This is a genomic window from Photobacterium sp. J15, assembly GCF_963870815.1.
GTDB lineage: Bacteria > Pseudomonadota > Gammaproteobacteria > Enterobacterales > Vibrionaceae > Photobacterium > Photobacterium marinum.
Window position 1 is genome coordinate 692,057 of sequence record NZ_CAWMUI010000002.1, and the last position, 461,373, is coordinate 1,153,429.

Here is a 461,373-nt window from a genome sequence, read left to right on the forward strand (position 1 = left end):
GCGTGATCCACGCGACTGGACCGAGTAATCGAGCGGCGGCCACAACCAGGGGGCCGTGTTTTTTCAGTACTAGTTTCGCCCGGGCGAAAGGGCGGCGTGTTTTCGGGATGCGTTGGCTTAGTGTGTGGCGGCCTTTTGCTCCTAGTTTCCGGCCAATGAAATAACTGAGCTGATCGCCAATTAATCCTCCGGCCAGTACTGAAAGAACACCGTACACCGCACCTTCATTGAGCAGGTAGCCTGCTGCCAGCAAGAAAGGTTCCCCGGGAAAAAACAGATTGGGACCAATCAACGCATCAAGCAGGCTTCCTCCGAAATACCACCACCATTCAGCGTTTAACATTTGTTATTTGCGTCCGTATAGTGACCGAATTTGTATTCCATCTCGTTGTTGCGCATTTCTCCGAAGAAGAAGCGGCGAATATTGGCTTTGAGGTAAGTCAGCCCCATCTTTAAAAAGCCATCTTGCTCCAGGCGGCGAGGGTCAAACCAGAAGCTAACTGGGATCATGCGATAACGCCAGGTTTGTGATGCGCGGCGTACATAGTCACAGTCTTCGCAAAGGACAATGGCCTCATCAAATCCGCCGATTTCTTCGTGGACTCGTTTGGTCGAGAACAGGCATGCTCCGACGGATGTCGGGAAAAAGAACGACGTCATATACAGCCCTGCATTGAATGCACCGTAACCAAGTTTGTAACCCAATGAGAGTTGCTTCGCACTCATGTAGACCCCGGCTACGTCCAGTTTTTTTTGTTCAAGCTGGTGAAGGGCATTGGTGAGGAATGTCGGGTCAAGACGTACATCTGCGTCAATGAACAGAATACGTTCGTTTGATGCCAGATTTGCACCGGTATTTCTTCCTAGGCTGGCGCCTCGTTTTTCCATTTTATGAACGGTTAGTGCAGGTAAAGCTTTTTCAAACCCCTTGGCGATTTCACAAGTTTTATCTTCGCTGTTGGAGTCAACGAGGATGACTTCAAAATCACTGTGCGTCTGTTTGCTCAGGTCATCAAGCAGGCGACCGATACGTTTTTCTTCATTCAGGGTGATGATTACGATGCTTACAGGAGTCATACAAACCTCTCATAATTGTTCATGTTGGTAACTGTTGAGAGCAGTATGCTTGTGGGGTATTGAATGAATTATGATGGCTTGGTTCATTTTGCATTCAGCTTTATCTATCAACGACATGATAAGAGCTTGCTGAATCCAGGAAGAAAGAAAAAGTATAGATATGTAGTGGGGGGAGGTAGGGGGAAGCCTGGAGTGGGACTCCAGGCTTTAACAGTGCCAACCCTGTGACAGGCTGGAAGGCTTTAATTTAGGTTAGCACTGATTTTCTTAGCTACTTCTAGGCGAAAAGCTGTCAGTTCCGCTACCCAGTTTGGACGATTAATATACTTACCGAGCAGGAAAGCAGGGATTAAGAAAATAAACAGCGGTAACGACTCGTGAAGGTATGTAGAGGCCAATGCTTCTTCATGAGAGAAATAATTAAGCACAGCCAACACATCAAAAATCACAGCCAGTGTTACCAAGATAGAGGAGATGACCAGAACAATGCCCAGAACGTCTCTAAAATATAGCTTTGATGCTTTCATATTTGTTCCCTCAACACATTGCAACCAATTAAATATACTCTCAATTACATATAAAAGATTGAGTTATGTCATACAATTATGCGTGAGAAATGAAAACATAGATTTAACGTATGTTATCAACCTCGCAAAAAAGCGCTAAGTCGTATAGTCTTTGTCAAAAAAAATGAAGATATTGATTTTTAAATTCAACAGGTTGTGATGGCACGTTACAGTGCCCATTGAAAAGCACGGTGAAACTTCTCTTTACCGTTTTCGCTGATGACCTGACCGTGGGAGAGAATGATTCGATCAAATGGCCAGGTGAGGATTTCCTGCAGTGACTGGCGTAAGCGGGTTTTATCTTTGAATGTCATTCGCCAGTACAATGGCATTCCCGGTGAATGATAGCAGCCGTTAACTAATGCTAACGCTGTCGTTAATAAACTCGGTGAGGGTTTAAGCCATGCTAGAGTGTCGCCGACAATTAAGGTATGCGATACGGGATCGCAAAATATAACTTCCTCCATTTTATCGCTGCCACGAAGTAGGGTCTGATAGAGTTGATGACGCCAGAGTACGGGCGTTTGTGCACTGAGTGCGTCGTCAAAGGCCAGATCTGTACGCTTGTGCTGTAGTCCGGGCGGAGCGAAAAAATAAGCTTCTGGGTAGGTCAGCCACCATTCAGAAAGGAACAGGTGGTGATTCATGTTCGGTGTAACGATCGCATGAACTTGTCCGAGTTTACTTAGCTTCAGTTGTAACTGGGTAGTTAGCTGGACTGGTGAGTGGATCAACAGCTTGTTGTCATTCAGTCGAATGACTGTCATTCGGGCACCGACAGGAATGCCGTTCACTTTGAACGGCATGTCCTGATACCAGATTCGATCGCAGCTCCATTCAATCATAGGTCATCCTTAACCTTTGCTGAGCTCCAGATAGCTATCAGAAGCCCATAATCTTGAGTAAGTTTTCTGCTGTTTCAATGGCCTGCTGGCGGTTAGCGATATTTAGCTTCTGGTAAAGATTTCGGATATGAGTTTTGATTGTGGTTGAAGCCACATCAAGCTCAGAAGCAATTTGTTCATTGCTGTAACCGGTATAAATCAATCCCAGTACCTGCCATTCACGCTGGGTGAGCGGGCTGGTGCGAATCAGCTCTGGCACATCCGGCAGATTCAGCAGTTTTTCAACGAAACTTTCATCAAAGTGAACCGAGCGGTTTCGTTCTTTGCTGGTCATTTCACGAAGTAGCTGACGTGCGCGGTGAAGCTCAAGTTCACTGAGTGAACGAGTATCAACCAGTTCCTGAAGCAGATCGTAAAGTTCACTGCCATCGCATAGGAAAATACCAACCATCCCTGTGCTGTTGGTCAGAACCAGTGCTTCTTTCAGTTGTTTCAATGCTTCTTGGCGCAATCCTATACGCTTACTAAGTACCGCTTGTACCACAAGATTACGATTTTTGTCTGTGATCAGATTATGCTTATCACAATGTTCCTGCAGCATTTCCAGAATGTTTTTTGAGCGCTCAAGCTCGCCGGCATTCATACAGGCGCGGGCAATATTACGCCACTGAAGTTGCTGGAAGTGGTTACAGGCACCTTCCGGCTCCTCTGCCTGCTTAAGCCAGTGTTGAATACTTTCCTGATCACCGGTGTTTTGCCAGTGGAACAAGTTGGCTAAATCTGTGTTGGCACGCCAGTCGATGTGGTACTGGGTGCGATCCATCATGCTGTTACACAGTTCCAGATAGCGGGAAGCTTTGTCCTGTTCGCCTCGGGTAACGGCAATACGGGCCAACATAGAGTAGGCATGAAGGGATTTGGTTTCGTCGAACGGTGCCAGCACTTCAAGACTTTTCAGTGCCGCTTCTTCCGCTTCATCCAGACGGTTCCAGCACCAGAGGATCTGGGCACGCAGTCGGAGCAGGAATTCATGCAGCGGTACTTGTTGTAGGTGCTGTTCTTTTACCAGTTTGAAAGCCTGATCAAGCTGTTCGAATGCAGACTGAACATAGCCTTGTGCCAGCAGGATTTCACTTTGTTGCAGGATTGCCCAAAGTGCCTGATGGTATACATGGTACTGACGAGCCATTTTTTCCGTTTGTTGCATCATAGGCAGCGCACGGCTGAGGTTACCCAGACAGTGATGAACTTCACCGACAACTGAGGTCGCGACAATTCGGCTACGGTAGGTCGTAGATGGCAGTTGCCCAAGTGCTTGCTCTGACAAAATCAAAGCATCTTCCGGTTTGCTTTGGTTGATTGCAACTTGTGCGCGAAGGGCATTGAATTCGCCCTGAAGCGCATCATCCAGCTCAATGTTGTACTTCTGCATTTCTGCTTCGGCTTCTGCGATTAGATCGCCGACATCGTTATAGCGGTGCTGGCTTTGGATCAGCCATAGTCGAAGCAGAACAAGGCGAGGGGTGCTGAATAGTTTGCATCTGTCTAAACCATCAATGGTGTCCTGAAGTAGTTTCAGCTCACCGTGATGGAACATTTCCCAGCCGTACTCAGAAAGGATTTCAATCGTCAGTTCTTTATTTTCGCTTTTTTGCGCATGCAAAAGAGCTTGTTGAGGCGAATGCTGCTTGAGCCAAGCCTTAGCCGCCATGGTGTGCAACTCAGAACGCTGCTGTGGAATCTGAGAATAACGCTGGTGGCGCAGGAATTCTGCAAACAGGTTATGGAAGCGATACCAGTTGTTATCACCTTCCAGGTTATTGAGGAACAGGCCGTAGCGGTTCAGCGATTCCAGCATGGCCAGTGCGTCACTTCGTCCGGTCAGGTCTGTTACCAGATGGGCATTGAACATGTCCAATACAGAACACTGTAGCAGGAACTGCTGAGTTTCCTGATCCAGCTGATCAAACACTTCTTCTGCCAGGTAGTCCCACAAATGACCTCGGTTAAAGCTAGCGACGTTAACTGCTGATTCAACTAGGTTGTCTGGTTTTTGCTGGGCATGAAGGGCGATAAGTTGCAAAGCTGAAGGCCAGCCTTCCACTTGTTGGCGCAGGGATTTTAGTACATCTGTCTCAACATTATTGCTGACTCGTTTATTAAAGAAACGCTCTGTCTCTTCTTCATCGAAAGCCAGCAGATCATTATCAACTTCTATCAGCAGGTCGCGAACACGCAGGTTAGCTGTACCCAAAGGGGGAAGGGTGCGGCTGGTAACAACCAGCGTAATGTTATCCGGCATGTTTTTCAGGAAAAAGCGCATGCCATCGTGAATATCGTCGTTATTGATAACGTGGTAGTCATCAAGTACCAGGTAAGTCTGTTCGTGGTATTCGCTTAGTTCGCCGAACAGCTCACTAAATAGGGTTGATAAGCAGGCAAACTGACGGCGTTCTGCCATCGCCTGTGTTTTCAGACAGGCGTTGTTTGTCGCTTTGTTGATAGATTGCAGCAGGTAATTGGCAAATCGGAATGTGTCGTTGTCGTTCTCATCAATATTGAACCAGCCAGTATGAGGATGGTCACTTAACCATTGTGCTGCCATGGTTGTCTTGCCATAGCCAGCCGGAGAGCGGAATAGTACAAGACGGTAAAAAGGTGCCTGTTCAAGTGCTTCCAGCAATCTTGGGCGTAGTATTGCATTATGAAGACGAGCCGGCCGTGTCAGTTTAGATGGTATCCACATAGTCTTGTGTCTTTTTGTAAGGTTTCAGGTTCCGTTGAAAGCTCTTAGATTTTATTTCCCATCATTTAGCGGGGGGCTTATATGAGCTTTATGCAATGCTGTTCTCAAAAACATGCATGAAAATTTCTTCACGCCGTGTGAACTGGTCCTTAACTTTAACCTTCTACGGGGTGAATTTAGTAATTCTATGTTTTCTCATCCCTAGAAATATGAGCTACATCACATATATTGAAACAATCTGTAATAAAAGATCACCTGGCTGCGCACATGATTTAATCTATTTTTATGAACTTTGTTGCACCTTTCGGGCTGTTAAGTGCCTTCTCCACCTCGATTTTTTGCAGGACGTCACAAAATGGGAGGGGGTCTGGTAACTACGCCCCTGCCACTCATCCCTAATCCTCCCCCCGGCGGGAGGATGTTTAACCGGACTATCGAAGGCAACATAGGCAGCAGTTGGAAATAATCCTAAGAGAGAGATTGAACCATGACTACAAATGGTCAGACACAACGATTCGACAGAGCAGAATTTAAGGCGACTGTAGAAAAGCACCTAACAACTACTTACGCAGTAACGCCTGAAACAGCAAGCGCGCGTAACTGGTACATGGCAATGGGCCGTGCACTGGCTGAAATCAGCACAGGTAACCTGCTTGAAACTGAAAAGCAGCTTGCCGAAGAGAAAGCACGCAGCGTTAACTACCTATCTCTTGAGTTTCTTATTGGCCGCCTGACAGGTAACAACCTGATCAGCATGGGCTTGTACGAAGAAGTAGCGGCTGTAATGGAAGAGTTGGGTCAGAACCTGACAGACCTTCTTGAAGAAGAACGTGACCCTGCACTAGGTAACGGTGGTCTGGGTCGTCTGGCTGCATGTTTCATGGACTCCCTGGCTGCACAGGAATACCCTGCTATTGGTTACGGCCTGCACTATGAATATGGTCTGTTCCGTCAGTCGTTCGAAAACGGTCGTCAGGTAGAGTCACCAGACGGTTGGCGTGGTGCAGAGGGTTACCCTTGGGAAGTTATCCGTCCGGAGCTTGCTCAGACTGTTAATCTTTACGGTCACGTTGAATCTTACACTGATGAAAACGGCCACACTTGTCGTCGCTGGGTTCCAGGCATGACTGTTGAAGGTATTGCATGGGATCTGCCAATCGTAGGTTACGACAATAACAGCGTTTACCCACTGCGTCTGTGGGAATGTCGCTCTCCAGCACCTTTCAACCTGGCTCGCTTTAATGACGGCGACTACGTTGGTGCTCAGTACCCGGCTCTTGAAGCGGGTAACGTAACTAAAGTTCTGTACCCGAATGACAACCACGATCAGGGTAAAGCACTTCGCCTGATGCAGCAGTACTTCCACTGCGCATGTTCTGTAGCGGACATCCTTCGTCGTCACATTGGCGCGGGCAACACAATTGAAGATCTGGCTAAGCTTGAAACTATCCAGCTGAACGATACTCACCCGACTATCGCAATCCCTGAACTGATGCGTGTTCTGATTGATGAGTACAAGCTGGGCTGGGACAAGGCATGGGAAATTTGTTCTCACACCTTTGCTTACACAAACCACACACTACTTCCTGAAGCTCTGGAAACATGGTCTGAGTCTCTGATTGCTCAAATGCTTCCACGTCACATGGAAATCATTTTCGAAATCAACCACCGCTTCATGAAGCTGGTTGAGAAAACATGGCCTGGCAACAATGAAGTGAAGCGCAAGCTTTCAATCATTGAAGAAGGACCGCAGCGTATGGTTCGCATGGCTAACCTTTGTGTAGTCAGCACTTACGCAGTTAACGGTGTTGCGGCACTTCACTCTGAACTGGTTAAACGTGACCTGTTCCCAGAGTTCAACGAGTTGTTCCCTGGTCGCTTGACCAACGTAACTAACGGTGTAACACCACGTCGTTGGATCAAATACTGTAACCCTGGTCTTTCTGCGCTGATCAGCGAGAAAGTGGGTGATGACTGGCCGAAGAAACTTGAAAAAATCGCTGGTCTTGAGAAATTCGCTGAAGATAAAGCGTTCCAGAAACGCTACATGGCAGTGAAGAAAGAAAACAAACAACGTTTGGCTGACTGGGTTCAGGAAAACATGGGTATCGAGCTAGATACTAATGCAATCTTTGACATCCAGATCAAACGTCTGCACGAGTATAAGCGTCAGCACCTGAACCTGCTTCACATTTTGTCGCTGTACCACCGTCTGATTAATGATCCGACATTTGATATGCACCCTCGCGTATTCTTCTTTGGTGCGAAAGCTGCTCCGGGTTACGCGCTGGCTAAAGACATCATCTTTGCTATCAACAAAATTGCAGAGAAAGTTAATAACGACCCGCGTCTTGGCGGCAAGCTGAAAGTTGTCTTTATCCCAGATTACCGTGTAAGCCTTGCAGAAATTCTGTTCCCGGCTGCTGATGTTTCTGAGCAAATCTCTACTGCAGGTAAAGAAGCATCTGGTACAGGTAACATGAAGTTCGCTCTGAACGGTGCCCTGACAATCGGTACTATGGACGGCGCAAACGTAGAGATGCGTGAAGAAGTTGGCGAAGACAACATCTTCATCTTCGGTCTGCTGGTAGATGAAGTGCAAAAACTTAAAGCAGAGGGTTACGACCCATACCGTTATTACCATGCTGATAGCTTACTACGCGCAGCTCTGGATCTGTTGGAAACTGATGAGTTCACACCAGGCCACCCGGGCCAGCTTGCGGCAATTCGCCACAACCTGCTGGACGGCGGTGACCCATACCTGGTACTGGCTGACTTTGCCGACTACGTGAAGACTCACGAGAAAATCGATGCAGAATACCGTGACCAGGCAAATTGGGCACGCAAAGCAATTCTAAACACTGCATTGATGAGCAAGTTCAGCTCAGACCGTAGTATTCGAGACTACGCCAATAACATCTGGAAACTAGAAGCTGTGAAGCGTTAATTCACACCCCATTTGGTGAATTAAAAGTCTGAATTGATATCAGCAAAACCCTAACATCGTAGCGGCCGCGAGGCCGCTATCGGAGAGAACGATGAAAAACGATCAAGTATTAAAGCAAGTTGCTGACATGGTAGGTCTTGCAGATAGCTATGTCAGTGCTTGGGGAGATGAAGCTAAGGTAAGTGATGAGACGCTGCGTCGTCTGCTTGCAGCCCTTGGCTATGACACAAAGAGCGATGAAACATTGCTGGAATCAGCAACTAAAAAACATCGCCCGGACGTACTGGCACCGGTACAGGTAGTGCGCACTGGTGAGCCGATGCACATTGCCATGAACCTTGGTCAGAGTGCACGCATCAGTGATTTTAGCTGGCATCTTGAAACCGAGCAGGGCGAGGTGATGGAAGGCTGGTTACAGTCACAGCTGATCAAAGATGAGCGTGCAGAAGGTGGTGCACTGGTATTTGCACTACCGGATGATCTGCCTTGGGGTTACCACAAGTTGCAAGTGTTCCGTAAGCGTCGTAAATCTCCTTTTGAAATGACTCTGATCGTGACTCCTCAATCTTGCTACAAGCAGAATGAACTGCTGGAAGGCAAGAAAGTATGGGGTACCAGCGTTCAGCTGTATTCAATTCGTACCAATCACAACTGGGGCATCGGTGACTTCGGTGACCTGAAACAACTGGTTGCCGATGTTGCTGCCCGCGGTGGTGATTTTGTCGGTCTTAACCCGATTCATTCTCTGTTCCCGGCTAACCCAGAAGGCGCGAGCCCTTACAGCCCGTCTTCACGACGCTGGCTGAACCTTATGTACATTGATGTAAGTTCTGTTTGCGAGTTTGCACAGTGTGATGAGGCACAGCAGTTGGTAGGCAGCCAGGAATTCCAGCAGCGACTTGCGGAAGCCCGCAATTCAAACTGGGTTAACTACAGCGAAGTATCTTGCCTGAAGATGGCAGTACTGCCTTTGCTGTTCGAAACATTCTGTGAACGTCACCTTGATCAGAAGACAGCACGTGCTCAGAAATTCCTTCAGTTTGTTGAAGATGGCGGTGAAAGCCTGCTTCACCAGGCAGCTTTTGATGCGTTGCATGCCGAACTGAAGAAAGAAGATGATTCTGTATGGGGCTGGCCTGTATTCCCTGAAGAGTACCGCCACTTCGACAATTCTGCTGTTCAGACGTTCATTAAGAAAAACTACAAGAAAGTTCAGCTATTTATGTACCTTCAGTGGCTGGCTGATACTCAGCTTGCAGAAGTACATGAGTTGGCAGATGAAAAAGGCATGGTAATGGGTCTTTACCGCGACCTTGCCGTTGGTGTCTGTGATTCAGGTGCTGAAACCTGGGCTGATCACGGTGCACTGTGTCAGGACGTCAGCGTTGGCGCGCCACCAGATATCCTGGGTCCACTAGGCCAGAACTGGGGCTTGCCACCACTGAACCCGCAAGTGCTTCAGGAAACAGCTTACGATCCGTATATTCAACTGCTTCGCGCTAACATGCGTAATTGTGGTGCACTGCGTATTGACCATGTTCTTGGCCTGCTACGCCTATGGTGGATTCCTAAGGGTGAAGGTGCTAAAGATGGCGCGTACATGTACTACCCAGTAGAAGACATGATGTCGATTCTTGCTCTGGAAAGTCATCGTCACAACTGTACTGTTATCGGTGAAGACCTTGGTACAGTGCCTGATGAAATCGTTGATAAGCTGGCTACCGCAGGTATTCACTCTTACAAAGTATTCTTCTTCGAAACAGCGGAAGACGGTGGTTTCTATTCACCGACTCACTACCCGGATCAGTCAATGTCGGCACTATGTACCCACGATATGCCGACCTTGCGAGGTTTCTGGCACTGTGATGATCTGAAAATGGGCGAAGAGCTTGGTCTGTACCCTGATCAGGAGCAACTGGCAGGCCTGTTTGATGGCCGTGCTGAAAGCAAGCAGAAAATCCTTGATAGTCTGGCTTGGCATGGTTATCTTCCTGAAGGTGTTGGTCGTGATGCTGCATATGTACCGATGGACAGTTATCTGAGCGAAGGTATGCAGTTACACCTTGCTTCCGGTTCAAGTGCATTGCTGAGTCTGCAGTTGGAAGACTGGCTGGAAATGGATAAGCCGGTAAACATTCCTGGCACCGTTGATGAATATCCAAACTGGCGTCGTAAGCTCTCAACGACGTTAGACGATATCTTTACACGTCAAAACATTATTGATTTAACTAGACGTTTAACTGAAACACGAGAGAAAGCTTCACAAAAACAATAATCAGGAGTAATGCGTTGGACACACCTACAGTGACCCGCAGTGATAAGGAATACATGCAGCTCGAAAGAGCTGCATTTTCGGACCCGTTTTCATATTTAGGGCCTCAATATCAGTCTCAGGACATTGCACTTCGCGTGTGGATGCCTGGGGCTGAGTCTGTTGAAGCATTAACTGAAAAAGGAGAGCGTTTCACGCTTAACCGCGAAGCCGAGAGTGGCTTTGTACTAGAAGGTGATACGGATTTTACCACTGCACTTTATCAACTTATCGTTCGCTGGCCACATGGCGAACAAACACTCTACGACCCGTACCAGTTCCACAATCTGCTACCATCAGGCGATGCCTTGAATGATCCATCTCAGATGCACAGTGAGATGGGGGCGCAACTGATCACGCTTAACAGGGGCAACAATCCTGTTTCAGGTGTTCGTTTCTTAATTTTCGCGCCAAACGCCTCGGCAGTTAGTGTTGTTGGTCACTTCAATGCGTGGGATGGTCGCCGCCACCCGCTGCAGAAGCTGGATAACGGTTTGTGGGGACTGTTTGTCCCTGGCCTGGATGACGGCGAACTGTATAAGTTCGAACTGAAAGATGCAGCAGGCAATGGATTACCGCATAAAGCTGACCCGTGGGGTTACCACTCAGAGCAGTATCCGTCGTTTGCTTCTAAGGTTTATAATCAGGAGAAATACCGCTGGAATGATGAAAAATGGCAGGGCCGTCCGGTTACCGCCAAACATCAGGAAGCGTTGTCATTCTATGAGCTGCATGCAGGTTCATGGCGTACAAAGGAAAACGGTGATTTCCTTAATTACCGTGAGCTGGCTGACGAGCTGATTCCGTATCTGAGCGAGATGGGGTACACCCATGTTGAGTTGATGCCTATTTCTGAGCATCCGTTCTATGGCTCATGGGGATACCAGCCAATCGGTCTGTTCGCTCCAACCAGCCGTTACGGTTCACCGGATGACTTCAAGTATTTTGTCGACCAGTGCCACCAGGCGGGTATCGGTGTTGTTCTGGACTGGGTTCCGGCTCACTTCCCGTCAGATGATCATGGTCTGGCGAATTTCGACGGTACCGCATTGTTTAACGATCCGGATCCGCGTCGTGGCTGGCATCAGGATTGGCAGAGTTACATCTACGACTATGGTCGCGATCATGTTCGTCGTTTCCTTGTTTCTAATGCTCTGTTCTGGTTCGAGCATTACCACATTGATGGTCTGCGTGTTGATGCGGTTGCATCAATGCTGTATCTCGATTACTCACGTGAGCATGATCAGTGGATTCCTAACCATGAAGGCGGTAACGTTAACTTCGATGCGGTCAGCCTGCTGCGTTGGATGAACGAAGAAGTTTATCGTCGTTACCCGAATGCAATGACGATTGCTGAAGAATCTACGGCGTTCCCTGGTGTATCTAAACCGACTGATATGGGCGGCTTGGGCTTCGGCTTTAAATGGAATATGGGCTGGATGCACGATAGCCTTTCTTATATTAAGGAAGAGCCTGTACATCGTAAGTACCATCACAACACTATTACTTTCCCACTTGTGTATGCATTCAGTGAAAACTACGTGTTATCGCTTTCTCATGACGAAGTGGTGTACGGCAAAGGTTCTCTTCTGAACAAAATGCCGGGTGATGAGTGGCAGCAAACTGCTAACCTTCGCGCTTACATGGGTTACATGTATGGTCAGCCGGGTAAGAAGCTGAACTTCATGGGTGCTGAAATTGCACAGAGCGCCGAATGGGCGCATGAAGGACAGCTGGAATGGCACTGGTTACAGTATCCAAGACACAGCGGTATGCAGAAGCTGGTTAAGGACCTGAATAAGTTATACACCTCTGCGCCTGCTTTGTACGAACAGGATTGCAGCCCTGAAGGCTTTGAATGGCGTGTTCAGGATGATGCTGATGACAGCATTCTGGCTCATGAGCGCTTTGCTCTTAATGGCGATAAGGTACTGGTTGTCTCTAACTTTACTCCTGTTCCTCGTCAGGGCTACACCCTGGGTGTACCGCAAGAAGGTGAGTATAAGCTGTTGCTAAATACAGATGATGGAAAATATTGGGGTAGCCAGGCACCTGTTACCCAGGCTGTGAAATCGACTGATAAGCAGAGTCATGGTCTGGCGCATTCAATTAAGCTTGATCTGCCACCGTTATCGACAGTATTCCTTTCTTTTTCCAAGAAATAAATTTACCAATATGAAAAAAGCCCATGATATAAATCATGGGCTTTTTTTGTTATACATATCACCGTTGAATTAGTCCGTTTGTAACTAACAGACACAGAAATGTGCTTTTGTTCCGCTTGCAATAATTTATGTCGATTTAATCTAAATCATTTTGGTAAAATGGAACAAATGTCACAATGGCATTGAAAGCTTGCGTCATTTTAGTGGTTGACACGATCCAACCCGAAATAATACCTACAAAGAATTGAGATAATAATGACAAGAAATGTAAACCCAGCCACAGGTAACAGCGAAGGGAAGGCTGTTGATTACTCCGCCGCGGTTGATTTGATTTCGACGACAGATCCGAAGAGTATCATTACATATGCAAACCAGACGTTTTGTGACGTTGCTGGTTACAGTGAAGATGAGTTGGTAGGCAACCCTCATAACATGGTTCGCCATGGTGATATGCCGAAAGCCGCCTTTAAGCAACTTTGGCAATACATCCAGTCTGGGAAAAGCTGGATGGGGGTGGTTAAAAACCGTTGTAAAAATGGTGATTATTACTGGGTTTCGGCATTTGTTACCCCTATCACTGATGAAAAAGGCCAGGTTATTGAGTATCAGTCGGTTCGAAGCCTGCCAAGTAAAGATGAGGTTGAGCGTGCAACTGAAGCCTATAAAACCATGGACAATGGTAAAGGCACTGGCACATTTCGATTCCGTCAGGGTGCGTTACTGAACAGCATCCTTGTTCTGGCACTATTATTTTCTGTTATTCAGGGCTTAGCTGGCACTGGTTCCATGGTGTCTACGTGGTTATCTGTATTAGTACCTGTGTTGCTGCTTGCTGGTTTGGGGATCAGTGGCATTATGCACACCCGCCTGAATACATTAAAAGAGCATGCACGAAAAGCGTATGACAACCCGGTAATGGAACCAATCTATACCGGTAAAAGAGATGATTACTCAGAAGTGGAACTGGCATTGCGTATGCGCCGTGCAGAGCTGAGAGCTATCGTTGGTCGTGCCAGTGAGACATCCGGTGATATCTTGCTGTCGGCAGAAGATGAATTTGCCAATACGCAGCAAATCAAAACCAATTTGTCTCAACAGGCTGAAGCGACTGAGCAGGTTGGTGTAGCAATGGGGCAGATGGCTTCAACCGTTAAAGAAGTCGCTGAAAGTGCCGCGCAGGCATCCGAGTTGACTATTCAGGCTCAGCAAGTGGCAGCAAACGGTCAGACGAGTGTAGAAAGTACGATTGAGTCAGTTCACTCGCTGCATAGCGAACTGGATAACTCCAAGCAAGTGATTAATGAATTGTCTGAAAGCAGCCGTCAGATCGAAGGTATTCTGGATGTGATTGGTTCGATTGCAGATCAGACTAACCTGTTGGCACTGAATGCGGCTATTGAAGCTGCTCGTGCTGGTGAAGCTGGCCGAGGCTTTGCCGTTGTTGCTGATGAGGTTCGTTCACTGGCTCAGAAGACCCAGTCGCAGACCGGTGAAATTCATCAGATGATTAACCGCCTGCAAGAGACTGCGAAGCAAGCGGTTGAAGCCGTTGAACGTGGTGGCGAGCAGTCTGAACATTGTCGTCAGCAGGCGATTGAAACCGGTGAGCGTCTGACTGAAATTAACGAAATGCTTAACTTGGTGACAGACAGCAGCCACCAGATTGCCTCTGCGGTTGAAGAGCAAGCAGGAGTGAGTGGTGAAATAGCCCGAAATGTTGAGCACATTGGCGAGCTTACTTCCCAGACATCTGAAACCAGTGACTTGTCGGTTGAAAGTACCCGCATGCTGGTAGAGCGCCTGGAAGCATTACAACGCCTGATGGCGCAGTTTAAACGCGGCTAATACTGCACTTCAGCTAAGGTGTGATTAATAAAAAAACAGCGGATTTATCCGCTGTTTTTTTATGTCTGTTTTGTACCTGTGATTTTCTGGAATATCGGAGGTGTTAGCTAACTGTTATTGCCTGCTTGTTCGTCATGAATTGATTCCAGCGCCTGAATTCGCCTTTTATGTTTTTCTGAGAAGGTGGAGTTTCTTAAGTCTTCTATCGCTTTTTCCTGTTCCTCATAATTAAGGCTGTCATCATTTTGGATGGCTTCACGTTCTTCAAGATATTGGCTGACTTTGTTTTGGAATGCTTCACGTTCCCCGGCCAGCTTTTCAAGTCGGGCTGCCGCTTCTGAACCGACTAGCTCCTGGTTTGCCAGGAAACGTTCTTGTGGATCTAGGTTATTGGTTGTTTGTAATTGCGGTAGTAACTGAGCATTTCGATAACTTGACTGCAGATCCGGCGGCAATTGATTGATTTCCTGTTGCCATTGGTTTTGGAAATCTTCTTCATCCGTCGCCAGCTTTTTGAGTTCTAGCTTTTTTAGTGCAAGTTCTCGCAATTGGTTTTCTTCACCAAATAACAATGCTCTTTCTTCCGGAGTAAAAAAACGTTGCTGCATGGCTATTAATTGGTCATTCAATTGTCTTAAGGAGTCAAGGTCGAGTTGATCGAACGTTGATGGCTCAAGTGTTTGAAGAGCAGTTTTATAGCGAATAAATTTTTCAAACAGCTCAGTATCTAGCTGAAATGCATCAGTTTGCTGGTTGTTATAGCTTTCGAAGTGTTGCTTCAGGGTTTCCAGATCCGCTTCACCTAAACCAGAAAGAAAGTAATCAAATGTATCCCGGGAGGATTCGTTATCTATTTTTGTATCCTGTTGTGAAGCAACCTGAATAGTAGGCTCATCGATGGTGCCTGTGTGGAAGTAAAAGACCGCACCTGCAGCGCCGACTAGTCCCAGAATCACAAGTGCGATCTTTTTCATTGTTATAGTCCTTGTTGTTGCAGACGATTAGCGTGCTGACGATACACGGTTGTCGGTGCAGTCTCGAATAAGTGGGTGACACCTAGCATGCCGTTAATTTCATCAAGATGGTTCATCTTGTAGTCATCACGGATCACTTTGCCAAGGTGGGTGCTGCATTTACCGACAAGGCCGTCGTTGGGTTCATCAAAAGCCAGCCCCAGAATCACCATTGCACCGTCAGTCGGATCCAACAGGTTGGTAAAGTTACTGGTGCCGGTCCATGAGTAGTAGTACACGCCGTTATCAGCCAGGAACTCACCTTCGCCGCAGTAAGTTGAAGGAACACCTTCAGGGTATTTCTTGTTAAATTCCATCAAGCCCACAGTTGTTAGTGCGTCCAGTGACGCCAGTGGATCTTGTGGAAGGTGACTGCCACCGGAAAGCAGGTTGATCAGTGTTGTCAGCCCTTCAGCCAGTTTTACTCCGATACCTTCAGGGATCGAACCTTCAGGAATTGTATTGCGGGTCAGGTCGGCAATGTATGAGCCTTTGTTTACGCCGCCAATGCTGGTTACAGAAGCAACCAGTTCTGGCGCAACGGAAGCAACATAGCGCGTAGTAGGGCCGCCATGACTGTGGCCAATTAGATTTACTTTCTCAGCGCCGGTGACTGCCAGTACTTCCTCTACTTGGGCAAGCAGTTGTTCGCCGCGTACTTCAGTACTGTTGGTAGCAGAAATTTGGGCGACATAAACCTTCGCACCGCTTTTGGTCAGTGCTTGCGGAATACCGTAGAAGTAATCCATTCCGGCCAGTGTATCGAAGCCAAACAGACCGTGAACAAGTACGATCGGATATTTAGTTTCGGTATAACCCTGTTGGTTAATTCCGTCTGTACTGGTTCCCGCTTGAGCGGCAAATGAAAATAGCCAGATGACGATAAAAGGAATGAGACGTTTCAATTTTTATTCTCCTTGATAGCCCACCGATGAGCATATTCAATCGTAGTCATAAAAATATTGTCTCGCTGAATAAATGAGCTAATTGTGATCTATAACTTAATCTTTGTTATTTAAGGCCTTTTATGTCACAGATATAAAAAAAGCGCCCCTTGAAGGAGCGCTTTAAGTTGAGTGTAACTTGTTTTATTTGAACTCAGCTTTACGCATGCGGTTCAGTACAGCCATTACTTCGATAGCTCGTGGTTTAGCCAGGTCGCCATAATTTGGCATCATGCGGAACCAGTTATCGTGAAGCATTTGGGCAAATGCTTTGCTTGGATTTTTTTCCCAGCCTTTACCCTGAGCCAGCTGGAACCACAGCCAACCTACAGAGTGCAGCTGGCTGGCATCTGCAATCTGCTCAAGCGCCTGTAAGTCGATATATTCGCGACCAAAACGCAGCGAGGTTTTGTCTTTCACCTGAATGCGGAATTTACCGTCTTCCAGCATAGTCTGCAGGGCAGAGCGATTAACCTTGCGAGTACGTGGTAGGTTGATTTCCGTACTGCCTTCAAGTTGACGGCGGGTAGGGTGAGAAGCAACAACTTCACGTGCTTTTGCAGTAACGTCGATGGCTTCGTAGTTGTGCATCTGGATAACTGTGTCTGCAACATCCAGATAATCGCCCGAACCACCCATAACCAGCAGCACTGAAACATTTAGCTGGTCACGAAGAAGCGAAATACGGTCCACAAGTGGAGTGATCGGCTCATCACTTTTTGTAATCAGGGACTGCATGCGCTCATCACGGATCATGAAGTTAGTTGCTGACGTATCTTCATCGATCAGCAGTGCCTGTGCACCGGCTTCAAGTGACTCCTGTAGCCATGATGCTTGCGAGGTAGAGCCCGATGCATTCTGGGTACTGAAAGCGTTGGTATCTCGGCCCATTGGCAGGTTGCTGATGTATGGTGTCAGGTCTACGTTATGAACGCAGCGACCGTCTTCAGCTCGGATCTTTGAAGCCGTGTCATTGGTGACGATATATTCGCGACCGTCGCCCGGAATGTGATCATAGACGGAGTTTTCAATGGCATTCAGAAGTGTTGATTTACCGTGGAAGCCACCACCGACAATCATAGTTATCCCCTTCGGAATCCCCATACCGCGTACAGTACCTTTGTGCGGTGAATCCAGTTCAACAGCAAGGTTGTCTGGGCTGACGAAAGGAATGGCATCTGCCATTGGCAGATCACTGTTACCGGCAAGGCGAGGCAGGATACTTTCATCGGCGATAAATGCCAGCAGGCCTTTTTCTTCCAGCTGACTACGCATAGCCACTTGATCTTCAACCGTTTCACAATGACGTTTCATTTCTTCCAGCGGAAGTTCGCGAGCAATGGTGGTACGGCGGATGATTTTAGGCATCACGAAAGTCAGCAGGTTCAGTGTTTTCTTCGCGATGATGGTGCGGCCGTCTGCCGGTAGGTTGATTCTGAAACGAAGCTCAATTGCGTCGTCGTCAAAAACAACAGCGGTGCGGTCAAGGATCGTCTGACCCGGACGGTCAATTTCGATTTCATTGATTTGCTGGGCAAGATCAGCAAACTGACGCGCGATAAAATCACGGGCGGCACGCTGGTAATCAGCTGATTGCTCTTTCAGCCATTCAAGGTCAGTCAGTGACCATTGACGGCGGGCGCGAACTCGTGATGCCGGTGCATATGGATCGGCCTGTGTCGTGTCGATATAGAAGTCGAAGTCAACGAATTGATATTCTCCGCGGAGACTTGAATAGCTGCGGTAGTTATGACGGTCAATTTTTTTTAGTTTGGCTTCGAGTAATTGCATATCGCCTCGATATCCTTCGTTGATAATTCCGGGGGCAGGATTCTACACGAAAGGTATAGTGATCGATATACATATCTGTATTTAATATTTTGTCTTTAGATGCTTAAGTCGTTCATCATTATTGGCACTGAGAATACAAGCTGACATTTCGTTTCTATGTCAAATGGGAGGTGCTCCACCTTTGTCTAATGGAGTAATTTTCCTTGTGAGCTATGTTGAATAAAGAATTTATATTTCCGAAGGATTACCGAAGGGGTAGGAATGCTGGAAGCAACAATGAAATTTATTGAAATAATTTTCCTGGTTTCAGGAATGATGTTTATCAGCACTGGAATTATTCAATACGGTAGGCGTACATCCGACTGGTTTGGTGTTATCCGGATGTTTTATCGGCGGATCAGCATGAGTGTGGTGGAATACAAGTGGTATCGGTCCGGCGTTGCCTGTTTTGTTCTTGGCGTGATTGCCCGAGTCGCCAACCTGACTTTCTGGCCGACCTGATACAAAAAATGCAGCTTAAATCAGCTGCATTTCTTTAATAAAGAGTGGCTTAGTTGCGGGGGATGGGAAGACTTAACTCCGCTTTAAGGCCACCAAGGTCGCTGCGGGTTAAAGTCAGTTTACCTCTATAGCTGTGCGCAAGCTCACTGACAATACTCAGTCCCAGGCCGGTTCCCGGTGTCGTTTCATCAAGTCGGATTCCGCGCTTGAGTACCGATTCATACATGGTTTCTTCAATCCCCGGGCCATCGTCTTCAATGATGATCGAGACCTGCTGTTCATTGATATCAGCCTGGTGCACCCGAATTAATCGGTTTGCCCATTTATAGCTGTTCTCAATCAGGTTGCCGATGATCTCATCAAGGTCTCGCTTTTCTACTGCCACATTCAGTTCACTTTCAAGCTCATTCACCAAAACAACATCCCGATGAGCATAGACTTTGTCCATCGCCATAGATATCGCGTCAACCCGCATTGCAGGGGCAGTTTTAGCTGCCAGAATATTAACTGCGCCCGCCATTCTAGCTCTGCCTAGATGATAGTCGATGTGTTGTTGTAGTTGTTGTAGTGGTGGATTTAGTTTTGAACGGGTATTTTCATCCAGTAATCCGACTTCATTATTTAACACAGCAATTGGCGTTTTCAGTGCATGAGATAAGTTACCTGCGTGGTTTCTGGCTCGTTCTAACAGCTCCTGATAGTGGAAAAGCAGCGCATTAAGATCATCTATTACTGGCCTGATCTCAACTGGATAAAATCCAGTTAATTCCGTCGAGCCACCTTCGCGCACCTGATTCAGGTTTTTCTGTAATTTTTTTAGCGGCCAGAGGGACCAACTTACCTGTAACCAAGTAAGGATTAGGATGCCGATGGCCATAATCAGCAGGATCATCCACAAGCCGTTGGTGAGTTGCTTCAGCGTGGAATGCAGTTTGTCCAGGTTAGCGGCAATGGTCAGCTCTACGGGTTCATCAATTTCAGGTAACAGGAACTTTCTTTTAACTACCAGAAGCGACTGTTCGTTAGGGCCGGAAAACCCTTTTCTTTCATCACCTGTTATTCGAGTATCCCATAGCGAGCGGGATCTTAGCTCTGTGCCATTGACACTAAGTGTCCAGTACAGACCACTGTATGGTGACTGAAATCTGGGATTGGACAGCCTGCCAGGTCGTGAAAGCCGCCCGTGCATATCAACATCAACTTGTGCCGTTAGCTCATCCAGGTAGAGATAGAGTTGTTGTTTTTCCTGATCGACCAGGTAGCTTTTGATGAAGCTGGGAACCAGATAACCTGTTGCAAAAATGGTAACGAATAACCAAACAGCCGCTGCAATAAGCAGGCGGCTGCGCAGGCTGGGAAGAAATTTGCTTTGGGTACTAATCAGCATTGATTTTGTATCCGAGTCCGCGAACTGTTTTGATCACATCGCTGCCGATTTTACGACGGATACGACCGATGAAAACTTCAATGGTATTGGAGTCGCGGTCAAAATCTTGTTTATAGATGTGCTCAACCAGTTCCGAACGGGAAATAACTTTGTCGGTGTTATGCATCATGTATGAAAGCACTTTGAACTCTAGAGCTGTCAGATCAACCGCCTGTCCCTGATAAAGTACTTTTGAAGTCCTTGTATCCAGGCTTATTCCGCTGGCCTGAATAACTGGTGAAGCATTACCTGAAGAACGACGTATTTGTGCACGTAAGCGGGCAACCAGCTCAACCATCTGAAAAGGTTTAGTCAGGTAATCATCAGCACCGGCATTCAGGCCTTCAACCCTTTGGGTCAGTTCGTTTCTGGCACTAAGAATGATTACCGGACAACTAACATTTTCATCTCGAATGCCTTTTAGTACTGTCAGGCCATCAAGTTTTGGCAGGCCAAGATCCAGTACAACGGCATCCCACGGTTCAGATGTTGCTCTGTAAAGTGCATCAATGCCGTCGCATGAAAGTTCAGCTACCCAGCCGCTTTGTTCCAGGCCGCTGACAATTTGTTCGCCTAATGTTATTTCGTCTTCAACAACAAGAATTTTCATTTTGTTACCTTGAGAATATGTTCCAGACCGCGGCCTTTAATTTCGATGATGGAAAGTGTTTTCGCTTCATATTCGACTTTAACGATATTGTTGTTGGCATCGATGAGTTTTAGCTCATAAATCCAGACGTCATCATCTTCGTCGAGTTCAACTTTAATGATTCTGGCGTCGATATCTTTGCTGACTTTTGCCTGCAATGATGAAAATGGTTGAATAAGACCTTGCTCGACGGCTTCCATGACATCGTCATGGTCTTCTTCGATCTCAAGGGGAGGGGCAGCATTGGCTGCTAAAGCCAATAATCCTGCCAGTCCAATTAGTGCTGAATAACGGTATTTTCTCTTCATATTAAGTAATTTATCCGGGCTTTTATGAACGTAAAATGAATGCCCGATAGAAAGATATTACAAGGAAAAATTCACTTCTTATTGACTAAAAAAACTGTATGATCGTCACGAAATTTCGGGTCAAAACATGCCCAAATGTTGATCTTGTGCTCATCGTTTTATACAGCCTGATGTCGTATGTGACACGGTTCATTATATTCGTGAATTAGAATGATAATTCTAATAAGGGAATCTATGCGTCTTAGTTTAAAAATGAAGCTTGTGTTAGCAAGCGTATCACTGATTTTGTTAACCATCCTTGTGTTAGGTGGCATTTCTTACCAAACACTCAATGATCAGGCCTGGTCAGCAATTGAAAGTGAAAGTAATAATACCGCAAATGCGTACAGTAAAGGTATCGGTGACTGGTTCCAGGGCCGCCAGAGTGCTGTTACAGCTACTGTAAATGCTATTGAGCGTGACCCACAGTTAGATATTGTCGGTCACCTGAAGCAAACACTGATATCCGGTGGTTTTGGATTAAGTTACTACGGCACCAAAGAAGGTGTTATGTACCGTCATGATCCTTCTTTAAATAAAGCGGGTTATGATCCTCGTGTACGTGGCTGGTATAAAAAGGCTTCTGCGGCAGGTAAGCAAATTACTACCATGCCTTATGTTAGCCATACAATGCAGACATTGGTTGTGACTCTTGCTGAACCTGTTTACCAAAACGGTGAAATGCTGGGTGTGGTTGGCTCAAACCTTGCCCTAGGACAGCTTATGAAAGATGTTCTGGATATTTCTGTTCCGGGGAACGGCTATGCGATGTTGCTTGATATCAGCAACAACCTTGTTGTAGCGCATCCGGATGAAAACAAGCAGATGAAGCCGCTGACTGATTTAGGTCGTGATGTCAGTGCTCAGAAAATGCAGCAGGTTATTGCCTCCGACAAACTTTATTTCACGGAACTGGATGGTCGTGACAAAGCGGTAGCAGTCACAGCTATTCCGAATACCTCTTGGGCAATTGCTTTGGTCATGGATAAGGCAACACTGGAAGCGCCGCTGAATTCAATGTTGGTGAAGCAGTTCATGATTGGTTTAGCGATCATGTTGTTTGTATCTGCATTTACAGCATGGTTGGTCTCTCAGTTGTTCCGTGGTCTGAATAATGTTTCTGCGGCACTTTCAGATATCGCAAACGGTGAAGGTGATCTGACAGTACGTATTGACGTTCAGTCGGATGATGAAGTTGGTGAGCTGGCTGAAAACTTCAATCAATTCGTTTCACGTCTGCATGTTATGGCGTCTAACCTGCGTGATATTACGCTTCAGCTTAATCGTGCGGCGGCAGAGTCTGCTGACTCAGCGACAGAGCGCAGTAACCGCATTCGTTACCAGCAGGATGAAATTACCATGGTGGCAACGGCCGTGACAGAAATGGCCAGCGCGACTCAGGAAATTGCAGGTAATGCCGAGAATACGGCGAAGACATCAGAGCAGGCCGTTGCAATGACGGAAGAGGGCAATGCCCAGGTTGGTCAGAGTCAGTCATCTATCGGTAATCTAGCTAAAGAAGTGAATAGTGCAGTTGAGATCATCGAAGATCTGAACGGTCACGCACTGAAGATTAGCACTATCCTAGCGACGATTCGTGACATCGCAGAGCAGACTAACCTGCTGGCATTGAACGCGGCTATCGAAGCAGCGCGTGCCGGTGAGCAGGGCCGTGGTTTTGCTGTGGTTGCTGATGAGGTTCGTGTGCTGTCACAGCGTACTCATACTTCAACTGAAGAGATTCAGAGCATGATCGAAACTCTGCAATCGACAACCAAGCAGGCAGTTTCTGTTATGTCTGATAGCCATCAGTTAGCTGAGACCAGTGTTCAGGATGTTGATGCAGCTGGTGTAAGTATCAGTAACATTGCGAATGAAATTAATGTCATCAGTGATATGGCAACTCAGATTGCTTCAGCAGCAGAAGAGCAGTCAAGTGTAACCGCTGAGATCAGCCGTAATACCGAAGGCGTTCAGGAAGTTGCTAATCAGCTAGCGACTGAAGCTCAGGAAGCGGCTCAGCAGGCAGATGGTTTGAAACACCTTGCTGATCAGCTGGAGCAGGAAGTAAAACGCTACAAGTTGTAAGCTCATTACTTTTGATTTAAGACGCAAAGCCGCTCGAAAGAGCGGCTTTATCATATCTCGGGGCTGGAACGAACACGGATAAAACGGGCAAAGCGCGGGATACCGCTTTTGGTATAACCATTGTGGCGATAGTTGATGACAGCACCTAAGGCTGGAGGATTAGCTCTTTCCGCATCGCTGAATCCCGAACCAATCTTGAACTTCTTATTATCCGGTGTCAGCACCCATATTGCGCCCATCTTTTCCAGATACTTTCCTTTACCTTCTTCGTACCCCACAACAACGGCTTCGCTATCCTGATAAGGCTTGAGTTTTAGCAGCGAATCAGAGCGTCCGTCTTTGTAAAGGTTGTTTTTATGATGAAGCATCAATCCTTCACCGTTATTTTGACTGATATGTTCCTGATAGGCACTGAGTTCAGCCAGGCTTTCGAAATAATGTTGAGATATTAGTTGAATGTGGGAGCGGTCAATATCATTAATCAAAGTCGTTAATTGCTTTAACCGCAGTTCAAAACGCCTATTGTCAGAGGGAAGGTCAAACACCATATATTTGATCTTTTTCCATTGAGTTTCGTTGGGGCTGTCATCCATTACTGTCGATGCGACTTGTTGGAAGTTTCACCGACCAGCCCAGAGTTCACCGTCAAGGGTGATATTGTCAGGAAGCGCAGCAGTAAACCAAGCCGGGGCTGTGATGATATTCCCGGTTCGTGTTACCAATTGCTTTCCATTCCAGAAAGCCCGGATGCCGTCCAACTTTTCACTGACGTAATAGTCAGATATTTTTGACTGCAAAAGCGTACTTTCAGAAAGCAATGCAGATTCAAACGTTTTGGTATCAAAGGTCTTTGCTTTCATTACAGCCGGAGCTTCAGCGGCTTCCAGCATAAAAGGGCTGACCAGAAAACTGATTGCAGCAGCAAGGTGCGTTAACTTCAGGTTGGATTTATTTGCTGGCTGGCAGGGATGTTTTTCAGACATGGTGATTGCTCTCAGGTATTCATCTGAAGAGTTACGTTATTTTTGCTCGTGGTATGAGTAAATATGTTGTGTGCTTGGATTGTATAAATTGGGGCAAATAGCGAAGTTTTGTGTGCATTGTTTGTTTAATGCATATATTGCTTGCGAGTGATGTCTGCTAGGGATGTTATCAGTATGGGGTTGAATATGGCTCCTCTGTGCATAGTCATGTAGAATCAGCGACTTTGATTTTCAATAAATCAACATTTTTTATACAGTGACGTATTACAATGCAGCTAGCACAGAATCAAATTAGTGACTTTCTGAGTCGCAAAAATATCGACTTTTCCGCCCGAACCTATTTTGTTCACGCCATGAGTTTTATGGCATTAGGTTTGTTTTCCTCCCTGTTGATTGGTTCAATTCTAAATACCCTTGGCACTAAGCTCGGGATCCCTCTCTTTTCAGAAACGTTGTGGCCGATTGCAAAACAGATGACCGGCCCGGCAATTGGTGTTGCTATCGCTTTTGCGCTAAAGGCACCACCTTTGGTGTTATTTTCAGTGACTACAGCTGGTGCTGCTGGTGCGGCGCTGGGCGGTCCGGTTGGGGCTTATATTGCTGCCGTAGCGGCAACTGAATGCGGTAAGCTGGTAGCGAATGAAACCAAAATTGATATTTTAGTGACGCCTGCTGTTACTGTTATTGTTGGTGTCGCTGTCGGAAGCCTTGTCGGCCCTTCGGTCGCGGCGGTGATGAAAGGTTTAGGCGATATTGTAATGTATGCGACTCAACTTCAGCCGCTGCTGATGGGTATGATTGTGGCTGTACTGATGGGAATGGCTCTGACTTTGCCAATCAGTAGTGCTGCGATTGCCATTATGTTGAGCCTGAATGGATTGGCCGCCGGTGCGGCAACCGTGGGCTGTTGTGCCCAGATGGTGGGGTTTGCGGTAATGAGTTTCCGTGAAAACCGTTGGGCCGGCGTGGTGGCACAGGGTTTGGGAACTTCAATGCTGCAGATGCCGAATATCGTTAAAAACCACAAAGTCTGGCTACCGCCAATTATTACTTCTGCCATTCTTGGCCCGGTGGCGACACTGGTCTTCCAAATGGAAAATACACCGTTAGGTGCAGGTATGGGCACGTCTGGCTTTGTCGGCCAGATACAGTCATTTATCGCTCTGGATGCAGCAGGGTGGCAAAGCAGTGAAATTTACTTTTCGATTTTACTTCTGCACTTGGTTCTTCCGGCTGTGATCACGCTATTCTTTGCTGAAGTTCTTCGCAAGATCGGTTGGATCAAATCGGGTGACCTTAAATTGCACCTTACTTCAAAGTAAATCGGACTAACCAATCTATAAAAGGCGCAAAATATGCGCCTTTTTTTATACCTGAAATACGTGTTGCACAGAGTATCATGGTAAAAATTATTAAGTTTTATATCTATTTTGATATAAACATGACACAGAGGGCTATCTGGCTGATATTATTAATATATCTAAGGCGCTTTGCTGTTAAGTTATGTGCATATGCTCAGGCTTTATCGGTTTGATGAGGTGTCTGTTTGTAAGTGTGGATGGAATTTATGCTGAGATCCTGGAAAGTATCATTGTTTGTCGGGTTTGTTATCGGAAGTGTCGTTGCCTCCGCTGTCTGGAATCGTAATCCCGGACCAACTCAGGAAGAATACGAGCTGTTGCAGCACAAAAATGCGCAGCTGGCAGAAAACAAGCAAGCGTTACAGGAAAGCTTTGAAGCTTATGAGACTCAGAAAGCGTTGGAAATCGAGCAGTTATCTAAACAGCTTCAGGAAAAGCAAACTGAGTTGGATAAGCAAAAGGCTGATTACGAAAAGCAGATAGCCCAAATCAAGCAGAAACAGAAAAAGCTGGAAGTTACCAAGAAGAAGCTTGATACAACCGTTGTAAAGCTTAAGACCACGGCAGAGAAACAAAAAGTTGTACTGGATAACTCTAAGGAGCTTTATCAACAACAATTGGTTCTGCAAAAGCAGGTTGTTAATGCCGAAGCTGATGTGAAAAAGGCTCAGCGAGTAGCAAAAGAATTTAAGCAGGCTTGTGATGAATTTAAAACCGGTTCTGGTTGGAACTGGGTTTCGCAGGCAGACTGTGACAAGTACGAAGCTAAGCTGACAATTGTTGAAGAAGAACAAGCGCAGCTGACAGCCCTTCAGGCAGAACTTGATGAATTGAATAAGAAGATTGAAGTCAGTTTGCCGAAGTAAAGAATTAAGGTTAAAAAGGCGAGGTTTAATCCTCGTCTTTTTTTAGACTGTTATACAGAACAATTATGACGAATTTATTCAGTAATATCCCGGCAAATCTGCCGGAAGAAGTGTTCGAAGATATCATCAAAACACCTGATGTTCGGATTGAGCGAATCATTTCTAAAGGACATACCACGCCTGATAATGAATGGTACGATCAGGATGAAAATGAGTGGGTGCTGGTGGTAAAAGGTGAGGCAAAACTGTTATTTGATGATGAGCGAGTGGTTCACCTTAAAGAAGGTGATCACGTTAATATTCCCGCTCACCAGCGTCATCAGGTTTCCTGGACAGATCCAAATCAGGAAACAATTTGGCTGGCAGTATTTTATAAGTAATAAAAAACGGCTCCCTCGGGAGCCGTTTTTAATGAAGTGGTTAACCGACAGTCATCATAAATACGGCACCGACTGCCATAACAGTAAGTAGAAGTATGCCGAAAACTTCTTGCTTACTGTTGATAAATGCTTTTTGCTGCTCTTTGCGTGCCCACATCATAACCAGAAGCCCCGGGAAATAAAGCAGGGCAACCAACAACAGGTAGTGAAGTCCGGCTGCATAAACTAGCCATGAACCATAAACAGTAGCAATCATGCCACCGATAAGGTCGAGACGGCGAGCATTGCTGTTGTCCCCGTAGCTGTCATTCTTTATCGCAACTTTCAGTCCGTAGGCAGCAGACAGACCATATGGGATCAGAACTGATGATGTTGCGATATTAACAAGGCTTAGATACGTGCTCTGGCTGAACATTGTCATGATCAAAAAAGACTGAACAGCAAGTGTTGACGCTGTAAGCGCAACAATCGGTGCTCCATGACGGTTTTCTTTACCAAATACGCGAGGGAATAAGCCGGATTCAGCCGCGACCAGAGGCGCTTCTGCTGTGATTACTGTCCAACTGAGCAAGGCTCCGCATACCGAGGTGATCAGGCCAAGGTTAATTAACAACGCCCCCCACGGACCAACGATATGTTCAAGGATCCGAGCCATTGAGGGGTTCTGAAGCTCTGCCAGTTCTTCTTGAGTCATAACTCCGTAGGAGAACAGGGTTACGATTACATACAGCGATAATGCAGCTAAAAGGGCGATAACGGTCGCCTGTCCGATAGCTTTACGGCTTTTTGCCCGTCTGGATAACATGACGGCACCTTCAATGCCGATGAATACCCAAAGGGTAATCGACATGGTATAGCGAACCTGTTCACCAAGCCCACCCAGAGCAGTGTTGTTTTGTGCCCAGATATCAAGGCTGAATTTATCAAAGTTGGCGGCAATGACGGTATAGCCGATAAAGGTAAGGAGAGGGATCAGCTTGGCAATGGTGACAACCATATTAACAATCGCGGCTTCTTTTACTCCTCGCGTGACCAGGAAATGCATCATCCAGATCAGGATGCTGGCACCAAGAACAGACTGCCAGGTATTACCTGCACCAAAAATCGTGTTATCAGGTGTGTCGGTAAAAAAGCTCAGGGCACTGAAAACGACAACCGCATATGAGGTGTTGGCAAGAATGGTATTAAGCCAGAAGCCCCACGCCGAATTGAAGCCCCAGAAGTCACCAAAACCTGCTTTGGCATAGGCGATAACACCGCCATTGATATGAGGTTGGTTAACAGACAGGCTGTAAAAGATGCGCACTAATGCGAGCATGCCGACTCCGGTGATCAGCCAGCCAATGATTACTGCGCCGGGTCCGGCTCCGGCAGCCATGTTTTGTGGGAGACTGAAGATTCCGGCACCGAGCATAGTGCTCAAAACCAAAGCAGTCAAAGATCCTAGCCCGAGTTGATTATTCATTTTTTCTTATTCTGTTTAATTATGTTCTATCCAGACCGCTTTATAAGCTGTCAGGCGCGGACAATAGAGTATTCACTCTAGCAAATCAATGAATTGGCCGAATAAGGGGAGTAAGTGGTTAAAAAATGCAAACTTATGAATATTTATGAGGAAAAGGAATGCGAAATTATGTTTGTAGTTGATGTTTGTAGGAAAAAATAAAGAGCCAAATATGGCTCTTTATCAGGACGTTGTCAGCTATCAATATTTAACCGGGCGGGCAAGTGCAGGTGGATAATTACGCTGAACTGTCAACGCTTCTGCCATTGAGACAACTACTTCTTGAGTGAATCCGGACGTCACTGGCATTTGTTGTTCAGGATGAATTTCTGTTGGTTTTTCCGCAAGCAGGCCATCATCGTATAACTTAATCAATACCTGATTAGCTGCGTTTAGGGCTGATGAGGCTTTGACAATTTCACTGCGGGCATAACGATTGCCGGCAAAGGAGATATCTGCTGCTCGAAGTGATGGGTCTTCCCCCGGAATTTGTTGAGCACCGAACAAAGGGGGGCCGCCAACAGTGGCTGACTTGTAGGCCGGGAGAAGTTTGGCCATATGCTTAATGGCTCTTTCACTTCGGGTATGGACGTCGCAGCTTTTCCAGCCGAATTGAATCTTTTTGGTGAACGATTCTCCCAACTGTGGTTGCGCGCTATCGGTTGTACTGGCAACGAGTCCTTTTCTGAATAAGGTAATATCTTCAGTCATCCCATGAAGCTGGAAATAACCATCAGGGTAGGGGGTTAACTGAGCCATACCATCAGGCGTTCCACGCTCACCGTGGAATATCACTTCAGGCCAGATACCTTCGCATTCCGCCCAGTGGGTTATATAGGCAGCCTTAAACTCGATCATTCGTTTTCGTGGCAGTTTTGCCATGTCATCAATCTTACCGGTTTGGAAGCCACATGCATTTACAAGGTAATCAACTTGGGTTGAATGGGTAATATGATCATCGATATCACTATCATACTGCTGATAAGTGATTTGCCAGCTATTGTCTTGGCTATCTTGCTCAACATCGATCACTTTGGCATTCATATTAAGTGAACAGGTTGGTAGCTTCTCTGCGGCAAGATTTGCTGTTGCAGCCAGACGAAAGACACTCAGGCCGTATTCTTGTACCAGAATAAACGGAAACTTGAATTGGCTGAGGTTGAGGTTTTTAACAAGCGGAATCATCCAATCATCAAGCGATGCGGGGCTATTTGGTACTGGCTTGTTGGCCAGTTCTTCAAGTTCCTCACGATAATAAAGTTTGAAATATTCTTCCGGAGAACCCAAAACCTGGTTTAGTGGATCGTTGTTGACCAGATTGGCGTATGTTTTTTGCAGAAGGTTTAGCCTGTCAATAAGAGACGATGGTTCACCTTTGTCTCTTTCCGGCACTGCGACAACGGTAGGGCGAATATTGGCTGTTTGAGGGAAAACTCTTAGTGTATCAATAGATTGCTTGAGCAGAGTCTTGCATTGTTCATCAGAAATTTCGCGGTATAGATTTCCACCTGCATGTAGATGGCAGATTGGTGGTCCGTTTACCAGGCTTTTTCCTGCCTCAAACAGTTCGACCTGAATGCCACGTTCGGCAAGGCGGAGAGCAATGGTGGAACCGGCGATACCGCCACCGATAACGCCGACGGAGAAAGGCTTTTGCCCGTCACTATGATTACAGGCACCATGAACATTCATATTGGCTGACAAGTACTTTTGGTCATTTTGATAATAGTTAGCATTCTACTGTGCCTTCTTTATGTTTTAAACATCAATAGAGTGCATATCAATGGGTTAGGGGGAGAGTTTACAATGTAAATAGCCAGGTTTAGCAAGTGGATAGATATCCGCTAAAACTAGGTTGTTGGGGTTACGCTGTCACATTTTAATGAGGTCTTACCTGACATGCTAATTGATAAATTCAACAGATTTAGGCAGACCGGGCAATGTTCAGCTGTTATTATCTTGAGGTTACTTGAGTTAAGTAACATAAGAATAATGAAAAGCGCTCCGCAAGAAGAAGCGCCAAGGAGCTAGCATGGCAACTTCAATTTTGATCTGCGATGACTCAGCGTTAGCCCGTAAGCAGATGGCCCGTGCTCTGCCTGCCTCGCTCGATGCTGAAGTCACTTTTGCTGTAAACGGTGTGGAAGCACTGCAGCACCTGAAGAAAGAAAAGTTTGCGTTGATGTTTTTGGATCTGACTATGCCTGAGATGGACGGCTATCAGACCCTGGAAGCGATCAACCAAGAAGGGATCGACATTAAAGTCATTGTTGTGTCGGGCGATATTCAGCCTCAGGCTCAGGCCAGGGTTAAAGCTCTCGGTGCAATTGAATTCCTTAAAAAGCCTGTCGATAAGGCGCACCTGAAAGAATTGCTCAAAACGCTTATCCCTTCCGAACCACCGGCATTTGATGCCGTGATTCAACGGGTAGCAACCCCAGCGCTTCGTCGTCGCGATATTTATCTGGAAGTGGCAAACGTAGCGATTGGTCGTGCTGCGGACTCACTGGCTCGACATTTCGATGTGTTTGTAAATCTTCCGCTTCCTAACGTGAATGTGTTTGAGGTTAGTGAACTTCATATGACGATGCGCCATTTGGCAAGCAGCAGTACCATGTCCGGAATCTGCCAGGGCTTCAGTGGTGAAGGAATTGCCGGGGAAGCTCTCGTTCTGTTGAGTGATTCCAGCCTGACAGATTTGATGTCGATGATGAAATATCCGGTTGAAGAGGGAGGCAACTCTGAACTGGAATTGTTAATGGATGTCAGCAATATCCTGGTCGGTTCTTTCCTCAAAGGTCTGGGCCAGCAGGCTGAAGTGAAGTTTTTCCAAAGTCACCCGGTATTGCTTGGTCAGCATATTCCTATTGAAGATATGATTGAGCAAACAGAAGGTAACTGGCGAAGAACAATGACGTTTGAAGTCAGTTACGGTATTGAGGGTACAGAAATTAAATGCGACCTACTGTTAATGTTTGTCGATGAATCGTTGCCGCTACTTGATAACAAATTGTCTTACCTGATGGATGAGGATTAAGCCATGTTTTCGTTACCAGCCGAATTTGAGCAGTTTCACTGGATGGTTGACATGGTTCAGCATGTCGATGTCGGGCTCGTTGTTCTAGACAAGGATTACAATATCCATGTCTGGAATGGTTTCATGATTCACCATAGTGGTAAGCAGGCTCATGAGGCAATTGGTAAAAATATTTTTGAGATTTTCCCTGAAATTCCTCAGGAATGGTTTAACGCTAAAGCCAAGCCTGTTTTTGAATTAGGATGTCGCAGTTTCCTCATCTGGCGCCAGCGTCCATATTTGTTCAAATGCCGTAATGTGCGGCCGATTACACAGCAGGCTCCTTTCATGTATCAGAATGTGACCCTAAATCCGATGACGTCCCCTAAAGGGGATGTGGACTACCTCTTTATGTCTGTTGAAGATGCCACGGCGGAAGCAATAGCCGAAGAGCGAGGTATGAATAAATAAACCGCATTTCAAAGCCCATGTATATGGGCTTTTTTCTTTTTATTAGATGATAAATTCATCATTTCCCTACTGTTAAATATCTCAATTCCATTTGACCCTAACTCTTTTCCTGAAATGTGAGAAAGACTGGCTTTTTTAGGCTTTTTTAGGCTTTTTCAAAGATTTTTATTTGTAAATCAGATGGTTTGATTCTAAGCCTATGAAGTAGTGGCAAAAAACTAATAATAGGGATATCTATATGACAAAGTTATTCAAACTGCTTCCTGTCGTTTTGTTAGTTTCAGGTGTTTCTCATGCTGCAACGGATAATCCGTGGTATGCAGGTGCGCGTGTTGGTGGTACTAATTTCGACAGCTTCGATGGCGCTCTTGATGGTCAAGAAGGAGCTTTCGAACGTGACGATTGGGGTGGTGGCGCATTCATTGGCTATAACTACAACTCATGGTTTGTTGTAGAAGGTGGCTATACTTACCTTGGTCAGGCTGATGCTAAGCAGGGTAGTGGTGGCTTCGAAGTTCATGGTCTGGATATTGTCGGTAAGTTCACTTGGAGTGTTGCTCCGTCTATCGATATCTTTGGTAAGGCTGGTGGTTATCTGTATGACGTTGATAATAGCGTGAACAACAAGGATGATTCTGGCTTGTCAGGGACAGTTGGTGTTGGTGCAGAATATTTCTTTAATGAAGACTTGTCTGCCCGGCTTGAATACCAATATTACAGTCAGGTTGGTGATACCGGCCCGGGTGAAAGCGATGTTCATTTCTATGGCTTGAGCCTGGTATATCATTGGGGTGCAGAAGCTGCTGTCGCAATAGAGCCAGAGCCGGTTGTTGAGCCTGAACCTGTGCCAGAGCCTGAGCCGGTACCGGTTGAACCAGAAGTAATTAAGATTGAGGCTCTGAGTGTGGCATTACCTTTTGCATTCGACAGCAATGCCTTGACTCAGGCTGACATTGAACGCCTAAAACCAATCGGTGATCGTTTAGTTGAGTATCCTGATGCAAAACTGTATGTCATTGGCCACACAGATAGCCGTGGTTCTGAAGCATACAATCAGAAATTGTCTGAAGAGCGTGCCGCTGTCGTTGCGGGGTACTTGGGCACTTACTTTGGTATCGAAAAAGAGCGGGTGATTATTCAGGGGCGTGGTGAAACCGATCCTGTTGCTCCAAATGATACAGAGGAAGGCAGAGCTAAAAACCGCCGGGTAGAAGCTTATACCCCGGGATTTGAGATTACTGAACAGTAAAAGTAACAGCCTTATTTAGGCCGGTTCACCGAATAAACAAAAAGCGCCATTTGGCGCTTTTTGTGTTTATTAGCTGTTTCAACTAAATACGGCATTGCGGGCGTGGAGCGTTATATGCCGGCAGTTTTGCGATTTCTGCTTTCAGATCGTCAATACGGGTATCATGAGACGGGTGGGTTGAAAGCAGTTCTGGAGGCTGTTGTCCACCAGATGCTTTATTCATGTTTTTCCATAGGCTGACACTTTCATTCGGATCAAAGCCTGCTTGAGCCATCAAACGCAGACCGATGATGTCAGATTCAGATTCCTGTGCGCGGCCATATGGCATTAAAACGCCGTACTGAACCCCCAGCCCAAGTCCTGCCATTGCTGCATCATGGTAATCAGTCCCACTGATTGCAATGCTGGAAAGTTTTAAGCCTACGTTAGCCATTTGGCTTCGAGAAAGGCGCTCGTTGCTGTGTTGGGCGATGACGTGGCCGATCTCATGACCAATAACCGAAGCGAGTTGATCCTGGTTAGTGGCAACGTTGAGTAATCCAGTGTAGACGCCGATTTTACCACCAGGTAAAGCAAAGGCGTTGACTTGCTCGCTGTCAAAGACGACAACTTCCCAGTCGCTGAAGCCTTCAGCTGGTGAAAGTTTGGCGGTTAAGGTATCAGTAACACACTGTACATATTGGTTTGTTTTAGCGTCTTTGTTAACTTTTTCCTGTTTTTTCAGAGTGTCAAAGGATTGAGAGCCCAACTGAGACATTTCCTGATCTGAAAACAGCAAAACCTGCTGGCGTCCGGTCGGGGAACTGGAGCAGGCTGATAAAACCATTGTCGAGGCTAATACCCCGGTGATAAAAAGAGGACGAAAGTGACTCATGAGTGATTCCTTTCATTCAATTATAGATAAGGTGAATGGCCGAATAATACTATGGGCTCGCCATTGTTTATAGTCGGCAAACATTCAGAATGTTATGCTGGTTGGAAACAAAGGTGAAAGGTAAGTACATGAGTATCTGGAAAAAACAGTTTACGTTGGATAGCTTGAACCAGACATCGGTCAATACATTGGTTGAACATTTGGGGATCGAGTACTGCGATTTTGACGATAACAGCCTGAGTGCTGTTATGCCTGTGGATGCGCGTACACACCAGCCATTAGGCATGTTGCACGGTGGTGCTTCTGTGGTATTGGCCGAAACTATTGGTTCGTTGGCTGCAAACCTGTGTGTCGATGAACAACATTATTGTGTCGGCTTGGACATTAATGCCAACCATGTGCGTCCTGTGCGAAGCGGTATTGTGAAGGGGAGAGCAGAACCTGTACATGTTGGTTGGACTACTCAGGTATGGCAAATAGAAATCTCTGATGAACATGGCCGTCTTGTTTGTACCAGTCGACTGACAATGGCTGTAATGAAACATAAGAAAAAAGATTAATCGATATGAATCTGACGTTTTCAGAAGGACGAATTATTGCCAACCAGCATGAACTAGTTGTGCGATTGAATGGTAACTCCCGTGTAACCATGCAGGCGCTGGCTGATGATATCACCTTAATTGGTGGTGCTAATGTGATAACCGCTTCAGGTAGCGGGGTAAACTGGTCTGTTAGGCTGGATAATGAAGAGCAGTTGCATGAAGTAGCTGAAGCGATAGGTATTGCCGTTCAGCAGCGGTGATATGATTAGTTGTTATGATTGTAATGGATGAGTGCCGTGCATTATGCACGGCTTTTTGTTGCCTGATATTCCACTGACGTAGCTCAGAATTAATGTGAATTCATATTTGATCAAGGCATATGAAATTCACCATGGGAAAGATTCTAAACATTAGTCTAAGTGAATGATTTAACGGTTCATTTGGTGAAGTTTGTCATTTTGTTTTCGAGGAAAGGCTGTTTTTGTACTTCGTTAAGCAATATGGTGCATTTTAGTGAGAGCGTGGGCTCATAATTGACTATTTTGACTCAAAAATCTGGCCTGTGAAGATGAATTATTGCACTCTGGTTATTGTAAAAATACTTGTACATTAGTGATATCTCCGGGTATTGGTACAGGGTATGCGTGTTTGAGACTGGTAAGCTCTGATGAGCGTAGGGAGTGTCGATGATTGAACCGCAACTTAAGCGAATAGCTGTGAATGCTTATAGGGTTATGTTTGGTCAGCGGCCGGGATTGTGCAATTTACAAGAAACATTTTACGGCTGGGTTGTTTTTCTTGCCTCGCCTGGCGGTAAAAGAGCTGTTGTGAAATTTTCACGAGAGATTGGGCGACTCGGAAAAGAGGTAAGGGCGTTGGAACGCCTGAGAGAGGTCTTGAATTGCTCTGTACCGGAAGTGTTGTTCTTCGGTCGCGAAGAAGGCCACGACTACATTATGCTTGAGTGGTTAGACGGAGAGCCTGCTTATAAGATACCTGATGATCCTGTTGCTAGGGAGCAGTTTCGAGAAAGCTATACGGACATATTACTCTCTCTTCATGATCATCAGTCTCTGAAAGGTTTTGAAATCGGGGACGATGAGTTTGTTCCCGACTTTATCCCGGCTTATGAAAGCTGGATGTCGCCAGTTCTACGCTACGTTCAGAGCAGTTGCTCTCCATTTTCTTCAAAATTGAAAGATGCCTATGCGGGGTTGTGGGAAAACAGGGGAGAGATCTTGTCACCGCTCAACCAAATCGCTTCTTTGGTACATGATGACTGCCACGTAGGAAATGTACTTTTTGATCCTAAAACTTTTAAAGTTGCAGCTATCGTTGATCCTTGCGATGTCGGATTTAAGCATTATGAGCTCGACTTGTTCCACTTATATGATGTCCGGCCGGATTTGCAGCTAGTTGAACGGTATCAGGAAAAGCAGGCATTGGCAGAGGGCTTTGAGTGGCGACGTTGGTTCTTCAGTTTATGGGATGACGCAAAACACAGCCGTAATATGGGATGGTATGATGAACATTGGCTAGTGTCGAAAGTTGCTTTGTTTGAAGCCAGTTACGCCGGCCGTTAAATTTGCTCCGGAATGATATATCTGCATATTATTTTTATATAGGAAAGTATAAGGGGTCGCATAATGAGAACAACAGCAGCCGTTGTTATTGCTCTTTTTTTGGCCGGTTGTGCCCAGCAGATCACCAGAGAACCAGAACCGACGCCAGAGCCGGAAGTCAGTAGTGAGGTTAAGCCGATTACTCCTGTTGAATCGGTAGTAACTGTACCGGATACGCCTGCGGTCACACCTGTTCCTGAAGTGAAGCCGCAAGCTAAGCCAAAACCTAAACCAGCGCCTGTTATCACTAAAACAAAAGACGGAAAATTGATTCTAGGTGCTGAGGAATGGGTATGGTTGGCCCCGGCTAAAAAGCATGTCAGGGTGAAAGTGGATTCTGGGGCCGCAATCTCAACTATCGGTGTTTCTGAGGTTCAGGAGTTTGAGCGGGATGGTAATGACTGGGTGAAATTCAGTGCTGGCGGCAGGCTTGTTGAATTGCCAGTTGAGCGGTGGCTCAAGAGTAAAGGCGAAAGTAAAGAAAGAAAAGCTGTTGTAAAACTAAGAGCGAAGCTCGGTGAACTGAATGAATTGACAGAGTTTGCCCTGACTGCGGGCAAAGGGATTGTGCTGGGCGTTAACTTTATCCGAGATGTCGCAATTGTTGACGGCAACCGTAAATATGTACAACCGAAGTCAAAATAATCGTGGATTAAGAAATAACAAAACAAAGCGGCTCAATTGCCGCTTTGTTTTGTTATGGATGTCGCGATAATCAGTTACGGTGTCTCGACACTGACTTCATAACTGGTGAATTTACGGATGTTAATTACCCCGGTATCAAAGATCAGATATTGTCCTTTAATACCAAGTAACGTGCCTTCTACAACGGGGTTTTTGTCGAAGTTGTGTGAAGTGATTTTAGTAGGGTGCTGGCTGACAGGGTACTGAATTTCAACCAACTCTTCGTCTAAACGCTCGACAGCATCTTCCCCATAAAGCGCCAGTAACTCATTTAACCTGTTTTCAATGGTAGGCAACAGACGATCTGCTTCTTGTTTCAAATCTAGGTTATTGTTGTCACCTTTTAGCATGGCGCGCCAGTTGGTTTTATCTGCAACCATTTCTGCCAGTGCGATTTCCACCAAACCGGAAATTTGACGGGTTTTTACTTTTAGAATTGCAAGGCCTTGAGTTGCGCCCTGATCAATCCAGCGGGTAGGGAGCTGGGTATGGCGGGTGATCCCGACTTTAAGGCCAGAGGTATTTGACAGGTATACAAAGTGCGGCACCATACAATGGGTATCCCCCCATTCGGGTTCACGGCAGGTACCCTGAGCGTAATGACAGGTTTCTGGTTTCATGATGCACATATCACAACGAGCCAGCTTCTTCATGCACGGGTAGCAATGACCCTGTGAATAGCTCTTCTTTGTTTTCCTGCCGCAGGCATCACAATAAATATTACCGGTATGGGTTAGCTTCAGCTTTTTTCCAATCAGCGGGTTTAAGGCTAATAAATCGTCTCCGACCGGAAGCTGGTATTCAACTTCCGCACCCAGAGAAGATTTCATCTTCTTCAGTGTTCCAAGCATGACTTTGCTCATTATTTTTAATATGTGGGGCTGATTTTAACATCAGTGACAAGAAATATCTGAGCAGAATAGCGGCCTGAGACAAACAGAGAACAGGCAGTAATGAAAACGCCCTCTTGTTGGAGAGGGCGTTGTGGAGGCTTAGCGGTTTTCGATTCGGTTGTAATCGAGAAGACCTGCTTCGATAGGTTGGTTTTGCTTATTAATCTGATTCAGTTTATCGCTGAAAGACCAGAAGTCTTTGCTGGTGCGGCGAACACCAAATTTATCAAGGAGCACACGATAGTCACCTTCTGTCTTTGTTGCCTTCACTTGTGCAACAAGCTGAGGTAGCTGTGCTTCCTGAACCAGCCAGAATGCGCCAGGGTAACTACCCAGCAGGCCGTTAACCAGAGTCACATCGTCCTTTTCTGGCAGTCGATTTGATTCCTCGTCAAACAGACTTGAAATGTTTTTGTGGGCGCTGTTACGAACCAGAGTAAACAATTGAGCTTCAACATTACGATTCTTTGGCTCAACCATAATAAAGGTCAGCTCAGGGTATAACGTCGCCTGAGAACCATGGATGTGGCCGATTGTTTTAAGAGCTTGAATACTTTCAGGTGTTAGTTTGGCGTTAACCAGCTCATACCTGTGTGAGCCGACACTATTCAGTTTCGTTTCCAACTTAGTCAAAAGTTCTTCTTTCGGATTGTCAGTTGCGAACTTAACACTTGTTGGCTGATTAAATTCGTTAATGTCACCCTGAATGAATTCGCTCAGGTGTTGGTTGGACTCTTGATACCAGCTTGCCAGCTCCTGATGTCGGACTTCAGCAGGAAGCAGCGACAGGAAGTTGGATTCACCTTCCATACGCAGGAAGTCCATATACATTCGAGTCACTAGTTGGTGGCCGAAGTTACCATAGACATCAAAGCCAGCGACAAGCAGGTAGTGAACCCTTTCAAGCAGTGAATAATCAAGAACCCAGGCTGTTTTCGGATGTTCGCCAACAAGGCCTTTTGTTACGGTTGCACTGTCAAAGTGTCGGAAAACAGTCAGTGTTGCATTGTCGTTGTTGCCGTCACCATCCCAAATCAGATCCGTGGTCAGGTGTTCACCGTTTTCGAAAGTTTCGTTCAACAAGGCATTCTTTGCCCGCAGGAAATGACCCTGCTGGTTTGCATATGTAATCCAATTAGTTAAAGGCAGTGTTGTACTGTCTTTTTCTGCTGGCATACGCAGGTTTTCAGCCTGAGACTCATAGAAACTGTTTACCTCAGGAATATCTGCCATATCAGGGTCAACAAAGAATACCCAGAAGCGGTCATTGATAACGTTTAATGCCAGCTGGCCACGACAAACCGGCCCTTTGATAAAGCCCATGATGGTGTTTTGCGCATTTTCGATCATGAAGCGGTAACGCGCGTTAACCGGCAACTGTTTGAATGACATCAACGGATTTGCCGCCACTTCCGGGTCATAGCCCGGCAGGGATTCGATGGTGTATTCCGGCTCGAAGAACAGAGCTTCGATGCGTGCCATTTTGTCAGCACTCAGCGCATAAGGCATGTGTGTCTTATCGACAATGGTTTCACGAACCTGTACCAGACGGTAGTAAACGCGATCAACGCCTGGGTCATCAAATGGACGGCGGGTAGCGATAACATCAACGGGTTTACCCGGTGCGGTACGAGAACGAACAAGGTTGAAGAACACCGGTTGCTTTTCGTCGGCAAAATAAAGGTGCGATACAAACAGATGCTCGTAGATATAGCGACTGACAAGTTGCTCTTTCAATGAATCACCGTTGAGAAATGCTTCCCAATGCTTCACTTTTGCCATTGTTGAAGCGGACGGAGGTGCGACACCTGTCATTGGAGAGCCAGCTGCCAGCCACTCCATCAGCGTATCATTTTCACTTTGGCTGATTTGCGGCAGGCCGTAAGGCATGCCCCATTGCGGGTATTCATGCTCATACTGCGCCATTTCCTCTATTGTCGGGCATTGTTGATCCCGATCCAGCGAGAAATCCCATGCATCATGATCCAGAACTTTCTGATCCGGTAGGGGATGCGCTTGTTTCAGCTGAAGCATACGAGCCATAACACCTGCCTGGGTATTTGCTTCCGGAGATTGTTCACGCTCGTTAAGTACCGGGTGGAAGCCTTTCTCGCGCCATTCTGCTGTGGTTTGGGCATCAATGAACATGCGGGTGGTGTTGGCTGCAATCAGGCGTGTACCTTCATAAACTTTTTCTTTGTTGGCACCGCGGTCGATTCCTTCAGCAGAAGAGAGCTTCAATTGACACGGGGCATCGTAACAGGCATGACAAACCACACATCGGTTTTCGATGATGGGCTTTACGTCGGTCAGGTAACGCTGGGCAATTGGTGTCGCAGCCGGAACCATGCGTTCTTTTGGCTCTGATGTGCCGTAGAGCTGGTCGTAATTGAAGCCGGCATAAACGGCACACCCTGAGAAAATAACCGCAGTTAATAGCACTACGGCGCGTCTAGTGTGCTTCAGAAATGATAAGTTCATGAAATTATTATGGTTAGCAAAACGGTATTGCTACATTTTATAGGGAGGGAATGAGGTATAACAAGTTATTATTTACACAGTGTTCAATTAGTCGTGAATGAGTCTCATTTTTCCTCAGAAACTGTACTATTAAACAGCTTGTTATATTTGGTGCTGTTATTTATCCAATAAATACCGGTAGCAGGGTAAAACACCAGATCCAGAAATGGCTGTTGATAAAGCAGGTAGCTGTAGACAATGCGCTTGTGTCTGAAATCGTCCCGCATTTTGGCTTCGGTTTTTAGTGCCGTGGATTTGTCTTCAATAATCACATCGCTTGGCTGGTAAGCCCAGTGGAACATGTCGGGTTTCAACGTGGCTGTCGCCAGAAACGGAGAATGATTTTCAACCATAGAGATGGTTGCTGCTCGCACAGACAATGCATGGTGGAAGTCCGTTTTAGCTTCAGTAATAAACGACATATAAGAGTAACTGAAACTATCCGGGTTGTTATTCGATATGTAGTAATGAACGATTTTAGACTGGATACCGGACCCATCCATATAGTTCATATGTACCTGCGCAGTTGGTTCTCGTGCAAGGTCGGTTTGAATGATCGGAGATTCTCGAACTGTTCGAGTTGTTGAAACCAGAAAATCGGAGAATCGTTTCCAGTCCTGCTCTTCAATTGTGTACGCAAAATCCGTATTTGGCAGACAGGCTTGCTTGTTATCTACCTTGCACCAAGCAATAGAATACAGGCCCTGGCCTTTATAGGCATAACCTTTGATATTCTGAATTATTGGTGGGTTGAATTTAGCCGTATGCATTTGATAGGCAGTAGACAGTTTGTGCTTTATATCTTCAATATCATCGCGGTTATCGGCGATAAACGTCAGTTTATTACTGTCCCAGGTTACATTTTCTGTCAGGAAGCGGGTTTCTTCTAATGGTGTAAAGTCATCAATATTCCAATAGATAACAGCACTGGCTGCCAGCACAGTAGCAGTCGCTAGTAACGAAAACCCAAAGACTTTCTTTCTGAAACGCTTCTGTTTTTCTGAAGGTACCTTTTTCAGCGGGTATGGAAGGCGTTCGAATTGCGTGATTTGATATCCGACACGTGGCAGCGTTTCGATGACATCGCCTTTACGATGTTCATGTAGTTTAACTCTCAGGGCACGGATTACCTGAAAAAGCGAAGCTTCTGAGACAACCCGCTCAGGCCAGCCTGCTTTCAGAAGTTCTTCTTTAGTAACGGGCCTGTGATTATTGATCAGAAAAGAGAGAATCTTTTGTTCTGAAAGGTTAAGTTTTTGTGTTGAGTCAGCAGATTGAATAATGCCTAGGCTCGGAATGAAGTAAACTTCAGTTCGAAATTTAATCTGTTCGTTGCTTGACATTCATACCTCTGCTTTTCGGAGAAAAAGCGTAACTCTAAATATAAAAATAGTCCTGTTTATACCGGAAGGGGCACATGTTTATTATTCTGGAGCCGGTATTAAATAGACGGTGTTAATTGATGTTTTACGCAGGAAAACAAGTTTACCACGAAAAAAAACGATTGGTATAAGTAGATGGAATTACTTGCGTTATTCGTAGTGAATTGAAGGCAGGTCGGGTGAATAAAGAAAGGGAGGCATACGCCTCCCTTTGCTTAATCCAGCTTACTTCTGAAAGATTTCCTGGAATTCACGCTTCATCGGCGGGTGACGACGAGCTTTCTTAAGCTGCTTACACATGTCCTTAACACAGTTGTGAAGCACTTTGTCCAGCATTACAGCTTTGTACTCAGCAAATTCGTCATCAGTCATATCTTCAGGCTTGTTTGTTTCCTGCATTTCGCCCAGGAAGTCTACACCTGAGTAGCTCTGGCTCAGAGCGATCAGAGAGTGGAACTGCTCGAAGTTGTCCAGAACGTTTTGTGCACTTGCAGGTAGTTGGTTCCATGCCTCGTGAGAAATATCTTCAGATGCTTTATAAACATTCACAAGCATATCTAGAAGTTCTTCAGGCACTTGCTCAAACTCAACAACCTGACGCAGTTCAGGAGAACAGTCATCAAGAGTGAATGCCACTTCTTCTACTGTTTGCTCTTCTTTTTTTTCGATTTCAGACATCGTATTTCCTACAGCATGAATAGTTAAGGAGGTGGAATCCTATAGTCCTGTCAATAAAAGTCAACATCCTAATGATAGTCGAGCTTTCGAACGATCAATTTAAAACATCTGTTTGGTGATTTGCATGAAATTGCCGACATGGTTTGGAAACTTGTTAACAAAGTCACGTTAGTAGAGTTGGTGTGAAGTTAAGCTCATATAAACCTTGGTGTTTATATGCCTGTGCTATAAATTAAACACAGGACAACTGTTTTTATTACAACAGGATGCTTTACATGGAAGCAATGCGGATTTTACTTGTCGATGATGTTCATTTAGAGCGAATGCAGCTGGCTATGAGGTTGCAGCGTTTGGGGCATGTTGTAGAGGCAGTCGCTTCCGGGAAAGAGGCAATCGAAAAATACCCTCTGTTTGACCCAGACCTGGTATTGCTTGATGTAAGTATGCCGGACATGAGTGGTACAGAAGTGGCTGAACAAATCAGGATAAAACACCCTGATTGGGTGCCGATTATTTTTTTGAGTGGTCATGATGAACCGGAAATGATTGCCAAGGCAATTGATATGGGCGGCGACGATTACCTTGTTAAGCCTGTAAATAAGATTGTGTTGGCATCTAAGCTGAAGGCGATGCAAAGGATCGCCCACATGAGACATCAGCTGAAGGAAACAACGGTACAGCTTGAACAAGCAAATGAACTGTTGTCACAACAGGTGAATGAAGATGGCTTGACCAAGCTGGCAAACCGTCGTTATCTGGATCAAAAGTTAGTTGAGTTTATTGCCTGGCATGGTCGTCATAACCTTTCACTGACCATGATTATGATAGATGTCGACCATTTCAAACTCTACAACGATTATTACGGTCACCTTGAAGGAGACCGCTGTCTTCAGTCTGTCGCTAAAGAACTTAAGTCAACCTTCAGCCGAGCCGGTGAACTGGCTGCTCGTTATGGTGGTGAAGAGTTTGTTGTTCTGATCAGCAACTGCGATAAAACCCGTGCGGTGCGGGAGTGTGGCCGCCTGAAAGGCAGTATTGAAAAGCTGGCGATTCCGCATGCTAAATCTACGACTGCTGACGTGGTCACTATCAGTCAGGGAATGGTGTCGTGGATGCCTACCGGCCTTGAGACTATCGAAAACATGTACGAAATAGTCGATAAGGTTCTTTACAAGGCTAAAGAGCAGGGGCGTAACCGCTTTGTCGCGGCTGAGTTTACCTAAGAATAAATGCTTACCTCTATGCAAACTGACAATGGGACACAAAGGTGTCCCGTTTGTTTGTGTTATCTCTCAATAATCACAGTCAATTGATTGATTTTAAGGCAATCAAACCGTCAGGTGCTTGTTGTTCAGACAGGTCGTGCTAATCTCCCTAAGAACTCTTTTGCCGATCTAGGTTTCAGTGCAGATCCCAATGCTATGCAAAGCAGGCTTTTGGCTAAGCAAAGCATCGGAATCAGTATTGTTAAAAGTAAGAAGGGTGAGGGAAGATCATGGAAATATGCTTTACACCGATTGAAGCGCGTGTAGTTGGTTGCTTGTTGGAAAAAGAAGTGACGACCCCGGATCAATACCCATTGACATTAAATGCACTAACAACGGCCTGTAATCAGAAAAGTAACCGTGAACCAGTGATGTCGCTGGATGAGGCAACGGTGCTGGACACGCTTGAGTCACTCAAGACCAAGCGTATGATTCAGGAAGTCACCGGCTTTGGTAGCCGTGTTGCCAAGTATCAGCATCGTTTTTGTAATACCGAGTTCAGTACTCTGCAGTTTACTGAGCAGGAAAAAGGTATTGTTTGCGTTATGCTGTTACGTGGTCCTCAAACGTCGGGTGAACTACGTACCCGAACCAACCGTCTGTGTGATTTCACGGATGTTAAAGAAGTTGAATCTGTTCTGACGCATATGGTTGAGAGTGATAAAGGCTCATATGTCGTTAAGCTTCCGCGTGAGGCAGGCAAGAGGGATTCTCGCTACATGCATCTGTTCAGTGGTGAGGTTGATGTTGAAGCATTGGCCGAAACGTCTCAGCCAGCTGTTTCTTCTTCATCAGGTACATTAGCGCGGGTTGAGCAACTTGAAACGGAAGTTGCTGAAATGAAGCAAGAGATTGCAGAGCTTAAAGCATTGATCGAATCACTGACCTCTTAATCAGTACCGAAATATAATTTACGAAAAGCTGAATACAGATAACAGCTTAAATAAAAGATATTACTCAGGCCCGGTAACTACCGGGCCTTCTTATATAAGAGATGTCCGGCACTAGGCTGATCACCAAGAGCAAAAGGAAAAGAAAGTGACAGAAAAGACGGCTGCTCAATGGTCGGTGTATTTGATCAGAACGGCTTCCAACCAACTATATTGCGGGGTAACAACAGATGTTGAGCGCCGCTTCAATGAACATCAAAACAGCAAAAAAGGCGCTAAGTTTCTGAAGGGTAAAGGACCTTTGGAGTTGGCATGGTCAGAACCTGTTGGCGATAAAAAAAAGGCAATGAGGCTGGAGTACAAAATAAAGCAGCTGTCGAAAGCCCAAAAAGAGTCAATAGTTAATAAAACCTTGCAAATTAATGCTTTGCTGGAATAAAACATTGTTCTAACGATGTGCGTTCGATCACGAAATTGACCACGCATAGTCGCTCGAATCACGTATGATCGAATCATAAATACACGTGAGGTTGGTTGGCTGTGTTACGTAAAATCTGGTGTTTGTGTTTATCTTTACTGATGACTGTTTTTGTTGCTGAAGCATCTGAGATTACCGATGCTCGTTATCCTGGTGAGCCAGGGGATATAATTCGTGACAAACTTGTTGGTATTTACGCGACATTTCAACTGAAGGAAGCTGTGATTCGTGGTTGTAACCGTCTGCACAGCAATGTAAGCAATGATGTGGCTGATGTGTTTGAAGCCTATGGCAAGCTTGCACAGGATTATATTGAAGAAGGTAAGCGCCTGCTCAATGAAGAGATGCCTGCGGTTGAAATGATGGAGTGGAAAGCATCTATGGCCAATGCCAGAAAGCATTACCAACAGAAGTTCAGCCAAATGCCACTTCCTGAGTTGAAGATGGAATGCCAGCAACTGGCAACAGAAATGGCCACAGTTAACAGACAGGTTATTGCCTTGAAAAGCCAATAGAAATTGAACTCTGCTCTCATTCTTACTACACTTCGGGCATCTTAAATTTAGGTAATCTGTTATGGCACTTAAAGCCACTATCTATAAGGCCCAGTTCAACGTTGCTGATTTGGACCGCCATGTCTATCTGGACAAATCCCATACCCTTGCCTGTCATCCGTCAGAGACCGTTCAAAGGCTGATGCTTCGCCTTATGGCATGGGGTTTAAATGCTGATGAAGAGCTGAACTTCACTAAAGGTCTGTGTGATACCGATGAACCGGATCTTTGGATCAAAAATCTGAATGATGAAATTGAGCTTTGGATTGAGCTTGGTTTGCCAGATGAAAAACGCCTGAAGAAGGCGGCACACCGTTCTAAGAAAGTGATTATTTTCGCTTATGGTGATAATGCAGCACCGATCTGGTGGCAGCAGAACAAGAGTAAGGTTACTCAATACGGCAATATCTCAGTGGTGTACATCAATGATGCAACCCTTGCAGAGCTGGAAGCCATTGCCGAGCGTACTATGCAGCTTCAGTTAACTATTGAGGGTGAGCAGGGTTGGTTGAGCTCTGGTGAAGTCAGCTGTAACATCGTGCCTGAGTGGTGGCACCGTTAATCGTTGCTGATTGGTCGTTTCTTGTGAAATTGTCCCAATATACCTCTTAAAGAATGGCTGCTTCGCTTCTAGCGGCAGCCATTTTTGTTTTCACCGATAAATGAATAAGGAAATTCTATGACCCCAAAAGTACATGCTCTGGCTCAACGGATCTGGAATTACCATCTACTCAATAATCCTCTAGAAAAATGTGACTGCATCTTTGTCCTTTGCAGTAATGATGTCCGTGTTGCTGAGTATGCTGCGCGACTATATTTGGAGGGTTATGCGCCTTACATTGTTTTTTCTGGTGGTGAGGGGGAGCTGACAAAAGGATTGTTCCCGGCGTCAGAAGCTGAACATTTTGCCGCTATCGCTGCGGATATGGGTGTATCAGAAGAGAAAATTCTGGTCGAGCCTCGATCCAGTAATACCGGTGAAAATGTTACTTTTACCCGTTCACTGCTTGCTAACAGGGGGCTGGAACCACAGCGTTTGATGCTGGTTCAAAAGCCGTTCATGGAAAGAAGAGCGTATGCCACGTTTATGAAACAGTGGCCAGGGAAAGAGCTTGTTGTTACTTCACCCCCGCTGTCTTTTGATGAATATCCTAATGAGCAGTTAACCTACAGTGATGTAATTAACGTAATGGTTGGCGATCTTCAAAGGCTTAGGACTTACCCTGACAAGGGCTTTTCTGCTCATCAGGATATACCGGAAGATGTTTGGGAAGCGTTTGAATCATTGGTAGAGCTTGGCTTTACCGAGCATTTGATTTCAGCCTGATTATTTTGAATTTATCAAAACACCGGACTCTGTTTCAGTGGCCGGTGCATCTGTTATTGTCGTGTTGTTTATCGTGTCACCATCTCCCTAATTTCTTCTGCCTTTTCTTCATCACTGAGATCTGATGATGGTGGGATGAGGATGCCTTTTTTGCATGCGGGCCTTTCTGCTATTTCATTTACCCAGCGCTGAAGGTGAGGTAAACCTTCAATATCAATTCCACTCCATTCATAGATTCGCACCCACGGCCAGGTGGCGATATCCGCTATGGTGTATTCATCTCCGGCCAGGTAGGCGCTGTGAGCGAGCTGAGTGTCCATAACTTCAAACAGTCGCCGACCTTCATGTTGATAGCGTTCAATAGCTGACGGGATTTTCTCCGGAAAGTAGCGGTAAAAGACATTGGCTTGTCCCATCATTGGTCCGACACCTCCCATCTGGAACATAAGCCATTGAATAACTTTAGAGCGCTTCTTTGGTTCAAGTGGCAGGAACTCGCTGGTTTTTTCAGCCAGATAGAGCAGTATTGCGCCGGACTCGAATACCGTGAAGTTATCGTTATCAGTATCAATAATGGCTGGTATCCGTCCGTTAGGATTAATAGCAAGAAAAGCGGGCTGCTTTTGATCTTTTGCCATTAAATCTAACGCATGAACCCGATACTCAAGTTCCATTTCTTCTAATGCGATAGAGATTTTATGTCCGTTAGGTGTGGCAGCAGTATAAAGCTCGATCATGGCAGTCTCCGTTTATCCTTTGACAGATGGGCGTTCTAAGATTTGTTGGTACCACTCGCGTAGGTTAGGTAAGCTGTCGTCTGGCTCGATTTCCAGATTCTTCATAAATTCGCATAAAACAACCGTTGTAATGTCGGCGACGCTGAAATGTTCTCCGGCAACGAAAGGGGAAACGGCTAACTGGTTATCAATAGTCGGCAGAAATTCAATTAATCTTTGGCGAGATTCATCACCCCATGCCGAGATACATTTTTCTCTGTCCTGATAGATGCCGGTAATATTGCGAAACGCCTGCATGGCAACTAGCAGCCCTTTTAACTCCACGAGTCGTTGCCACATTTCAATTGTTGCTTTCTCTAGTGGGGTATTGCCAAAAAGGGAATGATCAGAGGGATAAGCCTCATCAAAATAACGGCAGATTGCGATTGATTCACAGATGGTCGTGCCGTCGTCCAGCTCTAATACAGGTATCTGAGCGTTCAGACTTTTTGCCCTGAACTCATCACTCAGGTTTTCGCCGCCAAGAATATCTACGTGGACACGGTCTACATCAATGCCATTTTCGGCCAGAAAAATACTGACGCGACGTGCACTCGGTGCCGGACCAAGTTCATAGATTTTCATGTTTCCACCGTTAGTTACTCAGAACCTGATTAAAACTTATGCAGTAAAGGAGTGGTGAGTCAAGGTGAAGCGGGAGAATACCGATGGTGTATTGATTGAATGAGAAAACAGGCTCTTGGTTGAGAGCCTGCTGAAAAGATTAATGATTGGAGCTTAATTATCTGAAGCGTTCAGTCCCTGTTGCCAGAATGCGACTTCCATTCTGGTGGCTGTTTTGAATATTTCGCACAAGCGCTGACCGCGACGACTGTTTAAAGGAACTTCTTCCAGCATCAGATCCAGTCGCTCAATGGTTTCTTTGGCTCCCAACTGGAATTCATCACCACTATATAGCTCAATCCAGCTTCTGTATGGATTGGTTTCAATCGTGGTTTCGCTCCATTCGGCCAGCCATTGTCCGATCACAGCGTAGCCGATTGCACAAGGAGCGAGTGCGGTGAAAAGATCCGTTCGGTCTCCGGCCATTCCGGTATCGAGAACATAGCGGGTGTATGAAACAGTACCGAAATCTTCCGGCTCACCTTCCATATCGGACTCTGTAAGCCCCCACTTTGCGCAGTATTCAATGTGGTGGCTCATTTCGGAATTAAGTAGCGCATTAAGGCTTGGCAGCGGTTCTCGCATTTCAGCCAGAGAGTTTGACTTGAAAACAGCCAGGGCATAAGCGCGGGCATAATGTTTCAGGAACAGAAAGTCTTGTTTAAGGTAATGCAGGTATGCGCTTTCACTAAGTTCACCTTTACCAAGTTGGTGGACAAAAGTGTGTCGGGTGTAGCCTTGCCAGTCTTGTTTGCAGGCATTGATTAAATCTTGATGATTCATTGTCTTTCCTTGATGCTGAATTAGTAAGTCAGAACGTAATCTTGGGCTTTTGGTAGTTTATTGATGATTTTGTGTTGCTTCATAAATGCGGCGTAGTCGTCATAACGTTTGAGCTCTACCGCGCCCGGACGGAGTGCAAAACGTGTCAGAGTGTCTTCCCATGCCTGACGGTTTAGGTCGTTATTCAGGGTATCCGGTGCGTAGGCAATGAACTCTAGCCATGCTTTTTCCGGGTGGTTGATCAGGTAAACAGTTGCCTTTTCAATGGCAGTGTTGAATTTTTCGATTGTTTCAAGGTTGTACTTGTTCGGGTTGGCAACAACAATCAGCTCGTCATAAGGCGGAACACCGTGCTCTTCTGGGTAGAAAGCGGTTGCTTTGTAGCCTTCAAGTTCAAGTTGGTTCAGTTCAAAGTTACGCAAGCCGCCCCAGATAGCATCGACTTTTCCTGAAGCCAGTGATGAAGACAATGCCCAGCCGACATTAATGATTTTCACCTTGTCCATGCTGACATGTGCTGAACGCAGCATGGTGCCGATAGTCGCCTCTTCGTTTCCACCAATGGCGACACCGATGTTTTTTCCTTCCAGGTCAGCCAGTGATTTAATGTCGGACTTATCAAGAACGATCAGTGAGTTAAGTGGTCCGGAAATTAGTGTGGCTGAACGAACCAATGGAAGACCGGCGGCGGCCCCCGAAATTAGCGTGCTCTGGTAAGAAACGGCCAGGTCGGTTTTTCCTGCAGCGACCAGTTTGTCCGGAATACTCGGATCAGCTGGTTCCTGGATCTCGACTTCCAGCCCCTGTTCGGCAAACCAGCCTTTTTCTTGGGCAAGGATGATTGGGCCGTGATTCGGGTTAACAAACCAGTCCAGTATCAGGCTGAGTTTTTCTGCCGCGGCGTTAAATGAGACGACGGAAAGGGATAAGGCTGCGATGCTGTGAAGTAACTGTTTTTTCATTAAAGATTCCTTTATGAAGTGATTATTGTTGTGTGGTTTATTTTTGCGTGTGCGATTAAGCTTATTTTTCCTGCCATGGAATCGCTTTCTTAAGCAGTCTGTCGGCAATGAAATAGAGGCTGACTGAAAACAGTGCCAGGATAAAAAGGGCGGCGAACATTTCGTCCACAAACATCCGGGCATTGGCCTGTAACATCAGATAACCGAGGCCTTCGCTGGAGCCGACCCACTCACCGATCACGGCACCGATAGGTGCGACAACAACGGCGACTCGAATGCCGGAAGCTAGGGCGGGTAGCGCAGCAGGCAAGCGGATGTGTCGTAGAAGTTGCCAGCGAGTCGCCCCCATGGTTTTTGCCAGATCCAGATAACCGCTCGGTGTTTGACGTAATCCGTCATAACAACAGGTTGTGACCGGGAAGAAGATGATCAGTGCTGCCATAACAATTTTTGATGCCATTCCGTACCCAAGCCAAAGCATCAGGATAGGGGCAATAGCAAAAACGGGGATTGCCTGACTGGCTATTAAAATCGGTAATAGCCAGCGACGAAGCGGCGCAAATAACAACATTTGCAGGGCGAAAAATAGTCCCAGAATTAACCCTAGTGCTAACCCTAAAATGATTTCAGAACCGGTTACGAGCGTGTGGTGCCAGAGAATATCGTAGCGCTCAATGATCTTGCTGAAGACAGCAAGCGGCCCCGGCAAAATAAACGGAGGAAGTTCCAGTAAGCTGACAAGACCTTGCCACAAGACGAGCACGCCCGACGAGCTCAATATGGCTCGTTTGCCTGACGCTGATATACGTTTGGTGAACTCTGCTGAAGGCTGGTTTGAAACGACGGAAGGTGTTGGTTTCTCAGCTTTTGATGTCAGCGATGCTGAGATAGGAAGATCAGACATAATCTTTCTCCAGTAGCTCAATGATGGTTTGTTGATGATGAGCTGTTTCAGCATCAAACTGCCTTGGAGGTATTTTCTGCGGCACTTGCAGCTTGGTTAGCTGTACAGGTTTTCCGGACATGATGTAAATATTGTGTCCCAGCCGTAAGGCTTCTTGCGGATCGTGAGTGATCAGCAGAACGGTACGTTCCTTGAGTAGTCGCGCAGAAAGGCTCTGAAGCTTATAGCGTGTAACGGCGTCAAGTGCTGAAAAGGGTTCATCCATCAGCACCAGCGGTTTGTCTTGCATCAGTGTTCGGGCAAGCGCAACTCGCTGGCGCATTCCCCCTGAAAGCTGGTGCGGCATTGCTGATGCGTATTGAGCGAGGCCGACAGCTTTAAGCAACTCATGTGCTTTTTGTATCTCAGGCTGATTATTAGATGTATTGGTGGAGGCTCCGAGGTGAAGGCCGAGGCAGACGTTATCAATAACAGACAGCCAAGGCAGCAGAAGATCCTGCTGCGCCATGTAAGCAATACGCCCTGACAACGGCAGGCAATCTGACGTAATCAGTTCGCCATTCCAGGTGACTTGCTCATCCATCAGCTCAGCAAGAAAACGGAGCAGGGTAGTTTTTCCGCAGCCACTTTTGCCCAGAAGACAAGTCCACTGGTTTGATGGCAACGACAGATTTAGCTGGGAAAATAGTTCCTGTTCTGCATCGTTAAAAGCCAGAGATACGTTTTTCAGGCGCACGGAAACGCCAGGCTCAGTCAGAGCCTGTTGATTAGTATTCATTGTAGTTACTCGGTTTTAGCGGTTATTCAGCTTTAAAGTGTCCGGCAAAGAAATGGTGAACCGGTCCGTGACCTGAGCCTATTTTAAGATCGCTGGCATGAAGAATGGCTTGAGTAATATAAGCTTTGGCATTCTTTACAGCGTCGATCAGTTCATGCCCTTGAGCCAAGTAAGAGGCGGTTGCGGATGAAAGGGTGCAACCTGTACCGTGGGTATTTTGTGTATTGATTCGAGGGGTACTGAGACGAATAACATCATCTGCCAGTATTAATAGATCTGTGCTGTTTTCATCCTGTTCAAGATGTCCGCCTTTCAGCAGAACTGAACGGGAACCAAGCTCGCGTAATGCGGTGATCATCGCATTCATATCCTGCTCAGTCTTTGGTAACTCTGCACCAGTCAGTGCTGCCGCTTCTGGCAGGTTAGGGGTAATGACATCCGCCATTGGTAGCAGTTCAGTTTTCAGGGTGGAAATGGCTTCTTCTTGCAAAAGGAGATCGCCGCTGGTGGCAACCATCACAGGATCAACAACCAGAAACTGGGGCTTGTACTCATGTAGCTTTGTCGCAACCGAGCGGATGATGTTTGCGTCACTGAGCATACCAACTTTTACCGCTTTCACGTCAATGTCACTGAAGACGGCATCAAGCTGTTGTTCTACAAACGAAGGGTCGACAGGATAAATACCGGATACTCCCAGCGTGTTTTGTGCTGTAAGCGCAGTGATAACTGAGCAGGAGTAGCCACCAGTTGCGGAAATAGCTTTGATATCGGCCTGAATGCCGGCACCGCCACCGCTGTCAGAGCCGGCAATAGTTAAAGTGATAGGTGTTTTAGATGGAACTGCCATAGCGACTACCCTTATGTGTAGTGCGCAGGGTAGCAGGTATCGCTGACAAGGTGTCGGATCACTGGTGATACAGTGGTTGGCATCTGAGAGGATACGTTTGCTAGTTCCCTACGCCATTATTAAATGGATCAGGTTCAACGGGTCCCACCGAAGTGGTCTCAGCCATAGGCTCCCCGACTAACATACAGATTATATTCTGTTCAATTAACAGCACTTTAGGCTGCTATTTGTTGTTGCGTTATTCTAACCATGTTTAATGTCATTGAGCAATACAGGTAAGATCTTTCGCTCCAACTTTAATCAATATATGAGAGTTGTACTGATTGGTTGTATCTATGACTCAGTCAGTACAGGCTCTGCTTCCGTGTTTTGAGCTTGTTCACCCATTATGTCACTGGGTTCTGTTTTTCCTGATTCAGGAGAGCCTGTCATCCAGTATTTGCCTGGCGACAAGATATTGTTTGGATCGACAGCCAGCTTCAGGTTGTTGAGCAGTTTCAGGTTAGATGAGGCAATATAAGGTTTAATGACATCGAACATACCTGAGCCGCTGCGGTATGGGCAAAATCCGGCTGTAAGCAGGGCATTATCCAGTTCTTTGTGGAAATCTCGTGCTTTAGCTATTTCATCTTCTGTTTTACCGAAGCGAATATTAGCGATCATGACCACAGCTCGCTCACTGACATTGGTCAGGCTGTACCGCTCTTCATAGCCATATTTTTCGAAAACCTGATGGCAGACAGACAGCATCTCTTTGATGTCTTTTTTTGAGAAACTGCTGACAGCACAAATCCAGCGGAAGCAGGCAGGAAAATCAGAGGTTTTCATTTCGGATGTGGCTTCAGGATGGTCAAGAAGAGTTTTGATCGCGTCATCAGAAGGGATGCCTTTTTTGAGATCGATCACCAGCTGTAGTCCGTATAAGGCCGGAGATTTCAGGTGCTCATTGATTTTACAAAGGACTCCCCAACGGAAATCATCCATCATGAAAACTCTTGCGCGAGGCAGGTGTTGCTTGATGGTTTGTTTAAAGTATTTATAGCGTGCTTTCACAATCGACCTAGGGCCGGCTAAAGAGGTCGTCAGAACCCAGGCTCCGGCAGCTTTAGATGCCAGTTCACCGACAGCACGTGTCATGCTGACTGTATGAACACCGCTGGTTACAACGCCTTTGAGTTTTAGTTCTGCAATTGTTGAGACCATTTCCGGGGCATCGGCTTCATCACGGCACATCACCATGACGGTTGCCTGATATTCCGGCTTTGGCTGAAGCGCGATCGTCATATCAAGGACAATACCAAGGTTTGATTGCGAAAACAGACCGTTAAGAACAGGTCCGATACCATAAGGGTAGAGGTGTTTTGCTTTGCTGGAAGGGAACATCTCCATACCGGTGGTGATGATTTCACCATTAGGAAGAAGGACTCGCATAGAAAGTACATTGCTGAAGCGATCACTGTAATCAGTATGACCAAAGCCACGCTCAAGCAGGTTGCCGACCACACTGGTATGTGAACCGGCAGCGGTAATATCAAGCTGAAGAGAAGAATTAATGTTTGTCAGTGCCTGATGGAGCTGCAATTGAGTAATGCCCGGTTGGACTCTGACATAGGCGTGCTCTTCATTGATTTCTAAAACTTCAGATAAGCGGCTGAGGTTGATAATAACCTGTTTAGAGCGGGTGCCCTGAGCTGTGCCATATCCCCAGTTGCGTCCCTGGGCTACAGGGTGAATTTCAAACGAATATTTATTTGCTGCCTGTACTGTTGCTATTAGCTGTTCTTCGTTTTCAGGCCAAACCACAGCAGATGGGTAAGTTATGCTGCCGTTCAGAGCCAAAGCATATTCACTGAGAGTTTCCTGGTTGTGGTTGATTTGATGGCCGGTGTAGATCCCGGAGAGAACAGAGAATAACGCAGTATCCATATTCGATTTTCCTACTGATGGTGACAAAAAACATGCACCGGTGAAGTTGTTATCTTTATTTAACAATGGGTTAGTGGGGTATTTTGCAGGAAAAAAGAAAATAAACAGTTTAAATCATCATGATATGTGAAGCGTATTGCACAAATGTTTTGTTATATCTGACAATCGTGAATTAATTTGGATAATGGTTTATGAGCAGAACAGAGAATTGCTCCGGCGCATTGTATTCATTTTCTGTAGCCCGGAGGGTAAATTGAAAATCTGGAATCCCTATGCAATATGACAATCTGACAAACCACATTTGTCGAACTGAAGAAGAAAAGATCACAGCATATAATATTCGTTATCAAGCTTATACAACCGTTGGTTATAACCCTGTATCTACTCGCGGCTTATTTTCAGATGAGTTTGATGAGAAGCCAAATAATATTACATTTCTTTTAAAAGATAATGGTAAGCCTTTTGCTACGGTCAGGGGGAGTATATTACATCGTCCACTGGGCTGGGTTGATATTCCCTGTAAAGGAGGATTCGAAACGGAATTTGCTGAACTTGAAGAAGAGTTTGATACCATCATTGAAATGGGGCGCCTGGCGGTAATTCCAGAAAAGCGAGGTCTGGCGTCGATAGCTCCTTTGGCGTTGTTCAGCAATATTTATATGGTGGCTGAGCGATTTGGAAAAACTGCGATCGTTTGTGGTTCAAGCAAAAAACATAAGCGTTTTTATGAGCGACTCGGTATGAAAAGCATGTGCGATTTTGCACCACGGCCAAATACAGCAATAGACTTAACGTTGATGATGAAAGAGCTGAATCTAGATGAATTTATCAAACGCGGTTATTTGGATGAAGCAACGATTCGTCGATTGATTCCGTCTTTCCCTGAGGAATTATTACCAGAAGTTATATAAAGAAAAAGGCGCTTAATGCGCCTTTTTTCTGCTTGTCTCAAGACAAGTCAGCGATTACATCTTACGGCAGTATTCCGCGATGATAACCATGTTTGTGCCAGCTGCTTTACCAGAGATGTGCAGTGGGTTGTTAGTCAGGCGAATACCGCGTACAGCTGTACCCTGCTTGATTACAAGGCTCGAACCTTTAACTGGCAGATCTTTGATAATAGTAACGTTGTCACCGTTTTGTAGCGGAGTACCATTTACGTCAACAGTTTTAACTGAATCCAGCTCTTCAAGAGCGATGCCTTTCTCTGCCCACTCAACTGTGTCTTCTTCCATGTACATCATATCCAGCAGATCCTGAGCCCATGTTTCAGAAGACAGACGCTTAAGCATACGGTAAGCCATTACCTGTACAGCAGGAACCTGGCTCCACATGCTGTCGTTCAGGCAACGCCAGTGTGTTTGATCCATTGCTTCCGGATCTTCGATTTGAGTACGGCAAGTGTTACACACCATTACACAGCTACCAGCAGTTGTGTCAGGAGAAGCTGGTACTTCAAATACGCTCAGGTTGTCTTCAGAAGAACAAAGCTCACATTTTGCGCCAGAGCGCTCTTTAACGATATTTTCGATACTCATAAGGAAGTGTCCGTAGATTTATTGTGGCAATATTATGCACACCAATAGACGATAAGGGAAGAATTCAGGCTAGAGATCACAATTATTCATCACACATATGTGGTTTTTAGTATAGTAAATGACCACTTTCAGGCTCTTGACCAGTATTTTCTTTCAGATAAGTAAAAGGCTGACTCTTAAACATTGAATAGTATAAGTCTGTGTTTTGGCACTGAAACAATGCTCTGATAATGTGCAACTCGTGGCGTTTATTCTTGTGTGTTGGCGTTATTTTTCCTTGGATAATGTGGACTAATAATCGATTTTTAGTGAGTTTGGAACAATGTGAAATAAAAGCTAAAGTAAACATTGCCTTGTCAATTATTATTAAACATAGGGACTATGATGAAAAAGGCTATTTATTTGTTATCTGTGCTGGCGTTAGCAGGTTGTAATGAGGATGATATTAAAGATTTAGCAGAGGGGAATACTAAGGTATTTGCTGTAACTGGTGCTAACGTACAGAGTAAAATGGGGACAATCGACCCGGGTTATTATGATATCAAAACTATAACTGAAGGTATGAGCAGCACCCCGGACAAACTCCCGGTAGGAGCAAAGTCGACGCTGGCAAATTTAGGTATTGATGTTGAGGGTGAAGGTTGCGGAAAGATCGATATTACGCCGCCTTTGTGCTTCGAAGAGGGGAACTCTGATAGCTGCCTACCTTCCGAAATTAATATGTTGGGACTGGCTGTTTACACTATTGATTTGGATAAAGTAAAAACTGCTTCAGAGAACGGTTTTTATCCGACATTAGCAACTGATCTTGGTGGGCTATACGTTGATATCAGTTATCGGGAAGTCAGTTGCGACTACTTAAAGAGTTTATAAATAATTGTCTAATGACATCATAATTAAGAGCTGCCTCATTATTACTGAGTCGGCTCTTTTTGTGAATAAACACTAAAACAGTATTTGTTTTTTGTAATTCCTTTTGAAAATAAAACGAAGTTGTTCGCAATATCTTCCTTTCCATTATTCAGATCACAGCCTGAATGGTAGTTTGAATACCATATTTGTTCCTAAGAGTAGTGTTAAATGAAGTTGAAACAGCTGTCGGTTGCCGTTATCTTTTCGATGTTGATGCCTATTGCTTCTGCTAATGATGTTGTTCCGTTTGTTGTTGGTGGTGAGCCTATTCAGCCGCCGTCTTCAGAAAATTGGATGGTTTCTTTAAGGTTGACACCAAAACAAAACATGCATTTTTGTGGAGGCTCTATTATTGATGCCCATTGGGTATTAACGGCAGCGCACTGTGTAGTTCATTCGCGTGATTCCGGATATTTTGTCTTACAGCCTAATCAGCTAAATGTCATGGCCGGGACGTGGGATAACTCAGTTACTGACTTTGAAAATTTATATTCAGTTACCCATGTTGTTGTTCATCCTGACTACTCGCCTGATGCGAAAATTCAACAACAGACTGTTCCGGGCGATAGTACAACCTTCGAGCTGAAATCAATAGCTTTAGATAATGATGTAGCTTTAATTCGTGTTGAACGTGCTTTTAGTAATACTAACGCTGCATCTATTAAACTGGCAGCGCCGGAAGAGGCTGATGAGATAGATAATCGCTTAGGTAATGAGTGGCAAGAGCACCATAGGCCTGAAAATACAACAGTATTTGGATGGGGGGCTATAGATACTGCTGCGCAAGTTTCCACTAGTCAATTATTATCGACTTCTCTGTCTTATATTCCAATGCCAGATTGCTTTAAGCGTTTGGAACTTGGTAGCGAGATAAATGCAATTATCGACAGTCCGGTAAATAGAACTAAGATCTGTACATTGCCGCCTAAAATTATCTCCACAGAAGGAAGCGGTTTAGTGTATGGGCCTGATTCATGTAAAGGTGATAGTGGCGGACCGTTAACAGCACAAAATAACAATGGAGAATGGGTACAGATTGGGATTGTTAGTGGTGGTCCAGTTGGTGAGTTAGTGTGTGGTTCTTTAACACGACCGAGCTTTTATTCCCGTGTTGGTACTTATTTCAACTGGATTGAATCTTACAAAGGAACCATACCAGCTAGTACAGTGATAGAGCCCAGTATTATAACAGAGAGTCGGGCGAATAAATGTAGGACAGGAGTGGATGGAGTTGCACACACCAATTGCAACATGGTTGAGGGTAATGGCGGTTCTGCCTCACGGGCCGGATTACTACTTTTATCTCTTATCGGTTTCCTTCGTCGTAACCTGTTCAAATAAATCAGTTCTCGCTCTTAACAAATACCACCGCAGTTGCGATGGTATTTTTGTAATAACTCTATAAGCTTCTGTTGATGCTCTGGTGTTTAATTTATCCAATAAAGCGATTATTCACGTTTGAAGGTTATGATTTCGCTTTGTTCGCCAAGGCTAAGCTTTGTTAATGCCGGTTGAGTTTGTGCGATGACCTGGCCATTTCGAATTGAGTACTGAACCGGTACCTGACGGCGAATAGCATCAAAGCCATTTTCGGCAGGGAGAATAATTAAATTACCCGGTTTGCCGACTTCGATACCGTAATCCGGCTCAAGACACATCGCTTTCGCTGAATTCTTATTAATCAAATCAAGTGACTGATTTATCTGCTCATAACCCATGATTTGGCAGACATGCAGACCCATATGAAGAACCTGCATCATATTGCCGGTTCCCAGCGGATACCATGGGTCAAACACATCGTCATGGCCAAAGCAGACGTTTATATTGGCAGCCATCATTTCTTTTACACGGGTAACACCACGGCGCTTCGGGTAGTCATCAAACCTTCCTTGAAGATGAATATTAACCAGAGGGTTAGCGACAAAGTTAATACCGGAGAGTTTAAGTAACCGGAACAGGCGGGATGTATATGCGCCATTGTATGAGTGCATGGCGGTGGTATGACTGGCAGTGACTTTGCTCCCCATATCGTATTTGTGGGCAAGAGCTGCAAGAGTTTCAATGAAGCGTGATTGCTCATCGTCGATTTCGTCGCAATGGACATCAATTAGACGGTTATATTTTCGAGCCAGATCAAAGATGAAGTGGAGTGATTCTATACCGTATTCGCGGGTGAATTCGAAGTGGGGTATGGCACCGATTACATCAGCTCCCAGCCTGACAGCTTCCTCCAGCAGCTCCTTACCATTTGGATAGGAGAGAATCCCTTCCTGCGGGAAAGCAACAATTTGTATGTTGATGTGATCTTTCATCTCCTCTTTCACTTCAAGTATCGCTTTCAGTGCGGTTAAGTTTGGATCTGAGACATCAATATGGGTTCGGACATGTTGGATACCGTTGGCGATCTGCCATTTTAGAGTTTGGCTGGCACGTGTTTTTACATCATCTTTTGTAAGCTGAGCCTTGCGTTCGGCCCATCGTTCTATCCCTTCAAATAAAGTGCCGCTAATGTTCCAATTTGGCTCTCCGGCTGTTTGGGTTGTGTCTAAATGAATGTGGGGCTCACAGAAGGGAGGGATAGCTATGCCACCTGCACCGTCAATGACTCGGCCAGTGAATTTGTGGGTATCGCTGTCAGGACCGACATATTTGATGATGCCATCTTCAATCAGGATTTGCTGACGCCCTTGTCGGTCCAGTAGCGAAATATTCCTGATCAGGAGGCTGCTTTTGTCCATATTCATGTCCTTATTCTGATTGTCTGGCTTTTTTCAGAAGTCATTCGTTATTGATAGATAAAGCTGATATTTTTCCATTAATCCTTTAAATATTAACAGGTTAAAACGACTTTGATGCCAAGAAAGAATATTCATCATGTATCGTTGCTTGTGGCACGAATTTTCTTTCAAAAAAACGTTAATTAATCTTAATTTTTTCTCATATTCGTCGCTTGAATAATGTGAAGCTGGTTCTATTGATAGAAATCGTAGTAAGCTTCGCTTCCAGGACTCAGTGCACATTGTCATACATGGATGTAAATCGCATGGCAGGCAACTTTGGACAATAAGAATCAAAGGTAAAACTCATTCATGTTTTTAAAGAACTTTTCTATAGGAAAAAAGATTGCAGTAGCTTTCTCGGCTATCGCAGTGCTCAACTTAGGTTTTGGCATGTTTCTTGTCAGTGAGTTAGGCAAAATCAAGGCCGAACTTCTTAACTTCACTGACGATACACTGCCTGCTGTGCACAATGTTGACAGCATTCGAGACAAGATGTCGTACTGGCGTCGAACTCAGTTTGCGCTGTTGGCTCTGGAAGATGTCAACGAAGTTAAGCAAACCATTCAGCGTAACGAAGGTATCCGCCATGATATTCAATCTGGTCTGGAAGCATATGGCAAAACGGTATGGCCGGGTGAAGAAGAGCAGACATTCAAACGCTTGATGGGCAACTGGAATACCTATGTGGCAAACATGGGTACTTTCAATAACGCAATGCTGGTGATGGACAAAGAAACTGCACACCCGATCTTGAAGCAGTCACTGCAGCGTTTTGAGTCGATTGAATCAGACATTAATAAGCTGATTGATATCTTGCAGGGGGCAATGGGTGATAACCGCAACTCAATCCTTAGTTCTATTAATGGATTAAACAACACATTCATGACCAGCAGTGTGGTTATTCTGTTGTTGATGGTTGCAATGACTGTGTTCCTGACCCGTATTATTTGTGGTCCGCTTAAGCTGGTTGTTGATCAGTCTAATGCGATTGCTGAAGGAAACCTGTCGAAGCATCTTGATCGTGATGCAATTGGTAACGATGAACTGGGTGTACTGGCAGACGCATCTATTAAGATGCAAAATAACCTGCGCCAGCTAATCGAAGAAATCATTTCAGCGGTAACCCAGCTGAGCAGCGCGGTTGAAGAAATGACTCAGATCTCTGATATGTCTGCACAGGGTATGAAAGAGCAGCAACTGCAGATCACTCAGGTTGCAACAGCAATGACTGAGATGAAGGCAGCCGTTGGTGATGTGGCAAGTAACACCGAAGACACTGCCAGCCAGGCAGTAAGTGCAAACAATAAAGCCCAGGATGGTGCACGAGACAACGAGATGATGGTTGGCTCGATTCAGGATGTTGCACAGGTTATTGATCAGACTGGTGAAACTGTTTCTGAGCTGGAGCAGCAGTCTAAGCAGATCAACGTTGTTGTAGATGTTATCCGTGATATTGCTGAGCAAACTAACCTGCTGGCATTGAATGCTGCAATTGAAGCTGCGCGTGCTGGTGAGTCTGGTCGTGGATTCGCAGTTGTAGCTGATGAGGTACGTACCCTTGCAGGACGTACACAAGATTCAACCGGTGAGATCACATCTATTATTGAAAAGCTTCAGGTGATGGCGAAGCAGGCGAAAGATGCGACAGATCGTTCTCGTACCAGCATCGAATCTTGTGTAGAGCAGGGTACTCGTTCACAGGACATTATGTTGTCAATTGAACAGTCAGTTGCTCAGATTGCAGATATGGGGGCACAAATCGCTAGCGCGTGTAGTCAGCAGGACTCAGTTGCTGATGACCTGAGTCGTAACGTTGAAAATATTCACGTTGCTTCACAGGAAGTCGCGCAAGGTTCTGAGCAAACAGCTCAGGCATGTCGTGAACTGAGCCAGCTATCAATAACTCTCCAGGATGCGATGAACCGCTTCAAGCTTCAATAATCCTTTCTGTGTATATCCCGGGAATGCAATGTTTCCGGGATAATTATCCACATCCCAAATGCAAATAATTGCTTTCAGGCATACATTTTCATCCCATTTCGAAATGACATATCCACAGTAACGCTAAGACTGTATAAAAAAAGAACTTCTCATATCATTCCGCTCTATTAAAAGGATTTCTTAAATAGCTGCTTGGTGTGTAATTGTTCAACAAGGGCTTAAATTAGTCGAAAAAACGGTCGAAATTGCGATTGGGGATAAGATCTTTATCCACAAAAGCTGTGAATAACTCTGTGGGAAATGCCATAAGGCTAATAGCCATGCTGGTTTCGGCAAAGTCAATACCTGTGGTGGTGAAAAACTTATGTAATCTCAGTAGGATTGATTTAGTTCAAGGGCGTGAAAAGAGCAAAAAAATAACGCTACGATTTAGTAATAACCTATGTATTTATTGCAGAGTGAATGGATATTTATGATAATGCGAATGGTTTTTATTTTGGTGTTATGATTTCGTGTCAAAAATCCTGATTGTTGATGATGATGTTTATCTGTGTGCTCTACTCAAGGAGGTGCTGACAGACGAAGGCCATGAAGTACATTGTGAGCACTGTGGTGAAAGTGGTCTTGCTTATCTTCAGAGTAATGCTGTTGATCTTGTACTGCTGGACGTGATGTTACCTAACATTGATGGTTTACAGGTTGCGCGGCGAATTTGTCAGCGTTTTGCCACCCCTATTCTTATGCTTACAGCGCTCGGTGATGAACCATCTATGTTGGAGGGATTGCAGGCCGGAGCAGACCATTATCTGGCAAAGCCTTTCCGGGTGCCGGAATTGTTAGCAAGAATTACCGTTATATTGCGCAGAGTTGGCCTTGAGCGCCAGCGACAGAGTATCAGTCAATGTCATACATCGCTGAATGAGCAAATATCCCGTTTACCATTGACCGGAACAGAGTCTGAGTTGCTTGAATATTTGATCAAGAATAATGGTGTGGTGGTGTCGAAAGCTGAGCTTCAAAAAGAAGTGCTAAAGAAAGAGCTGAGTCCTTTTGATCGTAATCTCGATATGCATGTAAGTAACATACGCCGCAAGATGGTGCAATCGGGTTTATCTAAGCAGCATATCAAAACAGTTCGAGGGAAAGGGTATAGTTTTGTCGAAAGGGTATAATTGAAGAATCGAAGGGATTAAATGAAAAAGTGGCGCTATGAAAAGCGCCACTTTTTTCAGTCTTACTTACTGTATGAACTAGCGATATTATCAATACGCTGGTTCGCACGCATAGCTTCTTGGTACGCTGCGTCAGCGGCCGCACGTGCATCATTAACCGCGCCTGCCATTTGGTCTTGCTGACTTTGCAGAGCTCCAACCTGATCAGAAAGCATATCTACTTTATTGGTCAGTTGTTGCAGTTGCTCTGCTTGTTCTGAGCTTGAACAGCCCATTAGTGTAGCACTTAGAATAATTCCGGTAAGGATAGATAATGAACGGTTCATTTTTCTTTCTTCTCCTTTGTTTGCCACTACAGACCGAGTGTTAAAATTGTCAGTCGGCAGAATTAGTATGGCATATGTTGCTCAAATTTCTTCCAAATTCACTTATCTACTTAGAAAAACAACTCTCAAAATCGAGAAATAGGTTGGAGTCGTGCATAAATACTCGGTTCTAGCTCGTGGGCTCATCAAGAATACGTTCGATGGTTTCAACCAAAATGGCCGGATTTAACGTATGCTGAACCTTTTCAACAAGAGTACCGTCAGGTTTGAGGAAGTAAAAATAGGAGCTGTGATCAACGGCATATTCAAGTGCTGAATTTTCCAGTTCTGTTCTTTGGTAGAGCACACCGTATTGTTTTGCCAGTGTTTTAGTCTGTTCGGTTGTTCCTGTCATACCATCAATGTTTTTATGGAAATAGTGCGCATATTGAGCGCTTTTTTCCGGGGTATCACGGTCAGGATCTAATGTAATAAAAATAGGCCAGAGCTTGGTCAATTGTTCATGCTCAATGGCCTTGAGCGCGGCAGATAATACTGCCAGCGATGTCGGGCAGACATCAGGGCAATGGGTATAACCAAAGTAAATTACACGGAGTCGGGAATCGTCAGTATTGTAAATATCGACAGTTTGCAGACCATTTTCCAGGAGACTGGCTGCAACGGTTGGTGTTACAACGCTATTGTCATTAGAGTCAACAATGATTCGGGTGACAGCGCCAGCTGTTAGCGCCAGTGCTAATACAATCCATTGAAATTTCACTTTGTCATCCTTACTGAAATGTAAACGGGCTTAATGCCTTTGATGTTAGTGACGGGGACGATACTGCCTTTCCATGTCATCGTTTTAGACGTACAGAATGGAAGCAGCAGTTTCCCTGAGAATTTACCATCGCCACCTGATAATTGTAGATGATACTCGCCCATCATCATTTCATGCCCTTCAAGCCTGAGAAGCAGGTTGTTTGTGTTATCAGGTAATTCTGGCCAGTTAACATTTATCTCAGTTTCCACCATCGGGTGGACTATATCCTGGCCAAGTTGAACAGCAATTTTGTCCTGATGACAACCTTGCGTAGTTAGCGGGCAGTATTTTTCCAAGGTGGTATCAGTTTTGCCGGGTTGGGTGATAATCCCGGTAAGTTGATAAGCGCCTAATCCCAAAACAAGCACAAGAAGGATATTAATGATTAAGGTTCGCGGTGATTGCTGAGACATTAGCTAACCCCTGTTTGTTATGGTTTTGTAATCATAACATTGGCGTCAGAAAATCAATCAATTAGCAGAAGGAAGTGTGAAGGGAAATGTTCGGGAGTTGCCTTGCCCCGAATATCTCAGGGCAAGGAATGAGTTTTTTATTTATCGGCTAGTTTTTCAAGTCCCCAGACAAGAGCAATGCCCATAATCATAGCTGCGAAGGCGTAGGCTAGCAGGGCTGGTTGTCCTGTTACTTGTTCGAATGTCAGTGGAGACAGGTTTCGCTCCAGCAGTGGTACCTGTTCGCCGCTTGAATTGATTCGCCATGTCAGGGTCTCTTTCCATGGCCAGATTTTACTTAGTGTGCCAAGCATCAGGCCGGTCAGGAAGGTCAGCGCAATATCGCGGTAGTTACGAAGTACCCATGAAAGTAGGTGAGAGAAAGACAGCAGGCCAATCACACCGCCGGTAGCAAATGTGCCCAACGTGATAATGTCGACAGATTTCGCTGCAGCCAAAATCGGGCCGTACATACCCAAAAGAAGCAGAATAAAACTGCCAGAGATGCCCGGCAGGATCATGGCGCAAATGGCGATTGAACCCGCAATCAGGATATTAACTGTGGTCGGTTCAAGATTTAGCGGATGAAGCACAGTGATTCCGTACGCGAAAAAAGCGCCGGCCAGGACAGATACAAACCGATTAACTTTCCACTGTTTTACTTGTTTAAACATGTGATTTACGGACACGATGATCAATCCAAAGAAGAAGGACCATAGAGGGATCGGGTTGTTATGCAGCATCCAGGTGAGAAAGCGGGCCAAGGTAAAGATGCTGGTCAGAATACCGGACAGCAATAGGAGCAGGAATGTGCCGTTAACATGATCAAAAGCGGCTTTCAGGCCATCTTTTTTAATGATCCCAATCAGGCTTGGATTTACGCGGCGGATACTTTCTAGCAATGTATCGTAGATTCCGGTAATGAAAGCAATGGTTCCGCCTGAAACGCCTGGAACAACGTCAGCGGCACCCATTGCCATTCCTTTCAGAAAGGTAAAAACTTTACTCATGGTTTCCCGTGTACTTCAAAGATGAATGTCAGATTTGGGCAGCATTATAACTTGCCGAAGTGAAAAAAGTGTATTGATTGCTGATTTGTAGTCGAATATAGCATCAAATCAGTAATTTATATCATTATTATTAGTTACTTATTGTTTCGGCCTTTCTTGGAAGAAAACGGAACTGTTGATTGCTGTTTTATATCTGGTTTTACCTTTTTTTGACGTAAAGCTTTGTACTATTGAGCGTCAGTTTAATGAACAGGACTGGGGCCCCTCGGTGAAATGAAGAACAGGATGATCAGATTTGCCCTAGTCGGGGGTACCGGTTTTATTGTAGATGTGATGGCTATGGCATTGCTTTCATCTGTTATGCCTTTTGTGTTTGCTCGCGCAGGCTCTTTCTGGATTGCAGCATCGTCAAATTGGTGGTGTAACCGGGTTTTTACGTTCAGTGATGCTGAAAAAAGAAATCCTATGACGCAGTGGCTGAAGTTTCTCCTCTGTGCCTGTTTTAGCTTCATACCTAACTGGGGATGCTACTGGGTGTTGTTGGAGTGGTTTGAGCCAGCCATGATTGAAGACATGACAGGCCAGAATCTTGCGCTATTCTGGCCCTATGTGGCCATGATCCCCGGTATTCTGCTTGGGATGCTGACTAATTTTATTCTGTCTGAGCGTTGGGTATTTCGTCTGGCTGAAACTTGATGTCAGCAGTACATCCGCCGAAGTCATTGTTTGTATGGCTAAGCTGCCAGCCATATTTCCGACAAATATCACTGGCAATCAGCAGTCCCAGTCCATAACCCTCAACGCCTCTTGGCTTTGAGTCCAGGCCGATTCCAGTATCGATAACCTGAATTGACTCTGGCTTTACTTTAATTATTACGTTGCCTTCTTCTGTGCAGGCGAAAGCATTTTTTATTAGGTTGCCTAACAGAATTTTGAATGTAGTTTCAGGGGCTTTGACCAGAGCTTGCCCTGATAACTCCACCTCCCATTTAACCGGCTTTCCTTCAAGTAGGTGACTATGCTCAGCGGCGATAGCATTTAGTTCATCCACCGTCAGCTTGCGTGAAGTAAGCGTCCTGATGTCCTCTTCTTTAGTTAAAGAAAGCAAGGTAGAGATGAAATCGTTCATTTCATTGGTTGCATGCAACAGGCGCTGCCGCTGTTTTTCGATGAATGCCGGGTTATCTGACTGACCAAGTAAAGAGATGGCTCCTTTCATAACCATAAGTGGAGTACGCAATTCATGGCTTGCATAGCGGTTAAATGAGCGTTCACGCTCAATCAGATTTTGAATTCGTTCAGAATAGCAGTTGAAACTGTCAACTAGCTGCACCAGTTCTTTGGTAATAATGCCATTGGGGGGAGTGATTGGAGACAGGTTGTTTACAGACCTGTTTTCAAGTTCATCAGCTAACTGCGACAATGGGCTGTTCAGACGATCAGCCACTCTTCTTACGACAATCAAACTTATGATTATCAGGACTACCGAAATAAGTAAATGCTGTGCTTGGGTCCAGATTATCTGCTCTTCACTTGATTCATAAATATCATCGAAATAGAGAAAATAAACGGTCTCTGGTTGATTTCCTATCTTCATCATTGTTTCCATGAGGAAGTATTCAGTTTCATCGGTTGACTGTCTTTTCAGCTCAATAGCTTCATTCATCTTCATGACAGACGGGATTTCTACGTGAGTTGGCAACAGGTTTTTATCCCGGTATGCATGGACAAAAGGGGGAATAGCTAGATCCTGAATATCGTTATCACCAAAAACTTCCTGAGCAATGCTTTTTGCATGGTTGATGCGGTTATTGGCATTGAGCTGCTCAAAGTCCTCCAGAGTGGCATCAAGCAAAGTAAAGTGAATGGTAATTATGGCGAAAGCAACAATCGAAAAATAGGTAAAGGTTAGTTGCTTTGCGCTTTTAATGTTTTTTTTGCTCACTTATCTTCCTCGGTAATAAGCTGATAGCCCACTTTGGGAATAGTTTTGATATAGGCATGCTTAAACGGCTTGTCTATCTGGTTTCTCAACTGATAGATGTGGCTGCGCAATACATTGCCTTCAGGCTCATCATCACCCCATAAGGCAGAAATGATTTCTTCTTTGGCAACAACTTTGGGGGCTCTTACCATCATTAGTTTAAGAATGGTAAATAGAGTGGGGTTAAGAGAAAAACAGCAATCATCGCGGCTGACAGTATGTTCATTTAAATTCAGCTTCAGCTTGTCGAAGGTTAAAACATTGTTTGCTGTATTACCCTGACGTCGGCGGGTGAGCGCTTTGATTCTTGCTTCTAGAATTTCAAGGTCAAATGGCTTCACCAGATAATCGTCTGCTCCCTGAGAGAAACCTTCCAACGTATCTTCCCGAGTATCACGGGCTGTTAGCATCAGAATCGGGGTATCAATGCCATGTTCCCTTAGTTTCTGGCATACCGTGAAACCATCCATTCGTGGCAGCATCACATCAAGAATAATGAGGTCGTAAAAGTTATCACAGCCCAGTTCATAACCGTGCTGGCCATTGTTGGCGTAATCAAGTGTATATCCTTTCATCTCAAAGAAATCAAAGATGATGCCGGCAATATCCTGATGATCTTCAACAAGGAGTAGTTTCATAGCGGTTCTGGCTGTAATCAAACAAAAATATAGTCACATGATGGCACATTTGGGAGTGAAAAAAATGTCAACGACCTTTTTATGACATTGCATTCTATATATTTGTATCACAGAACAATAAGTTTGAGAGTAAAGAGGTCGAATATGTCATCCATTACTGTGTTGTCGCATCATCGGGCAGGGCAAAAATCAGAAAAAGACGACGAATCTTTTCTGTCTGTCATTGTGCCAATGTACAACGAAGAAGCTGTGCTCGAACTGTGTCATCAACGCCTTAGTGCTGTGCTCGATAATCTGAAACAAAAGTGTGAGATCGTTTATGTCGACGATGGCAGCTCAGATGAAAGTTGGAATATAGCGACAAGCTTTACCAGCCCGCAGCATCAGATTCGGACCATTCGCCTTAGCAGAAATTTCGGTAAAGAAGCAGCAATGAGTGCGGGCCTCAAAGCAGCAAAAGGGCAGGCGGTGATTATATTAGATGCTGATTTACAGGATCCGCCAGAGCTGATTCCGGATATGGTGGAGCAATGGCAGTCTGGTTTTGATGTGGTTGATATGAAGCGTAAAGCCCGTCATGGCGAAGGCTGGCTGAAACGGACCACTGCTGCAGTATTTTACCAGTTGATGAATCGGTTATGTGAAATGCAAATTCCTGAAAATGTCGGGGATTTTCGCTTGATAGATCGTCGTGTTGTTAATGAAATAAATAAACTTCCTGAGCGAACCCGGTTTATGAAAGGACTGTTTGCCTGGCCGGGTTTCCGACGTACTACTTTGATGTTTGATCGCGACCCGAGAATAGCTGGTCAGACGAAGTGGAATTACACCAAGCTATTGCATCTTGCTTTCGAGGGGATTACCTCTTTCAGCACTCGCCCTTTACGTATCGCTACTGGCGCAGGTTTGTTGACATCTTTAGCTGCTGTAGTGATGGCCTTTATTGTGTTTTCAAAAACCATGATTTGGGGAGACCCGGTTGCCGGTTATCCATCAACTATTTTAGTGATTTTGCTTTTGGGCGGAATTCAGTTGCTCTCGATTGGATTGATGGGGGAATACGTAGGCCGGTTGTTTATTGAAGCCAAACAAAGACCGTTGTTTGTGGTGATGGATGAACAAATCCAGGATGTTGTCGAGTTTAAAGAAGAAGTTGAAGCATGATTAACAAGATTAGAAACCTGCCTCTTACCCATTTTGCAATTGGATTGGTGGCGTTGTCCGTCTTGGCCCGAATTATGACGCTGGGAATTTATCCACTCATGGATACCACGGAGGCTCGTTATGGTGAAATGGCCCGGATAATGTTCGAAACCGGCAACTGGATCACTCCGATGTTTGACTACAACGTTCCATTTTGGGGGAAACCGCCATTGTTTACCTGGTTGAGTGCTGCCGGATTTGAACTAATGGGCGTCAGTGAGTTTGCCGCTCGCATCCCGCACCTGATAGTGGGGTTTGTGATTCTTTGGCTTACATGGCTGGTGGTGGCGAAAAGCAGAAATAATCGAGATGAAGCCTGGCTGGCGACGGCGGTATTGGCAACCACAGCTGCATTTATTGTTATTTCTGGTGCAGTTATGACGGATACCGCTCTTACCCTTGGGGTGACGGTCAGCATGATTGGTTTTTGGATGTCGTGGAAGCATCAATCGAAGCTCTGGGGTTATCTGTTTTTTGTCGGACTGGCTATTGGTATGTTGGCTAAAGGGCCGCTGACATTAGTACTGATCGGGATCAGCCTTACACTCTGGTTGATTCAGAATAAGCGATGGAAACGAATTACTTCCTGTTTGCCATGGAAAGGTGGAATCCTGTTATTTGCGGCAATTTCTCTGCCATGGTACTTGCTTGCAGAATGGAAAAGCCCTGGCTTTCTAAATTACTTCATTATTGGTGAGCATATTAAGCGCTTCATTGTTAGTGGTTGGGAAGGTGATTTGTATGGCTCTGCTCATAAGGAGATCCGCGGCACTATTTGGGTGTTTGGTTTTCTTGCGGCGCTTCCGTGGACACCAGTCCTACTGGCTCAGGTTTGGCGTTTTTTCCGCTCAGGTGAAGAAGGGGTACAAGAAGAAAGCGGCTACATTGGCTTTCTTTGGTGCTGGCTGTTAGCGCCGTTATTGTTATTCACTATGGCCGGTAACATTTTGCCAAGCTATGTAATGCCGGGCCTGCCTGCTCTTGCTCTGCTTATTGCCGGATATCAAACGCAAAATGGCCTGCCTGAAAAAGTCTATAAGCTGGGGCTTATTACCCCTGTTTTGATTTTGATAGTTGCTTTGTTGCTGAGATATAACCTGACTGGAAAAGAAGCAGAAAAAGGGCTGTTGGCGCAATGGAAAATTCAGCCTGAACATAGTCAGAGTGAACTCATTTATCTTCAGGATCGCCCTTTCTCAGGGCAGTTCTATTCAAACGGAAAGGCGAGGGAAGTGGTCTTTTCATTGAGCGAGATAATGAATTTTCGAGATAAGTCAGTATTTTTGGTGGTGGAAAAAAGGCACATACCAGAAGGCTTTGGGTGGGAGCAAAATGGTTGTGAAATTCGAAGTGAATCAAAGCGTCGCGTTTTGGCATTCTGTAATGCTCTGAACTGAACGAACTAGAAGAACGAAGAATTAAGGCTTCTTCCGGCTAGGTTCAGCCTGAGCCGGAATAGGTCAGTCAAAACCGGATGTTTGCTCAAAACTAACATTATTATTCATAAGATATTTTATGTTATTTACCAGTTGATTGATAACCAATAAATGTTCGTTCGAGCAAAGCGGTATATGAAAGAGAATAAAATATGCTCAATGAAAGTTGTTTTGTTTTCCGAAAGTGTGCATCGGACAACAAATACAGTACGGATGCTGGATTAAATTATCTAATGACTTGACGATGTGCTGAATAGCTGTGAAAGTATATTGATATTCAACCTTGCGTATATTGACGTGTGATTCGACACGTCCGTCACAGGGAAAAGAATACAAATTCAAAGTTAACCCATATAAAAAGTAAGTGATTATCGCTGCGGAATTATTTTCAAAGGATGATAAGCCCATGATACCTAGAGACGCGACACTACGTGTTGTCAGACCTACCGACAATCTTCATCAAATAACATCTATGTACAGCAAAGCGCTGGGTTTTGAAATGCTCAAGCAGTTCAAAGACCGAGATGGCTTCGATGGCGTTGTTTTGGGCCATCAGAAACATGCATATCACCTGGAATTTATTCATCAGCATGATGAAACAGTTGGGAAGGCTCCAACTCAGGATAATTTGTTGGTGTTTTATATTGATTGCAGCCGTGTATGGGAACGTGCATGCCGTAATATGATTGATGCCGGTTTTGAAGTAGTTGAGTCTAATAACCCTTATTGGGAAAATGTTGGTAAAACATTTGAAGACGTTGATGGTTATCGATTGGTACTGCAGAATATGGACTGGGATCGCTAGTCGAAACTGCCACAAACGGCCGAAATATAAAGCTCAGGTTATTCCTGAGCTTTTTTGTATGTGTTGTGTTTATAGCTAACGTATTAATCGTTAAATACGTTTAGCCATGCTGTCATAGGCGGATTTAAACATCAGCGTAAATCCGTCTTGCGATAATTCTTTGGCTGTCATTTTGGCGGCTCTCAGACGCCGATAACATTCACCTAAAGCAGCAATGACTGTATCAAGTTCTTTAGTGTTAAGATTTTTAGTATTCATATTGCCCACTTCCTGATTATTGCCAGAAACAGTGACTAATACATGTCAGATATTCAGAAGCTTCATTGCAGTTATGACGATACCGTTGTCATTATGAATGCAAACTGAACAGCATGTGATTAGGTTTTGTCCATGTTTTCTTGATGGCAACAGGTTATTGATTTTCAAAAAGCGCTTTGTCAATTAACTGTAAAAATGTTGGCTAATTTACTGTTTTGTATAGGGCAGAGAAAATTGTTGCCGGGCTGTGGTTATAATTCAGCCCGGTTTGATGAATACAGGTTATATACTGGGTGTTTTGAGGCTGTAAATTAATCAGTGGCTACTGGCCGGTCTAGTATCTTTTATCTATCTCCATTAACTTATGAAGGAACTCTTGGATCTGTGCCTCATTATTATTGTGAAAGTCAGCGGTAGTTTGGTTGATGATCCCTTCGGGATCTTCATTAGCGGTATGGAAGTGATAAGTATTATGGAAATTGATGTCTAAGCTGACATTATTATCGGCAAGATTAACATAATAACCGTCAGGGTTTTCTGTACATGTCACATCTTCCAGCTTCATTCCGTTAGTGGTTGGCACGCCCTGAGTTTTGATTTTTTCATAAACACTAAGTACTGTGCGAATATCTACACTATTTTTCATCTCTACCTCCACCCATTTCAAAGTGATGAGTCATTAAATCCCCTCATAATTAAATTTAGGCTTTGCATAGGCAGCTGCAAGCAAAGTTGCTGAAATGTTAATGCCGATCAATATTTCTATCTGATATAGCTCTCATTTTTGATGAAAAAAAGCGGTGTTGGTGTTGATATTTTTGTTTATCCAAGCGTGATTTTTTGGAAAGTAAGTGATAGCTTGAAGTTATGAAGTAAGGCTAAATGGAATTAATTCGATGTTTAAGCAGTTAACTGAAGCACCACAAGACCCGATTTTATCTTTATCGATCGCCTACAGAGATGATCCTCGTACCGAGAAAATGGACTTAGGAATCGGTGTATATAAAAACAGTGACGGCGTAACACCGATCATGAAGGCTGTTCATCTGGCAGAACAACAGATTTTAGATAGTTCAACAACCAAGTCTTATGTCGGACTTGCCGGTAATGAAGCCTTTAACCATTCAATGATGGATTTGTTGCTGACCGGAACTTCAGCTCACAGCCGAGCCGCCGCTGTTCAGACTCCGGGAGCTAGTGGGGCGCTTCGTATGCTGGCCGATCTTATTTGTCTGGCACAGCCTGAAACGACGGTATGGATTTCTGATCCCAGTTATGTGAATCATAAGCCGGTAATGGAAGCTGCCGGACTGAAAGTGAAGTATTACCCATACTTTGATCGTGGGACTAAACAGGTCAATAGTGAAGCAATGCTTTATGCTTTGGAACAAGCAGGTCCGAAAGATGTTGTTTTGCTTCATGGTTGCTGCCATAACCCGACAGGTGCCGATATCTCGTTTTCTGACTGGCAGGCGATCACTGAGTTGGCAAATAAAAACGGTTTCATGCCGTTTGTAGATATTGCTTATCAGGGCTTTGGTGATGGTTTAGAGCAAGATGCTGCTGGTTTGCAGCATATGGCTGATAGCGTTGAAGAAATGGTTATTGCGACTTCTTGTTCAAAAAACTTCGGCTTATACCGCGAGCGTACCGGTGCCGCAATTGTGGTTGGAGATAGCCTAAGGCAAGCGCAGAAAGCAAAAGGTCGTATTCTTACTCTTGCTCGTTCTTCTTATACGATGCCGCCGGATCATGGTGCTGCTTTGGTAGCGACAATTTTGGCTGATGACGCTCTAACGCAAAGTTGGAAGAAAGAGCTTAATGAAATGAATAAGCGTTTGTTGAGTTTACGATCTGGTCTGGTTAAAGCCATAAGAGCTCAGGGTTCGGATGATTTTGATTTTATTGAGCACCATAAGGGAATGTTCTCGGTGACAGGGTTGAGCCCGGAGCAGGTAGCTCGCTTACGTGATGAGTTTGGTATTTATGCGGTGGGTGACGGACGAATCAATATTGCCGGCTTGCAAGAGCTGCAAATGGATTATCTGGCAAAGGCGCTGATCGGCGTATCAAATTAACTTTTATATGGAATAATTAACTCGGGGAGTAGTTTGCTCCCCATTTTTCAAGCATTTCTCTTAGTTCCTGAGACTGGTATGGTTTGCACAGAATATCATCCATACCGGCTGCCAGACACTCTTCCCGTTCTGCGGATGTTGTACCTGCGGTAAGTGCCAGAATAGGTTTAGCGTATCCGCCTTTTCGTAGTTTACGTGTAGCGCAGTAGCCATCCATGACTGGCATTCGACAATCCATCAGGATAACGTCGAATGATTCGCTACTCAGAATATCCAGTGCCTGTTGACCGTTATCTGCAATGGTTGGGAATATGTTCAGTTTGCTTAGCATGAGCTTTATTAGCATTTGATTTGTCTTTAGATCCTCGACAACCAGAACATGCAGGTTATTCAGGCTTTGAGATGATTGACGGGTTTTAATGTTGTCATCTACGTTTTTATGATGAACGGTTAGGGGGAGGGAAACAGTAAAAGTAGTACCTCTACCATAGTCACTATTTAGCTGAATATTGCCGTTCATCTGTTCTGATAACTGTTTACAGATGGCAAGTCCGAGCCCGGTGCCTTCATGGCTGCGTTTACTGGAAAGATCGACCTGGCTGAAAGGTTTGAAAAGTTTGTTTTGTTCTTCCTTGGCTATCCCGCAACCAGAGTCTTGGACACTGAATATCAGCTTTTCTTCCTGCCAGTCGAGGTGAACACTGACATGTCCTTTAGCCGTAAACTTTATGGCATTTCCAATTAGATTTACGAAAATTTGCTTGATTCTGTCTTCGTCACCAATAAGCCATTGAGGTACTTCATCGCTGCAACTAATATTCAGATCAAGTCGTTTTTCAGAAGCCCTCAGGTGAAAAATATCTTCGAGCATTCTCGCCATGTTATGGCAGTTGAAAGGTTTTTCTATTAGTTCCAGCATTCCAGCATTGATTTTACTGTAGTCCAGTAGGTCATTGATGATTGCACGTAGCAATTCTCCGGAATGGTTAAGTGTATTCAGCAACTTATACTGTTGCTGTGTCAAACGGGTGTCTTCAAGCAACTCGGCTGAACCCAGCACACCATTCAAAGGAGTACGTAATTCATGGTTGATCATCGCCAGGAAGTCACGGGTTGCCTGCTCAGATGCTTCAGCCCTTCTTCTTGCCTCAATGGCTTCTTCTAAAGTGAGTTGTCTGCGAATAGAAGCCCTGATCATTTCACAGAATATAGTGATGTGTTTTTTTATCGTTTGCTGCCAGGAACGTGTCGCTTTTATTCTTACAGCAAAAAAGCCTGACACTGTCTTTTCGCTGTCGAGAGAAATCCACAGAATGCCTTCAGTTTGGTTCCAGAATGTTTTTGTTGTTGCTAATTGTTCAGGACGAGTCCATTTCTGGCGGCGTCCTGAAGCATAACTTGTATTGATCCCTACATCAGGTGTGCATGAAATATCAATGCAGCAGGCGGTTACTGAAATACTGTCGATCAAGCTGTCTACTAGTTCCTGTATTAACTGTTTTGAGGGCGGGTGTTTCAGGAAAAGCCTGCCGTATTCGACCAGCATAGTTTCAATCTTGGCTTGATAAGCGAGCAGCTCGGAGTCTGTCTCTGATTTTTGTTTCAGTTTTTCAAGAGAATTCTCAAGCAGCTTTTTGGCATTGAATAACTCATAGCTCTTTACTTCAAGCAGCTTTTCAGCATCTTTCCGTGCGGCTTTTTCTCGTTGTAGCTTCTTTTCCAACAGTTCAACGTGTCGTTCCAGCTCCATCATGCTTACTCCGCAATCAGGTTAAGGTTAAACCTTACGTGGCTCTGTGATTTGTTCATGGGCTCCATGCTTACCTGGATTTTTTGCGAGAAATGTCTAGCACAACCTTTGATTAAGCCCAGGCAAACATGAGACATGCAGCGCGCTGATTTATAATCCATGACCATACTGGTTGTTGTCTGAGAAAGAAAGTCAAACTGAGGAGGGGTGGCATCCGGGTATAACTTTTTGACTTCAGTGTGAATATGGTTTTCAACGCTCCGGATGAAGCTAAAAGTATCATGAAGTGGGGGATCCATTGCCGGTAGGGTTTTTAGAAGACGTAAAAAAACGGCTTCACCGTAAACTTCCTGTAATTGTTCTGCCGGAATCTTGGTGATTTTACTCAGCGTAATGATTAATTTGACCAGTGCGCGGTGGTCATAACTTCCCACTGCTGTATAGATACCTTCATCTTCAGCCAGCTCAAGCATTTGCTGACAAACATCCAGCCCGAATCCTTCTTCGACGATTTCTAAAAACTCGGTAAAAATGATTCCTTTCACATCACTTTCCTTTCTCGCTGGTACCTTAAATTAGTATGGTAAGTGAATAATGATGAGTCAAAATTCTTTAACAAAGAAAGGGTTAATGTGAATGGTTTTTAGGAAGGCATTGAAAATGCCAGATTTCTCAGGGACAAATAGAGTCCCAAATCTGGCATTGGGGTGCTAACGATTGATCGCGACGGATTGTTTTTCACCTGATGCTATTGTAAACAGCTGCTTTTCCATTTCAGAGATCAGGTCTTGTTGATTATTAAGAGGCAGGGCATGGACATCTGCGATAAGCGCTAAGTCTTCTTCCGACTGGAAAATCATGCCGCATGCAGCTGGCTTACCTTTAAAGAAACCGATGAACAATCGGGCTGGTGAGTCTTCCTCAAACATGATTTGTGTCAGATATTCAAGCATGGCTTCTTTATCGGATTCTGACTCCCACTTACTGGATAGTACAACAGAATAGCGAATAGTGAGCGGGTGACAGTCGACGGGATAAACAGAAAGGGAAAGAGCAGAATTATCGGAAACGGAAGATATCAGCTCACTTGATTGTTGCTGAGACTGGTAAAGGGCGAGTCCTTTTTGGCTAAGCGGTGTGGGAAATTCCGCTTCAGTAACGTGGCTGGCCATCCAGGTGTCTTTTAGTTTGATGAGTTGTTCAATCTGTGACTGCATATCATCTGTTCTTTATTGGTTTTACCCACACCTTACCTGAATTAATCGAGGGAAGGTATGGGGGAATGAGTTAAGTGGTTAATTAATGACTAATTATTACTTCCTTGTTATCTACTCGGTGCCTTTCACTATAGATTCCTTCTTCGGTGCGTTTACCGCATCCAATAATCATGGTGATCTCTGCATCTTTCGGCAATTCGAGTAGTTTTTTCGCTCGCTTCGAATCAAATCCCTCCATCGGGCAGGTGTCATAACCTTCAGCACGCATGGCCGTCATGAATGTCATGGCAGCCAGAGAGCTGCTTTTGTGCAGACAAACCCTGAGATCGCTCTTGGTTACTTCGCGTAGCATCGGCCTTTTGAGTCCCAGGATGTTGCTCAGGATTTTCCGTCCAAAACCTAAAAGGCCGAATTTATCGTTTCGGTAAACAAAGGGAATGAGTTTTTCGTAATATTTTAGCGCTCGCTTAGCTGTCGCATCTTCTCTGCCGTCAAAGGCTTTACGAATCTGTGCTGCATTCATCTCAGCCCGGCCCTGCCATTTATATGGAGTAACGACAAAGGCAACGAGTTCATTTGCTGTTTTGGCGGCATTCTGGCCCATGCAGATTTCTGCGAGTTGTTGGCGTTTGTCTTCACTGATCACGCGGTGGAATTCCCAAAGTTGCATGTTTGAGCTGTTAGGTGAAAGTGCGGCTAACTCCAGTGAACGCTCAACAGCTTTGTGATCAAATTCCGTGTTCTGGTCATATTTTCTGACCGAACGACGTGAATGAATAAGTTCTTTGAATAAACGCTGAGTATCTGACATCGGTGACTTTATTTCGTAATTAACATGGCTTTTGTACGATCATAACACAGGCCGCATATTGTTTTCGCTGACAAGGATTCAGAACCGGATGATTACGCTCTTATAACCATCTGAGTATCAAGTGAAATTTATTTTGGGTGACTTCCAAGAATTAACTGAAACAGCAATTTGATTTGTGTGACTCATGTATAATCCATTGGGTGCATATTTGTGGTGATGCGGTAGATGATGGAGCTGAACAAAACGAATAACACAATCAGAGATATCGCCCTGAGTATATTCTTATGTTTAGGTATTGCAGTAATAACCTTTTTGATAAAAGGTGGCAGTTTCAGCCGACACCTGTTGATTGCTTTCGGTTATGGCGGGATCTGTAATGCGATAAGTCTTGTGATTCGTCATTACTCGCCATCATGGCGTTCGTCTACCCATTTTATGATTGTAGTAGGGGGAACCTTGGTGCTTGGTACGTTACATGCCTTGTTGTGGTCTGTCAGGTATCAGGAGGCCGGAGGTATAAGTGAACTACTAACACTCATCAGCTGTGCTCTGTTTTTTTCCACGCTTATCTATTACATCTTTTATAGCCGAGAAAAAGCACTGCTTTATGAAAGCGAGCTTCGTCAGGCAAAGCTGCACCAGGCTGAACAGGAAAAAGCACTGGTGGTAAGTCAGCTTCAGGTGTTGCAGAGTCAGATTGAACCTCACTTTCTTTTTAATACATTGGCAAATCTTCAGGTACTGATTGATACCGACCCTAAAAAAGCCAAGCAACTATTGGTTCAGTTAACTGAATTATTAAGAATCAGTTTGAAGAAAAGCCGACGAGAGTGGATTGCTATAGGCGATGAAGTTGAATTGCTTGAAGCCTATCTCGAGATACAGTCGATACGTCTTGGAGAGCGAATTTCATATCAGATTGAGTTTGACGAAGCGGTTGACCGGTATTGGGTTATACCGCCTCACATGTTGCAGCCTTTGGTTGAAAATGCTGTTTATCACGGTATAGAGCCACGCCCTGAAGGCGGCAGGATTGTTATTGATATCTCCGTGCATGATGAACGATTACTTGTCGAAATTAAAGATGATGGGGTTGGCTTTGCTACAGATTCATTCTGCTCTGGGCATGGTGTTAGCCTGGATAATATTCGACAGAGGTTAAAGGCGCTTTATGGAGAAAAAGCATATCTGTCCATATCTGCGCCAGAAGGGGGCGGTGTTACAACGAGAATCGAATTTATTCTGGGGGAGCATTTAATATGACAGAAAGAATAACTGCCATTATTGCTGATGATGAGCCTTTGCTACGCCATCATTTGAAGCTTTCACTGGCAGATGTCTGGCCACAGCTTGATGTTGTTGCTTGTGAATCGGATGGTAAGTCGGCATTGGAAAGCATTAAGAAATTACAGCCTGATATTGTTTTTCTTGATATTCGTATGCCCGGACAAGATGGAATTTCTGTTGCGAAGGCTCTGAAAGAGTCAGAAAAAATTCCGGTGATTGTATTCATAACTGCCTACGATGAATACGCAATTCAGGCATTTGAAGAGCATGCATTTGATTATTTGTTAAAACCACTGAATGAAAAGCGTCTAATGAGAACTTGTGGGCGCATACAGAGCTATCTAAAAATGGTTAGGTCTGAGAACAATGATGATAAAGCCAATGCTGTGGATGCGATAGAGCGTTTAGTCGCTAATTTTAATGCACACCCAAACAGGTACCTTCGCTGGATTAAAGCCAGTAAAGGTGAAGATATCTGTCTTGTTTCTGTTGATGATGTGAACTATCTGAGAGCAGAAGATAAATACGTCAGTGTTTACACATATGACAACGAATATGTAATTCGGACGCCATTAAAAGAATTAATCAGGCAGTTGGAACCTGATTCATTTTGGCAAATACACCGTGCCACAATCGTCAGGGTGGCAGCTATTGAGAAGGTTAAGCGAGAATTTACCGGCCGGATGTATGTTTACATGAATGACGGAAGCATAAAGCTGGCTGTTAGCCGTAAGGCTCAGGGATTGTTCCGTCAGATGTGAATTTGTCTGTCTGCCATAAAGCTATTCATCACGTTATATGCAATTTATCTAGATTAGTAACCATTCATCGCATTGTTAAGAGATCTAATTATGCTCTCGTTACTATGTGCACACAAAGCGGAGCACAGAGTAAAGAAAGATATAAAGGCAGATATAACATGGGTGAGATGGGAGTTTGCCGAACTGCTTGGAGTGCTCCGTTTCTTTCAAACCAGTAAAGATTGGTTTGTTATTTAATTTTGCAACGGGAGAGTGTTTTTTGCAGTATATAATGATTGGGCAACCTTTGAAATTTCTGAAAGTTTATACACCATAGCTGCAATTTTAGTCTAATAATTTGTATGGTTTTATAAATTTCAGGGAGATCAATAAATGGATGTTGAGCCAAATACAAGTGTTTCTATCCCGTCATTTTTACTGCAGTCTGGTGATGATTATATCAGGCAGGTACAAACTCTTGCTTTATTAGGAAAGGTAGCTGAGGCCGTATCAGTAAATTATGCCCGACAGTTTATTGAGGATGGCTACAATCAAGCTACCGAGATATTAGAGCAAATTGATAATCGCATAACACATATTAGCCGCTCGTCAGAAGAAGGATTATGTTTTCCTTTTGATATGATGGATTATACAAGTCGATCTGCTCTTGATACTTGGCGAGTTTTTATGGGAATGGGCTCGTCAGCGGAGAAAGAGCTCACAGACAAGATTCAGCTTCAGAGTGATGAGTTTGTTCGGAAAGAGCAGAAGCTAAATCGAGATGTTGGCGAATTAACAAAAAACATATCAGACAACGAAGAAAAGCTATTTCAGCAATTGTCTGAACTTGATAAAGAGAAGAAGGCAAGGCTGGCAGCTCAGCGAGCACAGCGTAAGTTGAAAGCTGAGCTTGAGAGCAGTAGTGAGGAGGTTGGTAGATTAAAGTCAGAGGTTGAAGAAACTGCGGAGAGATACGATCAAAAAGCGTCAGAAGCTGGTTCACTTCAGAAACAGATCAAACAAGTACAAGCTGAACTTACTAAGGTAAGGCAAGATTATAAATTACAACAAACGGATGCAGAAAAAATGGTTTCAAAAATTGAGGCCATGACGGCAACGCAGGAAAAACTATTGGCCGAGAAGGACGGTTTACATAAACGTATAGAAGAACTCAGTAAGATGCTGGAAAATTCTTCAGATTATACAAAATAATATTTCTTTCATTTTTTAAAAGCGCCTCGCTCACAGGGCGCTTTTTTTATACTTTGTGTCCCGTCCTGAGATAAGTTGACACTTTGGAGACTTATCTATGAATACTTCAAGTAACTCAACAAAAAAGCGCACCCAGCGAGATTACACAATGGGCTTTAAATTGGCTGTCGTTGCCCAAGTTGAAAAAGGCGAGATGACATACAAACAAGCTCAAACGTGCTATGGCATCCAAGGGCGAAGTACAGTTCTTGTCTGGCTGAGAAAGCATGGTAAGTTGGATTGGTCGAAACCAATTGAGCACTTTCCTTCTATGTCGAAATCCAAAGAAACGCCAGCACAAAAAATTAAGCGACTTGAAAAAGCCCTCGCCAACGCCGAAATGAAGAACATGATTTATGGCGACATGGTGGAAATTCTTAAGAAAGAACATGGCATAGATTTAGAAAAAAAGTACTTAGCCGAACGCTCTGGCTTGCCAAAGAACAAGAGAAAGTAAAACTGGCTTCTGCATGCAGGCTGTTCAACTTATCCCGGCAAGCGGTGTATCAATGGAAACGACATCTGGAGGCGCGTGCTGACGAGCTTTTGCCAGTGAAAGAAATGGTGATGTACTGGCGGCAGTTTATGCCACGAGTCGGCACTCGTAAGCTATATCTGTTGATTAAGCCCCAGCTTAAGCGGCAAGGAATAAAGTTGGAGCGAGACGGCTTATTTAAGTATTTAAAAAACGAAAATATGTTGGTCAAGCCAAGAAGGAATTACACCAAGACAACTAACAGCAAACACTGGCTTAGAAAGCATCCTAACTTGCTAAAAGAAAGAACAGTTAGCCATGTAGAAGAAGTTGTTGTCAGCGATATCACCTATGTAAAAACCGATGAAGGGACGCACTACCTTTCGTTAGTCACGGATGCTTACTCTCGAAAGATACTGGGTTATGAGCTGAGTAATGAAATGAAGGCCAGTGATGTGGTAAAGGCGTTAGACATGACAATCATGAACCGCTGAACTAATGCTGCCACCATCCATCACTCAGATAGAGGACTACAGTACTGTTCGTCAGAATATCAGGAAAAGTTAAATGCCAACGGCATGACCCCTTCAATGACGGATGGTTATGACTGTTATCAAAACGCCCTTGCAGAACGGGTTAACGGGATACTAAAGAATGAGTTCCTGCTCTATCAATGCAATACGATGAAGGAGCTCATGGAGTTAGTAAAAGAGTCGATATCAATATATAACGACTTAAGGCCGCATATGAGCTTGGGAATGAAAACCCCGAGTGAAGTGCATGAAAAAGCCAGCAGGGATTTCCTACTGGCTTCATAAAAAAGCGTCAACCTATTTTAGGACTAGACATTGCTTCTTTGACGAAGTAAGAACAAAACTTAAACAGTTAGCTAATAAGCTTAAGAAATTATTAGGGAAAGTGAATTGAAGTCATTTTTTCGCTTGAAGGTTTTGCGATAGAGTAGATGTGTTGAGTTATATATCAGGGTTGAACGATGGCGGACAATACAACTACAGAACAAAGTCATGACTTAAAGGTGTGCAGAGATGAAGTGCTTGCAGTCCTCATGGTGCGAGGCGGACAATATCAGCTGCGTAAAACTGCCAATTATGACACCTGCTTTGTAGGGCTGGATGCTTATGACAAGTTTAAAGGTCGTTTTAAAAAGCCAATCGTCGTCGTAACGGAAAGCCCCCATATTGAAGAGTTCATTGTTCATGGTGTTCGCGATATTTTGACTGGTGAGCATGTACACGCAAGACCGGTTAATGGTGCAACCGGGCGGAATATTCGGGACTATCTTGCGGGATTGTTATTCAGAGAACAGATTTCGTTAGAAGATGGAAACTATCCGGTTATTGTTATCAATGCTTTGCATGAGCAATGTTCCCTCGGGGTGAAAGATACATGTGTACACCGTACGAAAAATTTTTTGCGTTTGTGGGCAGACAGGAAAGTCTTTTTGGAGCAACGATTAAGTGCGATAGAGCCTTTGCTTGTTATTAATGCCTGTACTGTAGGTGATTTTTACACCGAAAATGGTTCAAGCGCATACAGCAGCGGTAACCGTAATACTTTCGAACAACACTTTATTGACTTGGTGCAACAGCAAACCGGCCTTTCAATAGCGCAAAGCAATCAGAATATCACAGAGCCGTGTATCGGTGCGTCGGGTTCAATTGATTTAGCCGGCCTTACTATGTTTGTGATTGAAAAGGTGTATGACGGAAGAACACTGATTGCTAAAACCACTCATCCGGCCGCATGGTCACGAAAGCAACCTTCATTTCAGAGACGGCGAAACAGGGTAGTGCTGTTCACTCCGCAATAAAAATAGCAACCAAATCTGAAATCAAACCAGCTCCAGTTAACAAGAAAAAACACTGTCATCGCATAAAATCAATACAATAAAGATGCTGCTGGTTGAGTATGTGTGTTGTTTTCTATATTTTATTGTCTTTGGATATAACTATACTGTTTTAGTTGGCTTTTCTGGTTCTGACTGAACTGTTTGATACGGTATCTTTTCGCCGTACTAAGAATTCTCATAAGTGGATAAAGAACAATGAAATGTACTGGTTGTAAAGTGGGCGCGCTGGCTCCCAGTTTTATTGATGGGTTATTCAGAGCGCACACTTGTACGCACTGTGGTGGTAACTGGATTTTGATTGAGGATTATGTTTCATGGAAAGAAAATAATCCCGAATATGTTTTTTCGGATGATATCGCTTGTGAGGCGGTTGATACCGAAACTGCACTGCTATGCCCTCAGTCCGGTAAAATTATGCGTAAGTTCCGGATTACATCAGATACCACTCATCGTCTTGACTATAGCGCCGCAGTGGGTGGCGTATGGCTGGATAAAGGCGAATGGGAGCTGATGAAAAAAGACGGTTTAGCTGGTTCACTGAATGCCGTGTTGACAGCTCAGTGGCAGAAAAATATTCGTATGAATAATGCCAAAGATAACTTTGCCGAACTGTATAAAGAAAAGTTTGGTCAGGAGTCTTACAACAAAGTTCGCGAGGTGCGTGAGTGGTTGAACGCGCAACCAAATAAAGCAGACTTACGAGCTTACCTGCTTGCTGAAGACCCTTATTCAGCAGAAAGATAAACCTACCAAAATCTTCAGTCGCACCTTGTCGTTTGTTTATAAAATAAAGCAAGCGCGAGGTGCGGCTTTCTTTTGTCTGAACATTAATTAATGTTCCAGATCAAAGTTACCGCTTTATTTCTCCCGTCAGTAAATACTTATCCCCCGTTCGGGTGATGAAGCCCGAGTAAGTAAATCCTATAACCATCGTAAAAGCATTAATCATTTATTCCTTAAGGTATCTGTGCAGTATGACGGAATAGGGTTGAAATGCCTTCTTGTATTAAGTGAAGGTTAAGTATTTATCTATCTGATGACGTTACCTTGAGGTTCTTTAATCGTAGAAGAGATACAAGGAACGGTATTATGAAACGGCATCCTCTCGCAACGGCAGTAGGGCTGAGTACCTTACTACTGATGACAGCCTGTGATGATGATAGCTCGAATAACTCGCAGGCCAGTCCAGAACCTAAGGCGTCAATGAGTGTAACCGCGATTGACGGATATTTGAGAAAAGCGGATGTATGGCTTGATGTCACACCAAACTACGTGCAGGACAGTAATGAGCCTGCTGGTGTTACTGGTGAAGGCGGTAAAGTTGAACTGGATGTTACCGGCATCGCTTCTCCGGAAAGTTATCCGATTATAGTGAAAGCTAAAGCCGGTGTGACTGTCGATGAAGATAGCCCGGATAAGCCTATTTCCGGCGGTTTTGTAATGTCAGCACCGGCCGGTGAAACTGATGTTACGCCACTTTCCACTCTTGTTCATATCAAAATGAAAACCGCCAATCAGTCCAAAGAGCTGGCTTCAAAAGAGCTGGCTGATGAGCTGGGTATAGAAAGTGATGAGGTATTGGGTGATTTTACCCAAAATAAAGCGGTAGCGAATAAAGCATCTGCGATGGTCAAAGCAGAGTTGTTGCCGAAAACCCTCGATGAAATGGAGGACAATGCCAAGGGTGAAGCTACGGATGTGCTTGATAGTTTCGATGCATCTAAGGCTGTGATCAAAGATCTTCAGGAGGAAGAAACCATTATCGTTGATGGTTCTGTTTACTCAAAAGCAACCGATGACGATGATGACGACGATGACGGGGTAAAAGATCAGGACGACGTGTTCCCGAATAATGCTCAGGAGTGGCGGGATACAGACGGCGACGGCTATGGTGATGAAGTCGCTGATAAGTTCCCGAATGATCAAACCGAATGGGCTGATAAGGACGGGGATAATCATGGTGATAACGAAGATGATCTGTTCCCGGACAACAGTGAGGAATGGGCAGACGTTGATGGCGATGGTTACGGTGATAACTTAGCTGATAAGTTCCCGGAAGATAAAACGGAGTGGGCAGATAAGGATGGGGACAAGCATGGTGATAATCATAACGACAAGTTCCCAGATGATGTCAATGAATGGGCCGATGCTGATGAAGACGGTTATGGCGACAACCTAGCCGATAAGTTCCCTGAAGATAAGACAGAATGGGCCGATGGTGATGAGGATGGTTATGGTGATAACCATGCCGACAAATTCCCCGGAAACAGTGACGAATGGGCCGATGCTGACGGCGATGGTTACGGTGACAATCTAGCGGATCAGTTCCCTGATGACGCAGAAAAGTCAGCGGCTGATGTAACAACATCAAAGCAGTTTTCTGGCCCCGTGATGGTTCAGTTACTGAATGATGTCCGTGAGTTAAAAACAGACACAAGCACAGTTGTAGAAACGCTAAATAACGGCGATATCCGCACCACACAAACTGTCACTTATCGGGTGGCATACGGCAATCAATATTTCGGTAAAGAGGTGTCGGTTGATGTCTTGTATTCATCCGGTGAATTCTATCGTCAAACTTCATGGGATTTTGATTATAACCAGGATGGAAACGCTCAATACAAAGGTAAGTCACTGGATCGTGGTAACCGCACCGAGACAGGTGCAACCTTCTGGCGTTATATCGATGAAGATAATGCGAAGGTTGAAGGTGGTGATAACGGACCTGATCCGCGTGAATTTAACAACATCGATCTGTTAGCACAAATTGATGCTAAAAACCTGACTGGTATTGATGTTATTCAGTTCGTCATTGAAACCAAAGCCACACAAGTTAACTCTGAAACTCAGGATACAACCGACACAGTAACTACTGTCGTAGAACAGTATCCAATTTCCGGGTTCGATTTTGATGCAGAAAGTCATACGGCTGATTACAGTTGCCGTACCGTCAATACGCTAGTTAATGATGTTCAAAATCAGTTTGAAGAGAGTCGTGACTGGCAGGCTGACGGAACAACGAATGCCAGCTTCCGTTTAATTATTGGCGAAGCCGGGGCTTATACCTTTGCTTATCAGCGTCCGATTTGGCCTAATCCTCATGGTGTTGATTTCGAAGAATATGCTCACTTTAACTATGTGCAAGGCAAGCATGATGTTTTAGGCCCTTACTGGTATGAAGTAAACCGGGAAGTGACTCTGGTTGGTGGGCTGAAGATGGTGAGTCAGTCTGGTCAGCGTTATCTATTAGATCAGGTAGATAATCGTCATGTAAAATTGACTGATGAAACCAATCCCAATGGTGTGATCTTCAACCAGTATCAGCTACAGAAGAAAGATGTGAGTGCTACAGAGAACACTGAAAGTGTTGAGTGGTCGCATTTCGCTTTAGCCGATTCTTACTTTAATCAGCCAAGTGAGAACTTCACCGTTGCAACAGATGATTTCGGGCAAGATTATAAGATCTATCAGCAGTTGGATAACGGCATGTGGCTGGGCCATCGCTTTGCCGAGTGGGGTAGCCAGAATGTTGGGGACCTTGCCGGTAAAGTCGAAAGCCTGAGGCAGAATGGTCACGACTTATCGCAGATCACTGCGATTGAATTACCGGGATTGAGCAGTTATGACAGTAAATTGCTGACCTCATCGTTCCGCATTGATGAAGCACAGCAGCCTGTCACATGGCATTTCATTACAAATCATGCAGCCTTTACAGGTAATGATGATGGCAGCTATCAGCTGATAGACATCACATTGGTTGATAATGGCATCAAGCAGGGATGGCTGGCTAGTGATGACGGAGCCGGTACTCTGATAATTGCTGTACCGACAACGGATGAGCCTTGGAACTGGTATGACGCATATTCACGCATGGTGATTGGTATCAATACAGTCAGTACTACTCCTGCATTGAGCTGGACGAGTTGGGTCGGGGAATTCTATCTAAATCAGGAACAGGCCAACCTTCGTGCGAAAGAGCTCGGTATTGGCGTGAAAGAGTATACCATCTGTACAGATGGTGACTCTCAGTGGGATGAGGTTAATGATGTGCCAGTTGGCAACCCGAGTTATGACGACTTCCTGACAACTGCTACACAATGTGAATTTGAAGCAACCAGTCAGTCTGTTATTGGTGGAGCTGAGTATTATCGCCTGAACAGCCGCGGTGAGTTGCGTCACTGGGTATTTAATGAAAACGGAACCGGTACGTATTATCGCAATGGTTATCCGGATGGTGACTTTACCTGGACGATAAATTCAGACGGCATTGTTGTGGTTGATTTCGGTAATGGTGATCTGGATTACTTTGCCTATGTGAGTAGTGATGATTCGCGTATCAGTTTCAAGACATACAGTGTTTGGACTGAAAACGAACAAGTGCTTAAAGATATTTCATCGTCAGGGTTTACTTACCAGCGTCCGGAGGATTACACCGTGCGTAGCTGTGATGTTAAGCAGTCTGACGCAACAGTAGAGGACTTTAACGCAGCTGTAGAGCAATGTGGTGGTCATCATGTCATTACCGGCGAAGATACGGCTGAAATCGCTGACACCATGTTTGTCCGCGTCCGTGCTGATGGTGATACGCGTGCGTATAAGTTTAACGCAGACAACTCGTTGAGTTACTTCCGTGCCGGTGAAAACCGAGTCAGTTCAACACGTACATGGGCATTAACATCCGAAGGTTACCTGAAGTTGTGGGACAGCACTAACCCGGATGAATACATGTTGTTGGCAAACTTATTGTTCTCAGATGAACAAAGCAGCTTTGTTACTTATGATGTCTATCAGGAAGATGGCGCATGGGTACGAGATATCTGGAGTTTCGTATTCCGTGAATATGAGGAACCGATAACTGAATGCCAGACAGGGAATACACCATGGGACGAAGCTAACGATCAGCCGTCAGCGTACAAACGCATTGCAGACTTCTATGACGCTGTCAGTCAGTGTCAGGTTAAGACAGACGATAAGTTGCTGCAATTTACAGAAGATATGCTGGTGGGCTCTCAGAACAAAACTTCTACCTGGTCTTTGATGTTCCTGCAATCAAATGAAGGTGAAACACCGAGCTATGTTGAAGATGAGCAACTGCGTTTCAATCCGGATCATACCGGGGCATTTATTGATGCCGAAGATGGTGAGTTCGCCTTCAACTGGCAAATTAATGAAGGGCACCTGATCCTGAACATGACTAATTCTGAATATGTAGGCTCAACAGAAACTATGTCGATTGTTGAGACTGACGGTGAATATTTCTCAGTGAAGTCATTCTGGATTGATACATCCGGTGAGTGGGATAATCCAGCTCCGCAGGAAGGTGAGGGAGAAATACTGAGCCTTATCTTTAAGCAAATAAGTAAACAATAATAGCCGTTCTTTTGATGTAGTTATCCCCCTGACGACTGGCGTGTTGTCAGGGGGATTTTTTTATCCGATTAGCGCTTATGTATAACACCTATCGGACTGTACCTGTTTCTGAGCTACTTGCTGTTCATCGTTTTAAGCTTATCACCCACTGGTTTGGAGAAGTTATAACCGTCATGCTGATCCCAGTTTATCGACCATGTCATGACGCCTCCGAAGTTTGGATACAGCTTAGTCGGAACAACCGTGCCACAGCTAGTGCCGACCGTCAGGCAATCCAGGGCATTAATGATATTCTGGATTGGTGTCTGGCCTGAGTTCGCTGAACTTGGACCTGATGGTAGACCAATGGCTACCTGATCATCCCTCAATGGCTGGAACATGGTGCCGTTAGCCAGTTTAAAGCCTTCAACCAACATTTTCGCAGAAGCCACCATCATATCGACAGAACCTTCAGGAGCAGCTCCCGGCATGTAAGGGTTTGCAAGCCCGCCGTTGTTATATAGCTGGACATGAAGCAGATCTAGCGTGTCTCTCAGTTCATCAATAAGCGGGATGTAAGCGCCCCAAATTCCAGAGTAAGCGATCATACCGCCCTGAACATAAGGATGTTCAGGGGCCATAGTCAGGTACATATTTCCGCCGGTGTTGGCTTCAATCTTCTTCAGTGCGCGAGGCAGACGAGCCTGAATTTGAGTGCCGTGAAGCAGGTTAGAACCGCTTTCCAGATCAATATCGAGGCCGTCAAATCCCCATTCCTTGATGATATCAGTCAGGCTGGATACAAAATTAGCTTCATCCGCATCAGTGTTGAGGGTGATAGTGCCTTCGGCCCCGCCCAGTGATAAAACAATTTTCTTGCCTTGTGCCTGAAGTGCTCGGATATCCTGCTTGAACTGAGCCGGATCCAACGCCGGACAGGAACTGTAGATATCACCGGAATACAGGTTGAAGTGAACGGTTCCGTTGCTGTTACGATCGTTTTCAGCAAAAGCGATATCAATAACATCCCATGCCGGAGAAATGTCACGTAAGTTCATTGGACAGCCAGCACCATTAACAAAGTTGTGCCAGTAACCAATCAGTTGATGTTTGGTATTTGAAGGCAAATGCTCAGTAACTTTGACTGATGCTGCGGATGAAATTGCGGTATTACCCTTAGTATCTGTCGCCATGGCAGTGACGGTGTAACTACCCGGTGATCCCGCAGTCCAGTTAATGCTGTATGGCGCGGTGTTATCTGTCGCAACAATGCTGCCGTTAACAAGAAAGTCTACTTTCTGAATTGCACTGGTGAGTGAGGATACCGTTGCAGCCAAAGTGAACGCTTTGCCAAGGTTGATCGTTGTACCGCTGGCAGGTGATGTTAGGCTGGTAGCTAACGCTTGATAACTAGCACGGATGCTTCACCTGTGTTGCCTTCGTTATCTGTCGCAATAGCTTTCAATGCAATGTCGCCTGTGCCGTTGGCTAACCAGTTGGCAGAGAATGGTGCTGTTGTATCTGTACCAAGGGCTGAGTTCCCGGCAAAGAACTGAACCTGAGTGATTGAGCCGTCACTGTCTGTGGCGCTGGCTTCTATTTTGACATCACTTCCGGTAAGGATCAGGCTGTTGGCTGCCGGAGCGGTAATTTTGACTTCAGGCACAATGGCACAAACCCCAAGGTCACTCCAAGCATCGGTCCAGTGTTGCCCTTGTCCCGGTTCGTAGGCCCAGGCTGCTTTGGAGGAACACCAACCAGCAATATTACAGCGGTATTTGCTATTGTAGTTCTGAACGATGTCTCCGGCCTGATAAATATTGCCTGCTTTATAGGCTGGCACACTGACACAGCCACCGCCTGCAGTCTGGCCTGCCACTGCGATGGAAATTGCTTCACTGACAGTACTGATGTCTTCATCGTCAGTGGCTTTAACCATAAATTTACGAGCACCTTTTTCGGCATTCCAACTTAGCTCGAATGGGGCATCTGAGTCTGAGCCGAGGAGCTTATCATCAAGGAAAAAGTCAACTTTAGTTATTGCACCATCAGGATCGGATGCTTTGGCTGAAATAAGAACATTCTCGCCAGCTTTTAGTTGTGAATCAGACTTCGGATTGGCAAGGCTGACTGTTGGTGCCTGATTTCCGTTTGCACCGACAACAGAAATCGTAACGGAATCTGTACTTGTTTTACCCTGATCATCCGTTACTTGAGCAATGATCGTATGGTTTCCGGCTTGTGCATTCCACTTAAGGGTATAAGGTTCTTCTGTCAGTGTTTCCAGCAAAACATCGCCAAGCAGAAAATCAATACTATCTATATTGCCATCGTTATCACTGGCGCTGGCCGACAGGGTTATAAGGCTGTTATCAGTGAATTGAGCATTGTGCAGGGGAGAAGTGAGCGTTACTTTGGGAGGACGGTTTCCGGGATCTGTATCACAATTGCCGAGTTCTCTCCATGCCTGCCATGGGCCAGAATTACTGGCTGGGTCGTCGGCGATATTCCACCAGTTTGACTGATAAGCGATGTTATTATTTTGTACAGAAGTGCCACTATTATAGATGTTTTCCGGCTGCCATTGTTCGAGTTGAGAGCAGTCTATGGCATGAGCTTGTCCGACAGCACTGAAACTTAGCATCAGTGCGCAGGTTATTAATGATTTTTGCATAAAATGTCCTTATCAAAATTCATTATTACATCAATGGGGGGCTTTCTTTCATTGTTTCCTACAATTCAGCTAGTTACTTCTTTGGAGCCTGATAATTTTAAGTGGTGGGAACATTAATGAGAGCGTTTTCCAAATTCTTGTTTCAACCCTTCGGCGATAATCACAAGGGCTTGGTAATACACGAAAATCGGATTGGATTTTTGCGAGTGAAATAAAGCATATGATGGGAGGGCTTTCTGAGCCTAAGTTGCTAAGTAGAAGTCTGTGTGAGTTTGTATTTAAGAAGGTATTCACCAGATTATCAAAAGTTATTTGATAATGATTCAATGAGGACTCAGTTTAAAACAGTGCTATCGCCTTCTATTATTGTTCCAACGTAATTTGAAATGAATCCGTAAGAAGGTAGGGGATACGGAATGGCAAAATTGACGATTGTTGCAAATATTATCGCTAAGGCTGACAAGGCAGAATTGGTTAAAACAGAACTTGAAAAACTGATAGATATCACTCGTGCTGAGGAGGGATGCCTGCAGTATGATTTGCATCAAGACAATGAAAACCGAGCGCACTTTTTGTTTTATGAGAACTGGGAATCTCGAGAGTTATGGCAAGCCCATATGAACGCACAGCATTTGAAGGACTATATGGCGGCAACAGAAGGTGCGGTTGATTCATTTGTTGTGAATGAGATGACAATAATTGGTTAGAGATATTTCCATTGATCGCTTAAAGAAAACGCCACCAGTTTTTGCTGGTGGCGTTTGCTATTAAAAGTGCCTGTTAGGCAGATTCAATTATGCAGAGCTGCTGTGAACGAAATGCTTAGTGTAAGTTCTTCTTCGGCCCATAGCGCACAAGATCTTTTCCGTTCTCGTAAACATCCTGAGATACCCAACGGCCAAGAATCAGCTGATGTTTATCATCCAACACTGCAACAAAAGGGCGGCCATCGGCATTGCTGGTTGCCATCGCAACACCTGCAACGTTTGTCAGGCCCAACGCACCACTTTCAACAGCCAGCAGGAAAGCTTCTAGTTCATCTAGGCTATCAATTACTTTGTCATCAAAATTCATATGGTTTTCACTTCTTGTTACTGCACCCCACCTGTTTATTACAGCACAAAGCATTATCACATGTTGGATAAAGGTGGGTGTCTTAAGTATATAAAATCGCAGTTATTACCATGGACATCATGCCCTTAGGGTAATGAATCTGCGTACTTTACAGCTGATACAAGATGATTGGAACCGTGAGTGCTTTGACTGCTCTAAAAGAGCACAAATTTATAAAGTGTCTGGTACTAAAATTAGGTTGAGCACTTATAGTAAAAGGCGAACTCATTGGTTCGCCTTTTTTATTTATGAAGCATAGAATTTATCGTTTTTTTATGCATCAAGCATTAGAATCGATAAGCCACACCCACTGACATCATATCAACATCGTCACTGTCTAATTTGTATCGCTCAAGCTCAGCACGAATCGTGATTTGTTGAATATTCAATGCCACACCTGCACCAAAGGTTGCATCAAAACCATCGTCATCATTTGATTGACCGTCGTTAGATTTAAAATCAGTTTTCCATGAATGCATGCCAAGTTTACCGAAAACCTCAATGTCAGGTGTTACAGGTAAAATACCGGTAAAGGCAAAGCCCACAGTGCTTGCTTCAGTGGTTGAAGTGAATGATGCCGCTGGTGTGTCGATAGAGAACTCACCAAAGTCATTGTAAAAGACTTCTACGGCCATATTTGGATTAATACGGGTACCACCAAATACTTTAAATCCAGTGTCAGAGTCATCGACATTAACCCCCGTCAGGGAGTTTGCGTTATCAAGGGTTGAAGATTCTACTTCAGTTTTACCTGCTGACATACCAAGGTATAGTCCGGCTCCGGCACCCATACCGTACGACTGTGCGTTTGCCAATGCTGGTGATAGAGCAATGGCTGTGATTAAGCCAATTAGTCCTTTCTTCATTATTTTATTCCTAGCCATATATGAGGATTCTGTATGGTTGCGGATGGTACCATAATTATTGCAATTTGTTGCAGTGCAATTTTGGTGTTAATTTGCTTTCGGTCAATGAATTATTCGACTTGTGTATTGATACATATCAATACGTTACAGAGGTTTCAAATAGATGGGGCTTATTCGTTCGGTTTTAATATATGACTGTTTGATTAGAAGTGGCTGGTTATGAAGACTCAATTCGGTATATGCATCTGTTTAATTCATATCCATAATTAGTAGAAGGAATGAGAAGGGAATCTGATAGGGTAAGGAGACCGTATGAAGAGGAAAGTATTGGCTGTCACGTTAACTACAATAATGGCGGTTCAATTAGCTGGTTGCGGAACTATATTACACCCAGAAAGGAAGGGGCAAAAAGGCGGGAATATTGATCCTGCCATCGCGGTTTTGAATGCGGCGGGTTTGCTACTGTTTATTGTTCCGGGGTTGGTCGCATTTGGCATCGACTTATATTACGGCACAATTTATTTGCCGGGAACTGCACTTGATTTGAATGATGATGAACTAAATCAGCTCAAGAATATTGATGGGCAACTTAATTCTGAAGCATTAGCCCGCTTTATTTCAGAGAAAACCGGTGAGGAAATTCATGCTGATGAGATGATTTCTTATAAAATTGGTTCAGCAGAAGAATTAAGCTTTATGATTGATCACGTCGGTGAACAATCGACTGGATCTTATCAGTTCAATACGTATTGAGCATGTATTCATGAAGACTTGATGAAGTTTGTTTTTACACGATAATTAGCGTTAAGAGGTGTGTGAAGTGGATGAGCCTTTATGCACCTCAATATCCAGTAAAGATGCAACCAATATGCATTCTAAGCCAAACGGAAAGTAGCCGGCATAACCCAGTAAAGGCATTTCAAAGATATGGAAACGGTCTACGTAAGGAATGTTATATTTCCACGGAGCCGCCGCGCCATAGTTCCACATTTCCCAAAAGAAACCACATTGAAGACTGGCCAGAGCCGGCAGGCTGAAAGGGCGCCAGTCGCCTTTTTGCATTGAAGAAAAGACGGTTTGTTTTCCTGCCAGCACCTGTAGTGACAGTAATACAATAAGTGGCGATACCCAGACCAGAGGATACAAAGAGTCCGGCCAAGCTCCTAAAGCAAACAAAGACAGAGTCGAAGCCGTTAATCCAAGAATTGCGAGCAGACGAGGGCAAGATATCCTGAGCTTCCAGTAATTAGTGTAAGCGTGGTTCATGCGAGAGAAAGTTGCCATCCAGCAGACGGTGCTCATTACAGCGGGAAGCACTGTAGAAAATGACAAACTGGCTGTTAAAACCCGGGTTACAGTGGAAATTGGCGGGCCTATGTAATACCAGTTATGTACGAAGTGGTTGAGGTATTCGAAGAACCACCAAAATAGGATGCTGGCAGGAAAGAGCAGTATAAACTTACCTGGCTGTTTCAGAAGCAGGCAGCTTCCACTACGCTTTACGGTTAACGCATTGATTAACAAAATATAGCCAAGCCAGAGTGGCGTGAATGTGTAGCGTTGCCAATCACTTGTAGTGTCAAAATCCGTCCAGGCCAGCAACCAATTTAGAGTGATTAATGCGATACCAAGCCATCCCCACCAGGGAAATGAAAACTGTTGAGGAGCAGGGCCTCCGGTCACACTCATAAGACGGTAAAAAAGAGGCAATATGCAAGTCAAGATCAATAACGAGAGCAAGATAAATACCGGCCATGAGAAAGGGGGATGTTCTACATAAAGCGTCGAAGGTTGCAAGGACAGATATTGCGACAGCGGTTCTCCGGAAAATAAAGCCCCCGCCAATGGCGGTAAAACCAAAAGCCCGGCTGCCACCAATCCCCAAGTAATCCCTACCAACCAATCGAACTTATTCGCACGTTTTTGTCCCCAAGCCATGTATTAGCACTCCTGAATATAGGGTGACACAGCATAACGATAGCTTAGTTGCGCTATGACTGAAGTGTGTCTTATTCCATGTGATTGGGTCGAACAGTTAGAAAAAATGATTGACCTGTCTACAACTCTACAGTTTAAGATTCTCTGTATTGTCACTATGACCTCCCGGCAGGAAACAAGGTATGTATCGGATATCAGAGCTGGCAGAACTGCTTGGGCTGTCACGAACCACACTGCTTTATTACGAAAAGATTGGATTGATAAGTGGTAAGAGACAGAGCAATGGCTATCGGTCTTACAGCGAGTTAGATGTTCAACGTCTTAGATTAATTCAGCAGCTTCAGGGAGGCGGGCTGACGCTTAAAGAGTGTAAAGCGTGTTTAGAAGCTAAGGTGGATCGTCAGGTTTTACTTGAGCGACTTAATCAACTCGATGAAGAGATCGTTCAAAAACAGAAATCACGCCAGCTATTAGGTGCTTTATTAGGAGAAAGTCGATTAACCGAATGGCATGAATCTCTGGATAAGGTTGCGCCTGAAGCGCACTTAGCGTGGTTAATCAGTCAGGGGTTCAGTGAAAAAGAAGCATTAAGGTTGAGGTGGCTGTCAAAAGATATGAATAAACATGATTGTTATATGGCGGACTTCAATAAGGTTTTCACACCTTTGGACAGATGGGGGCCGGGTTCTGAAAAAGAGACATTGTTAGCGCTGTCTAAAGTGCCGTTTAAGTCTGAGGCGGTATTAGAAATCGGATGTGGTCAGGGTATCGCAACAACGGTACTGGCAAAACACAGCTCAGCACACATTACGGCGTTGGATAATCATGAAAATTCGTTAAGCCGACTAATGGATCGTGCAAAGAAACAAGGATTGGCAGAACGAGTGACTACCGTGTGTGCCAGCATGACAGATATGCCTTTCGAAGCTGAATCATTTGACCTCATTTGGTCAGAATGTAGCGCCTATATCATGGGTGTCGCTAACGCCCTTAAGCAATGGCGCAGCTTACTTACAAGCAATGGTATTTTAGTGCTGAGTGACCTAGTTTGGAGTACTGATTCTCCCAGTGAAGATGCGCTCTCTTTTTGGCAGAAAGAATATCCGGATATGACATCGGTAAAAGAGCGAACTAAACAAGCGAAAGAGGGGGGATATGAGGTCTTGGACAGCTTCGCATTAAGCGAAGATGCATGGGCCGCATATTACGAACCGCTTCAGTCTCGGGTAAATGAACTAAAAAGTGAAATGCCACACTCAGATGCATTACACGATCTGGAAGCAGAACTGGATATCTATCATCGTCGATTAAGCGAATTTGACTACCAGATGTTTATATTAAAAAAAGCCTGAAGCAACATATCTATTCGCAATGATGGTGATGTTTTTGGCGTATGAATTATTGGATTAGAAATGAAATTATCAATATACAACTCAAGTCAGAAAGAAGAAATTAAACAGCTTTTCTGTAATACCTTTTCAGATTCGGAAGGTGAAACAGAAGGTAAGTTAATCGGCGATTTAGCTTACGATCTAATAGATATTACAGACAGCAATGATCTTTTTATATTTGTAGCTACTGAGAATAAAAAGATCATAGGTAGTATCATCTTTTCGAGACTGACATTCGAAACTCAAATTAGTGCTTTCCTTTTAGGTCCTGTTGCCGTACAAACCGCCAAGCATGGGAAAGGAGTGGGGCAGGCATTGATTAATTTTGGTCTGCAAACCCTGAAAGATCACGGAGTCCAACTGGCATTTACTTATGGTGACCCTAACTTTTACTCAAAAGTGGGTTTCGCGCATGTGAGTGAAGAGCAAATCAAAGCGCCGTTGGCCTTAACCTATCCGGAAGGCTGGCTGGCTCAATCATTGGTTAGTGAGAAGGTAGCGCCGATCAAAGGGAATTCATCTTGTGTTGAGGCAATCAGCAAGCCTGTGTATTGGTGATTGATTTTGTGATTTTTAATTGGATTAGTGTTCACAATGGATTAGCCTGAATGCAATCTGCCAGTTTAGTTTCCTCAATGTGAATAGATTTGGCAGATTGCCCTAAATCGGTTCTTCGTGCTGAAAGTGATATAACATCAAACAGTATTGAGGGCTGCTCCCTATAGTTTTTATGTATCTCTTGCGAGGCTCCCCCTTTCTTAAGTTCATTCTGTATCCATAAAGCATGGAAATGTAAAGAGTGTAAATGAGATGAATTATCATTCTCATTGTGTATCATGCGGTCTCGAAGTTGTTATTTATAATACTATAAGGACCATTATGAAACGTAATTCACTTTCAGTGGCGATAACCTTTGCTATCGCCTCTTTTGCTGCTCATGCTACTGATGAAACTGTAGTTGTTCTCGGCTCTGCCCTTGATCAACATGTTCAGACTGAAATTAACTCAGAAACTCTAGAACAAAAGCAAGCGTCTGATATTAAGGATGTGCTCAACACGATGCCGAGTGTAACAGTGGACGGTAACGCAAGGTATTCTCGTAAAATATTTATTCGTGGTATGGAAGATAAGTTCTCGGTAGTCACTATTGATGGTGCTCGCCAAGAGGGACAACTTTTCCACCACTCAGGCGATCAAACCTTTGATCCGGCTATGCTTAAGTCGGCTGAAATCACGCTAGGTGGGAACTCAGTACTTTCTGGGGCCGGAGCAATTAATGGTTCATTCAGTTACGAAACAAAAGATCCAAGTGATTTGCTGCGTGATAACGAAAGTGTAGGAGCCCGTGTTAAAACAGGTTATCAAACTGCATATGAGCGCTTCACGACGAATGTAGCCGTCTACGCCAAGCTGAATGATAAACTCCAGTTTATGGGGATTGCGAACTACTCTGAAGATGGCGATCTCTGCATTCCAGGAAAAGATGATGTAACTTCTAAACAAGGTGAATTGAAATCTGGTCTTGCTAAGGTCGTTTTCATTCCTAATGATGCTAACGAATTCAAACTGACGTTCGACACATACCGAGACGGTGGTAAACGCCAGCTTTCTGGTGAAAAAGCGGGAGCGTTGTACGCCGATAATGAGCATAACTATAACTCAATCAACCGTGACACAGTGACACTTGTACACCATTACGACAATGGTAGTGATTGGGTTAATCTGAAAACAAACCTTTACTACAACCGCCAGTACATGGAGCGTGATGCGTTAACGGAAGAATACGGTGAGTGGAATAAAGTGAATGGTGCGTGGGAATTCACGAAAGATGGTGATCTATCTATTCCAGATCGTGAATACAACGTGACTACGATTGGTGGTGATATTCGCAATATTTCTTGGATTGGTGAGCATGAACTGACTTATGGTTTCGAGGGGTATGAAGCCAAACAGTGGATCGATTCTGGGATAGGTGTTTACAATTCCGGCTCTAAGCAAGGCCAGACTAAGAACTATGACATGGACGGTGGTACCGTTACTGCATATGGCTTATATGCTCAAGATGCTTTTGAAATCAGTGACTTCCGCTTTGTTGCAGGTCTTCGTTACGATATCCATAAACTAGGTGGTGTGTTTACAGGTGAATATGACCAGTTATCACCGAAGTTCCAAGCTGAACATCAAACAACTGATAACCTAAGACTACGTGTTGGCTATGGTCGTTTGTTTAAAGGTGCATCGCTGCCAGAAACTCTTACCATGAAAGCTGCGAGTGATGTGACTCAGTCAGATACTAAAGCGATGACAGGTAACAACTATGAAGCGGGCTTTGACTATGACTTGTCAGATTTACTAGTGGCCGATCATGCTATCCTTGGTTTCACGGCTTACCAGTACGATCTGGACAATCAAATGCACCCAACAAAGAACAACAAAACGTTGGCAAACCAATATGATGTTGAAGTTTGGGGTGTGGAAACTGTCTTTACATACAGCCTGGAAGACTTTGCTCTGTATGCGAACCACTCATACTCAGATGGTGAACAAACAAGCCTGAAAAATGGTAAAACAAGTCACATGAACAAAACAGGTATTCACAACATCAAAGCTGGTTTCAAATACAGTCTAACAAATGAGCTGGTGTTTGGTTGGGATTCTCGCTTTGTCCCTGGTAACGACTACACAGATGAAGATGGTGATAAAGTTGAACGCGCAGGCTTTGGTACACACAATATTTGGGCTGCTTATGTACCAGATTTCGCTAAAGATTTGTCGATTAACCTAGCGGTTGATAATCTGCTCAACAAGAAATATGCGGAGCATACTGGTTTTGGTATCTCTTGGGGTTCAGATAAGTACACTAGTTACGAAGCTGGTCGAAACTTTAAAGCGTCTATTGCTTATAGCTTCTAATCTTGCTTAAGCCAATAAAAGACCCCACATCATGAATTTGCCCCCCCAATAGTTGGACATAAATTATTGGGGGACTTTTTATGATCAAATACAGTTGAGAGTGAAAGTAAGCGACTGTAAAACAATACTATTTTATTGAAAGCATAGTTTAAAAGCTTTATAGCGAACCTCATCCAACAAACTGATAATTTGCACTAGCCAGAATGGCCCCTGTATCAAGCGACTTTGCCATATTTAATTCTGTTGATCTCCTTCTGTTCATCCGTTCTGTAAACAAACTTAATTTTGTTTGTCCGGGTCAGCTCTGATAAAGATAGCCTTGGTTATTGGTTGACAATATCAACCTTTTTGTATTATGGTTGATGTTATCAACTATGTCGATGTGGTCAGGCAAAAGAGGAAAAACGAGTGAAGCAGAAAAAGCCAAATATGCGAGTAACACATGTTTCAGAAATAATTGAGCTTTCACCTCATTTGCGTCGTATTGTGGTGGCTGGAGACAGTCTGAAAGATTTTCCAGTTGGTAAGGAAGGTTCTTATGTGAAAGTTGTTCTGCAACAGGACGACAAAAATGAGCTTAAGATGCGTTCATACACGATTCGATTTTTTAATCAAGAAACCAATGAGTTAGCGCTGGATTTTGTTGTTAATCGTCATAACGGACCTGCAACTAACTGGGCGATGAATGCAAGAGTTGATGACTGTGTCACTATTGCAGGCCCAGGGCCGATGAAAATGACTAACTATGATCACCACAGTTATCTGCTGGTTGGCGATCTTACTTCTGTAAATGCGATAAACGGTTATGTTCCAAGATTTAAAAAAGACGCGGATGTAAGAGCTATCGTTTCCGTTCCGACTCGTGCCGATATTATAGAAATGGACTATGACGATTCACTCAATACTGAATGGTTTATTGAGGATGAAGCCACAATTACATTGGAAGAGAAGGTTATTGAGACAGCGGGAGATATGTCGAAGGATACCCATGTATTCTTAGGACTTGAGGCAAGAACCATTCGCTCACTTCGCCCTGTGCTGCAAGACGATATAGGTTTTAATCGGCTAAATGTATCCGCGGTAGGTTACTGGAAAAAAGGTGTAGATGCTGATCGCTTCGGGGCGCAGAAGAAAGCTAATCCATTGTAATTACAGTCGGGTTATCAGAAAAAGAGAATCAATTTTTCGTATTTACAAATGATTCTTTCATTTTTTAAAAGCGCTTCGCTCACAGGGCGCTTTTTTATTACCTATACGGTAACTTCTTATGAAAAATTAGATATATATTCAAAGAATATTGCATGGAACTAAGAACTGTTGGTTCCTTAATAAGCCTCAGGGTTTTGAGGCTTATATATCTAGAGTTTCTATTTTTGTTTAATGCTATTTAAAACAGTGGTAACACTATCAAAATTATTTTTGATTTCATCATACTGAATATCTGTTAGTGTTGCTCTACCTTGCCTTGCACAATCGGTTGCAATATATAATGAAAATTCAAGGTCGTCTTTTGCTCTTTCAAGTTGGCGACAAAGTTCATTTTTAGGATCTCTTGAGATCATAATATCCTCCGTTGGTTACCCGTTAAGGGTACCAAGAGTATAGTGTTTACTAAATTAGACACTTTTCTCAATTTTAAGAAATAAGACTTTTTATTAACGCATTGATTTAAAACTAAATAATGTACATTTAATTTTAATTGATTGAGATTGTATACGATATGAGCATGATGATTTTCTCCATATTTAGGGGCGACAAGGAGATGTTCGAATATTAATCGACTTGCTATGCAGCAACAGAAAATCAACCGTTAATAATTCAGGAGTACACTCAAAATAGTATGTTTGTTCTAAATGCTTCTACCATTATTTATTGAATGTTCTTAAATTTAATGGAATTAAGCTCATGAGCAGTGGTCAACGTGAAGTTACACTGAGGTTTCTTGCTGAACCCGGAGATGTAAACTTTGGTGGAAAGGTACATGGAGGGGCTGTAATGAAATGGATCGACCTTGCGGCATATGCCTGTGCAGCAGGGTGGAGTGGTAAGTATTGCATTACCGTATATGCTGGTGGAATCCGCTTTGTACAACCTATCCATGTTGGTAATTTGGTTGAGGTTGCAGCAAAAGTCATTTTTACCGGTAAAACATCTATGCATATTGCCATTGACGTTCAGGCTAGCGATCCCAAAACTCTCGACAGGCGTTTAACAACTCACTGTATCGTGATAATGGTTGCTGTTGACGAACAGGGCAAACCGACAACTGTACCCGAGTGGGTTCCTGCCACGGAGGAAGACAGGCAATTACATGACTCAGCGATAAAACTGATGAATATGCGAAAGCAGATCGGTGAAGAAATGGAAGCGCATGTGAAGTATCTGAAAGGTAGTAACTAGCGTGTTTATTGTTTTTATTGGCGAGATCTGAGTCAGGCTTTTATCTATATTTAAAAACAGTATAACATTCTGATAATTAATGTTTATGTCATTCAGATTATATTAGGCTTATAAATATAAAATACCGACGGAGATGACTATAAGGATTTAAATATGGCTCAAAAAGGCAGTCAGTATCATGGTTCGTCAGCTTTGGTTGTTGAGGGTGGTGCAATGCGGGGGATCTTTGCTGCAGGCGTTCTCGATAGCTTTATCGATAAGTCTTACCGACCATTTGATTTCTGTATCGGTGTCTCTGCTGGTTCAACAAATCTTGCCGCCTGGCTTGCCAACCAGCGAGGCCGTAATTACCGAGTTATCACTGATTACTCCTGCCGCCCTGAATTTATTGATTTTCGTCGCTTCGTGCAGGGTGGTCATTGGTTAGATCTTGACTGGCTGTGGGATATTACTATCCGTGAGATTAATATCGACACTGATGCTTTTGAGAAACAGCCAATCCCGTTATATGTTGTTACGACAAATGTAGAAACGGGTGACGCCGCTTATATAGAAGCAAATGCGGATAATATGAATGACCTTTTGAAGGCATCTTGTTCTGTTCCTATCGCTTATCGTAATTATCCCCAGATTTGTGGAAAGCCAATGACAGACGGTGGTGTGGCTGATTCTATTCCTGTTATTAAAGCTTATGAAATGGGGGCAAGAAAAATAACGGTTATTCTGTCTCGCCCATGGGGATACCGAAAGTCACCAGTTCGCAATAAATGGCTTGTCAGAAAATTATTGTCAGATACGCCACAGCTGTCGGAAGCCATGATTAATCGCGCTGAAAGTTACAATCGGGCTATCGATTTTATTGAAAATCCCCCGGCTGACTGCGAACTGGTTGTGATAGTACCACCGGAGAGTTTTGCTGTAGGTCGAACAACAACGAATTTTGAAAAGCTGGATGCCGGTTATCACCTTGGTGTTGAGGCCGCATCTGAAGCTGCTTTATAACAAGCCTTGTGTCGACCACCCTGAATTAATAGATGGCAGCGATTTCATAGATTTTGTGTTCGCTGCCAATAGTCACATCTATTTCATCATCCAGCATCTTTCCTGATAATGAATGACCTAATGGCGCAGAAGGTGTCACAACGGTTATTTCCATACCATTAAACGTAATTTTTAACCCTCCGGCTGCCGGGCCGAGGAATACATACTTTTCGTCATCGTCTTCGTCAATGAGTTTTACAAGACATCCCATAGCAATATGGTCATCGGCATCAAAGTCTTTCGGCGTGAGCTGGGTAAATTTCTCCAGATCTTCCTCACATTCTGCAACGCGTTGGGCTTGTCCCTGCGCAAGGTAAGAGGCTTCAAGGCTTAAAGTATCGTATTTGTGCTCCGGGACATTTTCTTCATCTGTTGCAGTCTCATAGGCACGCATCGCAGCATCCACGGCAGTTTGGTGGACCTTCTTCAGTTCATCTAGAATATGTGAAAGTAACTGTGCTTTATTCATAGTTAATGTTATATCAATTGAATCATATCTTTAGCGCATCCTACCTTAAGGGTAGTGCAATTTCATGTTATCAATCGAATTGTTGATGTTTTTGTCGATAAGATTTAAGTCTATGCAAAGAATCGGATTTGGCGGGAGTTGCTACTGGTGTACTGAGGCGATTTTTCGATCTCTGGTTGGTGTCGTAAAAGTCGAACAGGGCTGGATTCAAGCGAAACAACTTGGTGATTTTGCTGAAGGTGTAATTGTGGCTTTTGATGAGTCGAAAATTAGTCTGCAAAGTCTGATTGAGATCCATCTTCATGCCCATAGTGCTACATCTGAACACTTGCTTAGAGAAAAGTACCGATCTGCTGTTTATATCTTAGATGACCATCAGAGGCTGCAGGCTCAAGAGAGTTTGGCACTTTTGCAAGGTGACTTTGAGCAACCATTGGTGACTCAGGTGCTTGACTTCAAGGACTTCAAATTATCGAAGTCGGAATATCAGGATTATTATTTTTCGGATCCGAATAAACCCTTTTGCGTGAATGTGATTACACCGAAACTGCGTGCTTTGATGGAGAAATTCAGTGATAAGCTGAAGGATGAGGTTAAGAGTTTAATCGCTCGGCAAGGAAGCAGTCAGAATAATGATATCGAGAAGGAATAGAGGCGAGCATCAAGCTCGCCACTGAATGCGACGCATTAATTAAACTTAAGCGCCGATGATACCACCATTTTTCTGCGTAATTTTGATAACAGAAGAGCGGGGGATACTGTTTCCGCCATCAGGGAAGCGTGAGGGAGCCAGCGCTTCACCCGGATGCTGGACACCAACGAACATGGTTGTTTGATTCGGAGTGAAAGCCAGCTCGGTAATCTCACAAGCAATTGGACCGGTAAGGAAGCGGCGCACCTCTTCAGTTACAGGGTTACTGCAAAGCATCTGGTTATTGCCCATTTCCGGCGGTTGCCGCCTGCAGGAATCGGCGACGGTTAAGTGATGTATTAATAAGTTTATTGAATTCTGGCTCTTCATGGCGAAAGTGTGTTTTTTGACCATTTTGATCGAATTGGCTCATAACATGGGTTCCTTTATGTAGTACTCATTATTTCTTATTTGTTGTGGTTTGTTTTAGATGCTATTCGTTGAGTATTAAAGTTGGGTGAATTTGTGGTGAAACTTTTCTGCATGTCATTGTTTGATGGCTTTACTCTCATCGATAAAGCAAACTTTGTCGGCGGAAGGGTGGGTTTTGCTCTACATTATTTTAAGACATATAAAGGTGTTACTTATCTCGCTCCGGGGAGGCGAGCCGATGGCAAAGTATGCGGTCAATTATTGGAATGCATTATCAGGAGCGAGCCATAATCGTTGGCATGTCGTTGAAGGAACCGATGGCATGATTGAACAGGTGACCCTGAGTATGGACAACGAAACTGGGGACTATACACGTCTCACTCGATTTAAGGCGGGAGCTGACACTACACCTTTCGGCGTTTATCAGCATACCTATCCTGAGGAAGTCTTTATCATCTCTGGTCGGTTGTACGATCAAACTAATAATATCTGGCTGGAACAGGGGCATTACGCTAATCGCACGCCTGGTGAGCCACACGGCCCGTTTCTGTGCGAGCAGGAATGTATCGTGTTGGAAATATCAATGCTGAGTCAGTCAGAGCATACTTAATGATCGTCAATATTCCGTATTAACAGGAAGAGTTTGCCCTCTGCAATGCTCTATTTTCCTGGTCGTTTTTTGTGTCTCTACATTCAATTTGACTCATTGCCCCATCTGTTTACAGAGTTTGTTACTAAGACTTTTGTGTGTTTTTTTGGGGTAAAAGTCGAACTGATGAAGTGAATCGTTAGAGTCGTAATTATTTTGAATTACACTTATTTTGTTAGAGTGCGAAACATTGGTTTGTAAATTTATTACTGAAAAGTGGGTTAAATTGGCTTTTGGTGCTCGAATTGTGCACAAAAGAGGCATATTTCCAATTAAACTTGACACTTTGACTACAGAAATGGTTTGATCTGCGCGTTCGAAAATTATTTATAGAGCTAAATATTCTTGGCTGAGGGTTTGCCAAGTAGGGTTCAATGATGAAAAAAGTTGATAAGTACAGTATAGATAATACTGACTATACGGTTGGGCAGGATAACATCCAGAAATGGGGGTTTGATGTTCATAATCCGGTTTTTGGTACAAGTGCTGGCTTGATTGTTTTGTTTCTTATTGCGGCATTAATTAGTGATCCTGTTACGGCTAAAGCAGCCTTGAACGGGGTGAAAAACAGCATAATTAATAGCTTCGATGTTCTTTTTATTTGGTCAGGAAATATTTTTGTTATTTTTTGCCTGGCACTTATTTTCTCACCTTATGGAAAAATCAGAATTGGCGGTAAAGGGGCTGAAGCTGATTATTCTCGTACTTCATGGCTGGCGATGTTGTTTGCTGCCGGCATGGGTATCGGTTTGATGTTCTGGAGTGTGGCCGAGCCTGTTGCTTATTACACCGGTTGGTATGAAACTCCACTGAATGTTGCGCCGAATACACCGGAAGCAATTAAAGTTGCACTTGGTGCCACCATGTATCACTGGGGGTTCCACCCTTGGGCCATTTATGGCGTTGTAGCACTTTCTCTTGCCTTCTTTGCCTACAATAAAGGCCTGCCTCTTTCTATTCGTTCTATTTTCTATCCGCTTCTTGGCGACCGTGTATGGGGTTGGCCTGGTCATATCGTTGATATCTTTGCGGTTCTTGCGACACTGTTCGGTTTGGCAACTTCTTTGGGCCTGGGGGCACAGCAAGCTGCAAGTGGTATTGAGCATGTGTTTAACTTCCAGGGCGGTATCTCCCTGCAAGTTGCAGTAATCGTGGTTGTTACTTTACTGGCTGTTATTTCTGTTGCTCGTGGTATTGACGGTGGCGTTAAGCTGCTAAGTAATATCAACATGCTGGTAGCACTTGCTTTGCTGGTGTTTGTTGCTTTGGTTGGTTTTGCTATTTCTATGGGCTCGATTCCGACAACACTGGCTGGTTATGCAGAAAACTTCTTTTCGTTGAGTAACCCGCATGGACGAGAAGATCAGACCTGGATGCACGGTTGGACTGTGTTCTACTGGGCGTGGTGGATTTCATGGTCACCATTCGTAGGTATGTTTATCGCTCGTGTATCTAAAGGCCGTACTATTCGTGAGTTTATGGTTGCAGTGCTGATTGTTCCGACATTGATCACTGTGATTTGGATGTCTGTATTTGGTGGCCAGGCGATTGAGCAGGTTGTCGATGGTGTTGGCAGCCTGGGTGAGAATGGTTTGACATCAGTTTCGCTGGCGATGTTTGAAATGTTTGAAGCTTTGCCTTTCAGTAACGTACTGTCTGTGATTGCGATCGTACTGGTCATGGTATTCTTCATCACCTCTTCAGATTCCGGCTCCCTAGTGATCGATAATATTACCGCTGGTGGTAAAATGGATTCACCAATGCCTCAGCGTGTATTCTGGGCTGCCATTGAAGGTGCAATTGCCGCAGTGCTGCTTTACGTCGGTGGTACAGAAGCGATCGAAGCCTTGCAGGCCGGTGCTATCTCCACCGCATTGCCGTTCACTATCATTCTGTTGCTGATGTGCGTTAGTCTGTTAATGGGCTTTAGTACTGAACGTTTTCGTGATTAATTTTTTAATCATCAGATAACAATAAAAACGCCGCTGTTTACAGCGGCGTTTTTTTATCTTGGTAAGTATCATCAATGATAATGCTATTGCCAGATTTCTGACAGTGGCGTTTCCGGTGAAAAGTAATAAGCAATTTGTGCTTGTAACAGTTCAGCGGTCGCCAGAGCATCGGTCAGCGCGTGATGTGGCTGGTAAGCTGGCAGACCATACCGTTGGCGAGCTTTGCCTAAACGTACAGATCCCGGTTTCCTTCCTTTTAAACGGTTCCAGACACCGCCATAGAGACGCTGTTGTATAGCGGCTTCAATAGCAAGAGTATCAATAACCGGGAAGCGAATACCTTCATTAATCCTTGTTTTAAGTGCCTGGTCCATGAATTCCCGTTCGATTCTTTGATAATGAACGACAACAATTTTGCCAGCCAGCGCATCAAGTACACCTTCAAGAATTCTGAGTAAGTCCGGGGCTTCGCTTACCTCTGAATCGGTGATGCCATGAATCACTACGGATTCTTCTTTGAGTGGGCGGTGTGGATTCACGACCCAGTGTGCTGATTCCCGGCAGCGGATGCGATTAATATTGAACGGTACTAACCCGATACTGATTATTTCATCTTTCTTTGGATCCAATCCGGTAGTCTCAAAATCGAGAGCAACAAATTCGACATCCTTTAACGGCGTATCTCCGCTGACAAGTTCTGTGTTGTAGTAACGCTTTAATCGCGCATCCTTAGCTTTATCATGCAGTGTAGAAAAGAATGTCGGCCAGTCCGGTGTATTCCGGGTATTAATCAGTGACCGGGTCTTATCAAAATTTTCTTTGTTCATTAACGTCTGTTGCCCTGATAGCGGAACTTAATGAAGTTCTGTGCATTACTTAGAATTTGAAATGCCGCCTTCAGGTTTCTGCGCTCGAAGTCAGACATATTTTCCGGCTCGATACTGTTGTCAGCTTCAATGCCTGCTTCAATATCCAATGCCTGGTGGCGGATGCGAACCATATAGATAAATTCCATCGCATCACGTAAATCTTGTCCACGTCCTTTAGGTAGAATACCGGCTTCAATAACATCATCCAGCCGCTCAAAGGAGTTCTGAGAACGGGAACCGACAGCAAGGGCATGAACTCTGATCAAGTCGGCAAGCGGTGCTGTGCCACGTCGTTTAAGGTTGATCGAGTTATTGTGGCGTCCGTCTTTCTCCATCACGAAGTCTTTGAAAAAGCCCAGCGGCGGTGTCCGGCGAATGGCGTTACGAGCGAGACAGGCCAGAAATCGGTTATTTCTTCGGGCACGGCGAACAATGAAGCTGTTCAGCTGTTCTGCCCATTTCTCCCGTCCCCAAACACCGTCAAGGTCGAAGAAGATCGAGCTGTTAAGAAGCGCTTGTGGTTTTGGATTGTCTATCCAATCGGCAAAACACTCTTCCCATTGCTGGCGGGTTTTGCGCCATTCCGGGTTGGTTGCCATGACTTCGCCGTCGCAATAGCTGTATCCGCATGCAGCCAGGCCGTCACAGACAAATGTTGCCAGTTTACTGAAGTACTCGCCGTGTATGCGCTCGTCATAACTGTTGTCCAGGATCAGGGCATTGTCCTGATCGGTAACAATCAATTGCTCGTCACGGGCCATTGAGCCCATTGCTACAAGGCAATACTGGATCGGAGGAGGGCCGAGCTCTTCTTCTGCCAATTCCGCCAGTCGTTGTTTGAAACTACGGCCGATAACCGACATTGCGCTGCCGACCATATGGGAGTTGGCATCTTCATTGACCATGCGCACAAAGCAGTCTTTAACCTGCTCAGACAGAGACTTAAGATCTTCTACGGTTTGCTGCTGGAAGATGGCACTAACCAGTAACAGGCTGCTTTGTGACTCATAACGAACGATATCAGTAAGGCCGATGATACCTATCGGGCGTCTGTTTTTAAGGACGGGAAGGTGATGGACGTTATAACGCAGCATGGTCAGCATAGCTTCAAATACATATGCGTTATAGTCCAATGAAATGACCTCGTTGGTCATCACTTCAGAAACAGGTGTCGACACATCAATGCCGCAGGCAAGAACCCGGGTACATAAGTCACGGTCGGTAATAATCCCTACAAGGTGATCACCGTCGTCGTCATCATTGTTAGCTTCAGGATCAACCACTAGAAGGCATGAACTACTGTCCTCCGCCATGGTCTGCGCGGCAACCTGAATAGATTCATCGCGAGCAATCATCAGCGGATCTCGGGTTAGCAGGGTGCGGACTTTCGATGTTGTCAGGTCGTTTGCATCGCTCTGGTTCGAAACGACGTTTCTTAATCTTGCACTTTCTTCGACCTCGACAAAGTCGGCAAAACTATCGAATTCGTCATAAAGGCTGTTAAATAAGTCTTCTGGAATACAGTAAACAAGGGTGTCTTCAATGGCCTTTGCCGGCATGCGGACGCGATTGTTCATCAGCAGCCCCATTTGTCCGAACAGGGCGCCTTCATCAATACGGTTGTAGAGTTCCCCTTTACGGCGGTAAATTTCAACAGCGCCGCTGCGGATCAGAAAAAGGTCATGGATTTCATCTCCGAAATTCAGAATCATTGTACCTGCTCGGTAGTAAGAAACTTCAACCTGCAGGGCTATATGCTGTTGTGTTTCTTCGGGCAGGCTTTCAAAAGGAGGGTACTGGCTGATAAAACCAAGTATTTCAAGTTGTTCTGCTTCCATGACGCGATCCGTATTTGGGTCAAGAATAAGTGGATTTAGTGGGTATAAGTATACCCTGAATACTAAGCGGATGCTTTTATATTCAGCCCTTTAAGGTTGATTTACTCGGCTTTTGACAGCAAAAAAAGTGAGGTTGGATCAGTCGCCGCTGTAAATTTTATGCAGTAGCTGGTTCTGATGTCTGCAATCGGTTTTACGCAAAATACTTTTGATTTGCGACTTGGTGGTTTCTTTGGATACCCCCCGCATTTCGGTTATTTCACTGCCGTCATAACCCTGTGCGAGCAGGGATACGACATGGTGCTCAGCTTGCGTAAGAGTTTCCGGTAGTTTCATCATGCTTCGGGTTATCGGGGCGGAGCCATAGAGGCTTTCGAGTTTGTCACGGGCGATAAAATACTGACACCACGGAACCAGTTGTTCCAAAAGCTGCTGCATCATCAGTTTGCTTCTATGGCTGAACGGTTGTTGGTAGCGGTGAAAGGTAATTGCCAGCATTTGGCCCGGAGCAACAGGGTAGAGCCCGCTGATTGAATAACGAATACCAAGGCGTGGAACCATTTCCTCCCGAAACCAGCCGTCATGAATATGTTTTAGTGGCAGCATTTCTTGTAACTGTATCATTTTTCCGGTCAGGGATTGGCTGATGTAATGCTTCAAATAGGCATCATCATTGCTGTGACGTAGATAAAACTGGTAATCACCTTCTTCGATACCATGTCGCAGTGTCCAGAATTTTCCGGCATGAGGAGGGCTTCCCCAAAATAACAGGCTTAAGTCAGCACCAAGATGTTCACCGATTTGTTTAACTATCTTGTTCAGTTCAATTTCGGTCTGGCCGGCTTCCAGTAGTGCCTTGACCCAGATTTGCGTTCTGTCCATGAAATCAACCTGGCTGTTTTGTGATTATTATGTTTATTGTTATTAGAATGGTAGATTTAAGTTGGTCGAGCAATTATTTACTTTGAGGATGTGATCTAGGCTGAAAATTGTTCACTTTTATTTTAAAAGTTGTTAATAAGGTATCTTGGAGGTGAGCTTCGGGGTAATTAGGTTTCAATCAAGGTGGTAAGAAGTGAATAGTTGGTGCGAAATTTTGAATGCAATTATTAATGGAAGGAGCCATTGTTAACATAATGAAATTCGTAAACTGTAGTTTTGAAAATCACGCTGAAGCTATTTTAGCTATCTTTAATGATGCGATTATTAACTCAACCGCATTGTATGATTACAAACCAAGAACAATGGATAATATGATTCTATGGTTTGAGGAAAAAGAGAAAGGTCATTATCCAGTGATTGGTCTTGTGAATGAAGAAGAACAGTTAATGGGTTTTGCCACCTATGGCCGTTTCAGGATGCAGCCAGCGTTTAAATATACTGTTGAGCATAGTGTTTATCTGCACCGTGACTTCAGAGGCCAGGGCATAGCAACGTTATTGATGGAACAGCTAATTCAACAGGCTAACAGGCAGGATTATCATGTCATGATTGGTGCGATTGATATGGAAAACTGCGGTAGTATAGCCCTGCATCAGAAGTTAGGCTTTATTCATAGTGGGACAATTAACCAAGCTGGTTATAAATTTGGCCGTTGGTTGGATTTAGGCTTATTTCAGAAGATACTAAAAACGCCGAAAAAACCGGAAGAGGGATAAAAAAGGATAGTAATTAATATTGTTGAAAATGTGATTTTGGAATTATTGTGATGTGTTTATAAGCGGTCATTGTACATTCGGGTATGAATATATACTCCATAATGATATTGATAATGTGATCTTTTTATAAAAGTTGTCATTTGCTGTTATTTCTTATTTGCCGGAGAGTATTAGAGCTTCTACTCTTTTTTTGTCCAATAACAACGGAAATAACAAAAATGAAATTACTGACTAAGGGAGTCGTTACTGCGTTAGCGGCTTTCTCATTTTCTGCAAATGCAGCAATAGGTGAACATCCAATAATTCTGATTCATGGTTTTCAGCCCGGCCAGCTCCAGTCTAAACCGGACAGTAAAGCGGTTGAACAAAATGGAGCGGATTACTGGCGTGATTTTTGGCTGGCGAAAGCGGATGATCGGATCGACTGGCCATCGCAGGAACGTATTGCCGGTAAGATCTCGACTGATTATGTATGGCCAAAGCTACAGGAATTATCCCGAAACAAGACATGCGCCAACGGCTGTATTTTTGTTACTCATTCTACCGGTGACCTTGTTGCAAGATATGTTCTGGATAATCAGGCAAACTGGCTGGAAAACGCTGGGATGGCGCAGCTGAATATTGTGGCAACTTTTGATTTTGCCGGTGCTGGTGGTGGTTCTGAGTTAGGCGACTTGGCCGTTGGTGTTGCTGAAGGCAGTGGCTGGATGAACGCAGCACTTACATCTGCAATCAAATTGTGGCTTGGTGAAATTCCAGACAGTAATAATACTGGTGTGTTAAACGATTTGAAGGTCGCTAATGCCCGCCAGTTAGCACCGATGCCAGACGGTCGTATTCCGCGGATCCGTTTCACAGGTGACGGTTCAGATTATTTCAAACTGACCGGAGGGTTCCTACCGGGGCATGATGATGGTGTGGTGGCTAGCCATTCATCTTGTGGAGCCAGCGTAGCAGGAGATTTCAGCAGTTGTTCAGTCAGTGTTGACTATGACGGTAAGCTGGGCACACAGGCGAAAGGTGTCAGTGATTTTATGCCGGATCATTTCCCGTTATTGATGGGTGATGGTTATAGTCACAGTGGTTTGATTAAGAGTGCACACAGTGGTCAGGTAACGGCAGCTAACCAACAAGCTCTGTTGACTGACGGAACAAGATTGAACGTTAACACAACTGACGAAAAATACTGGCTGACAGGCAATTACTATCGCTATGTCGATGGTTCAGACAACCAGACAATGTCTCAACTGGCAGCTGGGTTGCTTCAGTAACTTACTGTTATAGATACGGGTCAGGGAGCACTCTGTTTCCTGGCCTGTATTCGTAAGAGCTAATCTTATTTGAAGAAAGTATCTTTTGGCGATAAAACCAATTACAGAAAATTTATGAGTGATCAAAAACCTGTTGTGTTTCGTGTGGCTTTGGTATTGCTGGCCAGTGCCGCAGTTTCTTATTGGTATTTGGACAGCAAAGAGGATAGCAGCCCTCAACACGAAGTTGTTGCTCAAGCAGACTTAAAGGATTCCGGGCATAAAATAAACACAATGGCTCAGTCGGAAGTTAGCGCAGTTAAACCGCATTCGGCAGTGGGTAAAACTCCTGCAACTCAAGAGAATGATAAGCAACTTGAACTTGAAGTTGTCAGCAAGCAATTTAAAGCCATATCAGAATCTTACGAAAATGAAGTGAAGTTTCCGCCTTATTCGCAACCCATTTCTGAGAACAACCTGAGCTATCTGGAGCCTAATCGTTTCAATGTTGTCGATGTCCCGGTGTTGGATGGCAACAGCACTGCATCTTTGTCGTTGGATAAGTTCCGGTTTTTTTATCCGGAGCCGGTAACTGTTACTTTGAATACAAAGCTGGCAGTTAGCAACATTCGCTTCGAGTTTTATGAGCCAACGACGAAGGAGGTATTTGCATCTCAGCAGACAGGAGAAAGGTCTGTCACTGTCACGCCTGATGAAAACTGGCCTCAGGAAATAAGAGTGAAAGCGATGGTCGATTTTGAGCAGGGCAGTGATATTTTGCTGACTGATTTTAATTTCTTTGTTCCGGCTGCTTATTTGTTATCTGCTGGTGCGCCGATTTCACAGGGAGCGGATATGGTTATCCCTCTGATGATTGATGTAAAACAGGCAGGAATTTACCGCGTTCGGGCGAATCTGTATTCCAATGACGGTAAAGTCATTGCTGCACTGAATAGCAAATCACGCTTGGGTCAGGGGCAAGAATCATTTGAGCTTAAAGTTCATAACAGCGTGTTGAGTGGCACGGACGGGCATTATCAGCTCCGTAACTGGGTAATAGAAAAGATGTCGGGGTTTCCCGGTGAAAAAGCCAGTTTCGGGGTAAGTGAACAAGATGCGATTATATTGGAGCCTTTTGACCCAGCGTCATTGAGTCAGGAACCTTATACGCCAAGTCCGGAGGAGCAGCAGAGACTGGATTTTCTTCGCGAAGCTGCGACTCAGTAGGGTGCTTCAGCAGGCTCAGCTTATCTGCTTACATGAATGCCTGTCAGAAGCTGGTCAATTATGTATAAATAATATTCACTTAACGCCGTATTTGTGGGAAGTTATTGATTTTTATTGATGTCACAAAGAATTGATACATAATACTGTTTATTTATCCAGTTAAAGAGACAATGGCTGTTTTCACAGTTGCTACCCTGAAACGGAAGAAAACAGTCTTGTTCAGTGTGAATATTTGTGGCTAATTTCAAAATGCATCTTGGATCAGCCGCGCTAACCAGTAGTTTGGCGGCTACCGCATTGCTTTCAGCGGGGCATATTGCCCCGATAACCGCCTTGTGGCTGATGTTTGTCGGCACCATGGGTGGATTGCTACCTGATATTGATTCAGACAACTCAACCTCAATGAGTGCGCTTTTCCGGCTATTTGGCGGACTGCTTACCTTTAGTTTCGTCGGACATATTTATCGTGCCGTTTCGATGCTGGAACTGATGGTTTATGCCTCGTTTTGTTACTTTACGATTCGATACAACTTCAAATCTTTGTTGGAAAAAATAACTGTTCACCGCGGCTGTTGCCATTCCCTGGCTTTTATTGCGTTGTCAGCGTTGGCGGTGGTGTATCTGATTTATCTGCTTGGCTACAGTGATATTGCCTGTTGGTTGTCAGGGTTGTTTCTGTTTGGTGGCGGATTGGTTCACTTACTGCTTGATGAGGTTTACAGCGTCGATTTGGCTAACCGGAAAATCAAGATGTCATTCGGTTCGGCATTGAAACTGTGTTCAAACCGAAATCCGGTGATCAGTACTCTGCAGTTTTTATTGATTGGTATTCTTGCTGTTAACAGTCCGCCATGGAGTGATAGTTGGGAATCACTGTCTGACTGGAACAGCTTTAGGCTAAAACCTGACTGGCTGAACCGTGAAGATATCTCTGAGTTTATTCATGATGTGGTGGATTCAACCAATGAGGCAATGACTCCCTGATGGCTAGCTGACGTCACTTGAAACTAAATCAGGCACTTATAAAAAATAAGTGCCTGATTCACGTTATGCGTTCGAAATTAATGACGCATTATTTTCGAGTTGGTTTTCTCTGGGTGTTTCATCAGATGCGTATGCCTGTTTGTTGCTGTTTGAGCCATATCATCAAGGATCCGGCCAAGATCTGAAGTATGCAGGCATTCTAGAACAGTGGGATCACGCTTCAAATTAGATCCTAACTCGTAATGACACTCCCGTTCGGGGTAAAAGTCGATATCACTCTCCCTGTACTTTTTTGTTTCGGTGATTTCATTAAACATGCAGGCCACGGTGTGACAGAAAACGTCATAAACATCATTGGTATTTCTGGCCATGTTAATTCGGTTGCGAAAATCAGGAGTGTAGTTTTTCTCAAGTTTGGAGTATGAAATTTGAGCGGTCATATTTCCTTCCCTCCGTTGTCTTTGGGTGAACCTCCTATTAACTATAGGACGAGGGGAAGGGTCGTCAATTTAGCTGTATTTTCCCCAATCGCGCTTCACAAACCAATTTGTTGGCCAGGCAACAAAATCTTCCGGAGAAAATTTTTCCGTTAGTACTTCCATTTTTACGATCCGTTCAGGAAGAACAGAGAGAATGTGGTGGCGAGGATCACTGTCAAAATCCCACAAGTGATACCGGTCGCACTGGTTTTCTGAAATGCGCTTAGGGCCAAAATCGATGGGGGCGCAGATTTTTGTTGTCTCTGTTCCGTTTTCTTTAGCGATAAAAGTTAAACGGATTTTTTTCTTGTGTTGAATAGCATCAATAAAGTTGTCTTGATACATAGCGATATGCCCTGAGTATTATGTGTTACATAACTCATATCCTAAGGGAGAGGGAGAATAAAAACTGAGATTTTACTCTAAAAAGCAATATTGTGATGGTATTAATAGAAATGGGTAATGTCGGGGGAAAGAGCAGGGAGGACCTGCTCTTATGATTGATACATAGTTCAAGGAGCCTGAAGAATCAGTCTTCCCAAATTGGTGGCCATTCACCATGTTTATTGATGTATGAGTCGATGGGTTTACTGCGGTACTTGCTGTCGTACCGTTCCCGAACACTTTTGTGAACCCTGGTCGGTGTCTGGTCTTGAGCCGGGATTTCACGTACATGTTTACCAAGCAGTAGATATTTACGTTTGTACTCATTGTGCTGGCTGGCCAGTGCATTCGTATTGACAGGTTTCAACGCAGGTTCAAACTCTAACCCACTTTGTTCAGCTTCGTTCAGTAGCCAGAGCATAGGAATATCGGACAAGACGGTACCGTCAGCATCCGGTTTATAACTGCCACCGACATCACAGTGAACACCGGAAAACCATACCTGCTCAAGGTCGACACCTTCACGAGGCTCCCAGATGGTTGGTTTGAAATCATCTCGCTGTTCATCAAGTGACAGGGCATGACGAGCTTTAACGATATTGCTGCCGAGCTTGCGATCATAGAATAGGTGTCTGTCGTCAATATCGCTGAAAATACTGAATGGCAGACCCATTGCTCCTACTGTATCCCATACGCCGATAAAATGAATTTTCACTCTACTTTCGATGGTGTAGTTTTGCCGCCAGCTGACAGAGTAGGGGCTTTGCGGTTTGTTATCCTTGTTTTTATAAAGTTCGAATGCTTCTTCTATCCGGCTGCCGTGCATACTTTTCAATATGCTGCAGTTATTGATCATTCCGCATAAGCTGCGCACGGTATAAGCGCCTCGGCTGAAGCCAAATAGGTAGATTTCATCACCTGCTTCATAGTTATGAACCAGGAAGCGATACGCATCCATGATGTTTTTTTCCAGCCCTTTACCGATACCGCCTCCGGTAAATTTGTCGTGGTAAGAGCCGATCCCCCAATCGTAAAATACGATTTGGCTGATACCTTTAGAACTGGTAGGGCGAATCCCTCTGGCAAGTTTCAGCACATTGGTCGGGAAGTCTTCTTCACCATACTGCTCGGGGCGGTTCCAGGTACCATCGGAACATATAATTATCCTTTTCATACATGATCCTCCGTTTAATACCAAACTAAACAATAATCTGAGTCAACAGAGTGCCGGAGCTCGGGTATAGCGGGTTGAAGGAGCGCCGAACTATGATTCAGTTTGGTATATAACCATATAAAATGTAGCTGAATATGCCCGGGACTCTAAGTATCGAGTTCACAACTCGAAGAGAAGGAAGAGAAGATTAGTGATTATTTTCGGGTGAAGGATGGATTAATTTGGGGATTGAATTTCAGAATAATTACGAGAAAGCGCTACTGAAGCCTCCCACCGAAGGCTTTCAGAACCGTTTTATATTAATGATTTGAAGCTGCTTTATTGTCGTCATTTTCATCTTGTCGGTAGGCTAGCGAGACAGCTAATGTCTGCGCGAGGCACATAGAAGCAGATTGTGATCGGAAGGCATCAACTTGTGCTTCCTTCACTACAAAGCAAACATCACTAAACGAGGCTAGTGGGCTGATTTGGCTGTCAGTAATGACAATTTGTTTTGCGCCGACTTCAGATACAATCTCACTCAGTTCGACTGTCTCTCTTGCGTAAGGGGTGAAACTAACAGAAATCACAGCATCTTTGGGGCCAATCATGCCAAGCTGTTCGTGGAACATGCCGCCGATGCCGTCAATCAGGAATGATCGGCGCTCCAGATGGCGTAAGGCATAGGTCAGATAGGTGGCAATACTAAAAGAGCGACGTAGACCCATAACATAGATGTTTTCGGCATTAGCCAAGATCTCAACTGCTTCATCAAGCTTTTCCGGTGCTGTTTGAGCGGCAAGCTGCTTCATTGCCTGTGCATTCGCTCGGGCAAACTCTCTAAGAATATCTTCCGGGCGCTCAGGTGGTGTTTCGTCACCTTCCTGCTCTTTAAACAGGCGTGCTCTGTCGGTATAGCTTGCCGTCTCTTCGACCAGGTTTTTCCGGAATAGCTGTTTCATTTCATTGAAACCAGAAAAGTCGAATGCGTTAGCGAACCGGATCAGGGTTGAAGGCGGAACATTAGCTTGCTTGGCGATAACTGCAACGGTATCAAAAGCAATACTGTTACTATTATCTAATACATATTCAGCAACTTGCTGAAGTCGTTTGCTCAAATCATTATAGCGTGAGCGAATTTGATCCTGGAGCTCTGTCAGATTAGTTGCTACAGACATGCCACCTCTCCCTATTTTTACTCTCCTTAGATTGTAGAGATTTGAGAGATAACATGAAACGTTTTTTCAAAAGTTGAGAAAAAAAAAGCTTTTTGAAACGTACATTTCCAGGCAGATCACAATGTCATCGTTTACAAAATTAGTTATTCAATCGTCTAGCTTGTTAGGGGACAGATCAGATAGTGTCGCGCTCAATTAATTCAACACGTCCATCAAGCTCATGGTAGATCAAAGAAAATGGGGCAGAATTAAATTTGTAAATGCAGATGTTCCCGGAGGCACTGTTTTCATCTGAGCTTCCTTTACTTTCACTGGACTCTTTAACCTCATAATCATCTCTGGTCAGGTTTGAATCAGGAAGCAGGTTTTCGAGAATGTCTTGGCATTCTTGCGTGCCTGAAATCAATCTGGGATAACCATATTTATTGAAATGTAGGTCATAGATTTTGTATCCCCAGTTTCCTTCTCTTCCTTCTTTAATATTAGGATTTGGTTCGCCATCGACCAGCCATTTGCTGTTAAACAGAGTGACAGCAGTAGAGAAGGAGGCCTTAAGACTTCGGAAGGTTGATACTCGGGCATCATCCTGAACATTCAGAAATCTTGGTGCGGCAGTGACAGACAAAACAGCAAGAAGAACAATAACGACAACCAGTTCAATTAACGAAAAACCACTTTGAGACTTCATTGAGTTTGTTTCCTGACCATAGTTTCTGCCAAAAAATGCATGATAAGCATTACGTAGTGCATAAAAGCGACTGTGCAATATAACACACATCTAGAGTATGTGCTCTAGAGTGGGTATGAAAAGTGAACAGATGAATAACAAATACAAAATCTGTATCTAATTTATTTCGTTTGAACATTGTGTGACTAAGTTTGGTGTGAATAAGTTTGGTAGAAAATGGTATTCAGAGGTGAAGTACAGATGTTGCGTGCATGAAATGATGATTGTTTCTGAACGTTTATATCTTGATAAGGCTTAAATAGTTATAAGTTCTTATAGAAGCAATAAAGCATAAAGTAAAAATAACTCGTCAATGCACTTTGTCCATTTGTTAGGAGTATGAGTTGTCTGATGTTTTTTATAAGGTTGATAGGGTGGATTGCTTCTATAGTTCATTTTTAAAAAATGATTTTAATTTGTTGGGGAAGGTTATTTAATTTGTTTTTTATCAATAAATCACAACTTAAGTTTATGTGATGGTGATTCCAAACCTATTTGCAATACTATTTAATTGATAATGCTGTATAGATTTAATGGAAATAAGTCTTGCTTGGGTCAAAGTTGTATTAAAGGGTTATATTTGTGTGACATTCTGCGAAACTATCTATCATGGTGTGGCTGTTATCTATCTCATTGATTTATTTGTTGTATAATGAATCGTTTGGCTCTGCTGACCAATTCCTCCTAGCAGCATATCCTTGCCATCAATTCATAATTTTTGGTTATAACTAAGTGTGATATCGGCCTGTTTTATATTGATTATCAGGATGTTAATGTTTGTCTCGCTTTAAAACTCTATTAGAACAAAAGCTTAATCAGGCAACTCCGTATTGATAATACACTTTGCCCAGAGGAAAAGTATTATTGGGTTTCATATCAATACTAACTTGCTTATCGCTAATAAAGAACCGTTATATGAAGGACAATATAATGAAAGCAAGACAATTCTATCTTTCTGCTCTTTCCGGCGCTGTGATGGCGGCTATTTCAGTTCCGGCTTTGGCTGCCAGTGATGATATTCAGCCAGCACCCTTTGAACAGTTAACAACTGTGAAAGGTACTATTATTGAGCAGGTTCAACAGGCTCCACAAATTAGAACTCGCGCAAAAAGAAGTTTATATGATAGTGCTACCGGTCAGTTAGAAGGGGACTGGTTTAATTTAGACCCTGAAATGGATGGTATGGAAGGCTCAAGTGTCGATCGTGTCTACGACACAATTACGATGCAGCCAAGTCATCAACCTGTTGTTGTTGCTGTTATCGATTCCGGTGTGGATGTTCATCATGAAGATCTACAGGGACATATCTGGGAAAACCCGTATGAAATTCCTAATAATGGTTTTGATGACGACTTCAACGGTTATGTCGACGATGTTCATGGCTGGAACTTCATCGGTGGTCGAGATGGCTCTCACGTAGCACACGATACATTGGTTGTTACCCGTGAATATAAGCGTTACCTGGCCTACAAGAAGTTTGGCATGTGGCTGACTCCCGACGAAAAAGCTTATTTTGAAGGTGTAGAAAAAGACTACCTGTCAGCGTCTTCTGAAGCTCAGAAGAAATACGACAACTTCAAGCCAATGTATGATCAGGCTCAGTCAAGCAAAGCAATTCTTGAAGCCATGCTAGACCAAAAGGATTTCTCTTTGGCTGCACTTGAGCAAATTAACAGCGATGATCCTGAAGTTACTGAAGCGGCTGACTTCCTGGTTAAAACGCTGTCTGTATGGCGTTCAATGGAATATCTAGATGCGATGATGGAGCGTTATGGTGATGATGTAAATTATCACTACAACCTGGATTATGATCCTCGTGCTGAAATCGTTAAAGACTCGCCATTTAATCCATGGGAATCTGATTACGGTAACAATGATGTAATCGGCCCTGATGCGTCTCACGGTACACACGTTGCAGGTATTATTGCCGCAGACCGCTACAACCAGCTGGGTGTAAGAGGTGTTTCTGATAACGTTAAGATCATGGCATTGCGTGTTGTACCAAATGGCGATGAACGCGATAAAGATATTGCCAATGCGGTTTACTATGCGGTTGATAATGGCGCGAAAATTATCAACATGAGCTTTGGTAAAGCGTACTCACCATATAAAGGCATTGTTGATGAAGCATTCCGTTATGCTTCACGTCGTGGTGTACTGCTGGTTCACTCAGCGGGTAACAGCCATACCAACAATGATATTAAACCTAGCTATCCAAACCGCTTCTCTTTGTACTATCCGGGCGAGCGTATCGGTACATGGCTGGATATCGGTGCATCAGCCAATTATAAAGATGCGAAAATGGCTGCCAGCTTTACTAACTTCGGTAAAGACAGTGTTGACCTGTTCGCGCCAGGTTACAAGATCATGTCCACCACGCCGGGTAATGAATATCAGGCATTCAGTGGCACAAGTATGGCATCACCGGTTGTTTCCGGGGTTGCAGCTCTTGCTCTGACATACTTCCCTGACTTGGATGGCCATGAACTGAAGAAAGCGATTCTGGAATCAGTCAGAACTTATGAAGGTCACATGGTTACAAACCCTGCGACTAAAGAGACTGTTCCTTTTGCAGACTTGTCTGCAACCGGTGGCGTAGTAGATGCCTACCAGTTACTACAAAATTTGCAGAACCAGCAACAGTAATGTGAGCTAATCGCAAGCAGAAAAAGCGGGTAGGGGAAAGCGCTACCCGCTTTTGTTTTGGGATGTAATGGATAATTCCTTGTCTCCCTCACAAGACTGTCCTATTTCCCACAGTGCCTGGAACCATTCTCGGGCTAATTTAGTCATCTCTTTTCCACTTACTTTATAGCGAATTGTTTGTTCTATTAGTGCCGGATCAGAGCGAAACATTAAAAAAACCAAATCGTCATCGAAAATAATCATGTTGATAAAAGGTGTTTCTTCACGCCATTCAAGGCTTTTGAAGACCCTGTTGCTGATATTTTTTTGTTTTGTGCATTCTTCATCGAACCAATCCTGGTTTGCATCATTACTTATTCCGACCAATCTAAGGTAAGTGCGTCCCGATTGGGCACTGGTCCATTTATCAAGGTCTTCGTACCATTGAGACGCTCCGGGCGAATAGCTTTTCAAAGTTTTTGGCGGATCTGGACGAAAACCTGTCGCCCAGACTTCTTTATCTGTATCTGATAAAGCGTCACTTAATTCTCTGAATATCTGGTCTGTTGATGTGATTGACTTAAATTCCTGAAAACCCTCTCTTCTGAAAAGATCCGATGCTTGTTCCCATCTAATATCAGCTTTTTTTCCAATATGCTCGACTCGAGCGGCAATGACTGCTACGAAAATCAGAACCAGCATAAGAATTGTCTCTGTTTCCAGAATGGCTTTCAGCTTTCCTAGTTTTCCTTGCGGGAGAAAGTGGAGAACATATGCGCCAATAAAAACGAAAGTTAGTATGCCATAGACATAGTGATGCCACTCTGATAGATAACTCAGCACGATAAGCCTCTCTGAAGTCGTATGTCTGATTAACCGAGAATTAAGGGATGATCTTTCAGCCAGGAAAATATCTGATGTGAAAGTATAGTAAGAATACGGAGTCTGTAATGGGAAAGTAGAGAAGGGCTGTGTTTATTGAGATAAAAAAACGCCACCTTTTAGGTGGCGTTTTTGAATTAACGAGGAGAATTAGTTGGTTACCGGCGTGCGGTAATACACCATTTCGGTTCTCATTCCCATCACTAAGCTCACGCACATGATCAGCAGGATGACACAGAATGGCAGGGCTGTTGAAATTGCTCCGGCCTGAAGTGCCTGGATTGCTTCCTGACCGCCGACCCAAAGCAGAACTGCTGCAATAGCACCTTCTACTGTAGCCCAGAAGATACGCTGCGGAACAGGTGCATCAACTTTACCGCCAGCAGTAATACTATCGATAACCAGCGATGCTGAGTCTGATGATGTGATGAAGAAAATCATTACCAGAGCGATAGAAATCACTGAAAGAACGGTGCTGAATGGAAGCGCTTCATAAACATTGAAAAGTGACAGCGTAATGTCATTCAGGCCATTGGTACCAAGTTCACCCACTTTGTTGATGACCTGATCGATAGCAATACCACCGAATACAGACATCCAAACCAGAGTCACCAGGGTAGGGATGAATACAACAGCACAAATGAATTCACGAACTGTACGGCCTTTAGATACGCGGGCAATAAACATACCTACACATGGCGACCATGAAATCCACCATGCCCAGTAGAATACGGTCCAGCCGTGCATCCATGCTTCGTCTTCACGACCATGCGGGTTACTTAGCGGAATAATATTTTCGATGTATCCCAGCAGAGCTGTCTTAATAGAGTCAAAGAAAACAGCAAAGCCAACCAATGTCATGAATACCAAAAGGGCAAAAGCGACAAGCAAGTTAGTATTACTCAGTACTTTTACACCGCCATCAATACCACGCATGACCGAGATAACAGCCAGAGCCGTAACAAATACAATCACGCCCAGTTGCAGGCCGATACCAGATTCAAAGCCGAATACATGAGTAATACCGCTTGAAGCCTGTTGTGCACCTAAGCCCAGAGACGTTGCAAGGCCAAACAGTGTTGCCAGTACGGTCAGAATATCGATGATATGACCAAACCAACCCCAGGTGCGATCACCCAGAATAGGATAGAAAATGGAGCGCATTGACAGAGGTAGGCCTTTGTTAAATGCGAAGAAAGCCAGTGCCAGCGCAACAACAGCATACATAGACCATGGATGAAGCCCCCAGTGGAACATGGTGGCACCCAGTGCAAGCTTGGCCGCTTCTGGAGTATTTGCTTCAACACCCAGAGGTGTTTCATACCAACCGGTAAAGTAAGCAACCGGCTCTGCTACGCCCCAGAACATCAGGCCGATACCCATTCCAGCAGCAAAAAGCATGGCGAACCAGGAAAAGTTTGAGTGCTCTGGTTGGGCATCTGCACCACCAATACGGATTTTTCCGAATGGTGAAGCAATTAAAAACAAGCCGAAAAGTAAGAAGATATTGCCGGACCACATAATAAGTCCGTCGAAATTATTAATGATTTTCCATTTGATCCCGTCAAGTGCAGCTTTAGCTGTTGCTGGATCGGCAGCCAGAATAGCTACGATGAAGAGTGTTATTAGTCCGGCACTGATTCCAAAGACCGGGTTATGTACATCAAAACCCCATTTCTGAATATTGTCCTGTCCAACTGTATAGTCAGTATTTTCGATACTGTACTTATCAATAACTTGTGTCATTGTCCCTCGCTTATTGATTTGTGCTCTAAACTAATTCTTCGGCTTTTTGCCCCTTTCCCTGAAGCAGAAAATCACAAAAGCTTAGTGCTCAAATATATTTTGTGCGGAAAATAATAACAGGAATGATACTAAATGCCAAATGTATGTAAAAATTTGGTTTCAAAATGCCAGTAAGGCATTGATATATAGTGGTATAAAGCTTGTTTTGTTTTTTTTTGACATATTCATAAATCATGACGAGAAGAAGGTAATTGGTAAAATGGTTAGCCCTCTAAACGTTCGGGTTTTATTAGTGCTGAAATGGTTGAATTGGTCGTGACATGACGGGATAAAATGAGCAGGCATCTGCTAATGCACTTCAGGAGGAGCTACCTTTTTCGCAATGCGCTTTAGCAGGGTATAAATTCGCTTGAAGCTATCAAGGATAGTCATTTCCATTCGGATCGCTTCGATATGGTCTTTACTGACTCTGGCCAGCTCTTTGCTCTGAATATCCATGGCCTGTTTAATCAGGCTGGAGATATCTTGCTTCATATTGAGAACATCGTTGGCTGCATTCTGATCATCATTTTTGACTGCCAGTATGGTTGCACTGATGGCTTCAATAAGTTTTTCACCTAGCTTGGAATTAAGATGTCGCATTGTCTCACTGGGTTGGATGTTTTCATCCAATGCGCGATAAGCAAGGTTGGTAAGGTCATACTCTATGACATCACCGATACTTTCAAACTCATCCGCTGTAATCATCACTCGCTCAATATAGGAACTTTCTTGTTCAGTTAGCGGTTGTTGTCTTATTGCCCCCAGATAACGCAATACTTCACTTTCGAGTATGTCGACTTTGTCATCCATCTCTCTGACTTTCTCAAATTTTCTCCTGTCTCTGTTCATTGAACCTAAACGAAACTCGCTCAACATACGATGGACAATCTCTCCCATGCGTGCAGCTTCCAGTTGAGCTCGCTGAAGTGCTAAAGATGGTGTTTCGATTAGTGACTCATCAAGGTACTTAGGGCTAATGATGATTTTTTGGGTTTCTTTCTTATGCGGGATGATCCATAAAACAAGTTTAGCCATGTAATTTGTAAAGCTGATAAATATCAATGTGTTAATCACATTGAATAGAGTATGAGCGTTAGCTATTTGACGAGGTGCTTCTGCTGCCAGTCGGGTTGTGCCTGTCAGTTCAGGATAAGATGGTGAAATAGTGATAATCCATTCAGAAAGTACAGAAACAAATGGTAGCCAAATGATCACGCCGCCGATATTGAAAAATAGGTGTACACAGGCTGCACGAAGGGCTTCGCGTGATTTACCGATTGCTGCTAGTTGTGCGGTAAAGCAGGTGCCGATATTGGAACCAAAGGCCAGCAAAATTCCTGCTTCAAGACTGATCAGACCCTGTCCGGCCATAGTGATGACAATGGCTGTCGTCGCTGATGACGATTGGACTAATGCTGTAAATAAGGCACCCACTAATATAGCCAACAAAGGCTGTACCATTTTATTCATCAGTTCCAAGAAAGGCTCGAAGCTGCGAAGTGGGTGCATAGCATCACCCATCAGGCCCATACCAAAAAAGATCAAGCCCAGGCCCATTAGCATGCTGCCATAGTGCTGAAAACGTTCTGTTTTGGCTGTAAACATCAGCAGAAAGCCGAGTGCAATTATCCAGAGTGCGGCTTCTTCTATTTTAAAAGCTACAATCTGTGCAGTGATGGTTGTGCCGACGTTAGCCCCCATGATGATGCCGATTGACTGAGCCATCGTCATCATTCCGGCAGAGACAAAACCAACGACCAATACTGTAGTAATAGATGACGACTGCACAACAGCAGTCACGAATGCGCCGGTTAGTGCGCCGGTGAAGCGATTACGGGTAAGTTTGGCCAGCAGGTCTTTCATTTGATCGCCGAGTGCTGATTTTAGCGCGTCGGACATCTGATCCATACCGAACAGGAACAAAGCAAGGCCACCAAACAAGCCCATAGCCATGTCCGCCCAATCGATGTCACCAGGAAGGGATTCACTTGCAAAAGCACTAAATGAAGCTAATAAAAGAAAAAGTAATCCCCAGATAAAAGGGGATGAAAAAAATAGCTTGTCTTTGATTTTTATTAAACAGCGTCTGTTCAAGGCAAGCCCTCCGACTGGCATTTTTTATCGGTTTTATTGTTTTGTCATATTTAGTCTAGAAACCAAGAGGAGGGCTTGCCTGAAAGGGGTAAGAAATTGTGACCATGAAGTTAAAATAGCTGGCTTCTTTTATTGGTAAGATTAAAGCTAATGTTATTTCTTCCTGAACTCAGCAAGCCCATCAATACCTGAGCGGGCAACAATCTTTGCTGTATCATCAAGGATGGGCTGATCGTCAGTATCTTCGTCGGAATTAAAGAAATACAGAAGACCATTGCCAAAAAGCGCAATGGCTGAAAATGCAGCAACAATCATAGGGATGATGCCAAGTATATTCATATAGGAAAGGATCAACGCAACTATCAGCAACACGCTATTAATAGTTATCCCTTTAAGTCTTTTCTTTTTTAGTTTTGTCATTGTATTTCCCATCACCAAAGGTGAGATTTTTTATTAGCAATTGAAAAAGAGAATGAAAATCACGGTGCCATAATTTGCCTGTACAAAGGTTGAGAAAGGTCTTGTTTTTGAGGGTGTTTGAGGTGAGCGTTTGTAAAAAAAGCCGCAGGCGGTATACACCTACGGCTGATAATTAGCTTCTTAACTGTCAGAACAGTCCCATTGGTTTAGTGCTGTAAGACGTCAGAATATTCTTGGTATGGCGGTATGAGTTCAGCATCATCATGTGTGTCTCACGGCCAATACCTGATTTCTTATAACCACCAAATGAAGCGTGTGATGGATACATATGATAGCAGTTCACCCATACACGACCGGCTTCGATACCGCGGGATAGCCTGTGGATTTGGTGAGCATCACGTGACCATACGCCGGAGCCTAATCCGTACATGGTATCGTTGGCAATAGCCAGCGCTTCTTCTTCATCTTTAAAGGTTGTGACTGCCAGAACTGGTCCAAAGATTTCCTCCTGGAAGATCCGCATTTTGTTGTCGCCTTTGAAGATCGTTGGCTTAATGTAGTTGCCGTTCGGATAGTTCGGGTTGTCATATTTTTCCCCGCCGATCAGACATTCTGCGCCTTCTTCTTTACCGATACGAATGTACTCCAGAATTGTTTCCATTTGAGCAACAGAGCACTGAGCACCCATCTTGGTTTCTGTATCCAGTGGGTTTTCCTGTGTAATAGCTTCTATACGTTCCAAAACACGCTTCATTAATGGTTCGTAGATTGACTCCTGAATCAGGGCGCGAGAAGGGCAAGTGCAGACTTCACCTGAGTTAAAGGCAAACAACACTAATCCTTCTACAGCTTTATCAAAGAACTCATCATCAGCATCCATGATGGATTCAGTAAAGATGTTCGGTGATTTACCACCCAATTCCAGAGTGGAAGGAATAATATTCTCTGCTGCATACTGCATGATTAGCTTGCCGACAGCAGTTTCACCAGTGAAGCCGACCTTCTTAATATCCGGGTGAGTTGAAAGGTATTTACCGATCTTACCGCCAGCACCATTGATGATGTTGACCACACCTTTCGGTAGTACATCCTGGATTGTTTCCATAAGCAGTAATACAGACATAGGTGTTGCACTGGCAGGTTTCAATACTACACAGTTACCAGCGGCGATAGCAGGAGCAATTTTCCAGGCAGCCATCAGTAGTGGGAAGTTCCATGGAATGATCTGGGCAACAACGCCTAGTGGTTCATAAATTTCTTGAGAAATCGTGTTTTCATCAAGGTCAGAAACCGAGCCGGATTCACTACGGATGACAGAAGCAAAGTAACGGAAATGGTCGATAACCAGTGGTACGTCAGCGTTTAGTGTTTCTCTGACTGCTTTACCATTGTCCAGAGTTTCTGCAATTGCCAGATTTTCCAGGTTGGCTTCAATAGCATCGGCAATTTTATTTAGCAGGGTACTTCTTTCAATGACGGAGGTGTGCTTGTATGACTCAAACGCTTTTTTTGCAGCGGCCACAGCCATATCAATATCCGCTTCATTAGAGCGTGGAATGCGGGTTAAATGCTCACCATCAACTGGTGATACGTTATCAGAATACTCTCCGCTTAATGGGGCGACCCATTCTCCACCAATAAAGTTTTCGAATTGTTCTTTATACTGAGGTTTCGCGTATATCATTTTTATTACCTTGTTGTTTTCGTTATTGATAAAAATGCTATTCATTGATAGCAAAGTATTACTTGTGGTTTTTATAATTAAATGTGGAGATAATGATATTTATATATAATTGAAATTCATTATCATCTACCTGATTACAGTATCTGATCTTGTTTAAGAAGGTCATGATCACAATCTCAAAATTGAAATTTAATGTTTCAACTGTAAGTTTTGATGTTGGTTTTGTTTTTGTTTGGTATGTATCTAGTTATCAAATCAACTATAGATGTTTCTGTTAATTATTTTTGGATAGATGATGATTGTCTCTACAATAAGTTGATACATGTTCGTCGGGATTTATATTGATAAATAAGGCAAGGAAGATATTTATGTCATCAGTACCCCAAAATAAAGCAGAATTGGAAACAGCAATACAGGTTGCATTTGATAAGCTTTTGGCTGACTACCAGAGCATTCCGGCTGAAATGAGCAGGGTAAAAGGGGTTGAAGGTAATATAAAAGGGACTGAAATCAGCATATGTGACACGCTTGCTTACCTGATTGGCTGGGGGAACCTGGTACTTAAGTGGCATGGTTTAAAGTCACAGGGTAAAACTGTTGATTTCCCGGAAACAGGATACAAATGGAATCAGCTTGGAGAGTTGGCAGCCTCTTTTCATCAGCAATATACTCAGTGGGGATATCATGATCTCCAAGAGGAGTTTGAAGTTGTTACACGTAAGGTACAGAAGCTTATAGTTAATACCAGTAATGAAGATTTATACGAAGTTAACTGGTATGAAAAATGGCCGTTAGGACGGATGATTCAGTTTAATACATCTTCACCAATGAAAAATGTGAGGACCAAAGTCAGGCGTTTCAAACGACGGCATGCGATTATCTGAGTAAATGAAAACATTGCAGGCTCGCTGACTCTATCCGGACTTGTCTCTCTATTATATGGCCAGGCCATCATTTAAAGTAGGGGCATAGTCTTTCACTTCAATAATCTTAGTTACTCTTTGTAATTTCTTTCTTAAATTTATTTAGTTCTTAATCCATTCGTAATCAGAATTTATGTTATTTCAGGAAGCATGCCGAAGGATTTCACCGATGTGGGATTGTGAAGTACGTAAGTCATCAGTCCAAAATCTGAAAATTTACTATGCTTTTATTAGGTTACGCACTAGGGACTAAGTTTGGTGTGATTACCATTGGTTGAATGACGAAGGGTACAAGTATGCAGGCTATAAACAGGCAGGGAGAGATCTTTATCGCAAAGGTTAATGAACTAAAAAGTCGCCATGCAGAAGAGTTACTGCTTTTAGGACAGGTTGAGAATAAATGTTCCAGGCTACTTGTCGTTGTGACCGCGATTCTTGTGGCGCTGGCAATTGCGATGATGCTAAAGAGTCAGAGCCTGTTTTCTCCGTCGCTTCCGGTTGAATGGATTCGTCTGGTGGCATTGTTGATTACTGTGTTTGCTTTTGTCTGTTCATGGGGGCATACATTATTAGCTTTGAAAATTGAGGCTTTCCCCTCTGTAAACAATGAACATGCATCGTCAATGCATAGGTCTTCAGGCTTCAGCCATAAGGTTTCAGCTGAGGATGAAAAGGCGTTGGAAAAGTTATCGGACGCGATCAAAGAAAAAGAACGTAATATCGGTCTTGCGTATGAAGAATTAACAATGGGCGCATGGTTTATGGGCATAACTGTTGCGGTTTCTATCGGAATGAAGCTATTAAGTTAAACAACGAAGCGTAGTAATTTAAACAATCGCCAATCTAGAGTGGCAATATTGTGGTGTGCGCAAAACGCCATTCTACCATTCCCTAACATTCTCCATTTTTAATGAATTATGTGAATTAATTCAATTGTCTATCTGACTCACGGGCATACACTTTTAATAATTGAGGTGGATTTGTGAGTCGAGAAATCATGAAAAAAATATTGCTGTTCATTGCGTTGATTAGCTTATTTGCCTGCAGTGAGAATAACGCTAATGTCGCTTTAGGAACACTTGAGCGTGACCGTGTCACGTTAACGGCAACGGCCGGAGAAATAGTTCGTGAGCAACCAGTGAAAGAGGGGGATTTAGTCACTAAAGGGGATGTGCTGGTTCAACTAGATACGAAGCAACAGCAGGCTGTTATGGCAAGGGCAAAAGCAGAAGAAGCCAAAGCCGCGGCATACCTGCTGATGCTGACAAATGGTGAGCGGCCGGAAGATATTGCTGCGGCTCAGGCGAGTGTGGAGCGTGCACAGGCAACTTTGAGAGAAGCTAGAAATAACTTTCGACGTGTTTCCAGGTTGGTCTCCCAGAAGCTGGCAAGCTTTGCAGAAAAAGATAAAGCGAGGGCAGAGCGTGATGCTGCTCAGGCTGACTATGATTCTGCCAGTGAGCTGCTGGCAAAACTTACGCGGGGTGAGCGTCCGGAAAATATTACTCAGGCACAGGCCGCTTTGGAAGCAGCTAAGGCTGAAGCTGCATTGCAAGCACAGATTCTTAAAGATTTGACTGTGGTGGCAACCCGCGATGGGGTGCTCGACAGTCTTCCGTACAATATTGGTGAGCGAGTAACCGCTGGCAGCATTGTTGCCGCAATTCAGGCCGAAACCGCTCCTTATGCTCGGGTTTATGTTCCTGAACCATACCGGGTCAAACTCAAAGCTGGTGACAGGCTGACGGTTCATGTTGACGGTATGAATACCAGCTATACCGGGACATTGCGTTGGATTGCTACTGAACCGGCCTTTACGCCTTATTATGCGCTGAATGAACAGGATCGAGCCCGACTGGTGTATTTAGCTGAGGTTGTTATGCCGGCCGAAGCGACTGAGTTGCCAGCTGGTGTTCCGGCTCAGGTGGAGATGCCCCATGAGTGAGAACGCAATCGTTGCCCGCAACATTACCCGTAAGTTCGGAGACTTTACCGCTGTCGACGGGTTAAGTCTGATGGTTCCTACGGGCAGCATTTATGGTTTCCTCGGTCCGAACGGATGCGGTAAATCAACAACCATTCGAATGCTGACCGGCCTACTCAGCCCGACAGAGGGCAATATAGAAGTGCTGGGGCTGAATATACCCAGAGAAGCAGAAAAGCTTCGATTACGCATTGGATATATGACCCAAAAATTTTCTTTGTATGAGGATTTAACCGTTGCTGAAAACCTTGAGTTTATCGGTCAGGTGTTCGGAATTACCAATAAAGCACTTAAACATAGAGTAGCGGAGCAGCTTTCAACCTATGGCTTAGATCGCCTTTCACGTCAGCGAGCCGGAAGTATGAGTGGTGGACAGAAGCAAAGGCTAGGACTGGCAGCTGCGACAATGCATGAGCCGGATTTGTTGTTCCTTGATGAACCAACTTCTGCGGTAGACCCTGAAAACCGTCGTGACTTTTGGGAGCAGTTATTTGATCTCAGCGATCAGGGAACCACTATTCTGGTCACCAGTCATTATATGGATGAAGCTGAGCGATGCCATGGACTGGCGATAATGGAAGCCGGAGTCGTCAGGGCCGACGGACCGCCAGAAGCCCTGATGCAGAATATGGGTGTGAATGTTGTGGAGGTGCAGGTGGATCAGCTTAGGAAATTAAAGGCCGATCTTCTTCGACGTCCGGAAATTCGTTCAGCCGCACAACTTGGAATTCGTTTACGGGTGTTGGTAAATCAGAATATCGAAGAGCCCATTTTATGGTTACGGCAACAGATACCGTATTTGAATAATGCTGAAATGGCGATTGCCCGACCGAGCCTTGAAGATGTGTTTGTTACGTCAACGGGGGCGGGAAGACAATGAAGAGTTTATTAAGAATTAAGGCCATTATGGTCAAAGAACTCCGTCAATTATCACGGGATCGTATTACCTTTGCCATGGTAGTGATGATTCCGTTGATTCAACTTTTGCTGTTTGGCTATGCGATAAATACGGATGTTCGAAATATTCCCGTGGCAGTCGTCGATCAAAGCCACTCAGCGGTAGGCCGTGTGATTACTGAATCAGTAAAGGCAACTCAGGTTGTTACCGTTACTCACACATATCCGACAGCAGCAGAAGCAGAGCAGGCTATTACGCAAGGGGTAGTCAGGGCTGCATTAGTTTTGCCATCTGATTTGTCCCAACGAATAACCCAGGGACGAACAGTTGGTCAGTGGCTGGTTGATGGTTCAGATACTATGGTGAGTGCAGCACTATTACAGCTGAGAAATATGCCGTTGCAGGAGTTAATTACCTATCAGCCGTCCGGGGAAACGACGTTTGAGGTTGCGCTGTATTTCAATCCGTCACGGCGATCGGCTGTCAATATAGTGCCCGGTTTGCTGGGCGTGATTCTGACAATGACCATGATCCTGTTTACCTCTGCAGCCATAGTGCGTGAGCGGGAAAGGGGAAATCTGGAATTACTTATCACAACACCAGTTCATTCACTGGAGTTGATGATCGCGAAAATCATTCCCTATATTTTTGTTGGCCTGATTCAGGTAGCAATCATTCTAGGCTTAGGGCATTTCATCTTTGATGTTCCGATTAACGGTGATTTGTCTCAGGTTCTGTTTGGCACATTGCTGTTCATTTCCGCCAGCTTGACTTTGGGGTTGGTTATCTCAACCATTGCGCAGACACAACTTCAGGCAATGCAGATGACGGTGTTTATTCTGTTGCCGTCGATTTTGTTGTCCGGGTTTATGTTTCCTTATGAAGCTATGCCGGTTGCGGCTCAGTGGATTGCAGAAGTTCTGCCCGCGACGCATTTTATGCGGATGATTCGGGGAATTGTGCTGCGTGGCGCAGATTTAATCGACCTTTGGCGAGATGCGTTGTGGATGGTTGGATTTACTTTTTTAGGGCTTGTGATTGCATCGCTGCGCTTTAAGAAGAGTCTTGATTAACTTGCTGATATAAAACTAAAAAAGATGGTGACCAGCTTCACTCAGAAGACATGCATTTGAATGGGGGTATGAAGCGCAAATCTTTTCTGGTCACCATCAAAACGGAATCTTTCTTGTTGCTGCTTATTATTACGTTAAAATAGGAAGTGAAAAACAGAACAAATAAATGATAAAGGTTCCTCTTTTATGAGCAGTCAAAGGTTGAAACTTCAATTTCAACGTCTCTACAACCATTTTTCCGGCGAAGATTGTGAAACTAATCTGCACGATATTGCAGAAGTGTTGTTTTGCACCCGGCGTAATGTTCGCATGGTCATCAACAAAATGGTTGATAAAGGCTGGATTGACTGGCACCCGGCGGTAGGGCGAGGAAAACAGTCAAAGCTGATATTTCACAGTACAGACAGTGAATTACAATACATGCACGCCAGAAGGCTGGTGGCCGAAGGTAAGCTGGAACCTGCGCTGGAAGCGCTTGGCAACAACGCTGACAAACTTGCCCAGTTGATTCAGGAGCAACTGGGCCATACTACTTCGCAGGGTAAGCAGATTGTGCGCTTACCTTATTATCGGGCATTTAGTAACCTCAATCCGCTGCATCCGCTACGACGTTCAGAGCAGCACCTAGTCCGACAGATTTTCAATGGCTTAACTCGAATTAATGAGGAAAAAGAGGAAGTCGAAGGCGATCTAGCCCATCACTGGGAAGCGCTTTCTCCTCGTCATTGGCGATTTTATATTCGTCCTGCAGTCCGCTTCCATGACGGTAAGCTGCTTGACTGCAATGACATCATTACCACTTTTGAATATGTCAAAAAGCATCGTTTATTCCGCCACATAAAAAAGGTGGAATCACCATATGTTAATACGATTGATATCCATCTGAGCTCGGATGATCACCGTTTACCTGAACTGCTGACGAACCTGCAGGCGATGATCCAGCCGTCTGACAGTGATTTTGATAATGATAATGTCCTTTTCCCAACAGGTTCAGGTCCTTACAAAATTATTCAGAATGACAAGCAACGGTTTAAGTTAGAGGCTTTTGATCAGTACTTTGGTTTCCGAGCATTGATTGACGTTGTCGATATCTGGATGCTGTCTGAAGTTGCGGCTTGCTACCTTCAGCCGGGAACGGAAATAAACCAGCTGAGTGGGTGGAATGTCTCTGCAAGGATGCAACTTGATGAAGGATGCAACTATCTGCTGTTTAATCGACTTACCGGTTTGACGAATAACGACGATTGGCTGGATTATTTCCAGAGTCGACTGACTTCACTGAATATCCTGCGTTTGCTGAATCAGGATGATTTAGGCGATTTTCGTCTTATAAATGCTTACGGTATCCTGCCGGGTTGGGCACATGTCCCGTTTCAGTCGGGGAGTAAGCCTGTTCCAGCGAAGCGGACTGTCACCTTAGCATTCCCGCGCCAGCATCCGGTTTATCCGCAAATTGCTGAAGCAATAAGAACTTTGCTGGCGGAAGACGGCGTTAAACTTAAGGTGCTAGAGTTGTCCACTATGGATATCTGGTCAGGTAAACATGCCGATAAGATTGATATCTGGCTGGGTGGTATGAGCCTGATGAATTACCGTGATGATGCTATTCTGTCTTGGTATTTCAATTTCGACCATATTGCCAGAGTGATGCCGAAAGAGGAATTTGATGAGCTGGAACAGGCTGTTATGCGATGGCGAGCTGACCCTGAGAAAACTTCTCCTTGTCAGGATATAGGTGCACGTTTGGTCCAAAGTGGTCAGATACTTCCGCTGTTTCACAACTGGCATGGTGTTGATGATTCAGGTGTTTTGCAGGGAATGCAGTCGAACTCAATGGGATGGTTTGATTTCAAATCAGTATGGATGAAACCAGAACACTGATTTTAAAGCATAAAACTCTTTGTAATGAAACAGGCCTGTAGGAAGATAACTGGCCTGTTTTTCATTTTGTCGTTTGAGTGGTTAGGTTAGCCACCAAAGCTCCCCCAGTCACGGTCGGTGAACCATTGCGCTATTGGGCGCCAAACCATATCAATGATTTTTTTATACCAGGGTGCTTCGTCTGCAGCTTCTGCTGCAAGGATCGGCTGTTCTGTCAGCAGTTTTTCACCCAGATACCATTCCACTTTTCCGACTTGCTGACCTTTGCTGACGGGCGCTTCCAGTTCATGGTTATAGCTGATCTTATATTCCAGATCTTTTCGCTGTCGTCTTGGGACCGTGATGATGCCACCGTCGGCAACTTCGAGGCTGATTGTTGATGGTGAGCCATACCATACTTTAAGCGGTGACAGCTCTTTGCCGCTGAATTGCGGCGTGATGTCCTGGAAGAATCGGAACCCCCAGGTCAGTAGCTTTTTAGACTCCGTCCTTCTGGCATCCGGGCTTTGAGTGCCCATAACTACGGCGATTAAGCGTTGCTCATTCTGTATGGCTGAAGAAACAAGGCTGTATCCGGCATTTTTCGTATAGCCGGTTTTTACACCATCCACATTTAGTGTGGTATCCCATAGCAAGGCATTGCGGTTTCCTTGTTTGATATCGCCGAATTTAAATGACTTTTCTTTGAATAGCGGATAAATATCTGGAAGTTCGTGTATGAAAGATCGTGTCAGCAAAGCCATATCGTAGGCTGTAGTGACTTGTCCTTCACTGTCTAGTCCGTGAGGGTTCGCAAAATAGCTGTCCATCATGCCAATCTTTTGTGCATGAATGTTCATCATCTCAACAAAGGCTGACTGGTGCCCGGCTACATGCTCTGCAAGGGCTACGGTGGCATCGTTACCAGAGGCGATAATCACACCGTGGTTCAGATCATCAACAGAGACTTCATCGCCTACATTCAGGAACATTTTCGATGAGCCGGGGAATTTTTTACCCCAGGCACTTTCACTGATAATGACTTTATCGTCGGCAGCGATATGGCCAGCTTTCAATTCCTGGCCGACAACATAACTTGTCATGATTTTGGCAAGGCTTGCCGGTGCTAATTGTTCTCTTTCATTATCACTGGCAATGATTTGGCCGGATTGGTAACTCATCAGTACCCAGGCTTTTGCCGCAATTTTCGGCGGGCTGGGCATAAGCTCAGGTTCGGCATTGGTATTAGGAATAAAGGAGAAGAGCCACAAGAAAGTGATTAGGAGGTAGTTTGGTTTTATATTCTTCAATGTCATTGTTTTGCAACCCTTGATAGCTGTTCGATAGCGCTATATTGAGCTTAGTAAAAGTCAGGATTTATTTCACATCAGCCTTATTGTTGGAATAAAACTGATGTGAAGGTTTGGCTGGTGATAAAATAGCTCCCTTGGTTTTGTCAGCAAGAGTCTGGTGCAATGGAGTAGGAGAGGTTCTGATTATTTTGTGCCTGCATGAAAGCAACGTGCAGTTCAATTAACTGGGTGTTTTCCTGCTGCCACTTGGTATCTTCCTGACGCTGACAAAATTCAGCCATAGCTACAATCATGCGGTCCAACCGCTTTAAGCTCCAGCGTTTCATTCCCGGATCCAGCTCTGGGTTACAGGCCATTTCCTGCAATTTTGCATAAGCGAATTGAAGGTAGCCGAAGGCTTTTTCCGGTTCGGCTGCCGGTTCGGAGATATCCTGATAGTAGCAGCAGAGTCGTTGGCAACTGTCGATCCAGTAGGCCAGGGCCTCACTGTGTTTTTCTGTTTCTATCGCGCCGAAAATGCTATCGGGAGCATTGCTGACAGCATTGATCAGGATATTGATATCTCTGCGTTGTTGCGGTTGATACCACTGCTTGATTTGAGTGAGCCATGACTGAATTTCATTCATGCAACGTATTCCTTGTTGTCTTCCCAATTAGCGACAAAGTGATTGTCGGCAATTTGCTGATACCCACTCACATCAGCAAGGCTGAGCGAACGGATTTTATCAGCACTTACTGAATAGTCTGGCTCAGAATCAACAAGTTGGTGAAATGGAAGATCAGGATCCGGTACGGCTGAAATTAGCAGACGAGTATATGGGTGTGTCGGGTTTCTGAGTATTGCCCGAGTATCTCCCCATTCAACGATTTTGCCCCGGTACATTACGGCGGTTTCTTCTGCAATGTAATGAGCGGTGGCTAAGTCATGGGTGATATACAAAAAGCCGATACCTTTTTGCTCTTTCATTTCCTTCATCAGATTGAGAATGCCAAGGCGAATGGAGACATCCAGCATTGATGTCGGCTCATCAGCAAGGATGACTTCTGCACCAACTGCCAGTGCGCGGGCAAGGTTGATACGTTGGCGCTGACCGCCGCTCAGTTGATGAGGGTATTTATCGAGGTCGGAAATCGGCAGTTCGATCAGGTTCATTAACTCTTTCAGTTTTTGTGGTAGCTCTGATTTATGGCTAACCTGCTTATGGATGAGGAGCGGGCGGGTGAGGTGGTGTTGGATCGTATGGGTTGGATTGAGCGATCCGAAAGGGTCCTGGAATACCATTTGCACCTTGCTGCGGTAATTTAATACTTCCTTGCGTGAACTGATGTCGGCAATATTCTTTCCTTTGAACAGAATTTCGCCTTCAGTCGGGCTGTGAACTTTGGTGATCAGTCTTGCACAGGTGCTTTTTCCACAACCGGATTCGCCAACAAGGGCGAGTGTTCTGCCTTTGTGCAGGGTAAAGCTGACGTTATTCAGTGCTCGGAATATTTCCTTTGAGCCGAAACCGCCGCCGGCTGCAAATTCCTTAGTGACGCTTTTAACTTCAATGATTGGCTGGCTCATGCTGAAATATCCTCCGTCACGCTGATGTGTTCAGCTTCTTCGTGAATGTTAGGGAATGATGCCCATAACTGTTGGGTGTATGGGTGTTGAGGATTATTCCTGATTTCCTTTGCCTTATTGACTTCAACAATTTCACCGTGACGCATAACAGCAATACGATCACAAAGCTGGCTCATTAGAGCGAGGTCGTGAGTAATAAATAGCACAGAGAAATCGAACTCTTTACGCAGTTGGTAGATTTGTTGCAGGATTTCACGTTGAACGACGACATCAAGTGCCGTTGTTGGTTCATCCATGATGATTAGCTTAGGATTCAGACTCAGTGCAATGGCGATAACCAGTCGTTGACGCATTCCTCCACTGAACTGGTGCGGAAATTCAGATAATCGTTCGCGAGGAATGTTGACCAGATCAAGCAGCTTTTCAGCTCTGGCATAAGCCTCTTCATTAGTGCACCCAAGGTGATGTCGCATAACATCGGCAAATTGTTCCTTGAGGGGCAGAACCGGGTTGAGTGAGTTCATCGCACTCTGGAAAACCATTGCAATCTCTTTCCAGCGGATAACGCCCATCTCTTTTTCACTCAGCTGGAGCAGGTTGGTGCCGTTGTAATTTATCTCACCGTTTGTGATCAGTGCTGGTGGCTTGTGAAGGCGGTTGATGGCAAAGGCGATAGTGCTTTTGCCGCAGCCTGACTCTCCCGCCAGACCGAATATTTCACTTTTTCCGATATCGAAGCTGACCTTTTTAACGGCACGGAAATCTTCGTTGTCGGTAATATAGGTCACTTCCAGATCTCTAACTTTTACCAATGGATCGGGGTGATATGCCTGTTCCATTGTTCTCTCCCTTAAAATTCAAAACGTTAATTCGTAATGAAAATTATTACCATTTGCGTGTTAAGTAAAGCGAAGAGAGCCAGTAGGTGATGAAGCTTACAAAAATATATTTATCGTTTCATTATTTGCGATTTTAGGCAGTTAGTAAGCTGAAAAAATAGTCGCGTGTTAATGTTTTGTTGTTTTTCTGTTTGTTTGATTGATATTCTACAGGTTAATAAATGTTTACAGTATGGATAGTTAGCTGGATTTTATATTTCTCAAGGAGCTGAGAGGAAAATGTTTGTTAAACAGCTTGTACTTTTATTAACAGGACTACTTGCCGCATCGCCTGTGATGGCCGTAGAGACGGGAATGGATTTAACCCAGTCAACGGTTGGTTATACCGCGTTAGTGATTTTCGGGTTAGCCTACTGCCTGGTGATGGGGGAGGAGTATTTACAGTTACGTAAATCGAAACCTGTTCTGTTGGCGGCTGGTATCATATGGCTGATGATTGGGTTCGTATTTCAGCAGCAGGACCAGATTGATCTAGCTAAACACGCGCTAGAGCATAACCTGCTCGAATATGCGGAACTATTGTTGTTCCTGTTAGTAGCGATGACCTATATAAATGCCATGGAAGAGCGACGGCTCTTTGATGCGCTTCAATCATGGATGGTAAGCAAAGGCTTTAATTTCAGGACGCTTTTCTGGCTGACAGGTATTCTCTCATTCTTTATCTCTCCTATCGCAGATAACCTGACGACCGCGCTTTTGATGTGTGCTGTTGTGATGAAAGTCGGCGGCGATAATACCCGTTTCATAAATCTAGCTTGTATCAATATTGTAGTTGCAGCAAATGCCGGTGGAGCATTTAGTCCATTCGGAGATATCACAACGTTGATGGTTTGGCAGGCCGGGTTAGTTAGCTTCCTGCAGTTTACCGATCTCTTTATCCCGTCATTGGTTAATTACCTTGTACCTGCTGTAATTATGTCGTTGTTTGTTCCGAAAACGCAGCCGAACACTGTGGGTGAGTATATTGAGCTCAAGCGTGGGGCTCGCAGAATTGTCGGCTTGTTCATTCTGACGATTATGACTGCAGTAGCTTTTCATGCCTGGGTACATTTCCCTCCTGTTGTTGGCATGATGATGGGGCTGGCCTATCTACAGTTCTTTAGCTTCTTTTTGGTTAAAACCCTGCCAAAATCTTTGGAAAAGAAACGGGCGATTGCTCGGGCCAATAAGGATGAAGCGGCTTTGGACAGGCTGGGTTCTGTGGTGCCATTTGACGTATTCAAAAGGATCTCGCATGCGGAATGGGACACCTTACTTTTCTTCTATGGTGTAGTTATGTGCGTAGGAGGCCTGAGCTTATTGGGGTACCTAGGCGTAGTTTCAGAGGTGATGTACACCCAATGGGATCCGGTCTGGGCCAATATTATGGTCGGCGTGCTGTCAGCGATTGTCGATAATATCCCGGTAATGTTTGCTGTATTAACCATGCAGCCTGAGCTGAGTTTGGGTAATTGGCTATTGGTAACACTTACCGCAGGTGTGGGTGGTAGCTTGCTATCTATTGGCTCTGCTGCCGGTGTGGCTTTAATGGGAGCGGCTCATGGTAAGTACACCTTTTTCGGTCACTTGAAGTGGTTGCCTGTGATTGCTTTAGGCTACATAGCAAGCATTGTGTGCCACTTATATCTTAATGGCAGTTTGTTTTAATCCATACTGCTAATTATTGATAAATCACTATGTTAATTTGCCCCTTTTTGATGTTCATTTGTACAATTTTAAGGAAGGATGACTAAAAAAGGGGTCGCAAATGCAAATAAGAAAATGGATTTTTTCTAGTGTTTTTTTGCTGTGCCCGTTGCCACAGGTGATGGCGGAAGATGATGACTCGATTTTCAGAACTCCGTCGGTAAAGCTGAGCATAGTAAAGAGTACTGGTAATACAAAAGTCTCCAGCAAGGGACAGTTTGATGATGTCCCTTTCAATTCGTCAAACCTGATCACCCCGGTGCTCACATTCATCCAGCCTCCAGCATACTTTTCAGATGATACAAGATGGGGGTATCACACTGAACTCAGTACCACTTACTTTAAGCTCGACTATGACAAAGATGATAAACGTTATCGGGATGGTGACTTTGAGGGGATTTCATTCTCACTGACACCAATCTTGTTTTATCAATGGGGAGATAAGACTTTGTGCGGACACTGTAAAAGTTCTCGTCTTGAGTTTGGTGTCGGATTGAATTACCTGAATGCTGAAGGTGACTTATTGACCGATAGTGGTGATGAGGTCGTTTTCGACAGTACCGGTTTTGGTTTTAATTCTCATATCGGTTTTGTCGTGAATTTTAAACGGTGGGAACTGTCTTTGCGTTATGTTGTTCCGACGCGTATTGATGACGAGGATCTTGATATAAGGCACGCACTGTCTTCAATTGGGTTGGGTTATCGGTTCTGAAAATCGCTGGTATCAGCTTAAAAAGTTTCACCGTTTTAAACATGATTGACTACACTGAAGGAGTATTGAAGAACTATTCACCTATTAGCATAAAGTGAGAATAATACTCTGATCCATATCAAACAAAATGTTGAATAATTGTGTTGTTTTTGTGAATCCTCATCTGAGGCCTCTTATCTTAGCTAAACTAAAGTTGATGGTGGGTTAAGATGGGAGGCAGAGTATGTTAGCTGTTCATCGGCAATTTATCTTGCCAGGTCATAGAGGACTACATGCAGATGTAACAGTTATTCCTACAGGGGAGTTGGAAGTCAATATCAAGGAGAAAAATAATAGCCTGAAAGCTGAGTTCGACGATCTGTACTTCTTTTCAAGCGGTAAAGCGACAGATATTGTATGTCGTGATCCGGTAAGTCATGATGAGGTTCGCTGGCAGCTTCACATGGCAAGTGATGATGCCAGAGAACTAGCAAAAATAATTGAGTCCGCAGAAGAAGAATTTGAAATATTAATGCGAGATTTGTAATAAATCTGGTTGGTTAGCATCTGCGTGCAGTAATAAGTCAAAGCCTTGCTTAGCAAGGCTTTGTTGTTTTGGCGGTTTAAAACAGCTTTTTGATTAGATCGACAAAATACTCATAACGTTTGGGTAAAGGCCGATGTTTTTTTGTTATGAGGTAGAGTGCTTCGCTTACAGCCTGTGCAGTTGTAACAACAGATATTTTGTTTTGATGGGGAAAGCTGCTCACTGTTTTTTCTGGTAATACGGTAAAGCCTAACCCTTGTGAAACCGGAAGCAAAATCTGGTTCAGCTGGTTGATATAACCCGTTATCTTCACCGAAGATATATTATGTAATGTTTCATTATAGTTAGCTGTGAACATCTGCCTTAAATAATGCTCTCCATCCGGGTGATTGATAAATCCGAGCTGTTGAAGTCGTTCAAGACTGACATCTTCTTTGGCAAATGATGATGGCACAACCAGGCAAAGTGTTTCCTGCCCAATAAGCATTTGCTTAATGTCATCTGATTCTACTTCTCTGGTGACAATTCCAACTTCGATCTCGTTTGCCTTCAAGCTTTCAATAATGCGTTTATTTGGTGCGGCTTCCAGCTTAATAGTGAGATCGGGGTGTGCTTTCTGATAGTCGAGAAAATGGGGATATAAGAATGTAGCCAGAGAGCCAGAACAGGCAAATCGGCATTCACCGCTATACGGGTCATCATTTTGTAGCTGATGAAACAGTTCTGATTCTTCTTTTTGTCGACGGCAGCCATAGCGATAAAGGGTTTCACCGGCTTGAGTCAGTTCAAATCGCTTACCGTACCTTTGGAGTAGTGGGGTACCAGCCTGTTCTTCCAGTTTCTTAATATGTTGGCTCACACCTGGTTGGGTCATGAATAGCTTTTCGGCGGTCTGGGTAAAATGGCCGACTTCAACCAGAGTTATAAAGGTTTGAAGCCATTGTGTATTAATCATCGTTGGCCTGATAAGCAAGGATTATTAGTGCAATAATATTGGATCAATTGATCTTTTCAATAATCACTGTGTTTTTTGTTTGAGTCCGATTCTTGATTAGAAGATTATGAATTGATCCTTGGGAACCAGACTCTTCATGCTTGTTGGTATGAAATTATTAAAAATAAAACCAGGTGCATATCATTTCTTATTGATTTGATCTGTATAACATTTCGTACATTGGTGACGAATATATTAACACGCTACAAACAGTGACTTAGTACTGAAATGTAATTAAATCTCGTTATTAATTTACTAATCAAGTGCTTACTGTCACAGTTTGTAGTGCATCTGCTCGATTATCTTCTCTCGCCATAAAAATAAAACTCTAATTTTTTTACTTCCCCCAATAAAATTATGAGTGTTCAAGGAAAGAGACGTGAACTTTAAATTGTCTACGATAGCTAAAGTAATTATTCCTCTGTGTTCTGTTGTTGCGGTTGTTGGATGTAATGATTCATCCTCATCTGACGCTAAGGCGAGCCCTGAAACCGGTGGGGGGTACTTTGACACAACTAATGCACCTAAAATTAATATTGTGCTGCCAGAGACAGATGGTGCAGCAGCAAAACTTCCTGTGTCCGGGCCAGTTGATGAGCCTGTTAAAGCGGATAGCGATGAGGCCGTGATCTACTACGTTATGAAGGATGGTAACGTAGATGCTGCTGCAAATTATGACCTGTATATCTGGAACGATGAAACCTGTGATCGTGCCGATAAGTCAGTAACTCATGGCTGGGAGACCAAAAGAATAAACCAGCAGGCAAGGATAAACTTGGGCCTTATTGGCGACTGCCAGTTAAAGCAGGTAAGACAGACTGTATTAACTTTATTCTGAGGGATGAAAATAAAGATAAGCTGATTGGGGGGAATTCTAAGCTGAGCCTTACTGAGTTCAGTGATCGAACTGCATCATATGTAGCAGGCAACACAAACGGTATGGACAGTCGTGAAGAAGCATTTATTGCCGTTTCTGGTATTTCAAATGCTGAAGCTCATTTAGTTGATGGTCATACGCTTGTTTGGGAAAAAGCGAAAAATGCGAAGGAAGTTCGTCTGTATGTATCACTGGGCGGTAATATTGAACCGGAGAAAGATTATACATTTGATGAACAATACATTGTTTTAAAATCTTCAACCTTGTCTGAAGGCATTAAATCCAAGTTTCCTGTATTAGCCAATCAGGCTGCATTTTCTATCGACGCAGATATTGATATGCGACCTGTTATGAAAGCTGAATTGGTAGCGATGGCTGTTGATGAGAAAAGTCAGCTCATTGCGGCGACAAAAGTACAGTCAGCCGGTGCTCTGGATCAGCTATTTGCAGGTGCTGCACAAAAAGCAGATCTTGGTGCAATGCTGACAGACGACGGTACTCAATTTAAACTTTGGGCTCCTTCGGCGCAAAATGTAGTTACTGTGCTGTTTGACGAAAATAAGAAAGAGCTGGGTCGACTGCAGATGGCTTATGATGAGCAGTCTGGTATCTGGTCACTGACAACAGATAAAGCAGCCAGCGGAACTTATTATCGTTATTTGGTTAATGTCTTTCACCCGTTATCAGGTAAAGTGGAAAGCTATCAGGTTACAGACCCATATTCTCTGAGTCTTTCAATGAACTCTGAATTCAGTCAGGTTATTGACCTGAATGATCCATCACTTAAACCTGATGGTTGGGATGAATTGCAGCGTCCGGTTAAACAGGACAACCCTGCTGACTTTGTGATTTATGAATCACATGTTCGTGATTTTTCCGCCTTGGATCAGTCAACTCCGGAAACGCTACGCGGAAAATACGGAGCTTTTACCCAAACAGACTCTGTTCCTGTTAATCACCTTAAATCACTTAAGGAAAATGGTACAACTCACTTACATTTGTTGCCGTTCTTTGATATCGCAACTATCAATGAAGAGCCGGCAAAAGTTGCCGAAATTGATCAGCCTTTTAGTAAGTTGTGTGATGTGAACTCCGGTGTTAAAGAGTCACGTTTCAAACAGTATTGCTCTTCAGAAAAGACAATTGCTGATGTATTAGAAACTATTAAGGCTGACGATAGTCCAACCAATCCGGTTGTTCAGGAACTGAACCGTTTTGTGTCACAAACTGATGGCTTTAACTGGGGTTACGATCCATTCCATTACACAGTGCCGGAAGGCTCATACTCAACAAATGCAGATGGTACTAAGCGTATTCTTGAACTTCGTGAAGCGATTAAGTCAGTGAAGGAAAGTGTTGGTATGAACGTGGTTATGGATGTTGTTTATAACCACACTAATTCAGCAGGACCTGACTCAAAGACCTCTGTTTTGGATAAGATAGTACCTTGGTACTACAATCGCCTGGATGAGATAACAGGCAGCGTGAAAAACTCTACCTGCTGCTCAAATACCGCGCCAGAGCATGCCATGATGGAGAAATTGATTACCGATTCATTGGTCGTATGGGCTCGTGACTATAAGATTGACTCTTTCCGCTTTGACTTAATGGGTCACCATCCGTTGTCACAAATTCAGAATTCGCTGGAAGCGGTCAAGAAAGTTGACCCGAATACCTACTTCTACGGTGAAGGCTGGAATTTCGGAGAAGTAGAGAACGATCGTTTATTTACGCAAGCAACCCAGAAAAACCTCGGTGGTACAGGTATTGGTAGTTATTCTGATCGCCTTCGTGATGCGGTTCGTGGTGGCACACCTTTCGATGGTAAAGAGGATATTCGTAAGAATCAGGGCTTTGGTAACGGGGCTTATGTTCTGAAGAATGATATCTCTGAAACCACTAAAGCAGAAGCGTTGCATAATACGGATATCGTACGGTTAGGTATGGCTGGTAACCTGAAAGACTTTGTAATGATTGACTCTACTGGTTTGGTCAAACATGGTGATAAAGTTTATTACAGCGGTAATTGTGACGAGCCAACTAGTAAAGATTGTCAATATGCAGGTTACGCGGAAGATCCGACAGAAGTGCTGAACTATGTTTCTAAGCACGATAATCAAACGTTATGGGATAACAACCAGTACAAGATTGACTATTCACTGAGAACACTGACTCGTGTTCGTATGCAGGCGGTATCTTTGGCTACTGTAATGCTGGGGCAGGGCGTGCCATTTACCCAGATGGGAGCAGAACTGTTGCGTTCGAAGTCAATGCAGCGAGACTCTTATGATTCCGGCGATTGGTACAACAAAGTCGACTTTACTCTTCAGGATAACAACTGGGATAAAGGTCTGCCTCGTAAAGACAAAGACGGTGATAATTACAGCGTTATTACGGATGTAATTAACGGAGCGGCTGAATCGGCTAAGCCATACAGTGAGTATACTGAGCAGATGGTTGAGTTCTTTAAAGAATTGACTGACCTGCGTCAGCAATACCCGTTAATCACATTGGGTAAAGGCAGTGAAGTGAAGGCTCGTGTTGATTTCCACAATACAGGTGCAGATCAGGTTCCGGGGCTGATTGTGATGTCAATTGATAATGGTCAGGCGCTGAACTCAGATATTGATCCAAACCTTGATGCTATGGTGATTGTGATTAACGCAACGCCTGAACAACAAGACTTTACACTAAATGGTGTAACAGGACTTGAGCTGAGTCCGCTGCATAAATCAGAACTGGCTTCTGGTGCAACGGTGAAAGATAGCACACTGTCTGTTCCTGCATGGACACCGGCGGTATTTATTCAGCCTCGTGGTAATGCCCGCGGAACTGGTATCCCGGTAGTCGCTAAGAACTAATTAATCATATTCACAGTACTATCTGAAGAGCCCTCAACTATTGAGGGCTCTTTTTTGCTTCTTGTTCATGATTGATTCATGTTTGTTCCGATAGACTGCAAGTCATAGAGATGAAGATAGATATATCAACAGATGAAAAGAGGCTGGTGTATGAAGAATTTTGTTGCGAGTGTCGTTGCTTTGATTGTCGGTTTTTTCACATTAACACTGGCAGCAGTAATGGGGCTATTTGTTAGCATCGCAGCTTTGATTGCTCGTCCGTTTATCAAAAAGAAGATGACTGCCGCCTATGAAGAAGCAGTAAGGCAGCAGGGGCAGCCTTTCTCCCAGAGTATGAATGGCACAGTTATTGACGGTGAGTATGATGACATTACAGATAGAGTGAAGCAGCCACATTCACGTCAGTTTTGTAATGCATCAAATTAATATAGCTAAATAGTAAAAAACGCCGCCAGTAATTTCACTGGCGGCGTTTTTGTTTGGCTCATTAATTACAGAGCCTAACTCCAGAAGCAACCGGAATGCTATCAGCGGTTTCTTTGCAGACAATTGAAAAAGTCATCTAAATCTTGGCTGTCAGCATTGAAGCGATAACGGTTTCCGGATCTTTTAATTTCGAAGTGTCCTTCGTCCTGATGTACAAGCTTAGTGAACACATCAAATGCCTGCTTGTCGCTGGTTCCTCCCAACATAACCAGCCGGGTCACACTATGTTTGTTTCCATTCTTGCGCCAGTTTGCAGTGAAAACTTCAACTGGCTGTCCGGAACGGTAGTAGCTGATATTTTCAAACCCTGCGGGATGATTGATATCTGCTTTGATTGCGATGTAACGGTGTCTGTGCCGGACGTCAGTGATCATTGCCAACTGCATATTGCTCTCGAACTTTTTCTGATCATTTTTAAAAAGATGAAAGATATCCAGACGACATTGGTTTTCGTTGATTTCTGTTGAGCTGACAGGGTGTAGGGCTGCTTGTAATGGTAAACAGAATATAAGTAATAAGGCACTGATAACACGAAGCAAAAAATTGATTTTATACATACGACACATTTCCTCCACAGGCTTACTCCCTATGATAGTGATTGAATTTGAGTTGTATGTGTCTCACTTCATAAACACCTTTGATAATTTTAAGAATAGTCTGTATTAAGCTCGATTTAAGTTTTAAGGGTTGTATATCTTTGCTTTTACCATCCTTCTGTATTGAATTGGTGTCATGCTGAACTGTTTTTGAAAACGGGTTGAAAAGTGATAAGCATCCTTGTAGCCCACTTGTTCAGCAACATCCTGAACTGACATACTAAAATCACGAAGCAATTGTTGAGCAACTTCCATCCGTATTTTTTGCAGATATTGGTGCGGCGATTCTCCGACCTGATCTTTAAATTTACGATTAAAGGTACGTAGCGGCAGGCCACAATGATCAGCGATGACCTGAGCAGTAATGGGGGTTGAAAGGTTTCGCTTCATCCAGTCCTGCGCCAGTGCTATCGACTCATCAAACTGCACTTGGCCACCGATCTGGTAAAACGGCTGCTGGGTGGATTTGGATATCTCATGACCAAAGTGAGTTTCAATGGTATTTGCCGTTTTTTGGCCGAAGTTTTCTGCAATTAGATAGAGGATCATTTCAGACTGGGAGTTGATACTTCCGGTGCAAAACAGGCCATTGGCAGCGGTAATAGATGCTTGTCTGTTCAGCCGGATTTTAGGATAGCGTGTTGCGAATTTATCGTAGTAATACCAATGAGTTGTGGCAACCTGGTTGTCCAGTAAACCGCTTTCTGCCAGCCAAATAACGCCTGTTCCGGTTGCTACCAGTTGTGCACCTTGCTGATATTGCTTCTTCAGCCAGGGAATGATCTCCGGTGCTTGGTGAAGGGCTGACATTGGGTTCCCCCACATTGGTGGCAGAATGATGGTGTCGAAAGTCTGTTCGTCGCTGAAAGTAATATCCGGTTGAAGTTTGAGACCGGCGGGAACCTTAGGTGGCTCTAACGTAGGAGCAACCAGTTTGATTTCAAAGGGGGCTGATTTTTGTTGTTGGCGAGGGCGAAGGCTTGCTGCGCTGCTCAACATCTCTGCTGCCAGCGAGACACCGGTCACTAAGGCGCGATGATAAAGGGCAAAAGCAACTTTCATATTTAGAATCACTTATGGGTGTTTGGCCTGATTGGCAGTGATTTTGGCATATATTTTAGGTGAATGAACAGCGTAAATTGGTAACCTATGCGCCATCGCAATAAAAAGAGATAGGTTTAGGATGACAAAGTTACCACTGATTGTCGGATTTGGTGGCGTTAATGCTGCAGGTCGTAGCTCCGGATTTCACAGCTACAAGCGAATGGTTGCCGATGCACTGTCTGAAAAAGAGATGGAAAGCACGTGGCAGGATTTAGCGCACCGAATGGGTTTGGCAAGCAGTAGCGAGTTGGATTCTGAACTTATTGAAGCAATTAAGGCGGGTACTTTAGTTCGACGCATCGATTCGTTCGACCCTGACAACTTGCTTTATCAGTACAAAGCGAACCTTAACACTGAAAGTGAGCAAATCACTTTTACTCTGCGTAAGTCTAAACTGCCTACAAAGATTCCGGATAACTGGACCGTTGAAGAGCAGGGTAGCAAGGTACAAATCACCGTAAATGGTGCGCTGGATGCTTTGCTTGAAGATCGTGTGTCATTCCCTGTATCCAGTGGTGGTAATATCCCAGCCGGTTTCGACCCGGGTAAGCTTTATAACTCACGTTTCCATCCTCGCGGCCTGAAGCTGACTGTTTACGGCGCATCTGATGCGTTGAACTCTCTTGGTTTCGACTGGGCTGAGGTAATGAAACACGTTAAGCCTGATGAGGTTTCAGTTTATGCCGGCAGTGCACTTGCTCAGGTGGATGACCAGTCTCTTTCAGGTATGTTGGCTGCTCCTCTGACAGGTGGACGTGTCAGCTCGAAGATGATGGCATTATCGCTAGCGGAAATGCCTGCGGATTTTGTAAATAGCTATGTCATCAACAGTGTTGGTACTACGGGAACTAACATGGGGGCGTGTGCCACCTTCCTGTATAACCTGCGCCAGGGCATGTACGACATTCAGCACGGTAAATCGAAGGTGGTGATTGTCGGTAATGCGGAAGCTCCGGTTGTTGCTGAAATTATGGAAGGCTTCCGTGTTATGGGAGCACTGGCTGAGGATGAACAGCTTAAGGCACTGGATAAAAGCGATGTGGTAGATAATCGCCGTGCTTGCCGTCCGTTTTCTGCTAACGCAGGCTTTACGATGGCTGAGTCTTCACAGTTCGTTGTTCTGATGGATGATGAGCTGGCTCTTGAACTGGGTGCGACGGTTTATGGTTCAGTTGCAGATGTGTTTGTAAACGCCGATGCCAACAAGAAATCTATCTCTGCACCGGGTATAGGCAACTATGTGACTATGGCGAAGGCTACTGCATTGGCAAAAGCGATTCTTGGCGAAGAGGGCGTGAAGCAGACGTATGTTCAGGCTCACGGCACAGGTACTCCACAAAACCGTGTTACAGAAAGCCATATTTTGAATGAAGTAGCTAAAACATTTGCTATTGATAGCTGGCCTGTAACAGCGATTAAGTCTTATGTCGGTCACTCAATGGGCGCAGCGGCAGGCGATCAGCTGATTGCTTCTCTGGGTGTGTGGCAATATGGCTGGATTCCGGCAATCAAGACAATTGATCACATTTCTGATGATGTTCATCAGTCTAACCTGGATATTCTGACTGAACATAAGTTTGCCGGTGAAAATGGCGAAGACTTTAAAGCAGTACTGTTGAATGCAAAAGGCTTTGGCGGTAACAATGCGACAGGGCTGGTACTGTCGCCGGCACAGACTCTGGCAATGCTAAGTAATAAGTATGGTGAAAAAGCGATGCTGGCTTACCATGATAAGAATGTTCAGATTCGAAATGTAGCAGAACAAAATGATGTTGCGGCCTGTCAAGGCACAGAGACAATTCGTTATCACTTTGGCGAGAGCGTAATGGATGATAGTTCAGTGTCTATGACTCAGGAGACAATGACGCTTTCCGAGTTTGATCAGGCGATTGAGCTGCCGCAGGCAAATCCATACGCTGATTACTGCTAAGTACATTTAGTTCTTTCGAATAAATAAGCGTGAAGTGGTTGTTTTAACCACTTCACGTTTTTTTATGTGATCTTACTAACTTTATTGGCTCTGCATTTTTTAATGGTGAATCATTCTTTATATCATTTACATATTATGGTTATTCAGAATTATAAGCTGTGAGCAGAGTTAGTCTGGACAGGAGAGATCGCTTGGCAAATATTATGCTGATTGCAAACCTGAATTGTGATCGGGTTGTACAGTTGGATAAACCTCTTACTACAGGAGGGCGCCATCACTATAAAGATTGTGGTCGACGTCTTGGTGGCGGTGGTGCTAATACCGGCCTGGGTTTAGTATGGGCAGGCCATAATGTATCTCTTGTGAGCCAGGTCGGTTGTGATAAAACAGCTGACTGGTTGTTGGCCGAAGCTGGTTTGCATGGATTAAATTGTGGTTTGTTACACCGTAATGATGTGGCAACTCCTGAATTGCTATTAATCATGACACCGGACGGAGAGCGCACCATTATACGTCCGGAGCGTCCGAAGTTTGTTCTTGGTACACCTCCGGATTTTTCTCGCTGGGATGCTCTTTATATTAATTCATCAGCTGAAGGTTGTGCTGAATGGGCTAAAGAGGCTCTTGAGAAAACGTTAGTGATTGCACAACTGGCTAAAGATGAACGAAAGCGACCTTGTCATGTACTGATCACTTCAAAATCAGATCTGGAAGGGAGAAGTGAGCTTGAGGCGTGGGACTATGCGTTAACTATCGCGGGTGATGCGTTACAATATTTTATTGTAACAGATGGCGCTGATGGAGCTGTCGCTTATACTGCTGATGGTTGTTTCAGTATTCCGGCGGTCAATTGTAAAGTGGTGGATACGACTGGTGCGGGCGATGCTTTTGCATCCGGTTTGATCAATGGATTGGTTAATCAGTTACCTATCGAAGATGCAATGGAAGAAGGTGCCAAGTGGGCGTCATTTGCTGTTGCGACTCAGAGTTCGATACCTGGCGATGCATTAAAGCAGTATTTGAGCTAATTGAACAGATAAAGAAAGCGCAGGCCGCTAGAGCATCGCCTGCGCTTTTTGTTTTTATAGCCGATGTCATTTTGATATTAATGGCAGCGGTTAATAGTTCAGACTGAAATTATTTTTTCAGCTTAGTGATTTTTGCGCGGTTTTTGATCGCACGATGCAGGCGAACGCGGCGCTCGGCATCAGACTGAGCCGTAGGGTTATTCTGGCGGCCACGGCGGTCTTTAAAGGCCGGTTTAGTGTGCATCTTAGTCAGCAGAGCATCTCGGTTAGCTGGTTCATAACCTGCAAGTTGGATACGGCGAATACGCTGTTGGATCAGATTTTCAACCTGAACCAGAGTCAGCTCTTCATCACGGCTGACAAAAGAAACAGCATGGCCTTTCTGACCAGCACGACCGGTACGACCGATACGGTGTACATAGTCTTCCGCCAGGAATGGCATATCATAGTTAACTACGTGCGGCAGGCCTTGAATATCCAGGCCACGAGCAGCAACTTCAGTTGCAACCATGACGCGAGCCTTACCTTCTTTAAATTCGTCAAGTGCGCGTCGGCGTGCACTTTGTGCTTTGTCGCCGTGGCAAAGAACCGCCTTGATGCCATCAAGCTTCAACTCTTTAACCAGTTCGTTAGCAGTCTCTTTGTAGTTAACGAAAACCAGCACTTGTTGCCAGTTCTTCTTACCAATCAGTTCTGACAGCAGTTCACGCTTACGTTCTTGATCGACAGGGTAAACAACGTGGGCAACGGTATCAGCTGTAGCGTTTTCCGGGCTAACAGAAATACGTTTAGGCTTGCGAAGAATTTCATTAGCCAGTTTGTTCATCTGGCTTGAGAAGGTTGCAGAGAACAGCATTGTTTGAGGCTGGCTACGGATATCACCCATAATGGTGCGCATATCTGCAATAAAGCCCATGTCCAGCATACGGTCTGCTTCATCGAACACCAGGAATTCAAGGTTCGCCAGAGAAACGTTGTTTAATTCCATATGTTCAATCAGTCGGCCAGGAGTGGCTACAAGGATGTCCAGACCTTGTTCCAGCTTTTTCTCCTGAGTCCCCATTTTGGTACCGCCATAGATTGCGGCAACGCTGACAGGTACATATTTGGTGTAGTCTTCAATATTTTTTGCGATCTGAGCAGCAAGCTCTCGGGTTGGTGCCAGGATTAGTGCACGAACATTAAAGCGGCTGTTTGGCTTTGGATTGTCACAAATTTTCTGGATGATCGGCAAAGAAAAGGCCGCAGTCTTACCTGTACCTGTTTGCGCGTTCGCAAGAATATCGTGACCGCGACGAGCTTGTGGAATCGCTTGTTGCTGGATGGGTGTTAACTTCTCGTATCCGCACTCAGTTAGAGCACGCACGATTTCTTGAGAAAAACTTTGTGATGAAAATGACATTCTTTGTTCCTAAAGCAGACGGCATAGCCTGACCAAATATACGGTCGAAGATTATAGAGGAATAATGCGCCTCTGTGATGTCAAACTTATGTGTTTGATCGTTTTTTGCGCATTATTCTATGTCAGAGTTAATATTTCACCTTTAATTTCTATGGGAAGGGATCGAAAGGAGCAAGCGTGAGGCTCAAAAGCACATATGTTCACGTTAAAAGTGTGAAAAAAGATAATGTTATAAACAAGCGATGAGTGATAGGGAAGAGAGCGTGAGTAGAAGAAAATAAGGCCACTTGATGTGGCCTTGTTTTTATAACTGTTCGGAAATGAATCCTGTCGTTACTGGGTAACGGTTTGGGAACCAATCTTGATGAAAAAGTGTGTTTTGCACTCCTCACATTTGTATTTCTGATGGTTCCTGTGTGTGAAAGTTCTTTCTAGGAAGCTTCTTTTCACACGGTATGTTTTAGTTTTTTTATTGCAATTTTCGCACATAACGAAATTGTTTTTACCTTAGCCAATTGAACGGGTGAGTATAGTTTGTGTGCACGGGTTTTCTGTGATACTGCTCACTTAAATGCAATAAAATACAGACAGACCATGAAAAATAGTGCTTGCGATTAGGTGGTTATAGCTAAAGGGTATGTTTTTTCGTGTCTTGTTTTATAGGCGAAATGCTTTTCAGTGGCAATGTCCCCCTTTATTTATTGATTACAGAAAGGTTCCTTCTTGTTATCTGTCGATGAAAAGGATCGGTTTCCTGTTATATACTTCTTATCGGAGTATTTGATTTGTTTTGCTGGTGGATTACATCAGCTCAATTTGAATCAGATAACGTGATCGGCGCCTGTAGCTATGGCTGTAGGCGCTGATTTTTTTGTTTTTATCTGACTGCTAGTGTTAAAGGAATCGTAAATGAAGCTTGCTGTTTTAGATCAGCCGTTATTTGATCACCTGTACCGCGATATTCATGAGTTTCGTACAACGTTTGACCTGGATATTGAGACTCCGGCGACGCTTAATGAGAAGAATGATGCACTCCATACCTCGTTGGCTGTTGAGGAACTGACTGAGCTGGCAGAAGCAGACTCTCTGGTAGAACAAGCTGATGCGATTGTTGATTCTGTTTATGTGTTGATGGGACGCTTGGTGCATTTGGGCGATAAGCAGGTAGAGTCAAACCTTGGGATTAGCTATTTGATTGATTTGTTGTTACAGATCGCTCAGCGCTTAAATATTGATTTTGTACCATGTTGGGATGAGGTTCACTCTAGCAATATGAGCAAGGTTTGTCGTAATGAACAGGAATTTACCGATACTGTTGCCCATTATGCTGGTCAGGGTGTGGAAATTACCGGTAGCCAAAAAGGTGAGTTCATTATTGCCAAGTGTGCAAAAGATGTTGATCTGGAAGGTAAAATTATTCGTCAGGGCAAGGTGTTAAAGTCGGTCTATTACCGTCCTGCAAATTTGGTATCTCTGGTAACACGATAAGAGCGCACTGAATGGATTCTCAAATATCGGAAAAATCGCGTACGTCGTATCCGGGTCTTGGACGACAGTTATTTACCATGACCTGGCCGATGCTGTTTGGCGTACTTTCATTAATGAGCTTCCAGCTTGTTGATAGTGCTTTTATCGGCCAGCTTGGCGTTTTACCCCTTGCTGCGCAGGGCTTTACCTTACCCATGCAAATGGTCATTATCGGCTTGCAGGTTGGTTTAGGCATCGCGACCACTTCACTAATTTCACGTGTTCTTGGTGCTGAAGAGCTGCAACGAGCAAAACAGCTGGGTGGTTTGGTTGTACTGACTGGTGCTATCAGTGTTTTTCTGATCTGCTTGTGTATCTGGTTTCTGCGTGGGCCAATATTGGGCCTGTTGAGCGCACCGGCTGAGGTTATGCCTGTTGTCGATGACTACTGGCCTGTCTGGCTGGCGAGTTCATGGTCCGGTGCAATGCTTTATTTTGCTTACAGTCTCTGCCGGGCTAACGGGAACACCATGTTGCCGGGTAGTATGATGGTTGTCACCAGCCTGACTAACATGGTGTTGGATCCTATCTATATCTTTACGCTGGACATGGGCTTGGTCGGTGCTGCCTGGGCAACAGTGACGGCGTTTTCCCTTGGTATTCTGATTGTTTACCCACTGGTGATTAAACGTCACTGGATGAGTTTCAACTGGCAAGGGCTGAATGTGATGAACTCGCTTAAAGAGCTGGTTCATATTATGGCTCCGGCAATGCTCAGTCAGTTATTGCCGCCATTGTCTTCTATGTTGGCAACAAAGTTGGTTGCGGGTTTTGGCGCTGCAACAGTTGCTGCCTGGGCTCTGGGGTCGCGGATGGAGTTTTTCTCTATTGTCGTGATTCTGGCGCTGACTATGTCAATGCCGCCTATGGTGGGCAGGTTGTTGGGTGCTAAAGATATCTGCAAAATCAGAGCGCTGATTCAGCTGGCGGTGAAATTTGTGCTTGCTTGGCAGTTCGTTATTGCGGTGGTACTGCTTTTTGCTGCTCCATTTTTGACTGAGTTAATGTCCAGTGAAGCATCTGTCAGCAAAGTACTGATGATTCATCTTACCTGGGTACCTTTAAGTCTTGGCCCGCTTGGCGTGTGCATGCTGATGGTTTCGATCTGTAATGCTTTGACGCTATCGATGCGAGCACTATTGATTTCAGGTCTTCGTTTGTTTGCCTGTTTCTTGCCTGCGATATGGCTTGGTTCTCAAGTTGCAGGATTACCGGGGTTATTTATTGGTGCAATGATTGGCAACTTTGCCGCTGGTGCCATTGCCTGGGTTCTGTACAAAAAGGGGATGGAAACAATCAGCTGCAAATATTCGGCTATGTAGAAATCATGGCCAGTGATTGTCGCTTAGAAACGTTTAAGCTGAATGGGCTGATACAAAGGCATTTTGTATTCACTGGTCTTATAAGTGTTTGAAGCGTGTTGTTAATTAACAATAGTTGTTATTATCGCGCCAAAACGCAACTAGTAATAAGGAAAAGAGTCAATGGCTACATTTACCGTTGATAATAAAACGATGCACTACCTTGATAAAGGTGAAGGGCCAGTGCTTGTTTTTGGTCATAGCTATCTGTGGGACAGCGCAATGTGGGATCCACAGATTGAAGTGCTAAGCCTGCATTACCGTTGTATTGTGCCGGATTTATGGGCTCACGGTAAATCAGATGCAGCACCGGAGAAGACTCGCAACCTACGTGACTACGCGGATGACATTCTGGCTTTGCTTGATCATCTTAATGTTGATGAGTTTTCCGTTATCGGTCTGTCTGTGGGCGGTATGTGGGCAGCAGAGCTGGCAATTAAGGTTCCGGCCAGAGTGAAGTCTCTGGTGATGATGGATACCTTTATCGGTTATGAACCACAGGTCACTCACGCTAAGTATTTCGCTATGCTGGATACCATTAGTGAAGTGAAACTTGTACCAGCCCCGATGGTAGACGTGATTACACCAATGTTCTTTGCTCGTAATGCTGAGACTGAGAACCCTGAGCTTGTATCACATTTCCGCAATAACCTGATGAGCCTGAAAGGCGAACAGGCTGTGGAAGTGGCGCGAATTGGTCGAATGATCTTTGGTCGTCGTGATACTTTTGATGATATCGAAAAACTGGTGCTACCGACGTTGATCGTTGTGGGTGCTGAAGATATTCCTCGCCCGCCGCTTGAAGCTCAGCTGATGCATGATGCGATTGACGGCAGTGAATACCTTGTAATTCCGGGCGCAGGTCATATCAGTAACCTGGAGAAACCGGAAGTTGTCACAGAAAAACTGGTTGAGTTTCTGGCAAAAGCAATCTGACAGATAACGTCTCTGCAAAGACTCAAAAGCCAGCCATTATTCATGGCTGGCTTTTTTATATTTGTTATTACGCCCTATCAGGTGTCAACGGTTAGGTATCGGTAGGTCATAAGCTGCTTTGATGCTGCTGAATAAATTGAATAGAGTGTTCATTGAACTCATCCGGACGTTCAACGTTGCAAACATGGCCACAATTTTCAAATTCAGTTAAGTAGCTGTGCTTGTGCTCTTTAACCATTTCCTTCACCGGCTTAATGAACATAAAGTCGTTGCTACCCATCAAATAAAGGGTCGGGATAGGAATCTCTTTCTCTTTGAAGTAACCCATTAATGGATTCACATCAGCAGCAAGTTTAAACCAGCGCTTAAATTCTGTCTGGCATAATTTTTTCGCCTCACGGATAAACAACAGGCGAGATTCCTTCTGTGTTTTTTGAGGCATCACAATGTAGGCAAACAGGCTATATAGCCACATGTAAGGAATGACGTGCTTACAGAAGTTGCCCAACTGAACCAGAAATTGTGAGCGGGCATCCAAGCGAGTAACTGCACCACCCATGATTAATGTTTTTACCCGTTCCGGTGCTAGTTCGGCCAGGTTGCGGATGATAATTGTGCCTAATGAGACGCCGACGAAATGTGCGGACTGAATTTTGAGGTGATTGAGTAAATCCAGGATATCGAGGGTGACGCTTTTAAATGAATAGGGATTTTTCATCATATCCCTGAACATATTGTTAGAACGACCGTGTCCCCGCAGATCAAGCAATAGCAAATTGAAATGTTGTTTATAGGCTTTAATTTGCTTAAACCAGACGGAGGAACTGCCTCCTGCACCGTGAACAAACACTACCCATTCTTTACTGGAAGGGTGACGGTAAGTTTTATGAAACAACAGCGTATCTGACATCATGACCTCTATTTACAGATTGCTGCAACATAATCAGGAACTCACCCTAGCAAGTCGCAGCTGAACTGGAGTTTAACATGACTTTTTATCAAATCAGGATTAATTACTAATCAGTAAGATGAGATCGGAGGACTTAAAAAAAGCCCCGAAACTCGGGGCAAGCAGTGGAATGGGGAAATGTTTATAGTAACTGGATACGGTCGACTTCAATTTCAGGGGTATTACCGCCTTCATATTCACCGAACAGGCGAACTTTAGTGGTTGCATCTATGGTCTGCGGCATGTGGATATCATCATCAAGTTCCACCTGGATTTCCTTTGTACCGTCACTGAAGATGAAGGTTTCAGCGTCGATTTGCTTAATTAGTTTGCCTTCTACAACAGCGTTACGCTCTGTGAACATGCTGGTGTTTTCAAGTAGTTCTGCCACGGTCACTGTATCTACCGGACCTGAGTAAGAAATAGCAGCGTTGTTTCTGTCATGGTCTTTGGCTAGAGCCATAGTTGGAGCCATAACTGCGATGGTTGCGATAGCGATAATAGTTTTCTTAATCATGATTCGGTCTCCTCTGTAGTTGATGGTTCCATTAAACAACAGCTGTTCTGAACTAATAATGAGTTGGTCATTCAGAATTCGTTCATCTTTAAAATATGTTTAATTTTAACTGGTTATCATTTTGTTTGATGTGATATCTCCAGTAAATTACTTGAGCTAAGTACTTGATATTATTCATTGGTGATAATGAGTTATTGATTGGTAAAGGCCGTTAACTGCCATACAATGGACAGAAATAATCAGTAATTTGTTCATGAGTTAAAGCCATTATGGATTTTTTAGGAAAAGAGCTGATTTTGGGTGGAGCTCGTTCAGGAAAAAGCAGCCTTGCAGAATCGCTGGCAGATAAGTCTGGGCTGGATGTGATTTATGTTGCTACTGCAACGGCTGGCGATGATGAAATGGTGGAGCGTATTGCGCGGCATCAGGAGCAGCGACCTTCACAATGGCATCTCGTTGAAGAACCACTTAATTTGGCTGAAGTCATTCGCAAGAACAGTCGGGAAAACAATTGCCTGTTGATTGACTGCTTAACATTATGGCTGACTAACTGCCTGTTTGGTGACGAAGCTAACGAAACTGACTGGTTATCACGCAAAAACGATTTTCTCCAGGCACTTTTAGCGGCACCCGGTCGTATTATTATGGTGAGTAATGAAGTCGGGCAGGGAATTGTGCCCATGGGAGAAATATCCCGTCGATTTGTCGATGAGAGTGGTTGGCTACATCAGGCGATAGCCAAACAGTCAGAGCGGGTAGTATTTGTGACGGCGGGGATTCCTCAGGTCTTAAAAGGGCCAAAGTTATAATCAAAGAGGGATAGATGATGGATCAAACTAAAATCACGCGCATTGATTTTCTTCGTCATGGTCTTCCTGAAGGTGACGGATGTTTACGTGGTCATACTGATTTCCCGATTACACCGCGAGGGCTGGAGCAAATGTGGTGTGCGGTTGAAGGCTTATCCGACGTTGAAAAAGTAGTGACGTCACCGCTTGTGCGCTGTCGGGAATTTGCCGAACAATTCGCAGGACGTTTTGAATTGCCGATAGAACCGGTTGAACACTGGAAAGAAATGAATTTTGGTCACTGGGACGGACAGAGTCGTGACAGTTTGTGGGAAAACTATGGTGAGACACTGAGTCAGTACTGGCAAAACCCGTGGAAATCAAATCCTCATGGTGGTGAAAGTCTTCGTGAGTTTGATTCCCGGATACAGCTGGCATGGGAAGCACTGTTAGCACAAAACAGTGGTAAGCGGTTGTTGCTTGTTACCCATGCCGGTGTGATGAAGCAGTTTTTGCGTATTCTTCTAGATATGCCAGAGAACGCCAGCTACCTCCATCGAATGGAACTGCCCTATGCGGCACGTTACCGCGTCACTGTTTATCATGATGAAAATGGTACAAACTGGCCTCAGCTTCAATGGCCGGTACAGCAGCAATTTTAGTGAGATTTAAATGCAATTAACAATTGAAGCCCTGATGGTGCAGGGAACAACATCGGATGCCGGTAAAAGTGTCTTGGCTGCTGGTTTGTGTCGGGTTTTGGCCAGAAAAGGTATAAAGGTCGCGCCTTTTAAATCGCAGAATATGGCGCTTAATAGTGCTGTTACTCGTGATGGCGGTGAGATTGGCCGGGCTCAGGCCGTTCAGGCGCAGGCTTGTGGTGTAGAGCCAACGGTACATATGAATCCGGTGTTGTTAAAGCCGAACACTGATATCGGTGCGCAGGTTATCGTCCAGGGTAAGGCGCTGGCGGATATGGATGCAGTCGGTTATCACAACTATAAAAAAGTGGTGATGGGGCCGATTATGGAATCATTTTCGGTGTTGCAGCAGGAATATCAGACCGTCATTGTTGAAGGTGCTGGCAGTCCGGCGGAAATCAACTTACGTGAAAATGACGTTGCCAACATGGGCTTTGCTGAAAAAGCCGATATCCCGGTGATCATTGTTGCTGATATCGATCGTGGCGGAGTTTTTGCTCATTTGTTCGGCACGCTTGCTTTGCTCTCTGAATCAGAACAAGCACGGGTAAAAGGTTTCGTTATTAACCGTTTCCGTGGTGATATCAAATTGCTCGAATCCGGGCTTGACTGGCTTGAGCAGAAAACCGGCAAGCCGGTACTTGGTGTATTGCCTTACCTTCATGGTCTGATGCTTGAAGCTGAAGATGCAATCAATGTTCAGCAGGTTGAAGCAGCAGAAGAGCAACTGATAGTGGTGGTGCCTGTTCTTACTCGCGTGAGTAACCATACTGATTTTGACCCGCTTCGAATGCACCCTCAGGTGAATTTGCAGTTTGTAGGTAAAGGGCAGTCGCTTCCGCCAACTGACCTTATTATTATTCCTGGCACAAAAAGTGTCAGAAGTGATTTGACTTTCCTTCGTGAGCAGGGGTGGGATCAACAAATTGCCCGTCATGTTCGCTTTGGTGGTAAGTTAATGGGAATTTGTGGCGGCTATCAGATGTTAGGCGAAACCATTGCCGATCCTGACGGCATTGAAGGTGATGCCGGAGAAAGTCGGGGGCTTGGTTACCTGAATACATCAACAGTGCTGGCACCTGAAAAGCAACTGAAACAGGTGACAGGTAAGTTAAAGCTGCCTGAACAGGATACTGTTTCTGTCCGAGGTTATGAGATCCATGCTGGTGTAACTGAAGGTGTCAGAGCTGATGCCCCGCTGCAACTGACAGATGGCCCGGATGGTCAGTTAGGTTGTGATGACCAGGTGTTTGGTACTTATCTACATGGTATTTTTGAGCAGAAAGAAGCCTGCGATGCGATTTTGTCCTGGGTTGGTTTGGAAGCCACACAGACACCGGATTTTGATGAGATGCGCGAAAAGGGCATCGATCGTGTTGCTGATACAATAGAACAGTATATGGATCTTGAGAAACTCTGGCCGGAATGGGCTGAGATGTTTGCTCAGTAGGAATAATTTATAAGAAAAACGGCTCACGATGAGCCGTTTTTTATGTTTTATTCTCGTCCTGAGATAGGCTTCTGGGAAGCGACGGTTTAACGCTGTAGGTGTTTTTGGCTGTGTAGTTCCAGTCGACTGAACAGACCAGACAAACCAAGGCAAAGGATCAGGTAACCAACACCAACCAGTAGCCAGATTTCAAAAATCAGGCCGGATGAGTTGGCGATTTCACTGCCGACAAACGTCAATTCCTGGATTGAGATCAGAGAGATAATCGAAGAATCTTTTACCAGTGAGATGAATTGTCCGGCCAGCGGTGGAACAATCCCGGTCAGCGCTTGTGGGAAAATGATAAAGCGGAAGCGATCCCAGCGGGAAAGTCCCAAAGAATCTGCTGCTTCCCATTGTCCTTTCGCAATGGCATCAATACCTGAGCGGACTATTTCTGCAATATAAGCTGCTGCAATCAGCCCAACACAAAGTACGCCGGAGAACAGGTTTTCCCATAGCTGAGCCGGGCCAAAGAGAAAGTCCTGAAGCCAGTTAATATCATGGCTGTAATTTCGCAGTATGTTTTCCAATCCAAGCGCAGGAACGAGTTGGCTTGAAACAAAAAAGTAAAAAATAAAGACGAAAACCAGTGGTGGGATATTACGAACCAGTTGGATATAAGCTTGTGCCGGCAATCGAAGCAGTGTGAGCGGAGAGCGACGAGCCAGACCAAGTAACACGCCCAGAATTGCCGCAAAAAGCATCCCCCACAGGCTTAGACGGATGGTTGCGATGAATCCCTGGAAGAAATAGGGCAACTCACCTGCTTTGCTTGGTGTAAAGATCAGGCTGAATGCTTTATCCCAGTTCCAATGGTAATGAATGCCGACAGAAGAGCGATAAACCAACCAGCCGAGAAAGCTGCTGAGCAGTGCAATCAGCAACCAATCCAGTTTGTTTAAACGGGATATTACCGGGAAGGGCTTTCCCGGTAATGTTTGAGTTTGACTCTGAGACAAAATTTACTGTCCTTTCGCGATCTGATCTTGCCAGTCCAATGTCTTGAACCAGTAATCATGGCGTTCCTGCAGCCAGCCGTCTTCAGTGCGTAGCATGATCCAGTTGTTGAAAAAGTTCAGCAGATCAAATTCACCATGACGGATTGCAAAACCCTCAGAACCACGACTCAGGCGTTCAGTCAGTGGAACAAACAGTTTGTCATTATACTGAATAGACATTTGCTCTGGTTTAGGTGACGAAGCAAGAACGGCATGAGCATTACCGTTTAATACTTCCTGGAATGCCTGGGCATCGTCATCAAACTGGCGAAGTTTTGCTTTCGGGAAATACTTCTTGGCGGTTTGAACAGTGAAAGCACCACGGCGGACAGCGAGTGTCACACTGCGCTTGTTGTAATCGGCGATATTTATTTTCTCGGCTGCTTTATCTTTGTTCGCTGCAAGCTGAATACCTGAGTGAGCATACGGAGCGGTAAACAGTACGCTCATATTTCTGGCCGGAGTGATCGACAATCCACCGATAATCACGTCGAATTTATTCGCCAGCAGGGCTGGAATAATGCCGTCCCATGCGGTTGGAATGAACTCAACTTTCAGGCCTGCATCATCGGCAAGGCGACGGGCAACATCAACCTCAAAACCAATCAGTTCACCCTGCTTATCACGCATTGCCCATGGGACGAAAGTGGACAGGCCGACACGTAAAGTGCCGCGTTCCTTAATGGCAGTAAGAGCGGTTGTATCTCCGGCGATGGCTGAGGAGCCCATGACTAACGTCAGTACAGCCAAGCATGTAGCTAAAAGGCGTTTCATGTGTCCTTTCTCCTTATTAGTAATGTGTTGTTTTTAATTTATGAATTATTGATTAATGCGACGGAACATTAAGCCTGTGCTCAAGCCATGCAGCAAAGCCTGAAAGTACCAGGGTTACGCATAAATAAATGCCGGCAACAGTAAACCAAACTTCAAATGGCATGGCAGTGTCGGCAACAATATTTCTGCCTTCAGTGGTTAAATCGAAAATCGCCATTACACTGACGATTGAGGAGTTCTTAACCAGTGATACGGCTTCATTGGTCAATGGCGGCAGAATGCGCCGAATTACCTGTGGGAGGATGACAAAGCGATAGCAGTCAGTTTTTGTCAGCCCCAGGCTTTGCCCGGCTTCGAACTGTCCTTTGGCGATGCTATTGAGCCCGGCACGGAAAATTTCTGCGGTGTAGGCGCCCTGAAAAAGTGACAGTGCCAGAACTGCAGTGGTAAATCGCTCTAAACCAAGTACCGGGCCAAATACGAAATACAGCAGGTAAATTTGTACCAGTAGCGGTGTGTTACGAATCAGTTCGATGTAACCACGGGCAAGGGATCGACCGACAACAGAATTTGAGAGGCGCAGCAGGGCAGTAGTCAGGCCAATCGCTAAGGTACAAATCAGGCCAACAGCTGATATCTGTAGGGTGACCATCAGACCTTCGAGCAGTTCGGCCGGAAACCATTCTCCGTCTTCAACAAACCACAGATATTGAGGTATCCGATACCATTGCCAGCGGTAGTTCATGGCTTCAGCACCGCTGTTCAGCAGCCAGTACAAGCCGAGCCCGACGATACCAATTTGGAAAAGTCCCGATAGAACAGGCCTGAGAATTTTGGTGCCGGAACTTGGAAAGTGAGTTTTATTCGACATCAGAATTAATAGCTCAGTATTTGTTCTAGGAATTGGCGAGTGCGAGGGTGTTCTGGGGCGTCAAAAAGCTGCGCAGGTGGGGCAGTTTCGACAATTTCTCCTTCGTCCATAAATACCACCCGATCGGCAACCTGACGGGCAAACCCCATTTCGTGGGTTACGCACACCATGGTCATGCCTTCGTTAGCCAGTTCTTTCATCACGTCCAGAACCTCACGGATCATTTCAGGGTCCAATGCTGAAGTCGGTTCATCAAACAGCAAAATATCAGGTTTCATGCAGAGTGAGCGGGCAATGGCGACGCGTTGTTGCTGTCCGCCGGAAAGTTGTGCTGGGTATTTATCGGCCTGATGACCTATATGGACACGATCAAGAAACTCTCGGGCCATTTTTTCAGCCTCGGCTGCGGGCATTTTTAATGCACGGCGGGGAGCAAGAGTCAGGTTTTCCAGAACGGTCATGTGAGGAAAAAGATTGAAATGTTGAAAAACCATGCCGACTTTGCCGCGAATGGTGCGCAGATGCTTATCATCAAGCGGTTGGCCGGAAACAGAAAGTTGGCCCGTATTGTATTTCTCCAGCCCGTTAATACATCGGATCAAAGTGGATTTGCCAGAGCCGGAAGGGCCACATATGACAAGGCGTTCTCCACGCTTTATGGTCAGGTTTATGTTTTTGAGGGCATGGAATTCACCATACCATTTATCTACATTTCTAAATGAAATGACATCATTGTCAGACACTATACTGACCTCGTTAGGTATAACTTGTTGAACTTATGTTATTGCTTTCGTGGGGGTATTTCAAAGCTACAACCCACAAAAGAACAAATAATGCAATTTGTTGCTCATTATTTATGCATAGATAGCTATCTGTTGTAGGGTTTTATTGTGCGATTGGTTAACTACTTTAGTGAAATTTATTAGAGGTTTTGGATTCGCAAGTGAATTCTGAAGAAAAAATATGTAGTTAAATTACAAATACCGTTTGCACACGCCTAAATTAAGAGGTAGGTTAAAGTCAATTGGATATGAAATTTACTGTCAACCAGGTTTGTAAATAATTATTTACGGTTGCCAGCGGAGTAACACGGGAAGTAATAAGCATGCACAAAACAGATGACGTACGCATTCGCGAAATCAAAGAGTTATTGCCACCAGTAGCTGTACTGGAAAAGTACCCGGCAACAGAAACTGCTTCTGAAACTGTATATAAAGCTCGTCAGTCAATTCATAAGATTCTGAATGATGAAGATGATCGCTTATTAGTGATTGTAGGCCCATGTTCTATTCACGATCCTGTTGCAGCGCTTGATTACGGTAAGCGACTGAAAGCACTAAGGGAGGAGGTGAAAGGGGAGCTGGAAGTGGTGATGCGGGTTTACTTTGAAAAACCGCGTACCACCGTTGGCTGGAAAGGCCTGATCAACGACCCGTACATGGATGGAAGCTTTCAGTTGAATGATGGTTTGCGAATTGGCCGCAAATTGTTGCTGGATCTGACAGACATGGGTGTACCGACTGCGGTTGAGTTCCTGGATATGATTTCTCCTCAGTACACAGCTGATCTTATCAGTTGGGGTGCTATCGGTGCCCGTACTACTGAATCTCAGGTTCACCGTGAGCTGGCATCTGGCCTGTCTTGCCCGGTCGGATTTAAAAATGGTACGGACGGTAATATTAAAATTGCCACCGATGCCATTGGTTCTTCCAGCGCGTCACACCACTTTTTGTCTGTTACCAAGTTTGGTCATTCAGCTATTGTCTCGACTGAGGGTAACGATGACTGTCATATCATTCTTCGTGGTGGTAAAGAGCCAAATTATAGCGCTGAGCATGTCGATGCGATCACCCAGCAACTGGAAAAGGCCGGTTTGCGCCAGAAAGTAATGATTGACTTCAGCCATGCGAATAGCCTGAAGCAGTTCAAGCGTCAGATGTTAGTAGCTGAAGATGTCGGCCAGCAAATTGCTGCCGGAAATGACGCAATTTTTGGTGTGATGATTGAGAGTCACCTGGTTGAAGGCCGTCAGGATATTGTTGACGGTAAAGCCGCAACGTATGGTCAGAGCATCACAGATGCTTGCATCGGTTGGGACGATACTGAAAAAGTATTGCGCCAGTTGGCTGAAGATGTGTCGAAGCGCCGCCAGGCAAAAAGCTAGTTTAAAAAAATAAAACGGAACAATCGCTATTAACTTCCTTCCTAAATAGTTAAGCGAACTAAAAGCCTGATGATTCATTATCAGGCTTTTTTATACTAATTTGCTGGTATTAACACTAATCCGGTTTCTGCCAAGATCTTTTGCTTTATATAACGCTTTATCTGCGGCTTTCATAACATCAATTGGATCATCAAGTTTGCAGTTATCTGCAATACCTATACTGACGGTTACAGTTACTGAAGGCTGATTCTGGGTATTAGAACGTTGGGTAACACCAGCATCTTCATTCTCTGGACGTTTTTCATAATCTCTGAGAATCAGCTTATAATTGGCGATTTTCTTCCTCAGTTCATCTAAGTACTCAGTACAGTCATGAGCTGTCTTTCCGTTGAACAAAATCGTGAACTCTTCACCACCGTAGCGATATATCCGGGCATTTCCTCTCACTGTTCGCATTAGTTCTGCCACTAGTTTTAATACGTTATCACCAGTGCTATGCCCGTATGTGTCATTGAATTTTTTGAAGTGGTCGATATCCAGCATGGCAATAGTGAATTTACTGCCTGTATTCTTCAAATCATCTTCAAGTGCTCTTCTGCTCGGGAGTTGAGTTAATGGGTCATCAAATGCTAATTCGCGGCTGCAGAATATAAGGTTCAGAATAATGAAACATGAAGCGAGTGAGAAAAGAATTGATGATATATAACTGAGATGAAAAAAGGTTGAGGTCAGCGCGGAGAAGAGAAGAGAGGTGAAAACTGAAACATCAGAGACTTTTTTTCGTTTACCTATGAAAAACACACATAAAAGTATAAGTGCGAAGTAAAAATATATGACAGGTAAAGGAAGAGGAGAAAAGTCTGTTATCGATTCAAAATATCTGTTTTTTTCAAAGTTGTGGCTATTTTGTTCAATGTAATTGACTAAATATGAACATGTATACAGTTGTAACCCTACATTCAAAAGGAATATTAATTGTCTTCTGGAAAAAAGTGATTTGTTTGACATTGATAGCGAAAGCAATAGATTAATTGGCAATAATATGAAAGTAAGCATGAATATTAGCCAGTTAGAACCAATTGCCAGTGGAGCCTGTAGCTTTGTTTGAATGATAAAATAACAGCCAAGCAAGAGTAAGGACGTGAGGCAACTTGTAGTTTGCTTTATCGCCTGACCGAATATTGTTGCGACAGTAAGCAAAATATAGGGAAGAGAAATGACAATGTTATGATAAGTAACACAATATGGTGAAATCCACTCGTTAGCAGATATTGCAAAAAAAGCAATAAGGATTAGGGGTAAGAGTAGCAGGACTTTATATTTTAAAGTTTGTAGTGTTAGCACGATAATGCGCCGCGTTTCATACTATTGTTTACTATAAAGAATAATTCAAGATGAGGAGAATACAAGAATTAAGGGTTCGGCTTTGAACTGAAGACAACTTAATTAAAACTTATAGTGATTCCGGGGCTAAATACTAAAGTTAAATAAAAATAGAGTGAGTAAACGATGTTTTTGGCGTTAAAGGATTGGTTTTATATAAAAGCCTGATGAAAATCATCAGGCTTTTATTCTATGTGAGTTTAGTGGTCTGTATCGGTAATAGTGTAAACCGTAGCCTGGGTTTGTTCTGCATCCCGCTTATTTGTAAGTTTCACCGGTGGAGCTGAGATCTGTAGTTTCTTAGCCCTTTTAAGGTTTTGATATGCTTTTGCGTAGTAGGTCGGGCTAGCATTTATTGCCTGTTCAAGGTAATTAATGGCTGCCTCATAATCGCCAGCAAGCATGGCGAAATACCCGATATCGTTTAACGCTTTCTCTTGTGGCATGATGCGTGAAAATGCGTCGTTAGCATCATCGTAACGTTTAGCTTTAATATAAGTTAGCCCCAAGTTTGACCATGCCCTTTGGTTATCAGGGTAGAGTGTTGACGCTCTGCGGTTAATTACTTCTGCCTGGCGCAGGTTTCCGCTGAGGTAATAAGAGTAGCCGAGATTTGTAAGTGCTTTTTGGCTTTTGCCGTCTACTCTCAGGCAGGCTTGATAGATCTGTTGAGCATCAGAATGCCTCGCATCAAGATCTGCAAGTATTCCGAGGCCGATGTAGGCGTTAAGCGGGGAAAGTTCATCAACGGTCAGATCACGGGCAAACGTGTCTTTGTCCGGGTCATAGGTTTTATTTCCCTGACGTACCTGATCCATACTGACAGCCCGTAAAAGTTGCTTACGTGCATTGTCTTGTTCACCCATCTTTAACTCTACAATGCCGATTGAAGCGGCATATTGGATATTTTCTTTATCAATGAGAGCTGCTCGTGAATAGGCCAACTTGGCCAAATCATAGTTTTTTCGTTGCTGGTGGATGTAGCCTATTTTGTAGTAGGCCTGATCGGCATTTTCCTGGGAAGGAAAGCCCAGCGCTCGGATATATTCATAAAGCGCTAGATCTGAATCATTGGCGAGGTATGCACGGTCTCCGCGAACAATGGCTTCCTGGGGTGTTTCAGGAGGAAACTCATTCGACAGGCTCAAAGTAGGTTTACCGTTATAAAGCTCATGTTCGAAGTCAATGCTGTTATCTTTGGCGCTGTTTTCGCTTGAGGCACACCCTGTCAGGAGCAGCGATAAAGCAAAGAGACTGGCTGCTGTTATTTTCTTTGTAGCGGGGATTGAGCGCATCATAATTTAGGTCCCTCTGTCTTAGTTTTATTTCCCGAAAGCATCCAACACCGCAATGACTGCCGGGCCGACGGCAATAGTAAAAAAGCCAGGCCAGATACAGGTAACCAGTGGAAAAATCATCTTGGTTCCTATTTTGGCTGCTTCTTCTTCGGCTTTTTGCATGCGACGATCACGAAATTCTTCAGCATACTCCCTTAATGTGTCGCCCATACTTGAACCCAGTTTTACCGACTGGTTGATAATACTGATTAGACCCTGAAGTTCGATTAGTCCAGTTCTTTCAATAAATTGATTAAGTGCAGTGTGCATCGGAATACCGATTCTGACTTTTTGGCCGATAAGTTGAAGCTCATGGCTAAGAGGTGGTGATACAGGGCCTATTTCTGTCGATACACGATTTAGTGCGGCGAGAAAGCCTAAACCTGCTTCAGAAGATACAACCAGTAAGTCAAGTGCATCCGGGAATGCGTTTCGAAGGGCCTTGATTCGCTTTTCAGCCATACGATGAAGCACATAATTCGGAATGAAAGAAGCGATGCCCATAGCCAATAAAGAGTAGATGATGACTTTTTGAGAGCTCAATTGCGGGAAGAACAGAGAAGCAATTAATGAACCAAAAAGAGCAAATATTACCAGGGCAATTTTAATAGCATAAAAGGTCGTGAGCGTGCTTTCCTTCTCATAACCGGCATGCATCAGCAATTGCCTGGTATTATGCTTTTCCTTAACAGAATTAGGTGTAACGTACTTTTCAATCGACTCGAGTGTTTTATCAAGCTGACTGGATTCAGCTGAATTGATGTCTTTATTGTTGCCGGAGATGTTGTGTAATTTTTTCTTTATCGGATTAAAAAAGTTAGTGAAGAGGATCTCAGCGCTGATTGTCAGTGCGGCAGCACTGAAAAAAGCAAGAGCGAGAAACAGCCATTTAGCATAGTTTTCATTTTCAACAATGCCGTTCAGAATCGTAATGATGTAGTCCATATTACACCTCGATACGCAGTATTTTCCGTATCCATAACAGTCCTGCAAACATACTGACACCAGTTACTGTCATGACTGTCGAACCGCGCTCTGAGTTAAGTAAAGGCTCTATATAATCAGGGTTACTGAGGTAAAGAATCAGAAACAGAACAAAAGGTACCATCATCAAAACCCATGCGGACATTCGCCCTTCGGCTGACAGGGTTTTTACTTTACGCATTAGGCGGAATCTTCCGCGAATGACACTGGCCAATTTTTCTAGTGTTTCTGCGAGGTTACCACCAGTTTCTTTTTGAATAATGACGGCACTGTTAAACGCCAGAACGCTTACGGACGGATTACGGTGTGCCAGATTGGACAATGCAATTTTTAGGTCGACGCCATAGTTAAGCTCGATAAATGTCTTTCCGAACTCAGTAGATATTGGCGGTGGCATCTGCTCACTGACTGTTTTCATTACTTCTGTAAAGGGATAGCCGACAAGCAAAGCCCGTTTCATTACGTCTAATGCTTCAACAAACTGCTCTTCAAACTGACTGAGGCGTTTTTCTGCTTTTTGTCGGAGGAATAAACTGAAACCAATCAAAACGGCTAACGGGGTGAGCAGGGCAATTTGAACATTTCGGGTGAAAAACAATACGGCAAGGCTTGAAACCAGCATGCCGACAATTAACCAAATTACCACTTTGTAGGCTTTCCACTCGAGGCCAGCCAGAGAAAGTTTCTCGCCCAGGTATTCACCCAAAGCAGTAGTTTCCAGCCATTGCTCTGTTTTAGACAGTTTGTCGAGATATCGCTTTCTGAGCAATGACTGCTGTTGCGCGTTACCTGATTCGGCAATCAGGTTAAGCTGATTTTTCAGCAAGCGCGAGCGTTTGGCCCGCGTACCAGTAGCTGATATCAACAGGGTCTGGGAAATGATGACCACTGCGATAAATAATACCAGCAGGTAGAGTTGGAGGTTTTGGTCCATCACAGGCCTCCCGGTGCAGTAAAGTAAGAGTAGGGAAGGTCAATACCCAAATGTTTAAATGCTTCCATGAATGACGGCACGTTTCCTGTAGAACAGTACTGACCGGTGACATTACCTTCTTCATCAATGCCGGTTCGCTGGAACCGGAACAGTTCGGTCATTGTGATTACATCACCCTCCATGTTGTTGATTTCAACAATGCTGGTAATGCGACGCTTACCGTCTTCCATTCGCCGAAGCTGCACGACAACGTTGAGTGCTGAGGCAATCTGTGCCCGAACATTTTTGATAGGCATATTCCAGCCGGCCATTGCAAACATGTTTTCAATTCGCCCGAGGGCATCTCGCGGTGTGTTGGCGTGAATAGTCGTCATTGAACCATCGTGACCTGTGTTCATTGCGGCCAGCATATCGACAGCTTCTGCACCTCGAACCTCACCGACGACAATACGGTCCGGGCGCATACGCAGTGAGTTAATTACAAGCTCTCGCTGTGTAATCGCTCCGCGTCCTTCAATATTTGGCGGGCGGGTTTCCAGGCGAACAACATGCGGCTGTTGAAGCTGAAGTTCTGCAGAGTCTTCGATAGTGATGATTCGTTCATTTTTCGGTATATAACCGGAACAAACATTGAGGGTTGTCGTTTTGCCTGAGCCGGTTCCTCCTGAAATGAGGATATTCAGGCGGCCCTGAACTATTGCTTCAAGAAAATGAGCCATTTCGGCATTTAATGTGCCGTAATCAAGGAGTTGGTCCATTTGCAATCGCTCAACGGCAAAACGACGTATTGAAAGAGAAGGGCCATCAATGGCCAATGGCGGAATAATTGCGTTCACTCGTGACCCGTCTTTTAGTCGAGCATCAACCATAGGTGAGCCCTCATCAATGCGTCGGCCTACCTGAGAGACAATTCTGTCTATGACATTGAGTAAATGGCTGTCATCGCGAAATGAAGCGTCCGTTATTTCCAGCTTACCTTTACGTTCTACATAAATCTGATTATGTGCGTTTACAAGAATATCGGAGATGCTTTTGTCTTTTAGCAAAGGCTCTAGTGGGCCAAGGCCGAGGATTTCATCACCGATTTCTTCAATTACTCGTTTTCGGCTTTCTGCATTCAGTGGCACGTCTTTTTCGAGAAGCAGCAGGGCGGCTGTTTCTGAAATTTGCTCCCTGGCTTGTTCCTCAGGAAGCGTTTCCAAAAGTGATAAATCTAATGAATTGAATATTGAGTCGAGCAACTGCTTTTTTATCTGTCGCTCTGCACTCATATGTCCGTGTTGAAAGTTAGCCTGATCATGGTCATTCTCGACCGTGTTCGTATTTGTTTTTGCGAGTGAGGTATTTTTCTTTAAAAACATAGCTAACTCCTTAAGAATGAGAAGAAGCGTTTCAATCCATGAGCTTCTTCATGCGTTTTATTCATAATCAAATCAGACGTTTCTTTCAGTTTGCTAACGATAGGTTTCTTATCGTAATGAGTTGCAAGCAGCTCTCCGAGGTTCGTGGATGAGTTGACCGACTGATAGTCATTGGGTATCAGAATTAATTTATCGACATGTAATGATTTTTGGATCTCTTCCGGTTTGATTTCGCTATTTTTTGTATAGCGGTTAACAATTACTTTTATGTTCTGCTGGTTGATGCCGAGCAAATGTTTAAGTTGTTTAATTAGGGTCGCTGCTTCACGGATCGCCGGGATACATTGTTGAACAACAATAAATATGTTGTTGGCTTCGGCAATGGCGGGAAGAGTTGCGTTTTCAAGCCCTCTTGAAAGATCGATAATGACATGGTCGAAATTATTCCTAACCTGAAGCAGGAACCTGTTAAATGCGCTTGCCTTAAATTCAGGTAGAGTGTCGACCAGATCAGTAGAACGGCTGGTAATAAACTTTAGTCCTGATTCGTGCTTGGTCAGCATGCCGTTAAGGGCAAACTCATCAATTTCATCAACCTGAGCTAGTGCTTCATTCAGCAGATAGTTCGGTTGTGTTGACAGCAAATTTGAAGTGCAGCCAAATTGTGCATCGGTATCAATCAATACTGAGCTGGTTGATTGTTCCAGTGCTATCAAATGGGCGACAGTAGTGGCAATAATTGTTGCTCCCATGCCGCCTTTAGCGTTAAGAAAGACGCTGACCTTCCCTTGGTTGCGGCTGTTCCTTTTCTCTTCTGCACAGTCATAAAGAAGTTGATCCAGCTCCTCTTCGTCAAAAGGAATAGTGAGCACATCTTTGATGCCGGTTTTCAGAGCGTGTCTTAATATTTGAGTATCTGAGTGCTCTGTCAGCAGGATGATTTGCGTATTATTTCCAAGCATGTTTTTTATCAGATCAGCCGCAGTTACCCAGTCAGTTTTACCATCAAGGATGATCATATCCGGGTAGGTCAGGTTTTCTTTAGTATTCAACTGAGTCAGGAATGCAGACTCATTGAAAGGTTTAAACCTAGTGTTAGGCCATTGGTTGATATAGGTCTCAAACGGATTAATAAAAGCAACGTCATCGCTGACTAACCAGCCATCAATAAATGTTGCCAGCGGCTGCTTGGATGTAGTTTTGTCATTAGCAGAGAGAGTACTGATACTGTTCATAGTCACCTCAACAATCAGTGAAACCTGTTCTTGTTACACCCAAGCTCTCGCGAGGTAACAGTGTTGTAAATTGAGGGGCTGTGAAGTTCAGCCCGAAAGTGGCAAAAGGTATTGTTAAATCAATTTGATAATTAATGATGCTGGCTTCAACGAACTCAATTTGAACGAAGTTACTGGTTGTTGTCAGGGGAGTCGGCACCTCTGAGCCAAACTCATCCAGATAGCGAACCTGAATATTCTCAGCTGCGAAATTGGGTAGTGTTACATTGCCGACAATACCCGCCAGCAAGGTATCAGCGCGTTCAGTTTCTGTTACCTGACATACACTTGCCAGCCTTGCAACTCGGCGGCTGGTTTCATTCAGTACATGCCAGGTAAACAAAAGCCTGCCAAATTCGATAATCGCGAAGATGAGCAGAAAGAATAAGGAGGCAACAATCGTAAATTCGATTACTGTTGTGCCTTTTTGTTTTTTCAGTAACAGCTCTTTCATTACAACACCCTCATGGAATAACTCGATGTCATATTGAAATTCAGAGAGATGGCTCCCTGATTCAGCAGATCTGGTATTTGAGCAAGTGCAGGTTGATAGGGGTAGATAATTTCAATCAGAACATGATTATTGTTAAGGCTGATATTAACCTGGCTTGTGGCCATAGACGGGAGGCGTGGGTCCGTTCCTCCCGAGATGGAGCCATAGACTGCAAGGTTACTGGCATTATCAATATCAGTTTGTAAAAGGGTGTAGGTACCTGTTGAACCTTTGACTATGGCTCCAGACAGGTAACGGGCACTGTCGCGAGTTGATTTTTCGAGCGATGTATAAGTATAAAAGGCTCGGCCAAGCTCCATTGTGGCTAACAGAACTAATAACATCAGTGGCAATAAGATGGTGAATTCAACCATTGCCAGTCCGTTGTTAAGGTGAAGAGATGACTTTTTCATCATGAATCCTCACTGTCCGGGTCTTTGAATAAGACAATTTTGTAAGGACCGTTTTCATCAGGTTCCATTCCCGGATTACCGGCATTTATCCGGCATTCAGAGATGAACTCACCAATCAGCCATGAACCGTTACCACCTCCGCCGTTATCGTCTTCATGCTCGGTCACACTCATAGGTTGTACCAGATAAAAGCAGGCCAGCCCTTTGAGTGGAACATCCATGCGACCACCGGATTTTGTTGCCTGATCACATTTCAGGATCGGAACTGTTATTACCCGGCGGTAGTAGCCTTCGCTCTGGCAAGATGAAGACGCAAGGCAGGACTCATAATCGATATCAGCATAGTTGTATATGTACTTGCTGTAGTTATGCATGGCCGAATAGGACTTGTTCGGCACGTATTTGTTAACCGGATTACCATCAGCATCCATCACCGTATTTCCATCAGCATCAACCTGAACTTCGGTTGCGACCTGGACATAATCAGAGGCATAGTTTGAATCGATATCTGCTGGATATAAGTGGGAGTCTTTTTTCATGTCTCCTTTGTAGATACCAAAGCGGGTATCAACCCCCAATGATGGGCCAACCATGTTTCCCGGCTCTGTTGATATTGGCTCATCTTCTACAACGTTTAGACAGGCATCAAAGCTACCTGCTAGGGCATCCTTATAAGTGTTGGCACCAGACATTTGGTTACCTTCGCTGTCGGTAAGCGCTACCGGCTGGAAGTTCCCTGACCCGACACTAGAGTCGGTTGATGAAGATGCCTTCAACACATGTAAGCTGTTGGCACTGTAGCCAGAGACAGTGTTGCTACTGTCTCCTTCACAGATACTGAGCGGGGTAATGTTACATGCTCGCTCAACACTCGTACTCGGGCCGGCAACGGCTGAAGCGCGTGTGTTGAGATCAACATTAAACACTGAGACAAGAAAGTCTGGGATATCAACATTTTCAATTCGTACTCGTACATATTGCGATGTTGCTGTCGCTGTACTGGTATCGAATGGCAGAGTTTCTGAAAATTCTATGGTGATATTGCTATCGCCGACAGTGATGGCATTGAATCCATCCAGCTGCAAATTATCTGTGATCGTTTGTTTCCCGGCAGCAGTTGCTTCAGTTTGATCTCCACCAAGGTCGATTGCTTTAGCCGCACTGAGCGCGGCGGAGTCGGCCAGGTTCTGAAGCTTGCCTTTGGATAACGTTAAGTTACCGATATCCAGCGCCAGTGCACCTGCTCCAATAATGACGGCCATTGCTAAAGTCGCAAAGACAATGACAACACCTTTCTGTGTTTTCAATGATGAAGACATTTTGTGCTGAATTGCCATTTTTTACCTCCGCCTTCCGTTGCTTAGTGTTTATTAGTCGTTATTTGTTATTGACGATGATTCTCTTCTCTTTGACTTTTTCTGACTTAATGCCTTTTTGCTCTGTATTAATAGATTTCTCGGCTTTCTTACCGCTAAAGGAAGGAGAGCCTGTCGGTACTCGATTTTCAGCAAGAGGATCAACAGTTTGCATACGAATCAACTGGTTAACACTATTGCCTAGTTGAACTTCTGCGGCGAAAGCAACGGTATTTACCAGAAGGCCTAAGCACAGGAACAGAGTCGACTTAATCATTGGTTACCTCCTATAAACTATGGCCAAATTGACCTTCTGAACCAGAATTTGGTGATAAGGTCGCCGGAGTACTGGAAACAGTTTGAGAGTAGTTGTTTGGCGAAACATCTTTCTGTTTCAGCTCACTCATTCGACCAAGCAGGTAATATTCCCAGTCATTGGGCTCAACAAAGTTATCTGTTGGTAATGAAATGTCTTGTCGACGAATAGGTTTGGCAAGACGAGGCGTAACTAAAATGATGAGCTCTGTTTCACCTTTACGGAATGCCTGACTGCGAAACAGCTGGCCGATGATTGGCAGGTCACCAAGGCCCGGCAGTTTGTCGACAACATCTGTGATGTTTTCATTTAGTAAGCCAGCAATACCAATGGTTTGTCCGTTACCAAGCTCAACAGTTGTTTTTGCGCCTCGCTTAGTTAATGACGGGATAAAGAACTGAGAACCTGTACCTGATGGGGTCAGAGTTACCGCATTCTGATTGGCAATTTCACTGACCTCGATGTTCAGAGCCAGATTAATGCTGTCGTTAGAAACAACGGTTGGTAAAAACTTCAAACCAACACCAAATTCTTTGAACTCAATGGTAACGTTATCGTCGTTTGGTACCGGGATTGGGAATTCACCACCAGAGATGAATTCAGCCTGCTCACCACTTAATGAGGTTAAGGTTGGCTCGGCAAGAACTTTGGCAAGACCATTTGTTTTGGCAATATTGAATGCCGCGGTGAATAATGTATCGCCACTCAGGTAGCTGGCAAACAGGCCGTTGTCATCAATATTCAGCGGGTTAGGGGCAATTTCATCAACAACCGGCCCAATAACTGCGCCATTGCCAGGGTTGAAAATCGGGAAGCGACTTCCGTCGGTAGCGACGGCATCCGGGAAACTGGCGCCACCGTTAACACCACCCCAGGTCCAGTTATTACCGTTACGGGTAAAGATGAACTTAGAATCAAATTCACGTACTAGAGAGCGCTGAACTTCAGCGACAGTTACTTCCAGCATAATCTGGTGTGAGCCGCTGACTTTCATCAGGTTGATGATGCCTTTTTCTTTACCTTCTTTTTCTGTGGTGAAGGTGTTGGCGATTTCAACCGCTGTCGCTATTTTTTCAGCACTGCTGACCTCACCACTCAGGGCTAGCTTACTCTGGCTGGTATAGACAGAAATTTTTTCATTTGGCATGAACTCATACAGTTTTGCTTTCAATGCATTCAGGTCGTGTGTCACCTCTACATCAAGCACTGTGATTAAGCGATCCCGGGAATCCCACACAATCACGTTGGTGGTGCCAAGCTTTTTACCAAGAACATAAATTTTGTTTGAACGCAGAATCAGAATATCGGCAACTTCCGGATTACCTACCGAGATTTTTTTCGCGCTACCGGGGATTTCGACCAGTCGAGATTTGTTTTGTGGTACAGCAACACTTTGAGTTCGTGCAGCAAAGCTGTAGGCACTAAAGACAATGCTCGTCAGAAATATCGAAATGACCAGTAACCAATTTTGACTGACAGTTTTCATTGGTTGTCCTTCCATGTCATTTACTCCCTGCTATTTAAATCCTTACACTGACACGGCTTGTATCTGTGCCTTTAATGACGGTGACTGATTCCGTGGTCCGCCGGTAAACACGTTTTGGCTTTTCATCCAAGTCATTCGGATTTCGCAATGACAGCTGTAATTCACCTTTAGCTTTCGAAGAAATCAGAGCTTCGGCCTGCTTGGGGGTCAGTTCTAGTGTCACGGCCCGGACTATGATTGGTTTTGAATCATCAGTCCGTGCGGTCTGGTCTACCGCTAGGATCTTGATTTTCTTCAGTACGGTGCGAGCCCGACCGACTTTTTCTTGCGCATAAATGACATCGACATAATCACCGGGCAGCAGGAAACCGGCTACACCGATAACATCATTAACTCGAATGGTTACCGCACGCATGTTCGGAGAAATCAAAGCGGCCAGTGTTGTCCCTTCTCCGGGTAGAGCAAGCCGCTCCTGGCGAAGGATATCGCCCTGAAAGAGCTCATTTTTGGTCAGCATGCCTAGCACCTGAGACGGGTTGCTGTAACCCTTATCTGCCACCAGTTCTTCAGGGTAGTACTCAATGGTGACATGCTTGGACTCAAGTCTGGTGCCCAGTGGGATATTTTGTTGAGCTATCACCCTGGCAACACGGGGCTCCTCTTTAACCACTTCAATCACTTCCGGATCAGCGGTGGTTTGTGTGGTAAGAATTGCCTGCTTTTTCTGGATCCAGTTATTAGCCAATAACAAAGCGCCGGTACCCATCAAAATTGACACAAATAGCATCAGAAATAGTTTACCTTTCGCCATGAGTTCCTCCTGCCTGGTCATGGTCGACAAAATAGCAGCCCCAAACGGTCTCGATTAACTCAGGGTTAATCAGAGGAGGGTGCTGATAAAAGCTGATTTGGTTGCTGCACATGGCCACTAAGTCTCGCGGGTAGCAGGGAAGCAGTGGTATGTTATGAACTTTATGAAGCTGATTAATTACGAAAGGAACACCATCACCGGACGTTGTCAGGCCATGCTTTTCGCACTCCTGGTGCCAGAGAGTGGTGTAATCTTCCTGTGAAATAGGGCCGAAATTAATTTTGTATCCAATTCGGCGTAAGAAAGCGTCATCTGCAAGTTTGGCCGGGTGGATATTGGATGAAAAAACCAGCACTTGCTCAAAGGGGATATCAAAATGCTCACCTGATGCCATCGACAGGTAGTCTATGCGCTCTTCTAGCGGAATGATCCAACGGTTAAGGATGGCATCGACTGCGACTTTTTGACGGCCAAGGTCATCAATCAGCAAAATACCATTGTTAGCTTTCATTTGTAGTGGCGCACGATTGATACGAAATGTCGGGTCAACGCTTACCTCGAGCATTTCAGATGTCAGTTCACCACCAACAACGACTTCAGGACGGGAGCAAAGTACAAGCCGATCATCATAACCATCATCTAATCGCAGTGACTGCTGAACCTTACTTTTGATTGGATTATGGATGATGGGGTCAAAAACCTGTAATACCTGATTGCCGATACATACGGCGTAAGGAATAAAAACATTCGACTGAAATAACCGGACTAAGCGGCGAGATATATATGTTTTACCTGTACCGGGAAGGCCGTAGATAAAAATAGCTCTGCCTGAATTCAGTGCTGGGCCTACCTGACCCACGATATTTTCCGGAAGGATTAGGTCATTTAATCCCTCACGTAATATTTCCGGAGTGACAGATTCATTTTTAGATGACTGGCTGACAACCAGATCACGGTAAGTAGCGATAGAAATGGGGGCCGGGCCGAGGTAGCCGTCTCTCATCAACTCATGCTGGGCATGAATCATACCTTTCTGGGTTAGTCCAAAGCGCATTGCGTTGCCAAAACGGCCATCAGTACGAACCTCAATTAATGCTTCACTTTTTTGCTTTTGTAGCAGTTGTTCAACCAGATTTCCGGGTAAGCCCAGTTTTTGTGATAGGCTGACGAGGTCAAGATCTGTGGCTTGTGATAAGTGCTTTATAAGCAGAGATTCAATAACGCGAGTTGGGATACCAGTTTGCTCCAACGTTCTGGGCTTACTAGTAATATTTATGGGCTGGTTGCCATGTTCAGTTATAGAGGAGGCGATAGTTGACATGATGATTCCTCAGAATGAATTAGAGCAAATAAAAGTGACAGAACATAGTGGCGAGTAATATCGCTCCGCCCATAGGTATAGCGCTTAGTGCAATAGAACCGGTTTCAGGTGACTGGTAATTTTTGTAGGCGATGGCATTAAACCAACGAAGACATAAATCTTTAAATTCGCCGTAGCAGGCTAATCTTAGTATTGATAATAAACCAGCCGTAAATATTGCCAGTGCAATTAATAATATAATATTAGGGAAGCCAATAATGGTGCCGAGAGATGCTAATAATTTAGCATCTCCGGCGCCAAACAACCCCACGGCATGAAGAAACATACAGATAATAAGTCCGGTAATAAAACCAAGACATGAATCAGAAAAAGAAATGGAGTAACCAGAATACAAGTCGAGAGATGCCATGGCTGATTGTGTCAAACCAATAATAATAATGCTGATAACTGCTAGATTAGGGATTTTGCAATCTCTAAGGTCATTCATGGCAGCGTACATTATTATGGCAAGCACTAATGTATTCATAATTATTCCCTAAAACGTTTCTTATTTAATAGTATGTTCTGCTGTGGGGAATATAGTCTCAGTCATTATTTATTACTGAGTCGGAGTACCACCAAGGTCCGTGGTGATACCATCAATAACGGTATCAACCTGTTCACCAAGTTCAGTAAATGCGGTGACAAGTGCAGCAGCTACAAGGGAACCGGCGACAGCGTACTCAACGGTAGTCAAACCTTCTTCATCACGGCAAAATTCGATTAGATAATTTTTTAAGCTATTCATGCTAAATACTCCTTGATTGAAAGTAATGAGTCTCCTCATTAATGCCTTATTGCTAAGACACTTTAAACGTAGCCTATAGGTTAAAAAAATCCAAGAATCATAAAAAGGTTGTATTTATATTTTTCTTTGTAGGTTGTAGCTGTCTAACTAACTGTATATTAAGTGTATTTTATTATATGGTGGTGAGGTGGGGTTCAGATTAAGACTGGAATTAATAACGGATGGCACTTTTTTATCTGATATTTTCTTGTGATTCTTGTTTTTGAGACAATTTACATATGGTGGCTGTTTGATACTTTGTGTTGATTTATATGTCAATATGAACTACGAGTGGATTTGAATATAATTTAATGTTCGAAAAAGCTTTGATTATAAAGTAAGGCACTCGGTTTAGTTTGTTACTGATTTTTGTGGCGGGTAGCTTTTGAACATTTTTGATATTTGCTCATCAATAAATTCATTTCTGGAACCAGGAGTCATTGTTTCTGTTAATTTACGTTGTGAAATTGCTTTCCATACAATGTTATTACTCGTGTTTTCAATCAGCTCTACAACCAGTTTTCCATATCTGTATTCTCTGAATTGACTTGGACTGCTGTAAGCCATTCCGACATGACGATAGCGATAACCAAAGCCGACAGTTGTACCATATGAACGAAAGTCAGATTGCTGCTGAATGTAGTGATGAACAATGATATCGGCATTGTTGTCTGTTTTCTTCATTCCTTTGCTATCAAGCTGCAATTTAATGGCTTTTTCTACACGTGCGGAATCTAATGTTATGACGGAATTAGTGGTATTTTCAGGGAACTGGTAAGTTTTAAACTGATTGTAATCGAGCTGAATGTTGTAATCAGTGACAACTCCTGAGCTACATGCTGTCAGGGAAGATATAAGAACGGCAGCTCGCAATACAGTAACCGTAGCCATAGCGTTGTTCCCAGTTCGTTGATTGATATTGTTTATGCGTTTAAGTATAGCCAACTGATCATTGACATAGCTTCGGTTAAGGGATTATCATCGTGTTTCGACGATTATCGAAATGAGATGTTCTTATGCCTTGTGTTACCGATCTGGCTGTGGTTGAAGTAGATGAAGTGAAGGAGCAGGCGCTGGCTAATGCAGCAAAAGCGCTGGCTCATCCGGCCCGAATTCGAATTCTACGCATTCTGGCACGGCAACAAGGTTGCCTGAACAGCGATTTGGTAAGCGAGTTGGGGCTGGCGCAGTCTACCGTTTCTGAACATCTCAGAATTTTAAAGGTTGCGGGTTTTGTCATTGCAGAGCCGAATCCTCCGAGAATATGTTTTTCTGTCGATCAGGCAAAGCTGGATCAATTCCGTGAGCTTTTGTCTTATTTGTAATTCAACAGGCTAGCTAAGGGTCATCTACGATGGCCTTTTTTAAGAAAATCAATATCGTCTATCGACGATTAACTATTTGGTTGTTTTCTAGTGGTGAAAATATGGGTATCTTTGAACGTTTTTTAAGTGTGTGGGTAGGGCTGGGTATGCTAGTCGGCCTTGTCGGTGGGGCATTTTTTCCTGAAGCATTTTCTTTCCTTGGCGATTTGCAGTACGCACAAATCAATATGGTGATAGCGGTACTTATCTGGCTAATGATTTACCCGATGATGATGCAGGTAGACTTTACCGCTGTTCGTAATATACATCGTCGTCCTAAAGGTTTGATGATCACTATTGTTGTGAACTGGTTGATTAAACCATTCACGATGGCTCTGCTAGCTATGTTCTTCATGCGCTATGTTTTTGGTGATTTCATCTCTTCGGCGTTGGCAGAAGAGTATATTGCCGGCATGATCCTGCTTGGCGTGGCACCTTGTACAGCAATGGTATTTGTCTGGAGCCAGCTGACGAAAGGGGATGCCAACTATACGCTGGCGCAGGTAGCGATTAACGATTTGATTATGGTTGTGGCTTTTGCGCCGATTGCTGCATTTTTACTGGGTGTTACCGATGTGACTGTTCCATGGGATACCTTGCTGTTGTCAGTGGCGTTGTTTGTTGTGATTCCGCTGGTAGCCGGTGTTGTAACCCGCCATTTTGTGAAACAACCAGAAAAGCTAAACCACTTGGCTGCAACCATGAAGCCGCTTTCGATTATGGGTCTTGTCGGTACTGTTATTCTACTATTTGGTTTTCAGGCTCAGACTATCCTTGATAATCCGGTAGATATAGTGCTGATTGCGATTCCGCTTCTGGTGCAGACATATCTGATTTTCATCATCACATACCGCTGGATGAAAAAATGGAAACAGCCACATTGTGTTGCTGCGCCGGGCAGTATGATCGGTGCATCCAATTTCTTTGAGTTGGCGGTAGCTGTGGCGATCAGCTTGTTTGGAATTCATTCTGGTGCGGCACTGGCCACCGTTGTTGGTGTCTTGGTTGAAGTGCCTGTGATGTTATCGCTGGTAGCTTATGCGAATAAAACAAGGAATGATTTTGCCGCTGAAGAGATACTTCAGTAAGACATGTTTTAGGAATTATTGAGAGCATTGATAAAAAAGCCTCCGGTATCAATCGGAGGCTTTTTTAATGAGATTGTTCCGTCCTGAGATAAGTTGACACTTTGGAGACTTATCTATGAACTCTTCAAGTAACTCAACAAAAAAGCGCACCCAGCGAGATTACACAATGGGCTTTAAATTGGCTGTCGTAGCCCAAGTTGAAAAAGGCGAGATGACATACAAACAAGCTCAAACGTGCTATGGCATCCAAGGGCGAAGTACAGTTCTTGTCTGGCTGAGAAAGCATGGTAAGTTGGATTGGTCGAAACCAATTGAGCACTTTCCTTCTATGTCGAAATCCAAAGAAACGCCAGCGCAAAAAATTAAGCGACTTGAAAAAGCCCTCGCCAATGCCGAAATGAAGAACATGATTTATGGCGACATGGTGGAAATTCTTAAGAAAGAACATGGCATAGATTTAGAAAAAAAGTACTTAGCCGAACGCTCTGGCTTGCCAAAGAACAAGGGAAAGTAAAACTGGCTTCTGCATGCAGGCTGTTCAACTTATCCCGGCAAGCGGTGTATCAATGGAAACGACGCCTGGAGGCGCGTGCTGACGAGCTTTTGCCAGTGAAAGAAATGGTGATGTACTGGCGGCAGTTTATGCCACGAGTCGGCACTCGTAAGCTATATCTGTTGATTAAGCCCAGCTTAAGCGGCAAGGAATAAAGTTGGGGCGAGACGGCTTATTTAAATATTTAAAAAACGAAAATATGTTGGTCAAGCCAAGAAGGAACTACACCAAGACAACTAACAGCAAACACTGGCTTAGAAAGCATCCTAACTTGCTAAAAGAAAGAACAGTTAGCCATGTAGAAGAAGTTGTTGTCAGCGATATCACCTATGTAAAAACCGATGAAGGGACGCACTACCTTTCGTTAGTCACGGATGCTTACTCTCGAAAGATACTGGGTTATGAGCTGAGTAATGAAATGAAGGCCAGTGATGTGGTAAAGGCGTTAGACATGACAATCATGAACCGCCGAACCAATGCTGCCACCATCCATCACTCAGACAGAGGACTACAGTACTGTTCGTCAGAATATCAGGAAAAGTTAAATGCCAACGGCATGACCCCTTCAATGACGGATGGTTATGACTGTTATCAAAACGCCCTTGCAGAACGGGTTAACGGGATCCTAAAGAATGAGTTCCTGCTCTATCAATGCAATACGATGAAGGAGCTCATGGAGTTAGTGAAAGAGTCGATATCAATATATAACGACTTAAGGCCGCATATGAGCTTGGGAATGAAAACCCCGAGTGAAGTGCATGAAAAAGCCAGCAGGGATTTCCTACTGGCTTCATAAAAAAAGCGTCAACCTATTTTAGGACTAGACAGATTAGTTGTTTTGAATTCTGAATCCGTCATTGAATTCAATGGAATGAGCATCTCTTAATTGAATATCTTCCAGCGCTTTACCTGTATGGGGAAATTGGCAATAGATGGCAAATTCTTTGTGCAGTCCGTTATCAACAAATGCATCGAGAATATCTTTAGTATCAGCAATCAGTACTTTATCTTCCAAGCTTGTCCCCCTTCACAGTCGTACTCAAAATTGAGTGTAGGGGGACGCGATATTCAGATGTGTGTTAACAATGAGAAATTTTCATTACCTCTTAATATGATGCAGAAGCAATGGCTTTAGAATCCCAGAGTTTTTGTAGCTGACCTTTCAATTCATCTAACAACGAGTGTGAACTCATTTCTGCGTGCTGATCCTGTGAATCAATGACTTGTGGCAGCGAGCTTTGTATCACAACGTCGTAGGTCAGGTACTGGCTGCTGTCAGCAAAGTTAAATACAAGCTGTTGTGCACCAGCCTCACGGGGAATTGAGAATACGCCGTCAGAGGAAACCGTAAAATACAGCTCTGCCGGGTACTCAGTCAGCAACTTCTTCGCATAGGCTTTAGTGAAACTCTCCTGAAGCCCTGCATCATAATACACTTCGGAATACGGCAAAGTTGGTGACTGCGCCTTTTTCATCAGCCGGATAAAGGCTTTTGAGGCTGTATCAACACGCAGCTCCTGATCAAGGTAACCTTTATCAATCACTTTGCTACGTTTTCCTTCTATAGAGGCTAGTTGCATTTTGAAATTTTCGAGTAGTTTTTCTGACTGTTGCTGATCCAGATACCGCTTTTCACGTAAAGCCTGACGTGTTTTAGCCAGTTGGCTTCTCAGATTGTCTTTGAAAAACTGACTGTTTGTTGAGGTATCAAAGTAGCCATTCAACCTTGTCATGCTGCGCCAGAGATCAGGAACGTGTTCATTAATGACCTTATTAGCTTCATCTGCGAGTGATGCAGGAAAAGCGGACAACATCTGGTCGCGATTAATATAAACACAGTTGCTACTGATTGACGGTACAAGTTCAGACATCCCTCTAAACTGGCGGCACATCGCATGAGGGAGGTTGTCATAATTAAACTTGAGCTGATGAATCAGCTGAGAACCGGGCATATAGTCATCGAGGATTTTCTGTAATGAACCGTGCAACGACTTACTCAACTCTCCATATCGTTTGGACTCGATACGTATTTCCTTCTCAAGGCTGGCCACTTTTTTATGGTATGCCTCTTCAGGTGTTTCCAGCAATTGGATCTTATGTTGCAACTGCTCTAGTGTGTTTTGGTAACCGTCCAGATCTTTGTCCACGTCACGTTGCATCGCGAAGGCAATGGCGTTTACATTATCCAGGTTGTTCAGATAACGCTGTTTAGTGGCATTCAAAGTTGCAATAAAAGAGGCTGCTTCCGGCAAACGAGTTTCCCGGAACAGTCGTTTTAGCTCAGTCACATCGCCGATGAAATTCGGGTTCTGAAGCCAGTGCTGCTCAAGAAGATGATGTGAAAGATTGTGTATCTTAATAAATTCTTCAGGAACGGATAGCAGGTCCTTTTGCTCCGTAACAATATAGCCACTAATGATCTCATTGTGGCGCTCGGAAGCCATATCAAATGATTTAAGTTCGATTCGGCTTTCCGCATTACATGCCACAAGTCCACATAGGGCAGATATCAAGCTAAGTTTGCTAATAAGCTTCATGTCTTGTGTAACCTAACCGTACTACGTTCTTATAAAAGTGAAGTGTACTGCGAAAAGATTAATATGCAACAGGTTTGTATTGTCGTTTGATTTGCATGGGCAAAAAAGACTCATAAACCTTTTAATTGTTAGGGTTTTATGCTGATTTGTTGCAATCTCTTTGCTGGTTGTTATTTAGTCTTTTGTTTATGGTGTGTTAGATTTAACTGGACAGACCAGATAAGGATGACTGTTATGGCTTGGAAAAGACTTGAAGTGACAGAACACCAGGGAATCGTCACTGTAGCACTAAACCGGACGGATAAACTTAATGCGCTGGATATGGAAATGTTTATTGAGTTGGATCTGATCAGTAAACAGTTACGTAAGCGTAAAGACATTCGGGCCGTGATCCTTACCGGTAACGGCGGAACTTTCAGCAGCGGTCTTGATATCAAAAGCGTTGCGACATCAAAGCAGAAAGCCTTACGTTTGCTGGCAAAATGGTTACCCGGTAATGCAAATTTAGCTCAGAGAGTTTCGAGGAACTGGCGTTTGATTCCGGTTCCTGTGATAGCGGTTATTGAAGGGCGTTGTTACGGTGGTGGTTTACAGGTTGTAATGGGTGCAGATTTCAGGTTTGTTAAGCCAGACACAGAATTATCCATCATGGAAGTGCGTTGGGGACTGGTGCCGGATATGGCGGGTTTGATGTCATTAAGGGAAGTGGTTTCCAAGGATGTCGCCATGAAGCTAACCATGACGGGAGAAATCATATCTGGTGAGCAGGCCCTGAAGCTATCTCTTGTTACTGATGTCAGTGATGATCCTATGGCTGCGGCACTTGAGTTTTGTCGCAGAATAGAACTGGCCTCACCGGATGCACTTGCCGCTATCAAACACACAACAAATCGTTGCTGGAATGGCAGTGAGCGGAGGCTGCTGGCCAGAGAGACACTGAGTCAGATTCGCCTGCTGCTGGGACGAAACTTCTTTATAGCCGGTAAGCGGCAGCGCTCAAAAACAGACATTGATTACCAGCAACGCCAGTCATTTTGGTAAATATAACTTGCTAATATCAGAGAACTCTTTGCGCAATATCCCACATCCTTGTTAGTCTGCCATTTATACTTAAGAAAGTAGAGATATGGCTTTTGGTCTGATGAGGGAATGGCATTGCGTCGGAGTTCTGGTGATTCTTTGAAAGTAATTGGCTTTATATGCATTTTTACTGTTCTTATCCATGTTGTGAATATTTTCTTTCGGGGGCAACTGAATGATTTCGGTGTGTTACCTCGTCACTTTAGCCATTTTATCGGCATCATTTTCTACCCGTTTCTGCACGGCTCCATAGCTCATTTAGTCAGCAATTTAGTGTCATTCTGTATTCTCGGCTTTTTGGTTTCCAGTTTTGGTCTTGCCCGCTTTATGGGGGTATTTCTGGTTAGCTGGATCGGAAGCGGAATTGGAGTCTGGCTTTTCGGGCGAATGAATTATCACATTGGCATGAGTGGTATTGTTTATGGTTTGTGGGCGTATTTGTTGGTATACGCCATTATGTACCGGAGCGTAAAATCTATAGCGATAGCCCTCATTGTGATGTTCTTTTATGGCTCAATGGTGTGGGGCTTCATACCGAATCACAGCTGGGTTAGTTATGAAAGTCACTTGTTCGGTGCTTTAGCCGGGGCCGTTACTGGTTATATCCTGGCAAGAAAAGACAAACGCAGAGAGACAGTGTCTTAATTATATTGTTTCACTGTTTGAAAGCAGAATTTATCGGAGCTTATTATGTTGGTGACTTTTCATTGTAAAGTGAGCGGAAATATCATCATGTTTGGTGATGTTGCCAAACAAATGCTAAGGCTAATGGGATTTTGCGAAAACATTCCCGGTGCAATTGATGCTGAAAATGTGCCTCAGGCACTGGTTAACTTACAGCAGGCGGTTAATCGGGTTCGTGAAATTGAGCAGAACGCCGGTGATGATCCGGCGATGAATATTGATGACTGTGATGACCAGGATGTCGAACCGATGATTGGCCTCTATAACCGTGCTATTCCCCTGATTGAAATGCTGAAAGAAGCCAAGAAGGAGGAGTGCTATATCATGTGGGAATAGCTTATGGATCAATCCAATCATTTGTTATTGAACAATATGTAATGGTGCAAAAGGGTCTTCAGTCGGGTCATTGACCCAGATATATTCAGCTTCAATTGCGGTTTTACGGGCAATGTCTTCATTAAGTAACTGTGAAATGATTGCCAGCGATACATCAATTCCTGCGGAGATACCTGAAGAGGTATAGATCCGTCCATCTTTGACCCACCGGGCTACCGGATACCAGTTTATCTCACTGCCAAAACCGGTAACCCAGCGATAACGCTTTTTATTGGTTGTTGCTGCCTTTTCTTTTAACAGCCCGACATGGGCAAGCAGGGCGGCACCTGTACATATCGAGCAGATATAGTCTGTTTTGCTGCTGTGTTGCTGCAGCCAGTTCATGAGTACTGTGTTTCTGATGGCATCTTGTGCGCCGGGGCCTCCCGGCACTAATAAAATATCGGTTTGAAAAGTGTGGTAAACGCTGTAATCAGCTACCAGTTGAGGGCCCTGTTTACTACACACTGGTTTGCCGTGCTGAGAAACAAGCTGAATGGTGAAATACTCAGGCAATAAGCCAAACATTTCCAGTGGGCCAGCGACTTCCAGTAAATCAAATTCATCATAGAGCAGTGCAGTAACGGTAAATTGGGGTGCCAAAGGCTCAGGCTGGTTTTCCGACATCGCTTTTCGCTTTAGTTGGTTTAAGTAATTTATTAATCATAGCCGCGGATGGTTTTTTCTGTGCTGAAAATGGAAGAATTACCGATGGTTACGAGATGTTTTTCAAATTGACTCAGAAGTGGGAACACTTGAGGATTCTGGTTTAAAGAAAAACACTCAACACTTTTTTGTAGTGTTGAGTGTTTGAAATTAGCCAATGCTAAGTGATAAGGATTAGATATAGACGTTAATCAACAGTGTCGCCGCAGACAGTGCAATGAGAATACCCAGTAGCGGCATAACAAACTTCAGCCACTTATCGAAAGTCACATTCACCATTGCCAGTGATGCCAGTACCAGGCCGGTTGGTGTAATGAAGGCCATCAGACCCATACCGAACTGATAAGCGCTGACGATATTGTCGCGAGGAATACCAACGACATCAGCCAGCGGAGCCATGATTGGCATAGAAAGTACAGCCAGGCCGGATGAAGAAGGCACGAAGAAAGAGACACCGCCAAATAGGAACATCATCACAACGATGAACAGGCCTTTATCCATACCATCAACCATTGAGGCGCTGGCATTCAGGATAGAGTCACTGATCATACCGCCGTCCATCAGAACTGTTACACCACGTGCAATAGCAATGATCAGAGCTACACCGAGTAAGTCGTTAGCACCCTGAATAAATTCGCGAACAAACTCTTTTTCCGGAATGCGGTCGACCAGTGCAATCACAATAGAAGAAACGAAGAATAGGGTGGTCATTTCCTCAAACCACCAGCCTAAGCTGGAAACACCGTAAACCATGATAAAGAAGGTTGAAGCAAACAGAGTCAGGATGATGCTGTGCTTCTTATCAAGCTTGGTTGTGCCACCGTCTTTATTGAAGTTTTTCAGGAAGCGCTCTTCAATCTCTTTCTTCTGGCTGTAGATAAGAGACTTGGTTGGATCTTCCTTAACACGCTGTGCATAACGGATAATGTAGAGAATACAAACAATGGTACCGACCGTTAGCAAGGCCATACGGGAAGTCAGACCCAGCGTCCAGTTAATACCCGCAGCGTTGGATGCGATGATGGTACTGAATGGGTTCACGGTAGAACACATAGTACCGATTGAAGAACCAAGGTAGATGGCGGCTAGTGCAACAATTGCGTCGTATCCGGCGGCGATGAAGATAGGCACAAGAATAGGGTAGAAGGCGATGGTTTCCTCTGCCATGCCGAAGCTGGTACCACCCAGGGAGATCAGCGCCGTTACAATCACGATCAGCCATTTTTCCCTGCCGGTCATCACTTGTGACAGGCGGTTAATACCAGCACCGAATGCTCCTGAGTGGTTCACAATACCGATGAAGCCACCAATAACCAGGACGAAAAATACCACATCAATAGACTGATACATACCCTGGATTGGGGCTTTAAACAGTTCCAATATTCCCTGTGGATTAGGTTCAACTGGAGTGTAGGAGTTAGGAATACCTACTGGCTTGTAAATATCGCCGTTGACGAATTTTTCGAGGTCAGCTTTGATGCCGACACTATCCAGTGTTTCTTGTGTTGCGGGCAGATCTTTGGTGCTGCCATCCGCATAGGTGATCATGAAACTGTCGCCCTGATAGGACAACTTATTATAGACACCGGCATCTACGAACCAGGTCAGTAATGCCACAATTGCGGCGACACAAAACAGAACCGTGTAGGCGGAAGGGAAACTGAGTTTCTTTTTCGCCGGTCTGTCGACTGTTGCTCCTTCGGTACTCATAACAACCCCTTGTAAATCAGTCTGAGTGAAGTGTGGATTTATTCAGGTTAGTTTCTAGTTTTGCAGAAATTAAATTAGTTAGAGTAAATAACTATTCAACTCTAGCTAGTGTGGGATTTTATTGTAAGAAATAATTAAAATACGGCTGGATATCACAATCATATTATCTTGATTGCAGATAAATTCGAAATTGAGACAGCGAGCAAATTTCACTCAACAAATAGGAAGTTAGAACAAAAAAGCCTCCGGCATAACCGGAGGCAAGAAGGGAATATAAAGGATTATATGATTAAAGATTCGTTATCAGCCTTTATTAAGCGCTTTAGCAATTATTATATCACGCTCGATCTGCTGCTTTTCAGCTGCCGATTTTACTGATTTCAACTGCTTTTCAAGTTTGGCAATGTAGTTTGTAAACTCAGCTTTATCAGTAAAGATCTTGTCTTTAACGTTGATCGAAGCAACGTTGGTATAGCGGCCATCTTTGCTGGTAGGTACGGAGATCTTACCTTCATTGATTAGTTGTTTAACGACTTCGCGTTCTTTGCTGTAACCGTTAAGGCCGCTTAGCGTCCAGCGATGCGTCGGCTTGCCTTCATAGTGACCTTTCTTCACTTCGGTCAGGTAGCGGATAGTCAGGTTACGGATGGTACCTGCTTCTTCACCAAATTCAGCTTCAGTATCAAACAGAACAGGGAACGATTGGCCTTCCAGTATGCCACCTGCTTTGGTCAGGTGACCCATACGATAGCTGTTCATACCAAGGCGGATAGGTGTGGTATCGGTGATCATCTTACCGTCCGCAAACTGAAGATCTTTGATTCGTTTGCCTGCTGGTTCAGTCAAATCAATGGCGTAAGTAACACCGGCAAAGAAATCGTTGGTGGAGTATTTAGATGCGCGACGCTCAGGGTTAAAGCTGTAAGTTACGTCACCGTCTTTCACGCTGTTGAAATAGCCTGCTGACCATTCCATGTAAGTCTTCAGCTCTTTCCCCGTCATTTCATAAACGGTAATTTCACCACCTGCATACTGGTAGTTGTATGCGATGTCTTTAGCTTTGATCTGGCCGACATCCAGCTCAGCATTGTCATTGTCAATCTGCAATGCGACTACGTTAGCAACAGGCGCGTAGTACATGCTGGCTTCCTGGAACAGCTTACTGATACCGGTATCCTGAATGTGCACCTGTGGAATGCCTTTGATTTCGTTTTCAGGTACCAGATCAACACCGCTTAGCTCGGCAATAACACGGTTAGCATTTTCGCGCAGGCGTTTGTGGTATGGCGCATACAGCTCTTCCATTTTCTTGTCAGAGGAAATGCCTTTGATCTTGTAGGTGAAGCTGTCTTTGTTAATCAGGGTGTAGTTGCCGCCTTTTTCTTCAAATTGAAGATCAATGCGGGACAGGGCGCGGCCGTATTTATCTGGTTCTGTGATGATCACGCCATTTACTGTCGCTTTATCGATGCGGGTATGCATGTGGCCTGCAACAATAGCATCAAGCTCAGGGTTGTCATTGGCGATATCGGTAACACCTGTTGCGCGGATATTGTTTTCGTTATCCAGGCCCATATGGGCGACAAGCACAATCGCATCGACTTTATCGTCGATCTGTTTAATCACTTTCTTTACTTCAAGCGAAGGGTTAGTGAAGGTGACACCTTCCAGGCGGTTAGTACCTTCAGCAAAGACCTGAGTCATCGGTGTGTCCATGCCGATCACGCCAATTTTGATGCCTTGTTTTTCAATAATGGTATAAGCAGGCAGGAATGGATTGCCGTCTGGACGTTTGATGTTGCCACCCAGTGATGTGCCTTTAAATTGCGTCAGCGAACGGTTTAATACGTTCAGGCCAAAATCGAACTCGTGGTTACCCAATACCCAGACGTCATACTTCATTTCGTTGAAGCCGAGCATCATAGGATCAACCGGTTCATTTTTAAATGTTTCAACAAAGTTGCCCTGAATGGTGTCACCGGCGTCAACTAAAATAACGTTGTCTTGCTCACCGCGAATCTTTTTAACCTTGGTAGCTATCTGACTCAGGCTGCCGCGCATATTCAGTTTGTCACTAGCATAATCCCATGGCATGAAGTGGCCGTGTATATCAGATGTACCGAGAATAGTGACATCTACAATGTCGCCGTCTGCGGCGAAGGTTGGTCCTGCCAGCGAAAGAAAAATTGCTGAGGCTAAAAGATGCTTTTTCATTATGTCGTTCTTATTGTCAGTTGGGGGAATGGCTGCCGATAGTAAGGACAAATGAAGGGGTATGGGTAGATCTGGATCGCTTTAATTGTGCAACTTATCCATTTGCATTACAAAATTGAGAGTTGAGTAGCACTTCAATCGAATGAATATTGCTGGATAGATTAATGATGCAAATAGGAGCGGGTAAAATACGACCAGTGATAAGTAAAATCTTTATTTATTAGTAAGATATAAAAACGCGGTATATATGATTATTAGCCATATATACCGCGCTTCAAGTATTTGAATTTGGAATAATTTCCTTAGAAAGGATAGCGAACCGAAACCACGAATTGGTTATCTTCTATACCGCTGACTTTGAATTCTGCTCCCATTGAGAAGGCATCACTGGTATGTAGTCGGGCGAAAACGCTAAACAGGTTATAGTCTTCCTCGGCTGTAATAACACCAAGCGTTGCACCTGTTTCTAATTGAGGCAGGATCCAGGCATGAAGAGTGAAGTTCAGTTCGGTAGCGAAACGGCCTAGTTTTTTGTCAAACTCGTCAGTGTCACTCTCTTTATTTTTAATCGATAACAGCTTCAGCTGCCCGGTAAGATCGGTGAACTGATTAACAGGAGCATTAAAGCCTACACCACCACCCAGATGCCAGTCGTCTTCAAAAGTACTTTCTGCTTCGAAAATCATGTGGGCATTTTCATGAAATTGCTGGCTATAAGCCCCACCTAACCCCCCAGGGCTTAACGGTACGCGAACTTCAAGATAATTGTACGGGAAGTTGGCGGCACTAACGGTTGAGCTCAGACCGCAAGCGGCTAGCAGCACGATGCTACACAGTCGTTTGGTCAGGGACAGGATTTTCATTGGTTTGCTTTCATGCTCATTCAGAATAAAGATACCGGGATTATGCCAAAAAAAAGCGTAATTTAGCTAACTCAATTTCGCTGTATCCGTCTTATCTCATGTTTTTTCTCGCATTGACCTCAATATTTCCTGACTGAAATCATGAGCTTCTTATAAACAAGTCGCATTATCCTAACCATTACTTCCTAAACTGTCAGAAAGTGAACAACATAAACAGGTACTGGCAGTCGATGCGTAATGCACAAATGTCGGTCATATTGCTGTCTTTCTGTTAGACGTTGCGGCGGGAAGCGTAATGACAAGAGTTGCCGAAAATTATACTAAGGTGCAGGTTATCGGAGATCCGGTACAGGACATGATGGACTGTGTCGACAAGGTTAGCTTATGGGATATTGACAGTCATCCTTCGGTTTTGCTCAATGTTGAACCTTCCCGACAGGATGAGCTGTTGGTTGAGATCCGTTGTGATGACATGCGTCGCCTTCAGCCTGTTTTTTGCGTTGTTAAAAGTAAGCTGTCTGATGTATTAGCCGATGGTTATCTCGGTGATATGTGGGAACGAATCCCGCAAGTACTGGACAGGTTGGCGTTACTTCACTTTTCTCCGCACCCTGAATCACTTGATTTGATTGCATGGTATTGCTGGCCAAGGTCATATTTTCATGTTCACCCTGTTTGGTCGGCAGAATATCAGAAAGGTTATTCCTATCCGTTACTGGATTGTCTGCTCGGGGGAGAAGCCGAACTGGCTTTGAGCCGGGCAGTTGATCATCACTTGCTTGTTCCGGGAAAGTTAATTGATCGGCTGCGTTTGTGCCGGGTATGTCACGGTTCACGAATAAATTTCGTCGATGTTTGTCCTGAATGTAACAGTATCGACATTCACCTGAAGCCCGGCGTCCACTGTTTTATCTGCGGTTATGTTGATGATCAGGATGTGTTCATGCTGTCCGGGATCATGCAATGTCCGAAATGCTCAACCAAGCTGCGTCATATCGGTGTGGACTACGATCGGCCGTTAGAGCGATACAGTTGCTTATCCTGCTATGCAAGGTTCATTGAAGCTCCGGTCAAGGCGCGTTGCCATGATTGTGGAGAAATACAAAGCCCTGATGATTTGACTGTATCGCCAGTTCATGAATTTACCCTCGGCAAACTGGCTCGCCAGATAGCTCTCGAAGGTTCACATATGTTGCACCTGCCGTTGACCTGGGGAGCGCCACTGACGGTCGATCATCTTCCCTGGCTGATGCAGTGGGTCAGCTCCAATCAGCGTCGTTACGGTGGCGACAATACGATGATGATGATTTGGTTGTCGAATTTAGCCGAGGTGAAGATCAATCTTGGTTTGACGAAAGCTCAGGAAAGAATCACAGAGTTAGTTAAACGGATGCAGAAGCTTTTCAGGGAAACTGATGTTGTTTGTCAGTATTCAGATGATGTTCTGATTCTATTACTGTCGCATACCAGTGACAAAGTTTGGGAGGTATTAAGAAATCGGATATCCACTCTGGGGGATGTAGAAGGTTTAGAACAACTAAAACTGATTGTTGAAGTGAAAGCGTTACCGGTACCAGAGGATCAGATAGCGGAAGACTGGTTGAAAGCCTGGCTGGCAGATGTGGTTCATTATGAGTGAATGGTGGTTCACGGTTCGCTATCTGCTGACTGATTTGAGCGGTAACATCGCCAATACGCCTTTGGTGATGGCAATGTTGCTGCCTATGCTGCTCGCGTTTGAAGTACCTCTGATTATTCTTACCCTGAGCGGCATTTTAAAGTGGTTCAGCAGGCAATATGGTAAAGAAGCCAACAGGCGAAAAGGCCCGTTGCCTAAAGTCTCCTGCATTATTACCTGCTATTCCGAGGGTGAGGCTATCAGGATCACTGTGGGTACACTGCGTGAGCAGGTATATCCCGGACAGATTGAGATTATTGCTGTGATTGATGGTGCTCAGCAAAATGAACATACCTATCAGGCTGCCCGTGCCTGTATTTATGATTTTGACGGCGTAACGAACCGGAAGTTAGTGCTGTTACCAAAATGGCAGCGCGGTGGTCGGGTATCAACACTGAATTCGGGACTGGCAGTGGCGACTGGCGAGATCATCATTAACGCAGACGGCGATACTTCCTTTGATAATGATATGGTCGATGAAATTGTCCGGTGTTTTGATGATCCTAATGTGCCGGCTGTTGGCGGTGCACTGCGGGTGAGAAATTTAAGCCAGAGTGTTGTTACCCGAATGCAGGGTATCGAATACATGATTTCTATGCATGGAGGCAAAACAGGTTTAAGTGAATGGAATCTTATTAATAATATCTCCGGTGCATTCGGTGCGTTTCGTCGCGACTTTCTTAAAAGTATTGGCGGGTGGGATACACACACGGCAGAAGATCTCGATCTGACTGTCAGGATCAAACACTACCTGCGTCGTTATCCGGCAATGACAATTGGCTTTGCCGCCAGGGCTATTGGTCATACTGACGTTCCGGCGACCGTTGTGGATTTATGTAAGCAAAGGTTGCGCTGGGATGGTGATTTACTGTTTTTATATTTACGTAAGCACATCTATTCAATGACCCCCAGAATACTGGGCTGGAAAACCTTCATATATACACTTGTGTTCGGTATTGGTCAGAATATCGTTCTTCCTTTGCTTGTAGCGATTTATCTTTGGTGGCTCGTGTTCAGTTTTCCGTCGCAGTTTGTTGCCGCACTGATGATCGGGCTTTATCTGATATATCTTTTTTTCTCACTCATCAATCTTCTGGTTTTTGTTATCGCTATTTCCGAGCAGCCTTATAAAGATCTTAAAATTCTGCCATGGCTGTTTCTGTTTCCTGTTTATACCTTTTTGATCCGGATGTGGGCCGCAGTCGCAATTTTGAATGAACTTTTCCGTCGGGCTCATGAAGAAAGTGGCATGGCGCCATGGTGGGTATTAAAGCGAGGTCAGCAATTTCGCTGGTGGCATTTTCGCCTTAAGAAGAGGTCGAAGTGAAGGTCGTATTTAATTCTCCGAAACAGCAGGATGCGACCAGAGATGAAGGAGTCAGAGTTCCATATGCACCAGCAAGGCGGGTGGCTTTCAGCATACGCTGGTATCTGATTCTGGCACTGACATTCAGTCCGGTTGTCTTCCTGCTTTGGTATGTTGGGCGGGATTGGGTGATAACCACGGCTCCGGGAATTGTGACTACAGAGCCTCAACTTGTTGTTGCAAGCGGAGAAGGTCAGGTCGATGATGTGTTTGTTGCTGTTGGTGATGATGTTGAAGCAGGCACGCCATTGATGCGAGTCAGCTCACCGCTACTGAGAGCCAGTATTGCTGAGCGGCGATTTCAACTTTCTCAATTGCTTTTTGACTGGAAAAACTACAACCAGGCAAAGATGGCAGCCCTGGATGAAGAGATAAAAATTGCACGAGAAGGGGCTGAAAATCAGGAGAAGGTATTTAAAGAATACGAAAAATACAAAAAGCAGCGCATGGTATCGAGTGCTGATTTTGCCGCTGTTCTACAGATTCGAACCCAGTCACAACTCAGCTACCAGCAGGCATTGCAGCGCAAAATTGACGAGATGAGGAAAATTCAGGAGCTGGCTTCAGCCGGCCCGCAATCTATAGCGCTGAACCAGATAAAAAGGGAGCTAGCGGAGCTGGAAAGCAGCCTGACACAGCTGCAACCAGTGGCTTTTAGCCGCGGCAGAATTGTGGACCTGCTGATTAAGCCGGGAGATTGGGTGTTTGAAGAAACGCCATTGCTGTTAATTGCTACTGCGCAGGAGTATCAGGTAAATGCCTATGTATTGCCCAAACACATAGAGAAAGTTCAGCAGGGCAATAAAGCGGTGATCCAGTTTTCCAGTGGTGAATCAATTGAAGCCAGAGTTGGTAGGGAAGTTGAACTAGCTGATAAAATTCCCCCTCAGCTGGCCGGCCCGTTTGAAGGGCAGAAAAGCATGTTGAAGGTTAAAATCATTTTTGATGATCCTTTACCGGAAAAGCTCAAAGTGGAAGGCTTACCTGTTATGGTCAGGTTCGATTAATATCTAATTGCGAGTTTTAATAGAAATCATAACAACAGCATGATCTGTGCTGTGACTGTCCCGATCAAAGATAGGATTAATCAAGTGCCTGTCATAGGTGTGATAGGCAATAACTTCTGCCATATTTTCCTGATATTCAGTATCGAATTCGCAAGACAGCAAAATATAATCAATGACAGAGCCTTTGTTAGCGTAATAATGACTGAAGGGGCGGGCGATTATGTCAGTCCGGTTGTCTGATGAATTGTTATCGGCTTTGGTGGCTAAATTGGGTAGGGATGAGGCATCTTGTTCATTCAGAAGCAGGACTTTTTTGAACAGTTCCCAACTGTCCTGTAATTGTGCTGGCACAAAGCCTTCTTTTGTCTCGGACGCTCCTGCGGTTGTATATGTCAGTAAGTGTCGTAAAACCCCGTCTTTAAGGTCATCATTGAAGTCGCCCATTAACATCGCCGGATTCTTGGTTTGAATGCGTCGTTCAATAATGTGAGTTAGCAGTAAGGCGGCTTCCGAACCTCGTTGGATTGATGATGCCCAGCTTCCTGTGACAGCTTGAGTGAGAATCTGAGTAATATCAGCCTCGCTGTTTTTATCTGCATTGTTTTTTGCGTCGATATCAGCGTCATCAGTTGTCGGACGCTTAGATTTGAAGTGAACAACATAGCAGTCGCATAAACCAAGGTCAGGCAGCTCAATGGATGCCCGAAGTGGTTTTCGGCTAAAGCTAAATCCTTCATCTAGCCCCATCATTGTGGCTTTTTCTTTGTCTGCGACAACGGCCTCAACAGATTGGATCGGGTAGCGCGAAGCGATAGCGACAACAGGACTTTTATAAATGTAGTCAGTGACAAGTGTTGGCTGATCAACAACAGCGAAATACGGGTAACCCTGTTCATTCAGTAACTGTTGTAATGAATCAGGGCTAAATACCTCCTGAAACCCGATCACATCCGGTTGGCATTCGGACAGGTAATCACGAATCCAGCGCTGCTTTTTCTGCCACTGCTCAGAATCATAAATGTTCTCGAAATCATAATATGCTGACGGTGGCTCCATGTAGTTGAACAGGTTAAATGTCGCCACTTTAATGAGATTTTTTTGAACCTTGTGCGGTGTCTGATTCTGAGTCAAATGGGGTGTCTCGGCTGATTGAACAAGGCTTCGGAATGCCTGTAATAAATTAAGATATAACTCAGTATATCAGCATGTTGCGAAATTAATGAAGACAGACTGCAGGAGTAGTTTGAGATGTGGCAGCATTTCACAGAGCTGCCACATCTACGTTTTTGAAAAGCTGTCAGTTATGAAACTCAGGCGTCCAGCGCTTGTTCCAAATCAGCAATGATGTCATCAATATGTTCGATACCTACTGAAAGACGGATCATTTCCGGGCTGACTCCGGCTTGTCGCTGTTCGTCTTCACCTAGCTGGCGGTGAGTAGTTGAAGCCGGGTGACAGGCCAGGGATTTGGCATCACCGATATTTACCAGGCGTTTGAAGATCTCCAGGCTGTCATAGAATCGTACACCAGCGTCATAACCGCCTTTCAGGCCAAAGGACAGAATCGCAGACGGTTTGCCTTTCATATACTTTTCAGCCAATGGATAAAACGGAGAGTCTGGCAGGCCAGCATAGCTTACCCAGCTAACCTTATCGTGGTTCTTAAGATACTCCGCAACCTTGAGTGCGTTTTCTGTATGCCTTTCCATTCGCAATGCCAGCGTTTCAAGTCCTTGAATCAGCATAAAAGCATTCATTGGCGATAATGCAGAGCCTGTATTACGCAGCGGTACCGTACGAGCACGACCAATAAACGCGGCTTCACCAAAAGCCTCTGTATAAACAACGCCATGGTAGGATGGCTCAGGCTGGTTAAGAACCGGGAAACGCTCTTTATACTTAGCCCACGGGAATTTACCGGAGTCTACAATGACACCACCCAGCGTTGTACCGTGGCCGCCGACATATTTAGTAAGGGAGTGAACAACAATATCCGCACCAAACTCAATCGGTTTGCAAAGAATTGGTGTGGCAACGGTATTATCGACAATCACTGGCACGCCCTGAGCGTGTGCAAGTTCGGCAATACGTTCAATATCAACGATATTACCTGCCGGGTTACCGATACTTTCGCAGTAAACGGCTTTGGTTTTCTCGTCAATAAGTTCGGCCAGACTTTCAGGTTTATCATCTTTGGCAAAACGAACTTCGATGCCTTGTTTCGGTAGCATATGGGCGAACAGAGTATAGGTGCCACCATAGAGCTGAGGTGTGGAGATAATATTATCTCCGGATTCAGCAAGAGTAAGAATGGCATAGTTAATAGCCGCACTTCCTGCACTGACAACTAATCCGGCAATGCCTCCCTCCAATGCTGCCATGCGCTGTTCGAGAACATCATTCGTCGGGTTCATGATGCGGGTGTAGATATTTCCCGGTACCTCAAGATTAAACAGATCCGCGCCGTGTTGCGCATTCTCAAATTCATAGGCAACAGTTTGATAGATAGGAGTGGCAACAGATTTTGTTGTCGGATCGGTTTCGTAACCGTAATGGATCGATAGCGTTTCGTCTTTCATTCTTCTTCCTTGATGTCCCTGAATAGGTATGCACTTTATTAGTATCAAAAACAATGCAGTTAAGGAAAGTGTTAATGCTGAATTCACTTTAGTCAAACGTGCCATCTATCAGAAAAACAAGCGTAATTTAAGTACTTTGAAAATTAGGTACTACTATTGTTGCATATGGTGTTTGTTGGCTTATGAGTAGTCTTACCCTTAGCCGGGACGGATCACTCAGTACAGAGAGCCGGGTACTATCAGGGCAGAAATGGTATGAAATCAAAGAAGCTCTTTTTATTCCTTATGCTTATCGGATTGGTTTTGGCTGTAAGTGGTTATGCGATTGTTTCTATTGTTTTACATTCAGACGCGGAGCCGTTAAAACGAGCAGACCTCTTTGTCCTCTCGGTTAGTTTCCTTAATTTACTATGCATTCTGGGGCTAGGGGGGTATTTGTTTTTTCACTACGTACTTTACTTAAAAAGCATGCCGAAAGTTCGCCAGGTACCCCAGAAAGAAACGGGACTGAACAGCTAAGTTGTTCTGATTCTGATTCTGATTCTGATTCTGATGCAGAAATAGAGCATGAAATATTTTATCGAGCCGCTTTTGTTCAAGCTGCCGTAGGGATAGCACAGGTAGATATCAACGGTCGCTGGATTGATGTAAACCAAAGGTTATGCGACACACTGGGATATGAGAAAGAAGAGCTGCTGCAGACAAACTTTCAGGCGCTTACTCATCCGGATGATTTGAAATATGATCTGAATATGCTGCAAAAAGTATTGTCTGATGAAATTAAAACGTATCGACTTGATAAACGTTTTTATACTAAACAAGGCAAGGAAATCTGGATTAGCTTAGCGGTTTCTCTGGTTCGTGATTTAGAGCACAAACCTAAGTATTTTATTTCGATTGTTGAAGATATAACCAAACGTAAAAAGTTCGAATTCGAACTTGAAGAATCTAAGCGGTTGAGAGAACAATTATTGCGAGGCAGAGATTTAGCTTCAGAAGCGGGCGGAATCAGTAACTGGACATGGGATATTGTCAGCAATGATCTCATATGGGATGAGCGAATGTATGAGATTTATGGTGTTGATGAGGCGGAAGCCGGACTGGATTACAATACCTGGAGAGAAAGAGTTCACCCGGATGATTTGGTTACAACAGAGCAGAAACTGAAAGAAACTATTGAAAATTTTGTCCCTTTTTCAGCTGAATTTCGCATATTTCATAAGCAAAATGGCGAGATTCGTTGGGTAAAAGCTGCTGCTGACGTTGTTACAGAAAATGGCAAAGCTATTAAAATGTTTGGTGTTAATCTGGATATGACTGAAGAGCGCCTGACGCAAATTGCTTTGGAGAAAGAAGGTCATTCAGCACGACAAGCCAGCGAGGCAAAATCTAATTTTCTTGCAACAATGAGCCATGAAATTCGCACTCCGATGAATGGCGTGATTGGAATGATAGATTTATTGAGAGAGACAAAGCTCAATCTTGACCAGAAGAGAATGATTGGTACCATTCGGGAGTCTGCTTTTTCTTTACTCGAAATCATTAACGGAATTCTTGATTTTTCAAAAATTGAATCCGGAAAAATGGAGCTTGATTTGTCTCCAGTCTCCTTATTAGCCATCATTGAGCGGTGTGTGGAAGGATTATGGGGGCATGCTGTTAACCAAAACGTAAAAGTCTATATTATTCCTGACTTCAATACCCCGGCTTATTTGTTGCTTGACCCGGTTAGGGTGCGCCAGATCATTGTCAATATTTTGGGTAATGCCATTAAATTCTCTCAAGGAAGAAATAAACAGGGTGTTGTTTTCGTCAGAACAGCCACATTAACATCTTTAGAGAATCGATTTTGCATCGGCATTGAAGTGATTGATAACGGCGTAGGTATGACAGAAAGCCAGATAACTAAGCTGTTTCAGCCATTTACTCAGGCAGACTCATCTACAACACGTAAATATGGCGGAACAGGCTTGGGGTTGAGTATTACAAAATCATTTGTAGATTTGATGAATGGATATATCGATATTGAAAGTACGCCTGAATCTGGCTCTGCTTTTAATATTGTTATTCCAGTTAATACTGATTCTGTATCAGAGAAGGAGTTCTCGAATGTCAATTTATCAGGAGTAAATGCTTTCGTTGCCCTCACAGATGAAAATTTGACTAAAGTTGTTTGTAATATACTAGAACAAATGGGCTGCTGTTATTTCAAGTTTGATGAATTTGAAACGGTAACTTCGATTGGTAACTATATCGATAATAGTATTGATGTAGTGATCGTTGATCGCGAGAGTACTGCGAACAAATTCATGAAAGTTTCAGATAATCACTCTTCAGACTGGCCAAGATTTCTAATTCTTAATGAGCAGTTAGCATCAGATAGAAGCGAAGTGAGAGGTAATACGTATATTGCCAGTTGTCAGCCTTTGAAACCTTCTGAGTTTGTACATGCCCTTTCTGTTATCACCGATAGAAATAATCCGGCTTATGGTTTGTTACAGAGTACGGCTCAGGATTTTGAAAATAGTTTTACTCAGTATGAAAATGATATTGAAGATTTTGACAGTTTGATTCTGGTGGCTGAAGATCAGCCGACAAATCAGGATGTTATTGGTCAGCAACTAAGCCGGCTTGGCTATCATTTTGAAATGGCAAATGATGGCCTTGAAGCACTCGAAAAATGGCGTACAGGACGGTTTGGAATTGTTTTAACCGACTGCCATATGCCCAATATGGATGGCTGGGAGTTAACGGCGGAAATCCGTAAAGAAGAGCAGGATCATCAGTTGCCAAAACGCACGGTTGTTATTGCTATTACGGCAAATGCTTTGGTTGGTGAAGCTGATCATTGTTTAGAATCCGGTATGGATGACTATTTGTCTAAGCCGGTGGAATTAAATAAGTTACGCAATAAATTAGCTCTTTGGATAGGGAGGTTAAGTCAGGAGGGTGATGCATCTTCATCTCAAAATATATCTCCTGAATTTTTAAATGCTGAAGTGAATCACAGTGCTGTAACAGAATATGATGTGGTGAATCATCCCCCGATTGACTATGAGCAGTTGAAGGAAATTCTAGGGACAGATGAGCAAGATGTGATTAATTCAATTTTGTCATCATATCAACTATGCCTTGATGACTATTTCAGTGAAGTAAAGAATGCAATAGCACACCATGACAGTGAACAGTTGCGTCAGTCATCGCATGCTGCAAAAGGAGCTTCGAACTCTAGTGGAGTAGGAAGTCTTGGAATGATTTTCAAAGAGCTCGAAATTTTGGCGAGAGATAAAAACTGGGATGAAATCAGCAAAATTGAGCCAGGGTTAAAACAAGAGATAGAACGTGTTGAAAATTATATAAAAAAGGAGCATTTTAGCTAAACTATCGCACATATCTGGTTGTCAAAGGGCTTTTGTAGGTTGGTAGCAATATGAGTAAAAATGATGATGTGAATGTTGTTGTGCTTTATCATAAAAAAGGCTTTGTCGATATTCTTAGATATATTCTTAGCCCTTACTTCTCTGCGCTATATTTTGAACCTATCGGGAAAAAACAAAGTGAAAAGTTCACTTCGCTTGTAGCTGAAGAAAAACCTTTACTATTTATTTATGCTTTTGAAAAGATCGAAGATTCTGTTGCGGTAAAGCATTTCTTGCAAGGTTCTCCGGTTGGAGAGAAAATATTTATTCATCCACATGCTTCACTGGTTTTATGTGACAAACAATACCGGAAAAAAGCATTTTCAGTTTGCATTGATGGTGTGTTTGATAGTTATGAAATGATAAAGCCCATCTATGATAACAATAAAATTGCTTTTACTATGATTAAGCTGGCTGAATTGTTGAAATTGAAAGCTGAAAAAGAACGCTTAGAGTCTCAGGCACAGTTAGTTGGCAAAAACATTCAGAATATTTCAGATGAAATAGGCGGCTTAAAAGATAAATATCAGATTGCAGGTAAAAAGCAGGTTAACCTGATAGAAAAAATCATTACCGGGTTTAATGGTATCTTTGGTGATGTGCCCGACAATGCCCTGAAGAGGGAAGTGCAAAAGTTATTCAATTCGCTTGAGTCAAAACAGTTGGAAAGTCTGTTAACAAACCTCCAAAATAACCAGGTCGGTATTCAGTTGGATGAATTAAGAAGTCAGAGTGATGACTTTTTTAATGAGTTGGATTCTGATCTGAAAAAACAACAGACGAGCCTTTCTAAATCTCATGGTAACGGGCTTGATGGTATTACAGTGGTTGTCGCTGATGATCAGGATTTCATGTTGAAGATCATTTCTACCATGTTGGAACCGAAGGGAATACGTGTTGAGAAAGCGTCGAATGGTGTGGAGGCAATTCTAAAATCTAAGGTGATTTTACCGGATTTGGTGATTCTGGATATTGATATGCCAATCATGAACGGAATTGAAACCTTGGCTGCCATGAAGCATGTTCCACAACTGGCGGAAATGCCGGTTATCATGTTGACTAGCTACACTGACATTAAAAATTTCCAGCGTTGTCTCGAATTAGGGGCAAATGACTACATTGTTAAGCCAACGAATGCTGAAACGATGATTAACAAAATATCGAGTGTTTTGAGTGTGCATTAAGATGTTTGCTTTACGGAAATAGATAGAAAAAAAAGGCCTTGCAGAGTAGCAAGGCCGTAGTGAATGGAAAGGAGCGGGTAGAGAACCGTATCAGTAAGCGGCAATAGCGCTATTTCTTTTTGTATGGTTTGTACAGGCAAAGTGACATGATAATACCGAAGCAAACGCCTTGGGTAATCATGGCCGTGCCACCATAACTAAAGAACGGTAGAGGACTTCCCATTACCGGCAATGCTCCGCTTACCATGCCAATATTAATAAATGCGTACAGGAAGAAGCTCAGTGCCAGTGCACCGCTTACCAAGCGGTTAAACGGTGACTCACACTGGTTAGCTAGCCAGATAACGCGACAGGTAATAAATAGATACAGGCCAAGTAAAAGCACGCTGCCAAGGAATCCCCATTCTTCCGCATAAGTCGAAAAAATAAAATCTGTATGGCTTTCCGGAATAAAACCCAATTGCCCCTGTGTTGCATTGGTCCAGCCTTTTCCTTTTATTCCGCCAGAACCAATGGCGATAAGTGACTGAATAATTTGGTACCCGGCACCAAGCGGGTCAGACTCAGGATCAAGGAACTGAACAACACGCTTTTTCTGGTATGCCGCCATTACGAAAAACCATAAGATGGGAACAGCAGTGGCTATCGCGGCCATAAATGAAGAGATGATTTTCCAGCTCATTCCTGCAAAGTACAAAACAAACAGTGCGTAAATTACAGTGAAGATAGCGCCGTCAAGGTCGGGTTGAATAAAGATCAGCCCTGCCGGGACTCCGGTTACCAATAGGCAGGTGGCGATTTTCTTCAGATCAGGCCTGCCTGCTTCTGTTACCAGCATCCATGCAATCATCATTGGGATTGCGACTTTAACCAGTTCTGATGGCTGGAAACGAACAGGACCCAGAGCCAGCCAGCGTTGCGAGCCGTTGGTGCTGTCACCCATAACAATAACACCAACAAGTAACACAACGGCTAATCCGTATAAGTAAGGGGCGATGTGCTTGTATTTTATTGGTGGAATTGAAGACATGACAATAATGGCACAAAGCGTAATCAGCGCTCTGGCTAAATGACGTTCAAGCATGGGTTCACTGAATCCGCTGGCACTCCATACGGTTAATGAACTCAGAAAAATCAGTACGGCGATGGCCATCAGTAATGGCAAATCCAGTCGTGGTCGATAGTTGTGCATAAATCTGTATCAGTTGTTTAATTCACAAAGAGGGTGGCCTCAAATTCAAATTTCTTATCAATTCAGGTTTGCTGTTAACGGGTGGCCGTTTAACGCTTTATACAGGGTATTGCTCTCTTTCCACCCTCCGAGGCGAAAGCCTGAAGGTGGATAGAAAGGGGCTAAATTAGGTAAGTCGAACGTAATAAGGTCAGCGGTATGCCAAGGGGACAGCTGTTCGTTTCGTTTGATTTCTTTCCAGGCGGAACGCTTTTCAATTTTCCGCTTATGCCATATCCGGAGTGGTAATCTGCGTTGTTCCTGATGCTTATCTAATGAGGTGTAAGCGGTTGAGCTTATCTCTTTCGCTACAAGATAGTAACTCAGGCTTGCAAGTGGTTTGTCCGGTATAGCAGCAGATGATGAAAACTCTTCGCAGTACTCTTCAGTCCGGCTGATTTCCCTTACCTCAGTTTTCCAGTCAAATGGGGAAGAGAATAGTGTGTATCCGGTAAGTGTATTGGTAGCGATTACAAGCAAGAAAAGCATAGAGCAGGTAACGGAAGTCACCATTAGGTGAGTATACAGGCTGTGCTTTTTCATTGATGCTGGACAGAGATAAATGCGGGAGGTGCATAAAATAGCTTTTTTGGCATAAAAATCAATTGTAAAGGTGTGTAATTAACCGTTGTTGGTTGTTTAGTGCGCAATTTTGCTTTGATTGGTATTCGATGAATGCCTCATATTGACACAAAAACGCCTTGCTATACTTATGTCAGCGAATGTCAATTACTTAGGTTATGCAGGTGATAATGTGAAAGTTTTTTATTTTGTTGTGCTGCTTCTGTCGGTATTTGGCTTTTCTGGGTGTTCGAACAATCCCTATGGTGACTCATATGGGGTAAGAGATACTCGAACCATTCAGCAGGTACGTTACGGTACGATAACAAAGCTTGAACCCGTGAGTATTGAAGGTGAAGGTCAGGCGGTTGGGGCTATTGCCGGTGCTGCTGTCGGCGGGATCTTGGGATCAAAAATCGGTGGTGGTTCTGGTTCTGATATCGCTGCCATTGGTGGTGGTGTGTTAGGTGGTGTAGCCGGTAGTAAAGCTGCTGAAGGGGTTACGCGTCGTGATGGTGTGAACATCACAATAAAAATGGACAGCGGGGAAACCATCGCAATCGTTCAGGAAGTTAACCCGAACATGATCTTTCAGGTTGGTCAGCGTGTCCGGGTAAATATTGACGGCCAGACAGCCAGGGTTGTGCCTGAGTAAACCTGAGTACTCAGCTTTGATATATCCATTTATAAAAGCCACCGCTTGTCAGAGTCCTGCTAATGACAAACAGTGGCTTTTATATGAATCAGAATATTACTTACCGGCAATTTTAGCCGCCAGCACTCCCTGCATGTCATAGATGTTAGTTTTACCATTGAACTCTAGAGCAATCGGCGCTGGCTGACCAGAAACCCATAGCTTCAGTTCTGCATCCAGATCGAAATGTCCGGTTGATTCTACGGTAAACATGGTAATTGATTTATAAGGCACAGAGCGGTATTCCACTTTTTTGCCTGTTACGCCTTGCTTATCAATTAGGATCAGGCGGCGGTCTGTCAGTACTATCATGTCCCTGATTAACTTGTAAGCCAGCTCAATCTGCTCTTCAGGCCCAAGAATCGTGGCCAGTTCTTCCGTCGCATCTTCGGCGCTCATTTCACCGGCATTTCCTAAAATTGCATCGAACAGTCCCATTGTTGCTCCTTAGTTTTTGGTTTTAGCCATACGGCAGACTTTTAGGGAAAAGAGGGTGGCCGCTTGCTATTAATCCAATGAAACGAAGTATACCAATATTTATCGGTTGGTCTGTTTTCTCAAGAATGATGGTACAGAGGCTTTAGCTGTTTTTGACAGTTTCTGCATCATCAAAAATGTCGGCATCGAAATCTGGTAGTCAGATTTCAGATCGTCAAGAATGTTCAGCCATAACTTTGCGGTCATTTCCGAGTCGGCAAGCGCCCGGTGAAAAACACCGTCATTATCGATATTTTTATAGTCTACCAAAGTGCCAAGTTTATGGTTTGGCGCTTCCTGGTACAAGCGGCGGGCAATCAGCATAGAACAGGTGAACTTACCGTCGTAGTTTCGGCCGATCTGTTGTAGTTCTGCATCCAGAAAACGCTGATCAAATGATGCGTTGTGTGCAACCAGATTGTAACCAGCAATAAAATCGGCAAATTGGTCCATTACTTCATCACAGCCGGGGGCAGTTTGCAGCATCTGGTTTGTGATGCCTGTATAACCTTCAATAAAGCTACTGACTCTGAATCCTGGATTCATCAGTTGCTGGAAACGGTCGACAACAATACCGTTGTCCATCTTCACTGCACCGATTTCGATCGCGCGATCTCCCATGTTAGGAGAAAGGCCTGTGGTTTCGAAGTCGAGAACAATAACAGTATTGGCTGTTTGAGGGGGTGTCACAATAAATAACCTTGTGGAGAGGATGTAAAAAGCTATTGTAACCACGGAAATCCAGGAATCCAACACCCATCTGCTTTCCTGCTGCTCATCAGGAGGTTGTGCCAGGAGGAAGGGTCGATTAACTTTAAATGCATGATATTAAATCAAAAATAATATAAGGATGTGCAAATGTTCAGATTAAAGGTTGATGATGAGATAAACCTGGTGCTGGTTAATGAGAAGCTTGCACCGTCAATAGCAGAACAAGTGGCGGGTAATTTGGAACATCTGTCGCAATGGCTGGCATGGCCGCGTTTCTGTACTACAGTTGATGACTTTAAAGCCTTTATACAAAAATCGCTGCATGACTATGCTGACGGTAAGAGTATGGTATGTGCAATCGAGTATCAGGGAAGCATTGTTGGTGTTTCCGGTTTCAATACTATTCTTCCCAACCTGAAAAAAACGGACATTGGATACTGGCTGGCTGCTGAGCATCAGCATAAAGGCATTATCACCCGTGTTTGTCGATCTCTAATTCAATACGCCTTTGAAGAATTAGAACTGGAAGTGGTGACAATTACACCGGCGACTGAAAATGCCGCCAGTCGTGCGGTTTGTGAACGTCTTAATATGACATTTGAGGGAATTATTCCTCATGCAGAAAATATAGGCGGCGTTCTTTTGAATCATGCTATTTATGCTTGTTATAAGTGAGTAAAAAATAGTCAATCATAAATTAAAGTAATATTTTCCTTATAACCACTTGCTGTCAGAAATTAGTCCTAGATGACAGAGAGTTATCTTACATTTTCCGGCAGGTGGTTTGTTAACTTCAGCCCAGTTACCACGTAAACACTTTGACTCCGCTTAGTATCTTTTGTATCAACAAAAGTTGCATTTCAAAATCATAAAATAACAGACGTGAAGAAGAGGTAATTGATGAGGCATATATCGTCTTATCAACGTGTGGCAACGTTAAGTTTTGTCAGTTTGCTTGCTGCCTGTAATGGCGGCGGTGGTGACAATACAAATAAAGATGGCTCTGTACAATATTCAGTTAAATCACAGGTCAGTGGTGGCGGTGCTGTATCGCCGTCAAACTACTCGGCACAAAAAGGCCAATCTTATACATTTACCATTTCGCCTCAGGCGGGCTATCAAATTCAGTCGGTGACAGGCTGTGATGGCCAGTTAAGTGGGAATAAATATACGATTGCTCCGGTTTCTGAGAGTTGTAATATTCGTGCATCGTTTATCACCAATGCAGAAGTAGCGATTGAACGCGAGGATCATACACAGGCTTCTGTCAGTGAGCTGATTCAATTCAGCAAAAAACGAATCACTGAGATTGAAAGCCAGCGAACCGCATTACTGGATAAGTTGTATCAGGGGGTAGGTGCAACACTGTCATGGAATCCGGCACATGACACCATTACGTTTTCGGAATTCATGCCCGAAAATACTTTTGCTGTACTGAAATCCACACAGAATGGTGATGGTAAAGCTTCATCAGAGGGAATGGTTTATGTCGGAGAGCAAAGCGAGCATCGATATGCCGCGATGAGCGCTAATATGTTCTCTGTGGATACTTCCGACGAAACCGATCAGTTGTTAAAAAACATTCTGAATTGGCTGATTAACAATGAAGATCCGAATCGAGCGCTTAATCTGGTTACATCTCATGTACCGAGTAAAGCGGATAGCTGGTATTTCCCACACAACGAAGACATTCGAACATGGCTGAATAAGTACTATCCTGACAAGCATATTATCAATACGGCCAATAGCTGTGATTATGAAGACCTGTCTTCCTGTATTGATCAGCAGCAACCTGACCTAATTGTTTTCAGCGACATTGACCGTGAAAATCGAGGCTATCAAGCAGTTGAAGCGGCAATTGAGAAAGCAAAGTCGATGCGCATTCCTGTTGTTGTAATGAACTACAAGCGCAATCCAAGCACAATGGCAGAGCCTCTCTATAGTTATATGGGCCTTCAGGGAAATGGGAACTACTGGAGTAAGCACCATGCGGTGAATTTTCAGATTGAAAGCTGGAAAAACACGGATCCTATTTGGCAGACAGTGAAACAACTGTTGTCTCGCTTGGATTCCGGTCAGTTTGATATTGCATCGTTGGGTAATTGCGAAAAGAACTTTATTTATTGTGATGATTCCGCCTTTATGGATGCCTTTAAGCGTGGCGCAGACTGGTATCGTAAGTCAGCAATAGGACTGGACCACGCTAAAATTGATGTGTTTTCTTCTGAGCATTATGGCCTGATAAAAGCAGGTTTACTGTTGTCTGATAAGTACCGTTCTACAATTGATTATCCAATTGAACAATCGGAGCCTACTGCCTGGCAACAGGCTATGTTTGCTGATTGGACTGTAAGTTATGCGCGTAAGAATAACCTTCCTCAACCGGATTTGGGTGTATACGTTCTCGAACGTTCACAAGTGGTAAAGGGAAGTAATGCTCATTACCGCTACCCGTCTACAGTTGAGGAAACTCGTACGTTCAGCGTACCGTATACAGAGCAGTGGACAACAACAGGCTGGTATGTGTTGCCAGGGCAGGAAGTGACGGTAACCCGAACAGATAACAGTGATACCAAACTGGAAATAAAGCTGAATTATCACCGTAGTAACACCAATCGTGCCTATAAAACAAACGTTTATCGGGGGCCTCTGGAAGTTAAACAGCAGCGTATTGCTGTTAATGCTGGTGAAACAGTGTCGTTTTCATCACCTTATGGCGGTCCAATTTACGCTTATCTTGAGGGAGATGATCAACCTGTTCAGGTATCAGTGAAGGCGAAGGGTGTCGCTAAGCACCCTGCGATTATGGATTTCAGTGATCAAGCAGAGATAACGCGTTTTAATCAGGCCATTGAAAATACTGAACTGCCGCATGTCGATTTACGGACAGACGGTGCGGAGCAGCATTTACGTCGGGATCGTTTCATGGATGCTCTCGGCAGCCAGTATCAGACAGTGAATGCGTTGCTGCACTCGATCGAAAATGATCACATTAATAATGTTTACACGCTTGCCGGCTACAAAATCCAAGGCAAGACGCTGAAGCAGTCGTTACCTTCAGATGTGCAAACAATATGTAGTAGCCTGTTTAGTGAATCAGATTGTTTTGATGAGTCGCTACATATGCGCACAATCATTCAGCATGCAAACTACGATCAGAATGCCCATTGCGGCAGTGGCTGTAGTGGTAATCCATGGGATGCATCTTGGGTGATTTCGCCTACAGGTTGGGGGGATAACCACGAACTTGGCCATAACCTTCAAACCAATCGCCTGAATGTACAATATGTTGAGGATGCTGAGAAGGATGACTGGACCAAATACAGCTCCCGTGCAGGAGAAAACTCCAATAACATTTTCCCTTATTATGTGAAGTGGAAATCGCACTATGTGCGTGATGCTAACACGACAACAATTACAGACGGTCACATGAACCATAAAGAGCTGTTCTATGTGTTTATGTCAGATGCTGCTCATGTAACAAACAGTTCGAACCAGCGTGTTGTGTTAAACCACAAATGTAAGGTAATGGAAGCTGACGCTACCGACCGTTTCACCGCTCCCTGGAAGAGCAATGCATACGCGGTACATAATGGCTATCGTATGGCGTTTTACATTCAAATGGCCCTTCGTCTGGACAACAAAGTGATGTCAACTGGCGATAACCTGGAAAATGGTTTCCATATCTTCACTTTGTTGTATCAACATAGTCGCATTTTCCGTAAATACGCTGACAACGAAACTGAGTGGCTGGCTAATCGAGATAGATTAGGTTTCAGTGCATTCCCATATTCTGGGCACGCTGTATACGGTGGTAAGGATGTGCGTTCAATTCCGGGGAATGACTTTATGTTGGTAGCTTTAAGTAAGCTGACAAATCAGGACTGGCGTCAGTATTTTGATATGTTCGGTTTACGTTATTCAAGCTTGGCCTCAACGCAGGTTAGCTCAAATGCTAAAGGTGGTAGCGTTCCTGTGGGGATGTATGTTCTTGAAGACGATTTGCCATCGGCTTCAATGAGTGTCGGATTAGATTTCTTGTCATTATCAGTTAACGACGGAACAACACACTGGCCGCGGGATGGTTCATCACCGGTTGGTTGTACTCTTTAATTTTGATTGTCCTATGTTAATAAAACGGCGCCTCTTTCGGGCGCCGTTTTTTATTTTCTATCAATAAATGAGATTATTTAATCTCAATACTCTTACTGGCTGGTGCTGTTGGTTCGACTTTTGGCACTTCTACTTTTAGAACACCATCAGTAAATGAAGCTTCAATATCATCTTGTTTCAGGTTATGACCAAGATAGAAGCTGCGCATCAGTTTGCCCTCATAGCGCTCTTTACGAATAACCCGGTCACCTTCTTTTTGTTCTTCGCTTTTTGAAGTCGATGCTTCAATTAACAAGTTACCGTTATGAATTTGAACGCTGATGTCTTCTTTTTTTACACCAGGAAGATCGGCAGTGATCTCGTAGCTGTTCGGTTTTTCGATGATATCAATCCTTGGCGAGAAGGTATCAATATCGAAGCTTTGTCTTAAAGCCGGAAATGCGTTCTCAAAAAACTGATTGAAGTCAAACCATGAATCTCTTGGAATCAAGCTCATATATGCCTCCTGTCAAAACCGCTTTAAATCCAGTTCAAGTGTAGTTAACGGTTACTTTTTATGTGGATGATTTTTACTCGTTTTGATGTTCCTCAATTTTCAAGCTTGCTTGTGCAGATGGTGAGGAAAGGTGTTTCGGAATGGAGAGAAAGTCTCAACCAGTGTGAACTATATTTATCGCTTACATGCCGTCTGGTAATTGTCTGAGTAGACGGTAGTTATGTGGATGGAGAAAGTCATATGAATCAGCACCGGCATTTCAGTGTAACGTCGTTATTCCTTGCTATTGGCATGACTGTATCCTTGTCAGTAAACGCCCAAATTCCGTTGATGAGTTTCAAAACTCAGCAGCCGATTACATTGGATGCGGTGGCAGAAGATGCATGGATAAAAGCCGCACCATTAAAACTGGTGCTGGATCAGACCGTCTATAAGCCAGAGCAGTATGAAGGGGTGCTTAGTACCAATTATTCGATTCGCTCTTTATATGATGATGAGTTTGTATATTTCTTTGTGCAGTGGGAAGACCCGACCAAAAGCGTGACACGGTTTCCGTGGGAAAAGCAGCAAGATAACAGCTGGAAGCGATTAATGAATAAGGACAAGACCGGTCACGAGAATACTTTCTACGAAGATAAGACGAGCATTTTTTGGAATATCAACGCAGAAGGGTTCACGATTCAGGGCTGCGATATTGCCTGTCATATGGCTGATGCCGAAGGCAAAGTGGCTGATATTGAAAACCAAATCCCAGGTCGGAAATTCACCCGATTGGCTGAAGAAACCATTGATATGTGGCACTGGAAGGCGGTTCGAACCGGTCTAACCGATCAGTTTGATGATCAATATGTGGATTCAAACATCGATCCGATAGACCATGCGAACTGGGGGCGTAAAAACGATCATAAAACCAGTGGCGGTTACAGCACCAATATTGCGGAAGAAAAAGAAATGCCGGCAATGGGGACCCGGCTTTGGAATGATGTCGATAACTACGCATTACTACCTAAAGATCAGGTGGCTTTCCTGGATACGTTTAAACCCGGTCAACGAATTCCGGCGGTTTTAGTTGAGCCGTTCACTGGCTCCCGTGGTGATATCAGTGCCAAAGCTGTCTGGAAAGAGGGTATATGGTCAATTGAGTTTAAGCGTAAACTGGTTACGACGGGAGAAAATGCAGAAAGAGAAGATGTTCAGTTTAAAGACTTAACGAAGCCTTATTACTTTGGTGTGGCTGTCTTTGATAATTCCCAGATCAATCACCTTTATACATTTCAGGTACAGACCTTGGTTTTCGAGCAACCTAAAGGAACAGAACCTGAGAAACCAGCTGTTCCGGTAACATCTCCAGCCAACATTGATGAAAAAAACGAATCGGATAAACAGCCTGTGAGTACAGCGCCGATTGAAGATCAGGCAGATGACGTTGAGATTAAATCAGAGTAGGGTGAAGGGATAAGTAATAGGCACCGTAGTTCATGTGTTTGGTTATATTCACTCCGGCGGCGTGATGTCGCCGGAGCTGGCTTGTTTTCTCATTCATTTTCTTTGTCGGAAGCCCCTCTTGCAATATTTTCTTGTTTGCTTTCACGTATAGATTCTTCTTCAGTTCTTTGTTTCTCAATCAGATTTTCGTCTGTCTCTTCTGTTTTGTGAGAAAATATATTTTTTAGCCAATCGAACATAGACCAACCTTAGTGTTTGTGGATTAGTGCAAAACACCCTATAAGCTTAGTCGCTAATATGAGGTTGTCTGTGTTCGGTGAGTTTGAGAATCGGCAGAACGGCATTACATTGAAAAGGTAAAAACAAAAAATAATGGATTATTTACAAAAGCTTACTCCGGTTATTCGCCATTTGGAACAACACTATGCTGAGCCGGTTAACCTGCAGCAAGTGGCTGAAATGGCCAGCCTTTCTCCTTACCATTTTCACCGGGTTTTTAAGGCAGTAACCGGAGAGACTTTGGCTGATTATATTCGCAGGCTTAAGCTTGCAAGTGCCTCCCAGTGTTTGTTTTACAAAAAGCACAGTGTTACAGAAGTTGCTCTTGATTATGGTTTTTCAAGTTCTCAGAGCTTGGCGAAGGCTTTTCGGATTTATTTCGGGGTGACACCGTCAGCCATCCGAAACTGCAACACACTCGCGGAATATTCTGACCTGATTAAAAATAGCAAGATTGGACACACGCTTCGCAAGACAGGACACGCAACGGATTCGTCTGGTGGTTATAGTTTTGGACAACAACCACATAGGAGGAAAACGATGAAAACAGAACTTTTGAACGCTCGCCATTTGGCTTATATCCGTGTGACTGGACCATACGGTGAAAATTATGAACCGGCGTCGGGCAAACTGTACCAATGGGCCGGGGCGAATGGATTACAGAATGGCCAATGTTTGTTTATTTATCATGATAACCCTGAAGTGACGCCAGCCGATAAGTGCCGGACTGATATTTGCCTGACTGTTCCTGAAGGAACTGAAGTTGGAAACGGTATTGAACTGATGGGGTTACCGGGCGGAAGCTATGCGACGATTCGTGAGACTGTGACTGAAAAAAGTCAGTATGCTCAGTTTTGGCAAGAGCTGATGGATCAGGTTGTTGCTTCTGGTTTTGAATGTGACGATCGTCCGTGTTTTGAGCTTTATCATAGCTATAATCCGGAAACCAATGTCGCTGATGTCAGTTTTTATACGGCGATCAAAGGGTAATTAAATACACAATAGAAAAACAGCAGGGGTATTGAATCCCTGCTGTTTTCATTTGGGCTTATCTTGCCCGCTATCCAACGCTGAACTAGGCTCTTACAAAGATCTGAGGTCAATAATTAATTTCAGGGGCTATTCCCGGAATGAAGAGTCAGCCGATGAAGGACGATCAACACGCGCCAATTCTTCGTACCGCTTATTTTCGTTTCTACGAAGAGCTTAATGATTTTCTGCCACAGGAGCAGCGCAAAATATTTTTTCCTTATTCTTTTACCGGAAAGCCGTCGGTCAAAGATACCGTTGAAGCAATAGGTGTCCCCCATACTGAAATTGACCTGATATTAGTCGATGGTGAGTCAGTCGGTTTCGATTTTAATCTCAGTGGTGGTGAACATATCTCTGTTTATCCGGTATTTGAAGCATTGGATATTTCACCTGTCATTCATTTGAGAGCTGAGCCTCTGAGGGAAACAAAGTTCATTGTGGATGTGAACCTCGGACGGCTGGCACAGAAACTGCGCTTACTGGGATTTGATACCCTGTACAGAAATGATTTTTTGGATGATGAAATTGTCGATCTTTCCCTGAAAGAGAAGCGAATTATTCTGACCAGGGACAGGGGGATCTTTAAGTTCAGTAATGTGACTCATGGCTATTGGGTTCGCAATCACAACACCAGGAAGCAATTGACTGAGGTGATAAATCGGTTACAGCTGGAAAACAGTTTTCACCCTTTCACTCTCTGTTCGCACTGCAATCAGCAATTACAGCCCATTGATAAAGAAGAGCTTATTGAGCGATATCCCCAACATGTTCCTAGAGATACACTGAAGTATTTTGATAAATTCTGGGTTTGTTCCGGATGTGACAAAATCTACTGGCAGGGTTCACATTATCAGCGGATTGAAAAGTGGATCGGAAAACTGACCAGTCGCAGAGATGCTCAGAAAACGACTGATACTTATAACAGTCGGTGATGCGTCTGATTGTTTGCAAAGGCTAATTTAAAGAAGAAAAAACCGAGGTATTGCCCCTCGGTTTTTGCTATGAATAACTCTGAACTGAGAGTTACTTAGTCAGGTAGGTGTAAAGGAATTCAGTTACGCCTACCATATCAGCAATTTTGATAAACTCTTCAGTAGTGTGAACTTTTGCCATACCGGTAGAGATATTGACGGTTTTCAGGCCCTTACCGTTGAAGATGTTGGCATCACTACCGCCACCGGTTGATTTTGTCTGAGGCTCAACACCGTTAGCAATGAATGCTGCTTTGACGTTTTCGATGAACGGATCAGCGTCATCAATGCGGTAAGCGTTGTAAGCGCGGGTAGATTTGATGTCGATTTCCGCACCGTGCTTAGCTGCAACCGTTTCAAATGTGCTAACCATGTGCTCAACCTGAGCTGCCAGCTTGTCATCGTCCAAAGAACGCGCTTCAGCTTCAAGGTACAGAGCCGGCATTACAATGTTGGTTGCCTGACCGCCTTTAACCACACCGATGTTCGCTGTTGTTTCGCTGTCGATACGTGACAGGTTCATTTGGCTGATAGCATCAGCAGCCACAGTCAGGGCATTGATACCTTCTTCAGGTGCTAGACCTGCGTGAGCAGGTTTACCTGTAATGTTGATTTTCAGGTTCTGCTGGCCAGGTGCCACAGTGATAATGGTGCCGATATCGCCGCCTGAATCCAGAACAATCGCGTTTTGCGATTTGACGAAAGACATGTCGAAGTGCTGCGAACCGTGCAGGCCGCCTTCTTCATGGACAGTGAAAGCCAGTTCAAGCGTTTTGTGAGGCTGGTTCTGAGCTTTAATGCAACGCACCGCTTCCATAATGGCAGCGATGCCGGATTTGTCATCACCACCCAGGATAGTGTTACCTTTTGAGCTGATAATTCCGTCATTGATAACAGGTTCGATATCGTTGCCCGGAGTTACTGTATCCATGTGGCAGCTCATCAGGATGCTACCTTCAAGCTCACCCGGAAGTTTGGCGTAGATATTAAAGCCATTCGAAATCTCTTCCGGTACAGGCAGTTTAGCCACTTCAAAACCCATCTGACCTAATTGCTCAGCAAGGGCTTCAGCAATGGCTTTTTCATTGCGTGACTCACTGTTGATTTTAATCAGTTCGATAAAATGTTGGATCAATCGTTCTTCGTTGATTATGTTCATAAGTATCTTTATCTGTCGGAATGAAGTAGACCCACTTTACCTAAAAATCACAGTGTTTTATGTGAATAGGTCAATAAATTGGTTGATTGCTGGATAGAAATTAGAATTATTATTGGTTACTTCGCTTATCGATAAAACAAACAACTATTAAAGCGTGCTTTAATCAGCAAATAACATTGTTTAGTGGATTAAGATTGCGTTGTTGAATAACGGAGCCTTTGCATGAAGAAGGTTAAGATTGAAGAGCTTCACCGGGATCATCAGCCAGAAGCGATTAGAGAGCGTCTTCAGCAGTCTCCGAAATCACAGAACATCTCGGATGCGGTTCTTGGTGGTATAGACGGTTGTGTGACTACCTTTGCTGTCGTATCTGGAGCGGTAGGGGCCGGATTTCCTGCCGGAGTAGCACTGATCCTTGGTTTTGCCAATCTGGTGGCAGACGGGTTCAGTATGGCAATCAGCAATTATGAATCAAACAAAGCACAGCAGGAATATGCTGACAGCCTCCGTCAAATGGAAGAGTTTCACATTGATGAAGTGCCTGATGGTGAGCGGGAAGAAATCCGGCAGATATTCCGTCAGAAGGGGTTTGACGGAGAAATTCTTGAAGCAATTGTAGAAACTCTTACCGACGACAAAAAGCTTTGGGTTGAAACCATGCTGACGGAAGAGCACGGTATCCATAAAACGTTAACCAATCCGTGGGTTTCTGCCGGCGTTACTTTCGCTGCTTTTGTAGTGATAGGAACCGTTCCTCTGTTACCGTTTCTGATGATGTCGTTGCCTTTATCTCAGCAGTTCTTTATCAGTGCCGGGCTTGCTGCATTGATGTTTTTCCTGATCGGCGTCTTGAAAAGTCTCGTCTTCGGTCAGCCTGCAATTATGGCAGGGTTACGTACCTTACTGACTGGCGGAGCAGCGGCAGGGCTTGCATACCTTACAGGTTATATTCTGCGCGAAATAGTCGGTGTGGCAGGGTTATGAAACGTTAAATTGCTATGCGACTATCCATTTCACATCAGATTTGATACAACTCTCAGCCCGATTCTTTGATACCGATTTTGATGGCAGATCCCGTAGCTGCCCGGATTGGACTTGGCAGATTTAGGTAACAATGCAGCTATATAAACAAGATGCCGTCGATTGGTTGTCATCCCTTCCTGACGAAAGTGTGGATTTGTTGATCACGGATCCGCCATATGAATCTCTGGAAAAGCACCGCGCGGTTGGTACCACAACTCGCCTGAAGAACAGTAAAAGTTCAAGTAACCAGTGGTTTTCAATTTTTCCCAATGAGCGTTTTGAGGAATTACTGACTCAGGTCTACCGAGTACTGAAGAAAAACAGTCATTTTTACCTTTTCTGCGATCAGGAAACGATGTTCTACATTAAGCCGATTGCTGAACAAGTAGGCTTTAAATTCTGGAAACCCATCGTATGGGATAAAGTGGCTATCGGCATGGGGTATCACTATCGTGCCCGGTATGAGTTCATTCTGTTCTTTGAAAAGGGCAAGCGGAAACTCAATAACCTTGGTATCCCGGATATCCTTGAAGAGAAGCGGGTTTATCGCGGTTATCCGACAGAAAAGCCAGTTGCACTACTGGAAACCTTGATTGAGCAAAGTAGTACCGAAGGTGAAGTGGTTGCTGATCCGTTCTTTGGTTCGGGCTCAACCATGGTAGCGGCACATAACCTTAACCGCGTTCCTTACGGCAACGATATTTCTGACAGTGCTCATGACCACCTAAAGCAACGTTTGGTTGAGGTTGCATCCTGACAGAACAAGAAGTCTGAGAGCTTAAGGTTAGCTATCCAGTTTAGCTTCAGTCTTGATGAGGTGCAGAATAGCCAGGTCGTGACCGACGACGAAAGTAACGCTCCACACGTTAGTTAATTTATTCACCGGAGTGGGAGTCTGTTCGGCCAGGCTCGTTAAAATTCTGTCTGCCTCATTCAATGGGAATCCGTCGATAGCATAAATATCCTGTTCATCAGACCAGGCCCGCATAGCGGTCTGGACATCACTGGCCTCAACCTGTGTTATGTAAGTAGCGCCGTCGTATTCCAGGATTATGGTATAGACAGACATAAAAACCTTCTGGTTGATGTGGACTGCAATGCTTGGGCTTTTCTTGGCCTACGCAAGCTTTGCAGTCCGGGGTTATTTAATCATCTTTCATCATCGACTGGGTATACCAGCATGTGACATCCCCGTCAGCAGTGACCAGGTTAACAACGATCTCACCGTAGAGCTTCCACCCATCATCAAGCAAATCATTAACTTTTTTTTCAAACTCAAACTCATGTTTATCGCAGACAATCTTGTATTTCATCATTTGTCTCCTGCTGGTATGACTAAAATTACCGCTATCAAACAATGGCTGCTGAGCCGAAGCGCGTGACAAGTGTCAAACGACTGCATAGTAAATAATAGTTATAAATTAGCAGGCTGTGCCTTGTTGTATGTAACTCTTGGCTTGAAAGATAAGAAAATTATCTGAGATGCCCCGTATTCTCACAGTTTGAGGTTTGATTATTACTTATAGTGGAATCAAACGTTACCCGTAGGCATATACAGAACATATTGTTCGGACCACGAAGGAGGTACCGGTGAAAGAGGTTGTTATACTTTTGATTACCGCAGTACTGGCTTGGGCCTTAAGGAGTGCCATCAGCTTAGATTATAGTTGGCTATCTGCACCAATTGATGCGATGAAAGCTGTGGTTGGGATAGGGGTGTTTTTCGTAATTTATTTAGCAGTAAGCTGGATTGTAGACAGGATCATAGCTTTTGAGCAAACCACCCAGCAGTCAGAGCCTTAGCGCTTTATTTTTGATTCATGATGGTTTTGATGTTCACATAAAAAATGCCAGTTAAGAACTGGCATTTTTTGCTTTAGTGCGCTGTAAGGCCAGAGCATTTATTATAGCCGTGAGGCTTATTTGCGTTTTGGCTGCTGGTAAGTTCGTCCCGCAGTCTGGTAGATATCTTTTTGTTTGATTTCAAACATATCGAAGAAGAACCAAGCAACGAATTTAATTACATCGTCACCGTCATTCATGATCCACTCAGCGTATTCCTGCTCTTCGCCTTCATCGTTTTCTTGCATAGAAACGTGGTAAATACGACGCTCGCCTTCGATTTCAGCCAGTTGGAACTGACCTGTCAGCGATTCAGCTGCTTCGGCGATATCTTTATCTTCACAAGCTTTAAGTGCATCTAAAACCTGAGGCAAGCTTTCCTTCTCGCAAAGCGACTTGATCAGGGTTTCGAACTGTTTTTGTTCCATTTTTATATAACCAAAAGTTGAGATGATGCTATTGTAGCAGTGAGAATTCGTTTTGAAAAAAGAGCATGACGGAATTCTTTTCATTTGGAGCTGTTAGTTTGATAATTAGCCGCCTGAAATACTTTTATGGAAAACGGTTCAATGGAAATTCATACTCTGGTGTTGTTTGCGGTAGCCTCTCTGTCTATAAATCTGATTCCCGGTCCGGATGTGATTTATATAGTCTCTAACACCATGAGAGGGAAAGCTTCTGCGGGCACTCAGGCTGCACTAGGATTGGGTGTAGGATATATTTTCCATACTCTTGCAGCGGTGTTTGGTTTGTCGGCTCTGATTTTAAGCTCGGCCTATGCCTTTCTGGCGGTGAAATTTCTGGGAGCGATATACTTGCTGTATCTGGGGATATCATCACTGCTTAATTTCATCAGGGGCAAATCAAAAATGAACCTGCCAGAGCAGGAATCCGATGCACCCGCTAATGTGTTCCGGCAGGGGGTCATCGTTAGTGTGCTGAATCCGAAAGTCGCAATGTTCTTCCTGTCTTTTCTGCCACAGTTTGTAGATACCTCATCTGCTTCCGCATCTTATCAGCTATTGGTTCTTGGTTTGTTGTTCTGTACGTTGGCAACATGCTGTAATGCGGCTTATGCCTTGCTTGGTAACTGGGTATTCCAGAGTGCTAAAGCTCCTGCCTTTAGCCGGGTGATGGAAGGTGCTTCCGGTTTTTTGTTGATTGGTCTTGCTGCCAGAATTGCAGTAAGTCAAAATCGGGTTTAAAACGTTGTACGGCTTTTCAGGAGCCATTTTTTTTGAAGTTATCTGTTTTTTCTTAAATTGTGGTTACCCTCACGAACACGTACCAGACTGATTTCATTGCAATGTATTTATGATGCGTATAACAGTCAGCTCGTTTAGTTTATGCTAATGGCTGATTAAAAATCAGCGCCCAATCTCATTTTGTGGCTAGCTGAATCTTTCTGAATGGTCATTTCCGGTCACTAAAATCAACGATCGTATCTACTCCCCCCGTCTACGCCGGGTTAGCCTCTGGCGGGGGATGGTCTCTTTGAGTTGTAAGTCATTAATAATCACAAATGTACCTTATAAAAAGAAAACTCAAGGAGACCATCGTGATTACAAGGAACATCAAATCCTGTCTGGCCCTGGCTATTGCTGCATCGCTTTCGGCATGCGGCAGTTCCGGTTCATTACCCTCTTCTGAAACCCCTGTTTATGCCTGTGATGCCGCTATGACTGCGCAGGCTGATGATTTGCGTATTTATCAGATTATGGTTGAGAGCTTTGTTAATGGTGATGACGCCATTGGCCATGGTACCGGCTATGGTACAAGCCACCATAAAGGTGACTTACAGGGTGTGATTGATTCCCTGGATTACATCCAGTCATTGGGGATGAATGCAATCTGGCTGACACCGATTTTTAATTCTGTTCCTGTGGAAGGTCAAGATCACTGGGCAGACCGTTTAGATGCAACCGGTTATTTCGCCAGTAACTATTTTGCGATTGATCCGCGCTTCGGCACTATGGATAAAGCCCGCGAATTGGTAGAAAAGGCACATGAGAAAGGACTTTACGTCTTCTTTGATGGTGTATTCGGTCACCATAAAGGTAATGTAGTGCCTTCTCCACAGGGACGTTTGCCAGTGGGAGAAAACAATCCGGTGAGCTACCCGGAAAGCCTTGAGTTCTATAAAGAAGTTGCGACATATTGGATTAAAGAGCTGAAGATTGATGGCTGGCGTCTGGATCAGGCGTATCAGGTGCCAACTGACGCTTGGAAAGAGCTCCGTAAGAGTGTTGATGAAGCTTCTAAGTCTGTCACTTACACCAATGCCAAAGGTGAAACAGTGAACCCGATGGGTTACATGGTGGCAGAGATTTGGAATAACCAAAACTACATCAATGAAACTGGTTATGGCCCACAAGGTGATCCGGCGCTGTGCTCTGCTTTTGATTTCCCGATGCGTTACCGTGTTGTAGAAACATTTGCGGCTAACGAGAACGCTGTTGGTGGTAAAGGCGGTGAGTGGCTGGCAGAAGGGATGGATTTACATAAGTTGTATCCGGGTCATGCCAAACCAAACCTGATGTTGGGTAACCATGACTTAGTAAGACTAGGGGATCTGCTTCAACGAGGTGGGATTGCTTCACCACAGGATGCTGAATACTGGCTACGCAACAAAGCTGCTATCTCATTCCTGGCTGCTTATACCGGACCGATTACCATGTATTACGGTGAAGAAATTGGTGATCAGGTAGAAAACTATGCTGCGAAGGTAGAGCAGGACTGTGCAGTCAAAGGTTTGTGTGATGATCATGTGGCTCGTTCAAGCGCTAAAATTGATGGTGTGACAGTGTCGCTGAATAAGCATCAGGCAGAGCTGCGGGATTATGTTTCAGAGCTAATGACGCTTCGTGCGGGTCATCCTGCATTATCAAGCGGCAAGCGTACTAATGTGATGGCAACGGATGCGATTTATGTTGATCACAAGCAAGCAGACAATGAAGCGCTGCTGTATATGGTCAGCACGACGTCAAGGGCTGACATCATTCCGTTAGATGGTGCTGATATTGGTTCTGAAGGCATGTTAATCGATTTGATGTCCGGCGATAAATTCAAAATGCAGGACGGCAAATATTATATTCCGATGACTGCGTTTGAAGCTCGCTTCCTGAAAATTGAAACCCCGTCGGCCGCCGGAGTGAAAGTGAAAGAAGCTGCAGCAGTTTCTCTGGTTGGAGAAGGTTTCATGGCTCAGTGCGATAATCCGACCGTTGAAGGCGTAGGTCCGGTAAACGAAACCTTGTATGTTGTCGGTGACTTCGCCGATTCCGGCTGGAAGCATAAGCCAGCCCGGGCTTTTGAATATAAAGGCAGCAATGTCTATCAGGTAGTGAAAGAAGAAAAAGCCGGCGCTTACCGAATGCAGTATGCGAGTAAAGACTGGTCTCCTCAGTTCACAGCTGACGGCCTGTCATTGAAACCGGGTGAAAAAGGGAAGTTAGCACGTGGTGGTTACGGCAAAGATACTGCAGTAACTATTCCTGAGGCCGGGCGTTATGTCTGGAGTTTGGAGTTCAGTTCTGACGGTCAGCCACAGAAGATTATGGTCTCTAAGTGCCATTAAAATCATAACAAATCTGAATCAAGGGGGCTTTATTGCTCCCTTTTTGGTTTATAATTAGACGGTTACGGGTAGATAAGAGAAATAACAATGACAATGGAACATGAATATTGTGTGGTCATGACGACCTTTGCGAATAAAGCAATTGGTAAGAAAATTATTAATTCTCTGATTGAAAAACGCCTTGCCGCTTGTGTTCAGGTACAAGCTGTTGAGAGTTACTACCACTGGGAAGGAAAGGTGAATTTTGATCATGAAAAATTAGTGATGATTAAAACCAAAACATCACTTTATGATCAGGTTGAAGCCGATATCCTCGCTAACCATGATTATGACACTCCAGAGATTATTCAGATGCCGGTAACAGCTGGATTTACGGATTATCTGAACTGGATAAAGGATGAGTGTAAATAGGTTATTAACTATAAAATTGCCAATTTAGCCATCAGGTTCCATTAATATTCATTTTGACAAACAATAATGCCTGATTTATCAAATAAATCAGGCATAACTGTGAAAGCAATCACGTTATGTAGATCCGAGCTGTTGTTATTCTTCTTCGGTCTGTTTGAAAGTGTTCCTCATTGTTCAAGCGACACCATTCTCTAGTAATAACTCTTATTTTTTAACCATTAACCTTCTAATTTGTCCCGTTGTTTACTTCTTAGTGTTAAGTGAAGAGAAGTGAATTGTTTGGGCTGAGTCCCGTTTATCTGATATCAGGAATAATAACAATAATGTCAGCAGAACCAGTACAGCGGCGTTTACAATTTGTATTAGACGCCTATCAAAAATACCCGAATGACAATGTTACTCTGTGTTATTTCGGTATGGCCAATGAAGTGTTTATTGTGCCGACCAAAGAGGGGAAATACGTTCTTAAGAACTGCTTTAAAAGCAATACCCGAGAATTAATCACGAATGAAGTGGCTTTGATTGATCACTTGAATCGTAATGGCTGCCCGACGCCAGCCATTATAAAAGATAAAAACGGCAACCCGTTCCTAGAGTTCGATGGGCAGTTTTATGTGATGACCGAATTTATTCCGGATATGACATATAACTGGTCAAGTGATATTCCGGACAAAGCACATAAGGAGACGGTACGAGCATTAGCTGATTTTCACAAAGCCACCAAAAACTTTGATGAACCTTATCCGGGATTACGGGTTGGCTTTCTTGATATGCAAGCTTGCCGCAATTGGTTATCGGGCCTTCAACAGCAAATTGAGGTAGCAGATAAGTCGAGAGCCTCTGTGGCTAAAATGGCGGAGCTATTACCACAGTATTTTGCCTTGCTTAATAAGCTTGAAGATGAAATATCGACGCTGGATTTATCTGTGCTTGAAAAGTGCTATATCCATGGTGATTTGCATTGCTTTAATCTTTTTTATGATCAGGAAGGAAATTTCACTCAGGTAATAGATTTCGATTTTTCCCGTTATGACTATCGTCTGGCTGATATTTTCTGGAGTAGCCGGATATTCTTTTTCCGTGAATTGAAGAAAAGATATAGCCGTAAAGAGTTGGACTCTGATGATTTTGAGTTAGCTGAAGATGAAGCTGTCGAGATATTATCTAAGATCTGGCGGATGGTAATTAGTGAATATCGGAAATCAACTTCACTTTCGGCGCAGGAACTTTCTTTTGTTCATCTCTTTGTTAAGGCAGTACCGCTTTATATTGTTCGCTTCTTCGAGTTAACCAACAGCGAAGAAGAGTGCCTTGAACATTTAGAGTGGTTTGAATGGGAGCTATCCCGAGGCGACAAGGATGCGCAAGGTTTGCAATCAGTTATCAAGCGAGTAGTCGATGAACTTGATTCAAAATAGTACCCGGCATGTAAGGCCAAATCTGGCGCTTCCTATTATCCGGCTGGCATTGCCAATTATGATTCAGGGAATTCTGTTCACTCTGATGGGGTTTGTGGATTCTCTGATGATCGGCCAGCTGGGAGAAGGTGCAATTTCAGGCTTGGGTAACTCGAGTCAGCTTCTCTCATTCAGCTTCCTGTTGTTTGCTGCGCTGTCGACTGGGGGCAGTATTTTGATTTCCCAGTATTCTGGGGCGAATCAATCGCATAAGCTGGTGCATGTCGCACAGAGTATGATCTCAACAGGCTGGCTGTGCGGATTATTACTGGGGGGAATCTTCTACTTTTTTGCTGAAGAGCTGATTGCGATTCTGACTACGGACATCTTTCAACCGTGGGGAGAGTGGTCCGCCGTGCCTGAAATTGCAGGGAGTTATCTGCGCATTGTCGCTTTTGCAGTACCTTGCATGTTACTTTCACAGATGGTTTCTGCGGTATTTAATGCATCTGGTGATACGAAAACACCGGTTAAGGTCTCTGTCTTTTTCAATGTGGTCAATTTCGCCGGTAACTACATTCTGATTTTCGGCCTGAAACTACCGGGTATTGCTGAGCCATTGTTTACCCCTTTAGGTTTGCGAGGTGCCGCCTTTGCAACTTTGATTGCCAGTGCTGGGCAAAGTTTTGTTCTACTGGTCTTTCTTATGCGCCAGTACAACATTGCGAACTTATTAACGCCGAACCGGGAATACCTGAAAAAAATCATTGAGCTCGGGTATCCGAATACGATTGATGGCTTTTATTGGCAGGGGGCTCGTGTGTTTTACACCGTGCTGATGAACTCTGTCGGTGCTGTCGCTTATGCCGGGTATGCCATTATCCGAACCTTTAAGGGACTGTTTATGTTGCCGGTCGGCGGCTTGCAGCAGGCAACGGCGATTCATATCGGTAAGTTACTGGGAGCAGGCAAGTTCCGTCAGGCGCAGGCTTGTGCGAACAGTGCCATTATGGCTGGGTTGGCGATTATGACTATTCCGGTTGTGCTCTTGCTGTTGTTGGCACATCCGCTGTTGGGGCTGTATAAGATTCAGACTGAAACTTACGAGCTGGCTTATGTCTGTATTTGGGTTCTGGCGTTCTCGCTGTATTTCACTTCTGTCAACTCAGTGATCCCGGGGTTACTGAGAGCCGGAGGTGATGCCAAAGCAGTAATGAACATCACTTTGGTCAGTTTTATCGTGGTTGGCGCTCCGGCCAGTTTCATCCTTGGTATCTGGTGCGACTGGGGCCTGATAGGTGCTTTTATCGGTATATCTCTGGAAGAAGTGTTTAAGGCCGGATTGTTTATCCGCCGGATGAGGCGTGGTCTCTGGCTGAAAAATCTCGTTCGCTGATTTAATCTTTCTATCCAAAGCAAAAACGAAACGCCATCGCAGTGTTTATTAATAAACAGCGGTGGCGTTTTTTATGATATTCAGTTTGGTATAGCTACATATTCGGATAGTTCGGCCCGCCGCCACCTTCAGGTGGTACCCAATTGAGGTTCTGCGATGGATCTTTGATGTCACATGCTTTGCAATGGATACAATTGCTGGAATTAATCTGAAATACCGGCTGCTCATTAATGGTGACGATTTCATACACACCTGCCGGGCAGTATCTCTGGCTTGGCTCGTCGTATAGCGGTAAGTGAGAAGCAATTGGTACAGCCGGATCTTTGAGTTTCAGGTGGCAGGGCTGGTTTTCCTCATGCTGAGTAGCAGACAGGTAAACAGACGATGCTTTATCGAAACTCAGTTGGCCGTCAGGCTTGGGATAGGGGATTGGCTTACATTTCTCAACTGGCTTTAAGCATTCATGATCTGCTTTTTCGTCTTTGACTGTCCATTTCACATGGTGGTTGAACAGGTTATGTTCGAGAGAGGCCAGTGCGCCGCCAATCAGATTGCCGAACTTATGAATTTGTGAGCCAAAATTCCGGGAATCATACAGTTCATCATAGAGCCATGATTCAGCATAAAGACGCTCATAGCCTGGTATGGTCTGATGAAATCCCTGTTTGATTTCGGCAAAAACCGCTTCGGCGGCCAGCATGCCGGATTTCATTGCGGTATGGCTGCCTTTGATTTTGGCAAAATTGAGTGTTCCGGCATCGCATCCGGCTAAAACACCGCCCGGGAATTGTTGTCGGGGCAAAGAGGAATATCCGCCTTTGGTTATTGCTCTGGCACCATAAGAAATTCGGTGGCCGCCCTGAAGATATTGCTGGTAGAGCGGGTGGTGTTTCATGCGCTGAAATTCGTCAAAAGGGCTGAGATATGGATTGTGATAATTGAGGTCGACAATCAGTCCGACTGCGACCTGATTGTTCTCAAGGTGATACAGAAAACTGCCGCCAGTCGTATCTGACTGGCTCAACGGCCAGCCGATACCGTGAATAACATAGCCGGGTTTGTGTTGGTCCGGTGGAATTTCCCACAACTCTTTGATTCCGAGAGCGTAGTGCTGGGGATCTTTATCATGATCAAGCTGGAATCTCCCGATAAGCTGTTTGCCCAGGTGGCCACGGGCACCTTCTGCAAAAATGGTGTATTTTGCTTTAAGATCGATACCGGGTTCATAGTTGTTTTTCGGGTTGCCGTCTTTGTCGAGCCCCATATCAGCGGTAGCGATCCCGGCAACAGCCCCCTGTTTGGTATAAAGGATTTCAGCGGCGGCAAAGCCGGGGAATATTTCCACTCCCAGATCTTCGGCCCGCTCACCAAGCCAACGGCAGAAATTTCCAAGGCTGATAACAAAATTACCGTCATTCAGCATTGGCTTTGGCGTGATTTCTTCGGGAATACTCAGATAGTTACTCTGATTGGTCAGCATGCAGAACTTTTCTTCGGATACTGCGGTATGGAGCGGAGCATTCAGTCTTTCCCAGTCTGGAAACAGCTCATCCAGCGAACGATGCTCGAAGAGGGCACCGGATAAAATATGCGCTCCGACCTGAGCCCCTTTTTCTACCACACAAACAGACAAGGCCTGATTCTGCTCCTGAGCCAATTGCATGAGCCGACACGCTGCAGAGAGTCCCGCAGGACCTGCTCCCACGATCACCACATCAAACTCCATGCTTTCTCTTTCCATGCCTACCTTCCCGAAAACAATTATCGAGCCATGACAGATACAGCTAAATATAGTCCAGTTGACGTAAACGTAAATTCAACTAGGCTCAAAGTGTAGTTGCCCGGGCTGCATCTTTGTTTAAAAAGGAATGCATTGTGAAAGTATTGGTAGCTATAAAACGGGTCATCGATCCTTATGTCAAAATCCGCGTGAAAAGTGATGGTTCGGGCGTTGAAACCAACAATGTCAAAATGGCCATGAACCCTTTTTGTGAAATCGCGGTTGAAGAAGCTGTTCGGCTGAAAGAAGCCGGTTATGCAGACGAAATTATTGTCCTTTCTGCCGGAGAGACAAGCTGTCAGGAGCAATTGAGAACAGCACTGGCTTTGGGAGCAGACAGAGCCATTCACATAGATACAGAATCCCATCTTGAACCGCTGACTGTTGCAAAATTGCTTCGTGCTGTGATGAAACAGGAACAGCCATCACTGGTTCTTCTCGGTAAGCAATCCATTGATTCTGATAATAATCAGGTTGCCCAAATGTTAGCTGCGCTTACCCAGTGTTCGCAGGGTACATTTGCGTCAATGCTTAGCATTGAAGGTGACGGCGTAACGGTAACCCGTGAGGTTGATGGCGGCCTGGAGACATTAAAACTAACACTTCCAGCCATTATCAGCACAGATTTGCGCCTCAATGAACCTCGCTATGCCTCTTTGCCTAACATCATGAAAGCCAAGAAGAAATCTATGCAGGTTATCACCCCTGATGAGCTGGGTGTCGGGATTAGTCATCACCAGCAAATATTGGCGATAACGCCACCTCCTCAGCGTCAGGCGGGAATGCGGATCGGCTCGGTTGCTGAGCTGGTTGATAAGCTGAAAAACGAAGCAAAGGTGATCTGATGGCGACGTTAATTATTGCAGAGCACAATAATCAGGTTGTCGCTCAGGATACGTTGAAGGCGATTCAGGCGGGGCTGTCGATTGATTCAACCGTGACTGTTTTGATCGTTGGAAAGAACTGCCGTTTTGTAGCGGATGAGCTGAGCCAAGTAAAAGGTGTTGATAACGTTTTGTTGGCAGATGAGCCGGTTTATGAATATCAATTGGCAGAAAACGTGGCTGAGCTTATTGTGGAAATTGCAGCGCATTACAGCCATATTCTTGCGGCTGCCACCACATTCGGTAAGAACCTGATGCCCCGAGTAGCAGCACTATTGGATGTCGGTCAGTTATCAGATGTGATTGAGATTCAGAGCCCGGATACAGTTATCAGGCCGATCTATGCGGGAAATGCATTAGCGCAGGTGAAGTCGGAAGATTCGATAAAGGTGATCACCATTCGTAGTGCCGCTTTTGATGCCGCACAAGCTGGAGACAGTCAGGCTGAAATTCTTGAGCTGAATAAGGTGATCCCATCAGATTTATCGGAGTTTGTCAGCAGGCAGACTCCAGAAAGTGAAAGACCTGAGCTGGCTGCGGCGCGGGTTGTAGTGTCCGGAGGCCGTGGGCTTGGTAGTAAGGAAGGTTTTGCGATGGTAGAAACGCTTGCAGATAAACTCGGTGGAGCTATTGGCGCATCGCGGGCAGCCGTCGATGCCGGATTTGTTTCCAATGATTTGCAGGTCGGTCAGACGGGTAAGATTGTCGCGCCTGAGCTTTATATTGCCATCGGGATATCAGGCGCGATTCAACATTTGGCGGGCATGAAAGATTCAAAAGTCATTGTGGCAATTAACAGTGATCCGGATGCGCCTATTTTCCAGATTGCAGACTATGGCTTGGTGGGCGACCTGTTTGAATTAGTGCCTGAGCTGATTAAATCTCTTGATTAAATTTCAGCAGATTCGTCAGTTTAATTCTGATTCTCAATGATCTGCCAGCCTTTTTGTTTTGCCATTTCGAACATTTCAGCCTGTTCGGTTTCAAGCTGTTCAGTCAACCAAGTGATAAAGTTTGTGACGGCGTCACTTTCAAGCTGGCAGTGATAGTAGTACTGCCACGGGCTGTCGATAATTGTCGCCGAGCGGGGAAGCTTGAGATAGCCCTGTTTCAGTTCATGCACGACTAACATCAGGTCAGTTATGGTTACGCCTTGCCCGGCAAAACAGGATGTCAGCGCCATGTCCAGCGTATCAAACGTAAGCCCTGAGTTATTCATTAACTCCGACTTATGGTTTCGCTTTAACCATTCGCGCCAGTCTGAACGATCTGGGGTCGGGTGTAGTCGCGGATAAGTCAGTAATTCATCGACACTGATAGCTTTGTCGGTTTTGGTCAGCAGTTCTGAATATACCGGAGCCAGGTACTCTTTTCGCAGCATATTCTTATGGTACTGGCTTTTGGGATCGCGATGTAAACCGTAAATAGCAACGTCATAGTCGTCATCATCCAACCTTAGTGCCGTGTCCTCAAAACCCAGAACGGAAGTCAGTACGATATCCAGTGACGGGTACTGTTCCTTAAAGGAATGCAAGCGAGGGATCAGCCACCTCACACCGAAACTCATTGCCACTTTAACCCGTAACGGAGCATTTTCTTTTGTTTTCAATTGGCGGATCATGCCGTTTAAATCGCTGTATTGGCGAGTTAACAGCAGAGCAATTTCCTTGCCTTCGCCAGTTAGGGTAAGGCTTCTGTGCTGACGGATAAATAACGGAAAACCAAGATGATCTTCTAGCTGACGGATTTGTCGGCTGACAGCACTTTGCGTCACATTCAACTCGGTAGCAGCCTGGGTAAAACTCAAATGCCGGGCAGCAGCTTCAAATACCCGAAGTCCGTTCAGGGATGATGGCAGCAGAGAGTGTCGGTATTTCATGAGTCATTTCCCTTTTTGCATGAGTTTTTGGAATGCAAGGGTGCCATAAAAGTTGTTTGAAACTCAATGGGATAATTCATAAATTACCCTAATAACAAAAGGGGAATATATGAAAAAACTGATCAGCCTGGCTGTTCCGCTGATTATTTCGCAGCTGGTTGCACAATTACTTGTGTTTACCGATGTCTGGATGATGGCTCAATTAAGTATCTTAGCCATTGCCGGAGGTGGCTTAGGTGCTGCGGTTTACTCGATCGTGTTTATTATTGCAGGCAGTACAGTCGGCTGTGTGGCGAATTTGATTGCGATTGCGTTTGGTAAGCGAATTACTCATCCGGAAAAAGGTGATACTGAAGTCCGCTCATCACTTAAGGGCGGTATTTTGCTTGCTGTTATTTTGACTCTGTTGCTCCAGCCTGTCTTTTTGATGATGCACGATCTTCTGCTGGTAGCCGATCAGGATCCACAAGCGGTAACTTTGGCTGTTGAATATCTTGATGCACTTAAATGGTCAATGCTGCCGAGCTTGATGCTGTTGGTATTGCGTAGTCTGGTCAGTGCATTTGGCGATACCCGTTCAGTGATGATTATGTCGATTGTGACTGTTGTACTGAATGTACCGCTAAATTATCTGTTTGCTTTCCATTGGGGGATGGGCCTGGCTGGCCTTGGTTACGGAACCGCTCTGGCGGCTTTTCTGGTGATGCTGGGTTATGGTTACTGGGTGTTTAATCACGCTAAATACAGAAAGTACAATCCGTTCGAGAAGCTGGAAGAGTATCAACTCAGCGCCATGATTCCGCTGCTGAAGATTGGTGTGCCAATCATGATTGCAACCTTGCTTGAATATGCGTTGATTTCCGGTGCTGCATTGCTGGCCGGAACATTGGGCGCAGTATCACTGGCTATTCACCAGATCGCGTTGCAATGCCTTAACTTTTCATGGAACATCGCGTTTGGTTTTTCTCAGGCCGCTTCGATTCTGGTCAGTCAGCATGTCGGCAGTAAAGAATCGGATTTAGTTCGTCGTTATGCGATTCAAGGACTGGTGACAGTGACAGCAACCAGTGCTGTAATCGGCTTGCTGGTGAGTATCTGGCCTGAATTCCTGACAACAGTATTCAGCGTTGAAGGTGATGTGCTTGCCTCTGAGCTTGTTGCTGCGTTACCTGGAGTCATGGTTATTGTGGCGATGTGTTTTGTGGTTGATGCATGGCAACTGGCGGCAATTAGTATTCTGCGCGGAATGAAGGTGGTAACGGCACCGACAATTTCAACTGTGATAGGTTATTGGTTGATTGGTTTACCGTCGTCCTGGGCTCTGATGAATATCATGGGACTAAGAGGTGTTTGGGCTGGACTTGGAATCGGTCTGGCGGCAACCGGAGTTATGTTGGTGCTCCTGTTGTTCAGACATCTGGCGAAACTCAAAAAACAATTCGCCGGGAATGGGATGGAATCAGGTAACTCAAGTGGTTCTGCATTATCAATTTAGCTGTCAGGCAGATGGATATAGCCAAGAAGAAAAAGGGAATATAAAAAAGCCGGAGCGAACTCCGGCTTTTTTGATCTGCGTATTCCGTCAGATTTTAGTACATACAAAAGTGTTATCGCATACGGAAAACATCAGTTTGTTTGTCGTTTTGTACTTCGGCAAAACTGCGAACAAATGGTCCTTGTTGGCGAATTCGAACCGGTAATGTATCAATGGCGCGTTTGGCTTCAGCTTTCGTTGCAAAATCACCGTAGATTACCGCATACCAGCGATTACCGAGGCTGTGTTTCCAATTTACCCAGATAGGAGCCTGGCCTTTGATTTCGCGAATATAGTCGCGGATGTCACGCTCTTCGCTCAACGCCAGAACCTGAATAGTGTAACGGTTCGGGTCGAGGTGGCCGTAGGCTTCCTGGGTGGTCATTGCGCCAACACACTGACTGTTAGTATAAGTGCTTTCTGTTGTTGAACAGCCGGCAAGAAACAGCAGCGCGATAATGGCATAAATCTTATGCATCCAATGTCTCCCTATTTGGTCCCGGATGACCGGGAATAGTGCTCATGTGCAAGTCTAACAAGCTGACAGATAAATGAATCACAAAAAGAGTTGAACGAAGCCGTTTGCTGCTTTTTTCATCGCTTTTGGTATGAATTAGCATCATTTCCTGAAGCTTGTCTGAATTCTGTGCATTCATACGGGGAAAATACACTTCAATAGTGACTATTTTAACTCTTCTCGATTAAACTGTATATATATACAGTATTTGTTATGAGTAAGAGTATGACGGTCCTACCTGTTTTTCTTGAGTCAGTAAAATGCGGTTTTCCATCTCCGGCTGATGGATATGAAGAGTCGTTGGATTTGGATGATTTCCTGATCCGTCATCCGAATGCCACTTTTTTATTACGAGCCTCTGGAGAGTCGATGGTTGGTGCTGGTATTTATGATGGCGATCTACTGGTTGTCGATCGTGCAGAACCCGTTGTTCCGGGGCGAGTTGTTATTGTCCGTATTTATGATGAATTTACCTGCAAGCGTCTGGTAAGGCATAACAATGCCTGGTGGCTTAAAGCAGATAATCCGGGATTCAACCCTTTTCCCTTGCCGGAAGACTCTGAAATCTTCGGTGTGGTAACCCGCAATATTCATGATTTGTTGAATTAGCAGGCGAAGAAGTGAGTAAAGCGTTAGAGGGGTACCGAGATCAGGTATGGGCTCTGGTTGATGCCAAAAGCTTTTATTGCAGTTGTGAGCAATTGTTCGATCCAAAGCTGGCGAATAAGCCGGTAGTCGTGCTTTCTAATAACGACGGCTGTTGTGTCGCTTTATCAGAGCAGGCCAAAGCATTGGGCATTCAGCGTGGTGCTCCTTGGTTTAAAATCGAGCGGGAAATGAAAAAGCAAGGCGTAGCAGTGCGAAGCTCGAATTATTCCTTGTATGCCGATATGAGCCGCCGCTTCATTGAAGAGCTGCATCGCTTTTCACCTCACGTAGAGCAGTATTCTATAGACGAAGCTTTTGTGCGCCTGGATGGCTTGAGCCACAAAGGGTTGGCGGGATACGGGAAAGATATTCGAGATACGATTGAAAAGCACCTTGGTTTGCCTGTTCGCGTAGGTATCGGAGCAACTCCGACGCTGGCTAAGCTTGGTAATCAGGCGGCCAAGCAATATGAAGAACGAGTCGACGGCGTGATTGAGATCGACACTGATCATAAGCGACGCTGGTTGCTGGAAAGAACCGATATTCAGGAGATCTGGGGAATCGGTGCGAAAATGTCGACACGTCTGCGTACTTCAGGTGTTCATAACGCCTTACAGTTAGCGGATAAAAGTGCGGCAGATATGCGACGGTTATGGAATGTTGGCTTAGCCAGAACGGTGTTGGAGTTACAGGGGATTACCTGTATTAACCCGGGAGACATTGATGAAAAGCGTAAACAGATTTTATCCAGTCGCAGTTTTGGTATCGGGATCAGCAGATTGGACGATCTTAAGGCGGCATTAGCATTTCATTGTCAACGAGCCGGTGAGAAATTACGTCGACAAGGCAGCCAGGCGGGAATTGTTAGTGTTTTTCTTCGTACCAACCGTTATAAAGAATTGCCTCAGCATAACAAGACCAGTATCAGAACATTGATGTGCCCGAGTCAGGATTCTTATAAGTTTCTGTCTTTGGCATTAGAGCAGCTTGATGCTATTTACCGACCGGGGTATGAATACCAGAAAATCGGAGTGATTCTTGATGAACTGACAGATGCTAATAATGACAATTTTCAGTTCGATATGTTTGATACTAGTGCGTTGGAAGAAATGAAGCGACGGGATTTAATGGCAATTACCGATAAAATGAACGCTCGTTTTAAAAACGGCATTAAACCAGCCTCAGTAATTAGCTCGACAAACTGGCATATGCGTCAGGCATTTCGATCAAATCGTTGGACAACAAGGCTTGATGAATTGCCGATAGCAAAATGTTAGGGGCCTTGCATTACAGGCGGCCACTACATAATAGAAGGGCGCTCTCTGGTGATCTGAGACGAGAAAAGATGATACGTAATGAATTGGCCTGAAAGAAGTTTTGCAGCCAGTCGAGGAGCTTACATTCAAAAATGAAATCTGTTGAGCTGATTGTAGGAACAAGATAGCGTCAGTGTATCTTGTTTTCAGTTCGCTAACCGTATGAGAAAAAACACTTTCCCATTTTTGCTCGCTTCTCTTTTTATCTCCGCTTCTACACTGCAGGGGTGCAGTAACTATATTACTCCCGATGATTTTCTTACTCATCTGGTTCGAAATCCTGCGTACCTCCAACCATATCAGGCAGCTGATTGGTTTAACACGTCAAAACACACGCTTTCTGAGATCCGGTTTAAACATGATGACGGGCAGGTTACCCGTGGAGTTGAGCTGAAAGTCGATGGCGCGTTGAATACCGTTTTGTATTTTGGCGGTCATCCTTTTACTCAGCGAGTTGATGAAGTTGCTACAGCCAGACAGTTTGCTTTGATGGGAGTGAACTTCATATCTGTCCACAGTCGTGGGATCGACAGTAATGGTAACTGGCCCACAGTATCTCGCCTTAAAAAAGATACCATCGAAGTTTATGAGCAGGTGAAAGCCGGATATCCCAATGACTTCATTATTCTTCATGGTCTGGCTTTAAGTACTTTCTTTGTTGCAGAACTGACGGAGATGCGTGAGGTCGATGCCATTGTTCTTGAAAGTGTATTAACTCGTATTGATGAGTCGGTTGAAGCAAGAATACCGTGGTTGCTACGGCTTCCTGTCTATACAGAAGTTGATAACCAACTGGCTGGTATGAATAATTACTCATCGCTGAAAACCTATCGCGGCCCGTTGCTATTGCTTGCCGGGGAGAAGGATTTTCAGTATCCGGCACAGCTTGCAAGGGCTATCTATCAGGCATCCCCTTCAGTAAATAAATCCATCTCTGTTATCGAAGGAGCTTCACAGGGGGAAATTATCAATCAAGATCAGTCGCTTGAAGCTTATCTAATGTTTATTAATCAGAACGGAATTAAGCAGTAAAGACTTTGTATAGCAAAGGATAAGTGATGATAAGTTGTCAGCCTTATAAGATTTAGTTTGATCATCAAAACCAGTTATAACTAAATTTCATTTTATAGAGGTAAAGGGTATTTTCCTTAGTATGCAGTACATTACGATAATAAAGCATCAGTTGTAGTACAGGGAAAAGCCGTCATGACTAAATGGATCGGGGGAGTGTTGGCATTGGTTGGTTTGTCATTGGTATCTTCTGGGCTTATCAGCGCATTATTGGATCTGACGGCATTTTTGTTATTGCTGGTTGCAGTGATTAAAACAAGAAAGGTCGTCTAATAAGACAAAAATTTGGGTCACTCAGAACCAGAGACACTTAAGCTGTGTCTCTGGTTTTTTTATGGTTGGATTTTTGATTGAATTATCAGTGCTTTATGAACTGCGTTCAAAATCCATTAATATTTTTACTTATTTTAACGTATACAGAAATAAGTATTCATATATAATTGCGACCTATTCGTCATTTTGTCGTGAAATGACAAGTCATCGATCCGTCTGCTGTGCCTGGCTTAAGACTGTAATGACTTTAATTTGAACAATCATAAGGTCTGTTCAGGGCTGAAAAGCAATTGTTTGAATAAAAACGATGAGTAGATGAGTAGCGGTTTAATATAAAAGATATAGATTAAAAAATGAACAAAGTAATTTCGCTTGCAACAACTTCGCTTTTAATGCTTTCCGCCAGCACGATGGCACAACAAAATAACTGGTATATCGGTGTTGATGTTTTTGAGTCAAAGGTTGATTTAAACAATGCCTTTGAAACAGTAAATTCTAGTTTTGGTGATGCTCTTAGTATTGACGACAGTGGTAACGGAGCCAGTTTCCTTGTGGGGTATCAGTTTACTCCTTGGGTAGCTGTTGAGGCCAGTTATAGTCGTCAGCATATTGATATCATTGACTTTGAAGCATATACAGGTATGCATTACACGTATGCTTTATTCCGCGCCAATCCGGAAACTATTGCTATTGCTACCAAGCTTCGTTACCTAACAGATACCGGGTTCAGTATTTATGCCAAGCCGGGTATCGGTTATACCATCTCTGATTTGGAATATGATGCAAACTCAACGCTTTGGTCTTCTAAGCTGGAAGTCGATCAAAAGAATAAGAATGTTCACTTCAACTTTGAAGTAGGAGCAGAATACTTCTTCACAGATTCATTCTCTCTAGGTGTAGCATATGAACGTCAGTTTGATGCTCTGGATTATTCAGCCGAAAATATTAAGCTGGAGAAAATGTCGATGGATTTGTATAAAGCAAGTTTGCGTTATTACTTCTAATTTTTTGTTTTAGAAGAATAAATCCCAATAGAAAAAGCCTGAACTGTTATGACAGCTCAGGCTTTTTTAATTTCAAGAAAGAGTATTTAAAATAGCAGGATATAAGTGAGTGACCCCAGCCCGATACTTAACCATAGTAAGATACCAAGTAGCAGAGGTTGCAATCCTGAAGCACGCAGTCTGTTTACCGTAATTCCAGAACCAATCAGGAATAAGCAAACCACCAGTACACGTTTAGAGACAAAGAAAATTTGGTCATAAACCGGTTGCAGGTTCGGTACCCAATGGGCAAAGAGGATAGCAACGCAGTAGAACACGATGAAGAAAGGCACGCTGATTTTTTTGCTGTTGCCTTTGAACATCAGTGAACTGAGGAAAGCCACAGGAATAATCCATAAAGCACGGGCCAGTTTTAGTGTGGTTGCGGTTCTCAATGCTTCATCACCATAGGCTCCGGCAGCACCAACGACAGAAGAGGTGTCATGGATGGCAATAGCGGCCCAAGTACCAAAAGCGTGCTGACTCATATCCAATAAGTGACCGATAGCCGGGAAAACAAAAAGGGCAACAGAGTTAAGAATAAAAACTGTCGCCAGTGCCAATGATGTTTGTTCATCTTTGGCATTGATAGCCGGAGCGACAGCGGCAATGGCACTGCCACCACAGATAGCGGTTCCTGATGCAATCAGGTGACCTGTTTTTTGTTCAATTTGCAGAAGCCGAGTAAGCAGGTTGCCGATAATTAGGGTGAAAAAGATAGACGCAATAATGAGCCCTAATCCCTGCTTGCTGGCTTCAATGGCCTGGTCTAAATGAATCCCGAAGCCAAGCCCGATGATTGAATAGGAAAGTAGCTTTTTGGTCAGTGCACCAAGGTTGAACTGAGTTGGTACAAAGCCAAGGCTAGCAAGCGAAAAGCCCAGAATTAAAGCAACCGGAGAGCTGATAAAAGGCATAAGGCAGACAAGGGCGATGGCAAAAAAGAGATAATCGGATGTCTGGCATTTTTTAACTGAATTGGTGAGTGAAGCAAGTGACATCATCAGTGATAAGTTAATCAGAAAACAAAAGGATGGCGCGAGTATACGTTGAAAATGGAGTTAGGCAGAGTTAAATAAATTGATGGATGGGTTAAGCAAAACTTAACGTTTGAATGATGCTTTTGGGAATTATAACGCTTACTTTCTAACCCACTTACCGGCTGCATTTTGGTAATAATGACCGGACTCTGTTTTTTCGATTGCTTTTTTATAAGCCAGCTTGCCAACTTCTGTGGTAGTCAGACCATGAGAAACAGCAATTTTTTTATACCTGTCTTTACGGAGTGCATTTACCCCTGTGACCAGTTTTCTTACTTCCGGAGATGGATTTGACGTCACGGCGGCAACATACCCCGTGTTAGTTTCACCAACCAGCCCCTGGCTTTTCGCCTGCTGGAGATCAAGTGCAAACGCTTGGGCAGAAATGAAAAAAGCAAATAGCAGAACTAGAAATTTCTTCATGGCATTCTCCTTGCCATATCAGAATACATCTTCATCACTGAATAAGTCATCTATTTCCTTGTCAACTTTGATCCGGATTTCATGTTCAATCTTAACGTTGAGGTTTACTTCAATAGGTTTGTCGGAGGGGGAAACCTGAACAGTAGGAGTGCAACCTGAAATACTGACGGCGCTGAACATGACAGTAAGCGCAAAAAGTGTGGTGATGCAGGTAAGTTTAAGCTGAATATCCATGGACTACGACCTTTGTAAGCCATTTTTTGTTAAAGCGCAAAATTGCTACTCGTTTAAACCAAGCTGCTTTAAAAACAGACTCTCCAGCTTCGATGAATTAATGACATTCAGTGTCTTTATTAGTGCTGGTATATCGTCTTCGATGTTCAGGTTTAGATTCACCGGACGTCCGTTTTGAAAGTCCGGATTATGCCCCTTAAACCTTGAACTGGCATTTAATTGTCCTTCTTTAGAATAGTCTATATCAACGGCCAGCGAGTCGTATTTATAATTTTTGAGAATCTTACTGATCACCAGCAGACTGTTTTCTCCGGCTGCTTCTATGTTCTTATCAATCGCAGAACCTTCTTTATATCTGAGAATCCCGCCGGGATAACGGGAGTGCAGGCTACCATTTTTAACCACCGGAATACCATCTTCAATGGCAACAGGAAAGCGGCCATCGAGGATGCCGGTTAGTTCAATGTCTTCAGGTTCAATAGCTTCTATCAGCTTCTTCAGATCTAGATGGTGCACAATAATCGGGATTTCCGGAATGTTGGCCAGTTGATTACTGGTGACACCATGAGTGCTGACAGAACCGCCGAGCGTATAAGCGTTCGCACGATGAAGGGCATAGCGATTATTTTCCGTGTCAAATTCTATTATTGCGAAGACGTTTTCCAGTAATACTCCGGCATGTAAAAGGCCGATATGGGCGCTGATCGGGTGCTTTGTACGTATACCTCCGGGAGTAATAACCGCAGTGACGGCAGCATTAAAGTCGGCAAAATGAAAGCCGTGAATATTGCCGCTGAGAGCATTGGTAAAGACACCAAAGTGTCCGGTTAATTTGTCTTTATTGATAACCAAGTCGGCATCAAAACTGATTTTGCCATTATTCAGATCGTATTCTAGTGGAAGCAGAGGCAGATAATATTTCTGCAGTGTTTGCTTGGGGCTAAAGTGAATTTCATTACGGTGTAACTTAATTCGGGTCTGTTGTTGGTTCAAGTCTGAGGTAACAGTGAATTGGACCAGTTGTGCTCGTTTCATATTATTCAGCTCGCCTTTGGCAGAGATACCTGTTGGTGTCAGTGATATCTCCCCGTTACTGCCAAAAGCAGGCAACCGCTGATCGTTTTGCCTGAGGTTCAGACTAACCTGATAGTGAGTGTCAATTTCTAGTTTCTCACCAAATTGAAACAGTGAAGTATCTTTCAGTTCAAGCTCAAGCTTTGCCTGATACTTTTGAACCGGAAGCCGGCTTTTGTCTTGAAGTAACTTTTTCCGAGTCTTTTCCGGCAGGCTGTCATCGAGAATGATTTTCTCAGCGTATGCATTAGCACCCAGGATAATTGCACTGTCAGGTTCAAGATTCAGCATTAATAGAGCTGGCTTGTCAGGCTCAAAGCGCTGACTAATTTCAATTCCTGGAATGCTTAGCTCCAGCTCATTGATTTCAGTATTGATAAAGTCCGGATGTGCTGAAAGCGTCAATTTATCGAGAGTAAGTAGGGTATGTTTAAGTTGTACTTTCAGATCTCTGGCAGACCATTGCATGGAAGCATCAGTCGTCGCATTTACCGTCTCAATTTTTGTGTTAGCAACAGGAAAAAGCTGACTTAGCTTTCCCTTAAAACGTAGCTCTTTGTGACACTGTAATGATTTTGAAATTTCTGGTATATCAATGCGTAATGAGCAGATGAGCTGCTTAAACTGAATAGAAAGCAGACTGTCGTGATGAGGGCTTGTCATCGCGATGTTTTCTGACGGCTCGGCAAGATTCAGAGTTAACGCACCTTTGTTGAAATGTGCTCGTAGATCGATAGCACCGTCGGTCTGAAAAGCCAGTGAAGAAACAGGGCGCTTCTCTGATTCGGATGGTGAAAGAACAGGATGATGGAAAGCAAATTGATTGAGGTCGAGATCGACTTTGGAAGGAAGCTTCATCGTTATCTGGTACTCGGCCTGAGCGATATCAATCACATTGGTTAGCTCTAAGTCACGTGAAGATTCAGTTGTCTCTGATTCTTCACTGTTAGCTGTATTACCATTCTTACTCTGATTACTAAGAGGCTGCATGCTGATCTGCTTTGCCGTAAACGTCAGAGGTGCCTGTAAAGTGGCACTCGGAATACCGTGGAGATTTAATCTGTCTGTCAGTGTTTTTGTATCAGCGAAATTTAACTGGCATGAGAGGTTCTTGGGTAACGGGTTGGCAACATGAAACTCGGCTCGACAATCCAAACTATTGCCATGGGGGCCGGATATATGCCCGGTAAAGTGAGCGTCCTCTTCATTTAAGTGTTTCAGGTGAACGTCAATATTGTATGGGTCAGGGCCGAGTGCTTTGCCTGTCAGCTTGAATCTTGCGTTCTTATCCGGCTTGTCTTTTCTTGGACGCGGGGTTTCCAAAACCATCACGGAATTAATAATCAGCTTTCCGTAGCTGAAATCTTTAACCTTCAGTTTTCGTAAAGGCAAACGAGACAGTTCTCCGATAGCTCTACCGAGGTGAAGTCCCTGGTTAGTGTTATCCGGTTTTTCGACAAATTGAGGCAGGAACTTCGGTTGTTCGAACTTGAGTTGATCAGCTGTTAGCTTGATACTTTGTGCCGCTTGATCAAGATCCATTTCCAAAGCGACATTCCGACCGGACTGAATGTAATCAGGCGTAACTGTTGGCCAGTCCGGTATCAGTTTTGCTATATGAACAGACAGAGGAGTTTTCTCAGGCTGCCAGCTAATAGAGAAATTACCGTCTTCAAAGCTGAGCGGATATCGATGTTCTGCTTCATCCTGTGGGGTGAAAAGCTTGAGAGAGGCTTGCCGGATAAAACCAGTAATCACCAGATATGGTTGAGTCGTCAGCACCAATTCAATGTTACTAATCTGCTGCTTTATTGGGTGATCATTTTTATCAAACAAAGATGCTTTGAGCTTGCTGGCATGAGCGCTAAATACATAAGGCTCTGAGAGGTCGGTAAAGTTAAACGAAGTATCAACAAAAGACAGAGCGCTAAGACGAATTCCTTGTTCTGCCAGTGCATTCAATACCACCGGAGCCAACCTAACCTCAGTTTGGCGGGAAAACAAGCGCCATGATGAATTTGAAATTGCGCTTTCCTCATCAACAAAATGTTCAAGACGAAGTTTTCTGAGAGTAAGTGCATTGTTGTTGATAGCAATGGATACTTCATCAATCATCAGGCCTTGCTTGAATGTGATGCCCGACACGGCATTGATTTCGATTCCCTTAGAGGCAAGCCAAGGAGGAATGATGATAGCCGGGATAACGATGAAACAAAGTAGAGTAAACAAGCAATAGATAAAAAGGCGCAGTTTACGGCTGCGTTTGTTTTTTTGTCGATCGCCATTTTTTTGCATCGTACAGGCTTTCTTCGACGCACTTTGCTGTTTACCTGCTTCATCCATGAACCAATAAAGCTCCCGAAAGACTTATCTTTGCTTGTTATTAAGCATAAGCCTGAATCATGGGTTTAGTTGGAAATGTTTGATTATTCAGTCTGCTATGTAGGTGAGGGAGAGTGAAAGATGCATAAAGAAAAGCCCTCAGAAGAGGGCTTTCGTGTGTCTGCATATCGGAAAAAAGTAGCCGGTTACTATCAGAGTTCAAAAAAATGTTTTTTGACAGGGCCCCGGCAGATTCCATGTTGGCTACATATAGTAGTTATTATAAGAATTCTTACCTTACAGGAGGTTAACAACCTGCCAGTGCAGGATCACAGGCAACCTGTGCAATCTTGGCTTCGTGTAATTCTTCTTCGGTTGGTGCCGGAATTGCAGTTTCATTATTCAGGCACTGTAGCGCATTCATCAGCGCATCTTTAACAGCAATCTTATCATCACCATCCAGAGCGTGGATGGCTCGGAAAAGTTCTTTCTGAATTTGCGCCGCTTGTTTGGATGCTTGTTCCAGCTCCAGATATTCAACAGAAGCGATTTCATGAATTCGCTGTGCTGAGACGTTTGGATTTGACAGGTCCCGATTAGTCATCAGTTGAGATGAACAATGTTTCAGATAGGAGATGCTTTGAGAAAGCGAATGAGAAGGTTGTTCCATAATGATTAATCCTTACCTGTTGATTTAAAATCAATTTCTTATCGTCCCAGACACATGTCGGCAACTTTAGTGCAAAATGCTGTGCGATATATTAATTCAGATCAATTAAATCACTATTCTCAATTGTTTTTAATATGAATCATAAGGGCTATGCTTTATTAGGTTAAATTTGCTATTTGATGGTTAATTTTGCCATACGAAGTGAGTAAATAATGAGTTAGTTAGTGCAATGTGTTGAAAATAAAGGCTTAAAAATCTGGCATGTTCTCTGCTGTAACATGATGACATTAGGTAGCCAAAGGGAATAGAAATGAAAAAATTGATGTGTGTACTGATTGTTATCTTTTCATTTTTTGCGATCAGCAATCTGGTTTCGGCAAAAGAGAGTTTGCTAATTACAGGAAAGATCGCGCTGAATAACAATGTACAACCGATCAATCAACTGGTAATGAAAGTCCCTGTCGGTAAAGTGCATCTCAGAGTTGCAGAAGGAGATACCATCACTTATCGGGTTGAAGTCAAAGAAGACACCTCCGGATGGTCATTACTTAAATCTGATTTGGATGAAATCAGCATTTCAGAAAATGTATCAGCTCAGACAGCATTCCTCGAAATTGATGAGGATGACATAAAGCAGGAGTGGACTTTAATTGTGCCACCAGAAGTTGCGCTAAATTTTGATGTCGGTGTCGGGAACATTAACCTTGATTCAATCAGCCAGTCACTAAAAGCGGATATTGGTGTCGGTTCTGCATGGGTAAGTGTTAATGCCGCTGATTATGAACATGTTTCAGCAGGTGTTGGGGTAGGAGAAATTCAGGTAAGCGGTTTTGAACAAAGCCAGATGACTCAGGAACGTGCGGTAACATCAGCTCAGCTTGAATACAAAGGTGCCGGTAGCAATACGATTGATATTGAAATTGGAGTCGGTGATGTCAATCTGAGCCGTCAAATGCTCTAAGTTGCTGTAATTTATTCTTATAAAAAAGTGAATAGCCTTTAATATATGGATATTCACTTTTTTGACTAATTTATCGCTACGGTTAAAAAATTCTCGGGGTAAATACTTAACAAAGTGAATAAAAATATCACTAACTGAATAGCTTTTTATTTCTATCGTCGGCATTTTCCTGTTTTCGGATATCTAGATTTTTTCGTCACTCAGATAAGTCTTCCAGTTTTCCGTTACACGCATGAACTCTTCCTGACAAATGTCTTCCCGTTCTTTTTTGTACTCTTTATCTATCTCATTCAAAAGTTGTGAATGTTGATCTGGGTTACTACCGTAAATCAGACACAAGGTGTAATAGTAACGCTGGATATCAAGGCTATGTTCATCGATAAAGTCCAGATTCTCAAAAGCTTCAACTTGCTGATCTTCATAGGCGAACAGATCGGCAGCACTAATCGCAACTTCGTCACCGTTTTCCACGTAATTCAGCAGTAAGACACTGGCAAAGTTATCTACGGCATCTTCCTCTTTGCCAAGTACAGGAATGTTTTGGTCAGCCACATAAGCATGTCCAAGCTCATGGAGCAAGGTATGTAGAAGGGAATCCAGAGCCGCTTGCTTTTCAGTAATCCCGGACTCTTTATAGTTGTTAGATTTGAACCGCTCAACGGCATGGTGGAAAAAGCTATATGGCACCAGAATCTCATGTTTCTCGGGATCGTATAACGGGCCATCTTCTGCACCAAAAGTAATTGTCACCGGTTCAGAAAAAACAACGACAGACTTACTTAATTCCAGAACCGTTTTAATTGCATCAGAAGATTTAATTGTATCCAGAACTTGCTTATCTGCCTCGTTATCTGCCGACAGGTATTGATACTGAACCGTTGGTTTTACATCGAGCGTCACGGGCTCAGAGGCGTCTGCAAAAGCATGCTGGCCGAAAAGAGACAGACCTGCGGCAATACTTAATGGTAATAAATTTTTTTTCAGCATATTCAGGATTTACATATTGGTTTGATGAATAAGCAGTATCAGATAAAAAATGATGATGTTTAGCAAGGATTACATTGTTTTTATTCGTAGGAATGCGATGTGAACCTATGATACAAAGAGCAAAAGGGATGACGATAATTCGTCGGGAGTGAATGTGAATAAATTATTGTCTTTTGAAGCTTTACTGGTTCTGGATGCGATTGAACGTCGGGGCAGTTTTGCTGCAGCATCTGAAGAGCTGGGGAGAGCGCCATCTTCACTGAGCTACCAAGTACAGAAGCTTGAGCAGGATCTGGATTTGGTGATATTTGATCGTTCCGGTCATAAAGCGGCTTTTACCAAGGCCGGAGCGCTGCTACTTGAACGGGGACGCCAACTTCTTACTGCCGCAGATGAAATGATCTCTGATGCCAGTGCATTGGCGCATGGTTGGGAGCTGGACATTACGATTGCTTATGACGGATTGATCAAGCTGGATCATTTATTACCGCTGGTGGATGAACTGGGAAAACAGAGCAAAACTCGCGTTCGCTTTCGGGAAGAAATTCTAGCCGGTTGCTGGGAATCTCTGGCACAGGACAGGGCTGACATACTGGTCGCACCTGCACCAGCGGTTGCTCCGCCGGAAGTGAAGATAAAACCTATCGGTAAGTTAGACACTATATGGGTCGCGCATCCTGACCATCCGATCCACCAGCACGACAATCCGTTGGATCCGAAAGTCCGCCAGCAGTACCGAGGAATAGCGGTTGCGGATACCGCACGTAATTTGCCGCCGCTGACTTATAACATTTTGGATGACCAGCCGTTGTTAACTGTTAGTTCAATGCACGACAAGCTGGTGGCACTTAAAGCTGGTGTCGGTATTGCAACCATGTCGGCAAGTTACGCTGAAGAATTGATAAAAAGTGGAGAACTGACAGTGATCGGTGATGATCCTGTGCAGGAGCTGGAGATCGTATTGGCGTGGAACCGTAGCCGCATGGGTAAAGCTAAAAGCTGGTGTATCCAACACCTTGAAAGCTTATGGAAAAGGCAGTTTAAGCAGAAGTAATACAAGTCATTCTTTCCCCTTGATTTTCATGAGTTTAAATTTTTACTGAAAACTGAATCAAGGGGAAAGAGCTTAAGATTATTTCAACGGCAACAGCATTTCGACAATGCCGTCTTCCATTTGGATATCAATATTAAACCCGACTTTTTGCGCCAGCATGATCATCCCGCGGTTTGATGGCATCGTCATTCCGCTGAGTTGGCATAATCCTCGCTGTTTGCAGTAACGGATGATTTTATCCATCAAGATACTACCCAAACCAACACCTTTCAGATCAGAGCGAACCAGAATCGCAAATTCGGCATCAATGTTATCCGGGTCGGATAAAGCCCGACAGACGCCGATAATTATTTCTTCGTTTTCACCTTTTTCGTTAGTTATTTGCTGTGTCGCGACAAATGCCATTTCACGGTCGTAATCAATCTGTGTCAGGTTTGCCATGGCTTCATGGTTTAATTCACCGACATCTGAGAAGAAGCGTTTGTAGAGGTCATCTACTGAAACCTGAGATATAAACGCTTTATGTTTGGGCTCATCTTCCGGCAGGATCGGCCGCAGCAAAATAGATGTACCGTTCTTGAGTGTAGCCTCTTCTTCATGCTCTTTCGGATAGGGCCGAATAGCGAGGCGCATTTGTTTGTCACCATCAAACGGCTGAATGGTCATTGAAGCATCAATCACCGTCATTTCTTCACCGGCAGCCAGCAGCGGATGAATATCAAACTCAACAATTTCAGGGCAATCGATAACCAGCTGGGAAATTTTGACCAATAGTTTGCACAGCGCAGAGATGTCCAATTGCTCGGGCTGACTTCGTTGTCGGATTTTACCGGTTTTAATCGCATTAATAACCAGATAGCGGGCCAACGCCATATTAAGTGGCGGAATAGCCACCGCCGCATCTTTGTTGATATCCCATTCGCCCGTACCTTCACCAATCAGAATGACTGGCCCGAAGACAGGATCATGGTGAACTGAAATCCGAAGCTCCTGGGCGCCTGAACGGTTGGCCATTCGCTGAACAAGCAAACCATCAATTTGTGCGCCGGGGTAATTGAGTGAAACCCGATCCAGAATAGCTTGAGCGCTGTTTGCTACTTCAGCTGCCGTTCTGAGATGAAGCATCACGCCATGAACATCAGACTTATGGCGAATATCCGGTGAACGGAGTTTTACCGCAACCGGATAACCGATTTGTTCGGCAATTTGTGCGGCTTCGGCAGCGTCTGAGGCAATCCAGGTTGGCAAGGTTCGGAAGCCATAGCTTTCGAGTACCGGGCGAACTTCGTGCGTTTTAAGCTGCGTGTGCCCCTGGGCGATAAGATGGTTTAGTACATCATGAACATGTCGTGGATTGGCCTGAACTTCCCCGAATGACACTGGCGTTTCCATCAATTGTTTCTGGTTTCTGCGGTACTCGACCAAATGCATGAAAGCGGAAATCGCACTTTCCGGGGTTCGATAGGCAGGGAAACCGGCTTGCGTAAATAACTGTCGTGATGTCACTGCCTCATTTTCACCAGACCAGTTACTCAGAATATTAAACCGCTTTGTGCGTGGATGAGATTTCAAAAGTTCAATCAGTTTCTCTGCTGTCTCTTTGCCTGATGCGATTGCAGACGGAGAGTGCATGATGAGCAAGGCGTCAAAATCATCACTGTCGAGCAGAACCTTCACTGCTTTTTCATAGCGACTGACATCCGCATCACCAATGATGTCAACAGGGTTGGAATGAGACCAGCAGGCAGGCAACACTTCAGATAATTTGCTGATGGTTTCATCACTCAGTTTTGCTAACTTGCCGCCTTGCTCAGAAAGCGTATCCACCGCCATTACAGCCGGGCCTCCGCCATTGGTCAGGATTGCCAATCGCTCTCCTCGGAGTGGTACTGAATGGGCCAGCGTCTCAACTGCAGCAAACAGTTCATGAGTATTGTGAACCCTCAGCATGCCTGCTCTGCGTATTGCCGCATCATAGACCGCATCCAGGCTGATTTCACCACCGGTATGCAAATGCGCGGCCTGATTTCCTGTTACGGTTCTGCCACTTTTCAGCACCAAAATACGACGGTTACGGGCTGCCGCTCTGGCTGCAGACATAAATCGGCGGGCATCTTTCACAGAATCAACATACAGCAGGATGGCTTCGGTTTTACTGTCACGGCAAAGATAATCTAACAGTTCGGCAAAGTTGATGTCACAGGCATCGCCAATAGAAAGGAATGTCGAAAAACCAATACCTTTATTTTTAGCCCAGTCGAGAATTGTGGTACACACAGCCGCTGATTGAGAAATAAAAGCGATCTTCCCCTTATTTGCCGCAACCGGCGAAAACGAAGCATTCAGGTCGAGCCAGGGAAGGATAATTCCCATGCTGTTTGGACCGACAAGACGCATTCCATATTGCCGGGCAACAGAATACATGCGATCTTCTTCGGTTTCTCCTTGGTTTTCAAAGTCAACATTCATTCCGGCTGCCAGCACAATGGCAACTTTGACGCCTTTTTCACCTAACTGACGGATAATATCTATGTTGCGATGGGCGTTGGTGCAGACAATGGCTAGATCCGGAACCCGAGGCAGACTGTCGATAGTCGGATAGGCCAGCACTCCTGCTACAGAATCATATTTGGGCGTTACCGGCATAATAGGCCCGTGGAAGCTTCCCGACAGAAGGTTGCGGATAATGATGTTACCGGCCCGATTGGGGCTGTCTGACGCACCAATTACAGTGATTGACCTCGGTTTAAGAAGTTTATTCAGTCCATCCATAGCGCCACCCGCCATCAGTTAGAATTAAGAACAGTTTAACGGATAGTAATAGGTGCAAGTGACTAAAGTCCGCGAGCTGTGATCAAAACAGGATTGTTTGATAAAGAAATTTGGAGGATAAAGAATTGAATGAGAAAATTGATGGCTCGGAGAAATAAACTAAAGATAGAATCGCAGCAACTGATTAAATTGCTGCGATTGATGATTTAGATTTCGTAACGACTCTTATCGCCGATGTCATAATGAATAGGCATACGCCACTTGGAAAATGCAGCCACCGCTAAAAGAATGGCACCGGACATACTGAAAGCAATGCTGATTTGTGCTTGGCCAAACACCAGGCAGAACCAGAATCCGGCCAGAGTAAGCGGCGTCAGCATCAATACTTTGAGTTTAAAGCAAAAATATTCTTTAATAGCCAATGCACTAAAAGTAAATAAAGCGGCACCAAGAGCCAGCGGATTCCATAAACCGGCAATCAGCCAGATAGCGGCGAAAAGGCTGCTGCCAGCAATAAGTAAGCGGAAACGCTTGTCGTATATATGAACAGTATTTGCTGCAATCAAAGCGGCAATAACAAGGGCAGGTGTCGCAAAGTCAGCCTCCCAGGCAATAACAGACATGACTGCGGCGGAAAAGGTTAGGGCACCGCGATATAAGATAACAGTTAACCAATCAAGGCGGTCGATATCGCTTTTAATATGTGGATCGGCCATTGAAGAACTCCTAAAAGGGATGATTGGACAAGAAGAGGGCTATATTACACCTTAATCCTGTGACCAATGGCTGATAGTTATTGATCTATCTTAAAGTTAGGGTTGATTGGGTTAAAAACCAACGGCAGAATAAAACACAGTATTTGGATTTGGCAGAGTAATAATGAAGAAAGTCGCCGTATTAGCCGTTTTAACGGCATTGTCCGGTTGTGCGTCAGATAGTGAAACAATGCAAATTGTCTCCTCATCTTCTGAAGAGATTTATACTGCAGAGCAGCTTCACACGATGGAACGCATTCAGGAAGCAAAAGTGCCGCAACCAGTAGTTCAGCCACCTAAGATTGAAAAAACAGTGGCTGTTGCTCCAGTAGCCGTACCAGTAAAACGCACCGTAACCCCAATACCAGAACAGAAAAAGCAGGTTACACCTAAGCCTGTTTACAAACCAAAGCCAAAACCTGTTTATAAGCCGATGGCCGCGGATTCTGATGGTTATACTATTCAGGTTCTGGCACTGAGCCACAATAAAGGCTTCCGTCCGTATATGAACAAACTACCATCCAACCAACCGGTATGGATGAACAAGAAGGAATTGCAGGGAGTACCTTGGTATACCATGCTGTTCGGTCACTACAGAACTCGCGCTGAAGCCAAAATGGCACTAGATGCTTTGCCTCAGGATGTAAAAGACTACGGCCCGTTTATCCGTAGTTTTCGTGAGATTAAAACATCTCCGACGCCAAAGCTGACGAAGCTGAAATAAAGTTAAACTCAGCTATTTTTAAGGAGAGCCGAAAGGCTCTCTTTTTGATCTGAGCAGTTAATTTAGTTTATCGCTTTATAAACCTTCTATTTTTGTGGTTTTAATAACCAAAAGAGTAACTTCAATTGAAGTATTTCACTGTTACATGCCATATGTAGTGCAATAGTCCGCTTTTTTCTATTACTATTGAACAAGGTTTTGACTGGTGCGCCTTATCATGTATCTGTGTTTTGGCACCAGTCTGTAACAGATATTAACTGTCAGGCGAAATCGCCTGCAGTGTTGTAATACAAGGGATGATAATGAGTTCAATCCATGTTTTATTATTGTGCGGCGGCGGCAGTGCCGAGCACGAGGTGTCACTGGTTTCTGCAAACTACATTGAAGAGCAGCTTAAGCAGATTGATGATATTGCTTACACTCGTGTCGAAATGAAAGAAGACGGGTGGTTTGATCAGAACGGGCACATGTGTCAGCTAAATCTGGATAAAACCCTGCAAACCGGCGACAAAAAAACAAGCATCAATTATGTAATCCCTTGTGTTCATGGCTACCCGGGTGAAACTGGTGATCTGCAGTCATTTCTGGATATGGCAAAACTGCCATACTTTGGCTGTGGTGCAGAAGCCAGCACTAATTGCTTCAACAAAATCACCACAAAACTGTGGTTTGATGCGCTTAATATTCCTAACACCCCTTATGTTTTCCTTAGCGATAACAACGAAGCTGCACATGCTCAGGCTGAAGCTGCATTCGATAAATGGGGGCAGGTGTTCATCAAAGCCGCGTGTCAGGGCTCTTCTGTAGGTTGTTACAAGGTAACTGACAAGTCAGAGCTAGCGGAAACGGTAAACAATGCATTTACTTATTCAGAACAGGTGCTTATCGAAAAAGCAATCAAGCCTCGTGAGCTTGAAATTGCCGCCTATCAATACGGTGAGGAACTGGTTATCACCAAGCCTGGTGAAATTCTGAGCCCGGAAGATGAGTTCTACACCTACGAAGAAAAATACAGTGCAGACAGCCATTCAACAACTAAAGTTGAAGCAGACAACCTGACTGATGAACAAATTGAGCAAATTCGGGATTATGCTCGTAAAGCTTTCATACACATGAAGCTGAAAGATCTGTCTCGTATCGACTTTTTCCTGAGCGAAGAAGGTGAAATTCTTCTCAATGAGATCAACACTTTCCCAGGTATGACTCCGATCTCTATGTTCCCTAAGATGCTGGAGCACCATGGCCACCAGTTCAAGGCGTTTCTAGAGCAAGCGATCAAGGCTGCTGCTATTAAGTAATCATTGAACAACACAGAGCGGGTAACACCTGATACACTCATCAGTCGTGATCCCGCTCTTTGTTCTTAATTTCGCTATTTGGCGATTTTATAACCAGATGCAATACTGGTCTATAGATGCACAATCAGGAAAACTATGCTGACAAAACAACAAAAACTGGAACGTTTTAAAGCCTTGCGCGAAAAAAACTACCGGGCGAGTCTTCAGCTAGAAGGTTTTGATGTTGAGCCGTTTAAGGTAAATGCACAAATGAATTCGTCATCGGAAGCCGAACTAATTGCCAAATTGAAACAGCGATATGCGAGATAAATATGGTGTGAGTCAGGATCCCGATTGTTATCCCAATACATCGGTCCTCAAAAATTACTTATCCATAATGGATGAGGATGAGCTTGAGCTTGCCGAAAGGGACTTTACCCGAGTTCGGGCCGAGCATTTTGAGCCTGTATTTGATCAATTCAACCTTCCTTATCTGCAAAAAATCCACCGCATACTCTTTCAAGACTTATATCCCTGGGCTGGCCAAATAAGACAGGTCGATATCACCAAAGGACAGACCCGCTTTTGTCACGTTCACAATATCGAGCGAGAAGCCAACCGTCTTTTTCGAGAGCTGGAAGAAGAGAACCATTTGTGTGGTTTGTCATTCGACAACTTTATTCGTCGCGTTTCGCACTACTTTTGCGAGCTTAATGTAGTCCATCCTTTCCGGGAAGGTAATGGTAGGGTGCAGCGTATCTTCTTCGAAATTCTGGCTATAAATGCGGGTTATGAGCTTTGTTGGGAAGGGATCAACCTCAAAGAGTGGGTTGATGCGAATCAAGCTGGTTATTTTGGAGAGTTAAAGCCGTTAGAAAAACTGTTTGAGCGAATCACTGTGCCAATCGAACATCCGCATGATTACAGCGAGCACTGGACTGAAAATCCGAGCTTAGATTGATTTAAACCATCGCATTTAACGCACTATAATTTTTATATTGCCACCAACTACCAAATACACGCCACTCACTTCTCCCAAGGTTTTGTCTTCCTATATTTAGCCAATTCCTGTTCATGTCGGTTTTTCTCGCCAACGTACAAAGCAGGCATAGCCGGGCTTTTCCAACGTCCTTGTTCCTGAATGTCTTCAACAGATAAACCAGAGTCAGCCAGATCCTTTGCGGCGCCAACACGTGGTGATTGTCCCGAGAACAAATGACCAGAAGGCATATTCAGCTCATCACTGGCTCGCCGGAATACACGATATATTGATGAATGATCTAATGCCTGGTCGCCAATGTTCCCATGTCGATCAATTCGCCGAAAAACAAAGCCGTCATCAATCAAACCAACTACCAACCAACGTTGAAGCACTTTTGATGAAACAGAACTGAGTTCAATTACCTTATCGCCGACAGTAATATTTACCAAGCCATTGCCGTGGATATAGAGTGATTCAACTGTCAAAGCTGAAAGTTCACTCCGCTTCAGCATTGCTTCAAATGCTACAGCCCAAATTGCCAGATCGCGAACATCCTTTGGTTTAATTGATAGTTCATAAATGTCTATTAACTTCTGCAAGTGTTCGTCACGAAAGGCAGATGCATTACAACAATCATCCCGTTTTTCACTTTGCTGCTTTTTCATTTCAATACGAATTTCGGTATGGGCACACGGATCCGTTAATTGGTGGCAACGATGAACCAACGAAATAGTGACAAGGTAACGTTTCAAACTTGCAAGCTTTCGCTTGAGAGACATGCGATCGATATATCTGTGTACGGTATCAGCTGTTGCGGGCAGAGCAGGGACTCTATTCTCTAAGCAGAAGTCGATGAAGCGATTCCAGTCATTTTTGAAAGCAACCAGAGTGTTTCTTGCATACTGGTTCTGTGTCAGTGACTCCCAGTTCTCAATGTCATTTATATGACAGTTGAACCGTTCAATACTGGTTGTTCTTTGTGCATTATCTTCTATCGGTTTGATTTTTCTAGTCATAATCAGTGTCAATATCTGGTGCACTATAATTATAAACATATAATAAAAAATAAAATTTACATATCAAATTCAGAAAAAATTTGGTAAAAACCAGAAATTTATAAGCATATCAGGAAGACAAACGTTTAACTTAATGCTTCAATAACAGAGTATGAAATAAGTATTTCGATAGTGTATCTGTCTGCATTGCAAACACTTATTCTGTACAAGGATTAAAGCAGTGTTAGCTCAGCATCGTTGAGGAGCAAAAATGAAGAAAAGACTCTTCCACCGAGGGCATAATATTGAGAATACGACTGGTGAACCTAATGGATGGAGAACCGTCATCAATGGGCGCCCGGTAGAAAACAAGCTTACGCTAGTCAAGAAGAGTATTGATTGGTGGTGTGATATGAAAGCGTTTATGCCGCCTGAGAAATTTGAAGGTCTAAATGCTCAACCTCAGCAAGCAGGCCAGAAAGTTGAAGAATACAGAGGCTTTAAGCTGGTAAATGACAGCGGTAACCCGAACGAGTGGTATGTCATCTTGCGTGGCAGACTGCTGAAAGGTTCTCCTGCAGCAATAAAGAAACATCTGGATGCTGTAATTGAAAAACTAAAACAAAAATAAAATTATGTTTGGTTTGTGTGATTGGTTTTACGTGAAAGAAAAAGGGAAGGGTGTTCGTATCGTGTAGTAACTGGTTTTAATAAATCTTGCCTAAACAGAATCTAGCCCGGACTGTGATAACGCAGTCCGGGCAATTTAATTAATAGCGAAGTGTAAGTAAAATGATATCAATCATCTTCGTCTTTCTTGTCGACATCAACCAGATAATCACCACTTAGCCAGTTTCGACCAATAAGCAGTTTGTACTCCAGCTTACTGCGGTCACGAAGGTTAACAGACACCGTCTTGTGTTCACCGTTCCAGCCTAAATCCATTTTTACTGCATAGCGGCGTTCAACGCCCTGTGCATTACGAATTTTACTGACTTTAATAATTTTGCCTTTATACCTTACTTCATCACCATTCTCATTAGTTGCTGTAAACTCAACCATATGACCAAGGTGTTCACGCATATTATCGCTGTCACTGTCTTCACCAATGACTTTAATATCAGTAGCATGAATAGAGGTTGTTTTGGCACCTGTATCGATCCGTGCCTTAAAATCCAGGTCAAGTTCATGTACTTTGATTGTTTCAACCTGACCAACAATTGACTTCTGTTTGCTGTCATTACTATCAGCCATCGCCAGGTTTGCCCCAGTTGAGCAGATCAAGAACAATACCGGTAACAGAATTTTTTTCACACACAGGCTCCTAAGAGTTTATTTGTCTGTTTTTAATATAGACACCAGATGGACTGTTGCACTCAACATTGTCCAACCAGCAGGAAGAGCTTACTCAGAAGCTCAATATGAATCATATACCATGAAGCAGAATTGTCGCTGAACAGCAAAGTCAATTATTGGTAAATTTTTAATAAATCACGAATTTTGCTGAAACAGGCATCAGTTTGTTCAAACTGTACAGCATGAAAGCCTAAAGTTTTAGCTGCTTTAACATTATCAGCATTGTCATCAATATAAAGGGATTGTTCTGGCTGCAAATCGTATCTGTCCAGCAACAGCTGATAGATCTGCGGCTCCGGCTTAATCACAAACTCTCGCCCAGAAACAATGCCGCCGGCAAACAGAGAGAAAAACTCATTACGATCATGAAGCGTTTCAAAAAAAGCATTACTCATATTAGTGAGATAGTAAGCAGAAAAGTGGTTGTCGAGCACCTGGTAAAGTAAATTTTCTGTAGCTTGTATTGGTTGCAAGCTATCTAACACATGATCAATAAAAGACTGCATTCTGGCTACAGTAAAATCGGTACGAGCTGCAAATTTCGGGATCTCTTCGGCAAGCAACATAGTGCCGCGATCCAGTGAGAGCCAATCCGGGTGATGGATAACTTCTTTAAGTAAAATGTTTTGCTCAGTTGGCGAATCGGTAAATGTTTGCACAATTCGGACAGGATTCCACTCAAACAATACAGCGCCAAGATCAAAAATTACGTTACAAATCATAACCGTTTCCGTTTTGCTACCATTTATTGATAATATTCGGGAACGGGTAATCCGCAAGCTTGATTCAATAACTTATTATCAGGCTCACAAATCCAAGAAAGCAGACGAGATTTATTTCAGATGAATGATAACAGCCGCTTAGTATTCTCGACAGAGACAGGTCGAATCAAAGAAGAGAAAGCAGCACCAAAACGTCCTAAGGGCGACGGTGTTGTTCGCATTCAACGTCAGACTAAAGGTCGTAAAGGCAAAGGTGTTTGTATTGTTACAGGCCTTGATCTTGAAGACGCGCAGCTGAAGCTGCTGGCTGCCGAACTAAAGAAAGTATGCGGCTGTGGTGGCTCAGTTAAAGATGGCAACATCGAAATCCAGGGTGACAAACGCGATGTCATTAAAGTTGCGCTGGAGAAAAAAGGCCACACAGTAAAACTGGCCGGCGGTTAATCAAAAGAGCCCGAGTTAACCCTCGGGCTTTTTCTTATCAACCATAAGAGATTGCTACTAAGTCATGGCAATCAACAAGTACAAAGAAGTAATTACAACTAGCTTTGAAGAACCAGGCAAACTGACCATTTGCAGCAGAGCTTAAAAATAGGTGTTAATTACCTATTTTATGGTAAATTGCGCATACTGTTAAATTGTCCAGTATTCCGAAGAGAGAGCGCGTAGTAGTCACACATCAAAGGGATAAGGGGCGTTTTACCGGACTCATAATTGGGGTGACTCTAATACCTTATTTAACATAATCTATATAATGCGCACTCAAGCTCGGGTTCATGTAGGGCTAGAAATCCTGTAAAACCAAGGACTAAGCCCCAATATCCTTGGCTACTCAATTTTGCCGTGATGTCTTTCCATGCTTGCTGGGCTTTATGCGATTTTGCTTTATCAGCTGCTAAGTAAATTAAAGCCTCATGAATATCAATATTTGTTTGCTCAGCAAGATAAATTGCTTCATTTTCAGTTAGATAGCAGCTTCCATTTCTTATTCCGCTTATTTTCTGCTTGCTGATACCTAAGTCTGCCGCAATTTGCTTGTCTTGGATGTAGTTTTTCGAAGTTTTGTAAGCATCTAACAGCTTGTTTGCGTACATAATTCACCCTCCGTTTTTGGGTAGTTTAGCCCCTTAGTACAGAAATTACTTGTCTTGCAGTCCATAAAATTCTGTTCTACGGTACAGACATTCCTGTACTGACAACCACTGAGGCGCACCATGACTACTACCAAATCTTCTCCAGCAAACAGTCTTCGTGAAGCTCGTGACAAGCTGCGTGCTCGTGTCGTTTCATCAGGTACGCCTCATAACCATAAACCTGTTGGTACTCATGTTCTTGACCGAATTGAAGTCAAACACCACATTTTGCCAGAGCTTGAATCTGGTCTGTCTGGCCTTTTCGTTGAAACGGAACAAGGCACAACTTTTCGTGTTGAATTCGCTGAAAATTGCGATTCTGCGTTAGCTTCCGGTTTGGATGTTCACACTGCCCACCAACGCGGCCTTATCTCTGAAATCACAATGAACTCCCAGCAAACCCTTCCTGAATTTGTTGTTACTAAGGATGAATATAGTGCTTTTTATCATGCCTCTTTTGCGTTGAGAGAGCGTTTAGTGATGTTGCGGCGCGACCTTGCTGAGGCTGAGAAATTTAAGGGAGAGGTGTGCATGTACCGTCGTTACATTGAGGAAGCGGAGAACGCATTGGCCGCTATTGATTCTATGCAGATTCGCGCTTCTGTTGCTAAGGACGCTTAATCATGACCGAGCAACTCTACTACCAGCTAAATGATGACGGAACCGGGTTTGCCTTTATCGGTGGTGAGCCTGAATACTTCCGCTCATTGACAGAGTTGCATCAGATGGGCGTTGAATATTTTCCTGCTGGTTATGAGCTTTTCGAAGTGACTTCCGAAAACTGGCAATCACTGTATGACTCTGGGGTGTTCGATAATGACCAATGCGATTATTGATTATTTGTCCATTACTTGGACACCTGAAGAATTGGGTCAAGTCATTGATTTGGCTAAGATGGGTGCATCGATTAAAGCGGTTCGCGGCAATGAATATGCCCTTTACGGTCAGCTTGCTCAAGAGCGTTACAATGTCACCGAAAACATGGCGGTTGATATGGCGGCAATTGATTACGTTGCGGCATTTCAGGCCAAATTCAAAACCACCATGTTTGAGGTTGGTACCTCAACGGCTCGCAATAAATTCCATGAGGTTAAGCACGACCTGTTTAACCATTTCGGCCTGAACACCCTTGATTGCATTTGTCGTGGCGAGGTTGACCGCTTCATTAATCGCCTGAATCACGGGCTGGGTTTGTTTGGTAACGTGTGGTCGTATTCCATGTGTTCCGGTGGCTTGTTCGGCTATCCGCATTCTGCCGATATTCTCGTTAATGGTCAGCAAGCCGGGAAATGTGCATGGGGAGCCAATAACCATGGTTGTTACGTTTCTATATCCGGTGTTGGCACTACAGCGTTAGATATGCAGGCCGTCTATGACGCACTTAACGAACTGCCAGGTGCAAAAATTACCCGTGTCGATATCGCGCATGATTCGCTAGACGGCAAATACGACATTAAAACCGCCCGCAAAATGGCTGAGCAAGGTTTGTTTGTTAACCGTGGTCGCCCTTGCTCTTACTCCTATATCGAATCTGGCCATATGTTCAAGCATGGCTCATACATCAAGGAATCTTGGCGCGGTAAAGAGCCGACAGAAGAATCCCTGAAAAAGCGTTACGGCTTCTGTCCGGACAAAGGCAAATCGTTTTATGTCGGTTCTCGTGAATCTGGCAAGCTGCTGCGCACCTATGAAAAAGGCAAACAACTGCAATCTAAGCAGCATCCTGATTGGGTTCGCTGGGAGCTTGAACTAAGAAACAAAAACCGCTCAATTCCGTTTGAGGTGCTGCTAGAGCCAGCCAAATATCTTGCAGGCGCATACCCTGCCCTTGAATTTGTGAACGAAGAACAATGCAGCATTGCGACCCATAAGCGCACCTACATGACCAGTGTCGAAAACGCGGTTAAGAACGGTGCAACCCAATGCGGCAAGCTGGTCAATTACATGCGTCACTGCTTGGGTCTGACGGCTGAGCAGGTTGTTAAGCAACTTACCGGGCATCTGGAATCACACGAAATCCCAGACCGCCTCAATACGATTGTGTTTGGTGACACCGAGGAATCGGAAGGTATCAAGCTCTCTGAAATGATGGTGCTCAAGCGGCGAAACCATCACGACGAAATTTATCAACGCCTAACGATGGCGTAACTACAAAAGGAAATGTGTATGTCTAGTTTAACTGTGTTAGCTTCTGCGGTAACAAAAGGCTCTGGTATCTCAAAGAAAACCGGAACGCCTAAACCCTACTCTTTTGCTCAGGTGCATTATCTGGTTCCTGCCAAAAGTTTCACGAATGATGACAACAATATCCAAAAACTTGGAATGGAAGAAAAAACCATTTCAATGAAGGATGACAATTCGTTGTTCGCGCAGTTCTCTAGCATTCAGTTTCCTTGCAACCTGCAATTAATTCTTGATGCAGACCCTGAAAACCCATCGCGCAATATTGTTGTGGACTTTAAAAGTGAACTCTAACTTTATTTCGAATTATTACCGCATCCAGTCGGAATATAAATATTTGCCGATTTGGGTCTGGGACAAACATATATTGCCCTACATCCGGGGCTAAGGTCTGAATTATGTCCATGTGCGTAGTGACAGACCCGCAAACAAATAATCTTGTTTTATCTACTGAGGTGCCTTGTAACGGGTATTTGCTGGTAGCTGAAACAGATATCCAAAACCAAATAACAGGTACGGAAGTTGGTTTGTTATTTGGTGCGGCGTGTAGTGCTTATGCGCTTCAATTCGTTATTAAACTCGCGTTAATGCAACTTGGTTTTAAAGGATGAAACTATGAAAAAAGTAAGTGTAATTGGTTTGGCTGCGTTGGCGGCTATGGTGGCGTCAGCTCCTTCAATGGCTGCTATTGATGTAACCGCTGCAACTACCGCGATTACTACCGATGGTACGGCGGCAATTACGTCTATTGGCGGTGCATTGATTGGCCTTGCTGGTACGGCCGTGGTGTTCAAATGGGCTAAGGGTGCAATCTTTGGTTAAGCCGTTGTGGTGCTGATTGAAGGGGCTTAATCGCCCCTTTTTTGGAGTTATGACATGCCTATTATTACTCCGTCCGATATTGTCTGGTTTTTTGTTTTATTTGTGCTGACTGATGTCGTCCGCCGTTTTTTTTAATTGCAGGCTAAGGGATTAGTTATGCGGTATTGGTTATTTTTCTTCCTGTTTATCTTTTCTGTTGATGTGTTTGCTTGGAGTTCCACTGGCTGGACGAATACAGCAGACGAGTCCCAACAACGGTTAAACAAGGCCATTGATAAGCTGGCTAACCAATATAAAGGGAAAGATACAAACGACTACGTTGTATTGCATTATGCCTATGTTGACGGTCCTGACCCCGGTTATTTCAACAGGTACCGGGGTATCTACGATTACGACATTAAAGGTGGGAATAACTGTCCGTCGGGTGAGATTCCGGATGCTAATGGACAGTGCAGGAAATGCCCCGATGGCTCATACCCGGTCGGTGATAGTGGCGAATGTTATGACTACACACCTGAGCCAGAGCCAAACCCCGAAGAACCAGAACCCAATAAAAACTCTTGCGCCGACAAAGCAGGTCAGTATGAAGGCAGTGTAACTTCTGGTCCTCCGGGTAAAGGAGGCTCACTTGTTTGTGGTGCTGGTAACTGTCAGGTTGCATTGCGGGCTACGGGTACTTGTACTGGTGAAGCTCCCAATGAGGAGTGTTATTACAAGGGGTATTTTACTGGTAGTCAGTGCGGCGATGAAACTGGTTCGAACCCCGACCCTGACCCTAACGAAAAGCCCAAACCTAACCCCGACCCCGGCGGCGGTGATGATACGGGGGGAACTGGTGGTGAAGGTGGTAACGGCGGAATAGATAACCCGGAAAACCCCGAAGACCCTGACAAGCCTAAGCCCGGAGAACCGGACGAACCCGAAAAGCCCGGTGAAGAAGGTGACGGCGATAAGAACGTTGCCAAATCGGTTGGTGAAATCGAGCGTCAAATCAAAAAGACCAATGACCTGCTGGCTTCTATTGATGCCAAATCGGGGCAAAGCGTTGGTGGTGAGACTGGCGGCGACCCTAACGGCGAATGTTCCGAGGCTGACCGCAAGGCTGGCAAGTGCGGTTCCTTCTTGACCTTTAGCGAATGCCAGAATTTCGACTGTGCCGGCGATGACCAAACCTGTTACTTGGCTCGCCGGGAATGGGAAAAGAACTGCGACATTATTAATTTCTTGGAGCGTCAAGGGAAACCGGACGGGCTTGCCGGGGCTTTAAATAGCTTTATTGCTGACAACCCTATCTCTGATATTAACGCGGGCGCAATTGATGCCTCGTCAGTGATGAACAAATACCGCAATGGTAACGGTGTGAAAATTAATGGCTCATGCCCCGCCCCTGATACCACCAATGTTTTAGGGGCAACCTTTACCATTGATTACGCCCCGCTCTGTCAGCTCGCCAGCATTATCCATTTCTTTTTAGTGTCGTTCTCTTTGGTTGGGGCTGGTTTATTAATTGCTAAATTTGTCTAGGTGATTGCAATGGCTCGGGTACTGTCCTTCTTATTCTTAACTGTTATTCCAGTAATGCCGCAATTAATCAGTGCAATTGCATCGCGTGTGGCTATTTCACTGGGGTTTGGCACCGTTGCTTATTCAGGGATGAGTGTCATTTTCGACAAGTTAATTGCTGAAATATCTTCATCAACGTCTGGCCTGCCTGCCAACGTGGTTTCCATGATTGCATTGGTCGGTGTGCCGGATGCCATGAATATTATGTTTTCTGCCGGATTTACCTTGCTGGTATTCAAAGGGATGAGCCGCATGGGTAACTTCCGCCGGATGGTGTGGCGCAAGCCGGGTGACAAAGACCCCATTGATTGGAGTGCGTAATGATTTATCTAAGGACGGGTAAGCCGGGAGCCTCAAAGTCACTAAACAGTATCGTCGAGCTGGTTGATAGCTATGACCCTGAGCGTCCCCAATACTATACGAATGTAACCTTGTTCATGCTGGATTATGAAGTAGCCTCTTCGTTTTCCGGCTGGTTCTATGGCTGGTACTTCCCTCGCCTCAAGAACAACAAAGCACGCAAGCAATTGATTAAAATCATGCGTCGGGTACATGACGATGATGAGTTCCTGACATTGGAGCATGTGCCGTGGCTTGAGGGGAATTACAACCAGCATGACCATTTCCAGACTTGGTTGCATTGGGTTCGTCAGGTCTACAGCCCCAAACAACTTGAATTGTTCGAAGAATACCTGACTAACACCGCCGGGACGGAATACCAGTGTTTTGAGCAAGTTAAACGGTTCAATTTACACTTCACACGGTTTGATGATGCAAGGAAATGGTATCAACTGCCCAAGCGTTCGGTGATATGGATAGACGAATGTCAGCAGTTCTTCCCGCCCCGCGGTGTCGGTTCTAAGGTGCCGGAACACATCGCAAAATTCGAAACCCACCGTCACCACGGCTATGACATTCACTTGGTGACACAAGACCCGAAGCTGATTGATGTCAACATACGCCGCCTAACAGGTCGCCATGTACATTACCATAATGCCTTTGGTGGTGAGCGTGTTACCCGCTATCAGAATTCTAAGGCGTTCGACCCTGACCAATGGCATGACACCAAGGCATGTGAAAAGAAACTGATACGTCGGGCTAAGGCATTCTATGGCGTTTATTGGTCGGCAGAAATCCATACCCACAAATTCAAAATGCCCAAGTTCGTCTTTATTGGCGCGGCTTTGTGCGTCTTTATTGTGTTGATGTTTAGTCTGGCCTATTACTCCTTGTTTGCTGATAAGCAAACATCGGAGGTTGTGAATGCTCCAGGTCAAACCCAGTCACATCAGGTTGTTGAAACACCTGTCACGGTTGATACGTTGCTGCACTCTCACTTAAAGGAAATGCTTAAGGGCGTATACATTGACGGTGTTGTCGTGACGTATCGCAATCATGACTTTAAGCAGTATGACTACTCATTTAGCCACGCTGACGGCAAAGGTGTTTTTACACCTGAGGATGTGGGTTTGTTAGTCATAGGAATCAAGCCATGCTTAGCCAAACTGAATTTTGATGGTGTCGACATCATGGTGACCTGCAATCCCTTCTACAAGCGTCCTGCGGCTCAAGAGCCGGAAGACATGAATCTCAAGCCAGATACCGCATAAGGAATAATGCAATGGATAACGTGGTAATGACATCAGAGCAATTTAACCAGTTGATTGAATTAATTGACCATCTTTCATTTGTAGGAATGCTGACAGCATTGTTTTTATATGATTGCTTATCGGCTGGGTTTAGGTGCTTTGTAACAAAGATTGATGCTGCTATAGAAAAAAGACAGCAGAAGAAATACGCCCTTTCAGCTGAAACCTCATCCAAACGGTAATAAAAAAATCACGCGGACGGATTCAAGCGCAGCGCCGCCGCGTGATTTCACCTCTCATCTTTGCCATTCCAATGTATTTTTATTGATGAATTGAGATATTATGGAAATATCTTGATGCTACTATAAATAGTCACTTCTCAAATCTTCTGTAATCAATAATTACCACATTTCAAATTGACGTAATTGACGTGAAATATTGACGTAATTAACGTCAATCGCTCTTGCTCCTATCCCGAAGGGATGATAAGGCACCGCAAAGATAGCGTCTGCCTGTGATGAATCATCAATGCGGAGCTATCGACATAAGTATCAGCGAAATAAAAAGCCTTCCATCCTGCTAAGCCTTGGTCTGCACCGAATAATCATTGAGTGATTTGTATATAGTCGGAGACTGGAGGACGAAAAACGCCACCCCGTCTAGTAATACGGGGTGAAAGTTAATTGTGGTCGCCACGCCCTTCAACGCGGTCGATACTGTCAGGTTTGTTAGTGTCTTCAGGTAACCAAAAAGCCACACAGTGGTAGCTTAGATTGGTTAATCGAGGTTTGAATGATCATTCACGATTTTTTGCATGCAATCAGCAAAAGACTTAAATTTATCTAGATAGTTATGAAGAGAAATCCGTATATCTTCATAGTTTTGACCTTCACGGGCTGGCTCAAGGAATATTTGTGGCGTTCCGTTTTTCGGAGTGAGAACTGTTATGTTCAGGAAAGACCTATGAGAAAAGTTCCTATAGGTTTTTATTTCGAAATACCATTCACTATTCATTGCTTGTTGTAAGCAGCTTTTTACTTTATTCCATAGCTCTTTATCAACCTCAGCATGATCTGTATTTCTTATTTTGTTCCAAAATATCTTATCTTCTTGATGCCCAAGAGCAAAACGCTCATTAGACCATTGAAGCAACAAATCATATGCTCCAACGAGTTCCCAAAAAAAATCACGTAAATGCCAGTGAAGCAAGTTTGTCTCATTATTGCTTAATCTCGGCCAATCATCTTTTGATATAGGGATCCTTTGCTCAAATGAATCAAGCAAACTTTTTATTTGGTATTGGTGGTAGCTTGCTCCTGTTATTGCAGAATTGATAAGCGTCCATCCATCTATTACCGGAAGTCGCTTAAGGCCTTTATGTTGTTTATGTTCCATGTTGTTTAGATCCCTGTGAATTATCAAACTTCTGCCTATATTCACATACATCATAGTACACATTGATGTGGTGTCAGCCTGTCCCAAATTTTCTTTAGAAGTCATGTAAACTTCTTCAGGATGCTTTATCCGTAGATTTCAGGTAGGTCGATGGGGATAAACTTGATATTTTGCCTAACCTTTCGAGTCAAAGCTGTCAGTTTGAGTATGAGCCACTGCATTATCAACAAAGCCCCTTTTCACCGGGGCTTTTTCTGTTATCTGTTCGTAGATTTAGGTAGGTTCTGGAGCTGCCTTGCGGTTTTGATAATAAGCGCCTTAGTCCGACTATCATCTTCAGCATTAATTTCTAGTAAGGCGTTTCCGGTAACAATTCGGTCTGGCGTTAAGCTCCATCCACTTGGCGTAATTAACTCTCCTTGTTTGATTCTCCATCCTCTCCATTTGTCATTTACAGCCTCTAAGTCACTACAGCTATAAAGTTTCATCAGCCGCCTGCACTCCGGCGGTATCTTCTGACCATTGTCCCAACGTGTGACCGTCTTCACAGATTTAAAACAAAGTTTCGCTGTCTCAATTCGGCTTAAACCACAGGTAAATTTTCTGAAAATGTAGTTGTTGGTTATTTGTTTGGACATGGTGTCCCTTTTTGCATTCCTTGTGTTACGAGAGAATGCATACTAACTACAGTGCATATCAGTGGTTTGCGTTATATCAGCAATAGTTATCATTTAACATAAGGCCGCTATAATGCGCACTGAATTATATCTACCTTAAGGGCCAAAAAGCTACTTGCAGCAACCAAAGAACTGACCCCAAACATTTGAAATCCTTGGCTATTTAGCTTTTTTGCAATGTCCGCCCACAACTCTTTGAGCTTTGGATTATCGTTGCGGTCACTGTGACAACCTAACAAAGCTTCTCTTGGGTCTATGTTTGCGCTCTCCGCTAAAAAAACTGCTTCATTATCAGATATATAGCGCTTACCTTTGCGCATTTCAGAAATTCTAGCCGGAGTTACATTCAAGTCGTGCGCAATTTGCTTGTCTTGCACATAGTTTTTGGCCTGTTTGTAGCTGTCTAACAGATAATTTGCGTACATGATGAAATTCCTCCTGAGCTTATTCTAGCTCGAAAAATACGTTTTTTCGTAACTTGCACTTACGATTTTACGGAATTACGCTTACGACAAATCGGAATTGAGATTAGTCGAGGCACACTATGGCGGTTACTTTTGAACTTCAAGACGGCGTTCGCTTCTTTGAAAATGCAATTGAGATTGTGGCTGTTTCTGCTGCCTACGCTGAGACCTACAAGAAAACGCATACCTTCATTACCCGCGAAATCGTCGAATACAAAACTCTGTCTGCTGCGCTGGCCACTGGCAAAGCCCTGTGTTGTCACCATGACGCAATCAACCTTTCTGGTAAGGATGCCTAATCATGATGCAGCGAATCTTAGTCCACGATTTGGCAACCGATACCTATGAGTATGTGAGCTTCTTGCCAGCCCGAACCCTGTGCACGTCGTACACCAAACCGGACATCAACAACGGTAGTCATCTGCCGGGCTTTGTTGACCATACCCGACCAACGCCAGATTACGTGTCGTCAATGCTTCAACGACAAGCGTTATCACAACCGATTCATTCGGTTGACGCGTCAGATGATATCAAGCCGTCGTTCGTTTCACCGTGTCAGGACGTGTTGAACCTGACGCGACCACACCGCGCTTTTGGTCCGGTAATGTCCCGGGCTTATATCAATATGGCTAAGAAAGTTGGTCAGCTTGATGCGATGCGAGCATTGGAAGAAGCCAATGAGCGTCTGACCAAGATGGAGTTCCGCTACACCTCAACGGATGAAGAACTGTGTGACTTTGCCAAGGCCAAGTCAGCTTATGTCATGCGCCAGGTCGCGGGCATCAAGGATGTCACCAAGGCATTCAAACGTGCCTGTGACATTCTGGCCGATTACGGTTTGTCATTCCGTCCGGAGCTCATCAAAAAAGCTGAGGAAAACGGCGAACTGAAAAGCCTGATTAACCGTGCAACCAACGAGCTTTGGTGGCGTCGTTCGCTACGCAAACATGCGGCCATTGAAATAGAACGCGCAGCCCGCGACCTGACCTTAGTCCACAAATACGGTCAGGCATATTGCTCGGATTTCTCACTGGGCCGCCGCCGACAACGCGATGCAGACAATGCCGACGTGCTCAGGAACACCATCGCCTACGACGAGGATGACTCTGATAACTGGTTCTCGCTTTATGAACTGTCAGGCAAATCCATTTCCAACCCGGAGATACGCCGCGCTGAAATGTTCGTTCGCCTGAAAGGTTTCGAGAACATCGCCAAGGCCAGTGGCCACGTTGCCATGTTCTACACACCGACATGCCCTAGCCGCTTTCATTCGGTTTCCAAGGGCAAGGTTAACCAAGCATGGCTTGATGCGGGCCGACCAACCACGCAGGACGCCCACAACTACATGACCGACATGTTCGAGAGCTTCCGCAAGGCTTTGGACAAGGCTGAAATCAAGGTGTACGGCCTGCGCGTGGTCGAACCCCACGCTGACGGCTGCCCGCACTGGCATGTGCTGTTTTTTATGGAACAGCAACATTGTGACGCCGTAACACGTCTGTTTAGGCACGCTGCCATGGCCGATTCACCAGATGAACCCGGGGCCAGCAAGTACCGCTTCAAGGCCGAGCCGATTGACTGGTCGAAAGGCTCCGCGGTCGGCTACGTCGCCAAGTACCTGTCAAAGAACATCGACGGCCAGCACATCGGCGATGACATCGCCACCGAGCTGGACGGCATCACCGCAGCCGAGCGCGTGGTCACATGGGCCCGGGTCAATGGCATCCGCCAGTTCCAGTTCATCGGCGGCCCGTCCGTCACAGTCTGGCGCGAGCTGCGCCGGATAAGGGAAGAATTCACAGAGGACGATACCGTGTTTAAACATCTGGATAACGGCGAATGGATGACACTTGAGAACATCCGCCGCGCCGCAGATTCATCGGACTGGGAGGCGTTCTGCCTTGCCATGGGCGGCGTGTTTGTCCGCCGTGACGACCAGACCATCAAACCCCGCTACCACGTCCCGCACATCATGGAAAAGCTCATCGACGAATACGGCGAAGAGCATCAGAGCACCAAACCACGCACCACCCGCTACGGCGATGTTGCCGGGGCGCGTGTGGTCGGCGTGGTGTTCAAAGCCGCCTATCTGGCCACCCGAACCCGCACATGGAAAACCGAAAACAAAGAAGTCTTCCTGCGCGGCACCAAGCGCATCATGACCGGGGTCACCGATGTCTTCGATGCCCTTGAGCGTGAAGGCGAATACCTACGGATGGCCGACGAGCAATACGAAGAATACCAGCGCTACCTCGACCGCCTTGATGAAATGAACGCCTATGTGTTCGACGAGGCTGATTGCGAGACCGTCTGGAGCGGCCGCGCGAAGGCTGAGCGCGAAGCGACTGACGGGAGCGCAAGCTCCCCTTGGACTTGTGTCAATAACTGTCACTAATAAGGAATTTAACGATGATTGTAACCGCCCGCATCAATGACCTCGATGACATCGAGAAGAAAACCACTGCCAACCCGAACACCGGGGAATCCCGTGATTCCGGCATTGTCCGCCTGCAACTGTTCAACCCGTCCGAGGTGGTCGAATGCCGCGTCTCCCCTGACCTCTGGGATGCCATGGGCGGCGGTGCTGACCTGAAAAAGCTCATCGACAAGAAGACCGACTACAAGATTCAGCACATTGAGCGCTCATTCGCGGGTGACGGCGGCAAGCACGTCAACTTCTCCGGCTGGCACCTGCTCGGCGTCCCAAGCACAACCAACAAGCCCGCCCAAGCGAGCTAACGGGGACACCATGGAACGCAACATCATCGCCCGTTATTACCGACTCCAGTCCGAACACAAGGCACTGCCGATTTGGGTCTGGGACACACACATACTGCCTTACCTGAAAGGCTAACTGGAAACCGAAAACAAAATGCGCTGCTTATCCGAAGGCCACATCACCGACACCCCCGTCCAGCAATGCGCCGGGTACGTGCTGTTGCAGCCTGACGATGTGGCCATGTATCAGAACTTCGATAAAGAGCTGTTTATCGAGGTTTCGGGAATGCTCCTGCTGTCGTTCTTCCTCGGCCACAGTGCTGGCCGACTGGTTCGGTGGCTGGGCAAAGCTTAACTCAACGTCAAATAAGGAAATATGTCATGAAAGAAAAATTCCAGAAATATGCACCTCGCGCTGGTGTGGTTGCCACTTCACTGTTTGCCACTGTTGCTGCTCACGCGGGCGACTACACCCAGCAACTGACTGCCGCAGGCGGTGAGGCTACCGCCAACCAGACCGCGGTGGTCGGTACGGTCGTCGCCCTTGCCGTGGTCGGCTTCGGTGTCGGCATGCTGCTCAAGTGGCTCAACAAGTAATGCCCGCCGTTCCTCCGGAACTCTTACTCGGGATTGCCTCCACCATGACCTTTGTCTACGGCTTTGTGTCCGGGGTGCAATCCCACTAACCACAAGGGGCTTCGGCCCCTTTTTTGATGGCTGACTAAGGGATTGGTTATGCGCTATTGGTTATTTTTCTTCCTGCTCGCCTTTTCTGTTGATGTGTTTGCCTGGGCTTCCACTGGCTGGACGAATACGGCAGACGAGTCCCAACAACGGTTAAACAATGCCATTGATAAGCTGGCTAACCGTTATAAAGGGAGGGATACAAACGACTACGTTGTATTGCATTATGCCTATGTTGACGGCCCTGACCCCGGTTATTTCAACCGATACCGGGGCATCTATGATTACGATATTAAAGGCGGGAACAACTGCCCGTCGGGGGGTGTTCCGGATATCAACGGCGAATGCCGCAGCTGCCCTGACGGCTCATACCCTGTCGGCGAAAGCGGTGAATGTTATGACTACACACCCGAGCAGGAGAAAAACTACTGTGAAACCCCCGAGGCACAGCAGGCCATGGATGAGGCTGTCCGCAACTGCCCGAACCAATCCGGCAGCGCCTCCTGTAACCATGACACTGAGCAAATTGAGGTTACCTGTTCGGATGACCCGGGTGGCGACGACCCAGAAAAACCCGGAACGGGTGAAGGTGGCGATGAGGGTGACGACCCGACGGGTGACAAGCCCGGGACTGGTGAAGAAGGCGGCGGTGACACGGGAGGCGAAGGTGGTGAAGGTGGTGGTGATACGGGGGGTATCAACCCGGAAGAAAATCCGGAGTTCTGCAAAGAACACCCCGAGCTGTGCTCCAAACCGGAAGAACCCGGAGACGATGACGGCTCCACCGACCCCGACGACAAACCGAGCTTTTGCGAAGAGTTCCCGGACCTTTGCCAAGGTTACGAAAACTGCCCGACCCCCGAAGCCCCTTGGCTGTGTGACAAGCGCCCCGACTGCGACCCCGCCGCTGGGGATATCTGCATTGATGAGTGTGACCCCGCGGTGGACGGTGACTGCTCCGGCACCGAAGGCCTGATAGCTGCGATTAACGAAGTCCAGTTCGCCGTTCGTGACCACAACAAGACCTCGTTTGATGTGAAGAGCAACACCCAAATCACCGCCAAGAACACCAAGGCCATCGCCGACAATACCAACAAGGCCAACGACCTGCTGACCGAAATCCGCGACCTCAACAAATCCGGCAATGACATCCTCGACAACAAAATGACCGAGATGATGAAACACATGGACGGCATCAACGGCGACCTGATTCAGGCTATCCGCGACAAAGGCAACGCCGTGGCTCCCGGGAATGGTGAAGGAAACGGTGAAGGCCAAGGCGACTGCCCCGAAGGTCAGGACTGCGAACCCGCGGGAGACATCGACTGCAACAAAGAAGAGAACAAGAACAGGCTCATCTGCCTGCGCCTCAACGGCAAAATCCCCAAAACCGACAAAGACCCGTTTGGGGATGTCCTCGGCAAGGAGGCGATTGCCCTGCTCGATAAGGACATCGAAGGGCTGCGCGATGAAATCAGCACCCTGATGGACACCTTTGCCGACAGCCTGGGCGACGTTTCCCTGCCCGAGTCCGGCAATATGCCCGTCTTCTCGGCCAACATCCATGTGGCCAACCGCAACTTTACCGCCAAGAACGACGCGTGGATAGAAAACAGTGACGCCATCAAATCGGTCGTCCTTGCCCTCGCCTCGCTGGTTGCCTTTTCCATCATTCTCGTCAGGAGGAAATAATGCGCTATCTGCCCCTGCTGTTAATGGCCGTCGCCGTGCCGGCACTGGCCAATACTACCGACAACACCTTCCAGTGGTTCATTGATGTTGCTGACCATATCGACCGCTTCTTCGAATACACCCCGTCGTTTATCGAGCGGATGTATGCCTACGTCCTCAAGTATTCCATCAAGATGAAACTGGTGATGATGCTCGAAAGCATGAAGTTTGCCCACGGGGTTGCGAGTGAGCTGCTCAACGACCTGTCGGTTTACCAGTTCATCGACTCGGCCTTTTCCTCGCTCGACCCGGACGTGCGCAACGCCGCCGCGGCCTACGGTGTTGGCTCAGGCTTCATGCGGGTTATCGAAGCGATGACCACCCGCTTCGTCATGGATTCCATGGGGGTATAACAATGGCAACCATCATCCGACACGGCGCGGCTGGTTCGTACAAATCCGCTTGCGCGGTCTGGTTCGATATCCTCCCGGCCCTACGCGAAGGTCGCGTCGTTGTCACCAACGTTGAAGGTATGCAGGACATCGCCACCATCGAGAAACGGCTCGGCGAACGCTTCCCGATAACGGCCCGCATCATCCGAATATCTTCCATGAACGAGAACGGCATCCGCCTCTGGCAGCACTGGTATAACTGGTGCCCGATTGGCGCAATGATCCTTATCGACGAGGCGCAGGACATCTACAACAAAACCGCCGGGTTCGACATGGTCAAGAACGTCTTCTTGGGTGTCGAGGCTTTCCGCGACAACCTGCCCAAGGGCTTCGTCGATTTCTACAACAAGATGCTGGCCGACTTCCAACCGGAAGAAGTCGCGTTCGACGATACCGGGGAAAGCATCGTTGATGAGTCCGGCTGCGTTATCCTGCCGAAGAACTTCAATATGGCCTTCATGCGCCACCGCAAATACAACTGGGATATCACCCTCTGCACCCCGGACATCCGCCAGATACCCGCCGAAGTCAAAGGCGTCGCCGAGCTGGCCATTCACCACAGCTCGAAAGACTCGTTCTTCCTTACCAAACGCCGCCCGCGGCTGTGGGAGCACAACCCGAAATCGACTTCCACCAAGCCGACCAAGGATGACACCACCAAGGGCGTGCGCGTTCCCCGGGCCGTCCACCTGATGTATTCCTCTACCGTCACTGGGCAAGTGACCAAGAGCGGCGCGGGTTCGTCCATCCTGCAACAACCCAAGTTCCTGCTGTTCCTTGTCGTCTTCCTGCTCTGCATCTACTTCGTTGGGAATTCTGTCTATGAAATCGCTACTCGTGATAATTCTGATGCTCCAGTACCGACTGGAGAAGCTCAGCCAGCACAAAGCCTTCCGGCTGCTGGCCAAACCGCTGCACCGACTGGCCCCGCTGGCACGTTGGCTGGGTATCCGGCTGATAGTGTTCCTCGTGGTCTCGATAGCCCTGCGGCTCCTGCTCAGGGGCGCTACCTTGATATGGCTGTAACCGCATGGCCCTATGACGTCAGCCAGCTGTTTGTTTCCGGCGTCCAAATCAAAGTCTTGAGTGACAAACGCCAGACCCTGACCACTATCATCTTCGAACAGCACAGCCCCGACGGCCAGCGCGGCTATGTCTACAGCGACCACCTGCGGCTGATGGGATTTCGCTTTACCGTGCTCGACCCCTGCTTAGTCCAGGTCAACTACGGCGACAGCCAGCAACTACTGATGTGCAATCCAGTCAATGACATACCGGACATCCGAGAAGAACGCCTGCCGACCGAACAGGCTCGGGAACCGGACTTCTCGGCCATGCCGCTGGCGGGACTGGTCACAAATGACAACAACGGTGAAATTTAAAGGGAGAGATTAAAAATGGATTGTATAACACTGACCAATGAACAATTTTCAGAGTTACTTGATGTGTTAGTCGTCGACATGATTGCGACGACCTTCATGACTGTGTTGTTTGCGTTTGTAGCTTGGGATGCTATCAACTACCTGCTGAAAAAGCTGATAGTTATCATCCGGGTCAGATGCATCAGGCGGCTGCGCAATCAGACCCGGACATAACCGATAAAGGTGCCGTCACTGGTGACGGTGCATAGAAACGTACTTCCCACTGACTACATCGCGCAGGCTGTTCAGCGTCAGGTGGTCGTTCTCGACCAGCATGTTGATGGCCTGCCGGATATCCGCCTCCCGGTCTTCCGGCATCCACACTGTCACCTTCTTCAACCCTTTGGCCTTCATCCTTGCTTCGTATTCCGCGTTCCTGCTCATTGCTTCGCCCCTCCATCCTTATTGAGGACTGACTCCTTGACGGCCAATGCCTTGGCATGTAGCTGCTCCACCTTGAGCAGGTTTTCTTTGCGCTTAGGGTCGGTAAGCGGCAGGTTAAAGTTCTCATCAAGTAGCTTCCCTGCTTCGCGCATGTATTCGTAATACTCATCAGGTAAAACCAGTTTATAAGTGTTCATCGCCCCGCCTCCTTACGCCTTGTTCCATTCGTTCAATGACTGAGTTGATGTGGCTGACAGCGCCCACATCAACGTCACCCGCTTGTGTACTCCGGTCGTCCGGCGGTTTACCTGCTGCTCCAGAGTGAAATGGCCATGCTGGTCACGGTGAAGCAACCAGAGTTTCGAAGGGTTAAAAGAATCCGTGCGGTAGAAAGTGGTCATCAGCGCGTTCTCCATGCTAGTGAATGGTGGCGGGCAACTTGTTTGCCCATGGCCCGCCATTTACTAGATGGAAGGCCCACACTGAGCCGGGGCTGGATTGTCAAGGGTGATGAGTAGGCCGCAGCGGCTTTTGAGCCTGCCCCCCTACGGAGCAAACCAACACAGAGTCAAAACGATCTCTAACCTACAAATTAGAAGAACCTGAGAGGCTCAAAAACGAACGGGCGTGAAGCTCATCATTCACTTCACCCTTGATAAGCAAGACTTGGCGGTGTACGCGCTGCTCTTGGGTTAGGGGTACCTCTCCTGTCGGTAGGGCTTGGCTGAGATAGCTATCTGTGGTCACGGCTTGAGATAGCTAAGGTGGCCCGTAATACCCCCCCCCCCAATTTCACTGCCTTATTCGTGCAAAATAGTGCCTGGAATACAACCTTGTTTGTGGTTCATCGCATTGATCAAAAACACATTTACTCTTTGTGGAATAGATAGAGAATCAGAAGGTAGGATGCCCAAAGGCTTATCATCATAATGGATTTCTGTCATGGCTAAGTTTTTGAATACTAGTGCTACAAACTACTATCTAGAAGAGCTTATTAAAGGAGCATCAGAAAGGTTGATACTGATTAGCCCCTTTCTGAAGTTGAACGACCGAATAAAAGAACTGCTCGAAGATAAAGATCGTTTAAAGATAGATATACGCATTATTTATGGGAAAAGCGAACTTCAGCCAGAGGAAATTAACTGGTTAAAGGAGCTGACTTTTGTCCGAGTAAGCTTCTGTAAAAACCTTCATGCAAAGTGCTACCTCAACGAGGATTCGTGCATCATTACCAGCTTAAATCTGTATGAATTCAGTCAAGTTAATAATAACGAAATGGGTATTCTAGTTTCGCGCGATACTGACGCTGAAATCTATAAGGAAGCTTACGAAGAAGCTCAAAGGATTATTCGCATCGGCGATGAAGTTCGCATATCTCTTGAGAAGATCACCGAAACCAATTCTGATGCCGAAGATACTCAACAAAATGATGGTGAACATACCAAATTGACAACATCTAAACTGGCTAAAAGTCATGGTATGAAGACGAATGAGTTGTTAGATAAATTTCTAACCGCTGGCTACTTGCAGCTTGTTGATGAAAGATATTTCTTAACGGATGAAGGCAAGGCTATTGGTGGGGAGTTCAAATATAGCAAGCGTTTCGGCCCCTACTTCCTCTGGCCTGTAAATGTATTAGATAAGGCATAAGCAAGGCTTGGCGGCGTACTTGCTGGTTGCAGCAAAGTAGCCGCCCTATTTTACTTTACCTAGGTTTAAACAGTCTTGATTCTCGCCACTCCAACCTACAGTGTGTGCAGATGTAATATTTGCGCCGAACGTCATATTTAATGAGTATTGTCGCAGAACAGCAGCGGCTGCAATAGCCTAATAAATCAGGATATTTCGCCTTTAAAATCCGGCTGTATAATTTGGGTCCCGTCATTTTCCTGATCACAAACCTGTATAAATACACAGTATAGCACAACCAAAAGGGAAGCTCTTCTCGTCCGAAGCTCTGGCTGAGATAACACCAATAGCATACTTTCCATAGAAACATCGCCCAATAAGCAACCACTTACCCATTCCAATGCAGAATAGTAACCCAATTTTGCATGCGTTCGATGACATAAGTGTGTAGAATGCCACTCAATATGCAACGCTATTCTGGGTAATGAATTTCTATCTGACTAACCCTACTTAGCACTATGATATTCACTTATATAAGGTACGATAATAATGACTGCTGAAATTGCTGTTATGAATAAAAGCGCTGTTGCCTTAGCTGCGGATTCGGCAGTGACCATTTCTGGCGGTGGTACTTCAAAGATTTACAATGGTGCAGAGAAATTATTTGCATTAACAAAATACCATCCCGTTGGAATCATGGTCTATGGTACAGGGAGTTTGTGTAATGTTCCGTGGGAATTGGTGATCAAGGAGTATCGAAAACAGTTACAAAATAAATCTTTTGATACTCTTGATGGCTATGCCGAGGATTTCTGGAATTTCCTATGTAAAGAAGAAAGAATTATCCCGATGGATCTCAGAGAGAATAGCCTCACACAAACATACTTACAAGCTTATGACTATCTGTTTTCTCTAGCAGATGATGCAGCTGTAAAATTTGTAGAGGAACAAGACCGTAAGCCAAATGTTGAGGAAAGCATTGAGATTATTAGTTCGTCATGCTCAGTGCTTATTGAAAGTTTTGATGAATCTGATTTTTATAACGGTTTTGATCAAGCCTTTTTAGAAGAGTTATCTGCAAATGGTATTAAACAGGTTAAAGCAATTACAGAAGCTAAGCACCCTGAGATTGATTTTCCGGATGAACTGATTCAAAAAATCAGTCAACTCTTCGCAACGATATCTTGTAAACAAAACGGACACAGCGTAGACACTGGTGTTGTATTTGCTGGTTATGGTGAAAAAGAGTATTTCCCTGTTGTGCTTGCTTACAATGTGCATGGGTTTGTTGGTGATAAACTAAAGTACTCACCTGATCCAGGGAAGAGCGCAGCTGCCGGGGCCAGTGGTTTGCAGGCATATGCTCAAGATGATGAAGTTATTACTTTTATGTCTGGTGTTAATCCTTACCTTGAGCAAGTTATATCAGATGCATATAAGCAATCAATAGGTGAAAGCTTGCATAAAGCATTTGAATTGCTGGAACAAGCATATGAAGACCAGCCTAAACAGCTTAGTGATATTCGAGCAGCTCTTCTTGAACATGCGAATCAAAGTTGGGATCAAGCATCAAAAAACATTCAGCTTCATAAACGCCAAGAACATGTTGATAAGGTTCTTCAAATGATTGAGTTTTTGCCTAAGCAGGACCTAGCTTATATGGCTGAATCTCTTGTTAACATGACTGCATTTAAGAGGAAGGTCTCAAATGATAGTGAAACAGTTGGCGGTCCTATTGATGTTGCTATAATATCAAAAGGTGATGGGTTTATCTGGGTTAAGCGAAAGCACTATTTTGATAAAGAATTAAACTCGCACTATTTTAACAATTTTCTTCAAGGAGCAGGACATGACCAATAAGACTTTGCAAGGAAGCATAGAGCTTAGGGAATGGAGGAAACTTTTTAATCCAGAAAAATTAAAAAGAGAAGAAGCTGAGAAAATTAATAAAATCTTTCGCGAAAAAGCGCAAAAGAAGAATAAAGAACCAGCATTCTCCTTTTGATTATGATTGACTAGACAAAAAAAGACAGTTAGAGACTGTCTTTTTTTGTTTTTGTAAGTGCTTTTTTAATAACTCATGGTAATTTTCTAAGTAATCTTGCTGTTTTAATGATTTCTGCCTTTAGCTTTCTATCGTTCTCGGCGTTAATTTCTAACAATGCATTACCAGTTATTATCCTGTCTGGTGTCAAAGACCAACTGTTTGGTGTTATAAGTCTTCCTCCTCTAATGCTCCACCCCCTCCATTCATCACCTAAAGGGTCAAGCTCTAAGCCTGAATACATCCTCATAAGTCGTTTACACTCCGGTGGAATTGATTTTCCCTTATCCCATTGCGTGACCGTCCTCACAGTTTTGAAACAAAGTTTAGCCGTATTTTCTATGCTCAAACCGCATTGATAAAATCGAAAAATGTAATTTTTAGTGAGTTGATGTCGATTTCGCATTAAATCCTTCTTCCCGCAAAGAAAGGATTCTAACTAATTGATTTATAATTAGTTCCCTGTTTTAACATAAGGAAATATAATGCGCACTGGGCATGTAGCCGCAAAGTTAAAATGGCTCTTTTCTGCAAAGTGAAAATGTCCTGTTTTTCCTACGGTGATCAGACTCTATCTGGTCTGTGTGAGATTAACAAACGATGTTGGTAACCATGAATGACAAAGAGATTTTACGCCTGAGTACTATCCGTGATGTTTGTGAAAAACGTATTCGACGCTCACGCTCAGATGCTGCAAGTGTTCTTTCATTAAGCGTCTGTCAGATCCAACGTCTGGTGACTCGCTTTCGCCAGCTGGGCGCAGCAGGAATTGTCCATCAGCGTCGAGGCAAACCGTCACCAAACAAAATTCATGAAGATATTCGATGCCAGTGCCTCAGTATTATTCGTGAAAACTATCCTGACTTTGGACCGACACTACCGCATAAAAACTCATAGAATATCAAAACATTTCTCTCCCATTGAAAACGCTACACCAATGGATGATTACCGATGTTTTTTTCCTCATGCTAAACACAAGCCTCAGTGTTATCAGTCACACCACCGACAGTCTTGGCTAACAGCTCTAGATTGCTCCCATCATGGCTATACGATATTGTCATCCCGCATAGCAGTTTTACCCAGTTGCCCAGAGATGCGGATAAAACTCAAAAATAAACGTTACAGGATCACCTAAAAGTTTACATAGTCATTCGTTACTTTCGAGAGCAATACGCGCTAAGTACACGCGCAATCTTTTAAGACAATCCGCAAAATAATGTGACAAGGTAACAAACGCAATAGTTTAACGACAACATAAATCCCCTTCATCTTCGAACTGGTCTTTGAACCAGTTTATCAATGTAAGCACACTCTCCTGTTTTAATCTTCCCGGGAAGCAAACGAAGTAAAATCCCTGGTAAAGGTTCAATACGGGTTCATCAATCTGATCCGTGGTGCGAAGTCTGCTCTGTCTTCCGCAGGTCTAAATGGTTGGTGCTTTATGCTAGCCGCACTAATTTTACTGCCAGTTGCGGGTACCAGCGTTATCACCAGTGGTAATGTGATGTTGAGACAGTGGCTTTAACACAAGCTAATGTGCTTACATTACTTGCAATTCTTGCCGTTAGTATTGTCGGCACTCAAATGTTTCATGCCAAAGCTTATAAGCTAGTCAATTCAGGTTCAGAACTAACACCGCTTATATTTACGAATCTGATTTTTGCCGTGATATGGCAAATCTGCTTTTTCCATGAAAACTTGGCGGTCAATAAAATTGCAGGAATAACTCTTATAGTGCTGGCTACGCTCAGCAGTACGTTACGTCGTTAACAATACGAAAAGGCCATCACGCACTAGAAATGCTAAATGACTGTTATCGTAACTCTGAGTCGGATTAATGAAATACCGGCTCATCGATAATCGCACCACAAATACAGATAACGGTTTCTCGTAGTTCATCAACCAGATATTCCTCTTCTTGTCCGCACACTGGGCAGACTTTTAGTTCAACGCCCTCATCTGTCATGTGATACTCCTATACAATTCAGTAACTCCATGTGTAACACTAGAATTTAGACTTTTGTGTCTAATCTTTCCGAAACTTGAACTGAGTCGAAGGATAAATATGACTTAAAGCTATATTGCTGAATTTACTTCGATTAGCTTATAAATATCAAAAACTTACAATTGTTGAATAAGTAAGTTAATTATTATTCGTAAATATTATATATATTACAAACTTATTTTTTGTCGATAAGAGATTATATTCCACTATTGAATTCAATTTTAGATTATATTTCTTGTGGTTATTTATTGTGCCTAAAGATGTTGAAATTCTTCTTAATCACAACGTGATTCAAATATCAGCTTTGACAAATCAAGAAGTAAAAACACTGAATCTCACGATAAATATTTTTTCAAGTTAATTATCTTATTTAGCTGCTAGAATCAAACTTTCATGAAAAAAGAAGAAAATCTTTTTGACTTTCCCTATGGTCAGAATACCATCCCGTATCCATTTTTTTATTCATTATAATGATAATGTTGAGGGCGATTGTATATGTGGTTTCAAGATCTATCCGTTCGAACAAAAATAGCTACCATGTTGGCAATGATAGGTGTGGGAGTTGTATCTCTTGGTGTATTTATGCTTAGTGAAATATCCAGCATTAATGATAATTTACTTAATATAACCAACCGAACTATGCCTAAAACAGCATTAGTTCAGGATCTTCAAACAGATATCACCACTATTCGTAAAGATGAATTTTCTATTTTACCAAATATTAACCACCCTGATGTGAAAAACTGGTTAAATGATATTCATAAAGTGTACAAACAAGTTGACTCAGCTCTGGCTACATACAAAACAACAATTACTGAAAATGAATCGCAACGACGCTTTGATGAAGTAATGCGCTCATGGAAAGCATATAAAGAGGCAACAAAGGGCTTCTCAATGGCTATCCAGGCGCAAGATACAAGCCTTGCGAATAATGTCGTACTGGGTTCATTTGATAAGTTCACCGCCTTGCAGGTATCACTGGATAAACTAATCGAACTTACTAACAAAGAAAGTGATCAGGGCAAAGTAGCTGCTATGAATCGTGTCCAGGAAGCGAATCTCTACACAATGGCTTCACTGGCACTCCTACTCGGCTTTATGGTTATCGTCGCTGTTTACATGATTCGCCAAATCACTCAACCGTTGGAAAAAACCACTGCAATGGCTATGGCTATTGCCGAAGGTGATTTAACCTACTCCCTTGACCGTTCAACAATCGGCAATGATGAATTTGGTTCTCTGGCTGATGCTTGTCTCGTTATGCAAAATGGTCTGAAAGAGCTGATTAACGAAATTTCTGCAGCCGTTGTGCAGTTAAGTGCGGCTATTGAAGAAATGAGTGCTGTTTCAGAGCAGTCGTCAGCAGGAATGGTACAACAGCAGGATCAACTGGCAATGATTGCGACTGCGATGAACCAGATGCAATCCACAGTTTCTCAGGTGGCCGCGAATACTGAAGATGCCAGTGAATTAGCGACATCTGCAACCAATGAAGCTAAAGAAAGTACTCGTGTGGTTAATGAAACAATTATTGAAATTGAGAAAGTAGCTAACGAAATTCAAAATGCCGGTGAAATGGTGGCTCAGTTGGAACAGGATACAGCCAACATCAGCATGGTTGTAGATGTGATCAGTGGTATTGCAGAACAAACTAACCTGCTTGCTTTGAATGCAGCTATTGAAGCGGCACGTGCTGGCGATCAGGGGCGCGGCTTCGCGGTTGTAGCGGATGAAGTTAGAACGCTAGCCGGAAGAACTTCACAGTCAACGTCTGAAATTATTTCTATTATTGATAAGCTTCAACACCGCGCAAAAGAAACAGGCGAAGCAACTAAAAATAGCTGTCAACTAATTCAACAATGCGTTGGACAAAGCCAGATCGCAGGAGGCAGCATCACACAAATTGAATCATCAGTTGCCAGTATTGCGGATATGAATATTCAAATCGCAAGTGCTTGCTGTGAACAAAATTCAGTGACAGATGAATTAAGCCGAAGTGTTGAATCTATTAACCAGGCATCAACAGAAGTCGCATCTGGAGCGAAACAGACGGCTCAGGCTTGCAGTGAATTAAGCCAGCTTGCAAATGGGCTTCAGGAAAATATCTCTCAATTTAAACTTAATTAAACATCCTCACCAGGCTGGCAAATGAATCAACCAGCCTGATTTTCTACTTAAATTGCATAAGTCTCTTTAAAAAACATCGCTGAATCCGATATTTCCTGACTGATGATTACCCATGATTTCATTCAGGTAGATTGTTGTCAGCAGTGTTTTGGAGACTGGTCATGCGGTGAACATTATTATTTGTACTGGCTATATGTTGTTCTACACCTTTGCATTCTAAATCTGTAGACGATTACGAACGTTTGTATCGTTGTTTACCTTGTGTAGGTTTACAAAACAAAGTTGATGATATAAACGAAAAATATAAAGGAGGCACTAAAAAGCAAAAGAAGGAATATTGGAAAGCCTTTCATGCAATTCAGAATATCTGGGAAGAAAAAGGCTGTTTTGGGCGAATATAGTTCTTTATTTTGCAGATAATAAAAAAATCCATTATAGTGTCACAACTCACACTTTGAATCGCTGTAATTCAGAAGCGTAATCCCCCTCTACTCGCTATAATGTCTTAAAATACACACCCAATAGTTAATATTAAGTAACATAACAATTAATATAAATCAGCAACTCTCCGGTTATCCCTTTCTGGAATAAGAAACATAAGTCATTGCAAAATATTGTGATTTCTCCAGTAAACAGCCAATTCCGTAGTTTTAAATAACAAAATGTTATACCTATTTGCCATCTTTTTGTAACCAAACAAATGGAATATGCAATATGTGTATGTTAACGTCTTTACGTAACAACAATTAAAAATAAACATCGTCGTACCAGTTATTGAGGGATTAGATATGGATATCAAGTCACAAGAAATACATGGTTTTGATGCTGATGTTATTCACCTTTACCTGCAGGAAATTGCGCAAAAGCCTCTTCTGACTAAGAACGAAGAGATTCTTTACAGCCGCAAAAGTCTGCTGGGTGATGAAGATGCCAAGGCGACAATGATTGAAAGCAACCTGCGCCTGGTAGTCAGCATTGCTAAGAAATACCGTGGTAGCGGGATGCTGTTAAGTGATCTTATCGATGAAGGCAATATCGGCCTAATTACCGCAGTAGATAAATATGATCCTGAACGTGGATTCCGCTTCTCAACCTATGCTACCTGGTGGATAAAGCAAACCATTGAGCGTGCTATTCACAATCAGGCCAGAACGATTCGCCTGCCAGTACACGTTTCAAAAGAGATCAACACGATTTTGCGAACTCACAAACAGCTGATGAAGAGCACAAATCAGGAACCAACTCATGAGGATATCGCTGAGAAACTAGAACGTTCTGTAGATGATATTTCAGGCGTTTTAGCTTACGATGCACCTGTTGTATCTATTGATCAGGCAATCAGCGATGATAGTAACTCACAATCAATTTCTGCTTTTATTGCTGATGATGCTTCAAATCAGCCAGATACCGAGCTGAATCAGCAAGATATAAGCAAATTGGCAATTTCGGTTCTGAATAGTCTTAATGAACGAGATCGCGAGATCATCTGCCGCCGATTCGGTTTGCTTGGTCATGAAACTCAAACTCTTCAGCAAGTTGCCGACGAAGTAGGTCTGACCAGGGAACGTATTCGTCAGTTGCAGGTGAGTTCATTGAACAAGCTGAAAAATGCCCTCAAACGAAATAACTATGATTTCGAGCTATTATTCTCTGAATCTGCTTAAGTACCAGCACTACAAGAGTGCTCTGGTCTATCCAGAGCGCTCCCCCTCCTTCCCTCTTTCTTGAGCTCAATTCTGCCTGCAAGAAATTATGTTGTTTCTTAGCAATTAAATGTGAGGTTTCTGACCCAACAACAGTCTGTTTCAGTAACGATAACCCATCAAAATCTGTAGTTTGAGTTCATCACTCATTACAACTACTGTCTAAAATGAAACGTTCATTAATTATCACAACATTGCTAGCCTTTTTTGCTCTGAATCATTCACCACACGTCATAGCAAAAGATACTAAAGCGGAAAAGTGCCTTAAAACACGAGCTAAGATCGAAAAGATCAATAAAAAGATGAAGCATAAATATACTTACAAGCAAGGTGTGAAGTATCGAAAGAAGTTAGAGAAGCTTTATAAGGATGAATTTAGATACTGTTTCTGATTTTTCTCAGAAATTTAGTGGAAAAAAAACTTAGCTCGTTGATAATTTATGAATAATTTTATTATCAATAGGCTTAGTGTGAAACGAGTACTGATACTAACACTGGCATTTCTACTTTCTTCTTGCACCAGTTACAGTGTAACCGAGGGTGAGATACAGGAATACCTTGACAAAAACGCATCATTTGAACGAACAGTCGGCGTTAGAGGCTTAGCTCACGCCAATGTTAAGTTCAATGATATCAAAGTGGGTATCGGGCGTGTTTCAGATGACCGTGTAAACCTTGAGGCTAAATCTGAGGCAAAAATTATTATTTCCGGGCAACCAGAGCAAGAAGTCAGCATTGATGTTAGTTTCAGTGCTGTTCCCTACTACGATAAGAATGAAGGCGCAATTTTCTTAAACGACCTTGAGGTTGAATCACTTGATATTGTGCCGGATGTACTTGAAGGTTTCGGTAGCAAGCACTTGATTTCACCAATTGTGCAATTAATTGGTCAGCTACTTCTTACGCGTCCTGTTTACCGCCTGGATGAAGATGATTTTAAACAATCAGCCCTTAAAACAGCTCGCCCTGAACTATTAATCAAAAATCACTCTCTCGTCGTTCAAATGTAACAATCGACAAGCTGTAGAACTAAAACGATTCAAATTAAGAATACGGGTTATGTACAAGGCTGAAAATTCCACTTCAGCCTTATTCCATCACTCTGTTTTTTGGTTAGATACGGTGTTTGCTCTTTCTAAAATATTCGCACCGGAAGCTTCATCGATGATGTGTACGGCTCGCTCTGCAACAAAAGCTTTTTTCATCGCTTCTGCTGCATAATCTCTTGCTGTTCCCCCCTGAGCTGAAATGACGAAAGCTAGAAGCATAAAAATGCTGATCACACCAAATGAAACCGTGAAAACAACTTTTCTTACAATTCGCCTTTCGGCCTGCTGTAATTCTTCCTGAATCAATTCAAGTAAATCATAGTTAGTTAAGTTCGGTCTAACCTTTCGTTTTATATTCATTGTCTGGACCTGAAATGAGACGTGCGAAAACTCTACCAAGTCTGACTTAACATTAGCTTAATCAATTACATCCCTCTCTCACAGTTTACTGCTTAGCTCATCAGTTTTGTATTTGTAGGTGTTTTTGTTGAGATGTCCTTATAAATTTTATTGGATTAAAAAATAAAAGTTATAGTGCATTAAATGAACAAAGAGGGGAACTCACTATGGCGAGTCCCCCCGAATGCATATTTTAAAGTACGATTTGAAACAAATTACATCACGAACTTATAAACACTAAGAGAAGTAATCAGCAGCCAGACAGGTATATTTCGGTATTTCAAAATAAGGAAACCCAACACCACAATAACTGCATCAACCCATGAACTAATTGATGTCATGACTACAGGTTTAACAAACGCACTAGCCAGAAGGCCAACAACACAAGCATTCACCAATGTGATTGAAGCTTTAAGCCGATGATGGCTGAACAGAGCTTTCCACGCTGGCAGAAATGCAAATAACAGCAGACTTCCCGGCAAAAAAATCGCAATTGTTGCAATTACACTCCCCAGAACAGGATACTCAGTTAGGTAAGAAGCCCCCAGATAACTTGCCATGGTAAACATCGGGCCAGGAACAAGCTGAGCAGAAGCATAAGCACTCAAAAAAGCATCTGACTCCACCATCCCGTTAAGCATTGGCTCCAGCAGAGGTAGAACAACATGTCCCCCACCAAATACAAAGCTACCAGCCTGGTAAAAAACATTAAAGAGTGTAAGCCACTGCGATGACTGAGCGACTAGTGGCATCAGCAATAAGATCAAAACAAAGACACCAAGCAAGACAAAATTTGGACGAATTACTTGCGGTGGTTGTGTATCAACGCAGCCGTCAGAACGGAATGACCAAAGGTGACCTAAAAGTGCAGCCAGTAAGATAGGAGTGATCTGCCCCAATAATCCTGTACTGAAAAACACAGCAACAGCCGTAAAACCAGCCACCATCAGCGTCAACTTATCTGTGATGTTCTTCTTCGCCATTCCCCACAGAGCATCTGCAACCACGATAACAGCCAGAAGCTTTGCTGACTGAATCAAAATATCAATGGACGGAGCATCACTATATAACTGAGTTCCCATCGCCAGAAATGTAAGTAGTAGAAATGACGGAAAGGTAAAGCCGACAAAAGCGGCTAATGCCCCAAGGTATCCCCCTTGTTTATAACCGATAAACATCCCCAACTGACTACTCGCCGGACCGGGTAAAAACTGACAGAGCGCCACTGCCTGCGTGAAGTCCTGCTCATCTAACCATTTTTTCTTTTGAACAAATTCACGCTGGAAATAGCCAATATGTGCAGCTGGCCCACCAAAACTGTAAAGCCCCAACACAAAGAAATGCCACATTACTTTCAACATAAAACCTCCTGATGAGGCTCCAGAATATCTGCTCATAATAAATTAATTAAATCGTTAGTTTTGATAATTACCATCGATAGGATTAATCAACAAGCCAATGATCATAGAAGATCAGCACAAATAACTAAGCACTTACCAACCATGTAAGTTTGCTACATAAAGCCAAAAACATTGTCCACCCATAAAAACAAAGCATTTAAGCTGATGTTTTTATTGTGTATTTGCTTTCGTAAGACTTACAGAATAAAGAAATAATGACAGGATAATATTCGGAGATGTCACAAACCCATTGATCTTCTATGTGTCCAACCCGTGCTAAAGGATAAAAATAAAGGCCTACTCCATCTGATTAGGTGGCAATAAATACACATTTTTACTGCGCCATTTTGTGACAGTGTGACCTGGCGTTTATTTATCGGTTTATAATCAATGGTATAATTCTCCGCTTGTTCCACTATGGTTGTTACCTATGCTAGAAAATCTTCAACAAATGGTGATCCTCGCTACTGTTGGTCACGAGCAAAATTTCACTCGTGCAGCAGAAAGACTTGGAATATCAAAATCACAAGTCAGTAAACAGATTCGCTTTCTTGAAGAACGATTAGGCTGTCAGTTGGTTCAGCGCAGTACCCGAACTGTCGCTCTGACCGATATTGGCCAGCAATATTCTGAATATGGCCAACAACTGTTGGATACAGTCAGTGAAGCGGAAGCTATGGTGGCTGGTTATAGAAATGAGATTAAAGGTGTACTGCGGATTGGTTTCGCACAATCTTTCGGTCAGTCACGCATTACGTCAGCATTAGCTGACTTTCAGAAAGAACACCCAGACCTGGAACTTGAAGTTAGCCTGTTTGACCACCGCCCTAACCTACTTGAAGAAGGTTTCGATTGTTGGGTGGCAATCCACGAGCATCCACCTGAAGGTATGGTTGCCCGCAAACTTGCTGATTGTGAATTCTCAGTTGTAGCTTCGCCTGACTATATTGCCGCACATGGCAAACCGACGGTGCCGGGTGATCTTCGTAAGCACAACTGCATTACGTACCAGAGCCGTGAACGTAAATATGTTAACTGGGAGTTCACCCGCGACGGTGTTCGTCAATCAATTCGAGCTCGGGGTAATTACCGAATTGATAATGCTCCGGCTGTACTTGATGCCGCAGTGTCAGGCCTTGGTGTTGCGTACCTGGCTACTTATCTGATCACTGATGAGCTTGAGACTGGTAAATTGGTAGAGTTACTTCCAGAATGGAAGGCTGATGTCGATCTTCCGATTTATGCTGTGTACCCGAGACGTAAATATCTCGCACCTAAAGTTCGTTCTTTTGTCGACTTTATGGCAGAACGCATGGCAGTTCCGCCCTACCGCAAACCAAACCCGGTAGCAGTCTAATAATACTCTGACTGACTATCTCAACAGTGCAGTTGTCATTCCATACAGATCAACTAAACCTAAAGTAATCAATAAACTTTAGGTTTACTAATGTCACCCATTCATACTCGGCTTAAGCCTTTCATTCCTGCTCTTTTATCAGTTGGCCTGGTAACAGGATGTGGGAATGGAGGTGACACCGTCACCAAACAAAACAACAGCAACAGCCCCCCGGTTACGGCTAACAACACAACTGTCGTTCCTAACGCACAAATTCTGCTGACCGAACTACCTGAAATGCGACAGGTAATTTATTTCGACAAAAACAGCTACGACCTCAATGTTAAAAGCCAGTTTTTACTGGATCCAATTGCGGTTCGCTTAAGACAACATCCAGACAGTTTTTTAGTTGTTGTTGGCCACAGTGATGACAGCTCAGATGAAGAAGATAATATCATTCTTTCATATGAACGAGCGTTTAGTGTTGCTATCTATATATCATCTGTGTTTGGTGTAGAAGAAGAGAGAATACAATTAGTCGCGGCAGGAAGCAGTGAGCGACTATCGACAGGACCAAGCGACAAGGAAAGAAAAGAAAACCGCAGAGTAGAAGTACTTTCACCAAAAGCAATTGTCAGAACATTAAGCCCTCACAACAATAACCTTCAGTACTGATAAGAAATAATAAAGGCAGTGAAATCACAGATCCCACTGCCCCGTGCTAATAACATAAGCAATCAAAAAATTACTGTTTCTTAATTGCGGGGAAAGCGTACATTTTCTTCAGAATGCCTGCTACCCCCTCCGTTAAATCTGCAATCTTATCATTGAAACGATTTCTTTCCTCTTCAGTTGCAGATTCATGCTCTATTCCAGCTGCGATATAGTTCGCAGGGAACAGATGGTAGTTTTGTGTGATTTGGCGATCAATCTCTTCTGCCAGCTCTTCCGGCGTTTCAAGAGGCGCTTTAATCACTTCACCGAAGCTCACATGAATATGGCGCTTCTCACCAACAATTCCCTGAATAATGCTTTCGATATCTTCAAACTCACCTTTTTCATAGCTGCCAGAAGTCGCCTTCTCATAAAGCTCTTTTGCTTTAGCTACATCACAAGGGTCATTTTCATAAGAAATAGCAACAGGAACAATGTTCAGCTTAGGCATAAACTCATCGAAAGATTCTTTACGCTTACGTCCTTCCATATAGAACATTTTCAAAATGGCTGGATCAGTTTTATCGTTACCGTCTTTAGCCCGCCCCTCTTTCTGAGCAATCCAGATAGAGTTACCGGTCTCGAGTGAATTCGAAATGTAGCTTGAAAGCAAACCAAGCGTTTTCATCATCTCACGTGGACCTTTGGCTGAGCGCTTAACAATAAAACTCTTATTGAGTCGCATCAATTCAGTCGCACAAGGTTTTTTCAACAGGTTATCGCCGATAGCGATACGAACTGTTTTGAAATTATTCTGGAACAGGCACCAGTTTACCATCGCCGGATCCATCGCAATATCGCGGTGGTTTGAAACGAAAAGGTATGACTGGTTAGGGTCAAGGTTATCAAGGCCGCTAAATGTTACCCCGTCACATGAATGGTCAATGGTAGCATTCATGTACTTCGCAACTTGAAACTGAACATCTTCAACCGTTTTTACATTCGACCATTTACGGATCAAAAAACGCTTGATCAATGGGATCAATAGCCAACCAAGCACACCGGACAGCTGAGGGAAACGATAATTAAGAATAGCTGTAATGAACTCTTTATCGTTAATCAGACGCTGAATTGCGCCACTTACTTCTTCATCATTGTAAGGGCGGATTTCTTTATAAATATCGTTATCTTTTTGCACAATTATGCTTCGTATCAAATAAAAACCGCGACATTTTACGCAGATTTATGTGTTTACCCAATGGCTAGAGCTCACAACTCAAATGGTTGGAGGTCCTACCACTCATATATGTATAAATTTAAAGCAGATTAGCCTAAAAAACCTGACTCTGTCTGTTGCTAAGATAGCAATTTCAGCTAAAAAACAGTCAAAAATTGTTGTGAACTGCCTCAGTTATTGACGGATCCGGTAAAACAGAACAATATGTGCATGCTTTTTTGCTAGAGACAGACTATGAAACAGGCAATTGAATTTTCACACAGTATCCAAAACTATCTTCACGTTGGCTCACGTCGTAAAAGCCATACCTCGTATATGATTGTGGTTTCTGAAGGCTCTGCCCTGATCAGATTAGGCAAGCAAGAGTTCTTAGTCGCAAAAGGAAATGGTTTTTGGATTCCGTTCGATTGTCTGCATGCGTTAACCGTTCTGCCGGGCACCAAGTATGACAAAGTCGAATTTTCAGCAAGGCTGACAACGCCTGTTTGCCGTGATGCAGGCTTCTTCAAAGTTACGCCTTTGCTGTCTGCTTTGCTCTACGAGCTTCGTGAAGATACAAAGCGGCATCGGTGTTCCGAGCAAAATCAGACGACAACAAACCTTCTTCGGATTATTGCTGATCAAGCAGCAAAACTTAAAGTTAAAACGCATTCTCTTTGCCCTTCTCTTCCTGCTGACTTCGACCTACAGCTTAGTCGAATGATAAAAGGTGACAAGGTAACTGATCGTGCAGCAATAGACGCTATTTCTAAAGTAACTGGTGTATCGTCGAATGAATTTGAAGCCTGTATTACCATGCGTGAAGCGCTCAAGCTATCTCGCTCAGGTCGTAAATTAAATCAAATAGCCGATACGTTGCATGTTCCTGCTGAAAGCATCAGTGCACTGGCAATGCCTATCCTTGGTGAGACACTGGCCTGATATATTCCAGCAGAACTCGATCTTGAGACAAAAAAAGCGACGTCTGAAACGTCGCTTTTTTGTTATGTTTTTGAAGAAAGTATCACTGAAACGGAATTTCGACCTGAAGATGAAAGTCATCATATTCATCAGCATGCCAGCGATAATCTAAACGTACTCGCGGGGAGTTCTTATCATTGCCACTCATGCCCAGGCTCATTTGTAAGCCGTGATTTTTGATCCACTCTTTGGCATCCTCAACCGTTAGAGCTTCTTCTTCCTTGTATTTATCTGGCATCCAGACATTAACACCATAATAGGTAGTATTTGAGTTGGTGCTGATAACCGGTGAGTCGGTTATTCCTGACCAATCATCCCAAAATTCATCATCCTTATTCTCTATGTCCTGTTTCCAATTCTTTGATGCGCGATGTGTATGCGTAGCAGCCACCATTGCCGCGTCTTCTGCAACGGAACACGAAGTAACAATATGCTGATGGTATTCATCACCTAATGCAGCAAGTTCACGAATATCATACTGCTGACACTGTGCTGCCATTGCTCCGGACACAAATGTAAAACTGGTCAGAACAATACAGAGTAATTTTTTTCTGCTACTACAATCCACAACCAAGCCTTCCACATCAAAGACCAACACAGAGCAGGCAGTAATCTACCACATAAGGTCAGTCGTGTTCACGAAAACTGTAATGTAATTTATCAGTAAGCATTCTAGCGACTCTTTCAGTCGTTAGGTGTGAGATCGAGCGATTATTGACAATATTCTCACGAATAATCGTACTTCTCACCTTGACAACTTCCGGGCACGCCAGAATCTGCCATTTATTCAGGATTTCGTCTGATTTGTAAAATTTCCCGAAATTGAGGAAGTTATCAGGACCAACAACAAATGTCAGCTCAGCATCAGGTAATCTTTTCTGTAGTTCCTCTAAAACAGCATAAGTTGTAACTGATTCATTTCCAACTGCTATTTCTTCTTCTAATCGGCAAAGTTCTAGGTTTGAAAGCCCTAAATCTTCGATAAATGCTTCTACCAGTTCGCAACGGGCATCATAGTCAATCATCGCCTTGCCCCAGGCATGTGAATAACTGGGCAGTAATAAGACGCGATCAAAATGCTGTAAACGCTCCAACACGGATTTATGCCCCAAACTCGGTGGGTTAAATGCGCTACCAAACACCGCAATTGATGTTGTCATGAATAGAATGCCCCTTTTTTATACTGATTTACCACAATTTCTATTTTATTGTGCACTCAGGATTGATCCTTACTTAGAGTTATCGCATGATTTTGTTAAAGGTTTAATGCATTTTTCACTTTTTTTGCGTTCAACCAAGCTAAATGACTAGATAGTGGGCAAGGCCCTGAGGATTCATTGACTATGGAACAGCTAATTCGTGCAGAAATGCGCGTATTGCCAGAAATTGATGTTGATTTTGAAATCCAGCGACGTGTTGGTTTTATTCAACGAAAACTAAAGCAATCAGGATGCAAATCTTTGGTGCTGGGTATCAGTGGTGGTGTTGATTCCACTCTATGCGGACGCCTAGCTCAGCTGGCTGTCAACAGACTAAATGACGAAACCAATTCTCAAGACTATCAGTTTATCGCAGTTCGTTTGCCTTATGGCACCCAGCATGATGAAGATGAAGCACAGCTGGCACTTTCTTTTATTCAGCCAACCCACTCTGTTAGCGTTAATATCAAAGATGGTGTTGACGGCCTTCATGCAAGCACACATAACGCACTGGAAGGTACGGGGCTTATTCCCGAGTGCCATGCGAAGATCGACTTTGTAAAAGGCAACGTAAAAGCTCGTGCGCGTATGATCGCTCAATATGAAATTGCTGGCCTTGTAGGTGGCCTAGTTCTGGGTACAGACCATTCAGCAGAGAATATTACCGGTTTCTACACAAAATACGGTGACGGTGCCTGTGACCTTGCTCCTCTGTTCGGTTTAAATAAACGTCAAGTTCGTCAGATTGCGGCTGAACTGGGCGCGCCGGAAGTTCTGGTTAAGAAAGTACCTACCGCCGACTTAGAAGAACTTGCACCTCAGAAGCCGGATGAGCATGCTCTGATGGTAACCTATGATCAGATTGATGATTTTCTTGAAGGTAAGCCAGTAGAAACTGAAGTTGCAGAGCGTCTTGTTGAAATCTATCAGGCAACACAGCATAAACGTCAGCCTATTCCGACAATTTACGAAGACGAAGAGTAATAACTCAGATTACTGTAAAAAAGGGGCTAAATAGCCCCTTCTTTTTTGTTCTTCAATCTGATTTGATTCAGGAGGCCTCTGATAGCCTGAGTAGATTATCAAGTTCCCACCAGATTGCTTCACAAAGACCTTTACGATAAACCGCCTGCTTAAATGCCGGGTGTTCTTGTTGATACATAGAAAAATACTTCTCAGGACTATGCAAGCTTGCCCTCACATTAGCAAGTCGATCACAGGCTTTAACAATAAGCGCAATCCTTGCTGATTCTTCACTGAGATCGAGCGATGCCAGTCGAGTGTTAACCTGCTCTTTTCTGGCTCTGCGATCTTTAAGCTTACCATCTGTCATATAACAAACAGCATCTGCTATTACATAACCGAAGTCAGCAGCAAGCTCTTCAAGGGATGTCTCAGTATCTTCCAGCACATCATGTAACTGAGCAGCAATCATTGCATTAGTACCAAACGGGCTAGCTAATCGTGTAACAGCATCAAGGTGTACATAATAAGGACGATCACCATACTTCTGAGTTTTATGTTTTGCCCTGGCTAATGTGCGCGCCTTTAGGTACCGGTTGTTCATCCTGACCCCCGTTTAATGACCAAAATTAAAAACTGAACAGTTAATATTCTATTTCAGCATGCAACTGTTTGCTAAGGTCAGATAATACAGTTGAGATTAACAGCACATTTTGATGAAAAAACAGGCACCTTATGGTGCCTGTTTTAGTAATCAGCTAACGTTTGGAACGCATTACTATTCGTCTTCACTCTGTGCCGCGTTCTGCTTCGCTTCCGCTTCACGAATTTCATCAGCAACAATTCTAATTGCTTCGCCACTGCTGATGCCTTTCGCCATCAGTTCATGGATCTTCTCTGCAGCTTTTTGCTGCTGCGCGTGAGTTAATGTCGGCACATTGTTGAACATAGCTGTTAATTCTACTCTGTTAAAGGGAGCATTATTCTAGGGGCAATTCGCTGTTTTGTCATCTACTTATCCAGGACGCCCATCAACTCGAGGAGTTGTCAGTATAGGAAAATATACAACAGTGAAAATCGCAAAGGCGACAGCCCATAAAATTGCTGAAATAACATAGGCATTAAGAATCATCACCGGAAACAACATCACCAGGAAAGTCCGTACAAGAGTAGCCAGAACCAGTGTGCCGAAAGCAACAACCATCAATTTTCCGACTTTCAGATTTCGACCTGTATGACCCAACGAAACTCGAGCAATCATGGCCAGAATCATACAACCAATACCACCCAAGGTAATAAAATGAAGCGATACACTGTAACTTATTGAGCCGTTAAACTTATTGATACCAAGTGACAACATCCCAATGATCATAAACAGGTAGGCAAAATGAAGCAGCCACAAAAGTGGTGTTTTCAATGTAGACAGTGTTCGCCAGCGAGCAAAACGGGCAAAGTTGCAAATCGCAGTCAGCAACATCAACCCAGCTAGAACCTCATTGCTAAGCGCTTCTGGAAGCGGCAACAAGACAGCAAGCAATAACAACCAACATGGGATCAGTGAAGCGAACTCAATCCACTTAACCCGGGTAATTTGCTCTGTGTTGGTTCCGCGCCAGGTGAAGAATGGGATCACCCTGCCCCCGACAACCAATACAATCACAGCAATAACCATAATGGTCATAAATGAAATTTCGCGCAGCTCAAACCCACCATAACCAAGCAGAGACAGATGGAAAAGCGCATTTAGAACAGTAAGCAACACAATCAAAGGGGCAAAGAACAGATTATTCCATTGCTTACGAATAACAATCGGAACAGCGAGAAAATACGCTGCCAGTGGCATCCATAATAAGTCGGCGATCATCAGTAAAGCATTCGGCGTTGAAACCAAAATCCCTACCCTGGCAACCAGCCACAAAAAAAAGATACTCGCCAATTTCCAGCCTCTTACACCAGGGTTCCCGGTCCAATTCTGAACAGCTGTTAACAAGAAGCCGATAATGATTGCGCCGGTAAAACCAATCAGCATTTCGTGGCTATGCCACCACAACGGATTACCGTACATCAAAGAGCTGACATTGAAGTGCCCTGACCAGAAAGCCGCCCATAACAGCATCGATATCACAGAAAATGCACTTGCAGCCAGAAAAAAAGGACGAAATGCGAGACGGAATATTGGAATAATCCGCTGTTCTTTTTCACTATCCAGAATCTGCATCATAGATAAATTTAAACTCAAACTTAAAAGATGCATAAATAATACATCTTTTAAGTTGTAATTCAAATGTATCTTTTGAATAGTGGAAAGACAGCAAGTCTAAATGAAGGCTATTTACTTATAAATCAGAAGCCTGGGTAATCAACTGGACGTGTGATAGTTTGTATATCAAGGATAGATATCTCCCCTTGCCAACGACTTTCGATTAATCCGACACTCAGCCAGTAACGACCATCAGGAACATCAATTTTTGGTAGCGTCGTTGGTAACTTACCATCAACATCTTCGGTCCAAAGCGGAGTCCAGGTAGTATCATTCAGATCATACATGCTCATTGACAACACCGGTGATGGACAAGCAGGATTAGGCAAATTACCTCGTTCTATACGCCAGTTTTTACTATCTTTCCAGGCTATTCTCTGCCTGATTGGCGGTTCAGTCAGAACAACCCAGCGATTCAAGCTCTGCTCACCCTTAGCACTGATAACTAACTGATAAAGACCCGCTGTGATTGGTTTTTCCAAGCGTCGAGTTTCAACGGAAAAATAACCGCCAGCCCCTATCACAGGTGAGTTGGCAATAATTATCTGATCCGGCCATTTAACCAGTTTCACTTCAGAGATATTGCTATTGCTCACGCCATTGATAGACAACTTGAGCATGATTTGATTGAGGTTCTGGATCACTTCACGCTGGATAACCAAATTGGGCAGCCAGTCCGGCAGTGAATTTTGAGACAAGCTTCGACCGCAATCTTCAGAAACAGCTAACTTAAGCAGAGAATTAATATTATCTCTCTCCTCATTATTCGGAGCTTGCTGCCAAGCCTGAACCATCCCCTCAAAACTAGCGGAAGTGCTACCTTCAAGCAGCCTTTGATGGGCCAAGGTATATCGATCCTGACCAGTAAACCACTTTGCTGCTGCACCCGGTGCCATTAACACCGAATACAACATAAACAAAGCACATGTATAGGAGAGCTTTCTCATTACTGTGCTGATTTCAGTCGGTAACCGACACCACGCAAAGTTTCAATTTCAATACCAGGCAATTTTTGACGCAATTGCAGGATATGCGTGTCAACGGTTCGAGTGGTTGGGTAATGGTTATAACCCCATACTTGATCCAGCAATTCATCACGAGTAAATACCCTACCCGCATGCTTTGCCAGAAATACAAGTAATTCGAATTCTGTACGAGTAAGGGTTATCTTCTCCTCTCCCTGTCTGACTTCACGACTGTCCATGTCAATAACAATATCGCCGGTCGTGATGACATTTGCGGATTTCACCTCAGGTGCAGAACCCGCGCTACGCAGGTGCAATCGAATTCGAGCCAGCAGTTCTTCTTCAGCAAATGGCTTGGTCAGGTAATCTTTTGCGCCAGAATCAAGGCCTACAACCTTATCTGTAACTGAAACCATAGCAGTCAGCAGAATAACTGGCACTTGCTTAATCTCAAGCCAGCCATTCAGGTAATCAAGCGAGTCACCCTCGGGTAACTGGCGGTCTAAAACAACCAAATCTGCACCCGACCATAAATCGGCTACTTTTGTTGCACAGTCAGCATACAGGCATTCATAACCTGCATCCCTCAAGCTCTCGAGTAAACCATCAGCAAGGTTGCGGTCATCTTCAACCAGAAGCAGAGTTTGATTCACACGGTATCTCCAAAATAAATGTTGTCGGCGGGCCGATTAGCTTCATTCGTCCCCCCATTCTCCGAATCATCGATTCAACGATTGTAAGACCAAGCCCTAGGCCTTTTTCACTAACAAAGGGCTTTCTCAATCTTGCCCAGTCTTTCGAACCAAGCTGGCCTTTATCTTCAACTCTTACAATCAGTTTTCCGTCGTTGAATGATGAAGTTAATTTAATAGGTGCTTTGCCGTACTTCTGTGCATTAGATAATAAATTATCAATACAAGTTCCCAGCCAATAGATATTTACCTTCACTGACCGATCATCGCTGAGCTGTAACGATACATCGTAGGGCTCACTTAAATATTCAACCCACTCATTAAAAGAGTCAACCTGTTGAACACTTAGTTCTTGTTGGTTTGCCTGAAGGTAATCTTTACTCGCTTCAGCAAGCTGGCGCAGACGGCGAGAATCTTCCGTCAAGCGCCGAAATTCATCGTATAAGCTCTCAGGTAACGCATCAAAATGACGCCTGAAACCTTCAACTGTCATGCCCAGGCTGGCAATTGGAGTACGAAGTTCATGTGTAAGGATTTGCAGAACAAGCATCCGCTCTTGCATGGCCCGTCGGCGAATACGCCAGCGGTAAACACTCCAACCAATCAACAAGGCCACGTTGACGACCAGCAAACCAACAAGAAGATAAAACATCAGATGGGACTGATCTTCTTTTTCCCAACAGATATTCCCGCTTTTAACCAGACAAAAATCCGTTTGCTTCAGACGTGTAAAGTTCACATCATACTGGTTCAGAACAAAAGCCCATGTTGGCTGGTCGTAAACATTGTATTCATTACCGTTCCGTATCCACAGCTCGCCATTCGAGATAAACGCTTCAGCGCCAGCAATATAAACATGAATTTCTTCATTGCTCATACGCTGCAGGCGACCGAGTATTGAATTAGTCGGTGCCAGCTCTCGCTCCTGGATGTGAAGGTATCTTTCCAAATCTTCAACCGCATCAGGGTGTTTCTCAAGATAACGAACTGCATAACTGCCGCCGCCTGGATGAATATATCCGGCTCGGACAAACCACCCTTTTGGCAGGATCGTGTTATTACAGATCGCTCTTGTGAAAACAACCGGTTGAGTAACCAGCGGGCTTACCGGCCACGGACCTTTACAGGTAATCGCATTTTTATAAAGGCGTTTGAGCGATTTAAGCGGATAAACTGCCGATTGCGGCAATAAGCTGGAAGGTAACAGTAAAGGATTGGGAAAACGACTTTGCAGCTTTCTGAAATCGTATGTCGCTAAAGGTTCGCTGTTGAGCAGCTCTGCACGTACAGATCTTAAACGCTCCGGCAAATTATCAGCCTCGGCATGACAGACTCCGGAGAGCAACAGCGATATTAATAAAACATACTTTTTCATGAGCAAAGTGTATCACTCAATTGGTCGTTAATGTCAGAAAATTGTCATTAGTTTAAGACATTTACAGTGAAAGCACCAAAGGCTAAAGGTGAAATGAGAAGAAAAAGAAAGGGAGCCAACTGGCTCCCTCTATTAGATTACAGCAAACTCTGTATTAAAGGTGTTCAAGAATCTTGTTACAAGACTCTTTAGCATCACCGAACAGCATTTGTGTATTTTCTTTGAAGAACAATGGGTTCTGTACGCCAGCGTAACCAGTGTTCATTGAACGCTTAAATACGATAACATGTTTTGAGTTCCACACTTCAAGAACCGGCATACCCGCAATTGGGCTATTTGGATCTTCCAAAGCAGCCGGGTTAACCGTATCGTTCGCACCGATAACCAGAACTACATCGGTTTCTTCGAAGTCATCGTTGATTTCGTCCATTTCCAGAACGATATCATATGGAACTTTTGCTTCAGCCAGTAGAACGTTCATGTGGCCTGGCAGACGACCCGCAACAGGGTGAATACCGAAACGAACGTTAACGCCTTTGCTGCGTAGCTTGTCAGTGATCTCATGTACAGGGTACTGAGCCTGAGCTACTGCCATACCATATCCAGGAGTGATGATTACAGAGCGTGCACCTTTCAGCATTTCTGCCACTTCTTCAGCAGATGCTTCGTAGTGTTCACCCTGCTCTTCACCTGTTGCTGCTGAGCTGCCGTCTGTACCAAAGCCACCGGCAATAACGCTGATGAATGAACGGTTCATAGCCTTACACATAATGTAAGAAAGGATTGCACCTGAAGAACCAACCAATGCACCAGTTACGATTAGCAGGTCGTTTGCCAGCATGAAACCAGCCGCCGCTGCTGCCCATCCAGAGTATGAGTTCAACATTGAAACAACAACCGGCATATCAGCACCACCGATTGAAGCAACCAGGTGGTAACCGAATGCAAATGCAATCAGTGTTACAATGATCAGAGCAAACATTGAACCTTCAGCGTTAACGAACATCACCATTAGCAGCAATGATACGATAACAGCAACCAGATTCAGCTTATGACGGTGTGGCAGCATCAGTGGCTTAGATGAAATCACACCACGCAACTTACCGAACGCCACAACAGAACCGGTGAAGGTTACAGCACCGATGAATACACCAAGGAAAATTTCAACAAGGTGGATATTCAGCATAGCGCCAGTCAGTTCACCGTGATCCAGGAAGGTGTTGAAACCAACCAGTACCGCAGCCATACCAACAAAGCTGTGAAGAATTGCCACAAGTTCTGGCATTTCTGTCATTTCAACTTTCTTAGCGAAGTGGATACCGATTGCACCACCGATGATCATCGCAAGGATAACCCAGGCTGTGCCCTGAGCTTCAGGACCAAAGATAGTCGCGAAAAGGGCAATTGCCATACCGGCAATACCATAATAGTTACCTGCTCGCGCTGTTTCCTGCTTGGAAAGTCCCGCAAGAGACATGATAAATAGTACTGCAGCAACAATGTATGCCGCTTGTACGATACCTGCAGACATGTGTTACTCCTTATTTATCTTTACGGAACATTTCAAGCATCCGTTTGGTGACGGTAAAGCCACCGAAGATGTTGATACTTGCGATCAATACAGCTATGAACGACAGGAAGGTAACAATACCAATTCCATGGCCAATCTGTAGCAAAGCACCAACAATGATGATGCCTGAGATAGCATTAGTTACGGACATCAAAGGAGTATGCAGGGCATGGGTAACGTTCCAGACAACGTAATAGCCCACCACACATGCCAGAGCAAATACAGTGAAGTGCGACAGGAACTCAGCAGGCGCATAGTTCGCGATCCAGCCGAATACTGCAACACCGGCAGCCATCAGACCATATTTCTTCACAGGTGAAGCCGGCGCTTCTTCAACGACTGCTGGCTGTTCAGGCTCTGGTGCTGGTTGTTGTGGTTCAGCAGACACCTTAATTGGTGGAGCCGGCCAAGTAACCTCGCCTTCTTTAATAACAGTTAGACCACGCAGAACTTCATCTTCGAAGTCGATATCGATGTTGCCGTCTTTCTCTTTACAAAGCAGCTTCATCAGGTTTACAAGGTTGGTACCATAAAGCTGAGAAGACTGAGTTGGCAGGCGACCTACCATATCGGTGTAACCGATAATCTTCACGCCGTTTTCTGTAGTAACAACTTTGTCAGCCTCAGTGTACTCACAGTTACCACCGTTTGCAGCAGCAAGGTCAACAATCACACTACCCGCCTTCATTGAATCAACCATTTCTTTGGTGACCAATTTCGGAGCAGGACGACCCGGAATCAAAGCAGTCGTGATGATGATATCAACATCTTTAGCCTGCTCTGCGTACAGACGCTCAGCAGCTTTGTTGAACTCATCAGACATTTCTTTCGCGTAACCGTCACCTGTGCTTGTGTCTTCCTTGAAATCAACTTCAAGGAATTCAGCACCCATTGACTCAACCTGCTCTTTTACTTCAGGACGAACGTCAAATGCGCGAACAATCGCACCAAGGCTTCCGGCAGCACCGATTGCAGCCAAACCAGCAACACCAGCACCTGCAACCATCACTTTAGCTGGTGGAACTTTACCGGCAGCTGTAATCTGGCCGGTAAAGAAGCGGCCAAATTCGTGAGCAGCTTCGACAACAGCACGATAACCGGCGATGTTTGCCATTGAACTCAAAGCATCAAGAGCCTGTGCTCTTGAAATACGTGGTACTGAGTCCATCGCCATTACGTTGATGTTTTTGCCTGACAGTTTTTCCAGCAACTCAGGATTCTGAGCTGGCCAGATAAAGCTAACAAGGCTTGCGCCTTCTTTGATCAAATCAAATTCATCAACACCCGTTTTGTCATTTACCAGGGGAGCGTTAACTTTCAGAATTAAATCTGATTGCCACACATCCTCAACCGAAACAACAGTCGCACCAGCGGCTTCATATGCTGCATCATCAAAGCTTGCTTCAATACCTGCACCATGTTCGACAGCAACGCTGAACCCCATTTTTAAAAGCTGCTCTACCGTTTTAGGTGTTGCAGCGACTCGCGTTTCGTTCGCGAGTATCTCTTTTGGCACACCAATTTGCATTATTATTCCCTGAATATTGGCAAAGAAGTAACAATTTTGTATCCAACCCACTCAGTAAGATCAAGCACTTTGTAGGAATAAAACAAAATTATTTAACATACACGCTGTTATTGACAGCAGATGTTACCTTCTATCAGTAATAAAAGAACGTTTTTAGCATGTGGACAGAGGTCAAACCTCGAATAAAACTGACAAAATACGTACGATCAGGCACATAAATAACCAATTAATTCGAATTCAACCAACTTATTGTCCAAAACGGACGCCCTGAGCAGTCAGTGCTTCCGCTTCAAATGCATCAAGAAGAGATGTTGTAGTGAACCCGGAATGGTAGTCAGAAAACCCATCTTTCCCTGATGAATCTGATACCAATAAGAATAAGCACTTAAGTTATTGATTCCTGCTTATCCCGATTGATATTTCTTGTAACTACTTCTCAATAGTTGTACCTGCCATGATCATGAGAAAATATACCGGCGGCAGGTGCCGGTATAGTTTAGAAAACTGTCGTTCTGCAATTTTTAACGGAACATGTCATCGCCAGTCTGCTTAATAAACATCTTAGCTTTCTCTAACATGAAGTTTTCCGCATCTTGTTTAGAGGCCAATAAATCCGAACGGATAAATGTATGAGTCTTCATCTCACCGTCGATTTCTTTACATATGCGGCCAGCAATACGGTACTGACCACCTTCTGCTATAGGCTCCGGATAAATCAGGTAACCTTCGTATTCAACAGGTTCAACCTCAACCGCTTTGGTTTCTTTACCTAATCCAAATAGTTTTGAGAAAAAGCCCACTTAATTTATCTCCGTGCCTCATACACATACGACATGATAATGCCATATCCGATATGTAAATAATTAAACCTGGGTAAAATTATGAGGAAAAAAACAATAAAATCATAGCTGTAAAGCGGCGAATTGCTTCAGATAAGTTTTATTAGCGCAAAAAAAACGCTGGCATCAGCCAGCGTCTTCTTTATGTCCGGTGTTCAATATACTGCTTATCGATAGATTCCGATGTCCTTTTGTAGGTGAACCGGAAGATCCGATACATTGTACTGTTTTGGTACTTTACGAGCGCCAAAGAGAATATCCAATGCGTGTGCAATCAATCCTTTGATGTTAACCGCATAGGCTTTTTTCTCCATTGCGGCGTTATGTGCGATGGTATCAAAATTCATTGCCTGTGCCATGATTGCCTCTCATTTTGTTGTATTTATGAACTGAGGCAATTTTATCCGGTTAATATTTCCGCAAAAAATGACAATATTTAGATGTCAATATTAGTTTTTCTTATGTGTTAATCGATAGTTAACCGCCATACTCTTTTAGCGCTTAAAACGACATTAACAATGAATAATTTCTCCGATTAAAGCTGTGCTTAGTGCATACTCTTGTTTTGCTTGCAATCCAACGCATTGGTACGCAACAATGATGCAACATAAGCAAGAGTGAAAATTATGATCAGCCTCTTATCTAAGCATTCCTCAACCTTACTTATTGTTGCAGCTATTCTAGGCTTTCTTTTTCCAGATACCTCGTTCGCCCTATTCCCTGTATTGCCCTATATTCTGTTCTTTCTTATGCTTTTTACCCTTTTGGGTATGCCACAAGCATTGCTGGTTAAGCAGCTGTTCAATCGCGAAATCTGGCTGTACGCACTTTTCCATTCAGCGTTGCTTACTCTGATAAGCTGCTCTGTTGCTATGTTATTAAACGCCAGCCCGGAGTTGCTTCTTGCTATAGCAGGTGTTGCTGCAACAGGCTCGCTGTTCGCCACACCTGCTATTGCCCGTTCTGTAGGCCTTGATGCATTAAAAGCCATGGCAATGACAATTGCCTCAACCTTATTAATGCCGATCATACTTTGTATCAACCTGATAGTTTTCCAGGACGAGCATTTCACACTAGACATGCAGAGTTATCTCCAGCGGTTGGTAATCTTTATCTTTGGCCCTATGCTGTTCTCAGCCCTTTGCTACAGGTTTATTCCACATCACCTATTGCATCGCGTACACGGCAAACTCTCGCAAGTCACGATTATTCTCGTACTGGCTTTTCCATTCGGGTTAATCGGGCCTTTCCGGGAGGTTTTCAATAATTCGCTCACTGATGGTTTCTTTTTCTTATTGATTGGGTTGGTTATCTGCGGTTTGTATTTTTTTGCAGGTTATCTTTGTTACCGTCGTGCAGGCCTTGATCAGAGTTTACTTGCTGCTGTTACGTCGGCAAATCGAAATGTATTACTGACATTTACTGTCGCCGGAAGCTATCTTGGCCCTGACTATCTCGTCCTGATGGGTGCTCTGCAATTACCTACTTATTGCCTTCCTCTTTTTGTCAAAAACCTCTATAAATTCACCGGAAAAATGGATGATAGCCAATCAATAAATAATTAACTCAAGAGTCGACATCACAAAGCATAATTCCTCTTCGCCACTGAACACAAAACAAACAATCTGCTCGTAATTTCAAATTTGTGATACGAAATCAACTCTTTCTCTTGCGTCTAGATGTTGATTTACCTAAGATTTCCAAGAATTCTCAGGGCGGGGTGAAATTCCCCACCGGCGGTAGTTCGAAATAGATCATATAAAAATGGCTTATTTTGAAAAGCCCGCGAGCGCTTAACTAATTTCAAGTTAGTTAAGGTCAGCAGATCTGGTTCAGTGCTTTTTTGCATGATTCCAGAGCCGACGGTTATAGTCCGGATGAAAGAGGATCAGTGGGGATCATGCCGATCTCTTGCTTTTTAAAACACAGTAGAAATGCTATATCTGAACTCAGGTTATAGCTTATACGCATAGCGTTCTCGTTATATATCCTGACGAGTAATACTGTGAAGCTATTTCAGCCTTGCTGAAACGCTGTCATTCCATGCCCTGATTCTGGTATTTTTTTATTTGGAGTATCTATTACCATGAATCAGTCTCTACTAGCCCCATACGGTACACCTTTCGAACGAGTTGAAGCAGGCCTGAACGCAATTCGCAATGGTCGTGGTGTTCTTGTTGTTGACGATGAAGATCGTGAAAATGAAGGCGATATCATTTTTGCCGCAGAAACACTGACTCCTGAACAAATGGCAATCATGATCCGCGAATGCTCAGGCATCGTATGCCTTTGCCTAACCGAAGAGCGTGTTCAGCAGCTTGATCTGCCTATGATGGTTGAAAACAACACCAGCGCAAACCAAACAGGCTTCACTGTAACCATTGAGGCAGCAGAAGGTGTAACAACCGGCGTTTCCGCAGCAGACCGCGTAACAACTATTAAAGCGGCTATCGCTGACGATGCGAAGCCATCTGATCTGAACCGCCCTGGTCATGTATTTCCGCTTAAAGCAAATCCTGAGGGTGTTCTAGCTCGTCGTGGTCACACAGAAGCGACTATTGATCTGATGCGCCTTTCCGGCCTGAAGCCTTACGGTGTACTGTGTGAGCTGACTAACCCGGATGGCACAATGGCTCGCCTGCCGGAGGTTATTGAGTTCGGTAAGAAATTCGATATGCCAGTTCTTACAATTGAAGATCTTGCGGCTTACCGCCTGGCAAATGAAGTAGCAAATACTGAGCAAGCAGAAAGTATTTCAGCATAATCAAGCATCAAAAAAGCCGAGAATTATCTCGGCTTTTTAAATACTCATAGTTTTTCCAACCTGCTTTACACAGGAACTTCGGATGAATAACAGCATTAAAATACTTCTTTGTTTAATTTTGATGTTATACGCCAACAGCCGGCATAAAGTAAATCAACGCAGTCCACGCTGAAACCCAACCAGTAACCATTGCAACATCTATCCAATCTCTGCTCATCTTACCCTCTCTACACAATTTCATTTCCGACTTATATTTAATATCGACAGGTTTGGAATAACCTTTAGTTTATTTTTACATAGAGTAAGAGCTGTTTCTGATTTATAGCGATATATGAGACAAGCGTTCAAAAAAACAAAAGAAGCGCCATTAATTCGACGCTTCTTTTTCGTTTTTTGTCATTTGATTGACGAATGTAATGACGAGTTAAGAATATTTATATTAATACTCTCGCTATATTTAACTCATTATCACTTTATTCAGGCTACCACCTGTTGTTCACATCCACACGGAATATAAGAGACCAAAGCATTTGATGGTGCTGACAATGTTTCAACCGTTTTAGCATAACGCTCAAAAGCTTCTGCCATGGTTACATTTAACGCTTTAGGTTCTACAACACAATCAAGCAATGCATCATATCCTTCTTTGCCCGTCGCTGTGTAACCTGACGAAATCGAGGTATAAACCGCATCATCATCCACGTCAACCCAATGACCGCCTTTGAAAGTCTGCAAGTCTTCAATTCTGGCTCCGGGCTCGGAGCAACAACGATAGGTATATTTCAGATTAGAGGTGTATGGGAAACTACCACTACCGGTTCCTTCTACCCCGTTATCAATCGCATTGTTAATTGCGCCTTCAAGAGCCTCTCGGACACGTTTACCTTTTACCTGATAAACCATTAGCCCGATAGCAAAAGGCAGCAGCTTACCGGCAATATCCGCTGACGTTAACGGCCCGGGATTCAGAGATGCCCTTACGCCACCAGCATTATGGATGGCAAAATCGACATCATACCCCATCTGACGCCCCTGCCAGACAAAACTGTCAACCACCAGCGGTGCAATCTGACTACCGCCACGATGGTCCGGAATACGCACATGACGCAAAGGCTCAGCAGCTTCAGCAATATGCTGTGTCTGGAGTTCACGAACACGCGGACGATATTCCGTGTTCAGCATATTTTCAATAATCGGATCTTTGGTACAGAAACGGATATTATCCTGCTGCTTCAGATACGATTTCACTGCGTCGTGGCTATCATCATCCAGATGTTCACTGCGGCTGGCATCAACTGTGAACTGACGCCCCAGCAATAACTGGTTCACACCACCGGCATTTTCAACTGTACCATCAGCATTAAAATCAAGCTCAAGCTGCCCCAGAGCCAGTGCATTACATCCGGCCTGGACGACACAAGTACCTTCAACCATAGTTGCGTAGGAATCAGTGACACCGTAACCAATATTACTAAAGTCACCCTGCATGGTATGAGTGTGACCACCAATAATCGCCCCCAAGCCATCAACCTGTGCTGCAAGCTCTAGATCACGGTCATATCCTAAATGGCTAAGAAGAACAATTTTATTAATGCCCTGCTTTTGAATCGCATCAACCGTGCTTTTAGCGACATCAACTACTTTCAAAAAGCTTGTGTCCGGATCCGGATTGGCGATACCCGCCATGTTCTCAATTGCCAGTCCGAATACAGCAACAGGCTCTCCAGCAACATCTTTTACAATGAATCGACCATGACCAGCTTCATTATTAAAAGCATACACATTGTGTTTATCACGTAGTGGATTCGGCTTGCTCTGATCTTCGTCGGCGAGATTCCAGTTAGCCACAAGCAGAGGGAAATTGGCCTGATCCATAAAATCAGCCACAATCCCGTTCCCCATATCCAGCTCATGATTTCCTAATGCCATTGCTTCTACGCCAATCGCATTCAGCATTTTTGCATTAGCCAGACCTTTATATAAAGAGAAGAACAATGTGCCCTGGAAACAGTCACCAGCATGAACAAACATAAACTCACGCCCTTTCAGGTGAGCCTGTCGTTTAACATCCTTTACCGCCGACGACACACGCGAAAAGCCTCCGCAGCTGGCATAAACAGAGGTTTCCGTATCAAGAACCTCATCAGGCAGCGACAAAGAGATAGAAGACGGCTCAAAGTGTGAGTGTGTGTCATTAATGTGTGCGAAAGTGATTTTCGCCGGGCGATGGTATGTCATAAAACTCTGATGTTCCTCAGTAACGCGGTGTTATCTAAATCTATTCCTATATGATTTAAGTCACATTGCTTGCAGTTCATTTCTCTAGGTTAAACCCAAAATGTGATTTAAAACAACACCTAAAATTGATTTTACATTCTTCAGCTCGATTTTATTTTGCTAATTCAGTAGTAAAGCCTGAATATGAATGCCAATCACACCTCTACATGAGCTACACAGAATGTACTGCTAATCTATCTGTGACGCGACTCTTCAGAGGTCACTTAGGTATATAGTATTTAATACAACTTCACGACAGATTCATTACAAACGACAAATGATTTCCTATCTGTACCCCGTCATTCTGGCATTTTTTGTCGGCGCACTCGCACAAAAAACAGGATTATGTATGGTCAGAGGCGTTCAAGAGCTACTGGCTAAAAGGCCAGGATTTCTTGCCACTATCTTATGTTGCGGCTTTTGGATCTGGTTGATTCCATTTTCACAATACAATGAAAGTATCTCAATGACCTTAAGCAGATATGCTGCCAATATACCTGTCGCCATTGGAGGCTTGCTCTTTGGCCTGGGCGCAGCACTCAATAAAGGCTGCTCTATCTCAACCATTTCCAAACTGTCAAAAGGCCATATTTATATGTTTGCCACGGTTCTCGGCTGGATATGCGGCTGGTGTTTCCTTGCATCCATGTCATTTGCTATTGAATACAAGCACCTTTCACCCGTTATGGACCCGTCTATGACTGTTACGGTTCTTCTCTTCGTACTTATCGCTCTGATATTTTTCCGGATCCCTCCTCAAAGAAGACCAATATTACTTGGCATCCTTTTATTTGGCGTAATCGCCAGCATTCTGACTTATCAACTTCCCGAATGGTCTCCAAGCCAATTGCTCAAAGATATCACAGCAGCCGGAGTACATGGTGAAAGTGAGAAGTGGCCGTCCTTTCAACGCTACCTCACCATAGTGGGATTAATTACAGGAATGGCTATCAGCGCAAAAGAACGCCTGTCATTGAAATCTTACGAACTGAGACCAAAACAGTTAATCAGCCATCTTTTTGCCGGAATTATAATGGGAATCGGTGCTTCTTTGGCTTTAGGAGGAAACGACTCCCAACTCCTTGTTGCCCTGCCTTCATTTTCTCCAGCCGGTGCTATTGCCATCTTCAGCATGATTATCGGAATTATTGGCGGGATCTTTTTAAGGAGAGTTATCAGTCACCGCAGGGAAAAGAATGTACTGCGGTGACGACTGATTATCTGTGAGTCACGCAGATAACCTTATAGCTGCTTACTGGTAACGACCGTGACGCTGCAGAAATTCAATCTTGTAACCGTCAGGATCCTGAACAAAGAAGAACTTTGCCAGTAACTGACCATCACGGAAGAATTCTTTGATTTCAGCTGGTTCATATCCAAAACCAACCAGTTTCTCGTGTTCTGCTTCAAGATCATCAACTGCGACTGCAAGGTGACCATAACCAGAACCGTGAGTATAAGCTTCTTCAGTGCCTTCGTTCCAGGTCAGCTCCAGCTCCATATCGTTTTCTTCATTACGAAGGTAAACCAGGCTGAAACCTTCAAAATCCAAGCGCTCAGCAATATCAAGTTCCAATGCTTCTTTATAAAATTTCAACGACTTATCTAGGTCCACTACACGAACCATTGAGTGGATAATCTTAGCCATCTGACGTCTCCTGTCTTTTCATCGTTTTTGTCCGGGTGTTCAGCTAACTGCAAAGCTTAGATTTGAACCCAGCAATTTTAGTCACGGGAATATAGCAATCACATCTGACGACCTCAACCTTTTCATGAATCGCCATTTTGTCATTAAGTATCAATAGCTTCTTACCGTTCTGTGATATCGGCATACCCATCCAGAACTTAGGTACTGTAATCTTAATATCAGAGGTGAGATATGCTGCTAAAACGAATTGAAGTATCAGGCTTCAGAGGAATAAAACGCTTGTCGCTGACATTCGATGAGCTGACCGTGTTAATCGGTGAAAACGCGTGGGGTAAGTCATCCTTACTCGATGCGCTCAGTATTGCCCTTTCCCCTGATGCCCATTTTTATAATTTCAAATTTTCTGATTTTCATGTCGACTATGCTGCCGGGCATGAAAAAATGGCTCAACTCCAAATCGTTATCCACTTTTGTGAAGATTACCCAGGAGAACATAACGCCCGCCGTTACAAAGCCTTTACACCGCTTTGGGTTGATGGTGAAGACGCCGCAAAGGAGCTGTATTATCAGATAAACAGTATCGTGAAAGACGATAAAATCATCACTCACCGTTCGTTTCTTGATAACAACGGCAAAATCATTCATTGCCCCGATACAGACAGAATAGCTAAACAGTTAATGACGCTGCACCCGATTGTTCGCATTCGTGATGCACGCCGCCTGAGGCGAGAAGCTTATAACGGAAACGGTAATGGCAATGGAAAGAATGGTAACGGCAACGGTAAAAGCGACCGTGACAACAGTGAGAATGCCCGGATTCAACGCAGGCTTGATAACACCTGTCAGCGGCTGATGACCCGCCCCGGACATGTCAGCTCAGATGAAATAAAAAGCAGCATTAACGCGCTGCGAACCCTAGTGGATCACTATTTCGCATTTGCTCCTCATAATCGCCCATCACAGTTTAACCGTGTCCATTTTCCAAGCTGGGCGCAATATACGAAAAATCCACTGGAGCAACTGACGCAGCCACACATGACCAAACAGGCCCGGTTAATTTTAATGGGGTTGCTTAATGCTTTTATCCGCGCCCGTGGCCCGGTAGAGCTGAAACGGCTTGCGCGTCCTATCATGATTCTGGAAGACCCCGAAGGCCGTTTGCATCCTACGTTACTACAACAGGCATGGACATTTATCTCTAACATGCCGATGCAGAAAATTCTGACCACCAACAGCTCCGATCTGACATCTGTGGTGCCGTTGCAATCAATCAACAAGCTCATCCGTGAACCGGACCGGACGCACGTCTATAACATCAGCCCCCGCATGCTGTCACGTGATGAAGAACGACGCGTCGCTTTCCATGTCCGTCTTCATCGCCCTAATGCCCTGTTTGCCCGCGCCTGGCTGCTGGTCGAAGGTGAAACAGAAGTCTGGCTGTTTAATGAATTTGCCCGAATCTGTGGCTATAACCTGGCCGCAGAAGGCGTGCAAATCATTGAGTTTGCCCAAAGTGGACTGCGACCTCTGATCAAAGTAGCCAGAGGATTAGGTATAGAATGGCATTTAGTCGCTGACGGTGATCTGGCCGGAAAGAAATACGCTGAAACAGTCCGCCACCTGTTAGGAAATGATGCAGAACGACACCGCCTTACAGTACTGCCTTGCAGAGACATCGAACACTTTTTATTTAAACACGGTTTTGAGCCTCTGTTCCGCAAATTAGCCAGTATCCCACATGACAGTCCGGTAACACCGAAGAAAATTATTGCCCGCGCCCTTAAGCGTCATGCCAAGCCGGATGTCGCATTAGCAATTGTTGAATTTACTGATGAAGAAAATGTTGAAGAAATTCCGGTACTGCTGCGTTGGATTTTAAAACGAATTGTCGTTATGTCCCGAGGCGTCAGTTAATTATTATTCTCTTTTTAATTGCATGACAATTTAAGTAAAACAACGCTCGGCATTCCCATCAAGAATACCGAGTTCACATTTTCAAAATAAACCTTATTCATACCGATGACTATTATTTGTTGCTTACTCTTTATTCTATAAAATTAAATCAAACAACAATAATATTTTTAATAATAACAAAGCCGAACAAGGAAGCATTTTGATTAATCAACTTCTCCATGCGCACAGAGCTTTTAATAAGATACTGCGGATGCTCGCACTGGGACAGAGCAAGCAGGAAATGCTGGAACAGCTCATTGGTGTTACTGAAAAGATTTACAGTGACAGAATGACATCCGTCTTATTGCTGGATGATAATAGCAATACACTGCATTGCGAATGTGCCCCAAACCTGCCGGAAAGCTATAAAAAGGCGATTGATGGCATCCCTATCGGGCCGGATGTCGGTGCCTGTGGGGCTGCTGCCTATTTTCGGCGTAAGGTGATCACAGAAAATATCAGCGAGCATCAAAACTGGATCGAGTTCAAACAAATTACTCAGAAGGTCAACCTTGCTTCCTGCTGGTCTGTTCCGATAATTTCCTCTAAAGACAAGGTTCTCGGAACATTTGCCACCTACAGCAGTTACCCGTCCTCACCTACTCCTTTCGAACTTGAAGTCCTGGAAATGGCCGCTTCCGTCTGTGCGGTAGCATTAGAAAAACACGAGATAGAACAAGAGTTATTACAGTCAGCCAATTACGACTTTTTAACCAACGTCTATAACCGCCGGGTATTCTGTCAAAAACTGCAGCAAGAACTCGATGATGTCGTTAAAGAAGGACTACTTGCGCTTTTCTATATCGATATAGACCAATTTAAAACCATCAATGATCAACATGGCCATATCTTTGGTGATCAAGTGTTGGTTGAAACCGCCAGCAGGCTGAGGCAAATAAGTCGTCACACAGATATAGTCGGTCGTTTAGGTGGTGATGAATTTGTTTTGTTGGCAAGTTGCAATGATCAGGAAGATTTTTACGAGCTTTATCATGAGCTGGCGAATGTGTTCAATAAAGAGCTAACGCTTAAGAGCATTCCTTTTTCCGCTTCGGTAGGTTTTGTCACCATTGATCGTAATGAAGCATTTTATTACGACATTCAATCCCTGATAAGCGCAGCAGATAAACACATGTATCAATGTAAGCATGAACATAAACAACTTTGCAGTAACTACCTAACGCATTAAAAAAGCCCGCATAAATTTGTGGCGGGCTATCAAAGGATAAATTGTATCCTTTCCATACAATTTTTCTTCCTATTTAAACATTTCTGCTTAGTCATTACTGTTTTTCAAAAAATAGAATCACTTTACCGACACTGAATCCCCATTTAGTCATTTCTGCGATATTGAATACCCTTTTCTCATCCTGGCGGAACATCCAGTCATTAAAGGTAATATCGTAGGTAGTATCATCAACAGGAACTCTTAATACATACTTCCAGTTCAGATCATTACCGGACACATGACCTGTAGCTTCTCCAACTACATCATCAGCATTACCTATATAGTGCCCGTCCATGTTACGTGTAATCACCCAGGTTCTGTGCTGCTTTTCACCGTCATCAAAAACAAAGTCTTCTTCCAGGGTTAATAAATTGCCTTGAACACGTCCTTTAATCTGAACTTCAAACCGACGAGTCTGCTTACCATTTCTGTCCTGGAGCATTCCCCATGCAATGATGTCACCCTCGAAGTATTCAAACAATTCAAAGTCCGGCTTTGTTCCCTGATAATCCTCTATAGAAGCAGAACACCCATAGAGCCAAACGCCCGCAAACAACATCCACAGCCATTGCTTTAATCGCTTGAGAATCATGATACCTCTGCCAGTTTATACATTACCAATGAGACGACTACGTATGGTCGGATAAGCGGTTTCGGGTGATAACCAGATATTGATAAATGCCAGCGACATTTCTTTGTCCTCAATGATCCCTATCCTCAGGTTATCCTGATAGAAAAATCCATTTTCACCTCGAATCACAAAGATCAACCGATCTCCTTTTTTGACATCTGGCCACATGGCATCAAGCTTAGCGAGCCATTGTCTACGTTTGTTTAGCGCAATCCCTAAATGCTCCCATTGCTGATCCGTTGCTTTCAGTAAATCATCTTTATTTATGTTTCGCTGATATTTGATAACCAAGGCAATGTCGCTTACGTCATTTCTGTATAACCCAGTGGGGGTTCGGAGCTCAGAGTCGTAAATCACCCATGGCCCCCATTTTAACCGTGCATCTCCAACCGCTGGCCAACTTTGCCAAGCTGCGAAACTGACAGAAGAAATAAGTAATAACAAAGTAGCAATGACCGCTTTCACGGCAGCAGAAAATGATTGTGGGAATTTCATACCTCTTCCTCCTGACTGAACTCGCGCTGAGCTTTATCACAACGTTGCAGAAAGAGTAGAATGAAGGCAGTAAAAATCGTCCATATAATCAGAACAACAGGTATTGTTGTCAGTATACCTAATGGCAAGTCAACAGCTCCCAACCGATAACCGGCCAGATAACTCATCGCTCCACCTACTCCACCAATTAAGATGATTAGCAAAGGAGAATGAGAGGCGATAACATGCCTGATTACCCAAACAAATGAACCGAAACCAAGCCAGAGCATGGCGAGCCACACTGGTAGGAAGGGATAATCAAAACGGAATACGCCCATTTCAATAAGCAGGTAATCCAACGTCATGCCAAAAGCAGCAATCATTGCAGCGAAACGCCATGTGTCACGGTACAGACACCAGCAGACGAGTAACATTATCGCCAGTAGCCATACCCAGTCACCCTGACCGAGCACGGCAATAAACCAATAAAGGTTAAACGTTGTTCCTACTGCCAGTAACTCGCGGAAAGGCATAACACCTCCGAAATCTGTATCATCGTTATCACTCTCAGCTCTGTGAGACAATTCTCATTGCTTTTGAGCAAATGACATGTTTACAGTTACAGTGCTAGCTAACACGACTTGCCACCAGCTGAACTGTACTGATCCGACGCTCTAAAAACCCACCTTCGCAGTAGCATAGGTAGTAACGCCACATCCGGATAAACCGCTCATCAAATCCCTGTGTAAGTAAAGTTTCGATACTACTGTTAAACTTCTTATGCCATTCAGACAGGGTTCTGGCGTAATCCTGTCCAATGTCTTTAATATCCCTGATGACAAAATCACTATGCTCCGTTAAGTGATTTGCCAACGTAGTGATTGATGGCAAAAAACCGCCGGGAAAGATATGTTTCTGAATAAAATCCACACCTTTGCTGTAACTGTCATAACGCTGATCGGCTATCGTTATCGCCTGAATTGCCAATTTGCCACGGGGTTTTAACAATGACTGACATTTCTTTATGTATGTTGTCAGGTACTCCTTCCCGACAGCTTCAACCATTTCTACCGACACAATTTTGTCGAATTGGCCTTTCAAGTCGCGGTAATCATTCTTCAACAACGTGATCCTGTCACTTAATCCTTCCTGCTCTATCTTCTCTTTCGCCCATTGATGCTGTGCATCCGAGATTGTGGTCGTTGTCACCTTGCAGCCATAGTGTTTGGCTGCATGTATTGCCAGTGCTCCCCAACCCGTACCGATTTCCAGTAAATGGTCTTTGTCGCTCAACTCAAGCTGACGACACAACCTATCCATCTTATTAATCTGCGCCTGAAACAAGCTCTGGTTTTCAGACTCATACACGGCGGCAGAATAAAGCATGTTCGGGTCTAAAAAGGTACGGTAGAAATCATTGCCCAGATCATAGTGAGCAAGAATATTTTGCTTGGCTGTCGCGACACTGTTTCTGCGTTGACGATGAATTAGCTTGTTCTTCAATGCACTCAGCCAGCTGACTTTACTCTCCAGCCGATCCAACAAACTAAGGTTGATTGCAAGAACACGAACGACTTCAGTGACATCAGGAGAATCCCACCACGCTTCAATGTAGGCTTCACCAGCAGCAATACTTCCCCCTTTGATAATACGTTTATACAAAGCAGGATTATTGACGATTAGATGCCCCTGACAGATGGCCTGTTTGTCTCCGAAGAAAAAAGTCTCACCCTGCTTTTCCACTAAGGTCAACCCGGCTCCCTGAAGCTGACGGAGAATGCCAAACACAAATCGTCTTGCCAGCGAGTCGGTACCGCTCACCGAAAACTCAGATTGATTTACTTCACTCTTCAACATATCCAGACCCTCAATTCGTTTTCCTTTGTGTTTAACGGATTACTTCCCTGTGATAACCATCAACTTGCCGGATGGCTGTAAAAAGGCACCCGCTTGAGCCACAGGCGCAAAGCCTGCCAGTAAATTCCAATAACAACTTTTATTGTTTGAACGGGAGTTTTGGCAATGAGCTGCCATAATGCCTTGCTGGTGAATGGCTGGCGCTTCATTGCCATGGTGGCGTCCAGTACCTTCTTGTTATCCTCTGCTGAGCAGATATCAAGATGAACCAACAGTTGGCTGTCAGGCTCAGTCAGGCGCCAGCAATACTGCTGACTCATCGGATTGAAAGGCGAGACATGAAATGATTTCTTCTCTGTCCAGCGTTCTGAATCCCAATGATCTTTTGCCGGTAACGCATAGTAATGACGTTCATTCCATGGCGTATTGCTGACCTCAGCCAATATCCAGCGCCATTTATCATCCTGATCGTAGAGATAATAAAGATTCAGCGGACTGAAATAGCAACCGGCATACCTGAGCTGGCAAAGAAGCATTACCCTTCCCTCTGTTCGCTCACCTGTAAGTTCTTCGACTTTATCGATAACGGCTTTCTTCAGTGCTTCTGGCGACTCAAATGTGGCTTTAGTTCCGACATCATGACCGCGCAGATAGTCGCCAGCAGAGAACCTTGCAAAATTGAATAACCTGCGACCAAATCCAAATACTGAAGTCTGAAGTTGTTCAAGTTCATCCAGGTCGATCAAAGGCATAAACATAGGGTAAGTAAAACTATGTTTTACTGGGGTGAAGCGACGATGCCTGACTGTGCCGACGAAAAGCGCACTATTCATATTCCTGCTCCCGACTTTTTTGTTCCGTTACGGCTTGTCGAGGATGTTGCAATTGCTGCGAAACTAAATCGGATTCTGCTTTTCTCGTGTTTTTACCAGCGACAACGGGGTTATCATTAATCGCATCAACGACATCCAGTGCACTGCGAACACCATCTTCATGAAAGCCGTTATACCAATAAGCACCACAGAACCAGGTATTCTGCTTGCCGTTGATTTCAGATCGCGCCCGCTGCGCAGCCATACTCTCGGTAGTAAAAACCGGGTGCGCATAAACAAAACGCTTGAGGACCTTATCCGGGTCTATCGCACTGGTTTGATTTAATGTGACACAAAAAGTCTCAGGCGCCTCAATTCCCTGCAGAATGTTCATGTTGTAGGTCAGCGATGCCAGACGCGTATCCCTGTGCTGACCGTTTACCATTTCAGGACCAAGGTGATAGTTCCAGGAAGCCCAGGCAGCGCGGGACTGAGGTAACAACCGAGTATCGGTATGCAGCACCACTTCGTTGTCCTGATAGGTCATCGCGCCGAGAATACGTTGTTCACCGGCAGTTGCATCGCCCAGCATGTTGAGCGACTGGTCGCTATGGCTGGCAAAAATCACATGGTCGTATTTCTCTTTACCCCGCGCAGACTCAACAATTACACCGCTTTCATCTCTCAATACACGATGTACGGGAGAATTAAGTCGAATCTTTTCTGCAAATGGCACAATCAGGCGTTTTACGTACTCTCGGGAACCTCCGGGAATAACAAACCACTGCGGACGATTCATCACTTCAAGCAAACCATGATTGCGAAAGAAACGAATGAAGAACTCCAGGGGAAAGGCCCGCATATCAGATAAGGTCGATGACCATATCGCTGCTCCCATCGGCAGAATGTAGTTCTGGCAAAAATAGTCGCTGAAATTATTGTGATTAAGGAACTCCCCTAACGTAAGCTGACTTTTATTGTCGATTTCAATTTCTCTTGCCAGTTTATTAAAACGGAGAATTTCAAAGATGAAGTGATAAAACGAAGGGTTCAGCAGATTTCGCTTCTGGGCAAACATAGATGACAGGCTGTGACCATTATATTCGAGGCCACTCACGTCATTATGAACACTAAAACTCATTTCAGTTGGCTGACCGGCAATACCGATTTCAGCAAGTAGCATTTCGAAATTAGGGTAGGTTCTGTCGTTAAACACAATAAAACCGGTATCAATGGCATAGCTTCCACTGGCGACGTCGACATCAACAGTTGCCGTATGCCCGCCGATATAATTGTTAGCTTCATATACCGTAATATCATGCTGGCGATGGAGATGCCACGCACATGTCAACCCAGAGATTCCGGAACCGATAATGGCAATCTTCATCTTTGTCTCCTTGTCATACGTTTAACCACAGCTAACTGCAAACTTGTCGGTAACAGCGATATAACTTTCAGTAGTAGACTAAATTTCAGAGGAAAATGGATTTCGGTTTTCCCCATGTCGATGCCCTGACGAATTTTCTCTGAAGCCAATTCCGTAGATACCAACATCGGCATGGCAAAATCGTTTTTATCTGTCAGCGGTGTTTTAACAAAACCAGGACTAACCAAGGTTATTTTCACACCTTGCGGGGCAAGATCGACGGCTAACGAATTAGCAATATAAGCAACCGCCGCTTTTGAAGAACCATAAGCTTCAGCTCTTGGTAATGGGATATACGAAGCTGTAGACCCAACAATAACCAGGCGCGTTTTATTACTGAAATTATCCTGCAATACCTGAATGCAGTTGAGCAGACCAAACACATTCACATCGTAAATGCGTTTGAATAAATCAACATCTATTTGCCCGTGCTCGATATATTCACAAGTTCCGGCATTTAAAATAATTAAGTTTGGAAAAAGAGAAAGCTCAGCAAAAGCCTTATGTACTTCATCAAGTTCAGTGACATTACAGCGAATAGGATGAATGTTGGGGTTATATTTCTTTAACCCTTCAAGTCGCTCCTCCGACTGACCGCAAGCGTAAACCAAATAACCATCGGCAGCATAATCCATTGCCAGTTGTTCACCTATGCCGGAGCTTGCCCCGGTTATCAAAACACTCTCCATAGCTACAGGTTCTCCTTAAGACGTCGTATTAACCCTCCAACAAGCGGAATACCTTCGTAGAGCATTTCTCCTAAATCAAAGTAATCACGATGATAAATAACCAAGCCATCCCTGTACTTAAGACAAGAACAACCTTTAACTTCACGAGCCTTACCGCCTGAAAGCCGAGGATGACTGAAAGTCATTGTCCATTGTACATACGCAGTATCTTGTTGAAAGCAGGTTTCATGAATTTCGAATTGGCATTCTTTCACCGATTTAAACAAACGGTTGAAGTAGTCATCGAGGTTTTGCCAGCCGACAACCCGATGAGCCGGATCTTCAAAAATAATATCCTGATGATAAATAGCCCGGAGATCAGCCAAATTATGTTTCGACAGTTTGCTATAAACATCGACAAACTTATTGATGGATGAATCTGACTGTTCTGACATACATCCTCCTGCCATTCGGGCTAATAGTCACATTTGCAATTAAACTTCCAACTGTTCTTTTGCAATTTTAAAGGCTTCAATTGCTGCCAGACGCGCTGATTTATGGTCAACAATTGGAGCGGGATAATTGATTTGAACCGCTCCTGGCCATGAATGCGGTTGATGAATAAATTTATCCGGCACGTCTTTTAATTCATGTACCCAAGTACGAATAAACTGACCATCAGGATCAAAGCGTTCACCCTGAGTGGTCGGATTAAACACCCTGAAATATGGCTGAGCATCTGTGCCCGTTGATGCCGCCCATTGCCACCCGCCATTGTTAGCTGCGAGGTCACCGTCAACCAACTGCGACATAAACCAACGCTCTCCTTCCCGCCAATTAATCAGCAAATCTTTGGTTAGAAAACTCGCGGTGATCATTCTCAACCGATTATGCATCCAGCCCGTTTCCTTCAACTGACGCATTGCCGCATCCACAATTGGAAAACCGGTTCTTCCCTGCTGCCAAGCCGCCAAATCCGACTCAGACTGTCGCCAACTGATATTTCTAGTCCAGCTCTGAAATGGCTGATCCCGACTCAGTCTTGGAAAAGCCACCATCAGATGACGGTAAAATTCACGCCAGATAATCTCATTAAGCCAGCTGAATGCGCCGCTTTCTGGCTCATCAAAGCAATGAGGAAAGACTTCCAGCAATGCACTGACACACTGACGGGGAGAAAGAGCACCAAGAGTAAGATACGGCGACAGACAACTGGTGCCGTCTATTGCCGGAATATCCCGCTGTTCATGATATATCTGAGCTTTCTCGCTACAGAATGTCCGCAACCTTTGACGGATAGCATCTTCATCTACCGGCCATTGCAAACTGTCTTTTTTCGGATAGGTTAATTCAATTTTGTCATGAACAAATAATGCTTCCGACAAAGAGCTAACTGCCTCCTCAGATTCTTTCTTTACTTGGGGAACAGGCTGAACCTTTGGCATTGCATGGCGAAACAGTCGGAGCCATTCTTTTCTGAACGGTGTGAATACTTTATAAGGGTCGCCATTTTTGGTCTGCACCTTTCCGGGTTCAATAATGCAGGCATCATCAAATGCACTGAACTTTATACCTTGCTCGCTCAGCAAATGTCCGGTGATCTCATCACGATTCTGTTCGTTCCATTCATATTGCTTGTTGCAATACACATGATTGACTTGATGCTTCTGGGCCAGTTCGCAAACGCTTTTTGCCGCCGCCTCAAAATCAGCGACTTGATAAATCAACAAAGGAATACCAATCTCAGCCAGTTGACTGCGCAATACTCCCAACCTTCTTTGAATCAAATCAACCTGAATCGGTGCGACATTGTGCTCATGCCATTGCATTGGTGTTGAGGTGAAAATAGCTATCACGTTATCACTGCGCTGACAGGCTGCAGTCAATGCCGTGTTATCTACAACACGGAGATCTGCGCGAAACCAGACCAATCCGGTCTTACTATTAGCCATTTCCATCTCCTATGCGTTACAGCTGGTTATAAAATCTTTATGAATCAGAGAAATATCGCCGGCAAACTTAATATCGCATTCCGTTTTTTGCTTCAGGTTTGTTAAAAGCAATTCCAATTGCGTCATATCACTGGCATTCAGGCTGGTATTACCGTAGAGAACAACCTTAGCGACATTTGCTTTTTCAAAGACGCTATTCAAAGCAGTTAATTTGCCCGAAAGCTCTGGCATAACAGTGACACTGTAACCATCGTCAGTCAGTTTCCATGCTTTAAGCCAGAGCTTATAACCATTTGTTTTATCAAAACTTAATAAATAGCATGGCTTCAACGACTGCTTTCGTGACTGAGCAATGAGCGAGAGATTCCTTTCAATCAAGACCGACTGCCATAATGAAGCCTGGATATTACTCAATGGGTTAGTTGGCTGGTTGATTTGTTTTTCAACCATATTTACAACCCGGTTGATAAAGACTTCAGCCGGATACTCTTTCATTACCTGAATCAGTAACCGATCCAATTTAGCTCGATTGCAGTCAGAGAGCGCTGCCATAATCGAAATAACAATCTCATCATGATCGGTATCTTTGCTTTCTTGCCCGGCTCTCGATTCAGTACCTTCAATTAAAGGACGCACCTTTCCGATGGCAACTCCTTTCTCTAGCCATGAAAGTATCCGTTGGATCTTCTCAATATCATTTTCAGAATACAGGCGGTGACCTTTCTCCGTGCGTTGAGGGTTAAGTAAACCATAACGCCTTTGCCATGCTCGCAATGTAACCGGATTAACCCCCGTTTTTTCTGAGACTTCTTTAATGGAATAATTTGGGCTTTCACAATCCATAACGTAACTTCAACTCCTGCGGGTATGGATCTAAAAATGTTTGTAGCTGCAAGTAAGGTACAGGGTATTCATTCAAGTAATGTTTGATTAATGCCAGTGGAGCCAGAATTGGCAGATGGCCTTCACGGTAATTATCAATCAGCTCAGACAATTCCTGCTTCTGGCGCTTGGTCAGCGAACGCTTGAAATAGCCCTGCAGGTGCATCAACACATTGGTTTTATTTTTCCTGCTTGCTCTTTCTTTTATTGCATCCATTAATTGCTGGCGATATTCGTAATAAAACTCGTCCATATCCCATTCTTTAACCGATGCAACCAAGCGACCCATCTTTTTATAAGCCATTGGACTATGTGCCATTAGCACCAGCTTGTATCTTGAATGAAAGTCAACGAATGCACCTGGTGTGCGGTTTTCTCTGAGAGACAGATAGAAGTCGTTCAAGGAAAAAATACGAGCAACAAAGTTTTCCCTCAGAACCGGATCTTGCAACCTGCCGTCTTCTTCAATGGGTAACCAAGGCATTTTTGCCATCAATTCTTTGGTATAAACCCCAACAGTACCTCCAGGAACAGTATTGCCATTTGGAATGTAAAGCTTAACCCTTTCCATTCCGCATGTCGGCGATTTGGCACAAACCACGTATCCGCACAACTCATCAAATGTTGATACTTGCTTATGGGCAAAGTCTTTCATTTTTGATGTATGATCTTTGTCCTGATTTTTAACCTCCACCAGTCGCTCGTCACCGTCAGGTAATTGCAGTAGGCGAATCGTCGGACGTGGAATAGTCATTCCAATACCAATTTCAGGGCAAACAGGTCTGAAATCAACATAGTTAGCCAACTCATCAACCACAAAACGGTTTTGCTTATGACCGCCGTCAAAACGGACTTTATGGCCAAGTACACAAGCGCTGATACCAACCGGAATAGACATAATCCACCACCTTGTACAAAACATTAACCTTGTACAACTAAATCTAGTATAAGAACCAAGGTTGTACAATAATTTATTTTGTACAACCACCATGAGTCACCCAAACATACGCCAAATCATCAACTTACGACTCCAAAAAACGATCGCCGTGTAAACAACCAACTCCCTGTAAACGACTAATCCCCTATAAACAACTAACGCAAAATATGCACCAACTCTTGCAAAATCAGTGGCACCTGTGTTTTTCCTTTTTACTTTCTGCACAAATCGCAAGTACAAAAAAAGCGGCCAAAAGCCGCTTTTTTTTAGGGTAAATATTTGAATATAAGAGCTTATTTAACCCAGCGCTCTTCACGCCATTCTTTCTGCTGTTCCACAGTAAGGAAAGTCCAGGCGACAACGCGAGTTTGTTTTTGACCCTGGCTCATGTTCAAAGTGCGAACATCGACTGCACCAACTTTCTTCAATGCATTGTAAATTGCAGAAAGGTTTTCTTTCTTCGAAACTAATGTGGTGAACCAAAAACATTGAGCGGCTTTTTCCGCACTCTGTTTAATCATACGCTTGATAAAAGCGATTTCACCACCCGGGCACCAAAGCTCAGCCTTCTGACCACCAAAGTTCAGCACAGGCTTCTTACTTTTCTCTGCCAAGTCGAAACCTTTGGTTCCCTTCTTTCGGGCATTCGCATTCAGATTTCTCACTTTACGCTCACTTCCAGCCATCGCATCTTCAAGAGAAGCATGGAACGGCGGATTACACATAGTGAAATCAAAGAGATCTTTATCGTTTATCATCCCCTGAAATATATGCTCAGGATTTTTCTGCAGACGACACTTAATGCCACCAGCCAGCGTTTGGTTCGCTTCAACAATAAATTTGGCGGATTTGATCGAAAGCGCATCAATATCTGCACCGACGAAACTCCAGCCATAAACACGATGACCAACAATCGGATAAGCACAGTTTGCCCCTACACCGACATCCAGACCATGGATCTTTCTCCCGGTCGGAATTTCTCCCTCATTAGATTCTGCCAGTAGATCAGCAATATAGTGCAAATAATCAGCTCTTCCCGGGATCGGCGGACACAAATAGCCCGGTGGAATGTCCCAGTGTTCGACCTGATAAAAGTGCTTCAGCAAAGCTTTGTTTAATGTCTTAACAGCATCTGGATTGGAGAAATCAACAGACAAGTCACCAAAGTTGTTCTCACTAATAAATGGAGCCAACTGAGGGCAGCTTTTTGTCAATGCATTAAAGTCATAACGCTCACGATGAGGATTTCGCGGGTGCAGGCCTTTTTTTGGGACCTGCGGTTGCTTCTTCTTGGTCATTTATCTTTCACTATGATTACGAGGTAACCAGAAATTCATCTGGCTACACTGAATTACTGCATATTTTACAGCATAACGCTAAGCATCATAAGACTCAGATTCTTAACACCCTTCACTTCGCTAAACTCCAAAAACAGTCCTGACATCACAAAATGATTGCATAACCACTCCAAATCCTTAGAAACACACATACTTAAGTTTAAAGTAGAAGCTAGCATACTGGATTGGTTGCTTATGTTTTTAAGAGGGAATTGCTATGCGATTAATTTTGTTGATACTTTCGCTGTTACCAATACTCGCCTTTGCAAAAACACCAGCATCAATTGCTTTCTATTACGGAGAAATCGACTCTGTACGTGAACTCATCAACTATGACCGTGTTGTTGTAACCCCCGGGCTCATAACCGACAAACAAATCAATACCCTACATAAAGCTGAGACAAAAGTTTATGCCTATCTCAGTATCGGTGAATTTGACGGAACAGAACTGCCACCAGAATTAAAATCAGCATCATCGGTTAAAAACCAAAACTGGAACAGTTTTGTGATGGATTTAACCGCTACGCCCTGGCAAAAGCACCTGTACACTCAGGCTGATAAAATTCTGGCCCACGGCTTTGATGGCCTGTTTCTGGACACTCTCGACAGTTATTACCTGTTTGCTGATGAGGAAACAGAGCAAAAATCGCAACAAGAAGCCCTTGTCACAATTATTAACTCTCTCCATAAATCAAAAGCCAATCCACAACTACTCCTGAACCGTGGATTTGAAATAACAGATCAGGTTCAACCGGCTATCACAGCCGTTGTTGCAGAATCGCTTTATCATAGCTATGACCCACTTGATAACAGCTATCGCACGGTGAAACAAAAAGACACCCAATGGCTAAAAGGAAAGCTCGACAAACTCAAAGATCAGGGCATTGAAGCCATTGTTATTGACTATATTCCGGCAAAGTACAGGGAACGCCAGAAAGCAGCAGCTAAAAGATTAATCAGTGAAGGTTATACCCCGTATGTCAGTGACGGAATGCTATATGAGTTTGGCGTAAGCACTGTCGTTCCTGTTGCCAAACGCGTATTGGGATTTTATGACGGACATCAGTTCAAGTTCACTGATTCACCATGCCATACAATGATGTCAATGCCGATTGAATACTATGGCTATGTACCTGAATGCCGGGATATTAATACAACAAACTTTTCCAAGCTTGATATCAGCCGATACGCCGCTGTATTCCTGTGGTTGGAAGATGTGTCATATCAGTTCAACAATTCCCTACAAACTTGGCTTCAAACCGTCATCAATACCCGTCCAATGTTGTTCATCAATGCCTTACCGACAAATCGTTTATTGCTAAACAAGCTTGGTATTACTGAGGCCGGCGAGCTTTCCGGGAAAGTTGAAGTAACAAAAGGCCAGCGTTGGGTAGATGGATACTACCCCGCACCTTTCAGTGAATTCGAGACATACCGACAGTGGTCTGTAAAGCACTCAAATATCGATTCATTGATTAATGTAAAAGATGAACGAGGAAAGACATCGGCTCTGTTGATCCAGGCTCCATGGGGTGGCGCTGTACTAAATCCATTTCCAATTGCATACCTTGCCAATGGTAACCAAACCTGGCTTCTTGACCCTTTCTGGCTCATTCAAACTACCCTCAACCTTCCCGCAATTCCGGCAGCCGATGCCACAACCGAGTCAGCCCGGCGTATTCTAACCAGCCACGTCGATGGTGATGGCTTTCCATCCAAGGCATGGTTCCCTGGGAAACCCTACACAGCCGAAGTTCTGCTTGATCATGTTTTTACTAAATACGCCCTTCCGCATACCGTTTCAGTCATTGAAGGAGAAATCGGTAAACGTGGTTTATACCCGAATATAAGCAATGAGTTAGAAGCCATTGCCAAAAAAATTTTTGCTCAGCCTAATGTCGAACTGGCCTCGCATACATTCAGCCACCCTTTTTTCTGGAGTGTGGGAGAAAACAAACAATATGGCGACCACCTTCCTATTCCCGGCTATGTCGTTGACTACGACAATGAAATTATTGGCAGCACCAATTACATCAACAAGCATCTGGCTCCTGCCAATAAGAAAGTAAAACTCATCCTGTGGTCAGGTGAAGCTGATCCCGGAGAAGATGTACTGGGTATTGCAGAAAAAGCTAACTTGCTCAATGTGAATGGCGGCAATACTTATGTCGTAAAAGGAAACAGCAGCTTAACGAGGGTATCTCCTACCATCGCATGGTATCCCTCTGCTGCTCAAGTATATGCCCCAGTACTGAATGAAAACCTTTATACCAATCTGTGGACTGAGCACCATGATGGCTATAACCGGGCAATTGAGACATTCGAAATCCTGGGAGCGCCTCGTCGTTTAAAAAACATCAGCATTTATTACCACATGTATTCGGGCGCTTACCCGGCTTCACTGAAAGGACTGCTTGATGTGTACAACTGGTCACTCAAACAGAAAGTCATCCCTCTCTACCTGAGTGACTATGCCCGTCGAGCCAGCTCTTTATATGAAACCGGCATTGCAAAAACACTTAACGATCAATGGCAAATTACCAGTACAGGCATAAAAAGCATCAGGGTTCCCGAGAAACTGGGATACCCGGCAATCAATAACAGCTCAATTGCTGGTTGGGATTCTGGCCCTGATGGTAAGTATCTGATCTTAAAGCAGCCTAAAACGCGATTAACTCTACAGAACTCACCAGATACCGACATTATTCTGAAAAATGCCAATGGAAAGCTCGTTAGCTGGCAGCCAAATGGCTCAACGATTCAATGGGACTTTGACAGCTATGTTCCATTTGAATTTGAACTCGCTAACGGCAATAGCTGCGAATTACAAAGCGCTGTAGCTTTCACTCGGAAAAGATTAAACAGCACAACGGTTCGCTATAAAACCACACAATCAGGGAGGATTTCCGGCACATTAACCTGCATTAAATGATTGATAAAAAACAAAAATAAAGGATTAGCTGTATTAAATATGGTTCAGGATAGTAATCAACCACAGACTGATAAATCAAAGAAGCCCAGAATCCGTCTGGTCAACAAGCTTACTTTGATCATTTTGACGCTCACTTCGGTGTGGGCGATGTGGCTTGTTGCGCCCAGTAAAGAGATGTTGACGAAGTTAATTTCCCGCTCATCATCGCCTGAAGTATCACTGGCATTCCTGCAGGAAATGTATGTCAGGGAGCCGGAAAACAGAGAAATAATCCAGCAAATCATCGAGAACTACCAGAGGATTGGGGATCTGGATGATGCGCTGAAGCTAACAGCTGAAATTCTATTTAAAGAAGACGGCAGCAAGGACTGGGAAGCCTTTGACGTCTACCTGAGCTTATTGCTGGAAAAATCCTACCAACAAGGTGATAAAACAGAAAGCAAAACAGATGAGGCGTTACGTCAATTGCTCAACTCTGTCGGCTATATCCCCGAAGCCGAACTGGCAAGAAAATATGCTGATGCCGCTATCTCACTGTCAATGCCCAAAACTGGTTACGATATCTTACTTCCCCACCTGCACAGTGAAAAAACCAGTTATCAGGAACTCGTTAATCTGGCATTGCAAAATTCAGATTATGAAAATTCCCTCAGGCTACAGCTAGACGCTTTTCGCGAGATAGAAACAGTCGATGAAGCACAAAAGCTTTTCCGTCTGTTTGCATTATCTGATGAAGCAAAACTCAGTAAACAGTTCATACTGACCTACAGTGGTAAGTTATGTGACCAACCTGAATTTCTTCAACTGACAATTGACCACTCATTAGCTATTGGTAACTCTATTACTGCTTTAAGGCAGTCTCTGAAATTACTCAGTATTGCCCCTGATGATGCATTAAGAGCAAAAACAGCTGAGCTTGCTATTTCCACTGGCAACATCAACATTGCCGTTTCTTTATTAAACGATCTGGTCCAAAACAGTCCGTCACAGACATCTCTTAGCAAACTACATGATCTGTACCGCTGGCAGGGTGATCTTCAAAACGCCTATAAACTTAGTCGCCAACTGTTGGCCTACAATATATCAGAACAGCAAATACGTTCTGGTATAGAAGAATCCCGAGCCCTCGGTGATATTTATTACGAAAGTATCTTTTACCAGCGGTTGGTCAGCAGCAATCAAATCAAACCATCCGAATACGACAACTGGTTAAATGCTCATGAAAAAGCACAGGGAACTCAAAGTGCAATAGCCAGTATTAACCGCCTTGCGACCACGAGACCACGTGATGCGGAGCTAATCAGTCATCAGGCACGCCTTTATAATTATCAGGGCAATTATCAACAAGTGATCAAAAAATGGGAACGCCTGACCCAACTTCGTAAACCAACAACGGATGAAGCGCTGTTGTCCTCAAATGCCTTTATACAGTTGCATCAACCTGGACCAGCTTTAACTGCGTTAACAGCGCCTCCTGAGTGGCTGTACGCCGATGATGATTATCTAGAAACTGTACTTTCCCTAGCCTGGGATACAAATAACAGAGCCATCGCCAAACAAACACAATATCGTCTGATGCAGACCAACAGCGACAAAATTGATGTCTTCAGATACCTGCGTATCAACTCACCATTAACTGACAAAGATATCGAAAACCTGCTTACCTTGTATCACTCTCAAGGAAGTAAAACCGCACTACTCGCTGCTATTCAGGCAACTGAGAAAAACGGTGACCGTTCGACCTTTATCAAGTTACTTGATGAAGCAGGCAGAGATCCCAAACTGAATCAAACACCAGAGATCCTTATTTATCTGGCACAAGAAGCAGCTCAGAATAACGAAACAGAAAAAGCCTTTGTTTTCTATCAACAGACTCTTTCTTACTCCCCCTATAACACCGCAGCAATCAACGGCATTCTCTGGCTGGCAATAAATACCAACAACCAGGAAAAGACAGCCGATATCTATGAAGAGTATAAATCATCGTTACGCGGTAACGATGATTTATGGTTGGGCTTTGCCACAGCTGCGCAGCAACTTGATAAACTTCCGGAAGCAGAGGCATGGTATCAACAAATTCTGCTTAACTCAGAGCAGGCTTATTCTGATGCAACGGATAGTAAAGCGGATGTGGCCGTTATTCTGAATTATGCCTCATTGGCTGAACGCATGGGGCAATATGATAAAGCCTATAAGTTAAGGCGTTATTCCGCAGAGAAACTGAGCGGCGAACTACTGAAGCTCGAAGATGGCGATATTTCTTATCGTTCTCTGGTTGCCCTGTTTGCCGGTGAAAACCTGGCATCCAAACTGGCAAAAGACGCAGCATTAAGTCAGCCTAACCAAAACCGAACAGAAGAGTTATATCTTTACTATCTGGCCAACAGGCAGTCAGATAACGTTTTATTCTGGCATCAGAGAACGGCACTAAAAAACTACCAATTACCTGACTGGCAAAAGTTATACATTGCAATCGAACGTAAAGATCGAGGTGCAATGGAAACTCTACTGACAAACTCACTCAACCTGCCCCTTGCAGACAAAAACCTTGCTCTGCAGCTTACCGGGCAACATCAGAAAGCATGGCAGCACGGTCAGGCAAACTTAGGCAAACAAACCGATCAGGCAGTGGAAAATCAGCTGCGGAAAATTCACGTCAGTCAGCATCCAAACAAAACTCACAGCCTTCGCACCAATATCGAACAAAACACCGAATGGGATATCACCCGATACAGCCTCGATTACTACTCTCCGCATAAAGACGGTAACTGGCGGCTGGGCTCTGATTATCAGCAATCGGGAACGCCTGAGTTATTCGTTGGTAATAACATTGATAACGAAAAACGATTACGCGGCCTATATCAGTACCAACAAGTCGAAACCAACTGGCAACTGGGTTTCGATTTTGCGGACGGCGTCGGCGATCAACGGCTGGGTTTAAAAGCTTCATTAGAAACACCCCTTGATGATTACTGGAACAGCGAACTCACCCTTGCGATAAACGACCACATTGAAGCCAGCCAGTTGATGACTCTTGCCGGTCAGAGCGATCACATTGGACTGACGCTAAATTATCAACCAACCGCACGCGAATTGCTGTCAATGCGGTTTAACTGGCATGAACTTTCTACGCGATTTAACGATGACATTGGCAAAGGCTGGGATTTTAATCTGAGGGCTGCAGAGCAGTTCTTCTTTAACGATCCGGCATGGCAAGTCTACGCCGATATTACAATGCAGAAAGTCGATTTGAGTAACCAGCCATTGGACGGTGTTAACAACTGGAATCAAGGCTCAACACCTTTGACCAGTGCTGATTTCATCGAAGATGAATACCAACGAATCTCTGTCGGACAACGACTGTGGCATGGTAACCCTAGCACTCCCGGAGCAACGGTTCCGTCGCCACGATACTGGCTGGATACCTCGCTTGGTTACAACGTCACGAACAGTCAGGCAGATCTGGCCGTCAGCTCTGGCCTGGGCTGGCGGCTGTTTGGCAACGATGAACTGTATTTATCCGTCGACTGGCAGAGTCAGGACAGAAACGGCGATCAGTCACTAAAACTGTCAATGGGTTATTACTACAGCTTCTAAAGGATAATAATGATGATGAAGAAAACTTTACTACTTGCTACCGGCCTGAGCCTCGCCCTCAGTGCCTGCTCCAGCTACCAGGTACCGGACAGCCCTGCTTTCCCGGCTGACAGCAGTTGGGCTGTCATGCCAATGATTAACAATTCAAATACTCCACTTGCAGCCGAGAAAGCTGAACAGATCTTGATTGCCCAACTCTACGCCAAAGGCATTAATGCCGTTATGTATCCAGAACATAAGACCAAAGATCTGGCCAGCATTCTGGATACTAACGAAAAAAGGCGCGCCGCTCAGTCATGGCTCGCATCACAACCTATTGACTACATCATTACCGGTTCCGTTGAAGAGTGGCACTATAAAAGTGGACTTGATGGCGAGCCGGCAGTAGGTATCACGTTAGAAGTGAAATCAGCCAAAACAAAAACAACTTATTGGCGAGCGACCGGAACCCGTGGCGGCTGGGGAAGAGAAAGTGTCAGCGGTACCGGACATATCGTCATAGAAGAGCTGTTAGACGGGCTGAAAACAGAACAATAACAACAAGCCAAAAGGACAATGATGAACAAATCATGGCGCAGGTTAATAAACGGCTTTAAGCAGGAAGGCTTTGCCTGGATGGAAACGACCATTGTTTCCGTTATCTCAATTTATGTCTGGACGCAGTCCGGCTCACTTGCTCCGACAAATAGTGAGCCTTACTTTTTCTGGCCTTTGTTCGGACCGCTTTTAATCGCTCTGAGGTACGGATTCGCCAAAGGCATCAGCTGTGCGTTACTCATGTGTGCCGGAGTTGCCAGCATCATGAGCGCAACCGGATTTCTGGAGTTTTATCCTTTTTCACTGGCCGTAGGAACGATTCTGACAGCAATGATCGCAGGTGAATTTCGCGATTACTGGCATAACATCAATCAGAAACACATTCTGGATCACCAGTATATGACACAGCGCCTCGACAGCTTCACCGAGCATTATCACCTGCTTAAAGTATCCCATGATCAGCTTGAGCAGCGAACCGCGGGCCAGACAGTCAGCCTCAGATCGAGTATCAATGAACTCCAAAAACTGGCGACACAGCACAGTGATCACCGGATTGAGCATTTGGGGCAACCATTCCTGAACCTGTTCGCTGAAATTGTCGGCATTGAAGTTGCCGGGATCTACAGAATCACGAACGGCGAATTAGTACCCCACGCTCATGCAGTATTAGGTGACGACCATCAATTGATTACAGACGACCCGATGTTGCTGGATATGCTTGAATGTAAAAAGCTACTCTCTCCTGCTCAACTTGAAAGCGGGCAAGAGCACAAATCAAGATATCAGCTATGTATTCCCCTGCTTGATACACATAAAAAGCTACAGGCCATCGTTGTGGCAGAAAGAACAAAATTCTTCATGCTTACACCGTCAAATATTGCATTGCTGTCACTGGTTGCTAATCACTCTGCTGACCTACTCAGCGATGCCATCATCGCACCTGTACTTAATAAACATCAAAGCGATTTGTTCCTCCGCTATATCGAGCGAGCTGAGTACAACAAACATCACTACGGCGCAGATTCCACTCTGGTGGCATGCATTGATAGAAGTGGATTAAATAAACAGACACTGGATTCAATTATCGACTATCGCCGGGGGGCTGATGTTTACTGGTCCTGTCAAACCCGTGATGGCCATCCTGCGTTAGCTGTATTGCTTCCTCTCACCACTGTTTACGATGCCCAACAATATGTAAAACGTCTTCAGGAGTTACTACAAAAACAATTGCATAAAAATCACGATGAAATAGATATCCTTGGTCCTCTTTCGCTGGACAAGCGCCGCCAAGAGATCAGGTTAATTATGGATGAGCTGGGAGCATTTGATGAAGAAATGGCTATGTATTCAGACGATAGCATTTGAGAGCATCAGCTTCTATATCGTCTTTAATAGTGAAATGACCGCCGCTATGTGGCTGTCTTTTTTGGGAACCCATGCCATCGCCAGTGCCAGCTTTGCTGCACTTAGCTGGCTACTATTGCCGACTAAGTTTAAGTTCCCTTTGCTCAGCTCAGCCTCTTTCTTGTTCATTATCAATTTCTTGATGCCTCTGTTCGGCATCATCGGTACGGCATGTGCTCTGCTGGTTGCGCTTCACCTACCCAGGAAGCAAAACCTGGTCACATGGCAACCCTGCGAAGAAACACCATTACCACAAAACCCGGGGGAACTGCTTGATAACCAGTTCGGAGCCGGTGCACTGCGCGATATTTTATTGTTTAACAATGACCAGGAACGACGCTTACTTGCCGTCAGTGCTATTCGCCACTTACCTCGCCAACAGGCTGTTCCATTGTTACAACTTGCACTTAAAGACTTGTCCGATGATGTACGTCTGCTGGCTTATGCCTCGCTTGAAGACACAGAATCCCGCATCAATGAATCTCTCGTTCAGCTGAAAGAACAATTTAAAAAACATAAACAAGCTGATACGGCTTTTGAGATTGCGCAGCAATACTGGGAATTGTGTTACCTGGGCATTGCAGATGGCATTATCAAAAAACATTACCTTTCACAGGCAGAGCGCTACCTGAAACTCGCAAATCAAATCACTGACAGAGCATCTTATAACCTGCTGCTTGGGCGAGTCATGCTTGAGCAGAACAAAGCTCATGAAGCGATTGAGTATCTCACACAGGCCCTCGACGGAGGCCTGCTTGTTAAACAAGTCGCCCCCTACATGGCAGAAGCCGCTTATATCATTGGTGACTACCCCAAAACACGCCATTACATTTCATATTTTCCGCAACGACAGGGAGATAAACTGAGCCAAATCAGGGAGTACTGGTCATGAAAAAAGAAGTGGATATCTGCCTGCTGCTGGAAGGTACCTACCCTTACGTACGGGGCGGCGTATCAAGTTGGGTACACCAGATTATTTCCGGCCTTCCTGAATTCAGCTTTCACCTGATTTTTTTAGGCGGACAGCCCGATTTCTATGACAAAGCAGCCTACACCTTCCCCCCAAATGTTGTCGGCTTTGAAGAACACTACCTGCTTTCCAACCAGGATGACATCAAACCAGGTGTTCGTGCAGGCAGCGAAAGTAAGTTCAGGACCTGGGGAAACTTTTTGTCCTATTTCGATAAGAAAAAAAAACCGCTCCCCGATGAGCTGTTAACTGATACAGCAGATCTTCTGGGGCAAAATAATCAACTTACTCTTGCAGACTTCCTGTATAGCCGAGCATCGTGGGATGTGTTGACTGAGCAATACAGCAAAACAGCAGAGAACCAGTCTTTTGTTGATTATTTCTGGACCTATCGCAATATTTTCAAACCGATCTTTATTTTGTCACGCATATCCAAAAACCTGCCAAACGCTAAGGTCTACCACAGTATCTCAACCGGTTATGCGGGTTTTCTCGGATGCTTGTGTAAACAGCAAACCAGTCGGCCATACCTCTTGACTGAGCATGGCATTTACACCAAAGAACGAAAAATCGATCTGGCCCAAGCCAACTGGATTAAGGACAGGCACAACCTGATCGATATCAGCATGCATAAAGACATGGACCTGACACGTAAAACCTGGATTAGGTTCTTTGAACAACTCGGCTTAACTGCATACCATCAGGCAGATGAAGTCATCGCTTTGTTTGAAGGGAACAGGCAACGCCAGCACCGCGATGGTGCACCTGAAAGCAAAACCCGAGTTATTGTTAACGGCATTAATACACAGCGATTTCATGAAGCCTACCTGAAAAGGCCGGATAAACCACCGATGGTGGCGGGTTTAGTCGGTCGGGTTGTTCCTATCAAAGATATCAAATCCTTTATCCGAACCATACGTAATGCAATGGAGCATATTCCCGAGCTCGAAGGCTGGATAATCGGCCCCAAAGAAGAAGATCAGGATTACGTTCATGAGTGTGAGCTGCTTATTGAAAGCCTGGGATTAAACGGCAAAGTGAAAATGCTTGGCAGCCAGAACGTTGTAGAAATCTTGCCAAAGCTGGGGGTACTAATGCTGACCTCCATCAGTGAAGCACAACCCTTGGTATTACTGGAGGCAATGGCAGCAGGCATTCCTTGTATCGCAACGGAAGTTGGCGCCTGCCGGGAAATTATAAACGGTGCTCCGGGGGAAGATGCAGCACTGGGTTCTGCCGGTGAGATCATTCCTATCGCCAGCCCTGATGACGGCGCAAAAGCAATTATTAAAGTGCTGGCGGATGACGAGGCATGGCGCCTGGCCGGTGAAAACGGGAAACAACGAGTAACACGCTATTACGATGAAACAATGATGTATGACGCCTACCGGCGCTTATATAAGGAGGCAATCCATGGCCGGAATAGGATTTGAGTTAAGAAAGATCCTCAAAAAGAACTCTCTACTGTCAATTGTTGAAGCGTATGGCCTCGCCGGACTTATCAGTTCCGGACCATGGGTTCTGTCGATTCTGGCACTACTGGTAATAGGTTTACTGAGTATCGGGGTGATTTTCCCTACCTATGTTATTGTCCAGTTCCTGGTCATCGTCACTTACCTCATGGCAGGTTCACTTATCATTAGCGGGCTGTTCCAGTTACTGCTAACCAGGTTTATCTCCGATCTTATCTTCTCCGGCCATGAACAGCGCATAGTCCCTAACCTGCTCGGCTCTATGTTGGTTACCAGTCTTATTGCCGGAGTTATTGGCGGGGCAGTTCTGGCTATCTCTCCAGAAATTGAACCTGCGGTAAGAATCGTCATTTTCACCTCACTGATTCTATTGTGTAACCAGTGGCTTATCATTATTTTCCTGAGTGGGATGAAAGAGTACTACCGGATCTTTTTCACCATGATGTTCAGCTACAGCATGATGATCCTTCTTGCCCTAATCCTTCCTCCTTCAGGTTTACTGGGTTTAATGCTCATATTTTGCAGTAGCCAGGCGCTGCTAACCTTCTCCTTTCTTTATCACGTTATCCGGGATTTTCCGGCCGACCGTCTGCTCTCTCTGGATTTTCTGAACTATAAAAAAACATTCTTCTCCCTGATCTGCTGCGGATTTTTGTACAACCTCGGTGTCTGGGCTGACAAATTCGTGTTCTGGTTCAGAGATGAAACCTCGCATCAGGTAATTGCAGTTTTCAGAGCCTCTTATATCTATGATTTGCCGATTTTTATTGCTTACCTGGCAATTGTTCCCGGCATGGCCGTTTTTATGATGCGGATGGAAACCGATTTTGCTGACGCCTGCCTCAAGTATTACGACGCTGTACGTGAAGGGGCAACCCTCGATTCTATCTACCTGCTCAAAGACAGAATGGTCCTTGCCTGTCGCCAAAGCATTTATGAAATATTTAAAGTTCAGGGAATGACACTGGCACTGTTACTGTTGTGGGCGGAAGATATTCTGCTAGCGCTGGATATTGACCTCGCCTACCTTCACCTGCTTTATATCGACCTGGTCGGGGTCAGTCTTCAAGTGTTGGTAATGGCCATTCTCAATGTTATGTACTATTTGGATAAACGATATGCAGCCCTGATACTGACAGCGTTAATGGCCGGAGGCAACTACCTGCTTGCGCAATACAGCATAGATTTAGGGCCTGTATATTACGGCTATGGTTTCACTGTTACCATGTTGCTCACCACCATTGTTGGGCTTGTTATTTTGGATCGTCAGTTTGAAGATCTTGAATATCAAACCTTTATGCTGCAAAAATCATAATAGATTCTGTACATCTATATGACTTAAACCAATATAAAACCGGCTCCAAATCAGAGCCGGTTTTGTTCAATTTTCTGCCTACATAATTGGAGAATAAATCATCCTCAGGACGATTTATCTTTCTGCTGTTTGGGCTGATGGAAAACTGACGACATCTTGTCCATCATGTCGATCGGCATAGGGAAAACAATGGTCGTTGTTCGGTCGTTGGATATTTCAGTCAGGGTCTGCATATAACGAAGCTGAACCGCGTTAGGAGCCTTATTCAACACTTGTGCGGCTTCCTGCAATTTAGCCGACGCTTCAAGCTCACCGGTTGCGTGAATCACTTTTGCACGACGGGAACGCTCAGCTTCTGCCTGCCTCGCCAGAGCCCGAACCATACTGTCATCTAGATCGACATGCTTGATTTCTACATTAGAAATTTTGATGCCCCAATTATCGGTATGCTGATCCAAAATGACCTGTAAATCTTTATTCAGTTCTTCCCTTGCAGACAACAGTTCATCAAGCTCATGCTGACCAAGCACAGATCGCAACGTGGTCTGAGACAATTGGCTGGTGGCTTCAAGATAATTTTCAACATTATTGATCGCCATTTTCGGGTCAACGACCCGAAAATAAACCACCGCGTTAACACGAACTGAAACGTTGTCCCTGGTGATCAAGTCCTGAGTCGGAACATCAAGAACGATAGTACGCAAATCAACCCGCACCATCTGCTGGATGATTGGAACAATGATGATCAGGCCCGGTCCCTTTACCTCGTAAAAACGCCCAAGCAGGAATACTACTGCCCGCTCATATTCACGTAACACCTTGAACATGCTGACGATTAACACAACCACCAGCACGATTATCGTAGCGAACGAATAAGTCACCATCATAATTATTCCTTATCAATGCCTGTTGTATCACAGTAATTATCTTCAACGTCCAGTTGTAACCCTGACACTCTCTTAACCGTAACGATTTGTCCTTTTTGTAACGGTCTATCGCACCTTGCCTGCCAAATCTCACCTTCCACTAAAACCATTCCTTCGCCGGGGAATCCACTCACAACCCTGGCCTGCTGGCCTAACATCACTTCGACACCTGTTGTAACCGGACGACGACGAGTTTTGAGCAACAATGCAAGAATCACAAAGGTAAACATTGCCGATACCACGGTAAGGCCGACAATCAAAGGAACGGCGATCTGGTATCCCGGTGTTTCGGTATCCATCAACATGATCGAACCAAGCACAAAAGACACTACGCCACCGAGGCCGAAAATCCCAAAACTCGGGCTGAAAGCTTCCGCTATCATCAACGCGATACCAAGTAAGAGCAGCCCCAGACCAGCATAGCTAACCGGCAACATCTGCAACGAGTACATGGCAAGCAACAGACAGATGCCGCCAAGCACTCCCGGCACACCGACACCCGGATTGTAAAACTCAAGAAGTAATCCATAGATGCCGATGAGCATCAGAATATAAGCAACATTTGGATTGGTTATGACTGAAAGAAGCTGGAAGCGCCAATCCTGCTCCCGTTCAACATAAGCGACATTGGCAAGTTCAATTTTGGATTCCAACCCGTTGATAGTAGTTGTTCTGCCATTGGACTGTTTAATCAGGCTGTCTAAGTCCGGCGCAATAAAATCAATCACATTCTTTTCCAGTGCGCTTTCCGCATCTAAGCTGGCTGCTTCTGTTACCGCTTTGGCCGCCCATTCTTCATTACGGCCATGCAGCTTTGCTAACCCCTGAATATAAGCAGTGGCATCATTGATGACTTTTTTCTGCATAGCCGTTTTTGCACTGATGCGCTCATCATCTTTGGCTGATTCACCGGATCCATCGCCTTTGGTTGCATCCTCTTCTTTAGGTTCTTTTTTCTCTTTCTTAGGAGCAAAAGGGTTACTGCCCTCGTCAGGTTCTCCCTGTCCCGGCCCGGTCAGGGAAACTGGTGTTGCCGCCCCCAGGTTTGTTCCCGGAGCCATTGAAGCGATATGGCTAGCTAGCAGAATATAAGTACCTGCACTGGCAGCTCGAGCGCCGGCAGGACCGACCCAGGTTGCAACAGGCAGTGGAGAGGTTGTTATGGCGCGAATAATATCACGCATGGAGGTATCCAAGCCGCCGGGAGTATCCATTTTAAGCACGATAAACGATGCCTGATCTTTTCTGGCCTGCTCAATTTCACGGGAAACATAGTCACTGGTTGCCGGGCCTATTCCCCCTTTTATTTCAATTATCCAGACATCATCAGCTCGGACAGTAAATGCTGTCATTAAAAAGGAAAATACCAGTGCGCAGAAAGAGAAAAGCTTCATATAACTTCCTCCTAGACTGAAAAACACAGCCTGAACATGGACTAAGCTCTGTTCTTATTTTGTTATCTACTGATAAGCATAGTCTACAGCTATTAATAATCCGCTAGATGTATGTAATTACGTTCAAAAATAAGACCAGCGCAACAAATAACCGGCTACTTAGTTCGCTTAGAGCTGGTTGAAATGAACGAATCCGAGGCATAAAAAAAGCGACCAAAAGGTCGCTTTTCCACTATGTATTGCTTTCGCAGTTAAGAGCTAAGACTCATTTCCACTTAAACAGACGCCCTAGCTTCGACGGATGATATGACCAGCAATGATCAAAAATCGTCATCAGCTCCGGGTTGCCATACTTCGACAAATTCACTGCATGGAAACGGTTTCTTTGCTGTTTCAGCTTTTGAATTCGTTTCATCATCTCATCAGGCTGAGACGGCGCGATAAAGTCAGACAGCACAATCAAATCAGCGTTTTTGTATTTCTCGTTGCTCATCAGCTCAATCGACTGATCCAGCACCGGTCCTAAGTCTGTTCCACCGTGGAAGGAATAAGAAAGGAAGTTCAGAACTTCTCTCAGGCCATCCTGTTTGGTCAGCTCGTAGGTGATTTGTTGCGTCGAGAACATAATGACATAGCAGTCACGATCCTCAGCCAGTGCGATTTGCATCAGGCCATAAGCCAACGCTTTTGCACACTGCTCAGGGAAACCATTCATTGAACCGGAGGCATCAATACAAACAATAAACGGGCCTTTATCCTGCTCTACCTGCTTAGTTTGTCGCTTATACGCCTTCACCCTGCGCAGCTTGCGCTGTGCGCCCTGAACCCGGTAATTCATCAGTCGCTTGTCTACAAGGTGCTTGTAGAACACCACTTCCAATTCTGGATAAGCAAGAAACATAGCTTCATTAGGCAGCAACTTCGACAGATCATCACTTTCATGAACGCCGACGATGTCATCAGTGACATTGTCACTGCGCTCTTCGACCATTTTCAGGTCTTCTGAGCGCACCCGTTCTTTATCAGGATCATCAACTTCGCTTGCCATCCGGCCCAGCTTTTCCGCAATCTCTTGCAGTCCACTGTTTTTCTTAAGGAAAGCAGCCATGGTTTTTAAGCTACTGACATCAGTTTTTGTCAGCCTGGCTTTTGCCATATCCCATAACCGCCCGGCTTTTTTCTCGTCACCGGCTTCTGTCACTTCCTGCATGTGCTGCATGGTTTCGATGCGCTGGTAAAGATCAGCCAATAGCTTTTCTTTATGCTGTTCCAGTTCGCTCTGCTGGGCATCAATCAGGGCTTTAGACAGATACTCATACCACTGATTACAGAAATAACTCTGAAACATAGGGTTATGTTTCTGGCTTTCCCGCTCCAGCAGACTTCTTGCCTTGAAATAAAACGATGAATGACCTTCAAGCTGTTTAACAACAGAATCAACCTGTTCAATAAAGTACTCCGGCTCCCACTGACAGGCTTCCTGATAAAGCTCAATTTCGCGCTTGAACTGCTCTTCTACACTCACGCTTGGCATGCGTTTGTGTATATGTCCCCGCCATTTGATGATCTGGTTTTTCATCGCCGTTTTAATGTCAGGGTTGGATTCAGCAGCCATCAAGAGCTGAGGACGTGTCATCAGCTCATTCACCGCATTATCAATAATGCCCGACTCAGCCAACATCATTGCCAGGTTCAGCGTTTCAGTTGCAGGCATACTCTACCCCCGACTTACGAAAAATACTCTGCAAGGTTTGAGATGCGAAAAGCACTTTTCTCAATCACCAAATTCAGTTCAGATACCGAATCAGATGCCGTTGCGATACTCTGCTCAATTGCCGCAGGCAGTTCAGCAGAAACAAAGTTATGTGGCAGCGCACCATGGAAGGAACTACGTGACAGCTTCAGGCTATGCTCTGCATCGCCAATTTTCTCAACTGCTTTTTTTGCTTCAACCTGCCACTTATCGTTCTGCGCCGCAGTAATACCGCAAGTACCGGCAATACCAACAAGCACTGAGCGGTTAGCAATATCCTTGATGATAAGCCGCTGCTGTGCATCAACGTCAAAATGCAGTCGACACAAATGGGTATTCTTGTTCACGAAACCATAAACATCACACTGACCGGCTTTGATCTTCTTCTCGAAGTCATCTCCGTCGACATATACCCAGCGGCTGTCACCTTTTTCCTGCTCTGAAACAGAAGGGTTTTGCTGAAGCATCACCAATTTAATCATGCGTGGGTTGTGGTTGATGTTATAGCGTCTTGCCTTGCTGAAATCGTACTTAAACGATTCCTTGCGCATCTTGGTTTCGCGGGAAAAAGTAACACACAGATCATTGGCGACTTCTTCATTAACATCATCAATCAGCCTTTGGGCTTCATTGGCATTGTCTTGCGCTGCTTCCTGATTAAAAGCTTTCTGCGTTGCAAATTCATGGATGACAGATCGAACCACATTTCGTGATTCAGGGCTGTGCCACAGGCAGTCTTGCAGTAACAGAAGATCCAGCGGGTTTATTGAATCTCGGCCATTATAGAAAGCACTGGCTTTCAGCAGTCGAACTGCTTTTTTCCAGCGGCGATCCGAGATGTAAAGTTCACTGTCAGCGGCAGCAAAACCATCCCCTTCTTCAGCACGTTTTTCAATCATCATTTTGAGCTGATAGATCTTCTCAAACAGATCATCAGTCAACTGGATATCATCAATATGAGTCTGCCATTCCTCGTATTCTTCATCAGTAATCGCAAGCCCCGGTTCCAGTTCCTGTACAGAAGGACCTTCACCCATCAGCATGGCTTTGAAATTCTGTTTCTCCTGAATACGATTAACAAACACTCGAACCAGCATACGGTCATAAAGTGCTTCCAGACCGCTGTCTTCATCCGGCAATTCGTTTGAAGCAGTGATCAGCAAACGCATTGGAACAGGAAGAATATCCTGACCATTTTTAAACGTACGTTCGTTTACAACCGTAAGAAGGGTATTCAGAATCGCAGGGCCGGCTTTCCAGATTTCATCAAGGAAAACGACCTGTGCAGTAGGCAGGTAACCATCAACTAAGCGGACGTATTTGCCGTTGTCTTTTAATTCTTGAATAGATAAAGGGCCAAACACCTCTTCGGGTGTAGAAAAACGTGTCATCAAGTAATCAAAAAAACGGCTGTTATCAAAAGCCTGAATCAAGCGTTTTGCAATCAAACTTTTAGCGATACCCGGCGGGCCTAGCAAAAAAACACTTTCACCGGCTAAAGCTGCAAGCAAGCACAATTTTATTGTTTCTTCTCTTTCGTAAACGCCATTCGATAAAACCTTGATCAGTTTTTGTATTCTCTCGGATACCAAGGCTTTATTCGGTTGCGTCCGTCTTGCCATTGTCAGCATACTTTCGACCTCTCTTGTTGCCTTGTCCCTATGCATGTAGCACAACAATCCCAGTCTTTTTCTAGGATAGACACAAACGACAACTTGTTACAGCTATGTTAACTGAAATAATTTGTTACAACCCTTGTATATCAGAGAGCCCGTAGCACAACCAGAAGTGAAACTTTGATTCCAAAAATGCCGCCTTATAACTTAGCTTATCAATACACGTATAATCCCGACAATTTAGCGCCAAATTACTAATAATTAGGTAATTATTAATAAAAATTTCAACTTTGCTGTCATTCAAGCAATTTCTGTAAAATTGAGCTTTATCACGCTTGCTTATCTGCCAAATCGCAAAATCGGCTACAACCCCCTCATTTCTTTCTCTCTGTTTTGTACCGACATCATGTTTTTTATCAACAAAATGTTAATTTATCGGGTCAAAATCACCACATGCGGAATCCATTGCCGCCCCCAATGAAGATCAGAGTACAATTTCGCTGCAGAACAAGGTAAATTCCTTGTTTGACGTCACTGTCTTTGCCATTATGTCTGACAAATCACCCCTCTTTATTTAGCTGTTTCAGGGTCTATGAATCGTATTTCCCAACTTCCACCACGCCGAATCGCACTTATCTGCACTGCTGTACTTTTTTTAAGTTTCATTCCTGCTAATGACAACCTGAAAACGGTCATTTCGATTGTGACTTTAGTACTGAGCATTCAACTGGTTCGTGAGGATTTTGGGACCGGCATGCGCGGATGGTTGCTACTTTCATTAGGGATGTACGGCGTTGGCGTTATCACCGACCTGCTTGACGATATTCCTGAGCTGCACAACCATTGGTTTCTTGATAACACCGAAGATATTTTCATCCATGTTGGGGTGTTTATGACTTGCTTCTGCTTTATCAAAATACTGCACCAACATCGCCAGTTAATTGAAAGCCTGAACCAACAAATAGATAAAGCCCGCAATTTAGAACAAAAACTCAGCCGTCAGGCTCTGCACGACGAACTCACCGGATTGGAAAACCGCCGAGCCCTTTTCCGTTGTTTCGATCATATGGCCATCGACCAGCAAAAAGGGATGCTGGCTTATATTGATCTTGATAACTTCAAGCAGGTCAACGACAACTTCGGTCATCAATCAGGTGACCAGGTTCTGATTGCAATGGCAACCACCCTGTTACGAACCACACCAGCCGGCAGCCGCACCTATAGAATTGGCGGCGATGAATTCGTCGTACTTCTCTCCTGGGGCGAGGAAAGATCCAACCAGAAATGGATCGATATGCTTTATGAACAAACCAAAGAAATCAGAGGTAAATACAACATTGGTATCAGTATCGGCCTTGCTCCTTACTACCCGGGGAACCTGAGTGATCCGGACTCAATACTGGCTAAAGCGGACCAGGAGATGTATTCCAACAAAGAAAAAGATACTGACAGAAGAACTGGTTGAGTATTGTTTAATTAACCACTTTCACATTATTGACATATTCTCGTAATAGGATGTTGACCGTTTACTTCTGGTTAATTTGGAGAAAGAAAATGTCAGCCAGGGCTAATACCTTATGTGCGTTATTTGCTGCCCTTACATTCAATGTACAAGCGAAAGAAACAGTCACAGTTTCAGGATCAACATCAGTAAGTCATGTTGTCGAAGTACTAGCAGAAACCTTTTCGAGTAATAATAAAGACACGTTTATTGCCGTTCAGGGCGTCGGCTCATCAGCAGGTATCGCGGCCGTTAAGCAAAATGCCGCTGACATTGGCATGAGTTCTCGCTACTTAAAACCAGCAGAAATCAATCCGGATATCACTACAGTGACTATCGCTCACGATGGTATCGCACTGGTGGTAAACAAGAATAACCCGGTCACTGACCTGAACAAAGAACAGGTTTCTAAAATCTATCACGGTGAAATTACGAACTGGAAAGAGGTCGGCGGTCCGGATTTAAAAATGGCTGTTGTAAGCCGTGAAAATGCATCAGGTTCACGCTTTTCTTTTGAAGACTACATGGGGCTGACTCAACAAATTGCGGGGCAAACCGTTTCTGATATCAACCCGCATGTGCTGGTCGTAAATACTAACGGTACAGTAAAAAGCCTGGTCTCTCGAAATGTCCATTCTATTGGCTATATTTCTTTAGGCTCGATTGATGATTCTGTTAAGGCTCTGTCTTTCGAAGGTGTTCAGCCAACCATGAGCAACCTGGAGTCAGGTAAGTACAAGATTTCGCGCCCATTCATCATGCTCTATAAAGAGAAGACAATTGAAGATAACGCTAAAGCCTTTATCGACTTTGTTATCTCACCCAAAGGACAGGATCTTATCCACCAGCGTGGTTACCTATCAGCAGTCCAATAAAATCGGCTAGCAAAAACGTACCGATAAGTTAAAGGCCAGCTATTACTGGCCTTTTTTGTTCTTCTGGCATTATTTTAGCCTAAACAACCGGGTACTTATGCTTACGTCCCCATTCAGCCCATGAACCATCATAAACTGTCAGTTTTTTTCTACCGGTCAATTCCGCCGCAAGCGCAAGAATACAAGCAGTAACCCCTGAGCCACAGCTGAAGATTAAATTTTGCTCCGGTTCGGATAAGGCATCAAAACGCTTTGAAAGCTGCTCAGTGTCCAAAAAATAGCCTTCACTTAGTAATTGAGAGAACGGCAGACTTTTTGCGTTTGGCATATGACCACTTCTCACTCCTGGTCTTGGTTCGGGTGCTGTACCGTAAAAGCGCTCAGCCGAGCGGGCATCAAGCACAACGGTATCAACATCTCCCAATCGAGCGTTCAGTTCATCGGCATCAATAACCCAGTTCGGACAAAACGAGGCTTTATATTCAGTCATTACGGGGTGTTCAGGGTCACCAATTTCCAGTTCTAATCCAGCCTTTTGCCAGGCCGGGAAGCCGCCATCAAGTACCGCCACGTCATGATGCCCCATTGTTCTGAACATCCACCATACTCGTGGTGCCGAAAACATCCCCTGAGAGTCATACACCACAACCGTATCCTGCTCTTTAATCCCAAGCTCTGATACTTCGCGGGAAAATAACTCAGCAGAAGGCAGCATATGGGGAAGTTCTGTATCCGGCGCTGCTATTTTTTTATCAAAATCAAAGAACCTCGCACCCGGTATACGCTTTTCATGCCACTCTTGCACAGGATCTCGTTCAGACCCCGGTAAAAACCAGCTGGCATCCAACACTACTACTTCCGAGTTATTGATGTTGTCAGCCAGCCATTGAGCAGAAACCAACGGGGAAGACAGTAACTTTGACGACATAATCGATTCCTTTTACTTTTTATATCTGCTTCACAATAAGCGGATAAGGGCACTCTGATTTGAATATTATAACTGGCCGCGATTAATATCTATTAGGTATTATTAACCGATTGGCATACTGTCGTATTTGCAAAGGACTGTAAATGAAGCACATTTTTGCAGGCATCGCTGCCCTATCAGCTCTTTTTTCACCTTTGACTCAGGCATATCACTCCGGAAGTGTCTCATTTTCTATCGACAATGACGGCATTGTCGGAACTGATCAGAACTATACCAATGGTATCTTCCTCGAATTCAACTCATCTTCAACTACAAAGCTGGAAGTCATCGCTCCCCGACCTATTAAAGATATCGCAACACTTCTTCCTTTAGATTCAAATACATTTAAGGGCTGGAATGTACGTTTGGGTCAGCAGATGTGGACACCTGAGGACATCGAACAACCAGAACCGGTTGAAGACGAAAGGCCATACACCGGCCTGCTTTTCCTTGAATCGGGGATTTACCAGTACTCACCGGAACTTGTTGATAAATATACCGCCATGATTGGTGTTGTCGGCCCGAACTCTTTTGCTGAACAGGGACAGAAGTTTATCCATGACCTTATCGGTTCAGATGAGCCCAAAGGATGGGACTACCAGATAGAAAACCAGGTCGTCTTTAACCTCGGTTATCAGGCCCACAGGCTGATGAAAAGAAATGATGTCGATGGGCCTTTAGGCTTAGAAGGTACTGATATCAGTGCTGTCGGACGCATTAACGCAGGTAATTTTCAAAGCGAAGTCGCAATTGGATCAATCGCTCGCTGGGGAAATAATCTCGAAAGCAATTTTGGTACTTCTGGTTTTTCACCGGGCCGCTTTGTCGATATCAGCGTTTTATCCGCAAGCCCGAAAGGTTACTTCTTTTTTGCCGGTGTTGAAGGTCGATACCGCTTCAATGACATCACAATAGAGGGGGATCGTCCGGAAGAGGTTCCGGATACCAATATAGAACATCTACAGGCAACCGCAGTTCTCGGGGGTGTGTATTACCAGCCTCAATGGGGTGTAAGCCTGAGTTTTGCTACCAGTACCCGTGAATATAAAGAAGATAAACACTCCACCAATTCAACCGGTTCACTGGAGTTATTCTGGCGACTTTAGTGAGCACACATTGGTAATCGGATAGAAAACAGTAACAGGATCATTCCGCCGTGAGTTTCGGCCAGATCTGCAACCAACTTTTATTCTTGATGCGATCACGATAAACAGCCGGCCTCTGATTTTCCGGGTTGATTTTGATTTTCAGTGACCAGTTTTCCTCTAAACCAAACGGAGCACAAATTGTCAGTTGGTTATCAAATTCAAGGCGAACACCTACACATGTCGGCACTTCAATCCACTGTCTGATACCTTCAACGGTATTTTGATACGGTTGATGACCGTGACGCAGATGCATCCGGGCCTGATTGCGAACTTCCCAGTTTGCTTGTGGAAAAAGAGCTTTCAATTGGGTTTCTATTTTTTGTTCAGACTCACAGGAAACATCACGGTTATCAAAATAAACCAGATCAATATCATTTAGTGGTGTCATCTCTGTCTTATGATGCAAATGATCCCAAATGGCATTTCTCAGAAAACCGGCACCAAGATACCAATCAGGTAAACCCACCTCTCTCGCCGCTCGCAGACAGCCCATTCTGTATTCATCAGCCAACATCAACTGCTTAGTCAGCTGTTCGTAATTCATCTTGCTTATCATTTCCACCGATTGTCCAGTTTAACCGTGCTTTTGGTTAGCTGAACTTTATTTTACAGAAGAAAGACCAGCAACATGGGATTAAAGCGTGCCTTTGATCTAATAATTCACGTCTTTATTAGAGTGTTCTATTAATAAACCGTATAATTCAGGCCTGATTAATACGCCGTACAGTAAAAGCCCAATGAATAAAAAACTCACCTACTCTGTTATATTTCTGGCGACAAGCCTGTCAATGAATGCCTTTGCTGAAGAAACACCTTCAGTACAGCCAAAAATTCTGAACGGTCAAACTGCATCAGGACTCGCTGAGAACTTACTGCCCTGGCAGGCCGCTATCCTGTCAAAACCGGACTTTTGGGGAAATGTCATTTCTGGCTGTGGCGCAGTCATTATCAGTGAACATTGGGCGGCAACTGCAGCACACTGTACCGAATCAACAAAGTTGGGTGATACGCTTGTTGCCGGTCTGACCTATATCCCTCAGGGGCAATCCGCAGAGAATATTGCTGATAAATACAAATTCACAATTGAAGAAAAGATCCAACATCAAGACTATACAGGCTCTTCAAGCAGCACTCTGAAAGCCGGTGATGTCGACCATGATATAGCCCTGTTGAAAATAACCACCAAGTCGCTACTAAGTGTTGCTAAACCAATTAAGATCGCAACGGCAGATGAACAAAGCCAGGCCAACGCACAATTTGCAAATACCTGGAATGCTGACGGTTACTCAAAAGGTAATCTCATTACTTCTGGCTGGGGTGATACAGCACCTTCATATAACGTCACTAGCAACTTACAGGTTGTAAAACTGGGCGGGATCCCTCTCTCACAATGTAATTCAGGTTATGTGATGACATCGGATTCTCACTTTGTCTGTGCCGACTCCAATAACCCGGCAATCAAAAAAGATGCCTGTGCCGGTGACTCAGGTGGCCCTCTTATCTGGCAAAACCCGAATAAAACTGGTGATTCAGATTTTGGCCTTCGTCTAATGGGTGTAACCAGTAATGGTCCTGATTGCGAACTGAAAAATGTTGGGCATCCTGCCGGTCAAGGTAATGGCCTTTATACTGAAGTGGCTTACTATCGCGACTGGATCGAAACTAAAACCGGCCTGACTCTGGATAGCATTGCAACACCGGATTTCGACCATGACCCATTCAAACTGGTTCGAGAAGATGAACATGTTGATACAGGAAGCTCGGGCGGTTCTGTTCCGCTTTCAATGCTTGTTGGATTAGGACTTATCGGCCTGCTCCGCAGAAAGCATTAATCTACTGAACGTATCAATCTGCAAAAAGATAAGAAACTTCATCAATGTAAAAGGGCTCCATTCGGAGCCCTTTTCTTCTTTCTACCTGACTCTAAAATTACTCATCTTTGAGAGCCATCAACTTAGTCGAGCCACCGTGGAATTTCTCTCGCTTACGCTGAACCAGAGCAAAGAAGCCAGGGATCAGGAAGGTTCCTGCCAGTAACACACATAGCAAACCACCTGTGAGTGAAATTCCCAATGAATTCTGGCTGATATGGCCGGCACCGGATGCAAATACCAGCGGTGTAATACCCAGAATGAACGACCAGGATGTCATATTCACAGCACGGAAACGTAATTTACCACCGCGCACAGAGGCTTGCTCAATATCCAGATCTTTCTCTTCCCGCTCAATCTTGGCAAATTCCACAATCAGAATCGCATTCTTCGCCGCCAGTGCAATCAGCAGAACCAAACCTATCTGCGCATACAGGTTCAAAGGTGTTCCTGTTACAGCCAATGCCAGGAATGAGCCCAATGTTGCCACTGGCACAACCAAAATGATCGCCAGCGGAATACTCCAGCTTTCATACTGGGCAACCATGAACAGGTAAATAAAGATCAGAGCCAGTGCAAACGCATAAATTGCCTGATTACCGGCTTTAACCTCCTGGTAAGCCATACCTGTCCATTCATACTGATATCCCTGCGGCAATACTTCTGCAGCCACTCTTTCCATCGCGGCGATAGCATCACCACTTGAGTAACCATCAGCCGGGTTACCCTGAATTACCGCCGAACGGTACATGTTGTAACGCCATGCAACATCCGGTTCGAACACTTGTTCTATCGTCGCCAGTGTACTCAGCGGAATCATATCACCACTGGCTGAGCGCACATGGAAACGCTCAAGCGCATCAAGATCGCTGCGGTAATCGCTGTCAGCCTGCACCGTTACCCTGAAGTTTTTGCCATACAGAGTGAAGTCGTTGATGTACATTGAACCCAGGTTGCCCTGCAAAGTCTGGAAGACTTCCGTCAGAGATACGCCTAGTTGTTTGGCTTTCACCCTGTCAACATCAACGTAGTAATGCGGAACATTGGCGCGAAATGTACTGAAGGTGTACTGAATCTCAGGCTGCTCATTGGCTTTCTGAATCAGCTCGCCCATCACATTTGCCAAATCTGTACGACTGCGCCCCAAGGTATCTTCCAATACAAACTCAAAGCCCGATGCAGCCCCCATTCCCGGAACAGCAGGAGGTCCCATTGCAAAAACGATAGCCTCCGGCAGTTGAGCTGCTGCGCGGACATTTATCCGCTGAGTGATCGCAAATGATGAATGGTCTCCTTCCATGTTGTTTCGCTCATCCCACTCTTTCAGTTTGATGAACATTGAAGCTCCATTAGACGCAGCAGCACCCGTCAGAAACGCGTAACCATTGGCAACAGTAATGCCTTCAACACCAGGCTCCTGCTCAACGATTTTCTCAAGTTTTGCCGTTGTCTCTTCAGTACGGGACAATGAAGCAGCATCCGGAAGCTGAACATTGACCAGCAAAATACCTTTATCTTCCTGCGGAACAAAAGCAGTTGACGTCGTCTTCGACAAGAAACTAACGGCAATTACGGCTACAACAAAACAGCTGCCCAGCATACCCACTTTACGAACCAGAAATCCGGCAATCACACCATATTTCAGCGTAACTTTATCCAACCCTTTATTAAAGGTACGGAACCAGCGTGAAGTATTGTCCCCGCCTTGCTTCAGAACCAGCGAACATAGAGCTGGAGACAGTGTCAGCGCGTTAATCGACGATATCACCACTGATATACAGATGGTCAATGCAAACTGACGGTACATAATACCTGTGATACCCGGCAGCATCGCTACCGGCAGGAATACCGCCAACAGAACCAATGTTGAAGTAATGATCGGCCCGGTTACTTCCTTCATCGCAATCAGCGTTGCTTTTCGCGGTGTAAGGCTCGGATCGCGCTTCATATTGGTATCAACATTTTCGATAACCAGAATGGCATCATCAACTACAATACCGATTGCCAGAATCAGGCCAAACAAGGTTACTGTGTTTATGGTAAAACCTGTTGCCAACATAATGGCAAAAGTACCAATCAATGACACCGGAATAGCAACAACCGGGATCAGCGTAGAACGCATACTACCAAGGAACAGGTATGTTACTGCGATAACCAGAATCACCGCTTCAATCAGCGTCTTGACCACACCTTTAATTGATTCAGAAACAAATAATGTTGTGTCATAACTGGTTTCATAAGCCATACCTTCAGGCATATTTGGCCGCAGTTTTTCCAGCAACTCCATTACCGCCTCGCCACTTTCCAGAGCATTCGCATCTGACTGGAGTGACAGCGTCACGATAGAAGCAGGTTGACCACGGAATAGTCCATTACCGTCGTAGAACTTCTTACCTAGCTCTACACGAGCAACATCTTTCAGATAAACAACCGAACCATCAGGGTTTGCTCTTAGAACAACATTTTCAAACTCACTGACCGACTCAAGGCGCCCTTTAGTCACAAGGTTGAACTGCACTTCCTGAACATTGTTAAACGGCGGCGCGCCAACTTTGCCGGCTGCGACCTGAACATTCTGCTCTGCCAATGCTGCATTAACATCTGAGGTTGTCAGGCCGAGGTTAGCCATTTTTTCCGGGTCCAGCCATACACGCATCGCATATTCACCGCCACCGATAACATTAACCTCACTGATGCCTTTAACACGGGCAAGCTGATCTTTAACGTTTAAGTTAATGTAATTAATCAGAAACTTATCGTCATAACGACCTTCAGGAGAGTAGAAGTTAAGCACCATCAGCAGATCAGGAGAACGCTTTTTAACAGTTACCCCGACCATCCGAACTTCAGCAGGTAACTTAGATTCAATCTGCGACACCCGGTTCTGAACATTAACCTGCGCCATGTCAGGATCTGTGCCGACATCGAAAGTCACATTCAGGTTATATGAACCGTCATTTGCGCTCTTCGAAGACATGTAGATCATGTTCTCGACACCATTCACCGAAGCTTCAATCGGATCGGCAATGGCTTCTTCAACAACTTCAGCACTCGCCCCCGAATAATAAGCAGTCACACTAACCGACGGCGGACTGATTTTAGGGTATTCAGCAACAGGCAGGTTCATCAGAGCAATTGCTCCTGCCAGTGTCAGAATAATAGAGATAACCAGCGCAAACTTTGGACGCTGGATAAAAAATCGACTCAGCATCCGTTAACCCTCTATTTTTGGTTGTTCAAGTCGAACGGTCATCCCGTTACGAACGCGCTGAAGACCTTTCGTCAACACAACATCATCCCCCTTCAGGCCATCGTTAATAACAACCCCCTGCTCTGTTTGCGGTCCGAGCTTAACGTTGTGCCGTTCTGCAACATTACCCTCAGCCAATACCATAACGAAGTCGCCCTCAAGGTCACTTTGTACCGCTCTGCGAGGTATTACATTTTTCTTTACAGGCGCTTTTTCCCGCAGGAATACCTGCACATGCTGACCCGGCAACAAACGCTGCTCAGGGTTATCGAACTTCGCCCGCATCGCTATGGTGCCTGTTGTCAAATCAATCCGGTTGCCGATATAGTCGACCTTTCCCAGATGCTGATAATCTTCGCCATTATTCAATGTTAGAACGACTTCAACATCCCCTTTGCCGTCACCGCTGCCATCCAGCATATCAATCCCTAAATCCAGGCGCTGACGCTCACTGATATTGAAAGATGCCTGGATCGGGTCAAGACTAACCAAAGTCGTCAGTACCCCTGAAGCCGGTGAAACCAAATCTCCGATACTGGCTTTGCTGTCACTAACCCGTCCTGTAAACGGTGCAACAATCTGGGTATATGACAAATCAACTTCCGCTGCTGAAAGCTGCGCTTTTGCCGCTTTAAGCTGAGCTTCGGCATTGAGTTTATCTGCAGTTAACCGGTCAAACTCCGACTGACTAATACTGCCCTTAGGCAACAAATTCTTGCCTCGCTCCCAGTCCAAATCTGCCCGTTTCAGACTCGCTTCAGCTTGTGCTATCGCAGCCTTTGCACTGGCAACTTTTGCTTCATAAGCTGCTGGCTCAATCTGGAACAACAGCTGTCCCTTTTCGACAATTTCCCCTTCCTGAAAATAACGCGCTTTCAGGTAGCCGGAGACCTGAGCAGTAATAGCAACATCTTCGATAGCTTCAGTTCTACCGACAAACTTCTTTCCCTGCTGATAGTCAATGACCGTTACAGGTTGTACTGCAACCAAAGGACTCATCGATGCTTTAGGACCGGATAACTTATCGCCGCATCCAACAAGCAAGCCAGTACTTATTAAAGTGGCAATTATAAGTTTTTTATTCATTATGCTGACCATAGGTAAAATATAAGAATAAATTGCAAATGCAATTTACAAGGAATAAACGCATGCAATTCAGTTATATAAGTAATGAGGCCAAATTAGCACCGGGGCTTTAATGAAAGCTGAACAAATAAAATTAGTGGCATATTTTTACTGGTTAATTGTTTCAAAACATTTCAAACAAAACCCAGGCTGAATAATGGATGTAAATGTATTAATTTAAGTATGAAATTACTTAAAGAGTGTCACGAAGAAAATCTAATAGCAGGCCTGGCCGTAAGAAATTCCGCCTGAACTTCAAACACAATTTATCCGTGCAAGGAATATTGGTAAGTTCTAAAGAACAAAAAAAAGCTGCCTTGCGGCAGCCTCTAAATTGATAAGAGAAAATAAAAAAAGAAGGGATTAATCAAGCTCAGGAACAGTTAAATCGTTTTTCGGTTGGGCTAATTTCTTTTGCAACCAGATACCGGATGCCTTCATGCAGTAACCAAACACCGCACCCAGGATCAGAGACGGTATAACAAGCTGCCAGTCACCGGCTGCCGCGAAAGTGGCACATGAACCAATGAATGTGCCCGGGATGAATTCAAGCCATGTTTTCTTGGCCTGAACGCACATAAAGAACGCAACAATAGCAGTAATTACATAACCGATGATCTCGATGCCAACCATGGTCGACAGGTGAATAATCACCATCGCCCAAAAAACGCCACTCATATTAGTCGCAATACTCAATCCAAGACCTTTCATGCCATCTTTAGGGGAAGCAAAATAAGTAGTACAACCAAGGAAACCAGCCCAGCTAAGTAAACCAAGGGAAACTGCAACCCACCCCCAAACACCTGAAAGAATACCTGTTGTAATAGCAATGGCGACCAATACTGACATTTGAAAATCTCAATTAACTATGAATCAGGAAACAGTTTAATTGAGTGAGCACAACATTATAGTGAGCAAGATCACACCAACAATGTAATGAGTGATAGCATATTTTCATTAATAAGATCATGATCACTTATATCGTAGATTTTTCAACAATATGTACCTGATATAACTAATTGGCTGTGAATTTAACAACAAAAACAATCAACTCTGTGTTTACCATAATAAACAATCAAAATGGACATTAACTACTCAGGCAAGGTGTCATTTTTAAAAGGATTATTACCTCTGCTATCTGGACTATGATAACGTTAGCCTGTCTTTTACATCTGATCATCACAGCTCCGCGCTTTCAGAATGTCCTTTTATCGGAGTTAACATGGGACCATTAATGCTTGATGTATCCGGCTATGAGCTGGATGCCGAAGAAAAAGAAATCATTCAACACCCAACCGTGGGTGGAATTATCCTGTTCAGCCGCAACTATCATGACCGTAAACAACTAAGAGCACTAACCAAAGACATTCGTGATACAGCACGACGACCATTTCTGATTTCTGTTGATCAGGAAGGGGGACGTGTTCAACGTTTTCGCAATGAATTTACCCTGCTACCACCGGCAAAAGCATTTGCCAACAATAAAAATGGTCTTGAACTCGCCGAACATGGTGGCTGGCTGATGGCGGCAGAACTGCTGGCTATGGATATCGATCTCAGCCTTGCTCCTGTCCTTGATCTTGGTTTTGACTGTAAAGCCGTTGGTGATCGGGCTTTTTCTGATGATCCACAACAAATCATTAAATACGCCAGCCAATTCATCAAGGGTATGAAGCAAGCCGGCATGGCAACAACGGGGAAACACTTCCCGGGCCACGGTGGCGTTGTTGAAGACTCACACCTTGAAACACCTGTCGACTCACGTGACTACATCAAACAACATGATATGACTGTATTTAAGCACCTGATTGAAAACGATTTGCTGGACGCTATGATGCCTGCTCATGTTGTTTTTGATGCCTATGATGAGCAGCCGGCAAGCGGTTCATCATACTGGCTTAAAGATGTATTGCGTAATGAGCTGAACTTCAAAGGCGTGGTTTTCTCTGACGACTTGAACATGAAGGGTGCTGATATACTTGGCAGCTATAGCGAAAGAGCCATTGCTGCACAGCAAGCGGGCTGTGACATGGTACTACTCTGCAACAACCGTGAAGGTGCGATTCAGGCCCTGGATGGTCTGCCACAAACTCAGGTTCCGTTACTTGAAACACTTTGCAAAAAGCCAACAGGCGAATACCGGGATCTGGTTAAAACAAGAAAGTGGCAGGAAAGCCATAAATCTATCAGTGAACTGGCCCACTCATGGCGTGAAAAGCATGCTTGATGTAAATCGGCATCATATCTACTAAATAAAAACAGGAGGCTAATACCTCCTGTTTTTTTAAACTAACCGCATTGTCGGTTCAAACTTCGGCTTTGGTTGAATCGACTTACAATAGTAAGCAAAATCTTTGAAAATCATTGGCTTGCCAAAGAAGTAACCTTGTTGTAGGTAAACACCCTGCTCTGCCAGATATTTTGACTGCTCTTCAGTTTCAACCCCTTCCGCAATCATTTCCATACCGGCTTCTTTGCCGAAAGCAATTATTGAATTAAGCAACGAAAGCTTTATATCTGTTGTTCCGATGTTTTCAACAAACATCTTATCGATTTTCAAGCTTCGAATATTTAATTGCTGAATGTAGCTGAAACCGCCATACCCAGTTCCTGCATCATCAAGCTTTACATCGACTCCTTTCTGCCTCAGTTGTTCTATCACATCAGAAGCCATTGCAAGATCAGTAAATTGCTTTCTTTCTGTCACCTCAAAAGCAATCTGGTTCAATTGAATCTCTGATCGTTGCAATATTCGCAGGGTATTTTCCATGATCACCTGACTTTCAAGTTGTTCCGGCACTACATTGATACTGATAACCTGTTTTGTTGCATGCCAGTTAAGCTTTGTCATCTCATTCGTCAGTTTTTCTATCAATTGATCTGTGATCGCCAGAATCTGTCCACTCTTCTCTACATATGGAATGAATTCCATCGGTGATATAACATCCTGATCCGGTCGGTGCCATCTGGCCAGCATTTCACAACCGTAAAGTGTATTGTTCGAAACATCTACGATCGGCTGGTAATAAGGAACGAACTCTTTCTCAACTAACCCGCGTTCTACCAAAGAGTGAAGCGACATCTTGCGTCGAGCGAGGGCCTGACAGGAAACAACGCACAGTACCCCAAGCGTTAACCCCATAATGAAAAGAGGCAGATACAGCTGATCTCGATACAGTTCGAGTAACTCTGCCTTCACATAAGTATCAACACGAAGACCATCAGCTAATTGTGCACTGAATAAAGGTTTGGATGAAAACAATGCTGCATCCCCTCGCCAGAAAGCCACCTCTGGGTTTTGTGATGAAGTGATGGCACTCAGCACACAATCACTGCAGTATTTATTTCTGATGGTATCGGAAACAATCGGCTCCATGTAAACCCACAAGGATCCTCTTTCCTCATGCCACTCAGCAACTAAAAGGTTTTGCTTTTTCTCTGAATCAAAAGCTACCCACAATGAAACATTTTCATCATAGTTTTCCACTAAAGGAATAACCTGAAGCTTGATATTTGTCCGAGGAAAGCTACTGCACCTTTGGTTGCCTGATGTTTTTATCGCAACCTGCTTTATCACATAATCATTATACGTGACACTTTCGAGCAGGTTGATATCTGAAATACCGCAGTCAAACCTGAAATTCTGACTTAATGATGCCAGAAGATCAGGAAATCGATTTATCTTCATAGAATGAAGATTCAGTAAGTCATCTGAATCAGAACTGATGATGTAAGTCAGCTGCAAACGTGAAAAGAAACTACTCGTCAAAGACGACAGTAATGCTATCCCCAAAACAAATGCCACACAGGCTAAATGTCGTTTTATCCCTGTAAAGAATGTTATTTCACGAAAAAAAGAGTATCGATATCGCTTGCTAGAAAACATAACCTTTCTAAGAACCTTCCTTCCCCTCGCTGCTTATGAAAGGCACAGTCATGCTATTTCAAATGCAACACGGCTCATTTATTTGATATACAACGATATTCACTAACAAGCTGATTAACAAGCAAATCATATAACTATCAGATGATGCTGATCACGGCTTAGAAAAATACAATTTCACCACAAGTGCAACTAATTGCATTAAATCAATGAAAGAAAATCAGGAGGGAATACAACAAGTTGAAACTTGTCGAAGAGAGAGTATCAGCAGGTCGGCCGTAATAAAAAAAGTAATGAGTAATTCAAACAGTATCCGCATCAGCCAATAAAAGAAAAGCGCCTGACGGCGCCTTCGCTTTACAATGAGTTACGCGAGTAGTCTATTCCCTTACAGCATTTCTTCTCTCTGAAGATGACATAAGCAGCACCGATGATAAAGGCAATGACTAGCACAGTTTCCATAATTAACCTTAAAAATGTAAATCTAAAATGGGTGACACGCACATCAGAGCGATGTCAGCGATAAGGGTTAACCTATGGTCTAAAAATTATCTCTAGAAAGAAGCAATTTTTAGACAAGAGACACGATAGCCTATCTGCGCTTTTTTTGCACTAACCGGTTATAAAATTGTGATAGAAAAAATATTAATAACACGTCAATGCTTCTATACAGCACCAGCAAATCAATCCATAGCCACCTGAAGAAAAAGAAAATACTTTACAGCTCGTTTACAACCTTAAGCATTACTGATCTTCATTCCTTTGCTGTCATGTTTCTCTGTAACACGTATATTTTGCTTGAAGCCTGGGAAAATCACCACTTGATTTTCCCCGACAATTCTTTTATCTCGATATTAGTTTTACTAATAAAGGAAAAACTTCTTATGAAACAACACATTGTCCTGTTAGAGCCAACGTTCTTGAGAAGTAAAGCTAACTGAAAGCCAGGTATCTCCCAACTCATCGCTCAATTCCTGCCAAATGAGCTCACGGATCGTATCCTGACGGCCTGTTGTCCAGTACGTTTCATTCTTTACCAGTATATTTATTTCAAGATCATACTGACGCCCTGTTTTAGCAAAATGATGGGTGTAATCATCAAAATGATATTGTTTGGAAAGCTTTGCGATCACCCTATCGACCTGGTGCTGAACTTTATCCTGCGGCGCAACCAGCAGAACCTCTCGTAAGTTTCGTTTCAGGACTTTCAAAGGCAACACTGATGCTGCTATTGAAAGCGTTGAAACAAGAATCGGGTCAACATAGGCATTCCAACGGGAGTATCCAAACTTATCCAGCAAAATCACCAGCAAGAAGCCGACAAGTATTGCAGCACTTAGAATGCCATCCACCAGCCACTCTTGCGAGTCTACCCTAACCAATTCCGACTGTTCGCTTCGCGCGATATAGGTTTCAGTAAAATAGATAGCAAAACAACAAACAGTCGATAAAACCGCATAGATAAGCGCATGCTCAAGGACAATCTCATGTCCGCCATGAAGAATACCTTTCACGCCAGTGATAAAGGCAAACAGGCAAGTCATCAAAATGAGCAATCCGTTGACAACATTAATTAAAGGTTCAATGTGAGCATAACCAAACTGGAACTGACGATCGTCCGGTTTAGATACAAGGTAGGCAGTATAGAGGCTTAACCCTGTCATCCCCATACTGAGAAATGAAAACATACCGTCTAGCAAAATGGCATTGGATCCGACATATAATCCATAGCCAATACCTAGGCTGGCTAATAAAACTGTACCGGCCAGGGACAATTTCAGCGCTAAACGCTCCTTACTGCTTTTACGGCTGGTAGCCATAAAATCCTCCTTTTCGTTCAATTGATAATTTACATATGGTTCACAACCACCTTAGCACTATTTATAACCCATTGAAAAGTTGCATTTTTCTTTCCGCATCAAAGCTAGCGCTGAGATTTATTATGCTAATTGATTGATATAAAAAGAATAAAACTAAGAATTTTAATCGAAGAATCTTTTAAATAAACGTAGATAACCAGACTAATCTAACAAGGCTGCTCTATAGTGGAAATCAGAATGATGCCCCGAGTTATACAGTCAACTTCAGGTCATTCATTCTGAAATTATGAGATGTGAGGAAAGATGGCGAAATTAAGACTCAAGGCGCTGTTTTTTGTAGCTGTAAACGCTCTATATCATTGAAGAAATTAATCATTTTGGCACGGCTAACGTTATACTCGAAGTCTGTGCTGTCACAAAAGCTCGTATTGTAAGCTTGCCTGTCATGATTTTTAATTCTGATGTACTCACAAGTTGCATGTTGCTCACACGCCTGATCTCGTTCTTTACGGAGCTGGTTCCAGTAAGTTGAAAAATGCTTTAACGCATAATCAAGCTGCTCATAGTTTTCTGCTGTCAGCTCCGGGCGCAGTATTTTCAGCTCATTTTGTCTTTCACCGATAAAAGCATCAAAGGTTTCACTCAGGGAGTAAGTCGCTCGATCATAGCACTCACCTTGAATGAAGGTCTGCTTCTGACTTGCAACATCGCTTACCGTTTCCTGCGACGTACAGGCTGAAACAAAAAACATAAAAAAGATTCCGCTGTACAACTTCATAGCGCACCACAATAGATTTTCCCGCAACAAATAGTAATCAAATTATGAGCGATAACCGATTGGTGACCTGCGTTGTAACTCCGAAGTCTCAATAATAAGACGTACTTTTAACCGTTGACTCAGTCTGTACCGATTTCTTTACTGTTCAAACCGTCACTTCCAGAGGCAGCTTTTAACAAAATAGTTACACTTAACATTATCTGGTTATACCGAGGGTTACAGGTATATGCCGCTAATAAGCCCTTCGTGCTTTGTCATTTTTTACGGTATAGCCATCGATTTATTTGCTGTCCGCCTCTTTTGAGGCAGCAACAGAAGGAGCTTGAGATGAATGTTCAGGCCTTACCGATGCATCGATTTATTGACCATAACGGTAATCCCGTCGATCAACTCCCTGAATGGGCCGACCAACCTACCCTAACCGATTTCTATCGCGATATGGTACTAACCCGAATTTACGATAGTAAAGCAGTTGCGCTACAACGCACCGGGAAACTGGGCACCTATCCCTCTCATGTGGGTTCCGAAGGTTTTGGCATAGCAATTGGTAAAGCACTTCGTCCTGACGATGTGTTTATCCCCTATTACCGGGACATGCCAGCCATGTGGGCCCGCGGAATTCCAATGGAGAAAAACCTTCAATACTGGGGGGGAGATGAACGAGGCAGCGACTTTGCCTTCAACGAAAGTCATTGTCGTGACCTGCCCTTTTGCGTCCCGATCTCAACCCAATGTACCCACGCTGTCGGGGTTGCGGCTGCACTAAAGATTCAAGGTGGACACCATGCCGCTCTGGTCACCCTCGGAGACGGTGCAACGTCTAAAGGGGATTTCCTGGAATCATTGAACTGTGCCGGAGTCTGGAACATTCCGCTGGTATTTATCATTAACAACAATCAATGGGCTATCTCAGTCCCACGATCTATTCAGTGTGGAGCTGAACGACTATCAGACAAAGCCAAGGGTGCCGGAATCGAAGGTATCACCGTAGACGGTAACGATGTTGTCGCCATGTACGACATCGTAATCAAAAGCCTGGACAAGGCGCGTAAAGGTAAAGGTGCAACTTTAATTGAAGCCATCAGCTACCGTCTTGGTGACCATACTACTGCTGATGATGCCAGCCGCTATCGCAGTGAAGATGAGTTACAGCAGGCCTGGCAGTTTGAACCGATCAAACGACTGAAATTGTTTCTGCTTAACCAAGGCTGGTGGAGTGAATCCAACGAAGAACAATGGCAAAACCATTGCCGGGATACAGTTGAAAAAGCCGTCGAAAATTACCAGGCCCTCGTTCCACAACCGCCAGAATCATCATTCGACTATCTCTACGAAACACCGGATGCAGACCTCTGCCGACAACGTGACTTCATCATCAATAAAGCAATGCGAAAAGAAGGAGGTCGTCATGGCTGAATTAACACTGGTCGAAGCGGTAAACCTCGCATTGCATCATGAAATGTCACACGACCCGAGTGTCATCGTTCTCGGCGAAGACGTCGGTGATAACGGCGGAGTATTCAGGGCTACTGTCGGCCTGAAGGAAAAACATGGATGTAAACGAGTTATTGATACTCCATTAGCCGAGGCGCTAATCGGTGGTGTCACAGTCGGCATGGCAAGCCAGGGGCTGAGACCTGTTGCAGAATTCCAGTTCCAGGGATTTGTGTTCCCCGCTATGGAACACTTGGCCTGCCACGCTGCACGAATGCGTAATCGCACCAGAGGACGCCTCACCTGCCCTGCGGTCTTCCGAGCTCCTTTCGGTGGCGGGATTCATGCGCCGGAACACCATTCAGAAAGTGTCGAGGCGCTATTCGCTCATATTCCGGGCTTAAAAGTCGTCATCCCTTCATCGCCACAACGCGCTTACGGTTTATTACTTGGTGCAATTCGCAGCAATGACCCCGTCATGTTTTTCGAACCCAAACGGATCTATCGTACAGTTAAATCCGAAGTTGAAGACAACGGCAAAGCATTACCATTAGACACTTGCTTCACGCTCCGAAAGGGCCGTGACATCACACTGGTAACCTGGGGCGCTTGTGTCGTTGAATGCCTGAAAGCATCAAACGATCTTTCCAGGCAAGGTATTGAGCTTGAAGTTATTGATGCGGCTACAGTTAATCCGCTGGATATGGCGACCATCTTCCACTCCCTTGAAAAAACCGGTCGACTGCTGGTTGTTCATGAAGCCAGCCAGACTTGCGGTATCGGCGCGGAGATTCTGGCACGTACCGCAGAACATGCCATGTGCTTGCTGAAAGCACCACCCAAGCGAGTTACCGGAATGGACACTGTAATGCCGTATTACCGCAATGAAGACTATTTTATGATTCAGGAATACGACATCATCGCAGCAGCCAGAGAGCTGATGGAGGGGTGGAAATGAAATCATTTTCTCTGCCGGATTTGGGTGAAGGGCTAGCTGAGTCAGAAATCATTGAGTGGCATGTTGATGTAGGTGACAGCGTAACAGTTGATCAGGTGGTATTGACTGTTGAAACCGCCAAAGCAACCGTCGAAGTTCCGGCGCCGTATGCAGGGAAAATTGTCCGGCGTTACGGCAACGAAGGTGATGTTATCGGCATTGGTAGCCTGCTGCTGGAAATCGATGAAACAGAAGCATCAGCTCAACAAGTAACAACAGAAGTGCAAGCGGATGCTGCAACTGTCGTCGGTAATGTTTCACAGCAAACTCAGGAAGTGAATGTTGATGAATTCTGGATTGGACAACCCCGAAGCCCCAAGCCATCAGACTCACTGAAAGCCCTACCTTCTGCGCGCCGACTGGCACAAAAGCTGGGCGTTGATCTTAAAACGGTCGAAGGAAGCGGCCCTGACGGGATCATTGTTGATACTGACATCTACCAAGCCGGAGATCAGCAGCGGCCCGGCACAGAGGTACTCAAAGGTGCACGCCGAACCATGGTTAATTCCATGACCGAATCCCATCATAACGTGGCTTCAGTCACAATAACCGAAGAGGCAATGCTTGAACACTGGCGTGACAATGAAGATATCACCAGCCGTTTAATCCTAGCCATTGTCTCTGCCTGCAAAAAGGAGCCGGCAATCAACGCATGGTTCGATGCCGAAGCTATGACTCGCTGCCTGCATGGTAACGTCAATATCGGCATTGCTGTTGATAGTCGTCATGGCCTGTACGTGCCTGTTTTACGTAATGCCGAAAGCCAGACAAGTGCCCAGATAAGAAAATGGCTGGACGAAACCACTACGGAAATCCGCAACCGAAAAATTGCCAGGGAACAACTTCAACACGCAACCATTACACTGACTAACTTCGGGGCTATCGCTGGGATCTTCGCTACACCTGTTGTCACCTCACCACAAGTCGCCATTGTCGGCTCCGGTCGGGTAATGGAAAAAGTGGTGCTTCGTAATAACCAAGCTGTGGCAATCAAGACGCTTCCTCTTTCTATGACCTTTGACCATCGAGCTTGTACCGGCGGAGAAGCGGCACGTTTCATAAAGGAAATGGTTCGTCACCTTGAGCAAAGCAATGATTAAAACCATTTAATAACAACCATAAAAAATGCCAGTCATCAGACTGGCATTTCTATTTAAAACCAAGCGTATAGCGCAGTATTAGTCTTCAGAAGCCGGATTTGCCGGTTTCTTTTTCTTTGGAATAAATACGTTATCACCCACAGCCATATTGTCGTAAAAACGCTTATCCATTTTCTTCTTAGGCTTACTCGCAGATGGTAAAGCTTTCTTCGCTGTCGGTTTCTTGCTAGTCGGCTTCTTGTGGAACTTCTTCTTAGGCGCTGGTTTTAAGCCCTTGAATTTGCCTTCCAACCCTTCGATTGTTGTGAAGGTAATCTTCTGCTGCAGGAAAGCTTCAACATTCTTAAAACTCTTCCAGTCCTTAGGACCTACCAATGAAATTGCATCACCTTTGTTACCGGCACGACCAGTACGACCAACACGGTGTACATATTCTTCTGCATGTTTTGGCATGTCGAAGTTGATTACGTGAGAAACCTTACTGATATCAAGACCACGGGAAGCAACATCAGTTGTTACCAGAATCTTATGACAGTCACGCTCAAACTGACTCATGATGCTGTTACGCTGAGTCTGGTTCAGATCACCGCTCAGTGCCACTGCCTTCAGCTTGCGCTCATTCAGCTCTTTAGTCAGACGCTCAGTATCCGCACGCGTTGCTGTAAAGATGATCAGCTGATCATAGTCTTCGGTTTCCAGAATCTTATCCAGCAGAGCCTGTTTATGATCAAGATGGTCACACAGCATAAAACGCTGGGTGATATCTGTATGCTGCTCAGCTGAATGACCAATTGAAATACGCTTCGGCGCATTCAGCATATCTGAAGCAATACTTGCCACATCTGTGTGATCCAGTGTCGCCGAGAACATCAGTGTCTGACGGCGACGGTGATTTGCTGCTTCGTGAATACGACGAAGCTGTGCTTCAAAGCCCAGATCCAGCATACGGTCAGCTTCATCCAGAATCAGCATTTCAAGACCATCAAGGTGTGTGCTGCGATGTTCTAGGTGGTCAGCAAGACGACCAGGAGTTGCTACTACAAACATCGGATCTTTACGGAACGCTTTAACCTGATCATTAAAGTTTTCACCACCAACAACCAGTGCGCCATCATAAGGCGTACCCGCAATCAGTGTGCGCAGCTGAGCAAACACCTGCTTAGCCAGCTCACGAGTCGGTGTCAGAATCAGTACACGAGGATCACGGCGAGTAAACGGCTTACAACGATACATACGCTGCATTGCCGGAAGCAGGAAGGCAAGAGTCTTACCGGAGCCAGTCTTCGACGAGGCCAACAAATCCTTGCCAAGAATGGCAACAGGAATAGCAGTCTGTTGAATTTCAGTTGGTTTATCGAACGCCAGGTGATTCAGTTTCTTAATAAGGCGCTGGTCTAATCCAAGATCTTTAAAATGCAAAACGATGCTCCGATAAATTGCCCGCTACACAGGCAGAGAAAATGTTACAGCCCTACCCTACGTGATATAACTCACACTAGGGTGAAAATTGTTAGCGGCGGATTATATCACAATTATTAAGGCTAACACCTACTTTAAATATGAATTATCCGTTATTACAGAATAAGATAGTGATTAGCTCAACAGCTGTATAAGAACCCGGCAATTCCTTTCAAGCAGTTAAGAGAAAAATGATGCAAACACCCGCTCAAAGCATAAAAATCCCGCTCATATTGGCAACTCTTGTCTCAACAACCATCATCTGGTCTGGCATCAATCCGAGCTTGCCTGAAGTCTGGCTGGCAGAAATCGTTCCGATTCTTCTAATCTTTATTCCCTTGGTTGTGACTTTCAAACGCTTTCAGTTCTCAAACAGCGCCTACGTCTTTATGTCATGCTGGCTCATTCTCCACACCATTGGCGCACACTACACATTTGCCAATGTACCGTTTGACTGGTTCAGCGATCTGATTGGTTCCGACCGAAATCACTTTGACCGTTTTGCTCATTTTTCTATTGGATTTTACGCCTACCCGATTGCAGAATTCCTGACTCGCAGAGAGCACTGCAAACCATTTATTGCTGCTCTGTTCGGCTTATGTGCCATTATGGCGATTGCTGCCGGTTATGAAATCATTGAATGGTGGTACGCAGTTCTTGCTGGCGGTGAAGCCGGAATTGAATTCCTTGGTTCGCAAGGTGATGTCTGGGATGCCCAACAAGACATGCTTGCCGATACCCTTGGCGCGGTTGTCAGTTTGGTAATTTTCTTTATCATCAAGCCTTATAGGTCGACTATACGGTAACGGCTATGTAGCGCCCCGCGAACCTTGATAAACAGAACCGCATAGATTGAAAAAGTTTTTCATTTCATGCGGTTCTGTATTAATGGCCACTTAACTGCGTAGAATCTTAAACTATCCCTCTCGATGTTACCGTCAGGCCACGAAGGCGAACCCGTTCACCGGCAGCAAACTCGGCTTCCAGAGCATCACCATCGATTGAAATAATCGGCATCATTGCATTATGAACTGCCGGAATCGTATCAAGGATGCCGCGTTTAACTTCGGCGTTATCACTGTCATGCGCATAATCACGATTAGCTCATCCCTAACTGGCAAATCATTGGTAGCTCCTGTTCGGCTAAACCACACTACCAATCGGTTTCAACTGTGTATCTGTTCAGCTGACTGGCTCCAGCAGTGATGAACAAAGTACAAAGTTCCCCCGGTGGCTGTATAGCCAACGGTCGAAGTGGTTGTAGTAAAGGTCTGCACCCAGGGTATCGCCCGTTGGTCGCCCAGCAAACCAACCAATAAAGCAGCTATATTCCTTTAACGTGGCCAGTTCGGACGGATTGAGCGTATTGGCCAACAACCAGTAAGGAAGTTCTATTGCAGTCTGCTCGGTGATTGGCTTTGGTGATCTTTTTGCTGTGGGGTTAAGGGGGAGAATTTTACGGCGCGCCCTTTCGTTCATGTCGACTTTTTCTCCCTGAGATTATCAGCGGTAAATGAGAAGCTCAGCGAAAGAAGATGCAACGAGTCACCTACTAACGATCATTTTCTAAGGCAAGCATCGAAGCTATCTACAAAAGATTTGCTGATTAACAGCAACCATGCTTTATAAGCACCTAAATGTATAATTTAAGGGGCTATTACTCATGGATATCAAAAGTAGCAAAGCAATAATACATGTAAAACGAATCAAACAATTTGGCGAAACAACCCTTGGTAAGCTGACCATTGAAGGGGTTAACAAAAGTTGGTATGTACTAGAACCTGGCGGGCCTGATTCTATAATTGAGGGTTCTGACAAGCGAATTAAAGCCGGTACATATAATGTATTACTCTATAATTCGGATAAATATAAAAATGTATATGAACTTAAGAATGTACCCGGCAGAACGAAAATTCTCATTCATAGTGGCAATTACCATGACGATACTGAAGGATGCTTAATGCCTGGGAAAACTTGGGGGGCTATAAATGATAAACAATACCATGTGGGAAATAGCCGAACGGCATTCAATGAAATAAAAGCTGAAATACAAGGAAAAAAATCTATTCAAATAACGATCACTAACCAGCTTGAGGACTAACACGATGTTCCACAGGCTTGTACTAACATTTATTCTTCTGCTTTCTGCATCCGCTTCTGCGACAACACCGAAGAACCAAATGAACCTTGATTGGTTTCTAAGTAATTATCACAGCATAGAACGCACAATATTAACGGAGGACAAAAAAGCGGTAATACCGATTTTAAACACGTTAGGTGAAATTTGGTACAAAAGAGACGGTGCTACAAGTGGTGAAATCTCACCATTACTTGCTCAAGCTTTAATTACGCATACAGATATCGCCCTTTCAGTATTATCTGATTACCCTGAATCATTCGAACGTTGGCTAGCCCAACTTCAAGGAGTGCTTTTTACTGATATAGATGGTAACCAGAAAGATTCTCTGATTGCATTGAGATCTGAACTTATCACTACTTTGTCTGAATATAGCCAAATTGGTGATAAACGATTGGTTCCCTATGCATTACGCCTTCTTGATAGAATAAAAGAGATTAACGTTAGGGTGGTTGATTGAAGTAAAGGTGGGATAATTTGCCAGCCGTTGACGGTTCTAAATCTATGGCAAAGCACTTTAGGCATTCATCTGGTGGATTCCCCTCCGACTCCCCTTAGACTGGCTTTGGTGATCTTTTTGCTGTGGGGTTAAGGGGGAGTGATTTGAGGATTTGGGTTAATGACTTTCATAATTTCTTGCACGACGGCTTCGGGGTCTGTCATTACTTGTAGATTGGTGAAACGTAGGACCTGAATACCCAATGAGTTCATGAAAGCGGTTCTTTCTGCGTCTTTGTTGGCAGCATTTTCTGAAACTTGGCTGTCACCATCCAGCTCGATAATCAGTTTTATTTCCGAGCAATACCATGCTGGAGACGAAATTTAACACCCAGTTGCTTGCTGCAGATTCTGGCCCAAAGACGCCTTTCCGGCTCAAGCATATTGTTGCGTAGTTGACGGCGGAAAGCTTTGCTTTGTTTACATTAAATACTTTATTCATTATTTAATAACCGACAAAGAGAGCAGCTTGTGACTGCTGCCCTCTTCATTTGAAGCTGTATCAGCTAAGCTCTATGTCTATATACAAAGGACAGTGATCGGAGGCTTTTGGCCTGTTGTCGCCAATATAGTCAAAACGCGGCCCCTGGTATTTTTCGGCCCGGGACGGGAGACCTTTTCGCATTACTTGCGGTAGGCTGTTGGCATTATTTTCTGCTAGTTGTGGCGACAGGAGGATATAGTCTAACTGGCGATATTCTTTTCCTCTTGCCCAGTGATGCGTCCAGCGTTCTTCTTCCGGTAGCCTTTCACTGATGTTTTCCAGCCCCTGATAGCTGACTAATTCAATAAGTGAGCTGTGATCTTCAAGATAGTCGTTCAAATCACCGACAACGGCATAATTACCCTGATATTGATTATCCGCCCAGCGTTTTTCGACGATGCTCATGACCTTATCGGCCTGTTCTTTGCGGCGGGCGTAGGTCTTATCCCGTCCTCCAGCCATAGATTTGAAGTGGTTTACGTAGACAGTTAATGATTTGCCGTTAACATCGATATCAACTTCGAGGCAATCGCGTGAGAACAGAAATGCGGTGTTGGCGGCGTTGCGTTCGCTGCGCCAGGTTCTGATATGGATAATGGGGTATTTCGAGATCAGGGCAACATCAATGCTACGCGGATCAAGAGCATCTACCAGGATGCGGTATTTGTAGCCCATATCTTGAAGATATTCTGATACGAATGTATCCAATACTCTGAGGTTTTCAATTTCCTGCAGAGCGAGAATGTCGGCATCGACTTCCTTTATTGCTTTTGCGGTGATTCTTTTTTCATCATCGTTATTTATGTCGTATGCGGTTTGATTGATGGTGAAGCAATCGCTGTTGACCGGATCTTGATGCCGTTTGAAGTTATAGCGTGCAAACAAGTTCTCTGCGTTGAATGTTGCCAACCTAACCATGATTCAATTCCTTATAACGGTTAACTCTGACAGACGAGTACAGCCTACACAACGCCTTCGGCTTTCATGCTTTTGTTGCATGGAATCGTTTAAAGCGTAGTGATGGTGTTTGGCTTTATCTACTTTGATATTTGCTTTTGTGTACCTGCTGCAGGGTTCGCTAATAAATATGCAACAGGGGCAAAGTTAATTGGTAGTTCGGTTGGGTTTTGTTTTAGTGCGCTCCGGTGTTAGCCCCCCTCCAGCTCCCCCTTTGATTGGCTATTGGCTATCTTTTGGCTGTGGTGTTTAAGGGGAATTAGTTCTGAGGTGACATACTTTACGGCTCTTGAAATCTTACTTTTCATCGACTAGATGAGTGTGTGAGCCGGACATCACATTTGGTGCAAATCTGATGTGGTTATCTTGATTATTATTAAATTAAATATAATTAACAATGCATAAAAGAGAGTATATAGAAGTTTATTTGCGTCAAAAAGGTGCGAGCAGAACGGTAGTGAAACCTTATCCTTTTCTATGGCACTGGCTTTTAAAATCGAACAAAAAACCTTGCTTATTTGAATCACCACTGAAATTGTTTTTTAAGGAGTTGTTTTTAGGAACTGCATTCTGGGGCGGTGTTATGTGGTTAATCGTATGGCGCTCACAAGAACCAAGTATCAACAATTTGTATATGTCGTTACTTTTTGGCTTTCTCTCAGGTTTAGGTTTGAGTTTGGAAGTTTTATATTACTCAAGAAAGCTTAAAATCACGTCATCATGGGCTGAATGGTTGAAAGAGCATGATTTAACTGAATAAGCATACCCACATGGTACATTTTAATTGATTTCGAGGCTTAACGCCTTTTCACCAAAGTCGACGTACCTTACTTGCCCTTAAGAGCTCATAATAAATCACAGGCGTTTTATACTTGATTCGGCTTTCAGGAATGAAAACACCAAGAGCATTCAAAAGAAAAAGGTCACTCAGTGAGTGACCTTTTTGTAAGAGATTCTGAGCATTAAGCGTCAGGATAACCATTCGGGTTATTTGACTGCCAACGCCAGGTATCTGTCGTCATGTCATCAATCGTACGTGTTGCTTCCCAGTGAAGCTCACGTTTTGCTTTGCCTGGATCTGCCCAACACTCAGCGATATCACCCGGGCGACGTGGTGCGATCTGATAAGCTACTTCAACACCGGAAGATTTAGAGAAGGCTTCTACCATCTGCAGCACGCTGAAGCCGTTACCTGTACCCAGGTTGTAAATATGAAGACCGGCTTCTTTACCCTTATGATTCAATGCAGCCAAGTGGCCGTCTGCTAGGTCAAGCACGTGGATATAATCACGTACGCCTGTACCATCAACTGTCGGGTAATCATTACCGAACACAGACAAATACTCACGACGCCCTACTGCAACCTGAGAAATGAACGGCATCAGGTTATTTGGGATACCTTGCGGATCTTCACCCATTTCACCAGACGGATGAGCACCAACAGGATTAAAGTAACGAAGCAAAGTAATGCTCATCTCAGGATGCGCTTTCTGAATATCAACCAAACACTCTTCAACCATCAGTTTACTACGCCCATAAGGATTGATTGCTTTTGTCGGAAATTCTTCAGTAACAGGAGTAGTAGCAGGTTCACCATAAACCGTGGCAGATGAACTGAAAACCATGGTATTCACACTGGCAGCTTGCATAGCCTCAACAAGAACTAAAGTGCCGTGTACATTATTTTTATAATATTCTAAAGGTGCATCAACAGATTCGTTAACTGCCTTAAGACCTGCAAAATGAATCACTGCATCAATATCATTCAGATGAAATACATTATCCAAGAAATCACGGTCACATATATCTCCCTGATAAAAAAGAGGTAATACTCCGGTAAGCTTCTCGATTCGAGCCAGTACAGTTGTCTTACTGTTATACAAGTTATCGACGATGATTGGTGTCATACCCGCTTCAATCATCTGAACGCAAGTATGACTACCTATGTAACCAAGGCCGCCTGTTACTAACACACGCATTCTGCCTCCCATTATCATTCGCAATCCAAATTGCAATATCTATTGTTGCACAAACAAGTGATACATAATCATACTACTTCATAAAATACGTGATTTTCTCAAAATATCGTTTCTTGCTTAATTCACTGCAAAAATAGAGCCAGCAATACAAGAAACCTTTAAAACACTGTACAATTTACTATTCATTTAGCAGAACGGAATTTAATAATGAATGCTGATCTCATATCTAAACTCTATCGCGGGATAATCCTGCTGTTCTTCTTTATTACTTTAACCGGATGTGAACTGGTTGGCTGGAAAGCCGAGCAAGATAAAAACACACTTCAGGAAGCGGGTTATACCGAACATTTCCTCCCCCTTAAGGATGGCGGTGTAATGAAGTTCTGGGTTGGTGGCAACGGCAAACCTCTGCTCTTACTTCACGGTTTTGGCGGCACTGCAATTTCAACTTGGAAGAATGAAATGCTCAGCCTTAACAAAGATTACATGGTCATAGCACCCGATCTGGCCTGGTTCGGAGATTCTTACAGTAAAGGTACGCCTAACCTGGAAACTCAAACCGACGCAGTCTGGCAGATTCTGGATTCACTAAATATTAATAAAGTCAGTGTTGCCGGTATTTCATACGGTGGTTTTGTAACTTACAACATGATGACGACGCCAGAGCGAATCGAAAAGTCAGTCATCATTGCCAGTCCCGGTCCCTTGTTTAACGATCAAGATGTAGGGCTGCTATGTGAAAGAGCCGAAGTTGATAAACCGGAACAGCTATTCGTTCCTCAAAACAGTGATGAAGTAAGACGATTATTTGATCACGTCTTCTATAAGAAAAAGCAAATGCCGGACTTCATTGCTGACCAAATCTACCAGAACTATTTCGAGCCGTGGCGAGAAGAAAAACAACAGCTAATCACTAGCCTGATTAATGACCGAACTCGAATCAATAATTACCCTGTGAGTGAACTCCCACCCAGCATGCTTGTTTGGGGCGACAGTGATCAGATTTTCCCGCTTCAAAATGGTTTAAGACTGAGCAAATATCTAAATACAGCATTAGTTGTGATACCAGAAACCGGTCATGGTGTAACCAATGAGCAACCTAAACTCGTAACTAAATTGTTAAGTTCATTCATTTAGTAACCAATCAGTTTCATAATTTACAGAAAAAATTAGACAGATATAGCCAGACGAATTATCCTAGCTGTGTAGTGCATCACGTTGCGCAATATGGCTAAGTTTCTACAAGGATGTGAAGTCTGGCTATGACGACTGTAATCAAAAGCGAACAATTAAAATCAACCAACTACGCATACTATGAAAAGCGTGAGCAAATACTGAAGAAACAACTTGCAATATTGTTTCCTGTAACAGGCGCAATTTGTTTACTTTGCGCATTTACCTATTATGTTGCGGATGTTTCCTCCGTTTTCACCATCGCGGCTTTAACCGGTGCAGTACTCTCCTACCTGCTATCACTTATGAATCTGCGCAATGGCAATCCATACATTTTAATCTGGATTTTTATTGGCTTCTCAACCGCAGTGTGTTGCTATGGATTTTACAGTGACAATACCCATATGGTCAGCAATACCATTGCACTTACTATTCCACTGCTTTGTTTCTTTTCTCTCAGATATAAACATGCCCTGTCATACAGTCTGGCTTTTGGTCTTATCTACATTTTTCTGAGCATCGGAGAGATATCAAGTAAGGAGCAGCAGTTAACTGAAGTGCTGCAAAATATCAGTTCTTACACCATGATTTTCATCATGGCGCACTTACTGGCCCGTCATCGCAATGAGGCAATATCAAAGGTGCGCAAAACAGCGACCACTGATTTTTTAACCGGACTTAAAAATCGTCATGGTATTGAGAATATCTATCAAAATGAAGCTGCTCGCTGCCAACGTTACTTACGTGATTTTTCAATGCTGTTACTGGATATCGACAACCTGAAAAACATCAATGATCGCTACGGCCTGCAAGCCGGTGATAAGGTCCTGATGATGGTGTCCAATCTGCTGCGTGAAAAAATTCGTCAAACAGATCATATCGCCCGTCTAAGCAGTGAAGAATTTTGCCTGCTTCTGCCAAACACATCTATCACCCAAGCTGAAGAGATGGCAACCCGACTAAAGGACGATATCGCCAGCTGCTCACTGGAACTGGAAAACGGCCAAACTGTTACTGTTACCATCAGTATTGGCTTAACACCTGTCGAATATCAGGAATTCAGCATTGATTATTCAAAAGCAGACAGTGCACTGCAAAGAGCCAAAAACTGGGGGCGAAACCAGGTTGTCGTAAGCCAGTAAAAACCGAATTCCCTAAAATAGGCCAGATGAGTCTGTGTTACACTCATCTGGCCTTTTCTATTCGCTGATTTTGATAAAACCACTATGAACACAAAGAACAATAAAACCCTATGTCAGTGGAAATGCTTTTCTGTTGAACAGGCTGAACATACCCTGCCTGACGGACGTGAAGTCGAATTTACCACAGTCAAACATCCTGGTGCCGTTATCATTTTGCCGATAACAAATGACGGCAAACTGGTGATGGTTAATCAATACCGTCCGGCAATTCAAAAATGGATTCTGGAGTTTCCGGCAGGCACTCTTGAAGATCAGGAGAACATCCTGGAATGTGCAAAGCGAGAGCTCGCTGAAGAAGTACAGCTTCAAGCATCTAACTGGCAATCACTTGGTGAACTTCTTCCGGTTCCAGGCTTTTGTGATGAAGTTCAGTACTTGTATCTTGCTCAAGGACTGTCTGATTGTGCCGGCGAGCTGGATGATGATGAGGTAATAGAAATTACCTCTTTGACTATTGCCGAGTTTGAAGAAAAAGTGGCAACAAACCAGATTCAGGATGCAAAAACCATCGCGACATTCTTTAAAGCCAGAATGATGAGTCTGATTTGATTAGAAACGCCCTAACAAGCCTCTTGTAAAACTCGATATCCTGATCAGGTTGTGGCATCTTGCCCCTTGATAACGAGGAATATGATATGGATAAGCTATTTTCAATTTTGAATAAGGCCGCAGCAATTATTGCCATGCTGATGTTTATAACCGGAGGCGGTATGGCTTTGTATGTGATGGTTTTCGGTAATTAACCCACACGACATAAATGAATTCAGCGCCTAAGCCTGGTCTTATCTATCCGGTTTAGGCTTTTTTTGTCTGAATAAAACTGTTCGAAGAGTTATACCCAGTTTGGTATTACATTCGCATCCCGCCATCAACTTCAAGCACACGACCGGTAAAGTAATCATTCTCAAAGATAAACTTCACCGCATGTGCGATTTCACTGGCTTCTCCCATTCGGCTGAGCGGCACCATTTGCTTCAACCTGTCGATAGCTTCCGGCTTTAACTGATCTGCCATTGCAGTATGCACGATACCGGGGGCGACAGCGGCCGCTCGAATACCATATCGTCCAAGCTCCTTTGCCCAACATACAGCTAATGTTGCTACTGCGGCCTTAGACGCAGAGTAATTGGTCTGGCCGATATTTCCAGCTCTGGCGACACTGGATATATTGATAATGACTCCCTGATTACCCAGCTCGATCATACTCGCAGCCGCTTCACGACCGCATAGAAATGTACCGGTAACATTCACATTCATTACGGTGTTGAACTGCTCCAATGGCATTTTGGTCAGTTCACCGTCCTTCACTTTAACCAATAAACCATCTCGCAATACCCCGGCATTATTAACCAGTCCGTTTAGCTGTCCGAAATCAGCAACGATCTGCTCGAAAGCAATTTCAACCTGCACTTCATTAGAGACATCCGCTTTATAGATTAACGCTTTCGCACTGAGCATCTGGCACTGCTTCTGAGTTTCCTTTAATCCTTCTTCATTAAAGTCAATCAATGCCAAATCAGCCCCGGCCTGAGCCAGAGTCACCGCCATCATTTGCCCCAACCCTTGTCCTGCTCCGGTAATTGCAATCACACTATTGTTCAAATCCATACCATCGACTCCCCGCCCCCTAACTGCCGCCAACCGCATTGTCTTCCCTCAAAGGTATTAGAAACATGCTTGTTGTTACGCTATTTTTTGTCCCGATAGAACTCAAAAAGACTCGAGAAATCCCGCAATTCATTACCTCTCGTATTATGAAAAGCATAAAGGTTTCTGGCCAATGTACCCATTGGAATAGCAGATTGACTTTGCAAGGCAGCATCTATACCCAACCCAAGATCTTTAAGCATCAGTTTTGCCATAAAACCAGGTTGGTAGTTATTACTGGAAGGAACTTTTTCCATCACATTAGGACACGGATTGTAGAGCTCCAGAGCCCAATTACGCCCCGAGCTTTGTAGCATAATGTTGGATAGCACTTCAGGGTCGAGGCCATTATCAATCCCCAGACTTATGGCTTCACAAGTCCCGGACATCAACACACCTAAAAGAAGGTTATTGCAGATTTTGGCCATCTGGCCGTCACCAGCTTTACCGGCATGAAAAATATTCTTCCCCACATGTTGCAGTACACCCTCTGCTTTGCTGAAAGCTGAATCAGTACCGCCGACAATAAAGGTTAAAGTCCCCGCCTGAGCGCCGGCTACACCACCGGATACCGGCGCATCAACAAATTCAAATCCTTTTTTCTCCGCTTCTCCGGCCACCAGCCGCGCTGATTCAGGATCGATAGTTGATGAATCGATAAGAAATGTGTCACCTGCGACCATGTTCAGCAAACCAACACCGCCATGATGATCACCAAGGTAGACAGCACGAACATGCTCGCCTGCAGGAAGCATGGTAATGACGGTATCTGCTCCCTGAATAACATCATCAAGGGAAAGACAAAGATGCGCGCCTTTGCTTTCGACCTGTTTTGCTGCGTCAGTATTAATATCAAACACCCTGACCTTACAGCCGGCTTTTAACAGGTTCTTCGCCATCGGGTTACCCATATTTCCCAACCCGATAAACGCAATAGTGCTTGTAGCAATATCACTCATGACTCAGTTCCTCTTGTTAACAACGGCTTATTACTTACGCGGCAGCCCCAGCTTTGCCAAAGGATGATCCTTTTCATCCCATAACGAAGAAAAAAGCCTGTCTATCACGGACTGTTCCACATCCTCTACCCGTTTATACATCCAGCTCGGATGACCACATTTATCAATCAGTCTCGCCCTCACACCTTCTTCAAACTCACCCAGCAAGCCACTTCGCACTGACAATACCAGCTCAAGCCGAAAACAGTCTTCCAATGATAAAAGGTGATATTGAGTACATTGACGAAAACAAATACAGGCAGTAATCGGACTGCCTTCTTCAAGGTTTTTCTTTGCTTGTTCCAGCCAACGTCCAATACCATCAATTGCGGCTATTTGTGTACAAACAAGAGATAAATCTTCCGCAACACAAGCAGCCTGGATCTGGGCAAAGTAAGGAATGAGTTGACTGGACGGGTGTTGTGATAATGCAGCTTCTTCAAACCCAGACAGAAGTTCACTGACCAGCTCGAAATGATCGGCTTTATTCCACAATTGCCCCTGCAATTTTTCGATGACGCCTTGCTTGTGTTCAGGAAGAAGAAGATGTTCCGTCAACCTAAGATCAAGCGCATCACTGGCATTGATCTGTGCACCGGTAAGGCCGAGGAACAACCCAATCCCGGAGGGAAGCTTATTAAGAAACCAAGTGCCACCGACATCGGGATATAAGCCGATGCTGATCTCAGGCATCGCCATTCGGGACTTTGGCGTTGTAACCCTGTGACTTGCGCCGATATAAAGGCCAATGCCACCGCCCATAATTATCCCTTCTCCCCATACAATCAGCGGCTTACTATAGGTATGAATGAGGTAGTCGCAACTATATTCGACGGTAAAATACTCAGTCAGAAAGTTTTGGGCCGAATCATCGTCCTGTCCGTTCTTTCTCTTTTCTGATGATGCCTGCATCATGTGATACATAGTGCGAACATCACCTCCGGCACAGAAAGCTTTCTCACCGACACCATGAAGAAAAACGCAGGCAATTGAATCGTCTTTTTCCCAGTCTTCGAGGCTACTTTTCAGTTGCTTAAGCATATCGAGTGTTAGCGCATTCAAAGACGCCGGATTATCAAGTTCGGCAATCCCGATTTTGTGTCCGTCAACGCAATCCAGCTCGCTTATATTTACTTTACCTGTCATATCCGCGCGACCACTCCTTATTTAGATCCCCATGCTCATCCTCATAACAACTTTTCCCATTTCCTTACTTGTTTTTCCATTGCGGTTGACGCTTTTCCAGAAATGCCCTGACACCTTCTGTCTGATCTTCGGTATCAAACAACTTCACAAACGCCTCACGCTCCTGAAGTAATCCATGTTGAAGTGGAGCACTGCGACAGTTCTGGATAAGCTGCTTACAGGCCGCAACAGCAGGCGGCGACTGATTCGCCACAGATTCAGCCATTTTCCTCGCCCGTTCCAGTCCGTGACCGACGGCAACCATATCTTCAATTAAACCAATTTCAAGCGCTTGTGACGCATTAAGCCTTTCACCACAAAGGATCATCCGCTTGGCCCAGCCTTCACCCACAAGCCATGCCAGATTTTGCGTACCTCCGGCACAGGGCAGCAACCCCACTTTGGCCTCAGGCAAAGCCATCTGTGCATGGGCTTCAGCAATTCGAATATCACAAGCCAGCGCCACTTCAAGGCCGCCCCCCATGGCATAACCGTTAATTGCCGCAATAGAAACGCCCCGGAATGCCGACAGGGTTTCAAACGCACGACCAAAGCTTTGAGCCATCGCCACAGCGATCGCTTTATCCCCATCCGCAAACAGGTTTAAATCCGCACCAGCCGAGAAAAACTTATCGCCCTGTCCGGTGACCACCAAGGCATAAACATCTTTGTTGTCGTTGAGGCTATCAACCATGGCTCTCAGTTGCTCAAGGCTTTCTGCGGTCCAGGTATTCGCCGGAGGGTTATTCATAGTGACAACAGCCACATGATTGTCGATATCCAACAGAAGTGAAGTGTCATCAGACGTCTCTGCAGACATAGCTTTCCCCTTCTTAACTAAATGGCTGACATAGAAATAGCGGCTTGATTTATAATCAGTTCAAACCAATTCAGGGCCTTCAGCCAATACCCGCCTAGCGATGATCAAACGCATAATTTCATTGGTACCTTCCAGAATCTGGTGCACCCTGACATCACGGAAATACCTTTCCAGCGGGTACTCTTTGATATAGCCATAGCCGCCGTATAACTGCAGTGCCTGATCGCAGATCCTGAAACCAATATCTGTTGCAAAGCGCTTTGCCATTGCGCAATAGGCCGTTCTGCCCATATCCTGACGATCTAGTTTACTGGCGGCATAACGAACCAATTGTCTGGCTGCAACCAACTCCGTTGCCATATCCGCCAACTTAAACTGCACCGCCTGAAACTGAGACAATGCCTGGCCGAATTGCTGGCGTTCCATGACATACTGACGCGCCTGATTCAACGCTTGCTGAGCAGTTCCCAATGAACAGGTCGCAATATTGATGCGGCCACCATCCAGCCCTTTCATAGCAATTTTGAAGCCGTCACCTTCATGACCAAGAAGGTTCTCAACCGCAACAGCAACATTCTCAAACGTAACAGCCCGAGTCGGCTGACTGTTCCACCCCATTTTGGGCTCTTTCCGACCATAGCTGATTCCTTGAGCGTCCGCCGGAACAATAAAAGCAGAAATGCCACCGGAGCCCGGCTCGCCGGTGCGCGCCATCACCAGCAACACATCAGTTTCACCGGCTCCGGAAATAAACGCCTTGGCACCATTGAGAATATAGTTGCCTCCCTGCCTGATCGCGCTGGTTGTTAACGATGCCGCATCCGACCCCGCATTTGCTTCAGTCAGGCAATAGGATCCCAACCATTCACCAGTCAGTAATTTCGGGCAAAAGTGCGTTTTCGCCGACTCAGTAGCAAAAGACGCAATCATCCATGTCACCATGTTATGTATGGTCATGAATGCAGTGGTTGAAGTGCACCCCATCGCCAGTTGTTCAAATATAATCGACGCATCCAAACGGCTCAAACCAAGACCACCGTCTTCTTCCGGCACATAAAGACTAAGAAAGCCCAGCTCGCCAGCCTCCCTTAATACGTCTTTAGGGAAAGACTGCGCTTCATCCCATTGAGCTGCATTCGGTTCCAACTGGTCATGGGCGAACTGACGGGCTGTTTCAGCAAATGCCCGCTGATCTTCATTAAGTTCAAAATCCATCAGTCCTCCCTTAACACATCAGAGCACATAAGAGCACATAAGAGCTGTACTTCTGACCTAGCGTAAATGGATAGTCAGGTTTGGTCCGGTCGGAATATCATCTTCAAACCATCGAGAAGTAACGGTCTTTGTCTCGGTATAAAAACGTACTGCCTGTTTGCCATAGGCATGGAGATCGCCGTAAAAACTTCCGCGCCAGCCGGTAAACGAGAAGAAAGGTAACGGCACAGGAATCGGCACATTTATCCCGACCTGTCCGACCTGAATTTCATGCTGGAATTTACGTGCTGCCGCCCCGCTGGCGGTAAAAACAGAAGTGCCGTTACCGTAAGGATTGGCGTTAACAAGAGCGATCGCCTCATCTAAAGTATCCACTTCAAGGCAAACCAGAACCGGCCCGAAAATTTCTTGCTGATAAATGGACATATCAGTTTGAACACCGCTGAACAATGTCGGCCCAACCCAGTTACCATCCGGATAACCGTCTACTTCGCAATGGCTACCATCAAGTTCACATCTCGCACCCTGTGCTTTACCTTCCTTAATCAAATCCAGCACCCGCTCTTTAGCCTGCTTGCTGATCAAAGGACCATATCCTGCTTTATCATCATTCCAGGCTCCGGGGCTGACTTTTTCCATCTCGGTTTTCAAATCAGCAATCCACTCTTTTGCCCCACCAACAAACACAGCGACAGATATCGCCATACAGCGCTGACCTGCGGCTCCGACAGATGAACCGACAAGATTACTGATCACCTGCTCTTTGTTGGCATCCGGCATTACAACCAAATGATTTTTGGCCCCGGCAAACGCCTGTACCCGTTTAAGGTGATGAGTACCTGTTTGGTAAATATGACGGGCAACAGGGACTGAACCGACAAATGAAACAGCCCTAATATCAGGATGAGCCAGCAAGTAATCCACCTGCGTTTTTTGTCCGTGAACGATTTGCAAAACACCGGGAGGCGCACCGGCCAGCTTAAAGAGTTCAGCCAAACGAATTGAAGTCAGCGGCACCTGATCAGAGGGTTTCAGCACGAAGGTATTACCCGCTGCTATCGCCATTGGAAACATCCACAACGGGATCATGGCCGGAAAGTTAAACGGGGTGATCCCGCAGCAAACACCTAATGGCTGGGTAATCGAGTATGAGTCTATATCCGCTGCAATATTTTCAGCAGTTTCTCCCATAATCAGGCTGGCAATATTGGCAGCCTGCTCAACAACTTCAATACCGCGCCAGACATCACCTTTGGCATCGGCAATGATTTTCCCGGTCTCACTCGATAACAACTCAGCCAGTTCATCATGATGCTCCTTGAGCAACTGCTGATAGTTCAGCATCAATCTGGCCCGTTCAGGCACCGGCACTTCTTTCCAGCTTTTGAAAGTCTCGCGCGCACTGGCAACGGCTTCTTCAACTTCATCCTCAGTTGAACATGGCAATCGGGCAATAACAGCATTGGTTGCCGGATTGGTGACATCCAGCCATTCCAGTGAAAAAGACTGCCGAAATTCACCGTTGATATAGACGGGAACATGGTGACTCATGTTTGCTCCTCCGGGCGCTGAGCCCTCCATTCAATAAATTCGTATGCTTGCATTCATTAACGTGACGCCGTCACAGAACAGGCACTTCAATAGCGACAGCCGTTGCTTCTCCGCCTCCGATGCATAATGCAGCGATTCCTTTCATAAGCGCAGGACTCTCACTGCCCAGGGAATCAGCGGCAAGAGCAGAAGCTCGGTGCCTTAATGCATGAATCAAAGTCACCAGAATCCTTGCTCCGCTTGCACCAATTGGGTGACCAAGTGCACAGGCTCCTCCATGGATGTTAACCTTGGATTCACCCAATCCCAGATCCCGTATAGCAATTTGAGTAACAACGGCAAACGCCTCATTAATTTCCCATAAATCAACATCAGCTACTGACCAGTTAAGCTTATCCAGTAACTGCCGTATGGCATAAACCGGGGCAATCGTAAATTCAGAAGGTGGACGGGCATGAGTTGTATGACCGCGAATTATCGCCAGCGGCTCTAATCCCTTTTGTTTTGCAAGTTCTGCATCCATTACCAGTAGCGCAGCCGCACCGTCAGAAATTGCACTCGAATTTGCCGCTGTCACCGTTCCTTCTTTTGCAAAAGCCGGTTTTAATGCCGCTATTTTTTCAATCTTAATTTCACCAGGGTGCTCATCCTGTTCTATTAGTGAGACGGCGCGTTTACTCTCTTCCAGCCGAACAGGAACAATTTCATCATCATGAACATCAGTCAGTTGAGCCGCTACCGCCCTTTCAGCAGAGAGTGCTGCCCAGTTATCCATTTCTTCACGGGTAAACTCATATCTATCGGCAATCTGCTGAGCGTAAAAACCCATCAGTTGACCTTCGTAGGCATCCTGTAACCCATCCAGGAACATATGATCATAGAAAGAGCTGTGACCAAGGCGGAGTCCTTTGCGGGCATCTTTTTGCAGATAAGGCGCATTGGACATACTTTCCATCCCACCGGCAATCACAGTGCTTGCTGTCCCGGCCTGAATCAAATCATGAGCCAGCATCACTGATTTCATTCCGGAACCGCATACTTTATTAATGGTGGTACAGCCTGTTGAGGAAGGAAGCCCAGCGCCCAGAGCTGCTTGCCTGGCCGGAGCCTGTCCCAAACCAGCAGGTAGAACGCAGCCCATATAGACTTCGTCGACGAGATCGGGTGCCACTCTGGCACTTTCCATTACGCCCCGGATGGCAAATGCCCCCAATTTCGGTGCAGCTAAAGAAGAAAACTGACCTTGGAAGCTGCCCATAGCGGTACGGCGGGCAGCCACTATCCAAACGCTTTTGTCCATCACTCCGCCCTCTCTCTGACGATAGCAACATGTGCGAAATCGAATGTCAGTCATTGTTTATTTTGAGCATTTTCGATTTCTTGACGTTTTCGTAAGCATAGCACTAACATTTACGTAAACGTTAAGAAACAAATAAATCTATCAATTAGAAAAACGTAAATTTTCTTTCCGTCAGCAGCCTTGATGCAGGTATGCGATCGGTTAATACCCTTATTCAGGAGGGTGCCGGACAGTGGAAACATTTAAAATCAGTGAATTAGCAAAAGAGTTCGATGTTACTACCCGCAGCATTCGGTTTTATGAAGATGTTGGTCTGCTACATCCGTCAAGAAGTGGCAATATCCGAATCTACCAGCACAGAGATAAGGTCAGACTGAAGCTGATTTTAAGGGGCAAGCGGCTGGGGTTTTCCCTGGCAGAAATCAAGGAACTGTTCGAGCTGTACGACACAGATCAGAGTCAGACTCAGCTTCACGAAATGCTAAGAATCATTGATGAAAAACAAGCTATTCTGCAACAACAGCTTGACGATATAAACGCGGTAATGAACGAATTACAGACAGCTAAAATCCGGTGCCAACAGGCGCTCTCTAAACCAAAAAGCGCTTAATTAGACTGTTTTCAAATTTTAAACCCCTTCTTCTTCATTTTGCTGAATCGGAGATGCTATGAAAGATCTGTTCTCCCCTCTTAATTTTGGTCTCGGCGAAACCATGGATATGTTGCGTGAACAGGTCAACAGTTTTGCCGCTGAAAACATTGCCCCGCTAGCCGCCCAAATCGATCAGGACAATCAGTTTCCCAACCAGTTATGGCCCTTGATGGGCGAAATGGGTCTGCTTGGGGTCACTGTTGATGAAAAATACGGCGGAGCCGGTATGGGATACCTAGCTCATGCCATTGCAATGGAAGAAATCAGCCGCGCTTCAGCCTCGGTCGGCTTGAGCTATGGCGCTCACTCTAACCTCTGCGTCAACCAGATTTACCGAAATGGCACGGACGAACAGAAAAAGAAATACCTCCCCGATTTGATCAGCGGAAAGAAAATCGGTGCCCTTGCGATGAGCGAGCCGAACTCGGGTTCCGATGTCATCAGCATGCAATTAAAAGCTGAACCGCATGGCGACCGCTACATCCTCAACGGCTGCAAAATGTGGATCACAAACGGCCCCGATGCCGACACCATAGTGGTTTATGCCAAAACCGATCCCGATGCAGGCTCTCACGGCATCTCTGCTTTCATCATTGAAAAAGACATGAAGGGATTCAGCCACGCCCAAAAGCTCGACAAGCTGGGAATGCGTGGCTCGAACACCTGTGAGCTGGTATTTGAAAATTGTGAAGTCCCGGCGAGCAGCTTGCTCGGTGAATTAAATAAAGGGATCAGTGTGCTGATGAGCGGCCTCGATTATGAGCGGGTTGTTCTTGCTGCCGGGCCACTTGGCATCATGCGAGCTTGTTTGGATCTGGTCGTTCCTTATATCCATGACCGAAAACAATTCGGCCAGTCTATCGGCGAGTTCGAGCTGGTTCAGGCCAAAGTTGCCGATATGTATACCCGAACCAACGCCGCACGGGCTTATGTCTACACCGTCGCTGCAGCCTGTGACCGAGGTGAGACAACCCGTAAAGATGCCGCCGGAGTGATCCTCTACAGTGCTGAACTCGCCACCCGGCTGGCGCTTGATGCTATTCAGTTACTTGGCGGTAATGGCTATATCAACGAATTTCCGGCCGGACGACTGCTTCGGGATGCAAAGCTTTATGAAATTGGTGCTGGCACATCTGAAATCCGCCGAATGCTGATCGGACGGGAACTGTTTGAAGAATCCAAATAAAAACCAACAAAGCAAGGACAGCCATGGCGATTATTCAGACTCATATCCATCCGGGCGAAACACAGTTTAAGCAGAACAGTCAGAATATGGCAGAGCTGGTGGATGAGCTACAAACCAGAGCTCACCAAATTCTGCAAGGAGGCGGGAGCAAAGCCGTAGAAAGGCAAAAAGCCAAGGGCAAACTTCCTGTTCGTGAACGCCTTGATGCCGTACTGGACAATGGAAGCCCTTTCCTCGAAATCGGTCAGTTTGCGGCTTGGGAAGTCTACGACGAACCTATTCCCTGTGCCGGAGTTGTAGCAGGAATCGGCTACATTGAAGGCATAGAATGTATGATTATCGCCAACGACCCGTCAGTAAAAGGTGGCACCTACTATCCCCTGACTGTGAAAAAACACCTTCGCGCTCAGGAAATCGCCGAACGCTGCCACCTGCCCTGCATCTATCTGGTCGATTCCGGCGGTGCTAACCTTCCACATCAGGCTGAAGTTTTTCCCGACCGTGACCATTTCGGGCGTATCTTCTTTAATCAGGCCCGAATGTCGGCCAAAGGTATTCCGCAAATCGCGGTCGTACTCGGATTATGTACCGCGGGCGGTGCTTATGTTCCAGCCATGGCCGATGTCGCCATTATCGTCAAGCAACAAGGTACGATCTTTCTGGCCGGACCGCCGCTGGTAAAGGCAGCAACAGGCGAAGTTGTCACGGCAGAAGAACTGGGCGGCGCCGATGTCCATTGCAAAACATCCGGTGTTGCCGACTATTATGCCCACGACGAACACCATGCCCTGGAGCTGGCCCGTAAGGCCATCACCAGTAGCCACCTTTCGAAATCATACAAACCGGATCATCCGGTATTACCGCCTCGTTACCCACAGGATGATCTGTTCGGGATTGTTGGCACAGATTTGCACAAACCAATTGATATCAGAGAAGTCATTGCCCGGATCATTGATGATTCCGATTTAGACGAATTCAAAGCCTTATATGGCGAAACTCTGGTCTGTGGTTTTGCTCGACTTCATGGCCATTCAATCGGCATCATCGCCAATAACGGCATTCTGTTTTCAGAATCCGCTCAAAAAGGTACTCATTTCATAGAACTGTGCGCCAAACGGAAAATCCCCCTGTTGTTTCTCCAGAACATTACCGGCTTCATGGTCGGGAAAAAATACGAAGCTGAAGGAATCGCTAAACACGGAGCCAAAATGGTGATGGCCGTGTCCTGTGCCGATGTTCCTAAATTTACCGTGATCGTCGGCGGTTCATACGGTGCCGGTAACTATGGCATGTGTGGCCGAGCCTATAACCCAACCATGATGTGGATGTGGCCCAACACTCGAATCTCCGTTATGGGCGGTGAACAGGCTGCCGAGGTTCTTGCTCAGGTTACCCGAGACATTAAAGAACGTAACGGAGAAAGCTGGTCACAAGCCGATGAGGAAGCTTTCAAAAAACCAGTGCATGAAATGTATGAAACTCAGGGCTCTCCTTATTACGCCAGTGCCCGCCTGTGGGATGACGGGATTATCGACCCGCGCCAGACCCGAGATGTGGTCGGCCTTGCGTTAACCGCGGCATTGCGTGCACCGATACCTGACAGCCAGTTTGGTATTTTCAGAATGTAAGTGACTCCACATAACTTAATGCGATAAGGCAAAGCAAGGAGCAAACAATGAACCAGTCCACATCAAGTTACACCAACCTGCATACAGAACTTGATGCCGATGTCCTCTGCTCCGTATCCGGTTCTGGTGTTGCCACTCTCACGCTTAATAGAATCCATAAACATAACGCTTTTGATGCCAGCGTTGTTAAAACCTTAAGCCACTACCTTGCGCTGCTAAAAGAAAGAACAGATATCCGAATACTGGTTCTGAACGGCAAAGGACGTCACTTCTCCGCCGGCGCGGATCTTAACTGGATGAAATCCATGGCAGACAAATCAGTTCAGGAGAATCATAAAGATGCTTCTCAACTGGCAAACTTACTGGCCGAACTCGATTCCTTTCCGGCCCCGACCATAGCCCAGGTTCATGGCAGCGCTTACGGCGGCGCACTGGGTCTCATCTGCTGCTGTGATATCGCCATTGCCAGTGCAGAAAGTCATTTCTGTCTCAGTGAGGTGCGGCTTGGTCTGATTCCAGCCACCATCGGCCCCTATATCTGTCGGGCAATAGGCCAGCGCCAGGCTCGGCGTTATATGCTGACTGCAGAACGTTTCAACGCTGCCACCGCCCGCAAGCTCGGGATCATTCATGAAGTTCGGAGCCTCTACGAGGAAACGGACAGATTATTATCACATCTTATCGAGCAACTACTTCATAACAGTCCCGAGGCACTGACTCAGGCCAAAGCCTTGTGCCAGTTGTGCCATAACAGAGAAATAGACGAAGAGCTGAGAGAAACCACCAGCGGCCTTATTGCTGATATTCGAGTTTCACCCAATGGTCAGGAAGGTCTGAAAGCATTTTTTGCCAAACGACCACCAGCATGGAGCACAAGACATGAATGAATCAGCAGGCAAAAAAATTCAGCGACTGATGGTCGTAAACAGAGGTGAAATCGCCTGTCGTATCATTTCAACAGCAAAAAAAAAGGGCATAACCACCATAGCGGTCTACTCCGATGTCGACCAAAAGGCAAAGCATGTAGCAATGGCGGATGAAGCCATTCTGATTGGCAAAGCCCCGGCACAAGATTCTTACCTCAACATCCCGAAGATTATTGAAGCAGCAAAACGGGCTGGTGCAGAAGCCATCCACCCCGGCTATGGTTTTCTTTCTGAAAATGCCCGATTTGCTGAAGCATGCAAATCCAATGACATCATCTTCATCGGCCCGACAGCCGAAGCCATGCTGGCAATGAGTTCAAAATCTGAAGCCAAAACCATAATGGAAAAAGCCAATGTGCCGCTGATTCCCGGCTATCATGGCGCAGATAACTCAACGGATAAATTACTCGATATCGCCGGTCAGATCGGTTATCCGGTCATACTCAAAGCTGCTCTTGGCGGCGGCGGTAAAGGCATGCGAATTATCAATTCAGCCGCAGAGATGCCAGAAGCTATTGCCGGAGCCAAGCGCGAATCAAAAGCCGCTTTCGGCGATGACCAGCTGCTGATTGAAAAGTATTTAACACAACCGAGGCATATTGAAATTCAGGTTTTTGCCGATCAGGCTGGCAATACTATCTATCTTTCCGATCGGGATTGTTCAATTCAGCGCCGTCATCAAAAGATTGTTGAAGAAGCCCCTGCTCCAGGACTGTCTGCCGAGCTACGCCAAGCGATGGGACAAGCCGCCGTTGATGCCGCCAAAGCGATTGGCTATGTAGGAGCTGGGACTGTTGAGTTTCTTCTCGACAGTAATGAGCAATTTTATTTCATGGAAATGAACACCCGCCTGCAGGTTGAACACCCGGTTACCGAGTTAATCACGAGGCAAGATCTGGTTGAATGGCAAATAAAAATCGCAGAAGGTTCAACCCTGCCGCTTAAGCAGGAAGATATCAGTCACCGCGGCCATGCAATTGAAGTCCGAATCTATGCTGAAGATCCGGAACAAGATTTCATTCCATCTTCCGGGCAAATCCATTTCCTTCAAGAGCCTCTGACCTATCATAACGATCAAATCTGTATCCGACTTGATTCCGGCATCAGGCAGCATGACAGTATCACCTCATATTACGATCCTATTCTGGCAAAACTCATCGTTTGGGCGGAGGACAGAGAGCGGGCTACTCATGAGCTGTCATCAACACTTTCTGATTATCGTCTGATTGGCCTGGAAACCAATATTCCCTACTTACAAAGAGTAATTCAGCATCCGGCTTTTCAACAAGCTCAACTCAATACGCATTTCATTGATCAATATAAAGCAGAGTTAGCGTGCATTGCTCCACCACTATTTGAAACAGGACAAACCGGTAAACACTCAGTCGCCAAGATCCCTAAGCTTGCATTGTTTGCGGCCGTTGCCGAAATAGAACAAAGTCGTCACTCACAACCATTTCCCGATTTATATGGCTGGCGACTCAACCAGGATCCGTATTCAGATACCGTCATAAATACAGATAAGGGCGATTGCTATAAGCTGAGTTTCCAGCATCTGGAAGATAAAACGTTCTGCTCGCTAAAAACAAAGCTCAAAAAGATAGCTACAAATAACGAGCCTGAGTCAGCCGCAAGTCTGGATATCCATCTTTTATCGACAACTGAAAATCCACATAACTCAGGGATTAACGACTTTCAGATTGAAGTAAACGGGTACTCCTGTCATTTCAGCGCCGTTTACTGTCAAAACCGCCTCCACATCTATCATGACCACTGGTATGACGTATTCACATTTGGTCATCAGGCTGATTACCTGCACAGTAAAGAAGAAAATAATCAGGCAGTCGCTCCTCTAAACGGTATTGTCAGCACCTTGCTTTGTCAGCCCGGCGACACCGTAGATGAAGAACAACCGCTGCTGGTTATTGAGGCGATGAAAATGGAATATACAGTCAGGGCTCCGTATGCAGGAACCGTAACCAATATTCATTTCCAGCCTGGCGATCAGGTTGAACATGGTGAGCAGTTAGTCAGTTTCAAATAGAAATAGATAAGAAAGCTGATAGTCCCGAAGAAAAAGGAGTTTCAGATGGCCACACTTCCGGAAAAAGTAACTATTTTTGAAGTCGGAGCCCGAGACGGGCTCCAAAATGAAGCCCACGTCAGTACAGAAAACAAAATAGAATTTATCAACCGGCTTTCCCAAAGCGGATTACGTCACATCGAAGCAGGCTCATTTGTCTCCCCGAAATGGGTACCTCAAATGGCAGACTCTATGGAAGTAATACAACAAATTCAAAAACAACCTGGCGTTATCTATTCTGCCCTTACTCCCAACATTCGGGGGTTTGAACTTGCCCTCGCCGCCGGAGCTGAAGAAATTGCTATCTTTGGCTCATCGTCTGAAGGTTTCAGCCAGCACAATATCAACTGCTCAATTTCAGAAAGCCTGAAACGTTTCGAGCCAGTTATGTTGCTGGCAAAAAAACATCAAATTCCGGTTCGAGGATACCTCTCCTGTGTTGCTGATTGCCCCTATGATGGTCCGACACCACCACAACAAGTTGCCGATGTTGCTAAGGCACTGACTGATTTAGGCTGTTACCAGATATCCCTAGGCGACACCATTGGAACAGGCACACCACTGCGTATCGCCAGAATGATAGAAGCTGTCGCCAGTAAGGTGACGCTGGAAAATCTCGCGGTACATTTTCATGACACCTGGGGACAGGCACTGACTAATATCTACCAGGCTCTCAGTATGGGAGTTAACGTCATAGACAGTAGCACTGCCGGTCTCGGCGGGTGCCCCTATGCTGAAGGAGCAAGCGGAAATGTTGCCACTGAAGATGTCATCTATCTCTGCCAAGGGCTGGGAATCGAAACGGGTGTTGATTTAGACAAAATCGCATCAGCCGGATGGATGCTTACTGAAAAAATGGGAAAACAGCCGACGTCACGAACTTCGCTGGCATTAAAATCACGGCAATACAAAAAACATCAGCCGACATGATACAAAATAATAAAAAAAGACGATAATCAGAACTGCTTCCAATTATCGCCAAAGGGCTATGAGATAGTAGCAACCAAATATTCTGTATGTATTAATCTGCTCTTAGATAACGCTGCTCGGCTTCCAGTTCACTGGCAACCTGCCATATAACCATCTCTCTTTTATCTCGTATACTTTGTTCATGTTTTTTATTGACAACGTTTTGTCTATTATCCGGACCAATATATTGGTCAGCATAACTATCAAATAACGCCCTGAATTCTTCCATCGTCGGCAAACAATTATGTGCTTGCTCATACGAATCAAAAATATCATTTACTGCTGTTGAAATATCACGTTTTACGCCATCCGCATCTGAACTAAAAATCATTATTAACTCCAATATAGATTGCAACGCAATGCACAAGATTGAAATATCTAAAGTGTAGCCAACAGATGTAGAATTCGCAGGAAATCAATGCCACTAATGAGAATGATCGTAATAATATATAACTTACTGTTGGTTAAGGTTTTTTATTAAAACTTAGTCCAACAATTCATAGGTATTGTAAATTTCCACCGTATTTTCGTGACTTCGACCTCAAATAATTCACAATAATCTATTTTATAAAAACAAAAAAAGATGGTTATGTCATTGAACATAACCACCGCCAAGTCTGAACAAGTCAAGGATAGAAGTTTGAGTTACAGCAAAGCAATTTCTATTGCTGAGATTTTAAAAATCTTTGTTGCGATTCTATTTGATATAACACCCGCCCTGCTCTTTTTACTCTGGCAAATTGCTTCTCAAAGTTATTTGTTATTCCTTCAACGCTGAGCTGATCCATTGGGCCTATATAGCTCTTTGTATTTTCGTCAAATATTGAACGAAATTCTTCCATTGTTGGCAGAGATAAATGCTGTTCATCTAAAGATTCAACAATATTATTAACTGTCATTGGAAGGCCATGATTAACACTATCAAAGTCTGAACTGTCCATGATGCCATCGCTCCATTATATTCCTGTATCGGAATGTCCAGATTATCTAACAAAACAATTGTAGACGATAAATTACTCACTTATAAATTCAAAAAAGTAACAAAACCTGACCCAATTAAATACTAAGATTATGTTTAATCACAAATTAATTGCGATTACATTAAGATTAATTATTTATTAATAAACTTACTATCATCATTTTTCTAGAACAAAATCTCAAATTTAATGAAACTGCATGCATTTCAACTTTCATCACTAAAACAGCTATAATTAAAATAGTTATCAAATCATGGTGTTATGATGGCTTATAATAATTATAACTGTTCAATATTGCTGGGCAGACATCCTTTCATCACATCAATACCAACTGCCCGGCACATAATATCCGCTATTGAACTCAGCTTACTGGTCACAGCAATAACATCTTTCCAGCATGTGTTCGCAGCACCGGTATCAGAAAATGCAACTACTTCTTCTATAACAGAAGAATCTGAAAACGACATTGTGAGTTGGATTGATGATACTCAGCTGACGATTGCAGACAGTATTCATGATTACAGCACCTCACTTGATCACTTTGTCGGCAAAAAAGAAGATGAAAAGCCAATTAATAACCGCAGCTATCTCCGCCTTAGGTTAAAGAGTCGGTACTCTCACCGCGAATACCTTGAAACAGACGGTAGCGTCTACCTTAAACTGGACTTACCGCACACAAAGAAAAACTGGAAAATAATCTTTGAAAGTGATCCGGATGACTTTGATCGTCTTGAAGATAAAGAACGCGGCATCAGCGCCAACAGTAACAGCAGCCTGAGTGGAGCCATTGGAGGTGTTCGTCTTCAGGGAAGAAAACTGGGTGAATGGAAAACCAATTTTGACTTAGGGCTAAAACTTAAATTCCCAATTGATCCTTTTACTCGAATAGAAGTTTATCGCACAGATCAACTGAGTTATGAGTGGACAAGCCGTATAAAACAAGAAGTTTTTTACTACAAATCCAAAGGCCCGGGTACATTAACGTCTTTCAATTTTTACCATGCAATCACTCAGGAACCTTCAACGATTCTCAAACTGAGCCTGAACGCACAATACCTGGATACGGATAACAACTGGGAAGTCGTTCAACAGGCCGAGATATTTGACCGAATCGACCAAGATAACCTTCTGCAATACTCTATCGGTGTCAGTGCAGATTCAAGACCAAACTATTCAGTAACCAACTCCTGGGTATCCATTGGCTGGAAGCATCGACTATACAAAAAATGGCTTTATTTTACAGCAACACCTGAACTTGATTTCCAGGAGGATTTTAATTACAAAATCAATCCCGGAATAATGTTTGAACTGGAGTTCTACTTTAGCTCCAATGATCGTGGAAACGATCGTCTGAAGCATGTTATCCCTTCACCATAGGTTGTAATTCACCTAATCACTATGCAGCTATCCAATTTTAATCAAGTGCAATACTGACACCTAGGGTAAAGGTATAAGCTGAGATATCATCAAGCCCGACTAAACTGCTGGCTTCTGCGAAGCCATGCCAGTCGCTGTTGAATGCACCAGATAAACCAAGGTGAACACGGCCATAGACTGTGTCATTGCTATTCACAATAATCGGTAAAATACTGCCCGAGTTATCTGCCTTGAGTTGACTTATAATTCGCTCGGATCCGCTGTCGATATCATAATGGAGATATCCACGGATATAGGGCTGAAAAATACCTAAACTAGTTCGAACAGGATGTGACGCACTCAAACCGGCAATCAACATTGTTGATTCAAGTTCGTTAATATTATCAACTTTAGATATTAAATAATTTGAGATCCCTTTAGACGGCCGTTCACTGTAGCGATCAGTGTCAGACAGTGTGTATTGAATACTGCTTTCAAACGCGATGTTCAGATAGTTGTAGTCAACGACATAGCCTCCCCCCAGGGAAAATACCCAAATATCTGAATCTACGTCATTCGTGTTATTAAATACGCTATCACTGTAATGTCGAATACGTCGCTCAATATCCGTATCCATCAGTGCATAGCTGGCCGTGAAGTCAACATACCAATCGTCACGAAAATAACTGAAGTAACCAGAAGCCACCAAGCCATCTATTTCACTTTCATAACCTTCATTTTCATCTTCATTAAACGGCAGCCCCAAAGCGACGCCAAACAGATAATGATCATTAAACAGATAATCACCACCTAACGTAACTGAATAGCCATCCTGCTTTTGTGCTACATCTTTAGAGAGATAAGCTCTGTCATTTTTGCTAACAGTACTAGCATTTGAATCAAACCGAACATAGGCTCCCAGCCGTGAATAGTTCTGCTCACCAGCCAATCCGTCCTGATACAGCATAAGCTCTGATATCTGTGTTCCACCTGCCGGCCATGTCTTTTGCTTAGATGCGTAACGAAGGTCACTGGCACGCATCGCCATCTCATTGCCATTTAGTCCACGAGTGCTTGTCGCCATAGCCTGCGATGATCTCGACTGTGACAGATCATCCTTACTTACCTTATCCCCTCTCACATCATTGGCTAACCGCATCAAATCGGAAATGGCCAGATAAACCTCCTGAGAAATTCTGCTAGTCATTGAATTTGTTTGTTCCTGCTCTGCAGCATAAGAGATGTGAGTACCAAAAACTGAGCTTACAGTCAGTGTCGACGCAACAGTTATGTTGCGCATTGTATTTATGTCCATACAGTCCCCCCAAACACAGCTACTCACTAGCTCTGGGTTTTAGTTCTGTTTTTTGTCAGTGAGCGCATAGTTCAGTATAGGAATCGTCGCAATCCTCCCTTGTCGCAAAAATGACCATGTTGGGCATTTTTTACGGTTAAAAAAATATGAATAATGAAAACAAATCCTAAAAACACACTACATGTTTATACTGAACTGAAATATAGTGTGTTTTGCAGTTATTCCTGTCTGGCTTATGTGGATAATGTGTGGCAGTATTCAAGAATAAAATTAATTATTATAAATAGATCAGCCAATTATTATTAATGGACTGAATGCAACATTAAACAAAGTCACTTTCACCTGAGCAACCAGAGCATGTCCGATCATCAAGGCACCGCACTTAAAGTCCAGCTGGGAAAAGCTATAATCTTTGACTGCTCAACCAAGCGCCTTACATACAAAAACCGTCATATTGATTTGAACCGCGCAGAACGCGAAGTTCTGTATGCGCTAATTATCAATTCACCACGTATGGTCTCCAAACCTGATTTACTCGCTGCAGGCTGGGTTCGCAAAGACGTAACAAAAACCTCCTTATTTCAAACAATAAGAAACCTTAGAATCAAACTGAAGGAAGAAGAGAAAGGGCAAATCATCGAATTGATCCCTAAGCTGGGATACATAATAAAGGTAACGCCTTATGAAGAGCCTGAACAAGCAGCCGAACCAGAAGTAAAAAAAGCCCCTGAAAGCCAGAAACCAAAGAGAAATAAGCTCCGAATAGCATTTTTCTCTGCTGCTTGTACATTGATATTAGCATCAGCTGCAGCTGTCTATTTCTACCTTCAACCAAAAGATTTCTTTTACGAAGTAGCAGACAAAAACAATAACAACACCATAGTGTTATTGGCACAAAATCAAAAAGATCTGGATTTTCTTCTGAACCGTACGGAGCAACACCTGTCTCCGAAGAAATTCCATGACAATCTGTTTTTCATTGCCAAAACCGAAAACTATTACTCCATAGCCTTTTGTGAAAAGAACGAACAAAACGTTTGTGACCCTAACTCAGCCCGAGCACTGAGATTCAGCCATCTTGAACTAGCATCTTTCTGGCCACTGATGACTGAAGAATCATTGTCTATTGGTTGTATGTCTGTATTTAACGACGACATCGCCATTACATCGTCTGCGAAATCGTACAATCTCTATCTGGAAAACGGACAGGTATCCCCTAACTTATCTCAGTATTTCGTCCATAAAAAAGAACAAAACTACTGGAACTTCACTGGGATCACTTATCGGATGAACCAAAAACAGAAACAGTTTGTTCCAATTTCATTCAAAGGGGGCGAGTTCAGGCTGAAAGAGACCACAATTGTACCCTTTCTGGCAATGACGACGACAAAGCCTGAATATTTCTACTGGATCAAATCCAAAGAAGAATTAAAGGCTATGAACATCCAGCTTCCAAGCCAAATGGAAACTAGGTTCGATAACGTTTACCGCCAGACAATCGGATATGAAAGCTATATGCTTTACCGACAGGATGGCCTGTACCTATGGTACTCCGCAGAAGCCGGTTTCTACTGGTTTAACAAGCAGGGAAATGAGGCATCCAACTTTCCTGAATTCGACACAATAGCACCTTGCAAAGACTTCCTGCACATCAGTTCCAATCCCCAGTGCAAATAACCCATACACCTCCGGCTAGAAACAAGCCGGAGGTATCAAAAACTCCAACTAATTTGCCATCACGCAATTGATTATTACTCTTATATAAAGGCTTTACTTCTTTAAGGTGACGTGATGAACAAGATTAGACATGGACTATTCAGCTTCTTCTTCACATTTCAGGCTTTCTTCAGACTGGCCTTTCCTTTGCTATTTAGCCTTAACCTGCTGGGTGTAGCTTTGGGGCTGCTGCTGATATTTACACCGTCAAACGCTCGCGAGTACAGCGAAATCATATGTCTATGTTTTGCATTCAGCTCATGTTCTCTGTTGGCTCTGAAGCATTTTTATCCAACAATTCTGGCGAAAACTGATACACGCAGTAATAAGATAGTTGTTCCACTGAGATAGTTTTTCCGCTGAAATAACGGTTCCGTTTAAAACGGTTGTTACGCCAGACACAAAAAAGGACATCCAATGATGTCCTTCTTATTATCTTCTGCTTTGAAATCAGATTAGGTGCGGTAAAGCACCTTAATGATGTGGTAACCAAACTTGGTTTTTACCGGACCGATTGGCTCAAGCACCTTGCCTGTAAACACGGCTTTGTCGAAAGCAGGAACCATAGCACCTTTGCGGAACTCGCCCAGATCGCCACCACGTTTGCCGGATGGGCAAGCTGAGTATTTCTTAGCAAGCGTCTGAAATTTAGCGCCTTTCTTCAATTGCTTAAGAATATCGTCTGCTTGTTCTTTGTGCTTCACCAGAATGTGAAGCGCTGCTGCTGTTGAAGCCATGATAGCAACCCTAATCTAACTATGAATAAATCGCGCAAAGTGTGCGATAAATCGCAGCAAGTAGCAAGCGCAAATAAAAATGCCAGCAACATTCGGCTGGCATTTAATCTAATCAAGAGATGAGTATACAACGTGCGGTTACTGCATCTTAAAAATCTGCGTAGTTTCCAACTGAGTCATCTGACGAATTTGACGCCATACAAAGTAGAAAATCCCCATCATCATCAACATGGATGGAATCGCAATCATCGGGTAACTCATCAAAGTTAGCTGACCCAGTTCTTCATTAAACGCCTGAGAACCAGACGGACTGGTCACAATCATTTTTGCCAGCACATAGTTCATTACAGATGAGAACACGAAAGTACTCGCAAACAGGTAATTAGAACGCATCAGACACTTATCGAAATCCGGCTGTCTGCCGTTTTCGCTCAGCTTCTGTTTAATCAGCGTCAAATTCAACACAGAATCATTAAACAGCAACTTGGTTACAACCGGATACTTAGTAAAGGTCGAGATGAATACAGCAAGACCGATTAAGCCCGGAATAAGCGCTTCTTTTACAGCCAGCCACTTAGTGTCCAGCTCCAGCAAGCCTATCCCACCAGTTAGCAACACGCTGACAAAACCCAATAATGAAATAAAATTGAATTTCTTGAACTTAATTAATTCATAACCGCCGAATACAACCGGAAATGCCAGAGCGATAACTAAGGCACCGACGGAGCCCAACTGATCCTCACCACTCATTTTCATGAGTACAACAGAAGGAACAATTACGTTGAAAATCAAATCAGTAAACGGGTTCGCTTTCTTTTCTGCCATAATCTCGTCAAAAGTTACTTAAAAGTTAATTCCCGACCATTGTTCCGTGATTTGATGTTCCTGTAAAGCGTTTCGAACATACAAACTGTAAAAGGCTGCAACAAAGCCAAAAGCTCTGTCACTCCTCGCATTTTTTCAATGGCGTATCTATAGCTCTATAGCGATACCGACAGCTGGAAATTCAGCAATCCTCTCCCATACTCATTCAACAAAGACAAAATAACAAAGCACAATATTACCGGAGCAAGGAGTTAAGCAATGACTAAGCCGATTATTGCCAACAATCAGCCTATAAAAGTCAGTCTAGAACAAGATAAGGAATACTACTTCTGCAGCTGTGGACGCTCTTCAAAACAACCTTTTTGTGATGGTTCACACAAAGGTACTGGTTTTAGCCCTAAAGCTTTTAAAGCCAAAAACTCCGGAGACGCTTATCTCTGTGCGTGCAAACACACAGGCAATGCACCATTTTGCGACGGTACACACAAACAATTTGCAGCAGAAGATGTAGGCAAAGAAGGACCCGGTATATCAGCTTCCTCAACTGAGAACTCAGCAAATGAAATGCCGATTGCCACTCCGACCAAAGAAGAACCAACCGTTGCTTTCATTCACCAATTAGCAAGAGAAGGTCTGTCACAGATGGGACACCACGGTCCAATGACTGCAATGGGAGTCCCCCGCTACCAGTTACCAGACTGGGATGACATTCAAATTATGGTCGCCCAAATGGCTACTCGCCCGCTGCTGGAAAATGCCAAAGTTGGAAAAGAGTTAGTGATCGGCCCTAAGGCCAGAAAACCTTTAGTATTGGATATTCCATTGTTTGTCTCTGACATGAGTTTCGGCGCCTTATCCGAAGAAGCGAAAATAGCATTGGCAATGGGTGCGGATATGACCGGCACAGGGATCTGCTCAGGTGAAGGTGGCATGCTCACTGAAGAGCAGCAGGCAAACAGCAAATACTTCTATGAACTTGCCAGTGCCAAATTTGGCTACCGCGAGGAATTACTTCATAAAGTTCAGGCATTTCACTTTAAAGGCGGCCAGGGAGCTAAAACAGGAACCGGCGGGCATCTTCCTGCCAGTAAAAATATCGACAAAATTGCCGAGACCCGTTGTCTGAAACCCGGAACGGATGCTATTTCCCCCCCTATCTTCACTGATTTAAAGACGGTGAAAGATTTTGCTGATTTTGCCAATCATGTTCGGGAAATAACCGGCGGCATACCGATCGGCTTCAAACTCAGCGCCAACCATATAGAACGTGATATGAGTTTTGCTCTTGAAGCAGGTGCAGATTACATCATCCTCGACGGCCGAGGTGGCGGAACCGGTGCCGCACCACAGATTTTCCGCGATCATATCAGTGTGCCGACGATTCCGGCTCTTGCTCGCGCCCGGTACTTCCTTGATAAACAAGGTGTCTCTGACGATGTGACTTTAATTATCACCGGAGGCCTGCGCACCCCAACCGATTTTGTAAAAGCCTTGGCTTTAGGAGCCGACGGCATTGCTATCGCCAACAGTGCAATGCAGTCGATCGGTTGTGTTGCAGCCAGGATCTGTAACACCAATAACTGCCCTGCCGGTATAGCAACCCAAAACAAAGATCTGCGACAAAAACTTAATCCAGAAAGAGCAGCAAAACAGCTGGCAAACTTTCTCACCGCTTCAACTGAACTCATGCAAGTAATGGCTCGGGCATGTGGTCACTCGCACCTGAATCAATTTAATAAAGACGATTTAGCCACCTGGAACCATGATATGGCTCGTCTGGCAGGTATTGAATATTCCGGCTTTAAACAAAGAGATTAAATAATGATTTATAAAAGAAAAACAGCGGCGGTTCTGGTAACCTGTTATGCAAAACGCCGCGTATAGCCCGGCAATTTCGTTATCACGAACAAAGGACATAGCAAATGCTTGATGCAGCAAATACCGCCCTGGTAATTATTGATGTCCAGGGCAAACTTGCACAAATCATGGACCAGAAAGACGCCCTGTTTCAAAACCTTGAGACACTGGTGAAAGGAGCAAAGATCCTTGAATTGCCTGTTGTATGGGTAGAACAGATCCCTCATAAGCTCGGCCCGACAATTCCACAAATTGCTGATAACCTTCAGGATCAGCAACCTATCGCCAAAAACAGCTTCAGCTGCTACCGTTCTGAAGAATTTGTTTCAGCGCTTGAAGCCACAGGTTGTAAGAATGTCATTGTCGCTGGTATTGAAGCACATATCTGTGTTTACCAAACCGTAAGACAAATGCTGGATGCTGGCTATCATGTAGAAGTCATCAGTGATGCGGTTTCGTCCCGCCACCCTCTCAACCGTGAAATTGCATTAAATAAGATGAAACAAGCTGGCGCAGAGCTGTCTTGTACAGAGATGGTCCTGTTTGAATTACAGGCAGTAGCTGAGGGTGATCGATTCAAGCAGATTCTGAGTATTGTGAAATAACCTGATGAATTAAAAAAAGCCGATGAACAATCATCGGCTTTTTTCTGAACTCGTTATCGAAACTAACGATTAATAACCAACACCAGCACAATACGAAGAGACCAGACTCATAACCACCGCAAAAGACATTACATTCAGGGCCGGCTTACTCTTCGTCAGAGTTGGCATCAACCATACTCCGACTGAAGCTAACAGTAACCCTAGACTGAAGACATGCGCGACGAAAGGCCCAACTTCATTCAGCATTTCAACTCGTTGTGCAAGATCAGCCAATTGTGGAATACCCGTCAGGAAACAAACCACTGCGATAACAGCACCCAATGCAGGCAGGTACTTATTTACTTCTTCCACTTTATGTTCTGCTCGCACCAAAGCGGTGTGAGCCAATAACGTTCCACCACATAGTGTTGTCGCAATAAAGTGGGCAGCCACCAGCCAGTGTTCACTTCGTTGAATCAGGCCATGTCCCAAATAAAGCAGACCACTCAATACAACAACCGCCAGCATCAATTTTCTTAGTTTATCGTTACCCAGTAAGGCTTTCTCTGCGAACCAGTACAACAGTGCCAGAACAAAGAAAACAGTCACCAGCATAGCTTCTGTACTAAAACTATAAACAGAATGAACTTGTGACAGCATCAGATTGACTTCTCGCAAGATCAGCGAAGTAAACAACAGAAGCCATAATACAGGCATTGTCCGGTGCAGGCGGTCACTCTGACCGAAACACAGTTTGCCGCTGAAAATCACGGCACCTAAAATCAGAAATGCACCAATCGACAATTGGGCAAAAACACTAGATAAGATGAATGGCCAATCGAACCAAGCCATGTGCTACCTCTTCTATCAAACTTCCGGATAAACCTGAAATCAGATAATTATTATTTAATACGAAACCGCGTATTTTGCCTCAAGCCGAATCGTTCTGCCAGAAGGATACCAAATACAAATGAAAACCTGTTTTAGCCCGCTGATAAAGAGTGCTGGTACACCAGCAAAGATCGAACAGTTCGGTTGACTGTGACACCTAACAACACTATCTTATTTTTGAACAAAAAATAAGCAAGAAGTAATAAATCACAAGATTAGAAAAATTCCAGACAACTCCAGCAGAGACGCCTATGTTTGCAATTACCCATGTAGATGTATTTGATGGCCAAACTACCAAAGCTAACCAGGCTATCCTAGTTGAAGGCGATACCATTCAGGATATCCTCCCGATGGACGAAATCAGCCTGCCAGAGCAAACATTCAATGCCAGCGGGCTGACAGCAACAGCCGGTTTTATAGACATTCAGCTAAACGGTTGTGGCGGCGTGATGCTAAATACGGATATTCAGAAAAAGACCCTGGATATCATGAATCACACCAACCTCAAATTTGGTACGACTCAGTATCTACCGACTTTCATTACCAGTGGCGACCATGACATGAGGAAAGTCCTGGAGCTTATTGGTGATATCGAAAACAGAGAAGCAGAAGGCATCCTGGGGTTGCACCTTGAAGGCCCTTTTATCAGCAAAGAGAAAAAAGGCGCACATGATCCCATCCACATCCGGCATCTCGACGAAATGACAGCCTACTTCCTGGCTGATCATGCCGATAAAATCAGTGTCATTACTTTAGCCCCGGAAAATACTGCTCAACCTGTTATCGACATCCTTACAAATGCAGGCATTACTGTTTCTTTAGGCCATACTAATGCAACCTACGACGAGCTAGAAGCCAAAAGCGGCTTCCATATGGCAACCCATCTGTTCAACGCAATGTCACCGTTCGGCTCAAGAGAACCCGGTGCCGTTGGTTACATCTTCGATAAAAAACCTTATGCAGGGATCATTGTTGATGGCATCCACTCTGCATTTCCCTCAGTACGAGTTGCCCATGAAATCCTTGGTGAAAATCTTTTCTTAATCACAGATGCAGTCACCCCTGCCGGTACGGATATCACCGAATATGACATGGCCGGGATTACAGCTTATGTCACTGATGGTAAATGCCATTACGCAGACGGCACAATTGCGGGCTCAACAATCACTATGCTTGATGGTATTCGTAACTTAATAAAATATGTCGGATTAAGCCGTGAAGAAGCCCTGCGTATGGCAACGCTATATCCAGCAAAAGCATTAAATATTGATAATTTCTATGGACGACTGGCTCCCGGATATAAAGCAAATATTACTTTGCTAACAAATACAAATGAAATAGACAGCGTATTTCAAATGGGAGCAAAACGCATTTAATCAATAAACAAAGAAAATAAAAAAACAGAAGACAACGCAAGTAATATGTCACACATATTACTTGCTTTCATCACAGGTAAAAACCACAAATAAATAATACAAACAAAATAGATCCTTCCACATTGGTTATTAACTTCAAATGGTTACATTACCCACCAGGTGATATATAACACTGAAAAACATATTCTCTTTGGCTCAAATTCTGCGTATAAGCCCTACCGCCCTGAGTGTAAATATCACACAAAGCCCGTATAAGAAACACCCAAATCGAGCAGATACACAAAGAAATCAGTCCCCCCGCAAAAGCACAGCCAATCAAGATAACTTTGTTGCGTATTAAACAGCACCCACTGCAACAAAACTAATCCCAGTTCATTTAAAATATTATTCTCCACACAGCTTATAGTTAAATAAGTAACACAAATGCAGTATGGAAATATAACCTAATGATTAATTTAAAATAAACCCAAAAGCGCAAAAAATACTAATACATAGTTTTAGTAAAAATAAAAATTAATTGCTACCAGACCGCAATTTTGTGCTAGCAAAATTAGCCAACAGTGTACTTTTATGTCATTATCCACGCGAATAATTAGTAACAGATATATTAATAATCACTCCAATTCATACCCCTTATAAATTACTTATATTTTTTGCAAGGATAGTTTAATGAGAAAAAAACTATTAGTCGTTGCATTGGGTTTTACCAGCTCAATGGGCCTTGTCGGCTGCAACGACGACAGCAGTAGCACAACCTCATCAACGGTTAATCCAAATACTCCCACCACACCAAAAACAACATACAGTGTAACCGCAATCGATGGTTACCTTAAAAATGCTCATGTTTGGCTTGATCTAGATGGTGACTTCCAGCTCGATGAAGGCGAACCTTCCGCTATTACTGGCGATGGCGGTAAAGCTGATCTGAATGTAACAGGTATCAGCAACCCAGAGAATTACTCTGTAATTGTTCGCTCCATCAAAGGTAAAACCCTGGATGAAGATACGGGGAATACCGTTGCTGCAGATTATGTAATGTCAGCACCAGCTGGCGAGCAACATGTCACCCCTCTTTCTACCCTTGTACACGTTCGTCTTGAAACCAACGACACATTAACTAAAGAACAGGCAGTTGCCGAAGTTGCAACTGAACTGGGTATTGATGATAAGGACGTTCTTGGCGACTTTATTGAAGAAAAGCGGACAGAAGCAGCCTTTGGAGCCCGTAACCTGGTTTCTGCCGGCATTCTGCCTGAAACCCCAGCAGAGCTGAAAAACGAAGCTGATGAAAACGCTCCGGGGACACTGATCAGCAAAGCGACAACAGCGAACACAACAATCAAAACCTTCGTTGAGCAGAAAAAACAAGAAGCTCAGCAAAATGGTGAAGAGCTTGATCTCCGCAACCAACTAATGGACTCAGAAGGTAATATTGTCAGCGATAACGACGCAGATGGTGTACCAAATACAGACGACTTTGCGCCTGATGATCCAAAAGAATGGCTGGATTCAGATAACGATAACATCGGTGACAATGCTGATACTGATGACGATAACGACAATACTCTGGATGAGTATGACGCCTTCCCGTTTGATCCAACCGAAACAAAAGACACAGATGGCGACTTCATCGGTAACAATGCAGATACCGACGACGATAACGACAATGTTATCGACAGTGAGGATGCCTTCCCGCTAGACAGCTCTGAATCTGCTGACAACGATAAAGATGGTATCGGTAACAATGCCGATCATGATGATGATAACGATGGCACAGACGACAGCCACGATGCCTTCCCGTTTGATCCAACTGAAACTATCGATACGGATGGTGACCAGATCGGTAACAACGCAGATACCGATGATGACAACGACAATGTTATCGATACCGAAGACGCATTCCCGCTAGACAGCTCTGAAACAACAGATACTGACGGCGACGGTATCGGCAACAACCGTGACACCGACGATGATAACGATGGTGTCGACGATGAAAACGACATCGCCCCAACCGACCCAGAAGCAGGTCTGTCTGATATTGCCAAGGTCATCACTTTCCTTCAGGAAAGCAGCAACATTTATGCTCCATTTACTGATGGTAATGACAGCGAAGGCGAAAAGCTGGTCGTTGAAAAGTTCACCATTAACGGTAGTGATGCAAGTGTAGCTACCCGCTACATTGTAAACGCGGATAAATCACTATCTGCAAGCCCATCGTCAGAACATACTGATGTGATCATGACAGCCAGTGGCTGGACAACAATTGATGACCAGTTTGCAGTAAGCATGGGTGACAATAGTATTACAGTCTACCCAGCCAGTGCTCCGGAAATGACTTACACAGCCTCCGGTACAGTAAAGGATCTGGCAGATCAGTTAATCGCAGGCAACAGTGGTGAATGGGGCGAAAAAGTAAACCCACAAGCCCGCTACCCTCAAGGCGCAGCAGGTGCTTTACTGACTCTGACTGCAAACACCGACATGTACGAACTTGATAACCACTCTCCGTGGTTCTGGCGAGGCAACAATGGCCTAGATGATGGTGAAAATGCAACCACACTGACAGAGCTCCTTTCCAGTACTGCTGCCGGTGATGGTGCACAGGCTGGTACAACAAAAGGTATTTCTCTTGGCTACAGTAATGGTTTTGATTTTGGTGTTGAACTGGTTCAGGACGGTACTGCTAACTACTACAACTGGCAGTGGCAGTGGCAGCAAGGGACTGTTGCTCAGGTTGGCTCTGGTACCTGGAGCATGAGAACTGTCAATGGTGAAGAAATTCTGGAGTTCACGGTTCCTGATGGTGTTATCTCACAATGGGGCAACGATTGGAATTATGACACTCCTCACCTGCTGCTTTCCGCCCATGAAGGCAAAGTACGTTTCGGCTCATTCACACCGGCAGGCACAACCGAAGACGATGACTCAGCTCTGCTGATAAACACTATCGCGTACACTGCGCTACTGGAAGCAGTTGATATGTCATCTGAATCGGTGTCTCTAAAGACTTGTACGACAGGTGACAGCTCAGAAAACAGCGCTGCAACCAAGGCTGATTTCGAACAGGCTCTGACTAACTGTGGTGGCGTATCAGAGCCGATTACAGCTGAAATGCTCACTGGCCAAAACTTCCACCGTGTAAACAGCGAAGGTGAAAAACGAGATTACACATTTAATGCAGACGGTACGGTTTCCGTCTATAAGAATAACGTCGAAGCTTACAAACAAAACTGGGCTATTAGCGGCAACTATGTTGTTCTTACTGAGACCTGGGGCGAAAACGGCGAAGCAAATTCTGAATGGATCTGGGCCCTACTTGACCGCAATGACTCACAATGGTCTGTGAAATTCTACGACAGTGAAACCTATCGAAATGATCAAAACGACCTTGTTACCGAGAACTATGTTTGGTCAACCATTTTTGATCTTCAGCCTGTAAACACTGTACCAACATGCAATATTCAGGAAGTTGAAGCCGGAGCAACACTTGAAGGTTTCAACACCCAACTGACAGCATGTAGCGACACATTACCAACCGTCAGTTATGAGAATATTGCTAACGGAGCTCTGACTCGTGTTAACAGCACTAGCCAGACCCGCGCGTATGTATTCCACAGTGATAACACAGCAACCTACTACAAAAACGGTCAGCCGAAGAGCCGAATCTGGAGCCTGGACGCTGAAGGTACACTAAAAATCACAGCAAATGAGACTGCTGAATTTTATGACCTGTTAAGGGTTATAAATGAAGGCTCTGGGGAACTGGAATTCGCAGTATTCAGCAACGAAGACAATGCGATCTGGAAAACCAGCTACAAGGATTTCGATCCAAATGTAAACCTGGTTGAATGTGATGCCATGAACTCCGCATGGGATGATGCCAACGATCGCCCGCTTGTCTTTTCTAGTTATGAAGAATTCAAGCAATCCGTAATTGAGTGCCAGTCCAGCCTGAATGGTTCAACCACAACGCCTGTTGCTAAATTCAGCACAGAATTTATCGGTACCGGCATTGTGCTTGCGGCAAGTGATGGCACTGAATACGAAGAGTACCGCCTGAATGAAGATGGAACAGGTACTTATACCTTCCGAGATGAAGCTGAAAATGGTATCGAACAGTTGTCATGGTCAATCCATGAAGACGGTATCCTGAAAGTGGTAATCAACTTCACTGAAAACGGCGTTGCCCAGACTTCAACTGATTACTTGGCGATTGTGTCCACCAATGGTATCCAGTTTAGTCTGAAGATACTCAGCGTAAGCACAGAATGGCAAAGTGTGAATCCAACTGGTGGTGGTGATCTGTGGAGTGGCGTATTTAGCTATCCCGCTCCATAACAAAATAATGCTGACGAGACAAACTACTTAGCAAAATAAGACAACAAAAATGCCAGTCAGATATTCTGACTGGCATTTTTATAACTATAGCTCAATCGGGGTTTATAAATAAACTAAATACATAAAAGCGGACTCTATGCCCGCTTTTTAAAATTAAACCTATAGATTATGCGGTTTTTGCTTTCAGGCTATCTTCACCCTTAGCGCTAACTGCCCTAGCCATTTGAAACTCACGCAGTTTTGAATACAGGTAAGTAACAACGATAGAGAAAAACAGATAAGAAAGCGAGAATACAATCGGTGAATTGATCACATTGGCTTCCAACCCCCACATGACACCGGCGATAGTAACTCCCATCTTTGCCATCATACCCATTAGCAACATCAATAAAGCTAACTGCGGGTAACGTGTTGAACAACGGAACGCCAACCAATATCCAGTACCTACAGCTACAGCCGCTATACCAAACCCGGCCATAAAGGAGTGGAAATGTTCACCAGAAAGCACTCCGCCAAGAGACGAAATCAGGAAAATCAGAGCGAACTTCATAAACACACCTCAGTATAACTAATGAGAAAAAGGTCATTTCGATCCATATCATCGTTAACAACTTCATTTTCCCACTTTTTGTGCTTATTTCATACTCAGATAATATTCTTACAGCGAATAAGTAACACTTACCCCTCAAATATTTACACTTAGAAACACCGTAACATGTTGAATTTACAAACAAGATAAAACAAAAGGTTACAAAGTGGTTAAAAACACAAGCAATTGTAAGAATTCTTTTCAAACGCCACATATGAATATATTTATGCTAAAAAAAGCACAAACCGATCGTCAAAATCAGAATGAGAAATCATGATTTATAAATTTTTCATTATTAAATATGGAATTTAAGTTTTAATAAACGATGTCATCAATATCAGGCAAAAAACCATTCACAATGCCTAAAAACCGTTCAGGCTCACCGCGGACATAAAAAAACACCCGGTTAAAAACCGGGTGTTTTCATTAGTATCAGGCAGTATTAGAGCTCAGCCTATGCTGTCAGCACATCTTCCAGCTTCTCAATTTTCACTGCTGCTACTTTGAACTCAGGGATCTTAGCATGAGGGTCTGTCGCCGTGATGGTCAGACGGTTAGCCGGAGATTCCGCAAAGTGGAACGGTACAAACACAACGCCCTGCTGCATTCGCTTAGTAACAAATGCCGGCGTGTCGATATAACCTCGACGGGTTGATACCCGTAGCATTTCACCATTACCGATACCCAAACGCTCAGCATCAGCAACCGAAATCATAGCGCGCGGACCAGCCAGCTTATCAAGGCCTTTCGTCTTACGGGTCATAGTACCAGTATGGAACTGCTCCAACAGACGGCCTGTTGTCAGTACCAGCGGATACTCATCATCCGGCAGCTCGGCAGCATATCGGAACGGAATCGCCACCATCTCAGCTTTACCACGCACGAATTGCTTCTCATGCATGATACGAGTTCCCGGATGGTTGTCATCTCGGCATGGCCACTGAACACCTTCACTTCCGATGCGCTCCCAGTGGATACCGGCATATTGCGGAGTCAACTGAGTAATTTCTTCTGTAATATCCTGAACGGACTGATAATCCCAGTCACTGCCCATTGCATTAGCAATACTCTGGATTATCCACCAGTCTTCTTTCGCTTCTCCCGGAGCCTTAACCACAGGTGAGATGCGCTGAACGCGACGTTCAGTGTTAGTAAAGTTACCGGACTTCTCTGCAAATGAGCATGAAGGCAGAACCACATCAGCATACTGAGCAGTTTCCGTTAAGAAAATGTCCTGAACAACCAGGAAGTCCAGCTTCTCAAGACCTTCAATCACATGCGCCTGATTAGGATCACTCAGTACCGGGTTTTCACCCATTACATAGAGACCTTTTACCTTATGACGGCAAGCTGCATCGATAATTTCAGTTAGGGTCAAACCAGCTTCTGATGGCAGATCCGGCTTATTCCACGCTTTGGCAAATTTGGCATGTACATCCGGATTATAAACTTTCTGATAACCAGGAAGATTGTTAGGCAGCGCCCCCATGTCACAGGCACCCTGTACATTTGACTGACCACGAAGCGGGTTAATGCCTGCCCCCTCAATACCAAGGTTGCCGCAAAGCAGCTGCAGGTTGGCAATTGAGCGAACATTATCATGACCTGTCGTGTGCTGAGTAATACCCATCGAGTAATACACTGCTGTACGGTCAGCCGTACCAATCATTTCAGCAATCTTAATCACGTCGCTGGCTTTTACGCCGGTGATCAATTCGACTTTATCCGGGGTATAAGCATCAGACATCACTTCCGTTTTCAGTTGCTCATAACCTTCAACACGCTCAGCAATGTATTGTTCGTCCTGCCAGCCGTTCATGATGATCTGCTGCATGATACCGTTAATCAGCATTACATCCGTACCCGGACGTTGAGCAACATAAAGCTCGGCATGTTCAACCATATCAATCCGTTTTGGATCGGCAACAATCAGGCGAGCCGTTCCTTTACGAATTGCCTGCTTAATATGCGAAGCAATAATCGGGTGAGCCGATGTGGTATCAGAACCAATAATAAACACCAGGTCAGAATGTTTAATACCCGGAATATCATTGGTCATTGCCCCACTACCCAGCGATGCTTCGAGCCCGGTTACGGTTGACGCGTGACAAAGACGGGCGCAGTGATCGACGTTATTGGTACCCAATTCACGACGAACAAACTTCTGAAAAGCAAAGTTATCCTCGTTAGTGGTTTTCGCAGAAGAGAAACCGGCCAGCGCATCAGAACCGTGTTGTTCTTTAATACCACCCAGTTTTTCTGCCACTAGCGACAGTGCTTCATCCCAACTTGCAGGTTGCAGTTCGCCATCTTTACGGATCAGCGGCGCAGTCAGACGCTCTGAACTATGAACGAAGTCGAAGCCGAAGCGACCTTTCACACACAGCATGCCATCATTAACCGGAGAGTCTTTAGCACCCTGCACGTAGCGAATCTGGTTGCGGCTTTCATCGACATACATGGTGACCTTACAGCCAACACCACAGTAGGTACAGATAGTATCTACCGGCTTAAGCATTTCGATACGGCCCTGCGATTTATCACGCGCATCAACCAATGCGCCGGTCGGACAGACCTGAACACAGGCACCACACTGAACACAATTGGAGTCACCCATGTTATAACCGTTTTCAAAACCCGGACGACACTCTGGACGGTTAGCACTGCCACCATCCGGATTTTTCATGAAGCTCAATGCGCCATGAACAGCATTTTCGTTACAGGCCTGAACACACTGACCACAACTAATACAACGGTTAGCATCGAAAACAATAAATTCAGACGAAGTATCGACACAGAATTTCTGACGACTTTCCGTGTCAAAGTCGTTGTTATCGACTTTGTATTCAGTTGCGTAGTCACGCAGCTTACAGTCGGTATTGGCCTGACAGCCACACTCCAGACAACGCTCAGCTTCGCGAATAGCCTCTTCATTCATGAAGCCTTTTTCAACTTCATCAAAGCTCAATTCACGCGCTTCGAGGCTCAGTTCCGGCATTACCGCACGCATCACTTTTTTAATGTTAGTGAAATGCTCAGGATCAACCTGCTTGAGTTTGGCTTCTTTGTGTGAGTTAAACGGTTTAACTGGAATATTTTCCATATCACCGTTAAAGAAACGATCAATCGCTTGTGCTGCCACTCGACCATCGGCTACCGCCTCAATCGCTGTAGCCGGGCCACGGCGGAAATCGCCAATACTGAAGATATTTTCGACACCGGAATGCATAGTGCCAGCTTCAGACTCCAGCGTTGCCCAACGTGTCAGCGGCAGCTCGATGTTGTCATTATCAAGGAAAGTCAGATCAGGTTTTTGCGATACTGCAGCAACGACTGTATCGAAGGCTTCAGTGAAGTATTCGCCGGTTGGCTGTGGACGACGGCGACCCGATGAGTCCGGTTCACCCAATGCCATTTTCTCCAGCTTCACTTCGCAGACCCGGCCATTATCATCAGCAATATTCTCAACCGGGTTAGTCAGGAAGTGGAACTTCACGCCCTCATGCTCAGCTTCTTCGATTTCATAATCTTCAGCCGGCATTTCGTCGCGGGTACGACGATAAATCAGAGTTGTATCCGCGCCGTCACGAACAGCGGTACGGGCACAGTCAATTGCGGTATTACCACCACCAATTACAGCCACCTTCTTACCTGTGGTGTACTGCTTCTCGGTGACATAATCTTTAAGATAGTCAACACCCAAGTAGCAACCATCAAGATCACTACCTTCATAATTCATTTCAACCGCTTTCGACGCACCAACAGCTAGACATACAGCATCGAAACCGTTCACCAGTTCAGAAAGCAGGAAGTCTTTACCCAGCTCTTTGCCGGTTTCGATCTTCATACCGTTACGGCACATCAACTCAACTTCTTTGTCGAGGATTGCTTTTGGCAAGCGGTATTCAGGAATACCATAACGAAGCCAACCCCCCGTTTCCGGCATCGCCTCGTAGACAGTGACGTTGTAACCTTCGTTGCTCAGGTAATACCCACAAGTCAAACCGCCCGGACCACTACCGATAACAGCAACAGACTTATTCTTAGCAGGCTTACGTTCAGGAACATACTGCTCCTGCGCTTCCAAGTCCGCATCAGCGGCATGACGCTTCAGCTGACGAATAGCCAATGGTTCATCCACCAAGCCACGACGACACTCTGCTTCACAGAAGGCTGGACACACACGACCAATAGAAAGCGGCATAGGCAGAGTGCGTTTGATCACTTCGATGGCTTTTTGATGATCGTTCTGGGAAATGTGGTAAAGGTAAGACTGAATATCAACTCCGGCCGGACAAGCGGTCTGACACGGAGCCTCACAGTCGGCATAGTGATCAGAGAGAATGCGGTTCAGTGCTTTGCGGCGAGATTCCGATAAAGCTTCACTCTGGGTGGTGACTTTCATTCCTTCAAAAGGTTTTATTTCACATGCGCGTTGTATGCCTTGTCCTTCAACTTCGACCACACACAAACCGCACGGTACTTTTTCACCATCTTTATTCAAACCACATAAGGATGGTATTTCTATCTGGCATTGCGTCGCGGCTTCAAGCAGTGTCTGCTGGCTGTCAACAGCCACTACCTGTCCGTCTATTGTGACATTGTTCATAAATTGCCTCATTTAGTAACTCGGCACTGACTCATGGCGATTGATAATACGGTGGGGAGCAAATAAATGCTTATTCACTTGTATTAGCTAACTTCTTGTTCATAGGGGAAAGCCAGGTACAGTACTCAAGGATGATTGAGAGAAAATCATCATTTTTGTTATCGTCCCAACGTATCAGAACCAGAATAAAATTCCTTGATTTGGAGCACTGTAGAGAATTATTTTTTGATCAAAATAAAGTAATCAATATGTTCTATCTATATAATTATCTACACCTATATTGAAATTACTTTAAACTTTCTATCACTTTATTTCACAATTAACCCTTAAGGGTTAAAAACAACAATAAAAGCAATTTTTCGCCGCCACTTTACACATCATTACCCTCGCTATCCTATGAAACAGGTATAATTACAGTGAAATTCAAGCGGACAATAGATAAAACCAATAAATCGATAAGTATCACATAGTTATTTGATGGAACCTTTTTAAACCCCATATAACGCGTGACTTTTGCCCTTTATCCGACATATAATTCGATGATAATTTTAATAATTTCTTGAATTACCGGGCAAATTATGGCCAATATCCTTGATTCTGTTGATCTGCGCACACAGCTTGTTGGTGAAAACCGACTTGAGTTGCTTATCTTCAAACTACATACATCCCAACTATTTGCCATCAACGTGTTCAAAGTTAAGGAAGTTGTAAAACTGCCTAAACTGAACAGCTTACCCGGTTCACACCCGAATATTACCGGCGTTGCGAATATTCGCGGTCTTTCAATTCCTGTCATCAACCTTCGCCAGGCCATCAGCATGCGCCACGGCGCCGAAGAAGGTGAATGTAACCTGATCATCACTGAATATAACCGCTCTATTCAGGGCTTCCTGGTCGGTGAAGTGATGAACATCGAAAACCTGACATGGCGTGACATTCAGCCACCTCCTAGTCAGGTTGGCCGCAACAACTACCTGACAGCACTAACAAAGCTTAACCGTGACGGCGCTGAACGTCTGGTAAGTATCATTGACGTTGAAAAAGTACTGTCGGAAATCATCGAGTATAACGTTCATATTTCTGATGACGTACTGGATCAGGATATTGTTAATCACCTGCATGGTCGTAAGATTCTGATCGTTGATGATTCATCAACAGCTCGCGCCCAGATCCGCGATACCCTTTCGCAATTGGGTCTTGAAATCATCGAGGCGACAAACGGCCTGATGGCCCTGAACATGCTGAAGAAATGGTGTGATGAAGGCAAAAATATCAACGATGAAATTCTGATGATGTTTACTGATGCCGAAATGCCGGAAATGGATGGTTATAAACTGACGCATGAAATCCGTAATGATCCGCGTATGAACGACATCCATATTGCACTGAATACGTCGTTGAGTGGCAGCTTTAACGAAGCCATGGTGAAAAAAGTGGGCTGTGACCGCTTCATTTCCAAGTTCCAGCCTGACCTGCTGGTTGAAGTGGTTCAGGATCGTCTTCGCGACATTCTGTAATTCAACAGTTCGCCAAACAGATAAAAAGAACTCGCCTCTCGGCGAGTTTTTTTCTTTTAGCATCTTTAAACCCACTATTTACCCTCGCTTCTTTTGCACCAATTCCTAGCAATAAATCAGGCTGAAATGAAGCACCGTAATTTTCAGTAAAATCATCAGCCAATAACTGTCATCCCTGGCCATTTTCTGCCTCCGTCATAAAATCGGTTTCCAGCTCATTCCAAGCTTTCAGAGTTTCACCGTGTAAAATGTCAATCCGCTGTGCCCGTGCATCTTCAGATATTGTTGCCAACTGCACAGTCAGCAACAGCATGATGAAGAGGGGGAGCACCCAGCCGGGTGCTCCGCTGTTATTGTTTGTCGTCATTGTTCGATTACCTGCCAGTTATGCTGACTATTAAGCAAAACTACTCACCTGATTAATGAGTGTTCGCAGTCTGAACACTGCTCTGGCTGCTGCGCAGAGTTACACGGCGGTCAAAGAAATCACCTTCGAAGTTCTGCTCGGCTTTCAACGGCGCCTGATCACCATAGGCCGCAACAACAATCTGATTAGCATCAATGCCATGTTGTTCAAGGTAATTACGAACCGCATCAACACGACGTTGTGAAAGTGCCATATTCTTCTCACTGCTACCGCGGCGGTCGGCGAAGCCTGCCAGTTCCCACTTAACCTCAGGAGCCTGCTTCATCATCTCGGCCAGTTCATCAAGCTGACTTTGGAAATGTGGTTCAATAGAGGCAGAACCGGTACGGAAATGAACATTCATCTCCAGAGCCAAATCAATTTGACGTTGCTCTTCCATCATTCTGTCCTGCTGAATTGCTTGTTGTTGCAGGCGAGCAATCTCAATCTGGGCCTGGTTATAACGGTGGCTTATACGCTCTAATTCTGCGTTGCGGGACGCAATTTCCTGCATTTCTTCATCCTGCGCCTTAATGTAATCTTCCTGACCGACTGTGGTACCGATAATGCCGCCGATAATACCGCCGACAACCACACCAGCAGGGCCGGCAACCAGTGCACCGAATGCCGCACCAGAACCCATACCAATCAGTTGTTCCTCATGACCGACTTTATAAGCATCATCAGCAGGCTCAACGGTGTTGGCCTGAGCGACCGGAGCAATTACAGAAGTCATCAGAGTGGTAGCGATAAGAGTAGAAATTAGCTGCTTTTTCATTTTGGAATCCTCATTCGTTATAAACGTTTGACGTTATTGTTTGTGTCGTTGCGTTTCGATGAGGTAATTAAAACAAGCAGATCTGGCATTATCGGGGAGAAAAAGAGGCAATGTGCTGATCAATTGTGGCAAAAAAAAGGCAATCGCCACACACCGCTTTTATCTGCACTTTTTTATTGTATAGTCACAACCAGAAAGCAATTTGCTCTTGTAACGCAGCAGTAAATGAAGGTAATAAATGAAGAAAATAGTTATTGTCGAAGATGAAGCGGCGATTCGCGAAAACTATATCGATGTCCTTAAAAAGCATGGCTATAGTGTGCAGGGTTATGACAACCGTCCGGATGCACAGGCGGCTTTCGAACAGGAGCTACCGGATCTCGCTATTATTGATATAGGCCTTCAGAATGAGATTGATGGCGGCTTCTCTTTATGCCAGTCGCTTCGTGCCCTGTCGCCAACTATCCCTATCATTTTCCTGACCGCCCGCGACAGTGACTTTGATACCGTTTGCGGCCTGCGAATGGGTGCCGATGATTACCTGACTAAAGACATCAGCCTGCCGCATTTGATGGCTCGCATTGCTGCCCTGTTCCGCCGGAGTGATCTGCTGGCTGCCCCAACTGAGCAGGAAACACTAATTGAACGCGGCCCGCTAACCATTGATAAAAACAAAATGCAGATATTCTGGAACGGACAGCTTATTGAGCTTACCGTGACGGAATTTTGGATGGTCTATGCCCTGGCCAAGCGTCCCGGTCATGTAAAGAGCCGCCATGATCTGATGGATGAAGCCCAGGTGGTTGTCGATGACAGCACCATTACTTCCCATGTAAAACGTATCCGCAAAAAATTCATGCAATATGACAACAATTTTGACTGCATTAACACTGTCTATGGCATGGGCTACCGCTGGGGCGCATAACGGATTCAGATGAAGAAACTACCGAAATTACCTGTTGGCCTCAGAGTCAAAGTTATTCTGATCTCCAGCTTTCTGCTATTACTGCCATGGCTGGGTTACAAATACATCCTGGAGATGGAAAAACTGCTGCGCCAGGGTCAGGAGCAAACCCTGATTGGTACTACGCGAGCTGTCGCTACGGCACTGAATGAGCGCCCTAACCTGTTCAGCGATCAGGCCAGCTTCCTGCAGTCGGTACAGAAAGGCCGAGACTTGTATGCCTATGAATTGCAAAATCCGATCACATTAGACGGCCAGCTTAATGACTGGACAGATTACGACGATAAAATGGTTCGCTACGGTCGCGATTATGTCCAGTTCAGCCGCAGTCCATACGACCATAACAGCATCAGCTTCCGCCATATTGTCGGAAAATACGATGGTTACCTTTACGCGGCCTTTGAAGTTTCTGACATCAGTCCGGTTATGCGTCGTAAAGATTCCCTGCGGGTAGACCGCAATGACCACCTGATCATTGCCATGACATCACCTGATGGTGAGTTTTCCCGCTATGTTGTATCCGCTTATGAAGATGGCTGGATCAACGCATGGCAAATCACAGATGACATCTCGAACCCATCGACACTCATTCAGCAAAAACAAATTCAAGGCTTCTGGAAATCAACTGAAAATGGCTACAACATTGAATTAAGATTGCCGCTTTCCACCCTTGGCAATAAGTTAGGCTTTGCCTTTTACGATATCAATAACAACCAGAACCGCGAAATCGATACTATCATCGGCACTTCCAACACCACGCGACTCAGCAGACTGGGAACAGTTCTGGTGCCATCTCCTGAAATAGAAAAAATCCTGAAAGGAATGGGACACACCAGTTCCCGTATCTGGGTGATTGATCGCCACCAGCGTGTGTTAGCACAAACCGGCGATATTCAGGATTCTAACGGCGTATGGTCATCATCGGTTAAATACGCAGATAATGACGATTCCTGGTGGTCTGCGATTGAGAAGAAACTGTTGCATCCGTTTTACTACCGTTACCTTATTACCGAACCAACAGAATTCAGCGACTTCAAACAAGATGAAGCACTGGTGAAAGGGGTTCATGTTTCTCAAGCGCTACAAGGGCGAGGCTACTCCCAATGGCGTCGTTCGGAAGACGGAAAGGTTATGATTCTGTCTGCTGCCTACCCTATCTGGCTTGATAATAATGTGATGGGAGCAGTAGTGGCAGAAGAGTCGACTATCGGTATTCAAACCCTACGGAACCAGGCGTTGGAAAAGCTGTTTAATGCCATTTTGGCTATCATCGCCATCGGCACAATTACTCTGTTCTTATTCGCATCAAAAATATCTTCTCGAATTCGTCGCCTGCGTGACGAAGCAGAGCAAGCCATCGATAGTCAGGGCCGCATCCGACAACCGATTTCGCCTACTACCGATACCGACGAAATCGGCGATCTGTCACGCAGCCTAGCCGGAATGGTGAACCGCCTAGGCCAATACAATCACTACCTGGAAAACCTATCGTCACGTCTGTCACACGAATTGCGCACGCCGGTTGCAGTGGTTCGTTCTTCACTTGAAAACCTGTCGATGCAAGATCAAGACGAGGATTCCCAACGCTATATTGACCGTGCGCAAGACGGTGTTAAGCGTTTGAGCACCATTTTGTCGAGCATGACGGAAGCCACCCGCATAGAGCAAAGCCTGCAAGGTGCAGAAAAAGAACGATTCCCGCTTAACGAATTGGTTTCAGGCTGCATGCAGGGTTACCAAATGGCCTTCCCTGAGCAGGCATTTAAGGTTCATAGCGGTAGTAAAGACATTTTCATTAACGGTGCGCCGGATTATCTGGCCCAGCTTCTGGATAAACTGATCGCCAATGCAGAAGACTTCAGCGACAACCAGAATCCGATTGAAGTGATTCTGACTCAAAACGGCCCGCAGGCTAACCTTTCAGTCAGTAACTACGGGCCGTTATTGCCGGAAAATATGTCTGATCAACTACTCAACTCCATGGTGTCAGTGCGAAGCCAGAATAAGCAAAGCAAACCTCACCTTGGCCTTGGGCTGTTCATTGCCAGACTCATTACAGAGTTTCATGAAGGGAAAATCAGACTAAAAAATCGTGCAGATCAAAAAGGTGTCGAAGTCATGATTACCCTTCCTGTTGCCTCGGAGGACAATTAAGTTTTCCCTCATACAAAAAGAGCACCTTCGGGTGCTTTTTTGTTGTAATTCCACCAATCAACTTCAAATGAAATTACGATACCGCAGCTGTATACAGCCCCACAGCTATTAAAATCGCCGCAATGGCTAACAGCACTTCAAACATCTTCTCAAACATAAACTATCCAACCATTGGAAAAAGGCGATTCAAAGTACTTATTAAGTACTTCAGCCACACTACATTTTATATCTTACCTGTAATGGCTAAATCCAGGCTGAACAACAAAAAAACATGTGAATTCGTTACAAACATTCTGATTCATCTCTAAGATTAAAAGTATTTAAACCTCAGTTTCATAGATAACCACACCGTAATTCCCAATACAGCTTTAAATAGCTTGATAAATTCGATGCCCGACTGATTAATTGAGCGTCATATTTCACTTATGATCTAAATATATTAATGGATTCACTAAAAAAATTATTTATCTCAACAGCCATCACTATCAGCAGCTACAGCTATTCAATTGAAATAAATGACATTTCATTACCATTCAATGAGTACAGCGCTCTCAGGTTACTGGCAAAGTCAAAAGTCAGTACCATTCAACTTCCGGCACTATTTAATTCAGACATCAACGATATTTATGGTGAAGATAAAAATAACAATCAATTCAGAGATGATTACGAGGCAATGCTATTGTCGAATTATCAACACCCGGAATATGTCGCAATGGGATTGTTATCAGCAAAACACTGGAAGCTTTTGTTAGATATCCACAATAATAATTTAACGATTACAGATAAAAAACATGCGAAGGCAATACTTGAACTAAGTCTTGAGATTAACCATTGCTATTATCATTTACAAAGAATAGACAAAGACCTCCACTCACCTCTGTTGAGTTACTTCAATACCGAACAGAGGCTAACAGCCAAAAAAGAAGCTGAACAAAAACTGTTTTCATTAATTGGCAAGCAACAGGAGTCGCGATCTCACGAACGCCTACCTTGTGAAGTTTTCAGCACCATGCTATCTGAAGAGCTGGACTCAGCAGTCAGCAGCTAATCAGCCATTCAAAAACATAATCTTTTTACTCAAGCTGACTGTCTTCATTATTGCCTTCCGGTATCAGTGCTCGTCCTGAACTGCTTTCCATCACATCAGCCTGCGCCATCAACTCCTGCTCTTTTTTCTCCATTGTCCGGAACTGGGCTTCGCAGACACTTTCTGTCACTCTGTCTTCTCCGTAAGTGCTCAAACAACGATCCATGTATTCTTCATATGACATTAACAGTGTGTCCGAATGCGCCGATGCCATCACCATCAACCCTGCTCCTGCAAGGAGTAGCTTCACCTTCATCATTACTCACAACCTTCATACCGCTGTTTTTGACTTCTTTAAGTGAAGTTGATGACACAAAGCTCTGCCAGTTAAATAATGAGAAATAAAGAAAAGGGAGCCAACAGACTCCCTCATACAGCGTGTTTTTCTTAGTTTTAAAACAATTAACCGCGATAGTAATTCTGAGGAACAAACGGCATTTTTTCGACTGTCATTGGCAGCTTCTTACCACGCACTTCAGCAAAAATTTCTGTTCCCAACTGAGCAAGTTCTGTTTTGACATATGCCATCGCGACAGGCACGCCTTTAGTCGGCCCAAACGTACCACTGGTCACAACACCGATTTCATTATCATTAGCATCGAACAGTTTACTGCCTTCACGGACTGGAGCCTTAGACTGGCCTACAAGGCCGACACGTTTTCGTGCCACGTCTTTAGTTTTGATCTGCTCAAGAATAATTTCCGCACCAGGGAAACCTCCTGCACGCTCACCGTCAGCACGGCGTGGCTTGCTGATCCCCCAAAGCAGGCTGGCTTCAACCGGTGTTGTAGTTGTATCAATATCATGCCCGTACAGGCACAAACCACATTCAAGACGCAGTGAATCTCGGGCACCAAGGCCAATCCATTCAACCTCTTCCTGACCGAGCAACTCACGAGCCAGTGCATCTGCCTTACCTGCCGGCACGGAAATCTCATAACCATCTTCACCGGTATAGCCGGAACGGCTAACAAAGCATTCAACGTCCAGCAATTCATACTTACCGGCATCCATAAACACCATGTCACTGACAGCCGGATTCAGGCGAGCCAGTACTTCAGCAGCTTTCGGCCCCTGCAACGCAAGTAGTGCGCGATCTTCGATAATCTCCAGCTCTACATCCTGCGGTAGGTAGGCTTTGATATGTGCTATATCTTGCTCTTTACAGGCTGCATTAACCACAACAAACAGGTGATCTCCGAAGTTAGTCACCATCAAATCGTCAAGAATGCCACCCTGCTCATTAGTAAAGAAGGCATAACGCTGCTTACCAGCGGGCAAATCGATAATATCTACCGGCACCAGCGCTTCTAATGCTTTTGCGGCGTTCTCACCGTGAAGACGAAGCTGACCCATATGGGATACATCAAACAGGCCGGCAGCCTCACGACAATGGATGTGTTCCTTACGCACACCCAATGCGTATTGAACGGGCATATCATAGCCGGCAAAAGGAACCATCTTTGCACCCATTTCAATGTGAAGTGCGTGCAGGGGTGTTACCAGTAGTTCTTGAGACATACGTATTACTCCATCAACCGCAGGCATGCGGCACAGTTTCCATTCAATGTTGCAGCTATGTTAAAAGCAGTTTCTTATAGTAAACAAAGTTTCCTTTCGAGCAAACTGCGTGACTTCACATAATTTTAGTAAAAAGGAAATTTGTACCCATGATTAAACCGACGAAAGAATAACTTGCCCTCAACAGCAAAGCATTGCCAGCTGATTCTATGATGCAGTAACCCAAAGAATATGGGCATCTTCATTGCTGACAGAAACCAGCATATGGCCCATGGTGGCATCGTAGTAAACCGAGTCCCCTTCTTTAAGGTTTACTGGTTCATAAAACTCAGAATAGAAAATGATTTCACCGGAAAGTACCAACAGGAACTCCTCGCCGTCATGGCGGATCCAATCAGAGTAATCTTCAAATCGGCGGGCACGTACCCGTGACTTGAACGGCATCATTTTCTTATTGGTCAGTTGCGTTGCCAGCAACTCATGTTCGTAGGTAGTCGTCGGATGCGGTTTACCTTCATCAATGCGGGTAATGTCCCGTCGACCAGTCGCGCGGATTTGTTTTGGCGGAGCAAACAGTTGAGGAATATCAATCTCTAACCCACCAGCAAGTTTCTGCATTGCCTGAAACGTCGGTGAGATTTGCTCATTTTCGATTTTTGATAGTGTGGAACGGGCCAAGCCGGTACGTTTACTGGCTTCTTCCAAGGTCAAGCCGTGAGCTACACGAATTTCCTTCAGACGCTTACCGAGTTGCAAAGGCTCTATTTTTTCGGCTTCACGCTCTCTTTCAACTGTCATTGACGGGTAGATATCAACTTGATGTTCGTCGCTCATTACACCTCTCCCTGGTACATCAATCCCTTCATTCTGGCATAGCCGATAAGAAACTCAAAAGTCATACGAATCAAAAAGTATGACCCATACGTCATATTTGAAACAAAGTTTCCAAAAGGAAACTGCGTAATCCGTGAACAAGATTTAATCCGATTTAAACAGGAAAACAAATGTCTTATTCCTCTTTTTCTTCTTCCTCAGTAACACGAACAAATCCCCTTCGAGACCATATCCCACAGGGGCTTATTTACAATTTTAACTCAATATCAACACATGATCCGCCCGACAATTTGAACAAAAAACAGATCAATCAGCAGAAAATCCCATGACACAACGCAAACGTTTGCTTAAAATCATCGCGATTAAATTAGACAAGGATCCACTATTGGAAATTCGACGCTGATCGGCTATCAATAGAAAGGTATGTTACGCAGTTGTTAGTACAAAGCATCGAAGTGCACATATGCCCTGTGCTAAAACTGCTGAAAGCATCATTTATAACAAGCATAACAACAAAAGCGCATCACGCTGGAAAAAGGAAATCCCCCTCCCGGGGCGCGACTGAGGATAACGTGAAATGAAAGCTTCATACCAAAACCATGACCTTGAGATGTTTTTTTCAACCGATCTTGCTCAGATCGACGGAGCAGTCAACGCTGGCATCATGGCAGAGCTCAACCGCCAAAATCAGCAAATCGAACTAATTGCTTCCGAAAACATCGTATCTAAAGCGGTTATGCAAGCTCAGGGAACCTGCCTGACAAACAAATACGCCGAAGGCTATGCCGGTCGTCGTTACTATGGCGGCTGTGAGCATGTCGATGAGATAGAAAAGATCGCCATCGCCCGAGCCAAACAGCTTTTCCAGTGTGAATATGTCAATGTTCAGCCACACTCCGGCGCCCAGGCAAACGGCGCGGTTATGCTTGCCCTGCTTCAGCCGGGCGACACCATTCTCGGCATGTCGCTCGATGCCGGAGGCCACCTGACTCACGGTGCCCGTCCTGCCCTTTCCGGTAAATGGTTCAATGCCGTCCAGTACGGGGTGAATAAAGATACCTGTGAAATCAACTACGATAACGTTCGTGAACTGGCTCTCGAAAGTCAGCCCAAAATGATCATTGCTGGTGGCTCTGCCATTCCACGCAAAATTGATTTTGCTAAATTCCGCGCCATTGCCGATGAAGTCGGCGCTTTCCTGATGGTCGATATGGCTCATATCGCCGGACTGATCGCTGCAGGCGAACACCCTAGCCCGCTTCCTCATGCCCATGTTGTCACTACTACAACACACAAAACCCTGCGCGGCCCACGTGGCGGCATGATCCTGACTAACCATGAAGACATTAATAATAAGATTAATTCAGCGGTATTCCCCGGTCTGCAAGGCGGACCGCTGATGCACGTTATCGCAGGTAAAGCTGTTGCCCTTGGCGAAGCGCTGGAACCGGAATTCAAGCTCTATATCAAAAACGTGATCAACAATGCGAAAGTGCTGGCCGAAGTCCTGCAAGCTCGAGGATGCGACATTGTAACCGGTGGTACAGACACACACCTGATGCTAGTCGATCTTCGCCCTAAGGGCCTGAAGGGTAATCAGGTTGAAGAAGCTCTGGAACGTGCAGGCATTACCTGCAACAAGAACGGCATCCCATTCGATTCTGAAAAACCAATGGTGACATCAGGTATTCGCCTGGGAACACCGGCTGGCACCAGCCGTGGTTTCGGTGCAGAAGAATTCAGACAAATCGGTGAATGGATTGGTGATGTCCTCGACGGGCTGGCAGCCAATCAGGAAGACAACAGCGAGGTTGAAAAGCGTGTTAAACAGCAGGTACAGAAACTTTGTGGCCGCTTTCCGCTTTATCACTAAATCAACAAGCCTTCACCGCCGCTGACACGGAAGCCCGTCGGCGGCTTTAAATAAAGACAAAACCAATGTTTCATGCCTATAAACATAAGCAAAGATAACCGGCTTAAAAAGAAAAACAATCAATATCAGCGAAAACACTGCGCAAGGAGTTAGAAATGGAAAATACATTGAAGTTCACTGAAAGCCACGAGTGGGTACGCGACAACGGTGATGGCACTATCACCATGGGGATTTCGGATCATGCTCAGGGCCTGCTTGGTGATGTTGTCTTCGTAGACCTTCCTGAAGTCGGTGATTCGACAGAAGCCGGCGAAACCTTCTCTCTGGTTGAGTCGGTAAAAGCAGCGTCTGATATCTACTCCCCTGTTACCGGTGAAATCGTTGAAGTTAACGAAGATTTGGAAGACAGCCCAGAGCTTGTAAACGAAGAACCATACGAAGGCGGCTGGATTGCTAAAATCAAGATTGCAGATATTGAAGAACTTGAAAAGCTAATCGACGGCGAGAAATACCTGGCGACCCTCGAAGAAGACTAATGAACTTCGGCTTTTTAGCACACGAACCTGCGCTTAAAAGCCGTTTTACGTTGTTATCGAAGAATTCTCTTTATTTACCTGATGCTCACAGGTAACAGGTAGTAACAGTTCAGGATAGAACCATGACCGACATGACTCTTCTAAATGCATTAAGTGACGATAAGGAATTTGCAGGTCGTCATAATGGCCCGGATTCAGCACAACAAAAAATCATGCTGGATACTATCGGCGTTGCAAGCGTTGACCAGTTGATTGAAGAAACTGTACCGGCAGCAATTCGCCTGCCGGAACCAATGAAGCTTGACCAGCCACAAAGCGAAGCGGACATGCTGGCAGCCTTAAAAGCAATGGCCGCTAAGAACACCATCAACCGCAGTTACATCGGTCAGGGTTACTACAACACTTACACCCCAAACGTTATTCTGCGTAACGTTCTTGAAAACCCAGGCTGGTACACCGCCTACACCCCTTATCAGCCAGAGATCTCACAGGGCCGCCTGGAATCCCTGCTAAATTACCAGCAGATGATTATGGATATGACTGGCATGGAGCTGGCTAATGCCTCATTGCTTGATGAAGCCACTGCTGCCGCCGAAGCCATGACCCTGTGCCAGCGCGCAAGCAAAAACAAGAGCAAAGCCTTCTTTGTGTCTGATGAGCTGCACCCGCAATCCATTGATGTCGTCCGCACCCGAGCCGGATACATTGGCATTGAAATTATCAGCGGCTCTATCGACGAACTCGATAACCACGATGTATTCGGTGCTCTGGTACAGTACCCTGGTACCACAGGTAATATCCATGACTTGACTGACATCATCGAGCAAGCTCACAGCAAAAAGACCCTTGTGGCCGTTGCTTCCGATCTGCTAGCCCTTACCCTGCTGAAATCACCGGGAGAAATGGGCGCAGATGTTGTGATCGGCAGCGCCCAACGTTTCGGTGTGCCAATGGGCTTCGGTGGTCCTCACGCCGGATTTATGGCAACCAAAGACAAACACAAGCGCACCATGCCGGGCCGAGTTATCGGCGTATCAAAAGATGCCAAAGATAACCAGGCTCTTCGCATGGCGATGCAAACCCGTGAACAGCATATCCGCCGGGAAAAAGCGACGTCTAATATCTGTACCGCACAGGCATTACTGGCTAACATGGCAGCTTTCTATACCTTATACCACGGTCCTGAAGGATTACGTAAAATCGGCCGTCGCGTTCACCACTTAACCGCGATTCTGGCGGCCGGACTTCGGGCCTCCGGCATTGAACTAACAAATGACAGCTTCTTCGACACTCTGACGCTAAATACCGGCAAGAAAACTGCCGATTTCTACATAAAGGCATTGAATGCTGGTATTAACCTGCGTAAATATCCAGCTTCAGGTGACCTTGGCGAACGTCTGGGTATCAGCCTGGATGAGACGACCAAAGTCGAAGATGTTGAAGCACTGCTTGGTCTGTTCAGTGACAACAACCTACAAGCATCAATGTTTACAGCTGATATCGCCAGTGATGAGTTTGCAGCTATTCCTGAAAACTGCCGACGCACCAGCGAATACCTCACTCATCCGGTGTTTAACCAGTACCACAGCGAAACGCAGATGATGCGTTATATGAAGAAACTGGAAAACAAAGACTACTCACTGACCCACGGCATGATCCCACTGGGCAGCTGTACCATGAAGCTGAATGCCGCCGCTGAGATGATCCCTGTCACCTGGCCGGAATTCGGGGCCCTCCACCCGTTCGCGCCTATCGAACAGGCAAAAGGTTATGTCGAAATGGCGGACAAACTTTCTGAAATGCTGTGCACTATCACCGGCTACGATGCCATGTCGCTACAGCCAAACTCCGGCGCTCAGGGGGAATATGCCGGACTAATTGCAATTCAGCGCTATCATGAAGCCAACGGTGATTCGCATCGTAATGTCTGCCTGATCCCAAGCTCAGCCCACGGCACCAACCCGGCCTCAGCCGCGATGGTTTCAATGAAAGTTGTGGTTGTTGGTTGTGACGATCAAGGCAACATTGATATTGACGATCTGAAAGCCAAGATTGAAAAACACCGCGACAAACTGTCGTGCATCATGATCACCTACCCGTCGACACACGGCGTCTATGAAGAAGCCGTTCAGGAAGTGTGTGAACTGGTCCATGAAGCAGGCGGTCAGGTTTACCTCGACGGTGCCAACATGAACGCCCAAGTCGGTTTAACCAGCCCGGGCTTCATCGGCTCTGACGTTTCACACCTGAACCTGCACAAAACCTTCTGTATCCCGCATGGTGGTGGCGGTCCGGGCATGGGCCCGATTGGCGTGAAATCTCATCTGGCTCCATTCCTGCCGGGTCATGTTGAAAACACCGAAAGCGATCAGCCTCAGTACGCGGTATCAGCTGCTAACTTAGGGTCCGCTTCCATCCTGCCGATTTCGTATGCTTACATTGCAATGATGGGTGAAGAAGGTCTAACAGAAGCAACCAAGCTGGCTATTCTTAACGCTAACTACGTTATGGAGCGTCTGCGTCCGCACTACCCAGTATTATACCGCGGCACACATGGACGTATCGCTCACGAGTGTATTATCGATATCCGACCGCTCAAGGATGCTTCTGGTATTTCTGAAGAAGATATTGCCAAACGCCTGATGGACTATGGTTTCCATGCGCCGACTATGTCGTTCCCGGTCGCCGGAACCCTGATGATTGAACCAACTGAATCCGAAGATCTGGCCGAACTGGATCGCTTCTGTAACGCAATGGTTGCCATCCGTCACGAAATCGCCCGTGTCGAAAACGGTGAGTGGGACCTGAAAGATAATCCTCTGGTCAATGCCCCACACACTCAGGCAGATCTGATGGAAGCAGAATGGAACCGCAGCTACAGTCGCGAACAGGGTTGCTTCCCGTCACACCAAACGAAAGACGCCAAATACTGGCCAACCGTCAACCGTGTCGATAATGTATTCGGTGACCGTAACCTAGTTTGCTCCTGCCCTAGCATCGAGAACTATGTTGAGGATTAACAGAGTTGATCACAGATAACCGAGTTGGAAACTAACTTGAGTAATGATAACCACCTACTTCAGTAGGTGGTTTAGGGTTGAAAATAAAAATCCGCCTTCTAAAAGGGGACGACGACGCTGTTAATTCTTTAACAACTATAACTGTTGCTCAAGATCTTGTTTGTCTTGGTGCCTCACATACCTTCTAATGATTTCTCATTAACTCCAGCGGTTTCGACAAAGTATCCTCTCGCCCAAAGTTGAAATCGATACCATTGGAAGGATTATCGCAACAAGATGAACATGATCAGGCTGGATATTTAGCTCCAAAACCTCGCAATCCTTCATGTTGCAGAGAATGTATACTGAACGATAAAGCTCTTTACCTACATTCCCTTTCAAAATCTTAAATCGGTATTTGGGCGTCCAAACAATATGATATTTACAACGCCAGTAAACATGTGATGAACTTCGATAATCGCCCATGTTCGTTGATCCCTCTTACTTATGGTGAATAAGAGTTTTTCTTCTAACATGGGCACTTCTACGGGCGATAGCCCCTAGGAGCAATCACCACCGCCATTGCCGGTGGTTTAGGGATGACAACAAAAGGCAAACCAAATTGTTCGCCTTTCTGTTCTTGAATAATTCATTGGAGTCAGACTACTTTACTTCTATACACTACAATGGACGTGTACATATTTTTGGTGTACCCAGTACAATGAAAGAAGCAAAACAAGTTAAACAGAAAAAGAAACGAAAAACTTACACAGGGTCAGATGCTAAAGCGTTCTCGGTAGCTGCAAATCGATCAGCTAAAACAGTGTGCCCCGCTTACCAAACACCTAAACCTCTTACTGAATGCTTCTCGACCACCTTCCATTATTTCACACACTTCGTCCCTAATATCTTGTTCGATTAGGCTACCACTAGCTTTGCTCTTTACTTGACCGCCACGGAACTCCATAACCTTGACTAGCTCAACGTCTCCATTTACTAAGATATTAGGGTTATGCGTAACAATGATATTTTGTCACCTTTCCTTGTTATGCCCAAGTTTCTAAAAGTAAAGTGAATCCTCTGCCAATTTAGCTTCTAATTCCAGTTCTGTTTCAAACACATCAATTAGAGGGTAACCAGCACTTTCTTCAGCACCACTCCATGTGAGATGAACAATATAGAATGTAGAACTAGACTTTAGTAAAAGGTCATCTCGGTCTTCTCTTTTAGCCAAAAGATTAACACTATTGCCAAATAAAGAATGATTTGTGCCGAGTTCTTTTTTCAATTCAGTCTCAAGAGCTAATTTATGTTTTTTAGGATATTCGGAAATATCAGACCAAGGTTCTTTAAACATCTTTTCCTCTCGTGACCATGACAACATTTCGTCGCTTGATATTTATCTTTTGGAGCATAACGCCTGCAATAAGGTGTGCCCCACGAAACCAACCAAGCACACCTAACTCCATACTAAAACCGCCGAGTGTAACGCATCACCTTGATTGCCTTGTTAAATGGCTTGGATGCTTAATGCTCTGAGATCAGTGACCAACGTTGCTGATTATCAACGCTTAAAACCAGTAAGCGCATATTAAAGTAACTACCATTTGATACATGATCACGTATTACAACAATCAAATCTTCAATTTCATCGTTATTGAGGTCTCCTCTACCAATAATGCCAACCTCTTGGTATCCGCCAATGTGATAATACGTAAAGCTTGACTCGGAGTTTTTTTTGAAACTTGTAATAGGTGTAACATCAGACCAATACTTTAGCTCTGGGTTTTGATTACTTCGCTTTGACTCTGCTGATGAAGTTATAAAAGATAATTGCTTCGGCCAAAAATCAGGAGAGCTCTCTTTTAGTATAGGAAGAGGTAAATAGCTTAACTTCGATGGTTTTGCACTTAACATTAACTTTGAGGCTTCACACATAACCTTGAGCTCAAGATAAGCATTCATATCATATTGTTTAACTGTTCGTGTTTCAGGAGATGAGTCTATAAAATAGTCCTCACAAGAAGATAAGATTAATTTATGCCCGCTATTATTCTTAACTACTATTTCTGAATACCAAGGTTCTTTTATTAACTTTGATAATTCATCTACATCACTTAACTCTACATTGGAAGATAAAAGCTCAGGTAATGTTAAGCCATCAGCCAATGACACAGGTATTTTTTCAATTGCATTACACGCATTAACTGAAAACATGGCCATAATCGAAACCGGCAAAATAAACAAACAACATGATTTATTGCTCATTTTGCACCTTCTTTTTTTTAGCTTCTTCTCTTTTTTTCTTGTCTGCTGCCGCCTTCAAAAGTAAATTTTTTACATATTTATTTCTTTCAGCTGAAACAGGTGGTTTTCTATTGGACTCATTGGCAGCCGTTTCCCAATTTTCTGATTTTATTGCTTTTTTAAAGTTAGGCCACTTAGTATTCAAGTCAGTCATACCAACATTAAAAATAATATCAAAAAGAGCTAACCTAACTTCAGTTGGATATGTCGCAAAACTAGGGAAAAGACTTTTCAGCTCATTTTCAAAACTATCTATATGCTTGTTAGTTAAAGCATCAATTTCCGTATTTAGAAGCTTTAAACTAACAAACCTCTTGTAGTAGCTAGAAACTCTATTTTTTAACTGTTTTTTTACGGATTCAAAATCACCTTTTATATCGTCTTTAATCGCTGATAATCCATTTGTTTTTTTAAAATTGAGTTTTTGTGCACTAGCAAGATCTTTAATTAAATGTCCAACACCTACTGTTACATAACCTTTTGAATCAAGGTACATATGATTAACCTTGCCCTCATAATTTTCCAGTTTTGCCTTTAGTGTTGCCCTTTCAGTTACAGTAACCATATATCCTCTAATTTTTATAAGCATTCAGTATGTTTGATTATAGTTAGTTTAGAGATATCATTACTTTATGGTCGAAATTATTCCGACACAGATCGAGATTTTTTTGCCATTTAACGTCTGGCATAAGGTGCGCTGTCCGAACTTGGGAGGTGAACTCTCAACGCATCCCATCTGCAAACATGGGACACAACAACCTCGAAATTGTATTTTCCCATGAACTATCAACGCTTTGAACCAAATACATTTGCATAACAACCTAATGAAATATTCCTTAGGGCTGCATCACAGGACTGATAGGCAAAAAAACCGGCAAGCCTTTCACTACAGTGTAACGATGAATAATGCGATGGTTCATTGCCAGAGTTAAAGGCAGCAATGGAGCTGATAACCTTCATTTCGCCATTCGTTATGGACAGCCTTGCGATGAACGAATGATCTCTGTGGCATCGTTCTTGAGCGAAGAAATAACCAATAAAAACAGAGTCGCTCTTCAGCATGCCTAACGCCTGCGATAAGGTGCCCCACACTGAACCAGCAAAGCGCACCGAACTCCGAACCAAAACCGCCGAGTGTAACGCGTCACCCTTGATTGCCTTGTTATGGCAGAATTACTTACCAGAAACGCTACCGCTACAGACAAATCTGCTCGAACGCCAGTCAGTTTACCCTTCCATTAAAACGAGGACAGAATTTTGTACATAGCTTCATGAACCAACATGCAAAATCAGTAGCCACTGGATGAAGAATTGCTCTTTACCAACTGATATAAATCGGAAGCTTCGGGGAAAATTGACAAGAATTGAAACTTGATAATCCGAAGCCCAATTTTGATATTTCCTTTCGATGATGCTTCTGGCAATTCTGACAGCAACCACAACTGGCAAATCAAGTGTGCTGCGGACAAAGCCCGCTAAATTCACAGTTCGTTATACCGAAGAGCGTTCAGTTATATCGCCAGAAAAGATCGGCTTAATAGCCGCTAAGCTTGACCCACAGAGCTTGAAGCGAAAACCACGTTGCCTGTGCTTTTTAAGCCATAACGCCAGCCATAAGCTGCGCCCTACTAAACTGACCAAGTCAACGGAACTCCAAACCAAAAGTGCCGAGTGTAATGCGTCACACTTGATGGCCTTGTTATGGCGCGTTCAAAGTAACCTACTCAACTTCCATACACGCTACAACTACTGGGTTTCCTGCTTGATAGCAAAAAATCATTAGCAACACCCTGAACACATTCATGATTCTTGTCATTTATTTATGATTTATCCAACAATATTAGGCGTTACTTGAGAAAATGAACAGCTCCTTACTAACCATTTTGAATCGGTTCTTCAAAGAGAATACAGCGATAACCATTTTCATTGAAAACACCAATCATCACCCCTATCAATACAATCGCTTTCAATATACACTACGCACATTAAATAACCTTAACTTTCAATGAGATAGCACAGGAATCCGAATGAGAACATTAACCATAGATGATATTAGAGCACTAGAGTTTGAATTAAATGAATTTAACCCTAAAGGGTTCGAGCTTAAACAAACAGAGTCAGGTGATTATCAATCGTTTGGGTATGGATATGCATCATTTACATCAAAATGTGGTGTAAGTATTGAGTTCGGCTATTACGTGCAAGGGAGCGGGCCAAACTATGAGGATGCATTTAATTACAGAATGATTGCAGATGACCCTGATAATGAAGATGCCCACATTATTCTAGATGGGGCAAATTTACTAAATGATGACGGTAAAGTTTTGTGCGAGTATGACGTTCAATTGATATGCCGCCATGTTTTATATAAAGATATAGTATGGCAACGCCATATACTTCCTTATTTACCAACTGAACACGATGACCTTGATAATTAAAACACAGGTGTGAAAACAACAATTTTATAAAAATCACCTTCTAGATTGTTAAGATGGTGATTTTTTATGCTTGTATGTGAGATCTCGTTTGCCACTACGCCATAACGCCGGGCATAAGGTGCGCCACGATTAACCTACCAAGCACACCAAACTTCAAACCAAAACCGTCGAGTGTAACTGGTCACCTTGATTGCCTTGTTATGCGATAGTTGTCTAAATTAAACTCTAAACAGCTCCAGGTAATCAGCTAATGCGAGTAAAGGTAATGAGACCCCAGTAAACATTAATAACCAGTAAAAGACAAAAGCCAACAATCGATCAAACCTAGTAGTATTTTCAATTAAAAATTCTCGATCCGCGTATAAAGAAGATAAAGAACTACGTCTTAATTTACGTATGACGTACGTAGGTAAAGATAAAGCCTGAGCTACATTTATAATATCCCAGCCGCTAGCGTATTCGATGCCTAAACTATCTTTTGTATTTTTGTTCCGCCTCAATTTTCTAACCGTTATCTGGCCAAATGCAATGTAAAGCACCATACAAATAAAACTATTCAATAATAATACAGCAAATATTAATGATTCGATTGAACTCATAAACCTAACCATCTCATAATTTGATCATAGGTGTCACCGGAGTTTTCTTTCACATAGCTATTAACACCCATTGATACACCTGCTGCAACTCCTGCAACAGCAACACCACCAACGATCAATCCAACCGATAGGAGTCGCGACAACCAAGAAACCTAGTGCAGCTGTTCCAACATTTACTGCAGCAGTACCAGCTATGGCACTAGTTGCAAAACTAGTAGACTCAATAAATAGCTCTCTCTCCCAATTGTCTCCAGCCACATAACTAGTATGAATATTACCAACCCTACTGCCAAAATCGATCACAGCTAACCCATTACCTAATAGTTTTGTATGCTTGGTAAATCGAATTAGATTGTTAGCTTGTACATCATTGACAAGGTTTAATTTGGCTACATTACGGCTGCTGCGTATTATATTTTCAGCTCGTACTGGATTAGTTAAAGGAGTTCCTTTTCTTGAACGAGATTTTGCCGAAACAACAGATAATTCATGTTGAAAACTTTTTTGCATTTTATTAAATGCACGATAAGCTTTTTGCTTTGCTGTATTTCTTAAAACCGAATTTGATTTTAATGTTTTTTGATACTCCATAAGTGCATTTTGATAACTCTTAACATCGCCAACAAAGCCGCCAACTCTATTAGCATATACACTGGTTGAAGCGCCAAGCAACCCGACATTATATTCAGACAATTTAGCTGTAACATCAGATACATTGACTACATTTTCACTACCTAACGATAATGACAAATGAGTTAAGTTACGTGAAATAGTTTTTGGCCTTAAGTGAGTCAGTAGCTTTTTGCTAGTTGCGGATAACTCACCTAAAGCATATGGTGAATAGGCTTCAATACTCTTATTTTCATTACTATGACCATTTGCCGTAATATCAATGCCGCAGTTCTTCTCTAAAGCTTCCAAACTTAGAGGTTGATTACAAAGGATTATTTCACTCATTTAACACCCATAATTCGTATTGGTGAATATCTAGAAATCACACTACCCAATAGTAATACCAGTGCATAAAAACAATCCTCAACTCCTTTCAATTTTCGCATTCACAACTCAATTTTTGAAAGGTAATTTCATAGCTTACATTCACCTCGCATAACGCCGCAATAACTCGTGCGAACGCCTTACTTTCCAAACCTATTATACTTCAAACCACAAACACCGAGTGTAATTAGCATCGTGTTGATTGCTTTGTTATGTTGCGATGTATTTTGATACGTAATCACTATTAAATTTCTGCCAAAGTAACAGCAGGTTGTCGTAATCAAGCTCATTAGATGTCAGCAAACTTGGATTAGCAGGTTGATCCTCAATTATATTTTGACCTGGGGCATAAGTTGAGACGAATGGTTCACGTTGTGACTTAACACCCTCTCCACCTGACACATTTAGCTTCTTAGAGGCAATTGATTTGGGTACTGGATTTACCTTGCCAGTAAATATATCCAGTCAAATTATGAAGAATGCTGCTTTCTTTATCATCTAATGTAAAGCCAGCTAGCTTTGCCAAATCATTAAGGTTATGCGTAGGCACAATTTCAATAGAGTTTGCTACAAGAAAACTCTTGAAAAGAAGTTCAAATGACATTCCCATGATCATGCGGTATGTATCGCCAGAATCCAGCGTCTCTCCTCGTGACCATGCATCCCAAAGAATTTCTGCGGATTTTCTTAAATGGCATGATTTACTATGCCAATAACTCGAATTGCCGCTCATTTGCTCAAATTGCAAATCGTAAATTGGATCTAAGTTGTTCAAATCTAAACCTCTAAATAACGCTGGATAAATAGCAACATAACGCCTGCAATAAGGTGCCCCACGCAAAACCAACAAAGCGCACCAAACTTCATACCAAAACCACCGAGTGTAACGGGTCACCTTGATTGCCTTGTTAGCTTTATATGGCTTTTGCGTAAATAAACATTTCCGTTACTGGATCATGACCTTCACGATGAAATATTTTGTGTTCTATATCGAGAACCTCAAAACCTGATTCCTTCAAATTATCAGCTATAAACTCGTCATTGTGATAATGAATATAAACACGGTCACCGGTTGAAGACTCTTGATAACCAGATAAGCTCTCATTCCCTACTATGGCACTTAAATAAAGCAACCCACCATCATCAAGTAAATTTCGTGTATCTTGAATTAACTTTTTGGATTCCATTTTAGATAAATATGGAGTGCAAAAGCCACAGATTATTAGTTCAAATTTCTGCTTAATACAAGAAATTTCACGACAATCCATTATTTCAAAGTGACCAGAAGGTATATTCTCTTTTGCTAGCTGAATCATATTGGGAGCTAAATCTATACCAAACACATCTATGGATAAATCTTTCTTTATCAGATAGTTTGAGATGTTTGCTGGACCACAACCAAGCTCTAATACAGACAATGTCTTATTTGTAGGCAAATACTCAATCAAATTATCGTATGTCACAGTATACAAAGCATAATCCATATACTTATCTTGATACTCTTTTGCAAATTTATTAAACGTTTGTACCGATACTTCACTGTACTTCACGACTAATCCTTATATCTTGTAATGTAGAATGAAGCTAACGCCTGCAATAAGGTGCGCCCCACGAAACGAACAAAGCACACCAACCTCCAAACCAAAACCGCCGAGTATAATGCGTCACACTTGATTGCCTTGTTAGCACTCATGCTAGCTTGGCCGAAATAGAACAAGAATAACGATCATGTAATTCTGTAATTATCTGAATATCGGGATGCAGTTTTCCTGACCCAAATGATGCTAAATATTTTGTTACTGCATTATTCAAAGACGATGCATGGTATTTATCTAGCCATTGTTGAAATTCTTGTTGTTCTTTCCCATTCACGCGAGGATAGCGACTAGATGGCCTTTCAACAGCTACCCTCCAGGGTTTTGGGCTAAGTCGTGCGCGAAAACACTCTTGTTGCTGACATAAGCGCATATATAACGGGTCTACATTCAAATCAGTAAACATTTCTCTAACAACTGAATCTTCAGGTGAGAAAGTTCTATTTGTCACAATAAATCGAAGACCTGAGTGTGTCTCATATACTTTGAAAGATAAGTCAGGGTGATTTTCTTGATACCTTTCAATATTCTTCAAATAATACGTTTTATCTTTTTGAGACTTACCAAATTTTCCAAGTATTCGATCAATGAAGCTAGATGGTGGTACATCTATATCTCCAAAAAGCACAGAATCAGTGTTAAGGACCGTTGCGCCGTAACTATTACGGCTCAATATTGCTAGCACTCGACCATCATTAGACTTAATTTCGTCAATTATTTCTTCTTTGACAAAATCTACCCAATATTCATACTCATCATTCTTGTCGAAATCTCCACCAAAAAAAGTTTGCATTGCAGCTAATCTTTTTTCGGCATTTTCCTTTGCTGCTTGTGAACTTTCATTTGATGCGCCCCAAACGGATATTACATCTTTCCCAAATACCTTTTCACTAACAGTTACATCTTGTTTTTCCCAATATTTCGCAAATTTCATAATTTCCCACCTGAGTGCTAACGCTTGGCATGAGGTGCGCCGCGACTAACTCACCAAGCCCACTAAACTTCATACCAAAACCGCCGAGTGTAAAGCGTCACCTTGATGCCTTTGTTATGCATTTTTTTGATAATGTTCCCTGTGATACTGAATAAAACGTATATCTATCTTATGTTTTTTTACAGTTACCAATTCACCTGGAATACCGATTAAAGTGAAGTCATCCGATATGGTAAAACCACCATTATCAAACATCACATGGTGGTTAGGGCAAAGACACAAAATATTATGCTCACTATCAGGACCATTATGGGGCTCACCTAATGGCTTTATATGGGCGGCTTCTGCATACAACCCAGCGCTAGTTTCTATAGCTATACCACATACTTGACATTTATATTTGTGCCATTTTTTTACATTTAATGCCTTTCTATAATCTCTAACTACTTTATTTGAACTAGTGGATTTTCTTTTAGGGGCTTCATATTCTGCTGGAGGTTCATTTACTTCATCAATGATTATATTTACATCTTCAGCAACTAACCTATATCGCCAAATAATATAGCCAGATTTACCTAACTCCTTCCAATAATCTTCCACATGATACAAGCCTGAATATTGATACCCAGAATCAGGGCTGTGTTCATTTTTATGTTTGTAGCCCCGAGTGACTCGAACAGGTAAACAATCAGTTTTACTTTTAGCAAGTGCAAGATTAACTGAATCTAAGGTTTGATCCGCTACCTGCTTTTTCCTAGTATCTTGTCCACCCGCACCCGTATAAATAATGACATCACCAAAATCTTCGTCATCTTCATATCCTCCTGAGAGCACAATTGAATCAGCGCCTTCCAGTTTTGAGCCACTAATACCAGCTACCGTAGGACCGTGAACACCTGCTTTTGACAAAGCATCCCTGTTTTTAAATTTATCACCAGGTTTTATTCCAGGAATATGTCCAAAAACTCTCAATTACATCCTCCTAACGCATAACGCCGGGCATAAGGTGCACCAACACCAAACCAGCCAAGCGCACTAAACTCCATACCAAAACTGCCTAGTGTAACGTGTCACCTTGATGCCTTTGTTATGGCTATATTTCAAGTGATTAACTTAATTTTTGCACGCTACCGCCGAACAGAATTATTTACCTGCCATATGATTAAGGCATCATACAACAAACAAAATGTATAAATTTGAAATCGCTCAACTTTAGCCTTAAATATTAGACACCTAGCCTCTTGTGAATGGATTTTGTGCGGGTGATTTTCAGAGGAATTGGAACAATAGCCACAGGACAAAGAATTGCCCTTTACCAACAGATTTAAATCGAAAGTATCGGGGAAAATAGCAAAGATTAAAATCTGATAACCCTTAGCCAAAAGTTCAAAGCTGGTTTTCGATGAAGTTTCTGACATTTCTGACAGCAAGTACAGTCGGCAAATCAAGCGTGCTGCAGACAACGCCAGCAAAATTCACAGTTCGTTATAAACTGAAAGCGTTCAGTTATACCGCCCGAGAAGTTCGGCTAAATAGCCGCTAAGCTTGATCCGCAGACATTGAAGCGAACACCACGTTGCCTGTGCTTTTGCATTAAGGTGTGAGCGACGCTTGGCTATACTTGAGCGAAGCGAAAATGCCAAGCGTTGCGAATCACTCTTAAATGCTTTGTTATGCGTTTTTTGCACTATTTAATGACGTTATCATTATTTTAGCCATCTCAAGCTTTGTTTCTTTATCAGCAGTATCCTCAACAACCTTGAATGAGAGTAATACATTCTGAATATCAACTAAGCTATCGTGATAGCCTTTCAATTGTTGTGTTGTTTTACTATAGAGCCAGAAGAATACACCTGAGATAAACTCTACAATCACGCCAGAGCCCGCAGATATATAAGCAACAGAATCTGCATTAGTTAAATCTGTGAACCCAATAAGCATACCTGTAACAATTAGAAGAAAGCCTATAACCCCAGCTATCATTGATGCAAAAAAACTTTTATTTGTATGCTCTTTGACCATTTTATAGTATTCACTCAGATTACTAATATTTATGTCCACCAAACGATCAAAATATGTAACTTTATCTGTATCCTTTATTGGTCTTAAAGTGTTTTTCTGAAACTTTAACCCCTCTAACTCCTCAAGCAATTGACGCCGACGTACATTTCGTCGAGCGGCTATTAATGCATAAGCAAAACCAAAGTAAAACAGCATAGCTACGCCAATCAACCTTGCATACTCATCTTCATCTTGATGAATTCCAAAAAACTCTAAGAAATCCCCACCAATAAAAACAAATACTAATGAAATGGTTATAGCTAAGCCAAGGAGCATATCTGGGGCTCTACTTTCCTTGTGTTCTAGTTTTACCTGCAACTTACTTATTCGTTCTTCGACACTATTCAACAAACTATCGGTTTGTTTCACTACATCCCTAGTATCTGATTCTTGATTATTATCTGACATGTTTCCTCTAAACTTTTTAAACGCATAACGCCGGGCATAAGGTGCACCAACACCGAACCAACCAAGCGCACTAAACTCCATACCAAAACTGCCGAGTGTAACGTGTCACCTTGATGCCTTTGTTAGGCATTTCCATGTGCGCTGTCCTTACTTGGGAGGTGAACTCTCAACGCATCTCGCCTTCAAACATTGGATGCAACAACCACGAAATTGTATTTTCCCATGAACTATCAACGCATTGAACCAAATACATTTGCATTACAACCTAGTGAGGAGTTCATTTAGGCGGCATCTCCGGATTGATAAGCAAAGAAACCGACAGCCCTTTCACTGTATTGTAACGATGAATTATGCGGTGGTTCATTGCCAGAGTTAAAGGCCGCAATGAATCAGATAACCTGCGTTTCGCCATACTTTATGGACAGCCTTACGATGAACGAATGCCCTTTGTGGCATCGTTCTTGAGCGAAGAAATAACCAATGAAAACATAGTGGCTTTTCAGCATGCCTAACGCCTGCAATAAGGTGCCCCCCACTAAACTAACAAAGCACACCGAACTTGATACCAAAACCGCCGAGTGTAGCGGGTCACCTTGATTGCTTTGTTAGCTTCTTGGCTCGTTTATACCAGTATTTTTTACCTTCTGGGCGGACAACTTTCTCTAAAACTGTATCCCCGACATGGCTGCGTTTATTCTCGACGTAACTTTGTAACTCAGTTACTAACTCTTTAAAGTTCAGATCTTGAGTCGGAATATAATCAGGCTGAGATAATTCAGAATATAGTTTTGGTGTTGCATCTGACTTTTTATTTGGATATAGAACCAAGCTAACCTTAACTTCTTCAAAATTTTCAGCCCCACTATGTGCTGCAAAATTATGCCTGAGTTTCATGACATTATCGTGAGTTTCTTGTAACTCTTCAGGCACATGTTTTCTTTCGAGTTTTACCTTTCGACCTTCACACGATGTAAAACATTTACCATAGAATGTTAAAGCTGCAACAAAAAGCCCCTTTATTGAGTTCATTTTTGCAGGGTCTTTTACTCTATCAATTTGTCCTGGCTTTAATCTTTCTATTTCCTCAAGCCAAAAGATAACACTACGCAAATCCTTATCTATCAATGTATACGCTGCATATTGCTGACTTATTTTGTCTGACATAGTTACAACAGGAGCTTGCTTTCTACCATAGTAATATCGATTATAGCGTCCATTAATAGGATCAAGGCACTCCTCTATCGTCCACCCATCTGACATCACCTTACGAATAATCATCCCTTTCGTCATATTTACCTCTTAGAAGCTAACGCCTGGCATAAGGTGCGCCGCGACTAACCTACCAAGCACACTGAACTCCAAACCAAAACCACCGAGTGTAACAAGTCACCTTGATGCCTTTGTTAGGGCTGCGATATAAACGTTTGATATACAGACATAAAAATCAAAGCCAGTATAAACCATAATATGAATTGCTTAATCATTACTGATACATTTGAAGGTTTTGAGCGGTTCTTTAATGCAATCTTTTCTTTAAACTCAGGGAAAAGTTCTTCTACCACTAACTGCCCATTCACATATGCCTGAGTTGATATGTCTTTTGTTGAAATGAAAACAACGATTTCTACTGTTTCTCCATCCACTACAAAGGTAAGACGATCTTTCCTTTTAATATTCCATCTTTTTTTCAGCAACTTTCCATCGAAATAATATTTTTCAAATCCTAAAAACGAAAATGAAACTCTAAATTCCTTTCCATTAACATCAAAATTAGCATCCATATCTACCCGTCTCTGTTAACTATAATATGCTAGTCACATCTTGTTGTGCATTCGAAGCCCTAACGCCTGCGATAAGGTGTGCCCCACCGAAACCAACAAAGCACACTGAACTCCGAACCAAAACCGCCGAATGTAACGCATCACCTTGATTGCCTTGTTATGGCAAACTCAATGAATATTAATCACTTACAAGATACGCTACCGCTACAGAAATACCTGCTCGGATGCCAGCAAGTTTACCCTACCATTTAAACCCGAACAGAAATTTATACATAACTTCATGAACCAACTAGAAAAACCAGTGGTCACTAGACAAAGAATTGCTCTTTACCAACGGATATAAATCAGAAGCTTCGGAGAAAATAGCAAGGATTAAAACCTGACACCCCTTAGCCAAAATTAAGGAGCTTTATTTCGATGATGTTTCTGGCATTTCTGACAGCGAAATCAACTGGAAAATCAAGCGTGCTGCGGACAGAGCCAACCAAATTCACAGTTCGTTATACCGAAAAGCGCGCAGTTATATCGCCAGAGAAGATCGGCTTTATAGCAGCTAAGCTTGACCCTCAGACCTTGAAGCGAAAACCACGTTGCCTGTGCTTTTAGGCCATAACGCCTGCAATAAGGTGCCCCACACTGAACTTGCAAAGCACACCGAACACCAGACCAAAACCATCGAGTGTAACGGGTCACCTTGATTGCCTTGTTAGGCATTTCCAATTCCGTTATTGTCTCAAATGACTACAGAAAAGGTTTTTCATGAACCTTTCTGAGGTCAATCTACAAACCAAGCATCTTGTGAAAAATCATCCCAAGATAATTTAAACTGCTGACTAGTAATACGCCATTCAGTCCAACCCGTTGAATGGAAACCTTTTAGGGTATAAGTCACTAGCCCTTTGCTACCCACACTAGTTATTACCTCTAATATTTCTTGATCAAGAGGTTCTGTTGGGTACTGATGTTCTTCAAATACCTTTGTCTCATCATTATAAACTGATGCAATACTCTCTATTACACCGTTGAAAGTGATAGCGCAATTTTCGATACACTTGGCTACAGGATAAGGATTAGCTATGTGTTCTGCTAAAATATTAGCAAAATCTAGATAGATACTAATGCTGTCATTGCCATACACTATCTTTGATACTGGGCTATCGTGGAAATCTAGTTTTTGAAATTGACAATTGGTTTCATACTTCATGTGAATGCCTAACGCTTGCAATAAGGTGTGCCCCACCGAACCTGCAAAGCGCACCGAACTCCATACCAAAACCGCCGAGTGTAACGCATCACCTTGATTGTTTTGTTATATGCATACACGATGCTGTAAAAGATAAGTATTAACTTTCTTCTCGAAAATCCTTCTTGGATTTGACCATGTCCGATCAATACGCTTATCCACCCCAAAAATAAACTCTTCAAGTGAGCTAACTGAGACTGAAATTTCATTAGCCCAAAGGTTCATTTTACAAACAAAATCATCATAAACCTTTACTCGATATGAAGCTTTAAACTTTACTTCAGGGCCATTAATGCTTTGTACAACCCTTTGGAACTCATCATTTTCACCTAGATCCAATAAAAAAGCGCAATAGGCCAGTTTTGTCCATTTATCAAAGATAGGTGTTACTTTTGGATAATCATTTGCTTTACATAAAAAAAAGAACAGCTTGGTAAAATACGACTCCCCAAGACCATCTATTTTTCCTTGCCCCTTAGTTTCCATGAATATAAAAGCATCTTGTACTTTTCCTTCACTTAGAAGAATATTTACATGCTCAATAATCGCTATAAGTTGGTCTTTTGGATATTCTAACATTTTAGACAAGTTATCCTGCTTATCTCCGCATGATGAGACCCCACCCCATATCATCGACGCAAAAAAACCTGTGTACATACACTTAGATTTAAATATTTCGGTCACTATTGAACGTGATATTTTATTGTCACAACAAATTGAGAATATATCCCTAACAACATCATAGTGAGTGTATTTTTCGTATTTTCTTGGTATATCAAAGACCATTTCTTGTTTGACATATATTGGACATTCATTTTCCTTAATAAAACTTGGTAGCACGTCTAATCTCCTTGCATATAACGCCTGCAATAAGGTGCCCCACGCCGAACTAACAAAGCACACCAAACTTCGTACCAAAACTGCCGAGTGTAAGGGGTCACCTTGATTGCTTTGTTATGTTCGTTGCTTAAAGCCGCTCATAATTGTCTTTGAAACGCCATCTAAGCTAGGATAAATCGTTCTATGATTCACTCCTAACCTATTGAGGTCGTTTCGAATAGACTCTTTACTATCGCCATCAATAATGACGCTAATTAATTGAATACCTTCACTGTTCGCTACAAGGTCTTTATCAAAATCTTCTAAGAGCGCCTGAGGTAATGGAAATGCACAAAACACCCCTTCTTGTGCTGTAATCCTTGCGTTCGAATGGCTCGCTTTAAAGAAAGTAACGTCTTCAATATCTTTTACGTCATTTTCAGTTCCAAAGTACCCTGATTCACAAAAATACACTATCCCATCTGTTCCAAAGTGCTCTGCGTTTTCAACAGCAAAGAATAAAGCTTTGAGAGGGTTTGTTGTCCAATCAAGTAACCTTGTCGCTAGTCCGTGGTGTTGAGCCAAAATAGTTAAATCCAACTGCGTTTTCGGCTTTTTATCGAGGTAAGGAGTAGACTGGCTTTGAAACTCTTCGAGCAAGTATTCTTCTAGTTCATCCCAATGACCGAAAGCGATATTGAAACACATTTCTGGCTTGGCAATACGAGAAATCGAAGGTAGCAAAGCCCACTCTGAATTCGCCTGACCTCGTACAAACTCATAATGAATAGAGTCAGCAAACTCTAAATACTCAATAATACTGCTTACTTTCATTTTTTCTCCGAGAACATAACGCCTGCGATAAGGTGTGCCCCACCGAACCAAAAAAGCACACTGAACTCTGTACTAAAACCGCTGAGTGTAACGCATCACCTTGATTGCTTTGTTATAATTCGGCTTTTCGCAGGACTGCTAAATAATTTCCATCATCCTCGACCCGAACAATTTCAGTTCGAAAGCCACATCCTTTTGCCAAGCTTTCCAGTGAAAATATATCAATATCCAACCAGCTTACAGTAGCACCTTTTACACCAGAGAATTCAAAACTAACGTTCCTTGTTACAGGTTGATTTGCATTATCAATAGAGTTAAGGATAACTTGACCAGTCAGTGACAAATTCTTTTTTGCCAACTGTAAAAAAGATAACAGCTTAGATACTGTACCCACAGCTCCAATACTACGACCTAATAATAGCCAGGTGTCAAAATTTGAATCAAACCTACCTTCAAAAATATCCTGATTTATGACTGAATTTATTCCGCGCGCCGTCATAATGCTGCATGCCGCGGCTGAAACATCTAATGCTGTAATATCAAAACCATTGTTCTGAAGATAAATAGATTGCACTCCAGCCCCAGCACCAATATCTAGAACTTTGCCTTTACATAAAGTCAGAGCCAATTTATCTATGGGGTAATAATCTGCCGGACGAAAGAAAACAGAAACTGGCAACTCATAAGGTTCAAACCCTTCGGTATGCACGAGCAAAGCTGCATCACTATTACCACTTGAGTATGAAACAAGAGCATTGCCGAAAATATCTAAGCCATTTTCCACCGTACTGACCTCCGAATTATAACGCCTGGCATAAGGTGCGCTGCGACTAACCTACCAAACACACCAAACTCCATACCAAAACTGCCGAGTGTAACAAGTCACCTTGATGCCTTTGTTAGGCATTTCCATGTGCGCTGTCCTAACTTGGGAAATGAACTTTCAACGCATCCCGCCTTCAAGCATGGGATACGACGACCTCGGAATTGCATTTTCCCACGAACTATCAACGCTTTGAACCAAATACATTTGCATGACAACCTGATGAAGTGTTTCTTAGGGCTGCATCACCGGACTAATAGGCTGAGAAACCGACAATCCGTTCATTTCATTGTAACGTTGAATAATGCAATGGTTCATTACCGGAGCTAAAGGCAACAACTAAAGAAACAACCTGCGTTTCGCCATACTTTATGGACAGCCTTGCGCTGAACGAATGACCTTTGTGGCATCGTTCTTGAGCGAAGAAATAACCAACAAAAACAAACTCGCTCTTCAGCATGCCTAACGCCTGCGATAAGGTGTGCCCCACTGAAGCAGCAAAGCGCACTGAACTCCATACCAAAACCGCCGAGTGTAACGCATCACCTTGATTGCCTTGTTAGCAATATTGTCATCCAAAGCCAAGCTTAATACTATAAAAAAAACATAAGCAACCTGACTGACACTTATTAAACAGAACACATACAAAATAACTTATTAACTAACAACTCTATTCACTGACATTATTAATCATATTAATTTGTTTCTGTAAATGCCTGTATTGTTCTTCCCAATTGTTAGCAATGGCAATTTCTCTAAGAGGTGAGGATTTCGAGAACAAAAGTTTCAACTCATCAATATTAATGTTTTTTGATTTTTCAAATTCACTTAAAATTTTATAAACTTTATCTGTCATAATTTTACAATCAGTTCCATTTGAACGTTCCAGATTATCCAATATAATCCTGACCGTATTGACATTTAACTCATTGACTTGCTTTCTTGAACTTCGTTTAAATAACCATTTTAACATAAGCTTCCTATCCTATATTGCTAACGCTTGCGATAAGGTGTGCCCCACCGAAACCAGCAAAGCACACCGAATTCCAAACCAAAACCGCCGAGTGTAAAGCATCACCTTGATTGCTTTGTTATGGCTCTAACTTGATGATCTTGATGTATTTTCAATGTATCTACACTTTGGGTAAGCACTACATGCCCAAAATACATTACCTATATTTTTGCCTCGCTTAGCTGTACGAAGAACCATATGAGATCCACACTCTTGGCATAAAGTTGGAGTTTCATTAACTAAGGAGTTAAAAATGATAGGTTTTAACAGTTCACTTATTTCACTAAGTACATAACCATTCTTTGCTGGGATTTCCAACAATTTAACACCGGCGGTATCACATGCAGACCTTAAAAATTGGTCTCGTTTGTGACGCTCTAATTTATTATGAGAGCTATCATTTAGCTCTATCGCACAAATAATTGAAATATCGTCAGCTTTACATAATACAAAATCAAAATGCTTTGATGAGATACTGTTAAAAGCCTTCTGCCACAGACTCCTATTTTGGCTTGGTACGGGTGATAAAACATCAGCAACCCTAACCTTTGAAAAAACCAAAACATCATCATTTACCACATTATGCAACACACCCAAAAAAGACCGTTCAGCCGGTGTAAGTAAATTATTAATTTTAACGTATGAGTACTTAATCTTACTTTCTGCTTTAGGCGTTTTTTCAGAGATAGGCGTTTCAATTTTTGGCTGTTCGTATGTTGGTTTATCAAACGTTCCACTTTTTTTGAGCCAAAGGAAAATAACTAAAATCAGCCCCAGAATAAGTAAAAACCAAAGCATAATTTTGAACACTCCCGTTAAAAAAACATAAGCCATAACGCCTGCAATAAGGTGTGCCCCACTGAACCAGTAAAGCACACAGAACTCCGAACCAAAACCGCCGAGTGTAACGCATCGCCTTGATTGCATTGTTATGACTCACCAAGAATACTTCCCTTACCTGGCAGCAAAACAAGCCACGCGTGATGCCCCTGCGACAAAACTGACAGCAATCACCAACTCAAATATTCCCACTGACTTTCAGCGACTTTGAGCACACCAAATTTGCATGACAACAAATGCGGAGTCACACAGGCTGCAAACGCCAAACTGATAGCCAAGGGAAACACCGTTTCAGCCAAAGAACGCATCGAGTTAAGCATGAGTAACCCTACTCGATACTGATGACAGCAAATACATAAACAACCGACGTTTCGACTCACTCAAGGAGCAGCCGGTTGATGGACGAAATTGCCTGAGAGATGGTGTTCATTTGTGCTGTAGCTTTTGTATAAAAAACGCCTCGCTTTTAGAGGCATAACGCTTGGCATAAGGTGCGCCACGACCAACTCACCAAGCCCACTGAACACCAAACCAAAACCGCCGAGTGTAACGCGTCACCTTGATGCCTTTGTTAGAAATTAGACTCGTACGGGTAGATTTGAGCCTGTAATATCAGCAAAAGCGTAACCTTTTGACTTCAGTAGTTTTCTAAGACCAAACTCAGCTCCATAGGGATTCGTGGTTGGTCCAAATTTAACTTCAACAATAGGAAGCTTATTCGCATTTACACCCGCCATTGGGCTTGGATCAATCGACACATAAGGAGTAAGGCCATAAGGGCCTGAACGAAACTCTATTTCTGACTCTTCATGTGTAGCAACAATATGGCATAATCTCCATTCTTGCTCTGATTCAAATGCTGGATGTTTAAATGAAATAATGTACTCGACAATTTCACTCCTTAGATGCCCGCAACACATAGCTATATATGAATTGGCATCGTTCACAGTCATCCCCGAAGTATTTTTATCTAGGATAGAAACTGTTTTATCGATAACATCTCTTAATAATTTTTCTTGAGTAATAGGACAATAAGTGACTTTGCGAAGGTACAATTCTTGACTTGGATGCTCAACTATAGAACGCATCCCAAGCTCTTTCGAGTTAACACCAATTGAATACCCTCCACCATTATCTGTGTATGATCTCCATTGCGCTAATAAGTCACCACCTTCACAAAAGCATGTTATATAACAATCGAACATCCCTTCAAATGGATTAGCCGTCTGTAATACTCGCTCCAAAAAAGTAACAACAATAGGGTTCGTTATAGTTTCAAATTTCTCTTTAACTAATTTTTCAAAAATCCCTAATGCATAAGTAATCTCCGACTCATCATTTAAAAATTTATAATGTGTTGCCCATAGCCTTGAACTAGAGAGTATTCCTAATAAACCATTTGTATTTGTATAATGATAAAGAACATCTGGAATGTTGATATGGATATCATTACGAGTCCCAGCTCGTTTATCTGAATCCAGATACAATATATCTCTAAATTTTTCCACCAATAGTCTCCAATAATTTCTAACGCCTGGCATAAGGTGCGCCACGACGGACTTACCAAGCCCATTGAACTCCAAACCAAAACTGCCGAATGTAACAAGTCACCTTGATGCCTTTGTTATGTAAAACAAGCAGTTGAATGAAAACAGTAAAAATGTATCATTACAAAACGCATTGCATTGCAATAGTGTACTCTAAATACATTTACTGGATTAATATCATGAAAAATGACGAGCTAAAAGACTTGCTTGATAGTATCAGACTTACAGTTAAAGACGATTGCCTAGCAGGTCAAACCATTACCACTTATCAGTTGCCTAAAGAAGCGAAAACAGAAAAAGTTTTGGATGTACTTCCTGAGCATTTTGAAAACTACAAAAAAGTCGAAATAGATGAAAAAGGTAATTTAGTACTGACGCACCCTGACAAAGAAGACTAAACGTATATTTTCTTCAGGCTGAGGGGATTTATCTCCTCAGCCAAACGGCTTTTACATAACGCCGGGCATAAGGTGCGCCACGACAAACCTACCAAGCGCACCGAACTCCATACCAAAAATGCCGAGTGTAACGCGTCACCCTTGATGCCTTTGTTATGTTTTAGTTTTCAGAATAACAAATGGCTGATTTCAATAATCTGAAATGCACTATGGCAGCGACGATACCCATTACGAGTCCCAGACCTTGAGCTAGTAATTGTGAAGTAATAACTTGTAGGAGCGGAATGCTTAGAAGCATAAATGGTAAAATAACAAAAACCGCCACTCTAAAACCAATAGGTAACTCTAATGCTGCTAGTTTCAGAAAAAATTCACGTCCTTCATTTTTTACATGTGATTGATATACCCACCAATAGCCTACATAAGCAATAACACCAGAAAGGATGAAACTAAACACGTCAAGAGCAATAGGCTTATTCACACTGATAATATAAAACGAGAAAGGAACTGGTATTGATATACCTGAGATAATCATCAATGCAACAAATTGCCTCAGTGAGTCAGTTTCTGTGAAATCACCGTTGTACAATCGTTTAGCTACAGTTTTATAATCCCAAAAATAAATATTTTTCACTTACAACCCTTTTTACTACTCAAATGTAAAGAAGAAAACATAACGTCTGCAATAAGGTGCCCCGCACTGAACTAACAAAGCACATCGAACCTCATACCAAAACCGCCGAATGTAACGGGTCACCTTGATTGCCTTGTTATGTGGCTTTTTTCCACGCATCTATCGTAGCATTTGCGCGAGCTTGCACTTCTTCGGGTGAGATACCTCCGGCAATAGTTAACTCCCATAACCTAGCTTCGATATCATTTTGAATTTCTACAGATAAGTCCGTAAACCTAGCTGTGCGATTAATAAAAAAGTCACGGTCTTGCTGAGAATAGAGACAGTTTTCAGTTTCTCGCATAGAGTTATGAACAATCCACTTTCTTATATCGTTATAGTCCCGTAGCTTTATAATAAAATCCTCGGAAACTATATCGCTTCCATCGAGCAAACCGATTAATTGCCCCAGAGTTTTCTTGCTAAATTGCTTCAACTTAGTTTCAGCATTTTGTGCTGATATACCATTGATTTTAATGTGAATAGAGCCAACGATATATAACTTTATTAGAAAGTCTTCAACGTGCTGGAGGTGCCAGATTGCCTCCCCCGTTTTCTGGTAGAAGTAGCTTAGCTCTTGAGGTACTATCTCTCTTCCCATGTACTTACTCCATTTGCCACATAACGCCTGGCATAAGGTGCGCTGCGACTAACCTACCAAACACACCAAACTCCATACCAAAACTGCCGAGTGTAACAAGTCACCTTGATGCCTTTGTTAGGCATTTCCATGTGCGCTGTCCTAACTTGGGAAATGAACTTTCAACGCATCCCGCCTTCAAGCATGGGATACGACGACCTCGGAATTGCATTTTCCCACGAACTATCAACGCTTTGAACCAAATACATTTGCATGACAACCTGATGAAGTGTTTCTTAGGGCTGCATCACCGGACTAATAGGCTGAGAAACCGACAATCCGTTCATTTCATTGTAACGTTGAATAATGCAATGGTTCATTACCGGAGCTAAAGGCAACAACTAAAGAAACAACCTGCGTTTCGCCATACTTTATGGACAGCCTTGCGCTGAACGAATGACCTTTGTGGCATCGTTCTTGAGCGAAGAAATAACCAACAAAAACAAACTCGCTCTTCAGCATGCCTAACGCCTGCAATAAGGTGCGCCCCACTGAACCAACAAAGCACACCAAACTCCGAACCAAAACCGCCGAGTGTAAAGCGTCACACTTGATTGCCTTGTTATGCCGCACCAAGAATACTTCCCTAACCTGACAGCAAAACAAGCAACGCGTAACGTCCTTGCGGCAGAACTCACAGCAATTACCAACCCCAATATTCCCTCTGACTTTCAGCGACTTTGAGCACACCGGATTTGCATGACAACAAATGCGGAGTTACACAGGCTGCAAGCACTGAACTGATAGTCGATGGAATCACCGTACAAACCAAAGAACACCACGTGTTGAACTGAAGCCGACCAACTCGATACCAATGCAGCAGAAATATTAACAACCGACATTTCGACGAACTCAAGGAGCAGTCGGTTGATGTACGAAATTGCCTGAGAGATGGTGTTCTTGTGCGCCGAGTTATTTGTAGAGAAAACACTTAGCTTTTAGTGGCATAACGCCTGCAATAAGGTGTGCCCCACTGAACCAACAAAGTGCACCAAACTCCATACCAAAACCGCCGAGTGAAACGCATCACCTTGATTGCTTTGTTAAATGCTAACTAACCACGCACTCAATGCCGCTACTAAAGGGAACAATAAATCGGACTTTAATAACCATAAGGTGCTGAGTGGCGTAGTTATAAAGCACAACAATAATTTGGTTCTACTTATTTTTACCGAGATATCACCGTGCCCTACTCCAATTGAAGTCCATGCCCCTGTACTTGCAGTTGGGTTTATCATCCCTCGTACATTTGCTTCACTAACTCTATCTCGAACTGAACCAGTCTTATTCTGAAGTTTGCTGTTAATCTCACTGATTAATAGCGGATGCTTATTAAAACCTTGTTTTAGGTTTGAGAAGAATAGTTTTAGATTAATTAGACAGAGCGCCGATGATAACAACAGCATCAAATGCAGTAAAACCGTCGTAATATCGAGACCATCAACTTGGTTGATAGTGACCACACCCAAATTTAGGTCAATTGCTTCGAATAAGCTTGGATTAGCTACTTCTCCATAAATAACTACTGCTGCTACTGTGTAGATGCTCAAAGATAACTTAGTAATTTCCAATATTCCTCCTAGCATTTAACGCCTGCGATAAGGTGTGCCCCACGAAACCAGCAAAGCACACCGAACTTCGTACCAAAACCGCCGAGTGTAACGCATCACCTTGATTGCCTTGTTATGGCAAACTCATGAGATTTGAATCACTTACCAGATACGCTACCGCTACAGAAATATCTGCTCGAACGCAAAACAGTTTACCCTACCGATAAATCCCGAACAAAAATTGATACATAACTTCCTGAACCAACGCGTAAAATCAGTAGCTACTGGAGAAAGAATGGCTCTTTCCCAACAGATATAAATCAGAAGCTTCGGGAAAAATAGTAAGGATTAAAACTTGATAACCCTTAGCCAAAATTTGAGAGCTGGTTTTCGATGAAGTGTCTGGTATTTTTAGCCGTGTATGCTGCTGTAAAATCAAGCGTGCTGCGGATAAAGGACGCCTATCTCACAGTTCGTTATTTAGAATAGCGTTCAGTTATATCGCCTGAGAAGATCGACTTGATAGCCGCTAAGCTTGCCCCGCAAACCTTGAAGCGAAAACCACGTTGCCTGTGCTTTTTATGCCATAACGCCGGGCATAAGGTGCACCAACACCGAACCAGCCAAGCGCACTAAACTCCATACCAAAACTGCCGAGTGTAACGTGTCACCTTGATGCCTTTGTTAGCATATCATTTGACTTTCATCGCTGTACTAATTAGTTCATTTATACCGGGCATTGATGGAGATGAGTCACCTGATAATAATCCTGTTTCCGTCCTCGAAAACAAAGCTTGTAAGACCAAATCTCTAGATGAATCATCTATTTTATTTTTATTGCTTAAACTCAAATATAAGTGAGTTAGCTGTCGCCTTTCCTCTGAATCTCTCATTAAATGAAAAGAACTGAAAGTTAACCTAGATACGGACCTAATTATAAAAGCATAAATCGTAACTAATATTACAAGCATAGCGACTTGTTTGACAGAAATAATTGTAGAAGTCGATTCAGATGAGAGAACAAACTCTTGGTAAACTTCATAGAAGAAAACCATACCAAATATGGCAATAAAAATAAGAATGGAAGCCCATATTGAACCTTGCTTATAATATCTCCTGGCTGACTGTCTCCAGTACCTAGCAGGACCAGTAAACCTTAATGTGTCGTGGTAAGTTCTTTCAGCTTTTTCCATTGATTCTTTGGATTGCTCAAGAAAACTTCCAAAGCGGCTCTTCTCCGTCTCTAATAAGGTATTCATATTGTTCAATATCTGAGATGCGTCATCTTCAAAAGCTAACTGTGTTCTTTGTAGATTGCTGAAATTTCCTTTAAGGTCTTCAAAATCTATTTTCTCTTGAACAATATCGCCAGGTGTAGCATGTTTAAGTTCTGATGAAAATAACAAGCCATATATTTCAAAGTCTCTATCACCCAGATTATCCCCACCATTCACTGCAATCGAAATAAAAATATCAGCCTTTTTTTGCCCATATTTTTCGCATAAAGTACAAAAAACTTTTGAACAGTTATATCCGCTCCAAAGCCAGCCTTCCTCAATTACTGTTTTAAAACAACCAACAAATCGTTGAATAACATTTTGCTCCTGCTCGTAACCTTTTATATTTCTAATTATTTTATTAAGTTCATGTATTTTAGCAATTATACTATTGAATATTTGGTAAGAATTAACATATTCATGCGTAACCCGCTTGTTTTTCAAAATTGTATTGCACTGCCTTTCCCACCAATCACGCTCGCTAATGCAAAAAACTCGAAATTTTTCCAAATCGTTAAATCTAAACGAATTTCCAGAAACATCACTTATAACTATTAAGTCCATTAAATATCTCCCTCTGATAATATAATGTAGATGTGCTAACGCCTGCGATAAGGTGTGCCCCACGAAACCAACAAAACACACCAAACTTCATACCAAAACCGCCGAGTGTAAGGCATCACCTTGATTGCATTGTTATGACTCACCAAGAACACTTCCCTTTCCTGGCAGCAAGACAAGCAACACGTGATGCACCTGCGACGAACTTACAGCAATCACCAACTCTAATATTCCCGCTAACTTTCAGCGACTTTGAGCACGCGGATTTGCATTACACACTAACGCGGAGTCACACAGGCTGCAAACACCAAACTGATAGCCAAGGGAAACACCGTTTCAGCCAAAGGACGCATCGAGTTAAGCATGAGCCAAACAACTCGATACTGATGGCAGCAAATATATTAATAACCGACGTTTCAATGAACTCAAGGAGCAGCCGGTTGATGAACGAAATTGCCTGAGAAATGGTGTTCATTTGCGCTGTAGCTTTTGTATAAAAAAACACCTCGCTTTTAGAGGCATAACGCCAGGCATAAGGTGCGCCACGAGTAACCTACCAAGCGCACCAAACTCCATACCAAAACCGCCGAGTGTAACAAGTCACCTTGATGCCTTTGTTAGGGCAAAATATCCGTCGGTTATTACTATAAAAACCTAAGTCAACATTTTAACAAATGTAAATAGAGCATCTCCAGCCATAATGACTGGTGCAATTATGAACAGAGTAACAATTATTACAGAAAACCATTCTTTCAATCTTGTTAGATAATACCAAAATGGATGAACTGTTTTTTTCGAATCGAGCTCTTTAAATGAAAACAAAAATATTGAAATAGCGAATGCTTCTAGAGTGCATATAATTGACAGAACTCCGAACCAAGCCAGTTGCTCATTTTTTTCGCTAAGCGGTCCCAAAATAAAAAAACCGACTATACATACAACGGTCATTAAGACCGCATACCATCGAAGGTGCATGAACCTTACTGCTACTTCATTGAACCCTTCTGGTGAAAACTTCACAAAATCTCCTTCACTACAGTTTTATCGTTTTTTATGTCTAAATATAAAAATCTGACCACAATATTATTCTCAATTAGAGGATCAAATCTACAATTATTGCCCTAACGCCTGGGATAAGGTGCGCCACGATGAACTCACCAAACCCACTGCACTTCAAACCAAAAATGCCGAGTGTAACGCGTCACCTTGATGCCCTTGTTAGCTGCTCAATCACTTGAATCAACAGACAAAAAATCAACAATTTTCGACCAATCATGGTAATGCTGTAAATAACGCGGGTTAGAGAGGTGGCCATTAGCTTTTCTTCTTGTTGCTACCCATTCCCTACTCAAAACCCAAACATCAAACTTCGCTATAGGCCTCAAGCTACTCCCACCATCAGGAGAAATATCTTTGACTTCATGATATGGTTTGTCGACAAGAATTAAAAAGTCAAAATCAAGAGATGAAAATTTCAATGACGCTGTATTGTTTGACCGATATTTTACCTGTAATCGGCATGACTTCTGAGTTTGAGGATCTACAACAATCAAATCATAGCCTGGCATATTGGGGCTAGCTACAGAAACAATATAGCCAAGTTCAAGCATAATATAGCCAGCAATATATAATTCAGCTCCTTCCCCACGAATAGCAGCCTCTGCTTTTGCTTGACTTAAGTCTACTTCACCAAATACACATGGGTTAAAGTCCAACTCTTTTCGAGCCCACAGTAATACTTTGTGCAAGTCTGTGCTAAACCGACTATCAGCTAGTTCAGTATAGTTTCCATCTTTTGCCCGTATAGATGCGATGTAATTATCTTTCTTTCCTTTTAAGGAAAAACGTTCAATCCAAACATCAACCTCTTTACCTTGATAGAAGTATCCCTCAAGCTCTCTTGATGATATGGTTCCGCCTTCATCTTCAATTGCTTTAATAAATCTCACATACTCTCCATAAGCAGCTAACGCCTGCAATAAGGTGTGCCCCACCGAACCAGCAAAACACACTGAACTCCATACCAAAACCGCCGAGTGTAACGCATCACCTTGATTGCTTTGTTATAATTCGGCTTTTCGAAGGACTGCTAAATAATTTCCATCATCCTCAACCCGAACAATCTCAGTTCGAAAACCACATTGTTTTGCCAAGCTTTCCAATGAGAGTCTATCAATATCCAACCAGTTTACAGCAGCACCTTTTACACCAGAGAATTCAAAACTAACTTTCCGCGTTACAGGTTGATTTGCATTACTAATAGAGTTAAGGACAATTTGACCAGTCTGTGACAAATTATTTTTTGCCAACTGTAAAAATAATAACAGCTTAGATACTGTACCCACAGCTCCTATACTACGACCTAATAAGAGCCAGGTGTCAAAACATGCATCAAGCCTACTTTCAAAAATATCCTGATTTATGACTGAGTTAATTCCTCGGGCAGTCATAATCCGGCATGCAGCTGCTGACACATCTAATGCTGTAATATCGAAGCCATTGTTTTGAAGATAAATTGATTGCTCACCAACACCTGCACCAATATCAAGAACTTTACCTTTACATAAAGTCAGAGCCAGTTTATCTATAGGGTAATAATCGGCCGGACGAAAGAAAACAGAAACTGGCAGCTCATAAGGTTCAAATCCTTCTGTATGCACGAGCAGAGCTGCATCACTATTACCACTTGAGTATGAAAGAAGAGCATTACCGAAAATATCCAAGCCATTTTCCACTGAACCTACCTCCGAATTATAACGCCGGGAATAAGGTGCACCAACACCAAACCAGCCAAGCGCACTAAACTTCATACAAAAACTGCCGAGTGTAACGTGTCACCTTGATGCCTTTGTTATGGCTATATTTCAATCAGTTAACGTATTTTTGGCACGCTACCGCCGAACAGAATTATTCACCTGCCATATGATTAAGGCATCATACAACAAACAAAATGTATAAATTTGAAATCGCTCAATTTTGGCCTTAAATATTAGACACCTAGCCTCTTTTGAATGGATTTTGAACGGGTGGTTTTCAGAGGAATTGGAGCAGTAGCCACAGGACAAAGAATTGCTCTTTACCAACAGATATAAATCGGAAGCTTCGGGGAAAATAGCAAGGATTAAACCCTGATAACCCTTAGCCAAAATTGGGGAACTTTCTTTCGATGATGTTTCTGGCATTTCTAACAGCAAGCACAACAGGAAAATTAAGCGTGCGGCGGACAAAACCCGACAATCTCACAGTTCGTTATACCGATAAGCGTTCAGTTATATCGCCTGAGAAGTTCGGCTTGATAGCCGCTAAGCTTGACCCACAAACCTTGAAGCAAACACCACGTTGCCTGTGCTTTTAAGCCATAACGCCTGGGATAAGGTGCGCCACGACTAACCTACCAAGCGCACCAAACTCGATACCAAAACTGCCGAGTGTAACAAGTCACCTTGATGCCTTTGTTAGGCATTTCCATGTGCGCTGTCCTGACTTGGGAGGTGAACGATCAACGCATCCCGCCTTTAAACATGGGACGCAACAACCTCGAGATTGTATTTTCCCACTAACTATCAACGCGTTGAACCAAATACATTTGCATGACAACCTGATGAAGTGTTCTTTAGGGCTGCATCACAGGACAAATAGGCAAATAACCGGCAAGCCTTTCGTCACAGTGTAACGATGAATAATGCGATGGTTCATTGCCGGAGCTAAAGGCAACAACGAAAGAAAAAAACAGCTTTTCGCTATACTTTATGGACAGCCTTGCGATGAACGAATGACCTTTGTGGCATCGTTCTTGAGCGAAGAAATAACCAATAAAAACAGAGTCGCTCTTCAGCATGCCTAACGCCGGGAATAAGGTGCACCAACACCAAACCAGCCAAGCGCACTAAACTTCATACAAAAACTGCCGAGTGTAACGTGTCACCTTGATGCCTTTGTTATGGCTATATTTCAATCAGTTAACGTATTTTTGGCACGCTACCGCCGAACAGAATTATTCACCTGCCATATGATTAAGGCATCATACAACAAACAAAATGTATAAATTTGAAATCGCTCAATTTTGGCCTTAAATATTAGACACCTAGCCTCTTTTGAATGGATTTTGAACGGGTGGTTTTCAGAGGAATTGGAGCAGTAGCCACAGGACAAAGAATTGCTCTTTACCAACAGATATAAATCGGAAGCTTCGGGGAAAATAGCAAGGATTAAACCCTGATAACCCTTAGCCAAAATTGGGGAACTTTCTTTCGATGATGTTTCTGGCATTTCTAACAGCAAGCACAACAGGAAAATTAAGCGTGCGGCGGACAAAACCCGACAATCTCACAGTTCGTTATACCGATAAGCGTTCAGTTATATCGCCTGAGAAGTTCGGCTTGATAGCCGCTAAGCTTGACCCACAAACCTTGAAGCAAACACCACGTTGCCTGTGCTTTTAAGCCATAACGCCGGGCATAAGGTGCACCAACACCGAACCTACCAAGCGCACTAAACTCCATACCAAAACTGCCGAGTGTAACGTGTCACCTTGATGCCTTTGTTATGGCTATATTTCAAGCAGTTAACTTGAATTTGGCACGCTACCGCCGAACAGAATAATTTACTTGCCATATGATTAAGGCATCATACAACAAAAAAATGTATAAATTTGAAATCACTCAATTTTAGCCTTAAATATTAGATACCTAGCCTTTTTTTAATGGATTTTGTGCGGGTGATTTTCAGAGGAATTGGAGCAGTAGCCACAGGACAAAGAATTGCTCTTTGCCAACAGATTTAAATCGAAAGCTACAGGGAAAATAGCAAGGATTAAAACCTGATAACCCTTAGCCAAAATTTAGGAACTTTTTTCGATGATATTTCTGGTATTTCTGACAGCGAGAACAACTGGAAAATCAAGCGTGCTGCGGACAAAGCCAGCCAAATTCACAGTTCGTTATACCGAAAAGCGTTCAGTTATATCGCCAGAGAAGATCGGCTTAATAGCCGCTAAGCTTAACCCACAGAACTTGAAGCGAAAGCCACGTTGCCAGTGCTTTTAAGCCATAACGCCTGCGATAAGGTGTGCCCCACTAAACCAGCAAAGCACACCGCACTCCGTACCAAAACCGCCGAGTGTAACGCATCGCCTTGATTGCCTTGTTAGGTTTTATTCCGCTAATTTTAAAAACCGTTGATATTGAACATCCATTTCTTTTTTAGTGTAAAGCTTTGCATTAGATTCATTTTCTAAGCAAAGTTGCATAAATTCTAATATTTCTGATTTTGATAGTTGATTTCTAGCTGGAAATATTTCTTCTGGAGAGAGATTGAAGTCCAGCCAACTTAAGTCATCGTCAAATATAAGGTGAGCACCCCATCTAAGAATTAATAACTCCCCATCACGGTTATCAAACACGACGCTTATTGCGTAATAGTAAGTTTCACTATCAAAAGACTCAGAATACGGAAACTCTTCACCATTTAGATCAACTAAAACTTTATCATATGACATACAGAAACCTAACGCCTGCGATAAGGTGCGCCCCACTTAACTAACCAAGCACACAAAACTTCAGACCAAAACCGCCGAGTGTAACGCGTCGCCTTGATTGCCTTGTTATGCAAAAGTGCGCAAAATACCAACTTAGCGGCGAGAATCATAAAAACCAATCAATGACTAACATAAAGTGATTGGTAGATGATCACCGCTTTTAAAGCCCAACTCACTGGTGAGTAAACCAAGAGCCAAAAGGATCACCAAAAAAAGTTACTTATTGGTGAGAAAATCAGAAGCCGAGGCTATCAACTTTGGAACTCTGAACTGACTGGCGTGTACACAGAACCAGTGAAGAATGGCTAAATTGAACAAGTTAAATCTGTGCTTTTCGAAACTGCACCCAACTGGTAATAAGCCAATAGCAGAATACCATGTTCTTATGCACCGTGTTTCCAGTTACTGATTTTGCTTTTAGTGCATAACGCCGGGCATAAGGTGCGCCACGATGAACCCACCAAGCCCACTAAACTCCAAACCAAAGCCACCGAGTGTAACAAGTCACCTTGATGCCTTTGTTAGGCATTTCCATGTGCGCTGTCCGAACTTGGGAGGTGAACTCTCAACGCATCCCGCCTTTAAACATGGGACACAACAACCTCGAATTTGTATTTTCCCATGAACTATCAACGCGTTGAACCAAATACATTTGCATGACAACCTGATGAAGTGTTTCTTAGGGCTGCATCACCGGACTAATAGGCTGAGAAACCGACAATCCGCTCATTGCAGTGTAACGTTGAATAATGCAAGGGTTCATTGCCGGAGCTAAAGGCAAAAACTAAAGAAACAACCTACGTTTCGCCATACTTTATGGACAGCTTTGCGATGAACGAATGACCTTTGTGGCATCGTTCTTGAGAGAAGAAATAACCAATAAAAACAGAGTAGCTCTTCAGCATGCCTAACGCCTGCGATAAGGTGTGCCCCACCGAGCCAGCAAAGCACACCGAACTCTGAACCAAAACCGCCGAGTGTAACGCATCACCTTGATTGCATTGTTATGACTCACCAAGAATGCTTCCCTGACCTGGCAGCAAAACAAGCAACGCGTGATGTCCCTGCGACAAAACTTACAGCAACCACCAACTCAAATATTCCCACAGACTTTCAGCGACTTTGAGCACACGGATTTGCATGACACACTAACGCGGAGTCACACAGGCTGCAAACGCCAGACTGATAGCCAAGGGAAACACCGTTTCAGCCAAAGGATGCATCGAATCGAGTTAAGCATGAGCCAAACAACTCGATACTGATGGCAGCAAATACATTAACAACCGACATTTCGATGAACTCAAGGAGCAGCCGGTTGATGAACGAAATTGCCAGAGAGATGGTGTTCATGTGCGCAAAAGCTTTTGCTTTTGTAAAGAAAACACTTAGCTTTTAGGGGCATAACGCCTGCGATAAGGTGTGCCCCACCGAACCAACAAAGCACACTGAACTCCGAACCAAAACCGCCGAGTGTAAGGCATCACCTTGATTGCCTTGTTATGCCTCACCAAAAACGCCTCACTATCTTGGCAGCAAAACAAGCTACGCGTGATGCCCTTGCGACAAAACTTACAGCGATCACCAACTCAAATATTCCTGCTAACTTTCAGCGACTTTGAGCACACCAAATTTGCATGACAACAAATGCGGAGTAACACAGGCTGCAAACGCCAAACTGATAGCCAAGTGAAACACCGTTTCAGCCAAAAAACGCATCGAGTTAAGCATGAGTAACCCTACTCGATACTGATGGCAGCAAATACATTACCAACCGACATTTCGATGAACTCAAGGAGCAGCCGGTTGATGAACGAAATTGCCTGAGAAATGGTGTTCATTTGCGCTGTAGCCCTTGTATAAAAAACACCTCGCTTTTAGAGGCATAACGCCTGGGATAAGGTGCGCCACGACGAACTCACCAAGCCCACTGAACTCCATACCAAAAATGCCGAGTGTAACGCGTCACCTTGATACCTTTGTTAAATGCCCCGAACTCAAAGCCAGTGGCCTACCCATTTGCAACAAGTATTGCCTCTGTATTCTTACCGATGCATAACTTCCGTAGCTGAGAAACAAAGTTCAGTACCTTTCGAGTATCTGCTTTTATTTCACCAGTAATTTTACGAATTTCCTCGGGCCGGCAACCTGTATATGGGTAATCAGATAAGCTTATGTGAATACTGAAAACTCCAGTTTTAGCAATGACAGAACATCGTAAACCTAACCGCTCTAAATACTCACTACCATCAAGATTTCTCTGTCCCGCAATTAACTTTGTTGTTCCCTCAACTTTGTTGACAACTTGTTCAAGTGAATCACAGAAGTTCTCAATCTCACTGAGATTAAACCAACCTTCGCCATAACCACTGAAACCATTCAGATCAAGTTTACCTGTCAACCCTGCCGTATAATCTTCAAGATCGATAGTTACTGTTAGTTGATTCATTCGAATATTTCCTTGGGCATTTAACGCCTGCGATAAGGTGCCCCGCACTAAACCAGCAAAGCACACCGAACTTCATACCAAAAACGCCGAATGTAACGGGTCACCTTGATTGCTTTGTTATGTGCGTTTTAATAACCTGGTTCGATCCATATGTCCGTCAAGTTATTGACCTCAGTAATACCATTAATTGACATTACGAACTCTAACCCCTGAATTTTGTCTATATTGCTATCATCAGGTAGCCTAAAATCAAAAGATATATCAGCTTGAGCCGAATGAGGTAAGTTTACAATCATACCGTGTGTATGATCTTGAGTTTTATCACCAACACTCATTTGATAAGGTGTTAAAGAAGTACCTGATGGTACGACTATGGAAGAAGACGTTCGTTGAACACTGAACTTAATACTACCTTTTTGCTTAATATTCATTAAGGTAAAATCACACCTTAACGCACTTCCGGACTGATAACACCCTATAAGCTCACCTTTTACACCAGCAGTTTCAAAAATTCGCTCAGGCTGATTCTTATAGACACCAACAGTTATCCAAGCCAAAAAAGTAACTAGTAAGCTAAGCGCAAAAACTTTTACCATTTCAACTAACGTAACCTTTTTACTCTCACTATTCTTCTTAAGAAATAAATAATAGCTAAGAGCCAATACCAATAAAAAGATAACGAGTGTAGATACCTGCACTGCAGTGTATCCAAATACTCTAATTGTACTCACTCCATTGACAACATCGGATACTATCCCTGCGCCACTTGATACACCGGCTATTCCACTACCTATTCCACCAAATGTTGCAGCTGAATTTGCAACTCGTCCCATAACATCATCCTCACAGTAATAAACCAATTGCACATGTTGATTTATAACACAAATTAATAGAATAGATTTAATTGTGAGGTTTTTTTTAAGCTTTATAGCACATAACGCCTTCAATAAGGTGTGCCCCACCGAACCAACAAAGCACACCAAACTTCATACTAAAACCGCCGAGTGTAAGGCATCACCTTGATTGCCTTGTTATGCCTTTAGTGGCGGTGGTGGTACTAGTGGAGGTGGTGGTAATGGTATTTTTGCTTATTGTCGAAATGCACTTCTTTTAAATGTTTACATAAACCATCAAAATCTGGAAACATTGTTCGATCATTGATACCCATGAGGTTTAGTTCTTTCATTGCAATATTACGTTCAGATGCAGGCATGTCAATTTTGAACAAGTAGTGCTGCCCTTTACTCATAATGAAAGTTTGTATATCTGCTACATTGGTAATTGTAGTAACGCCCATTTGTCGAACCATTCTTTGGTTATTTGTAGCATATGGAACAAAATCACCTACAAACAAATTCGAATCAAGAAGGTTATTCGATGGCTTTACTTCCGAAACCCACCTATCGATGTCAAACATAAATATAGAAACTGAATCTAAAGGCTTAGGAGCTAAGGGTGCCCCTTTGAATGCAAAATATGCGGCAATATATGGAGATAAAGTCCAGTCAAGCAAAGGGGTAGGAAAACCATGATGCTGTAATCGAGCAAGTAACGCTCCAAACTCAGTACCATTTTGCAAATTAACGGGGGTATCTATTGTAGAAAACTGATAATTTACATCGTACATTATTTCACTGAGGTAGATTTGCATACTTATAGCCTTACCCTCAGAACTACTTGTTTTTAGCTTCCATGTTGCATCACTTTGTCCTCAAAAGTAATATTTTTTGTACCGCTAGTATTTTTCCCCACCCAACTTTTGAAATGATTCCAATCGTATGTCATATATTTGACCTTTTCTTAGGCATAACGCCTGCAATAAGGTGCGCCCCACTGAACCAACAAAGCGCACTGAACTCCGAACCAAAACCGCCGAGTGTAACGCGTCACCTTGATTGCTTTGTTATGGCAAACTCATGGAAATTTAGTCACTTACCAGATACGCTACCGCTACAGAAATATCTGTTCAAACACCAGCCAGTTTACCCTACAGTAAAAACCCGAACAGAAATTAACACATAACTTCATGAACCAACTCGTAAAATCAGTAGCCACTGGATAAAGAATGGCTCTTTACCAACAGATATAAATCGGAAGCTTCGGGAAGATTTGTGAAAACTGAAATCTGTTAGCCTTTAGTCAAAATTTAAAAGCTGATTTTCGATGAAGTTTCTGGAATTTCTGACAGCAAACACAACATTAAAATCAAGCGTGCTGCGGACAAAGCCAGCCAAATTCACAGTTCGTTATACCGAATAGCGTTCAGAGTTATATCGCCTGAAAAGTTCGGCTTGGTAGCCGCTAAGCTTGACCCGCAGAGCTTGAAGCAAAAACCACGTTGCCTGTGCTTTTTGTGCCATAACGCCAGCCATAAGTTGCGCCCCGATAAACCAACCAAGTGCGCCGGACTCCATACCAAAAATGCCGAGTGTAAGCGTCAACTTGATGGCCTTGTTATAAAAGCACAACAAATACAATAACTTAAAACTTAAGCCACAGCTTACAGTCCTTGATGGTTAATTTCACTTCTGCAGCCTTGAATCAACAATTTGCATGACACCCTGATGTGGACTTTCTTCGGCTGCAGCACTGAACCAATAGGTCTAGGAGCCGGCAACCGATTATTCCAGAATCAAGTTGAGAAATACGGTGGTTCACCGCTGAGAGCGGAGGCAGCAAAAAACCTAGCAACCTGCTTTTCACCACACCTCTTGGACAGCCTGGCGACAGACGAATGGCCAAAGAGGCATCGTTTCTGTTCGATAAAAACCACTGGAAAATACCTTTAAAAAGAGCGATATAACGCCTAAGCACATGCGCCCGTTACCGCAAATAACAAAATTGACTACCGTAAACACCAAAGCCAATTCATACCAAAGCTGCCGAGTAAAACGGGTCGCATGGTGCTTTTTGTTATGTGCGAACTATCTATAATCTCCGTCCTAATCGCTTTTCTATTTGCTTTTTCTCCCAGCGCTCATTGAACCAATTAAACCATTCATAGACATGAGCAGCATGATTAAGCACACCGATACCCCAGCCTAATGCCGGCCAAATAGCCCAAATATAGCTGGAGTCTGTAAGTAAATTTATTAAGAACAAAATAAAGATGACGACCAAATAATTTGTTAGATGGGAATAAAACCCTTTCAAATCTCTAACGTATTCGACTACTGCCAGCTCATCTTTCTGATTTGCGTTGGTATCCATACTGCAATCAACCTCTTGTAATTCATTGACATGAACATCAAAGACTGCAGCTAAGGACTTTAACGAATCAAAACTTGCCTTTTGCCCTCTTTCAATTCGCTGAATTGTACGAACACTCAAACCTGTCATTTCAGCTAATTGTTCTTGAGACCAAGCTTTCGATAACCTTAATTTCCTTAGTTTCATCATTACCTCCTTTGATGTGAAACCACATTGCCCCATAAACTACCAAAAGGTAACGACACTAAGGTGACAAACACCTGACACATATTTAAAATCAAACACTTAAGAGAAGCACATAACGCCTGCAATAAGGTGTGCCCCACTGAACCAGCAAAGCACACCGAACTCCATACTAAAACCGCCGAGTGTAAAGCATCACCTTGATTGCTTTGTTATATTTCTGTATTAGAGCTTGTCAAAAATGTCATCAATACCAGATGTTTGATGCTTCACAATTGAAAATAGATCAGTTAAGACAGTAGCGCTTCCAGTATACTCCCACAAAACTCTACCAACAAAATCAACCATTGCTATTTCTACACGCTCTTCAAAATAAAGCTGTTCAAACTCTGGTGAGTAATTTTGATACCTACGGCTATAGATAATAAATTTTTTCCCTTCATATTCTGTAGAGTAACAAATAGGTATAAAATCGTCTGTTGCACTAACTAATGTTTTTGGTGCATCAATAATATGCCAGTTTAAATCGCCTTGAGATGTTAGTTTTTGAAACTTGACAATTAGCTTAATTTCTTTTGACCCAAATATACTCATCTTAGTCCCACGCTAAATTCTGCTCTGTTTGTTCTAACTTCGTTGCTATATATTGAAGTTGCTCATAAAAATACCATGCATCACTTTGAGTACTACATCTCGTGAAACTCTTAATATCATTGATGTATTTTTCTACAGACTTTCTATCTTCGTCTTTAAGCGTATCTTTTGATTGCTCAAGGCAAGCTTGAAGCTTAGTTAACTCAACTGAGAATTTCTTAGCATCCCAATTATCACGACGCTGTGATAACAACTCATTTAACAACCGACTACTTTCTAACAACCTTTTATTTAACGCTGGTAATGTTGCTTTTCTCTTGAAGGATTTTCTAATTTCTTTTGCTTCATATAATAGAAATAAAGAAACTATAATTCCAATACCAGAAAACACGATGGATAGATTTTGTGCCCAATAAGGCCACTGTTCATTCACTCTTTTACCCTTTTTAATCAGCTTGAAAAATCAAGAACAAATCATCACGGTAAGCTTACTAAAACAATGTGTTAGAGGCAATATTCAGGAAATATAACGCCTGGGATAAGGTGCGCCACGACTAACCTACCAAGCGCACCAAACTCCAAACCAAAACAGCCGAGTGTAACAAGTCACCTTGATGACTTTGTTAGGCATTTACATGTGCGCTGTCCGAACTTGGGAGGTGAACTCTCAACGCATCCCATCTTCAAACATGGGATACAACAACCTCGAAATTGTATTTTCCCCTGTTCTATCAGAGATTTGAACCAAATACATTTGCATGACAACCTGATTAGGTGTTTCTTAAGGCGGCATCACCGGACTAATAGGCTGAGAAACC

General features: G+C 44.1%; 429 protein-coding genes, 9 pseudogenes and 2 riboswitches (1 of these 440 running past the window's edge). Of the genes and pseudogenes, 198 read left to right on the forward strand and 240 right to left on the reverse strand.

Translation table 11 applies throughout. The features are described 5' to 3' along the window. From AACQ93_RS19975 to malT, 5 genes are all read right to left on the reverse strand, one after another. Positions 1–343, reverse strand: partial view of an LssY C-terminal domain-containing protein gene (locus AACQ93_RS19975; RefSeq protein WP_064608125.1) — the 5' portion only. 917 nt of this gene lie to the left of the window's left edge; only the first 343 of its 1,260 coding nucleotides appear in the window; its start codon is at positions 341–343; its stop codon lies off the left edge, out of view. Continuing rightward, positions 337–1,077 carry a glycosyltransferase family 2 protein gene (locus AACQ93_RS19980; protein WP_064608127.1) on the reverse strand — a complete coding sequence of 247 codons (741 nt, stop codon included), beginning with the start codon at positions 1,075–1,077 and terminating at the stop codon, positions 337–339. The genes AACQ93_RS19975 and AACQ93_RS19980 overlap by 7 nt, the downstream gene beginning before the upstream one ends. 242 nt (positions 1,078–1,319) lie before the next feature. Next, positions 1,320–1,604 (reverse strand): hypothetical protein, encoded by a 285-nt coding sequence (locus AACQ93_RS19985; protein WP_007464971.1) that lies wholly within the window; start codon positions 1,602–1,604, stop codon positions 1,320–1,322. A gap of 206 nt (positions 1,605–1,810) precedes the next feature. After that, positions 1,811–2,488, reverse strand: a complete 678-nt coding sequence (locus tag AACQ93_RS19990; protein ID WP_064608129.1) for a DUF4336 domain-containing protein — start codon at positions 2,486–2,488, stop codon at positions 1,811–1,813. Positions 2,489–2,525: 37 nt separating this feature from the next. Further along, positions 2,526–5,234 (reverse strand): HTH-type transcriptional regulator MalT, encoded by a 2,709-nt coding sequence (gene malT / locus AACQ93_RS19995; protein WP_064608131.1) that lies wholly within the window; start codon positions 5,232–5,234, stop codon positions 2,526–2,528. Positions 5,235–5,721: 487 nt separating this feature from the next. Between malT and AACQ93_RS20000 the strand changes: the two genes are divergently transcribed. The 4 genes from AACQ93_RS20000 (at position 5,722) to AACQ93_RS20015 (ending at position 14,502) form a co-directional block, all read left to right on the forward strand. Further along, the gene (locus tag AACQ93_RS20000; protein WP_064608133.1) at positions 5,722–8,181 is read left to right on the forward strand and encodes a glycogen/starch/alpha-glucan phosphorylase; all 2,460 of its coding nucleotides are present in this window, start codon (positions 5,722–5,724) and stop codon (positions 8,179–8,181) included. Between the two features lie 91 nt (positions 8,182–8,272). Further along, on the forward strand, positions 8,273–10,456 hold the full coding sequence (gene malQ / locus AACQ93_RS20005) for a 4-alpha-glucanotransferase (protein WP_007465330.1): 2,184 nt from the start codon (positions 8,273–8,275) through the stop codon (positions 10,454–10,456). Positions 10,457–10,509: 53 nt separating this feature from the next. After that, the gene (glgB, locus tag AACQ93_RS20010) at positions 10,510–12,657 is read left to right on the forward strand and encodes a 1,4-alpha-glucan branching protein GlgB (RefSeq protein WP_064608135.1); all 2,148 of its coding nucleotides are present in this window, start codon (positions 10,510–10,512) and stop codon (positions 12,655–12,657) included. Positions 12,658–12,912: 255 nt separating this feature from the next. Next, complete coding sequence (locus AACQ93_RS20015) at positions 12,913–14,502, forward strand: methyl-accepting chemotaxis protein (protein WP_064608137.1); 1,590 nt, start codon at positions 12,913–12,915, stop codon at positions 14,500–14,502. Between the two features lie 107 nt (positions 14,503–14,609). Here AACQ93_RS20015 and AACQ93_RS20020 read toward each other — a convergent pair whose 3' ends face one another. From AACQ93_RS20020 to AACQ93_RS20030, 3 genes are all read right to left on the reverse strand, one after another. Continuing rightward, entirely contained in the window at positions 14,610–15,476 is an 867-nt protein-coding gene (locus AACQ93_RS20020; protein WP_064608139.1) for a lipase secretion chaperone, read from the reverse strand. 2 nt (positions 15,477–15,478) lie between these two features. Next, a complete protein-coding gene (locus AACQ93_RS20025) occupies positions 15,479–16,399 on the reverse strand; it encodes a lipase family alpha/beta hydrolase (protein WP_369808755.1) in 921 nt (306 codons plus the stop codon). A 204-nt stretch (positions 16,400–16,603) separates the two neighbouring features. Beyond that, on the reverse strand, positions 16,604–18,250 hold the full coding sequence (locus tag AACQ93_RS20030) for an ABC-ATPase domain-containing protein (RefSeq protein WP_064608143.1): 1,647 nt from the start codon (positions 18,248–18,250) through the stop codon (positions 16,604–16,606). 261 nt (positions 18,251–18,511) lie between these two features. On the opposite strand from AACQ93_RS20030, the gene AACQ93_RS20035 reads away from it, so the two are divergent. After that, positions 18,512–18,751, forward strand: a complete 240-nt coding sequence (locus AACQ93_RS20035) for a hypothetical protein (RefSeq protein ID WP_007465340.1) — start codon at positions 18,512–18,514, stop codon at positions 18,749–18,751. A 49-nt stretch (positions 18,752–18,800) separates the two neighbouring features. Here AACQ93_RS20035 and AACQ93_RS20040 read toward each other — a convergent pair whose 3' ends face one another. The 3 genes from AACQ93_RS20040 to AACQ93_RS20050 are packed head-to-tail and all read right to left on the reverse strand — an operon-like array spanning position 18,801 to position 21,134. Then, positions 18,801–20,138, reverse strand: a complete 1,338-nt coding sequence (locus tag AACQ93_RS20040) for an ATP-binding protein (RefSeq protein ID WP_064608146.1) — start codon at positions 20,136–20,138, stop codon at positions 18,801–18,803. Beyond that, positions 20,128–20,787, reverse strand: coding sequence for a response regulator transcription factor (locus tag AACQ93_RS20045; protein ID WP_064608148.1), 660 nt, complete (start codon positions 20,785–20,787; stop codon positions 20,128–20,130). The genes AACQ93_RS20040 and AACQ93_RS20045 overlap by 11 nt, the downstream gene beginning before the upstream one ends. Continuing rightward, positions 20,784–21,134: a PepSY domain-containing protein gene (locus AACQ93_RS20050; protein WP_064608150.1), complete on the reverse strand. Its 351-nt coding sequence runs from the start codon at positions 21,132–21,134 to the stop codon at positions 20,784–20,786. The genes AACQ93_RS20045 and AACQ93_RS20050 overlap by 4 nt, the downstream gene beginning before the upstream one ends. Before the next feature lie 234 nt (positions 21,135–21,368). Here AACQ93_RS20050 and AACQ93_RS20055 point away from each other — a divergent pair, with 234 nt between their 5' ends. Then, positions 21,369–23,261: a methyl-accepting chemotaxis protein gene (locus AACQ93_RS20055; protein ID WP_064608152.1), complete on the forward strand. Its 1,893-nt coding sequence runs from the start codon at positions 21,369–21,371 to the stop codon at positions 23,259–23,261. A gap of 50 nt (positions 23,262–23,311) precedes the next feature. On the opposite strand, the pseudogene AACQ93_RS20060 reads toward AACQ93_RS20055, so the two are convergent. Continuing rightward, a pseudogene (locus AACQ93_RS20060) lies at positions 23,312–23,869 on the reverse strand (DNA ligase); the annotation flags it as partial. A 12-nt stretch (positions 23,870–23,881) separates the two neighbouring features. After that, complete coding sequence (locus tag AACQ93_RS20065) at positions 23,882–24,244, reverse strand: hypothetical protein (RefSeq protein ID WP_232323367.1); 363 nt, start codon at positions 24,242–24,244, stop codon at positions 23,882–23,884. 269 nt (positions 24,245–24,513) lie between these two features. Between AACQ93_RS20065 and AACQ93_RS20070 the strand changes: the two genes are divergently transcribed. From AACQ93_RS20070 to AACQ93_RS20080, 3 genes are all read left to right on the forward strand, one after another. Next, positions 24,514–25,566: a PTS transporter subunit IIC gene (locus AACQ93_RS20070; RefSeq protein WP_064608155.1), complete on the forward strand. Its 1,053-nt coding sequence runs from the start codon at positions 24,514–24,516 to the stop codon at positions 25,564–25,566. 245 nt (positions 25,567–25,811) lie between these two features. Then, a complete protein-coding gene (locus tag AACQ93_RS20075; RefSeq protein WP_064608158.1) occupies positions 25,812–26,471 on the forward strand; it encodes a hypothetical protein in 660 nt (219 codons plus the stop codon). A 65-nt stretch (positions 26,472–26,536) separates the two neighbouring features. After that, positions 26,537–26,851: a cupin domain-containing protein gene (locus AACQ93_RS20080; protein WP_064608160.1), complete on the forward strand. Its 315-nt coding sequence runs from the start codon at positions 26,537–26,539 to the stop codon at positions 26,849–26,851. 40 nt (positions 26,852–26,891) lie between these two features. Here the strand turns inward: AACQ93_RS20080 and AACQ93_RS20085 are convergent, their stop codons facing one another. After that, the gene (locus tag AACQ93_RS20085) at positions 26,892–28,316 is read right to left on the reverse strand and encodes a basic amino acid/polyamine antiporter (protein WP_064608162.1); all 1,425 of its coding nucleotides are present in this window, start codon (positions 28,314–28,316) and stop codon (positions 26,892–26,894) included. 240 nt (positions 28,317–28,556) lie between these two features. Next, positions 28,557–30,047, reverse strand: a complete 1,491-nt coding sequence (locus AACQ93_RS20090) for an FAD-dependent oxidoreductase (RefSeq protein WP_064608164.1) — start codon at positions 30,045–30,047, stop codon at positions 28,557–28,559. A 340-nt stretch (positions 30,048–30,387) separates the two neighbouring features. On the opposite strand from AACQ93_RS20090, the gene AACQ93_RS20095 reads away from it, so the two are divergent. The 3 genes from AACQ93_RS20095 (at position 30,388) to AACQ93_RS20105 (ending at position 33,091) form a co-directional block, all read left to right on the forward strand. Further along, positions 30,388–31,392, forward strand: coding sequence for a response regulator (locus tag AACQ93_RS20095; RefSeq protein WP_007465361.1), 1,005 nt, complete (start codon positions 30,388–30,390; stop codon positions 31,390–31,392). 3 nt (positions 31,393–31,395) lie between these two features. Beyond that, a complete protein-coding gene (locus AACQ93_RS20100) occupies positions 31,396–31,842 on the forward strand; it encodes a PAS domain-containing protein (RefSeq protein ID WP_007465363.1) in 447 nt (148 codons plus the stop codon). 238 nt (positions 31,843–32,080) lie between these two features. Next, on the forward strand, positions 32,081–33,091 hold the full coding sequence (locus AACQ93_RS20105) for an OmpA family protein (protein WP_064608166.1): 1,011 nt from the start codon (positions 32,081–32,083) through the stop codon (positions 33,089–33,091). An 82-nt stretch (positions 33,092–33,173) separates the two neighbouring features. On the opposite strand, the gene AACQ93_RS20110 is transcribed toward AACQ93_RS20105, so the two are convergent. Then, positions 33,174–33,965: a M48 family metallopeptidase gene (locus tag AACQ93_RS20110; RefSeq protein ID WP_064608168.1), complete on the reverse strand. Its 792-nt coding sequence runs from the start codon at positions 33,963–33,965 to the stop codon at positions 33,174–33,176. Positions 33,966–34,093: 128 nt separating this feature from the next. On the opposite strand from AACQ93_RS20110, the gene AACQ93_RS20115 reads away from it, so the two are divergent. The 4 genes from AACQ93_RS20115 to AACQ93_RS20130 all read left to right on the forward strand — a co-directional run bounded on the left by AACQ93_RS20115 (position 34,094) and on the right by AACQ93_RS20130 (position 36,774). Next, a complete protein-coding gene (locus AACQ93_RS20115; protein ID WP_064608170.1) occupies positions 34,094–34,525 on the forward strand; it encodes a hotdog fold thioesterase in 432 nt (143 codons plus the stop codon). A 5-nt stretch (positions 34,526–34,530) separates the two neighbouring features. Continuing rightward, the gene (locus AACQ93_RS20120; protein ID WP_007465370.1) at positions 34,531–34,767 is read left to right on the forward strand and encodes a DUF3389 domain-containing protein; all 237 of its coding nucleotides are present in this window, start codon (positions 34,531–34,533) and stop codon (positions 34,765–34,767) included. Positions 34,768–35,241: 474 nt separating this feature from the next. Then, the gene (locus tag AACQ93_RS20125) at positions 35,242–36,090 is read left to right on the forward strand and encodes a phosphotransferase (protein ID WP_255377268.1); all 849 of its coding nucleotides are present in this window, start codon (positions 35,242–35,244) and stop codon (positions 36,088–36,090) included. Between the two features lie 63 nt (positions 36,091–36,153). Further along, positions 36,154–36,774: a putative ATP-dependent zinc protease gene (locus AACQ93_RS20130; protein ID WP_064608174.1), complete on the forward strand. Its 621-nt coding sequence runs from the start codon at positions 36,154–36,156 to the stop codon at positions 36,772–36,774. A 74-nt stretch (positions 36,775–36,848) separates the two neighbouring features. On the opposite strand, the gene AACQ93_RS20135 is transcribed toward AACQ93_RS20130, so the two are convergent. The 4 genes from AACQ93_RS20135 to AACQ93_RS20150 form a co-directional block, all read right to left on the reverse strand. Beyond that, entirely contained in the window at positions 36,849–37,676 is an 828-nt protein-coding gene (locus tag AACQ93_RS20135; RefSeq protein WP_064608176.1) for a DUF2797 domain-containing protein, read from the reverse strand. A gap of 129 nt (positions 37,677–37,805) precedes the next feature. Further along, a complete protein-coding gene (locus AACQ93_RS20140; protein WP_064608178.1) occupies positions 37,806–40,187 on the reverse strand; it encodes a fatty acid cis/trans isomerase in 2,382 nt (793 codons plus the stop codon). A gap of 104 nt (positions 40,188–40,291) precedes the next feature. Beyond that, entirely contained in the window at positions 40,292–41,569 is a 1,278-nt protein-coding gene (locus AACQ93_RS20145) for a winged helix-turn-helix domain-containing protein (protein WP_064608180.1), read from the reverse strand. Positions 41,570–41,833: 264 nt separating this feature from the next. Beyond that, positions 41,834–42,286 (reverse strand): DUF3069 domain-containing protein, encoded by a 453-nt coding sequence (locus AACQ93_RS20150; protein WP_064608182.1) that lies wholly within the window; start codon positions 42,284–42,286, stop codon positions 41,834–41,836. A 284-nt stretch (positions 42,287–42,570) separates the two neighbouring features. Here AACQ93_RS20150 and AACQ93_RS20155 point away from each other — a divergent pair, with 284 nt between their 5' ends. From AACQ93_RS20155 to AACQ93_RS20180, 6 genes are all read left to right on the forward strand, one after another. Next, positions 42,571–43,509 carry a GGDEF domain-containing response regulator gene (locus AACQ93_RS20155; RefSeq protein WP_198160278.1) on the forward strand — a complete coding sequence of 313 codons (939 nt, stop codon included), beginning with the start codon at positions 42,571–42,573 and terminating at the stop codon, positions 43,507–43,509. A gap of 272 nt (positions 43,510–43,781) precedes the next feature. After that, a complete protein-coding gene (locus AACQ93_RS20160) occupies positions 43,782–44,444 on the forward strand; it encodes a YceH family protein (RefSeq protein ID WP_064608190.1) in 663 nt (220 codons plus the stop codon). A 145-nt stretch (positions 44,445–44,589) separates the two neighbouring features. Beyond that, positions 44,590–44,880, forward strand: coding sequence for a GIY-YIG nuclease family protein (locus AACQ93_RS20165; protein WP_064608193.1), 291 nt, complete (start codon positions 44,590–44,592; stop codon positions 44,878–44,880). A gap of 101 nt (positions 44,881–44,981) precedes the next feature. Further along, complete coding sequence (locus AACQ93_RS20170) at positions 44,982–45,434, forward strand: hypothetical protein (protein WP_157097615.1); 453 nt, start codon at positions 44,982–44,984, stop codon at positions 45,432–45,434. Between the two features lie 61 nt (positions 45,435–45,495). Then, positions 45,496–46,035 (forward strand): YaeQ family protein, encoded by a 540-nt coding sequence (locus AACQ93_RS20175; RefSeq protein WP_007465393.1) that lies wholly within the window; start codon positions 45,496–45,498, stop codon positions 46,033–46,035. 117 nt (positions 46,036–46,152) lie between these two features. After that, a complete protein-coding gene (locus AACQ93_RS20180) occupies positions 46,153–46,800 on the forward strand; it encodes a YdcF family protein (RefSeq protein WP_064608196.1) in 648 nt (215 codons plus the stop codon). A 68-nt stretch (positions 46,801–46,868) separates the two neighbouring features. Here AACQ93_RS20180 and AACQ93_RS20185 read toward each other — a convergent pair whose 3' ends face one another. The 8 genes and pseudogenes from AACQ93_RS20185 to AACQ93_RS20220 form a co-directional block, all read right to left on the reverse strand. Further along, positions 46,869–47,537 (reverse strand): glutathione S-transferase family protein, encoded by a 669-nt coding sequence (locus AACQ93_RS20185; RefSeq protein ID WP_064608199.1) that lies wholly within the window; start codon positions 47,535–47,537, stop codon positions 46,869–46,871. A gap of 12 nt (positions 47,538–47,549) precedes the next feature. Next, positions 47,550–48,161 carry a glutathione S-transferase gene (locus tag AACQ93_RS20190; RefSeq protein WP_064608201.1) on the reverse strand — a complete coding sequence of 204 codons (612 nt, stop codon included), beginning with the start codon at positions 48,159–48,161 and terminating at the stop codon, positions 47,550–47,552. 153 nt (positions 48,162–48,314) lie between these two features. Further along, positions 48,315–48,983 carry a TenA family protein gene (locus tag AACQ93_RS20195; protein WP_064608203.1) on the reverse strand — a complete coding sequence of 223 codons (669 nt, stop codon included), beginning with the start codon at positions 48,981–48,983 and terminating at the stop codon, positions 48,315–48,317. A 20-nt stretch (positions 48,984–49,003) separates the two neighbouring features. Next, positions 49,004–49,945 (reverse strand): ABC transporter substrate-binding protein, encoded by a 942-nt coding sequence (locus AACQ93_RS20200; RefSeq protein ID WP_064608205.1) that lies wholly within the window; start codon positions 49,943–49,945, stop codon positions 49,004–49,006. A 61-nt stretch (positions 49,946–50,006) separates the two neighbouring features. After that, positions 50,007–50,720 (reverse strand): annotated as a pseudogene (locus AACQ93_RS20205) (ABC transporter permease); the annotation flags it as partial. 121 nt (positions 50,721–50,841) lie between these two features. Next, positions 50,842–51,627 carry an ABC transporter ATP-binding protein gene (locus AACQ93_RS20210; protein ID WP_157097616.1) on the reverse strand — a complete coding sequence of 262 codons (786 nt, stop codon included), beginning with the start codon at positions 51,625–51,627 and terminating at the stop codon, positions 50,842–50,844. Between the two features lie 22 nt (positions 51,628–51,649). Beyond that, positions 51,650–52,477, reverse strand: coding sequence for a bifunctional hydroxymethylpyrimidine kinase/phosphomethylpyrimidine kinase (thiD, locus tag AACQ93_RS20215; protein ID WP_064608207.1), 828 nt, complete (start codon positions 52,475–52,477; stop codon positions 51,650–51,652). Positions 52,478–52,565: 88 nt separating this feature from the next. Further along, a riboswitch (TPP riboswitch) is annotated at positions 52,566–52,663 on the reverse strand. Positions 52,664–52,810: 147 nt separating this feature from the next. Then, positions 52,811–54,403, reverse strand: a complete 1,593-nt coding sequence (locus tag AACQ93_RS20220) for an FAD-binding oxidoreductase (RefSeq protein WP_064608209.1) — start codon at positions 54,401–54,403, stop codon at positions 52,811–52,813. 272 nt (positions 54,404–54,675) lie between these two features. Here AACQ93_RS20220 and AACQ93_RS20225 point away from each other — a divergent pair, with 272 nt between their 5' ends. Then, complete coding sequence (locus tag AACQ93_RS20225; protein WP_064608211.1) at positions 54,676–55,314, forward strand: N-acyl amino acid synthase FeeM domain-containing protein; 639 nt, start codon at positions 54,676–54,678, stop codon at positions 55,312–55,314. A 54-nt stretch (positions 55,315–55,368) separates the two neighbouring features. On the opposite strand, the gene AACQ93_RS20230 is transcribed toward AACQ93_RS20225, so the two are convergent. After that, positions 55,369–55,941, reverse strand: a complete 573-nt coding sequence (locus tag AACQ93_RS20230; RefSeq protein WP_064608213.1) for a PhnA domain-containing protein — start codon at positions 55,939–55,941, stop codon at positions 55,369–55,371. A gap of 384 nt (positions 55,942–56,325) precedes the next feature. On the opposite strand from AACQ93_RS20230, the gene AACQ93_RS20235 reads away from it, so the two are divergent. Next, entirely contained in the window at positions 56,326–56,814 is a 489-nt protein-coding gene (locus AACQ93_RS20235) for a hypothetical protein (protein ID WP_064608216.1), read from the forward strand. 207 nt (positions 56,815–57,021) lie between these two features. After that, the gene (locus AACQ93_RS20240; protein WP_064608218.1) at positions 57,022–58,194 is read left to right on the forward strand and encodes a S1 family peptidase; all 1,173 of its coding nucleotides are present in this window, start codon (positions 57,022–57,024) and stop codon (positions 58,192–58,194) included. Positions 58,195–58,301: 107 nt separating this feature from the next. Here the strand turns inward: AACQ93_RS20240 and AACQ93_RS20245 are convergent, their stop codons facing one another. After that, the gene (locus tag AACQ93_RS20245) at positions 58,302–59,591 is read right to left on the reverse strand and encodes a cytosine deaminase (RefSeq protein WP_064608220.1); all 1,290 of its coding nucleotides are present in this window, start codon (positions 59,589–59,591) and stop codon (positions 58,302–58,304) included. A gap of 351 nt (positions 59,592–59,942) precedes the next feature. On the opposite strand from AACQ93_RS20245, the gene AACQ93_RS20250 reads away from it, so the two are divergent. After that, complete coding sequence (locus tag AACQ93_RS20250) at positions 59,943–61,574, forward strand: methyl-accepting chemotaxis protein (RefSeq protein ID WP_064608222.1); 1,632 nt, start codon at positions 59,943–59,945, stop codon at positions 61,572–61,574. A gap of 512 nt (positions 61,575–62,086) precedes the next feature. After that, positions 62,087–62,746, forward strand: coding sequence for a response regulator transcription factor (locus AACQ93_RS20255; protein WP_064608224.1), 660 nt, complete (start codon positions 62,087–62,089; stop codon positions 62,744–62,746). 62 nt (positions 62,747–62,808) lie between these two features. Here AACQ93_RS20255 and AACQ93_RS20260 read toward each other — a convergent pair whose 3' ends face one another. The 4 genes from AACQ93_RS20260 to AACQ93_RS20275 form a co-directional block, all read right to left on the reverse strand. Next, complete coding sequence (locus AACQ93_RS20260) at positions 62,809–63,072, reverse strand: Lpp/OprI family alanine-zipper lipoprotein (RefSeq protein WP_064608225.1); 264 nt, start codon at positions 63,070–63,072, stop codon at positions 62,809–62,811. Positions 63,073–63,241: 169 nt separating this feature from the next. Beyond that, positions 63,242–63,832 carry an SCO family protein gene (locus AACQ93_RS20265; protein ID WP_064608227.1) on the reverse strand — a complete coding sequence of 197 codons (591 nt, stop codon included), beginning with the start codon at positions 63,830–63,832 and terminating at the stop codon, positions 63,242–63,244. Next, on the reverse strand, positions 63,829–64,287 hold the full coding sequence (locus AACQ93_RS20270) for a hypothetical protein (RefSeq protein ID WP_064608229.1): 459 nt from the start codon (positions 64,285–64,287) through the stop codon (positions 63,829–63,831). The genes AACQ93_RS20265 and AACQ93_RS20270 overlap by 4 nt, the downstream gene beginning before the upstream one ends. A 137-nt stretch (positions 64,288–64,424) precedes the next feature. Beyond that, positions 64,425–65,336 carry a DUF368 domain-containing protein gene (locus tag AACQ93_RS20275; RefSeq protein WP_064608231.1) on the reverse strand — a complete coding sequence of 304 codons (912 nt, stop codon included), beginning with the start codon at positions 65,334–65,336 and terminating at the stop codon, positions 64,425–64,427. 285 nt (positions 65,337–65,621) lie between these two features. Between AACQ93_RS20275 and AACQ93_RS20280 the strand changes: the two genes are divergently transcribed. Then, entirely contained in the window at positions 65,622–66,032 is a 411-nt protein-coding gene (locus AACQ93_RS20280; RefSeq protein WP_232323369.1) for a GtrA family protein, read from the forward strand. On the opposite strand, the gene AACQ93_RS20285 is transcribed toward AACQ93_RS20280, so the two are convergent. Together AACQ93_RS20285 and AACQ93_RS20290 are read right to left on the reverse strand one after the other, a co-directional pair. Then, positions 65,989–67,281, reverse strand: coding sequence for a sensor histidine kinase (locus AACQ93_RS20285; protein WP_198160214.1), 1,293 nt, complete (start codon positions 67,279–67,281; stop codon positions 65,989–65,991). The genes AACQ93_RS20280 and AACQ93_RS20285 overlap by 44 nt on opposite strands. After that, positions 67,278–67,958, reverse strand: coding sequence for a response regulator transcription factor (locus AACQ93_RS20290; RefSeq protein ID WP_064608235.1), 681 nt, complete (start codon positions 67,956–67,958; stop codon positions 67,278–67,280). The genes AACQ93_RS20285 and AACQ93_RS20290 overlap by 4 nt, the downstream gene beginning before the upstream one ends. A gap of 144 nt (positions 67,959–68,102) precedes the next feature. Between AACQ93_RS20290 and AACQ93_RS20295 the strand changes: the two genes are divergently transcribed. From AACQ93_RS20295 to AACQ93_RS20305, 3 genes are all read left to right on the forward strand, one after another. Then, entirely contained in the window at positions 68,103–69,122 is a 1,020-nt protein-coding gene (locus AACQ93_RS20295) for a glycosyltransferase family 2 protein (protein ID WP_064608237.1), read from the forward strand. Further along, positions 69,119–70,558: an ArnT family glycosyltransferase gene (locus AACQ93_RS20300; protein ID WP_084419350.1), complete on the forward strand. Its 1,440-nt coding sequence runs from the start codon at positions 69,119–69,121 to the stop codon at positions 70,556–70,558. Before AACQ93_RS20295 ends, AACQ93_RS20300 begins: the two co-directional genes overlap by 4 nt. A gap of 445 nt (positions 70,559–71,003) precedes the next feature. Next, a complete protein-coding gene (locus AACQ93_RS20305) occupies positions 71,004–71,402 on the forward strand; it encodes a VOC family protein (protein ID WP_064608239.1) in 399 nt (132 codons plus the stop codon). Between the two features lie 90 nt (positions 71,403–71,492). Here AACQ93_RS20305 and AACQ93_RS20310 read toward each other — a convergent pair whose 3' ends face one another. Beyond that, positions 71,493–71,660 (reverse strand): hypothetical protein, encoded by a 168-nt coding sequence (locus tag AACQ93_RS20310; RefSeq protein ID WP_007465441.1) that lies wholly within the window; start codon positions 71,658–71,660, stop codon positions 71,493–71,495. 334 nt (positions 71,661–71,994) lie between these two features. After that, entirely contained in the window at positions 71,995–72,306 is a 312-nt protein-coding gene (locus tag AACQ93_RS20315; protein WP_007465443.1) for a DUF3081 family protein, read from the reverse strand. A gap of 250 nt (positions 72,307–72,556) precedes the next feature. Here AACQ93_RS20315 and AACQ93_RS20320 point away from each other — a divergent pair, with 250 nt between their 5' ends. Next, positions 72,557–73,738: an amino acid aminotransferase gene (locus tag AACQ93_RS20320; RefSeq protein WP_064608241.1), complete on the forward strand. Its 1,182-nt coding sequence runs from the start codon at positions 72,557–72,559 to the stop codon at positions 73,736–73,738. A gap of 16 nt (positions 73,739–73,754) precedes the next feature. On the opposite strand, the gene AACQ93_RS20325 is transcribed toward AACQ93_RS20320, so the two are convergent. From AACQ93_RS20325 to AACQ93_RS20340, 4 genes are all read right to left on the reverse strand, one after another. Further along, positions 73,755–75,491, reverse strand: a complete 1,737-nt coding sequence (locus AACQ93_RS20325) for an ATP-binding protein (RefSeq protein ID WP_084419352.1) — start codon at positions 75,489–75,491, stop codon at positions 73,755–73,757. Between the two features lie 2 nt (positions 75,492–75,493). Beyond that, positions 75,494–76,033, reverse strand: coding sequence for a heme NO-binding domain-containing protein (locus AACQ93_RS20330; RefSeq protein WP_064608243.1), 540 nt, complete (start codon positions 76,031–76,033; stop codon positions 75,494–75,496). 165 nt (positions 76,034–76,198) lie between these two features. Next, positions 76,199–76,705 (reverse strand): hypothetical protein, encoded by a 507-nt coding sequence (locus AACQ93_RS20335; RefSeq protein WP_064608249.1) that lies wholly within the window; start codon positions 76,703–76,705, stop codon positions 76,199–76,201. A gap of 82 nt (positions 76,706–76,787) precedes the next feature. After that, positions 76,788–77,516: a nitroreductase family protein gene (locus AACQ93_RS20340; RefSeq protein ID WP_064608251.1), complete on the reverse strand. Its 729-nt coding sequence runs from the start codon at positions 77,514–77,516 to the stop codon at positions 76,788–76,790. A 225-nt stretch (positions 77,517–77,741) separates the two neighbouring features. Between AACQ93_RS20340 and AACQ93_RS20345 the strand changes: the two genes are divergently transcribed. From AACQ93_RS20345 to AACQ93_RS20375, 7 genes and pseudogenes are all read left to right on the forward strand, one after another. After that, positions 77,742–78,779 carry a sensor histidine kinase gene (locus AACQ93_RS20345; RefSeq protein ID WP_084419354.1) on the forward strand — a complete coding sequence of 346 codons (1,038 nt, stop codon included), beginning with the start codon at positions 77,742–77,744 and terminating at the stop codon, positions 78,777–78,779. Then, positions 78,776–79,564: a LytR/AlgR family response regulator transcription factor gene (locus AACQ93_RS20350; protein ID WP_064608253.1), complete on the forward strand. Its 789-nt coding sequence runs from the start codon at positions 78,776–78,778 to the stop codon at positions 79,562–79,564. The genes AACQ93_RS20345 and AACQ93_RS20350 overlap by 4 nt, the downstream gene beginning before the upstream one ends. Positions 79,565–79,936: 372 nt before the next feature. Further along, positions 79,937–80,755 (forward strand): hypothetical protein, encoded by an 819-nt coding sequence (locus AACQ93_RS20355; protein ID WP_064608255.1) that lies wholly within the window; start codon positions 79,937–79,939, stop codon positions 80,753–80,755. Positions 80,756–80,852: 97 nt separating this feature from the next. Continuing rightward, positions 80,853–82,087: pseudogene (locus AACQ93_RS20360) on the forward strand (IS3 family transposase). A gap of 176 nt (positions 82,088–82,263) precedes the next feature. Further along, positions 82,264–83,100: a hypothetical protein gene (locus tag AACQ93_RS20365; RefSeq protein WP_064608259.1), complete on the forward strand. Its 837-nt coding sequence runs from the start codon at positions 82,264–82,266 to the stop codon at positions 83,098–83,100. Between the two features lie 234 nt (positions 83,101–83,334). Then, positions 83,335–83,883, forward strand: coding sequence for a TFIIB-type zinc ribbon-containing protein (locus tag AACQ93_RS20370; RefSeq protein WP_064608261.1), 549 nt, complete (start codon positions 83,335–83,337; stop codon positions 83,881–83,883). 345 nt (positions 83,884–84,228) lie between these two features. After that, positions 84,229–88,509 (forward strand): hypothetical protein, encoded by a 4,281-nt coding sequence (locus AACQ93_RS20375; RefSeq protein ID WP_064608263.1) that lies wholly within the window; start codon positions 84,229–84,231, stop codon positions 88,507–88,509. Positions 88,510–88,622: 113 nt separating this feature from the next. On the opposite strand, the pseudogene AACQ93_RS20380 reads toward AACQ93_RS20375, so the two are convergent. Further along, positions 88,623–91,162: pseudogene (locus AACQ93_RS20380) on the reverse strand (Ig-like domain-containing protein). A 416-nt stretch (positions 91,163–91,578) separates the two neighbouring features. On the opposite strand from AACQ93_RS20380, the gene AACQ93_RS20385 reads away from it, so the two are divergent. Beyond that, complete coding sequence (locus AACQ93_RS20385) at positions 91,579–91,869, forward strand: putative quinol monooxygenase (RefSeq protein WP_064608265.1); 291 nt, start codon at positions 91,579–91,581, stop codon at positions 91,867–91,869. Between the two features lie 115 nt (positions 91,870–91,984). Here AACQ93_RS20385 and AACQ93_RS20390 read toward each other — a convergent pair whose 3' ends face one another. After that, positions 91,985–92,236: a hypothetical protein gene (locus tag AACQ93_RS20390; protein ID WP_007465514.1), complete on the reverse strand. Its 252-nt coding sequence runs from the start codon at positions 92,234–92,236 to the stop codon at positions 91,985–91,987. Positions 92,237–92,562: 326 nt separating this feature from the next. Then, a complete protein-coding gene (locus AACQ93_RS20395) occupies positions 92,563–93,141 on the reverse strand; it encodes an outer membrane beta-barrel protein (protein ID WP_064608267.1) in 579 nt (192 codons plus the stop codon). Positions 93,142–93,453: 312 nt separating this feature from the next. On the opposite strand from AACQ93_RS20395, the gene AACQ93_RS20400 reads away from it, so the two are divergent. Then, positions 93,454–93,894, forward strand: a complete 441-nt coding sequence (locus AACQ93_RS20400; RefSeq protein WP_064608269.1) for a hypothetical protein — start codon at positions 93,454–93,456, stop codon at positions 93,892–93,894. A 51-nt stretch (positions 93,895–93,945) separates the two neighbouring features. On the opposite strand, the gene AACQ93_RS20405 is transcribed toward AACQ93_RS20400, so the two are convergent. Next, positions 93,946–95,079 (reverse strand): hypothetical protein, encoded by a 1,134-nt coding sequence (locus AACQ93_RS20405; protein WP_064608271.1) that lies wholly within the window; start codon positions 95,077–95,079, stop codon positions 93,946–93,948. A 182-nt stretch (positions 95,080–95,261) separates the two neighbouring features. Between AACQ93_RS20405 and AACQ93_RS20410 the strand changes: the two genes are divergently transcribed. The 4 genes from AACQ93_RS20410 (at position 95,262) to AACQ93_RS20425 (ending at position 100,532) form a co-directional block, all read left to right on the forward strand. Continuing rightward, entirely contained in the window at positions 95,262–96,431 is a 1,170-nt protein-coding gene (locus tag AACQ93_RS20410) for a MerR family transcriptional regulator (protein WP_064608273.1), read from the forward strand. A gap of 60 nt (positions 96,432–96,491) precedes the next feature. After that, positions 96,492–97,028, forward strand: a complete 537-nt coding sequence (locus AACQ93_RS20415; protein WP_064608275.1) for a GNAT family N-acetyltransferase — start codon at positions 96,492–96,494, stop codon at positions 97,026–97,028. Between the two features lie 321 nt (positions 97,029–97,349). Then, a complete protein-coding gene (locus AACQ93_RS20420) occupies positions 97,350–99,383 on the forward strand; it encodes a TonB-dependent receptor domain-containing protein (protein WP_064608277.1) in 2,034 nt (677 codons plus the stop codon). 408 nt (positions 99,384–99,791) lie between these two features. Beyond that, positions 99,792–100,532, forward strand: coding sequence for a siderophore-interacting protein (locus AACQ93_RS20425; protein ID WP_084419358.1), 741 nt, complete (start codon positions 99,792–99,794; stop codon positions 100,530–100,532). Positions 100,533–100,750: 218 nt separating this feature from the next. On the opposite strand, the gene AACQ93_RS20430 is transcribed toward AACQ93_RS20425, so the two are convergent. Then, entirely contained in the window at positions 100,751–100,945 is a 195-nt protein-coding gene (locus AACQ93_RS20430; protein ID WP_064608278.1) for a hypothetical protein, read from the reverse strand. A 343-nt stretch (positions 100,946–101,288) separates the two neighbouring features. On the opposite strand from AACQ93_RS20430, the gene AACQ93_RS20435 reads away from it, so the two are divergent. Continuing rightward, positions 101,289–101,783 carry an acyl-CoA thioesterase gene (locus AACQ93_RS20435; RefSeq protein ID WP_064608280.1) on the forward strand — a complete coding sequence of 165 codons (495 nt, stop codon included), beginning with the start codon at positions 101,289–101,291 and terminating at the stop codon, positions 101,781–101,783. A 153-nt stretch (positions 101,784–101,936) separates the two neighbouring features. After that, positions 101,937–102,785: a patatin-like phospholipase family protein gene (locus AACQ93_RS20440; protein ID WP_064608282.1), complete on the forward strand. Its 849-nt coding sequence runs from the start codon at positions 101,937–101,939 to the stop codon at positions 102,783–102,785. Between the two features lie 25 nt (positions 102,786–102,810). Here the strand turns inward: AACQ93_RS20440 and AACQ93_RS20445 are convergent, their stop codons facing one another. Next, on the reverse strand, positions 102,811–103,293 hold the full coding sequence (locus AACQ93_RS20445; protein ID WP_064608284.1) for a GreA/GreB family elongation factor: 483 nt from the start codon (positions 103,291–103,293) through the stop codon (positions 102,811–102,813). A gap of 64 nt (positions 103,294–103,357) precedes the next feature. Here AACQ93_RS20445 and AACQ93_RS20450 point away from each other — a divergent pair, with 64 nt between their 5' ends. Then, complete coding sequence (locus AACQ93_RS20450; protein ID WP_064608286.1) at positions 103,358–103,945, forward strand: peptide-methionine (S)-S-oxide reductase; 588 nt, start codon at positions 103,358–103,360, stop codon at positions 103,943–103,945. A gap of 45 nt (positions 103,946–103,990) precedes the next feature. Here the strand turns inward: AACQ93_RS20450 and AACQ93_RS20455 are convergent. Both AACQ93_RS20455 and AACQ93_RS20460 read right to left on the reverse strand, forming a co-directional pair. Beyond that, positions 103,991–104,233 (reverse strand): annotated as a pseudogene (locus tag AACQ93_RS20455) (alkaline phosphatase PhoX); the annotation flags it as partial. After that, positions 104,226–104,357: a hypothetical protein gene (locus AACQ93_RS20460; RefSeq protein WP_255377261.1), complete on the reverse strand. Its 132-nt coding sequence runs from the start codon at positions 104,355–104,357 to the stop codon at positions 104,226–104,228. The pseudogene AACQ93_RS20455 and the gene AACQ93_RS20460, both read right to left, overlap by 8 nt. A gap of 237 nt (positions 104,358–104,594) precedes the next feature. On the opposite strand from AACQ93_RS20460, the gene AACQ93_RS20465 reads away from it, so the two are divergent. Then, positions 104,595–104,966 (forward strand): cupin domain-containing protein, encoded by a 372-nt coding sequence (locus AACQ93_RS20465; RefSeq protein ID WP_064608290.1) that lies wholly within the window; start codon positions 104,595–104,597, stop codon positions 104,964–104,966. A gap of 413 nt (positions 104,967–105,379) precedes the next feature. Then, a complete protein-coding gene (locus tag AACQ93_RS20470; RefSeq protein ID WP_064608292.1) occupies positions 105,380–106,957 on the forward strand; it encodes a BCCT family transporter in 1,578 nt (525 codons plus the stop codon). Positions 106,958–107,040: 83 nt separating this feature from the next. On the opposite strand, the gene AACQ93_RS20475 is transcribed toward AACQ93_RS20470, so the two are convergent. The 3 genes from AACQ93_RS20475 to AACQ93_RS20485 form a co-directional block, all read right to left on the reverse strand. Next, positions 107,041–107,784 carry a 3'-5' exonuclease gene (locus AACQ93_RS20475; protein ID WP_064608294.1) on the reverse strand — a complete coding sequence of 248 codons (744 nt, stop codon included), beginning with the start codon at positions 107,782–107,784 and terminating at the stop codon, positions 107,041–107,043. Beyond that, on the reverse strand, positions 107,784–109,664 hold the full coding sequence (locus AACQ93_RS20480) for a DUF294 nucleotidyltransferase-like domain-containing protein (RefSeq protein WP_064608296.1): 1,881 nt from the start codon (positions 109,662–109,664) through the stop codon (positions 107,784–107,786). Before AACQ93_RS20480 ends, AACQ93_RS20475 begins: the two co-directional genes overlap by 1 nt. Positions 109,665–109,802: 138 nt before the next feature. Next, on the reverse strand, positions 109,803–110,546 hold the full coding sequence (locus AACQ93_RS20485; protein WP_064608298.1) for a helix-turn-helix transcriptional regulator: 744 nt from the start codon (positions 110,544–110,546) through the stop codon (positions 109,803–109,805). A gap of 254 nt (positions 110,547–110,800) precedes the next feature. Between AACQ93_RS20485 and AACQ93_RS20490 the strand changes: the two genes are divergently transcribed. The 4 genes from AACQ93_RS20490 (at position 110,801) to AACQ93_RS20505 (ending at position 114,783) form a co-directional block, all read left to right on the forward strand. After that, entirely contained in the window at positions 110,801–111,322 is a 522-nt protein-coding gene (locus AACQ93_RS20490) for a GNAT family N-acetyltransferase (protein ID WP_064608300.1), read from the forward strand. A 218-nt stretch (positions 111,323–111,540) separates the two neighbouring features. Beyond that, a complete protein-coding gene (locus AACQ93_RS20495; protein ID WP_064608302.1) occupies positions 111,541–112,593 on the forward strand; it encodes a hypothetical protein in 1,053 nt (350 codons plus the stop codon). Positions 112,594–112,707: 114 nt separating this feature from the next. Further along, positions 112,708–113,799: a hypothetical protein gene (locus AACQ93_RS20500; RefSeq protein ID WP_084419362.1), complete on the forward strand. Its 1,092-nt coding sequence runs from the start codon at positions 112,708–112,710 to the stop codon at positions 113,797–113,799. A 234-nt stretch (positions 113,800–114,033) separates the two neighbouring features. Continuing rightward, complete coding sequence (locus tag AACQ93_RS20505; RefSeq protein ID WP_064608304.1) at positions 114,034–114,783, forward strand: metal-dependent hydrolase; 750 nt, start codon at positions 114,034–114,036, stop codon at positions 114,781–114,783. A gap of 77 nt (positions 114,784–114,860) precedes the next feature. On the opposite strand, the gene AACQ93_RS20510 is transcribed toward AACQ93_RS20505, so the two are convergent. The 5 genes from AACQ93_RS20510 to AACQ93_RS20530 all read right to left on the reverse strand — a co-directional run bounded on the left by AACQ93_RS20510 (position 114,861) and on the right by AACQ93_RS20530 (position 118,665). Then, positions 114,861–115,223 carry a hypothetical protein gene (locus tag AACQ93_RS20510; RefSeq protein ID WP_064608306.1) on the reverse strand — a complete coding sequence of 121 codons (363 nt, stop codon included), beginning with the start codon at positions 115,221–115,223 and terminating at the stop codon, positions 114,861–114,863. 69 nt (positions 115,224–115,292) lie between these two features. Continuing rightward, entirely contained in the window at positions 115,293–115,607 is a 315-nt protein-coding gene (locus tag AACQ93_RS20515) for a hypothetical protein (RefSeq protein ID WP_064608307.1), read from the reverse strand. A 184-nt stretch (positions 115,608–115,791) separates the two neighbouring features. Next, positions 115,792–116,820 (reverse strand): DUF2235 domain-containing protein, encoded by a 1,029-nt coding sequence (locus AACQ93_RS20520; protein ID WP_064608309.1) that lies wholly within the window; start codon positions 116,818–116,820, stop codon positions 115,792–115,794. A gap of 299 nt (positions 116,821–117,119) precedes the next feature. Further along, complete coding sequence (locus AACQ93_RS20525; RefSeq protein WP_064608311.1) at positions 117,120–117,977, reverse strand: MurR/RpiR family transcriptional regulator; 858 nt, start codon at positions 117,975–117,977, stop codon at positions 117,120–117,122. Positions 117,978–118,152: 175 nt separating this feature from the next. Beyond that, positions 118,153–118,665 (reverse strand): prepilin-type N-terminal cleavage/methylation domain-containing protein, encoded by a 513-nt coding sequence (locus tag AACQ93_RS20530; RefSeq protein ID WP_064608313.1) that lies wholly within the window; start codon positions 118,663–118,665, stop codon positions 118,153–118,155. Positions 118,666–119,634: 969 nt separating this feature from the next. Between AACQ93_RS20530 and AACQ93_RS20535 the strand changes: the two genes are divergently transcribed. Continuing rightward, positions 119,635–121,350, forward strand: coding sequence for a S8 family peptidase (locus AACQ93_RS20535; RefSeq protein ID WP_064609639.1), 1,716 nt, complete (start codon positions 119,635–119,637; stop codon positions 121,348–121,350). Between the two features lie 42 nt (positions 121,351–121,392). Here the strand turns inward: AACQ93_RS20535 and AACQ93_RS20540 are convergent, their stop codons facing one another. The 5 genes from AACQ93_RS20540 to AACQ93_RS20560 form a co-directional block, all read right to left on the reverse strand. Beyond that, the gene (locus tag AACQ93_RS20540) at positions 121,393–122,172 is read right to left on the reverse strand and encodes a hypothetical protein (protein WP_064608316.1); all 780 of its coding nucleotides are present in this window, start codon (positions 122,170–122,172) and stop codon (positions 121,393–121,395) included. A gap of 189 nt (positions 122,173–122,361) precedes the next feature. Then, positions 122,362–123,957 (reverse strand): BCCT family transporter, encoded by a 1,596-nt coding sequence (locus AACQ93_RS20545; protein ID WP_064608318.1) that lies wholly within the window; start codon positions 123,955–123,957, stop codon positions 122,362–122,364. 348 nt (positions 123,958–124,305) lie between these two features. Then, positions 124,306–125,946, reverse strand: coding sequence for a Na/Pi cotransporter family protein (locus AACQ93_RS20550; RefSeq protein WP_232323371.1), 1,641 nt, complete (start codon positions 125,944–125,946; stop codon positions 124,306–124,308). Positions 125,947–126,246: 300 nt separating this feature from the next. Beyond that, complete coding sequence (locus tag AACQ93_RS20555) at positions 126,247–126,513, reverse strand: hypothetical protein (protein ID WP_064608322.1); 267 nt, start codon at positions 126,511–126,513, stop codon at positions 126,247–126,249. A 187-nt stretch (positions 126,514–126,700) separates the two neighbouring features. Continuing rightward, entirely contained in the window at positions 126,701–128,197 is a 1,497-nt protein-coding gene (locus tag AACQ93_RS20560) for an aldehyde dehydrogenase family protein (protein WP_064608324.1), read from the reverse strand. 368 nt (positions 128,198–128,565) lie between these two features. On the opposite strand from AACQ93_RS20560, the gene AACQ93_RS20565 reads away from it, so the two are divergent. The 7 genes and pseudogenes from AACQ93_RS20565 to sgrR all read left to right on the forward strand — a co-directional run bounded on the left by AACQ93_RS20565 (position 128,566) and on the right by sgrR (position 134,956). Further along, positions 128,566–129,081 carry a ClbS/DfsB family four-helix bundle protein gene (locus tag AACQ93_RS20565; RefSeq protein WP_064608326.1) on the forward strand — a complete coding sequence of 172 codons (516 nt, stop codon included), beginning with the start codon at positions 128,566–128,568 and terminating at the stop codon, positions 129,079–129,081. A gap of 335 nt (positions 129,082–129,416) precedes the next feature. Then, complete coding sequence (locus AACQ93_RS20570; protein ID WP_064608328.1) at positions 129,417–129,929, forward strand: hypothetical protein; 513 nt, start codon at positions 129,417–129,419, stop codon at positions 129,927–129,929. 188 nt (positions 129,930–130,117) lie between these two features. Further along, positions 130,118–131,065: an HlyD family secretion protein gene (locus AACQ93_RS20575; protein ID WP_064608330.1), complete on the forward strand. Its 948-nt coding sequence runs from the start codon at positions 130,118–130,120 to the stop codon at positions 131,063–131,065. A 7-nt stretch (positions 131,066–131,072) separates the two neighbouring features. Next, positions 131,073–131,171, forward strand: a pseudogene (locus tag AACQ93_RS25505) (ABC transporter ATP-binding protein); the annotation flags it as partial. After that, a complete protein-coding gene (locus AACQ93_RS20580; protein WP_445323163.1) occupies positions 131,154–131,984 on the forward strand; it encodes an ABC transporter ATP-binding protein in 831 nt (276 codons plus the stop codon). The pseudogene AACQ93_RS25505 and the gene AACQ93_RS20580, both read left to right, overlap by 18 nt. Then, on the forward strand, positions 131,981–133,075 hold the full coding sequence (locus AACQ93_RS20585) for an ABC transporter permease (protein ID WP_064608334.1): 1,095 nt from the start codon (positions 131,981–131,983) through the stop codon (positions 133,073–133,075). Before AACQ93_RS20580 ends, AACQ93_RS20585 begins: the two co-directional genes overlap by 4 nt. 186 nt (positions 133,076–133,261) lie before the next feature. Then, a complete protein-coding gene (gene sgrR / locus AACQ93_RS20590; protein ID WP_064608336.1) occupies positions 133,262–134,956 on the forward strand; it encodes an HTH-type transcriptional regulator SgrR in 1,695 nt (564 codons plus the stop codon). Between the two features lie 86 nt (positions 134,957–135,042). Here the strand turns inward: sgrR and AACQ93_RS20595 are convergent, their stop codons facing one another. The 4 genes from AACQ93_RS20595 to AACQ93_RS20610 all read right to left on the reverse strand — a co-directional run bounded on the left by AACQ93_RS20595 (position 135,043) and on the right by AACQ93_RS20610 (position 138,654). Next, positions 135,043–136,251, reverse strand: coding sequence for a D-alanyl-D-alanine carboxypeptidase family protein (locus AACQ93_RS20595; protein ID WP_064608338.1), 1,209 nt, complete (start codon positions 136,249–136,251; stop codon positions 135,043–135,045). Positions 136,252–136,391: 140 nt separating this feature from the next. After that, positions 136,392–136,874, reverse strand: coding sequence for a hypothetical protein (locus AACQ93_RS20600; protein WP_064608341.1), 483 nt, complete (start codon positions 136,872–136,874; stop codon positions 136,392–136,394). Continuing rightward, a complete protein-coding gene (locus AACQ93_RS20605) occupies positions 136,871–137,815 on the reverse strand; it encodes an ABC transporter ATP-binding protein (RefSeq protein ID WP_064608343.1) in 945 nt (314 codons plus the stop codon). Before AACQ93_RS20605 ends, AACQ93_RS20600 begins: the two co-directional genes overlap by 4 nt. After that, on the reverse strand, positions 137,812–138,654 hold the full coding sequence (locus AACQ93_RS20610) for an ABC transporter ATP-binding protein (protein ID WP_064608345.1): 843 nt from the start codon (positions 138,652–138,654) through the stop codon (positions 137,812–137,814). Before AACQ93_RS20610 ends, AACQ93_RS20605 begins: the two co-directional genes overlap by 4 nt. A 336-nt stretch (positions 138,655–138,990) precedes the next feature. On the opposite strand from AACQ93_RS20610, the gene nhaD reads away from it, so the two are divergent. The 3 genes from nhaD (at position 138,991) to AACQ93_RS20625 (ending at position 141,638) form a co-directional block, all read left to right on the forward strand. Further along, complete coding sequence (gene nhaD / locus AACQ93_RS20615) at positions 138,991–140,361, forward strand: sodium:proton antiporter NhaD (RefSeq protein ID WP_232323397.1); 1,371 nt, start codon at positions 138,991–138,993, stop codon at positions 140,359–140,361. Between the two features lie 100 nt (positions 140,362–140,461). After that, positions 140,462–141,112 carry a hypothetical protein gene (locus tag AACQ93_RS20620; RefSeq protein WP_064608349.1) on the forward strand — a complete coding sequence of 217 codons (651 nt, stop codon included), beginning with the start codon at positions 140,462–140,464 and terminating at the stop codon, positions 141,110–141,112. A 223-nt stretch (positions 141,113–141,335) separates the two neighbouring features. Then, on the forward strand, positions 141,336–141,638 hold the full coding sequence (locus tag AACQ93_RS20625) for a hypothetical protein (RefSeq protein WP_064608351.1): 303 nt from the start codon (positions 141,336–141,338) through the stop codon (positions 141,636–141,638). 76 nt (positions 141,639–141,714) lie between these two features. Here AACQ93_RS20625 and AACQ93_RS20630 read toward each other — a convergent pair whose 3' ends face one another. Next, entirely contained in the window at positions 141,715–142,593 is an 879-nt protein-coding gene (locus tag AACQ93_RS20630) for a LysR family transcriptional regulator (protein ID WP_064608353.1), read from the reverse strand. A gap of 418 nt (positions 142,594–143,011) precedes the next feature. Between AACQ93_RS20630 and AACQ93_RS20635 the strand changes: the two genes are divergently transcribed. From AACQ93_RS20635 to AACQ93_RS20645, 3 genes are all read left to right on the forward strand, one after another. Next, positions 143,012–143,470, forward strand: a complete 459-nt coding sequence (locus AACQ93_RS20635) for a hypothetical protein (protein WP_232323372.1) — start codon at positions 143,012–143,014, stop codon at positions 143,468–143,470. A 101-nt stretch (positions 143,471–143,571) separates the two neighbouring features. After that, the gene (gene pulA, locus AACQ93_RS20640) at positions 143,572–146,370 is read left to right on the forward strand and encodes a pullulanase-type alpha-1,6-glucosidase (RefSeq protein ID WP_232323373.1); all 2,799 of its coding nucleotides are present in this window, start codon (positions 143,572–143,574) and stop codon (positions 146,368–146,370) included. A gap of 150 nt (positions 146,371–146,520) precedes the next feature. Continuing rightward, positions 146,521–146,796 carry a hypothetical protein gene (locus AACQ93_RS20645; protein WP_064608354.1) on the forward strand — a complete coding sequence of 92 codons (276 nt, stop codon included), beginning with the start codon at positions 146,521–146,523 and terminating at the stop codon, positions 146,794–146,796. 101 nt (positions 146,797–146,897) lie between these two features. Here the strand turns inward: AACQ93_RS20645 and AACQ93_RS20650 are convergent, their stop codons facing one another. Both AACQ93_RS20650 and AACQ93_RS20655 read right to left on the reverse strand, forming a co-directional pair. Next, positions 146,898–147,413, reverse strand: coding sequence for a hypothetical protein (locus tag AACQ93_RS20650; protein ID WP_064608356.1), 516 nt, complete (start codon positions 147,411–147,413; stop codon positions 146,898–146,900). 123 nt (positions 147,414–147,536) lie between these two features. After that, positions 147,537–148,514 (reverse strand): GlxA family transcriptional regulator, encoded by a 978-nt coding sequence (locus AACQ93_RS20655; protein ID WP_064608358.1) that lies wholly within the window; start codon positions 148,512–148,514, stop codon positions 147,537–147,539. A 121-nt stretch (positions 148,515–148,635) separates the two neighbouring features. Between AACQ93_RS20655 and AACQ93_RS20660 the strand changes: the two genes are divergently transcribed. Together AACQ93_RS20660 and AACQ93_RS20665 are read left to right on the forward strand one after the other, a co-directional pair. Then, positions 148,636–150,486, forward strand: coding sequence for a beta-ketoacyl synthase (locus AACQ93_RS20660; RefSeq protein ID WP_064608361.1), 1,851 nt, complete (start codon positions 148,636–148,638; stop codon positions 150,484–150,486). A 191-nt stretch (positions 150,487–150,677) separates the two neighbouring features. Further along, positions 150,678–151,514, forward strand: a complete 837-nt coding sequence (locus AACQ93_RS20665) for a PfkB family carbohydrate kinase (RefSeq protein WP_064608363.1) — start codon at positions 150,678–150,680, stop codon at positions 151,512–151,514. Positions 151,515–151,623: 109 nt separating this feature from the next. On the opposite strand, the gene AACQ93_RS20670 is transcribed toward AACQ93_RS20665, so the two are convergent. Beyond that, entirely contained in the window at positions 151,624–152,916 is a 1,293-nt protein-coding gene (locus AACQ93_RS20670) for a DEAD/DEAH box helicase (RefSeq protein WP_064608365.1), read from the reverse strand. 909 nt (positions 152,917–153,825) lie between these two features. Here AACQ93_RS20670 and AACQ93_RS20675 point away from each other — a divergent pair. The 3 genes from AACQ93_RS20675 to AACQ93_RS20685 all read left to right on the forward strand — a co-directional run bounded on the left by AACQ93_RS20675 (position 153,826) and on the right by AACQ93_RS20685 (position 156,740). Further along, on the forward strand, positions 153,826–154,404 hold the full coding sequence (locus AACQ93_RS20675) for a nucleoside triphosphate pyrophosphohydrolase family protein (RefSeq protein ID WP_064608367.1): 579 nt from the start codon (positions 153,826–153,828) through the stop codon (positions 154,402–154,404). 11 nt (positions 154,405–154,415) lie between these two features. Beyond that, positions 154,416–155,765 carry an MATE family efflux transporter gene (locus AACQ93_RS20680; protein ID WP_064608369.1) on the forward strand — a complete coding sequence of 450 codons (1,350 nt, stop codon included), beginning with the start codon at positions 154,416–154,418 and terminating at the stop codon, positions 155,763–155,765. A gap of 162 nt (positions 155,766–155,927) precedes the next feature. After that, entirely contained in the window at positions 155,928–156,740 is an 813-nt protein-coding gene (locus AACQ93_RS20685; protein ID WP_064608371.1) for an alpha/beta fold hydrolase, read from the forward strand. A gap of 106 nt (positions 156,741–156,846) precedes the next feature. On the opposite strand, the gene AACQ93_RS20690 is transcribed toward AACQ93_RS20685, so the two are convergent. Both AACQ93_RS20690 and AACQ93_RS20695 read right to left on the reverse strand, forming a co-directional pair. Then, the gene (locus tag AACQ93_RS20690) at positions 156,847–157,650 is read right to left on the reverse strand and encodes an alpha/beta fold hydrolase (protein ID WP_064608372.1); all 804 of its coding nucleotides are present in this window, start codon (positions 157,648–157,650) and stop codon (positions 156,847–156,849) included. 181 nt (positions 157,651–157,831) lie between these two features. Next, positions 157,832–158,203, reverse strand: coding sequence for a YgiW/YdeI family stress tolerance OB fold protein (locus AACQ93_RS20695; protein ID WP_036799487.1), 372 nt, complete (start codon positions 158,201–158,203; stop codon positions 157,832–157,834). A 272-nt stretch (positions 158,204–158,475) separates the two neighbouring features. Between AACQ93_RS20695 and cobU the strand changes: the two genes are divergently transcribed. From cobU to AACQ93_RS20710, 3 genes are read left to right on the forward strand one after another with little or no spacing between them, the layout of a single operon-like run. Next, a complete protein-coding gene (cobU, locus tag AACQ93_RS20700) occupies positions 158,476–159,015 on the forward strand; it encodes a bifunctional adenosylcobinamide kinase/adenosylcobinamide-phosphate guanylyltransferase (RefSeq protein ID WP_064608374.1) in 540 nt (179 codons plus the stop codon). A gap of 14 nt (positions 159,016–159,029) precedes the next feature. Beyond that, the gene (locus AACQ93_RS20705; RefSeq protein WP_232323374.1) at positions 159,030–159,656 is read left to right on the forward strand and encodes a histidine phosphatase family protein; all 627 of its coding nucleotides are present in this window, start codon (positions 159,030–159,032) and stop codon (positions 159,654–159,656) included. Positions 159,657–159,666: 10 nt separating this feature from the next. After that, on the forward strand, positions 159,667–161,145 hold the full coding sequence (locus tag AACQ93_RS20710) for a cobyric acid synthase (RefSeq protein ID WP_064608376.1): 1,479 nt from the start codon (positions 159,667–159,669) through the stop codon (positions 161,143–161,145). An 86-nt stretch (positions 161,146–161,231) separates the two neighbouring features. Here AACQ93_RS20710 and AACQ93_RS20715 read toward each other — a convergent pair whose 3' ends face one another. From AACQ93_RS20715 to AACQ93_RS20730, 4 genes are read right to left on the reverse strand one after another with little or no spacing between them, the layout of a single operon-like run. Beyond that, on the reverse strand, positions 161,232–162,146 hold the full coding sequence (locus AACQ93_RS20715) for an amino acid ABC transporter permease (protein WP_064608377.1): 915 nt from the start codon (positions 162,144–162,146) through the stop codon (positions 161,232–161,234). A 3-nt stretch (positions 162,147–162,149) separates the two neighbouring features. After that, a complete protein-coding gene (locus AACQ93_RS20720) occupies positions 162,150–162,959 on the reverse strand; it encodes a transporter substrate-binding domain-containing protein (protein ID WP_064608379.1) in 810 nt (269 codons plus the stop codon). A gap of 52 nt (positions 162,960–163,011) precedes the next feature. After that, on the reverse strand, positions 163,012–163,830 hold the full coding sequence (locus AACQ93_RS20725; RefSeq protein ID WP_064608381.1) for an amino acid ABC transporter permease: 819 nt from the start codon (positions 163,828–163,830) through the stop codon (positions 163,012–163,014). Between the two features lie 5 nt (positions 163,831–163,835). Continuing rightward, on the reverse strand, positions 163,836–164,573 hold the full coding sequence (locus AACQ93_RS20730; RefSeq protein ID WP_064608383.1) for an amino acid ABC transporter ATP-binding protein: 738 nt from the start codon (positions 164,571–164,573) through the stop codon (positions 163,836–163,838). Positions 164,574–164,935: 362 nt separating this feature from the next. Here AACQ93_RS20730 and aroG point away from each other — a divergent pair, with 362 nt between their 5' ends. Next, positions 164,936–165,994, forward strand: coding sequence for a 3-deoxy-7-phosphoheptulonate synthase AroG (gene aroG, locus AACQ93_RS20735; protein ID WP_064608385.1), 1,059 nt, complete (start codon positions 164,936–164,938; stop codon positions 165,992–165,994). Positions 165,995–166,084: 90 nt separating this feature from the next. On the opposite strand, the gene AACQ93_RS20740 is transcribed toward aroG, so the two are convergent. The 16 genes from AACQ93_RS20740 to AACQ93_RS20815 form a co-directional block, all read right to left on the reverse strand. After that, positions 166,085–167,338, reverse strand: a complete 1,254-nt coding sequence (locus tag AACQ93_RS20740) for a GGDEF domain-containing protein (RefSeq protein ID WP_084419364.1) — start codon at positions 167,336–167,338, stop codon at positions 166,085–166,087. Between the two features lie 239 nt (positions 167,339–167,577). Beyond that, positions 167,578–168,675: a tetratricopeptide repeat protein gene (locus AACQ93_RS20745; protein WP_064608387.1), complete on the reverse strand. Its 1,098-nt coding sequence runs from the start codon at positions 168,673–168,675 to the stop codon at positions 167,578–167,580. A 24-nt stretch (positions 168,676–168,699) separates the two neighbouring features. Then, positions 168,700–169,659 (reverse strand): type II secretion system F family protein, encoded by a 960-nt coding sequence (locus AACQ93_RS20750; protein ID WP_064608389.1) that lies wholly within the window; start codon positions 169,657–169,659, stop codon positions 168,700–168,702. Position 169,660: 1 nt separating this feature from the next. Then, on the reverse strand, positions 169,661–170,632 hold the full coding sequence (locus AACQ93_RS20755; protein WP_064608391.1) for a type II secretion system F family protein: 972 nt from the start codon (positions 170,630–170,632) through the stop codon (positions 169,661–169,663). Next, positions 170,632–171,993 carry a CpaF family protein gene (locus AACQ93_RS20760; RefSeq protein WP_064608393.1) on the reverse strand — a complete coding sequence of 454 codons (1,362 nt, stop codon included), beginning with the start codon at positions 171,991–171,993 and terminating at the stop codon, positions 170,632–170,634. The genes AACQ93_RS20755 and AACQ93_RS20760 overlap by 1 nt, the downstream gene beginning before the upstream one ends. Before the next feature lie 2 nt (positions 171,994–171,995). Beyond that, positions 171,996–173,228: an AAA family ATPase gene (locus AACQ93_RS20765; protein WP_064608395.1), complete on the reverse strand. Its 1,233-nt coding sequence runs from the start codon at positions 173,226–173,228 to the stop codon at positions 171,996–171,998. A gap of 7 nt (positions 173,229–173,235) precedes the next feature. Continuing rightward, the gene (locus tag AACQ93_RS20770) at positions 173,236–173,721 is read right to left on the reverse strand and encodes a TadE/TadG family type IV pilus assembly protein (protein ID WP_064608397.1); all 486 of its coding nucleotides are present in this window, start codon (positions 173,719–173,721) and stop codon (positions 173,236–173,238) included. Further along, positions 173,721–174,173: a TadE family protein gene (locus tag AACQ93_RS20775; protein WP_064608399.1), complete on the reverse strand. Its 453-nt coding sequence runs from the start codon at positions 174,171–174,173 to the stop codon at positions 173,721–173,723. The genes AACQ93_RS20770 and AACQ93_RS20775 overlap by 1 nt, the downstream gene beginning before the upstream one ends. Next, on the reverse strand, positions 174,173–175,510 hold the full coding sequence (locus tag AACQ93_RS20780) for a pilus assembly protein TadG-related protein (protein WP_064608401.1): 1,338 nt from the start codon (positions 175,508–175,510) through the stop codon (positions 174,173–174,175). The genes AACQ93_RS20775 and AACQ93_RS20780 overlap by 1 nt, the downstream gene beginning before the upstream one ends. A gap of 40 nt (positions 175,511–175,550) precedes the next feature. After that, the gene (locus AACQ93_RS20785) at positions 175,551–175,805 is read right to left on the reverse strand and encodes a hypothetical protein (protein ID WP_064608403.1); all 255 of its coding nucleotides are present in this window, start codon (positions 175,803–175,805) and stop codon (positions 175,551–175,553) included. Positions 175,806–175,815: 10 nt separating this feature from the next. Next, a complete protein-coding gene (locus AACQ93_RS20790; RefSeq protein WP_084419366.1) occupies positions 175,816–177,345 on the reverse strand; it encodes a type II and III secretion system protein family protein in 1,530 nt (509 codons plus the stop codon). 19 nt (positions 177,346–177,364) lie between these two features. Then, positions 177,365–178,141: a Flp pilus assembly protein CpaB gene (gene cpaB, locus AACQ93_RS20795; protein ID WP_007466029.1), complete on the reverse strand. Its 777-nt coding sequence runs from the start codon at positions 178,139–178,141 to the stop codon at positions 177,365–177,367. Beyond that, complete coding sequence (locus AACQ93_RS20800; protein ID WP_064608405.1) at positions 178,128–179,462, reverse strand: hypothetical protein; 1,335 nt, start codon at positions 179,460–179,462, stop codon at positions 178,128–178,130. The genes cpaB and AACQ93_RS20800 overlap by 14 nt, the downstream gene beginning before the upstream one ends. Before the next feature lie 19 nt (positions 179,463–179,481). After that, positions 179,482–179,988 (reverse strand): A24 family peptidase, encoded by a 507-nt coding sequence (locus tag AACQ93_RS20805; RefSeq protein ID WP_064608406.1) that lies wholly within the window; start codon positions 179,986–179,988, stop codon positions 179,482–179,484. Between the two features lie 72 nt (positions 179,989–180,060). Beyond that, positions 180,061–180,249, reverse strand: coding sequence for a Flp family type IVb pilin (locus AACQ93_RS20810; protein WP_064608408.1), 189 nt, complete (start codon positions 180,247–180,249; stop codon positions 180,061–180,063). A gap of 390 nt (positions 180,250–180,639) precedes the next feature. After that, positions 180,640–181,179 carry a DUF4136 domain-containing protein gene (locus tag AACQ93_RS20815; protein WP_064608410.1) on the reverse strand — a complete coding sequence of 180 codons (540 nt, stop codon included), beginning with the start codon at positions 181,177–181,179 and terminating at the stop codon, positions 180,640–180,642. A 125-nt stretch (positions 181,180–181,304) separates the two neighbouring features. On the opposite strand from AACQ93_RS20815, the gene AACQ93_RS20820 reads away from it, so the two are divergent. From AACQ93_RS20820 to AACQ93_RS20830, 3 genes and pseudogenes are all read left to right on the forward strand, one after another. Continuing rightward, the gene (locus AACQ93_RS20820) at positions 181,305–181,613 is read left to right on the forward strand and encodes an ArsR/SmtB family transcription factor (RefSeq protein WP_064608412.1); all 309 of its coding nucleotides are present in this window, start codon (positions 181,305–181,307) and stop codon (positions 181,611–181,613) included. Positions 181,614–181,714: 101 nt separating this feature from the next. Continuing rightward, a complete protein-coding gene (gene arsB, locus AACQ93_RS20825; protein WP_064609644.1) occupies positions 181,715–182,740 on the forward strand; it encodes an ACR3 family arsenite efflux transporter in 1,026 nt (341 codons plus the stop codon). Between the two features lie 115 nt (positions 182,741–182,855). Next, positions 182,856–184,089 (forward strand): annotated as a pseudogene (locus AACQ93_RS20830) (IS3 family transposase). 33 nt (positions 184,090–184,122) lie between these two features. On the opposite strand, the gene AACQ93_RS20835 reads toward AACQ93_RS20830, so the two are convergent. Beyond that, positions 184,123–184,308, reverse strand: coding sequence for a hypothetical protein (locus AACQ93_RS20835; protein ID WP_007465926.1), 186 nt, complete (start codon positions 184,306–184,308; stop codon positions 184,123–184,125). Between the two features lie 91 nt (positions 184,309–184,399). Further along, on the reverse strand, positions 184,400–185,782 hold the full coding sequence (locus AACQ93_RS20840; protein ID WP_157097617.1) for a hypothetical protein: 1,383 nt from the start codon (positions 185,780–185,782) through the stop codon (positions 184,400–184,402). Between the two features lie 282 nt (positions 185,783–186,064). Between AACQ93_RS20840 and AACQ93_RS20845 the strand changes: the two genes are divergently transcribed. The 3 genes from AACQ93_RS20845 to AACQ93_RS20855 all read left to right on the forward strand — a co-directional run bounded on the left by AACQ93_RS20845 (position 186,065) and on the right by AACQ93_RS20855 (position 187,930). Continuing rightward, positions 186,065–186,871 (forward strand): crotonase/enoyl-CoA hydratase family protein, encoded by an 807-nt coding sequence (locus AACQ93_RS20845; protein ID WP_064608417.1) that lies wholly within the window; start codon positions 186,065–186,067, stop codon positions 186,869–186,871. A gap of 108 nt (positions 186,872–186,979) precedes the next feature. Next, on the forward strand, positions 186,980–187,555 hold the full coding sequence (locus tag AACQ93_RS20850; RefSeq protein WP_064608419.1) for a rhomboid family intramembrane serine protease: 576 nt from the start codon (positions 186,980–186,982) through the stop codon (positions 187,553–187,555). A gap of 45 nt (positions 187,556–187,600) precedes the next feature. Then, positions 187,601–187,930, forward strand: coding sequence for a DUF1840 domain-containing protein (locus AACQ93_RS20855; RefSeq protein WP_064608421.1), 330 nt, complete (start codon positions 187,601–187,603; stop codon positions 187,928–187,930). Positions 187,931–187,954: 24 nt separating this feature from the next. On the opposite strand, the gene AACQ93_RS20860 is transcribed toward AACQ93_RS20855, so the two are convergent. From AACQ93_RS20860 to AACQ93_RS20875, 4 genes are all read right to left on the reverse strand, one after another. Beyond that, positions 187,955–188,596, reverse strand: a complete 642-nt coding sequence (locus AACQ93_RS20860) for a DJ-1/PfpI family protein (protein ID WP_064608423.1) — start codon at positions 188,594–188,596, stop codon at positions 187,955–187,957. Between the two features lie 213 nt (positions 188,597–188,809). Continuing rightward, a complete protein-coding gene (locus AACQ93_RS20865) occupies positions 188,810–190,345 on the reverse strand; it encodes a YfcC family protein (protein ID WP_007465912.1) in 1,536 nt (511 codons plus the stop codon). Between the two features lie 303 nt (positions 190,346–190,648). Further along, on the reverse strand, positions 190,649–192,559 hold the full coding sequence (locus tag AACQ93_RS20870; RefSeq protein WP_064608425.1) for a bifunctional metallophosphatase/5'-nucleotidase: 1,911 nt from the start codon (positions 192,557–192,559) through the stop codon (positions 190,649–190,651). 302 nt (positions 192,560–192,861) lie between these two features. Beyond that, the gene (locus tag AACQ93_RS20875) at positions 192,862–193,422 is read right to left on the reverse strand and encodes a hypothetical protein (RefSeq protein ID WP_084419368.1); all 561 of its coding nucleotides are present in this window, start codon (positions 193,420–193,422) and stop codon (positions 192,862–192,864) included. A 295-nt stretch (positions 193,423–193,717) separates the two neighbouring features. On the opposite strand from AACQ93_RS20875, the gene AACQ93_RS20880 reads away from it, so the two are divergent. Genes AACQ93_RS20880 through AACQ93_RS20890 form a run of 3 tightly spaced genes read left to right on the forward strand, consistent with a single transcriptional unit; the run spans position 193,718 to position 197,473 of the window. Continuing rightward, a complete protein-coding gene (locus tag AACQ93_RS20880) occupies positions 193,718–195,061 on the forward strand; it encodes a TackOD1 domain-containing metal-binding protein (RefSeq protein WP_064608427.1) in 1,344 nt (447 codons plus the stop codon). Further along, on the forward strand, positions 195,054–196,427 hold the full coding sequence (locus AACQ93_RS20885) for a glycosyltransferase family 2 protein (protein WP_064609646.1): 1,374 nt from the start codon (positions 195,054–195,056) through the stop codon (positions 196,425–196,427). Before AACQ93_RS20880 ends, AACQ93_RS20885 begins: the two co-directional genes overlap by 8 nt. Then, positions 196,424–197,473: an HlyD family secretion protein gene (locus AACQ93_RS20890; protein WP_064608429.1), complete on the forward strand. Its 1,050-nt coding sequence runs from the start codon at positions 196,424–196,426 to the stop codon at positions 197,471–197,473. The genes AACQ93_RS20885 and AACQ93_RS20890 overlap by 4 nt, the downstream gene beginning before the upstream one ends. A gap of 3 nt (positions 197,474–197,476) precedes the next feature. Here AACQ93_RS20890 and AACQ93_RS20895 read toward each other — a convergent pair whose 3' ends face one another. Beyond that, positions 197,477–198,556, reverse strand: coding sequence for an endonuclease/exonuclease/phosphatase family protein (locus AACQ93_RS20895; RefSeq protein ID WP_255377262.1), 1,080 nt, complete (start codon positions 198,554–198,556; stop codon positions 197,477–197,479). 227 nt (positions 198,557–198,783) lie between these two features. Further along, positions 198,784–200,052 (reverse strand): O-acetylhomoserine aminocarboxypropyltransferase/cysteine synthase family protein, encoded by a 1,269-nt coding sequence (locus AACQ93_RS20900; protein ID WP_064608431.1) that lies wholly within the window; start codon positions 200,050–200,052, stop codon positions 198,784–198,786. Between the two features lie 410 nt (positions 200,053–200,462). On the opposite strand from AACQ93_RS20900, the gene AACQ93_RS20905 reads away from it, so the two are divergent. Next, positions 200,463–203,432: a hybrid sensor histidine kinase/response regulator gene (locus AACQ93_RS20905; protein WP_064608433.1), complete on the forward strand. Its 2,970-nt coding sequence runs from the start codon at positions 200,463–200,465 to the stop codon at positions 203,430–203,432. A 50-nt stretch (positions 203,433–203,482) separates the two neighbouring features. Beyond that, a complete protein-coding gene (locus AACQ93_RS20910; protein ID WP_064608435.1) occupies positions 203,483–204,655 on the forward strand; it encodes a response regulator in 1,173 nt (390 codons plus the stop codon). 109 nt (positions 204,656–204,764) lie between these two features. Here the strand turns inward: AACQ93_RS20910 and rodA are convergent, their stop codons facing one another. Then, entirely contained in the window at positions 204,765–205,847 is a 1,083-nt protein-coding gene (rodA, locus tag AACQ93_RS20915; protein WP_064608437.1) for a rod shape-determining protein RodA, read from the reverse strand. A 57-nt stretch (positions 205,848–205,904) separates the two neighbouring features. Further along, the gene (locus AACQ93_RS20920) at positions 205,905–206,429 is read right to left on the reverse strand and encodes a hypothetical protein (protein ID WP_064608439.1); all 525 of its coding nucleotides are present in this window, start codon (positions 206,427–206,429) and stop codon (positions 205,905–205,907) included. A 169-nt stretch (positions 206,430–206,598) separates the two neighbouring features. Here AACQ93_RS20920 and AACQ93_RS20925 point away from each other — a divergent pair, with 169 nt between their 5' ends. Then, positions 206,599–207,102 (forward strand): outer membrane lipoprotein, encoded by a 504-nt coding sequence (locus AACQ93_RS20925; protein WP_369808750.1) that lies wholly within the window; start codon positions 206,599–206,601, stop codon positions 207,100–207,102. Between the two features lie 96 nt (positions 207,103–207,198). On the opposite strand, the gene AACQ93_RS20930 is transcribed toward AACQ93_RS20925, so the two are convergent. Both AACQ93_RS20930 and AACQ93_RS20935 read right to left on the reverse strand, forming a co-directional pair. Continuing rightward, positions 207,199–207,579 carry a PH domain-containing protein gene (locus tag AACQ93_RS20930; protein ID WP_064608441.1) on the reverse strand — a complete coding sequence of 127 codons (381 nt, stop codon included), beginning with the start codon at positions 207,577–207,579 and terminating at the stop codon, positions 207,199–207,201. A 99-nt stretch (positions 207,580–207,678) separates the two neighbouring features. Further along, the gene (locus AACQ93_RS20935) at positions 207,679–208,308 is read right to left on the reverse strand and encodes a 3'-5' exonuclease (protein WP_064608443.1); all 630 of its coding nucleotides are present in this window, start codon (positions 208,306–208,308) and stop codon (positions 207,679–207,681) included. A gap of 168 nt (positions 208,309–208,476) precedes the next feature. On the opposite strand from AACQ93_RS20935, the gene AACQ93_RS20940 reads away from it, so the two are divergent. Further along, a complete protein-coding gene (locus tag AACQ93_RS20940) occupies positions 208,477–209,004 on the forward strand; it encodes a GNAT family N-acetyltransferase (protein ID WP_064608446.1) in 528 nt (175 codons plus the stop codon). A 225-nt stretch (positions 209,005–209,229) separates the two neighbouring features. Beyond that, complete coding sequence (locus AACQ93_RS20945; protein WP_064608448.1) at positions 209,230–212,442, forward strand: ImpA family metalloprotease; 3,213 nt, start codon at positions 209,230–209,232, stop codon at positions 212,440–212,442. Positions 212,443–212,515: 73 nt separating this feature from the next. On the opposite strand, the gene AACQ93_RS20950 is transcribed toward AACQ93_RS20945, so the two are convergent. Further along, the gene (locus AACQ93_RS20950; RefSeq protein ID WP_007465884.1) at positions 212,516–212,938 is read right to left on the reverse strand and encodes an Hsp20/alpha crystallin family protein; all 423 of its coding nucleotides are present in this window, start codon (positions 212,936–212,938) and stop codon (positions 212,516–212,518) included. Between the two features lie 240 nt (positions 212,939–213,178). Between AACQ93_RS20950 and AACQ93_RS20955 the strand changes: the two genes are divergently transcribed. Beyond that, a complete protein-coding gene (locus AACQ93_RS20955; RefSeq protein WP_064608450.1) occupies positions 213,179–214,384 on the forward strand; it encodes an ethylbenzene dehydrogenase-related protein in 1,206 nt (401 codons plus the stop codon). An 89-nt stretch (positions 214,385–214,473) separates the two neighbouring features. On the opposite strand, the gene AACQ93_RS20960 is transcribed toward AACQ93_RS20955, so the two are convergent. Further along, positions 214,474–214,623 carry a hypothetical protein gene (locus tag AACQ93_RS20960; protein WP_157097618.1) on the reverse strand — a complete coding sequence of 50 codons (150 nt, stop codon included), beginning with the start codon at positions 214,621–214,623 and terminating at the stop codon, positions 214,474–214,476. A 133-nt stretch (positions 214,624–214,756) separates the two neighbouring features. Between AACQ93_RS20960 and AACQ93_RS20965 the strand changes: the two genes are divergently transcribed. Then, positions 214,757–215,653, forward strand: a complete 897-nt coding sequence (locus AACQ93_RS20965; RefSeq protein ID WP_007465877.1) for an AraC family transcriptional regulator — start codon at positions 214,757–214,759, stop codon at positions 215,651–215,653. Between the two features lie 155 nt (positions 215,654–215,808). After that, the gene (locus AACQ93_RS20970; protein WP_232323375.1) at positions 215,809–216,627 is read left to right on the forward strand and encodes a Mut7-C ubiquitin/RNAse domain-containing protein; all 819 of its coding nucleotides are present in this window, start codon (positions 215,809–215,811) and stop codon (positions 216,625–216,627) included. 91 nt (positions 216,628–216,718) lie between these two features. On the opposite strand, the gene AACQ93_RS20975 is transcribed toward AACQ93_RS20970, so the two are convergent. Further along, positions 216,719–217,825: a M20/M25/M40 family metallo-hydrolase gene (locus AACQ93_RS20975; RefSeq protein WP_064608454.1), complete on the reverse strand. Its 1,107-nt coding sequence runs from the start codon at positions 217,823–217,825 to the stop codon at positions 216,719–216,721. 222 nt (positions 217,826–218,047) lie between these two features. Here AACQ93_RS20975 and AACQ93_RS20980 point away from each other — a divergent pair, with 222 nt between their 5' ends. Then, positions 218,048–218,809 (forward strand): VIT1/CCC1 transporter family protein, encoded by a 762-nt coding sequence (locus AACQ93_RS20980; protein WP_007465871.1) that lies wholly within the window; start codon positions 218,048–218,050, stop codon positions 218,807–218,809. Positions 218,810–218,939: 130 nt separating this feature from the next. Further along, the gene (locus AACQ93_RS20985) at positions 218,940–219,605 is read left to right on the forward strand and encodes a DNA-methyltransferase (protein ID WP_007465869.1); all 666 of its coding nucleotides are present in this window, start codon (positions 218,940–218,942) and stop codon (positions 219,603–219,605) included. 27 nt (positions 219,606–219,632) lie between these two features. Here the strand turns inward: AACQ93_RS20985 and AACQ93_RS20990 are convergent, their stop codons facing one another. Together AACQ93_RS20990 and AACQ93_RS20995 are read right to left on the reverse strand one after the other, a co-directional pair. Continuing rightward, a complete protein-coding gene (locus AACQ93_RS20990) occupies positions 219,633–219,917 on the reverse strand; it encodes a hypothetical protein (protein WP_064608456.1) in 285 nt (94 codons plus the stop codon). 76 nt (positions 219,918–219,993) lie between these two features. Beyond that, positions 219,994–220,164: a DUF1737 domain-containing protein gene (locus tag AACQ93_RS20995; RefSeq protein WP_083882336.1), complete on the reverse strand. Its 171-nt coding sequence runs from the start codon at positions 220,162–220,164 to the stop codon at positions 219,994–219,996. Between the two features lie 274 nt (positions 220,165–220,438). On the opposite strand from AACQ93_RS20995, the gene AACQ93_RS21000 reads away from it, so the two are divergent. Continuing rightward, positions 220,439–220,651 carry a hypothetical protein gene (locus AACQ93_RS21000; protein WP_064608458.1) on the forward strand — a complete coding sequence of 71 codons (213 nt, stop codon included), beginning with the start codon at positions 220,439–220,441 and terminating at the stop codon, positions 220,649–220,651. Positions 220,652–220,767: 116 nt separating this feature from the next. On the opposite strand, the gene AACQ93_RS21005 is transcribed toward AACQ93_RS21000, so the two are convergent. Continuing rightward, positions 220,768–221,118: a hypothetical protein gene (locus AACQ93_RS21005; RefSeq protein ID WP_064609654.1), complete on the reverse strand. Its 351-nt coding sequence runs from the start codon at positions 221,116–221,118 to the stop codon at positions 220,768–220,770. Between the two features lie 141 nt (positions 221,119–221,259). Here AACQ93_RS21005 and AACQ93_RS21010 point away from each other — a divergent pair, with 141 nt between their 5' ends. From AACQ93_RS21010 to AACQ93_RS21030, 5 genes are all read left to right on the forward strand, one after another. Further along, positions 221,260–221,895, forward strand: coding sequence for a LysE family translocator (locus AACQ93_RS21010; protein ID WP_064609656.1), 636 nt, complete (start codon positions 221,260–221,262; stop codon positions 221,893–221,895). Between the two features lie 317 nt (positions 221,896–222,212). Beyond that, the gene (locus tag AACQ93_RS21015) at positions 222,213–224,267 is read left to right on the forward strand and encodes an alpha-amylase family glycosyl hydrolase (protein WP_064608461.1); all 2,055 of its coding nucleotides are present in this window, start codon (positions 222,213–222,215) and stop codon (positions 224,265–224,267) included. A gap of 87 nt (positions 224,268–224,354) precedes the next feature. Next, entirely contained in the window at positions 224,355–224,678 is a 324-nt protein-coding gene (cutA, locus tag AACQ93_RS21020; protein WP_084419372.1) for a divalent-cation tolerance protein CutA, read from the forward strand. A gap of 323 nt (positions 224,679–225,001) precedes the next feature. Continuing rightward, positions 225,002–226,096 (forward strand): phosphotransferase enzyme family protein, encoded by a 1,095-nt coding sequence (locus tag AACQ93_RS21025; RefSeq protein ID WP_064608463.1) that lies wholly within the window; start codon positions 225,002–225,004, stop codon positions 226,094–226,096. Next, a complete protein-coding gene (locus AACQ93_RS21030) occupies positions 226,077–227,471 on the forward strand; it encodes an MATE family efflux transporter (RefSeq protein WP_157097619.1) in 1,395 nt (464 codons plus the stop codon). Before AACQ93_RS21025 ends, AACQ93_RS21030 begins: the two co-directional genes overlap by 20 nt. Positions 227,472–227,565: 94 nt before the next feature. Here the strand turns inward: AACQ93_RS21030 and AACQ93_RS21035 are convergent, their stop codons facing one another. Then, on the reverse strand, positions 227,566–229,212 hold the full coding sequence (locus AACQ93_RS21035; RefSeq protein ID WP_064608465.1) for an electron transfer flavoprotein-ubiquinone oxidoreductase: 1,647 nt from the start codon (positions 229,210–229,212) through the stop codon (positions 227,566–227,568). A 134-nt stretch (positions 229,213–229,346) separates the two neighbouring features. On the opposite strand from AACQ93_RS21035, the gene AACQ93_RS21040 reads away from it, so the two are divergent. Further along, a complete protein-coding gene (locus AACQ93_RS21040; RefSeq protein WP_064608466.1) occupies positions 229,347–230,096 on the forward strand; it encodes an electron transfer flavoprotein subunit beta/FixA family protein in 750 nt (249 codons plus the stop codon). Further along, a complete protein-coding gene (locus tag AACQ93_RS21045; protein WP_064608467.1) occupies positions 230,096–231,028 on the forward strand; it encodes an electron transfer flavoprotein subunit alpha/FixB family protein in 933 nt (310 codons plus the stop codon). Before AACQ93_RS21040 ends, AACQ93_RS21045 begins: the two co-directional genes overlap by 1 nt. A 20-nt stretch (positions 231,029–231,048) precedes the next feature. On the opposite strand, the gene AACQ93_RS21050 is transcribed toward AACQ93_RS21045, so the two are convergent. Then, entirely contained in the window at positions 231,049–232,014 is a 966-nt protein-coding gene (locus AACQ93_RS21050; protein ID WP_064608469.1) for a LysR family transcriptional regulator, read from the reverse strand. A gap of 109 nt (positions 232,015–232,123) precedes the next feature. Between AACQ93_RS21050 and AACQ93_RS21055 the strand changes: the two genes are divergently transcribed. After that, complete coding sequence (locus AACQ93_RS21055; RefSeq protein WP_064608471.1) at positions 232,124–233,509, forward strand: MATE family efflux transporter; 1,386 nt, start codon at positions 232,124–232,126, stop codon at positions 233,507–233,509. Positions 233,510–233,621: 112 nt separating this feature from the next. Here the strand turns inward: AACQ93_RS21055 and AACQ93_RS21060 are convergent, their stop codons facing one another. Beyond that, entirely contained in the window at positions 233,622–234,026 is a 405-nt protein-coding gene (locus AACQ93_RS21060; RefSeq protein ID WP_007465836.1) for an SPOR domain-containing protein, read from the reverse strand. Between the two features lie 252 nt (positions 234,027–234,278). Between AACQ93_RS21060 and AACQ93_RS21065 the strand changes: the two genes are divergently transcribed. The 5 genes from AACQ93_RS21065 to AACQ93_RS21085 all read left to right on the forward strand — a co-directional run bounded on the left by AACQ93_RS21065 (position 234,279) and on the right by AACQ93_RS21085 (position 238,377). Next, a complete protein-coding gene (locus tag AACQ93_RS21065) occupies positions 234,279–234,674 on the forward strand; it encodes a LexA family protein (protein ID WP_369808751.1) in 396 nt (131 codons plus the stop codon). A gap of 11 nt (positions 234,675–234,685) precedes the next feature. Beyond that, on the forward strand, positions 234,686–235,990 hold the full coding sequence (locus tag AACQ93_RS21070; RefSeq protein WP_064608476.1) for a Y-family DNA polymerase: 1,305 nt from the start codon (positions 234,686–234,688) through the stop codon (positions 235,988–235,990). A 201-nt stretch (positions 235,991–236,191) separates the two neighbouring features. After that, a complete protein-coding gene (locus AACQ93_RS21075) occupies positions 236,192–237,061 on the forward strand; it encodes an alpha/beta hydrolase (RefSeq protein WP_064608478.1) in 870 nt (289 codons plus the stop codon). A 174-nt stretch (positions 237,062–237,235) separates the two neighbouring features. Beyond that, positions 237,236–237,373, forward strand: coding sequence for a hypothetical protein (locus AACQ93_RS21080; RefSeq protein ID WP_198160219.1), 138 nt, complete (start codon positions 237,236–237,238; stop codon positions 237,371–237,373). Positions 237,374–237,726: 353 nt separating this feature from the next. Next, on the forward strand, positions 237,727–238,377 hold the full coding sequence (locus AACQ93_RS21085) for a porin family protein (RefSeq protein WP_064608480.1): 651 nt from the start codon (positions 237,727–237,729) through the stop codon (positions 238,375–238,377). Between the two features lie 86 nt (positions 238,378–238,463). Here the strand turns inward: AACQ93_RS21085 and AACQ93_RS21090 are convergent, their stop codons facing one another. The 5 genes from AACQ93_RS21090 to AACQ93_RS21110 form a co-directional block, all read right to left on the reverse strand. Next, positions 238,464–239,333, reverse strand: a complete 870-nt coding sequence (locus tag AACQ93_RS21090) for a YeiH family protein (protein ID WP_369808752.1) — start codon at positions 239,331–239,333, stop codon at positions 238,464–238,466. 222 nt (positions 239,334–239,555) lie between these two features. Then, positions 239,556–239,879, reverse strand: a complete 324-nt coding sequence (locus AACQ93_RS21095) for a YdbL family protein (protein ID WP_064608484.1) — start codon at positions 239,877–239,879, stop codon at positions 239,556–239,558. 18 nt (positions 239,880–239,897) lie between these two features. Continuing rightward, positions 239,898–240,113 (reverse strand): YnbE family lipoprotein, encoded by a 216-nt coding sequence (locus AACQ93_RS21100; protein ID WP_007465822.1) that lies wholly within the window; start codon positions 240,111–240,113, stop codon positions 239,898–239,900. 45 nt (positions 240,114–240,158) lie between these two features. Then, positions 240,159–243,530 (reverse strand): intermembrane phospholipid transport protein YdbH family protein, encoded by a 3,372-nt coding sequence (locus AACQ93_RS21105; protein ID WP_064608485.1) that lies wholly within the window; start codon positions 243,528–243,530, stop codon positions 240,159–240,161. Positions 243,531–243,816: 286 nt separating this feature from the next. Beyond that, positions 243,817–244,179, reverse strand: coding sequence for a hypothetical protein (locus AACQ93_RS21110; protein ID WP_064608487.1), 363 nt, complete (start codon positions 244,177–244,179; stop codon positions 243,817–243,819). 310 nt (positions 244,180–244,489) lie between these two features. Here AACQ93_RS21110 and AACQ93_RS21115 point away from each other — a divergent pair, with 310 nt between their 5' ends. Beyond that, positions 244,490–245,140 carry a hypothetical protein gene (locus tag AACQ93_RS21115; RefSeq protein ID WP_064608488.1) on the forward strand — a complete coding sequence of 217 codons (651 nt, stop codon included), beginning with the start codon at positions 244,490–244,492 and terminating at the stop codon, positions 245,138–245,140. A 183-nt stretch (positions 245,141–245,323) separates the two neighbouring features. Here AACQ93_RS21115 and AACQ93_RS21120 read toward each other — a convergent pair whose 3' ends face one another. Next, positions 245,324–246,127: a DUF4344 domain-containing metallopeptidase gene (locus AACQ93_RS21120; RefSeq protein ID WP_064608490.1), complete on the reverse strand. Its 804-nt coding sequence runs from the start codon at positions 246,125–246,127 to the stop codon at positions 245,324–245,326. A 154-nt stretch (positions 246,128–246,281) separates the two neighbouring features. Between AACQ93_RS21120 and AACQ93_RS21125 the strand changes: the two genes are divergently transcribed. Next, a complete protein-coding gene (locus tag AACQ93_RS21125; protein ID WP_064608492.1) occupies positions 246,282–247,181 on the forward strand; it encodes a LysR family transcriptional regulator in 900 nt (299 codons plus the stop codon). A 78-nt stretch (positions 247,182–247,259) separates the two neighbouring features. Here the strand turns inward: AACQ93_RS21125 and AACQ93_RS21130 are convergent, their stop codons facing one another. Next, positions 247,260–249,953, reverse strand: a complete 2,694-nt coding sequence (locus AACQ93_RS21130; RefSeq protein WP_064608497.1) for a bifunctional acetate--CoA ligase family protein/GNAT family N-acetyltransferase — start codon at positions 249,951–249,953, stop codon at positions 247,260–247,262. 206 nt (positions 249,954–250,159) lie between these two features. Next, positions 250,160–250,669 (reverse strand): DUF2301 domain-containing membrane protein, encoded by a 510-nt coding sequence (locus tag AACQ93_RS21135; RefSeq protein WP_064608499.1) that lies wholly within the window; start codon positions 250,667–250,669, stop codon positions 250,160–250,162. Positions 250,670–250,832: 163 nt separating this feature from the next. Here AACQ93_RS21135 and AACQ93_RS21140 point away from each other — a divergent pair, with 163 nt between their 5' ends. The 4 genes from AACQ93_RS21140 (at position 250,833) to AACQ93_RS21155 (ending at position 253,670) form a co-directional block, all read left to right on the forward strand. Further along, positions 250,833–251,432: an SPOR domain-containing protein gene (locus AACQ93_RS21140; protein ID WP_064608501.1), complete on the forward strand. Its 600-nt coding sequence runs from the start codon at positions 250,833–250,835 to the stop codon at positions 251,430–251,432. Positions 251,433–251,734: 302 nt separating this feature from the next. Beyond that, complete coding sequence (locus AACQ93_RS21145) at positions 251,735–252,730, forward strand: D-alanine--D-alanine ligase (protein ID WP_064608503.1); 996 nt, start codon at positions 251,735–251,737, stop codon at positions 252,728–252,730. Between the two features lie 135 nt (positions 252,731–252,865). Then, positions 252,866–253,039 carry a YhfG family protein gene (locus AACQ93_RS21150; RefSeq protein WP_084419374.1) on the forward strand — a complete coding sequence of 58 codons (174 nt, stop codon included), beginning with the start codon at positions 252,866–252,868 and terminating at the stop codon, positions 253,037–253,039. Beyond that, the gene (locus AACQ93_RS21155) at positions 253,029–253,670 is read left to right on the forward strand and encodes a putative adenosine monophosphate-protein transferase Fic (RefSeq protein ID WP_064608509.1); all 642 of its coding nucleotides are present in this window, start codon (positions 253,029–253,031) and stop codon (positions 253,668–253,670) included. Before AACQ93_RS21150 ends, AACQ93_RS21155 begins: the two co-directional genes overlap by 11 nt. A gap of 65 nt (positions 253,671–253,735) precedes the next feature. Here the strand turns inward: AACQ93_RS21155 and AACQ93_RS21160 are convergent, their stop codons facing one another. Then, on the reverse strand, positions 253,736–254,707 hold the full coding sequence (locus AACQ93_RS21160; RefSeq protein ID WP_064608511.1) for a tyrosine-type recombinase/integrase: 972 nt from the start codon (positions 254,705–254,707) through the stop codon (positions 253,736–253,738). A 250-nt stretch (positions 254,708–254,957) separates the two neighbouring features. Between AACQ93_RS21160 and AACQ93_RS21165 the strand changes: the two genes are divergently transcribed. Further along, a complete protein-coding gene (locus AACQ93_RS21165; RefSeq protein WP_036799689.1) occupies positions 254,958–255,317 on the forward strand; it encodes a DUF3319 domain-containing protein in 360 nt (119 codons plus the stop codon). A 167-nt stretch (positions 255,318–255,484) separates the two neighbouring features. Here the strand turns inward: AACQ93_RS21165 and AACQ93_RS21170 are convergent, their stop codons facing one another. Continuing rightward, positions 255,485–256,000: an ATP-dependent zinc protease family protein gene (locus AACQ93_RS21170; RefSeq protein ID WP_064608513.1), complete on the reverse strand. Its 516-nt coding sequence runs from the start codon at positions 255,998–256,000 to the stop codon at positions 255,485–255,487. Positions 256,001–256,155: 155 nt separating this feature from the next. After that, positions 256,156–256,821, reverse strand: a complete 666-nt coding sequence (locus tag AACQ93_RS21175; protein WP_232323376.1) for an HAD family hydrolase — start codon at positions 256,819–256,821, stop codon at positions 256,156–256,158. Between the two features lie 63 nt (positions 256,822–256,884). Here AACQ93_RS21175 and yciH point away from each other — a divergent pair, with 63 nt between their 5' ends. Next, positions 256,885–257,208: a stress response translation initiation inhibitor YciH gene (gene yciH, locus AACQ93_RS21180; RefSeq protein WP_064608516.1), complete on the forward strand. Its 324-nt coding sequence runs from the start codon at positions 256,885–256,887 to the stop codon at positions 257,206–257,208. A 293-nt stretch (positions 257,209–257,501) separates the two neighbouring features. On the opposite strand, the gene AACQ93_RS21185 is transcribed toward yciH, so the two are convergent. Next, the gene (locus tag AACQ93_RS21185) at positions 257,502–257,858 is read right to left on the reverse strand and encodes a DUF3693 domain-containing protein (RefSeq protein ID WP_064608518.1); all 357 of its coding nucleotides are present in this window, start codon (positions 257,856–257,858) and stop codon (positions 257,502–257,504) included. Positions 257,859–257,978: 120 nt separating this feature from the next. On the opposite strand from AACQ93_RS21185, the gene AACQ93_RS21190 reads away from it, so the two are divergent. The 10 genes from AACQ93_RS21190 (at position 257,979) to AACQ93_RS21235 (ending at position 264,294) form a co-directional block, all read left to right on the forward strand. Continuing rightward, positions 257,979–258,518 (forward strand): hypothetical protein, encoded by a 540-nt coding sequence (locus AACQ93_RS21190; RefSeq protein ID WP_064608520.1) that lies wholly within the window; start codon positions 257,979–257,981, stop codon positions 258,516–258,518. Between the two features lie 2 nt (positions 258,519–258,520). Beyond that, positions 258,521–258,733, forward strand: coding sequence for a hypothetical protein (locus AACQ93_RS21195; RefSeq protein ID WP_064608523.1), 213 nt, complete (start codon positions 258,521–258,523; stop codon positions 258,731–258,733). After that, entirely contained in the window at positions 258,714–260,045 is a 1,332-nt protein-coding gene (locus AACQ93_RS21200) for a replication initiation factor domain-containing protein (protein ID WP_064608526.1), read from the forward strand. The genes AACQ93_RS21195 and AACQ93_RS21200 overlap by 20 nt, the downstream gene beginning before the upstream one ends. 18 nt (positions 260,046–260,063) lie before the next feature. Continuing rightward, positions 260,064–260,372, forward strand: coding sequence for a hypothetical protein (locus AACQ93_RS21205; RefSeq protein WP_064608528.1), 309 nt, complete (start codon positions 260,064–260,066; stop codon positions 260,370–260,372). Positions 260,373–260,476: 104 nt separating this feature from the next. Then, on the forward strand, positions 260,477–260,689 hold the full coding sequence (locus AACQ93_RS21210; RefSeq protein ID WP_064608531.1) for a hypothetical protein: 213 nt from the start codon (positions 260,477–260,479) through the stop codon (positions 260,687–260,689). Between the two features lie 4 nt (positions 260,690–260,693). After that, on the forward strand, positions 260,694–260,900 hold the full coding sequence (locus tag AACQ93_RS21215; RefSeq protein WP_064608534.1) for a major capsid protein: 207 nt from the start codon (positions 260,694–260,696) through the stop codon (positions 260,898–260,900). Between the two features lie 156 nt (positions 260,901–261,056). Then, positions 261,057–262,424, forward strand: coding sequence for a virulence factor TspB C-terminal domain-related protein (locus AACQ93_RS21220; RefSeq protein ID WP_064608538.1), 1,368 nt, complete (start codon positions 261,057–261,059; stop codon positions 262,422–262,424). 9 nt (positions 262,425–262,433) lie between these two features. Beyond that, positions 262,434–262,784: a DUF2523 domain-containing protein gene (locus AACQ93_RS21225; protein ID WP_064608540.1), complete on the forward strand. Its 351-nt coding sequence runs from the start codon at positions 262,434–262,436 to the stop codon at positions 262,782–262,784. Further along, a complete protein-coding gene (locus AACQ93_RS21230; RefSeq protein ID WP_064608543.1) occupies positions 262,784–264,073 on the forward strand; it encodes a zonular occludens toxin domain-containing protein in 1,290 nt (429 codons plus the stop codon). The genes AACQ93_RS21225 and AACQ93_RS21230 overlap by 1 nt, the downstream gene beginning before the upstream one ends. A gap of 11 nt (positions 264,074–264,084) precedes the next feature. Further along, entirely contained in the window at positions 264,085–264,294 is a 210-nt protein-coding gene (locus AACQ93_RS21235) for a hypothetical protein (protein ID WP_064608546.1), read from the forward strand. Between the two features lie 535 nt (positions 264,295–264,829). Here AACQ93_RS21235 and AACQ93_RS21240 read toward each other — a convergent pair. From AACQ93_RS21240 to AACQ93_RS21250, 3 genes are all read right to left on the reverse strand, one after another. Beyond that, complete coding sequence (locus tag AACQ93_RS21240; RefSeq protein ID WP_064608549.1) at positions 264,830–265,552, reverse strand: hypothetical protein; 723 nt, start codon at positions 265,550–265,552, stop codon at positions 264,830–264,832. 152 nt (positions 265,553–265,704) lie between these two features. After that, the gene (locus tag AACQ93_RS21245; protein ID WP_064608552.1) at positions 265,705–266,085 is read right to left on the reverse strand and encodes a DUF3653 domain-containing protein; all 381 of its coding nucleotides are present in this window, start codon (positions 266,083–266,085) and stop codon (positions 265,705–265,707) included. Between the two features lie 107 nt (positions 266,086–266,192). After that, the gene (locus AACQ93_RS21250; RefSeq protein WP_064608555.1) at positions 266,193–266,549 is read right to left on the reverse strand and encodes a DUF3693 domain-containing protein; all 357 of its coding nucleotides are present in this window, start codon (positions 266,547–266,549) and stop codon (positions 266,193–266,195) included. A 119-nt stretch (positions 266,550–266,668) separates the two neighbouring features. On the opposite strand from AACQ93_RS21250, the gene AACQ93_RS21255 reads away from it, so the two are divergent. From AACQ93_RS21255 to AACQ93_RS21295, 9 genes are all read left to right on the forward strand, one after another. Further along, entirely contained in the window at positions 266,669–266,887 is a 219-nt protein-coding gene (locus AACQ93_RS21255) for a hypothetical protein (RefSeq protein ID WP_064608560.1), read from the forward strand. A 2-nt stretch (positions 266,888–266,889) separates the two neighbouring features. Continuing rightward, positions 266,890–268,983 carry a replication endonuclease gene (locus AACQ93_RS21260; RefSeq protein WP_084419380.1) on the forward strand — a complete coding sequence of 698 codons (2,094 nt, stop codon included), beginning with the start codon at positions 266,890–266,892 and terminating at the stop codon, positions 268,981–268,983. Between the two features lie 14 nt (positions 268,984–268,997). Then, the gene (locus AACQ93_RS21265; protein ID WP_064604225.1) at positions 268,998–269,327 is read left to right on the forward strand and encodes a hypothetical protein; all 330 of its coding nucleotides are present in this window, start codon (positions 268,998–269,000) and stop codon (positions 269,325–269,327) included. A gap of 193 nt (positions 269,328–269,520) precedes the next feature. Beyond that, positions 269,521–269,661, forward strand: a complete 141-nt coding sequence (locus AACQ93_RS21270; protein WP_157097621.1) for a hypothetical protein — start codon at positions 269,521–269,523, stop codon at positions 269,659–269,661. Positions 269,662–269,687: 26 nt separating this feature from the next. Next, entirely contained in the window at positions 269,688–269,903 is a 216-nt protein-coding gene (locus AACQ93_RS21275; RefSeq protein WP_064608563.1) for a hypothetical protein, read from the forward strand. 138 nt (positions 269,904–270,041) lie between these two features. Next, complete coding sequence (locus AACQ93_RS21280) at positions 270,042–271,682, forward strand: hypothetical protein (protein WP_064608566.1); 1,641 nt, start codon at positions 270,042–270,044, stop codon at positions 271,680–271,682. Further along, positions 271,682–272,074 carry a DUF2523 family protein gene (locus AACQ93_RS21285; RefSeq protein ID WP_064608569.1) on the forward strand — a complete coding sequence of 131 codons (393 nt, stop codon included), beginning with the start codon at positions 271,682–271,684 and terminating at the stop codon, positions 272,072–272,074. The genes AACQ93_RS21280 and AACQ93_RS21285 overlap by 1 nt, the downstream gene beginning before the upstream one ends. Positions 272,075–272,076: 2 nt before the next feature. Beyond that, positions 272,077–273,495, forward strand: a complete 1,419-nt coding sequence (locus tag AACQ93_RS21290) for a zonular occludens toxin domain-containing protein (protein WP_064608572.1) — start codon at positions 272,077–272,079, stop codon at positions 273,493–273,495. Positions 273,496–273,510: 15 nt separating this feature from the next. Next, the gene (locus AACQ93_RS21295; protein WP_064608575.1) at positions 273,511–273,708 is read left to right on the forward strand and encodes a hypothetical protein; all 198 of its coding nucleotides are present in this window, start codon (positions 273,511–273,513) and stop codon (positions 273,706–273,708) included. 15 nt (positions 273,709–273,723) lie between these two features. Here the strand turns inward: AACQ93_RS21295 and AACQ93_RS21300 are convergent, their stop codons facing one another. From AACQ93_RS21300 to AACQ93_RS21310, 3 genes are read right to left on the reverse strand one after another with little or no spacing between them, the layout of a single operon-like run. Beyond that, positions 273,724–273,918, reverse strand: coding sequence for an antitoxin MazE-like protein (locus AACQ93_RS21300; protein WP_064604208.1), 195 nt, complete (start codon positions 273,916–273,918; stop codon positions 273,724–273,726). Beyond that, on the reverse strand, positions 273,915–274,115 hold the full coding sequence (locus AACQ93_RS21305) for a hypothetical protein (protein ID WP_064608577.1): 201 nt from the start codon (positions 274,113–274,115) through the stop codon (positions 273,915–273,917). The genes AACQ93_RS21300 and AACQ93_RS21305 overlap by 4 nt, the downstream gene beginning before the upstream one ends. A 12-nt stretch (positions 274,116–274,127) precedes the next feature. Next, positions 274,128–274,319: a hypothetical protein gene (locus tag AACQ93_RS21310; protein ID WP_064604200.1), complete on the reverse strand. Its 192-nt coding sequence runs from the start codon at positions 274,317–274,319 to the stop codon at positions 274,128–274,130. Between the two features lie 541 nt (positions 274,320–274,860). On the opposite strand from AACQ93_RS21310, the gene AACQ93_RS21315 reads away from it, so the two are divergent. The 3 genes from AACQ93_RS21315 to AACQ93_RS21325 all read left to right on the forward strand — a co-directional run bounded on the left by AACQ93_RS21315 (position 274,861) and on the right by AACQ93_RS21325 (position 277,552). Next, complete coding sequence (locus tag AACQ93_RS21315) at positions 274,861–275,568, forward strand: phospholipase D family protein (protein ID WP_064608580.1); 708 nt, start codon at positions 274,861–274,863, stop codon at positions 275,566–275,568. A gap of 528 nt (positions 275,569–276,096) precedes the next feature. Continuing rightward, positions 276,097–277,407, forward strand: coding sequence for a hypothetical protein (locus AACQ93_RS21320; RefSeq protein ID WP_064608584.1), 1,311 nt, complete (start codon positions 276,097–276,099; stop codon positions 277,405–277,407). Then, entirely contained in the window at positions 277,397–277,552 is a 156-nt protein-coding gene (locus AACQ93_RS21325) for a hypothetical protein (RefSeq protein WP_157097622.1), read from the forward strand. The genes AACQ93_RS21320 and AACQ93_RS21325 overlap by 11 nt, the downstream gene beginning before the upstream one ends. Positions 277,553–277,625: 73 nt before the next feature. Here AACQ93_RS21325 and AACQ93_RS21330 read toward each other — a convergent pair whose 3' ends face one another. Then, positions 277,626–277,997 (reverse strand): DUF3653 domain-containing protein, encoded by a 372-nt coding sequence (locus AACQ93_RS21330; RefSeq protein ID WP_064608587.1) that lies wholly within the window; start codon positions 277,995–277,997, stop codon positions 277,626–277,628. 194 nt (positions 277,998–278,191) lie between these two features. On the opposite strand from AACQ93_RS21330, the gene AACQ93_RS21335 reads away from it, so the two are divergent. Continuing rightward, positions 278,192–278,488, forward strand: a complete 297-nt coding sequence (locus AACQ93_RS21335; protein WP_064608590.1) for a helix-turn-helix domain-containing protein — start codon at positions 278,192–278,194, stop codon at positions 278,486–278,488. Positions 278,489–279,106: 618 nt separating this feature from the next. Next, positions 279,107–279,361: an EamA family transporter gene (locus AACQ93_RS21340; protein ID WP_157097623.1), complete on the forward strand. Its 255-nt coding sequence runs from the start codon at positions 279,107–279,109 to the stop codon at positions 279,359–279,361. Between the two features lie 64 nt (positions 279,362–279,425). Here the strand turns inward: AACQ93_RS21340 and AACQ93_RS21345 are convergent, their stop codons facing one another. Then, positions 279,426–279,557: a hypothetical protein gene (locus AACQ93_RS21345; protein WP_007465765.1), complete on the reverse strand. Its 132-nt coding sequence runs from the start codon at positions 279,555–279,557 to the stop codon at positions 279,426–279,428. A 534-nt stretch (positions 279,558–280,091) separates the two neighbouring features. Here AACQ93_RS21345 and AACQ93_RS21350 point away from each other — a divergent pair. The 3 genes from AACQ93_RS21350 to AACQ93_RS21360 all read left to right on the forward strand — a co-directional run bounded on the left by AACQ93_RS21350 (position 280,092) and on the right by AACQ93_RS21360 (position 284,436). Next, positions 280,092–281,723 (forward strand): methyl-accepting chemotaxis protein, encoded by a 1,632-nt coding sequence (locus tag AACQ93_RS21350; protein ID WP_064608591.1) that lies wholly within the window; start codon positions 280,092–280,094, stop codon positions 281,721–281,723. Positions 281,724–282,511: 788 nt separating this feature from the next. Next, on the forward strand, positions 282,512–283,387 hold the full coding sequence (rpoS, locus tag AACQ93_RS21355) for an RNA polymerase sigma factor RpoS (protein WP_064608594.1): 876 nt from the start codon (positions 282,512–282,514) through the stop codon (positions 283,385–283,387). A gap of 479 nt (positions 283,388–283,866) precedes the next feature. Further along, positions 283,867–284,436 (forward strand): DUF1439 domain-containing protein, encoded by a 570-nt coding sequence (locus AACQ93_RS21360; RefSeq protein WP_064608601.1) that lies wholly within the window; start codon positions 283,867–283,869, stop codon positions 284,434–284,436. Between the two features lie 87 nt (positions 284,437–284,523). Here the strand turns inward: AACQ93_RS21360 and AACQ93_RS21365 are convergent, their stop codons facing one another. Together AACQ93_RS21365 and chrA are read right to left on the reverse strand one after the other, a co-directional pair. Then, positions 284,524–284,835, reverse strand: a complete 312-nt coding sequence (locus tag AACQ93_RS21365; RefSeq protein ID WP_064608604.1) for a hypothetical protein — start codon at positions 284,833–284,835, stop codon at positions 284,524–284,526. A 254-nt stretch (positions 284,836–285,089) separates the two neighbouring features. Continuing rightward, the gene (gene chrA / locus AACQ93_RS21370; RefSeq protein ID WP_064608607.1) at positions 285,090–286,235 is read right to left on the reverse strand and encodes a chromate efflux transporter; all 1,146 of its coding nucleotides are present in this window, start codon (positions 286,233–286,235) and stop codon (positions 285,090–285,092) included. A 469-nt stretch (positions 286,236–286,704) separates the two neighbouring features. Between chrA and AACQ93_RS21375 the strand changes: the two genes are divergently transcribed. Both AACQ93_RS21375 and AACQ93_RS21380 read left to right on the forward strand, forming a co-directional pair. Then, positions 286,705–287,631, forward strand: coding sequence for a LysR family transcriptional regulator (locus tag AACQ93_RS21375; RefSeq protein ID WP_064608610.1), 927 nt, complete (start codon positions 286,705–286,707; stop codon positions 287,629–287,631). Positions 287,632–287,721: 90 nt separating this feature from the next. Beyond that, positions 287,722–288,285: an OmpA family protein gene (locus AACQ93_RS21380; protein WP_064608613.1), complete on the forward strand. Its 564-nt coding sequence runs from the start codon at positions 287,722–287,724 to the stop codon at positions 288,283–288,285. Positions 288,286–288,355: 70 nt separating this feature from the next. On the opposite strand, the gene AACQ93_RS21385 is transcribed toward AACQ93_RS21380, so the two are convergent. After that, positions 288,356–289,462 (reverse strand): 1-acyl-sn-glycerol-3-phosphate acyltransferase, encoded by a 1,107-nt coding sequence (locus tag AACQ93_RS21385; protein ID WP_064608624.1) that lies wholly within the window; start codon positions 289,460–289,462, stop codon positions 288,356–288,358. 273 nt (positions 289,463–289,735) lie between these two features. On the opposite strand from AACQ93_RS21385, the gene AACQ93_RS21390 reads away from it, so the two are divergent. Next, positions 289,736–290,422: an AraC family ligand binding domain-containing protein gene (locus AACQ93_RS21390; RefSeq protein ID WP_064608627.1), complete on the forward strand. Its 687-nt coding sequence runs from the start codon at positions 289,736–289,738 to the stop codon at positions 290,420–290,422. An 82-nt stretch (positions 290,423–290,504) separates the two neighbouring features. On the opposite strand, the gene AACQ93_RS21395 is transcribed toward AACQ93_RS21390, so the two are convergent. After that, positions 290,505–291,044: a hypothetical protein gene (locus AACQ93_RS21395; RefSeq protein ID WP_157097624.1), complete on the reverse strand. Its 540-nt coding sequence runs from the start codon at positions 291,042–291,044 to the stop codon at positions 290,505–290,507. Positions 291,045–291,087: 43 nt separating this feature from the next. Then, positions 291,088–291,621: a nicotinate-nicotinamide nucleotide adenylyltransferase gene (locus AACQ93_RS21400; protein WP_064608633.1), complete on the reverse strand. Its 534-nt coding sequence runs from the start codon at positions 291,619–291,621 to the stop codon at positions 291,088–291,090. Positions 291,622–291,804: 183 nt separating this feature from the next. Between AACQ93_RS21400 and nadE the strand changes: the two genes are divergently transcribed. Next, complete coding sequence (nadE, locus tag AACQ93_RS21405; RefSeq protein WP_064608636.1) at positions 291,805–292,644, forward strand: ammonia-dependent NAD(+) synthetase; 840 nt, start codon at positions 291,805–291,807, stop codon at positions 292,642–292,644. 67 nt (positions 292,645–292,711) lie between these two features. Here nadE and AACQ93_RS21410 read toward each other — a convergent pair whose 3' ends face one another. From AACQ93_RS21410 to AACQ93_RS21455, 10 genes are all read right to left on the reverse strand, one after another. Continuing rightward, the gene (locus AACQ93_RS21410; protein WP_064608639.1) at positions 292,712–293,227 is read right to left on the reverse strand and encodes an HD domain-containing protein; all 516 of its coding nucleotides are present in this window, start codon (positions 293,225–293,227) and stop codon (positions 292,712–292,714) included. A gap of 174 nt (positions 293,228–293,401) precedes the next feature. Then, positions 293,402–293,572, reverse strand: a complete 171-nt coding sequence (locus AACQ93_RS21415; protein WP_084419382.1) for a YoaH family protein — start codon at positions 293,570–293,572, stop codon at positions 293,402–293,404. 66 nt (positions 293,573–293,638) lie between these two features. Then, on the reverse strand, positions 293,639–294,844 hold the full coding sequence (locus AACQ93_RS21420) for an NnrS family protein (protein ID WP_198160220.1): 1,206 nt from the start codon (positions 294,842–294,844) through the stop codon (positions 293,639–293,641). A gap of 122 nt (positions 294,845–294,966) precedes the next feature. Then, positions 294,967–295,797: a DUF2861 family protein gene (locus tag AACQ93_RS21425; protein ID WP_064608642.1), complete on the reverse strand. Its 831-nt coding sequence runs from the start codon at positions 295,795–295,797 to the stop codon at positions 294,967–294,969. 32 nt (positions 295,798–295,829) lie between these two features. Next, entirely contained in the window at positions 295,830–296,501 is a 672-nt protein-coding gene (locus AACQ93_RS21430; protein ID WP_007465730.1) for a response regulator transcription factor, read from the reverse strand. Next, complete coding sequence (gene vxrA / locus AACQ93_RS21435) at positions 296,476–297,915, reverse strand: sensor histidine kinase VxrA (RefSeq protein ID WP_007465727.1); 1,440 nt, start codon at positions 297,913–297,915, stop codon at positions 296,476–296,478. Before vxrA ends, AACQ93_RS21430 begins: the two co-directional genes overlap by 26 nt. Positions 297,916–298,069: 154 nt before the next feature. Next, positions 298,070–299,446: a Re/Si-specific NAD(P)(+) transhydrogenase subunit beta gene (pntB, locus tag AACQ93_RS21440; protein WP_064608645.1), complete on the reverse strand. Its 1,377-nt coding sequence runs from the start codon at positions 299,444–299,446 to the stop codon at positions 298,070–298,072. A gap of 10 nt (positions 299,447–299,456) precedes the next feature. Beyond that, on the reverse strand, positions 299,457–301,013 hold the full coding sequence (pntA, locus tag AACQ93_RS21445; RefSeq protein ID WP_064608648.1) for a Re/Si-specific NAD(P)(+) transhydrogenase subunit alpha: 1,557 nt from the start codon (positions 301,011–301,013) through the stop codon (positions 299,457–299,459). A gap of 521 nt (positions 301,014–301,534) precedes the next feature. Next, complete coding sequence (locus AACQ93_RS21450; RefSeq protein WP_064608651.1) at positions 301,535–301,813, reverse strand: HlyU family transcriptional regulator; 279 nt, start codon at positions 301,811–301,813, stop codon at positions 301,535–301,537. A 206-nt stretch (positions 301,814–302,019) separates the two neighbouring features. Next, complete coding sequence (locus AACQ93_RS21455; RefSeq protein WP_064608654.1) at positions 302,020–302,211, reverse strand: hypothetical protein; 192 nt, start codon at positions 302,209–302,211, stop codon at positions 302,020–302,022. 267 nt (positions 302,212–302,478) lie between these two features. On the opposite strand from AACQ93_RS21455, the gene AACQ93_RS21460 reads away from it, so the two are divergent. Then, positions 302,479–303,417 (forward strand): hypothetical protein, encoded by a 939-nt coding sequence (locus tag AACQ93_RS21460; protein ID WP_064608657.1) that lies wholly within the window; start codon positions 302,479–302,481, stop codon positions 303,415–303,417. A 137-nt stretch (positions 303,418–303,554) separates the two neighbouring features. Then, positions 303,555–303,745, forward strand: a riboswitch (FMN riboswitch). 193 nt (positions 303,746–303,938) lie between these two features. Further along, positions 303,939–304,616: a 3,4-dihydroxy-2-butanone-4-phosphate synthase gene (gene ribB, locus AACQ93_RS21465; RefSeq protein ID WP_064608660.1), complete on the forward strand. Its 678-nt coding sequence runs from the start codon at positions 303,939–303,941 to the stop codon at positions 304,614–304,616. Between the two features lie 477 nt (positions 304,617–305,093). Here the strand turns inward: ribB and AACQ93_RS21470 are convergent, their stop codons facing one another. Continuing rightward, the gene (locus AACQ93_RS21470; protein ID WP_064608663.1) at positions 305,094–306,854 is read right to left on the reverse strand and encodes a bifunctional metallophosphatase/5'-nucleotidase; all 1,761 of its coding nucleotides are present in this window, start codon (positions 306,852–306,854) and stop codon (positions 305,094–305,096) included. A gap of 316 nt (positions 306,855–307,170) precedes the next feature. Here AACQ93_RS21470 and AACQ93_RS21475 point away from each other — a divergent pair, with 316 nt between their 5' ends. Then, positions 307,171–308,103 (forward strand): YeeE/YedE thiosulfate transporter family protein, encoded by a 933-nt coding sequence (locus AACQ93_RS21475; RefSeq protein WP_064608666.1) that lies wholly within the window; start codon positions 307,171–307,173, stop codon positions 308,101–308,103. Between the two features lie 42 nt (positions 308,104–308,145). On the opposite strand, the gene AACQ93_RS21480 is transcribed toward AACQ93_RS21475, so the two are convergent. Continuing rightward, positions 308,146–308,541 (reverse strand): VOC family protein, encoded by a 396-nt coding sequence (locus AACQ93_RS21480; RefSeq protein ID WP_064608678.1) that lies wholly within the window; start codon positions 308,539–308,541, stop codon positions 308,146–308,148. Between the two features lie 231 nt (positions 308,542–308,772). On the opposite strand from AACQ93_RS21480, the gene AACQ93_RS21485 reads away from it, so the two are divergent. Together AACQ93_RS21485 and AACQ93_RS21490 are read left to right on the forward strand one after the other, a co-directional pair. Then, positions 308,773–310,455: an ATP-dependent endonuclease gene (locus AACQ93_RS21485; RefSeq protein ID WP_064608681.1), complete on the forward strand. Its 1,683-nt coding sequence runs from the start codon at positions 308,773–308,775 to the stop codon at positions 310,453–310,455. A gap of 199 nt (positions 310,456–310,654) precedes the next feature. After that, positions 310,655–311,683 (forward strand): sensor domain-containing diguanylate cyclase, encoded by a 1,029-nt coding sequence (locus AACQ93_RS21490; protein ID WP_157097625.1) that lies wholly within the window; start codon positions 310,655–310,657, stop codon positions 311,681–311,683. A gap of 94 nt (positions 311,684–311,777) precedes the next feature. On the opposite strand, the gene AACQ93_RS21495 is transcribed toward AACQ93_RS21490, so the two are convergent. The 12 genes from AACQ93_RS21495 to rlmF all read right to left on the reverse strand — a co-directional run bounded on the left by AACQ93_RS21495 (position 311,778) and on the right by rlmF (position 322,659). Next, positions 311,778–312,314 (reverse strand): DUF3833 domain-containing protein, encoded by a 537-nt coding sequence (locus tag AACQ93_RS21495; RefSeq protein WP_064608685.1) that lies wholly within the window; start codon positions 312,312–312,314, stop codon positions 311,778–311,780. A gap of 15 nt (positions 312,315–312,329) precedes the next feature. Then, a complete protein-coding gene (locus AACQ93_RS21500; protein ID WP_064608688.1) occupies positions 312,330–312,848 on the reverse strand; it encodes a chalcone isomerase family protein in 519 nt (172 codons plus the stop codon). After that, positions 312,845–313,411 carry a DUF2878 domain-containing protein gene (locus tag AACQ93_RS21505; protein WP_064608691.1) on the reverse strand — a complete coding sequence of 189 codons (567 nt, stop codon included), beginning with the start codon at positions 313,409–313,411 and terminating at the stop codon, positions 312,845–312,847. The genes AACQ93_RS21500 and AACQ93_RS21505 overlap by 4 nt, the downstream gene beginning before the upstream one ends. A 43-nt stretch (positions 313,412–313,454) precedes the next feature. Further along, positions 313,455–314,684: an SAM-dependent methyltransferase gene (locus tag AACQ93_RS21510; RefSeq protein WP_064608694.1), complete on the reverse strand. Its 1,230-nt coding sequence runs from the start codon at positions 314,682–314,684 to the stop codon at positions 313,455–313,457. Between the two features lie 59 nt (positions 314,685–314,743). Beyond that, the gene (locus AACQ93_RS21515) at positions 314,744–315,517 is read right to left on the reverse strand and encodes a DUF1365 domain-containing protein (protein ID WP_064608697.1); all 774 of its coding nucleotides are present in this window, start codon (positions 315,515–315,517) and stop codon (positions 314,744–314,746) included. Then, positions 315,510–316,883 carry an NAD(P)/FAD-dependent oxidoreductase gene (locus AACQ93_RS21520; RefSeq protein ID WP_064608700.1) on the reverse strand — a complete coding sequence of 458 codons (1,374 nt, stop codon included), beginning with the start codon at positions 316,881–316,883 and terminating at the stop codon, positions 315,510–315,512. Before AACQ93_RS21520 ends, AACQ93_RS21515 begins: the two co-directional genes overlap by 8 nt. Beyond that, on the reverse strand, positions 316,880–317,611 hold the full coding sequence (locus AACQ93_RS21525; protein WP_064608703.1) for an SDR family NAD(P)-dependent oxidoreductase: 732 nt from the start codon (positions 317,609–317,611) through the stop codon (positions 316,880–316,882). Before AACQ93_RS21525 ends, AACQ93_RS21520 begins: the two co-directional genes overlap by 4 nt. 2 nt (positions 317,612–317,613) lie before the next feature. After that, the gene (locus AACQ93_RS21530; RefSeq protein WP_007465688.1) at positions 317,614–318,045 is read right to left on the reverse strand and encodes a nuclear transport factor 2 family protein; all 432 of its coding nucleotides are present in this window, start codon (positions 318,043–318,045) and stop codon (positions 317,614–317,616) included. A gap of 39 nt (positions 318,046–318,084) precedes the next feature. Beyond that, positions 318,085–319,542 (reverse strand): deoxyribodipyrimidine photo-lyase, encoded by a 1,458-nt coding sequence (gene phrB / locus AACQ93_RS21535; RefSeq protein ID WP_064608707.1) that lies wholly within the window; start codon positions 319,540–319,542, stop codon positions 318,085–318,087. 9 nt (positions 319,543–319,551) lie between these two features. Continuing rightward, the gene (locus AACQ93_RS21540; RefSeq protein ID WP_064608710.1) at positions 319,552–320,385 is read right to left on the reverse strand and encodes a MerR family transcriptional regulator; all 834 of its coding nucleotides are present in this window, start codon (positions 320,383–320,385) and stop codon (positions 319,552–319,554) included. Further along, positions 320,375–321,322, reverse strand: a complete 948-nt coding sequence (locus tag AACQ93_RS21545) for a YbgA family protein (RefSeq protein ID WP_064608719.1) — start codon at positions 321,320–321,322, stop codon at positions 320,375–320,377. The genes AACQ93_RS21540 and AACQ93_RS21545 overlap by 11 nt, the downstream gene beginning before the upstream one ends. Positions 321,323–321,654: 332 nt before the next feature. Further along, the gene (rlmF, locus tag AACQ93_RS21550; RefSeq protein WP_064608722.1) at positions 321,655–322,659 is read right to left on the reverse strand and encodes a 23S rRNA (adenine(1618)-N(6))-methyltransferase RlmF; all 1,005 of its coding nucleotides are present in this window, start codon (positions 322,657–322,659) and stop codon (positions 321,655–321,657) included. Between the two features lie 256 nt (positions 322,660–322,915). On the opposite strand from rlmF, the gene AACQ93_RS21555 reads away from it, so the two are divergent. From AACQ93_RS21555 to pelG, 7 genes are all read left to right on the forward strand, one after another. Beyond that, positions 322,916–325,630 carry an endo alpha-1,4 polygalactosaminidase gene (locus AACQ93_RS21555; RefSeq protein WP_064608725.1) on the forward strand — a complete coding sequence of 905 codons (2,715 nt, stop codon included), beginning with the start codon at positions 322,916–322,918 and terminating at the stop codon, positions 325,628–325,630. Between the two features lie 147 nt (positions 325,631–325,777). Further along, positions 325,778–329,227, forward strand: coding sequence for a tetratricopeptide repeat protein (locus AACQ93_RS21560; protein ID WP_198160221.1), 3,450 nt, complete (start codon positions 325,778–325,780; stop codon positions 329,225–329,227). Positions 329,228–329,239: 12 nt separating this feature from the next. Then, complete coding sequence (locus AACQ93_RS21565) at positions 329,240–329,764, forward strand: hypothetical protein (protein ID WP_007465672.1); 525 nt, start codon at positions 329,240–329,242, stop codon at positions 329,762–329,764. A gap of 21 nt (positions 329,765–329,785) precedes the next feature. Then, positions 329,786–331,129, forward strand: coding sequence for a PelD GGDEF domain-containing protein (locus AACQ93_RS21570; RefSeq protein ID WP_064608741.1), 1,344 nt, complete (start codon positions 329,786–329,788; stop codon positions 331,127–331,129). Beyond that, on the forward strand, positions 331,092–332,060 hold the full coding sequence (locus AACQ93_RS21575; RefSeq protein ID WP_064608744.1) for a HEAT repeat domain-containing protein: 969 nt from the start codon (positions 331,092–331,094) through the stop codon (positions 332,058–332,060). Before AACQ93_RS21570 ends, AACQ93_RS21575 begins: the two co-directional genes overlap by 38 nt. After that, positions 332,057–333,571 (forward strand): GT4 family glycosyltransferase PelF, encoded by a 1,515-nt coding sequence (gene pelF, locus AACQ93_RS21580; RefSeq protein WP_064608747.1) that lies wholly within the window; start codon positions 332,057–332,059, stop codon positions 333,569–333,571. The genes AACQ93_RS21575 and pelF overlap by 4 nt, the downstream gene beginning before the upstream one ends. Then, positions 333,552–334,925 (forward strand): exopolysaccharide Pel transporter PelG, encoded by a 1,374-nt coding sequence (gene pelG / locus AACQ93_RS21585; RefSeq protein WP_064608749.1) that lies wholly within the window; start codon positions 333,552–333,554, stop codon positions 334,923–334,925. The genes pelF and pelG overlap by 20 nt, the downstream gene beginning before the upstream one ends. A gap of 104 nt (positions 334,926–335,029) precedes the next feature. On the opposite strand, the gene AACQ93_RS21590 is transcribed toward pelG, so the two are convergent. From AACQ93_RS21590 to AACQ93_RS21605, 4 genes are all read right to left on the reverse strand, one after another. Continuing rightward, positions 335,030–335,809 (reverse strand): slipin family protein, encoded by a 780-nt coding sequence (locus AACQ93_RS21590; protein WP_064609665.1) that lies wholly within the window; start codon positions 335,807–335,809, stop codon positions 335,030–335,032. A 5-nt stretch (positions 335,810–335,814) separates the two neighbouring features. Continuing rightward, positions 335,815–337,245, reverse strand: coding sequence for an NfeD family protein (locus tag AACQ93_RS21595; RefSeq protein WP_064608751.1), 1,431 nt, complete (start codon positions 337,243–337,245; stop codon positions 335,815–335,817). Between the two features lie 265 nt (positions 337,246–337,510). Then, entirely contained in the window at positions 337,511–338,959 is a 1,449-nt protein-coding gene (viaA, locus tag AACQ93_RS21600; RefSeq protein ID WP_064608753.1) for an ATPase RavA stimulator ViaA, read from the reverse strand. A 14-nt stretch (positions 338,960–338,973) separates the two neighbouring features. Continuing rightward, positions 338,974–340,629, reverse strand: coding sequence for an ATPase RavA domain-containing protein (locus AACQ93_RS21605; protein WP_064608755.1), 1,656 nt, complete (start codon positions 340,627–340,629; stop codon positions 338,974–338,976). Between the two features lie 577 nt (positions 340,630–341,206). Here AACQ93_RS21605 and AACQ93_RS21610 point away from each other — a divergent pair. Both AACQ93_RS21610 and AACQ93_RS21615 read left to right on the forward strand, forming a co-directional pair. Beyond that, positions 341,207–342,079, forward strand: a complete 873-nt coding sequence (locus tag AACQ93_RS21610) for a GGDEF domain-containing protein (protein ID WP_007465652.1) — start codon at positions 341,207–341,209, stop codon at positions 342,077–342,079. Positions 342,080–342,168: 89 nt separating this feature from the next. Next, positions 342,169–342,990, forward strand: a complete 822-nt coding sequence (locus AACQ93_RS21615; protein ID WP_064608757.1) for a phosphate ABC transporter substrate-binding protein — start codon at positions 342,169–342,171, stop codon at positions 342,988–342,990. 79 nt (positions 342,991–343,069) lie between these two features. On the opposite strand, the gene AACQ93_RS21620 is transcribed toward AACQ93_RS21615, so the two are convergent. Next, the gene (locus AACQ93_RS21620) at positions 343,070–343,918 is read right to left on the reverse strand and encodes a sulfurtransferase (RefSeq protein ID WP_064608759.1); all 849 of its coding nucleotides are present in this window, start codon (positions 343,916–343,918) and stop codon (positions 343,070–343,072) included. 143 nt (positions 343,919–344,061) lie between these two features. On the opposite strand from AACQ93_RS21620, the gene AACQ93_RS21625 reads away from it, so the two are divergent. Then, the gene (locus tag AACQ93_RS21625; protein ID WP_064608761.1) at positions 344,062–345,063 is read left to right on the forward strand and encodes a lipid A deacylase LpxR family protein; all 1,002 of its coding nucleotides are present in this window, start codon (positions 344,062–344,064) and stop codon (positions 345,061–345,063) included. Between the two features lie 40 nt (positions 345,064–345,103). On the opposite strand, the gene AACQ93_RS21630 is transcribed toward AACQ93_RS21625, so the two are convergent. Further along, positions 345,104–345,649, reverse strand: coding sequence for a nucleotidyltransferase family protein (locus tag AACQ93_RS21630; protein ID WP_064608763.1), 546 nt, complete (start codon positions 345,647–345,649; stop codon positions 345,104–345,106). Between the two features lie 193 nt (positions 345,650–345,842). On the opposite strand from AACQ93_RS21630, the gene AACQ93_RS21635 reads away from it, so the two are divergent. Beyond that, the gene (locus AACQ93_RS21635; RefSeq protein WP_064608765.1) at positions 345,843–346,937 is read left to right on the forward strand and encodes a S1 family peptidase; all 1,095 of its coding nucleotides are present in this window, start codon (positions 345,843–345,845) and stop codon (positions 346,935–346,937) included. Positions 346,938–347,034: 97 nt separating this feature from the next. On the opposite strand, the gene AACQ93_RS21640 is transcribed toward AACQ93_RS21635, so the two are convergent. The 3 genes from AACQ93_RS21640 to AACQ93_RS21650 all read right to left on the reverse strand — a co-directional run bounded on the left by AACQ93_RS21640 (position 347,035) and on the right by AACQ93_RS21650 (position 352,200). Beyond that, positions 347,035–350,187, reverse strand: a complete 3,153-nt coding sequence (locus AACQ93_RS21640; RefSeq protein ID WP_064608766.1) for an efflux RND transporter permease subunit — start codon at positions 350,185–350,187, stop codon at positions 347,035–347,037. Positions 350,188–350,190: 3 nt separating this feature from the next. Next, complete coding sequence (locus tag AACQ93_RS21645) at positions 350,191–351,312, reverse strand: efflux RND transporter periplasmic adaptor subunit (RefSeq protein ID WP_007465639.1); 1,122 nt, start codon at positions 351,310–351,312, stop codon at positions 350,191–350,193. A gap of 402 nt (positions 351,313–351,714) precedes the next feature. Beyond that, entirely contained in the window at positions 351,715–352,200 is a 486-nt protein-coding gene (locus AACQ93_RS21650; protein WP_064608768.1) for a DUF1097 domain-containing protein, read from the reverse strand. A gap of 373 nt (positions 352,201–352,573) precedes the next feature. Between AACQ93_RS21650 and nagZ the strand changes: the two genes are divergently transcribed. Continuing rightward, positions 352,574–353,578, forward strand: a complete 1,005-nt coding sequence (nagZ, locus tag AACQ93_RS21655) for a beta-N-acetylhexosaminidase (protein WP_064608772.1) — start codon at positions 352,574–352,576, stop codon at positions 353,576–353,578. Positions 353,579–353,635: 57 nt separating this feature from the next. Here the strand turns inward: nagZ and AACQ93_RS21660 are convergent, their stop codons facing one another. The 3 genes from AACQ93_RS21660 to AACQ93_RS21670 all read right to left on the reverse strand — a co-directional run bounded on the left by AACQ93_RS21660 (position 353,636) and on the right by AACQ93_RS21670 (position 357,805). Next, positions 353,636–355,237: an EAL domain-containing protein gene (locus AACQ93_RS21660; RefSeq protein WP_084419392.1), complete on the reverse strand. Its 1,602-nt coding sequence runs from the start codon at positions 355,235–355,237 to the stop codon at positions 353,636–353,638. Positions 355,238–356,139: 902 nt separating this feature from the next. After that, a complete protein-coding gene (locus tag AACQ93_RS21665; protein WP_064608775.1) occupies positions 356,140–357,054 on the reverse strand; it encodes a cation diffusion facilitator family transporter in 915 nt (304 codons plus the stop codon). A 319-nt stretch (positions 357,055–357,373) separates the two neighbouring features. Beyond that, positions 357,374–357,805, reverse strand: coding sequence for a hypothetical protein (locus AACQ93_RS21670; protein ID WP_084419394.1), 432 nt, complete (start codon positions 357,803–357,805; stop codon positions 357,374–357,376). A gap of 354 nt (positions 357,806–358,159) precedes the next feature. Here AACQ93_RS21670 and pdhA point away from each other — a divergent pair, with 354 nt between their 5' ends. From pdhA to AACQ93_RS21685, 3 genes are read left to right on the forward strand one after another with little or no spacing between them, the layout of a single operon-like run. Next, on the forward strand, positions 358,160–359,248 hold the full coding sequence (pdhA, locus tag AACQ93_RS21675) for a pyruvate dehydrogenase (acetyl-transferring) E1 component subunit alpha (RefSeq protein WP_064608779.1): 1,089 nt from the start codon (positions 358,160–358,162) through the stop codon (positions 359,246–359,248). Further along, positions 359,241–360,224, forward strand: a complete 984-nt coding sequence (locus AACQ93_RS21680; RefSeq protein WP_064608781.1) for an alpha-ketoacid dehydrogenase subunit beta — start codon at positions 359,241–359,243, stop codon at positions 360,222–360,224. The genes pdhA and AACQ93_RS21680 overlap by 8 nt, the downstream gene beginning before the upstream one ends. Continuing rightward, positions 360,221–361,363, forward strand: a complete 1,143-nt coding sequence (locus AACQ93_RS21685) for a dihydrolipoamide acetyltransferase family protein (RefSeq protein WP_064608783.1) — start codon at positions 360,221–360,223, stop codon at positions 361,361–361,363. Before AACQ93_RS21680 ends, AACQ93_RS21685 begins: the two co-directional genes overlap by 4 nt. Before the next feature lie 78 nt (positions 361,364–361,441). Here the strand turns inward: AACQ93_RS21685 and AACQ93_RS21690 are convergent, their stop codons facing one another. Next, positions 361,442–362,782, reverse strand: a complete 1,341-nt coding sequence (locus tag AACQ93_RS21690; protein ID WP_064608785.1) for a DEAD/DEAH box helicase — start codon at positions 362,780–362,782, stop codon at positions 361,442–361,444. Positions 362,783–363,015: 233 nt separating this feature from the next. Between AACQ93_RS21690 and AACQ93_RS21695 the strand changes: the two genes are divergently transcribed. Then, the gene (locus AACQ93_RS21695) at positions 363,016–363,627 is read left to right on the forward strand and encodes a DUF2238 domain-containing protein (RefSeq protein ID WP_198160280.1); all 612 of its coding nucleotides are present in this window, start codon (positions 363,016–363,018) and stop codon (positions 363,625–363,627) included. 376 nt (positions 363,628–364,003) lie between these two features. Here AACQ93_RS21695 and AACQ93_RS21700 read toward each other — a convergent pair whose 3' ends face one another. Then, positions 364,004–364,300 (reverse strand): hypothetical protein, encoded by a 297-nt coding sequence (locus AACQ93_RS21700; protein ID WP_064608789.1) that lies wholly within the window; start codon positions 364,298–364,300, stop codon positions 364,004–364,006. A gap of 184 nt (positions 364,301–364,484) precedes the next feature. Here AACQ93_RS21700 and AACQ93_RS21705 point away from each other — a divergent pair, with 184 nt between their 5' ends. Then, positions 364,485–364,922 carry a DUF5675 family protein gene (locus AACQ93_RS21705; RefSeq protein ID WP_064608792.1) on the forward strand — a complete coding sequence of 146 codons (438 nt, stop codon included), beginning with the start codon at positions 364,485–364,487 and terminating at the stop codon, positions 364,920–364,922. Between the two features lie 4 nt (positions 364,923–364,926). Then, complete coding sequence (locus tag AACQ93_RS21710; protein ID WP_064608794.1) at positions 364,927–365,418, forward strand: hypothetical protein; 492 nt, start codon at positions 364,927–364,929, stop codon at positions 365,416–365,418. 128 nt (positions 365,419–365,546) lie between these two features. Here the strand turns inward: AACQ93_RS21710 and AACQ93_RS21715 are convergent. Both AACQ93_RS21715 and AACQ93_RS21720 read right to left on the reverse strand, forming a co-directional pair. Then, positions 365,547–365,863 (reverse strand): annotated as a pseudogene (locus AACQ93_RS21715) (endonuclease domain-containing protein); the annotation flags it as partial. Positions 365,864–365,958: 95 nt separating this feature from the next. Next, complete coding sequence (locus tag AACQ93_RS21720; protein WP_064608798.1) at positions 365,959–366,858, reverse strand: endonuclease/exonuclease/phosphatase family protein; 900 nt, start codon at positions 366,856–366,858, stop codon at positions 365,959–365,961. Between the two features lie 466 nt (positions 366,859–367,324). Between AACQ93_RS21720 and AACQ93_RS21725 the strand changes: the two genes are divergently transcribed. Then, a complete protein-coding gene (locus AACQ93_RS21725; protein WP_157097626.1) occupies positions 367,325–367,657 on the forward strand; it encodes a DUF6404 family protein in 333 nt (110 codons plus the stop codon). 202 nt (positions 367,658–367,859) lie between these two features. Here the strand turns inward: AACQ93_RS21725 and galE are convergent, their stop codons facing one another. Next, positions 367,860–368,876, reverse strand: a complete 1,017-nt coding sequence (galE, locus tag AACQ93_RS21730) for a UDP-glucose 4-epimerase GalE (RefSeq protein WP_064608800.1) — start codon at positions 368,874–368,876, stop codon at positions 367,860–367,862. A gap of 207 nt (positions 368,877–369,083) precedes the next feature. Here galE and AACQ93_RS21735 point away from each other — a divergent pair, with 207 nt between their 5' ends. From AACQ93_RS21735 to AACQ93_RS21750, 4 genes are all read left to right on the forward strand, one after another. Beyond that, positions 369,084–370,013, forward strand: coding sequence for an alpha/beta fold hydrolase (locus AACQ93_RS21735; protein WP_198160222.1), 930 nt, complete (start codon positions 369,084–369,086; stop codon positions 370,011–370,013). A 125-nt stretch (positions 370,014–370,138) separates the two neighbouring features. Next, positions 370,139–371,191 carry a GGDEF domain-containing protein gene (locus tag AACQ93_RS21740; RefSeq protein WP_064608802.1) on the forward strand — a complete coding sequence of 351 codons (1,053 nt, stop codon included), beginning with the start codon at positions 370,139–370,141 and terminating at the stop codon, positions 371,189–371,191. Positions 371,192–371,275: 84 nt separating this feature from the next. Next, positions 371,276–371,800 carry an NUDIX hydrolase gene (locus AACQ93_RS21745; protein ID WP_064608804.1) on the forward strand — a complete coding sequence of 175 codons (525 nt, stop codon included), beginning with the start codon at positions 371,276–371,278 and terminating at the stop codon, positions 371,798–371,800. 86 nt (positions 371,801–371,886) lie between these two features. Continuing rightward, positions 371,887–371,994 (forward strand): hypothetical protein, encoded by a 108-nt coding sequence (locus AACQ93_RS21750; RefSeq protein ID WP_064608806.1) that lies wholly within the window; start codon positions 371,887–371,889, stop codon positions 371,992–371,994. Positions 371,995–372,100: 106 nt separating this feature from the next. Here the strand turns inward: AACQ93_RS21750 and AACQ93_RS21755 are convergent, their stop codons facing one another. The 7 genes from AACQ93_RS21755 to AACQ93_RS21785 all read right to left on the reverse strand — a co-directional run bounded on the left by AACQ93_RS21755 (position 372,101) and on the right by AACQ93_RS21785 (position 379,967). Continuing rightward, positions 372,101–372,859 carry an SDR family oxidoreductase gene (locus tag AACQ93_RS21755; protein ID WP_064608808.1) on the reverse strand — a complete coding sequence of 253 codons (759 nt, stop codon included), beginning with the start codon at positions 372,857–372,859 and terminating at the stop codon, positions 372,101–372,103. A gap of 80 nt (positions 372,860–372,939) precedes the next feature. Next, the gene (gene mmsB / locus AACQ93_RS21760) at positions 372,940–373,857 is read right to left on the reverse strand and encodes a 3-hydroxyisobutyrate dehydrogenase (RefSeq protein ID WP_064608810.1); all 918 of its coding nucleotides are present in this window, start codon (positions 373,855–373,857) and stop codon (positions 372,940–372,942) included. Between the two features lie 30 nt (positions 373,858–373,887). Then, positions 373,888–375,042, reverse strand: coding sequence for an enoyl-CoA hydratase/isomerase family protein (locus AACQ93_RS21765; protein ID WP_064608812.1), 1,155 nt, complete (start codon positions 375,040–375,042; stop codon positions 373,888–373,890). Between the two features lie 64 nt (positions 375,043–375,106). Next, positions 375,107–375,901 (reverse strand): enoyl-CoA hydratase, encoded by a 795-nt coding sequence (locus AACQ93_RS21770; protein WP_064608814.1) that lies wholly within the window; start codon positions 375,899–375,901, stop codon positions 375,107–375,109. A 60-nt stretch (positions 375,902–375,961) separates the two neighbouring features. Next, on the reverse strand, positions 375,962–377,116 hold the full coding sequence (locus AACQ93_RS21775; RefSeq protein WP_064608816.1) for an acyl-CoA dehydrogenase family protein: 1,155 nt from the start codon (positions 377,114–377,116) through the stop codon (positions 375,962–375,964). Between the two features lie 57 nt (positions 377,117–377,173). Continuing rightward, complete coding sequence (locus AACQ93_RS21780) at positions 377,174–378,667, reverse strand: CoA-acylating methylmalonate-semialdehyde dehydrogenase (RefSeq protein WP_064608818.1); 1,494 nt, start codon at positions 378,665–378,667, stop codon at positions 377,174–377,176. 70 nt (positions 378,668–378,737) lie between these two features. Next, positions 378,738–379,967 carry a thiolase family protein gene (locus AACQ93_RS21785; RefSeq protein ID WP_064608820.1) on the reverse strand — a complete coding sequence of 410 codons (1,230 nt, stop codon included), beginning with the start codon at positions 379,965–379,967 and terminating at the stop codon, positions 378,738–378,740. A gap of 232 nt (positions 379,968–380,199) precedes the next feature. Between AACQ93_RS21785 and AACQ93_RS21790 the strand changes: the two genes are divergently transcribed. The 6 genes from AACQ93_RS21790 to AACQ93_RS21815 are packed head-to-tail and all read left to right on the forward strand — an operon-like array spanning position 380,200 to position 387,372. Then, positions 380,200–380,577: a MerR family transcriptional regulator gene (locus tag AACQ93_RS21790; RefSeq protein ID WP_064608821.1), complete on the forward strand. Its 378-nt coding sequence runs from the start codon at positions 380,200–380,202 to the stop codon at positions 380,575–380,577. Positions 380,578–380,635: 58 nt separating this feature from the next. Continuing rightward, positions 380,636–381,805 (forward strand): isovaleryl-CoA dehydrogenase, encoded by a 1,170-nt coding sequence (locus AACQ93_RS21795; RefSeq protein WP_064608823.1) that lies wholly within the window; start codon positions 380,636–380,638, stop codon positions 381,803–381,805. Positions 381,806–381,828: 23 nt separating this feature from the next. Continuing rightward, positions 381,829–383,433 carry a carboxyl transferase domain-containing protein gene (locus AACQ93_RS21800; RefSeq protein ID WP_064608825.1) on the forward strand — a complete coding sequence of 535 codons (1,605 nt, stop codon included), beginning with the start codon at positions 381,829–381,831 and terminating at the stop codon, positions 383,431–383,433. A 47-nt stretch (positions 383,434–383,480) separates the two neighbouring features. Then, on the forward strand, positions 383,481–384,320 hold the full coding sequence (locus AACQ93_RS21805; RefSeq protein ID WP_064608827.1) for an enoyl-CoA hydratase-related protein: 840 nt from the start codon (positions 383,481–383,483) through the stop codon (positions 384,318–384,320). Continuing rightward, positions 384,313–386,403, forward strand: a complete 2,091-nt coding sequence (locus tag AACQ93_RS21810) for an acetyl-CoA carboxylase biotin carboxylase subunit (protein WP_064608830.1) — start codon at positions 384,313–384,315, stop codon at positions 386,401–386,403. Before AACQ93_RS21805 ends, AACQ93_RS21810 begins: the two co-directional genes overlap by 8 nt. A 45-nt stretch (positions 386,404–386,448) precedes the next feature. Then, on the forward strand, positions 386,449–387,372 hold the full coding sequence (locus AACQ93_RS21815) for a hydroxymethylglutaryl-CoA lyase (protein WP_064608831.1): 924 nt from the start codon (positions 386,449–386,451) through the stop codon (positions 387,370–387,372). A gap of 91 nt (positions 387,373–387,463) precedes the next feature. Here AACQ93_RS21815 and AACQ93_RS21820 read toward each other — a convergent pair whose 3' ends face one another. From AACQ93_RS21820 to AACQ93_RS21830, 3 genes are all read right to left on the reverse strand, one after another. Then, a complete protein-coding gene (locus AACQ93_RS21820) occupies positions 387,464–387,742 on the reverse strand; it encodes a hypothetical protein (protein ID WP_232323378.1) in 279 nt (92 codons plus the stop codon). A gap of 331 nt (positions 387,743–388,073) precedes the next feature. Further along, positions 388,074–388,352 (reverse strand): hypothetical protein, encoded by a 279-nt coding sequence (locus tag AACQ93_RS21825; RefSeq protein ID WP_064608833.1) that lies wholly within the window; start codon positions 388,350–388,352, stop codon positions 388,074–388,076. A 314-nt stretch (positions 388,353–388,666) separates the two neighbouring features. Next, positions 388,667–388,855, reverse strand: a complete 189-nt coding sequence (locus AACQ93_RS21830; RefSeq protein ID WP_198160223.1) for a hypothetical protein — start codon at positions 388,853–388,855, stop codon at positions 388,667–388,669. 1 nt (position 388,856) lies between these two features. Between AACQ93_RS21830 and AACQ93_RS21835 the strand changes: the two genes are divergently transcribed. Next, on the forward strand, positions 388,857–389,765 hold the full coding sequence (locus AACQ93_RS21835) for a hypothetical protein (protein WP_198160224.1): 909 nt from the start codon (positions 388,857–388,859) through the stop codon (positions 389,763–389,765). A 37-nt stretch (positions 389,766–389,802) separates the two neighbouring features. On the opposite strand, the gene AACQ93_RS21840 is transcribed toward AACQ93_RS21835, so the two are convergent. Then, positions 389,803–391,059 carry an autotransporter outer membrane beta-barrel domain-containing protein gene (locus AACQ93_RS21840; RefSeq protein WP_232323379.1) on the reverse strand — a complete coding sequence of 419 codons (1,257 nt, stop codon included), beginning with the start codon at positions 391,057–391,059 and terminating at the stop codon, positions 389,803–389,805. Between the two features lie 357 nt (positions 391,060–391,416). Here AACQ93_RS21840 and AACQ93_RS21845 point away from each other — a divergent pair, with 357 nt between their 5' ends. Beyond that, positions 391,417–392,736 (forward strand): winged helix-turn-helix domain-containing protein, encoded by a 1,320-nt coding sequence (locus AACQ93_RS21845; protein WP_064608839.1) that lies wholly within the window; start codon positions 391,417–391,419, stop codon positions 392,734–392,736. Positions 392,737–393,230: 494 nt separating this feature from the next. Here AACQ93_RS21845 and ppiC read toward each other — a convergent pair whose 3' ends face one another. Beyond that, entirely contained in the window at positions 393,231–393,512 is a 282-nt protein-coding gene (gene ppiC / locus AACQ93_RS21850; RefSeq protein WP_064608841.1) for a peptidylprolyl isomerase PpiC, read from the reverse strand. A 138-nt stretch (positions 393,513–393,650) separates the two neighbouring features. Next, on the reverse strand, positions 393,651–394,337 hold the full coding sequence (locus AACQ93_RS21855; RefSeq protein WP_064608842.1) for a VC0807 family protein: 687 nt from the start codon (positions 394,335–394,337) through the stop codon (positions 393,651–393,653). A 258-nt stretch (positions 394,338–394,595) separates the two neighbouring features. Between AACQ93_RS21855 and AACQ93_RS21860 the strand changes: the two genes are divergently transcribed. Continuing rightward, positions 394,596–396,155 carry a glutamate synthase-related protein gene (locus tag AACQ93_RS21860; RefSeq protein WP_064608844.1) on the forward strand — a complete coding sequence of 520 codons (1,560 nt, stop codon included), beginning with the start codon at positions 394,596–394,598 and terminating at the stop codon, positions 396,153–396,155. A 104-nt stretch (positions 396,156–396,259) separates the two neighbouring features. Further along, positions 396,260–396,799: a hydrolase gene (locus AACQ93_RS21865; protein WP_064608846.1), complete on the forward strand. Its 540-nt coding sequence runs from the start codon at positions 396,260–396,262 to the stop codon at positions 396,797–396,799. A 69-nt stretch (positions 396,800–396,868) separates the two neighbouring features. Here the strand turns inward: AACQ93_RS21865 and AACQ93_RS21870 are convergent, their stop codons facing one another. After that, on the reverse strand, positions 396,869–397,630 hold the full coding sequence (locus AACQ93_RS21870; RefSeq protein WP_064608848.1) for a DmsC/YnfH family molybdoenzyme membrane anchor subunit: 762 nt from the start codon (positions 397,628–397,630) through the stop codon (positions 396,869–396,871). A 290-nt stretch (positions 397,631–397,920) separates the two neighbouring features. Between AACQ93_RS21870 and nagA the strand changes: the two genes are divergently transcribed. Together nagA and AACQ93_RS21880 are read left to right on the forward strand one after the other, a co-directional pair. After that, the gene (gene nagA / locus AACQ93_RS21875; RefSeq protein WP_064608852.1) at positions 397,921–399,045 is read left to right on the forward strand and encodes an N-acetylglucosamine-6-phosphate deacetylase; all 1,125 of its coding nucleotides are present in this window, start codon (positions 397,921–397,923) and stop codon (positions 399,043–399,045) included. Between the two features lie 669 nt (positions 399,046–399,714). After that, positions 399,715–403,383 carry a hypothetical protein gene (locus AACQ93_RS21880; protein WP_064608853.1) on the forward strand — a complete coding sequence of 1,223 codons (3,669 nt, stop codon included), beginning with the start codon at positions 399,715–399,717 and terminating at the stop codon, positions 403,381–403,383. Positions 403,384–403,549: 166 nt separating this feature from the next. Here AACQ93_RS21880 and AACQ93_RS21885 read toward each other — a convergent pair whose 3' ends face one another. Both AACQ93_RS21885 and fdhF read right to left on the reverse strand, forming a co-directional pair. Beyond that, positions 403,550–403,933 (reverse strand): hypothetical protein, encoded by a 384-nt coding sequence (locus tag AACQ93_RS21885; protein WP_064608855.1) that lies wholly within the window; start codon positions 403,931–403,933, stop codon positions 403,550–403,552. Positions 403,934–404,426: 493 nt separating this feature from the next. Further along, positions 404,427–408,581, reverse strand: a complete 4,155-nt coding sequence (fdhF, locus tag AACQ93_RS21890; RefSeq protein ID WP_064608856.1) for a formate dehydrogenase subunit alpha — start codon at positions 408,579–408,581, stop codon at positions 404,427–404,429. A 578-nt stretch (positions 408,582–409,159) separates the two neighbouring features. Here fdhF and AACQ93_RS21895 point away from each other — a divergent pair. Then, positions 409,160–410,098, forward strand: coding sequence for a chemotaxis protein CheV (locus AACQ93_RS21895; protein WP_064608858.1), 939 nt, complete (start codon positions 409,160–409,162; stop codon positions 410,096–410,098). Between the two features lies 1 nt (position 410,099). On the opposite strand, the gene AACQ93_RS21900 is transcribed toward AACQ93_RS21895, so the two are convergent. Genes AACQ93_RS21900 through pdsO form a run of 3 tightly spaced genes read right to left on the reverse strand, consistent with a single transcriptional unit; the run spans position 410,100 to position 411,282 of the window. After that, complete coding sequence (locus AACQ93_RS21900; RefSeq protein WP_157097627.1) at positions 410,100–410,261, reverse strand: hypothetical protein; 162 nt, start codon at positions 410,259–410,261, stop codon at positions 410,100–410,102. 6 nt (positions 410,262–410,267) lie between these two features. After that, positions 410,268–410,465 (reverse strand): hypothetical protein, encoded by a 198-nt coding sequence (locus AACQ93_RS21905; protein WP_064608860.1) that lies wholly within the window; start codon positions 410,463–410,465, stop codon positions 410,268–410,270. Positions 410,466–410,517: 52 nt separating this feature from the next. Next, the gene (gene pdsO, locus AACQ93_RS21910) at positions 410,518–411,282 is read right to left on the reverse strand and encodes a sortase-associated OmpA-like protein PdsO (RefSeq protein WP_064608862.1); all 765 of its coding nucleotides are present in this window, start codon (positions 411,280–411,282) and stop codon (positions 410,518–410,520) included. A gap of 238 nt (positions 411,283–411,520) precedes the next feature. Between pdsO and pdsR the strand changes: the two genes are divergently transcribed. The 3 genes from pdsR to AACQ93_RS21925 all read left to right on the forward strand — a co-directional run bounded on the left by pdsR (position 411,521) and on the right by AACQ93_RS21925 (position 415,448). After that, positions 411,521–412,207 (forward strand): proteobacterial dedicated sortase system response regulator, encoded by a 687-nt coding sequence (gene pdsR / locus AACQ93_RS21915; protein ID WP_064608866.1) that lies wholly within the window; start codon positions 411,521–411,523, stop codon positions 412,205–412,207. A gap of 9 nt (positions 412,208–412,216) precedes the next feature. Beyond that, positions 412,217–414,400: a proteobacterial dedicated sortase system histidine kinase gene (gene pdsS / locus AACQ93_RS21920; RefSeq protein WP_064608868.1), complete on the forward strand. Its 2,184-nt coding sequence runs from the start codon at positions 412,217–412,219 to the stop codon at positions 414,398–414,400. Positions 414,401–414,842: 442 nt separating this feature from the next. Next, positions 414,843–415,448, forward strand: a complete 606-nt coding sequence (locus AACQ93_RS21925) for a hypothetical protein (protein ID WP_064608870.1) — start codon at positions 414,843–414,845, stop codon at positions 415,446–415,448. A gap of 25 nt (positions 415,449–415,473) precedes the next feature. Here the strand turns inward: AACQ93_RS21925 and AACQ93_RS21930 are convergent, their stop codons facing one another. The 3 genes from AACQ93_RS21930 to AACQ93_RS21940 form a co-directional block, all read right to left on the reverse strand. Next, complete coding sequence (locus AACQ93_RS21930) at positions 415,474–415,746, reverse strand: hypothetical protein (protein ID WP_157097628.1); 273 nt, start codon at positions 415,744–415,746, stop codon at positions 415,474–415,476. A 143-nt stretch (positions 415,747–415,889) separates the two neighbouring features. Then, positions 415,890–417,008, reverse strand: a complete 1,119-nt coding sequence (gene gcvT, locus AACQ93_RS21935; protein WP_064608874.1) for a glycine cleavage system aminomethyltransferase GcvT — start codon at positions 417,006–417,008, stop codon at positions 415,890–415,892. Between the two features lie 207 nt (positions 417,009–417,215). Continuing rightward, complete coding sequence (locus AACQ93_RS21940) at positions 417,216–417,842, reverse strand: helix-turn-helix domain-containing protein (RefSeq protein ID WP_064608876.1); 627 nt, start codon at positions 417,840–417,842, stop codon at positions 417,216–417,218. A gap of 577 nt (positions 417,843–418,419) precedes the next feature. Here AACQ93_RS21940 and AACQ93_RS21945 point away from each other — a divergent pair. The 3 genes from AACQ93_RS21945 (at position 418,420) to gcvP (ending at position 423,271) form a co-directional block, all read left to right on the forward strand. Beyond that, positions 418,420–419,715, forward strand: a complete 1,296-nt coding sequence (locus AACQ93_RS21945; protein ID WP_064608878.1) for a serine hydroxymethyltransferase — start codon at positions 418,420–418,422, stop codon at positions 419,713–419,715. 155 nt (positions 419,716–419,870) lie between these two features. Continuing rightward, entirely contained in the window at positions 419,871–420,251 is a 381-nt protein-coding gene (gcvH, locus tag AACQ93_RS21950; RefSeq protein WP_007465488.1) for a glycine cleavage system protein GcvH, read from the forward strand. Positions 420,252–420,373: 122 nt separating this feature from the next. Continuing rightward, a complete protein-coding gene (gcvP, locus tag AACQ93_RS21955) occupies positions 420,374–423,271 on the forward strand; it encodes an aminomethyl-transferring glycine dehydrogenase (protein WP_064608880.1) in 2,898 nt (965 codons plus the stop codon). A gap of 135 nt (positions 423,272–423,406) precedes the next feature. Here the strand turns inward: gcvP and tnpA are convergent. The 5 genes and pseudogenes from tnpA to AACQ93_RS21980 all read right to left on the reverse strand — a co-directional run bounded on the left by tnpA (position 423,407) and on the right by AACQ93_RS21980 (position 426,619). Next, a pseudogene (tnpA, locus tag AACQ93_RS21960) lies at positions 423,407–423,736 on the reverse strand (IS200/IS605 family transposase). A 574-nt stretch (positions 423,737–424,310) separates the two neighbouring features. Further along, the gene (locus AACQ93_RS21965; protein ID WP_064608882.1) at positions 424,311–424,607 is read right to left on the reverse strand and encodes a hypothetical protein; all 297 of its coding nucleotides are present in this window, start codon (positions 424,605–424,607) and stop codon (positions 424,311–424,313) included. A gap of 170 nt (positions 424,608–424,777) precedes the next feature. Then, a complete protein-coding gene (locus AACQ93_RS21970) occupies positions 424,778–425,518 on the reverse strand; it encodes a hypothetical protein (RefSeq protein ID WP_064608883.1) in 741 nt (246 codons plus the stop codon). Continuing rightward, a complete protein-coding gene (locus AACQ93_RS21975; protein WP_064609671.1) occupies positions 425,508–426,122 on the reverse strand; it encodes a hypothetical protein in 615 nt (204 codons plus the stop codon). Before AACQ93_RS21975 ends, AACQ93_RS21970 begins: the two co-directional genes overlap by 11 nt. Before the next feature lie 221 nt (positions 426,123–426,343). After that, a complete protein-coding gene (locus tag AACQ93_RS21980; RefSeq protein ID WP_157097629.1) occupies positions 426,344–426,619 on the reverse strand; it encodes a hypothetical protein in 276 nt (91 codons plus the stop codon). A 965-nt stretch (positions 426,620–427,584) separates the two neighbouring features. Between AACQ93_RS21980 and AACQ93_RS21985 the strand changes: the two genes are divergently transcribed. Next, a complete protein-coding gene (locus tag AACQ93_RS21985; RefSeq protein WP_064608888.1) occupies positions 427,585–427,995 on the forward strand; it encodes a hypothetical protein in 411 nt (136 codons plus the stop codon). Positions 427,996–428,213: 218 nt separating this feature from the next. Here the strand turns inward: AACQ93_RS21985 and AACQ93_RS21990 are convergent, their stop codons facing one another. From AACQ93_RS21990 to AACQ93_RS22075, 18 genes are all read right to left on the reverse strand, one after another. Continuing rightward, positions 428,214–428,594, reverse strand: coding sequence for a hypothetical protein (locus AACQ93_RS21990; RefSeq protein ID WP_064609673.1), 381 nt, complete (start codon positions 428,592–428,594; stop codon positions 428,214–428,216). A gap of 60 nt (positions 428,595–428,654) precedes the next feature. Next, positions 428,655–429,551 carry a hypothetical protein gene (locus AACQ93_RS21995; RefSeq protein ID WP_232323380.1) on the reverse strand — a complete coding sequence of 299 codons (897 nt, stop codon included), beginning with the start codon at positions 429,549–429,551 and terminating at the stop codon, positions 428,655–428,657. A 249-nt stretch (positions 429,552–429,800) separates the two neighbouring features. Beyond that, positions 429,801–429,992: a hypothetical protein gene (locus AACQ93_RS22000; protein ID WP_064608890.1), complete on the reverse strand. Its 192-nt coding sequence runs from the start codon at positions 429,990–429,992 to the stop codon at positions 429,801–429,803. 10 nt (positions 429,993–430,002) lie between these two features. Beyond that, on the reverse strand, positions 430,003–430,485 hold the full coding sequence (locus tag AACQ93_RS22005) for a hypothetical protein (RefSeq protein WP_157097630.1): 483 nt from the start codon (positions 430,483–430,485) through the stop codon (positions 430,003–430,005). Between the two features lie 19 nt (positions 430,486–430,504). Further along, positions 430,505–431,140: a class I SAM-dependent methyltransferase gene (locus AACQ93_RS22010; protein WP_064608894.1), complete on the reverse strand. Its 636-nt coding sequence runs from the start codon at positions 431,138–431,140 to the stop codon at positions 430,505–430,507. A 139-nt stretch (positions 431,141–431,279) separates the two neighbouring features. After that, a complete protein-coding gene (locus AACQ93_RS22015; RefSeq protein ID WP_064608896.1) occupies positions 431,280–432,119 on the reverse strand; it encodes a hypothetical protein in 840 nt (279 codons plus the stop codon). Positions 432,120–432,233: 114 nt separating this feature from the next. Next, positions 432,234–433,091: a YDG/SRA domain-containing protein gene (locus AACQ93_RS22020; protein WP_064608898.1), complete on the reverse strand. Its 858-nt coding sequence runs from the start codon at positions 433,089–433,091 to the stop codon at positions 432,234–432,236. A gap of 699 nt (positions 433,092–433,790) precedes the next feature. Further along, positions 433,791–434,669: a TRADD-N-associated membrane domain-containing protein gene (locus AACQ93_RS22025; RefSeq protein WP_339367454.1), complete on the reverse strand. Its 879-nt coding sequence runs from the start codon at positions 434,667–434,669 to the stop codon at positions 433,791–433,793. Positions 434,670–435,176: 507 nt separating this feature from the next. After that, the gene (locus tag AACQ93_RS22030) at positions 435,177–435,878 is read right to left on the reverse strand and encodes a hypothetical protein (RefSeq protein ID WP_064608900.1); all 702 of its coding nucleotides are present in this window, start codon (positions 435,876–435,878) and stop codon (positions 435,177–435,179) included. 113 nt (positions 435,879–435,991) lie between these two features. Then, complete coding sequence (locus AACQ93_RS22035; protein WP_064608902.1) at positions 435,992–436,369, reverse strand: hypothetical protein; 378 nt, start codon at positions 436,367–436,369, stop codon at positions 435,992–435,994. Between the two features lie 775 nt (positions 436,370–437,144). Then, entirely contained in the window at positions 437,145–437,627 is a 483-nt protein-coding gene (locus AACQ93_RS22040; protein ID WP_157097631.1) for a hypothetical protein, read from the reverse strand. Between the two features lie 51 nt (positions 437,628–437,678). Beyond that, positions 437,679–438,452 carry an 8-oxoguanine DNA glycosylase OGG fold protein gene (locus tag AACQ93_RS22045; RefSeq protein ID WP_064608908.1) on the reverse strand — a complete coding sequence of 258 codons (774 nt, stop codon included), beginning with the start codon at positions 438,450–438,452 and terminating at the stop codon, positions 437,679–437,681. Between the two features lie 114 nt (positions 438,453–438,566). Further along, positions 438,567–439,265 carry an FRG domain-containing protein gene (locus tag AACQ93_RS22050; RefSeq protein WP_064608910.1) on the reverse strand — a complete coding sequence of 233 codons (699 nt, stop codon included), beginning with the start codon at positions 439,263–439,265 and terminating at the stop codon, positions 438,567–438,569. Between the two features lie 112 nt (positions 439,266–439,377). After that, the gene (locus AACQ93_RS22055; protein WP_064608912.1) at positions 439,378–440,049 is read right to left on the reverse strand and encodes a methyltransferase; all 672 of its coding nucleotides are present in this window, start codon (positions 440,047–440,049) and stop codon (positions 439,378–439,380) included. Positions 440,050–440,374: 325 nt separating this feature from the next. Beyond that, positions 440,375–440,596 (reverse strand): hypothetical protein, encoded by a 222-nt coding sequence (locus AACQ93_RS22060; protein WP_157097632.1) that lies wholly within the window; start codon positions 440,594–440,596, stop codon positions 440,375–440,377. Positions 440,597–440,758: 162 nt separating this feature from the next. Continuing rightward, entirely contained in the window at positions 440,759–441,061 is a 303-nt protein-coding gene (locus tag AACQ93_RS22065; protein WP_064608913.1) for a hypothetical protein, read from the reverse strand. Positions 441,062–441,187: 126 nt separating this feature from the next. Further along, on the reverse strand, positions 441,188–441,976 hold the full coding sequence (locus AACQ93_RS22070; protein WP_232323381.1) for a DUF2726 domain-containing protein: 789 nt from the start codon (positions 441,974–441,976) through the stop codon (positions 441,188–441,190). 542 nt (positions 441,977–442,518) lie between these two features. Continuing rightward, complete coding sequence (locus AACQ93_RS22075; RefSeq protein ID WP_198160228.1) at positions 442,519–443,448, reverse strand: DUF2971 domain-containing protein; 930 nt, start codon at positions 443,446–443,448, stop codon at positions 442,519–442,521. Positions 443,449–443,666: 218 nt separating this feature from the next. Between AACQ93_RS22075 and AACQ93_RS22080 the strand changes: the two genes are divergently transcribed. Beyond that, positions 443,667–443,885 carry a hypothetical protein gene (locus AACQ93_RS22080; protein WP_064608917.1) on the forward strand — a complete coding sequence of 73 codons (219 nt, stop codon included), beginning with the start codon at positions 443,667–443,669 and terminating at the stop codon, positions 443,883–443,885. A 160-nt stretch (positions 443,886–444,045) separates the two neighbouring features. Here AACQ93_RS22080 and AACQ93_RS22085 read toward each other — a convergent pair whose 3' ends face one another. The 15 genes from AACQ93_RS22085 to AACQ93_RS22155 all read right to left on the reverse strand — a co-directional run bounded on the left by AACQ93_RS22085 (position 444,046) and on the right by AACQ93_RS22155 (position 460,988). After that, positions 444,046–444,519, reverse strand: coding sequence for a hypothetical protein (locus AACQ93_RS22085; RefSeq protein ID WP_064608919.1), 474 nt, complete (start codon positions 444,517–444,519; stop codon positions 444,046–444,048). Between the two features lie 136 nt (positions 444,520–444,655). Next, positions 444,656–445,159, reverse strand: coding sequence for a hypothetical protein (locus AACQ93_RS22090; protein ID WP_064608921.1), 504 nt, complete (start codon positions 445,157–445,159; stop codon positions 444,656–444,658). Between the two features lie 1,082 nt (positions 445,160–446,241). Then, a complete protein-coding gene (locus AACQ93_RS22095) occupies positions 446,242–446,769 on the reverse strand; it encodes a hypothetical protein (protein ID WP_157097634.1) in 528 nt (175 codons plus the stop codon). 671 nt (positions 446,770–447,440) lie between these two features. Further along, a complete protein-coding gene (locus AACQ93_RS22100; RefSeq protein WP_064608925.1) occupies positions 447,441–448,589 on the reverse strand; it encodes a DUF6161 domain-containing protein in 1,149 nt (382 codons plus the stop codon). 651 nt (positions 448,590–449,240) lie between these two features. Further along, positions 449,241–449,606, reverse strand: coding sequence for a hypothetical protein (locus AACQ93_RS22105; RefSeq protein WP_064608927.1), 366 nt, complete (start codon positions 449,604–449,606; stop codon positions 449,241–449,243). Positions 449,607–449,812: 206 nt separating this feature from the next. Beyond that, entirely contained in the window at positions 449,813–450,598 is a 786-nt protein-coding gene (locus AACQ93_RS22110) for a hypothetical protein (protein ID WP_064608930.1), read from the reverse strand. 51 nt (positions 450,599–450,649) lie between these two features. Next, complete coding sequence (locus AACQ93_RS22115) at positions 450,650–451,396, reverse strand: class I SAM-dependent methyltransferase (protein ID WP_064608932.1); 747 nt, start codon at positions 451,394–451,396, stop codon at positions 450,650–450,652. A gap of 2,342 nt (positions 451,397–453,738) precedes the next feature. Continuing rightward, on the reverse strand, positions 453,739–454,083 hold the full coding sequence (locus AACQ93_RS22120; protein ID WP_064608934.1) for a hypothetical protein: 345 nt from the start codon (positions 454,081–454,083) through the stop codon (positions 453,739–453,741). A 2,047-nt stretch (positions 454,084–456,130) separates the two neighbouring features. Then, a complete protein-coding gene (locus tag AACQ93_RS22125) occupies positions 456,131–456,568 on the reverse strand; it encodes a hypothetical protein (RefSeq protein ID WP_064608939.1) in 438 nt (145 codons plus the stop codon). A 128-nt stretch (positions 456,569–456,696) separates the two neighbouring features. Further along, positions 456,697–457,401, reverse strand: coding sequence for a hypothetical protein (locus AACQ93_RS22130; protein ID WP_157097635.1), 705 nt, complete (start codon positions 457,399–457,401; stop codon positions 456,697–456,699). A 224-nt stretch (positions 457,402–457,625) separates the two neighbouring features. Continuing rightward, positions 457,626–458,219 (reverse strand): FRG domain-containing protein, encoded by a 594-nt coding sequence (locus AACQ93_RS22135; protein ID WP_064608943.1) that lies wholly within the window; start codon positions 458,217–458,219, stop codon positions 457,626–457,628. A gap of 595 nt (positions 458,220–458,814) precedes the next feature. Beyond that, positions 458,815–459,009: a hypothetical protein gene (locus tag AACQ93_RS22140; protein ID WP_157097636.1), complete on the reverse strand. Its 195-nt coding sequence runs from the start codon at positions 459,007–459,009 to the stop codon at positions 458,815–458,817. Positions 459,010–459,496: 487 nt separating this feature from the next. Then, positions 459,497–459,964, reverse strand: coding sequence for a 2TM domain-containing protein (locus tag AACQ93_RS22145; RefSeq protein ID WP_007471464.1), 468 nt, complete (start codon positions 459,962–459,964; stop codon positions 459,497–459,499). A 222-nt stretch (positions 459,965–460,186) separates the two neighbouring features. Continuing rightward, entirely contained in the window at positions 460,187–460,555 is a 369-nt protein-coding gene (locus tag AACQ93_RS22150) for a hypothetical protein (RefSeq protein ID WP_064608945.1), read from the reverse strand. Between the two features lies 1 nt (position 460,556). Then, the gene (locus AACQ93_RS22155; RefSeq protein ID WP_064608947.1) at positions 460,557–460,988 is read right to left on the reverse strand and encodes a hypothetical protein; all 432 of its coding nucleotides are present in this window, start codon (positions 460,986–460,988) and stop codon (positions 460,557–460,559) included. Between the last annotated feature and the right edge of the window lie 385 nt (positions 460,989–461,373).

Excerpts from the sequence above, each read along its gene's own strand:
- AACQ93_RS21275 (WP_064608563.1), top strand. The coding sequence starts at position 269,688 with ATGAAAGAAAAATTCCAGAAATATGCACCTCGCGCTGGTGTGGTTGCC.
- AACQ93_RS21075 (WP_064608478.1), top strand. The coding sequence starts at position 236,192 with ATGAGAAAAAACACTTTCCCATTTTTGCTCGCTTCTCTTTTTATCTCC.
- AACQ93_RS21485 (WP_064608681.1), top strand. The coding sequence starts at position 308,773 with ATGCTGCTAAAACGAATTGAAGTATCAGGCTTCAGAGGAATAAAACGC.
- AACQ93_RS21360 (WP_064608601.1), top strand. The coding sequence starts at position 283,867 with ATGAATAATTTTATTATCAATAGGCTTAGTGTGAAACGAGTACTGATA.
- AACQ93_RS21495 (WP_064608685.1), bottom strand. The coding sequence starts at position 312,314 with ATGATTCTCAAGCGATTAAAGCAATGGCTGTGGATGTTGTTTGCGGGC.
- AACQ93_RS20905 (WP_064608433.1), top strand. The coding sequence starts at position 200,463 with ATGCATTCTGGGGCTAGGGGGGTATTTGTTTTTTCACTACGTACTTTA.
- AACQ93_RS21460 (WP_064608657.1), top strand. The coding sequence starts at position 302,479 with ATGATCAGCCTCTTATCTAAGCATTCCTCAACCTTACTTATTGTTGCA.
- AACQ93_RS21110 (WP_064608487.1), bottom strand. The coding sequence starts at position 244,179 with ATGGAACAACCTTCTCATTCGCTTTCTCAAAGCATCTCCTATCTGAAA.
- AACQ93_RS21085 (WP_064608480.1), top strand. The coding sequence starts at position 237,727 with ATGAACAAAGTAATTTCGCTTGCAACAACTTCGCTTTTAATGCTTTCC.
- AACQ93_RS20365 (WP_064608259.1), top strand. The coding sequence starts at position 82,264 with ATGGCGGACAATACAACTACAGAACAAAGTCATGACTTAAAGGTGTGC.
- AACQ93_RS21290 (WP_064608572.1), top strand. The coding sequence starts at position 272,077 with ATGGCAACCATCATCCGACACGGCGCGGCTGGTTCGTACAAATCCGCT.
- AACQ93_RS21400 (WP_064608633.1), bottom strand. The coding sequence starts at position 291,621 with ATGACAACATCAATTGCGGTGTTTGGTAGCGCATTTAACCCACCGAGT.
- AACQ93_RS20685 (WP_064608371.1), top strand. The coding sequence starts at position 155,928 with ATGGCTACATTTACCGTTGATAATAAAACGATGCACTACCTTGATAAA.
- AACQ93_RS20690 (WP_064608372.1), bottom strand. The coding sequence starts at position 157,650 with ATGTCAGATACGCTGTTGTTTCATAAAACTTACCGTCACCCTTCCAGT.
- AACQ93_RS20290 (WP_064608235.1), bottom strand. The coding sequence starts at position 67,958 with ATGAAACTACTCCTTGTTGAAGATCATCAGGATATTGCCGGCATCATC.
- AACQ93_RS21945 (WP_064608878.1), top strand. The coding sequence starts at position 418,420 with ATGAAAGCTTCATACCAAAACCATGACCTTGAGATGTTTTTTTCAACC.
- AACQ93_RS20510 (WP_064608306.1), bottom strand. The coding sequence starts at position 115,223 with ATGACCGCTCAAATTTCATACTCCAAACTTGAGAAAAACTACACTCCT.
- AACQ93_RS21260 (WP_084419380.1), top strand. The coding sequence starts at position 266,890 with ATGATGCAGCGAATCTTAGTCCACGATTTGGCAACCGATACCTATGAG.
- AACQ93_RS20910 (WP_064608435.1), top strand. The coding sequence starts at position 203,483 with ATGAGTAAAAATGATGATGTGAATGTTGTTGTGCTTTATCATAAAAAA.
- AACQ93_RS21480 (WP_064608678.1), bottom strand. The coding sequence starts at position 308,541 with ATGGCTAAGATTATCCACTCAATGGTTCGTGTAGTGGACCTAGATAAG.
- AACQ93_RS20190 (WP_064608201.1), bottom strand. The coding sequence starts at position 48,161 with ATGAAAATCTATGAACTTGGTCCGGCACCGAGTGCACGTCGCGTCAGT.
- AACQ93_RS20865 (WP_007465912.1), bottom strand. The coding sequence starts at position 190,345 with ATGAGTACCGAAGGAGCAACAGTCGACAGACCGGCGAAAAAGAAACTC.
- AACQ93_RS21305 (WP_064608577.1), bottom strand. The coding sequence starts at position 274,115 with ATGAACACTTATAAACTGGTTTTACCTGATGAGTATTACGAATACATG.
- nhaD (WP_232323397.1), top strand. The coding sequence starts at position 138,991 with ATGGCCGTAGAGACGGGAATGGATTTAACCCAGTCAACGGTTGGTTAT.
- AACQ93_RS20435 (WP_064608280.1), top strand. The coding sequence starts at position 101,289 with ATGAGCAGTGGTCAACGTGAAGTTACACTGAGGTTTCTTGCTGAACCC.
- AACQ93_RS20755 (WP_064608391.1), bottom strand. The coding sequence starts at position 170,632 with ATGGACCAAAACCTCCAACTCTACCTGCTGGTATTATTTATCGCAGTG.
- AACQ93_RS21530 (WP_007465688.1), bottom strand. The coding sequence starts at position 318,045 with ATGTCAGAACAGTCAGATTCATCCATCAATAAGTTTGTCGATGTTTAT.
- AACQ93_RS20595 (WP_064608338.1), bottom strand. The coding sequence starts at position 136,251 with ATGACATTGAAGAATATAAAACCAAACTACCTCCTAATCACTTTCTTG.
- AACQ93_RS21255 (WP_064608560.1), top strand. The coding sequence starts at position 266,669 with ATGGCGGTTACTTTTGAACTTCAAGACGGCGTTCGCTTCTTTGAAAAT.
- AACQ93_RS21745 (WP_064608804.1), top strand. The coding sequence starts at position 371,276 with ATGAACACAAAGAACAATAAAACCCTATGTCAGTGGAAATGCTTTTCT.
- pdsS (WP_064608868.1), top strand. The coding sequence starts at position 412,217 with ATGAAGAAACTACCGAAATTACCTGTTGGCCTCAGAGTCAAAGTTATT.
- AACQ93_RS20065 (WP_232323367.1), bottom strand. The coding sequence starts at position 24,244 with ATGTCTGAAAAACATCCCTGCCAGCCAGCAAATAAATCCAACCTGAAG.
- AACQ93_RS21475 (WP_064608666.1), top strand. The coding sequence starts at position 307,171 with ATGATTTCCTATCTGTACCCCGTCATTCTGGCATTTTTTGTCGGCGCA.
- AACQ93_RS21510 (WP_064608694.1), bottom strand. The coding sequence starts at position 314,684 with ATGTTGAAGAGTGAAGTAAATCAATCTGAGTTTTCGGTGAGCGGTACC.
- AACQ93_RS20530 (WP_064608313.1), bottom strand. The coding sequence starts at position 118,665 with ATGAAGTCTCAAAGTGGTTTTTCGTTAATTGAACTGGTTGTCGTTATT.
- AACQ93_RS21415 (WP_084419382.1), bottom strand. The coding sequence starts at position 293,572 with ATGTTCAACAATGTGCCGACATTAACTCACGCGCAGCAGCAAAAAGCT.
- AACQ93_RS21775 (WP_064608816.1), bottom strand. The coding sequence starts at position 377,116 with ATGGATTTTGAACTTAATGAAGATCAGCGGGCATTTGCTGAAACAGCC.
- AACQ93_RS20990 (WP_064608456.1), bottom strand. The coding sequence starts at position 219,917 with ATGTCTGTCTATACCATAATCCTGGAATACGACGGCGCTACTTACATA.
- AACQ93_RS21095 (WP_064608484.1), bottom strand. The coding sequence starts at position 239,879 with ATGAAGAAATTTCTAGTTCTGCTATTTGCTTTTTTCATTTCTGCCCAA.
- nagA (WP_064608852.1), top strand. The coding sequence starts at position 397,921 with ATGTTTGCAATTACCCATGTAGATGTATTTGATGGCCAAACTACCAAA.
- AACQ93_RS21545 (WP_064608719.1), bottom strand. The coding sequence starts at position 321,322 with ATGTCTATTCCGGTTGGTATCAGCGCTTGTGTACTTGGCCATAAAGTC.
- AACQ93_RS21165 (WP_036799689.1), top strand. The coding sequence starts at position 254,958 with ATGAAGAAAAGACTCTTCCACCGAGGGCATAATATTGAGAATACGACT.
- AACQ93_RS20100 (WP_007465363.1), top strand. The coding sequence starts at position 31,396 with ATGTTTTCGTTACCAGCCGAATTTGAGCAGTTTCACTGGATGGTTGAC.
- AACQ93_RS21860 (WP_064608844.1), top strand. The coding sequence starts at position 394,596 with ATGACTAAGCCGATTATTGCCAACAATCAGCCTATAAAAGTCAGTCTA.
- AACQ93_RS21825 (WP_064608833.1), bottom strand. The coding sequence starts at position 388,352 with ATGGACAGTTCAGACTTTGATAGTGTTAATCATGGCCTTCCAATGACA.
- pdsR (WP_064608866.1), top strand. The coding sequence starts at position 411,521 with ATGAAGAAAATAGTTATTGTCGAAGATGAAGCGGCGATTCGCGAAAAC.
- AACQ93_RS21205 (WP_064608528.1), top strand. The coding sequence starts at position 260,064 with ATGTCTAGTTTAACTGTGTTAGCTTCTGCGGTAACAAAAGGCTCTGGT.
- AACQ93_RS20800 (WP_064608405.1), bottom strand. The coding sequence starts at position 179,462 with ATGTCAACTATCGCCTCCTCTATAACTGAACATGGCAACCAGCCCATA.
- AACQ93_RS20555 (WP_064608322.1), bottom strand. The coding sequence starts at position 126,513 with ATGACAAAACTAAAAAAGAAAAGACTTAAAGGGATAACTATTAATAGC.
- AACQ93_RS21245 (WP_064608552.1), bottom strand. The coding sequence starts at position 266,085 with ATGTCCAAACAAATAACCAACAACTACATTTTCAGAAAATTTACCTGT.
- AACQ93_RS21765 (WP_064608812.1), bottom strand. The coding sequence starts at position 375,042 with ATGACAGGTAAAGTAAATATAAGCGAGCTGGATTGCGTTGACGGACAC.
- AACQ93_RS20515 (WP_064608307.1), bottom strand. The coding sequence starts at position 115,607 with ATGTATCAAGACAACTTTATTGATGCTATTCAACACAAGAAAAAAATC.
- AACQ93_RS21895 (WP_064608858.1), top strand. The coding sequence starts at position 409,160 with ATGGCCAATATCCTTGATTCTGTTGATCTGCGCACACAGCTTGTTGGT.
- ribB (WP_064608660.1), top strand. The coding sequence starts at position 303,939 with ATGAATCAGTCTCTACTAGCCCCATACGGTACACCTTTCGAACGAGTT.
- AACQ93_RS20560 (WP_064608324.1), bottom strand. The coding sequence starts at position 128,197 with ATGATATACGCGAAACCTCAGTATAAAGAACAATTCGAAAACTTTATT.
- AACQ93_RS20095 (WP_007465361.1), top strand. The coding sequence starts at position 30,388 with ATGGCAACTTCAATTTTGATCTGCGATGACTCAGCGTTAGCCCGTAAG.
- AACQ93_RS20620 (WP_064608349.1), top strand. The coding sequence starts at position 140,462 with ATGCAAATAAGAAAATGGATTTTTTCTAGTGTTTTTTTGCTGTGCCCG.
- AACQ93_RS21420 (WP_198160220.1), bottom strand. The coding sequence starts at position 294,844 with ATGATGCAGATTCTGGATAGTGAAAAAGAACAGCGGATTATTCCAATA.
- AACQ93_RS20450 (WP_064608286.1), top strand. The coding sequence starts at position 103,358 with ATGTTATCAATCGAATTGTTGATGTTTTTGTCGATAAGATTTAAGTCT.
- AACQ93_RS21155 (WP_064608509.1), top strand. The coding sequence starts at position 253,029 with ATGCGAGATAAATATGGTGTGAGTCAGGATCCCGATTGTTATCCCAAT.
- AACQ93_RS21845 (WP_064608839.1), top strand. The coding sequence starts at position 391,417 with ATGTCCGATCATCAAGGCACCGCACTTAAAGTCCAGCTGGGAAAAGCT.
- AACQ93_RS21555 (WP_064608725.1), top strand. The coding sequence starts at position 322,916 with ATGCGATTAATTTTGTTGATACTTTCGCTGTTACCAATACTCGCCTTT.
- thiD (WP_064608207.1), bottom strand. The coding sequence starts at position 52,477 with ATGGCAGTTCCATCTAAAACACCTATCACTTTAACTATTGCCGGCTCT.
- AACQ93_RS20405 (WP_064608271.1), bottom strand. The coding sequence starts at position 95,079 with ATGGCTTGGGGACAAAAACGTGCGAATAAGTTCGATTGGTTGGTAGGG.
- AACQ93_RS21130 (WP_064608497.1), bottom strand. The coding sequence starts at position 249,953 with ATGGATGGACTGAATAAACTTCTTAAACCGAGGTCAATCACTGTAATT.
- AACQ93_RS20965 (WP_007465877.1), top strand. The coding sequence starts at position 214,757 with ATGGATTATTTACAAAAGCTTACTCCGGTTATTCGCCATTTGGAACAA.
- rodA (WP_064608437.1), bottom strand. The coding sequence starts at position 205,847 with ATGCACAACTATCGACCACGACTGGATTTGCCATTACTGATGGCCATC.
- AACQ93_RS20000 (WP_064608133.1), top strand. The coding sequence starts at position 5,722 with ATGACTACAAATGGTCAGACACAACGATTCGACAGAGCAGAATTTAAG.
- AACQ93_RS21770 (WP_064608814.1), bottom strand. The coding sequence starts at position 375,901 with ATGTCTGCAGAGACGTCTGATGACACTTCACTTCTGTTGGATATCGAC.
- AACQ93_RS20780 (WP_064608401.1), bottom strand. The coding sequence starts at position 175,510 with ATGGCAATTCAGCACAAAATGTCTTCATCATTGAAAACACAGAAAGGT.
- AACQ93_RS21280 (WP_064608566.1), top strand. The coding sequence starts at position 270,042 with ATGCGCTATTGGTTATTTTTCTTCCTGCTCGCCTTTTCTGTTGATGTG.
- AACQ93_RS20845 (WP_064608417.1), top strand. The coding sequence starts at position 186,065 with ATGGCTTGGAAAAGACTTGAAGTGACAGAACACCAGGGAATCGTCACT.
- AACQ93_RS20460 (WP_255377261.1), bottom strand. The coding sequence starts at position 104,357 with ATGAGCCAATTCGATCAAAATGGTCAAAAAACACACTTTCGCCATGAA.
- AACQ93_RS20955 (WP_064608450.1), top strand. The coding sequence starts at position 213,179 with ATGAATCAGCACCGGCATTTCAGTGTAACGTCGTTATTCCTTGCTATT.
- AACQ93_RS21090 (WP_369808752.1), bottom strand. The coding sequence starts at position 239,333 with ATGCCTTTTATCAGCTCTCCGGTTGCTTTAATTCTGGGCTTTTCGCTT.
- AACQ93_RS20765 (WP_064608395.1), bottom strand. The coding sequence starts at position 173,228 with ATGAACAGTATCAGTACTCTCTCTGCTAATGACAAAACTACATCCAAG.
- AACQ93_RS20410 (WP_064608273.1), top strand. The coding sequence starts at position 95,262 with ATGTATCGGATATCAGAGCTGGCAGAACTGCTTGGGCTGTCACGAACC.
- AACQ93_RS22125 (WP_064608939.1), bottom strand. The coding sequence starts at position 456,568 with ATGAATCAACTAACAGTAACTATCGATCTTGAAGATTATACGGCAGGG.
- AACQ93_RS20745 (WP_064608387.1), bottom strand. The coding sequence starts at position 168,675 with ATGATGCGCTCAATCCCCGCTACAAAGAAAATAACAGCAGCCAGTCTC.
- AACQ93_RS21315 (WP_064608580.1), top strand. The coding sequence starts at position 274,861 with ATGGCTAAGTTTTTGAATACTAGTGCTACAAACTACTATCTAGAAGAG.
- AACQ93_RS21575 (WP_064608744.1), top strand. The coding sequence starts at position 331,092 with ATGAAGAAATGGCTATGTATTCAGACGATAGCATTTGAGAGCATCAGC.
- AACQ93_RS21680 (WP_064608781.1), top strand. The coding sequence starts at position 359,241 with ATGGCTGAATTAACACTGGTCGAAGCGGTAAACCTCGCATTGCATCAT.
- AACQ93_RS20390 (WP_007465514.1), bottom strand. The coding sequence starts at position 92,236 with ATGAATTTTGATGACAAAGTAATTGATAGCCTAGATGAACTAGAAGCT.
- AACQ93_RS20950 (WP_007465884.1), bottom strand. The coding sequence starts at position 212,938 with ATGAGCTTGATTCCAAGAGATTCATGGTTTGACTTCAATCAGTTTTTT.
- AACQ93_RS21700 (WP_064608789.1), bottom strand. The coding sequence starts at position 364,300 with ATGAACGAAAGGGCGCGCCGTAAAATTCTCCCCCTTAACCCCACAGCA.
- AACQ93_RS20775 (WP_064608399.1), bottom strand. The coding sequence starts at position 174,173 with ATGAAAAAGTCATCTCTTCACCTTAACAACGGACTGGCAATGGTTGAA.
- AACQ93_RS20585 (WP_064608334.1), top strand. The coding sequence starts at position 131,981 with ATGAAGAGTTTATTAAGAATTAAGGCCATTATGGTCAAAGAACTCCGT.
- AACQ93_RS20995 (WP_083882336.1), bottom strand. The coding sequence starts at position 220,164 with ATGATGAAATACAAGATTGTCTGCGATAAACATGAGTTTGAGTTTGAA.
- AACQ93_RS20920 (WP_064608439.1), bottom strand. The coding sequence starts at position 206,429 with ATGAAAAAGCACAGCCTGTATACTCACCTAATGGTGACTTCCGTTACC.
- AACQ93_RS20495 (WP_064608302.1), top strand. The coding sequence starts at position 111,541 with ATGAAATTACTGACTAAGGGAGTCGTTACTGCGTTAGCGGCTTTCTCA.
- AACQ93_RS20630 (WP_064608353.1), bottom strand. The coding sequence starts at position 142,593 with ATGATTAATACACAATGGCTTCAAACCTTTATAACTCTGGTTGAAGTC.
- AACQ93_RS20680 (WP_064608369.1), top strand. The coding sequence starts at position 154,416 with ATGGATTCTCAAATATCGGAAAAATCGCGTACGTCGTATCCGGGTCTT.
- AACQ93_RS21195 (WP_064608523.1), top strand. The coding sequence starts at position 258,521 with ATGACCGAGCAACTCTACTACCAGCTAAATGATGACGGAACCGGGTTT.
- galE (WP_064608800.1), bottom strand. The coding sequence starts at position 368,876 with ATGCGTGTGTTAGTAACAGGCGGCCTTGGTTACATAGGTAGTCATACT.
- AACQ93_RS21425 (WP_064608642.1), bottom strand. The coding sequence starts at position 295,797 with ATGTTGTATTCGGTGTTAATGGCACCGGGTGCAGCAGCAAAGTGGTTT.
- AACQ93_RS20295 (WP_064608237.1), top strand. The coding sequence starts at position 68,103 with ATGTCATCCATTACTGTGTTGTCGCATCATCGGGCAGGGCAAAAATCA.
- AACQ93_RS21785 (WP_064608820.1), bottom strand. The coding sequence starts at position 379,967 with ATGGACAAAAGCGTTTGGATAGTGGCTGCCCGCCGTACCGCTATGGGC.
- AACQ93_RS21685 (WP_064608783.1), top strand. The coding sequence starts at position 360,221 with ATGAAATCATTTTCTCTGCCGGATTTGGGTGAAGGGCTAGCTGAGTCA.
- AACQ93_RS20125 (WP_255377268.1), top strand. The coding sequence starts at position 35,242 with ATGTTTGGTCAGCGGCCGGGATTGTGCAATTTACAAGAAACATTTTAC.
- AACQ93_RS20705 (WP_232323374.1), top strand. The coding sequence starts at position 159,030 with ATGATGGATCAAACTAAAATCACGCGCATTGATTTTCTTCGTCATGGT.
- AACQ93_RS21185 (WP_064608518.1), bottom strand. The coding sequence starts at position 257,858 with ATGTACGCAAACAAGCTGTTAGATGCTTACAAAACTTCGAAAAACTAC.
- AACQ93_RS22115 (WP_064608932.1), bottom strand. The coding sequence starts at position 451,396 with ATGAAGTTTAGTGCGCTTGGCTGGTTTGGTGTTGGTGCACCTTATTCC.
- AACQ93_RS20035 (WP_007465340.1), top strand. The coding sequence starts at position 18,512 with ATGCTGGAAGCAACAATGAAATTTATTGAAATAATTTTCCTGGTTTCA.
- AACQ93_RS20310 (WP_007465441.1), bottom strand. The coding sequence starts at position 71,660 with ATGAATACTAAAAATCTTAACACTAAAGAACTTGATACAGTCATTGCT.
- AACQ93_RS21625 (WP_064608761.1), top strand. The coding sequence starts at position 344,062 with ATGAAGCACATTTTTGCAGGCATCGCTGCCCTATCAGCTCTTTTTTCA.
- AACQ93_RS21740 (WP_064608802.1), top strand. The coding sequence starts at position 370,139 with ATGACGACTGTAATCAAAAGCGAACAATTAAAATCAACCAACTACGCA.
- AACQ93_RS21815 (WP_064608831.1), top strand. The coding sequence starts at position 386,449 with ATGGCCACACTTCCGGAAAAAGTAACTATTTTTGAAGTCGGAGCCCGA.
- AACQ93_RS21050 (WP_064608469.1), bottom strand. The coding sequence starts at position 232,014 with ATGAAATACCGACACTCTCTGCTGCCATCATCCCTGAACGGACTTCGG.
- AACQ93_RS21650 (WP_064608768.1), bottom strand. The coding sequence starts at position 352,200 with ATGTCAGTATTGGTCGCCATTGCTATTACAACAGGTATTCTTTCAGGT.
- AACQ93_RS22145 (WP_007471464.1), bottom strand. The coding sequence starts at position 459,964 with ATGAAACTAAGGAAATTAAGGTTATCGAAAGCTTGGTCTCAAGAACAA.
- AACQ93_RS20785 (WP_064608403.1), bottom strand. The coding sequence starts at position 175,805 with ATGATTAAGTCGACTCTGTTCCTGTGCTTAGGCCTTCTGGTAAATACC.
- AACQ93_RS20815 (WP_064608410.1), bottom strand. The coding sequence starts at position 181,179 with ATGGCTACGGTTACTGTATTGCGAGCTGCCGTTCTTATATCTTCCCTG.
- AACQ93_RS21100 (WP_007465822.1), bottom strand. The coding sequence starts at position 240,113 with ATGGATATTCAGCTTAAACTTACCTGCATCACCACACTTTTTGCGCTT.
- pelF (WP_064608747.1), top strand. The coding sequence starts at position 332,057 with ATGAAAAAAGAAGTGGATATCTGCCTGCTGCTGGAAGGTACCTACCCT.
- AACQ93_RS21115 (WP_064608488.1), top strand. The coding sequence starts at position 244,490 with ATGAAAAAATTGATGTGTGTACTGATTGTTATCTTTTCATTTTTTGCG.
- AACQ93_RS20225 (WP_064608211.1), top strand. The coding sequence starts at position 54,676 with ATGCAATATGACAATCTGACAAACCACATTTGTCGAACTGAAGAAGAA.
- AACQ93_RS22090 (WP_064608921.1), bottom strand. The coding sequence starts at position 445,159 with ATGGGAAGAGAGATAGTACCTCAAGAGCTAAGCTACTTCTACCAGAAA.
- AACQ93_RS21240 (WP_064608549.1), bottom strand. The coding sequence starts at position 265,552 with ATGACTTCTAAAGAAAATTTGGGACAGGCTGACACCACATCAATGTGT.
- sgrR (WP_064608336.1), top strand. The coding sequence starts at position 133,262 with ATGAGCAGTCAAAGGTTGAAACTTCAATTTCAACGTCTCTACAACCAT.
- AACQ93_RS21365 (WP_064608604.1), bottom strand. The coding sequence starts at position 284,835 with ATGAATATAAAACGAAAGGTTAGACCGAACTTAACTAACTATGATTTA.
- AACQ93_RS21995 (WP_232323380.1), bottom strand. The coding sequence starts at position 429,551 with ATGAGTGAAATAATCCTTTGTAATCAACCTCTAAGTTTGGAAGCTTTA.
- AACQ93_RS21610 (WP_007465652.1), top strand. The coding sequence starts at position 341,207 with ATGAATCGTATTTCCCAACTTCCACCACGCCGAATCGCACTTATCTGC.
- AACQ93_RS21285 (WP_064608569.1), top strand. The coding sequence starts at position 271,682 with ATGCGCTATCTGCCCCTGCTGTTAATGGCCGTCGCCGTGCCGGCACTG.
- AACQ93_RS20500 (WP_084419362.1), top strand. The coding sequence starts at position 112,708 with ATGAGTGATCAAAAACCTGTTGTGTTTCGTGTGGCTTTGGTATTGCTG.
- AACQ93_RS21230 (WP_064608543.1), top strand. The coding sequence starts at position 262,784 with ATGATTTATCTAAGGACGGGTAAGCCGGGAGCCTCAAAGTCACTAAAC.
- AACQ93_RS20870 (WP_064608425.1), bottom strand. The coding sequence starts at position 192,559 with ATGAAAAAGCATCTTTTAGCCTCAGCAATTTTTCTTTCGCTGGCAGGA.
- AACQ93_RS20810 (WP_064608408.1), bottom strand. The coding sequence starts at position 180,249 with ATGAATAGCTTAAAAAATTATCTAATCGAATTTTGCCGTGATGAAGAA.
- AACQ93_RS20420 (WP_064608277.1), top strand. The coding sequence starts at position 97,350 with ATGAAACGTAATTCACTTTCAGTGGCGATAACCTTTGCTATCGCCTCT.
- AACQ93_RS20130 (WP_064608174.1), top strand. The coding sequence starts at position 36,154 with ATGAGAACAACAGCAGCCGTTGTTATTGCTCTTTTTTTGGCCGGTTGT.
- AACQ93_RS22100 (WP_064608925.1), bottom strand. The coding sequence starts at position 448,589 with ATGGACTTAATAGTTATAAGTGATGTTTCTGGAAATTCGTTTAGATTT.
- AACQ93_RS20545 (WP_064608318.1), bottom strand. The coding sequence starts at position 123,957 with ATGACACAAGTTATTGATAAGTACAGTATCGAAAATACTGACTATACA.
- AACQ93_RS21905 (WP_064608860.1), bottom strand. The coding sequence starts at position 410,465 with ATGACGACAAACAATAACAGCGGAGCACCCGGCTGGGTGCTCCCCCTC.
- AACQ93_RS20375 (WP_064608263.1), top strand. The coding sequence starts at position 84,229 with ATGAAACGGCATCCTCTCGCAACGGCAGTAGGGCTGAGTACCTTACTA.
- viaA (WP_064608753.1), bottom strand. The coding sequence starts at position 338,959 with ATGCCTGCAACTGAAACGCTGAACCTGGCAATGATGTTGGCTGAGTCG.
- AACQ93_RS21605 (WP_064608755.1), bottom strand. The coding sequence starts at position 340,629 with ATGCTGACAATGGCAAGACGGACGCAACCGAATAAAGCCTTGGTATCC.
- AACQ93_RS21325 (WP_157097622.1), top strand. The coding sequence starts at position 277,397 with ATGACCAATAAGACTTTGCAAGGAAGCATAGAGCTTAGGGAATGGAGG.
- AACQ93_RS21150 (WP_084419374.1), top strand. The coding sequence starts at position 252,866 with ATGCTGACAAAACAACAAAAACTGGAACGTTTTAAAGCCTTGCGCGAA.
- AACQ93_RS20675 (WP_064608367.1), top strand. The coding sequence starts at position 153,826 with ATGAAGCTTGCTGTTTTAGATCAGCCGTTATTTGATCACCTGTACCGC.
- malT (WP_064608131.1), bottom strand. The coding sequence starts at position 5,234 with ATGTGGATACCATCTAAACTGACACGGCCGGCTCGTCTTCATAATGCA.
- AACQ93_RS20650 (WP_064608356.1), bottom strand. The coding sequence starts at position 147,413 with ATGTATAAAATCAATTTTTTGCTTCGTGTTATCAGTGCCTTATTACTT.
- AACQ93_RS20015 (WP_064608137.1), top strand. The coding sequence starts at position 12,913 with ATGACAAGAAATGTAAACCCAGCCACAGGTAACAGCGAAGGGAAGGCT.
- AACQ93_RS21820 (WP_232323378.1), bottom strand. The coding sequence starts at position 387,742 with ATGATTTTTAGTTCAGATGCGGATGGCGTAAAACGTGATATTTCAACA.
- ppiC (WP_064608841.1), bottom strand. The coding sequence starts at position 393,512 with ATGGCTTCAACAGCAGCAGCGCTTCACATTCTGGTGAAGCACAAAGAA.
- AACQ93_RS20875 (WP_084419368.1), bottom strand. The coding sequence starts at position 193,422 with ATGAAAATCCTGTCCCTGACCAAACGACTGTGTAGCATCGTGCTGCTA.
- AACQ93_RS21925 (WP_064608870.1), top strand. The coding sequence starts at position 414,843 with ATGGATTCACTAAAAAAATTATTTATCTCAACAGCCATCACTATCAGC.
- AACQ93_RS21060 (WP_007465836.1), bottom strand. The coding sequence starts at position 234,026 with ATGCATAAGATTTATGCCATTATCGCGCTGCTGTTTCTTGCCGGCTGT.
- AACQ93_RS21310 (WP_064604200.1), bottom strand. The coding sequence starts at position 274,319 with ATGACCACTTTCTACCGCACGGATTCTTTTAACCCTTCGAAACTCTGG.
- AACQ93_RS21265 (WP_064604225.1), top strand. The coding sequence starts at position 268,998 with ATGATTGTAACCGCCCGCATCAATGACCTCGATGACATCGAGAAGAAA.
- mmsB (WP_064608810.1), bottom strand. The coding sequence starts at position 373,857 with ATGAGTGATATTGCTACAAGCACTATTGCGTTTATCGGGTTGGGAAAT.
- AACQ93_RS21830 (WP_198160223.1), bottom strand. The coding sequence starts at position 388,855 with ATGTCGTTTTCAGATTCTTCTGTTATAGAAGAAGTAGTTGCATTTTCT.
- AACQ93_RS21250 (WP_064608555.1), bottom strand. The coding sequence starts at position 266,549 with ATGTACGCAAATTATCTGTTAGACAGCTACAAACAGGCCAAAAACTAT.
- AACQ93_RS21380 (WP_064608613.1), top strand. The coding sequence starts at position 287,722 with ATGTCACCCATTCATACTCGGCTTAAGCCTTTCATTCCTGCTCTTTTA.
- AACQ93_RS22015 (WP_064608896.1), bottom strand. The coding sequence starts at position 432,119 with ATGAAATTTGCGAAATATTGGGAAAAACAAGATGTAACTGTTAGTGAA.
- pntA (WP_064608648.1), bottom strand. The coding sequence starts at position 301,013 with ATGCAAATTGGTGTGCCAAAAGAGATACTCGCGAACGAAACGCGAGTC.
- pelG (WP_064608749.1), top strand. The coding sequence starts at position 333,552 with ATGGCCGGAATAGGATTTGAGTTAAGAAAGATCCTCAAAAAGAACTCT.
- AACQ93_RS21750 (WP_064608806.1), top strand. The coding sequence starts at position 371,887 with ATGGATAAGCTATTTTCAATTTTGAATAAGGCCGCAGCAATTATTGCC.
- AACQ93_RS21865 (WP_064608846.1), top strand. The coding sequence starts at position 396,260 with ATGCTTGATGCAGCAAATACCGCCCTGGTAATTATTGATGTCCAGGGC.
- AACQ93_RS20575 (WP_064608330.1), top strand. The coding sequence starts at position 130,118 with ATGAAAAAAATATTGCTGTTCATTGCGTTGATTAGCTTATTTGCCTGC.
- AACQ93_RS21515 (WP_064608697.1), bottom strand. The coding sequence starts at position 315,517 with ATGAATAGTGCGCTTTTCGTCGGCACAGTCAGGCATCGTCGCTTCACC.
- AACQ93_RS22035 (WP_064608902.1), bottom strand. The coding sequence starts at position 436,369 with ATGGATGCTAATTTTGATGTTAATGGAAAGGAATTTAGAGTTTCATTT.
- rpoS (WP_064608594.1), top strand. The coding sequence starts at position 282,512 with ATGGATATCAAGTCACAAGAAATACATGGTTTTGATGCTGATGTTATT.
- AACQ93_RS20055 (WP_064608152.1), top strand. The coding sequence starts at position 21,369 with ATGCGTCTTAGTTTAAAAATGAAGCTTGTGTTAGCAAGCGTATCACTG.
- cutA (WP_084419372.1), top strand. The coding sequence starts at position 224,355 with ATGACAATGGAACATGAATATTGTGTGGTCATGACGACCTTTGCGAAT.
- AACQ93_RS20565 (WP_064608326.1), top strand. The coding sequence starts at position 128,566 with ATGTCATCAGTACCCCAAAATAAAGCAGAATTGGAAACAGCAATACAG.
- pulA (WP_232323373.1), top strand. The coding sequence starts at position 143,572 with ATGGACAGTCGTGAAGAAGCATTTATTGCCGTTTCTGGTATTTCAAAT.
- AACQ93_RS22130 (WP_157097635.1), bottom strand. The coding sequence starts at position 457,401 with ATGGGACGAGTTGCAAATTCAGCTGCAACATTTGGTGGAATAGGTAGT.
- AACQ93_RS21345 (WP_007465765.1), bottom strand. The coding sequence starts at position 279,557 with ATGACAGATGAGGGCGTTGAACTAAAAGTCTGCCCAGTGTGCGGACAA.
- AACQ93_RS20195 (WP_064608203.1), bottom strand. The coding sequence starts at position 48,983 with ATGAATCATCAAGATTTAATCAATGCCTGCAAACAAGACTGGCAAGGC.
- AACQ93_RS20350 (WP_064608253.1), top strand. The coding sequence starts at position 78,776 with ATGACAGAAAGAATAACTGCCATTATTGCTGATGATGAGCCTTTGCTA.
- AACQ93_RS21645 (WP_007465639.1), bottom strand. The coding sequence starts at position 351,312 with ATGAATAAAAAACTTATAATTGCCACTTTAATAAGTACTGGCTTGCTT.
- AACQ93_RS21930 (WP_157097628.1), bottom strand. The coding sequence starts at position 415,746 with ATGATGAAGGTGAAGCTACTCCTTGCAGGAGCAGGGTTGATGGTGATG.
- yciH (WP_064608516.1), top strand. The coding sequence starts at position 256,885 with ATGAATGATAACAGCCGCTTAGTATTCTCGACAGAGACAGGTCGAATC.
- AACQ93_RS21220 (WP_064608538.1), top strand. The coding sequence starts at position 261,057 with ATGCGGTATTGGTTATTTTTCTTCCTGTTTATCTTTTCTGTTGATGTG.
- AACQ93_RS21235 (WP_064608546.1), top strand. The coding sequence starts at position 264,085 with ATGGATAACGTGGTAATGACATCAGAGCAATTTAACCAGTTGATTGAA.
- AACQ93_RS20985 (WP_007465869.1), top strand. The coding sequence starts at position 218,940 with ATGCAGCTATATAAACAAGATGCCGTCGATTGGTTGTCATCCCTTCCT.
- AACQ93_RS21635 (WP_064608765.1), top strand. The coding sequence starts at position 345,843 with ATGAATAAAAAACTCACCTACTCTGTTATATTTCTGGCGACAAGCCTG.
- AACQ93_RS21885 (WP_064608855.1), bottom strand. The coding sequence starts at position 403,933 with ATGAAGTTCGCTCTGATTTTCCTGATTTCGTCTCTTGGCGGAGTGCTT.
- AACQ93_RS20445 (WP_064608284.1), bottom strand. The coding sequence starts at position 103,293 with ATGAATAAAGCACAGTTACTTTCACATATTCTAGATGAACTGAAGAAG.
- AACQ93_RS20885 (WP_064609646.1), top strand. The coding sequence starts at position 195,054 with ATGAGTGAATGGTGGTTCACGGTTCGCTATCTGCTGACTGATTTGAGC.
- AACQ93_RS20970 (WP_232323375.1), top strand. The coding sequence starts at position 215,809 with ATGAAGGACGATCAACACGCGCCAATTCTTCGTACCGCTTATTTTCGT.
- AACQ93_RS21140 (WP_064608501.1), top strand. The coding sequence starts at position 250,833 with ATGAAGAAAGTCGCCGTATTAGCCGTTTTAACGGCATTGTCCGGTTGT.
- AACQ93_RS22050 (WP_064608910.1), bottom strand. The coding sequence starts at position 439,265 with ATGAAAGTAAGCAGTATTATTGAGTATTTAGAGTTTGCTGACTCTATT.
- AACQ93_RS21590 (WP_064609665.1), bottom strand. The coding sequence starts at position 335,809 with ATGGTGACTTATTCGTTCGCTACGATAATCGTGCTGGTGGTTGTGTTA.
- AACQ93_RS21630 (WP_064608763.1), bottom strand. The coding sequence starts at position 345,649 with ATGAATTACGAACAGCTGACTAAGCAGTTGATGTTGGCTGATGAATAC.
- AACQ93_RS20315 (WP_007465443.1), bottom strand. The coding sequence starts at position 72,306 with ATGAAAAATAGTGTAGATATTCGCACAGTACTTAGTGTTTATGAAAAA.
- AACQ93_RS20090 (WP_064608164.1), bottom strand. The coding sequence starts at position 30,047 with ATGAATGTTCATGGTGCCTGTAATCATAGTGACGGGCAAAAGCCTTTC.
- pntB (WP_064608645.1), bottom strand. The coding sequence starts at position 299,446 with ATGTCTGCAGGTATCGTACAAGCGGCATACATTGTTGCTGCAGTACTA.
- AACQ93_RS21015 (WP_064608461.1), top strand. The coding sequence starts at position 222,213 with ATGTACCTTATAAAAAGAAAACTCAAGGAGACCATCGTGATTACAAGG.
- aroG (WP_064608385.1), top strand. The coding sequence starts at position 164,936 with ATGCACAAAACAGATGACGTACGCATTCGCGAAATCAAAGAGTTATTG.
- AACQ93_RS20820 (WP_064608412.1), top strand. The coding sequence starts at position 181,305 with ATGCCTTGTGTTACCGATCTGGCTGTGGTTGAAGTAGATGAAGTGAAG.
- AACQ93_RS21975 (WP_064609671.1), bottom strand. The coding sequence starts at position 426,122 with ATGGTTACTGTAACTGAAAGGGCAACACTAAAGGCAAAACTGGAAAAT.
- AACQ93_RS20520 (WP_064608309.1), bottom strand. The coding sequence starts at position 116,820 with ATGAAAAGGATAATTATATGTTCCGATGGTACCTGGAACCGCCCCGAG.
- AACQ93_RS21780 (WP_064608818.1), bottom strand. The coding sequence starts at position 378,667 with ATGAGTCACCATGTTCCCGTCTATATCAACGGTGAATTTCGGCAGTCT.
- fdhF (WP_064608856.1), bottom strand. The coding sequence starts at position 408,581 with ATGAACAATGTCACAATAGACGGACAGGTAGTGGCTGTTGACAGCCAG.
- gcvT (WP_064608874.1), bottom strand. The coding sequence starts at position 417,008 with ATGTCTCAAGAACTACTGGTAACACCCCTGCACGCACTTCACATTGAA.
- nadE (WP_064608636.1), top strand. The coding sequence starts at position 291,805 with ATGGAACAGCTAATTCGTGCAGAAATGCGCGTATTGCCAGAAATTGAT.
- AACQ93_RS21080 (WP_198160219.1), top strand. The coding sequence starts at position 237,236 with ATGACTAAATGGATCGGGGGAGTGTTGGCATTGGTTGGTTTGTCATTG.
- cpaB (WP_007466029.1), bottom strand. The coding sequence starts at position 178,141 with ATGGCGAAAGGTAAACTATTTCTGATGCTATTTGTGTCAATTTTGATG.
- AACQ93_RS20185 (WP_064608199.1), bottom strand. The coding sequence starts at position 47,537 with ATGATCGAGCTTTATACTGCTGCCACACCTAACGGACATAAAATCTCT.
- AACQ93_RS20470 (WP_064608292.1), top strand. The coding sequence starts at position 105,380 with ATGATGAAAAAAGTTGATAAGTACAGTATAGATAATACTGACTATACG.
- AACQ93_RS21145 (WP_064608503.1), top strand. The coding sequence starts at position 251,735 with ATGAGTTCAATCCATGTTTTATTATTGTGCGGCGGCGGCAGTGCCGAG.
- AACQ93_RS20245 (WP_064608220.1), bottom strand. The coding sequence starts at position 59,591 with ATGGACAAAAGCAGCCTCCTGATCAGGAATATTTCGCTACTGGACCGA.
- AACQ93_RS20660 (WP_064608361.1), top strand. The coding sequence starts at position 148,636 with ATGACAAAGTTACCACTGATTGTCGGATTTGGTGGCGTTAATGCTGCA.
- gcvH (WP_007465488.1), top strand. The coding sequence starts at position 419,871 with ATGGAAAATACATTGAAGTTCACTGAAAGCCACGAGTGGGTACGCGAC.
- AACQ93_RS22135 (WP_064608943.1), bottom strand. The coding sequence starts at position 458,219 with ATGCAAATCTACCTCAGTGAAATAATGTACGATGTAAATTATCAGTTT.
- AACQ93_RS19980 (WP_064608127.1), bottom strand. The coding sequence starts at position 1,077 with ATGACTCCTGTAAGCATCGTAATCATCACCCTGAATGAAGAAAAACGT.
- AACQ93_RS20720 (WP_064608379.1), bottom strand. The coding sequence starts at position 162,959 with ATGAAACGCCTTTTAGCTACATGCTTGGCTGTACTGACGTTAGTCATG.
- AACQ93_RS21520 (WP_064608700.1), bottom strand. The coding sequence starts at position 316,883 with ATGAAGATTGCCATTATCGGTTCCGGAATCTCTGGGTTGACATGTGCG.
- AACQ93_RS20655 (WP_064608358.1), bottom strand. The coding sequence starts at position 148,514 with ATGAAAGTTGCTTTTGCCCTTTATCATCGCGCCTTAGTGACCGGTGTC.
- AACQ93_RS21540 (WP_064608710.1), bottom strand. The coding sequence starts at position 320,385 with ATGGATTGTGAAAGCCCAAATTATTCCATTAAAGAAGTCTCAGAAAAA.
- AACQ93_RS20270 (WP_064608229.1), bottom strand. The coding sequence starts at position 64,287 with ATGTCTCAGCAATCACCGCGAACCTTAATCATTAATATCCTTCTTGTG.
- chrA (WP_064608607.1), bottom strand. The coding sequence starts at position 286,235 with ATGTTGAAAGTAATGTGGCATTTCTTTGTGTTGGGGCTTTACAGTTTT.
- AACQ93_RS20210 (WP_157097616.1), bottom strand. The coding sequence starts at position 51,627 with ATGAATACTAATCAACAGGCTCTGACTGAGCCTGGCGTTTCCGTGCGC.
- AACQ93_RS20625 (WP_064608351.1), top strand. The coding sequence starts at position 141,336 with ATGTTAGCTGTTCATCGGCAATTTATCTTGCCAGGTCATAGAGGACTA.
- AACQ93_RS20020 (WP_064608139.1), bottom strand. The coding sequence starts at position 15,476 with ATGAAAAAGATCGCACTTGTGATTCTGGGACTAGTCGGCGCTGCAGGT.
- AACQ93_RS20605 (WP_064608343.1), bottom strand. The coding sequence starts at position 137,815 with ATGAGCCAGCCAATCATTGAAGTTAAAAGCGTCACTAAGGAATTTGCA.
- arsB (WP_064609644.1), top strand. The coding sequence starts at position 181,715 with ATGGGTATCTTTGAACGTTTTTTAAGTGTGTGGGTAGGGCTGGGTATG.
- AACQ93_RS20260 (WP_064608225.1), bottom strand. The coding sequence starts at position 63,072 with ATGAACCGTTCATTATCTATCCTTACCGGAATTATTCTAAGTGCTACA.
- AACQ93_RS21390 (WP_064608627.1), top strand. The coding sequence starts at position 289,736 with ATGAAACAGGCAATTGAATTTTCACACAGTATCCAAAACTATCTTCAC.
- AACQ93_RS19985 (WP_007464971.1), bottom strand. The coding sequence starts at position 1,604 with ATGAAAGCATCAAAGCTATATTTTAGAGACGTTCTGGGCATTGTTCTG.
- AACQ93_RS22080 (WP_064608917.1), top strand. The coding sequence starts at position 443,667 with ATGAAAAATGACGAGCTAAAAGACTTGCTTGATAGTATCAGACTTACA.
- AACQ93_RS20220 (WP_064608209.1), bottom strand. The coding sequence starts at position 54,403 with ATGGATACTGCGTTATTCTCTGTTCTCTCCGGGATCTACACCGGCCAT.
- AACQ93_RS20570 (WP_064608328.1), top strand. The coding sequence starts at position 129,417 with ATGCAGGCTATAAACAGGCAGGGAGAGATCTTTATCGCAAAGGTTAAT.
- AACQ93_RS20440 (WP_064608282.1), top strand. The coding sequence starts at position 101,937 with ATGGCTCAAAAAGGCAGTCAGTATCATGGTTCGTCAGCTTTGGTTGTT.
- AACQ93_RS21055 (WP_064608471.1), top strand. The coding sequence starts at position 232,124 with ATGAAAAAACTGATCAGCCTGGCTGTTCCGCTGATTATTTCGCAGCTG.
- AACQ93_RS20120 (WP_007465370.1), top strand. The coding sequence starts at position 34,531 with ATGAATCTGACGTTTTCAGAAGGACGAATTATTGCCAACCAGCATGAA.
- cobU (WP_064608374.1), top strand. The coding sequence starts at position 158,476 with ATGGATTTTTTAGGAAAAGAGCTGATTTTGGGTGGAGCTCGTTCAGGA.
- AACQ93_RS20940 (WP_064608446.1), top strand. The coding sequence starts at position 208,477 with ATGTTCAGATTAAAGGTTGATGATGAGATAAACCTGGTGCTGGTTAAT.
- AACQ93_RS21105 (WP_064608485.1), bottom strand. The coding sequence starts at position 243,530 with ATGGATGAAGCAGGTAAACAGCAAAGTGCGTCGAAGAAAGCCTGTACG.
- AACQ93_RS20480 (WP_064608296.1), bottom strand. The coding sequence starts at position 109,664 with ATGGAAGCAGAACAACTTGAAATACTTGGTTTTATCAGCCAGTACCCT.
- AACQ93_RS21410 (WP_064608639.1), bottom strand. The coding sequence starts at position 293,227 with ATGAACAACCGGTACCTAAAGGCGCGCACATTAGCCAGGGCAAAACAT.
- AACQ93_RS21840 (WP_232323379.1), bottom strand. The coding sequence starts at position 391,059 with ATGGACATAAATACAATGCGCAACATAACTGTTGCGTCGACACTGACT.
- AACQ93_RS20395 (WP_064608267.1), bottom strand. The coding sequence starts at position 93,141 with ATGAAGAAAGGACTAATTGGCTTAATCACAGCCATTGCTCTATCACCA.
- AACQ93_RS21705 (WP_064608792.1), top strand. The coding sequence starts at position 364,485 with ATGGATATCAAAAGTAGCAAAGCAATAATACATGTAAAACGAATCAAA.
- AACQ93_RS20080 (WP_064608160.1), top strand. The coding sequence starts at position 26,537 with ATGACGAATTTATTCAGTAATATCCCGGCAAATCTGCCGGAAGAAGTG.
- AACQ93_RS20960 (WP_157097618.1), bottom strand. The coding sequence starts at position 214,623 with ATGTTCGATTGGCTAAAAAATATATTTTCTCACAAAACAGAAGAGACA.
- AACQ93_RS20490 (WP_064608300.1), top strand. The coding sequence starts at position 110,801 with ATGAAATTCGTAAACTGTAGTTTTGAAAATCACGCTGAAGCTATTTTA.
- AACQ93_RS20110 (WP_064608168.1), bottom strand. The coding sequence starts at position 33,965 with ATGAGTCACTTTCGTCCTCTTTTTATCACCGGGGTATTAGCCTCGACA.
- AACQ93_RS20045 (WP_064608148.1), bottom strand. The coding sequence starts at position 20,787 with ATGAAAATTCTTGTTGTTGAAGACGAAATAACATTAGGCGAACAAATT.
- AACQ93_RS21350 (WP_064608591.1), top strand. The coding sequence starts at position 280,092 with ATGTGGTTTCAAGATCTATCCGTTCGAACAAAAATAGCTACCATGTTG.
- AACQ93_RS20145 (WP_064608180.1), bottom strand. The coding sequence starts at position 41,569 with ATGTCAAGCAACGAACAGATTAAATTTCGAACTGAAGTTTACTTCATT.
- AACQ93_RS21755 (WP_064608808.1), bottom strand. The coding sequence starts at position 372,859 with ATGGATTTGAACAATAGTGTGATTGCAATTACCGGAGCAGGACAAGGG.
- AACQ93_RS20880 (WP_064608427.1), top strand. The coding sequence starts at position 193,718 with ATGACAAGAGTTGCCGAAAATTATACTAAGGTGCAGGTTATCGGAGAT.
- AACQ93_RS20725 (WP_064608381.1), bottom strand. The coding sequence starts at position 163,830 with ATGTCGAATAAAACTCACTTTCCAAGTTCCGGCACCAAAATTCTCAGG.
- AACQ93_RS21810 (WP_064608830.1), top strand. The coding sequence starts at position 384,313 with ATGAATGAATCAGCAGGCAAAAAAATTCAGCGACTGATGGTCGTAAAC.
- AACQ93_RS20135 (WP_064608176.1), bottom strand. The coding sequence starts at position 37,676 with ATGAGCAAAGTCATGCTTGGAACACTGAAGAAGATGAAATCTTCTCTG.
- AACQ93_RS21005 (WP_064609654.1), bottom strand. The coding sequence starts at position 221,118 with ATGGAACAAAAACAGTTCGAAACCCTGATCAAGTCGCTTTGCGAGAAG.
- AACQ93_RS21295 (WP_064608575.1), top strand. The coding sequence starts at position 273,511 with ATGGATTGTATAACACTGACCAATGAACAATTTTCAGAGTTACTTGAT.
- glgB (WP_064608135.1), top strand. The coding sequence starts at position 10,510 with ATGCAGCTCGAAAGAGCTGCATTTTCGGACCCGTTTTCATATTTAGGG.
- AACQ93_RS20525 (WP_064608311.1), bottom strand. The coding sequence starts at position 117,977 with ATGTCTGTAGCAACTAATCTGACAGAGCTCCAGGATCAAATTCGCTCA.
- AACQ93_RS20070 (WP_064608155.1), top strand. The coding sequence starts at position 24,514 with ATGCAGCTAGCACAGAATCAAATTAGTGACTTTCTGAGTCGCAAAAAT.
- AACQ93_RS21335 (WP_064608590.1), top strand. The coding sequence starts at position 278,192 with ATGTTGGTAACCATGAATGACAAAGAGATTTTACGCCTGAGTACTATC.
- AACQ93_RS20850 (WP_064608419.1), top strand. The coding sequence starts at position 186,980 with ATGGCATTGCGTCGGAGTTCTGGTGATTCTTTGAAAGTAATTGGCTTT.
- AACQ93_RS21670 (WP_084419394.1), bottom strand. The coding sequence starts at position 357,805 with ATGTTTTTTGTTTCAGCCTGTACGTCGCAGGAAACGGTAAGCGATGTT.
- AACQ93_RS20235 (WP_064608216.1), top strand. The coding sequence starts at position 56,326 with ATGAAAAAGGCTATTTATTTGTTATCTGTGCTGGCGTTAGCAGGTTGT.
- AACQ93_RS20645 (WP_064608354.1), top strand. The coding sequence starts at position 146,521 with ATGAAGAATTTTGTTGCGAGTGTCGTTGCTTTGATTGTCGGTTTTTTC.
- AACQ93_RS21595 (WP_064608751.1), bottom strand. The coding sequence starts at position 337,245 with ATGAAGCTTTTCTCTTTCTGCGCACTGGTATTTTCCTTTTTAATGACA.
- AACQ93_RS20790 (WP_084419366.1), bottom strand. The coding sequence starts at position 177,345 with ATGGAAGGACAACCAATGAAAACTGTCAGTCAAAATTGGTTACTGGTC.
- AACQ93_RS21710 (WP_064608794.1), top strand. The coding sequence starts at position 364,927 with ATGTTCCACAGGCTTGTACTAACATTTATTCTTCTGCTTTCTGCATCC.
- AACQ93_RS21030 (WP_157097619.1), top strand. The coding sequence starts at position 226,077 with ATGAACTTGATTCAAAATAGTACCCGGCATGTAAGGCCAAATCTGGCG.
- AACQ93_RS20085 (WP_064608162.1), bottom strand. The coding sequence starts at position 28,316 with ATGAATAATCAACTCGGGCTAGGATCTTTGACTGCTTTGGTTTTGAGC.
- AACQ93_RS20855 (WP_064608421.1), top strand. The coding sequence starts at position 187,601 with ATGTTGGTGACTTTTCATTGTAAAGTGAGCGGAAATATCATCATGTTT.
- AACQ93_RS21190 (WP_064608520.1), top strand. The coding sequence starts at position 257,979 with ATGACTACTACCAAATCTTCTCCAGCAAACAGTCTTCGTGAAGCTCGT.
- AACQ93_RS21160 (WP_064608511.1), bottom strand. The coding sequence starts at position 254,707 with ATGACTAGAAAAATCAAACCGATAGAAGATAATGCACAAAGAACAACC.
- AACQ93_RS21970 (WP_064608883.1), bottom strand. The coding sequence starts at position 425,518 with ATGAGCAATAAATCATGTTGTTTGTTTATTTTGCCGGTTTCGATTATG.
- AACQ93_RS20040 (WP_064608146.1), bottom strand. The coding sequence starts at position 20,138 with ATGCTGATTAGTACCCAAAGCAAATTTCTTCCCAGCCTGCGCAGCCGC.
- AACQ93_RS20075 (WP_064608158.1), top strand. The coding sequence starts at position 25,812 with ATGCTGAGATCCTGGAAAGTATCATTGTTTGTCGGGTTTGTTATCGGA.
- AACQ93_RS20320 (WP_064608241.1), top strand. The coding sequence starts at position 72,557 with ATGTTTAAGCAGTTAACTGAAGCACCACAAGACCCGATTTTATCTTTA.
- AACQ93_RS20710 (WP_064608376.1), top strand. The coding sequence starts at position 159,667 with ATGCAATTAACAATTGAAGCCCTGATGGTGCAGGGAACAACATCGGAT.
- AACQ93_RS21965 (WP_064608882.1), bottom strand. The coding sequence starts at position 424,607 with ATGTTTAAAGAACCTTGGTCTGATATTTCCGAATATCCTAAAAAACAT.
- AACQ93_RS21980 (WP_157097629.1), bottom strand. The coding sequence starts at position 426,619 with ATGCTGAAGAGCGACTCTGTTTTTATTGGTTATTTCTTCGCTCAAGAA.
- AACQ93_RS21695 (WP_198160280.1), top strand. The coding sequence starts at position 363,016 with ATGCAAACACCCGCTCAAAGCATAAAAATCCCGCTCATATTGGCAACT.
- AACQ93_RS21025 (WP_064608463.1), top strand. The coding sequence starts at position 225,002 with ATGTCAGCAGAACCAGTACAGCGGCGTTTACAATTTGTATTAGACGCC.
- AACQ93_RS21720 (WP_064608798.1), bottom strand. The coding sequence starts at position 366,858 with ATGGTTAGGTTGGCAACATTCAACGCAGAGAACTTGTTTGCACGCTAT.
- AACQ93_RS20150 (WP_064608182.1), bottom strand. The coding sequence starts at position 42,286 with ATGTCTGAAATCGAAAAAAAAGAAGAGCAAACAGTAGAAGAAGTGGCA.
- AACQ93_RS20805 (WP_064608406.1), bottom strand. The coding sequence starts at position 179,988 with ATGAATACATTAGTGCTTGCCATAATAATGTACGCTGCCATGAATGAC.
- AACQ93_RS21470 (WP_064608663.1), bottom strand. The coding sequence starts at position 306,854 with ATGACATACCATCGCCCGGCGAAAATCACTTTCGCACACATTAATGAC.
- AACQ93_RS21330 (WP_064608587.1), bottom strand. The coding sequence starts at position 277,997 with ATGCGAAATCGACATCAACTCACTAAAAATTACATTTTTCGATTTTAT.
- AACQ93_RS20670 (WP_064608365.1), bottom strand. The coding sequence starts at position 152,916 with ATGTCATTTTCATCACAAAGTTTTTCTCAAGAAATCGTGCGTGCTCTA.
- AACQ93_RS21320 (WP_064608584.1), top strand. The coding sequence starts at position 276,097 with ATGACTGCTGAAATTGCTGTTATGAATAAAAGCGCTGTTGCCTTAGCT.
- AACQ93_RS21990 (WP_064609673.1), bottom strand. The coding sequence starts at position 428,594 with ATGAGTTCAATCGAATCATTAATATTTGCTGTATTATTATTGAATAGT.
- AACQ93_RS22065 (WP_064608913.1), bottom strand. The coding sequence starts at position 441,061 with ATGTTAAAATGGTTATTTAAACGAAGTTCAAGAAAGCAAGTCAATGAG.
- AACQ93_RS21045 (WP_064608467.1), top strand. The coding sequence starts at position 230,096 with ATGGCGACGTTAATTATTGCAGAGCACAATAATCAGGTTGTCGCTCAG.
- AACQ93_RS21010 (WP_064609656.1), top strand. The coding sequence starts at position 221,260 with ATGGAAATTCATACTCTGGTGTTGTTTGCGGTAGCCTCTCTGTCTATA.
- AACQ93_RS21660 (WP_084419392.1), bottom strand. The coding sequence starts at position 355,237 with ATGTTTTCTAGCAAGCGATATCGATACTCTTTTTTTCGTGAAATAACA.
- rlmF (WP_064608722.1), bottom strand. The coding sequence starts at position 322,659 with ATGACCAAGAAGAAGCAACCGCAGGTCCCAAAAAAAGGCCTGCACCCG.
- AACQ93_RS20335 (WP_064608249.1), bottom strand. The coding sequence starts at position 76,705 with ATGCAGTCACAGATTGAACAACTCATCAAACTAAAAGACACCTGGATG.
- AACQ93_RS21560 (WP_198160221.1), top strand. The coding sequence starts at position 325,778 with ATGTGGCTTGTTGCGCCCAGTAAAGAGATGTTGACGAAGTTAATTTCC.
- gcvP (WP_064608880.1), top strand. The coding sequence starts at position 420,374 with ATGACCGACATGACTCTTCTAAATGCATTAAGTGACGATAAGGAATTT.
- AACQ93_RS20930 (WP_064608441.1), bottom strand. The coding sequence starts at position 207,579 with ATGGGACTGTTCGATGCAATTTTAGGAAATGCCGGTGAAATGAGCGCC.
- AACQ93_RS20280 (WP_232323369.1), top strand. The coding sequence starts at position 65,622 with ATGATCAGATTTGCCCTAGTCGGGGGTACCGGTTTTATTGTAGATGTG.
- AACQ93_RS20485 (WP_064608298.1), bottom strand. The coding sequence starts at position 110,546 with ATGGACAGAACGCAAATCTGGGTCAAGGCACTACTGGAAGCCGGCCAG.
- AACQ93_RS20945 (WP_064608448.1), top strand. The coding sequence starts at position 209,230 with ATGAGGCATATATCGTCTTATCAACGTGTGGCAACGTTAAGTTTTGTC.
- AACQ93_RS20030 (WP_064608143.1), bottom strand. The coding sequence starts at position 18,250 with ATGCAATTACTCGAAGCCAAACTAAAAAAAATTGACCGTCATAACTAC.
- AACQ93_RS20430 (WP_064608278.1), bottom strand. The coding sequence starts at position 100,945 with ATGATCTCAAGAGATCCTAAAAATGAACTTTGTCGCCAACTTGAAAGA.
- AACQ93_RS20900 (WP_064608431.1), bottom strand. The coding sequence starts at position 200,052 with ATGAAAGACGAAACGCTATCGATCCATTACGGTTACGAAACCGATCCG.
- AACQ93_RS20415 (WP_064608275.1), top strand. The coding sequence starts at position 96,492 with ATGAAATTATCAATATACAACTCAAGTCAGAAAGAAGAAATTAAACAG.
- AACQ93_RS21620 (WP_064608759.1), bottom strand. The coding sequence starts at position 343,918 with ATGTCGTCAAAGTTACTGTCTTCCCCGTTGGTTTCTGCTCAATGGCTG.
- AACQ93_RS20325 (WP_084419352.1), bottom strand. The coding sequence starts at position 75,491 with ATGATGGAGCTGGAACGACACGTTGAACTGTTGGAAAAGAAGCTACAA.
- AACQ93_RS20180 (WP_064608196.1), top strand. The coding sequence starts at position 46,153 with ATGACCCCAAAAGTACATGCTCTGGCTCAACGGATCTGGAATTACCAT.
- AACQ93_RS19990 (WP_064608129.1), bottom strand. The coding sequence starts at position 2,488 with ATGATTGAATGGAGCTGCGATCGAATCTGGTATCAGGACATGCCGTTC.
- pdhA (WP_064608779.1), top strand. The coding sequence starts at position 358,160 with ATGAATGTTCAGGCCTTACCGATGCATCGATTTATTGACCATAACGGT.
- AACQ93_RS20385 (WP_064608265.1), top strand. The coding sequence starts at position 91,579 with ATGGCAAAATTGACGATTGTTGCAAATATTATCGCTAAGGCTGACAAG.
- AACQ93_RS22120 (WP_064608934.1), bottom strand. The coding sequence starts at position 454,083 with ATGTCATATGATAAAGTTTTAGTTGATCTAAATGGTGAAGAGTTTCCG.
- AACQ93_RS20105 (WP_064608166.1), top strand. The coding sequence starts at position 32,081 with ATGACAAAGTTATTCAAACTGCTTCCTGTCGTTTTGTTAGTTTCAGGT.
- AACQ93_RS20465 (WP_064608290.1), top strand. The coding sequence starts at position 104,595 with ATGGCAAAGTATGCGGTCAATTATTGGAATGCATTATCAGGAGCGAGC.
- AACQ93_RS21135 (WP_064608499.1), bottom strand. The coding sequence starts at position 250,669 with ATGGCCGATCCACATATTAAAAGCGATATCGACCGCCTTGATTGGTTA.
- malQ (WP_007465330.1), top strand. The coding sequence starts at position 8,273 with ATGAAAAACGATCAAGTATTAAAGCAAGTTGCTGACATGGTAGGTCTT.
- AACQ93_RS21300 (WP_064604208.1), bottom strand. The coding sequence starts at position 273,918 with ATGAGCAGGAACGCGGAATACGAAGCAAGGATGAAGGCCAAAGGGTTG.
- AACQ93_RS21525 (WP_064608703.1), bottom strand. The coding sequence starts at position 317,611 with ATGGAGAGTGTTTTGATAACCGGGGCAAGCTCCGGCATAGGTGAACAA.
- AACQ93_RS22025 (WP_339367454.1), bottom strand. The coding sequence starts at position 434,669 with ATGGAGTTTAGTGCGCTTGGTTGGTTCGGTGTTGGTGCACCTTATGCC.
- AACQ93_RS20975 (WP_064608454.1), bottom strand. The coding sequence starts at position 217,825 with ATGAACATAATCAACGAAGAACGATTGATCCAACATTTTATCGAACTG.
- AACQ93_RS20300 (WP_084419350.1), top strand. The coding sequence starts at position 69,119 with ATGATTAACAAGATTAGAAACCTGCCTCTTACCCATTTTGCAATTGGA.
- AACQ93_RS20610 (WP_064608345.1), bottom strand. The coding sequence starts at position 138,654 with ATGGAACAGGCATATCACCCCGATCCATTGGTAAAAGTTAGAGATCTG.
- AACQ93_RS20860 (WP_064608423.1), bottom strand. The coding sequence starts at position 188,596 with ATGTCGGAAAACCAGCCTGAGCCTTTGGCACCCCAATTTACCGTTACT.
- AACQ93_RS21215 (WP_064608534.1), top strand. The coding sequence starts at position 260,694 with ATGAAAAAAGTAAGTGTAATTGGTTTGGCTGCGTTGGCGGCTATGGTG.
- phrB (WP_064608707.1), bottom strand. The coding sequence starts at position 319,542 with ATGGCTAATAGTAAGACCGGATTGGTCTGGTTTCGCGCAGATCTCCGT.
- AACQ93_RS20305 (WP_064608239.1), top strand. The coding sequence starts at position 71,004 with ATGATACCTAGAGACGCGACACTACGTGTTGTCAGACCTACCGACAAT.
- AACQ93_RS20980 (WP_007465871.1), top strand. The coding sequence starts at position 218,048 with ATGAAGAAGGTTAAGATTGAAGAGCTTCACCGGGATCATCAGCCAGAA.
- AACQ93_RS20475 (WP_064608294.1), bottom strand. The coding sequence starts at position 107,784 with ATGAACAAAGAAAATTTTGATAAGACCCGGTCACTGATTAATACCCGG.
- AACQ93_RS20370 (WP_064608261.1), top strand. The coding sequence starts at position 83,335 with ATGAAATGTACTGGTTGTAAAGTGGGCGCGCTGGCTCCCAGTTTTATT.
- AACQ93_RS20925 (WP_369808750.1), top strand. The coding sequence starts at position 206,599 with ATGTCAGCGAATGTCAATTACTTAGGTTATGCAGGTGATAATGTGAAA.
- AACQ93_RS21065 (WP_369808751.1), top strand. The coding sequence starts at position 234,279 with ATGAGTAAGAGTATGACGGTCCTACCTGTTTTTCTTGAGTCAGTAAAA.
- AACQ93_RS21375 (WP_064608610.1), top strand. The coding sequence starts at position 286,705 with ATGCTAGAAAATCTTCAACAAATGGTGATCCTCGCTACTGTTGGTCAC.
- AACQ93_RS21615 (WP_064608757.1), top strand. The coding sequence starts at position 342,169 with ATGTCAGCCAGGGCTAATACCTTATGTGCGTTATTTGCTGCCCTTACA.
- AACQ93_RS20345 (WP_084419354.1), top strand. The coding sequence starts at position 77,742 with ATGATGGAGCTGAACAAAACGAATAACACAATCAGAGATATCGCCCTG.
- AACQ93_RS21805 (WP_064608827.1), top strand. The coding sequence starts at position 383,481 with ATGAACCAGTCCACATCAAGTTACACCAACCTGCATACAGAACTTGAT.
- nagZ (WP_064608772.1), top strand. The coding sequence starts at position 352,574 with ATGGGACCATTAATGCTTGATGTATCCGGCTATGAGCTGGATGCCGAA.
- AACQ93_RS21985 (WP_064608888.1), top strand. The coding sequence starts at position 427,585 with ATGAGAACATTAACCATAGATGATATTAGAGCACTAGAGTTTGAATTA.
- AACQ93_RS20600 (WP_064608341.1), bottom strand. The coding sequence starts at position 136,874 with ATGAATGAAATTCAGTCATGGCTCACTCAAATCAAGCAGTGGTATCAA.
- AACQ93_RS21870 (WP_064608848.1), bottom strand. The coding sequence starts at position 397,630 with ATGGCTTGGTTCGATTGGCCATTCATCTTATCTAGTGTTTTTGCCCAA.
- AACQ93_RS21855 (WP_064608842.1), bottom strand. The coding sequence starts at position 394,337 with ATGGCAGAAAAGAAAGCGAACCCGTTTACTGATTTGATTTTCAACGTA.
- AACQ93_RS21120 (WP_064608490.1), bottom strand. The coding sequence starts at position 246,127 with ATGCTGAAAAAAAATTTATTACCATTAAGTATTGCCGCAGGTCTGTCT.
- AACQ93_RS20140 (WP_064608178.1), bottom strand. The coding sequence starts at position 40,187 with ATGAACTTATCATTTCTGAAGCACACTAGACGCGCCGTAGTGCTATTA.
- AACQ93_RS22150 (WP_064608945.1), bottom strand. The coding sequence starts at position 460,555 with ATGAGTATATTTGGGTCAAAAGAAATTAAGCTAATTGTCAAGTTTCAA.
- AACQ93_RS20275 (WP_064608231.1), bottom strand. The coding sequence starts at position 65,336 with ATGAGTAAAGTTTTTACCTTTCTGAAAGGAATGGCAATGGGTGCCGCT.
- AACQ93_RS20250 (WP_064608222.1), top strand. The coding sequence starts at position 59,943 with ATGTTTTTAAAGAACTTTTCTATAGGAAAAAAGATTGCAGTAGCTTTC.
- AACQ93_RS20175 (WP_007465393.1), top strand. The coding sequence starts at position 45,496 with ATGGCACTTAAAGCCACTATCTATAAGGCCCAGTTCAACGTTGCTGAT.
- AACQ93_RS20230 (WP_064608213.1), bottom strand. The coding sequence starts at position 55,941 with ATGAGTATCGAAAATATCGTTAAAGAGCGCTCTGGCGCAAAATGTGAG.
- AACQ93_RS20200 (WP_064608205.1), bottom strand. The coding sequence starts at position 49,945 with ATGAAAAAACAGTTACTTCACAGCATCGCAGCCTTATCCCTTTCCGTC.
- AACQ93_RS20340 (WP_064608251.1), bottom strand. The coding sequence starts at position 77,516 with ATGTCAGATACTCAGCGTTTATTCAAAGAACTTATTCATTCACGTCGT.
- AACQ93_RS21455 (WP_064608654.1), bottom strand. The coding sequence starts at position 302,211 with ATGGCACAGGCAATGAATTTTGATACCATCGCACATAACGCCGCAATG.
- AACQ93_RS20050 (WP_064608150.1), bottom strand. The coding sequence starts at position 21,134 with ATGAAGAGAAAATACCGTTATTCAGCACTAATTGGACTGGCAGGATTA.
- AACQ93_RS20750 (WP_064608389.1), bottom strand. The coding sequence starts at position 169,659 with ATGGACTACATCATTACGATTCTGAACGGCATTGTTGAAAATGAAAAC.
- AACQ93_RS20115 (WP_064608170.1), top strand. The coding sequence starts at position 34,094 with ATGAGTATCTGGAAAAAACAGTTTACGTTGGATAGCTTGAACCAGACA.
- AACQ93_RS21570 (WP_064608741.1), top strand. The coding sequence starts at position 329,786 with ATGAACAAATCATGGCGCAGGTTAATAAACGGCTTTAAGCAGGAAGGC.
- pdsO (WP_064608862.1), bottom strand. The coding sequence starts at position 411,282 with ATGAAAAAGCAGCTAATTTCTACTCTTATCGCTACCACTCTGATGACT.
- AACQ93_RS21035 (WP_064608465.1), bottom strand. The coding sequence starts at position 229,212 with ATGGAAAGAGAAAGCATGGAGTTTGATGTGGTGATCGTGGGAGCAGGT.
- vxrA (WP_007465727.1), bottom strand. The coding sequence starts at position 297,915 with ATGAAAAAGTATGTTTTATTAATATCGCTGTTGCTCTCCGGAGTCTGT.
- AACQ93_RS20760 (WP_064608393.1), bottom strand. The coding sequence starts at position 171,993 with ATGTTTTTAAAGAAAAATACCTCACTCGCAAAAACAAATACGAACACG.
- AACQ93_RS20535 (WP_064609639.1), top strand. The coding sequence starts at position 119,635 with ATGAAAGCAAGACAATTCTATCTTTCTGCTCTTTCCGGCGCTGTGATG.
- AACQ93_RS21500 (WP_064608688.1), bottom strand. The coding sequence starts at position 312,848 with ATGAAATTCCCACAATCATTTTCTGCTGCCGTGAAAGCGGTCATTGCT.
- AACQ93_RS22030 (WP_064608900.1), bottom strand. The coding sequence starts at position 435,878 with ATGACGAAAGGGATGATTATTCGTAAGGTGATGTCAGATGGGTGGACG.
- AACQ93_RS21640 (WP_064608766.1), bottom strand. The coding sequence starts at position 350,187 with ATGCTGAGTCGATTTTTTATCCAGCGTCCAAAGTTTGCGCTGGTTATC.
- AACQ93_RS21210 (WP_064608531.1), top strand. The coding sequence starts at position 260,477 with ATGTCCATGTGCGTAGTGACAGACCCGCAAACAAATAATCTTGTTTTA.
- AACQ93_RS20155 (WP_198160278.1), top strand. The coding sequence starts at position 42,571 with ATGCGGATTTTACTTGTCGATGATGTTCATTTAGAGCGAATGCAGCTG.
- AACQ93_RS21880 (WP_064608853.1), top strand. The coding sequence starts at position 399,715 with ATGAGAAAAAAACTATTAGTCGTTGCATTGGGTTTTACCAGCTCAATG.
- AACQ93_RS20240 (WP_064608218.1), top strand. The coding sequence starts at position 57,022 with ATGAAGTTGAAACAGCTGTCGGTTGCCGTTATCTTTTCGATGTTGATG.
- AACQ93_RS21735 (WP_198160222.1), top strand. The coding sequence starts at position 369,084 with ATGAATGCTGATCTCATATCTAAACTCTATCGCGGGATAATCCTGCTG.
- AACQ93_RS21800 (WP_064608825.1), top strand. The coding sequence starts at position 381,829 with ATGGCGATTATTCAGACTCATATCCATCCGGGCGAAACACAGTTTAAG.
- AACQ93_RS21940 (WP_064608876.1), bottom strand. The coding sequence starts at position 417,842 with ATGAGCGACGAACATCAAGTTGATATCTACCCGTCAATGACAGTTGAA.
- AACQ93_RS20160 (WP_064608190.1), top strand. The coding sequence starts at position 43,782 with ATGGAAATATGCTTTACACCGATTGAAGCGCGTGTAGTTGGTTGCTTG.
- AACQ93_RS20770 (WP_064608397.1), bottom strand. The coding sequence starts at position 173,721 with ATGAAAGAGCTGTTACTGAAAAAACAAAAAGGCACAACAGTAATCGAA.
- AACQ93_RS21795 (WP_064608823.1), top strand. The coding sequence starts at position 380,636 with ATGAAAGATCTGTTCTCCCCTCTTAATTTTGGTCTCGGCGAAACCATG.
- AACQ93_RS21200 (WP_064608526.1), top strand. The coding sequence starts at position 258,714 with ATGACCAATGCGATTATTGATTATTTGTCCATTACTTGGACACCTGAA.
- AACQ93_RS20550 (WP_232323371.1), bottom strand. The coding sequence starts at position 125,946 with ATGGGCTTGTTTGGTGGCCTTGCTTTGTTCCTGTTCGGTATGGATCAG.
- AACQ93_RS20400 (WP_064608269.1), top strand. The coding sequence starts at position 93,454 with ATGAAGAGGAAAGTATTGGCTGTCACGTTAACTACAATAATGGCGGTT.
- AACQ93_RS20355 (WP_064608255.1), top strand. The coding sequence starts at position 79,937 with ATGGATGTTGAGCCAAATACAAGTGTTTCTATCCCGTCATTTTTACTG.
- AACQ93_RS21565 (WP_007465672.1), top strand. The coding sequence starts at position 329,240 with ATGATGAAGAAAACTTTACTACTTGCTACCGGCCTGAGCCTCGCCCTC.
- AACQ93_RS21225 (WP_064608540.1), top strand. The coding sequence starts at position 262,434 with ATGGCTCGGGTACTGTCCTTCTTATTCTTAACTGTTATTCCAGTAATG.
- AACQ93_RS21665 (WP_064608775.1), bottom strand. The coding sequence starts at position 357,054 with ATGGCTACCAGCCGTAAAAGCAGTAAGGAGCGTTTAGCGCTGAAATTG.